At 62.5% G+C, this 461,373-nt stretch carries 407 protein-coding genes, 9 tRNA genes, 2 pseudogenes and 1 riboswitch (1 of these 419 cut by a window edge); of the genes and pseudogenes, 198 read left to right on the top strand and 220 right to left on the bottom strand.

Annotated features, from left to right (window positions below):
• The 7 genes from pyrF to ACFUOZ_RS03050 form a co-directional block, all read left to right on the top strand.
• Positions 1-356 carry the 3' end of an orotidine-5'-phosphate decarboxylase gene (pyrF, locus tag ACFUOZ_RS03080; protein WP_377544657.1) on the top strand. 511 nt of this gene lie to the left of the window's left edge, so 356 of the gene's 867 nt are visible here — the last part of the coding sequence; its start codon lies off the left edge, out of view; the stop codon is at positions 354-356.
• Between the two features lie 91 nt (positions 357-447).
• A complete protein-coding gene (gene mihF / locus ACFUOZ_RS03075; RefSeq protein ID WP_363931824.1) occupies positions 448-774 on the top strand; it encodes an integration host factor, actinobacterial type in 327 nt (108 codons plus the stop codon).
• A 21-nt stretch (positions 775-795) separates the two neighbouring features.
• On the top strand, positions 796-1,368 hold the full coding sequence (gmk, locus tag ACFUOZ_RS03070) for a guanylate kinase (RefSeq protein WP_144658923.1): 573 nt from the start codon (positions 796-798) through the stop codon (positions 1,366-1,368).
• Between the two features lie 38 nt (positions 1,369-1,406).
• Entirely contained in the window at positions 1,407-1,667 is a 261-nt protein-coding gene (gene rpoZ / locus ACFUOZ_RS03065; protein ID WP_017197559.1) for a DNA-directed RNA polymerase subunit omega, read from the top strand.
• A 27-nt stretch (positions 1,668-1,694) separates the two neighbouring features.
• The gene (coaBC, locus tag ACFUOZ_RS03060) at positions 1,695-2,954 is read left to right on the top strand and encodes a bifunctional phosphopantothenoylcysteine decarboxylase/phosphopantothenate--cysteine ligase CoaBC (protein ID WP_377544653.1); all 1,260 of its coding nucleotides are present in this window, start codon (positions 1,695-1,697) and stop codon (positions 2,952-2,954) included.
• Positions 2,955-3,030: 76 nt separating this feature from the next.
• On the top strand, positions 3,031-4,260 hold the full coding sequence (metK, locus tag ACFUOZ_RS03055) for a methionine adenosyltransferase (protein WP_262275106.1): 1,230 nt from the start codon (positions 3,031-3,033) through the stop codon (positions 4,258-4,260).
• 163 nt (positions 4,261-4,423) lie between these two features.
• A complete protein-coding gene (locus tag ACFUOZ_RS03050) occupies positions 4,424-6,529 on the top strand; it encodes a primosomal protein N' (protein WP_377544649.1) in 2,106 nt (701 codons plus the stop codon).
• Positions 6,530-6,540: 11 nt separating this feature from the next.
• Here the strand turns inward: ACFUOZ_RS03050 and ACFUOZ_RS03045 are convergent, their stop codons facing one another.
• From ACFUOZ_RS03045 to ACFUOZ_RS03030, 4 genes are read right to left on the bottom strand one after another with little or no spacing between them, the layout of a single operon-like run.
• Complete coding sequence (locus ACFUOZ_RS03045) at positions 6,541-7,623, bottom strand: glycosyltransferase family 4 protein (protein ID WP_377544646.1); 1,083 nt, start codon at positions 7,621-7,623, stop codon at positions 6,541-6,543.
• Complete coding sequence (locus tag ACFUOZ_RS03040; protein ID WP_377544643.1) at positions 7,620-8,564, bottom strand: alpha/beta fold hydrolase; 945 nt, start codon at positions 8,562-8,564, stop codon at positions 7,620-7,622. The genes ACFUOZ_RS03045 and ACFUOZ_RS03040 overlap by 4 nt, the downstream gene beginning before the upstream one ends.
• Positions 8,565-8,573: 9 nt before the next feature.
• Positions 8,574-9,455, bottom strand: a complete 882-nt coding sequence (locus tag ACFUOZ_RS03035) for an aldo/keto reductase (protein ID WP_377544640.1) — start codon at positions 9,453-9,455, stop codon at positions 8,574-8,576.
• 34 nt (positions 9,456-9,489) lie between these two features.
• Positions 9,490-10,452 (bottom strand): sugar-binding transcriptional regulator, encoded by a 963-nt coding sequence (locus tag ACFUOZ_RS03030; protein ID WP_377544637.1) that lies wholly within the window; start codon positions 10,450-10,452, stop codon positions 9,490-9,492.
• Positions 10,453-10,574: 122 nt separating this feature from the next.
• Between ACFUOZ_RS03030 and ACFUOZ_RS03025 the strand changes: the two genes are divergently transcribed.
• The 8 genes from ACFUOZ_RS03025 (at position 10,575) to holA (ending at position 22,425) form a co-directional block, all read left to right on the top strand.
• Positions 10,575-12,359, top strand: a complete 1,785-nt coding sequence (locus ACFUOZ_RS03025) for a glycerol-3-phosphate dehydrogenase/oxidase (RefSeq protein WP_377544634.1) — start codon at positions 10,575-10,577, stop codon at positions 12,357-12,359.
• A 168-nt stretch (positions 12,360-12,527) separates the two neighbouring features.
• The gene (locus tag ACFUOZ_RS03020; protein WP_377544631.1) at positions 12,528-13,280 is read left to right on the top strand and encodes an MIP/aquaporin family protein; all 753 of its coding nucleotides are present in this window, start codon (positions 12,528-12,530) and stop codon (positions 13,278-13,280) included.
• A gap of 79 nt (positions 13,281-13,359) precedes the next feature.
• Entirely contained in the window at positions 13,360-14,874 is a 1,515-nt protein-coding gene (glpK, locus tag ACFUOZ_RS03015; protein ID WP_377544628.1) for a glycerol kinase GlpK, read from the top strand.
• 307 nt (positions 14,875-15,181) lie between these two features.
• Positions 15,182-17,710, top strand: a complete 2,529-nt coding sequence (gene leuS, locus ACFUOZ_RS03010) for a leucine--tRNA ligase (RefSeq protein WP_377544964.1) — start codon at positions 15,182-15,184, stop codon at positions 17,708-17,710.
• A gap of 8 nt (positions 17,711-17,718) precedes the next feature.
• A complete protein-coding gene (locus tag ACFUOZ_RS03005) occupies positions 17,719-18,753 on the top strand; it encodes a DegV family protein (protein ID WP_377544626.1) in 1,035 nt (344 codons plus the stop codon).
• A gap of 144 nt (positions 18,754-18,897) precedes the next feature.
• Positions 18,898-19,779, top strand: a complete 882-nt coding sequence (locus ACFUOZ_RS03000) for a helix-hairpin-helix domain-containing protein (protein WP_377544624.1) — start codon at positions 18,898-18,900, stop codon at positions 19,777-19,779.
• A complete protein-coding gene (locus ACFUOZ_RS02995; protein ID WP_377544621.1) occupies positions 19,772-21,490 on the top strand; it encodes a ComEC/Rec2 family competence protein in 1,719 nt (572 codons plus the stop codon). Before ACFUOZ_RS03000 ends, ACFUOZ_RS02995 begins: the two co-directional genes overlap by 8 nt.
• Entirely contained in the window at positions 21,409-22,425 is a 1,017-nt protein-coding gene (gene holA, locus ACFUOZ_RS02990) for a DNA polymerase III subunit delta (RefSeq protein ID WP_377544619.1), read from the top strand. The genes ACFUOZ_RS02995 and holA overlap by 82 nt, the downstream gene beginning before the upstream one ends.
• A gap of 112 nt (positions 22,426-22,537) precedes the next feature.
• Here holA and rpsT read toward each other — a convergent pair whose 3' ends face one another.
• Positions 22,538-22,798, bottom strand: coding sequence for a 30S ribosomal protein S20 (gene rpsT / locus ACFUOZ_RS02985; RefSeq protein ID WP_144658908.1), 261 nt, complete (start codon positions 22,796-22,798; stop codon positions 22,538-22,540).
• Positions 22,799-22,967: 169 nt separating this feature from the next.
• Positions 22,968-23,504, bottom strand: coding sequence for a type II toxin-antitoxin system PemK/MazF family toxin (locus tag ACFUOZ_RS02980; protein WP_377544616.1), 537 nt, complete (start codon positions 23,502-23,504; stop codon positions 22,968-22,970).
• Between the two features lie 160 nt (positions 23,505-23,664).
• Between ACFUOZ_RS02980 and lepA the strand changes: the two genes are divergently transcribed.
• Both lepA and hemW read left to right on the top strand, forming a co-directional pair.
• Positions 23,665-25,518, top strand: coding sequence for a translation elongation factor 4 (gene lepA / locus ACFUOZ_RS02975; protein ID WP_377544614.1), 1,854 nt, complete (start codon positions 23,665-23,667; stop codon positions 25,516-25,518).
• A complete protein-coding gene (gene hemW, locus ACFUOZ_RS02970; RefSeq protein WP_377544612.1) occupies positions 25,519-26,748 on the top strand; it encodes a radical SAM family heme chaperone HemW in 1,230 nt (409 codons plus the stop codon).
• Between the two features lie 46 nt (positions 26,749-26,794).
• On the opposite strand, the gene ACFUOZ_RS02965 is transcribed toward hemW, so the two are convergent.
• Entirely contained in the window at positions 26,795-27,208 is a 414-nt protein-coding gene (locus tag ACFUOZ_RS02965; protein ID WP_144658904.1) for a DUF4870 domain-containing protein, read from the bottom strand.
• A 130-nt stretch (positions 27,209-27,338) separates the two neighbouring features.
• On the bottom strand, positions 27,339-28,190 hold the full coding sequence (locus ACFUOZ_RS02960) for a DUF3097 domain-containing protein (protein WP_377544609.1): 852 nt from the start codon (positions 28,188-28,190) through the stop codon (positions 27,339-27,341).
• A 231-nt stretch (positions 28,191-28,421) separates the two neighbouring features.
• Here ACFUOZ_RS02960 and hrcA point away from each other — a divergent pair, with 231 nt between their 5' ends.
• The 3 genes from hrcA to ACFUOZ_RS02945 are packed head-to-tail and all read left to right on the top strand — an operon-like array spanning position 28,422 to position 31,371.
• Positions 28,422-29,429, top strand: coding sequence for a heat-inducible transcriptional repressor HrcA (hrcA, locus tag ACFUOZ_RS02955; RefSeq protein ID WP_377544607.1), 1,008 nt, complete (start codon positions 28,422-28,424; stop codon positions 29,427-29,429).
• Positions 29,430-29,479: 50 nt separating this feature from the next.
• Positions 29,480-30,607: a molecular chaperone DnaJ gene (gene dnaJ / locus ACFUOZ_RS02950; protein WP_377544605.1), complete on the top strand. Its 1,128-nt coding sequence runs from the start codon at positions 29,480-29,482 to the stop codon at positions 30,605-30,607.
• Between the two features lie 2 nt (positions 30,608-30,609).
• Positions 30,610-31,371 carry a 16S rRNA (uracil(1498)-N(3))-methyltransferase gene (locus ACFUOZ_RS02945; RefSeq protein WP_377544603.1) on the top strand — a complete coding sequence of 254 codons (762 nt, stop codon included), beginning with the start codon at positions 30,610-30,612 and terminating at the stop codon, positions 31,369-31,371.
• 31 nt (positions 31,372-31,402) lie between these two features.
• On the opposite strand, the gene ACFUOZ_RS02940 is transcribed toward ACFUOZ_RS02945, so the two are convergent.
• Positions 31,403-32,341 (bottom strand): GerMN domain-containing protein, encoded by a 939-nt coding sequence (locus ACFUOZ_RS02940; protein WP_377544601.1) that lies wholly within the window; start codon positions 32,339-32,341, stop codon positions 31,403-31,405.
• Positions 32,342-32,615: 274 nt separating this feature from the next.
• Here ACFUOZ_RS02940 and ACFUOZ_RS02935 point away from each other — a divergent pair, with 274 nt between their 5' ends.
• The 5 genes from ACFUOZ_RS02935 (at position 32,616) to ACFUOZ_RS02915 (ending at position 38,109) form a co-directional block, all read left to right on the top strand.
• Positions 32,616-33,698, top strand: coding sequence for a PhoH family protein (locus tag ACFUOZ_RS02935; protein WP_377544599.1), 1,083 nt, complete (start codon positions 32,616-32,618; stop codon positions 33,696-33,698).
• Complete coding sequence (gene ybeY, locus ACFUOZ_RS02930) at positions 33,695-34,168, top strand: rRNA maturation RNase YbeY (protein ID WP_144658898.1); 474 nt, start codon at positions 33,695-33,697, stop codon at positions 34,166-34,168. The genes ACFUOZ_RS02935 and ybeY overlap by 4 nt, the downstream gene beginning before the upstream one ends.
• Positions 34,165-35,496, top strand: a complete 1,332-nt coding sequence (locus ACFUOZ_RS02925; RefSeq protein WP_377544597.1) for a hemolysin family protein — start codon at positions 34,165-34,167, stop codon at positions 35,494-35,496. The genes ybeY and ACFUOZ_RS02925 overlap by 4 nt, the downstream gene beginning before the upstream one ends.
• On the top strand, positions 35,480-36,442 hold the full coding sequence (gene era, locus ACFUOZ_RS02920) for a GTPase Era (RefSeq protein ID WP_144658896.1): 963 nt from the start codon (positions 35,480-35,482) through the stop codon (positions 36,440-36,442). The genes ACFUOZ_RS02925 and era overlap by 17 nt, the downstream gene beginning before the upstream one ends.
• A gap of 107 nt (positions 36,443-36,549) precedes the next feature.
• Complete coding sequence (locus ACFUOZ_RS02915; RefSeq protein ID WP_377544594.1) at positions 36,550-38,109, top strand: LCP family protein; 1,560 nt, start codon at positions 36,550-36,552, stop codon at positions 38,107-38,109.
• 73 nt (positions 38,110-38,182) lie between these two features.
• On the opposite strand, the gene ACFUOZ_RS02910 is transcribed toward ACFUOZ_RS02915, so the two are convergent.
• Positions 38,183-40,135: a M13 family metallopeptidase gene (locus ACFUOZ_RS02910; RefSeq protein WP_377544592.1), complete on the bottom strand. Its 1,953-nt coding sequence runs from the start codon at positions 40,133-40,135 to the stop codon at positions 38,183-38,185.
• Between the two features lie 249 nt (positions 40,136-40,384).
• Here ACFUOZ_RS02910 and leuA point away from each other — a divergent pair, with 249 nt between their 5' ends.
• The 3 genes from leuA (at position 40,385) to ACFUOZ_RS02895 (ending at position 43,788) form a co-directional block, all read left to right on the top strand.
• Entirely contained in the window at positions 40,385-42,124 is a 1,740-nt protein-coding gene (gene leuA, locus ACFUOZ_RS02905; RefSeq protein ID WP_377544590.1) for a 2-isopropylmalate synthase, read from the top strand.
• Positions 42,125-42,208: 84 nt separating this feature from the next.
• Entirely contained in the window at positions 42,209-42,961 is a 753-nt protein-coding gene (gene recO, locus ACFUOZ_RS02900) for a DNA repair protein RecO (protein ID WP_377544588.1), read from the top strand.
• A 2-nt stretch (positions 42,962-42,963) separates the two neighbouring features.
• Complete coding sequence (locus tag ACFUOZ_RS02895; protein ID WP_377544586.1) at positions 42,964-43,788, top strand: isoprenyl transferase; 825 nt, start codon at positions 42,964-42,966, stop codon at positions 43,786-43,788.
• Between the two features lie 15 nt (positions 43,789-43,803).
• Here the strand turns inward: ACFUOZ_RS02895 and ACFUOZ_RS02890 are convergent, their stop codons facing one another.
• The 3 genes from ACFUOZ_RS02890 to ACFUOZ_RS02880 are packed head-to-tail and all read right to left on the bottom strand — an operon-like array spanning position 43,804 to position 47,609.
• Positions 43,804-44,874 carry an alpha/beta hydrolase gene (locus ACFUOZ_RS02890; protein WP_377544584.1) on the bottom strand — a complete coding sequence of 357 codons (1,071 nt, stop codon included), beginning with the start codon at positions 44,872-44,874 and terminating at the stop codon, positions 43,804-43,806.
• Entirely contained in the window at positions 44,871-45,917 is a 1,047-nt protein-coding gene (locus ACFUOZ_RS02885; RefSeq protein ID WP_377544581.1) for an alpha/beta hydrolase, read from the bottom strand. The genes ACFUOZ_RS02890 and ACFUOZ_RS02885 overlap by 4 nt, the downstream gene beginning before the upstream one ends.
• A 9-nt stretch (positions 45,918-45,926) precedes the next feature.
• Positions 45,927-47,609 (bottom strand): FAD-binding dehydrogenase, encoded by a 1,683-nt coding sequence (locus tag ACFUOZ_RS02880; protein ID WP_377544579.1) that lies wholly within the window; start codon positions 47,607-47,609, stop codon positions 45,927-45,929.
• 68 nt (positions 47,610-47,677) lie between these two features.
• On the opposite strand from ACFUOZ_RS02880, the gene ACFUOZ_RS02875 reads away from it, so the two are divergent.
• Positions 47,678-48,757, top strand: a complete 1,080-nt coding sequence (locus ACFUOZ_RS02875; protein ID WP_377544576.1) for a quinone-dependent dihydroorotate dehydrogenase — start codon at positions 47,678-47,680, stop codon at positions 48,755-48,757.
• A gap of 65 nt (positions 48,758-48,822) precedes the next feature.
• Here the strand turns inward: ACFUOZ_RS02875 and ACFUOZ_RS02870 are convergent, their stop codons facing one another.
• Positions 48,823-49,416, bottom strand: coding sequence for a DUF3043 domain-containing protein (locus ACFUOZ_RS02870; protein ID WP_377544574.1), 594 nt, complete (start codon positions 49,414-49,416; stop codon positions 48,823-48,825).
• A 115-nt stretch (positions 49,417-49,531) separates the two neighbouring features.
• On the opposite strand from ACFUOZ_RS02870, the gene ACFUOZ_RS02865 reads away from it, so the two are divergent.
• The 5 genes from ACFUOZ_RS02865 (at position 49,532) to ACFUOZ_RS02845 (ending at position 54,737) form a co-directional block, all read left to right on the top strand.
• Positions 49,532-50,965 (top strand): dipeptidase, encoded by a 1,434-nt coding sequence (locus ACFUOZ_RS02865; protein ID WP_377544572.1) that lies wholly within the window; start codon positions 49,532-49,534, stop codon positions 50,963-50,965.
• A 199-nt stretch (positions 50,966-51,164) separates the two neighbouring features.
• A complete protein-coding gene (locus tag ACFUOZ_RS02860) occupies positions 51,165-51,554 on the top strand; it encodes an iron-sulfur cluster assembly accessory protein (RefSeq protein WP_144658885.1) in 390 nt (129 codons plus the stop codon).
• Between the two features lie 183 nt (positions 51,555-51,737).
• Positions 51,738-52,607, top strand: coding sequence for a cytochrome c oxidase subunit II (gene coxB / locus ACFUOZ_RS02855; protein ID WP_377544570.1), 870 nt, complete (start codon positions 51,738-51,740; stop codon positions 52,605-52,607).
• 10 nt (positions 52,608-52,617) lie between these two features.
• Positions 52,618-54,339 (top strand): cytochrome c oxidase subunit I, encoded by a 1,722-nt coding sequence (gene ctaD, locus ACFUOZ_RS02850; RefSeq protein ID WP_018777684.1) that lies wholly within the window; start codon positions 52,618-52,620, stop codon positions 54,337-54,339.
• The gene (locus ACFUOZ_RS02845; RefSeq protein ID WP_377544567.1) at positions 54,336-54,737 is read left to right on the top strand and encodes a cytochrome c oxidase subunit 4; all 402 of its coding nucleotides are present in this window, start codon (positions 54,336-54,338) and stop codon (positions 54,735-54,737) included. Before ctaD ends, ACFUOZ_RS02845 begins: the two co-directional genes overlap by 4 nt.
• Positions 54,738-54,846: 109 nt before the next feature.
• On the opposite strand, the gene ACFUOZ_RS02840 is transcribed toward ACFUOZ_RS02845, so the two are convergent.
• Complete coding sequence (locus tag ACFUOZ_RS02840; protein WP_377544565.1) at positions 54,847-55,140, bottom strand: HPr family phosphocarrier protein; 294 nt, start codon at positions 55,138-55,140, stop codon at positions 54,847-54,849.
• 155 nt (positions 55,141-55,295) lie between these two features.
• On the opposite strand from ACFUOZ_RS02840, the gene ACFUOZ_RS02835 reads away from it, so the two are divergent.
• On the top strand, positions 55,296-56,084 hold the full coding sequence (locus ACFUOZ_RS02835) for a GntR family transcriptional regulator (protein ID WP_377544563.1): 789 nt from the start codon (positions 55,296-55,298) through the stop codon (positions 56,082-56,084).
• A 69-nt stretch (positions 56,085-56,153) separates the two neighbouring features.
• On the opposite strand, the gene ACFUOZ_RS02830 is transcribed toward ACFUOZ_RS02835, so the two are convergent.
• The 4 genes from ACFUOZ_RS02830 to ACFUOZ_RS02815 all read right to left on the bottom strand — a co-directional run bounded on the left by ACFUOZ_RS02830 (position 56,154) and on the right by ACFUOZ_RS02815 (position 60,486).
• Positions 56,154-57,827 (bottom strand): cytochrome bc complex cytochrome b subunit, encoded by a 1,674-nt coding sequence (locus ACFUOZ_RS02830; RefSeq protein WP_377544561.1) that lies wholly within the window; start codon positions 57,825-57,827, stop codon positions 56,154-56,156.
• A complete protein-coding gene (locus ACFUOZ_RS02825; protein WP_363931876.1) occupies positions 57,805-58,875 on the bottom strand; it encodes a Rieske 2Fe-2S domain-containing protein in 1,071 nt (356 codons plus the stop codon). Before ACFUOZ_RS02825 ends, ACFUOZ_RS02830 begins: the two co-directional genes overlap by 23 nt.
• Positions 58,876-58,971: 96 nt before the next feature.
• Entirely contained in the window at positions 58,972-59,760 is a 789-nt protein-coding gene (locus tag ACFUOZ_RS02820; protein ID WP_377544558.1) for a c-type cytochrome, read from the bottom strand.
• An 87-nt stretch (positions 59,761-59,847) separates the two neighbouring features.
• Positions 59,848-60,486 carry a heme-copper oxidase subunit III gene (locus ACFUOZ_RS02815; protein WP_377544556.1) on the bottom strand — a complete coding sequence of 213 codons (639 nt, stop codon included), beginning with the start codon at positions 60,484-60,486 and terminating at the stop codon, positions 59,848-59,850.
• A gap of 148 nt (positions 60,487-60,634) precedes the next feature.
• Here ACFUOZ_RS02815 and trpD point away from each other — a divergent pair, with 148 nt between their 5' ends.
• Positions 60,635-61,693 (top strand): anthranilate phosphoribosyltransferase, encoded by a 1,059-nt coding sequence (gene trpD, locus ACFUOZ_RS02810; protein WP_377544554.1) that lies wholly within the window; start codon positions 60,635-60,637, stop codon positions 61,691-61,693.
• Positions 61,694-61,762: 69 nt separating this feature from the next.
• On the opposite strand, the gene ACFUOZ_RS02805 is transcribed toward trpD, so the two are convergent.
• Positions 61,763-62,041, bottom strand: coding sequence for an Lrp/AsnC family transcriptional regulator (locus ACFUOZ_RS02805; protein WP_018777675.1), 279 nt, complete (start codon positions 62,039-62,041; stop codon positions 61,763-61,765).
• 73 nt (positions 62,042-62,114) lie between these two features.
• Complete coding sequence (locus ACFUOZ_RS02800) at positions 62,115-62,504, bottom strand: DUF3054 domain-containing protein (RefSeq protein WP_377544551.1); 390 nt, start codon at positions 62,502-62,504, stop codon at positions 62,115-62,117.
• A 176-nt stretch (positions 62,505-62,680) separates the two neighbouring features.
• On the opposite strand from ACFUOZ_RS02800, the gene ACFUOZ_RS02795 reads away from it, so the two are divergent.
• The 7 genes from ACFUOZ_RS02795 (at position 62,681) to ACFUOZ_RS02765 (ending at position 68,317) form a co-directional block, all read left to right on the top strand.
• Entirely contained in the window at positions 62,681-63,136 is a 456-nt protein-coding gene (locus ACFUOZ_RS02795; protein WP_377544549.1) for a VOC family protein, read from the top strand.
• 84 nt (positions 63,137-63,220) lie between these two features.
• A complete protein-coding gene (locus ACFUOZ_RS02790) occupies positions 63,221-63,649 on the top strand; it encodes a VOC family protein (RefSeq protein ID WP_377544546.1) in 429 nt (142 codons plus the stop codon).
• Positions 63,650-63,859: 210 nt separating this feature from the next.
• Positions 63,860-64,513 carry an RNA polymerase sigma factor gene (locus tag ACFUOZ_RS02785; protein WP_377544543.1) on the top strand — a complete coding sequence of 218 codons (654 nt, stop codon included), beginning with the start codon at positions 63,860-63,862 and terminating at the stop codon, positions 64,511-64,513.
• A gap of 235 nt (positions 64,514-64,748) precedes the next feature.
• Positions 64,749-65,879 (top strand): tyrosine-type recombinase/integrase, encoded by a 1,131-nt coding sequence (locus tag ACFUOZ_RS02780; RefSeq protein ID WP_377544540.1) that lies wholly within the window; start codon positions 64,749-64,751, stop codon positions 65,877-65,879.
• The gene (locus ACFUOZ_RS02775; RefSeq protein ID WP_201433288.1) at positions 65,872-66,225 is read left to right on the top strand and encodes a helix-turn-helix transcriptional regulator; all 354 of its coding nucleotides are present in this window, start codon (positions 65,872-65,874) and stop codon (positions 66,223-66,225) included. Before ACFUOZ_RS02780 ends, ACFUOZ_RS02775 begins: the two co-directional genes overlap by 8 nt.
• Before the next feature lie 163 nt (positions 66,226-66,388).
• On the top strand, positions 66,389-67,726 hold the full coding sequence (locus ACFUOZ_RS02770) for a tyrosine-type recombinase/integrase (RefSeq protein ID WP_377544537.1): 1,338 nt from the start codon (positions 66,389-66,391) through the stop codon (positions 67,724-67,726).
• 225 nt (positions 67,727-67,951) lie between these two features.
• Positions 67,952-68,317, top strand: a complete 366-nt coding sequence (locus ACFUOZ_RS02765) for a hypothetical protein (protein ID WP_377544535.1) — start codon at positions 67,952-67,954, stop codon at positions 68,315-68,317.
• Between the two features lie 177 nt (positions 68,318-68,494).
• Here the strand turns inward: ACFUOZ_RS02765 and ACFUOZ_RS02760 are convergent, their stop codons facing one another.
• Positions 68,495-70,888: an ATP-binding cassette domain-containing protein gene (locus tag ACFUOZ_RS02760; protein ID WP_377544532.1), complete on the bottom strand. Its 2,394-nt coding sequence runs from the start codon at positions 70,886-70,888 to the stop codon at positions 68,495-68,497.
• Between the two features lie 129 nt (positions 70,889-71,017).
• Between ACFUOZ_RS02760 and ACFUOZ_RS02755 the strand changes: the two genes are divergently transcribed.
• Genes ACFUOZ_RS02755 through ACFUOZ_RS02745 form a run of 3 tightly spaced genes read left to right on the top strand, consistent with a single transcriptional unit; the run spans position 71,018 to position 73,999 of the window.
• Complete coding sequence (locus ACFUOZ_RS02755) at positions 71,018-72,154, top strand: type III polyketide synthase (RefSeq protein WP_377544529.1); 1,137 nt, start codon at positions 71,018-71,020, stop codon at positions 72,152-72,154.
• Positions 72,151-72,876 (top strand): class I SAM-dependent methyltransferase, encoded by a 726-nt coding sequence (locus tag ACFUOZ_RS02750; protein WP_377544527.1) that lies wholly within the window; start codon positions 72,151-72,153, stop codon positions 72,874-72,876. Before ACFUOZ_RS02755 ends, ACFUOZ_RS02750 begins: the two co-directional genes overlap by 4 nt.
• Positions 72,869-73,999: an FAD-dependent oxidoreductase gene (locus ACFUOZ_RS02745; protein ID WP_377544525.1), complete on the top strand. Its 1,131-nt coding sequence runs from the start codon at positions 72,869-72,871 to the stop codon at positions 73,997-73,999. The genes ACFUOZ_RS02750 and ACFUOZ_RS02745 overlap by 8 nt, the downstream gene beginning before the upstream one ends.
• Here ACFUOZ_RS02745 and ACFUOZ_RS02740 read toward each other — a convergent pair whose 3' ends face one another.
• Positions 74,000-74,407, bottom strand: coding sequence for a nuclear transport factor 2 family protein (locus tag ACFUOZ_RS02740; RefSeq protein ID WP_377544523.1), 408 nt, complete (start codon positions 74,405-74,407; stop codon positions 74,000-74,002).
• Between the two features lie 51 nt (positions 74,408-74,458).
• On the opposite strand from ACFUOZ_RS02740, the gene ACFUOZ_RS02735 reads away from it, so the two are divergent.
• Entirely contained in the window at positions 74,459-75,133 is a 675-nt protein-coding gene (locus ACFUOZ_RS02735; RefSeq protein ID WP_377544521.1) for a peptide deformylase, read from the top strand.
• A 20-nt stretch (positions 75,134-75,153) separates the two neighbouring features.
• Here the strand turns inward: ACFUOZ_RS02735 and ACFUOZ_RS02730 are convergent, their stop codons facing one another.
• Complete coding sequence (locus ACFUOZ_RS02730; protein ID WP_377544519.1) at positions 75,154-77,169, bottom strand: S9 family peptidase; 2,016 nt, start codon at positions 77,167-77,169, stop codon at positions 75,154-75,156.
• 69 nt (positions 77,170-77,238) lie between these two features.
• Here ACFUOZ_RS02730 and ACFUOZ_RS02725 point away from each other — a divergent pair, with 69 nt between their 5' ends.
• The 4 genes from ACFUOZ_RS02725 (at position 77,239) to ACFUOZ_RS02710 (ending at position 80,302) form a co-directional block, all read left to right on the top strand.
• Positions 77,239-78,081, top strand: coding sequence for a methyltransferase domain-containing protein (locus ACFUOZ_RS02725; protein ID WP_377544517.1), 843 nt, complete (start codon positions 77,239-77,241; stop codon positions 78,079-78,081).
• Between the two features lie 79 nt (positions 78,082-78,160).
• Positions 78,161-78,622, top strand: coding sequence for an NfeD family protein (locus ACFUOZ_RS02720; RefSeq protein ID WP_377544515.1), 462 nt, complete (start codon positions 78,161-78,163; stop codon positions 78,620-78,622).
• 97 nt (positions 78,623-78,719) lie between these two features.
• The gene (locus tag ACFUOZ_RS02715; protein ID WP_377544513.1) at positions 78,720-79,694 is read left to right on the top strand and encodes an SPFH domain-containing protein; all 975 of its coding nucleotides are present in this window, start codon (positions 78,720-78,722) and stop codon (positions 79,692-79,694) included.
• A 260-nt stretch (positions 79,695-79,954) separates the two neighbouring features.
• Complete coding sequence (locus ACFUOZ_RS02710; RefSeq protein WP_011774875.1) at positions 79,955-80,302, top strand: RNA polymerase-binding protein RbpA; 348 nt, start codon at positions 79,955-79,957, stop codon at positions 80,300-80,302.
• A gap of 70 nt (positions 80,303-80,372) precedes the next feature.
• Here the strand turns inward: ACFUOZ_RS02710 and ACFUOZ_RS02705 are convergent, their stop codons facing one another.
• From ACFUOZ_RS02705 to ACFUOZ_RS02620, 18 genes are all read right to left on the bottom strand, one after another.
• On the bottom strand, positions 80,373-81,116 hold the full coding sequence (locus ACFUOZ_RS02705; protein WP_377544510.1) for a polyprenol monophosphomannose synthase: 744 nt from the start codon (positions 81,114-81,116) through the stop codon (positions 80,373-80,375).
• Positions 81,117-81,273: 157 nt separating this feature from the next.
• Positions 81,274-82,932, bottom strand: a complete 1,659-nt coding sequence (locus ACFUOZ_RS02700) for an amidohydrolase (RefSeq protein WP_377544508.1) — start codon at positions 82,930-82,932, stop codon at positions 81,274-81,276.
• Between the two features lie 57 nt (positions 82,933-82,989).
• Positions 82,990-85,959, bottom strand: a complete 2,970-nt coding sequence (locus tag ACFUOZ_RS02695; protein ID WP_377544506.1) for a DEAD/DEAH box helicase — start codon at positions 85,957-85,959, stop codon at positions 82,990-82,992.
• A 24-nt stretch (positions 85,960-85,983) separates the two neighbouring features.
• Positions 85,984-86,820 (bottom strand): twin-arginine translocase subunit TatC, encoded by an 837-nt coding sequence (gene tatC / locus ACFUOZ_RS02690; protein ID WP_144658855.1) that lies wholly within the window; start codon positions 86,818-86,820, stop codon positions 85,984-85,986.
• 6 nt (positions 86,821-86,826) lie between these two features.
• Complete coding sequence (gene tatA, locus ACFUOZ_RS02685) at positions 86,827-87,111, bottom strand: Sec-independent protein translocase subunit TatA (RefSeq protein WP_377544504.1); 285 nt, start codon at positions 87,109-87,111, stop codon at positions 86,827-86,829.
• A gap of 36 nt (positions 87,112-87,147) precedes the next feature.
• Complete coding sequence (locus tag ACFUOZ_RS02680; RefSeq protein WP_377544502.1) at positions 87,148-87,498, bottom strand: hypothetical protein; 351 nt, start codon at positions 87,496-87,498, stop codon at positions 87,148-87,150.
• Between the two features lie 9 nt (positions 87,499-87,507).
• A complete protein-coding gene (locus ACFUOZ_RS02675) occupies positions 87,508-89,526 on the bottom strand; it encodes a helix-turn-helix transcriptional regulator (protein ID WP_377544500.1) in 2,019 nt (672 codons plus the stop codon).
• 96 nt (positions 89,527-89,622) lie between these two features.
• Positions 89,623-90,018 carry an FKBP-type peptidyl-prolyl cis-trans isomerase gene (locus tag ACFUOZ_RS02670; protein ID WP_377544498.1) on the bottom strand — a complete coding sequence of 132 codons (396 nt, stop codon included), beginning with the start codon at positions 90,016-90,018 and terminating at the stop codon, positions 89,623-89,625.
• A gap of 74 nt (positions 90,019-90,092) precedes the next feature.
• Positions 90,093-91,016 (bottom strand): FKBP-type peptidyl-prolyl cis-trans isomerase, encoded by a 924-nt coding sequence (locus tag ACFUOZ_RS02665; protein WP_377544496.1) that lies wholly within the window; start codon positions 91,014-91,016, stop codon positions 90,093-90,095.
• 129 nt (positions 91,017-91,145) lie between these two features.
• The gene (gene pafA / locus ACFUOZ_RS02660) at positions 91,146-92,510 is read right to left on the bottom strand and encodes a Pup--protein ligase (protein ID WP_377544494.1); all 1,365 of its coding nucleotides are present in this window, start codon (positions 92,508-92,510) and stop codon (positions 91,146-91,148) included.
• 1 nt (position 92,511) lies between these two features.
• Positions 92,512-93,219 (bottom strand): proteasome subunit alpha, encoded by a 708-nt coding sequence (gene prcA, locus ACFUOZ_RS02655; RefSeq protein ID WP_262275042.1) that lies wholly within the window; start codon positions 93,217-93,219, stop codon positions 92,512-92,514.
• Position 93,220: 1 nt separating this feature from the next.
• A complete protein-coding gene (gene prcB, locus ACFUOZ_RS02650) occupies positions 93,221-94,030 on the bottom strand; it encodes a proteasome subunit beta (RefSeq protein ID WP_377544492.1) in 810 nt (269 codons plus the stop codon).
• Positions 94,031-94,111: 81 nt separating this feature from the next.
• Positions 94,112-94,315: a ubiquitin-like protein Pup gene (locus ACFUOZ_RS02645; protein WP_018777646.1), complete on the bottom strand. Its 204-nt coding sequence runs from the start codon at positions 94,313-94,315 to the stop codon at positions 94,112-94,114.
• Between the two features lie 120 nt (positions 94,316-94,435).
• Positions 94,436-96,055 carry a depupylase/deamidase Dop gene (gene dop, locus ACFUOZ_RS02640; protein ID WP_377544962.1) on the bottom strand — a complete coding sequence of 540 codons (1,620 nt, stop codon included), beginning with the start codon at positions 96,053-96,055 and terminating at the stop codon, positions 94,436-94,438.
• A 50-nt stretch (positions 96,056-96,105) separates the two neighbouring features.
• On the bottom strand, positions 96,106-97,914 hold the full coding sequence (gene arc / locus ACFUOZ_RS02635) for a proteasome ATPase (RefSeq protein ID WP_377544488.1): 1,809 nt from the start codon (positions 97,912-97,914) through the stop codon (positions 96,106-96,108).
• Positions 97,915-98,028: 114 nt separating this feature from the next.
• Entirely contained in the window at positions 98,029-99,075 is a 1,047-nt protein-coding gene (locus ACFUOZ_RS02630) for a tRNA (adenine-N1)-methyltransferase (RefSeq protein WP_377544486.1), read from the bottom strand.
• Positions 99,076-99,185: 110 nt separating this feature from the next.
• Positions 99,186-100,349 (bottom strand): site-2 protease family protein, encoded by a 1,164-nt coding sequence (locus ACFUOZ_RS02625; RefSeq protein ID WP_377544484.1) that lies wholly within the window; start codon positions 100,347-100,349, stop codon positions 99,186-99,188.
• Positions 100,350-101,162 (bottom strand): HAD family hydrolase, encoded by an 813-nt coding sequence (locus ACFUOZ_RS02620; protein ID WP_377544481.1) that lies wholly within the window; start codon positions 101,160-101,162, stop codon positions 100,350-100,352.
• A gap of 30 nt (positions 101,163-101,192) precedes the next feature.
• On the opposite strand from ACFUOZ_RS02620, the gene ACFUOZ_RS02615 reads away from it, so the two are divergent.
• Entirely contained in the window at positions 101,193-102,098 is a 906-nt protein-coding gene (locus ACFUOZ_RS02615) for a PAC2 family protein (protein ID WP_377544479.1), read from the top strand.
• Between the two features lie 82 nt (positions 102,099-102,180).
• Here the strand turns inward: ACFUOZ_RS02615 and mshC are convergent, their stop codons facing one another.
• Complete coding sequence (gene mshC / locus ACFUOZ_RS02610) at positions 102,181-103,458, bottom strand: cysteine--1-D-myo-inosityl 2-amino-2-deoxy-alpha-D-glucopyranoside ligase (RefSeq protein ID WP_377544477.1); 1,278 nt, start codon at positions 103,456-103,458, stop codon at positions 102,181-102,183.
• Between the two features lie 15 nt (positions 103,459-103,473).
• Positions 103,474-104,307: an undecaprenyl-diphosphate phosphatase gene (locus ACFUOZ_RS02605; RefSeq protein WP_377544475.1), complete on the bottom strand. Its 834-nt coding sequence runs from the start codon at positions 104,305-104,307 to the stop codon at positions 103,474-103,476.
• A 52-nt stretch (positions 104,308-104,359) separates the two neighbouring features.
• On the opposite strand from ACFUOZ_RS02605, the gene ACFUOZ_RS02600 reads away from it, so the two are divergent.
• Complete coding sequence (locus ACFUOZ_RS02600; RefSeq protein WP_377544473.1) at positions 104,360-105,292, top strand: aldo/keto reductase; 933 nt, start codon at positions 104,360-104,362, stop codon at positions 105,290-105,292.
• A 3-nt stretch (positions 105,293-105,295) separates the two neighbouring features.
• Here ACFUOZ_RS02600 and rfbA read toward each other — a convergent pair whose 3' ends face one another.
• A complete protein-coding gene (gene rfbA / locus ACFUOZ_RS02595; RefSeq protein ID WP_377544471.1) occupies positions 105,296-106,162 on the bottom strand; it encodes a glucose-1-phosphate thymidylyltransferase RfbA in 867 nt (288 codons plus the stop codon).
• A 53-nt stretch (positions 106,163-106,215) separates the two neighbouring features.
• Here rfbA and rfbB point away from each other — a divergent pair, with 53 nt between their 5' ends.
• The 4 genes from rfbB to ACFUOZ_RS02575 all read left to right on the top strand — a co-directional run bounded on the left by rfbB (position 106,216) and on the right by ACFUOZ_RS02575 (position 111,553).
• Entirely contained in the window at positions 106,216-107,214 is a 999-nt protein-coding gene (rfbB, locus tag ACFUOZ_RS02590) for a dTDP-glucose 4,6-dehydratase (RefSeq protein WP_377544469.1), read from the top strand.
• Between the two features lie 3 nt (positions 107,215-107,217).
• Positions 107,218-108,651 carry a sugar nucleotide-binding protein gene (locus ACFUOZ_RS02585; RefSeq protein ID WP_377544467.1) on the top strand — a complete coding sequence of 478 codons (1,434 nt, stop codon included), beginning with the start codon at positions 107,218-107,220 and terminating at the stop codon, positions 108,649-108,651.
• A 150-nt stretch (positions 108,652-108,801) separates the two neighbouring features.
• Positions 108,802-110,724: a WecB/TagA/CpsF family glycosyltransferase gene (locus ACFUOZ_RS02580; protein WP_377544464.1), complete on the top strand. Its 1,923-nt coding sequence runs from the start codon at positions 108,802-108,804 to the stop codon at positions 110,722-110,724.
• Between the two features lies 1 nt (position 110,725).
• Positions 110,726-111,553, top strand: a complete 828-nt coding sequence (locus tag ACFUOZ_RS02575) for a glycosyltransferase (RefSeq protein WP_377544462.1) — start codon at positions 110,726-110,728, stop codon at positions 111,551-111,553.
• Here the strand turns inward: ACFUOZ_RS02575 and ACFUOZ_RS02570 are convergent, their stop codons facing one another.
• Positions 111,554-112,894 carry a hypothetical protein gene (locus tag ACFUOZ_RS02570; protein ID WP_377544460.1) on the bottom strand — a complete coding sequence of 447 codons (1,341 nt, stop codon included), beginning with the start codon at positions 112,892-112,894 and terminating at the stop codon, positions 111,554-111,556. It abuts the gene before it with no gap.
• 219 nt (positions 112,895-113,113) lie between these two features.
• On the opposite strand from ACFUOZ_RS02570, the gene ACFUOZ_RS02565 reads away from it, so the two are divergent.
• Entirely contained in the window at positions 113,114-114,535 is a 1,422-nt protein-coding gene (locus tag ACFUOZ_RS02565; protein WP_377544458.1) for an O-antigen ligase family protein, read from the top strand.
• A 50-nt stretch (positions 114,536-114,585) separates the two neighbouring features.
• Positions 114,586-115,380 carry a chain-length determining protein gene (locus tag ACFUOZ_RS02560; protein ID WP_377544456.1) on the top strand — a complete coding sequence of 265 codons (795 nt, stop codon included), beginning with the start codon at positions 114,586-114,588 and terminating at the stop codon, positions 115,378-115,380.
• On the opposite strand, the gene ACFUOZ_RS02555 is transcribed toward ACFUOZ_RS02560, so the two are convergent.
• The 10 genes from ACFUOZ_RS02555 to ACFUOZ_RS02510 all read right to left on the bottom strand — a co-directional run bounded on the left by ACFUOZ_RS02555 (position 115,381) and on the right by ACFUOZ_RS02510 (position 127,351).
• Complete coding sequence (locus tag ACFUOZ_RS02555; protein WP_377544454.1) at positions 115,381-116,253, bottom strand: DUF6492 family protein; 873 nt, start codon at positions 116,251-116,253, stop codon at positions 115,381-115,383. It abuts the gene before it with no gap.
• Positions 116,246-117,403: a glycosyltransferase gene (locus tag ACFUOZ_RS02550; protein WP_377544452.1), complete on the bottom strand. Its 1,158-nt coding sequence runs from the start codon at positions 117,401-117,403 to the stop codon at positions 116,246-116,248. The genes ACFUOZ_RS02555 and ACFUOZ_RS02550 overlap by 8 nt, the downstream gene beginning before the upstream one ends.
• Positions 117,400-119,442: a glycosyltransferase gene (locus ACFUOZ_RS02545; protein WP_377544450.1), complete on the bottom strand. Its 2,043-nt coding sequence runs from the start codon at positions 119,440-119,442 to the stop codon at positions 117,400-117,402. The genes ACFUOZ_RS02550 and ACFUOZ_RS02545 overlap by 4 nt, the downstream gene beginning before the upstream one ends.
• A gap of 127 nt (positions 119,443-119,569) precedes the next feature.
• Positions 119,570-121,051 carry an oligosaccharide flippase family protein gene (locus ACFUOZ_RS02540; protein WP_377544448.1) on the bottom strand — a complete coding sequence of 494 codons (1,482 nt, stop codon included), beginning with the start codon at positions 121,049-121,051 and terminating at the stop codon, positions 119,570-119,572.
• Between the two features lie 67 nt (positions 121,052-121,118).
• On the bottom strand, positions 121,119-121,781 hold the full coding sequence (locus ACFUOZ_RS02535) for an acetyltransferase (RefSeq protein ID WP_377544446.1): 663 nt from the start codon (positions 121,779-121,781) through the stop codon (positions 121,119-121,121).
• The gene (locus ACFUOZ_RS02530) at positions 121,778-122,944 is read right to left on the bottom strand and encodes a DegT/DnrJ/EryC1/StrS family aminotransferase (RefSeq protein WP_377544444.1); all 1,167 of its coding nucleotides are present in this window, start codon (positions 122,942-122,944) and stop codon (positions 121,778-121,780) included. Before ACFUOZ_RS02530 ends, ACFUOZ_RS02535 begins: the two co-directional genes overlap by 4 nt.
• Positions 122,941-123,960 (bottom strand): NAD-dependent epimerase/dehydratase family protein, encoded by a 1,020-nt coding sequence (locus ACFUOZ_RS02525; RefSeq protein ID WP_377544442.1) that lies wholly within the window; start codon positions 123,958-123,960, stop codon positions 122,941-122,943. Before ACFUOZ_RS02525 ends, ACFUOZ_RS02530 begins: the two co-directional genes overlap by 4 nt.
• On the bottom strand, positions 123,957-125,066 hold the full coding sequence (locus ACFUOZ_RS02520) for a Gfo/Idh/MocA family protein (protein WP_377544440.1): 1,110 nt from the start codon (positions 125,064-125,066) through the stop codon (positions 123,957-123,959). The genes ACFUOZ_RS02525 and ACFUOZ_RS02520 overlap by 4 nt, the downstream gene beginning before the upstream one ends.
• Positions 125,067-125,127: 61 nt before the next feature.
• Positions 125,128-126,801, bottom strand: coding sequence for a sugar transferase (locus ACFUOZ_RS02515; RefSeq protein ID WP_377544438.1), 1,674 nt, complete (start codon positions 126,799-126,801; stop codon positions 125,128-125,130).
• Between the two features lie 301 nt (positions 126,802-127,102).
• Complete coding sequence (locus ACFUOZ_RS02510; RefSeq protein ID WP_377544435.1) at positions 127,103-127,351, bottom strand: hypothetical protein; 249 nt, start codon at positions 127,349-127,351, stop codon at positions 127,103-127,105.
• Positions 127,352-127,390: 39 nt separating this feature from the next.
• On the opposite strand from ACFUOZ_RS02510, the gene ACFUOZ_RS02505 reads away from it, so the two are divergent.
• Positions 127,391-127,624: a DUF5703 family protein gene (locus ACFUOZ_RS02505; RefSeq protein ID WP_377544433.1), complete on the top strand. Its 234-nt coding sequence runs from the start codon at positions 127,391-127,393 to the stop codon at positions 127,622-127,624.
• A 10-nt stretch (positions 127,625-127,634) separates the two neighbouring features.
• Here ACFUOZ_RS02505 and ACFUOZ_RS02500 read toward each other — a convergent pair whose 3' ends face one another.
• Positions 127,635-128,795: an acyl-CoA dehydrogenase family protein gene (locus ACFUOZ_RS02500; RefSeq protein ID WP_377544431.1), complete on the bottom strand. Its 1,161-nt coding sequence runs from the start codon at positions 128,793-128,795 to the stop codon at positions 127,635-127,637.
• Between the two features lie 28 nt (positions 128,796-128,823).
• Positions 128,824-130,128 carry a M20/M25/M40 family metallo-hydrolase gene (locus tag ACFUOZ_RS02495; protein WP_377544429.1) on the bottom strand — a complete coding sequence of 435 codons (1,305 nt, stop codon included), beginning with the start codon at positions 130,126-130,128 and terminating at the stop codon, positions 128,824-128,826.
• Positions 130,129-130,391: 263 nt separating this feature from the next.
• Between ACFUOZ_RS02495 and ACFUOZ_RS02490 the strand changes: the two genes are divergently transcribed.
• Positions 130,392-130,474: transfer RNA gene (locus ACFUOZ_RS02490), tRNA-Leu, on the top strand.
• 102 nt (positions 130,475-130,576) lie between these two features.
• Here ACFUOZ_RS02490 and ACFUOZ_RS02485 read toward each other — a convergent pair.
• The 3 genes from ACFUOZ_RS02485 to ACFUOZ_RS02475 are packed head-to-tail and all read right to left on the bottom strand — an operon-like array spanning position 130,577 to position 134,199.
• On the bottom strand, positions 130,577-131,500 hold the full coding sequence (locus ACFUOZ_RS02485; RefSeq protein ID WP_377544427.1) for a MaoC/PaaZ C-terminal domain-containing protein: 924 nt from the start codon (positions 131,498-131,500) through the stop codon (positions 130,577-130,579).
• Positions 131,497-132,837: a 3-oxoacyl-ACP reductase gene (locus ACFUOZ_RS02480; protein WP_377544425.1), complete on the bottom strand. Its 1,341-nt coding sequence runs from the start codon at positions 132,835-132,837 to the stop codon at positions 131,497-131,499. The genes ACFUOZ_RS02485 and ACFUOZ_RS02480 overlap by 4 nt, the downstream gene beginning before the upstream one ends.
• A 9-nt stretch (positions 132,838-132,846) precedes the next feature.
• The gene (locus ACFUOZ_RS02475) at positions 132,847-134,199 is read right to left on the bottom strand and encodes an acetyl-CoA C-acetyltransferase (protein ID WP_377544423.1); all 1,353 of its coding nucleotides are present in this window, start codon (positions 134,197-134,199) and stop codon (positions 132,847-132,849) included.
• Positions 134,200-134,260: 61 nt separating this feature from the next.
• Between ACFUOZ_RS02475 and ACFUOZ_RS02470 the strand changes: the two genes are divergently transcribed.
• Together ACFUOZ_RS02470 and ACFUOZ_RS02465 are read left to right on the top strand one after the other, a co-directional pair.
• Positions 134,261-134,962, top strand: a complete 702-nt coding sequence (locus tag ACFUOZ_RS02470; RefSeq protein WP_377544421.1) for a TetR/AcrR family transcriptional regulator — start codon at positions 134,261-134,263, stop codon at positions 134,960-134,962.
• Positions 134,963-135,009: 47 nt separating this feature from the next.
• Entirely contained in the window at positions 135,010-137,109 is a 2,100-nt protein-coding gene (locus ACFUOZ_RS02465; protein ID WP_377544419.1) for an acyl-CoA dehydrogenase, read from the top strand.
• Positions 137,110-137,231: 122 nt separating this feature from the next.
• Here the strand turns inward: ACFUOZ_RS02465 and glgA are convergent, their stop codons facing one another.
• Positions 137,232-138,428 carry a glycogen synthase gene (glgA, locus tag ACFUOZ_RS02460; RefSeq protein WP_377544416.1) on the bottom strand — a complete coding sequence of 399 codons (1,197 nt, stop codon included), beginning with the start codon at positions 138,426-138,428 and terminating at the stop codon, positions 137,232-137,234.
• A gap of 93 nt (positions 138,429-138,521) precedes the next feature.
• Between glgA and glgC the strand changes: the two genes are divergently transcribed.
• Both glgC and ACFUOZ_RS02450 read left to right on the top strand, forming a co-directional pair.
• Positions 138,522-139,934 carry a glucose-1-phosphate adenylyltransferase gene (glgC, locus tag ACFUOZ_RS02455; protein WP_377544413.1) on the top strand — a complete coding sequence of 471 codons (1,413 nt, stop codon included), beginning with the start codon at positions 138,522-138,524 and terminating at the stop codon, positions 139,932-139,934.
• A 68-nt stretch (positions 139,935-140,002) separates the two neighbouring features.
• Complete coding sequence (locus ACFUOZ_RS02450; RefSeq protein ID WP_377544410.1) at positions 140,003-141,454, top strand: SDR family NAD(P)-dependent oxidoreductase; 1,452 nt, start codon at positions 140,003-140,005, stop codon at positions 141,452-141,454.
• Between the two features lie 94 nt (positions 141,455-141,548).
• Here ACFUOZ_RS02450 and ACFUOZ_RS02445 read toward each other — a convergent pair whose 3' ends face one another.
• The 3 genes from ACFUOZ_RS02445 to ACFUOZ_RS02435 are packed head-to-tail and all read right to left on the bottom strand — an operon-like array spanning position 141,549 to position 144,938.
• Positions 141,549-142,400, bottom strand: coding sequence for a transglutaminase N-terminal domain-containing protein (locus ACFUOZ_RS02445; protein ID WP_377544407.1), 852 nt, complete (start codon positions 142,398-142,400; stop codon positions 141,549-141,551).
• The gene (locus tag ACFUOZ_RS02440) at positions 142,397-143,323 is read right to left on the bottom strand and encodes an alpha-E domain-containing protein (protein ID WP_377544404.1); all 927 of its coding nucleotides are present in this window, start codon (positions 143,321-143,323) and stop codon (positions 142,397-142,399) included. Before ACFUOZ_RS02440 ends, ACFUOZ_RS02445 begins: the two co-directional genes overlap by 4 nt.
• Positions 143,324-143,381: 58 nt before the next feature.
• Positions 143,382-144,938 (bottom strand): circularly permuted type 2 ATP-grasp protein, encoded by a 1,557-nt coding sequence (locus ACFUOZ_RS02435; RefSeq protein ID WP_039241274.1) that lies wholly within the window; start codon positions 144,936-144,938, stop codon positions 143,382-143,384.
• Between the two features lie 111 nt (positions 144,939-145,049).
• Here ACFUOZ_RS02435 and ACFUOZ_RS02430 point away from each other — a divergent pair, with 111 nt between their 5' ends.
• Positions 145,050-146,096 carry a YeiH family protein gene (locus ACFUOZ_RS02430; protein WP_377544401.1) on the top strand — a complete coding sequence of 349 codons (1,047 nt, stop codon included), beginning with the start codon at positions 145,050-145,052 and terminating at the stop codon, positions 146,094-146,096.
• Between the two features lie 4 nt (positions 146,097-146,100).
• Positions 146,101-148,713, top strand: coding sequence for an aminopeptidase N (gene pepN, locus ACFUOZ_RS02425; RefSeq protein ID WP_377544398.1), 2,613 nt, complete (start codon positions 146,101-146,103; stop codon positions 148,711-148,713).
• Between the two features lie 9 nt (positions 148,714-148,722).
• On the opposite strand, the gene ACFUOZ_RS02420 is transcribed toward pepN, so the two are convergent.
• Entirely contained in the window at positions 148,723-149,457 is a 735-nt protein-coding gene (locus ACFUOZ_RS02420; RefSeq protein WP_377544395.1) for an alpha/beta fold hydrolase, read from the bottom strand.
• Between the two features lie 73 nt (positions 149,458-149,530).
• Between ACFUOZ_RS02420 and ACFUOZ_RS02415 the strand changes: the two genes are divergently transcribed.
• Positions 149,531-150,262, top strand: a complete 732-nt coding sequence (locus ACFUOZ_RS02415; RefSeq protein WP_377544392.1) for a helix-turn-helix transcriptional regulator — start codon at positions 149,531-149,533, stop codon at positions 150,260-150,262.
• Here the strand turns inward: ACFUOZ_RS02415 and ACFUOZ_RS02410 are convergent.
• The 5 genes from ACFUOZ_RS02410 to ACFUOZ_RS02390 all read right to left on the bottom strand — a co-directional run bounded on the left by ACFUOZ_RS02410 (position 150,259) and on the right by ACFUOZ_RS02390 (position 154,250).
• Entirely contained in the window at positions 150,259-151,359 is a 1,101-nt protein-coding gene (locus ACFUOZ_RS02410) for a biotin/lipoate A/B protein ligase family protein (RefSeq protein WP_377544388.1), read from the bottom strand. The two genes, ACFUOZ_RS02415 and ACFUOZ_RS02410, sit on opposite strands and share 4 nt — an antisense overlap.
• Positions 151,360-151,446: 87 nt before the next feature.
• Positions 151,447-151,704, bottom strand: coding sequence for a type B 50S ribosomal protein L31 (locus tag ACFUOZ_RS02405; RefSeq protein WP_066275740.1), 258 nt, complete (start codon positions 151,702-151,704; stop codon positions 151,447-151,449).
• Positions 151,705-151,833: 129 nt separating this feature from the next.
• On the bottom strand, positions 151,834-152,655 hold the full coding sequence (locus tag ACFUOZ_RS02400) for a TrmH family RNA methyltransferase (protein WP_377544384.1): 822 nt from the start codon (positions 152,653-152,655) through the stop codon (positions 151,834-151,836).
• A 6-nt stretch (positions 152,656-152,661) separates the two neighbouring features.
• Positions 152,662-153,447 carry a sulfite exporter TauE/SafE family protein gene (locus ACFUOZ_RS02395; RefSeq protein ID WP_377544381.1) on the bottom strand — a complete coding sequence of 262 codons (786 nt, stop codon included), beginning with the start codon at positions 153,445-153,447 and terminating at the stop codon, positions 152,662-152,664.
• 17 nt (positions 153,448-153,464) lie between these two features.
• On the bottom strand, positions 153,465-154,250 hold the full coding sequence (locus tag ACFUOZ_RS02390; RefSeq protein ID WP_377544378.1) for an ABC transporter ATP-binding protein: 786 nt from the start codon (positions 154,248-154,250) through the stop codon (positions 153,465-153,467).
• A 111-nt stretch (positions 154,251-154,361) separates the two neighbouring features.
• Here ACFUOZ_RS02390 and serB point away from each other — a divergent pair, with 111 nt between their 5' ends.
• The 3 genes from serB to ACFUOZ_RS02375 all read left to right on the top strand — a co-directional run bounded on the left by serB (position 154,362) and on the right by ACFUOZ_RS02375 (position 156,342).
• Positions 154,362-155,255, top strand: coding sequence for a phosphoserine phosphatase SerB (gene serB / locus ACFUOZ_RS02385; protein ID WP_377544375.1), 894 nt, complete (start codon positions 154,362-154,364; stop codon positions 155,253-155,255).
• A 99-nt stretch (positions 155,256-155,354) separates the two neighbouring features.
• The gene (locus ACFUOZ_RS02380; protein WP_377544372.1) at positions 155,355-155,663 is read left to right on the top strand and encodes a hypothetical protein; all 309 of its coding nucleotides are present in this window, start codon (positions 155,355-155,357) and stop codon (positions 155,661-155,663) included.
• 235 nt (positions 155,664-155,898) lie between these two features.
• The gene (locus ACFUOZ_RS02375) at positions 155,899-156,342 is read left to right on the top strand and encodes a hypothetical protein (RefSeq protein WP_377544369.1); all 444 of its coding nucleotides are present in this window, start codon (positions 155,899-155,901) and stop codon (positions 156,340-156,342) included.
• 67 nt (positions 156,343-156,409) lie between these two features.
• Here the strand turns inward: ACFUOZ_RS02375 and ACFUOZ_RS02370 are convergent, their stop codons facing one another.
• The 3 genes from ACFUOZ_RS02370 to fabG all read right to left on the bottom strand — a co-directional run bounded on the left by ACFUOZ_RS02370 (position 156,410) and on the right by fabG (position 159,767).
• A complete protein-coding gene (locus tag ACFUOZ_RS02370; protein WP_377544366.1) occupies positions 156,410-157,906 on the bottom strand; it encodes an ATP-binding cassette domain-containing protein in 1,497 nt (498 codons plus the stop codon).
• A 266-nt stretch (positions 157,907-158,172) separates the two neighbouring features.
• Positions 158,173-158,925: an SDR family oxidoreductase gene (locus ACFUOZ_RS02365; protein ID WP_377544363.1), complete on the bottom strand. Its 753-nt coding sequence runs from the start codon at positions 158,923-158,925 to the stop codon at positions 158,173-158,175.
• Positions 158,926-159,041: 116 nt separating this feature from the next.
• On the bottom strand, positions 159,042-159,767 hold the full coding sequence (gene fabG, locus ACFUOZ_RS02360; protein ID WP_377544360.1) for a 3-oxoacyl-ACP reductase FabG: 726 nt from the start codon (positions 159,765-159,767) through the stop codon (positions 159,042-159,044).
• A gap of 153 nt (positions 159,768-159,920) precedes the next feature.
• Between fabG and ACFUOZ_RS02355 the strand changes: the two genes are divergently transcribed.
• Genes ACFUOZ_RS02355 through ACFUOZ_RS02340 form a run of 4 tightly spaced genes read left to right on the top strand, consistent with a single transcriptional unit; the run spans position 159,921 to position 162,044 of the window.
• Positions 159,921-160,424, top strand: a complete 504-nt coding sequence (locus tag ACFUOZ_RS02355; RefSeq protein ID WP_377544357.1) for a DUF3099 domain-containing protein — start codon at positions 159,921-159,923, stop codon at positions 160,422-160,424.
• Complete coding sequence (locus tag ACFUOZ_RS02350; RefSeq protein ID WP_377544354.1) at positions 160,421-160,708, top strand: hypothetical protein; 288 nt, start codon at positions 160,421-160,423, stop codon at positions 160,706-160,708. Before ACFUOZ_RS02355 ends, ACFUOZ_RS02350 begins: the two co-directional genes overlap by 4 nt.
• Positions 160,709-161,575 (top strand): SURF1 family protein, encoded by an 867-nt coding sequence (locus ACFUOZ_RS02345; protein ID WP_377544351.1) that lies wholly within the window; start codon positions 160,709-160,711, stop codon positions 161,573-161,575.
• Entirely contained in the window at positions 161,559-162,044 is a 486-nt protein-coding gene (locus ACFUOZ_RS02340) for a YbaK/EbsC family protein (RefSeq protein ID WP_377544348.1), read from the top strand. The genes ACFUOZ_RS02345 and ACFUOZ_RS02340 overlap by 17 nt, the downstream gene beginning before the upstream one ends.
• Before the next feature lie 14 nt (positions 162,045-162,058).
• Here ACFUOZ_RS02340 and ACFUOZ_RS02335 read toward each other — a convergent pair whose 3' ends face one another.
• The gene (locus tag ACFUOZ_RS02335) at positions 162,059-163,657 is read right to left on the bottom strand and encodes an ABC-F family ATP-binding cassette domain-containing protein (RefSeq protein ID WP_262274984.1); all 1,599 of its coding nucleotides are present in this window, start codon (positions 163,655-163,657) and stop codon (positions 162,059-162,061) included.
• 276 nt (positions 163,658-163,933) lie between these two features.
• Here ACFUOZ_RS02335 and ACFUOZ_RS02330 point away from each other — a divergent pair, with 276 nt between their 5' ends.
• From ACFUOZ_RS02330 to ACFUOZ_RS02320, 3 genes are read left to right on the top strand one after another with little or no spacing between them, the layout of a single operon-like run.
• Complete coding sequence (locus ACFUOZ_RS02330; RefSeq protein WP_377544344.1) at positions 163,934-164,611, top strand: biotin transporter BioY; 678 nt, start codon at positions 163,934-163,936, stop codon at positions 164,609-164,611.
• A gap of 4 nt (positions 164,612-164,615) precedes the next feature.
• Entirely contained in the window at positions 164,616-165,353 is a 738-nt protein-coding gene (locus ACFUOZ_RS02325; protein ID WP_377544341.1) for an energy-coupling factor ABC transporter ATP-binding protein, read from the top strand.
• On the top strand, positions 165,350-165,979 hold the full coding sequence (locus ACFUOZ_RS02320) for an energy-coupling factor transporter transmembrane component T family protein (RefSeq protein ID WP_377544338.1): 630 nt from the start codon (positions 165,350-165,352) through the stop codon (positions 165,977-165,979). The genes ACFUOZ_RS02325 and ACFUOZ_RS02320 overlap by 4 nt, the downstream gene beginning before the upstream one ends.
• A 20-nt stretch (positions 165,980-165,999) precedes the next feature.
• On the opposite strand, the gene ACFUOZ_RS02315 is transcribed toward ACFUOZ_RS02320, so the two are convergent.
• Together ACFUOZ_RS02315 and ACFUOZ_RS02310 are read right to left on the bottom strand one after the other, a co-directional pair.
• On the bottom strand, positions 166,000-167,193 hold the full coding sequence (locus ACFUOZ_RS02315; protein ID WP_377544335.1) for a thiolase family protein: 1,194 nt from the start codon (positions 167,191-167,193) through the stop codon (positions 166,000-166,002).
• The gene (locus ACFUOZ_RS02310) at positions 167,186-168,577 is read right to left on the bottom strand and encodes a class I adenylate-forming enzyme family protein (protein ID WP_377544332.1); all 1,392 of its coding nucleotides are present in this window, start codon (positions 168,575-168,577) and stop codon (positions 167,186-167,188) included. Before ACFUOZ_RS02310 ends, ACFUOZ_RS02315 begins: the two co-directional genes overlap by 8 nt.
• Before the next feature lie 61 nt (positions 168,578-168,638).
• Between ACFUOZ_RS02310 and ACFUOZ_RS02305 the strand changes: the two genes are divergently transcribed.
• Positions 168,639-169,544 (top strand): neutral zinc metallopeptidase, encoded by a 906-nt coding sequence (locus ACFUOZ_RS02305; RefSeq protein ID WP_377544329.1) that lies wholly within the window; start codon positions 168,639-168,641, stop codon positions 169,542-169,544.
• Between the two features lie 89 nt (positions 169,545-169,633).
• On the opposite strand, the gene ACFUOZ_RS02300 is transcribed toward ACFUOZ_RS02305, so the two are convergent.
• From ACFUOZ_RS02300 to ACFUOZ_RS02275, 6 genes are read right to left on the bottom strand one after another with little or no spacing between them, the layout of a single operon-like run.
• A complete protein-coding gene (locus tag ACFUOZ_RS02300) occupies positions 169,634-169,966 on the bottom strand; it encodes a metal-sulfur cluster assembly factor (protein ID WP_144658786.1) in 333 nt (110 codons plus the stop codon).
• A 13-nt stretch (positions 169,967-169,979) separates the two neighbouring features.
• A complete protein-coding gene (gene sufC, locus ACFUOZ_RS02295) occupies positions 169,980-170,765 on the bottom strand; it encodes a Fe-S cluster assembly ATPase SufC (RefSeq protein WP_377544325.1) in 786 nt (261 codons plus the stop codon).
• A gap of 43 nt (positions 170,766-170,808) precedes the next feature.
• A complete protein-coding gene (locus ACFUOZ_RS02290; protein ID WP_144658784.1) occupies positions 170,809-171,165 on the bottom strand; it encodes a non-heme iron oxygenase ferredoxin subunit in 357 nt (118 codons plus the stop codon).
• Between the two features lie 38 nt (positions 171,166-171,203).
• On the bottom strand, positions 171,204-172,508 hold the full coding sequence (gene sufD / locus ACFUOZ_RS02285; RefSeq protein WP_377544322.1) for a Fe-S cluster assembly protein SufD: 1,305 nt from the start codon (positions 172,506-172,508) through the stop codon (positions 171,204-171,206).
• A 2-nt stretch (positions 172,509-172,510) separates the two neighbouring features.
• Positions 172,511-173,986, bottom strand: a complete 1,476-nt coding sequence (sufB, locus tag ACFUOZ_RS02280; RefSeq protein WP_144658782.1) for a Fe-S cluster assembly protein SufB — start codon at positions 173,984-173,986, stop codon at positions 172,511-172,513.
• Positions 173,986-174,807, bottom strand: coding sequence for a helix-turn-helix transcriptional regulator (locus tag ACFUOZ_RS02275; RefSeq protein ID WP_377544318.1), 822 nt, complete (start codon positions 174,805-174,807; stop codon positions 173,986-173,988). Before ACFUOZ_RS02275 ends, sufB begins: the two co-directional genes overlap by 1 nt.
• Before the next feature lie 109 nt (positions 174,808-174,916).
• Between ACFUOZ_RS02275 and ACFUOZ_RS02270 the strand changes: the two genes are divergently transcribed.
• Genes ACFUOZ_RS02270 through ACFUOZ_RS02260 form a run of 3 tightly spaced genes read left to right on the top strand, consistent with a single transcriptional unit; the run spans position 174,917 to position 177,622 of the window.
• Positions 174,917-175,882, top strand: a complete 966-nt coding sequence (locus tag ACFUOZ_RS02270) for an ABC transporter ATP-binding protein (RefSeq protein WP_377544315.1) — start codon at positions 174,917-174,919, stop codon at positions 175,880-175,882.
• On the top strand, positions 175,879-176,643 hold the full coding sequence (locus ACFUOZ_RS02265) for an ABC transporter permease (protein WP_377544312.1): 765 nt from the start codon (positions 175,879-175,881) through the stop codon (positions 176,641-176,643). Before ACFUOZ_RS02270 ends, ACFUOZ_RS02265 begins: the two co-directional genes overlap by 4 nt.
• Before the next feature lie 34 nt (positions 176,644-176,677).
• Positions 176,678-177,622 carry a heme A synthase gene (locus ACFUOZ_RS02260; RefSeq protein WP_377544309.1) on the top strand — a complete coding sequence of 315 codons (945 nt, stop codon included), beginning with the start codon at positions 176,678-176,680 and terminating at the stop codon, positions 177,620-177,622.
• Positions 177,623-177,722: 100 nt separating this feature from the next.
• Here the strand turns inward: ACFUOZ_RS02260 and ACFUOZ_RS02255 are convergent, their stop codons facing one another.
• The 3 genes from ACFUOZ_RS02255 to ACFUOZ_RS02245 all read right to left on the bottom strand — a co-directional run bounded on the left by ACFUOZ_RS02255 (position 177,723) and on the right by ACFUOZ_RS02245 (position 180,601).
• The gene (locus ACFUOZ_RS02255) at positions 177,723-178,787 is read right to left on the bottom strand and encodes a CU044_5270 family protein (RefSeq protein ID WP_377544306.1); all 1,065 of its coding nucleotides are present in this window, start codon (positions 178,785-178,787) and stop codon (positions 177,723-177,725) included.
• Positions 178,753-179,346: an RNA polymerase sigma factor gene (locus tag ACFUOZ_RS02250; RefSeq protein ID WP_377544304.1), complete on the bottom strand. Its 594-nt coding sequence runs from the start codon at positions 179,344-179,346 to the stop codon at positions 178,753-178,755. The genes ACFUOZ_RS02255 and ACFUOZ_RS02250 overlap by 35 nt, the downstream gene beginning before the upstream one ends.
• Positions 179,347-179,638: 292 nt before the next feature.
• On the bottom strand, positions 179,639-180,601 hold the full coding sequence (locus ACFUOZ_RS02245; RefSeq protein ID WP_377544301.1) for a heme o synthase: 963 nt from the start codon (positions 180,599-180,601) through the stop codon (positions 179,639-179,641).
• Positions 180,602-181,029: 428 nt separating this feature from the next.
• On the opposite strand from ACFUOZ_RS02245, the gene tkt reads away from it, so the two are divergent.
• Genes tkt through pgl form a run of 6 tightly spaced genes read left to right on the top strand, consistent with a single transcriptional unit; the run spans position 181,030 to position 189,262 of the window.
• Positions 181,030-183,156: a transketolase gene (tkt, locus tag ACFUOZ_RS02240; RefSeq protein ID WP_377544299.1), complete on the top strand. Its 2,127-nt coding sequence runs from the start codon at positions 181,030-181,032 to the stop codon at positions 183,154-183,156.
• Positions 183,157-183,187: 31 nt separating this feature from the next.
• Positions 183,188-184,306 (top strand): transaldolase, encoded by a 1,119-nt coding sequence (gene tal / locus ACFUOZ_RS02235; RefSeq protein WP_377544297.1) that lies wholly within the window; start codon positions 183,188-183,190, stop codon positions 184,304-184,306.
• Positions 184,307-184,312: 6 nt separating this feature from the next.
• Positions 184,313-185,944 (top strand): glucose-6-phosphate isomerase, encoded by a 1,632-nt coding sequence (locus tag ACFUOZ_RS02230; RefSeq protein WP_377544294.1) that lies wholly within the window; start codon positions 184,313-184,315, stop codon positions 185,942-185,944.
• 15 nt (positions 185,945-185,959) lie between these two features.
• Positions 185,960-187,516, top strand: a complete 1,557-nt coding sequence (gene zwf, locus ACFUOZ_RS02225; RefSeq protein ID WP_377544291.1) for a glucose-6-phosphate dehydrogenase — start codon at positions 185,960-185,962, stop codon at positions 187,514-187,516.
• On the top strand, positions 187,513-188,454 hold the full coding sequence (locus tag ACFUOZ_RS02220; RefSeq protein ID WP_377544288.1) for a glucose-6-phosphate dehydrogenase assembly protein OpcA: 942 nt from the start codon (positions 187,513-187,515) through the stop codon (positions 188,452-188,454). Before zwf ends, ACFUOZ_RS02220 begins: the two co-directional genes overlap by 4 nt.
• Complete coding sequence (pgl, locus tag ACFUOZ_RS02215; protein ID WP_377544285.1) at positions 188,444-189,262, top strand: 6-phosphogluconolactonase; 819 nt, start codon at positions 188,444-188,446, stop codon at positions 189,260-189,262. The genes ACFUOZ_RS02220 and pgl overlap by 11 nt, the downstream gene beginning before the upstream one ends.
• Here the strand turns inward: pgl and ACFUOZ_RS02210 are convergent.
• The 15 genes from ACFUOZ_RS02210 to ACFUOZ_RS02140 all read right to left on the bottom strand — a co-directional run bounded on the left by ACFUOZ_RS02210 (position 189,215) and on the right by ACFUOZ_RS02140 (position 205,131).
• Positions 189,215-189,610 (bottom strand): RNA polymerase-binding protein RbpA, encoded by a 396-nt coding sequence (locus tag ACFUOZ_RS02210; RefSeq protein ID WP_377544960.1) that lies wholly within the window; start codon positions 189,608-189,610, stop codon positions 189,215-189,217. The two genes, pgl and ACFUOZ_RS02210, sit on opposite strands and share 48 nt — an antisense overlap.
• A gap of 168 nt (positions 189,611-189,778) precedes the next feature.
• A complete protein-coding gene (secG, locus tag ACFUOZ_RS02205; RefSeq protein WP_377544282.1) occupies positions 189,779-190,036 on the bottom strand; it encodes a preprotein translocase subunit SecG in 258 nt (85 codons plus the stop codon).
• Between the two features lie 36 nt (positions 190,037-190,072).
• A complete protein-coding gene (gene tpiA / locus ACFUOZ_RS02200; protein ID WP_377544279.1) occupies positions 190,073-190,888 on the bottom strand; it encodes a triose-phosphate isomerase in 816 nt (271 codons plus the stop codon).
• A 77-nt stretch (positions 190,889-190,965) separates the two neighbouring features.
• Positions 190,966-192,192, bottom strand: coding sequence for a phosphoglycerate kinase (locus tag ACFUOZ_RS02195; protein WP_377544276.1), 1,227 nt, complete (start codon positions 192,190-192,192; stop codon positions 190,966-190,968).
• Between the two features lie 9 nt (positions 192,193-192,201).
• Complete coding sequence (gene gap, locus ACFUOZ_RS02190; protein ID WP_377544273.1) at positions 192,202-193,212, bottom strand: type I glyceraldehyde-3-phosphate dehydrogenase; 1,011 nt, start codon at positions 193,210-193,212, stop codon at positions 192,202-192,204.
• Positions 193,213-193,483: 271 nt separating this feature from the next.
• Entirely contained in the window at positions 193,484-194,107 is a 624-nt protein-coding gene (locus ACFUOZ_RS02185) for a superoxide dismutase (RefSeq protein WP_377544270.1), read from the bottom strand.
• Between the two features lie 174 nt (positions 194,108-194,281).
• The gene (gene whiA / locus ACFUOZ_RS02180) at positions 194,282-195,262 is read right to left on the bottom strand and encodes a DNA-binding protein WhiA (RefSeq protein WP_018777554.1); all 981 of its coding nucleotides are present in this window, start codon (positions 195,260-195,262) and stop codon (positions 194,282-194,284) included.
• A gap of 9 nt (positions 195,263-195,271) precedes the next feature.
• Complete coding sequence (gene yvcK / locus ACFUOZ_RS02175) at positions 195,272-196,288, bottom strand: uridine diphosphate-N-acetylglucosamine-binding protein YvcK (protein ID WP_377544267.1); 1,017 nt, start codon at positions 196,286-196,288, stop codon at positions 195,272-195,274.
• Positions 196,288-197,211 (bottom strand): RNase adapter RapZ, encoded by a 924-nt coding sequence (gene rapZ, locus ACFUOZ_RS02170; RefSeq protein ID WP_377544264.1) that lies wholly within the window; start codon positions 197,209-197,211, stop codon positions 196,288-196,290. Before rapZ ends, yvcK begins: the two co-directional genes overlap by 1 nt.
• 116 nt (positions 197,212-197,327) lie before the next feature.
• Complete coding sequence (gene uvrC / locus ACFUOZ_RS02165; RefSeq protein ID WP_377544262.1) at positions 197,328-199,343, bottom strand: excinuclease ABC subunit UvrC; 2,016 nt, start codon at positions 199,341-199,343, stop codon at positions 197,328-197,330.
• A gap of 52 nt (positions 199,344-199,395) precedes the next feature.
• Positions 199,396-200,064 carry a lysophospholipid acyltransferase family protein gene (locus ACFUOZ_RS02160; protein WP_377544259.1) on the bottom strand — a complete coding sequence of 223 codons (669 nt, stop codon included), beginning with the start codon at positions 200,062-200,064 and terminating at the stop codon, positions 199,396-199,398.
• Positions 200,051-200,767, bottom strand: coding sequence for an HAD hydrolase-like protein (locus ACFUOZ_RS02155; protein ID WP_377544256.1), 717 nt, complete (start codon positions 200,765-200,767; stop codon positions 200,051-200,053). Before ACFUOZ_RS02155 ends, ACFUOZ_RS02160 begins: the two co-directional genes overlap by 14 nt.
• A 62-nt stretch (positions 200,768-200,829) precedes the next feature.
• Positions 200,830-203,757, bottom strand: a complete 2,928-nt coding sequence (gene uvrA, locus ACFUOZ_RS02150; protein ID WP_377544254.1) for an excinuclease ABC subunit UvrA — start codon at positions 203,755-203,757, stop codon at positions 200,830-200,832.
• Positions 203,758-203,822: 65 nt separating this feature from the next.
• Positions 203,823-204,203: a GntR family transcriptional regulator gene (locus tag ACFUOZ_RS02145; RefSeq protein WP_377544251.1), complete on the bottom strand. Its 381-nt coding sequence runs from the start codon at positions 204,201-204,203 to the stop codon at positions 203,823-203,825.
• 148 nt (positions 204,204-204,351) lie between these two features.
• Positions 204,352-205,131, bottom strand: coding sequence for a trans-aconitate 2-methyltransferase (locus ACFUOZ_RS02140; RefSeq protein WP_377544248.1), 780 nt, complete (start codon positions 205,129-205,131; stop codon positions 204,352-204,354).
• 70 nt (positions 205,132-205,201) lie between these two features.
• Between ACFUOZ_RS02140 and ACFUOZ_RS02135 the strand changes: the two genes are divergently transcribed.
• From ACFUOZ_RS02135 to ACFUOZ_RS02120, 4 genes are all read left to right on the top strand, one after another.
• Entirely contained in the window at positions 205,202-207,736 is a 2,535-nt protein-coding gene (locus ACFUOZ_RS02135; protein WP_377544245.1) for a DEAD/DEAH box helicase, read from the top strand.
• A 197-nt stretch (positions 207,737-207,933) separates the two neighbouring features.
• Positions 207,934-209,109, top strand: coding sequence for a CoA transferase (locus ACFUOZ_RS02130; protein ID WP_377544242.1), 1,176 nt, complete (start codon positions 207,934-207,936; stop codon positions 209,107-209,109).
• Between the two features lie 32 nt (positions 209,110-209,141).
• Positions 209,142-209,654 (top strand): GNAT family N-acetyltransferase, encoded by a 513-nt coding sequence (locus tag ACFUOZ_RS02125; protein ID WP_377544239.1) that lies wholly within the window; start codon positions 209,142-209,144, stop codon positions 209,652-209,654.
• On the top strand, positions 209,647-210,984 hold the full coding sequence (locus ACFUOZ_RS02120) for an alpha/beta fold hydrolase (RefSeq protein WP_377544236.1): 1,338 nt from the start codon (positions 209,647-209,649) through the stop codon (positions 210,982-210,984). Before ACFUOZ_RS02125 ends, ACFUOZ_RS02120 begins: the two co-directional genes overlap by 8 nt.
• A gap of 15 nt (positions 210,985-210,999) precedes the next feature.
• On the opposite strand, the gene ACFUOZ_RS02115 is transcribed toward ACFUOZ_RS02120, so the two are convergent.
• The 4 genes from ACFUOZ_RS02115 to coaE all read right to left on the bottom strand — a co-directional run bounded on the left by ACFUOZ_RS02115 (position 211,000) and on the right by coaE (position 216,907).
• A complete protein-coding gene (locus ACFUOZ_RS02115; protein ID WP_377544234.1) occupies positions 211,000-212,319 on the bottom strand; it encodes an MFS transporter in 1,320 nt (439 codons plus the stop codon).
• 27 nt (positions 212,320-212,346) lie between these two features.
• A complete protein-coding gene (locus tag ACFUOZ_RS02110) occupies positions 212,347-213,375 on the bottom strand; it encodes a TerC family protein (protein WP_377544232.1) in 1,029 nt (342 codons plus the stop codon).
• A 167-nt stretch (positions 213,376-213,542) separates the two neighbouring features.
• Positions 213,543-215,642, bottom strand: coding sequence for an excinuclease ABC subunit UvrB (gene uvrB, locus ACFUOZ_RS02105; RefSeq protein ID WP_377544230.1), 2,100 nt, complete (start codon positions 215,640-215,642; stop codon positions 213,543-213,545).
• A 29-nt stretch (positions 215,643-215,671) separates the two neighbouring features.
• A complete protein-coding gene (gene coaE, locus ACFUOZ_RS02100) occupies positions 215,672-216,907 on the bottom strand; it encodes a dephospho-CoA kinase (RefSeq protein ID WP_377544227.1) in 1,236 nt (411 codons plus the stop codon).
• Positions 216,908-216,929: 22 nt separating this feature from the next.
• Here coaE and ACFUOZ_RS02095 point away from each other — a divergent pair, with 22 nt between their 5' ends.
• On the top strand, positions 216,930-217,619 hold the full coding sequence (locus tag ACFUOZ_RS02095; RefSeq protein WP_377544224.1) for an IMPACT family protein: 690 nt from the start codon (positions 216,930-216,932) through the stop codon (positions 217,617-217,619).
• A gap of 110 nt (positions 217,620-217,729) precedes the next feature.
• Here the strand turns inward: ACFUOZ_RS02095 and rpsA are convergent, their stop codons facing one another.
• The 4 genes from rpsA to polA all read right to left on the bottom strand — a co-directional run bounded on the left by rpsA (position 217,730) and on the right by polA (position 224,455).
• Positions 217,730-219,205 carry a 30S ribosomal protein S1 gene (rpsA, locus tag ACFUOZ_RS02090; protein WP_144658748.1) on the bottom strand — a complete coding sequence of 492 codons (1,476 nt, stop codon included), beginning with the start codon at positions 219,203-219,205 and terminating at the stop codon, positions 217,730-217,732.
• A 184-nt stretch (positions 219,206-219,389) separates the two neighbouring features.
• A complete protein-coding gene (locus ACFUOZ_RS02085; RefSeq protein ID WP_377544221.1) occupies positions 219,390-220,211 on the bottom strand; it encodes a polysaccharide deacetylase family protein in 822 nt (273 codons plus the stop codon).
• Between the two features lie 203 nt (positions 220,212-220,414).
• Entirely contained in the window at positions 220,415-221,728 is a 1,314-nt protein-coding gene (locus ACFUOZ_RS02080) for a GNAT family N-acetyltransferase (RefSeq protein WP_377544219.1), read from the bottom strand.
• A gap of 84 nt (positions 221,729-221,812) precedes the next feature.
• Positions 221,813-224,455, bottom strand: coding sequence for a DNA polymerase I (polA, locus tag ACFUOZ_RS02075; RefSeq protein WP_377544958.1), 2,643 nt, complete (start codon positions 224,453-224,455; stop codon positions 221,813-221,815).
• 160 nt (positions 224,456-224,615) lie between these two features.
• On the opposite strand from polA, the gene ACFUOZ_RS02070 reads away from it, so the two are divergent.
• Positions 224,616-225,080: a hotdog fold thioesterase gene (locus ACFUOZ_RS02070; RefSeq protein ID WP_377544217.1), complete on the top strand. Its 465-nt coding sequence runs from the start codon at positions 224,616-224,618 to the stop codon at positions 225,078-225,080.
• A gap of 16 nt (positions 225,081-225,096) precedes the next feature.
• Here ACFUOZ_RS02070 and ACFUOZ_RS02065 read toward each other — a convergent pair whose 3' ends face one another.
• From ACFUOZ_RS02065 to ACFUOZ_RS02040, 6 genes are all read right to left on the bottom strand, one after another.
• The gene (locus ACFUOZ_RS02065) at positions 225,097-225,648 is read right to left on the bottom strand and encodes a dihydrofolate reductase family protein (protein ID WP_377544215.1); all 552 of its coding nucleotides are present in this window, start codon (positions 225,646-225,648) and stop codon (positions 225,097-225,099) included.
• Between the two features lie 13 nt (positions 225,649-225,661).
• Positions 225,662-226,546, bottom strand: coding sequence for a hypothetical protein (locus ACFUOZ_RS02060; protein ID WP_377544213.1), 885 nt, complete (start codon positions 226,544-226,546; stop codon positions 225,662-225,664).
• Complete coding sequence (locus ACFUOZ_RS02055; RefSeq protein ID WP_377544210.1) at positions 226,543-227,526, bottom strand: hypothetical protein; 984 nt, start codon at positions 227,524-227,526, stop codon at positions 226,543-226,545. The genes ACFUOZ_RS02060 and ACFUOZ_RS02055 overlap by 4 nt, the downstream gene beginning before the upstream one ends.
• Before the next feature lie 96 nt (positions 227,527-227,622).
• A complete protein-coding gene (locus tag ACFUOZ_RS02050; protein ID WP_377544208.1) occupies positions 227,623-227,844 on the bottom strand; it encodes a hypothetical protein in 222 nt (73 codons plus the stop codon).
• A complete protein-coding gene (locus ACFUOZ_RS02045; RefSeq protein ID WP_377544205.1) occupies positions 227,841-229,046 on the bottom strand; it encodes an anion permease in 1,206 nt (401 codons plus the stop codon). Before ACFUOZ_RS02045 ends, ACFUOZ_RS02050 begins: the two co-directional genes overlap by 4 nt.
• 178 nt (positions 229,047-229,224) lie before the next feature.
• Positions 229,225-229,722 (bottom strand): HAD domain-containing protein, encoded by a 498-nt coding sequence (locus tag ACFUOZ_RS02040; protein WP_377544202.1) that lies wholly within the window; start codon positions 229,720-229,722, stop codon positions 229,225-229,227.
• 134 nt (positions 229,723-229,856) lie between these two features.
• On the opposite strand from ACFUOZ_RS02040, the gene kynA reads away from it, so the two are divergent.
• From kynA to ACFUOZ_RS02025, 3 genes are read left to right on the top strand one after another with little or no spacing between them, the layout of a single operon-like run.
• Positions 229,857-230,726, top strand: a complete 870-nt coding sequence (kynA, locus tag ACFUOZ_RS02035) for a tryptophan 2,3-dioxygenase (RefSeq protein WP_377544199.1) — start codon at positions 229,857-229,859, stop codon at positions 230,724-230,726.
• Positions 230,727-230,757: 31 nt separating this feature from the next.
• Positions 230,758-231,996 carry a kynureninase gene (locus ACFUOZ_RS02030; protein WP_377544956.1) on the top strand — a complete coding sequence of 413 codons (1,239 nt, stop codon included), beginning with the start codon at positions 230,758-230,760 and terminating at the stop codon, positions 231,994-231,996.
• Between the two features lie 7 nt (positions 231,997-232,003).
• Positions 232,004-232,879: a PaaX family transcriptional regulator C-terminal domain-containing protein gene (locus tag ACFUOZ_RS02025; RefSeq protein ID WP_377544196.1), complete on the top strand. Its 876-nt coding sequence runs from the start codon at positions 232,004-232,006 to the stop codon at positions 232,877-232,879.
• A gap of 13 nt (positions 232,880-232,892) precedes the next feature.
• On the opposite strand, the gene ACFUOZ_RS02020 is transcribed toward ACFUOZ_RS02025, so the two are convergent.
• The gene (locus ACFUOZ_RS02020; protein WP_377544194.1) at positions 232,893-233,615 is read right to left on the bottom strand and encodes a GntR family transcriptional regulator; all 723 of its coding nucleotides are present in this window, start codon (positions 233,613-233,615) and stop codon (positions 232,893-232,895) included.
• Positions 233,616-233,727: 112 nt separating this feature from the next.
• Here ACFUOZ_RS02020 and ACFUOZ_RS02015 point away from each other — a divergent pair, with 112 nt between their 5' ends.
• From ACFUOZ_RS02015 to ACFUOZ_RS01995, 5 genes are all read left to right on the top strand, one after another.
• Entirely contained in the window at positions 233,728-234,648 is a 921-nt protein-coding gene (locus tag ACFUOZ_RS02015) for an N-acetylglucosamine kinase (protein ID WP_377544191.1), read from the top strand.
• A gap of 74 nt (positions 234,649-234,722) precedes the next feature.
• Positions 234,723-235,817: an outer membrane lipoprotein carrier protein LolA gene (locus tag ACFUOZ_RS02010; protein WP_377544189.1), complete on the top strand. Its 1,095-nt coding sequence runs from the start codon at positions 234,723-234,725 to the stop codon at positions 235,815-235,817.
• Between the two features lie 30 nt (positions 235,818-235,847).
• Positions 235,848-236,873 carry an ATP-binding cassette domain-containing protein gene (locus ACFUOZ_RS02005; RefSeq protein ID WP_377544186.1) on the top strand — a complete coding sequence of 342 codons (1,026 nt, stop codon included), beginning with the start codon at positions 235,848-235,850 and terminating at the stop codon, positions 236,871-236,873.
• The gene (locus tag ACFUOZ_RS02000; protein ID WP_377544183.1) at positions 236,863-237,729 is read left to right on the top strand and encodes an ABC transporter permease; all 867 of its coding nucleotides are present in this window, start codon (positions 236,863-236,865) and stop codon (positions 237,727-237,729) included. The genes ACFUOZ_RS02005 and ACFUOZ_RS02000 overlap by 11 nt, the downstream gene beginning before the upstream one ends.
• Positions 237,730-237,749: 20 nt before the next feature.
• The gene (locus ACFUOZ_RS01995) at positions 237,750-238,370 is read left to right on the top strand and encodes an L-threonylcarbamoyladenylate synthase (RefSeq protein ID WP_144658731.1); all 621 of its coding nucleotides are present in this window, start codon (positions 237,750-237,752) and stop codon (positions 238,368-238,370) included.
• Between the two features lie 24 nt (positions 238,371-238,394).
• Here the strand turns inward: ACFUOZ_RS01995 and ligD (ACFUOZ_RS01990) are convergent, their stop codons facing one another.
• Positions 238,395-239,420, bottom strand: a complete 1,026-nt coding sequence (gene ligD / locus ACFUOZ_RS01990) for a non-homologous end-joining DNA ligase (protein ID WP_377544179.1) — start codon at positions 239,418-239,420, stop codon at positions 238,395-238,397.
• A 109-nt stretch (positions 239,421-239,529) separates the two neighbouring features.
• On the opposite strand from ligD (ACFUOZ_RS01990), the gene ACFUOZ_RS01985 reads away from it, so the two are divergent.
• On the top strand, positions 239,530-240,195 hold the full coding sequence (locus ACFUOZ_RS01985; protein ID WP_377544176.1) for an alpha/beta family hydrolase: 666 nt from the start codon (positions 239,530-239,532) through the stop codon (positions 240,193-240,195).
• 19 nt (positions 240,196-240,214) lie between these two features.
• Here the strand turns inward: ACFUOZ_RS01985 and ACFUOZ_RS01980 are convergent, their stop codons facing one another.
• From ACFUOZ_RS01980 to ACFUOZ_RS01970, 3 genes are all read right to left on the bottom strand, one after another.
• Entirely contained in the window at positions 240,215-242,317 is a 2,103-nt protein-coding gene (locus tag ACFUOZ_RS01980) for an elongation factor G-like protein EF-G2 (RefSeq protein WP_377544174.1), read from the bottom strand.
• A gap of 120 nt (positions 242,318-242,437) precedes the next feature.
• On the bottom strand, positions 242,438-243,172 hold the full coding sequence (locus ACFUOZ_RS01975) for a M50 family metallopeptidase (RefSeq protein ID WP_377544172.1): 735 nt from the start codon (positions 243,170-243,172) through the stop codon (positions 242,438-242,440).
• On the bottom strand, positions 243,169-243,807 hold the full coding sequence (locus tag ACFUOZ_RS01970; RefSeq protein WP_377544170.1) for a TetR/AcrR family transcriptional regulator C-terminal domain-containing protein: 639 nt from the start codon (positions 243,805-243,807) through the stop codon (positions 243,169-243,171). The genes ACFUOZ_RS01975 and ACFUOZ_RS01970 overlap by 4 nt, the downstream gene beginning before the upstream one ends.
• A 159-nt stretch (positions 243,808-243,966) precedes the next feature.
• Here ACFUOZ_RS01970 and ACFUOZ_RS01965 point away from each other — a divergent pair, with 159 nt between their 5' ends.
• Both ACFUOZ_RS01965 and ACFUOZ_RS01960 read left to right on the top strand, forming a co-directional pair.
• Entirely contained in the window at positions 243,967-245,424 is a 1,458-nt protein-coding gene (locus tag ACFUOZ_RS01965; protein ID WP_377544168.1) for an APC family permease, read from the top strand.
• Positions 245,414-247,048, top strand: coding sequence for an amidohydrolase (locus ACFUOZ_RS01960; RefSeq protein WP_377544166.1), 1,635 nt, complete (start codon positions 245,414-245,416; stop codon positions 247,046-247,048). The genes ACFUOZ_RS01965 and ACFUOZ_RS01960 overlap by 11 nt, the downstream gene beginning before the upstream one ends.
• Positions 247,049-247,052: 4 nt before the next feature.
• Here ACFUOZ_RS01960 and hrpB read toward each other — a convergent pair whose 3' ends face one another.
• The 6 genes from hrpB to ACFUOZ_RS01930 form a co-directional block, all read right to left on the bottom strand.
• Positions 247,053-249,656 (bottom strand): ATP-dependent helicase HrpB, encoded by a 2,604-nt coding sequence (gene hrpB, locus ACFUOZ_RS01955; protein WP_377544164.1) that lies wholly within the window; start codon positions 249,654-249,656, stop codon positions 247,053-247,055.
• A 92-nt stretch (positions 249,657-249,748) separates the two neighbouring features.
• Positions 249,749-250,792 carry an NAD(P)-dependent alcohol dehydrogenase gene (locus tag ACFUOZ_RS01950; protein WP_377544162.1) on the bottom strand — a complete coding sequence of 348 codons (1,044 nt, stop codon included), beginning with the start codon at positions 250,790-250,792 and terminating at the stop codon, positions 249,749-249,751.
• Between the two features lie 106 nt (positions 250,793-250,898).
• The gene (locus tag ACFUOZ_RS01945; protein WP_377544160.1) at positions 250,899-252,143 is read right to left on the bottom strand and encodes an RNA polymerase sigma factor; all 1,245 of its coding nucleotides are present in this window, start codon (positions 252,141-252,143) and stop codon (positions 250,899-250,901) included.
• 36 nt (positions 252,144-252,179) lie between these two features.
• Positions 252,180-252,599, bottom strand: coding sequence for a YciI family protein (locus ACFUOZ_RS01940; RefSeq protein ID WP_377544158.1), 420 nt, complete (start codon positions 252,597-252,599; stop codon positions 252,180-252,182).
• A 175-nt stretch (positions 252,600-252,774) separates the two neighbouring features.
• Positions 252,775-253,332 carry a hypothetical protein gene (locus ACFUOZ_RS01935; RefSeq protein WP_377544156.1) on the bottom strand — a complete coding sequence of 186 codons (558 nt, stop codon included), beginning with the start codon at positions 253,330-253,332 and terminating at the stop codon, positions 252,775-252,777.
• Positions 253,333-253,477: 145 nt separating this feature from the next.
• On the bottom strand, positions 253,478-254,428 hold the full coding sequence (locus ACFUOZ_RS01930; RefSeq protein WP_377544154.1) for a 5'-3' exonuclease H3TH domain-containing protein: 951 nt from the start codon (positions 254,426-254,428) through the stop codon (positions 253,478-253,480).
• Positions 254,429-254,596: 168 nt separating this feature from the next.
• Here ACFUOZ_RS01930 and ACFUOZ_RS01925 point away from each other — a divergent pair, with 168 nt between their 5' ends.
• The 7 genes from ACFUOZ_RS01925 (at position 254,597) to ACFUOZ_RS01895 (ending at position 265,267) form a co-directional block, all read left to right on the top strand.
• A complete protein-coding gene (locus ACFUOZ_RS01925) occupies positions 254,597-256,528 on the top strand; it encodes an FAD-binding monooxygenase (RefSeq protein WP_377544152.1) in 1,932 nt (643 codons plus the stop codon).
• 112 nt (positions 256,529-256,640) lie between these two features.
• Complete coding sequence (locus ACFUOZ_RS01920; RefSeq protein ID WP_377544149.1) at positions 256,641-257,939, top strand: SWIM zinc finger family protein; 1,299 nt, start codon at positions 256,641-256,643, stop codon at positions 257,937-257,939.
• Positions 257,936-259,375, top strand: coding sequence for a DUF5691 domain-containing protein (locus ACFUOZ_RS01915; protein ID WP_377544147.1), 1,440 nt, complete (start codon positions 257,936-257,938; stop codon positions 259,373-259,375). The genes ACFUOZ_RS01920 and ACFUOZ_RS01915 overlap by 4 nt, the downstream gene beginning before the upstream one ends.
• Entirely contained in the window at positions 259,372-260,484 is a 1,113-nt protein-coding gene (locus tag ACFUOZ_RS01910) for an AAA family ATPase (protein ID WP_377544145.1), read from the top strand. Before ACFUOZ_RS01915 ends, ACFUOZ_RS01910 begins: the two co-directional genes overlap by 4 nt.
• Complete coding sequence (locus tag ACFUOZ_RS01905) at positions 260,481-262,727, top strand: DUF5682 family protein (RefSeq protein ID WP_377544143.1); 2,247 nt, start codon at positions 260,481-260,483, stop codon at positions 262,725-262,727. Before ACFUOZ_RS01910 ends, ACFUOZ_RS01905 begins: the two co-directional genes overlap by 4 nt.
• Positions 262,724-263,920: a VWA domain-containing protein gene (locus tag ACFUOZ_RS01900; RefSeq protein ID WP_377544141.1), complete on the top strand. Its 1,197-nt coding sequence runs from the start codon at positions 262,724-262,726 to the stop codon at positions 263,918-263,920. Before ACFUOZ_RS01905 ends, ACFUOZ_RS01900 begins: the two co-directional genes overlap by 4 nt.
• A gap of 87 nt (positions 263,921-264,007) precedes the next feature.
• Positions 264,008-265,267 carry an MFS transporter gene (locus tag ACFUOZ_RS01895; protein ID WP_377544954.1) on the top strand — a complete coding sequence of 420 codons (1,260 nt, stop codon included), beginning with the start codon at positions 264,008-264,010 and terminating at the stop codon, positions 265,265-265,267.
• Positions 265,268-265,270: 3 nt separating this feature from the next.
• Here ACFUOZ_RS01895 and ACFUOZ_RS01890 read toward each other — a convergent pair whose 3' ends face one another.
• Entirely contained in the window at positions 265,271-265,624 is a 354-nt protein-coding gene (locus ACFUOZ_RS01890) for a TraR/DksA family transcriptional regulator (protein ID WP_377544139.1), read from the bottom strand.
• A gap of 6 nt (positions 265,625-265,630) precedes the next feature.
• The gene (locus ACFUOZ_RS01885; protein WP_377544136.1) at positions 265,631-266,113 is read right to left on the bottom strand and encodes a pyridoxamine 5'-phosphate oxidase family protein; all 483 of its coding nucleotides are present in this window, start codon (positions 266,111-266,113) and stop codon (positions 265,631-265,633) included.
• Between the two features lie 211 nt (positions 266,114-266,324).
• Between ACFUOZ_RS01885 and ACFUOZ_RS01880 the strand changes: the two genes are divergently transcribed.
• On the top strand, positions 266,325-266,744 hold the full coding sequence (locus ACFUOZ_RS01880) for a hypothetical protein (RefSeq protein WP_377544134.1): 420 nt from the start codon (positions 266,325-266,327) through the stop codon (positions 266,742-266,744).
• 18 nt (positions 266,745-266,762) lie between these two features.
• On the opposite strand, the gene ACFUOZ_RS01875 is transcribed toward ACFUOZ_RS01880, so the two are convergent.
• Positions 266,763-267,377 (bottom strand): dihydrofolate reductase family protein, encoded by a 615-nt coding sequence (locus ACFUOZ_RS01875; protein ID WP_377544131.1) that lies wholly within the window; start codon positions 267,375-267,377, stop codon positions 266,763-266,765.
• Between the two features lie 77 nt (positions 267,378-267,454).
• Entirely contained in the window at positions 267,455-267,850 is a 396-nt protein-coding gene (locus ACFUOZ_RS01870; protein ID WP_377544128.1) for a hypothetical protein, read from the bottom strand.
• An 86-nt stretch (positions 267,851-267,936) separates the two neighbouring features.
• Here ACFUOZ_RS01870 and arfB point away from each other — a divergent pair, with 86 nt between their 5' ends.
• On the top strand, positions 267,937-268,356 hold the full coding sequence (arfB, locus tag ACFUOZ_RS01865; RefSeq protein ID WP_377544125.1) for an alternative ribosome rescue aminoacyl-tRNA hydrolase ArfB: 420 nt from the start codon (positions 267,937-267,939) through the stop codon (positions 268,354-268,356).
• A 49-nt stretch (positions 268,357-268,405) separates the two neighbouring features.
• Here the strand turns inward: arfB and ACFUOZ_RS01860 are convergent, their stop codons facing one another.
• Positions 268,406-269,941, bottom strand: a complete 1,536-nt coding sequence (locus tag ACFUOZ_RS01860; protein WP_377544122.1) for a hypothetical protein — start codon at positions 269,939-269,941, stop codon at positions 268,406-268,408.
• A gap of 140 nt (positions 269,942-270,081) precedes the next feature.
• Between ACFUOZ_RS01860 and uvrA (ACFUOZ_RS01855) the strand changes: the two genes are divergently transcribed.
• Positions 270,082-272,589 (top strand): excinuclease ABC subunit UvrA, encoded by a 2,508-nt coding sequence (gene uvrA, locus ACFUOZ_RS01855; protein ID WP_377544119.1) that lies wholly within the window; start codon positions 270,082-270,084, stop codon positions 272,587-272,589.
• A 1-nt stretch (position 272,590) separates the two neighbouring features.
• Here the strand turns inward: uvrA (ACFUOZ_RS01855) and ACFUOZ_RS01850 are convergent, their stop codons facing one another.
• On the bottom strand, positions 272,591-274,339 hold the full coding sequence (locus ACFUOZ_RS01850) for a pyruvate dehydrogenase (protein ID WP_377544116.1): 1,749 nt from the start codon (positions 274,337-274,339) through the stop codon (positions 272,591-272,593).
• A gap of 97 nt (positions 274,340-274,436) precedes the next feature.
• On the opposite strand from ACFUOZ_RS01850, the gene ligD (ACFUOZ_RS01845) reads away from it, so the two are divergent.
• A complete protein-coding gene (ligD, locus tag ACFUOZ_RS01845; protein WP_377544113.1) occupies positions 274,437-275,675 on the top strand; it encodes a non-homologous end-joining DNA ligase in 1,239 nt (412 codons plus the stop codon).
• A gap of 46 nt (positions 275,676-275,721) precedes the next feature.
• A complete protein-coding gene (locus ACFUOZ_RS01840; RefSeq protein WP_377544952.1) occupies positions 275,722-276,900 on the top strand; it encodes a cation:proton antiporter in 1,179 nt (392 codons plus the stop codon).
• On the opposite strand, the gene ACFUOZ_RS01835 is transcribed toward ACFUOZ_RS01840, so the two are convergent.
• Genes ACFUOZ_RS01835 through ACFUOZ_RS01820 form a run of 4 tightly spaced genes read right to left on the bottom strand, consistent with a single transcriptional unit; the run spans position 276,884 to position 281,766 of the window.
• Positions 276,884-277,090, bottom strand: coding sequence for a DUF2945 domain-containing protein (locus ACFUOZ_RS01835; protein WP_377544110.1), 207 nt, complete (start codon positions 277,088-277,090; stop codon positions 276,884-276,886). The two genes, ACFUOZ_RS01840 and ACFUOZ_RS01835, sit on opposite strands and share 17 nt — an antisense overlap.
• A 1-nt stretch (position 277,091) precedes the next feature.
• A complete protein-coding gene (locus ACFUOZ_RS01830) occupies positions 277,092-278,087 on the bottom strand; it encodes an NAD-dependent epimerase/dehydratase family protein (RefSeq protein WP_377544108.1) in 996 nt (331 codons plus the stop codon).
• Positions 278,084-280,750: an alpha/beta fold hydrolase gene (locus ACFUOZ_RS01825; protein WP_377544105.1), complete on the bottom strand. Its 2,667-nt coding sequence runs from the start codon at positions 280,748-280,750 to the stop codon at positions 278,084-278,086. The genes ACFUOZ_RS01830 and ACFUOZ_RS01825 overlap by 4 nt, the downstream gene beginning before the upstream one ends.
• Positions 280,744-281,766, bottom strand: a complete 1,023-nt coding sequence (locus ACFUOZ_RS01820) for a 3-oxoacyl-ACP synthase III (protein ID WP_377544102.1) — start codon at positions 281,764-281,766, stop codon at positions 280,744-280,746. The genes ACFUOZ_RS01825 and ACFUOZ_RS01820 overlap by 7 nt, the downstream gene beginning before the upstream one ends.
• A 197-nt stretch (positions 281,767-281,963) precedes the next feature.
• Here ACFUOZ_RS01820 and ACFUOZ_RS01815 point away from each other — a divergent pair, with 197 nt between their 5' ends.
• Complete coding sequence (locus ACFUOZ_RS01815; protein WP_377544099.1) at positions 281,964-282,776, top strand: hydrolase; 813 nt, start codon at positions 281,964-281,966, stop codon at positions 282,774-282,776.
• Between the two features lie 35 nt (positions 282,777-282,811).
• On the opposite strand, the gene ACFUOZ_RS01810 is transcribed toward ACFUOZ_RS01815, so the two are convergent.
• On the bottom strand, positions 282,812-283,750 hold the full coding sequence (locus ACFUOZ_RS01810; RefSeq protein ID WP_377544097.1) for a LysR substrate-binding domain-containing protein: 939 nt from the start codon (positions 283,748-283,750) through the stop codon (positions 282,812-282,814).
• A 233-nt stretch (positions 283,751-283,983) separates the two neighbouring features.
• On the opposite strand from ACFUOZ_RS01810, the gene ACFUOZ_RS01805 reads away from it, so the two are divergent.
• Together ACFUOZ_RS01805 and ACFUOZ_RS01800 are read left to right on the top strand one after the other, a co-directional pair.
• The gene (locus tag ACFUOZ_RS01805) at positions 283,984-285,102 is read left to right on the top strand and encodes a PrpF domain-containing protein (RefSeq protein WP_377544095.1); all 1,119 of its coding nucleotides are present in this window, start codon (positions 283,984-283,986) and stop codon (positions 285,100-285,102) included.
• Positions 285,103-285,114: 12 nt separating this feature from the next.
• Complete coding sequence (locus ACFUOZ_RS01800) at positions 285,115-286,563, top strand: SLC13 family permease (RefSeq protein ID WP_377544092.1); 1,449 nt, start codon at positions 285,115-285,117, stop codon at positions 286,561-286,563.
• Positions 286,564-286,663: 100 nt separating this feature from the next.
• On the opposite strand, the gene ACFUOZ_RS01795 is transcribed toward ACFUOZ_RS01800, so the two are convergent.
• Positions 286,664-287,089: a ChaB family protein gene (locus ACFUOZ_RS01795; RefSeq protein ID WP_377544090.1), complete on the bottom strand. Its 426-nt coding sequence runs from the start codon at positions 287,087-287,089 to the stop codon at positions 286,664-286,666.
• 236 nt (positions 287,090-287,325) lie between these two features.
• Between ACFUOZ_RS01795 and ACFUOZ_RS01790 the strand changes: the two genes are divergently transcribed.
• Together ACFUOZ_RS01790 and ACFUOZ_RS01785 are read left to right on the top strand one after the other, a co-directional pair.
• Positions 287,326-288,372 carry a homoserine dehydrogenase gene (locus tag ACFUOZ_RS01790; protein WP_377544087.1) on the top strand — a complete coding sequence of 349 codons (1,047 nt, stop codon included), beginning with the start codon at positions 287,326-287,328 and terminating at the stop codon, positions 288,370-288,372.
• Positions 288,365-289,777, top strand: coding sequence for an aldehyde dehydrogenase family protein (locus ACFUOZ_RS01785; RefSeq protein ID WP_377544084.1), 1,413 nt, complete (start codon positions 288,365-288,367; stop codon positions 289,775-289,777). The genes ACFUOZ_RS01790 and ACFUOZ_RS01785 overlap by 8 nt, the downstream gene beginning before the upstream one ends.
• Positions 289,778-289,808: 31 nt before the next feature.
• Here ACFUOZ_RS01785 and ACFUOZ_RS01780 read toward each other — a convergent pair whose 3' ends face one another.
• The 3 genes from ACFUOZ_RS01780 to ppsA form a co-directional block, all read right to left on the bottom strand.
• Entirely contained in the window at positions 289,809-290,264 is a 456-nt protein-coding gene (locus ACFUOZ_RS01780) for an Lrp/AsnC family transcriptional regulator (RefSeq protein WP_377544081.1), read from the bottom strand.
• A gap of 105 nt (positions 290,265-290,369) precedes the next feature.
• The gene (locus ACFUOZ_RS01775; RefSeq protein ID WP_377544078.1) at positions 290,370-291,212 is read right to left on the bottom strand and encodes a pyruvate, water dikinase regulatory protein; all 843 of its coding nucleotides are present in this window, start codon (positions 291,210-291,212) and stop codon (positions 290,370-290,372) included.
• Complete coding sequence (gene ppsA, locus ACFUOZ_RS01770; protein ID WP_377544075.1) at positions 291,213-293,612, bottom strand: phosphoenolpyruvate synthase; 2,400 nt, start codon at positions 293,610-293,612, stop codon at positions 291,213-291,215. It lies immediately after the preceding gene.
• A 188-nt stretch (positions 293,613-293,800) separates the two neighbouring features.
• On the opposite strand from ppsA, the gene ACFUOZ_RS01765 reads away from it, so the two are divergent.
• Together ACFUOZ_RS01765 and ACFUOZ_RS01760 are read left to right on the top strand one after the other, a co-directional pair.
• Positions 293,801-294,550: a dienelactone hydrolase family protein gene (locus ACFUOZ_RS01765; protein WP_377544072.1), complete on the top strand. Its 750-nt coding sequence runs from the start codon at positions 293,801-293,803 to the stop codon at positions 294,548-294,550.
• Positions 294,547-295,188: a nucleoside/nucleotide kinase family protein gene (locus ACFUOZ_RS01760; RefSeq protein ID WP_377544070.1), complete on the top strand. Its 642-nt coding sequence runs from the start codon at positions 294,547-294,549 to the stop codon at positions 295,186-295,188. The genes ACFUOZ_RS01765 and ACFUOZ_RS01760 overlap by 4 nt, the downstream gene beginning before the upstream one ends.
• A 6-nt stretch (positions 295,189-295,194) precedes the next feature.
• On the opposite strand, the gene ACFUOZ_RS01755 is transcribed toward ACFUOZ_RS01760, so the two are convergent.
• The 3 genes from ACFUOZ_RS01755 to ACFUOZ_RS01745 all read right to left on the bottom strand — a co-directional run bounded on the left by ACFUOZ_RS01755 (position 295,195) and on the right by ACFUOZ_RS01745 (position 297,415).
• The gene (locus ACFUOZ_RS01755; protein ID WP_377544068.1) at positions 295,195-296,235 is read right to left on the bottom strand and encodes an AAA family ATPase; all 1,041 of its coding nucleotides are present in this window, start codon (positions 296,233-296,235) and stop codon (positions 295,195-295,197) included.
• A 1-nt stretch (position 296,236) separates the two neighbouring features.
• Positions 296,237-296,617, bottom strand: coding sequence for a hypothetical protein (locus ACFUOZ_RS01750; protein ID WP_377544066.1), 381 nt, complete (start codon positions 296,615-296,617; stop codon positions 296,237-296,239).
• 174 nt (positions 296,618-296,791) lie between these two features.
• A complete protein-coding gene (locus ACFUOZ_RS01745; protein ID WP_377544064.1) occupies positions 296,792-297,415 on the bottom strand; it encodes a DedA family protein in 624 nt (207 codons plus the stop codon).
• Between the two features lie 230 nt (positions 297,416-297,645).
• On the opposite strand from ACFUOZ_RS01745, the gene ACFUOZ_RS01740 reads away from it, so the two are divergent.
• The 5 genes from ACFUOZ_RS01740 (at position 297,646) to ACFUOZ_RS01720 (ending at position 303,132) form a co-directional block, all read left to right on the top strand.
• A complete protein-coding gene (locus tag ACFUOZ_RS01740; RefSeq protein ID WP_377544062.1) occupies positions 297,646-298,800 on the top strand; it encodes a substrate-binding domain-containing protein in 1,155 nt (384 codons plus the stop codon).
• Positions 298,801-298,926: 126 nt separating this feature from the next.
• The gene (locus tag ACFUOZ_RS01735) at positions 298,927-300,240 is read left to right on the top strand and encodes an ABC transporter substrate-binding protein (protein ID WP_377544059.1); all 1,314 of its coding nucleotides are present in this window, start codon (positions 298,927-298,929) and stop codon (positions 300,238-300,240) included.
• A 65-nt stretch (positions 300,241-300,305) separates the two neighbouring features.
• Positions 300,306-301,220: a carbohydrate ABC transporter permease gene (locus ACFUOZ_RS01730; protein WP_377544056.1), complete on the top strand. Its 915-nt coding sequence runs from the start codon at positions 300,306-300,308 to the stop codon at positions 301,218-301,220.
• A complete protein-coding gene (locus tag ACFUOZ_RS01725) occupies positions 301,217-302,131 on the top strand; it encodes a carbohydrate ABC transporter permease (protein WP_377544053.1) in 915 nt (304 codons plus the stop codon). The genes ACFUOZ_RS01730 and ACFUOZ_RS01725 overlap by 4 nt, the downstream gene beginning before the upstream one ends.
• Positions 302,128-303,132, top strand: a complete 1,005-nt coding sequence (locus tag ACFUOZ_RS01720; protein WP_377544050.1) for a hydroxyacid dehydrogenase — start codon at positions 302,128-302,130, stop codon at positions 303,130-303,132. The genes ACFUOZ_RS01725 and ACFUOZ_RS01720 overlap by 4 nt, the downstream gene beginning before the upstream one ends.
• A 73-nt stretch (positions 303,133-303,205) precedes the next feature.
• Here the strand turns inward: ACFUOZ_RS01720 and ACFUOZ_RS01715 are convergent, their stop codons facing one another.
• Positions 303,206-303,859 carry a GAF and ANTAR domain-containing protein gene (locus ACFUOZ_RS01715; protein WP_377544048.1) on the bottom strand — a complete coding sequence of 218 codons (654 nt, stop codon included), beginning with the start codon at positions 303,857-303,859 and terminating at the stop codon, positions 303,206-303,208.
• 281 nt (positions 303,860-304,140) lie between these two features.
• Between ACFUOZ_RS01715 and ACFUOZ_RS01710 the strand changes: the two genes are divergently transcribed.
• The 7 genes from ACFUOZ_RS01710 (at position 304,141) to ACFUOZ_RS01680 (ending at position 312,040) form a co-directional block, all read left to right on the top strand.
• The gene (locus ACFUOZ_RS01710; RefSeq protein WP_377544046.1) at positions 304,141-304,833 is read left to right on the top strand and encodes a histidine phosphatase family protein; all 693 of its coding nucleotides are present in this window, start codon (positions 304,141-304,143) and stop codon (positions 304,831-304,833) included.
• Positions 304,834-304,857: 24 nt separating this feature from the next.
• Positions 304,858-305,409 carry a DUF3090 domain-containing protein gene (locus tag ACFUOZ_RS01705; protein WP_377544044.1) on the top strand — a complete coding sequence of 184 codons (552 nt, stop codon included), beginning with the start codon at positions 304,858-304,860 and terminating at the stop codon, positions 305,407-305,409.
• Complete coding sequence (locus tag ACFUOZ_RS01700; RefSeq protein WP_377544042.1) at positions 305,409-306,176, top strand: SCO1664 family protein; 768 nt, start codon at positions 305,409-305,411, stop codon at positions 306,174-306,176. Before ACFUOZ_RS01705 ends, ACFUOZ_RS01700 begins: the two co-directional genes overlap by 1 nt.
• A 282-nt stretch (positions 306,177-306,458) precedes the next feature.
• Positions 306,459-307,382, top strand: a complete 924-nt coding sequence (locus ACFUOZ_RS01695; protein WP_377544040.1) for an EAL domain-containing protein — start codon at positions 306,459-306,461, stop codon at positions 307,380-307,382.
• Between the two features lie 125 nt (positions 307,383-307,507).
• On the top strand, positions 307,508-308,554 hold the full coding sequence (locus tag ACFUOZ_RS01690; protein WP_377544037.1) for a helix-turn-helix domain-containing protein: 1,047 nt from the start codon (positions 307,508-307,510) through the stop codon (positions 308,552-308,554).
• A gap of 141 nt (positions 308,555-308,695) precedes the next feature.
• Positions 308,696-310,912, top strand: coding sequence for a catalase (locus tag ACFUOZ_RS01685; RefSeq protein ID WP_377544034.1), 2,217 nt, complete (start codon positions 308,696-308,698; stop codon positions 310,910-310,912).
• 123 nt (positions 310,913-311,035) lie between these two features.
• A complete protein-coding gene (locus ACFUOZ_RS01680; protein WP_377544031.1) occupies positions 311,036-312,040 on the top strand; it encodes a hypothetical protein in 1,005 nt (334 codons plus the stop codon).
• 19 nt (positions 312,041-312,059) lie between these two features.
• On the opposite strand, the gene ACFUOZ_RS01675 is transcribed toward ACFUOZ_RS01680, so the two are convergent.
• From ACFUOZ_RS01675 to ACFUOZ_RS01650, 6 genes are all read right to left on the bottom strand, one after another.
• Positions 312,060-312,392 (bottom strand): DUF6510 family protein, encoded by a 333-nt coding sequence (locus ACFUOZ_RS01675; RefSeq protein ID WP_377544028.1) that lies wholly within the window; start codon positions 312,390-312,392, stop codon positions 312,060-312,062.
• The gene (locus ACFUOZ_RS01670) at positions 312,389-313,126 is read right to left on the bottom strand and encodes a ferredoxin reductase (protein ID WP_377544026.1); all 738 of its coding nucleotides are present in this window, start codon (positions 313,124-313,126) and stop codon (positions 312,389-312,391) included. Before ACFUOZ_RS01670 ends, ACFUOZ_RS01675 begins: the two co-directional genes overlap by 4 nt.
• A gap of 10 nt (positions 313,127-313,136) precedes the next feature.
• Positions 313,137-313,727 carry a sulfite oxidase-like oxidoreductase gene (locus ACFUOZ_RS01665; protein WP_377544024.1) on the bottom strand — a complete coding sequence of 197 codons (591 nt, stop codon included), beginning with the start codon at positions 313,725-313,727 and terminating at the stop codon, positions 313,137-313,139.
• 107 nt (positions 313,728-313,834) lie between these two features.
• Entirely contained in the window at positions 313,835-314,317 is a 483-nt protein-coding gene (gene lepB, locus ACFUOZ_RS01660; RefSeq protein ID WP_377544021.1) for a signal peptidase I, read from the bottom strand.
• The gene (locus ACFUOZ_RS01655; protein ID WP_377544019.1) at positions 314,314-315,924 is read right to left on the bottom strand and encodes a multicopper oxidase family protein; all 1,611 of its coding nucleotides are present in this window, start codon (positions 315,922-315,924) and stop codon (positions 314,314-314,316) included. Before ACFUOZ_RS01655 ends, lepB begins: the two co-directional genes overlap by 4 nt.
• A gap of 114 nt (positions 315,925-316,038) precedes the next feature.
• Positions 316,039-316,548: a hypothetical protein gene (locus ACFUOZ_RS01650; protein ID WP_377544016.1), complete on the bottom strand. Its 510-nt coding sequence runs from the start codon at positions 316,546-316,548 to the stop codon at positions 316,039-316,041.
• Between the two features lie 190 nt (positions 316,549-316,738).
• Between ACFUOZ_RS01650 and ACFUOZ_RS01645 the strand changes: the two genes are divergently transcribed.
• From ACFUOZ_RS01645 to ACFUOZ_RS01635, 3 genes are all read left to right on the top strand, one after another.
• On the top strand, positions 316,739-319,021 hold the full coding sequence (locus tag ACFUOZ_RS01645; RefSeq protein ID WP_377544014.1) for a fibronectin type III domain-containing protein: 2,283 nt from the start codon (positions 316,739-316,741) through the stop codon (positions 319,019-319,021).
• A 357-nt stretch (positions 319,022-319,378) separates the two neighbouring features.
• Positions 319,379-320,623 carry a BTAD domain-containing putative transcriptional regulator gene (locus ACFUOZ_RS01640; RefSeq protein ID WP_377544012.1) on the top strand — a complete coding sequence of 415 codons (1,245 nt, stop codon included), beginning with the start codon at positions 319,379-319,381 and terminating at the stop codon, positions 320,621-320,623.
• A gap of 15 nt (positions 320,624-320,638) precedes the next feature.
• Positions 320,639-322,030 carry a sensor histidine kinase gene (locus ACFUOZ_RS01635; protein ID WP_377544009.1) on the top strand — a complete coding sequence of 464 codons (1,392 nt, stop codon included), beginning with the start codon at positions 320,639-320,641 and terminating at the stop codon, positions 322,028-322,030.
• A gap of 59 nt (positions 322,031-322,089) precedes the next feature.
• On the opposite strand, the gene trxA is transcribed toward ACFUOZ_RS01635, so the two are convergent.
• From trxA to dnaK, 6 genes are read right to left on the bottom strand one after another with little or no spacing between them, the layout of a single operon-like run.
• A complete protein-coding gene (gene trxA, locus ACFUOZ_RS01630; RefSeq protein ID WP_377544007.1) occupies positions 322,090-322,518 on the bottom strand; it encodes a thioredoxin in 429 nt (142 codons plus the stop codon).
• Complete coding sequence (gene clpB / locus ACFUOZ_RS01625) at positions 322,515-325,151, bottom strand: ATP-dependent chaperone ClpB (RefSeq protein WP_377544005.1); 2,637 nt, start codon at positions 325,149-325,151, stop codon at positions 322,515-322,517. The genes trxA and clpB overlap by 4 nt, the downstream gene beginning before the upstream one ends.
• On the bottom strand, positions 325,148-325,462 hold the full coding sequence (locus ACFUOZ_RS01620; RefSeq protein ID WP_377544002.1) for a chaperone modulator CbpM: 315 nt from the start codon (positions 325,460-325,462) through the stop codon (positions 325,148-325,150). Before ACFUOZ_RS01620 ends, clpB begins: the two co-directional genes overlap by 4 nt.
• Positions 325,459-326,391, bottom strand: a complete 933-nt coding sequence (locus tag ACFUOZ_RS01615) for a DnaJ C-terminal domain-containing protein (protein ID WP_377544000.1) — start codon at positions 326,389-326,391, stop codon at positions 325,459-325,461. The genes ACFUOZ_RS01620 and ACFUOZ_RS01615 overlap by 4 nt, the downstream gene beginning before the upstream one ends.
• The gene (locus ACFUOZ_RS01610; protein WP_377543998.1) at positions 326,384-326,929 is read right to left on the bottom strand and encodes a nucleotide exchange factor GrpE; all 546 of its coding nucleotides are present in this window, start codon (positions 326,927-326,929) and stop codon (positions 326,384-326,386) included. Before ACFUOZ_RS01610 ends, ACFUOZ_RS01615 begins: the two co-directional genes overlap by 8 nt.
• Before the next feature lie 8 nt (positions 326,930-326,937).
• Positions 326,938-328,833: a molecular chaperone DnaK gene (gene dnaK, locus ACFUOZ_RS01605; protein WP_377543996.1), complete on the bottom strand. Its 1,896-nt coding sequence runs from the start codon at positions 328,831-328,833 to the stop codon at positions 326,938-326,940.
• Positions 328,834-329,441: 608 nt separating this feature from the next.
• Between dnaK and ACFUOZ_RS01600 the strand changes: the two genes are divergently transcribed.
• The 13 genes from ACFUOZ_RS01600 (at position 329,442) to ACFUOZ_RS01540 (ending at position 345,324) form a co-directional block, all read left to right on the top strand.
• The gene (locus ACFUOZ_RS01600) at positions 329,442-330,773 is read left to right on the top strand and encodes a PucR family transcriptional regulator (protein WP_377543994.1); all 1,332 of its coding nucleotides are present in this window, start codon (positions 329,442-329,444) and stop codon (positions 330,771-330,773) included.
• A gap of 176 nt (positions 330,774-330,949) precedes the next feature.
• Positions 330,950-332,020: a S1C family serine protease gene (locus ACFUOZ_RS01595; RefSeq protein WP_377543992.1), complete on the top strand. Its 1,071-nt coding sequence runs from the start codon at positions 330,950-330,952 to the stop codon at positions 332,018-332,020.
• Positions 332,021-332,037: 17 nt separating this feature from the next.
• Positions 332,038-332,301: a UBP-type zinc finger domain-containing protein gene (locus ACFUOZ_RS01590; RefSeq protein ID WP_377543990.1), complete on the top strand. Its 264-nt coding sequence runs from the start codon at positions 332,038-332,040 to the stop codon at positions 332,299-332,301.
• 19 nt (positions 332,302-332,320) lie between these two features.
• Positions 332,321-334,048 carry an FAD-dependent oxidoreductase gene (locus ACFUOZ_RS01585; protein ID WP_377543988.1) on the top strand — a complete coding sequence of 576 codons (1,728 nt, stop codon included), beginning with the start codon at positions 332,321-332,323 and terminating at the stop codon, positions 334,046-334,048.
• Between the two features lie 17 nt (positions 334,049-334,065).
• A complete protein-coding gene (locus ACFUOZ_RS01580; protein WP_377543986.1) occupies positions 334,066-335,175 on the top strand; it encodes a hypothetical protein in 1,110 nt (369 codons plus the stop codon).
• A 94-nt stretch (positions 335,176-335,269) separates the two neighbouring features.
• Positions 335,270-337,234: a helix-turn-helix domain-containing protein gene (locus ACFUOZ_RS01575; RefSeq protein ID WP_377543984.1), complete on the top strand. Its 1,965-nt coding sequence runs from the start codon at positions 335,270-335,272 to the stop codon at positions 337,232-337,234.
• Between the two features lie 153 nt (positions 337,235-337,387).
• Positions 337,388-338,638 carry an iron-containing alcohol dehydrogenase gene (locus ACFUOZ_RS01570; protein ID WP_377543981.1) on the top strand — a complete coding sequence of 417 codons (1,251 nt, stop codon included), beginning with the start codon at positions 337,388-337,390 and terminating at the stop codon, positions 338,636-338,638.
• A gap of 36 nt (positions 338,639-338,674) precedes the next feature.
• Positions 338,675-340,150 carry an NAD-dependent succinate-semialdehyde dehydrogenase gene (locus ACFUOZ_RS01565; protein ID WP_377543979.1) on the top strand — a complete coding sequence of 492 codons (1,476 nt, stop codon included), beginning with the start codon at positions 338,675-338,677 and terminating at the stop codon, positions 340,148-340,150.
• A gap of 70 nt (positions 340,151-340,220) precedes the next feature.
• Entirely contained in the window at positions 340,221-341,588 is a 1,368-nt protein-coding gene (locus ACFUOZ_RS01560; protein ID WP_377543977.1) for an MFS transporter, read from the top strand.
• Between the two features lie 286 nt (positions 341,589-341,874).
• The gene (locus ACFUOZ_RS01555) at positions 341,875-343,428 is read left to right on the top strand and encodes a sensor histidine kinase (RefSeq protein WP_377543975.1); all 1,554 of its coding nucleotides are present in this window, start codon (positions 341,875-341,877) and stop codon (positions 343,426-343,428) included.
• Positions 343,413-344,132 carry a response regulator transcription factor gene (locus ACFUOZ_RS01550; RefSeq protein WP_377543972.1) on the top strand — a complete coding sequence of 240 codons (720 nt, stop codon included), beginning with the start codon at positions 343,413-343,415 and terminating at the stop codon, positions 344,130-344,132. The genes ACFUOZ_RS01555 and ACFUOZ_RS01550 overlap by 16 nt, the downstream gene beginning before the upstream one ends.
• 95 nt (positions 344,133-344,227) lie before the next feature.
• Entirely contained in the window at positions 344,228-344,620 is a 393-nt protein-coding gene (locus tag ACFUOZ_RS01545; protein WP_377543970.1) for a hypothetical protein, read from the top strand.
• A gap of 98 nt (positions 344,621-344,718) precedes the next feature.
• On the top strand, positions 344,719-345,324 hold the full coding sequence (locus ACFUOZ_RS01540; RefSeq protein ID WP_377543968.1) for a hypothetical protein: 606 nt from the start codon (positions 344,719-344,721) through the stop codon (positions 345,322-345,324).
• Between the two features lie 69 nt (positions 345,325-345,393).
• Here the strand turns inward: ACFUOZ_RS01540 and ACFUOZ_RS01535 are convergent, their stop codons facing one another.
• Positions 345,394-346,227: an aldo/keto reductase gene (locus tag ACFUOZ_RS01535; RefSeq protein ID WP_377543965.1), complete on the bottom strand. Its 834-nt coding sequence runs from the start codon at positions 346,225-346,227 to the stop codon at positions 345,394-345,396.
• 257 nt (positions 346,228-346,484) lie between these two features.
• Positions 346,485-347,987 (bottom strand): GAF domain-containing protein, encoded by a 1,503-nt coding sequence (locus tag ACFUOZ_RS01530; RefSeq protein WP_377543963.1) that lies wholly within the window; start codon positions 347,985-347,987, stop codon positions 346,485-346,487.
• Between the two features lie 162 nt (positions 347,988-348,149).
• On the opposite strand from ACFUOZ_RS01530, the gene ACFUOZ_RS01525 reads away from it, so the two are divergent.
• From ACFUOZ_RS01525 to ACFUOZ_RS01490, 8 genes are all read left to right on the top strand, one after another.
• On the top strand, positions 348,150-349,196 hold the full coding sequence (locus ACFUOZ_RS01525; protein ID WP_377543961.1) for an amidohydrolase family protein: 1,047 nt from the start codon (positions 348,150-348,152) through the stop codon (positions 349,194-349,196).
• Positions 349,193-350,011, top strand: coding sequence for a metal-sulfur cluster assembly factor (locus tag ACFUOZ_RS01520; RefSeq protein WP_377543959.1), 819 nt, complete (start codon positions 349,193-349,195; stop codon positions 350,009-350,011). Before ACFUOZ_RS01525 ends, ACFUOZ_RS01520 begins: the two co-directional genes overlap by 4 nt.
• Positions 350,008-351,042: an NAD(P)-dependent alcohol dehydrogenase gene (locus tag ACFUOZ_RS01515; protein WP_377543957.1), complete on the top strand. Its 1,035-nt coding sequence runs from the start codon at positions 350,008-350,010 to the stop codon at positions 351,040-351,042. The genes ACFUOZ_RS01520 and ACFUOZ_RS01515 overlap by 4 nt, the downstream gene beginning before the upstream one ends.
• A 50-nt stretch (positions 351,043-351,092) precedes the next feature.
• The gene (locus ACFUOZ_RS01510; protein ID WP_377543955.1) at positions 351,093-351,593 is read left to right on the top strand and encodes a DUF1097 domain-containing protein; all 501 of its coding nucleotides are present in this window, start codon (positions 351,093-351,095) and stop codon (positions 351,591-351,593) included.
• Positions 351,594-351,653: 60 nt separating this feature from the next.
• Positions 351,654-351,971, top strand: a complete 318-nt coding sequence (locus ACFUOZ_RS01505) for a putative quinol monooxygenase (protein ID WP_377543953.1) — start codon at positions 351,654-351,656, stop codon at positions 351,969-351,971.
• Positions 351,972-352,106: 135 nt separating this feature from the next.
• Complete coding sequence (locus ACFUOZ_RS01500; protein WP_377543951.1) at positions 352,107-353,765, top strand: hypothetical protein; 1,659 nt, start codon at positions 352,107-352,109, stop codon at positions 353,763-353,765.
• A gap of 14 nt (positions 353,766-353,779) precedes the next feature.
• A complete protein-coding gene (locus ACFUOZ_RS01495) occupies positions 353,780-354,478 on the top strand; it encodes an alpha-ketoacid dehydrogenase subunit beta (RefSeq protein ID WP_377543949.1) in 699 nt (232 codons plus the stop codon).
• A gap of 119 nt (positions 354,479-354,597) precedes the next feature.
• The gene (locus ACFUOZ_RS01490) at positions 354,598-355,758 is read left to right on the top strand and encodes a low temperature requirement protein A (RefSeq protein WP_377543947.1); all 1,161 of its coding nucleotides are present in this window, start codon (positions 354,598-354,600) and stop codon (positions 355,756-355,758) included.
• 44 nt (positions 355,759-355,802) lie between these two features.
• Here the strand turns inward: ACFUOZ_RS01490 and ACFUOZ_RS01485 are convergent, their stop codons facing one another.
• Entirely contained in the window at positions 355,803-356,597 is a 795-nt protein-coding gene (locus ACFUOZ_RS01485; RefSeq protein ID WP_377543945.1) for an IclR family transcriptional regulator, read from the bottom strand.
• 166 nt (positions 356,598-356,763) lie between these two features.
• Between ACFUOZ_RS01485 and ACFUOZ_RS01480 the strand changes: the two genes are divergently transcribed.
• Together ACFUOZ_RS01480 and ACFUOZ_RS01475 are read left to right on the top strand one after the other, a co-directional pair.
• Positions 356,764-357,585, top strand: a complete 822-nt coding sequence (locus ACFUOZ_RS01480; RefSeq protein ID WP_377543943.1) for an Asp/Glu racemase — start codon at positions 356,764-356,766, stop codon at positions 357,583-357,585.
• Positions 357,586-357,596: 11 nt separating this feature from the next.
• Positions 357,597-358,976, top strand: a complete 1,380-nt coding sequence (locus tag ACFUOZ_RS01475; RefSeq protein ID WP_377543941.1) for an SLC13 family permease — start codon at positions 357,597-357,599, stop codon at positions 358,974-358,976.
• Between the two features lie 78 nt (positions 358,977-359,054).
• Here ACFUOZ_RS01475 and ACFUOZ_RS01470 read toward each other — a convergent pair whose 3' ends face one another.
• From ACFUOZ_RS01470 to ACFUOZ_RS01445, 6 genes are all read right to left on the bottom strand, one after another.
• Positions 359,055-359,675, bottom strand: a complete 621-nt coding sequence (locus ACFUOZ_RS01470; protein WP_377543939.1) for a flavin reductase family protein — start codon at positions 359,673-359,675, stop codon at positions 359,055-359,057.
• A gap of 51 nt (positions 359,676-359,726) precedes the next feature.
• A complete protein-coding gene (locus ACFUOZ_RS01465; protein WP_377543937.1) occupies positions 359,727-359,999 on the bottom strand; it encodes a hypothetical protein in 273 nt (90 codons plus the stop codon).
• Positions 360,000-360,361: 362 nt separating this feature from the next.
• Positions 360,362-361,393, bottom strand: a complete 1,032-nt coding sequence (locus tag ACFUOZ_RS01460; protein ID WP_377543935.1) for an aldo/keto reductase — start codon at positions 361,391-361,393, stop codon at positions 360,362-360,364.
• Between the two features lie 134 nt (positions 361,394-361,527).
• Entirely contained in the window at positions 361,528-363,324 is a 1,797-nt protein-coding gene (selB, locus tag ACFUOZ_RS01455; RefSeq protein ID WP_377543933.1) for a selenocysteine-specific translation elongation factor, read from the bottom strand.
• Between the two features lie 3 nt (positions 363,325-363,327).
• Complete coding sequence (selA, locus tag ACFUOZ_RS01450; RefSeq protein WP_377543931.1) at positions 363,328-364,659, bottom strand: L-seryl-tRNA(Sec) selenium transferase; 1,332 nt, start codon at positions 364,657-364,659, stop codon at positions 363,328-363,330.
• Positions 364,660-364,697: 38 nt separating this feature from the next.
• Positions 364,698-364,792 (bottom strand) — tRNA-Sec (locus tag ACFUOZ_RS01445).
• Positions 364,793-364,890: 98 nt separating this feature from the next.
• On the opposite strand from ACFUOZ_RS01445, the gene selD reads away from it, so the two are divergent.
• Positions 364,891-365,862 carry a selenide, water dikinase SelD gene (gene selD, locus ACFUOZ_RS01440; protein WP_377544950.1) on the top strand — a complete coding sequence of 324 codons (972 nt, stop codon included), beginning with the start codon at positions 364,891-364,893 and terminating at the stop codon, positions 365,860-365,862.
• Between the two features lie 14 nt (positions 365,863-365,876).
• On the opposite strand, the gene nrfD is transcribed toward selD, so the two are convergent.
• Genes nrfD through fdh form a run of 3 tightly spaced genes read right to left on the bottom strand, consistent with a single transcriptional unit; the run spans position 365,877 to position 371,263 of the window.
• Positions 365,877-366,968, bottom strand: coding sequence for an NrfD/PsrC family molybdoenzyme membrane anchor subunit (gene nrfD, locus ACFUOZ_RS01435; RefSeq protein WP_377543929.1), 1,092 nt, complete (start codon positions 366,966-366,968; stop codon positions 365,877-365,879).
• Entirely contained in the window at positions 366,965-367,975 is a 1,011-nt protein-coding gene (locus ACFUOZ_RS01430; RefSeq protein WP_377543927.1) for a 4Fe-4S dicluster domain-containing protein, read from the bottom strand. The genes nrfD and ACFUOZ_RS01430 overlap by 4 nt, the downstream gene beginning before the upstream one ends.
• A complete protein-coding gene (gene fdh / locus ACFUOZ_RS01425; RefSeq protein WP_377543925.1) occupies positions 367,976-371,263 on the bottom strand; it encodes a formate dehydrogenase in 3,288 nt (1,095 codons plus the stop codon). It lies immediately after the preceding gene.
• A gap of 221 nt (positions 371,264-371,484) precedes the next feature.
• On the opposite strand from fdh, the gene ACFUOZ_RS01420 reads away from it, so the two are divergent.
• Positions 371,485-371,904 carry a rhodanese-like domain-containing protein gene (locus tag ACFUOZ_RS01420; RefSeq protein ID WP_377543923.1) on the top strand — a complete coding sequence of 140 codons (420 nt, stop codon included), beginning with the start codon at positions 371,485-371,487 and terminating at the stop codon, positions 371,902-371,904.
• A gap of 461 nt (positions 371,905-372,365) precedes the next feature.
• On the top strand, positions 372,366-372,950 hold the full coding sequence (locus ACFUOZ_RS01415; RefSeq protein ID WP_377543921.1) for a hypothetical protein: 585 nt from the start codon (positions 372,366-372,368) through the stop codon (positions 372,948-372,950).
• Positions 372,951-373,151: 201 nt separating this feature from the next.
• Here the strand turns inward: ACFUOZ_RS01415 and ACFUOZ_RS01410 are convergent, their stop codons facing one another.
• Positions 373,152-374,933, bottom strand: a complete 1,782-nt coding sequence (locus tag ACFUOZ_RS01410; protein ID WP_377543919.1) for an alpha/beta fold hydrolase — start codon at positions 374,931-374,933, stop codon at positions 373,152-373,154.
• Positions 374,930-375,529, bottom strand: a complete 600-nt coding sequence (locus ACFUOZ_RS01405; RefSeq protein WP_377543917.1) for a TetR/AcrR family transcriptional regulator — start codon at positions 375,527-375,529, stop codon at positions 374,930-374,932. The genes ACFUOZ_RS01410 and ACFUOZ_RS01405 overlap by 4 nt, the downstream gene beginning before the upstream one ends.
• A 201-nt stretch (positions 375,530-375,730) precedes the next feature.
• On the opposite strand from ACFUOZ_RS01405, the gene ACFUOZ_RS01400 reads away from it, so the two are divergent.
• The 4 genes from ACFUOZ_RS01400 to ACFUOZ_RS01385 are packed head-to-tail and all read left to right on the top strand — an operon-like array spanning position 375,731 to position 380,723.
• Entirely contained in the window at positions 375,731-377,287 is a 1,557-nt protein-coding gene (locus ACFUOZ_RS01400) for an ABC transporter substrate-binding protein (RefSeq protein ID WP_377543914.1), read from the top strand.
• Positions 377,288-377,328: 41 nt separating this feature from the next.
• On the top strand, positions 377,329-378,270 hold the full coding sequence (locus tag ACFUOZ_RS01395) for an ABC transporter permease (RefSeq protein ID WP_377543912.1): 942 nt from the start codon (positions 377,329-377,331) through the stop codon (positions 378,268-378,270).
• The gene (locus tag ACFUOZ_RS01390; protein WP_377543910.1) at positions 378,263-379,108 is read left to right on the top strand and encodes an ABC transporter permease; all 846 of its coding nucleotides are present in this window, start codon (positions 378,263-378,265) and stop codon (positions 379,106-379,108) included. Before ACFUOZ_RS01395 ends, ACFUOZ_RS01390 begins: the two co-directional genes overlap by 8 nt.
• Entirely contained in the window at positions 379,101-380,723 is a 1,623-nt protein-coding gene (locus tag ACFUOZ_RS01385) for an ATP-binding cassette domain-containing protein (RefSeq protein ID WP_377543907.1), read from the top strand. The genes ACFUOZ_RS01390 and ACFUOZ_RS01385 overlap by 8 nt, the downstream gene beginning before the upstream one ends.
• A gap of 138 nt (positions 380,724-380,861) precedes the next feature.
• Here the strand turns inward: ACFUOZ_RS01385 and ACFUOZ_RS01380 are convergent, their stop codons facing one another.
• A complete protein-coding gene (locus ACFUOZ_RS01380; protein ID WP_377543905.1) occupies positions 380,862-381,803 on the bottom strand; it encodes a LysR family transcriptional regulator in 942 nt (313 codons plus the stop codon).
• A 120-nt stretch (positions 381,804-381,923) separates the two neighbouring features.
• Here ACFUOZ_RS01380 and ACFUOZ_RS01375 point away from each other — a divergent pair, with 120 nt between their 5' ends.
• The 3 genes from ACFUOZ_RS01375 to ACFUOZ_RS01365 are packed head-to-tail and all read left to right on the top strand — an operon-like array spanning position 381,924 to position 384,558.
• Positions 381,924-382,916, top strand: a complete 993-nt coding sequence (locus ACFUOZ_RS01375) for a DUF1852 domain-containing protein (RefSeq protein WP_377543903.1) — start codon at positions 381,924-381,926, stop codon at positions 382,914-382,916.
• A 20-nt stretch (positions 382,917-382,936) separates the two neighbouring features.
• Complete coding sequence (locus ACFUOZ_RS01370; RefSeq protein WP_377543901.1) at positions 382,937-383,983, top strand: methionine synthase; 1,047 nt, start codon at positions 382,937-382,939, stop codon at positions 383,981-383,983.
• Positions 383,984-383,985: 2 nt separating this feature from the next.
• On the top strand, positions 383,986-384,558 hold the full coding sequence (locus tag ACFUOZ_RS01365; protein ID WP_377543898.1) for a flavin reductase family protein: 573 nt from the start codon (positions 383,986-383,988) through the stop codon (positions 384,556-384,558).
• Positions 384,559-384,672: 114 nt separating this feature from the next.
• Here the strand turns inward: ACFUOZ_RS01365 and ACFUOZ_RS01360 are convergent, their stop codons facing one another.
• Complete coding sequence (locus ACFUOZ_RS01360) at positions 384,673-386,382, bottom strand: thiamine pyrophosphate-binding protein (RefSeq protein WP_377543896.1); 1,710 nt, start codon at positions 386,380-386,382, stop codon at positions 384,673-384,675.
• A 53-nt stretch (positions 386,383-386,435) separates the two neighbouring features.
• Positions 386,436-387,239 carry a cyclase family protein gene (locus ACFUOZ_RS01355; RefSeq protein ID WP_377543894.1) on the bottom strand — a complete coding sequence of 268 codons (804 nt, stop codon included), beginning with the start codon at positions 387,237-387,239 and terminating at the stop codon, positions 386,436-386,438.
• A gap of 330 nt (positions 387,240-387,569) precedes the next feature.
• On the opposite strand from ACFUOZ_RS01355, the gene ACFUOZ_RS01350 reads away from it, so the two are divergent.
• Genes ACFUOZ_RS01350 through ACFUOZ_RS01330 form a run of 5 tightly spaced genes read left to right on the top strand, consistent with a single transcriptional unit; the run spans position 387,570 to position 392,406 of the window.
• Entirely contained in the window at positions 387,570-388,898 is a 1,329-nt protein-coding gene (locus ACFUOZ_RS01350) for an MFS transporter (protein ID WP_377543891.1), read from the top strand.
• Positions 388,899-388,948: 50 nt separating this feature from the next.
• Positions 388,949-390,088, top strand: a complete 1,140-nt coding sequence (locus ACFUOZ_RS01345) for a thiolase family protein (protein WP_377543888.1) — start codon at positions 388,949-388,951, stop codon at positions 390,086-390,088.
• Positions 390,085-390,417 carry a zinc ribbon domain-containing protein gene (locus ACFUOZ_RS01340; RefSeq protein WP_377543885.1) on the top strand — a complete coding sequence of 111 codons (333 nt, stop codon included), beginning with the start codon at positions 390,085-390,087 and terminating at the stop codon, positions 390,415-390,417. Before ACFUOZ_RS01345 ends, ACFUOZ_RS01340 begins: the two co-directional genes overlap by 4 nt.
• Positions 390,414-392,012 carry an ATP-dependent acyl-CoA ligase gene (locus ACFUOZ_RS01335; protein ID WP_377543883.1) on the top strand — a complete coding sequence of 533 codons (1,599 nt, stop codon included), beginning with the start codon at positions 390,414-390,416 and terminating at the stop codon, positions 392,010-392,012. Before ACFUOZ_RS01340 ends, ACFUOZ_RS01335 begins: the two co-directional genes overlap by 4 nt.
• Positions 392,013-392,070: 58 nt before the next feature.
• Complete coding sequence (locus tag ACFUOZ_RS01330; protein WP_377543880.1) at positions 392,071-392,406, top strand: LysR family transcriptional regulator; 336 nt, start codon at positions 392,071-392,073, stop codon at positions 392,404-392,406.
• A 3,713-nt stretch (positions 392,407-396,119) separates the two neighbouring features.
• Here the strand turns inward: ACFUOZ_RS01330 and ACFUOZ_RS01325 are convergent.
• On the bottom strand, positions 396,120-396,956 hold the full coding sequence (locus ACFUOZ_RS01325) for an abortive infection family protein (protein ID WP_377543877.1): 837 nt from the start codon (positions 396,954-396,956) through the stop codon (positions 396,120-396,122).
• Positions 396,957-397,180: 224 nt separating this feature from the next.
• Here ACFUOZ_RS01325 and ACFUOZ_RS01320 point away from each other — a divergent pair.
• The 6 genes and pseudogenes from ACFUOZ_RS01320 to ACFUOZ_RS01295 all read left to right on the top strand — a co-directional run.
• Positions 397,181-397,297 (top strand): annotated as a pseudogene (locus ACFUOZ_RS01320) (DUF4192 domain-containing protein); the annotation flags it as partial.
• A 34-nt stretch (positions 397,298-397,331) separates the two neighbouring features.
• Positions 397,332-397,823 carry a hypothetical protein gene (locus ACFUOZ_RS01315; RefSeq protein ID WP_377544982.1) on the top strand — a complete coding sequence of 164 codons (492 nt, stop codon included), beginning with the start codon at positions 397,332-397,334 and terminating at the stop codon, positions 397,821-397,823.
• Positions 397,781-398,212, top strand: coding sequence for a DUF4192 family protein (locus tag ACFUOZ_RS01310; protein ID WP_377544948.1), 432 nt, complete (start codon positions 397,781-397,783; stop codon positions 398,210-398,212). The genes ACFUOZ_RS01315 and ACFUOZ_RS01310 overlap by 43 nt, the downstream gene beginning before the upstream one ends.
• A 432-nt stretch (positions 398,213-398,644) precedes the next feature.
• Positions 398,645-399,901 carry an ABC transporter substrate-binding protein gene (locus ACFUOZ_RS01305; RefSeq protein WP_377543874.1) on the top strand — a complete coding sequence of 419 codons (1,257 nt, stop codon included), beginning with the start codon at positions 398,645-398,647 and terminating at the stop codon, positions 399,899-399,901.
• A gap of 55 nt (positions 399,902-399,956) precedes the next feature.
• Positions 399,957-400,889: a carbohydrate ABC transporter permease gene (locus ACFUOZ_RS01300; RefSeq protein ID WP_377543872.1), complete on the top strand. Its 933-nt coding sequence runs from the start codon at positions 399,957-399,959 to the stop codon at positions 400,887-400,889.
• Positions 400,886-401,746, top strand: coding sequence for a carbohydrate ABC transporter permease (locus ACFUOZ_RS01295; protein ID WP_377543870.1), 861 nt, complete (start codon positions 400,886-400,888; stop codon positions 401,744-401,746). The genes ACFUOZ_RS01300 and ACFUOZ_RS01295 overlap by 4 nt, the downstream gene beginning before the upstream one ends.
• A 162-nt stretch (positions 401,747-401,908) precedes the next feature.
• On the opposite strand, the gene ACFUOZ_RS01290 is transcribed toward ACFUOZ_RS01295, so the two are convergent.
• The 9 genes from ACFUOZ_RS01290 to ACFUOZ_RS01250 all read right to left on the bottom strand — a co-directional run bounded on the left by ACFUOZ_RS01290 (position 401,909) and on the right by ACFUOZ_RS01250 (position 410,128).
• A complete protein-coding gene (locus ACFUOZ_RS01290) occupies positions 401,909-402,361 on the bottom strand; it encodes a VOC family protein (RefSeq protein WP_377543868.1) in 453 nt (150 codons plus the stop codon).
• A 146-nt stretch (positions 402,362-402,507) separates the two neighbouring features.
• Positions 402,508-403,257 carry an SDR family NAD(P)-dependent oxidoreductase gene (locus ACFUOZ_RS01285; RefSeq protein ID WP_377543865.1) on the bottom strand — a complete coding sequence of 250 codons (750 nt, stop codon included), beginning with the start codon at positions 403,255-403,257 and terminating at the stop codon, positions 402,508-402,510.
• Complete coding sequence (locus ACFUOZ_RS01280; RefSeq protein ID WP_377543863.1) at positions 403,254-404,312, bottom strand: Gfo/Idh/MocA family protein; 1,059 nt, start codon at positions 404,310-404,312, stop codon at positions 403,254-403,256. The genes ACFUOZ_RS01285 and ACFUOZ_RS01280 overlap by 4 nt, the downstream gene beginning before the upstream one ends.
• Before the next feature lie 136 nt (positions 404,313-404,448).
• Positions 404,449-405,639, bottom strand: coding sequence for a CynX/NimT family MFS transporter (locus tag ACFUOZ_RS01275; protein ID WP_377544946.1), 1,191 nt, complete (start codon positions 405,637-405,639; stop codon positions 404,449-404,451).
• A gap of 124 nt (positions 405,640-405,763) precedes the next feature.
• Entirely contained in the window at positions 405,764-406,756 is a 993-nt protein-coding gene (locus ACFUOZ_RS01270; protein ID WP_377543861.1) for a Gfo/Idh/MocA family protein, read from the bottom strand.
• A complete protein-coding gene (locus tag ACFUOZ_RS01265) occupies positions 406,756-407,655 on the bottom strand; it encodes a sugar phosphate isomerase/epimerase family protein (RefSeq protein WP_377543858.1) in 900 nt (299 codons plus the stop codon). Before ACFUOZ_RS01265 ends, ACFUOZ_RS01270 begins: the two co-directional genes overlap by 1 nt.
• Positions 407,597-408,223: a VOC family protein gene (locus ACFUOZ_RS01260; protein WP_377543856.1), complete on the bottom strand. Its 627-nt coding sequence runs from the start codon at positions 408,221-408,223 to the stop codon at positions 407,597-407,599. The genes ACFUOZ_RS01265 and ACFUOZ_RS01260 overlap by 59 nt, the downstream gene beginning before the upstream one ends.
• The gene (locus ACFUOZ_RS01255) at positions 408,220-409,215 is read right to left on the bottom strand and encodes a LacI family DNA-binding transcriptional regulator (RefSeq protein WP_377543853.1); all 996 of its coding nucleotides are present in this window, start codon (positions 409,213-409,215) and stop codon (positions 408,220-408,222) included. Before ACFUOZ_RS01255 ends, ACFUOZ_RS01260 begins: the two co-directional genes overlap by 4 nt.
• Positions 409,208-410,128, bottom strand: a complete 921-nt coding sequence (locus ACFUOZ_RS01250) for a Gfo/Idh/MocA family protein (RefSeq protein WP_377543850.1) — start codon at positions 410,126-410,128, stop codon at positions 409,208-409,210. The genes ACFUOZ_RS01255 and ACFUOZ_RS01250 overlap by 8 nt, the downstream gene beginning before the upstream one ends.
• Before the next feature lie 204 nt (positions 410,129-410,332).
• On the opposite strand from ACFUOZ_RS01250, the gene ACFUOZ_RS01245 reads away from it, so the two are divergent.
• From ACFUOZ_RS01245 to ACFUOZ_RS01220, 6 genes are all read left to right on the top strand, one after another.
• Positions 410,333-410,980 carry a bifunctional 4-hydroxy-2-oxoglutarate aldolase/2-dehydro-3-deoxy-phosphogluconate aldolase gene (locus ACFUOZ_RS01245; protein WP_377543847.1) on the top strand — a complete coding sequence of 216 codons (648 nt, stop codon included), beginning with the start codon at positions 410,333-410,335 and terminating at the stop codon, positions 410,978-410,980.
• Positions 410,980-411,522: an AAA family ATPase gene (locus ACFUOZ_RS01240; RefSeq protein WP_377543845.1), complete on the top strand. Its 543-nt coding sequence runs from the start codon at positions 410,980-410,982 to the stop codon at positions 411,520-411,522. The genes ACFUOZ_RS01245 and ACFUOZ_RS01240 overlap by 1 nt, the downstream gene beginning before the upstream one ends.
• 311 nt (positions 411,523-411,833) lie before the next feature.
• Positions 411,834-413,252 (top strand): MFS transporter, encoded by a 1,419-nt coding sequence (locus ACFUOZ_RS01235; protein ID WP_377543843.1) that lies wholly within the window; start codon positions 411,834-411,836, stop codon positions 413,250-413,252.
• Between the two features lie 77 nt (positions 413,253-413,329).
• A complete protein-coding gene (locus tag ACFUOZ_RS01230; protein WP_377543841.1) occupies positions 413,330-414,175 on the top strand; it encodes a sugar phosphate isomerase/epimerase family protein in 846 nt (281 codons plus the stop codon).
• 153 nt (positions 414,176-414,328) lie between these two features.
• Positions 414,329-415,117 (top strand): SDR family NAD(P)-dependent oxidoreductase, encoded by a 789-nt coding sequence (locus ACFUOZ_RS01225; RefSeq protein ID WP_377543839.1) that lies wholly within the window; start codon positions 414,329-414,331, stop codon positions 415,115-415,117.
• A 145-nt stretch (positions 415,118-415,262) separates the two neighbouring features.
• On the top strand, positions 415,263-415,535 hold the full coding sequence (locus ACFUOZ_RS01220; RefSeq protein WP_377543836.1) for a competence protein CoiA family protein: 273 nt from the start codon (positions 415,263-415,265) through the stop codon (positions 415,533-415,535).
• 26 nt (positions 415,536-415,561) lie between these two features.
• Here the strand turns inward: ACFUOZ_RS01220 and ACFUOZ_RS01215 are convergent.
• From ACFUOZ_RS01215 to ACFUOZ_RS01190, 6 genes and pseudogenes are all read right to left on the bottom strand, one after another.
• Positions 415,562-416,293 (bottom strand): annotated as a pseudogene (locus tag ACFUOZ_RS01215) (alpha/beta hydrolase fold domain-containing protein).
• Positions 416,294-416,479: 186 nt separating this feature from the next.
• Positions 416,480-418,813, bottom strand: a complete 2,334-nt coding sequence (locus ACFUOZ_RS01210; RefSeq protein ID WP_377543833.1) for a family 78 glycoside hydrolase catalytic domain — start codon at positions 418,811-418,813, stop codon at positions 416,480-416,482.
• Between the two features lie 48 nt (positions 418,814-418,861).
• Entirely contained in the window at positions 418,862-421,117 is a 2,256-nt protein-coding gene (locus tag ACFUOZ_RS01205; RefSeq protein ID WP_377543830.1) for a glycoside hydrolase family 3 C-terminal domain-containing protein, read from the bottom strand.
• 27 nt (positions 421,118-421,144) lie between these two features.
• Positions 421,145-423,634: a family 78 glycoside hydrolase catalytic domain gene (locus ACFUOZ_RS01200; RefSeq protein ID WP_377543828.1), complete on the bottom strand. Its 2,490-nt coding sequence runs from the start codon at positions 423,632-423,634 to the stop codon at positions 421,145-421,147.
• Positions 423,635-423,686: 52 nt separating this feature from the next.
• A complete protein-coding gene (locus ACFUOZ_RS01195; protein WP_377543825.1) occupies positions 423,687-425,123 on the bottom strand; it encodes an NAD-dependent epimerase/dehydratase family protein in 1,437 nt (478 codons plus the stop codon).
• A gap of 58 nt (positions 425,124-425,181) precedes the next feature.
• Positions 425,182-426,510, bottom strand: a complete 1,329-nt coding sequence (locus ACFUOZ_RS01190; RefSeq protein WP_377543822.1) for an MFS transporter — start codon at positions 426,508-426,510, stop codon at positions 425,182-425,184.
• 128 nt (positions 426,511-426,638) lie between these two features.
• Between ACFUOZ_RS01190 and ACFUOZ_RS01185 the strand changes: the two genes are divergently transcribed.
• A complete protein-coding gene (locus ACFUOZ_RS01185) occupies positions 426,639-427,643 on the top strand; it encodes a LacI family DNA-binding transcriptional regulator (RefSeq protein WP_377543820.1) in 1,005 nt (334 codons plus the stop codon).
• A gap of 175 nt (positions 427,644-427,818) precedes the next feature.
• On the opposite strand, the gene ACFUOZ_RS01180 is transcribed toward ACFUOZ_RS01185, so the two are convergent.
• Positions 427,819-428,259, bottom strand: coding sequence for an Lrp/AsnC family transcriptional regulator (locus tag ACFUOZ_RS01180; RefSeq protein ID WP_377543817.1), 441 nt, complete (start codon positions 428,257-428,259; stop codon positions 427,819-427,821).
• Positions 428,260-428,339: 80 nt separating this feature from the next.
• On the opposite strand from ACFUOZ_RS01180, the gene ACFUOZ_RS01175 reads away from it, so the two are divergent.
• On the top strand, positions 428,340-428,804 hold the full coding sequence (locus tag ACFUOZ_RS01175; RefSeq protein ID WP_377543815.1) for an AzlC family ABC transporter permease: 465 nt from the start codon (positions 428,340-428,342) through the stop codon (positions 428,802-428,804).
• A 146-nt stretch (positions 428,805-428,950) separates the two neighbouring features.
• On the opposite strand, the gene ACFUOZ_RS01170 is transcribed toward ACFUOZ_RS01175, so the two are convergent.
• Both ACFUOZ_RS01170 and ACFUOZ_RS01165 read right to left on the bottom strand, forming a co-directional pair.
• A protein-coding gene (locus tag ACFUOZ_RS01170) for an IS5 family transposase (RefSeq protein ID WP_377543813.1) occupies positions 428,951-429,848 on the bottom strand; the annotation gives its coding sequence in 2 pieces (ribosomal slippage) (positions 428,951-429,496 and positions 429,498-429,848; 897 coding nt in all).
• 560 nt (positions 429,849-430,408) lie between these two features.
• Positions 430,409-430,490, bottom strand: a tRNA-Leu gene (locus tag ACFUOZ_RS01165).
• A 198-nt stretch (positions 430,491-430,688) separates the two neighbouring features.
• Here ACFUOZ_RS01165 and ACFUOZ_RS01160 point away from each other — a divergent pair.
• The gene (locus ACFUOZ_RS01160; RefSeq protein ID WP_144658605.1) at positions 430,689-431,294 is read left to right on the top strand and encodes an ANTAR domain-containing response regulator; all 606 of its coding nucleotides are present in this window, start codon (positions 430,689-430,691) and stop codon (positions 431,292-431,294) included.
• 109 nt (positions 431,295-431,403) lie between these two features.
• Here the strand turns inward: ACFUOZ_RS01160 and ACFUOZ_RS01155 are convergent, their stop codons facing one another.
• The 12 genes from ACFUOZ_RS01155 to hisI form a co-directional block, all read right to left on the bottom strand.
• The gene (locus ACFUOZ_RS01155) at positions 431,404-432,306 is read right to left on the bottom strand and encodes a TerC family protein (protein ID WP_377543811.1); all 903 of its coding nucleotides are present in this window, start codon (positions 432,304-432,306) and stop codon (positions 431,404-431,406) included.
• A 153-nt stretch (positions 432,307-432,459) separates the two neighbouring features.
• A complete protein-coding gene (gene pyk, locus ACFUOZ_RS01150; protein ID WP_377543809.1) occupies positions 432,460-433,953 on the bottom strand; it encodes a pyruvate kinase in 1,494 nt (497 codons plus the stop codon).
• Positions 433,954-434,008: 55 nt separating this feature from the next.
• Positions 434,009-435,466, bottom strand: a complete 1,458-nt coding sequence (locus ACFUOZ_RS01145) for a glutamate synthase subunit beta (protein WP_377543807.1) — start codon at positions 435,464-435,466, stop codon at positions 434,009-434,011.
• Positions 435,459-440,072 carry a glutamate synthase large subunit gene (gene gltB / locus ACFUOZ_RS01140; RefSeq protein ID WP_377543805.1) on the bottom strand — a complete coding sequence of 1,538 codons (4,614 nt, stop codon included), beginning with the start codon at positions 440,070-440,072 and terminating at the stop codon, positions 435,459-435,461. Before gltB ends, ACFUOZ_RS01145 begins: the two co-directional genes overlap by 8 nt.
• A gap of 259 nt (positions 440,073-440,331) precedes the next feature.
• A complete protein-coding gene (gene lgt, locus ACFUOZ_RS01135; protein ID WP_377543803.1) occupies positions 440,332-441,486 on the bottom strand; it encodes a prolipoprotein diacylglyceryl transferase in 1,155 nt (384 codons plus the stop codon).
• A gap of 21 nt (positions 441,487-441,507) precedes the next feature.
• Positions 441,508-442,320: a tryptophan synthase subunit alpha gene (trpA, locus tag ACFUOZ_RS01130; RefSeq protein WP_377543800.1), complete on the bottom strand. Its 813-nt coding sequence runs from the start codon at positions 442,318-442,320 to the stop codon at positions 441,508-441,510.
• Entirely contained in the window at positions 442,320-443,696 is a 1,377-nt protein-coding gene (gene trpB / locus ACFUOZ_RS01125; protein ID WP_377543797.1) for a tryptophan synthase subunit beta, read from the bottom strand. The genes trpA and trpB overlap by 1 nt, the downstream gene beginning before the upstream one ends.
• Before the next feature lie 114 nt (positions 443,697-443,810).
• Positions 443,811-444,629: an indole-3-glycerol phosphate synthase TrpC gene (trpC, locus tag ACFUOZ_RS01120; protein ID WP_377543795.1), complete on the bottom strand. Its 819-nt coding sequence runs from the start codon at positions 444,627-444,629 to the stop codon at positions 443,811-443,813.
• Between the two features lie 2 nt (positions 444,630-444,631).
• Positions 444,632-444,904 (bottom strand): HGxxPAAW family protein, encoded by a 273-nt coding sequence (locus tag ACFUOZ_RS01115; RefSeq protein WP_377543793.1) that lies wholly within the window; start codon positions 444,902-444,904, stop codon positions 444,632-444,634.
• Positions 444,905-445,027: 123 nt separating this feature from the next.
• Positions 445,028-445,633 carry a Trp biosynthesis-associated membrane protein gene (locus ACFUOZ_RS01110; RefSeq protein ID WP_377543790.1) on the bottom strand — a complete coding sequence of 202 codons (606 nt, stop codon included), beginning with the start codon at positions 445,631-445,633 and terminating at the stop codon, positions 445,028-445,030.
• Positions 445,630-447,210 carry an anthranilate synthase component I gene (locus ACFUOZ_RS01105; protein WP_377543788.1) on the bottom strand — a complete coding sequence of 527 codons (1,581 nt, stop codon included), beginning with the start codon at positions 447,208-447,210 and terminating at the stop codon, positions 445,630-445,632. Before ACFUOZ_RS01105 ends, ACFUOZ_RS01110 begins: the two co-directional genes overlap by 4 nt.
• Positions 447,211-447,270: 60 nt before the next feature.
• A complete protein-coding gene (gene hisI, locus ACFUOZ_RS01100) occupies positions 447,271-447,687 on the bottom strand; it encodes a phosphoribosyl-AMP cyclohydrolase (RefSeq protein WP_377543785.1) in 417 nt (138 codons plus the stop codon).
• 90 nt (positions 447,688-447,777) lie between these two features.
• Between hisI and ACFUOZ_RS01095 the strand changes: the two genes are divergently transcribed.
• A complete protein-coding gene (locus ACFUOZ_RS01095) occupies positions 447,778-448,422 on the top strand; it encodes a TIGR03085 family metal-binding protein (protein WP_144658592.1) in 645 nt (214 codons plus the stop codon).
• Positions 448,423-448,506: 84 nt separating this feature from the next.
• Here the strand turns inward: ACFUOZ_RS01095 and hisF are convergent, their stop codons facing one another.
• The 15 genes from hisF to ACFUOZ_RS01020 all read right to left on the bottom strand — a co-directional run bounded on the left by hisF (position 448,507) and on the right by ACFUOZ_RS01020 (position 460,501).
• Positions 448,507-449,283: an imidazole glycerol phosphate synthase subunit HisF gene (gene hisF, locus ACFUOZ_RS01090; protein WP_377543783.1), complete on the bottom strand. Its 777-nt coding sequence runs from the start codon at positions 449,281-449,283 to the stop codon at positions 448,507-448,509.
• Positions 449,284-449,345: 62 nt separating this feature from the next.
• On the bottom strand, positions 449,346-450,206 hold the full coding sequence (gene hisG / locus ACFUOZ_RS01085) for an ATP phosphoribosyltransferase (protein ID WP_144658590.1): 861 nt from the start codon (positions 450,204-450,206) through the stop codon (positions 449,346-449,348).
• An 84-nt stretch (positions 450,207-450,290) separates the two neighbouring features.
• The gene (locus tag ACFUOZ_RS01080; RefSeq protein WP_018778638.1) at positions 450,291-450,554 is read right to left on the bottom strand and encodes a phosphoribosyl-ATP diphosphatase; all 264 of its coding nucleotides are present in this window, start codon (positions 450,552-450,554) and stop codon (positions 450,291-450,293) included.
• Positions 450,555-450,675: 121 nt separating this feature from the next.
• Positions 450,676-451,161, bottom strand: a complete 486-nt coding sequence (gene ribH, locus ACFUOZ_RS01075) for a 6,7-dimethyl-8-ribityllumazine synthase (RefSeq protein WP_377543780.1) — start codon at positions 451,159-451,161, stop codon at positions 450,676-450,678.
• 17 nt (positions 451,162-451,178) lie between these two features.
• Positions 451,179-451,886: a GTP cyclohydrolase II gene (ribA, locus tag ACFUOZ_RS01070; protein ID WP_377543778.1), complete on the bottom strand. Its 708-nt coding sequence runs from the start codon at positions 451,884-451,886 to the stop codon at positions 451,179-451,181.
• Between the two features lie 2 nt (positions 451,887-451,888).
• On the bottom strand, positions 451,889-452,572 hold the full coding sequence (gene ribB, locus ACFUOZ_RS01065; RefSeq protein ID WP_377543776.1) for a 3,4-dihydroxy-2-butanone-4-phosphate synthase: 684 nt from the start codon (positions 452,570-452,572) through the stop codon (positions 451,889-451,891).
• Positions 452,569-453,195 (bottom strand): riboflavin synthase, encoded by a 627-nt coding sequence (locus ACFUOZ_RS01060; protein ID WP_377543774.1) that lies wholly within the window; start codon positions 453,193-453,195, stop codon positions 452,569-452,571. The genes ribB and ACFUOZ_RS01060 overlap by 4 nt, the downstream gene beginning before the upstream one ends.
• A complete protein-coding gene (gene ribD, locus ACFUOZ_RS01055) occupies positions 453,195-454,331 on the bottom strand; it encodes a bifunctional diaminohydroxyphosphoribosylaminopyrimidine deaminase/5-amino-6-(5-phosphoribosylamino)uracil reductase RibD (protein WP_377543772.1) in 1,137 nt (378 codons plus the stop codon). The genes ACFUOZ_RS01060 and ribD overlap by 1 nt, the downstream gene beginning before the upstream one ends.
• Positions 454,328-455,020 (bottom strand): nicotinamide riboside transporter PnuC, encoded by a 693-nt coding sequence (pnuC, locus tag ACFUOZ_RS01050; RefSeq protein ID WP_377543770.1) that lies wholly within the window; start codon positions 455,018-455,020, stop codon positions 454,328-454,330. The genes ribD and pnuC overlap by 4 nt, the downstream gene beginning before the upstream one ends.
• Positions 455,021-455,110: 90 nt before the next feature.
• A riboswitch (FMN riboswitch) is annotated at positions 455,111-455,267 on the bottom strand.
• 77 nt (positions 455,268-455,344) lie between these two features.
• A complete protein-coding gene (rpe, locus tag ACFUOZ_RS01045) occupies positions 455,345-456,016 on the bottom strand; it encodes a ribulose-phosphate 3-epimerase (RefSeq protein ID WP_377543768.1) in 672 nt (223 codons plus the stop codon).
• A 72-nt stretch (positions 456,017-456,088) separates the two neighbouring features.
• Positions 456,089-457,669, bottom strand: a complete 1,581-nt coding sequence (locus ACFUOZ_RS01040) for an RsmB/NOP family class I SAM-dependent RNA methyltransferase (protein WP_377543766.1) — start codon at positions 457,667-457,669, stop codon at positions 456,089-456,091.
• Positions 457,666-458,586, bottom strand: coding sequence for a methionyl-tRNA formyltransferase (gene fmt, locus ACFUOZ_RS01035; RefSeq protein WP_377543764.1), 921 nt, complete (start codon positions 458,584-458,586; stop codon positions 457,666-457,668). Before fmt ends, ACFUOZ_RS01040 begins: the two co-directional genes overlap by 4 nt.
• Entirely contained in the window at positions 458,583-459,155 is a 573-nt protein-coding gene (gene def, locus ACFUOZ_RS01030; protein ID WP_377543762.1) for a peptide deformylase, read from the bottom strand. The genes fmt and def overlap by 4 nt, the downstream gene beginning before the upstream one ends.
• 50 nt (positions 459,156-459,205) lie before the next feature.
• Positions 459,206-460,126, bottom strand: a complete 921-nt coding sequence (locus tag ACFUOZ_RS01025) for a cytochrome (protein WP_377543759.1) — start codon at positions 460,124-460,126, stop codon at positions 459,206-459,208.
• 303 nt (positions 460,127-460,429) lie between these two features.
• Positions 460,430-460,501, bottom strand: a tRNA-Val gene (locus ACFUOZ_RS01020).
• A gap of 249 nt (positions 460,502-460,750) precedes the next feature.
• Between ACFUOZ_RS01020 and ACFUOZ_RS01015 the strand changes: the two genes are divergently transcribed.
• The 5 genes from ACFUOZ_RS01015 (at position 460,751) to ACFUOZ_RS00995 (ending at position 461,280) form a co-directional block, all read left to right on the top strand.
• A tRNA-Gly gene (locus ACFUOZ_RS01015) sits at positions 460,751-460,823 on the top strand.
• Positions 460,824-460,869: 46 nt separating this feature from the next.
• Positions 460,870-460,940 (top strand) — tRNA-Cys (locus ACFUOZ_RS01010).
• A 38-nt stretch (positions 460,941-460,978) separates the two neighbouring features.
• A tRNA-Val gene (locus tag ACFUOZ_RS01005) sits at positions 460,979-461,050 on the top strand.
• A gap of 57 nt (positions 461,051-461,107) precedes the next feature.
• Positions 461,108-461,180: transfer RNA gene (locus ACFUOZ_RS01000), tRNA-Gly, on the top strand.
• Positions 461,181-461,205: 25 nt separating this feature from the next.
• Positions 461,206-461,280 (top strand) — tRNA-Val (locus ACFUOZ_RS00995).
• Positions 461,281-461,373 lie beyond the last annotated feature (93 nt).

Below are 461,373 nucleotides of genomic sequence, written 5' to 3'. Positions count from 1 at the left end.
AGGGCAAGAGCGTCCAGCACGTCGGAGGCGCTGACTCCGTAGCGCGACGGATCGTGGCCGAGGCCGCTGCAGAGAATGAGCGCTACGAAGGGTCCTTGGGATCAGTTGGCTTGGTTGTGGGCGCCACCATCGGCTCCGCGTTGACGGAGCTGGACATCGATCTTGGCCCGGTACGCGGAGCGATCCTGGCTCCCGGGCTGGGTGCGCAGGGTGCCACGCCCGCAGATCTTCGTGCGACTTTCGGGTCCGCGTACCCGGCTGTCCTGGCGACTTCCAGCCGCGGCATCCTGTCTGCCGGCCCCACTGTCGCGGCGTTGCGTTCCGCAGCTGAGGAGACTCTGGCCGGGCTTCGTTGACTCAACTCATTGCGCAACTGACCCCCTGGAGGTAGGTTCAGGATCAGTTGCGTGATGTGCATCGCAAACTCGATCTGACAGGGGTTCGGCAGTGGGCCTTAAAGAGCTGACACCGCAAGAACGTGCCGATGCGTTGGAAAAGGCCGCGAAGGCCCGGGCCGTACGGGCCGCAGCCAAGGAGAAGCTAAAGCGCGGGGAAGTGAGCATAGCGGAGTTGATCTCCTCGGGTGCAACAGACGAGGCTATCGCCCGCATGCGGGTAGTGGAGCTGCTGGAGGCGTTGCCGGGTATCGGCCCGGTCCGGGCCGCAGGGATCATGGCGGATATCGGAATCGCCGGATCCCGGCGGATCAGGGGGTTGGGAATTCACCAGGCTCAAGCGCTGGTAGATTTTATGGATACCCAACAAAGCGTTTAACGCATTTCCCCGAAGGAATCCGTGAGCAAGAATCCTGGACTGACCGTCCTTGCCGGCCCTACTGCCGTTGGCAAGGGAACCGTATCCACCTACATCAGGGACAACTATCCAGAGGTTTGGCTTTCGGTGTCGGCCACCACCAGGGCCGCCCGTCCGGGTGAGAAGGATGGGGTCCACTACTTCTTCAAGTCCGCCGAAGAGTTCGATGCCCTGGTAGCGGACGGTCAATTGCTGGAGTGGGCCGTGGTCCACGGCCAGAACCGCTATGGCACTCTTCGCAGCACGGTCGAAGCCGCTATCGCCGAGGGAAAGTCCGTCCTGCTTGAGATCGACCTTCAGGGTGCGCGGCAGGTCAAGGCCGCCGTCCCCGATGCGAACTTTGTCTTCCTGGCCCCGCCCAGCTGGGACGAAATGGTCCGCCGGCTGGTTGGCCGCGGCACCGAAACTGCCGAAGAACAGCAGCGTCGGCTGGAAACCGCTAAACTGGAACTTGCTGCTGAACCGGAGTTTGACCACACCGTCATCAATGACGACGTTCGCCGGGCAGCGGACGAGCTTGTTTCACTCATGGGGCTTACCCCGCACGGGCGCTAAAGCGCCTGTTTGTTGGCCCGCTAGAATTTGGAGAATTCGTGTCCACGAACCTTGAAGGCATCATCAACCCGCCGATCGATTCGCTGCTTGAGGCTGCCGATTCCAAGTACGGCCTGGTGATCTTCGGCGCCAAGCGTGCCCGCCAGATCAACGCTTACTACGCCCAGCTGCACGAGGGCCTGTTCGAGTACGTCGGTCCGTTGGTTGACACCAAGCTGAACGAGAAGTCGCTCTCGATCGCCCTGCGCGAGATCAACGAAGGCCTGCTGGTCTCCACGCCGATCGAGCCCGCAGAATAAAGCAGACTGCCTGTTGACGGAGGTCACGTGCGCATAGTCCTCGGAGTCGGGGGAGGGATTGCAGCCTACAAGGTCGCATCGCTCCTCCGGCTTTTTACTGAAGCCGGCCACCAGGTCACGGTGATCCCCACGGAGGCAGCTACCCGCTTTGTCGGGGTCGCCACGTGGGAAGCACTCTCGGGCAATCCGGTAAGCAACAGCGTCTTTGACGATGTCGACAAGGTCAACCATGTCCGTCTTGGGCACCAGGCTGATCTGATCGTTATTGCTCCAGCTACTGCCGACCTCCTGGCGAGGGCTGCCACCGGCCAGGCAAATGACCTCCTGACCAACACCTTGCTGATGGCCCACGGCCCGGTGCTTTTCGCGCCCGCCATGCACACTGAGATGTGGCAGCACGCAGCAACGCAGGCCAACGTGGAAACGCTGCGCAGCCGCGGTGTGACGGTCCTCGAACCGGCATCCGGACGGCTTACCGGCGCCGATTCCGGTCCGGGCCGCCTGCCCGAGCCGGAAGCCATCTTTGCCGCCGCCATCGCGTTGGCGGACGCTGCCGGGACCACCGCGGATAGTCCAGTGCCTTCGCCCCGGCACGCATCGCTTGCGGGCAGGACGGTCACGATTTCGGCCGGTGGAACCAGGGAGGCCCTGGACCCGGTCCGGTTCCTCGGCAACCGATCCTCCGGCAAGCAGGGCGCTGCCCTGGCCAGTGCTGCGCTGGCTGCCGGAGCCACCGTGCGGTTCCTGGCCGCGCACATGGACGTCGAGCCGCCCGCCGGCGTCGAGCTTGTCCGCGTTGAGTCAGCTTTGGAACTGCGCGAGGCAGCGCTGAAAGCGGCGGCCGATTCCGACGTCGTCATTATGGCCGCGGCCGTCGCGGACTTCCGTCCGGCAGAGGTTTCGGATACGAAAATCAAGAAGGTCGACGGCGAGGACGCACCGCTGGTGCGCCTGGTCCGGAACCCGGACATCCTGCATGAGCTGGTGGAACGGCGAAACGCCGCCGGTGGCCAGCAGTTGATTGTTGGCTTCGCGGCCGAAACCGGAGACGCCCAGGGCGATGTCCTGGAGCACGCAACGGCAAAGCTCAAGCGCAAGGGCTGCGATCTGCTTGTTGTCAACCAGGTGGGAGTCGGGCAGGTCTTTGGGCAGGACGAGAACTCCGTGGTCATCCTCTCAGGCCATGGCGCTGAACCGCAGTCCGCTGCCGGTTCCAAGGCTGACGTCGCTGCCGCGGTGGTCGATCGCGTGGGTGCAGAACTCGCGCGGGTCTTCCCGGCCATGTGACCGAGCCCATCCCTGAATTCTTAGCAAAGGGACACACGGCGGATGCTGTGATCCCGCAACCCAGTAAGGTGGTCGAGTGACTTTACCGCTGCACCATGAACACCATGGCACCCCGTCCAAGCTCCGGCTCTTCACTTCCGAGTCGGTGACCGAAGGGCACCCGGACAAGATCTGCGACCAAATCAGCGACTCCATTCTTGACGCGCTGCTCGCCGCGGACCCTGAGTCGCGCGTGGCCGTTGAGACCATGGCCACCACCGGTTTGGTGCACGTTGCCGGTGAGGTCACCACCGACGCCTACGTCGAAATTCCGCAAATTGTCCGCGAGACCATCCTCGGCATCGGCTATGACTCGTCCGCCAACGGATTCGATGGCGCCCGCTGCGGCGTTTCGGTCTCCATCGGCCAGCAATCCAACGACATCGCAGGCGGCGTCTTCAACTCGCTGGAGGCCCGCGAGGGACGCCAGGAAGACGACTACGACCTCCAGGGTGCCGGCGATCAGGGCATCATGTTCGGCTATGCCAGTGATGAAACGGCTTCCTACATGCCCACGCCGATCTGGCTGGCACACCGGCTTTCTGAGCGCCTCACCGAAGTCCGCAAGAACGGCGAACTCGCGTACCTGCGGCCCGACGGCAAGACCCAGGTCACGGTAGGGTACGACGGCGACCGGCCGGTTTCCGTGGAAACGGTTGTCATCTCCAGCCAGCACGCAGAGGAAGCGAGCCTGGAACAGCTCCGCGCCGACCTCGCAAGCCATGTCATCGATCCCGTTCTTGCGGCATCGAACCTGGACCTCTCGCGTACGGCCAACATCCTGAACCCTGCTGGTGCCTTCGTCATCGGAGGACCGGTAGGTGACGCTGGACTGACCGGCCGCAAGATCATCGTGGACACCTACGGCGGATTCTCCCGCCACGGTGGTGGAGCGTTTTCCGGCAAGGATCCGTCGAAGGTTGACCGCTCTGCGGCGTACGCCATGCGGTGGGTTGCAAAGAACGTAGTGGCAGCGGGCCTTGCCAAGCGCGCCGAAATCCAGATTGCCTACGCCATCGGCCAGGCACGCCCCGTCGGTACGTACGTTGAGACCTTTGGCACGGAGACGGTCGACCCTGCCCGCATCAGCGAGGCCATCGATGAACTCTTCGATCTCCGGCCCCGCGCCATCATCGACGCCCTGGACCTCAAGCGCCCCATTTACGCCAAGACGGCCGCCCACGGGCACTTCGGACGGGACGAGCCCGACTTCACCTGGGAGCGGCTGGACCGGGTGGCGGACCTGAAGGAATACTTCAACGCCTGATTCCACCCGCGATACGCCACGAAGTTGTTTTGTCGGTGGTTCGTGATTGGCTTTAGCCAGAGAGATGCCCGCAGTTGGTCAATCCCGCTGCGGGCATCTGCGTTGATGCGGTAGATAGTCCTGTGCACGGCAGTGGGCGTACGAAGAGCTGGAGGTGAAGGTTATGGCAGGCCATGAGGCCCAGCCGTCATTGCTTCAGCCATCGTTGCTGCAGGGGTTCCCGGACCGGCCTCCTGTTCAGGGGCCGCCCCTGGCCAAGCACCTTCCTGTAGCCCGTGTGGTCCTGGAGTCACCGCTGCCCCACCTGGACAGGCCCTTTGACTACAGTGTCCCCACTGAACTGGCTGAGGAAGCGGCTCCCGGCGTCCGCGTCAAGGTGAAATTCAACGGCCAGGAACTTGGCGGGTACATCCTGGACCGGCTCGATGCCTCGGACGCAGCATCACCGTTGACGCCCCTGCACAAGGTAGTTTCCCCGGTGGCGGTTCTGACGCCGGACGTTGCCCGGCTTGCCGGCAATGTCGCTGCTCGCTACGCGGGAACCTTGAGCGATGTCCTGCGCTCGGCGATCCCTCCACGGGTTGCCAAAGTGGAGAAGGAATTGCTGGGCGGGGATCTTGACCCCAGTGCCCCGGAAGCAGGGGCGGATGGGATGCCGGCTTTTGATGCCCGGGCTTGGAGCCGCTACACCAACGGCACGCCGTTTCTGCAACACCTGGCCAGCGGCGGTTCACCCAAGGCCGTTCTGACCGCCCTGCAAGGATTCGGGCCTGATGGTTGGCCTGCCCTGGTGGCCGCCGCAGTGGCAACTGTCAGATCCTCGGGCCGCGGTGCGATCGTTGTGGTCCCTGATTACCGGGATCTTGACCGCGTGGAGGCGGCGCTGGCAGCGGTCCTGCCTCCGTCCGACGTCGCCCGCCTGACCGCCGATGACGGCCAGACGCCCCGGTACCGCAACTTCCTGCGGCTCTTGAATGGTTCCGCGCGGGTAGCCGTAGGTACCCGTTCCGCAGCTTTTGCGCCGGTCAAGGACCTTGGACTGGTGGTGTGCTGGGACGACGGCGACGATCTTCACATTGAACAACGGGCGCCCTACGCGCATACCCGCGAGGTCCTGCTTTTGCGGTCGGAGCAGGAGAATGCCGCATGCCTGATGGCCTCGCACAGCCGGAGCACCGAACTCCAGCGGCTGGTGGAGCTGCAATGGGCTGTGCCGGTGGAAGCACCACGAAGCACTGTCCGTGACACCGTGCCCCGCGTCCTGAATACCGCTGACAGTTTCGAACAGGAACGCGATCCCTTGGCACGCATCGCGCGCTTGCCGGGAGCCGCCTGGCGTGCCGCGAAGGAAGGGCTGGAACGTGGCCCGGTACTGGTGCAGGTTGCCCGCGCCGGTTACGCGCCGTCGTTGGTGTGTGAGACGTGCCGGGAGCTTGCCCGGTGCAACAACTGCCAGGGACCGCTGGCCGTTTCCAGCAGCTCTTCGATTCCTGCTTGCCGTTGGTGCTCCACGCCGGCACCCCACTGGCGTTGCTCGCACTGCAGCGGCACCAGGCTGCGCAGGGGTGCTGTCGGTGCCATGAGGACGGCGGAGGAGCTTGGCCGGGCGTTTCCAGGCAAGGCTGTCGTGACGTCATCCGGCGACCACGTCAAAGCAAGCGTGCCGGATGCTTCCGCGCTGGTGGTGGCGACGGTAGGTGCTGAACCGGTGGCGCCACAGGGTTACGCGGCAGCTTTGTTGTTGGATGGCAATTCCTTGCTTCGGCGCGAGAACCTCCGGGCCGGCGAGGACACTGTGCGTCGGTGGTTCAACGCCGCTTCCCTGGTGAAGCCCGCCAGCCAGGGTGGCTTGGTGGTCATCACGGCGGACGATACCGCCGCGACGGGCGCCCTCTTGCGGTGGGACGCGGCGGGTTACGCGTCGCGCGAGTTGGATCTGCGTAAAGAGCTCCAGCTGCCGCCGGCGGTCCGTGTCGCCTCCGTGACAGGTACCCGGGCCGACGTCGGGCATTTTGCTGAGGCGTTCGGGGCCAGCGCCTCCTTGGCCGGGCAGCTACGCAAGGCCGGGCCGGCGCCCGTGCAGCTGTTCAGTGGCACATCATCAGGAGTCCCGGGGCACGACGAAGCGGACGTCCGCATGCTCTACTTCATCCCCTACGCTGACGCTGCGGAGGCGACCAAGGCCATGCGTGCAGTCAAGGCGGCCAGCGCGGCCAAACGTACGGCAGGACCTGTCCAACTCCGTCTTGACGGGGTGGACGTCCTCTAGCGCCGGGCGCCTCAGGCCCTGCGCTGCCGCAGGGCCACCACTTCCTCAGCAGCAGCCAACAGTTGCCGTGCCGAATCGTCCCAGTTGAACGCGGCGGCACGCTCTACTGAATTCCGTGAGCGCTGCTGCCACAGGGCGTCGTTTCCGAGGGCGTTCACGGCAGCGGCGAAGTCCGTCGGCGAGCCCGGATCAACATAGCTGACGGCGTCGCCGCCGACTTCCCTGAAGATGGGGATGTCACTGGCAATCACAGGAGTTCCCAATGCCATGGCCTCCACCAAGGGCAGGCCGTATCCTTCCGCGCGGGAAAGGCTGATGAGTGCGGTTGCGCGGAGCAGGAGGGCGTCGTACTCGGCGTCAGTGACGCCGTTGTGGAAGATGACCTTGGCACCTTCCGGTACCAGGGCCTGCAGTTCCGCCTTGCGCTCCGGAGTGATACGGCTCAAAAGGTGCAAGGTGTAGTCCTGCAAACCGGCCATGCCGCGGATCATGGTTTCCACGTTCTTGTAGGGCATGAACGAGCCCATATACAGCAACGTCTTATCAGCGCCGGCTGTGGCGTCGCGCGGTGTCTGACCTGGTTGGGGAGCATTGCCCACGATCCGTACGGGCCGTTTGGTCAGCCTGTATTTGGCCATCAGGGCTTCGGTGGTGTGGCTGATGGTGGCCACGATGTCGGCCCGGTTCAACAACAGCCGCTGCGGCCAGTATGCCTTGTGGTAGAGCCGCCACAGGACGCGCACGGGAGCGGGCAAGAACCCCGGGGGAGCCGGGTGCTCGTAGTAGATGAGGTCGTGGAGGGTCAGTACCAGTCCGTACTTGCGCCCGAGCGTACCCATGGTCTGCATGGGGCACACGACGACGTCCGCGCCCAGGGGGTTGACCTTGCGGGCCACGAACAGCTCCAAGGGAGAGAGGGGGCTGTTGATCAGCACGTAAGGCATGTCGGGCAACAGGGCAAGCTGCCGCTTGTCGCTGATGAGCATTGTGACGTCGGCGATTTTCGATGTAGCGGCTATGAGGCTGGAACCGTAGCGGCTGATGCCATCGTGGTGGTCCGTTCGGGTAAAGCGGGCGTCGATGACAATTTTCACGCGGGGTGTTCCTCCAGGAAGGCACGGATCGCCACTGCTGCGGGGACCGGGGTTTCGTAGTGGATCAAATGCCCGACGCCGGGAATGACTTCCAGCGTTGCATCCGGCAGGCGCTCCATGAGTTTGTGCTGGCTGGGGAGGGTGGCGATCTCGTCTTTTTCGCCGGCAACCAGCAGCACCGGCAGGTGCAGTTGCTCCGCGACGTCCGCTACGTTCCCGGAGACGGAGGCCTTGAAGGATTCGAGCAGGCTTTTCCGGTCAGCGAACGCGCTGAAATAGGCATCATGTTGGCCGTGGATGAAACGGCGCAGTTCCTTATCCTTGGTCTTGGCCATGGTGATGCTCATGACCCGGACGATCGCGCGGTTTCGCAGGACGGCCAGGCCGAAGCGGCGGGGGAGCTTCGCTGATGCCTGGTAGTACAGGACAGCGAGTTTGGTCATGATGCCCTTGGGGCCCTCCAGGGCCGGTGCTGCGATGGGGTTGATCAGGACCAGCGGGTAAACCGCCCCCGGGTGCGCCGCGGCAAAGTGGCTCGCGACGATCGAGCCGAAGGAATGGCCGAGCAGCACGGTCTTGGGGCCAAGGTCCAACGCGGCCATGAAAGCGGCAATGAAGTCCCCGTACCGTTCCACGGTGTGTTCTTCGCCAACGAAGGGTTCCGAACTTCCGAAGGCGGGAAGGTCGGGCATGATGATCCGCATTTCGGGAAGCTGGTCCGCCACCCGCAACAAGCCGTGGTGGTCACCCCTGAAGCCATGGATGACCAGGATGGTGCGGGTTGCCGGCGTTGTGGATACCGGCTCATAGATCCAGTACGCCACGGTGCTTCCGTCGACGTCGACTTCGGAGGCGCGGGTCCGGGGCCGCAACTCCTTGCTGAAATATTGGCTGGGGGCCTGTGCGCCGTTGGGGGAGCGCCCGGTGTCCACTGAGTCCATTCGGTAGTCCTACTTCACATTGTCCGGGTGCGACCCGGTTCGATGATGGCGTTCGAGTCCGGCGATACCGTCCATGTCAGCCGCGTCGAGTTCGAAATCGAAGACTTCGTGGTTTTCCTTGATCCTGGCTGCCGAGCTGGCTTTGGGAATGACCAGGTTGCCCAGCTGCAGGTGCCAGCGCAGGATGATTTGCGCGGGAGTGCGGTTGTATTTTCCGGCCAGGGCGACGATGGCAGGGTCCGCCAGCACCTGGCCCCTGCCGAGGGGACTCCATGCCTCCGTGGCGATGCCCAGCTGCTGGTGCAGGAGCCGCAAACGGCCCTGCTGCAGCCAGGGGTGCAACTCGATCTGGTTGACTGCGGGGACAACTTCGGCCTTCTGCATGAGTTCGTCCAAATGCCCCGGCTGGAAGTTGGACACCCCGATTGCCCGGACCTTGCCCTCCCTGTAAAGGGTCTCCATTGCCTTGTACGTTTCGACAAAGAGTCCCCGGTCGGCGCAAGGCCAGTGAATGAGATAAAGGTCCACGTAATCGAGCCCAAGGTTGGATATGGAGGTATCGAAGGCGCGGAGCGTGGAATCGTAGCCGTGGTCCTCGTTCCAGACCTTGGTGGTGACGAACAAGTCCTCGCGGGCGAGGGTGTGGAGGGACTCTCCGGAGCCGCCCGTGTCGCTGTTGTAGCGTGCCGCGTCTCCGATGGCGCCGCCCAGGGCGCGCCCCACTCCTACTTCGTTGCCGTACATGGCCGCAGTGTCGAACCGCCGGTAACCCTCGCCCAACGCGGTGGAGACCAGGACATCGGCGTCCTTGGGCGGGACTTTGTAGAGGCCGAATCCCAGGCGTTCCATGGTGACGCCATTGTTCAAGGCCAGCGGGCTGGGGGATCTCATAGCAACGACTCTACCCATTCCTTGCACGAATACTTCAGGAGTGCCCGTTGAAACTCACGAGGCGTCGTGCTGAGGCCTCATCCAAAATCAGGTCCGTGGCCAGGCCGGCAGCCAGCGCGCCCTGAAGTCCATTGATTTTTGACGCGCCGGAGACCACGCAGATGCGCCGGCGGACTTGCCGGAGTTGCTCATGGCTTGGTCCTGTTGAGCGTTCGTTCAAGGTGATGCCGTCCGAGGATCCATCACCGCGGAAAAAAACTGTTGCAACATCGCCCACGACGTCGTCCGCGGCCAGCATGGTGAGGTCGTGTTCATCAAGGTAACCGCCAGCATACACATGGCTCGGGTAGTCGGAGTCGACTGATCCCACACCGAAAATGGCAATGCTCATGCGGGCCTGCAAGTCCAGGATCCGTTGAACGCTGCGCTCATTCCACATGGCGGTCTTCGTGGCGGCGTGGTCGAAAAATGCGGGCACGGGGAACTGTTCCACCCGTGCACCGTAGGCGCTGCCGAATCGGCGCATGATGTCGCTGGCATATGTGATGCCCGTGGTTTGCATGTTTCCGGCGCCGTTGAGCTGGACCACGATGCTGTCGTGGGTGACCTTCCTGGTGAGGTGCCGGCTGACGGCGCTGAGGGTGGCGCCCCAGGCCACGCCGATGATGGCGTTCGAGTCCACCAGCGGGCCAATGGTCCGTGCAGCCTGCATGGCCACGCGGTCCAGGGTCTCGGCTTCGTTGAGCGTGTCCAGTACCGGGACCACGTGGACATCCACCCCGTACTGGCTCCGGATCTGGCTTTCCAGCTCCGGTCCGGTATCGAATGGACTGCGGATCTGGACCTGGACCAGGCCCGTTTCGCGGGCGGAGGAGAGGAGCCTTGAGACTGTTGAGCGGGACGTCCGCAGCTCGCGGGCGATCGCATCCATGGTCAGGTCCTGCAAGTAATACATTTGTGCAGCCCGGAGTGCGTCCGAGTGACGTGATCGTGCCATCTCATTTCCTTCCTGCACGTTTGTGCAAATAGCTTGACTCCATTTTCCACCTTCGCAAGATTAGTGGTGAACGGTGCAGCAGCGAGTGGCGCAGCGCACGAACCAAGCCCAAGGGAGCAGTTTTGGGACACAACAGGATTTCCGGTACCTCACAGCACTCACAGCAGCGTGACTCCGTCGTCGCACTTCAGGAGCGTCCGACGGCGAAGGTACTCATCATCGGCGGTGGCATCAATGGTGTCGGAACCTTCCGGGACCTCGCACTGCAAGGCGTCGACGTAGCGCTCGTTGAACGCGGCGACTACTGCCAAGGGGCCAGCGGTGCGTCGTCGCACATGATCCACGGCGGCATCCGCTACCTCGAAAACGGCGAATTCCGCCTCGTCCAGGAATCCGTTGTTGAGCGCAACAGGCTGCTCCGGATTGCCCCTCACTACGTGAAGCCGCTCCAGACCACCATTCCGATCTTCAGTACTTTCTCGGGAATCCTTTCTGCCCCGACGCGCTTCCTGACCCACAAGCAGGGCAAGCCCAAGGAGCGCGGTGCGTTCCTCATCAAGGTGGGCCTGAGCATGTACGACTTCTTCTCCCGCGACGGCGGAAGTGTTCCCCGCCACCAGTTCCGGGGACGCACCCGCGCCCTTGCCGAACTGCCCAAGTTGCACTCCGGCATCAAATACGCAGCAACCTACTTTGATGCCTCCGTGCACAACCCGGAGCGACTGACCCTGGACGTCCTGCAGGACGGCGAGAAGGCAGGCCTTGGCGGCGGCCTTCCAGGAGGAAGCGCCCGTGCCAGCAACTACGTCTCCCTCGTCTCCATGGGGACAGACGGAGTCCGCCTGCGCGACGAACTGACCGGCAAGGAATTCGACTTCCAGGCCGACGTTATCGTCAACACCACAGGTGCTTGGGTGGATCTCACCAACCAGGCCATGGGGGCTGCCAGCCGGTTCATGGGCGGCACCAAGGGCTCCCACATTGTCCTTGACCACCCCGAACTGCTTGCCGCCTGCAACGGCCGCGAGATCTTCTTTGAACACACAGACGGCCGCATCGTGCTGATCTACCCGATGGGTGACCGCGTCCTGGTGGGTACCACCGACGTGGACGCCGACATGTCCGAGGACGCCGTCTGCACCGAAGAAGAAATCGACTACTTCTTCGACCTGGTGGGCCACGTCTTCCCCACGATCAAGGTGGAGAGGGACCAGATCGTCTATAGCTTTGCCGGTGTTCGTCCATTGCCGCGGCACGATGAGACCCAGCCCGGATTCGTCTCCCGCGACTACCGCATCGAGCGCAACGTACGCACCGGAAAAGACGCCGTGACAACGCCAGGCGGCAAGGACGCCGTCGTACTGAGCCTGGTGGGCGGCAAGTGGACAACATTCCGCGCCTTGGCAGAACACATGACCAACGACGTCCTGCGCGAACTGGGCATGGAGCGCAAAGTCTCGACGGCGAAACTCGCCATCGGCGGCGGCGCTGGCTTCCCGGATACCGAACAGGGCGAACAGGAATGGATCAAGAAGCACATGGGACCGGGCCTGGACGCTGACCGTGTTGCCGTCCTGTTGACCCGATACGGAACCCGGGCCGAAGCCGTCATCGAATACCTCAACGCCGGCCAGGACCAGCCGCTCCGGTCAACCCGCGAACTCAGTGTTCGTGAACTGGCCTTCATGGCCGAACACGAGCAGATCGGACACCTGGTCGATGTCCTCATCCGCAGGACGTCCCTGGCGTTCCGCGGCCTCGTGACCGGCGAATTGCTCAACGAGATCGCCGCAGCCCTGTCCGAGCCGCTTGGTTGGGACGCAGCAACCCGTGAAGCCGAAATCCGCCACGCCCAGGAGGTACTCCAACGGTTCCACAAGGTTGACGTGCACAGCCTCGTAGCCTAGGCCGGCACCCAAACAGCTTGACCGTCCCACTGTGCGGCAGGGACGGAATGGGGGTAGGTGGGCCCGACTGGGGACCACCACACCGGGACGGCTCCGGAGACAACGGAGCCGTCCCAACAGCCTCTTCACCCGCGAAGAGGCTGACAACAGAAAATAGAGGAGTCAAAGATGTCTCTTGGAATAGTTTTCCTTTCCGAAGTATTCGGAACCATGATGCTGACCCTGCTGGGTTGCGGTGTTGTGGCCAACGTTGCGCTCAAAGGCACCAAGGGCAACAACGCTGGATTCTTGATGGTGACGTGGGGCTGGGGCATTGCGGTCTTCGCGGGCGTTTTCGTGGCCGCCAAGTCCGGTGCACACCTTAACCCGGCAGTCACCTTGGGCCTGCTGGTCAACGGCAAGGGCGAGTACGCGCCGGACGTAGCGGTCACCTTCGGCTCGACCCTGACGTATTTCGGTGGTGAACTCCTCGGTGCGTTCCTGGGCGCTGTGGTTTGCTGGCTCGCCTACAAGCAGCACTTCGATGAAGAGCCCCTGGCAGCAAACAAGCTGGGCACCTTCTCCACCGGACCGGCCATCCGCTCAACTCCGTGGAACCTGATCACCGAAATCATCGGCACCTTCGTCCTGGTCTTCGTCATCCTGACCTTTGGCGGAACCCCCTCGGGACTCGGTCCGCTGGCCGTAGCACTGCTCGTCGTCGGTATCGGTGTGTCCCTCGGTGGGCCGACCGGCTACGCCATCAACCCCGCACGTGACCTCGGTCCGCGCATCGCACACGCCATCCTTCCCATCAAGGGCAAGGGCTCCAGCGACTGGGCCTACTCCTGGGTTCCGGTTGCAGGACCCCTGGTCGGTGGCGCCTTGGCCGGGCTTGTTGGCCTTTTGGTACCGGGCATCATGCCTGCACTTGCCGGCTGACCCCGCCTGCAACAACCGTTCTTATCCGCACGCAACAGAACCCACCGAGTAACCAACAAGAACAGACAAGGACGTCACAATGAACCAATACGTCATCGCCATTGACCAGGGCACCACCAGCTCGCGAGCCATCGTTTTCGACCACTCGGGCAACATTGTCTCCACCGGCCAGATGGAACACGAGCAGATCTTCCCCCAGGCCGGTTGGGTTGAACACAACCCGGCGAAAATCTGGAACAACACCCGGGAGGTCATTGCCTCGGCACTGTCAAAGGCGAACCTGACACGGCACGATATTGCCGCCGTCGGTATTACCAACCAGCGCGAAACAGCCGTGGTGTGGGACAAGAACACCGGCGAGGCTGTCTACAACGCCATTGTGTGGCAGGACACCCGCACGCAGCCGATCGTCGACCAGTTGGCGCAGGACGGAGGCCTTGAGCGCTTCAAACAGAAGGTGGGCCTTCCGCTGGCCACCTACTTCTCCGGCACCAAGATCAAGTGGATACTGGACAACGTTGACGGTGCGCGCGAGAAAGCCGAAGCGGGCGACCTCATCTTCGGCAACACCGACGCCTGGGTCCTCTGGAACCTGACCGGCGGTGTCGACGGCGGCGTGCACGTCACCGACGTCACCAACGCTTCGCGCACCCTTTTCATGGACCTTGAAACCCTGCAATGGGACCAGGAAATCCTGGACATCTTTGGTGTTCCGGCGTCCATGATGCCCACCATAAAGTCCTCGTCCGAGGTCTACGGCCAGGTCCACACCTCGCAGCTCCTGCGTGAGACCCCCGTTGCGGGCATCCTCGGTGACCAGCAGGCCGCAACCTTCGGCCAGGCCGCTTTCCAGCCCGGCGAAGCGAAGAACACCTACGGCACCGGCTGCTTCCTGATCTTCAACACCGGCGAGGAAATCGTCCACTCCAAGAACGGCCTCCTCACCACCCTCGGCTACAAGCTGGGAGACGAGAAGCCGCACTACGCCCTTGAAGGCTCCATTGCCGTGACGGGTTCGCTCATCCAGTGGCTGCGCGACAACCTGGGCATGATCAGTTCAGCCCCGGAGGTCGAGCAACTGGCCGCTGCAGTGGAAGACAACGGTGGCGTCTACATCGTCCCCGCCTTCTCCGGCCTCTTCGCCCCGTACTGGCGCGCCGACGCACGCGGCGCAATCGTGGGCCTCACGCGGTTCGCCAACAAGGGCCACATCGCCCGCGCCGCCCTGGAAGCCACCGCTTTCCAGACCCGCGAGGTACTTGACGCCGTCAACGCCGACTCGGGCGTTCCGCTCACCGAGTTGAAGGTCGACGGCGGCATGGTCGCCAATGAGGCACTGATGCAGTTCCAGGCCGACATCCTCGGTGTGCCCGTGGTCCGCCCGAAGGTCGTGGAAACCACGGCTTTGGGTGCTGCCTACGCGGCTGGCCTGGCTGTCGGATTCTGGAAGGACCTGGGCGAGCTCAGCGCCAACTGGAACGAGGACAAGCGCTGGGAGCCGCAGTTGCCGGCTGAAGAGCAGGAACGCCAGCTGCGCCTCTGGAAGAAGGCAGTGACCAAGTCCATGGACTGGGTCGACGAGGACGTTAAGTAAGGTCGGCGACCCGACGCCTTAGCCGTTATGGGGGCCCCGCCCGCTTCGCGGACGCCCGAAGCCGCTCCCGGGCCCCCATAACGGCACGGCGTCAGTGAGCCGGCCTTCCCTAAGCCGCTCGATGCGACTGGGCTCGGGGATCGTGCGCTATTGTAGATCTATGCGTGCGATCCTTCTGCTTAGCTAGCCGCCCGGCTTTATCAGCCGTGCGGCCGCCCCTCCATTGTTGAGGGGCTTTTGTGTGTCCGGGGCATTCCGGGCCGCAGCAGGAGGCAATACCGCCATCGAAGAACAGAAGAGGGCAGCAGTGAGCGTTCAGCCGGAGACAGAGACCGGAACAGCACAGACAGCCGCAGCCGAAGCGCCTGAAGAAGGCGTCTACAGCTTCGCTGCGATGGAAGCCAAGTGGCCGCAGGTCTGGGAGGACCTCAAAGTCTTCACGCCTGCCGACGACGGCTCGCGCGAACGCCGCTATGTCCTGGACATGTTCCCCTACCCTTCCGGCGACCTTCACATGGGCCACGCCGAAGCGTTTGCGATGGGGGACGTCGTCGCACGCTACCTGCGCCAGAAGGGCTTCGACGTCCTGCATCCCATCGGCTGGGACTCTTTCGGCCTGCCCGCCGAAAACGCAGCCATCAAGCGCAACGCCCACCCCAGCGAGTGGACCTACGCCAACATCGACACCCAGGCGGCATCGTTCAAGCGCTACGCCATCTCGGCCGACTGGTCGCGCCGCATCCACACCTCGGACCCCGAGTACTACCGGTGGACCCAGTGGCTGTTCAAGCGCTTCTACGAGCGAGGCCTGGCCTACCGCAAGGACTCCCCGGTCAACTGGTGCCCCAAGGACCTCACCGTCCTGGCCAACGAGCAGGTCGTCAACGGTGCCTGTGAGCGTTGTGGCACGCCGGTCACCAAGAAGTCCCTGAACCAGTGGTACTTCAAGATCACTGACTACGCGGACCGCCTGCTCGAAGACATGGACCAGCTGCAGGGCCACTGGCCCGAGCGCGTGCTGGCCATGCAGCGCAACTGGATCGGCCGGTCCGAAGGTGCCCACGTGCGCTTCGTCATCGAGGCTACGGAAGACCGGGCCGAGCGCGAAGTCACCGTCTTCACCACCCGTCCCGACACCCTCTACGGTGCAACGTTCTTCGTCGTCGCAGCTGACGCACACCTGGCGCTGGATCTGGTGACCCCTGGGCAGCACGATGAACTGATGGCGTACCGCGAGAAGGTCAAGGCCCTCTCGGAAATCGAACGCCAGTCCACCGAGCGCGAGAAGACCGGCGTCTTCACCGGCCGCTACGCCATCAACCCGCTCAACGGTGAAAAGCTGCCGGTGTGGGCTGCGGACTACGTGCTGGCCGACTACGGCACCGGTGCCATCATGGCCGTGCCCGCCCACGACCAGCGCGACCTCGACTTTGCCAAGGCCTTCGACCTGCCCGTTCGCCCGGTACTGGAAACCGGAGGCGAGGACCCGGCCGAGACCGGTGTGGCTACCGCCGGCGAAGGCACGCTCATCAACTCCGGCGAGCTGGAAGGCCTGTCCAAGGCCGAAGCCATCCCGGCAGCCATCCAGATCCTGGAAAAGCTCGGAACCGGCGAAAAGTTCGTCAACTTCCGCCTGCGTGACTGGCTGCTGAGCCGCCAGCGTTTCTGGGGCACGCCCATCCCGATCATTCACTGTGGTGAGTGCGGCGAAGTACCCGTGCCCGATGACCAACTGCCGGTCAGGCTCCCTGACAACCTGCGTGGTGAGGCGCTGGCCCCGAAGGGGACCTCTCCGCTGGCCGCCGCCGTCGAGTGGGTCAACGTTGAATGCCCCAACTGTGGACGTGCCGCCCAGCGCGATACGGACACCATGGACACCTTCGTCGATTCCTCCTGGTACTTCCTGCGCTTCGTCTCGCCTGAGTACACAGAGGGCCCCTTCGATCCTGAGAAGATCAACGACTGGATGCCCGTTGGCCAGTACGTGGGCGGCGTGGAGCACGCTATCCTGCACCTGCTGTACGCCCGGTTCTTCACCAAGGTCATCAAGGACATTGGACTGATCGAGGCCAACGAGCCCTTCTCTGCGCTGCTGAACCAAGGGCAGGTGCTCAACGGCGGAAAGGCCATGAGCAAGTCCCTCGGAAACGGCGTGGACCTCGGTGAGCAGTTGGACAAGTTCGGCGTCGACGCCGTCCGCCTCACCATGGTCTTTGCCTCGCCGCCGGAAGACGACGTCGACTGGGCGGATGTTTCGCCGTCGGGCTCTGCCAAGTTCCTGGCGCGTGCCTGGCGTCTTGGCCAGGACGTCAGCAGCGAGCCCGGTGTTGACCCGGCCGTGGGCGACCGTGCGCTGCGTACGGTGACCCACAAGACCATTGCCGACGCTGCCGAACTTTTGGACAACAACAAGTTCAACGTCGTTGTGGCGCGCCTCATGGAGTTGGTCAACGCCACCCGCAAGACCATCGACTCCGGTGCAGGTGCGGCGGACCCCGCCGTCCGCGAGGCAGTCGAAGCCGTTGCGGTCATCCTGAGCCTCTTCGCTCCGTACACCGCTGAGGACCTGTGGAACGCGCTGGGGCACCCGGCATCCGTGGCAAACGCCGGCTGGCCCACCCACGACGAAGCCCTGCTGGTCCAGGACACCGTCACAGCTGTGGTCCAGGTCCAAGGCAAGGTCCGTGATCGTTTGGAAGTGTCTCCTGACATCGCTGAAGATGAGCTCCGCGAGCTCGCTTTGGCTTCGGAGAACGTCCAACGCGCCCTGGACGGCCGTGGCATCCGCACCGTGATCGTGCGGGCACCTAAACTGGTGAACATCGTTCCTGCCTAGCGGGGACTGTGCGGCCGCCGGCACTGTGCCGGCGGCCGGCCATCATCTTTGGAGGTTGCGTGCCTGAGCGAGAACCACCCGCTTGGATGTGGCTCAAGGAAAGAGTGGCGCGCCTCCGGCAACCAGCGGCGGCCGTTCCTGTCGCTGACGAGCCACTTGCCGCCGTCGTCAAGACTGCCGTGGTCACTGATTCAGCAGCCGCATTGCCCGCTGACTGGGTTTCCGCTTTTACGGCCGACGGTCGTCTGGCCGTTGTTCCCATGCCTGTGATGGTGGGGAATGAAATCTATGGCGAAGGTGAAGACGACATCACCCAGACGTTGTCGTTGGCCCTTGCCTCGGGGGCTTCAGTAAAGACATCGCGTCCCTCACCCGGACAGTTTGAGCAGGCGTATCTGGCTGCCCAGCGGCGTGGTTTTGAGGCCGTAGTCTCCATCCATATCTCATCGGAACTTTCCGGAACCGCCGACGCCGCCCGCCTGGCTGCGGCCCGCGTGGCGATTCCCGTGGAAGTCGTTGATTCCCGCACCGTCGGCATGGCCCAGGGGATGGGTGTCCAAAGCGCCGTTGTGGCCGCGGCTGACGGGCGGGAAGCCGCTGAAGTCCGTGATTTCGCCGTGGAGCGGATGGAACGTACCAAGGTGTACTTCTACGTCCCCAGCCTGGAGCAGCTGAGGCGCGGTGGGCGTATTGGAGCCGCGGCGTCACTCCTGGGTACAGTGCTGGCGATAAAGCCCATCCTGGCGGTCGACGGCGGCAAGATCGTGCCGCTCGAGAAGGTCCGTTCCGCCGTGCGCGCCATAGCCCGACTTGAGGAAATTGTTGCTGCCGACGTGGCTTCCCGCCCCGCTGGACAGCAACGATTGGCGGTCCACCATTTCGGCAACCAGATCGAGGCGGAAGCCTTGGCGGCCCGCCTGAATGCAAGCTGCCCGGATTGCCCGGCGCCCCAGATCAGTGCGCTGCCGGCGGTCCTGGCAGCGCATGCCGGGCTCGGAGTGCTCGCCGTCATTGTGGGGGAGAGCAGTACGCCGGCGGGGTGATATCGTGGCAAAAATTCCACCGACTCTTCTGTAATTGGAGTGCTGCGGGGGCGTACCAGGGCGGCTGCTTCAGTCTGCTCCGGGTTTTCCACATAGCGCTGAAACCGCGCTCCGATGCTGCGTACCCCACCATAGGCTCGGTTCATGCCACGCTGGAACCGCGACGTATCCCCAGACGCCGCAGCGCGGGCGGCGCGGGAGCGGTTTGCCTCCCGAATGACCCCTGATGGTGGAGGTCAACCGTTGTTGGACCTGGTCGATGCCGATGAGTCGGGCGGGTCCTCCGACGACCTGGAGTCGTTGCTCGGTGGTTCCTCCGCCACAAGCGCGCCCACCGGCCGCCTGCGTTGGCGGACACCGTGGCGGGTTGCGGCGTTCCTTGCGGTGGCGGGCGCCGTGCTCATGGCGTGGCACTTCTGGCAGCTCGCAGACGGGCAAGCCTCGTCTGAACCGTTGAGCGAGGCCGCCGCACCGACAGGTCCGTCCAGCCCTGGTATCACCACAGGCGAGGAATCTGCCGATACCACGGGGGCAGCCGCTGCGACCCCGGAAGGGGGAGCAGGGGCGATCGTTGTCCATGTGGCCGGTGCGGTGGGCAAGCCCGGGGTTGTCTCTTTGCCGCAGGGGAGCCGGGTGTTCCAGGCCATCAGTGCCGCCGGTGGGGCTGCCCCGAATGCCGAGCTGGCGGCCCTCAACCTCGCCGAAGTGCTCACGGACGGAAGCAAACTGTACGTCCCCCTGGTGGGAGAGGCGGCTCCACCAACGGCGTCCTCTGGTAGCGGCACCGGGACCACCAGCGGGACAGCTGGACCCGCAGCGGCTGGCGCCAAGGTCAACATCAACACGGCGTCACTGGAGGAACTTGGCACGTTGCCCCGGGTAGGGCCGGTTACGGCACAACGCATATTGGATTGGCGCAAGGAGCGCGGAGCGTTCACGTCCGTGGACGAACTTGATGCCGTGGACGGGATTGGGCCCAAGCTCATGGAGTCACTCAAGGACCTTGTGACGGTGCAAGGTGGCTGATGCCGGCGCCGAAACGGGGCCAACCAAGCGAACGGATCTCAGGTTGGTGCCCGCCGTCGTCACCGCCTGGGGTGCGGCGTTGGTGGGCAGCTTCAATGGCGCCCTGTGGTCTTGGGCCATGGCAGGCGTCCTGGCGATCGCCGGCGCGGTCCTGATGATCGGTGGACGCCGGCAGCAACCCGCCCGAACCCGCGCCAGGACACTGCCGGCAACCTTCGCGCTGGCGTGTTTCATGGGCGCGTCAGTTGCTGTCCATTGCGCTGCCATAGCAACCCAACGTGAAGCCGGACCACTTGCACAGGCAGTCGCTGGCAATGACGGCGTGGTGATCCAGCTCCTGATCACGGCAAGCCCCGAGGAAGCGAGCGTGCCGGGTCATACAGGTGCATCCAGATGGACAGTGGAGGCCACCATGAAGGAAGTCACCGCCAAGGGCACATTGACGCGGGGAGCCGCCGAGGTCGTGGTGACCGGAGGCGATTCGTGGAAGGGGGTGCAACCTGGCCAACTTGTCAGAACCACCGGAATCCTGAAGGACGTGCGGGAGGGGCAAACAGAGGCAGCTCTTCTATCGGCGTCGTCCGGACCCGTCGTGATCCGCTCACAATTCGATGTCCGTCAATCGGCTGGGCAACTTAAGCAAGCGTTCAGCAGTGCCACACAATGGTTGCCCCCTGACGCAGCCGGGCTTTTGCCGGGGATGGTTACAGGAGATACCAGCACGATGCCTGAGAGTCTCGAAACGGACATGAAGACCACCGGTATGACACATTTGACTGCAGTCAGCGGCGCCAATTGCAGCTTGGTCCTTGGAGGATTCATCGTGCTGGCTCGCTCGCTCCGGCTGTCGCGCCCGGTCTCTGCCTCTTTGGCGGCATGCGGACTGGCGGGCTTCGTTGTCGTGGTCGGCCCGGATCCAAGCGTCTTGCGTGCAGCCGTCATGGGGGCCGTAGGGTTGGCCGCCATGGCAGGCGGGCTTCGTGGACGATCCCTGACCTTCCTTTGCGTTGCCGCAGCGGTCCTGTTGCTTATTGATCCGGCTATGGCTGCGAATGTGGGTTTCCTCCTGTCCGTGCTGGCCACTCTCGGTATCGTGCTGTTGGCCCGCCGGATTGCCTCCTGGATCCCTGACCGTGTTCCCAGATGGATCGCTGCCGGAGCGGCAGTTCCCTTGTCCGCCCAACTGCTGTGCGGTCCGGTCATCGTGGCACTCCAACCGCAATTCACGCCATATGCCTTCGTAGCCAATGTGGTGGCCGGTCCTTTGGTAGCCCCGGTAACCATTTTGGGAACCATCGCCGTGCCGCTAACCGAGTTCGTCCCTTGGCTGGCGGTGGTGCCCGTTGCGGTCGCCGGTGGCTGTGCGGCGGCAGTCGCGGGGGTGGCCAGGTATTTCGCCGGCCTTCCCGGTGCGGCACTGCCGTGGGCCGAGGGCCTGGCCGGAATTGCCTCCATGATGCTCGGCTCAGTGGTTACCATCACTGCAGTCTGGATGCTGCTGCATCCGCGGCCGCTGGTGGCACGCGTCATGGCCCTGCACGGCGTGGTGGTGGCAGTGTTGGAACGCATCTCATGGCACGGGCATGGCAGACTTGATACCTGCAGGAAATCGTCCGGAAGGAAACACCAGTGGCTGCTGCCCAAAATACCCGGGCCAAGAACTCCGCGGCGAACAACGTCTCCTGGCGGGACGCGGCACCGGCCGCCGTAGTGCTGATTACCGGTCCGGAGGAGTACCTCGGCATCCGCGCCATGGACCGGATCCGCACACAGGTACGGACAACTACGCCGGATGTGGAGCTCAGCCGTCTGAACGCAGGCTCCTACGAAGCCGGGACGTTGGCGATGACGGTCACTCCGTCCCTCTTCGGCGAAGGAAAGCTCATTGAGGTTGAGGGCCTCGAAGCCATGAACGATGCGTTCCTGGCAGACGGACTGGCCTACCTTCAACATGCTGATCAGGACGTTGTCCTGGTCCTTCGGCACGGCGGTGGAGTGCGCGGCAAGAAGCTGCTTGATGCCGTGAAGGCCGGCGGGTGGCCAGTCATCGAATGCCAGCCCCTGAAAAAGGACGCCGACAAAACTGCTTTCGTTGTCGCGGAGTTCAAAGCGGGCGGCCGCCGCATTGAAGGCGAAGCTGTCCAGGCGTTGGTGAATGCTGTCGGAGCCAATCTTTCCGAGCTTGCCTCGGCATGTGGCCAGCTCATCGCCGATGCCACTACAGCTGTGACGGCAGAGACGGTGGAGCGCTACTACGGCGGGCGTGTGGAAGCTACGGCCTTCAAAGTCGCGGATGCTGCCATGGCTGGCAACGGCCCGGTGGCGCTGTCCACCCTTCGGCACGCACTGGCCACCGGCGTCGATCCCGTTCCGCTGGTGGCTGCCTTGGCGGCCAAGCTTCGGACACTGGCCAAAGTTGCCGGGGCGAATGGGTCATCGGCAACCATCGCCAAAAATCTCGGCATGCAGCCTTGGTTGGTGGAGCAGGCGCAACGTGATGTCCGCCGGTGGACTCCCGAGGGCCTCATCCGCTCGATCCAGGTCATCGCAGAGGCGGACGCCCAGGTAAAAGGCGAGTCCCGTGATCCGGTGTACGCCGTGGAACATGCGGTGACGGTGATCGCCACCTCCGCCAGCCGACGCTGAAGCCGGCTTGGTGCCGCCTGGGTGCCGGCCGGCTCATGGCAGTTCTTAAAACCCAAAGGCCGGCACCCCAGGGGCGCCGGCCTTTGATCAGCTCAGTCGAACTGGAAAAACCTTAGAGTGCGTTGACCTTCTTGGAGATCGCCGACTTGCGGTTCGCAGCGTTGTTCTTGTGAATAACGCCCTTGCTGACAGCCTTGTCCAGCTTACGGCTGGCAGCAACAAGTGCAGTTGCAGCAGCATCCTTGTCAGCAGACTCAACGGCGGTGTTGACGGCGCGGATGGCCGTCTTCAGCTCAGACTTGACGCTGTTGTTACGCAGGCGAGCCTTCTCGTTGGTGAGGATGCGCTTCTTCTGGGACTTGATATTAGCCACGTATGAACTCTCTTTTTAATGCGGAAATTGGTCTAGAGGGTTGTCAGGTTGGCCATCGACTGAGCGGCGTGGGGATGCCTATGGCAGCCAACCATGAGTGGCCGTCGACCTGCACGGACACACAGCTATAAAGGATAGCAGATGAGGCCCGTAAACGGAGACTTGTCGCTCAGCGCCGGCTTTGCTGCGCTTGGAGGCTCCGCGAAACCTCTTGGAATTGCCGTTTGCCCAACACAGCGCCTTCGCGTCGGACCGCCGAAGGATCCAGTCGGATGATGCGTCGTATGTTGACCTCGCTTGGCCTGCCCTGCCTGTCCCACGCTCCGCTGCCAACGTCGACGTAGTCATCCGCGCGCCTGCCGTTGTCATGGTCCTTTGATGTGAGCATCAGTCCCAGCAACCACTTCCCGTCGCGCCCGATGAGAAGAACAGGGCGGTCTTTGCCCTGCGAATGGTCTTCTTCATAGGGAACCCAGCCCCACACAATTTCGCCCGGATCGGGTTGGCCATCAGGCCTGGGAGAGTAACTGGGCCTCACGGCGCCGCCGAAGTCGCCCGGGTAGGAGGCTGCTGATTGTCCGACGGCGGTAGGCCGGGCCGGCTTCTTGGCCCCAGCTGATGGGGCGGCGGCTTTTGAGCCCGAGCCTCCCAATGCCCGGAGGGAACGCAGCAGGAATTTGCCCAGGGGGCGCATATCGAAGGCCATGTGAATACGCTACATCCGTCTTTGGCGAGCGACCCGCTGCGCAATGTACGGCGAAGCCCCGGTTCGTGGGAGACTAGAGGATCAGATATGCGGCGTGTTCGGGCTGGCTTGTGCCCAGTTCCATGATTTGCCGTGTGAGTGTCGACAGTAAGGATCCTGCGTGTCTCCCATGGCCCGCACCGCACCGGTGCCCGCCGCAACAGATCCGGCCATCATCCGGAACTTCTGCATCATTGCCCACATTGACCACGGTAAGTCCACCCTGGCCGACCGCATGCTGCAGTTCACCGGCGTCGTTCAGCAACGCGACATGAAGGCCCAGTATCTGGACCGCATGGACATTGAACGTGAGCGCGGCATCACCATCAAATCGCAGGCTGTTCGCATGCCCTGGGAACTTGATGGCACCAGCTACGCCCTGAACATGATCGATACTCCGGGCCACGTGGACTTCACGTACGAGGTCTCCCGGTCCCTGGCAGCCTGCGAGGGCGCGATCCTGCTGGTGGACGCGGCACAGGGCATCGAGGCTCAGACCCTGGCCAATCTGTACCTGGCGATGGAAAACAACCTCACCATCATTCCGGTGCTGAACAAGATCGACCTCCCGGCGGCGCAACCAGAGAAGTACGCGGCTGAACTCGCCAACCTCATCGGCGGGGACCCGGAGGACGTACTCAAGGTTTCCGGTAAAACCGGCGTTGGCGTCGAGGCGCTCCTGGACAAGATTGTCCGCGACCTCCCGGCACCTGTCGGCAATCCCGACGCTCCTGCGCGCGCCATGATCTTTGACTCGGTTTATGACACCTACCGTGGCGTGGTCACCTACGTCCGTGTGGTGGATGGCAAGCTCCACCCCCGCGAACGCATCCAGATGATGTCAACCCGCGCAACCCACGAACTCCTTGAAATCGGCGTGAGCTCACCGGAGCCCACCCCGTCAAAGGGCCTGGGTGTCGGCGAGGTGGGATACCTCATCACCGGCGTGAAGGACGTCCGTCAGTCCAAGGTTGGCGATACTGTCACCAACCAAGCCAAGCCGGCCTCGGAATCCCTGAGCGGCTACGCCGATGCAAAGCCAATGGTCTTCTCCGGCCTTTACCCCCTGGACGGCACGGACTACCCCGTGCTTCGTGACGCGTTGGAAAAGCTGATGCTCAACGACGCCGCCCTGGTCTACGAGCCTGAGACCTCGGCTGCGCTGGGCTTCGGTTTCCGTGTGGGCTTCCTTGGGTTGCTGCACCTCGAGATCACCCGCGAGCGTTTGGAACGCGAATACAACCTCGACCTCATCTCCACTGCCCCCAACGTGGAGTACGAGGTCACCTTGGAAGACAAGCGGGTTGTCCACGTCACCAACCCCAGCGAGTACCCCACGGGCAAGATCGCCGAGGTCCGCGAGCCCATGGTCTCCGCTACTGTCCTGGCACCCAACGAGTTCGTTGGCGCCATCATGGAGCTGTGCCAGAGCCGCCGCGGTCAGATGAAGGGCATGGACTACCTGTCCGAGGACCGCGTCGAACTCCGTTACTGGATCCCGCTGGCCGAGATCGTGTTCGACTTCTTCGATCTCCTGAAGTCCAAGACGCGCGGCTACGCCTCGCTGGACTGGAAGGCCGACGGCGAGCAAGTGGCCGACCTCGTGAAGGTCGACATCCTGCTCCAGGGCGAACAAGTGGACGCGTTCAGCGCCATCACGCACCGCGACAAGGCCTACGCCTACGGTGTGATGATGACCGCGAAGCTCCGGGAGCTCATTCCGCGGCAGCAGTTCGAGGTGCCCATCCAGGCTGCCATCGGCTCGCGCATCATCGCCCGCGAGAGCATCCGCGCCATCCGCAAGGACGTTCTTGCCAAGTGCTATGGCGGTGACATCACCCGTAAGCGCAAGCTGCTCGAGAAGCAGAAGGAAGGCAAGAAGCGCATGAAGATGGTTGGCCGCGTCGAGGTGCCCCAGGAGGCCTTCATCGCGGCGCTGACCACGGACGAGTCAAAGGACAAGGCCAAGAAGTAAATGCCCAGCGTCCTACCTTTGGGCGATCCGGCACCTGCGGACGGCATCTTGCCGCCGCAGGTGCTGGACGGCGTAGAGCAGCGCAAATTCGGTCTCTACGTGCACATCCCGTTTTGTGCCGTGCGCTGCGGCTATTGCGATTTCAATACCTACACCGCGACGGAGCTCGGCGGCGGAGCGTCACAGGATGCCTACGCATCGACGGCGGTTTCCGAACTCGGGTTCGCGGCTGCGGCCCTTGATGCCTCGGGCCTCCCGCGTCGGCCCCTCAGCACCGTATTCTTCGGAGGCGGCACGCCAACCCTCCTGCCCGCGGAAGATTTGGCACAGATCCTCCGTGCCGCCGTCGGGCATTGGGGCCTTGAGCCCGGCGCTGAGGTAACCACCGAAGCGAATCCTGATTCCGTGACAGCCGAATCCCTGAAAGTCCTTGCTGATGCAGGCTTCACGCGGGTGTCATTCGGCATGCAGTCGGCTGTTCCGCATGTCTTGAAAGTGCTGGACCGCACGCACACTCCCAGCCGGGTTCCCTTGGTGGTTCAATGGGCCCGCGAGGCTGGCCTGGCCGTCAGTTTGGACTTGATCTACGGGACACCGGGGGAGTCCATGGAGGATTGGGAACTCTCACTCAAGACTGCCCTGTCCTACGAGCCCGATCACGTCAGCGCCTACGCGCTGATAGTGGAGGACGGCACCAAGCTCGCCGCGCAGATCAGGCGCGGCCAAGTGCCCGGAATCGACGACGACGACCACGCCGCCAAATATGAACTGGCGGATCAAATGATCTCAGCGGCGGGCCTGGACTGGTACGAGGTCAGCAACTGGGCCCGGACCCCGGAACAAGCCTGCAGGCACAACCTGGCCTACTGGCGCGGTGATGATTGGTGGGGGATCGGCCCCGGTGCGCATTCGCACGTTGGCGGCGTCCGGTGGTGGAACGTCAAACACCCCACTGCCTATGCGTCACGGTTGGGCGCAGGAACCTCGCCGGCTGCCGGACGCGAAACTCTCGACGCCGGCACCCGCGAAGTCGAGCGGATCATGCTGGAAGCGCGTCTGGGAACGGGGCTGGCCGTAGATGCTCTGGATGCTGTGGGTCGCCACGCGATGGCAGGCCTCATCGCCGATGGGCTGGTTGATCCTGTTCAGGCGTTCAAGGGTCGGCTGATTCTGACGCTGAAGGGGCGTCTGCTCGCAGATGCGGTAGTCCGAAGGATCCTGCCGGACTGAACCGGCTCAGCCAGCAGAGAAGCTCCTGCGGTCCTGAGCCGGGACTCTACTTGATCCAGCGCAGGTTGAAGCGGTAGCGGTGCGGCTGACCGTGATTGACCCGGATTCCTGCTGAGACGGAGAAGCAGGTCAACGCCACCCAGATGCCGGTCGCGATGACCGCGAAGATGTTGCCGACCACGGGCAGCAGTACCAGGATGTTGGCGAGCACGGCGGCAATGGTTGGAGGCAAGGTGAAATTCAGCGCCTCTTTGGATTCCTGTGCTGTGAATGGGCCACGGTCGCGGAAGATCAAATAGATCAAGAGAGCCGGCACGCATCCCAGGATGCCGCCGAAGTGCGCCAAAGTGGCCCACTGTCGGTCCTCACTGGCCGTCAACGGGAGTGCGTTGGCAGGCGCGCCGTGATACTGGGGCCGGCCTGCGGCGCTACCCGGTTCTTCAGGAGCGTTATCTGCCACGGTGTCTTCCCTTTGCTTTAAATGCTTTCAAAGATGCTGCGGTGTTGCTGTCCAAGAATACCGGCCCGCGCGTCCTTCCCGGGACCAACGCCCCGAAAAGGCGTCAGATCCTCTTGGACCGGATGGCAGATCAGGGGACGGTCAGGAAGTCGATGACTTCTTCCACACGGCCGAGCAACGATGGCTCAAGGTCCGCATAGCTGCGCACCGCACCGAGGAGCCGCTGCCAGCCCAAACCTATGTCCTCGGCGCTCTCGTGGGGCCACCCGAAGGCGCTGAGAATTCCGGTCTTCCAATCCGTCCCGCGGGCCACGGCCGGCCATTGCTCAATGCCCAGCACCTTGGGCCGGATTGCCTGCCACACGTCCACGTAGGGGTGTCCGACGATCAAGACATTCCCGGCAGCGCCAGGGACGGTCATGGCTTCGGCTGCGATCCGGGATTCCTTGGATCCCTGAACCAGGTGGTCTACCAGGATACCGAGCCGTCGGTCGGGTCCGGGGCGGAAAGCGGCGATGGCGGATTTGAGGTCGTCCACGCCATGAAGGGGTTCCACCACGATTCCCTCAACCCGGAGATCGTCACCCCAGACCTTTTCAACGAGTTCGGCGTCGTGTTTGCCTTCAACCCAGATCCGGCTGGCCTTGGCTACCTGTGCCCGCTGTCCCTGGACCTTCACCGAGCCCGAAGCTGTCCGTCCCGCCGGAACTGCTGAAGCAGGCGGGCGGGCGGCTGGAGGCATCAACCGGATGGGTTGCCCTTCGAGGAGGAAGCCGTAGCCGAGTTGGAATGACTTCGTCTTGCCACGCCTGTCCTCGAGGGCCACGATGTGCATGCCTCCGGTCTTCTCAACCCGGGTGACTTCGCCCACCCACCCCGACTGGACGTCCTCCAGGACCATTCCGCGTTGGACCGGGACCTCAGGGAGCTGGCGCTTGGCCGGTGCCGTCAGATCCTGCGGACCCCAATTGTCGAGAGCCAAGGAATTCCTACCTCTGTGCTGATATGCGAAAGGACGGGCAACAGCTGCGATCACACTGCACCGGCTCGCCGTCCTGGATACAGTCCGCGGACGGTTTCAATGCTAACAACGTGGTAGCTCATACTAGACTTGTTAGCACTTGGGCATGTTGAGTGCTAAGTGCAGTGACCCGATGGAGGTCACGCGGGGACGGTCCGAAAGGACCATGGCAATTTGTCAGGAGGTGGAGCAATGAGTGAGCCACGCAAGCTGGAAGTGCTGCGTGCCATCGTTGAGGATTATGTGCATTCCCGGGAGCCTGTGGGATCAAAGGCCCTCGTCGAGCGGCATCACCTGGGTGTTTCCAGCGCCACCATCCGCAATGACATGGCTGTCCTGGAAGAGGAAGGCCTCATTGCAGCCCCGCATACCAGCGCGGGCCGGATTCCCACCGACAAGGGTTATCGCCTCTTTGTCGACCGCATCTCCCAGGTCAAGCCGTTGTCTGCCGCTGAGCGCCGGGCCATCCATTCACTGTTGGAGGGCCCTGACGACGTCGATGACATCCTTGAGCGCACCGTCAGGCTCCTTTCGCAGCTGACCAACCAGGTCGCCGTCGTCCAGTACCCGCACTCGCACCGCGCATTGGTCCGCCACGCGGAGTTCGTCCTGCTGGCACCCAAGCAGGTGCTTGTTGTCCTGATCGCAGACACCGGAAGCGTCGTGCAGAAGGTCATCGACACCGGTGTGGATGTGAGCAACGAGGCATTGATGTTGTTGAGGTCCCGTTTCCTGGGCAGCATCGCCGGCACCCAGCTGGCCCTCTTGCCGCAGGTACTTCCCTCAGTGGTTGCGCTGTGTCCGCCCGACCTTCGGGCCCTCGCGCAATCGCTCGCAAATGGCCTGGAATCGCTGAGCGACACCAGCCGTGAAGAGCGCATCCTCATGGCTGGTACGGCGAACCTTGCGCGTTCCAACGTCGATTTCCCGTTGAGCATCGGCCCCGTGCTGGAGGCCCTTGAGGAACAAGTTGTCATGCTCCGGTTGTTGTCGGACATGGGAGACGATCCTCGAGGTGTTTCGGTCAGCATTGGCCGGGAGAATCCGTACGACGGCCTGGCTGAGGCATCTGTGGTGGCTACAGGCTACGGATCAGGTGCCAAGGTGGGCATTCTGGGACCGACCCGCATGGACTATCCCACCACCATGGCGGCAGTACGCGCCGTGGCCCGTTACCTTTCACGCATTCTCGGCGGCTGAACGCCGGCCCGAGGAAACATCCGCAGTACAACCAGGAAGAGATACCGACTTTGAGCAGCCACTATGACGTTTTGGGAGTCTCACCGGAAGCCACCGGGGAAGAGATCAAAAAGGCGTACCGCAAGCTGGCACGGAAACTCCACCCGGACGTAAACCCCGGTGAGGATGTCGCGGAGCAGTTCAAGGCCGTGACCCATGCATACGAAGTGTTGTCAGATCCCCAGAAACGCCGCGTCTATGACGCCACCGGCAATGAAAACGGAACTGACAACGGATTCGGCGGCGGATACGCAGGCCAGGGCTTCGCCTTCCAGGACATCTTCGACACGTTCTTTGGCGGTGGCGGAGGCCACGGAGGACCTGCCTCCCGCGTCCGCCGAGGCCAGGATGCCCTTATCAGCGTCCGGATCGACCTCAAGGACGCAGTGTTCGGCGTCAACAAGAAGCTTGAAGTTGATACGGCCGTGGTCTGCCCGACGTGTGATGGCAGCTGCTGCCGTCCCGGCACCCACCCCGAACGCTGCGACATTTGCGGTGGCAGTGGCCAGGTCCAGCGCGCCGTCCGCTCCATCCTTGGCCAGGTCATGACCACAGCACCCTGCGGAAGCTGTGAAGGATTCGGCACCGTTATCAAGGATCCCTGCAACGAGTGCAGCGGCCAGGGGCGCATCCGCAGCCGCCGTTCGCTCACCATCAAGGTTCCGGCAGGCGTCGCCACCGGCACGCGCATCCAGCTGTCCGGACAGGGCGAAGCAGGCCCCGCCGGTGGACCGGCGGGCGATCTCTACGTGGAGATCCGGGTGAACAACGATTCCATGTTCGTTCGTGAAGGTGATGACCTCCACGCCACCTTGAGCGTGCCCATGACGGCGGCAGCTCTGGGCACGGACCTCGAGCTGGACACCTTCGATGGCGCGCAAGGCATCGAGGTGAAGGCAGGCACGCAGTCCGGAGAGATCATCACCCTGCGCGGTCTCGGCGTCACCCATCTCCGGGGCTACGGCCGTGGCGACCTCAAGGTGCACCTGCACGTCGAGACGCCCACCAAACTTGACCATGCCCAGGAAGAACTGCTGCAGCAGCTCGCCAAGCTCCGCGGTGAGCAGTTCACCGAGGGCAAGCTGGTGGCCAGCGGTGGCATGTTCGCAAAGCTCCGGGACAAGCTCGGTAATCTGTAGCGGTGAGCAATCCCGTCTTCTTCGCGCCCGCCGGCAGTCTCGACCAGGTGCACTCCGGTGCTGAATTCGTCCTGGAGGGTCCGGAAGCGCGGCACGCCGTCACAGTGAAGCGCCTGGCCGTCGGTGAGTCCGTCGACATCGCCGACGGCGCTGGGGCCCGGCTCACCGGAACCGTTGCCGACGTCGGATCCGGCACCTTGACGGTGACGGCGGAGGATGTCGTCTTCGAAGAGCGGCCCCAGGTGCGCTTGGTCCTGGTGCAGGCCTTGGCCAAGGGCGATCGCGACGAGCTGGCCATCGAGACGGCGACTGAGCTTGGGATCGATGCCGTGGTTCCGTGGCAGTCGGAACGCTCGATCGTGCGCTGGAAGGGTGACCGGGCAGCGAAAGCGCACGCGAAGTGGGAGTCCGTGGTTACTGCGGCAGCCAAGCAAGCGCGGAGGGCCTGGATACCCCCGGTCCGGCCGGTCGTGGACTCGAACGGACTGGCCAAAGCCGTTGCGGAAGCTGACCTCGCAATCATCCTTCACGAGGACGCCAAGAACCCCTTACGTGAGGTCCTGGGGAAGTTGGACGTCGATGACGCCTCGCCCCGTGAGGTTCTGTTGATCGTGGGTCCTGAAGGCGGCATCTCGCCGCGGGAAGTAACGCGGCTTAGCGACGCTGGTGCCGTCACGGCACTGTTGGGTCACCACGTCCTGAGGTCCTCGACGGCGGGACCCGCCGCCGTCGTTGTGGCCAGCGACGTCCTGGGCCGCTGGTAGCCGGCCAGCGACCAGGCCGCGGCGAACATGCTTAGGACACGCTGAACAGGCGGGTATCCGTGCTCGATTCGATGGCCTTGCCGGCGTCATCGACCTCGGATACGCGGAGCTCGTACTTGCCCGGTTTCAGTGTGGCTCCGAAGCTGAAAAGACCGTACTGACCGGGCTCGCCTGTGGCCTTGGTCTGGCCTGTGAGCAGGCTCGACTTCTCGCCCTTGCCGTTGTCCTGAAGGATCTGCCAGCTGATGGGCCGGGAGTTATCCGTGATGCGGCCGTTGAATTTGATGGGCCCGGACGGCAAGGAAACGTCCTCTTGTGGATCAATGATCCACAAGGGTGCCACCAAGGAAGCGTCGCGTGTCATCGGTTCGCCCAGCTTTATCTGCCCGAACGCCATGTAGTCCTTGTGCCCGTCCACGAGAATGACCACCTGGATCTGCTGACCCGAGTTGATGAGTCCGGAGGACGAAGCTGCCGCCGTGGCTGTGTATACCAGCTGCTGAATGGCGCGCTGGGCCATCCCGGCGTCCAGGTTCGAGTTGAACGCGTCGCGGGAGACGTCAACCGTGATCACGTTTTTCCCCGAGATGGAGGTCGCCAGGTTTCCCGGTTCCTGCCATGGGGTGAAGAAATCATGATCCAACGGCTTCTCGGCCATCATGATCTTCAGGGCGGTGGTGACGGGATTGCCGTCACCGGAGATGTCCCGGAATTCGCGGTAGAGATAGACCTCGTCCTTGCTTCGCCCAATCCAGTAGACCGGAATCTTGGTCGAAGCCTGCGTTGTCTCCAGCGGGGCATTGCTCGCAGGGGCGTCCTGCACGGACAGCGATGGCGGGCTCGACGTCGCCTGGGTTCCCACTCCGCCGTTGGCTATGCAACCGGTCAGCAGCAGGACAGCAAGCATCGCGGGCGCGGCGATGGCGGACCTCGTCCGCTTTCGTGCGCCGTTTCCGGTGCTCGCTGGCATGGCTATGGCATTTCCTTTTGGTCAGGGCTGCGGGGCGTGCAAGCGCCCGATTAAGCCAGCTTGGCACATTGACGACGGCGCCCGGCCGGGTTTGCGGGGTCGGTGGCCAACTGAAACATGATTGATACCGGCTTGATGCCGAGTTGAGACAAAATGTCGGCGACATCGTTTCGGCCAAGGTTCAGGCGCCTTGTCGAGGTTCATCCGGCCCGGCGCTGGCGTAGGATTGCGTCATACCATCAACCGGAGGAGAACAGGCCGCAGGGCCAGCACTATGAGTGAATCTTTGAACGGGCGGCTCAGGACCGGAAACGGGAACCAGCCGCTGACCGAGTTCCCGCACACGTTACCGGGCACGCGCACGGAAGTTGTTACGTTCGACAACTCCGACCAGATGGTTCACTCGCTGGGCAGCCATGATGAAGCCCTGCGGTACATCGAGGAACAGTTCCCGGACGTGAATTTCCATGTTCGCGGCAACGAGCTCTCCATGACCGGTCCTTCCACGGTGATTCCCCGCATCATGCGCCTCCTTGAGGAAGTACGCGGTCTCGTCGCCAAGGGGACTTTGGTCACGCCCGACGTACTTCAGCAACTGGTCTCCCTTCTGCGGACCCAGTCCGTGCAGAATCCCGCAGATGTCCTGACCCACAACATCCTCTCCAGCAGGGGCAAGACCATCAGGCCCAAGACGCTGAACCAGAAGAACTATGTTGACGCCATCGACGACAACACGGTGATCTTCGGAATTGGCCCTGCAGGTACCGGTAAGACGTATCTCGCCATGGCCAAGGCTGTGCAGGCCTTGCAGAACAAGGAAGTCAGCCGGATCATCCTGACGCGGCCCGCTGTTGAGGCGGGGGAGAGGTTGGGCTTCCTTCCTGGCACTCTTAGCGACAAGATCGACCCGTACCTGCGTCCCCTGTACGACGCCCTGCACGACATGATGGATCCGGAATCCATCCCTCGGTTGATGGCCGCCGGGACCATCGAAGTGGCGCCGTTGGCGTACATGCGTGGTCGCACCCTGAACGACGCCTTCATCATCCTCGATGAAGCCCAGAATACGACTCCCGAACAGATGAAGATGTTCCTGACGCGTCTCGGCTTCGGGTCCAAAATGGTGGTGACCGGCGACGTCACGCAGATCGACCTTCCCTTCGGTTCGACCTCTGGCCTGAGGATCGTCCGCGAAATCCTCACCGGTATCGACGACGTCAATTTCTCGATCCTGGAGGCGGCTGACGTGGTGCGGCATCGCCTGGTGGCCGACATTGTCTCCGCCTACAGCGCATGGGATGACGCACACCGACCCGCGGCCGCCGCCAACACCCATAAACGTGGAGAACGTAAATGAGCATTGAAGTCAACAACGAGTCCGGCGTGGCAGTCGATGAAGCACAGCTGGTGACGTTGTCCCGCTTCATTTTTGAACGCCTCTACATCCACCCCCAGGCGGAGCTGTCGATCCTCTTGGTGGACGAACCCGCCATGGAGAAGCTCCACATTGAGCTGATGGACGAGCCCGGGGCCACGGATGTTCTGTCCGTGCCCATGGACGAGTTGACGCCGGGGACGCCGGACAAGCCCACCCCGCAGGGCATGCTTGGGGACATCGCCATCTGCCCGCAGGTGGCGGAAGTCCAAGCACGCAACGCCGGTCACTCCACGCAGGACGAAATGCTGCTGCTGGCCACGCACGGCATCCTGCATCTGCTCGGCTTCGACCACGCAGAACCCGAGGAAAAAGAAGAAATGTTTGGCCTGCAGCGTGAACTGCTGTCTGAATTCCTGGGCAAGGATGCCCCCATGGAGACCATGCAGTGACCTCGCTCATTCTGGTCGGCATGGCGCTGGTTTTCCTCAGCTTTGTCGCCCTGTTGACGGCGGCCGAAGCTGCGTTCAACTTCCTGCCACGGCACGAGGCCGAGCAATCCCTTGGCCGAAGCAAAGGCCAGGCCCTGGCCGGCATCCTGGCAAACCCCATCGCCCACATGAGGGCACTGCGCTTCTGGCGTGTCTGGTTTGAGATGGCGGCAGCTGTGGCCGTTGCTGTTGTCCTCCATAGCTTGTTGGACAACGTGTGGCTCGCCGGGCTGGCCGCGACGGGCATCATGGCCGTCATCGGCTTTGTGCTGGTCGGTGTTTCGCCGAGGCAGCTTGGGCGCGCCCACTCGGGACCCGTCGTGCGCTTCACCGCGCCCCTGATCAGGTTCCTGTGCTGGATCCTCGGTCCCATCCCGGGCTGGCTTGTGGCCCTGGGCCAGGCAGTAGCCCCCGGGGCCCCGGCCGGCGACGACGCGTTCGTCAGCGAAGAAGAGTTCCGCGAATTCGTGGACCGTGCGGCTGAATCAGACATGATCGAAGACAACGAAGCCGAACTCATCCACTCGGTCTTCGATTTCGGTGACACCTTGGTACGTTCTGTCATGGTTCCCCGTACTGACATTGTCAGTATCGGCACGGGAGCCGACCTTGAAACCGCCATGGGCTTGTTCCTGCGGTCGGGCTATTCCCGAATTCCCGTAATCGGTGAAAACACCGACCAAATCCGCGGCATCCTGTACCTCAAGGATGTCGCGGCGGCCATGCACCGCGGTGAACCGGGACTGCAGCCACACGACGTCGATTCGCTGGCCCGGGATGTCCGGTACGTCCCTGAGTCCAAGCTGGTGAGCGATCTCCTGCGCGAGCTCCAGCAGGAGTCCACCCACGTAGCCATTGTCATTGATGAGTATGGTGGAACCGCCGGGTTGGTCACGTTGGAAGATCTCATCGAGGAAATCGTCGGCGAGATCGTCGACGAGTACGACGCCGCCGCTGAAGAGGCTGTCGATTTGGGTGACGGACAGTATCGCGTCAGCGCACGCATGAGCATCGATGACTTGGGCGAACTGTTCGATATCGAACTCGACGACGACGAAGTGGACACCGTGGGCGGTCTACTCGCCAAGGCCCTCGGCCAGGTCCCGATCGTCGGAAGCTCCGTTGAAGTGAACGGTGTGTTCCTAAAGGCAGATAGGCTTGAGGGTCGGCGAAACAGGGTCAGCCATATCATTGCGGCCGCCATGCCAAAGGAAGACACTGACCTTGAAGACCTTCTCGACGACGCCGACTCAACGCAACAGGGAGTTCCACGTGAGCAAGCAAAATAAGAAATTCGACGCCGACAGCGACTTCGGCGGCTTTCACGCGGGCTTCTCGGTGCTGGTCGGTCGGCCGAATGCCGGCAAGTCCACCCTGACCAATGCCCTTGTTGGCCAGAAGGTAGCGATCACTTCAGCCAAGCCGCAGACGACGCGCCACACCATCCGCGGCATTGTCCACCGCGAGGACGCACAATTGATTCTCGTGGACACGCCGGGTCTGCACCGTCCCCGTACCCTTCTCGGCAAGCGGCTGAACGAGCTTGTTGCCGACACTTTGGCTGAAGTCGACGCCATCGGATTCTGCCTGCCCGCCAACGAAAAGATTGGTCCTGGCGATAAGTTCATTGCCGCCCAGCTGGCCGGCGTCGGACGCAAGCCGATCGTCGCGTTGGTGACCAAAACCGACCTCGTGGACCGCCAGGCCCTGACGGAGCAGTTGCTCGCCGTCGCCGAGCTGGGCAGGGAGGTCCTGGGCGAAGCAGGGTGGGCTGACATCGTTCCGGTCTCGGCGGCCGACGGCTTCCAGGTTTCCACCGTCGCCGACGTTCTGATCAGCCACATGCCCCCCTCGCCGCCCCTTTACCCGGATGGCGAGCTTACCGATGAGCCCGAAGCGGTGATGATCGCCGAGCTCATCCGGGAAGCGGCTTTGGAAGGTGTGCGGGATGAGCTTCCGCATTCGTTGGCCGTAGTGGTGGAGGAGATCGTGCCGCGTGAAGGCCGCACTGAGGACAATCCGCTCCTGGACGTCCGCGTCAATCTCTACGTGGAGCGTCCCTCCCAGAAGGCCATCATTATCGGCAAGGGCGGCAGTCGGCTGCGTGAAGTCGGGACCAATGCCCGAAAGGGCATCGAAACCCTTCTTGGTACCCGGATTTACCTCGATTTGCATGTCAAAGTCGCCAAGGACTGGCAGCGCGATCCCAAGCAGCTGGTCAAACTCGGGTTCTAGGCCGACAAAGCTGGATCCGGCGTGGCTCCCGGCCCGATAAGGAACTTCCCAGAAACGGCAACTATGATTGCGGGGATCGAGCTGTTTAAGGAAAGGTAAACCGAATAGTGCGACGTCGTGACGCCCGCCCGGAGGGCACCGGCACCGCTGGCCCCGTTGCGGCACGCCATGGAGCGGATGCCGATGGCACTCCGCGCCATATGAATGAGCGCAAGGGTCTGCCTCTTTGGTTGAAAATTGTCACGGGCGTGGTGTCCGTGGCGTTGGTCGCCGGCGTCGCGTTTGCTGCTTTCTGGTTTATCCGACTCCAGAGCAATATCACCAAGGCACCCTTGAGTGCTGATGAGAGCCGCAACGCAGGTGAGGCCACGGCCAATGACAAGACCGACCGGCTCCAGATCCTGATCCTTGGCTCTGATACCCGTGACGGCAAGAATGCCGAATACGGCACCAGCGAAGACTCCACGGGGTATGGTCACTCGGATGTCATGATGCTGCTGGACATCTCTGCCGACAACAAGCGCGTCAATGTCCTCAGCTTTCCGCGGGATTTGTTGGTCAACGTTCCCCAGTGCACCGACCGCACCAACAACCAGACCTTTCCCGCCCGAAGCGGCGTGATGATCAACGAGGCCATGGCAGAGGCGGGCATCGGATGCGCGGTCGACACCATCAATAAACTGACAGGCCTGGAAATCGACCACTTCATGATGGCGGACTTCAACGCCGTCAAGGAGCTTTCCCACGCCGTCGGCGGTGTAAATGTGTGCGTCAGCGATCCCGTCTTTGATCCGGATTCCCGGCTCCGCCTGCCGAAGGGCGACTCGTTGGTTGAAGGCGAGCAAGCTCTGGCCTTCCTGCGCACCAGGCATGCGTTCGGCGACGGAGGCGACCTGGGCCGCATCAAGGGCCAGCAGGCTTTCCTTTCCTCCCTGACTCGAAAGCTCAAGAGCGAAGGCACGCTGGGCAACCCGCAGCGGCTGCTCCAGATCGCAGATGTCGTGACCCAAAACCTGACAGTGGACGAGGGCCTCGCCTCTGTCCCTTCGCTGTTGACCATAGGTGGGCGACTGAAGGACATTGATGTGTCCAAGGTTGCGTTCGTGGCTGTGCCTACCCAGGCTGCAGCAGTCGACCCCAACCGGCTCGAGCTGGTTGAGCCCCAAGCGTCCCAGCTGTTCGCAGCACTGCGCGCGGACCTCGATCTCACCACCCCCGGTGCGACGGCTACACCCTCACCGTCAGAAAGCCCGGCACCGGAGCCGACAGCCACAACGCCTGCCGCGCCTGCCTACGACAAGGCGATTCAGCCTGTTTCAGTGGCCAACGGCAGTGGCGTCGCTACCCGGGCGCAGGAATTGATGGCTGTTCTCACGGGTGCCGGATTCGCTCAGGCTGTGTCCTATCTGGCCAACCCCGTCGACCAAACCGTGCTTTACTACGGAACTGGCTTTGCGGACGTGGCCGCTGACGTCGCCAAGCTCTATGGCATACCTGCTGCTCAGGTTCAAGAGGCACCCGGTGTGGCTGGTGTTCAGCTCTACCTCGGTACGGACTTCACAAGCGGCACGGCCTACGGCGCAGCCTCGGTACCCTCCGATGTGGTTAACCAAACCGCCAAGGACGCCGTGTGCCAGCAGGTGAACCCGCTCTACATCGATCAATAGCGGTCAACGCAAGCGACTCATACGAAAGGCCGGGCCAGTTGACTAACTGACCCGGCCTTTCTCGTGCGTTCAATTACCAGATGCTGACGCGTTCCTGCGGCTCAGCCCACATTCCGTCAGCTTCGCCCACGCGGAAGGCCTCATGGAAAGCATCGAGGTTTCGGGCGATGGCGTTGGTGCGGAACTCATTGGGGGAGTGCGGGTCGGTGGCGAGCCTGCGGATGGCTTCCTCTGTGCGGATGACCTGGCGCCATCCGGCAGCCCAGGACATGAAGAACCTTTGCTGGCCGGTAAAGCCGTCAATGACTTCCGGTTCTTTTCCGCCCAGGCTCAGCAGGTAGGCCTTGTAGGCAATGGTCAGTCCGCCAAGGTCTCCGATGTTCTCGCCCAGGGTAAGTTTGCCGTTCACCTTGTGATCCGGTGCGGCATACGGTGATAGAGCGTCGAATTGGGCCACGAGTTTTGCAGTGAGCGCTTCGAAGGCCTTGCGGTCGTCCTCGGTCCACCAGTTACGCAGTGCGCCGCTGCCATCGAACTGCGATCCCTGATCGTCGAAGCCGTGGCCAATCTCGTGCCCGATCACTGCGCCGATCCCACCGTAGTTCACGGCGTCGTCCGCTTCCGCGGTGAAGAAAGGCGGTTGGAGGATGGCAGCCGGGAACACAATCTCATTCAACATGGGGTGGTAGTAGGCGTTGACTGTCTGGGGCGTCATCAGCCACTTCGTCAGGTCAACTGGCTTGCCGATCTCGTCCAGGTGACGCTCCACGTCGGCGTCATGGGCGCGCTCAACGTTGCCGAGAAGGTCGTTGGGGTCGATCTCCACGGCCGAGTAGTCGATCCATTTCTCCGGGAAGCCAATCTTGGGACGGAACGCGTCCAACTTCTTCAGGGCTTCCTTCTTGGTCTCCTCGCCCATCCACTCCAATGACGTGATGCTTTCGCGGTAGGCCTCGATCAAATTGGCTACCAGGGTCTCCATCCGCGCCTTGTGACCGGCGGGGAAGTGCCGTTCGACGTAGATCTGGCCAACTGCCTCGCCAAGTGCTGCCTCCACAACCGAAACCCCACGCTTCCAGCGTTCCCTGTTCTGTGGCGTTCCGCTGAGGGTTGTGCCGTAGAAATCGAAGTTGGTGTCTACGAAGGCGGAGGACAAGTAGGGGGCGGCCGAACTGAGGACCCGGAGTGTCAGCCATTCCTTCCAGGTCTGAAGAGGCTCGGATTCCAGCAAACCGGCAGCACCAGTGAAGAAGTCGGGGGTGCTGACAACAATTTCCTGACGCTTTTCCACGTCCACCCGCGCCGCGTCGAACCAAGTGTCCAGCAAGGGGAACAGCGCTGTTGCCTCTTCTGCGGACTTCAGGTTGTAGGTTTTCTGGGGATCCCTGAGCGTGACGTTGTCCCAGTGATGCGATGCCAAGGCTGTCTCAAGCGCGACCACGCGTTGGGCAGCCTGCGCAGCGTCGGGGATGCCGGCAAGGGTGAAAAGCTTTTCGATGTAGCCGCTGTAGGCCGTCACGATGCCGGCAAACTTTTCTTCGCGGTAGTAAGACTCATCAGGCAAGCCCAGGCCGCCCTGTCCGATGTACAGCAGGATGCGCTCAGGGTTGCCTGCGTCGGGCGCGGGGTAGATCGAAAAGAGGCCGGACACGTCCGAGCGGAAAAGCCGACCGATGAGGCCCGCCAACTCCGGGGTCGATTCCACCGCGCGTACCTCATCAAGACGCGGCCGCACGGGGTCGATTCCTTTTGCTTCTGCCGCGCCCTCGTCCATGAAGCTTGCGTAAAGCCCGCCCACTTTCTGTTCGATACCTGTGGCGGATTCACCCTTGCCGGCGGCCTCTTCGATGATGGCCTTGACTGCGAGTTCGGCACCATCGCGTAAAGCGGTGAACGTCCCCTCCAAGGGCCTGTCGTCGGGAATCGTTGTGCTGTTGAGCCACGCGCCGTTGACGTGTTGATAAAGGTCGTCCTGGGGCCGGACGCTGTGGTCGATATTCGAAAGAGTGATCCCCGACTGTGGCACTGTGGCTCCTTGAATGGACGCTGCAGTCGGCGTTGCCACCGCCGCGGCGTCTGCATAGTGGACGTTGCATGAGGTGTTGCACTGTCATCATACGCACCGTGCTACTGTAATTTTGTGCGTGCGGAAATGCTTCTTCTTAGCTGCCGCGGCGAGGCCTGATAGCTGTTTGACGCTGGGCCACCCTCGCCGCGGAGTTTCGTTGTGTCCGGCCAAGCTTTCATACAGTTCTTAGAGAAAAGGCCACACATCATGCGTAATGCACAAAAGCCCTCCGGTATGCCCACTCACCGCTACGTGCCGTTCCAGGACCAGATCACCGTTGAGGTTCCTGACCGTACTTGGCCGGACAAGGTCATCACCAAAGCTCCGCGGTGGTGTGCTGTTGACCTCCGGGACGGCAACCAGGCGCTGATCGACCCCATGAGCCCGGCCCGCAAGCTGAAGATGTTCCAATTGCTGGTCAAGATGGGCTACAAGGAAATCGAAGTAGGTTTCCCGTCCGCATCACAGACCGACTTCGATTTTGTCCGTCAGCTGATCGAGGGCGGTCATATTCCCGACGACGTCACCATCCAGGTTTTGACGCAGGCGCGGGAACACCTGATCGAGCGGACCTATGAGTCCCTGGTCGGCGCGAAGCAGGCCATTGTCCACCTGTACAACTCCACGTCCGTTCTGCAGCGCCGTGTGGTGTTCAACCAGGACGAAGACGGAATCCTGGACATCGCACTGCAGGGCGCGCGCCTCTGCAAGAAATATGAAGAAACGCTGACGGACACGCACATCACCTACGAATACTCGCCTGAGTCCTTCACGGGAACCGAGCTCGAGTACGCCGCACGCGTGTGCAACGCCATCGCCGACGTTTTTGAGGCATCAGCCGACAAGCAGGTCATCATCAACCTGCCGGCCACCGTGGAAATGGCCACCCCGAACGTCTATGCCGATTCGATCGAGTGGATGCACCGCAACCTGCACCCCCGCGAAGGCATCATCATCTCCCTGCACCCCCACAACGACCGTGGCACTGGAGTTGCAGCCGCCGAACTCGGCTACCTGGCCGGCGCGGACCGTATTGAGGGTTGCCTCTTCGGAAACGGCGAACGCACCGGCAACGTGGACCTGGTGACGCTCGGACTGAACATGTTTGTCCAGGGCGTGGACCCCATGATCGACTTCTCGGATATCGATGAGATCCGCCGAACCGTGGAGTACTGCAACCAGCTGCCTGTTCCGGAGCGCTCACCCTATGGTGGCGACCTGGTCTTCACCGCGTTCTCCGGTTCGCACCAGGACGCCATCAAGAAGGGCTTCGAAGCCCTTGAGAAGGATGCCGCCGCTGCCGACAAGTCCGTGGATGACTTCACCTGGCAGGTGCCCTACCTGCCGATCGACCCGAAGGACCTGGGGCGCAGCTACGAAGCCGTCATCCGGGTCAACTCCCAGTCCGGCAAGGGTGGCGTTGCGTACCTGCTGAAGAATGAGCACAACCTGGACTTGCCGCGTCGGGCCCAGATTGAGTTTTCCGGTGTTATCCAGCGGCGCACGGATGCTGTCGGTGGCGAAGTCAGCGGATCCCAGCTGTGGCAGATCTTCCAGGACGAATACCTGCCATCGGACGAAGAGCAGGCCCAGTGGGGCCGCTACACGCTGGGCAGCGTGAGCACCGAAACTGATGAAGCCGGCGCCATGACCATGAGTGCGAACCTGCGGATCGACGGTGCCGAAGTTCGACGCACCGGACACGGCAACGGTCCCATCGCGGCACTGCTGGACATTCTGCACCAGGACGGCGTCGACGTCCGCGTCCTGGACTACAGCGAGCACGCCCTGTCAGAGGGCGGCAGCGCCAGCGCTGCCGCGTACGTCGAGTGCGCTGTCGGAGAGCGCGTCCTGTGGGGAGTGGGCATTGACCCCAGCACCACGACGTCCTCGCTCAAGGCGTTGATTTCGGCTGTGAACAGGGCCGTCCGCGACGCCCAGGCATAACCAGGAACCGTGTGGTGACAGGAAACTCTGTCACCGCACGGTCCGGCGGCCATCCCGGGTCCAGGCTTAGTGCGAAGATTAGATGTGGCCAATCCATCGTTTGCCGCCCGGGCCTATCGGGACGACGCCGTAGTGCTCCGTACCCATAAGCTGGGCGAGGCGGACCGCATCATTACCTTGCTCACCAAACACCATGGGCAAGTGCGTGCCGTGGCCAAGGGAGTCCGAAGGACGAGCAGCCGCTTCGGAGCCAGGCTTGAACCCTTTATGGTGGCGGACCTGCAGCTGGTTTCCGGCCGGACGTTGGACATTGTCACCCAGGCCGTGGCGAAGGGTGCCTACGGAAGCAGCATCGCCGCCGATTACGGCCGGTTTACGGTAGCTGCGGCCATGACCGAGACCGCCGAAAAGCTGACGGACGCCGACTCCGAATCAGGGACGGCGCAGTACAACCTTCTTGTGGGTGCGCTGGCAGCACTGAGCCGTTCGGATCATCCGCCGGAATTGATCCTTGACTCCTATCTTCTGCGCGCGTTGGCCACAGGAGGATGGGCTCCGAGTTTTACATCGTGTGCCCGGTGTGGCCGCCCTGGACCGCATACGGCCTTTGCCGCCCCGTTAGGTGGCATGGTCTGTGGGGACTGCAGGCCGCCCGGATCGCCGGCACCGGCAGCCGAGACCGTCGTCCTGCTTGGGGCTCTGTTGACGGGCGACTGGGTCGTCGCTGACGCCTCGGATCCGCGGCACCGCCGTGAAGCCGCAGGCCTGGTGGCAAGCTACTTGCAATGGCATTTGGAACGCGCCTTGAAATCCCTCAAACATGTGGAGCGAAGCTGACAGTGGCACTTGGTAAGAAAAGCAAGACGACGGCGGCCCGGACTACCCCGGTAAAGGCGCCTTATGCGCATCCTTCCGGAGCGGTTCCGCCAAGCATTCCAAGTGAGCTTATCCCGCAGCACGTTGCGATTGTCATGGATGGCAACGGGCGATGGGCCAATCAGCGTGGGCTGCCCCGGATCGAAGGCCACAAGGCCGGCGAGCCTGCCCTTCTGGATGTCATGGCGGGAGCCATCGAGCTCGGTATCAAGTACGTCAGCGTCTATGCGTTCTCGACGGAGAACTGGCGCCGCTCACCTGAAGAAGTTCGCTTCCTCATGGGATTTAACAAGGATGTGCTACGCAGGCAGCGAAACCAGTTGGACGAATGGGGCGTCAGGATCCGCTGGGCCGGTCGCCGGCCCCGTCTCTGGGGCTCAGTGATCAAGGAACTGGAGGAAGCCGAGGAATACACCAGGGCCAATGACACCTGCACGTTGACCATGTGTGTTAATTACGGCGGACGGGCTGAGATTGCCGACGCTGTATCCGCGATTGCCGAAGACGTTGCAGCGGGGCGGCTCAAGCCGGGTTCGGTCACCGAAAAGACCATCCAGAAGTATCTGGACGAGCCCGACCTGCCGGATGTCGACCTCTTCCTGCGGAGTTCGGGGGAGCAGCGGCTCTCCAACTTCCTGCTGTGGCAATCTGCTTACGCGGAATTCGTGTTTATGGACACCCTCTGGCCGGACGTTGACAGGCGCACCTTGTGGGACGCCGTCGAAATTTATGCCAAACGCGATAGGCGCTACGGTGGTGCCGTGGACGCTGCCCCAGCCCCTAAATAGCGTGCCTGCGCTAATTCAGTACGGATAAGCGGCAAGCCACACCGTGACGTCCCGGTACGCCTGCTGGCGGACTGTGCGGCGCGACAGGAAGACGTCGTGGACGGCGCCCGGGTAGCGGAAGACGGCAGTTCGCCGCGCCAGGCCGAGGGCACGTCGGGAGGTTTCTTCGACGTCTATGACGGCATCAGCGCGCATCAGGTCGGCCGTCCATTCGGCCTGGATCCTGGTGCGGCCCGATAACAGAACCAGGACAGGGGCATCAATATTGAGCTTCCGCTCAACAGCGGCGTGACCTGCCAGCACGGCTTTCGTCCAACCAGCCCGAATGGGAAATGAAGCCCGGGGCCGCCACACCGGGTCCAGCATCCATTCACCGTGCGCCTCATTGCTGACGCTTTCCCAGTAGGCAGGCATTTCCGGGAACCTGAAGGGGCGCTTCGGATCGGTGCGTGCGAACGGTTCCACCAAGTGCATGGCGATGCTGCGGACCAAGCTGCTGCCCTGGAGCTCGAGCCAAGGGGCATTAAGAACCAAAGTACCCAGTTTGCCCGGGTTGCGGTTGGCCCATAGCGCGGCGATGAGGCCACCAAGGGAGTGGGCAATCACGTGGATCGTCGGAGGCAGTTGCCTGTCGGTCCGTGCTGCCACGTCCAGCTCAATCTGCCTCAAGGCCGCGGCAAGATCCTCATCGTAGACACTGAGGTCGGACGTGTAGCCCGGTGTTTGCCCCGGGAGCAGGCTCCTGCCGAATTTGCGCAAGTCCACCGCATAGAACAGGAAGCCCGAAGCAGTGAGATATTCAGCCAGTTCGGTTTGCAGGAAGTAGTCGGCCCAGCCGTGAAGGTAGAGGACTACTTTGGGTGCACCATCTGTTTCGCGCGTGGTGCGTCGCTTGCGTTTGATGAAGGTCCCCAGGAAATCCAGGATTCCGTGGGGAGCTGCGTCCTCGACGGCCGGGGCGTGCCTGACGAGAGTTGCTTTGACCGGGCCTTCATCGTCATCTTTGAGCGGCAGGTCCATGCATTCGTAATTGTGGCCCAGGACATCAGGCCTCCACTGTTGTCCGGAATTACCTGTGCCGGTCACGTATCCCCCTCCTGTTGCTGTTCAAGAGCGTCCTTTTGCTGTTCAAGAGCGCCATGGCCCATGAATCCGTTGATCCATCGGGCAAGCCTTGCATACGCGTCCTTGCGCACCTCAGGAGCTGAGAGGAAGACATCGTGCAGGCCCCCATCAATCCGTTCCAAGGTCACAGTTCGGCCCAGTGCCATCGCCCGGAGGGCAATGGTGCCCACATCCAGGACGGCATCAGAACGACGCATGGATTCCTGCCACACCATGCCGTTGGCGCTGGCCGCTGAGGTCAGGACCAGAACAGGTATGTCCAGGTTGAGCCCCCGGGACACCGTCGAATGGCCTGCAAAGACGGCGCTGAGCCATCCTGCCCGCACCGGGAAGGCGAAGGGCGGCCGGTACTTCTCGTCCAGCGCCCATTCTCCCTCGGCACTGCTGCTGATGCTCCGGAAGTAGAAACCTCTCTCCGGCAGCCGCAGTACCGTCTCCGGACGAAGCCTGGCAAGAGGCGCGACCATTGCTTGCGCTGCACGGCGGACCAATGAGTTCCCGTGCATTTCAAGCCACGGACTGTCGAGTATGAGGAATTGGGCCCTACCGGGGTGGCGGGAGGCCCAGAGAGCGGCAACCAGGCCGCCGGTCGAATGGCCCATCAAGGTCAGGCTGCCGGTGGGGGAGCCGGACCGGTCGTCAAGGATTAGGTCCAGCGCTGCGTTGATTTCGGCGTCGTAATAGCTCAAGTCTGCTACGTAACCGCCCGGAGTGCCGGACTGCAGGCTCCGTCCGTGGTTATGCATGTCCAAAGCGTAGAAATCGTAGCCCTGATCGGCCCAGAACCGGGCGAGTTCGGTATTGAAGAAGTAGTCGCTCCAACCATGGAGGAAGAGTACGGACCCGTAGGGCGGGTCTACGGGCCTGGAGGCTCGATCCGGTCGGGCAGACTCTTCAGCCCGATGCCGGATCAGGGTGGCGTGGCGGGTTACGCCGTCAGGCCCCACCGCCTCAAAGCCGCAGGCCTGAAAGTCCTTTCCAAGGATGTCAGGGGTCCAGTCCATGGCTATAGCTTAGACACTGGCCGCGGCGGACCGGCCGGCAGCCCTTCCCGAGAAGAGGCAGCCGCCAAGGAGCGTTCCTTCCAATGCCCGATACCCGTGAATGCCCCCGCCGCCAAATCCGGCAGCCTCGCCAGCCGCAAAAAGGCCCGGTATCGCTGCCCCGTCCGCGCCCGGCACCCTTGACCCCAGATCCGTCTGGACGCCGCCGAGGCTCTTCCTGGTCAGGACCGAGAGACGGACCGCTATCAAGGGTCCGTGCTTGGGGTCGGTCAGGCGGTGCGGGGGCGCAACCCGCATCAGTTTGTCCGTGGCGAAGCGCCGTGCTGCCCTGATCGCGGCGAGCTGTGGGTCCTTTCCAAGGCCGCTGGACACTTGGCGGTCCCGGGCGTCGACCAGCGCCTCAAGTTTGCCGGCGTCGATCAGTTGATTTTTGGTCAGGCGGTTCATCCCCGCGGCGAGATCCCGCACCGACGTGGCCTGGATGAAGTCTTCACCTTTGTCCAGGAATCGTTGAATGGGGGAGTCAGCGCCGGGCGTCAACCGTGAGGCCAGGAGCCTGACATCCTTGCCGGTGAGGTCCGGATTCTGTTCTGATCCGGACAGGGCCAGCTCCTTGAGTGCGATGGTCCGGTCCAGGACGAACCATGAGTACCCGTGGCCTGTTGCAAGAATATGGCGCAACGCTCCGAGGGAATCAAAACCGGGAAAGAGCGGGGCCGGCAATTGCGAGCCCTCGGCGTGGAGCCACAGAGACGAAGGTCCGGGAAGGATGCGGATGCCGTGCTTGGGCCACACGGGCTCGTAATTCCGGATGCCCTCAGGGTAGTGCCACATCCGGTCGCCGTTGATCAATGTTCCGCCCGCTGCTTCCACTGCCGGAAGGAACCCACCATCCACCGACGCGGGCACGCCGCTGAGCATGTCTGCCGGAGCATGGCCACCTGGCCATTGCCGACGCACCAGATCGTGGTTGCCGCCTATCCCGCCGGTGGTTACCACTACCGCTCCGGCGTTCACCTCGAAGTCTCCGACGGCGACCCGCGACGAGGCCTGGCCCCGCACAGCCGTCGACGGCTCCAAAACCTGGCCGGACACGCCGGTGACCCGGCCCGCCGTCGTCGTCAAGGAAGCGGCCCTGTGCCTGAAGAAGATCCGCACCCTTCCGGCGTCGACGCCCTCCTGGACTTTCGCGAGGAACGGTAGGACAAGCGCCGGCCCTGTTCCCCAGGTGACGTGGAAACGGGGCACCGTGTTCCCATGCCCCTGCGGCCCATACCCGCCCCGTTCAGCCCACTGAACCAGCGGAAAAATGCCGACGCCCAAGGACTTGAGCCAACTCCTTTTCTCGCCGGAAGCGAAGTGGACATACGCCTCCGCCCAGGCCCGTGCGTGGACGTCGGCCGGTCGATCGAAGGCTGCGGAGGCCATCCAGTCGGACAGGGCGAGCTCGGCGCTGTCCTTTACGCCCAGCCTGCGTTGCTCCGGGGTATCGACCATGAACAGGCCGCCAAAGGACCAATGCGCCTGGCCTCCGATGGATGCCTCCGGCTCCTGGTCCAGCACCACCACGCTCTTGCCGGCAGCATAAGCGGTCGCGGCCGCGACGAGTCCGGACAGCCCTGCACCAACTACGGCGATGTCGGCAGAGATACGGCCGGGTCCATGATGTGCGTCACTATCTTCGAGCGGCATGCGTACATGCTAACGGCTTGCACGGTCACGGGTTTGGCCAGAGGTCCCGGACCGGCAAAACTAGGAGCATGCGTGTTTACCCCACATTCTTCAAGTTGGCCTTCTCCTGGATGGATGCCGAGAAAGCCCACAAGATCGGTTTCCAGGCAATCCGGACGGCGCACCGTACCGGTGCCGGTCGGATTCTGGCTCGGCTGACAGCCCCGGATGCCTCTTTGAGGACGGAGGCTTTCGGCCTCACTTTCCCATCGCCTTTCGGGCTGGCGGCCGGTTTCGACAAAGAAGGCCATGGCATTGAGGCCTTGGCCGACCTTGGCTTCGGCCACGTCGAAGTCGGCACCATCACCGGCCAGGCCCAGCCCGGCAACGACAAGCCGCGGCTGTTCCGCCTTATCGAAGACCGGGCCGTCGTCAACCGCATGGGATTCAACAACGACGGCGCCGCTGCGGTCGCGCCGCGGCTCAAGTCCGCACGGGCTGCTTTGCAGAGGCTGTACCCGCAGACGCGGCCGATCATCGGCGTCAACATCGGCAAGACCAAAAACGTGGACCTTGACGACGCCACGGCAGACTACCTCGTCAGTGCCCGCAGCCTGGCTCCCGCCGCGGACTATTTGGTGGTGAACGTCAGCTCCCCGAACACGCCGGGCCTGCGTTTGCTGCAGAATGTTGAAACGCTGCGTCCGCTGCTTCGGGCCGTTGGGGACGCCGCCGACGAGGCTGCCGGACGGCACGTTCCTTTGCTCGTAAAGATTGCGCCCGACTTGTCCGATGAAGACGTTGACGACGTCGCCCGCCTCGCGCTGGATTTGAAGCTTGACGGAATCATCGCGACCAACACCACGATTTCCAGGGCCGGTCTCAGCTCTGATCCTGCCAAGGTGGAGGCTCTTGGGGCCGGTGGTTTGTCGGGTGCTCCGCTCAAGCAGCGATCCCTGGAGGTCCTCCGCCGGCTCAAGGATGCCGTGGGCGATCAGCTCGTCCTGATTGCTGTTGGCGGCGTCGAAACACCGCGCGACGTGCAGGATCGCCTCGAGGCCGGCGCAACGCTGGTGCAGGGATACACGGCTTTCCTGTACGAGGGTCCGTTCTGGGTTTCGCGTATCAACAAGGGCCTGGTCAAGCTGCGGCAGCGGGCGTCCCGCTAAAGCCTCTTACAGCAGAAGACCCCGGACCAGTGGTCCGGGGTCTTCTTGTTGGATGGTGGGGTCGCCTAGGCCGGGTATTGGCCGCGCTTCACTTGCGGCTTGGGCAGGCGAAGCTTGCGGAACTGGAGGGCACGCATGCAGCCGTACCAGATGGATCCGCGCTCAACCTCGCCGAACTTTGAGGTCAACTGCTTGCGAAGCTTGCGGGAAAGAATGAAAACGTCCACGAAGACCGCGAGGAACATGATCCAGAAGCCCACGAGGACGTAGCTGATTCCGGCGCTGGTCGGCGGAATGATGAGCGAAATGACGACAAACAGCAAAGCGCCGAACATCAGGTATTCGCCCAGGCTGAAACGTGCGTCGACATAGTCACGGACGTACCGCTTCTGAGGACCTTTGTCCCGCAAGGGGAGGTATTTCTCATCGCCGGTATCCAGTGCCTGTCGCATCTTCAGTCGCTGGTCCTGGATGGCCACCCGCTCTGCCGCTTTCGAGGCCTTACGGTCGGTGGGCACCAGGGGGCGCTTCCGGGCCGCTTCCTGGTCTTTCCGCTTGGGCGTAGGGGTGCCCTTGCCGGCCCCCGGCCCCGGGGCGGTGGCGTAGGCCTGGTCTACTACTGACTGAGCGCTGGGCTCTTCCTTTTTACGTCCGAACACCCCTACAGAATACCCTCAGCGGGGTGGCGTACGTTACGTCGTCCACGGCGATGGGTCTTCGCTGCTTGGTCCGGCATCCCGTGACGGCCTGCGACCCGGAGGTAAAGTGTGGGCCATGACTTCAGCACATGCGGACACCCCGCAGAACAAGCAACGGTACTCCGGCGACATCCCGGTCGAGGCACTGACCAGGGCAGTTGACGAGTCTTTCAACTCCACCCTGGATTCCCTGCGGGACCTTGTCTCCATTCCAGGCATTGCGTGGGCGAGTTTCGACCCCAAGGAACTTGATCGAAGCGCCGAGGCCGTCTCTTCGTTGGTCAAGGCAACCGGGATGACTGACGTCCGGATCCTGAGGTGCAACAAAGCCGACGGTACCCCCGGAGGTCCTGCCGTCGTCGCGCGTCGTCCAGCTGCGGAAGGAAAACCCTCCATCCTCCTGTACGCCCACCACGACGTACAGCCGCCGGGGGACCGGGCTCTGTGGAATTCCGAACCGTTTGTGGCGGGGGAACGGGACGGCCGCCTTTATGGTCGCGGAGCCGCTGACGACAAAGCCGGCATCATGGCGCACCTGGCAGCCTACAGCGCTGTCAGCAAGGTCCTCGGTGATGACCTGGGTCTTGGCGTCACCTTCTTCTTCGAAGGTGAGGAGGAAGCAGGTTCGCCCACATTCCGCACGTTCCTGGAAGAACACCAGGAGCTCTTGCGCGCAGATGTGATCGTTGTAGCCGACTCGAGCAACTGGAAGGTTGGCATACCGGCATTGACCACCAGCCTTCGCGGTTTGGTGGATGGAACGTTCGAAGTCCGGGTTTTGGACCATGCCGTCCACTCGGGCATGTTTGGCGGACCGGTCCTTGACGCCCCCACGCTTCTTTCGCGATTGATAGCGACCCTCCACGACGACGACGGCAACGTTGCGGTCGCCGGGTTGGTGGCCCGTGATGACGTGGCGGTGGACCTCACCGAAGCGGAGTACCGCGCTGATGCGTCAGTGCTCGACGGCGTCCGGCTGGCCGGGAGCGGGAGCATAGGTTCGCGCCTATGGACCAAGCCGGCGTTGTCCATTATCGGCATGGACGTCCCGGCTGTGGATGTGGCCTCCAATACCTTGATTCCTTCGGCCCGGGCCAAGTTCAGCATGCGCCTTGCCCCCGGCCAGGACCCCCAGGCAGCGATGGACGCCCTGAAGAAGCATGTCGAATCGAACGCACCCTTCGGTGCGAGGGTGACCTTCACGCCGGGGGAGCGGGGGAACGCTTTTGCCACGGACACAACTTCCGCGGCTGCAAGGGTGGCTTTGTGGGCTTTGGAGGAGTCGTGGGGAGTTCAGCCCGTGGAGATGGGAATCGGTGGATCCATCCCGTTCATCGCCGACCTCACGGAAATGTATCCGGACGTGCAGATCTTGGTGACGGGTGTGGAGGACCCTGACTCCCGTGCGCACAGCGCCAACGAATCCTTGCACATTGGCGACTTCCGCCATGCCGTGCTGGCCGAAGCCCTGATGCTTGCCCGGCTGAACGCTGAAGGACTCGGGGCCTAGCAATTCGGGCTCCCGGCGGCACCGTCTTCAAACGACGCCGGGAGCCCGCCCGGGAACAACGAAATGCTGTCCGTGGTTACGTCAGGAGTTATAGCTAAGCGTCTGCGCGACGTAGCATTAGCTGTAACCCGTATGTAATTGGGTAAGGGCAGGCGGCGTTCCGGCGTCGCCGCCAGAAGCTTCATAAGAAGGTAGGCCAATGAGCACTGCAACCAACGAAAACAGCACCGGAACACAGGTCGTCGCCAACGACGAACTGCCCACGCACGAAGTCAATCTGACGGACGTGGCGGCAGGCAAGGTCCGCAGCCTCCTCGAGCAGGAAGGGCGCACCGACCTTCGGCTGCGCGTTGCAGTCCAGCCCGGCGGCTGCTCCGGCTTGATCTACCAGCTCTACTTCGACGAGCGGATGCTCGACGGAGACGCTGTGCGGGACTATGACGGCGTTGAGGTCATCGTGGACAAGATGAGTGTCCCTTACCTCAGCGGTGCAAGCATCGACTTTGAGGACACCATCTCGAAGCAGGGCTTCACCATTGACAACCCGAACGCCGGCGGGTCTTGCGCCTGCGGTGATTCGTTCCACTGATGTGAGCCATCGCCGCATGTCGGCGCCACTCCGGTCCGCTTTAAACGCATCCGGAGCCACGGCGCTGACATGTGCGCGAAAACCGCCTGATAGCGGTAAGCTCTACATCGGGTAGTAAAACTTTTAGTGTGCCCGGTGAGCCTTCGGCCTGCCGGGAGACAGCAACAAGAGGAAGGGCCGTCTGTGAGTTCGCAGAACCGAACCGGCAGCCGACGCATAAAGATCACCTCGATCACTGGCTTGGCACTCGCCGGCGCGTTGGTTTTGACCGGATGTTCACCAGAGGTAGAGAAGGGTTGGCTGCCTACAGAGCGCGGCACCACCAACCACACTGACCGGATCATGGACCTCTGGGTCAACTCATGGATCGCCGCTTTGGCAGTCGGTATCATCACGTGGGGCCTCCTGGTCTGGTGCATCATTGCTTACCGTCGCCGCAAGGGCACCACGGGATTTCCCAAGCAGCTCAGCTACAACCTGCCGCTCGAGGTCTTCTACTTGACCATCCCGCTGTTCATGGTTCTGGTGTTCTTCTACTTCACCGACCAGGACCAGCGCGCCATCGATGACCGGTCGCAGCCGGCCGACGTCGTTGTTGACGTCCGCGGCAAGCAGTGGGCATGGGACTTCAACTACAAGCAGGGCCAGGTCATCTCCGAGGACCTCCACGAGGCCGGTGTCCAGGCTCACCTGACCGGCAACGAGGTCGACAAGGAGCTGCTTCCCACGCTGTACCTGCCGGTCAACAAGTCAGTTGACCTGGAACTGAACTCCCGCGATGTCATCCACTCTTTCTGGGTCCCCGCGTTCCTCCAGAAGCGCGACATGATCCCGGGCAAGACCAACTACATCCGGTTCACTCCGACGAAGGAAGGCACCTTCGATGGCAAGTGTGCTGAACTTTGCGGTGAATACCACTCCGAAATGCTTTTCCGCGTCAAGGTTGTCTCCGAGTCTGAGTTCAAGGCCCACATGGACAAGCTCCGCCAGGATGGCAACACGGGCCTGCTCGGTGCGGAATATGACCGCAATCCGAACCTGAACGAAAAGTAAGGGGAGCGACGTGGCTACTTACACTCAATCCGCCGGGACCCTCGAGGCTCCCGTAGTTCCTAAGTCCAAGGGACGCATAGTCGTCAACTGGATCACCTCCACGGACCACAAGACCATCGGGTACATGTACCTGATCGCGTCCTTCGTGTTCTTCTGCCTCGGTGGCGTCATGGCGCTGCTGATCCGTGCAGAACTGTTCGAGCCCGGTATGCAGATCCTGCAGACCAAAGAGCAGTACAACCAGATGTTCACCATGCACGGCACCGTGATGCTGCTCATGTTCGCGACGCCTCTGTTTGCTGGCTTCGCCAACGTGATCATGCCGTTGCAGATCGGTGCACCGGACGTTGCGTTCCCCCGTCTGAACGCCTTGGCTTTCTGGTTCTTCCTCTTCGGCTCCACCATTGCAGTCTCCGGCTTCATCACCCCGCAGGGTGCGGCAAGCTTTGGTTGGTTCGCCTACGCGCCGTTGTCGAACACGACATTCAGTCCAGGCGTCGGTGGAGACTTGTGGGTCTTCGGACTCGCGCTCTCCGGTTTCGGAACCATCCTTGGTGCCGTCAACTTCATCACCACCATCATCTGCATGCGTGCCCCGGGCATGACCATGTGGCGTATGCCGATCTTCACCTGGAACACGCTGGTGACGGCAATCCTGGTGCTCATGGCATTCCCGCCGCTGGCTGCAGCACTGTTTGCCCTTGGCGCAGACCGCCGCTTCGGTGCGCACATCTTTGATCCCGAAAACGGCGGTGCCGTCCTCTGGCAGCACCTGTTCTGGTTCTTTGGCCACCCCGAGGTGTACATCATCGCCCTCCCGTTCTTCGGTATCGTCTCCGAGATCTTCCCGGTCTTCAGCCGTAAGCCGATCTTCGGTTACAAAGGCCTGGTTTACGCAACCATTGCCATTGCTGCTCTCTCAGTGACGGTGTGGGCACACCACATGTACGTCACCGGCTCGGTTCTGCTGCCGTTCTTCGCCTTCATGACCATGCTCATCGCAGTACCTACGGGCGTGAAGTTCTTCAACTGGATCGGTACGCTGTGGCAGGGGTCCATCACCTTTGAGACACCCATGCTTTGGAGCATCGGCTTCCTGGTGACCTTCCTCTTCGGTGGTTTGACGGGCATCATCCTGGCTTCACCGCCGCTGGACTTCCACGTTTCCGACTCCTACTTCGTGGTGGCCCACTTCCACTACGTGGTCTTCGGCACGGTCGTGTTCGCAATGTTCGCGGGCTTCTACTTCTGGTGGCCCAAGTGGACTGGCAAGATGCTGAACGAACGACTCGGAAAGATCCACTTCTGGCTGCTGTTCCTCGGTTTCCACGGCACGTTCCTTATCCAGCACTGGCTGGGCGTAGAAGGTATGCCGCGCCGTTACGCCGACTACATGCCGCAGGATAACTTCACGTGGATGAACCAGTTCTCCACCATCTCTTCCTTCGTCCTGGGTGCATCACTCTTGCCGTTCTTCTGGAACGTCTACATCACATGGCGCAGCAACAAGAAGGTTGAAGTGGATGACCCTTGGGGCTTTGGTGCTTCGCTGGAATGGGCAACCTCCTGCCCGCCGCCGCGCCATAACTTCACCTCCCTGCCCCGTATCCGCTCCGAACGCCCGGCCTTGGACCTTCACCACCCGGAGTTGGCCCAGGTGCATACCGCCGAGGCTCCGTCACCCGCAGCAGCAGTCTTGGGTAACGCCGACCAGAGGGACGTCAGCAAATGAAAATTGAATCGTGGCTCTTCGGAGCCGGAGTCTTCTTCTTCGTGCCAGTAGCCATCGCTTACGGCTTCCTGACCGAATGGTCTGAGTGGGTCGGCGTGCTCGGCATCCTGTTGGTGGGTGGCCTGGCTGGCATGATCGGTGCCTACCTTGGCTTCACCGGCAAGCGAATCGGGTTGCGCCCGGAGGACCGCCCCGACGCCGAAATCCACGAAGGCGCCGGCGAGCAGGGACACTTCAGCCCCTGGAGCTGGTGGCCTCTGGTACTCGGTCTGGCCTGTGCTGGAGGGTTCCTCGGCCTGGCGGTTGGTTTCTGGGTCACGTACGTGGCCGGTGGCCTTGCGCTCGTGGCACTCGTTGGCTGGGTCTTTGAGTACAGCCGCGGCGACCACGCCCACTAGGACATAGCAGCGAAAAACGATGGGCCCCACCGAAAGGTGGGGCCCATTTTTTGTTTAATTCACTTGTGATTCATCGACGCCGGGGACACCGATGTCCCCGTTTGGCCGATCATCGGGCCTCTGGGGCCTCCAGGACGGAGGAGAGAGCGACGAGGGCACTCCGGGCCTCGGAGATGGTTTGCTGGTCCGTCAGGGCCTCAGGGGCGACCTCCAGGAAGACCTCGCAGCCGTGTTCGAAGTCTTCCGTCATGACTTCGAGCAGCGAGCGGGCGTCCACTGCTTGGCCGCCATTCTTTCGGATGGTTACAGGTAGTCCGGTCTCCGTGACAGCGCGGACGAAGACTGCTGCTGCCCGGGCATGCAGGCCGATCTCAGCGGCAACAAGGGCTTTGTGCTGCGGCAATCCAGCTCCTTAGCTAGGGCGGTTCCCCGCCGTAAATGATCCATACAAGAGTAGCCCCCTGTATGCAGCGCAAAACAACTTGGTCATTGGCTGGTCTAGACCTGTGCTGCGTCTGAATTATGCTTGAAACATGACTTACAAGCTGGATATCCGTCGTGGCTGACGCAGCAAGCATTGCCGGCGAGATTGACCGGTCCAGCACTACGCCCATCTACATCCAGCTCCGTGAAATACTCCGGGCGTTCATCGCCCAGTCTTGTCCGCCCGGATCGGCCCTGCCTTCCGAGCGGGATCTATCGGAGCGTTTCGGACTCGCCCGCATGACGGTCCGCCAGGCAATCGACGCCCTGGTCGGTGAGGAAGTCATCGAGCGTGTCGTGGGTTTGGGAACTTTTGTCAGGAAGCCGAAGCTTGACCTGCAGGTCAAGCTGACGTCCTACAGCGAAGAAATGCAGCGTCGTGGCATGGTCCCCGCCGCCAAGGTACTCAGCTTCGAACAGATCGCTGCCAGCGCCTTTCTGGCGCGCGAACTCCAGCTCGACGAAGGCACGCCACTGGTGCGGTTCCGGAGGCTTTTGCTGGCCGATAACGAGCCTATGAGCGTGGATGAGAACTTTATCCCGGCTCATCGGGTGCCGGGGTTTCTCGACGATGCGCCGCCCACGTCCCTGTACAACGTCCTGAGCGAACGATACGGCCTGGTCATGGAGTGGGGCGAAGACATGATCGAAGCCACAGCCGCCTCGCCATCGACTGCCAGGCTGCTCAATGTCGACGTTGGCTCGCCGCTCCTGAAGATACAGCGCCACGCGTTTGTGGCCCGTGCCATGGTTGACTATTCGGTGTCCTATTACCGTGCCGACAGATACAAGCTGTGGATTCCGCTTCAGCGGCCTGGTGTTCGTCCAACACGCAACTACGCCTCGGGGTACCGGTCGCAGTAGCGCGAGGCAACGAAAAGAGGGGCACAGTCCATGTGGACTGTGCCCCTCTTTTCGTTGAGGCCTGGCCTGTTAGTGGCTCAGGCTCTTCTGTTCGTCGCCAGCTGCGATGGCCTCGTGGTGGCCATGCGAGTGGGCTGCTTCGAGTTCCGCGGGAGTTGCCGGAGCAACGCGGTCTTCGAAGAACCAGCGGGACAGCGCTGCACGGCGCTTTTCCTTACGGGTCACAACGCCATGTTCGTTCGGCTGTGCCGGCAGGGGAGCCGGTGACTCGAAGCCAACAAGCTTGTAGCGCTTGTATTCGTCCAACGGAGCGTGGACCTCGATGAACTCACCGTGCGGGAGACGTACGATACGTCCGGTTTCGCGGCCGTGGAGGGCGATTTCCCGATCCTTGCGCTGGAGAGCCAGTGCGATGCGCTTGGTAACGATGAAAGCGATGACCGGGCCGATGAAGAACAAGGTCCGCAGCCAGTACGTCACGTCGTTCAGGGACACGTGGAAGTGGGTGGCGATGAGGTCCGAACCTGCAGCGGCCCACATGACGCAGTACCAGGTGAAGCCTGCTACGCCGATGGCCGTACGCGTGGGGGCATTGCGGGGACGGTCGAGGACGTGGTGTTCCCGGTTGTCCTTGGTCACCCAGCGTTCGATCCACGGGTAAGTGAACAGAACGGTGAAGATGATTCCTGCCGGTACAAGGGCCGGAAGAAGCACGTTCAGCGTCAGCGTGTACCCGAAGACAACCCATTCGAAGTGGAAGTCATTGACGACGCCAGGCATGAGGCGAAGTGCGCCGTCAACGAATCCGATGTACCAGTCAGGCTGGGTGCCTGCGGAAACAGGGGAGGGGTCGTAAGGACCATAGTTCCAGATCGGGTTGATGGTAAAGGCTGCTGCCATGAGCGCCAGGACACCGAACACGATGAAGAAGAAGCCGCCGGCCTTTGCCGCATAAACCGGACCAAGGGGGTAACCGACGACGTTGCCGTCATTGCGGCCCGGCCCCGGGTACTGGGTGTGCTTGTGCACAACCACCATGAAGAGGTGGATCACGATCATCAGGAGGATCAGCGCGGGTACAAGCAGGATGTGCAGTACATACAGACGGCCGATGATGGCCGTTCCCGGGAACTCCCCACCGAAGAGGAAGAAGGAGATGTAGGTTCCGATGACCGGAATGGATTTGATCACGCCGTCGATGATTCGCAGACCGTTGCCGGAGAGCAGGTCATCGGGGAGTGAGTAGCCGGTGAAGCCTGCAGCCATGGCCAGGATCAGCAGTACGCCACCGACAACCCAGTTCATTTCGCGGGGCTTACGGAAAGCACCCGTGAAGAAGACTCGCAGCATGTGGACACCGAGTGAGGCCACGAACAGCAATGCTGCCCAGTGGTGCACCTGACGCATGAACAGTCCGCCGCGGACATCGAAGGAGATATTCAGCGATGAGCTGTAGGCAACAGACATTTCGACGTTGTACAACGGCGTGTAGGAACCCTGATAGTGGGTTTCCGCCATGGACGGGTCGAAGAAGAAGGTCAGGAAGGTTCCCGACATCAGCAGGATGACGAAGGAGTAAAGCGCCACCTCACCGAACATGAACGACCAGTGGTCGGGGAAGACCTTCCGGCCGAACTCACGAAGGATTCCGGAGCCGCCCACGCGCTCGTCTACGAAGTTGGTGAAACTACCAACTTTGGTCTTCGGAACGAAGGGGGCTTCAGCTGTTGATGAGGCGCTCATGCTCGTCACGCTCCCAGTAACTCGGTCCTACAGGTTCTCTGAAGTCGCTGGTAGCGACGAGGTAGCCTTCTGCGTCAACTGCGATGGGCAGCTGCGGAAGCGGACGGCTTGCCGGCCCGAAAATGACCTTGCATTCCTGCGTGAGGTCAAAGGTGGACTGGTGGCAGGGGCACAGAAGGTGGTGCGTCTGCTGCTCGTAGAGAGCAACAGGGCAACCGACGTGCGTGCAGATCTTGGAGTAGGCAACGATACCGTTGTAGCTCCAGTTTTCACGGCCCTCGGAGGGGTTCAGCGAGTTCGGGTCCAGGCGCATCAAAAGGACAACAGCCTTGGCCTTTTCGTTCAACTTGCCCTCGTGGAGCTCGTTGAGGCCTTCGGGGATGACGTGGAAGGCGGATCCGATGGTGACATCCGAAGCCTTGATGGGGGTGCCGTCAGGGTCACGGGTGAGGCGCTTAAGCTTGCCACCTTCCGGAGCCCACATGGTGTGTGCAAGAGCCTTGTCCGGACGCGGACCCAAGTCGCCAAAAATGGCGAGAGCAGGCAGGGGAGCCAAAGCGACTGCACCAAGAAGGGTGTTGCGGATCAGCGGACGGCGCTTGATGCCGGTTTCCTCGACGATGTCGTCGACGATGCGCACTGCTGCCTGGCGATCCTCTTCCGTGCGGATAGCGTGGCGCTCTTCGGACACTTCGTGGTCGGGCATCAGGGCCTTGGCCCAGTGCACGATGCCGGTGCCGATACCCAGCATCGCAAAAGCGGTACCGAGACCCAGAAGGAGGTTCTGCGTGCGGATCGTTGCAATGGTGGTGTCGTCGCCAAGGTCAATGGCGAAGTACGCCACCAGGAAGACCAGCGTTCCGATGACAGAGGTGCCAAACAGAATGGCTACCTGACGCTCGGCACGCTTTGCGGCTACCGGGTCCGTGTCAGCCAGGCGCAAACGATGCGGAGGGAGTCCAGGATCCTGGAACTTCTCCACCTCATTCTGACCAGCCGTAGCTACGGTGCCCGAGTGGTTCGGACTGCCGTCACTATGGTTGCCCATAATTCGCCTCATCCTTCTCTCGTTGTCTCGACCGGGGCCGAGTTGTTTTCAGTTTCAAACTGCTGACAGTGCAGCAGAAGTTTTGGTGTGTACAGATCAGGACGTACGTGACGTCAGCCAGATCGTGAATGCGATGATGACGCCCAAGCCGGCGACCCAAACAAACAGGCCTTCGGAAACCGGGCCCAGGGATCCGAGGTCCGCACCACCCGGTGAACCATTGGCTTCAATGGTCTTCAGGAAGGTGATGATGTCGCGCTTGTCTTCAGGAGTGACGTTCGAGTCGCTGAAGACGGGCATGTTCTGGGGACCTGTGGCCATTGCTTCATAGATGTGCTGGGAGGTGACGTCCGCGAGAGCCGGAGCGAACTTGCCCCGGGTGAGCGCGCCGCCGGCTGCAGCTGCGTTGTGGCACATTGCGCAGTTGACGCGGAAGAGCTCCCCGCCCTTGGCAGCGTCACCCTTGCCGTCGAGGAGGTGCTCCTCCGGGATGGCCGGGCCTGCACCGAGGGATGCGACGTAGGCCGAAAGCTGTTTGGTCTGCTCGTCGTTGAACTGGACGGGCTTCTTCTGGGCCTGCGGGCCGTTCATCTGCATGGGCATACGGCCGGTACCAACCTGGAAGTCAACCGCGGCAGCGCCCACGCCGACCAGCGAGGGGCCGTCCTGGGTTCCGCTGGCACCCATGCCATGGCACGTGGCGCAGTTGGCGGCGAAAAGCTTGCCGCCCTGTTCTACGTCACTGGCGCTGTAGCTGGTGGTGTCGGCCTTGGCCTGGTTGACAGATGTGGCAACGGCGTACAGCCCACCAGTGAGGAGGAGGCCCATCAACAGCAGCGCAATTGCTGCCAATGGGTGACGTCGCTTCTGCGAGAGTGCCTTCACGTGGTGGTTCCTTTATTCGATCCTGCGTCGGCTCCGTGAGCCGCTTCTTGAAATTCTGCCTCTTGTAGAAAAAGAGTCAAGCCGGGCTTACTTGAGGACGTAGATGACCAGGAAGAGGCCAATCCAAACGACGTCGACGAAGTGCCAGTAGTACGAGGTGACGATTGCCGACGTCGCTTCAAAGTGTCCGAACTTCTTGGCCGCAAACGCACGGCCGATGATGAAGAGGAAAGCGATCAGACCGCCGATGACGTGAAGGCCGTGGAAGCCCGTGGTCATGTAGAAGGCGGAGCCGTAGGCGTTGGAGGACAGGGAAACGTGCTCGGAGACGAGCATGGCGTATTCCGTGGTCTGGCCGGCTACGAAGAAGGCACCCATGATGAACGTGAGGGTAAACCATTCGGTCATGCCCCAGCGGGTGAACTGGAAGAGCCCACCGGTACGGCGGGGTTCGAGCCGCTCGGCGGCGAAAACGCCCATCTGGCAAGTAAAGGAACTTGCCACCAGGACGATGGTGTTGACGAGCGCAAACGGGAAGTTGAGCTTGGTCGTCTCTTCGGCCCACATCAGTCCTGATGTGGAGCGCAGGGTGAAGTACATGGCAAAGAGGCCGGCGAAGAACATCAACTCACTGGACAGCCAAACAACGGTTCCAACAGAAACCAGGTTGGGGCGGTTCAGCGTCGGGTGCGCCGGGGTACTGGGGGCATGGGTCGCAGATGTCACAAGGACATTATGTCTGTAAAAGTCCAGAGTTCCCAATGCAAACCACCGATTCGGGAGACTTTTTCTACAAAGACGCGAAATCGCGCGGAAAAGTTCCCGGCGTGGTTCACATTGGTCATCGGCGTGGCTGGCTCGATAGCATCAGGGAGTGACTTCTCCGGCATCGGCACCTGCAGCCAGCAATACCTGGCCAGGGCTCATCTCAGCATTGATCAACGGCGACGACCTTGCTGTGGGCAACACAGAGTGGGCCATGAACACGATCATGTCCGGCGAAGCCACTCCGTCGCAGATCGCCGGTTTCCTTGTGGCCCTCCGCGCCAAGGGTGAGACGGTGGAAGAGCTCGCGGGCCTGGTTGAGGCCATGGTCCAGCATGCCAATCCGATTTCGATTTCCGGCGAAAAGCTGGACATCGTCGGAACCGGTGGCGACCGGCTTAATACCGTGAACATCTCCACGATGGCGGCCCTCGTTGCCGCCGGAGCCGGGGCCAAGGTGGTTAAGCACGGAAACAGGGCGGCCTCGTCTACGTCGGGTTCGGCGGACGTTCTGGAGGCGCTCGGGGTCCGGCTGGACCTTTCCATCGAGCAAGTGGCACGCAATGCTGAAGAGGCGGGTATCACGTTTTGCTTCGCCCAGGTTTTCCACCCGTCATTCAGGCACACGGCTGTTCCCCGTCGCGAGCTTGCCGTTCCTACAGCCTTCAATTTCCTCGGGCCCATGACCAACCCTGCCCACGTGCAGGCATCGGCGGTGGGCGTTGCCAATGCACGGATGGCTCCGCTTGTTGCAGGAGTCCTGGCCCGGCGGGGGAGCCGTGGCCTCGTGTTCCGCGGTGACGACGGACTGGATGAACTGACGCCCACCGGGCCGTCCACTGTGTGGGAGATCAGGGATGGTTCCGTGACGGAGCAGGTCTTCACTCCTGCTGATCTTGGCATAAAGCCTTCCACCGTGGCGGACCTTCGCGGCGGAGATGCCATGGTCAATGCCGGCGTCGTTCGTGAAGTGCTTGATGGCAAGGTCGGACCCGTCAGGGACGCGGTGCTGCTCAACGCGGCCGCGGGGTTGGTGGCTTTCGATCTTCGTGCCGAAGGCAGCCTGCTGGAGCGGATGCGCTCTGCGTTCGACACGGCAACTGAGTCCATCGAGTCCGGCATGGCCGCCGGAGTGTTGGCGAAATGGACTGCCCTGAGCCAAGGCTGACGGGGCTTTGCCCGGACGCCGGAACGACGCTCGACGCCGCTACGACGCGGCACGATACGGGTTCAGCGTTTATTCAAAACCGAGTGCAAATGCGGCATCGAGGTCGTGCTGCGAGTAGGCCCGGAAAGCGATGTGCGTGGTGGTGTGGACCACCGAAGGCACCTTGGACAGGCGGTCGGCGATGACGTCGGCAAGATCTTCATGCTTGGAAACCCTGGCGACAGCAATGAGATCCCATTCGCCAGTGACTGAATAGACCTCACTGATGCCTTGGATGGCCGAAATCTGCTCGGCTGTTTCCGGGATGCGTGAGGCATCGGTCTTGATCAGGACAAAAGCGGTGATCACGTGGGGCCTTTCCGAAAAAAGCATCGTTGCGGACGGTTCCCAGCCTAGTGCATCCCCAGGTTGGCGGACCGGATCACGCCCGGTGTTGCCGCTTGGCTGCGGCGCGACGGATGAGGGCGTACAACGCACGGAAACCGAGCAGGAATACGCCCAGGCTGATCAACGCAACAATAATGAAAGGCAGCACCACGGTTTGTCCCGTTGCAGCCCTGAGCAGCATCCCAACAATCACGGCGCCCAGCCACACTGCCACACCCGAAGGCCAGACGGAGAAGGGCGCCCGCCACACTCGGGGGACAAGCCAGCCGACCAACGCGCCAACCAAAAAGGGCCAAGCCGTGATGAAGGCGCCGGAGATGATGTCTCCGCGTGCGTGCGCGTCCCGGCCGATCGCGGCAAAGACAAGAATCAGGAGAAGATCCCCGGCGGCGGCCGCCAGCCAGGACTTAGTGGACGAAGACATGCCTTTGACCCTATCGGGGACCTCGCGCAGGCGCGAAGTCGGCGCCCAATCCGCAGCGGGGCTTTGGTTATCCCCAAACCATGGGTAATCGATGTTGGCCCGTTGTGTGAGTGAACTCACGGTACTAGCCTCTGATGGGGGACACGCGGTTCCCGTCGTCGTTCGAGGAGTGGCGCATGCAGAAGATCTCTACTTGTTTGTGGTTCGACGGCCAAGCGGCTGAGGCAGCACAGTTTTACACATCGATATTCGACAACTCTTCGATCGGTCCTGGCGTGCCTGGTCCGGACGGCAGCGTCCTGACGGTCGAGTTTGAGATTGAAGGCCGGCAGTTCATGGGTCTCAACGGAGGCCCACACTTCACGTTCAATGAGGCAGTTTCCTTGGTGGTGAACTGTGAATCCCAAGAGGAGGTCGACCGATACTGGGAGGCTCTGCTTGTTGGGGGAGAGGAGAGCCAGTGCGGGTGGCTCAAGGATAAGTTTGGCCTCTCCTGGCAAATCGTTCCCACTGCCATGACCGGACTTCTGAATGGTCCGGATGCGGCGGGCTCACAACGTGCCATGGAGGCCATGTTAAAAATGCGAAAACTCGACCTCGCCGTTCTGCAAAAGGCTTACGACGGCGACTGAAACTGTGGGGGAGGGCCGACGGCCGGCGCCCGCGAGGCACGATGACGTGCATGTACACCAACAACATAAAGGAGAACTGACCACATGACTTCCCGCCTGAATCCCTACATCTCCTTCAGGGACAACGCCCGTGACGCGATCACTTTCTATGAGTCAGTGTTCGGCGGTGAGTTGAACATCAGCACTTTCGGCGATTACCAGGCCAGCCAGGATCCAGCCGAAGCCGACAAGGTCATGCACGCCATGCTTGTCTCGCCCAATGGCCTGACCATCATGGCATCCGATACGCCGAACGGCATGGAGTACAACCCGGGAAACAACATTTCCGTATCGCTGAGCGGCGAATCTTCGGACGAAGCGGAACTTCGTGGTTACTGGGACAAGCTTGTCGACGGCGGAACGGTCACCATGCCGCTCGAAAGCGCACCGTGGGGTGATGTCTTTGGAATGTGCGTGGATAAGTTCGGCATAGCCTGGCTGGTGAACATCGCTGGAGCCCAGCAGCAGGGCTGATCGAAGGCAGACTGACGCACAGTTCGAAAGCCCCGCCGGACGCATCCGGCGGGGCTTTCGTGTGCCTGCAGCATGGGCCACCTGCGGCAACACATCTCAAAATCCTGCACCTTCTCCTCGAATTTCATCAAAAAGCTGCATTCCTACGTCATCCGGGCTCCTGGCGCCCTAGATTCAAGGACCCCTTGATCAAGCGCCCGAAGAGGAACCATGCCCGCTGCTGCCTTGTCAGATACCGCTGTCATCCACGCCCAGGAGCCGCAGTGCCCACTGCCGCCTGAGCCGGTTGGCGAATGGCGGGGGAGCGGGCGGGAGGGCCCGGCTGCGGAGGCAGGCGACGATGTCCTGATCGCCCAGGTTCGGGCCAGCCAGCCTGCCGCGTTCGGAGAACTTTTCCACAGGTATGGCGGCATCGCACTCTACGTCGCCATGAAGGAAGCGGATAATCCATCGGACGCCGAGGACATCGTGGGCGAAGCATTTGCATCCGTCTTTCAGGCGCTGAAGGAAGGCGGCGGACCGAGACAATCGTTCAGGGGCTATCTGTTGAGCATCGTCCGACGGATGGCGCATCGTCGAAACATCCAGGCCCGGCGTGCGTTCCCAATGAGATTTCCCTTGCGCGAGGACATCGGGATTGACCACTCCGGGCTGGAGGCCGATGAGACCGCCGTGCTGATCCAAGTATTGCGTTCCCTGCCGCATCGCTGGCAGTCAGTGCTTTGGTTCAGCGAGGTGGAAGCCATGAAGCCGGCCCGGATTGCCGAGGCGATGGGGATTACGCCGAATGCAGCATCAGCCTTGGTCTTCCGAGCGCGCAAAGGCCTGCGACGAGCCTACGTGGAAGCCAATGCGATGCCTTGATGGGGGTGGGCTTCAAAAACGTTAGTTGACATAATGTAGATTATCGGCGTTGGAGTGGGACGAGTAGAAGTAGATGAGAGAACTGGTCCCAATTAGCCTTTTAGTGTTTGCGCAGGTCAGGCGGTTGTAGTGAGACCTCGACGCCGACTGGCATGAACGCGTCTATGCGCGCGATGCTGCGGTGCAGCAACGTAATCTCTCATTAAGTGAGAGATTTTTGCGTACAGTTTGATTAGTGAGTATTGAACCTGGGCGGATTCCGGCCTTTCTGACCAACGTCAATGTCGGGCTGCTGCGTGCCGAGGATCGTGTTTTCGAGGCGATGTTGGATGGTTGGCGTGCGCAGATGCTGGCGCGCGGCCTGTCGACGTCGTACATCAAAAGCTCGTGTGGGACAGTCCAGCGGTTCCAGGAGCACGCCAATGAGTATCCGTGGACGTGGACGGCCCATCATGTGGACGAGTTCCTGGCGGACCGGCGCAGCTCAGAGAAGGGTCTGGCGCTGTCGACGCTGAGGGCTAATTCCGGGGCTATCAGGGCGTTTTGCTCCTACCTGACGGACGGGCGTTACGGCTGGGCGTCGTTCTGCGAACGGGTCTTTTCGGACATTCCGGTGCAGGTGGTCTTCGAGTGGAACTCACCCCGTCATACGACCGATGATGCCGTGCCGGCGCGGCGCCGGGCCTTCACTCGGACCGAACTGCAGACCTTCTTTGACGCCGCAGATGACCTGGTCGACACCGAGTTCGCCAAGGGTTCAAAGCGTTGGCTGCCGGCGCTGAGGGACTCGACGGCGTTCAAGGTCGCTTACGCCTACGGGCTGCGCCGGCGTGAACTGGTGATGCTCGAGTACGTCGATTTCGGCCCGAACCCGCACGTCGAGCAGTTCGGCCGTTTCGGGGCGCTCCAGGTGCGCTGGGCCAAGGGAACCAAGGGCTCAGGGCCCCGGCGCCGGACCGTGCTCACCGTCCCGGAATTCGACTGGGTGGTGGGGCTCCTCGAGTACTGGCTCTCCCCTGACGGCCGCAAGCGATTCCCGACCGCTGACCGGTCCGCCAGTCTCTGGCCGTCGGAGCGCTCAGGCTCGACTGTTTACCGCAACTTCGACCGTTCTTTCCAGCGGGTGCGGAAGATCGCCGGGCTCCCGGAAGAACTGACCCTGCACACGCTGAGGCACTCCTACGTGACGCACCTGATTGAAGCCGGTTACGACCCGCTGTTTATCCAGCAGCAAGTCGGACACAGCTACTCCTCCACCACGGCCCTCTATACTTCCGTGTCGGCGGACTTCAAACAGAAGACCATCCAGAAAATGATCGCCCAGCGGCTACGCACGGGCGACGGCGAGGGGAACAGCCATGGCTGAACAGCGACGGATCGGCTACCGCTGGAACCTCCGGCAGCTCATGGCCCAACGAAACCTCTGGAAAACCACCGAGCTGCTCCCCCTGCTCAAGGCCCGGGGCATCAACCTCTCCAACGCCCAGGTCCACCGGCTCGTCACTGGAACACCCGAGCGCATTCCCGCCCAGACCTTCGCCGCCCTCTGCGACATCCTCGAGTGCACGCCCAACGACCTGTTCGAGCCCTTCGTGCAGATGCGCGCCGCCAAGACCGCGAACGCCCCAAAGCGGCCAGAAGACCTGGGCATCACTCCCGGTGCGCCAATTGCCCGCCGGATCCGGGTTCTGCCACCGGACGAAGATGACTAGACCCCGTAAAGCCGGCGACCCCGCAAAATGGCCTGAAGCCTGCGCCCGCTGCGCCGAACACCATCAAATCGCAGTTCGGTGGCCCGACGGTGGAATCTGCGGCTACTGCTACCAACAGGCCAAAAGAACTCGCGGCAGCTGCGCCTGCGGCCACGAGGGAGTCTTGCCCGGCCGCGTCGACACCCTGCCGGCCTGCCGGAAATGCTCCGGCGTCCACCTCAACGTCGACTGCATCTCATGCGGCAAAGAAGACGAACTACACTCAGGCAACCGATGCTGGTCATGCATCCTTGCCCTGACCGTTGACCGGATCCTCAGCACGCCGGACAACCGGCCGCCCTCCCCCGAACTCCGGGCAGTTGGAACCGCTCTGAAGTCCATGAAACGCGCCAACAGCGGGCTCACCTGGATCCAGCAACCACACGTCACCGAGTTCCTCCAACAACTCGCCACCGAGCCTGCGATTACCCACGCCCGCCTCGACCAACTCCCGGCATCACGCACCCGCGAATACGTCCGCGGACTCATGGTCGAACACAATGCACTGCCGCGACGAGATGAACTCAGTGCAAGGTTTAGCGACTGGGCCGAGCAGGCCCTCGACCGGATCACCAGCCCCAGCCACCGCGACATCACCCGCCGATACATCCGCTGGCACCACCAGCGCCGCATGAATCAGATGGACGAAGTCACCCGAGGAACGTTCCTGCGGGCCAAACAAGCAGTCACCGTCGCCATCGACCTGCAGAACTGGCTCAGCGAACAAGGCATCGAACTCGCCGAAGTGAACCAGGCACACCTGGACCGATGGCAGGCAGAAGGCCCCACGACGCGAGGCATCGCATCACGATTCCTCGACTGGGCAATCAGGACCAACCTCATCGATCCCTCCCTGAAACTGCAGCCCCACCGTCGCGGCAGCAGCCCGCGGCTCGACGCCGCCGCCCAGACTGAACTCGTCACCAATCTCAGCCGCACTGCCGACATGAACCCGAGAGACCGCGCAGCAGCCATTCTCATCCTGGTCTTCGGCCAGCAAGTCTCCGACATCGTCAAACTGACCTGGGACAACGTCACCGTGACAGAGGAACTCGTCACCATTACCCTCGGAACCGTCAAAATCGCACTTACGTCACCGCTCGACGAGCCCTGGCGCGAACTCGCAGCCACCCCAACCCATCACCAGACAGCAGCGCACCCCAAAAGCAACTGGGTATTCCGCGGCGGCTCACCCGGCCAGCACATCCAAGCCTCAACCCTCACCCAACGACTGAGCACGGCCTTCAGCAGTCGCGCAGCCAGGCTCGGAACCCTCCACGAACTCACCAAACTCGCCCCCGTGGCCATCATCGCCGAAGCCCTCGGCTACTCCCCGGCCACAATCGACCGCCACGCCATCGATTCGTCAGCCAACTACGCCCAATACATAAATTCGCTCAGCACGACCAAAGGTTATGTCCACCGGCCGTCTGCCAGATCAGACCAAAAGTCAACGCGGTGAGTCGGAGTCTTCAGATCTGGGTCCCGAAAAAACTCGGCAGCGAAGTATGCAGCTAGATCGCTGCCGTAATAGATCACGTCGGTTTGGTGCACGGAAAAGACCAAACGTCACCTGCCATGCCTCAGGCGATGTCCTCGCGGCCTGAACTGGTCGCGCACGGAAGCTTACGTAAACTGGTGGCCACGGCGTCAACGAAAAGCAGGTGCAGCATTGAGGGAAAAAGACGTGGTCGAGGCATCCGGCAGCCTCCGGCGGGCCGCTGGTGAGCTCGCCGAACTCAGTGGCCGGCTTGACCGGCCCTCCGGAAGCGGCCAGGTCTTGGGCGCCCTGATGGACACGCAGCGCTCCATTGAGCATGTGCTGCGTGAACTCGCCCAATGGCACCAGGGCGCCATGCCGGGAGTCCACTTCGCGGAACACCACGACGAAAGCGTCTCCGGCGTCTCCCTAGTGGTTGAACAGCTCGACCTTGCGGTCCAGCAGGCGGCAGCGATGCAGGAGACACTCAGTCTGGCTTACGAAGGCAGCGGCGCTGTGCGCTGGTTCGATGAAGAGCAGGAGTCATCAGCCCAACCGGTTCTTCCGAGCTGATTCCGAGCTAGACGTGCACTGATAGTCATCGCCCTGTCCGGACCAGCACCAGTCATGCATCAGACCACTCCGGGGTTCTGTGCATCAGTGCAAAACGGTACTGGTGTTCCTGCCGCGCAACTCGTCCCACACGAACACGTCCCGCTACCAGTTTGGAAGTCTTGCTGGAAGTGGCTCTCAGGCACCCACATACGCAGCCAGATGCTTGCCCGTCAGCGTCGCTTTGCCAGCCACCAGCTCAGCCGGAGTTCCAGCGAAAACTATCTTGCCGCCGTCGTGCCCGGCTCCGGGGCCAAGGTCGATAATCCAGTCCGCGTGAGCCATAACTGCCTGGTGATGCTCGATCACAATGACGGATTTCCCGGACTCGACCAGACGATCCAACATGCCGAGCAGGTTCTGGACATCAGCCAGGTGCAGGCCTGTGGTCGGCTCATCCAGGATGTAGATGTCACCCTTCTCCGACATCTGGGTAGCCAGCTTCAGTCGTTGCCGCTCACCGCCGGACAGCGTGGTCAACGGCTGGCCCAGGGTCAGGTAGCCGAGTCCGACGTCGGCGAGGCGGTCCAGGATCTTATGGGCCGCAGGCGTCCGCGCTTCGCCGTCGCTGAAGAAGGCCTCAGCCTCGTTCACAGACATTGCAAGCACTTCTGCAATATTGCGCCCACCCAGCTTGTACTCAAGAACAGAAGCTTGAAAGCGCTTTCCCTCGCATTCTTCGCAGGTGGATTCCACGGTGGCCATGACGCCCAAATCCGTGTAGATAACGCCCGCACCGTTGCATGTTGGACAGGCGCCTTCGGAGTTTGAACTGAAGAGTGCCGGCTTCACGCCGTTTTCCTTGGCGAAAGCCTTCCGGATCGGCTCGAGAAGACCCGTGTAGGTGGCAGGGTTGCTCCTGCGGGAACCCCGGATGGCACCTTGGTCAATCACCAGCACGCCGTCACGTTTGGCGACTGAACCGTGAACAAGTGAGCTCTTCCCGGAGCCGGCAACGCCGGTCAGGACGCACAGAACGCCCAAGGGAATGTCCACATCCACATTCTCAAGGTTGTTCGTGGAAGCTCCCCGAACTTCCAACTGACCCTTCGCGGTACGGACCTGGGCCTTGAGTGACGCTCGGTCATCCAGGTGGCGTCCGGTGATGGTGTCGCTCCCCCGAAGTCCGTCCAGATCGCCTTCGTAGCACACGGTGCCTCCGCCGCTTCCAGCGCCCGGGCCGAGGTCGATGATGTGGTCCGCGATGGCAATGGTTTCCGGCTTGTGTTCGACCACCAGAACGGTGTTTCCTTTGTCCCGCAGCTGGAGCAGCAGCTGGTTCATCCGTTCGATGTCGTGCGGATGCAGCCCGATGGTCGGTTCGTCGAACACATAGGTGATGTCGGTCAAGGACGAGCCCAGGTGGCGGATCATCTTGGTGCGCTGGGCCTCTCCCCCGGACAGGGTGCCCGCGGGACGGTCCAGCGAAAGGTAACCCAACCCAATGTCGGCAAAGGAGTCCAGAAGATGCTGGAGCCCCCTGAGCAGCGGCGCCACTGAGGGCTCGTCCAGCTGGCGGATCCAATCGGCGAGATCGCTGATCTGCATGGTGCAGACATCGGCAATGCTCTTGCCCTTGATCTTGGAAGACCGGGCCTCCGGACTCAGCCTTGTGCCCTCGCACTCGGGACACGTGGTGAACGTGATGGCCCGCTCGACGAAAGCACGGACGTGCGGTTGCAGGGCGTCGACGTCTTTGGAAAGCATTGATTTCTGGATCTTGGGGATCACGCCCTCGTAGGTGAGGTTGATCCCTTCCACCTTGACTTTGGTGGGCTCCCGGTAGAGGAGGTCGTGCAGTTCCTTCTTCGTGAATTTGGCGATCGGCTTGTCCATGTTGAAGTAGCCGGTGCCGCTGAAGATGCGTCCGTACCAGCCGTCCATGCTGTACCCGGGGATGGTGAGGGCGCCTTCGCTGAGCGATTTGCTGTCATCGTAAAGGGCCGTGAGGTCGAAGTCGCTGACAGAACCCATGCCTTCGCAGCGCGAGCACATCCCACCCAGCCGGTTGAAGGTGGCCTTCTCGGTCTTGGTCTTCCCTTCGCCGCGCTCCACGGTGATTGCTCCGCTGGCTTTCACTGTGGGGACATTGAAGGAGTATGCGTTCGGGGACCCAATGTGTGGCTGGCCGAGGCGGCTGAACAGAATACGAAGCATTGCGTTTGCGTCAGTGGCGGTGCCCACCGTCGAGCGGGGATTGGAGCCCATCCGCTCCTGGTCGACGATGATCGCCGTCGTCAGCCCTTCCAGCACGTCCACGTCAGGTCGTGACAAGGACGGCATGAAGCCCTGGACAAAAGCGCTGTAGGTCTCGTTGATCATCCGCTGCGATTCGGCTGCAATGGTGGCAAAAACCAGCGAACTCTTGCCGGACCCCGACACCCCGGTGAAAACGGTGAGTCGTCGCTTCGGGATCTCGATGCTGACGTCTTTGAGGTTGTTTTCGCGTGCCCCCTGTACCCGGATGAGGTCATGGGCATCGGCAACGTGCAGCTCAGGAGACTGCGTGTCCGAACCGGCAGCAATAGTCATGGTTTCTCCGTCCATTGGGCGGCGCTGCCCAACAGTCCCCCGCTGGCGTCGCCTCTGTCCTTGACCACCCTTGGTCAATACGATTGATTCTGCCATTGTCTTCCCGGCTTTACTCACTAAGAATGAAGCATGCCGGTATACATGAGGTCCCTCGAAACCGCCGTTCCGCCAACCATCCTTGTCCAGCAGCAAGCCCGTGAGGTTTTCGCCTCCCAACCTGGCCTGACGCGGCTGGGAACCCGGCTCGTCACGACGTGTTTCGATTCGGCCGCCATCGATACCCGCTTCACGGCTGTGGAAGAGTTGAGCCTCGACGCACATCCTGAGAATCCCAAGTTCTTCGACCCGCGCACCAACAACGTCTTGAGCCCCAGTACCAAAGTCCGCAACGAAATATTTGCCACCGAAGCCACCAAACTGTTCATCGAGGCCGGCAAGACAGCGGTGGCCCGGGCCCAAGGGGTTGATCTTGACGACATCACGCATGTGATCACGGTGTCCTGTACGGGATTCTTCAACCCCGGTCCCGACTACAAGGTTGTGAGGGCCCTGGGCCTGAATCCAGCGGTGCAGCGGTACCACCTTGGGTTCATGGGCTGTTATGCCGCCTTTCCGGCCATGAAAGCCGCGAAACAGTTTTGCTCGGCGGATCCTGAAGCGGTGGTCTTGGTGATCTGTGTGGAACTCTGTTCCCTCCACGTCAGGACATCGAACGATCCGGACACGATTATGGGTTCGGCGATTTTTGGCGACGGCGCGGCAGCGGCAATCATCACCGCCAAAGAACCCGAGGGTGACGAACCGGTGATACGACTGGATCACTTCGAAACGGTTTTGACGCCGGTTGGCGAGGAAGCCATGGCCTGGAACATCGGCGACGAGGGATTCGAGATGGTCCTGGGCTCCTACGTGCCACACATTATCGAAGAACACATCACCGGTGCCCTGGAGCCCCTGCTGGCCAAGGAACCGGAGCTCGCCGGCGTGCCGTACCGGGACATCACCCACTGGGCCATCCATCCGGGCGGCCGCAGCATCCTGGACAAGGTCGAGTCGAAGTTGGAACTGACCCAGGAGCAGCTGGTACCAGCCAGGGAGACGCTGCGGGAATTCGGCAACATGAGCAGTGCCACGGTCCTGTTCGTCCTGAAGTACATGCTGGGACAGCCAGCCACTGAACGGGAAGAGCGGATCTGCTCCATGGCCTTCGGCCCCGGCCTCACGGTGGAGACCGGCCTTTTCACCCTGGTCTCCCCCGCTCTGTGAGTCCTTGGGGGTCCCTCAAGGAGAGGGACCTTTACAGCGTTGAGGACATGGACGGCCCCGACTGTGATCCGCTGCTGCTGAACAGGACGTATGCGCGCTTCCCCATCGTTAACAGGCTCCTTTCACGATGGCGGCGGACCTATGAACGCCGCCTCCGTCCGCTCTTGGCCGAAACCGGGCGTGCGACCTTGCTGGACATTGGAAGTGGCAGCGGCGACGTGGCCCGCAGCCTTGGCCGGTGGGCGCGGCGGGACGGCTTCGTGCTGGACGTGACTGCAATTGATCCGGACCCCCGGGCCTATGCTTTTGCGACTGGCCTAAGCCCCGTGGAGGGAGTGTCTTACCGACAGGCCCATAGTTCGGAACTGGTAGCCGAGGGCCTGGAATTCGACGTCGTGATTTCCAATCACATGCTGCACCATCTTGATGCGCGGCAGTTCGCCGGGGTGCTGCGTGACTCCGAACTGCTCGCCCGGCGGGTGGCGCTCCACAACGATCTCACGCGCAGCAATATTGCCTACGTCCTCTTCATGGCAGGCTTCTGGCCGTTGGGGTGGGGTTCCTACATTGTGAAAGACGGCCTGCTGTCCATCAGGCGCAGTTACACATTGCCGGAACTAACGTCTGTCATACCACCGGGCTGGCGGGCTGAGCGAAACGGCCCTTGGCACAACATGCTCATCCACGAGCACCGCGGATCGGGGAAGCAGGAAAGTGCTTGACGTCGTCGTTGTTGGAGCGGGTCCTGTAGGCCTCTTCATGGGCTTGCGGCTCCTCCAGGGCGGCCACAGGGTCCGTATCCTCGAACGCCGGACCAGCAGAAGCACGCGCTCACGCGCGATCGGAATCCATCCACCGGCCCTTGCGGAATTGGAACGTGCCGGCGTTGCACCCGAGCTCGTTTCCGCCGGGGTCCATATCACGAAGGGCGTCGCCTACAGCCGGCGGCACAAAGTCGCCGAACTGCCCTTCGACAGCGATCCCGCCTTTCCGTTCATCCTGGCAGTCCCCCAGACCATCACCGAGAAGGTGCTGGAGGACGCGGTGCTCGGACTGGATGCGGCGTCGATTGAACGGGGTTTCGAGGTCCTGGAGGTATGCGACGAAGGTGCCAACGTGCGTGTCCTGGCCCGTTCAACGGTGGGCAGCCAGGAGTTCACCGCCTCGCTAGTCATCGTTGCAGATGGCGCCCACTCTTCCCTCCGATGCCGCTTCGCCCCGAACGTTCCTTCAAAGAGGTACCCGGACGCGTACCTCATGGGCGACTTCCCCGACAGCACCGGCCATGGTGCGGATGCAGTGCTCTATCTGGAACCCGCTGGAATTGTCGAGTCCTTTCCGCTGCCCGGTGGCGTCCGAAGGTGGGTGGTACGGCTTGGTGCACCGGCCAGAGGCGCGACGGCGGATTCTCTGGCAGGGTTGGTCGAGTCACGAACGGGTGAGGTGCTGGAGCCGGCCGGCAATACGATGCTCAGCGCTTTTGAGGTGCAGTCGCGGTTGCTTCCGCGCATGGTCCACGGGCGGGTGGTGTTGCTCGGGGACGCGGCCCACGAAATCAGCCCCATCGGCGGGCAGGGCATGAACCTGGGGTGGCTGGACGCAGCGGCCCTGTCGCCCATCATCAACGCCTCCTTGGGAGGATGCGACGTCGGGGCGTTGCTTCAGGACTTTGAAAAGGCCCGGAGGAAGGCTGCGCTTCGGGCATCGCGGCAGGCGGGCCTGAACATGGCCTTGGGCAGGCCGCTTCCACCGGCAGCCATGACAGTGAGGAACAGGCTCTTCGCCGGCCTGCTGGGGATGCCTGGTGTTACGCAGCTCGTGGAGCGGCGCTTCACCATGCGATAACTACTCAGGCGCCGTGTAGTAGCAGTCGTAGGTATCCTGGCTGATGATCAGGCCATCCCTCAGCTGGAAGACCGCCGTGCTCCGTGCGCGGATGGTGTCACCGCGGTCCCAATGTGGAAGGTCCAGAAGCAGCGTGGCCGACCAGTTCATCTCCAGCACCACCCGGTCTTCCTCGCTGGTGGTGCGGACGATCTCAAAGCGTTGGTCGGCCACGATGTCCTGGCTGTGGTCGGCGCCCGAAAGGGTTTCGGCAAGATTCCGGGTGGAGCCGGTCTTGGACAGGGCATGAGGCCATTCAGTGAGCTGAAAGTCCTCGGCCAGGAAAGGCCGCAGTTCGGCTGAGCCGCCGCCGGCTTCAACTGCCCGCACGAACCCGAGCACGTGCTCCAGAGAGGTGGGAGTGGTCATTCCATGAGCCTAGCCCACCACCGAAGACGCACGTGGCGATAGGCTCGACCCATGACGCATCAAACCCATCCCGGAGCCACGAGTCCGGCCGCGGACTTCAATCCCACCCAAATCCGGGACGCCGTCCGGCGGTTGCTGGACTCGCAGGACCTGCCCCCGATCGTCCAAGCGGGGCACCCGGTGCTGCGCCAGCTCGCTGCCCCCTACGACGGCCAGCTGGACGACGTCGAACTTGCCGCACTGATCGACCGGATGCGCGAGGCCATGCATGCAGCGCCGGGTGTCGGCCTGGCGGCTCCACAACTGGGTATTCCCCTGCAGCTGGCTGTCCTCGAGGACAAGTACGACATCGATCCTGTTTCCGCTGAGGTGCGCCACCGGGAGCAGCTGGATTTTTTCGCCATCGTTAATCCGACGTACCGGCCCTTGGGCGCGGAAACAGCTTCGTTCTATGAAGGATGTCTCTCCGTCCAGGGATACCAGGCTGTTGTGGAACGGCACCGGAATGTCGAGTTGTCCTATGCCACGCCTTCAGGTGAACCTGTGGAGGAGTGGTTCTCGGGGTGGCAGGCGCGTATCGTCCAGCATGAAACCGACCACCTCCACGGTGTCCTGTACCTGGACAGGGCTGAGATCCGGTCACTGTCGAGCAACGCCGAGCACACCGTCCGGTGGGCTTCTCCGGACATCGGCGCAGCCCGCAGCGCGCTCGGTTTCCTTGGCTGAAACAGTGAGTGACCGGCGTCTTAGGCCTCTGGTTGGTTTGCGGTGGTCGGAAGATACTTTGCCCACCATTTGAGGATGTGCTCGAAGCGCTGACGGCGATGGTGCGGCGTCCCGGAGCGGGACAACTCGTGATCCTCGCCCGGGAATACAAGCAGGGCTGTGTCCACTCCCTGTGCCTTCAAGTGCGCGTAATAGCGCTGGCCTTGTTCAATGGGGCAGCGCAGATCATTTTCACTGTGCACAACCAGCGTCGGCGTGTTGACTTTTCCTACGACGGCCATCGGACTTTGGGCGTCCATTTGCTCCCGCGTTGGTCCGGTGTATTCGCTGCCGAAGAACCAGCCGATGTCCGAGGAACCGGCAAAGCTGACAGGGTCAAGGAAACCCCGTTCCACGATCGCTGCCTTGAACCTGTGGTGGTGGGCGATGATCCACGCCGTCAAATAGCCGCCATAGGAACCGCCCATGATGCCCACTTGCTCAGGGTCCAAGGACGCATGGGAGGACAGGGCTGCGTCCAGGAAGGAAAGCACATCCTGCATGTCCAGAGTGCCCATCTGCCCCTTGATGGCACGCCCATGTTCCTGTCCATAGCCTGAGGAACCGCGGGGGTTGCACATCAGCACCGCGTATCCGGCCGCCGCGTAAACCTGGGCCTCGTCAAAGAAGGCTCCCGTGTATTGGGAGAATGGGCCGCCGTGGATGGTGAGGAGGACCGGGTGTGGTCCGGGGCCTTCGGGCATCACCAGCCAGCCGTGAACAGGGTGGCCGTCGCTTGATTCGGACTCAAAATCCATGGGCTCAATGACTGTGGAGTTGTTCCGCAGGTTCCCGGAGAAGTCCGTCAGGAGGCGAAGTTCACCACGCTCCAAAGACGCCACATCCCCGACCGTGGAAGCATCGGAGAGGGTCACCGCTGTCTCCCCGTTGGCGGCAACAGATGCCCCGATGACCACCCGCGCACCGTAGACGAGCGGAGTGATGGTGCCATCAGCAGTGACACCCAGGAGTTCGACAGAGCCCAAGGCGGTGTTCAGGACAAGGACGCTTGCCGGCCCGCTTGTTTCCAGCGGTCTCGAGACGTCCAGGTGTTCAACGTCGGTCAGTGCCACGGCCTCTCCCCCACCGGACGGCATCGCGTGGAGGACAGAATTCCGCGCCACAAAGTCCCTGCCGGTATCTCCGAGATCCTGGGCGATGTAAAACAACCACCGGCCATCCTCCGAAGCCCTCACAGCGCTGACGGTCTGTGGTTTACGGTTGACAGGTTCGACGACGACCGGCTCGCCTCCGGCGGCCTCGACCCGGTAAACCGAGGTGACCAGATCGTCGTCGTGACCTTCATGAAGCGCGGCGACGAAATAGAGGTGGGCCCCATCAGCCGAGAAGGCGGGCGAAGTGTGGTCGGAATCGCCGAAAGTGAGCTGCCGCGGGGCGGGGAGACCAAGGCTTTCCGGCACGGGCTGCTCATGGGCTGACCGGCCCCGGGGAGTCACTGCCGGCTCACCACCCAACTCGGGGACCTCGACCACGAACAGTTGCTGCCGCTGGTCGGCGGCGTAGCCGACGCCGTTCATCATGTACTGGTTGGCAACGATATAGCGCGGATCTTCGGCTCCCGGACCGACGCCATCGATGGTTCCATAACGCCCCTGTTCGGGGACCCTGGCCTGGAAGGCGATGCGGTGCGAGTCCGGCGCCCAGGTGAAGCTTTCGACGCCGGCGGCCTGGTTTGTGATCTTCTGTGGTTCGCCGCCCGCCGACTCCACTACGAACACTTGGGGTTTGCCCCCGGGATCGCTTCGCAGGAAGGCGAGGACCAGCCCGTCCGGTGAGAATGCCGGAGAAGTGTCCCTGAACCCGCGGGTGATGCGACGCGGGTACTTGGTGTTGTCCAGCGGGACTGACCATAGCTGGCCAACGTAACTGTCGGCGTCGAAATCCGGCCTCGTGACTGATACCACCGCCCTGGTGCCATCAGGGTGGATTGCCGGGGCGGACACGGAGTTCAACAGGGGCAGCTGCTCGGGTTTCACGATGGTGAGCCTAGCGGCAGGGCCCGACCGGCGGCACCAGACACTCCGTCCAGCCGTAGGATTGAAGCCATGTTGTCCGACGCCGTCTCTGCCCTGCGATGCCCCGTTTGCCAAGGACTTTTCGAGTTGCGGGAGGGCCGTCCGGCAACCCTCGCGTGCGGGACCGGCCATCGGTTTGATGCTGCCAAGCAAGGCTATTTCAACTTCCTTACAGGAAAAGGCACGGTCTTCGAAGCGGACACAGCCGAGATGGTGGCCGCCAGGGCCCGGTTCCTTGCAGCCGGGCACTACGCGGAATTGGCCACGGCACTGGCAGAGATGGCCGCAGGGGCCATCCAAGGCCCGGAAGCACTGGTTCTCGACGCCGGCACAGGCACCGGCCATTACCTTCACGCTGTCCTGGACACTACAGGCGCAACTGCCGTCGGCCTGGACATTTCCAAGTTCGCCCTTCGCCGGGCTGCACGGCTCAACCCTGAGGCTGCCAACGTAGTGTGGGATATTTGGCGTCCATTGCCCATGGCGGATAACTCGGCCGACGTCGTAATGGTTGTTTTCGCCCCGCGGAGCCCTGCGGAGTTTGCGCGGGTTCTGCGCCCCGGAGGATCGCTCCTGGTGGTGACGCCGAGGCCCGGCCATCTCCAGGAGATCGCTGTGAGGACAGGGATGCTCGGCATTGAAGAGGGGAAGGAAGAGCGGTTGGCCGAGTCCATGAGCGGCTATTTCGATCCGCCCTCCAGCCGTTCCCTGGACGTGCCGCTGGTGTTGTCGGGAAGCGAAGTAGCCGACCTGGCGTACATGGGGCCGGCTGGACACCATCTCAGCCAGGAGCAGCTGTCCCAACTGGCAGCGTCGAACGGAGCCGTGGACGCCACGGCGAAGTTCCGGATCAGCGTGTTCACCGCTTCCTGACGCTTGAGGGCGCGTCGGGCTAGGATGGAGGAACAGCGACTGTGATCCCGCTGGCGGGATCCGGGACCAAGGGGGAACGATGTTTGAATGGCTCGGCGAGAATTGGTGGGCCCTATGGCTCACAGTCTTCCTCGCGTTTGCAGTGGTGGAGATGCTGACTCTCGACCTCTTCTTCATCATGCTGGGCGGTGGTGCGCTTGCCGGGCTGATTGCGGACTTCTCCGGTGCCGACTTCTGGCTGCAGATCGTCATATTCTGCGTGGTTTCCCTACTGATGATCGTTTTCGTCCGGCCAGTAGCCTTGAAGCATCTGCGCAAGGGTCCCGCTGAACAGCTCTCCAACATAGACCGGCTCATTGGCCAGCCTGCCCTCGTCATTGAAGCCGTGAGCAGCACCAGTGGGCTGGTGAAAATCGGCGGCGACGTCTGGAGCGCCCGCAGCGCGGCTGGTGTCATCGACGCCGGCGCCACGGTGCAGGTCACCAAAATTGACGGGGCGACGGCGGTCGTCGCCTCGGCTGCCGACAACAGCCCCCGCTGACGCTTCGGCGCACTCAAGATTTCAGGCTGTTGCCGGACCGGGTCACCGCCCGCAAACAGCCGCATCAAACCACGCAATTGGGGAACGAAGGAGATGTATGGACGGCTTAGGAGGAACAGCAGCGGCAATTGTGCTGATTGTTCTCGTTATCTTTGTCATCATCGTGTTGGTCCGCTCGGTAAGGATCATTCCGCAGGCACGTGCCGGCGTCGTTGAACGACTCGGCAAGTACCAGCGCACGCTTAACCCGGGGCTGACCATCCTGATCCCGTTTGTCGACAGGCTCCTGCCGCTGCTCGACCTCCGCGAGCAGGTAGTGTCGTTCCCGCCGCAGCCGGTCATTACCGAAGACAACCTGGTGGTTTCGATCGACACCGTGGTCTACTTCCAGGTCACCGATCCCAGGGCCGCGACCTACGAGATCGCCAACTACATCCAGGCAGTTGAACAGCTGACCACCACCACGCTTCGTAACGTGGTGGGTGGGCTCAACCTGGAAGAAGCCCTGACCTCACGCGACCAGATCAATGGTCAGCTGCGTGGTGTACTGGACGAGGCAACGGGACGCTGGGGAATCCGCGTCTCCAGGGTGGAGCTCAAGGCGATCGACCCGCCCCACTCCATCCAGGACTCGATGGAAAAGCAGATGCGCGCCGAGCGGGACCGTCGTGCGGCCATCCTGACCGCCGAAGGTACCAAACAGTCCCAGATCCTGACCGCTGAGGGTCAGCGCCAAGCCGCCATCCTCGCGGCCGAAGGTGATGCCAAGGCCGCCATCCTCCGCGCAGATGGTGAAGCCCAGGCCATCCAGAAGGTCTTTGATGCCATCCACAAGGGCAACCCTGACCAGAAGCTGCTGGCGTACCAGTACCTGCAGACACTTCCGAAGATCGCAGAGGGCACCTCGAACAAGCTGTGGATCATTCCCAGTGAAGTAGGCGAGGCCCTCAAGGGTATCGGCGGCGCACTGGGAGGCAATGGCGGGGACTCCCCCGTTGCAGGGCTTTTCGACGGCGGCACCAAGTCCCCTGAGCCCGCGGGAACAGTGGAACCAACACGCACGGCGGAGTAGTTCCAACTCCACAGCAAGGACACGAGCGGTCAGCCACTCCGGCTGGCCGCTCGCTGCATGCGTGCGCTTTTGAGTAGTCAGTAAAGATCAGCGTATAATAGGATATTTGTCCGGCTGGTTCAGCGTGGACGGAACATTAAAGCTTGGCCAGGCGTTGCAATTAGTGACGCAAGGTGTGCAGAAGTAGTCCGTAGGGATCGTGAAAACGGCTTACGGCCAGCGCGGAGTTCCTGCTCCGCGAACAGACAGAGGGAGTAATCATGAGCGATCGCAGCCTGCGGGGTATGCGTCTTGGCGCCCAAAGCATGGAAACTGAATCCGGCGTTGAACCGGCACCGCGCCAGCGGGTCGAGTACCGTTGCGAGGATGGCGAGCAGGTCTTCGTAACCTTCTCCTCCGAAGCGGAAATCCCTCCCGTGTGGGTCTCCAAGACGGGTAAGGAAGCGCTCCTTGTCGACGGCGAGCGTCCCGTGGATGCCAACGAAAAAGCCGTCCGCACCCACTGGGACATGCTGCTGGAACGTCGCAGCCTTCCCGAGTTGGAGCAGATCCTTGAGGATCGCCTCAACATCCTTCGTGAGCGCCGCGGGGAACGCCGTTCGGCATAGTTTCCACAACACGCAAAAAGGCCGGGTCAGGTTCTCCCTTGGGAACCGGACCCGGCCTTTGCTGTAAGTACTACTTGGCCATTTCGGTTGACTTGCCGGTGAGCTTGGCCCAGCGTGCTGCCAATCCCCACTTGGTGACGTTGATCATGGCTTCGACCACAATGTTGCCGCTCATCTTCGATGCCCCGAGTTCGCGCTCCACGAAGGTGATGGGGCGTTCCTCGATGCGAAGGCCAAGCTTGGCTACGCGCCAGGCAAGATCCACCTGGAAGCCGTAACCGACCGACTCGACTTCATCGAGCTTCAATGCCTCCAGCGTGCTGCGGCGGAAGGCGCGGTAGCCGCCGGTCACGTCCTTGATTTTTACACCCAGCATGATGCGGGCGTACGTGCTGCCGATGCGGGAGATGGCCTGACGGTAGAGCGGCCAGTTCACCACGCTGCCGCCGGGAACCCAACGGGAGCCCATGGCCAGATCCGCTCCGTCCTTCACGGCGTCAAGGAGCAGGGGCAGTTGTTCGGGCTTGTGTGATCCATCCGCGTCCATTTCGACAAGGACGTCATAACCGGCTGCCAGGCCCCACTTGAAGCCGGCGATGTAGGCAGCGCCCAGGCCTTCTTTGCCCTTGCGGTGCAGGACGTGAACCTGGCTGTCCTCCGCGGCGAAGTCGTCGGCAAGCTTTCCCGTGCCGTCAGGGCTGTTGTCGTCGACCACCAGGACGTCGGATTCGGGAACTGCGGCGCGCAGCCGTCCCAGCGTCACGGGGAGCGATTCCAGCTCGTTGTAGGTGGGAATGATCGTCAGGACACGCAAGAAGAGGCCTTTCCTTGATGGAGCGGTCGGTGTGCCGGACCAGCGTGGCAGCTGGCGTTCTGGCGCAACTCTCCATTATAGGACGACGGCAGCCAGGACTTTTGCGTCTGTGGCGCCGGCCACAGTGGTCGGGATGGTGCCCTGGGATGGTCCTCAGCTATACGCGGAGTGACTCGTGGGCAAAGAGCTCGCGGCCATGGTGGACCGTCTGCAGGCAACGCGGGTCTGCCCCGGTGTCGAGGGCAGGCAGCAGCGGTGTCCGTGCGCGGGGATCGGTGCTCCATGACTGGACCCGGCTGTCCGCTACCTGGACCATCAGCTCTTCTACTTCCCAGACGGCGAAACTGGCCGGAGCCCCGGGGACCAGCTGCCCCATGAGGGGGTTCCGGTGTTTGGCGGCGCGCCATCCAGCACGGGTATGTCCCAGGAAGGCCGCCCGTGCCGAGATGCGTTGATCGGGGTTGCTGTGCTCAAGGCAGGCCCGGACGCTGGACCACGGGCGTAGGGCAGTCACAGGGCTGTCACTGCCGAAGGCGATGGGAACGCCACTGGAATAGAACGAAGCAAAGGGGTTCATGCTGCGGCTGCGATTGCCCAGTCGTTGTTCGTACAAGTCCCCGGGGCCGCCCCAGGCGGCGTCAAAGCCGGGCTGGACGCTGACCGTCACCGAGTACTTGGCGAGCCTGTCGATGGCCGACTTGTCGGCCATCTCCACGTGTTCGAGCCGGTGGCCGGCCGCGCGGATACGCTGCTCCCCTACCTCAGCGGCCGCGGTATCCAGGGCGTCGAGGACGGCGCCCAGTCCGGCGTCGCCTATGACATGGAAGCCGGCTTGCAGGCCCAGGGCCGACGTCGCTGCCAGGTGCTTGGCGGCCTCGTCCACCGAAAGATAGAGACTGCCCCGGTGTCCAGGGGCATCTGAGTAATCTTCCAGCAGGGCAGCTGTCCGGGAACCGATGGAACCGTCCATGTTGAGATCGCCCGCAAGGCCGAGGACGTTGGTGCCCAAACCATTCAAAATCGTTTGTGCGTGTTCCTCCGAGGACGCCAGTTCGCCCCAGTATGGAAGGATCTCCGGGTGGAACCCGTGGTCATTCCAGGAAACGGCCATTCCGAGGTCCTCGGGTCCGCAAATATGCGGCGCCGACATCTCAGCCAATGCCACGTAACCATGGGAGGCTGCCTCCTTCAAGGCCAGCTCCTGGTACGTGCGCCGTTCTGCTTCCGGGAATCGTCGTGCGTGGAGGCGGGCCGCTGTATGCGCAGCCCGTACCACACGGGCATTTCCCGTGTAGCCGTCGAGGCCGTCCAGGCCGCCAGCAGCCACCAGGGAGGCCGAGACCAACGCTGAGTGGACGTCGACCCGGGACAGGTAGACTTGCCGGTCTCCTGCGGCCCGCCCGATCTCTTCAAGGGTGGGCAGCGTGGGATCATTCCACGTCGTTTCATCCCAACCATGGCCCAGGATGGTGCCCGAACCGCCAGCGGCCGAAACGGCGTCGAGCAGTTCTGTTGCTGAACGAACGCTGCTGAGCTGGAGGCCGGCGAGGGCCAACCCCGTTTCCGTAAGGTGCGCGTGGGAATCCACGAACCCGGGGGCCAGGAGGGCGCCATGAAGATCGATGATCTCCATGGAAGAGTCCGCAATGGAAGTTGCGGCCTGTTCGGACCCGACCCACGCCACGGTGTCTCCATCCACCACCATGGCCGTCGCAAAGGGGTCCGCGGCCGTATAGATCGAGCCGTTGCGATACATGGTGACCTTGCGGCCGGAACCGTTGGGCTGCTGGCCGACAGGTGCGTCGGGCTGGTTCATGCGTTGAGCTCCTTGAGCGTGGACAACAAATAATTCGCGGGAAAGATGAACAGCGGGCTAGGCCACCGTGGAGTAGGCCACCACACCGCGGCGGACCAGTTCGATGGCCTCCCGGCAGATCCGGCCCAAGCGGGGGTCAAGCTGGGGGATTTTTGCCAGCTGGTCCAGAAGATCCACCACCTGCTTGGCCCAGCGGACAAAATCTCCGGCGGCCAGATCGGTTCCACTGAGAACCTCCTGGAGGTGACGGCCCTTGGCCCACTTATACATTGGCCACATCAGGCCGAGCTCCGGTTCGCCCGTTAGGGGAAGGCGGTTCTGTTCCTCCGTGTCCTCCAGCCGGGACCATTCACGGACCACTACGTCGACAGCTGTCTCGAGAGAGACACTGGGCATCTTCGGGCGAAGCCCGCGGTCCTCGCGTTTGGCCTGGTAGACCAGCGTGCTGGCAAACGATGCCAGTTCGGCTGCGTCGAGGTCGTTAATAGCACCTTGCCGGATGGACTGGGAAATCAGCAGGTCCTTCTCGCCGTAGATCCTCCGGAGACGCTGTCCGTCGGCGCTGATGGTGACCTGGCCGGCGTCGTTTGTTTCCAGGTAACCGTATGTGGAGAGAACGTCGCACACCCGATCGAAGGTCTTTGCGATGGTGTTGGTGCGGCCCTGGATCTGGCGGACCAGCCCGTCGGTCTCCTTGCGGAGCTTCCACCAGCGCTCGGACCACCGTGCGTGGTCTTCCCGCTCGCTGCAGCCATGGCAGGGATGCGCCCGCAAAGCACGGCGCAGGTCCGCGATCCGCTGCTCCTGGTCCGGCAGCCGGGCCCCCAGGCCGAAGTCCTCATGCCTGCTGTTGCGGTGGCGCTGCGGCGCGTCCTCGCTGATTGCATGGCGCATGGACGATGCCAGATCGCGGCGGGCCTTGGGCACCTTGGCGTTGAACGACTTGGGAATGCGGATCCGGGTCACCGGTGACACAGGACCTTCGAGGTCGTGGACACCGATCCTGCGCAGTTGGTTGTCCTGGGTCAGCACTGAGGGACGTGGCTCACGAGCATGGGGGTCGACGTCCAATACCACCGCGTGCCCTGCGAGCCGGCCGCTGTAAATGCTGATGACGTCACCAGGGATCAACCGTGCGAGGGAGTCGGCTACGCGTGATTTACGGGCCCGTTGGTGGTCGCGCGCTGCGTTGTTTTCGGCGTCACTGAGTTCGCGCCGGAGTTTGGCGTACTCGGTGAAATCACCCAAGTGGCATTGCATGGACTTGGCGTATCCGGCCAAGGACTCCTCCCTGCCACGGACCTGCCTGGCCAGGCCGACCACCGAACGGTCCGCTTGGAACTGGGCGAAGGACGACTCCAGGATTTCACGGGCCCGCGCCCGGCCGAACTGGGCGATGAGGTTGATGCTCATGTTGTACGTGGGCCTGAAGCTGGAGTTCAAGGGGTAGGTGCGCCTGGATGCAAGGCCGGCAACTGCCGCAGGATCCGTGCCTGGCTGCCACAGGACAACGGCGTGGCCTTCGACGTCGATACCCCTCCGCCCGGCCCGACCGGTCAGTTGGGTGTACTCCCCCGCCGTGATGTTGACGTGCGCTTCGCCGTTGAACTTCTCGAGCTTCTCGAGGACCACGCAGCGGGCAGGCATGTTGACCCCCAAAGCGAGCGTTTCCGTCGCGAAGACAGCCTTGACCAATCCGTCCGCGAAGAGCTTCTCCACCACTTCCTTGAAGGTGGGCAACATTCCGGCATGGTGGGCGGCGAAGCCCCTGACCAGACCGTCACGCCAGCCCCAGAAGCCCAGTACTTCCAGATCGTCAGCCGGGATCTCGTGACTGGCCTCATCCACGCGCTGGGCAATGATCTGCTGCTCCCTTTCCGTGGTGAGCCACAGACCCGATGCAGCGCACTGGGCTACGGCCGCATCGCAGCCGGCCCGGGAGAAGATGAAGGTGATGGCGGGAAGCAGGTCCTGGCGCCTGAGGCTCTCAATCACCTGCGGGCGGCTTGCCTTGCGGACAGGGCTGCGCTGTTCGGACTGCTGCCGGTCCTCGCGGTGACGGTCATGACGACGGCGGCTCCGGCCACCGTGGCCAAAGCGACCCCCCACGTTCATTCGGCTCTCCGAACGTGCCATGGCCAGAAGGTCCGGGTTCACTTCGAATTCCGGACCGGTGACTGCTTGGCGCACTTTAGGGGTGGACGTTCCCTTGGAGGACACGCGGCGGCTTGCTTTGGGCTCGCTGGATACCTCGCCGGCTTCCGAGAGGTCCGGAGCGTCGGTTTCCTGCGCGCCCGGGGCCACGGGGGCTATTTCGTCAAAGGTGGTGTCGCCGGCGAAGAGGTCCACGATCTCCCGGCCCACCATGACGTGCTGCCACAAGGGCACCGGGCGGTGTTCAGAGACGATGACGTCCGTATCGCCACGGACAGTGTCCAGCCAGGCACCGAACTCTTCGGCGTTGGAGACGGTTGCACTCAGCGAGGCCACCTGGACTTCGCTGGGCAAGTGGATGATGACTTCTTCCCAGACGGCACCGCGGAAACGGTCAGCAAGGTAGTGGACCTCGTCCATGACGACGTATCCGAGGTCGCTGAGTGTCTCCGAGTCGGCGTACAGCATGTTCCGAAGGACTTCCGTGGTCATCACGACGACCGGTGCTTCGCCATTGATGGTGGTGTCGCCCGTCAGCAGACCAACGTTGGCCGCACCGTACTTCTCTGCAAGTTCCGAGAATTTCTGGTTGCTCAGTGCTTTGATGGGGGTGGTATAGAAAGCCTTGAGGCCCCGCTGAAGGGCCAGGTAAATGGCGAACTCGCCAACGATTGTCTTTCCGGCGCCGGTGGGGGCGGCCACCAGTACTCCTCGCCCCTCCTGGAGTGACTTGCACGCTTCGCGTTGGAAATCGTCCAGCTCGAAGTCAAGTGAAGCGACGAAGGCGCCGAGGTAGGTTTTTGCCTCCGCTGCCCTTTGCGCTGCCGCCTGGTAACGCTCTGATGGAGAAGGAGACCCGGAAAACAAAGACATGCATCAAGCCTAGTGGCCCAGCGTCTACAGATTCTCCAGATCAGCCGCCGGGGTGGCGATATCGGCAGTGGCTTCCGTCTCGGCGGCACGCTTGATGGCCCGGCGCTCACGTCGACGGTCGTTGAGGAGACACACCCCGATAGCCGCGAAAAAGAGCAACAGCATGGGGGCTGCCAGGTAAAACATGCTCATGGCATCTGCGCCCGGCGCCGCCATTGCGGCGAACAGGCACACCAGGAAAATGGTGATGCGCCAGCTCTTGACCAGCTGCTTGCCTTTGACGATGCCGGCCAGGTTCAGGCCGACGAGCACAACGGGTACCAGGAAGGCGATCCCGAAGGCCAGCAAAAGCCGAAGGACAAACGCCAGGTAGATTTCAGCGCTGATGAAGTTTGAGCCACCCACCGGGGTGAAGTCCGTCAGGACCCTGACCGCGTTGGGCAGGACAAGCCAAGCGAGGAGGACGCCGCCGATGAACAGCGGGACAGCCGCAGCCACAAAGGACAGCGCCAGGCGGCGTTCCTTCTTGTGGAGGCCGGGAACGATGAAGGCCCAGAGCTGGTAGATCCATACGGGACTCGACAGCAACACGCCAAGGAACACGGAGACCTGGACCATGAGGTCGAACGAACTGGCCACGCCGTCAAAGTTCAGCGTGGCGGCGCGACCTTCTTTTTCATTGAGGTCCTTGATCGGTTTGATCAGGGCCTCCAGGAGCGGCTGGTAGACGATGAAGCCCACCACGGTCCCGAGGATGACGCCGATTGCGGCCTTGAAGAGCCGGTTCTTCAGCTCCTTGAGATGGTCAAGGAGCGCCATCCGGGCTTCGGGGTTGGCCTTGCGCCCCTTCGTCTCTACCACTTCTCTTTAGACGCGGTTGGAGGGCGGAACGTCAGTCTCGCCGGTGTTACGGGCCTTCACGTCGGGGGTCGCGGTGTCGGGGTGGCCGACGACCTTGCCTTCGACGGGGTCGGAAGCGTTCTGTGAGTCCTTCGCTTCGGAAGAACCATCCTTCTTCATTTCCCGGACCTCAGACTTGAAAATACGCATCGACTGTCCAATGCTGCGCGCCATGGACGGCAGCTTCGGTGCTGCAAAAAGCACCAGGGCCAGAACGATGATGATGATGAGATGCCAGCCTTCGAGCCTCATGTGGGGAGGTCCTTTCCTTTTGGATACATCCTACGTCTAACTGAATTCAATGTCGTGCAGGGATTGCGGCTGACCCCGCTCCGCTTTGCGCTGGACGCGCTTCTGGCGGCGAACTTCCTGGCGGAAGGCTTTGGCCGTCAGGTAATCATGACGCATCTGATCCGGTGAGGCAAAAATTGCGGACCCTGGTTCGGGACGTTTCTCCGCCACTTCCACATCGGAGGTTTCTGCGACAGGAGCAAGGTTGCTGAAACGTTTCCCCGCGTCGCCCAGATCATGAACAGTTGCCATGAATTTCCTGAACAGGCGATAACCCAAGGTCAGATGCAGGAGCAGGGCAAGAGCTACGAGTGCGATCCACAGCAGGATCCAAAACCACCAAGGCATCTGAGTAGTCTAGCCAGCCTGGGCGCCGGAAGCATCGTCGTACTGTGCCAGGCCAGCCCGCAGCCAAGCCACTGCTTCGTCCCGCGAGGAGCCGGGCTCCAGGATCCGGACCGTACCGCCGTGCTGTGACACAAACATGGGCAGCCAGCCTGCATTGCCGAACCGCACTTCGGCGAGCATGCCGCCGTCGGGCAGTTGTGCCGTGCGCTCGGCGTAGTAATCATCCGCCAGCCCGGCGCCTTGGCGGGTCAACTGCAGAACCACCACAACGTCGTCGTCGCCTGGAGTGAACAGGCGTGCCGGAAAGTCCTGGCCCGTGGGTGCCGTGCCGGCGGCCTCACGGCCGTTCGGTTCCAATGCCTCTACCCTGTCCAGCCGGAAGTTCCGGATTCCGGCCTTGCTGTGGCAGTACGCCTCGAAGTACCAAGTGTCGTCCATCGAGTAGAGCCGCAGCGGGTCTACGTCCCGTTCCGTGACCTCATCGCGTTGCAGGGACAGATACCGCAGCCGAAGCTGGAGGCCGTCCCTGATGGCCTGGGTGATGGTGGCGAAGGCTTCGGATTGTTCGGGGGCAACCGACTGCCCGGCCACGGACCCGGCCAAACGGCCGGCCTGGCCTGCGGCACCGGTCAATTTGATCGTAACGGACTCCAGCGCGCTGCCGGACTCGTCCTCGGCCACGCCGGCCAGGGCAGGCAGGTCACCCAGCATCGAGAGGCCGGTGAGCAACGCGGCTGCCTCGTCCTCGCTGAATCGCACCGGCCGGTTCAGGTCCAGGTGCTCCGAGATGTAGACGTGGTCGTTTTCCCATTGGATGTCCAACAGGTCATCCGGGTAGCCCTCGGGAAGCCCGGAGCAGATGAGGATCTTCAGGTCATCGATCAGGTCCTTGCGCGAGATGCCGAAACGGTCGGCCACCTCCTGGATGTGCAGGCCCTGGTGGTGAACCAGGAAAGGCACCAACTGCAGCATTCTGGTCAGTTGGTCCTCAGAGGTGCGTTTACGGGAACGCGGGGCGCGGCCGGCCTCGGGGAACTTCACCTCCACCGCCGGTGCGGCGTCGAAATCCAGGGCACCTTTGAGGCGGCGAACGACGGCGGCGCGCAGCTCCGCGGGTTCTGCCACCTCTACGTGGGGTCCGTAGGAGGCAATCTCTTCGGCGAGCTGTTCAGGATCGCGGAATTCAACAGCGATCCGGTCCCTGTGCGGGGCGACGTGCGATTGCTCCGTTTCGACCGCCCTTTTGCGCAGTGCCAGCAAACGGTCCTTGTCCACGTCCAGGGCGGCCCGTTGCAGAGGCAGTTCGTTGAGCGAATCGAGCTCCGTGCGCGCGTTGAAGCCCTCCGGCGGGACGAAGGTGCTCCCGGTTACAACGGTGAGCGCCGTGGTCATCCGCGAGAGCCTGAAGATCCGCTTGGCACCCCTCCCCCTGTCAAAGCCCACCAGGTACCACTGGCCAAAGCGGCTGCCCAGGCCCCACGGCTCGACTTCGCGTGTCTCCTCGCGCCCGGTGCTGACGGCGAGGTAGCCGAAGCGGACGGGGTGCCTGCCGTGCATGGCTGCAACGACGTCGTCGAAGGCCTGGCCCGCCGGCTTGATGCGGGGCTGGACACCGGCCGGAAGTTCGACGTCGGTGAATCCACCGGCGGCCTGCAGCTTGCGGACGGCGTTGGCGGCGGCATTGCCCAGGGCGGCCCGCTCCCACAGCTGGGCGGCCAGCAGGAGGACCGTGCACTCGGCCGGGGTGAGATGGACTTCCGGAAGCCTGTTGGAGTCCTTGCCGATCCTGTAGCGAGCTGATGCGGGATCGTCCGCACCGAAACTGCCGGGGTCCATCAAGGTTTCCACCTCAAAGCCGAACTGCTTCAGGTCGGCCTTGTCGCGCTCGAACATGCGCCCGAAGGCTACATCGTTTCCGGCCGTATCGTGGTAGACCTTTTCGCGCAGGACAGAGCGTGGAAGGCCCACTCTTGTATTGAGCAATGCAAGGAGGAGGTTCAGGAGTCGTTCAGTGCGGGATGCGGACACGGTTGCTACGTTACTAAAGTCCAGTGGGAAAACAGCAAGGCGCGTCACCAGCCGGGGTTTACCGGCAAGTGACGCGCCTTGGAGGACGGCTGTTCCTTAGCGGACAGCCACGAGGTCAACCACGAAGATCAAAGCTTCGTTCGGCTTGATGGCCCCGCCGGCACCGCGTGAGCCGTAAGCGAGCTCCGAGGGGATTTCGAGGCGACGACGTCCGCCAACCTTCATTCCCAGCAGGCCCTGGTCCCAGCCCTGGATAACCTGGCCAACGCCTACGCGGAAGTCCAGAGGGGCGCCACGGCCCCAGGAAGCGTCGAACTCCTCGCCCGTGGACCAGGCAACCCCTACGTAGTGGGTGGAGACGGTGTCCCCGGCCTGGGCTTCACGGCCGGTGCCTTCAATGAGGTCCGTGATGACGAGGTCTGTGGGGACGTCGCCTTCCGGGAAGTCAATCTCCGGCTTGGTGCGGTCGAAGTCACGCTGACCAAATGACATGGGTACTCCTTGGTGTGGGTGATGGATGGGTGCCAGGAACCAGCTTAAGCCAGTGCCTGCAGAATGCGATGGGTTTACTTGACGCCCAGGATGTCCACGACGAAGACAAGGTCACCCTTCGCCTGCCCCTGGCCCTCTGCGCCGTAGGCAAGGTCCTGCGGGATGACCAACAGAACGCGGGAGCCAACGGTCTTGCCCTCGAGGCCCTGCGTCCAGCCCTTGATAACGCCTGTGAGGGGGAAGCTGGCGGGCTTTCCGCGGTCGTAGCTGGAATCGAACTTGGTGCCGCCTACGAGGTTGACGCCGACGTAGTTCACCGTCAGGGTGTCCGACGCCTTGACGGCAGCACCCTTGCCCTTAATGAGGTCCTGGGCAATAAGTTCCTTGGGAGCAGCAACGCCGTCAACCGAGATCTGGGGAATGCCCTTGTCGTCTTCCTTCACTGCAGGAAGCCCCGCAGGAGGAGTAACGGGGTCGCCTTCAGGCTTGTCCAGTACCGGAGCAGGGTCCTTGGCCGACAGCAGCTTGAAGACAACCAACTGGGTGGAAGCGGCCGGCGACGCTGCGCCGTTGCCAGGAGCGGCGAATGCGATCTGCGAGCCGATCTTGGCACCCACGATCGCGTTGTAGATCTGCTGGTTGCCGGACTTCAGTTCATCCGTCAACTCGATCGGCTGGGGCCCGTTGGCATAGGCGTCTTCCACCGTCTTGCCGTCGGTGCCGTCCACAGCCACGTAGACGAGTTCGGCTGTCTGCCCAGCCTTCACGCGCTCCCCGTCTCCGTCGACCACGACCTTGACGGTAGGTTCGGTCACGCTGAGCGGCTTGGAGAATTCAACGCCCGGTGCCTTGTCATTGCCGTTGTCCGTCACTTTCACGGAGTCAAGCTTGGAAATGTCACCTGCGGACTGGCTGGTGGGCTCGGGTGTCGCGTTGCTTCCGCCACACGCGGTGATGAGCAGCAGGGCAGGAAGAAGAATTGCTAGGAGTCGGCGCACAAAAAAGACACTTTCGTCGGGGCAAGGGACACTCGGAACAGCGCATGACGCCTCCAAGCAGGTTGTCTCCTGGAAAGAGACCACTATCCAGAGTAGCCCGTGAAGCTGGGAGCCAGCTAAAAGCGCCGATCAGCCCATGGAGTCCAAGAGCGCATCCACCCTTTCGTCCTCGCTGCGGAAGGGGTCCTTGCAGAGAATGGTCTGGTGCGCGCGGTCGTTCAGTTTCAGGTGGACCCAGTCGACGGTGTAGTCACGTCCGAGTTCCTGTGCCCTGCGGACAAAGTCGCCGCGCAGCTTGGCGCGCGTGGTCTGCGGCGGTGCGTCCACGGCGTCCTTCACGTCGGTCTCGGTGACCAAGCGGCGGGCCGCTCCCCTGGCCTGGAGCAGGAAGAACAGGCCGCGTTGCCGCGAGATGTCGTGGTACGTGAGGTCGAGTTGGGCAATCCGGGGCGAGTCGAGACCGAGCCCGTGTCGTCGCATGTAGCCGTCCATGAGCTTCTTCTTGATGGCCCAGTCAACCTCGGTGTCAATGGTGCTTGTGTCACCGCTTTCGATGGCATCCAAGGTGCGCTTCCACAGGTCCAGGATCAAGGGAACATGCGCGTTATGGGCTCCATTGGTGGCAACGAAGTCAGTGACCTTGGTGAGGTATTCGCGCTGGATATCAAGGGCTGTGAGCTGCCTGCCGTTGGCGAGGCGGACCAGGGCCCGGCCCGTGAGGTCGTGGGAAATTTCACGGATGCTGCGGATGGGGTTTTCCATGCGCATATCCCGCATGATGACGCCCGACTCGATCATGCGGAGAATCAGGTCCACCGTACCGACCTTGAGCAGGGCCGTTGTCTCGGACATGTTGGAGTCCCCAACGATGACGTGGAGACGACGGTAGAACTCGGCGTCAGCGTGTGGCTCGTCCCGGGTGTTGATGATGGGACGCGAGCGGGTGGTCGCCGATGAAACGCCCTCCCAAATGTGGTCGGCCCGTTGCGAGAAAGCAAAGGTCGCCCCGTGCGGGGTCTTCAATACCTTGCCGGCACCGGCGATCAACTGCCGGGTCACCAGGAAGGGAATCAGGATTTCAGCCAAGCGGGAGAATTCACCGCGGCGCGGAATCAAGTAGTTCTCATGGCTGCCGTAGGAGTTGCCCGCCGAATCCGTGTTGTTCTTGAAGAGGTAAACGGTTCCGTTGAAGCCTTCGGCGGCCAGCCTGCTTTGTGCCTCATCCACGAGGTCATCGAGAATGAGTTCTCCTGCCCTGTCGTGGGCTATGAGTTGGGCAAGGTCATCGCACTCAGCCGTGGCGTATTCAGGGTGGGACCCCACGTCCAGGTAGAGTCGCGAGCCGTTGGTCAGGAAGACGTTGGAAGACCTCCCCCAACTGACCACTTTCCTGAAGAGGTAGCGGGCCACTTCTTCAGGCGCCAAGGGACGTGAATCCGGGCTGGAATAGGAAATCCCGAATTCCGTTTCGATGCCGAATATGCGTTTGTCCATCTCAGGCCTCCTCTGTGAGCAACCGGGTCATGTCCTCGGGCAGCAGCCGCCGGAACGCCCTTCGTGATCCCCGGTGGCTCTCCGACGCGCGGTACAGGACAGCGGCTTCGACGGCGGTAGCCGGCAGGGCTTCGAGTTCCTTGTCGGCAGCCAAGGCACGCAACGCCAGACGCATGGCCCCCGGGAGGGTGAGTTCCGGCTCCCAAGCCCCGCTGACGACGTCGGAAATCTGGTCCGCCAGTCCGCCCATGACGACGAAACCGTTCTCGTCAGCAATGGAACCATCGAAGGTCAGGCGGTAAAGGTGGTCCTGCTCCTGCGTGGCCCCTACCTCGGCCACCGCGAGTTCCACCTCGAAAGGCTTTTGTTCAGCGGTGAACACAGCTCCGAGGCTTTGCGCGTACACACTGGCCAGGCCGCGGGCCGTGACGTCCTCGCGGTCGTAGGAGTAGCCGCGGACATCGGCGTAGCGGACGCCTGCCTGTCGCAGGCTCTCGAACTCGTTGTACTTGCCTACGGCCGCAAAGGCGATCTTGTCGTAAATCTCGCCGATTTTGTGGAGGGACGGTGATGGATTCTCGGCGATCAGCGCAATGCCGTCGGCGCAGCTGATGACCACCACGGACCTGCCGCGGGCGATGCCCTTCCGCGCGAAGTCCGCGCGGTCCTTCATCAGTTGTTCAGGAGAAACATAGAACTGCTGCGTCATCTCAGGCCTCCCGTCCGGCGATGGCCCGCGATGCAACGATTTCTCCCGCAATGGCCGCGAGGTCCCGCTCAGGAACCCTGCGGTTTCCGGCGCGGTTCACGGTGTAGACAACTGGCCAGAGTTGGCGTACCGGGTCCGGGCCGCCGGTGGCGGAGTCATCGTCAGCGGCGTCGTAGAGTGCCTCGACAGCTACCGCAACCGCGTCCTCCTCAGTCAGATTCGGCTTCCACAGCTTCTTCAGCGCGCCCCTGGCAAAGACCGAGCCCGATCCCACCGAGTGGTGTTCCTGCTCTTCATAGCGGCCGCCCGTGACGTCGTAGGAGAACAAGCGGCCCACGCCGCTGACGTGGTCGAAGCCGGCGAACAGCGGAATGACCGCCATCCCCTGCATGGCCATGGGCAGGTTCCCCCGGATCATGGCACCCAGGCGGTTTGCTTTGCCTACCAGGCTCAGGAGCGTTCCTTCGATCTTTTCGTAGTGCTCAAGCTCAACCTGGAACAGACGGGTGATGTCGATTGCCAAGCCAGCGGTTCCGGCGATACCCAGCACCGAATATTCATCGGCCGGGAACACTTTCTCGATGTGGCGGCTGGCGATGACGTTGCCCATGGTCGCACGACGATCGCCAGCCATCAGCACGCCGCCTGCATACGTCAATGCGACGATGGTGGTCGCGTGGGGCGATGCCGGTACGGCGCCAGCGGGCAGGGGCTGATTGAACGGAAGGAGCTCAGGACGCGAGCGTTGGAGATGCTCGGTAAATGAAGACGTTGCCTGGGTGGCCAGGGGGCCGCCTGATGGGTCCTGCATTGCTGCACTCCTTCGACTCTGCATTCCGGTGCCCGGAGGCCTCACGCCGTCCGGGTGGTAGATTCTTGCTGTGGGGGCCGGTTACTGGCCGCCCTTTTGGACGAAGGCCCTGACGAACTCTTCAGCGTTGGATTCCAGTACGCCGTCGATTTCATCGAGGAGATCATCCACGCCCTGCGTTGCCTCGGATGCCTGGGCTTCCGGCGCTGCAGGCGGAGCCTCCGGGACGTCCACTTCAGCTTCGGTTTCCCGTGACTGTGGTTGTTGCTGCTCCTGAGCTGCCATTTTCTTTCTCCCTCTTGTCAGTCCCCGGGTATTGGAGACTTCCTACTGCCATATTGCCACGCTGCGGGCCCCCGCGTACGGCTTTGGATGAGTACGGATGTTCCTGTGGCGGACACTGGTTCAGGCCCTTGCCGGCGGCGGATTCTGGCCCAACAATTCGGCAAGGAACGGACCCGCTTCCGCATGGCGGTCGAAGAGCGCCCCGGTCAGCGTCCTTGTCCCCCGCAACGGTTCGCGGGTGGGCACGCGCTGTAGTTTTCCCAGCCCCGGCACATCGAAGATCACAGAGTCCCAGCTTGCGCCCACAACGTCCTTCCCGAACTTTGAAACGCACTTGCCGCGGAAGTACGCTCGCGTATCCGACGGCGGTTCCGTCACCGCCCGGGCGATGTCGGCGTCGTCCACTACCCGCTGCATGCGGTTGTTGGACAGAAGCCTGTAGTAGAGGCCTTTCTCCGGGCGGATGTCAGACCACTGAAGGTCCACCAAACCGAGCCTGGCGTCGCCCCAGCCCAGTCCGTCCCTGTTCCGGTACCCTTCCAGGATCGACTGCTTTGCTACCCACTCCACGGATGCTGCCGCCGACATCACATCGGACCCCAGTGCGGTCAACGTGGATTCCCAGCGCGAGAGAACCTCGTGGCTGTGGCCGTCCCCGGAGAGGGAATCTGCCACGCCGGTTTCCTGGGCCAGTTTCGCTGCGGCTTCGTAATACATCCACTGGAGATCCAGCGCTGTCACCCTGCGCCCGTCGAGCAGCCGGACCGTCGCGGTCAGCGTTGTGTCGTGGCTGACGGCCTGAAGGGCTTGGACCGGCTCGTGGACCTCAATCTTTGGAGCTTGTCCGGCCTCAATGAGGCTCAGGACCATGGCGGTGGTGCCGAATTTAAGGTAGTTGGAGGCCTGGCTGAGATTGGCGTCCCCAATGATGACGTGCAAGCGGCGGTACTTGTCGGCCGTGGCGTGCGGCTCATCCCGGGTGTTGATGATCGGGCGTCGGATAGTTGTCTCCAGCCCCACTTCCGCTTCGAAGAAGTCGGCCCGTTGGCTGATCTGGTATCCGGGTGTCGAACTGTCCTGTCCCAAGCCCACCCGGCCGGCACCGCAGATTACCTGGCGGGACACGAAGAACGGGGTCAGGCCGCGAATGATGTCGCCAAAGGGCACCGAACGGGGCATGAGGTAGTTCTCATGGGAGCCGTAAGAGACCGACTTGTTGTCGGTGTTGTTCTTGTACAGGTTGATGGCCGGCAAGCTGGTGTCTGCGGCCACCTTCCGGACGGTGGCAAGCGCCACGAGGTCACCGGCAGCGTCCCAGGCAACCGCATCCCGGGGATTGGTAACCTCCGGGCTGGAGTACTCCGGATGGGCATGGTCCACGTACAGGCGCGCACCGTTGCCGAGCACCATGTTCATCAGGAGGGAGCCTGACTCGTCCGCGCCATCAAGCTCCAGTTCCTGCCGGCCGTAAGCCAAGGCCACGGCTTCGGCGTCGAGGACAGGAGGCTGGTCGGTGAGCTGGCTCGGATCTGCCGCCGCCCGGTCCACGGTCCAGCCGCGGGCGTCATGGAGCGGCTCTTCGTCTGTGTAGTCCCAACGCGTTTCGGCGCCACCGGCTGCACGCTGACGCGTGAGGGCCGCGTATGACTGGATGATCCTCGCGGACATCATAGTGGCATTGGCGCCGGGCGCAGATGGTGCGTGGATGCCGTATTCAGTTTCCGAGCCCATGACGCGCATCGCTCCGCCAACGGGCAGTTTCTCTGTGGGTATACCTTCGGGTCTGGCTGTCACAGATACTGGCCCGTGTTTGCGGTGGTCTCGATGGACTTGCCTGGCTCCTGCCCGGCCTTGCCTTGGACGATGGTCCGGATGTAAGTGATCCGTTCACCCTTCTTGCCTGAGATCCGTGCCCAATCGTCCGGATTGGTGGTGTTGGGCATGTCCTCGTGCTCCCGGAACTCATCCACCACAGCGCGCAGCAGATGATCGATCCGCAGGCCCTTTTGCTGGTTGGTCAGGAGATCCTTGATGGCGTACTTTTTGGCGCGGTCTACGACGTTCTGCACTACAGCCCCGGAGTTGAAGTCCTTGAAGTACAGCATCTCCGTATCACCGTTGGCGTAGGTGACTTCGAGATATTCGTTGGATTTCTCGGTGGAATACATGGCTTCCACGGTCCTTTGGACCATGGCGTCCACTGTGGCCTGGACGTCTCCCCCGTACTCCGCGAGGTCCTGTGCGTGGAACGGCAGATCCGTAGTGATGTACTTTGCGAAAATGTCCGCGGCTGCTTCGGCGTCGGGCCGTTGGATCTTCACTTTTACGTCGAGGCGTCCTGGCCGGAGAATCGCGGGGTCGATCATGTCTTCACGGTTGGACGCACCGATGACTATCACGTTGTCCAGGCGCTCCACGCCGTCAATCTCGCTGAGCAACTGGGGCACGATGGTGGTTTCGACGTCGGAAGAGACACCCGTGCCGCGGGTCCTGAAAAGCGAGTCCATCTCGTCGAAGAAAACAACCACTGGACTGCCGTCCGAGGCTTTTTCCCGGGCCCGGGCGAAGATTAACCGGATGTGCCGCTCGGTTTCGCCCACGTACTTGTCCAGGAGCTCTGGGCCCTTGATGTTCAGGAAGTAGCTCTTGAGGTCGGTGTTGCCGGCACGTTCAGCCGCCCGGGCAGCGAGGGAGTTCGCCACAGCCTTGGCGATGAGCGTCTTGCCGCAGCCCGGAGGGCCGTACAGCAGGATGCCCTTGGGGGCCTTCAAACCATGTTCACGGTAGAGGTCCGGATGCAGGAACGGCAGTTCCACGGCATCGCGGATTTGTTCGATTTGGGGACCAAGGCCGCCGATGTCCTGGTAGGTGATGTCCGGAACTTCCTCAAGGACCAGGTTTTCCACTTCGGCCCGGGGAACCTTCTCCAGTGCGTACCCCGTCCTGGAATCCAGGGACAATGCGTCGCCGACCTTGAGGTGGAGCTCCTGAAGGGCACCGGAGAGCCGGACTACCCTTTCCTCATCGGCGCGGCCGACTACCAGTGCGCGGTCCTTTCCGAGCATTTCCTTCAAAGTGACCAGTTCACCGGCCCGCTCGTAGCCAAGCCCCGCCACGATGAGCAGGGCTTCGTTGAGCAGGACTTCCTGCCCTACCGCGAGTTGGCTCACGTTGACCAGGGGGCTGACACCCACCCGCATCTTCCGGCCGGCGTTGAAGATGTCCACTGACTCTTCTGTTGCGGCTTGCCCCGAGCTTCCGGGTGCCGGCTGCCTGCGCGGGTTGACCTGGAGCACGGTGCCGAAGCTGTAGGGCGGCTGGCCTTCCTGCTCCAAGGCCCCTTTCAACCGAAGGATCTCGGCCTTGGCGGTTTCCAGCATGCTCACGAGCTTGCTGTTGTTCTGCGTAGCGGCTGCCAGTTGGCGGTCAATGTGGCGGAGCTTGTCCCGAAGGATGTTTATCTGCCGTTCGGCAACAGTCAGGTCAGTCGAGGGTTCAGGCGGCTGAACTGGGGCGATACCCCGGCCGGCCCTTTCCTCTGCCGCTGTGTTTGCATCCTCCGGCGTCGGCCGTCCAAGGTCGTTGTTTGGCGTATCCACGATTCATCAGCCCCTTCCTGCGCTTAACAAGACCTTAGTCCCGAAAAGCCCAGGGTGCCCGGTGACATCCGGAATGCGGACCCTATTGTGACCTTTTCAGTTTGTGACCGTGGGTCAGTCCTGGACGTTGGTTCCGGCGATGGCGTCACGGGCAGCGCGGCGGAGTTTCTTATCCGAGACGGAGCGCTCCCCTACCGCTGCGGGGGTCCAGGCGTTGAGGTCCTCTTCGCTGAATTCAGTCTTGGAAGGACGCCGCTTCACGGAAATACCGGTGACGCCGTCGGCCAGGCGCCGGGTTACCAACAGGAAACCGGTGTGGGCAACCATGCGGTGGTCGGGCCTGACGGCGAGGCCCTCCAGGTGCCAGCCGCGGACCATGGACTCCCAGGCATCGGGCTCGGTAAAGCGTCCGTCGGCGCGGATTGCTTCGGCAGTGCGTGACAACTGGGTCACCGTGGCCACGTAGTTGATCCAGACGCCACCTGGCGCCAGGACGGTTGCTACGGCGTCGAGGCATTCCCAAGGAGCCAGCATGTCCAGCACTACGCGGTCCACAGAGCCCGGAGCTTCAGCCTTGACGACTTCCTCCTGGAAGTCTCCCAAAGAGATTTGCCATGCCGGGTGGGGGCCGCCAAAGATGGTCTCCACGTTGCCCCGGGCGATGTCAGCGAACTCTTCGCGACGCTCGAACGAGTGAAGGTAGCCGCCGTCGCCTACCGCACGGAGCAGCGAAATGGACAGTGCGCCTGATCCGACGCCTGCTTCCACAACGCGGGCACCCGGGAAGATGTCTGCCATGGTAACGATCTGGGCTGCGTCCTTGGGGTAGACAACGGCAGCACCACGGGGCATGGACAACACGAAGTCGGACAACAGGGGGCGCAGGGTCTGGTACTGCTGGCCAACATTGTTGCTTACCACCGAACCATCCACCTTGCCGATGATTTCGTCGTGGTTCAGGAATCCACGGTGCGTATGGAACGCGCCGCCCACTTCCAGCATTATCGTGTTCATGCGCCCGCGCTCGTCAGTGAGCTGGACCCGCTCTCCCACACGGAAGGGCCCGCGACGCCGTGCAGCACCCGTTGGCTGCACAGTGGAGCCGGTGGCTGCCTTGTCCGGGCTTGCGCTTGCCTCGGGGGCGGCGGTTTCGCGGTTCATGTGGTGTTCCTCGCTCTTGTACGGCTGGGCCGCGACGTGTTGCTGGCTACTGGGCGCCAAGGCATTGGTCTTGCTAAGGCGGCCGGCATGTAACTCTACCGGTCGCATGGTCAGGGGCGACCGCTCCTGCGGGCTTCCTTACCTGTTATGGCTGTCACTACGGCTTCCTGTCGCAGCAGTCCGGTGACGATTCCGTTGTGGTCCACCACAGCGTATTCGCCGCCTTCCAGCTGCGCCAAGTACTGGATCAGTTCCTGCCCCTTGGACCATTCGGGGACGTACGCACCGGCAGCCAGGGCGTGGGCAACCGCGGTGACGGGCGTCGTCGTGGTGGCTTCATAGGGGACGGCGGCAACGGCGGGTCCGTCAACAACGCCTTGGGGCCTGCCGTCAGGGCCACAGATCACGACGGCGGGACTCCCCGCCGGAGCGATGGCCAGGACATCTGCCACCGTGGCCGAGTTCGGCACGCCGACAGCGGGCTCTGCCAGGCCGCCCGCACTGACCAGGTACAGGCGGCTGCGCAGTTGGGCGTGGTGAATGGAGCCGGAAGCACCCATCCATAGAAAGCCGCAGACCAGGACCGTGATCAGGGAGAAGGTGATGTCAAGGCCGGCGCCGGTCAGAAATGGCCGGACGATGAACCAGAAAAACAGGGCAACAGCGATGGCCCGACCGGACCAACCGGCCGCGATGGCCCCTTTGTCCTGGCTGCCGGTTGCTTTCCACACGGCTGACTCGACCAGGCGCCCGCCATCCAGGGGTGTGCCCGGCAAAACGTTGAAGATACCGATCAACAGATTGGCCCACATAAGGATGTTCGCCAACAAGTCCCAGACGCCCTCGAACGAGCGGCCCAACACGAACGGTGCCAGTGCTCCGGCAAGGAGGAAATTTGCCGCCGGTCCGGCCATGGCCACGATCACGGCCTTGCCGGGAGACGCCGTGAAGCTCTCGAACTGGGTGTGCCCGCCCCATAGGTTCAGCACGATCTTCTCCGTTGGCCACTTGAAGACCTTGGCGCTCAGGGCGTGCGCCAGCTCGTGGATCAGCACTGATATGGCGAGCAGAACGGAGTACCCAAAGGCGACGAGGTAGGCCCAGCTACCCAGACCGCGATAGTCATGCATGAGTACAGGTCCGTACGCGATGATGGTAAAGCCGGCAATGATGAACCAGGAGTAGGCCAAGTAGACCGGGATACCCGCTATCTTTCCGAGCGGGATGCCTTCCTTTTTTGTTGCAACGTGATGGGGTGCGGGGGAACTGCTCACCTAGTTGGCCCCTTCAACGAGGTTAAGTGCGGGGAGGCGGTCCAGGACCAACTGTTGTACGTCTGCTGTCGTCCTGCCCACAAGGGTGTCCCACATGACCATTCGTGGGTCTTCGGGAAGGGGTACCTGGTGCGGAATTCCCACGGTTACCACCCCTGAGGCGATGGCTGCTGTGGCACCTGGGATGGAGTCTTCCAGGGCGACGCAGTGATCCACTGTGACCGAGGAGTCTTCCAGCTTCAGCCTATCCACCGCCGTGAGGTAGGCCTCCGGATGGGGTTTTCCATTGGTGACGGTGTCTCCTGTGACCATGAACTCGAAGTACGGCTTGGGCAGGCTCTCCACCACCACGCTGGCCAGCGGGTGCTCGGACATGGTCACCAGGGCGCAGCGGACGCCGGACTGGTGCAGATCATCCAGCAATTCGCGCGCGCCGGGCCGCCAGGGCACTTCCTTGCGAACCTGCTCCATGACCTGGGTACTCAGGGTGTTCACGATCTCACGGGCTTCCAGGTTCACTCCCGCTGCCTGCAAAACGGCAGCGCCGTGAAGCAACGCCTGGCCCACCAACTGCATGGCCTGCTGGTGGCTCCAGCTGCCGCCATGTGCCTCCACCAAGGCGCGCTCGGCCGCGATCCAATAGGGTTCGGTGTCCACGAGTGTGCCATCCATATCCCAGAGCACGGCTTTGAGGAGGGGCTGGCTGGGTGTTGAATGCATGGTTTCCAGTCTACGTGGAACCTGATGGCCCACAGTCCCGGCATTGTGCTGTGGGCGAATTTGGGACACGCGTTGACGCGAAATGCCATGCATCCATCAGGGTCTTGGACGTAGGGTGAATGGATGAACAGTGTGGACGGGACCCCCGAAGGGCAGGACATCAGCGTGGAGCCCGAGCGTTTCCTCAAGGAACCCGCGGAAGGACAGCGGGTCACCGTAATGATCGCTGCCTTTGAGGGCTGGAACGACGCCGGTGAAGCAGCCAGCGATGCTCTGCACTATCTGAACAAGCTGTGGGACGGCAAGAAGGTTGCCACTGTGGATGCCGAGGAATATTACGATTTCCAATTCACCAGGCCCACGGTGCGGCGCACATCTTCCGGTGCCCGAAAAGTGAAGTGGCCCTCCACCCGGATCTACAAGGCCGCTGTTCCGGACAGCAATGTGGATGTGGTTTTTGTCCTCGGTACTGAACCGTCTTACCGCTGGCGTGCCTACACCACCGAACTGTTGGTGCATGCCGAGGCGCTCAAGGTCGATTCCGTTATCCTGGTTGGCGCCCTGCTGGCTGATGTTCCGCACAGCCGGCCCATTCCTGTCAGCACCACAACGGAAGACAACGGCTTGCGGGAACGCCTCAACCTGGAAGCCTCCCAGTACGAAGGGCCCGTGGGAATCGTAGGCGTCCTGGCCGAATTCGCCCTTTTGGCGGGCTTGCCCACGGTCTCACTCTGGGCTGCAGTTCCCCACTACGTAGCGCAACCGCCCTCCCCCAAGGCCCAGCTCGCCATTCTGCACAAGATCGAGGACCTGCTCCAGGTGCCGGTGGACAGCCATGCCCTTGCCGAAGAATCGGAGGCCTGGGAACGAGGGGTGGACGAGCTCGCGACGGAGGACCCGGAAATTGCCGCCTACGTGCGCCAGCTGGAGGAAGCCAAGGACACCGCAGATCTTCCTGAAGCCTCCGGTGAGTCCATTGCCAGGGAATTCGAGCGCTACCTGAAGCGGCGCGGCAAAGAGCGTCCCTAGGACCGCGGGAATCCCCAGGACCGCCACGAACAGGAAACGGCCCCGACATTCGTCGGGGCCGTTTCCTGTTTATCGGGGCGACTTAGAGTTCCACGCCCAGCAAAGCGTTGACGGCGTCGGAAACCAGGGCAGCGTCATGAGCGGACTTCTCCGCACTGTTGCGTACTGCCTCCCGGGCCCAATGGTCGACGGCGGCCAGCGCAGCTGGCGCGTTGAGGTCCTCGGCCAGCTCCTTGCGCATGGCTGCGATCAGCGCGGCCGCAGAACCGGCCGGAGCTTGCTCCAAGGCTGCCCGCCAAACAGCGACCCTGTCCTTGGCCGCGGCGAAGTCTTCATCAGTCCAGGACCAGTCTGAGCGGTAGTGGTTTGCAAGGATTGCCAGGCGGATGGCAGCAGGTTCCTCACCGGCTGCACGGAGCTTGGAGACGAGGACCAGGTTTCCCTTGGATTTGCTCATCTTTTCCCCGTCCAGGCCCACCATGCCGGCATGGGAATAGTGACGGGCCAGCGGGACGCCGGACAGCGAGTAAGCGTGGCCGGCTCCCATTTCGTGGTGCGGGAAGATCAGGTCGGAGCCGCCACCTTGCACAGTGAAGGGCGCCGGCAGATACTTTTGCGCGATAACCGTACATTCGATGTGCCAGCCTGGGCGTCCGGCACCAAGGCTGGCGCCTGGCCAACTGGGCTCCCCGTCACGGGCTACACGCCACAGGAGGGGATCAAGGGCGTTTCGCTTGCCGGGCCGGCCGGGGTCTCCCCCGCGCTCGGCGAACAGCGCGAGCATCTCGCTTTCACCGAGTCCGGACACATCGCCAAGAGTCCAGGCATCCGTGGCACTGGAACTCTTGCCGGCGGCTTCGACGTCATAATAGACATCGCCGTCGGGTTCTCCGTCGGCGCCTTGAACGCGGTAGGCGACACCATCGGAGATGAGCTGCTCAATGGCCGGCACGATGTCGGGGATGGCTTCGACGGCGCCAACGTAATGATCCGGCGCGAGGACGTTCAAGGCATCCATATCCGTTTGGAAAAGCTCGATCTGGCTCTCTGCCAGTTCACGCCAGTCCACTCCTGTGGCGGCGGCGCGTTCAAGAAGGGGGTCGTCGACGTCCGTGACGTTTTGCACGTAGGACACGCGGATACCCGCATCACGCCAGGCCCGGTTCAGCAGGTCGAACGCTACATAGCTCGCTGCATGACCCATATGCGTTGCGTCATAGGGCGTGATGCCGCAGACGTACATCGACTGCTCGGATTGTCGTTCCACCTCCACGACACGGCCAAGGGCGGTGTCGTACAGCCGTACGGGCGGCATGTTGCCGGGCAGTTCAGGTACAGGGCGGGAGATCCACGATTTCACGACTCAACCTTAGTGCTAGGCACTGATCACACCGAAACCGAGCAGGACATACAAGGCCAGTCCGAGGAAGATGCGGTACCAGACGAAAAGCCTGTAACTGCGTGTGGACACGAACTTCAGGAACCAACCGATGATGACGTAACCCACGACGAACGCGATGACCGTTGCCAGGGCGGTTTCGGGCAGTCCATAAGGACCTGCCAAACCCTCCTTCGTGACTGTTTTGTAGAGCTGGTAGAGCCCGCTGCCGAACACGGCAGGGATAGCAAGCAGGAAGGAGTAGCGTGCGGCGGCTTCACGGGTGTAGCCCATGAGGAGGCCGGCTGTGATGGTGCCGCCGGAGCGCGAAACGCCGGGGATCAAGGCCATCGCTTGGGCAAAGCCGTAAAGGATGCCGTGCTTGTAGCTCAGTTGGCTAAGGTCACGGTCTTGGCGGCCGATGGCATCGGCCACGGCGAGAATCATGCCGAAAACGATCAGCATGGTGGCCACAATCCACATACTGCGGAACACCGACTCGATTTGGTCCTGGAACAAGAGGCCGAGGATGACGATGGGAAGGCTGCCCAGAATGACCAGCCAGCCCATGCGGGCATCGGGGTCGTTACGTTCGACTTTGCCCGTCAAGGAGCCGAACCACGCCCGTACGATGCGGACGATGTCCCGCCAAAAGTAGACGATCACGGCGGTCTCTGTGCCCAGCTGCGTAATGGCTGTGAAGGCGGCCCCCGGATCGGCTGCGCCGGGAAGGAATGAGCCGACGATCCGCAGATGCGCGCTCGAGGAAATCGGGAGGAATTCGGTGAGGCCCTGCACGAGGCCCAGCAAGGCTGCTTCTATCCAGTTCACGTGAATAGACCCTACGTCATGAAGACTGGTAACTGCCCGTAAGCTAGCTGCTATGCAGCAGCGTTATGTCGGGAACAGTGGGTTCCGCGTGTCTTCCTTGTCCCTTGGAACCATGTCCTGGGCGCAGGAAACCGATGAGCAGGACGCTGCCGAATTGCTTGACTCCTTTGTTGCGGCGGGTGGAACGGTAGTTGACACTGCCGCCTCATACGCGCAGGGTCGGGCCGAGGCAATGCTGGGCTCCATGCTTGGCGACGTTGTAGCCCGGTCCGAAATCGTCATCTCCACCAAAGCCGGCGTGTCGTCGTCGGAAAACCGCCGCAGCGTCAACGCCTCCCGGGGTGCCTTGCTCTCTGCATTGGACGCGAGCCTGGCCAGGCTCGGAACGGATTACATAGACATCTGGTTCGCGCAGGAGTGGGATCCCAACGTGCCGTTGGATGAAACGCTCTCAGCTCTGGAGCTGGCACAGCAAAGCGGACGTGCCCGTTACGTCGGTATTTCCAATTACAACGGCTGGCAGACAGCCAAGGCCGCGGCCGTGGCAGGATTCACTTTGGTGGCCAACCAATCGGAATACTCCCTGCTTCACCGCAAGCCGGAGGAAGAACTTATCCCTGCGGTCGAGGATGCAGGCCTTGGCCTGATGGCTTGGGCGCCGCTCGGGCGTGGAGTTCTCAGCGGAAAGTACCGGGGACAGGTACCCGCTGATTCCCGTGCAGCCCAGGACAGGCTTGCCGCTTACGTTGCGCCTTATCTGCAGCCGCGGGAGTCGCGGGTGGTGGAAGCGGTGGCAATGGCTGCCCGCGGCCTGGGCCGGTCACCGCTCGACGTCTCGTTGAGCTGGTTGCTTTCCCGGCCGGGGGTGTCCACCGCGGTCATCGGGCCGAGGAACGCCGTCCAGCTCAAGGAATTGCTGGACGCACAATTGGCGGTTTTGCCTGCCGAGATAGCCCGCGCGCTTGAAGATGTTTCGGCAGTCTGACCCTCAGCGCCGGTCCAGTATGTCCAATAGGTAGCTCCCGTAGCCGCTCTTGGCCAGCTTGGCTGCCTGCCGCCGCAGCTCGTCGTCACTCAGGTACCCCATCCGCCACGCTACTTCTTCCGGAGCTCCAATTTTCAGCCCTTGCCGGTTCTCGGTGGTGCGCACGTAGTTGGAGGCATCGTTGAGGTCGCCGAAGGTTCCTGTGTCCAGCCAGGCGGTGCCCCGCGGGAACTTCTGTACATGCAGCCGCCCAAGCTCCATGTATTGGCGGTTGATGTCGGTGATTTCCAGCTCCCCGCGTGGTGATGGCTGAAGTTCTTTTGCCATGGCAACAACGTTGTTGTCGTAAAAGTAGAGGCCTGGCACTGCATAGTTGCTTTTGGGGACCGAGGGCTTCTCTTCAATCGAAACCGCCAGGCCTTCATCATCGAATTCCACCACACCGTAAGCAGAGGGATCCTTGACCCAGTAGCCAAAGATTGCGCCGCCGTCGACATCGGCATAATGGCGGAGCTGGTTGCCCATGCCTGGACCATTGAAGATGTTGTCGCCCAGGATGAGCGCCACCTTCCCGCTACCGATGTGCTTATCCCCCAGAATGAAGGCTTGGGCAAGTCCGTCGGGCGTGGGTTGACGGGCATAGCTCAGATTGACTCCGAATTGCGAACCGTCGCCCAGGAGTTTCTCGAATTGCGGACCATCCGCGGGCGTCGTGATGATGAGGATGTCGCGGATTCCAGCGAGCATCAGTGTGCACAGCGGATAGTAAATCATTGGTTTATCGAAGACAGGAACCAATTGTTTACTAATTCCGAGCGTAATTGGATGAAGCCTGGACCCCGTGCCGCCGGCAAGAATAATTCCGCGCATCTAACTGTCCTCTCCCGCTGCACATCACCGTCACGGACGGTTACGCTATGGCCATGCAGAGAATCCTTGTCACCGGCGGGGCCGGATTCATCGGATGCAATTTTGTTCACTTCATCATGGAGCACACCGGCCTCCATGTCACTGTCCTGGACAAGCTGACCTACGCCGGCAGCTTGGAATCGCTGGCGGGACTGCCCGCCAACCGTTTCGAATTCCATCAGGGCGATATCTGCGACGCCGCTCTGGTGGATGCGCTGACGGCCTCCGTCGATGCCGTGGTGCACTTCGCGGCGGAGTCGCACAATGACAACTCGCTGGACGATCCCCGTCCGTTCCTGGACACCAATGTGATGGGCACTTTCACCCTTATCGAAGCCGCCCGCAAGCATGAAACACGCTTCCACCACATCTCCACCGATGAAGTGTATGGAGACTTGGCGCTGGATGATCCCCGCAAATTCACTGAGGATTCTGTGTACCGGCCCACCAGCCCCTACTCCGCCACCAAGGCTGGTTCTGACATGTTGGTCCGGGCATGGGTGCGTTCGTTCGGCCTCAAAGCGACCATCAGCAATTGCTCCAATAACTACGGTCCTTTCCAGCACGTTGAGAAGTTCATTCCGCGGCAGGTCACCAACATCCTCGACGGGTTGCGCCCCCGGTTGTACGGTCAAGGACTGAATGTTCGCGATTGGATCCACGTGGAGGACCATTCCTCGGCAGTGTTGACGATTCTTCAACGGGGCCAGATCGGCGAAACCTACTTGATCGGCGCAAACGGCGAGCGGTCCAACCGTGAAGTGGTGGAAAGGCTCCTTCTCCTGAACGGGCAACAGCCTGACGCCTACGACCTCGTCAATGACCGGCCGGGACACGATCTTCGCTACGCCATCGACTCCAGCAAGCTTCGCAGGGAACTCGGTTGGTCGCCCCGCTTCGCCGACTTCGACTCCGGTTTGGCTGGGACCTTGGAGTGGTACAGGGCAAACGAGGAATGGTGGCGTCCGCAGAAGGCGGTCACGGAGTCAAAATACGCGGGGCAAGGGCACTGAACCGTGGCTGTCCGGGAACTGGTCTCCACGCCAACCCCGATTCCTGGGTTGCTGCTGTTCGAACTGCCTGTGCATGCTGACAGTCGCGGGTGGTTCAAGGAAAACTGGCACCGAAGGAAAATGCTGGACGCCGGACTGCCGGATTTTGGCCCCATCCAGAACAACATCTCCTTCAACGCCGTTCCGGGCACTACCCGGGGGATCCACGCCGAACCCTGGGACAAATTCATCTCACTGGCCTGTGGACGTATCTTCGGCGCCTGGGTTGACCTCCGGGAGGGTCCTACCTTCGGCGTCCTGTTCACGGCGGAGCTGACGCCGGGGCAGGCCGTCTTCGTGCCCCGAGGCGTAGGCAACGCCTTCCAAACGCTGGAAGCCGACACCGCCTACACCTATCTGGTCAACGATCATTGGAGCCCGGAAGCCCGGAAGGATTACACCTTCCTGAATCCGGCCGACGAACGCGTTTCCATCCCATGGCCGATCCCCCTCAGCCGCGCCGTTGTTTCGGAGCAGGACAGGAACCACCCGCGGCTTGACCAGGTTGCCCCGATGCGGAAACGCCGGACTCTCGTCCTGGGCGCCGATGGCCAGTTGGGCAATGCCCTGCGGCAAGCGTTCGACGCCGACCGAACGGTCGACTTCGCCGGTCGCCGGGATTTTGACATCACCAGCGAGGATTCCTTCCGGTCGTTGGCATGGCGCAGCTACTCAACGGTCATCAATGCTGCAGCCTTCACCGCCGTGGACGCCGCCGAAACCCCTGAAGGCCGCACAGCTGCCTGGTCCATCAACGCAGCCGCCGTGGCCCGCTTGGCGCGTACCGCCGTCGAACATTCACTGACGCTGGTCCATGTTTCCAGCGACTACGTTTTTGACGGTACTGCTGAGGTACACAAGGAAGACGAGGCTTACGCTCCATTGGGCGTGTACGGGCAGAGCAAGGCGGCCGGCGATATGGCTGTGGCAGCCGTGCAGCGGCACTACATCGTCAGGACAAGCTGGGTTGTGGGTGACGGAAAGAACTTTGTTCGGACCATGGCCGGTCTTGCTGCCATGGGAGCATCACCGAACGTGGTGAATGACCAAACCGGCCGGTTGAGTTTTGCCGTGGATCTAGCCGCGGGTATCAGGCATCTGGTTGATTCAAGGGCGCCCTACGGTGTCTACAACATCAGCAACAGTGGCGCGCCACAGAGCTGGGCGGATATCGCTGCTGAGGTCTATCGGCTCTGCGGAGCCGATCCTGGGCTGGTGCAACCTGTCAGCACGGCCGAGTACGGGCAAGCAGGCGTGGCTCCCCGCCCGGTCAACAGCGTGTTGGACCTGGCCAAGATCACCGCCGCGGGCTTCACTCCCCCGGACGGGTCGCAGCGGCTGGCGGAATTTCTCGGCAGCTCAGGTATCCCTCTGGCGGCATCACCGGAATCGGCCTAAAGTAGCCCTACGGCAGCCTCTCCAAGGAGGCCGGGAGACAACTCAAGAAAACATGTTGTTGGTGCGGAGTCAATCCGCCACCGGCGATCCAGGCAGTGCAGCAGCCTGGGTTCGCCGGCCACATGTCGATGCCTTGAGTTGGAGCCGGGAATGCTGCTATCGAATTTCCTCCCTATCGCCGATACCCGCCGCCGCGGGGTCTCCCACCCTTCCCTCCCGGGGGACATCGTTGGCCGCAGCCTGTATTTTCAGCCGCCCACGGCGGGGGGCGGGCTGGAACCCCCCGACGACGAGGCTCCGTGGGTAAATCTGGGCGGGGTACCGGTGAAGCTCATGCAGTTCGGCGCTGCACTCCAGGAAATCCTGGACCGTGCAAGCGCCAAAGACGCAACACCCTTGGGAGTGTGCTCGGCCAACCTTGACCACATCGGGCATTTCGGTGCGGGCAGCAGGTGGATAGGTGCACTCGATTCTCCATCCGCAGGGGTTCAATGGCTGACCCTGATAGACGGCGCCCCACTGGCCGCCGAGGCCCGGCGTCTCACTGCCAAACCTTGGCCGCGCCTGGCCGGAAGCGACCTCATGAATCCGTTGCTTGATCAAGCCGTGGAGCGCGGACTGAGCATTGGATTCCTTGGCGGTTCGGAGGAAACCCAGAAGCTCGTCAGTGAACGGTTCACAGCTGAGCGGTCCAACTTGAAGACAGCGGGATGGTGGGCGCCCGAGAGGTCGGTACTGGGTGATCACGAGGCATCCACCGAGCTCGCCGCGGACATCTCGAGGGCTGCACCGGACATTCTTGTGGTGAGTCTGGGGAAGCCACGGCAGGAGCTGTGGATAGCAGAATATGGTCATCTGACAGGTGCCAAGGTGCTTCTCGCGTTCGGCGCTGTCGTGGACTTCCTCGCGGGCAACATCCAGCGTGCGCCCTCGTGGGTGAGCGCCCACAGCCTCGAATGGGCCTGGCGCCTCATGCTCGAGCCCAGGAGGTTGGCCCAACGCTACCTTGTCGAAGGACCTGGAGCCTATGTGAAACTGCGGACGAACAGCGGCGGCACCGCGCCGGAGCGCCGGATGTCAGGCGCGACGCCGAAAACCCCTATCGTCCCGGAACCCGGGCCCAGCCGGAGTCCGGGATCTTTCGTGGCGGCAACGGGGTGGGCCGATGTGGCAGTCATCGTTGTCACCTATGACAACGCAGACGACGTCGGCCCGCTGGTTTCCAGCCTGCGGAAAGAAACGGCCGATCAGTCGTTGAAAGTGGTGGTGGCTGATAACTCGCCCGATGGTGAAACCCTGCGGCAACTAAGGCACCACCGGGACGTTGCGGCCTTTCGGACAGGTGGAAACCTGGGCTACGCCGGAGGCATCAACGCTGCCCTTGGTGTCGCAGGCGACGCCGGCAACTATCTTGTGCTGAACCCGGATCTTCATCTGGAGCGGGGTGCAATTGCCGCCATGCTTAACCGAATGAGCGTTTCCGGAGCCGGAATGGTGGTCCCTGTGCTGTTGGACGAGGACGGCAGCGTTTATCCATCGTTGCGTCGGGAGCCCGGGGTCCTGCGTGCTCTGGGTGACGCTGTGTTGGGCAGCCATGTGAAAGCGCGCCCCGGGTGGTTGTCCGAAATGGACTATGACACGGAAAGTTACCTTCACGGGCACAGGGTGGACTGGGCCACGGGCGCGGCGCTCTTGATCCGTGCTGACGCGGCGAAAGCGGTCGGTCCCTGGGACGAGCAGTTTTTCCTCTACTCGGAAGAGACCGATTACTGCCACCGTATGCGGTTGGCCGGGTACTCCATCTGGTTCGAGCCGTCAGCCCGGATGTCGCATAAACGTGGAGGGTCGGGAACGTCGCCCCAGTTGACGGCGCTCATGTCGGCCAACAGGGTCCGTTATGCGGCCAAATACCTGGCAGGCGGCAGATTGCTGGCTTTCCGGTGCGCGGTACTTGCAGCAGAGGTCGCCCGGCTTAGCAAGCCCGGGCACCGGGAGGCTGCGGCAGCGCTGCTGAGCAAGCGCCGACGGGACAGGTTGCCACATGCGCACCGGTTAGCGGTGGGGAATTTGTAAAATGCAGCCGGTATACCCCACCGGTGCGGTGATCATTCCGGCGCATAACGAAGCCGGAGTCATCGGGCGGACGCTGGAGTCATTGGAAGAGGTCCTGTCGTGGGGCACCGTTGACGTTGTGGTGGCCTGCAACGGCTGCGTTGATGCTACGGAGGACATCGCCTCCCGGTGCGAGGGCGTTTGTGTCCTACGCGTCGGCGAAGCGTCCAAGACTGCTGCGCTGAACGCCGCGGACCAAGCGACATTGCGTTGGCCGCGTCTTTATCTCGACGCCGATATTGAAGTCAGCGCTGCGGCGTTGCGTTCAGTTTTTGCTGCCTTGGAAGGCCCGGACCTTCTGGCCGCGAGACCGGCGTCCCGCTACGACACCCAGGGCGCGTCGCTGTGGGTTCGCGCGTACTACCGCGCCCGCAGCCGCATACCGGCGAACTCGAGCGGACTATGGGGTGCGGGAGCCTACGCGTTGAACCGGGCAGGGCACGAGCGGTTGGGGAGTTTCCCGTCTGTGACGGCAGACGATTACTATGTGGACCGGCTGTTTTCCGCGCAGGAGAAGATCGTTTTGCCAACGGAGCCGGTTGTGGTCAGGACGCCGAGGACAACAGCTGCGCTGCTGTCCGTCCTGCGCCGGACATACCGGGGCAACGCAGAACAGGATGCAGTCGCTGGCGGGTCCTCTTCGTCCCGGACCATTCGCGAGTTGCTCTCATCCGTTCGAGGGCCATGGACAGCGTTTGACGCCGCCGTCTACGTAGCGTTTGCCGGAGCGGGACGCCGCAAAACCCGGCGTTCATCCGGTGCATGGGAACGGGACAATACCAGCCGTTAGTCATAAGCCGCAGCTCCCGCCCCCTTCGATGCGGTAGAGGTGGACGGCGTTTCCGTTTGCGAAAGTGTCGGTGAAGCTTCCGTCGACAACGGGGATTTTGCGGTTTTCATCCAGTACGACGACGGAGCTGCCGCCACACTGCAGCTGGAATGTCGCCGCTCCACCGGAGGCCTTGTTCGCCCCGGCGAAGACGAAGACTTCTCCGTTGAACAGTTTCGTTGAGTAGTCCACAGGGCCGGTGGCGGTTATGGCTCCATCGAGGAAGGGGGCATTGAGAACCGGGGCCAGAGCCTTGAGTTGGGAATTTATTGCGGACACGTGCGGCCTGATGGAGTCCCCGCACGGCTCCCTGAGCAGGTGTTGGGTGGGACAGGGCCCCCCAAAGTTGTGATTGAAGTAGACAATGCCCCTGGCGCCGTGGATGAGGCTGCTCCACACGGCCGCCCGAAGCTCTTCTCCGGTAATAGTGGGCGCATCCTCCTCGCCGAAGGGATGCCCGACTTCCACGAAACCCCACACCGGTTTGCTGCCGGACGGTGAGATGAGAGTCCGGATCTTCTCGACTGTCCAGCCGTAGTTGGCGGCAAGCCTGCATTGCTCGCTCGGCAGCAGGACGCCACCGCCCAATGCTGAGCCTCCTTCGCTGGGACCGCAGATGTTGGGATCGGTAAACCAGTAGTTGTCCGCGGAGACCAGGTCCGGGAACTCGTTGACGAATACGGCTGCGTCTTGCGGGCTCTGCCAGAAGGTCACTCCTTTGCCGTAGTTTGCGTAGGTGAGGGTCGTCTCAGGAACTCCCTTCAGGAGTTCCCGTTGAATCGTGAAGCCACAACCTTGTCCAGCGGGCCGGCATGCTTGCCCGGTGCCAGGGCCGGCCCCGGTCCACTCGGCGTTTCCGGCGCCAGCCCACATGTCCACTTCGTCGGAAAGTACTTTGCCCGCACCCCCGGACAGAGGCGCGCTGACCAACGCATATGAATGCTGCGCAGCGGCAAGCGCCGGTTCGGAATTGCTTGTCAGGTCGACATAGACGTTAATGCCGATGCTGCTGTCACGCGGTGAGTCGGATGGATCCGTCAGGCTCTCTTGCCAAATTCCTATTGGAAAGAATTCCGCCGAGGTGGGCAATGAATTCTGAAACCTGGCAAAGTAGTTCGGTCCGCCGTCCACTTGCCGGATTGACACGGGTATTTGGAGACTCTTCTTTTGTTCCGCATCGTTCATGCCGAATTGATGCGTAAGGACGTAAGTGCCGATTAAGCCCAGGACGGTCAGCAGGGCCAATCCGGGGATGAGTAGCCAGGCGCGGCGCCGGGGACCGAAAGCATGTTCGTTATTCATGGGAGCACATTTCTCTGCCGCGAGACCGGTATTCATAGATGGTCCTCCCCTGCCATGCGCCGGTCAAGAGATGGACTACGCTCCTGGACAGGCAATGCGGGAGATACAAAGAAAATACGCAACAATGCCCCTGTTTGGTTTCGTTGTTACGTACTAGGGTGGCTGTAGTTGGGTCCATTCGGTGGGAACGAACCGGTTCATAACGATGGGGAGACGCGGATGGCAGATGGTGCCGTGCATGCTCTGTCTGATGGAACGCGTCCTGAGTACCTCACGGGGAATGCTGCCCCCAGCAGCGAAGCGCCGGCTGCCGGCCGTCCCTCGGCTCTCTTGCAGTTGCTGGCTATCTGTATATTCTTCGTCCCTTCCAGCATGATCATCGAACCTATCGGTGCTGCCGGCACAGTTCCGCTCCTGCTGGGTTGCGTGATCACCTTGCTGTGGGTCCTGTCCCTGGCAATGGGGCTGCATAACCCTCTTGAGCTGCGGCATCCGGGCCGCATAGGGATCACGCTGTTCCTTCTGGGATCGTTGATCACCTATGGGGCCTTGTATGCGGGCTGGACCGGCGGAAGTACTGTGGCCACCCGGGCAGCAGCAGACAGGTGGCTCATTCTGGTCATGGTCAGCCTAGGGGTTGCCATGATGATCGTGGAGCGTGTGAGGACCACTGAAGATGCGAAGGTCCTCGTCCGAGCGTTGTTGGCCGGAGGATTTTTTTGCTGTGTTGTTGCCTTGGTCCAGTTCTTTCTCCACATCAACCCGATGATTTGGGTGCGGGACGCCATGCCGGGGTTCACCTATAACGGTGGCGATACCGCCTTTCAGGAACGCGGTGTCCTGACCCGGGTGTCGGGGACAACGTTCCACTCAATTGAGCTCGCAGTGGTTGCCGCCATGCTGTTGCCCCTTTCGATCTGGCGAGGGGTCTACGATAAGTCGGGGCGGAAATGGTTGCACTGGCTGGGAACTTCGCTGTTGGTCTTCGCAATCGCTGCCACCGTCTCGCGCTCCGGAATCCTGGGCGTCGTGGTCGGGTTGGCGTGCCTGGTACCGTTTTTGCCTAAGGCGGCCAGAAGCTGGGTGGCCCTGGTGGCACCCGCGGCAGCGGCGTTTCTGTTCCTCACCATCCCAGGTCTTGTGGGCACGCTCTTGTTGGTGTTCTCGTGGGGGGCTGAAGACCCATCCATTACTACAAGGACAGATAATTACCCGCGTGTCGTTGCAATGTTCCAAGAGCGTCCGATACTTGGTACCGGTCCAGGCAACTTTGTTCCCGGCAACCTGACGCTGGTCCTCGACAACCAATACCTTGGCTCTCTGGTAACCATGGGCGTAGTGGGGCTGGTGGCCATCGGAGCCTACTTTGTTCTGCCAGGTGCTTCCGCCCTGCTGGCGGGTTCGCGGGCGAGGGATCCTGAGTTGCGTTCCCTTTGTGGAGCGCTGGCGGGCAGCGGGTTGGTGGCGGCCGCGTGCTCGGCGGGTTTCGATTCTCTTTCGTTCCCTGTTTTCGCCCTCACCTACCCGTTCGTAGTGGGGCTTGCCGGAGCTGCATGGATCATGGTCAAGCGCGAAGCATCTACCCCCACCACCCTCAACGTTGCCGCCCGCAAGGCCGGCCAGAGCATCGGAGTCTCGTAATGGACCCCAAATCCCTGGTGAAACAATTATGGATACATAGGCTTTTCACTTTGCCGGTTCTCTTGCTGACCTTGGGCGCAAGCTTGTACATCTACGAATTCGGTCCAAGGACTTACGAAACAACGGTCAATTTCGCGGTAATTTCGCCGGATGTACCGCGCGAGAGTGATGTCCTGAAGAATCCCGACCTTGGCAACCTCAATGGCAACAATCCGTATCTGCGGGCCACTGACCCCTCGCTGGTAACCGATGTTGCCATTACACGTTTGAACAGTACCGTCACGGCGCAAAAACTTTCTGATTTGGGTGCGGGTGACGACTACTCTGTGCGGCGCGGTTCCGGAGGCAATGGCTTCATCATTGAAATTACGGGTAAGGGGTCCTCTCCTGAAGCCGCGACAACAACCACCACGGCACTTGCCTCTGTACTCAAATCCGATCTCTACGAGCTCCAGAAGGTCAATGGTGCCGACGACCGCTATCTGTTCACGGCCCTGCCCATTACTCCCCCCAGCCAGCCGACGGAGCAGTACTCCAGTCGATTGCGCGCCGTCATCGTGGTGCTGGCGGCAGGCGGCGTGCTGGTCTTCGCCGCCGCATCCGCAGGATCGGCACTTCGATCCCGGCGAGCGCGACGCAGGCCCCACGGCAGCAGCGAGGAAGAGGGTGAAGGGCGCCGGCGCAAAAGGCCCTCCACCCAGGACAACAAGCTGACCGAACCCAGAAGTGGCGGATCCGGCAAAAGCCCCGCCCCTTCAGAGAGGTCCGACGTGCCGGACGAGTCGCAGCTTGAGACCCAGAACGCTGGTTACAGGAATGGCTTTCCGGCGGGACGAAGCAACTGACTACCCGGCTTGAATTCCAAAGAGTTCCAGCGCCTGTCGCCGCACATGAAGAGGCGTACCTGACTTGGCCGAAACCATCACGGCGGCATCTGTTGGACGGGCCGTTCGCAGCAGCTCCAGGTACCCCTGTGTATCCAACGGCGTCTCCTCGTAGTGGTTGACGCAATGCATGTCACTGGTGCGGGCAGCTGTCCCGCACAGCTCATCCACGAACACGCCGTAGAGAGTCATCTCGGAAAAGTGGAGTTCCCGGCCAATCGCGATGTGCCACGGAAGTCCGGTTGACTGTTCCACCCGCTTCAGCATGCTTCGGACAATCAGGGGGTCCCAGGCGCAGGGACAACACACGTAGTCGGGAAGGGGTAAGGCTTCGACGGAGGGCAAGCCGAGCAATCGTCGAGCAACAGCGTTCCAGACCCTGTGGCCCGGCAGGGACGCGTCCACGCCGTCGGGGACGCAGAACAACGGCAGTTCCGCTCCGGGCGCGTACAGCGCGGCGTCAAGCGGCCGCAGCACCACCACATCGGAGTCCACAAGGAGCGCCACATCGGTTTTCATGGAGGCCGCCGCAGACAACTTCACCATCTGCTGGGCTATCCAACCCCTTACGGGTGGAAATGGCCGTTTGGGGTTTACCCACATATTGAGTCCGGGAACTGACAGCATGGACCGGGGCAGGAATTCCCTGACGTCATGAATGGTGGTCCTTGAGTTGGCCAGCTGCGAAAAACGGGCCAAGTCCCGACGTGTAACCACAATGTGGTGCTGTACATCTTGGTCGGTGTTCTGAAGGACCGAGCTGTTGAGCTCGACGCACAGCTCAAAATCCGGTGCATAGCTCGGTGTGATGATGGCAAGTGACAATTTATTCACGGGGAAGACTCCCTTCCGGGACGTTTGCTGCATTGGTGATGGCGCCGCAGTTTTCCAGAAGATGCAGAAACTCCGTGGCCCGGTGGTGCCAGGTATTGACCTTGGCCACGTTGCGGCGATCCGCCTCCAGATCTTGGTCACCCACATCCGTGATAGCCAGCAGGGTGCCCCGGACAAATGAGGGCGTATCCGTGCAGACCCTGACATGTTCCGTTGCCAACCAGGCGGAGGCGGGCAGGTCACTGGAGATGACGGGCAGTCCGGAGGCCAGATACTCCAGTGTCTTCAACGGAAAACTTGCCTTGTTGAAGGCGCTGTTCGTATAGGGGGTGATTCCCACTGCGCTGGTTTCCAGGAATCCGGGTACTTCGACCCCGGGAACGGCTCCCACCCATTCGACGTTGGGGGCAGCGAGAAATCTATCCAAACGCTTCCCAAAGTCCGCATCGCTGTCCGCCCGCTGCCCGACCACCAGAATGGGAACGGCGGCATCACAGAGGGCATCCAGCGTATTTGCATCCAGGCGCTCGTTTAGTTGGCCCAGAAGTACGGCCCTGGGCGCGCGGGGACCACGGTGCCGCTCCGGGGGCAAGTCGCAGCCGTTCGGCAGGACAAAAGTTGACGCCGGCAATCGCTGCAGGGAACCAAGCTGGGTGAGCACCTCGGGCGAGATGGCGACGACGGCGTCGGCCTCTCTTAGATTCCATCGCAGGATTTTCTCGATGCGCTTGGCGGAGAAACCCATGAGGTCGGCGCCGGCCAGCCACTGATCTGTGACATACAGGACTTTGGAAGCCGCCATCGTTCGCGGAAAACGGGCCAGCGGAAAAGCGACCACACATGCATCGGATACCAGCCCTGAACGCAACAATGCCTTGCTTATGGTGCGCCAAAGCCAGAGGTTGGTGGCGACCCGGATTCCAAATCTGGTCACGGCCGGCCATGGGACGGGAACCTCCAGTCTCAGCACCCCGGCGGCAACCTCGCGCGGGTTCACGTGTCGGTGTGGACCGAATCCCGGTCCGCGCCGGGGCGGGTCCACCCACAGGATGGTGCAGTGATCCGAGAGGGCCAGAACCAGGCGCTTGTCAGTACCGGGCACGGAATCCCAGTTTGTCCCTGCGACCCACACAACGACAGGCCTGCTCATGATGACTCCGGATGTTGCGTAACGCTGGCACGGGGTGCCGAGGCAAATCTGCGCAGCACTGCTGTTCCCTTTGAACCGTCGTGCGCCACCACCACGAATTCGCCCGAGTCGACCAATGCCGACAAGAGGTGCAAACCACTGGTGGTAGTGGTTCCGCGGATCATGACCAGCGCACACAAGCAAAGGAGTCTCAGGTGAGCGGCGTCATGGCGTTCCGTGTGCTCCGACTGATAGTTCAGCAGCACCAGAACCCGTTCCGCTGGCTCACGAGGCAACATGTGTTCGGCGGAAGCATGGTCAAGGGACACACTCACGTCCAAGGGCGGGCGACCGGTATTGAGCGAGAGGCCCGCCTTCAGGGCGCGGCTGTCCCTGGGGTCGGCTTTACCGATCAGCAGCGCCCGCGTCAATTGCTCGCGACGGGCAGTTTCCCTGATTGTCCGCGTCCAGTCCGTGGCGACGATCCGCTGCTTGAGTGGCGACAAGCGCATCCGCAGCTTTAGAACACGTCCTGACGTGAGCCGGCTCTTCACGGCCCGACGGGACGCGGCCACCGCCTGCTGCCATCTGGGCCGTCCATGGGACAAAGGCAAACCCGCCCCATGCCAAATTCCGGTGCCTTCGGGCTCAGTCATGCCCGCAGGCCGGCATCTCGAGATCATCTCCGAAAATTCCTGTGTCCACTCAGCTGCATTAAGTTCCGGAACAGGGGCAATTGAGGCCCTCTTTTGGCTCGGTTGGGCTGTTGACGGCGTACCTGCCGAAGCCGGACCCATGTCCTTGACGGCATGGCGGACGCGGTCCAATTCCAAGTGGCTCATGTGCAGGAACATCTCGGCTGACCGACGTGCTGCAACCGTCTCCCCGGCGCAGGCCAAGGCTCTGATACGGCACGCCCAAAGGACCGGATCAGGGTCCGAGCCGCCGCCTTCCCTGAAGGTGCGTGTCAACGCCTGCGTTATCCAATCCAGCGCCGCCGACGAATCCCCCTTGAGGAGACTCGTGAAGACCAAGCCCGTCACGGCCTCAGGTATGAAGTAAAAATTCAAGCACTTGAGAAACTCGTGTTCAGCGCCGAGGACGTCTTTGCCGCGGAGCAGCGACCAGCCCTTCGCCAGTTGAAGGCGGTCCAGTCCGGGACCAATTGCATACGTCCGCACTGCCTCGGCCCGAGGGACCAAAGCGAGCGAAGAGCAGGCCGTTTCCTGGGCGATTTCCTGGCCCGGTCTCCGCTGGTGGTACAGCTCCAACCACTCCCGCACCTGATTCCGCTGGGCCTCTGTATGGCGGGAATGAACAAGGTCGTGGCCGGCGCGCGTTATCCGGTTCAACTGTTCCCGGTCTTCCAGGAGGCTTTCGATTTTTTCAAGAACATTGGACGGATCGGCGAAAACGCAGTTGACCAGGTCCACGAAGCCGAACTCCTCAAGCCGCGGAGACCACTCGGTCACCAGACACGCCCCGGCCGCAGGAATCTCCAGCTGTTTGCGCACCACGTCCCTGGCCATGCTGCCGCACGCGGGCACAAAGCAGCTCGCGCTGAGAAGTCGCGCATAGTCGGTTCCTGTTACAAGGCGCTCCGTGCCACTGCCCCATCCAAAATGCGGCATGGTCATGGTGGGATACCTTTCAGACAGAATCCGTCCAACTGCGTTTCGCCACGGATAGTGGCGTTCCTGACTGCCCGTCAACAGGACCGGGATGTTCTTCCCCACACCGTGGTCCTTGTAGATTTGGGCATTGACGGCATTCGGCCATACGAAGAGGTTTGCTGCGATCTCCGGCGAGTACTCTGCCATTGCCGTTGATGTGGTGAAAAAGTCTTCGACACCCCACTTGGCCATATTGGACAGAAAAACAGCCCGGGAGATGTCATAAGCGTCGGCGTGGAGGAAGCCCAGCTTGGGAACACCGGGATGTGAGCGGGTATTGGTGATCCGCTGACCATATGAATAGACACCCGTTTCGAAGACGGTAATCGCAGGTTCATACTCCTCGCAGAGCTGTCCGTAATCGCAATCGTCGCTGATGACCTTCACCTCGAAAGAGTGGCTAAGGATGCGGACCTGGTCTCGAAGATGTTGCCGAAGAAAAGGTGCCAGCTTCGCGTTGGTGCGGCGAAAGAAGATCATTCTGGGTAAAGCACCCACCGTATGACTGACCATGTCAGCTCCGCTCGATGACGCGCTTGCCGGGTAGCCGTACCTTGACGGCGTGGGGAAGGAACGGCCACAGCATGGGCGACGCTGCTCCTGCGTATGCAGCCAGCCCCGTAGCCCCACCAACGGCGAGGGAGAGGACTGGGTCGGCAAAGAGACCCGCTGCCGCCATGGCCACCAATCCACCGCACAGCGAGGCGATGAGTGGACCCGACAATGCTCTTAAAAGAACACGGTGTGCCGACACCAGGCTCTTGCGCAGCGCCAGGAGGAACAGCGAGAGCACAAGGATGATGACGAGGATGTGTGCATAAGCGGCACCCACGAGGCCGAACAGGGACAACCCCCACGCGACGCTGGGAACGAGTACAACTATGGACATGCCTTGGATGATGAATACGGCACCGGACTTGCCTATCCCCACGAGCAGGTTGGAGAGAAGAAGCGAGACCGAAAAGAGGGAGCCGTAGACTGCCAGGGCAGACAGGACCGGTGCCGCCGAAACCCACCGCTCGCCGTAGACCACGATAATCAATGGCGTCGCAAGGACCATGCACAGCATTCCTATGGGGAAAGCCAAGAGTCCAACCAGACGGGCTGCGCTCTTCAACATCCCGGTCAATCGGACCTTGTCCGTGTCGGCTGAGGAGAATGCAGGCATAGCGACACCATTGATTGTCGAAGCCAGCACAGAGGTCGGCCAGGACGCGACAGTGAAGGCCAGCATGTAGAGGCCCAATTGCTCAGTGCCCAGAGTTCGACCGATGATTGCATAGTCGGCGTTCAATAGGACATAAGTCAGCAAATTGGCGCCGGCAAGCGGCAACCCGAAACGAAGCAGCGGCCCAACTTCGCGGGGTACGAGACGCGGCCAATAGTGCCGGTCAACACTTGCCACCATCACCAGCCCACTGATGAGTTGACCCACGATCCTGGACCACGCGAAAGCCATGGCTCCATCACCGTTGGCGGCCAAAAGCACGAGCAAGCCGTTCATCGGCAGGAAGGCAATGGCACTGGCCATGAGTATTTTGCCCTGGCGGAACTCCCTGACCAGCAGAGCGCCCGGCACGGTGAATACGCCACCGAGGAATATCGAAATCGACAAAACACGGATTGGATCTGCTGCTTCCCCGGAACCCAGCGCGACAGCAAGGGGTTCTGCGGCAACAGCCGTCAGTGCCGCCAAGGAGATGCTGCTCATCAGGGCCAGCACCGCAACAGTGGGTGCTACACGTTCCGGATCCAGGTCGCGACGGGAAATGCATGAAGAAAGACCCAATTCGCCAACGCTGGACACAATGGCGTGAACCACAACTGCCACCGCGAACACCCCGAAATCGTGCGGAGACACGAGGCGCACAACCACAGCCATGATGGCCAGGTTTCCGAACTTCATCAGTACCGAATTCAAGCCGCTCCACGCGGCGCCGCGGACTGCGCGTCCCTCTACGCGCTCACGCGGAAATGAATCGGTCGCCCCGGTCATGGCTGGCTACTGGCATCGTCGATGGCTTCTCCGGACCAGGGGCGGAAACGAACACGTTCCTGCGGTATCACTGCGCACCCTCCAGCGCCGGCGTATTGCCCCGCCGGATCACGCGGGCCGGCACACCGGCCCATGTCTCATCGTCGGGCACGTCGTTCAAGACCGCAGCGCCCATGCCGATCGTCGCCTTTGCGCCGATGGACCGGCGCTCGCGGACGCTGGCATTCATCCCGATGTAGGCTGCCCGGCCAATGTGCACGTTTCCACCCAGGGATACGCCGGAGGCGAACGTTGCGTAATCACCGATGACGTCGTCGTGGGTGAAGGTTACCCCGGGCATGGCGACCACGTGGTTGCCGATGGTAACTGAAGCGGTCATGCTCACGTGGGCCAGGATGATGCTCCCCCGCCCGATCAAACACCCTTCAGGTACGTTGACGGAGGGATCGATGGCGGTGGCGTAGCGTTCGTCGTCGAGCCCGAGGCTTCGCAGCCGCATCACCACGCCCTCCCTGCCGCTTCCGGTGCCGATGCACACCAGGAGCAGGGCGTGTGGGAATTTCAGGGCGTCACGAATCGGACCCAAGACGTGCGCGCCGTCGACCACCCGCCCGAGTTTGTCCTCGTCGTCGTCGAGGATCCCAATGACGTCGAACGGGCCGCTGCTGCGGACCATGGCCAGCACTTCCCGGGCGAGTCCACTGGCTGCGATGAGGAGAAGTTCGCTCATCGTGAGCGCCCCGCAGCGCGTAGGACGGAGTCGATGACGCGGACCTGGTCGTGGAGCTCGAGTTGGTGGTAGAGCGGCAGGATGAGCGTGTGGTCGGTCAGCCGGTTGGTGGCCTCCAATGACGCACCCCCTGTGTCCTTCCCGGCGTAGGCGGGCTGGCGGTGCGCCGCCATGATGCCCCGCCGTGCGGAGATGCCGTCGTGGGCAAGATGGGTCATAAGCCCGTCCCTGCTCAACGGAAAGTCGGTGCCTGTTTCCAGCCAGCACGATTGGAAGTTGCCGGTGCCATAGTCCGGGTCGCTAACCAGACGGAGTCCTTCGACACCGGCAAATGCGTCTGCGTAGTTGGCGGCCAGTTCGCGCCGCCGGTGGATTGCCGCCCGGAGCCGGCCCAGCTGGACAAGCCCGACGGCGGCCTGAAGATCTGTCATGCGGTAGTTGAACCCGACTTCGAGGTACTCCTCCGCCGGGGCAAGGATGCTGGCATGACGGTCCGCGGCGGAGACGCTCATGGCGTGTTCCCTGAGGCGCCGTGCCCTGTCCGCGAAGTCCTGCCGCGGGGTCGAGAGCATGCCGCCCTCCCCGGTGGTGAGGATCTTGCGGGGATGGAAGGACCAGGCCGCGAGCTCTGCACCAGCACCAGCCGGGCGCCCACGGTAGCGGGAGCCGATGGCGCATGCCGCGTCTTCAACGACGATGATCCCACGGGGGTCGCACAGTGCGCGGATGGGGTCCAGGTCAACCGGTACACCTCCTTGGTCCACGGCGATGACCGCTTTTGTGTTCGGGGTCAGTGCCCTTTCCACGGTTTCTGCAGTCACGCAACCGGTGTGGAAGTCGACGTCGGCAAACACCGGACGGGCGCCGACGTAGCTGGCCGCGTTGGCGGTGGCAATGAAGGAAAAAGACGGGACCACCACATCGTCACCGGGTCCGATGCCTGCGACGGCGAGCGCCAGGTGCAGGGCCGAGGTGCAACTGGATGTGGCCACGGCATAACCGGCCGACTGTTCCGCTGCGAAGGCGTCCTCGAACTGGCGCACCTTGGGCCCTTGCGCTACCCAGCCGGAGGCGATCACCTCGGCTACGGCCTGGGCTTCCTCATGGCCCAGCCATGGCTTCATGACGTCGATGCGGGCCATCCGCGTCTCCGAAATGGTCATCGCGCGCCTACTGTCGGAGTGTCGGGCTGGGTCACCAGGCGGGACGCCGCGATTTCAGCGCGAAGCGGCCGCCACCATGCAACGAGGGTGCGCAGGCCGTCTTCGAGTCCGATTGCCGCTTCGAATCCGAGGTCATCCCTGGCGGCCGTGGTGTCCGCCAGTCGCCGGGCAACCCCATTGACGGCGCGTTCCGGGCCATGCTCCAGATACAGCGATGATTCCATGACCCGGAGCAGGATCTGCGCCAACCCCGCCAAACTGGTCTCAGTACCGCTGGCCACGTTGTAGACACCTTCGTGGACATCACTGACTGCCGCGAGAACATTTGCCCTGGCCACATCGTGGGTGTGGACGAAGTCCATGGTCTGCTGGCCGCTGCCGAAGATCATGGGCGGCAGGCCGTCGTCGATCCGTTCCATCCAGCGCACCAAGACCTCGGTGTAGAGGCCGTGAACGTCCATGCGGGGTCCGTAAACGTTGAAGTAGCGCAGCAGGACGTAGTCCAGGCCCGACATTGCGCGGAAGCTCCTGGCCATCCCTTCGTTGAAGGACTTTGCCGCTCCATAGAAGGTGTCGTTGTTGTGATGGTGGTGGCTTTCCCTGGTGGGGAATTGTTCGGCCATCCCGTAGACAGAGGCGCTTGACGCGGAGACGAGCTTACCCACTTTATGGTTCACGGCTGCTTCGTACACGTTGAAGGTGCCGTCCACCAGGACTTCGAGGGCCAGCCTTGGTTCTTCGGCGCATTGGGTAATGCGGATGGCTGCCTGATGGAACACGAGGTCCTTGCCGCGGGTGAGGTCGTTGACGAGGTCCCGGTCCCGCAGGTCCCCTTCGACGAGTTGGACACGCTCGCTGGCAAGGGCGTCGTCCAGATTGGCACGCCTGCCGCGCACCAGGTTGTCCAGCACATCAACGTGGGCCACACCGGCGTCGAGCAGTTGGTCCACAAGGGTGGAACCGATGGTTCCGGCGCCTCCGGTGACCAGGACGTTGGCGCCCAGGAGCTCTTTCATCGCGCAACCTGGAGATTGGTCTCGTTGCCGGCCACGATGGTGGACCTTCCATCGGTGCCGAGGCTTTGCGTCACGGCCTCCAGGACGGACAGAACCCGCAGTCCGGATTCGCCGCTGGTGCGTGGCATGGTGTGGTTCCGGATGGAGGTGGCGAGTTCTGCCACAACCTGCCCCAGGGGTTCACGTTCCTGGAGGGCAGGGGACCACGTATCGCCCAGACGGTACGAGATCGCTGTGGTTTTCTTGTCGGCGGCAGTCCGAGGTTGGTGTTCCAGGCTTACCCCACGGTCATAGACGCTGAGCCGTTGCTGGGGATTCAGGTCGTCCCAGACGAGGGTCCGCTTTGACCCTCCGATGATCATTTGCCTGATTTTGGTGGGGCTGAGCCAGTTAACGTGGATGTGGACCATGGCGTCGTTGGGCAGGCCGAAGGTCAGATGTCCCACGCAGTCCCGGCCGGTACCCAAGGGGTCCGCGCCGTGGGCCGAGATTTCGGTGGGGTGCAAGCCGCCTGGGAGGACGAAGTCGAGGATGGAAAGGTCATGGGGTGCCAGGTCCCAGAACACGTTGACGTCCGGTTGGACGAGTCCGAGGTTGATCCGAACCGAGTCGACATACAGGATGTCACCCAGTGCCCCGCTGGCCACGAGCTCCTGGATCTTGAGCACGGCCGGGGTGAAGCAGTACGTATGGTCGGCCATCAGCACCAGTCCCCTGGCGTTGGCTTCATCCACCATCTCCAGTCCCTTGGCGCGGCTGTCGGCCAGCGGCTTCTCCACCAGGACGTGCTTGCCTGCGCGCAGGGCGGTCATCACCACGCCGTGATGCGTATGGGCAGGTGTCGCGACGGCGACGGCGTCCAGGTTGTAGGTGTCCAGCAGTTCGTCCAAGGACTCGACGACGGCCACCCCGCCCACCGATTCAGCAAGTTTCATCCCGCGTTCGACGTCGAGGTCGCAGATAGCTACAAGGTCCCAGTCCGGGCTGGCTTTGAGGTTTCGTGCGAGGTTTGGCCCCCAATAGCCTGCACCGACTACCGCTATGCGCAGCCTGGGCCGCAGGCCGTTGCCGTTGAGGTGTCCAGATGGAACAGTTCGTATGCTCATTTTCCACTCGGATTCTGTGTTGGTAGCAGGGTCGTTGGTTACCTGGCCGTACATGCAGTGACTAGTAGGCTCCCGATGGCCGGATCATGGCTCTGAAGGTGCGCCACATGATCATCACGTCCCCCGCGATGGACCAGTTCTCTACGTAGTAGAGATCGAGCCGGACCGCTTCATCCCACGGAAGGTCGGACCGTCCATTGATTTGCCACAGCCCGGTAATACCGGGCTTGATCAGGAGCCGGCGGTGGGTATGGCGTTCGTAACCATTGACTTCCCGCGCCAACGGCGGGCGTGGACCCACCAGGCTCATGTTTCCCATCAGGACGTTCCAGAACTGTGGCAGTTCGTCCAGGGAGTACTTGCGCATCCATCGGCCACACGTGGTGACGCGGGGGTCGCTGCGGATCTTGAAAAGGACGCCTGCTCCTTCGTCCTGGTTGTCGAGCTCGTTTACGAGGGACTCGGCGTCAGCCACCATGGACCGGAATTTCAGCATCTGGAATGTGGAGCCTTGCTTGCCGATCCGTTCCTGCCGGAAAAGCACCGGTCCGGGACTGTCCGCGCTGACGATTATCGCCAGGAGCAACAAGGCGGGTGAGAGGACAACCAGCGCAAGGGCGGAAACCGCGATATCCATCAGACGTTTGAGTGTGTGCTTGCCCCCCGAATAATGCGGAATGTCCACGTGCATCAGTGGCAGGCCTTCCACCGGCCGCCAGTGGATCCTCGGGCCGGCCACGTTGGTCAGCGTGGCCGCCAAGACCAATTCGGCTGCGTCTTCTTCCAAGCGCCATCCGAGTTCCCTGATGAACTGGTTTCCGCCGGGTACAGGACCTGCCACAATTACGGCGTTGGCCCCGGTCTGGCGGACGGTGTGGGCTATTCCGTACAGGGACGACAGGACAGGGACTCTGACCTTGTCGACGACCAGCACGGCACCCTTTCTGGCGCCCGGGAGGCAAGCGCCCACGATGTCGTAGGGAGCACCGGACCTGCGGTTGATCTGTTTGATGACGTACCGGACATCCTGTGGCTCCCCCACCACGATGGCGCGGGACAGGCAGCGTCCACGTGACTTTTCATGGGTCAGCCATCTGCGGAAGCTCCATCTGCTGCCGGTCAGTGCCACGATGCCCAGGGGCAGGGAAACCAGGACGTAGGGGCTCACCGATTCCACCCGGAAAACGACGGCGACAATCGCCAGGAAGCCGAACACCCGGAAGCTGGCTGACAGGACCCGCTTGTATTCCTCGGCACCAACCCCAAGTACTTTCGGATCCCGTGTCCGGTAGACCTCCAGGGCTGCGAGCCAGATCATCCCCAGGATCAGCAACAGGGTCAGTTGGCGCACACCGGGATCCCCGGCAGTGAAGGGCAACCCTCCGGTGTTGAGCGCGTAACCGGCTGAAACAGCGGCGGCAACCCAGACTGTATCGGAAACGCGCAAGCAGGTGATCAGAAAATGCGTCCAGTCCTGCCTGTTCCCGTGCGGAGGTTTGACGCGTGAGCGGCGGTGGGTGACTGGCGGCACGAGGTCCAGGGTGACATCCGGCCTGGGCGCCGCCAGTCCCGCCTTTTCAGTCCGTTGTGCAGCAACGGACTTGTCAATCCAGGGAGACATCGGCGGATTGACGTGGGCAATGAGCTGTTCCGCTGGGAAGGCCGTCCCCACGGCGGCATGGCCTGCACCCTTGGGTGCTGCCGCCTTGCCTAAACGCACGACTGGAACTTTCACTTTGTCAGCCTTCTCCGCAGACCGTCCATTGCCTACATATCAGTGAAGCTTCGGCCGCAGAGGGGCGCACCAGTAGTCGGTACTCAAGTTTGCGCAGCTTTACCCATTGGTGCTACGTGCGAGTACCTAGCCCGAGGCGGGGGCACTACGTGTTTGAGTGCCATCGGCATACATGAAAAAGCCCGGAAATCCGGGCCTGCAAGGGGACAAACCTGGCGGCAACAGGGCACAAAAAACCGGCCGCCGATGGCGGCCGGTTGGAATAATGTTCAGTTCAACAACATTTCAGTTCACGGACAGTTCAGTCGTCCACGCTCTCAAGCGCTTCGTCGTCGTCGTCCTCATCCTCGTCGTCGAATACCTGGAGGGGCGTGACCTCGGAGAATGACTCGTAGAGGGCATCTTCGTAGACTTCGAAGGCGTCAGCAACGGCGAAGAATGCGGCTTCGACGGTAGGATCACCCTCACCGCGTCGTGCCGATGCGGCGGCCAGATGTTCTTCCAGGGCGGCGGTCAATGATTGAAGCGCGACACGCGGATCGATGCTCATGACTTCACGTTAGCCGGAAAAAGACGAAAATGGAGAGGGATGAGAGAACAATTTCCCGGCAGCTCCGTGGAGCGCCAACGAGATTACGCCCGTCAGTACGAATACCTCGTACTGACAGTGGGACCTGATGATTCGCTCCCCGACGCCAGGCAACGACTGGCCGAACATTCGGAGTATGGCAAGTGGGAACTGGAACGCAGCGTGCTCTACATGGGCGGTGGACGTCGTTTCTGGTTGCGCCGCAAGGTCTACTCCGTACAGCGCACCGTCTAGGAACCGACAGCTAGCCCTCGAGGGGACCCAGCCAGGCACTGGCAACAGTGTTGTGCGCTGATTCGTCGTTGGAGGGATGGAAAATTCCCGCCAGGACATCCCTGTACAAACGTTCCATCTCCGAGCCGCGGAAGTAGCTCGATCCCCCAGTTACCCGAATGGCCAGGTCGACGACGTGACGTGCGTTCTCCGTGGCCCGGGATTTGACGCCCACAAGTTTGGGAAACCACTGGGAACCATGATCCACAAGGTTGTCCACGTCGCGGGCCACAGACGATATCTGCGGGTAGATGCCATCCATCGCCAAAGCCGCATCGGCTACTTTCCACCTGATATCCGGGTCTTGTGCGTAGCTTCGTCCCCCGTGCTTAGCTGAGACGCGGCGCTTCACGTTTTCCACGGCCAAAGTGAAGGCTCTCTCGGCGACGCCCGTGTACACGGCCGCCAACAACGTCTCGAAGCACGCGAAGATGGAGAAGATCAGCAGATCCCGGTTTGGCCCTACTGGCAACTTCCGGAAGATACGCTCCGCGGGTATGACGGCTCCATGCAGCAACGTAGTGTTCGAGGCACTGGCACGCATGCCCAGGGTGTCCCAGTCGCTTAAGGTCTCGTGACCAGGTTCGTCGCGGTGGAGGAAACCGAACACCAGTTCCCCTTCGCCGTCCCTGGCGTCAGGGTCCTTGCCGAAGGTGCCCAACCGGGTCCATCCGCGCGAAAGGCTGGTGAAAACCTTCCGGCCCGTAAAGCGGTAACCACCGTCAGGCAGCGGCTCGGCGACGGTGCCCGAATCGAACAACATGGAATCGTTGCCGGCCTCGGAAATGCCGAAGGCGAAGATTTCGCCCTTCCCGGCTTCCTTGAGGACGAAGTCCAGCGAGTTGTCGCCCCTGTCCGCCATGACGCGCGCGACGCCGGTCCACACCAAATGCATGTTGACCGCCAGAGCGGTGGCCGGGGCAGCCGTGGCGAGCCTCTGCTGCAACGCAGCTACCGCCTCGAGACCGAGTCCCTTTCCGCCGTCGTGCTCCGGGACGAACAAGGTGAGGTATCCGGCCGCCGCCAGTTCCTCCAGGTCCTCATGAAAGAACTGGTTGTTCTGGTCGTATCCGGCAGCCCGGCCTCGCAGGCGTTCCAGGAGGGTATCGGGCAGGATTTCTTCGACAGTCATGGCAGCGCCTCCTTGGATCGGTTGCCGCTTAGTAGTTGCTCAGCAGCGTGTTCAGCACGCGGGCGCCAAACTGCAGGGATTCCGCGGGTACCCGCTCGTCGACGCCATGGAACATCCCGGTGAAATCGAGTTCGTCGGGCAGCATGAGCGGTGCGAAGCCGTATCCCGTAATGCCGATCTTGCTCAGGGATTTGTTGTCTGTACCGCCGGAGAGTGTGTACGGAAGGACCTTGGCACCGGGGTCCTCGGAGTGGAGGGCATCGATCATCGAATCAACAAGGTTGCCGGCGAAAGGCACTTCGAGGGAAACATCCTTGTTGACGTAGCTGATGTCGATTCCGTCGCCGGCCAGCTGTTTGATGGTCTCAAACACCAACTCCTGCTGACCCGGCAGGGTCCGGCAATCCACGAAGGCCTCGGCGGATTCCGGGATGACATTGTGCTTGTAGCCCGATCGCAACAGCGTGGGGTTGGAAGTGTTCTGCAAGGTGGCGCCGACAAAGCGGGCCACAGTTCCCAACTCCTTGAGGAGGATGTCCGGATTGTCGGCATCGAATTCGACGCCGGTCAGTTCAGTCACGCCGTCCAGGAACTGCCGCGTAGTGGGCGTCAGCTCCACGGGCCACTTGTATTCGCCGATGCGGGTAACTGCTGCGGCCAGCCGGGTAACAGCGTTGTCGGTGTTGATCTGGGAGCCATGTCCCGCCCGGCCGTGCGCCACCAACCGCAACCAGGACAGGCCCTTCTCCGCCGTCTGGAGCAGGTAGGTCCGTTGGCCGCCGATGGTGGCGGAGAAGCCGCCTACTTCGGAGATCGCTTCGGTGGCGCCGTCGAAGAGTTCGCGGCGGTGTTCCACGGCATACCGGGCGCCGTACGTGCCGCCGGCCTCTTCGTCGGCAAAAAACGCAAAAATGATGTCGCGCTTGGGTTTGCGTCCCGTCCGGGCGAAGTCGCGCATGACGGAGAGGATCATCGCGTCCATGTCCTTCATGTCAACAGCACCGCGGCCCCACACGAGCCCGTCCTTCAGCTCGCCGCTGAAGGGGTCCACGCTCCACTGGTCCTTCAGCGCCGGTACTACATCCAGGTGTCCATGCACCACCAATGCATCAGCGCTGGGATCTTCACCTGCCAGGCGGGTCACGACGTTGGCCCGCCCCGGCGCGGACTCGAAGATCTCTGCTTCCAGGCCGACTTCGGTGATCAGGCCGGCCGTGTACTCTGCGGCTGCACGTTCGCCGGGCCCGGTGTCGTCTCCAAAGTTTGAGGAATCTATCCTGATGAGCTCCTGGCAGATCCTGACAACTTCGTCTTCGGGGCGGATGGCAGACATGGAAACTCTCCTTGCGTGGCTGGGCTGCAGGTTCCGGTGACGCGCGGGGCCTTGCCCGCGGCCCGTCCCGTGTACCTTCAGCCTACTCATCAGTTGGACCCCGGGTGGGGAATCCGCAGTGTCCACGTCTTCCTGGGAAACGTCGATGCCTGGTTGCGGTCCTCGATTTTTCAGGCACCTGAAACCGTGTTAGAGTTTCTCTCGCTGCTTCGGCGGAATATGAAGTACTGGAAGGTACTCAATCGTCCGGTCGAACACCACCTGCGCGGGTGGCGGAATGGCAGACGCGCTAGCTTGAGGTGCTAGTCCTCGAAAGGGGGTGGGGGTTCAAGTCCCCCTCCGCGCACAAGACCAAGGCCTGGAATCCACGGATTCCAGGCCTTGTTTGTTTATTGGAAACGGCGCCCACCGTGGTGGGCGCCGCTTGTTGGTTATCCCGGGGTGTTAATTACGGCAATGCCGATACCGCCCCGAAGAAATGGCGCCTTCCGCTGCGTGGGTTCCAGGCCACGTAGTCGGAGCGTTCCCATGCACCTGAGCCGGACTGGACGGTGGCAATGTCCAAAGCCACTTTCGCTGGCAGGAAGACGGGTGCTTCGAAAGCCACATCCCAGGTGAATGCTTCCGACTTGACGGCTCCAACGTCGGCCAGGGCACGGGCTGCCAAGTACATTCCATGGGCAATGGACCCCCGCATTCCCAGGGCCTTGGCCGAGAGCACGCTCAGATGGATGGGATTGAAATCGCCGGAGACCGTGGCATAGGAGCGCCCGGTCTCCAGCCCGAGCTGCCACAGGGCGGTCGGATCCGGCGCCGAAAAATCGGCAGGCGTGGATCCCGAAGGTGCGCCCGGCTTGTCGATGCCCGGGAGGAACACGCCTTTTGCCAGGTAGGTCGAGACCCCGCGCCAAAGCAGGTCCCCGCCGCCATGTGAACGGACTTCAGCCACCACATCCAGTTGGGTTCCCGCACGATGACCTGTCATGTTCTCTGCCCACGACCTGATGTCCAGAGCTTCGCTGAAGTGGATGCCGGCACGCTGCTCCACGTGGTTCCTGAGGTGGATCATGCCCAGGAGTGGTAATGGGAAGTCGTCCCGGTTCATCACGCTCATGGCCACAGGGAAGGCCAGCGCATGGACGTAGCCGCTTGGGAGGGTATCGCTGGCCGTCTCCCCTACCATGTGCTGGTAGGCGGTGAGGTTTTCGACGTCGGCCCTGACGCCATGCACTTCGTGGCTCACCGCGGGCAGCCGGGTGCCGTCCGTGGTGGCGCCAAGGACGCGGCGGCGCGCCGCCGTCGTTGCTGCGTTGACGTAGAGCCGGGACAGCGAGGGAAGTTCCCCGAGAACTACTGGTTGCGGAGTGTTCATGCTCCCACCAGCTGTTGCCCACACACCCGGAGCACTTCTCCGGAGATGCCACCGGCGGCATCACTGGCGAGGAAGGCGATGGCTTCGGCCACGTCCTGCGGCTGGCCGCCTTGCTTCAAGGAATTCAGCCTCCGGGCAGCCTCCCTGATGGCAAACGGCATCTTCGCTGTCATCTCTGTTTCTATGAAGCCCGGGGCGACTGCGTTGATGGTTCCGCCGTACGGTTCCAGCAAGGCTGCAGTGGACCTGACCATACCGATCACGCCACCCTTTGATGCTCCGTAATTGGTTTGGCCCCTGTTGCCGGCAATGCCACTGGTGGAAGCCACCGACACGATGCGCGGAGAACCCCTGAAGTGTTCGGATGCCAGAAGTGCCTCGTTGATCCGCAGTTGGGCGGCGATGTTGACCGCGATGACGGACTGCCATCTGCCCTCGTCCATGTTTGCAAGGAGCCTGTCCCTGGTGATGCCGGCGTTGTGCACCACGATGTCCAGGCGCCCATGGCGTTCCACGGAGTGTTCGATGATCCGGTGCCCGGCGTCGGCCCGACTGATGTCCAGCTGCAGTGCGGTGCCCCTGACTTCGTTGGCCACTGCTGCCAGGTGCTCCCCGGCGGCCGGGATATCGACCACGACCACTGTTGCGCCGTCCCGGTGGAGGGTGCGGGCAATGGCCGCCCCGATCCCCCGGGCTGCTCCGGTAACAACCGCGACCTTGCCTGCCAAGGGCCTGTCGGAGTCCGTGGGCAGTACTCCCGAGGCCGACGAGACGGTCAGGAACTGTCCGTCCACGTAGGCCGAGCGGCCCGAAAGGAAGAAACGCAAGGCGCCAAGTGCCGACGGGCTGGTGGTTGCGAGGTCGTCGTCGAGGAGGATCCCGTTGGCTGTCGCTCCCGCCCGCAATTCCTTGGCCAAAGAACGCAGGAGTCCATCGATGCCTTGGCGGGCAGCCGCCGAGGCAGGCGTGGGTGCGGACTGCGGTGCCCGGGACATGGTGATCACCCGGGCATTCGGTGCGAGGTCACGAAGGGAAGCTGCCGCCGCGAGGACGGTCTTGGAGAGGTCCTCCGGATGCTGCACGGCGTCCAGCACCAGGATGATGGCTCCCAGCTTTTCCTTGGGGAGGGCATTCCTTCGAACATCCAGTCCCCAGCCAAGAAGGGTGGTGGCGACGTCGTCGCTTCCTGCGCTGTCACCGCTGACCAGGACCGGCCCGGTCACCAGCGGTGCGCCTGGCTTGTACCGTCGCAGCTCCACGGGCTGGGGCAAGCCCAGCTTCTTCGCAACATTCCTGCCCAGGCCCTGGCTGACGAGCTGTGTGTACTTGTCTGTCATTGAGTTCTCCTATGCTGCTTCCAGAATCGCGACAACACCCTGGCCGCCTGCTGCGCAAACCGAGATCAGGCCGCGTGCCGGGCGCCCGTCAACAGTTCCCTTTTCATGGAGCATCTTCGCAAGGGAAGCCACGATCCGACCGCCGGTAGCCGCAAACGGATGGCCTGCAGCCAGCGATGAGCCATTGACGTTGAGCTTGGCCCGGTCGACTTTGCCCAGCGCGCCATCGAGCCCGAGGCGGTTGCGGCCGAATTCTTCGTCTTCCCACGCGGCCAGGGTGCTCAGGACAGTCCCGGCGAAGGCCTCGTGGATTTCAAAGAAGTCAATGTCCTCAAATGTCAGGCCGTGGCGTGCCAACAGGCGTGGAACAGCGAACACGGGAGCCATCAGCAGTCCGTCCTTGCCGTGGACAAAGTCAACCGCCGCCGCTTCGCCGTCCAGGACTGTGGCAAGCTTGGGCAGCTTGTGGTGGTCCGCCCACTCTTCCGTTGCCAGCAGAACTGTCGATGCGCCGTCGGTCAGGGGTGTGGAGTTGCCCGCGGTCATGGTCGCCTCGGAGCCGAGGTTCTTGCCGAAGACAGGCTTCAGGGTTGCAAGCTTCTCCAGGGTTGTGTCGGGGCGAAGGTTCGAGTCCCGGCTAAGGCCTCGGTACGGGGTGATGAGGTCATCAAAGAACCCGCGCTCATAGGCGGCGGCAAGGTTGCGGTGGCTGTTGAAGGCAAGCTCGTCCTGGGCCTCGCGGCTGATGTTCCACTGCGCAGTCGTAAGGGCCTGGTGTTCACCCATCGACAGGCCCGTCCGCGGCTCGCCGGTGTTGGGGGCATCCGGGGCCAGGTCCTTGGGCCGGATGCGGCCGATGATCTTCAATTTCTGCACCGGAGTCTTGGCGCGGTTGAGGTCGAGCAGGATTTCCCTGAGACCCTCGCTTACGGCGATAGGCGCATCTGATGCCGAGTCCACGCCGCCGGCAATGGCGGACTCGATCTGCCCCAACTTGATCTTGTTCGACAGGCCGATCACGGTCTCCAAGCCTGTTGCACACGCTTGCTGGAGGTCGTAGGCAGGGGTCTCCGGTGACAGGGCGGAACCCAGGACTGCCTCGCGGGTGAGGTTGAAATCCCTTGAGTGCTTGAGGACGGCCCCGGCAGCTACTTCGCCGATGCGTTCGTCCTGCAGTCCGAACCTGGCAATCAACCCCTCCAGTGCTGCCGTGAGCATGTCCTGGTTGGAGGACTTCACATAGGCGCCGCCGGTACGGGCGAAAGGAATGCGGTTGCCGCCCACAACGAAGGCGCGTCGCGTTTGCTGGGGTGTGGTGGTGCGTTCCGGGCTTCGGCCGGTGGTCGCGTCTTCTGCAGCCATGCTTGTCTCCTTCGATCAATGCCAGTTACTGATACCCAGCGTACCTGATACGCTGGGTATCGTGAACAGCCCCCAACAGGAATTCCCTACCGCCGCAGAGGCTCCCCCGGGCGAGGCCTCCGCCGCGATTGACGGCCGGGCCTCCCGCTGGCAGTCCCATCGTGAAGAGCGGCGTCGCGAACTCATTAAGGCGGCGCGGAAGGCAGTCCACCGACTCGGAAGTGATGCCTCCATGGAGGACATCGCCGGCGCCGCGGGCACATCCAAGTCGGTGTTCTATCGCTATTTTGGTGACAAGGCCGGCCTCCAACAGGCCATGGGTGAGGTGGTCCTGGGGCAAATGCAGCGCCGCATGCGGGAAGCTGCCCAGCTCGCGCAAACACCCCGCGAAGGGCTGTATGCCATGGTGTCTGCATACCTGCAAATGGCCGAGTCGAGTCCCAACGTCTACGCGTTCATTACAAGGCTCACGCCGGGTGAAGCATCCGCGCAGGATGCCATCGCGGCGTCCGGTGCACTGGGGAACTTTTTCGAGCAGATCACCGAGATGATCGCCACGCCCATGCGTGAGCATCTCGGCGGCGAAAAGGAAGCGGTAATCGTCTATTGGCCCACCGCGGCCATAGGTTTGGTCCGAAACGCCGGCGAGATGTGGCTCGGAAGTCCAGCAGGCGCTGGAAAGCCGGACCAGGCGGCGATGGCCGGACAAATCACCGACTGGTTGTGCCTGGGCATCGCCCCGCAGCTGAAGGCCACCACATGACAGCAGCAAATGACTCATCAGTTATCGGAACCAAAGAAGGAATCAACATGACTGAAGTAGTGGACCGGGCCTCATCGGCCAACAAGCCGGCAGGCCGCGAGGACGCCGCCACTGCCGCCGAACCGAAAGTCGATGTCGCGGCTCTGGGTAAGCAGCTCCTCGGCAAATGGGCGGAAATCCGGCACCAGGCACGAGAGGTGGCCGGCAACCCCGCTGTGCAGAAGATCGAGGGGCTGCAGCACACCGAGCACCGTGCCCGCGTGTTCGAACAGCTGAAATTCCTGGTGGACAACAACGCTGTCCACCGCGCCTTCCCGAAGCGCCTGGGTGGCTCGGATGACCACGGCGGAAATATTGCCGGCTTCGAGGAACTGGTCACGGCAGACCCCTCCCTCCAGATCAAGGCGGGCGTGCAGTGGGGACTGTTCGGCTCCGCCGTCATGCACCTGGGGACTGCCGAGCACCACGACAAGTGGCTGCCCGGCATCATGAGCCTGGAGATTCCCGGCTGCTTCGCCATGACGGAGACCGGTCACGGCTCGGACGTCGCGAGCATCGCCACGACCGCCACCTACGATGCCGCCAGCCAGGAATTCATCATCAACACTCCCTTCCGCGCTGCATGGAAGGACTACATCGGCAACGCGGCCAATGATGGTCTCGCTGCGGTGGTGTTCGCCCAGCTGATTACGAAGAACGTCAACCATGGCGTCCACGCCTTTTACGTGGAAATCCGTGATCCGGCCACCAAGGAGTTCCTGCCGGGCATCGGCGGCGAAGACGATGGCATCAAGGGCGGACTCAACGGTATCGACAACGGCCGCCTTCACTTCACCGATGTCCGGATCCCCCGCACCAACCTCTTGAACCGCTACGGCGACGTCGCTGCCGACGGTACCTACACCTCCAGCATCGCAAGCCCGGGACGACGCTTCTTCACCATGCTGGGTACCCTCGTCCAAGGGCGGGTTTCCTTGGATGGTGCCGCGGTTGCCGCCAGCAAGGTGGCACTGAAAACGGCCATCCAGTACGCCACTGAGCGCCGGCAGTTCAATGCCTCCTCCGCCACGGATGAAGAAGTCCTCCTGGACTACCAGAGGCACCAGCGCCGGCTCTTCACCCGCTTGGCTACCACGTACGCTGCAAGCTTCGCCCACGAACAATTGCTCCAGAAGTTCGATGACGTGTTCTCCGGTGCGCATGATACCGACGCCGACCGCCAGGACCTGGAAACGCTCGCGGCAGCCCTCAAGCCCCTGAGCACCTGGCATGCACTGGACACCCTGCAGGAATGCCGCGAAGCATGCGGCGGCGCTGGGTTCCTGATTGAGAACCGCTTCGCTTCGCTCCGTGCAGACCTCGATGTCTACGTGACGTTCGAAGGCGACAACACGGTGCTGCTGCAACTGGTGGCCAAGCGGCTCCTTGCCGATTACGCCAAGGAATTCCGGAGCGCCGACTTTGGCGTGCTGGCCCGCTACGTCGTGGACCAGGCCGCCGGCGTGGCCTTGCACCGGACCGGCTTGCGACAGGTAGCCCAGTTCGTGGCGGACAACGGTTCGGTTCAGAAGGCGGCCTTGGCCCTGCGTGACGAAGAAGGCCAGCGGACCTTGCTCGCGGACCGCGTCCAATCGATGGTTGCCGAAGTCGGAGCGGCGTTGAAGGGTGCCAACAAGCTCCCCCAACACCAGGCGGCAGCGCTCTTCAACCAACACCAGCACGAACTGATCGAAGCAGCCCAGGCCCACGCGGAACTGCTCCAATGGGAGGCGTTCACCGAAGCCCTGGCCCAGGCCCCGGATGAGGGAACCAAGCAGGTGCTGACCTGGTTGCGTGACCTCTTTGGCCTGTCCCTCATTGAGAAGCACCTGTCCTGGTACCTGATGAACGGCCGGCTTTCCATGCAGCGTGGGCGGACAGTAGGCACTTACATCAACCGGCTGTTGGTCAAGATCCGGCCACATGCAGTGGACTTGGTGGATGCCTTTGGCTACGGCCCTGAGCACCTCCGGGCGCGGATCGCCACCGGGGCTGAAGTGGAGCGTCAGGACGAGGCACGCCAATACTTCCGCGAGCAGCGCGCCAGCGGCAGCGCCCCTGCCGACGAGAAAGCCCTGCTGGCGCTGAAAGCGTCAAAGTCCCGCTAGCAGTGTTGCCGTACCGTTCGGTGAACAGTCGGGGAATTCTCCGGATTTCAACGAGTTAAAGCGCGACGGCGTCGTCCCCACCAAAGGGGGCGGCGCCGTCGTACTATTTGGCGGAACTTTTGTTACCGCAGCACTGAGCGGTACACCTCGAGAGTGGTTTCCGTGATGGATTCCCAGGAGAAGTGTTCCTCCGCCCGGCGCCTTCCAGCGATGCCCATTTCCCGGGCCCGGGCGGGGTCCGAAACGACCTCGTTCAACGCGGCAGCGAAATCACCCACGAATTTCTCCGGATCCAGCGGAGTGCCGGTGCCGTCGGTGACCTGTTCCAAGGGCACCAGCAGGCCGGTTTCGCCGTGTTGGACCACTTCGGGAATGCCTCCTGTGGCGCTGGCGACGACGGCCGCGCCGCACGCCATGGCCTCAAGGTTCACGATGCCCAGGGGTTCGTAGATGGAGGGGCAGGCAAAAGCCGTGGCATGGCTCAGGACCTGGATGAGCTCCCTGCGCGGAAGCATCCTCTCGATCAGAACCACTCCCTCACGCTTGCTCTGGAGCTCTTCGATGAGACGAGCCGTCTCCGCAGCCAGTTCGGGGGTGTCGGCGGCGCCGAGGCAAAGCACCAACTGGACATCGTCCGGGAGGCTCGAGGCCGCGCGAAGCAGGTACGGAACCCCCTTCTGACGGGTGTTGCGGCCGACGAAAACCACGCTGGGTTTGGCGGGATCGATACCCAACGCTTTCACGGCGTCGTCTTCCTCATCACGCTCCCACAGGGAGACATCGATGCCGTTATGGACCACCTTGACCTTGTCCGGATCAACGTTGGGGTAGCTCCGGAGGATGTCCTGGCGCATGCCGTCCGAGACGGCGATGATGGCAGCGGCGGCCTCGTAGGCTGTTTTTTCCACCCAGGAGGACAGCGCGTAGCCGCCTCCCAGCTGCTCGGCTTTCCACGGCCGCAGGGGCTCCAGGCTGTGGGCACTGAGCACGTGGGGAATGCCATGAAGCAGTGAAGCGAGGTGTCCGGCCATGTTGGCGTACCAGGTGTGCGAGTGGACCAGGTCCGCTCCCGCAATGTCCGGAACGATCCTGAGGTCCACGCCAAGCGTCTGGACGGCAGCGTTGGCTTCGCCAAGATCTTCGGGCGTGGCATACGAGGACACCGTTGCCCCGTGATAGTCGGCGTCGCGGGGCGCACCGAAGGCCCTGACCCGAAGGTCGACGTGCTTCGCCAGCACCCGGCTGAGCTCGGCAACGTGGACACCGGCACCGCCATAAATTTCCGGAGGGAATTCTTTAGTCACAATGTCTATTCGCACGCTACCCAACGTAGTCGTTCCGGCGTATGTGTTCTAGTGTGAAAGGGTCCGGAAAATCGGACTTTTGGGGGATACGAAGACGTACGGGGAGCAGTGACCATGGCGTTGAAGAAAGTTTTGGCAATCGTATTGGCCGGTGGCGAAGGCAACCGACTCATGCCGCTGACGGCGGACAGGGCCAAACCGGCCGTTCCGTTTGCCGGCGGCTACCGGCTAATTGACTTTGCCTTGTCCAATCTTGTTAATTCGGGATATTTGAAAATCGTTGTACTGACGCAGTACAAATCGCACAGCCTTGACCGGCACATCTCGGAGACGTGGCGCATGTCCACGCAGCTGGGCCGGTACGTCGCCTCAGTTCCGGCGCAGCAGCGTGTGGGCAAGAGCTGGTTCCTTGGCAGTGCCAATGCGATCTACCAATCGTTGAACCTGATCCATGATGACGCCCCGGACATCGTGGTAGTGGTCGGCGCGGACCACGTTTACCGCATGGACTTCTCCCAGATGGTGGAGCAGCACATTGCAAGCGGAGCCAAGGCCACCGTCGCGGCCGTACGCCAACCGCTGAACATGGCCAACCAGTTCGGCGTCATCGAAGTGGACCAGAACGATCCCCAGAAGATCGCAGCCTTCGTGGAGAAACCTGCCAGCACCCCCGGACTCGCAGCGGATCCCTCACAGTTCCTGGCTTCCATGGGCAACTATGTGTTCAATGCCGACGCCTTGGTCGAAGCGTTGCATGTGGATGCTGAACGCCTGGATACCAAACACGACATGGGTGGCGACATCATTCCCTACTTCGTGGACCAAGGCGAAGCCGGTGTCTACGACTTCACCCTTAACGACATTCCCGGTGCTACGGATCGTGACCGTACTTACTGGCGTGACGTAGGTACCATCGATTCGTTCTACGACGCCCACATGGATCTCATCTCCCCCGTGCCGGTGTTCAACCTGTATAACTCCGAGTGGCCGATCTACACCCGGCAGAGCATCTCCCCGCCTGCCAAGTTCGTCCGGGGCGGCAACAACACGGTAGGCGCCGCACTGGACTCCATCGTGGCCAGTGGTGTCGTGATCTCCGGCGGCATCGTAGAAGGCTCGGTTCTGTCCAACGATGCCTACGTTGCGGCAGGCAGCCGTGTCCAGGACTCCGTCTTGATGGACAAGGTGTATGTGGGTGAGGGGGCCGTCATTAAGAGGGCCATCCTGGATAAGAATGTCAAGGTCCCTGCAGGTGCTGCCATCGGCCTTGACCCCGCGCTGGACAAAGCCCGTGGATACAAGGTCACGGAATCCGGTATCACGGTTCTTGCCAAGGGCCAGATTGTTCCCGAGCCCGGTGAGGCCGAGCTCGAGTTGTCCGCCAAGCATCGGGCCGCATTGCCGGAGGCCGTCAAGGCGGCCACCCATCATGACCCCGACATCCGCGATTCCGCGGAAAAGGTCGCTGCAGGGATCCAATCACGGGTTACCGGCCCAGCGTCGCAAGGTGCCTCCCACTAGGACGCACGTCCTCAGCTTCACAGAACCCGAGGCAGGCCGGAGGCTCCCAAGGCTGTAAAATCAGGTCAATGAGCTCCACCGATCTGACGCCTGAAGAGATCCAGGCCTGCCTCAAGGTTCTGACCACGATCCACGTCTATGACGAAGAGCACCCGGACTACATTGCAGTCCGGCGTGCCACCGGCAAGATGTTCAAGGCCGTCAAACGCCACCGCCGTGTCACCAAGCGCGATTCCATCGCCGAAGCCGACCGCGCCGTCATCGCCCTGACGGCCACTGCGGCCCCCGATCGCATCGACGACGAGACCCGTGGCAACAAGCTCGCTCCTTCCACGACGGGTGAGATTGCCGGACACCTGATCCGTTCGCGGCCTTGCTACATCTGCAAGCAGCACTACACGCAGGTGGATGCGTTCTACCACCAACTGTGCCCCGAATGCGCAGCCTTCAGCCACAGCAAGCGCGATGCCCGCACGGATCTCACGGGTCGTCGCGCGCTGCTGACCGGCGGACGCGCCAAAATCGGCATGTACATCGCCCTGCGCCTGCTCCGGGACGGAGCCCACACCACCATCACCACCAGGTTCCCCAAAGACGCCGCGCGCCGGTTTGCCGCCATGGAGGACAGCGGCGAGTGGCTGCACCGCCTCCGGATCGTCGGCATCGATCTTCGTGATCCTGCGCAGGTCATGGCCTTGACCGACTCCCTCAACGAGGCCGGCCCGCTGGACATCATCATCAACAACGCCGCCCAAACCGTGCGCCGCTCTGGGAATGCCTACAAGCCCTTGGTCGATGCCGAGGATGAGCCTCTTCCGGCTGCCTTGGAAGCTGCAAACGGTGGTCCGGAGCTCGTGACCTTCGGCCATGCCCACGACAAACACCCGTTGGCCTTGGCCAGCAGCGTGACCGAGCACCCCGTGCTGGCAGGTGACGCCATCACTTCCCTGGCATTGTCCACCGGTTCGGCATCCTTGGAACGGATTGAGTCAGGAACCGCCATCGACGCCGGCGGCCTGGTCCCCGACCTCGCCACCATCAACAGCTGGACGCAGGTTGTCGATGAGGTGGACCCCCTTGAGATGCTGGAGGTGCAGCTCTGCAATGTCACTGCGCCGTTCCTACTGGTCAGCCGGCTGCGGGGCGCCATGAAGCGGTCCACAGCGCGCCGGAAATACATCGTCAATGTCTCTGCCATGGAGGGACAGTTCTCCCGCGCCTACAAGGGACCGGGGCACCCGCACACCAACATGGCCAAGGCTGCCTTGAACATGATGACCCGCACCAGTGCCCAGGAGATGCTGGACTCGGACGGCATCCTCATGACCGCCGTCGATACCGGCTGGATTACCGATGAGCGCCCGCACTACACCAAGGTGCGCCTCATGGAAGAAGGGTTCCACGCTCCCTTGGACCTGGTGGACGGCGCTGCCCGCGTGTACGACCCCATCGTGATGGGTGAAAAGGGCGAAGACCAGTACGGGGTGTTCCTGAAGGACTACAAGCCATCCCCTTGGTAAACCCCTTGAGTTTGTGTACAGATAAGGCCCTTAAGAGCGCTTCTTAAGGGCCTTTAAGAGCGCTTCTTAAGGGCCTTATCTGTACGAAAACTCTCTACGCGAGGCGGGTGATCTCCACCGACACGGCGAGTCCTGAACCACCGCCGCCGGAGAGGATTCCCTTCAACGGAGGCACATCCCTGTAGTCGCGGCCCCTCGCGACCGTCACGTGGTAATCGCCGGCCGGCTTGTGGTTGGTGGGGTCCCAGCTGCGCCACTCGCCATCCCACCATTCCAGCCAGGCATGGGATTGACCGGCCACAGTTTCGCCGATGCCGGCTGAGGACCTGGGATGGATGTAGCCCGAAACATAGCGGGCGGGGATTCCGCTGCAGCGCAGGGCACCGATGGCGAGGTGGGCCAGGTCCTGGCACACACCTTGGCGCTGGGTCCACGCCTGTTCAGCGTTGGTTGTCACGCCGGTGGTGCCCTTCATGTAGGTCATTTCTCCGGCCATCCACGCGAAAATCGCCAAGGCCGCCTCATGTGGATTTTTGCCCTCGACAATGCCGGGAACAATACCAAGGACTTCTTCACCGGGGCCGCTGAGACGGGACTGCGGAAGCCAATCGCTGAATTCGTCCTGCACCTTGTCGGAGGACATGACATCCCACCCGACGATGTCGTCCTCGACGGCGACCCGTTCCGTGCGGTGCACTTCCACGGTCGCTGTGGCCAACACCTCAAGGCTCTCGTGCGGCATCTGCATATCGAAGGCAGTCACGCGGGTTCCCCAATAGTCCCTGTAGCTGCTGACGGAGGCCTGATTGGGCGAGACCTTCAGCGAGGACTCCAGCACCACTTGCTGGCCGTCTGTGAGCGGAGTCATCCGGGCTTCGTTGTAGGACAACGTCACACGGCGGTTGTACTTGTAGGCCGTCTTGTGGACGATGCTCAGCCGGGTCATGAAACTTCTCCCACCCAGGCGTGTTCATCAGCCTGATTGAAGTACTTACGGGAAATTGCGTCCGATGCCTGCGTAACAGCCTTCTGCACCCGCTCCATATGCTCTGGCAGCTCGGACATCAGGTCATCGGTGCGGTGGAACTCAAGGAAAGTCCGGGCCTGTCCCACGATCCGGCGGGCATCGTTGATGAAGCCAACGCGCTGCGCCGATGGATCGAGCTTAGCCAGGCACTCATCAGCGTCGCGCAGGGCATACACGATGGAGCGTGGGAACAGGCGGTCCAGCAGCAGGAACTCGGCGGCGTGCTGGTCACCGAAAGCTGCACGCCGGGTCCGGATGAAGGACTCGTACGCGCCGGCGCATCGCAGCATGTTCACCCAGGACATTCCAGCGGACTGGACGTCACGGGTGGACAGCATCCGGGCCGTCATGTCTGCTCGCTCCAACGAGCGCCCGAGGACCATGAACAGCCAGCTCTCATCGTGGCTGACAGTGGTGTCTGCCAGGCCACGCACCATGGCTGTCCGTTCCAGCACCCAGTTGCAGAAGCGGTACGTGCCCACTACGTCCTTACGGTGCTGGTTCAGACCGTAGTAGGTAGTGTTCAGGCTCTCCCACAGTGACTGGGACACCGTTTCCCTGGCACGCCGAGCGTTTTCACGGGCGGCTCCGAGGGAACCGGCAATGGACGATGCGCTCTGTTTGTCATAGGCCAGGGCATGAAGTAACTCGGGGAGGCCGAAATCCTCGCTCTGGGGCCGCGCTCCCATGACGGCCAGAAGTTCCCTGGCCACGCTGCGCTGCTCTTCCAGGGGCAGGTGGTTCAGGCGCTCCAGGTGCACATCCAGGATCCGGGCAGTGCCGTCGGCCCGCTCTACGTAGCGGCCGATCCAAAAGAGTGACTCAGCAATACGGCTCAGCATGCGGCTGTGCCTCCTTCGCGTGGTGCATGTCGAAGTTCAAGTGGTGGTTGGAACGGGTTCACTGCTGCTGCTCCGTTTGCCGGTCGCGCCAATTGCTTTCAACGGGCCACACGGAAACCTGTTCACGCAAGGTGACGGACTGCCGCGGGATGACCTCGGCCGGCATCTGGGGCGAGTTCGCCAGGACCCAGGTGTCTTTCGAGCCACCGCCCTGGCTGGAGTTCACAATCAACGATCCCTCCTTGAGCGCCACCCGGGTGAGCCCGCCAGGGAGGACCCAGACGTCGTCGCCGTCGTTCACTGCAAAAGGCCGCAGGTCAACGTGGCGCGGGCCGAACTTGTCCCCGGACAATGTCGGAACCGTAGAGAGCTGCAGCACAGGTTGGGCGATCCAGCCGCGGGGGTCGGCGATCACGCGCTTGCGCAATGCATCCAGTTCTTCCTTTGAGGCGTCCGGCCCAATGACCAGTCCCTTTCCGCCGGAACCGTCAACAGGTTTGACCACCAGTTCCTCAAGTCGGTCCAGGACGTGCTCCCTGGCTTCCTTTTCCTCCAGCCGGAAGGTGTCGACGTTGGCGATGATGGGCTCTTCGTGAAGGTAGTACCGGATCAAGTCAGGCACGTAACTGTACACGAGCTTGTCATCGGCAACCCCGTTGCCCACAGCGTTGGCGATGGTCACTCCCCCGGCCCGTGCAGCGTTGACCAGGCCCGGGCAGCCGAGCATGGAATCCGAGCGGAACTGCAGGGGATCCAGGAAGTCGTCGTCGATGCGCTTGTAGATGACATCCACGCGCTGTTCGCCTGCTGTCGTCCGCATGTAGACGCGGTTGCCGCGGCAGATAAGGTCCCTGCCCTCGACGAGTTCAACACCCATGAGACCGGCCAGGAGCGTGTGTTCGAAATAGGCGCTGTTGAAGACACCCGGGGTCAGGACCACCACCGTGGGATCATCGACGCCGGCGGGTGCGGTCTTGCGGAGGGCGGACAGAAGCCGCCGTGGGTACTCCTCCACCGGCCTGATGTGCTGCTGCCCGAACGCCTCGGGTAAGCCCTTCGCCATTGCCCTGCGGTTTTCCAGGACGTAGCTGACGCCGGAGGGGACGCGGACGTTGTCCTCAAGGACGCGGAACGTTCCAGCAGCGTCCCGGACGACGTCGATGCCGGAGACATGGACCCGGACTCCGCCTGAGGGCTCGAATCCGTGGACGGCCCGATGGAAATGCGCGCTGGTGGTGACCAGCTGCCGCGGAATCACGCCATCTGCCACCACGGCCATCCGCCCGTAGACGTCGTTGAGGAACGCTTCGAGTGCTTTGACCCGCTGGGCAACTCCGCGTTCGAGCACATCCCACTCATCGGCGGGAATGACCCTGGGGACAATGTCCAACGGGAAGGGCCGCTCCTCTCCCGCATAGTCGAAGGTGACACCACGGTCCAGGAAGGTCCGCGCCATGGAGTCGGCGCGGGCGGTGACATCTGCGAGGGAAAGCTCGCGCAGGGCACCGGAGACCTGACCGTAGGATTTTCTGGCAACGTGGCCGGGGGCAAACATCTCGTCGTAGGCTCCGCTGCGGGCGGCGGCCTCGGAGTAATCCTGGAATAGGTCAGACATGGGAATCAGACAATCACCTTTTTGAGTCGAGCGCATTACGCACTGATTGTGTCGCGGTTTCCGGGTGCTCCCGGTTTCGCCTTCCGTGCCCCCATCCGGCAGGGTTGTGGCATGCCCTTCAACAGACTTGCGTCCCAGCTGTCACGGCTGGGGCCAGGGTTGGTCCTGAGCGTCGCCGCGACCGGACTTGCCTTCGCCATCCACACAGTGTTGCCTGCGATCCCGGCCATGACGCTTGCTGTTGCTTTGGGTTTGCTCTCAGCAAATATACCGGGCACCGCGGTGCTGGTTGCGGGGCGCGCCCGGCCGGGCCTGGACTTCGCGGGAAAGCACCTCATGCGCGCGGGCATTGTGTTGTTGGGCCTCAAAGTCAGTGTGTGGGACGTACTCGGCCTTGGCTGGTTGTCCCTGCTTTTGATCGCCGGGGTCGTCCTGGTCAGTTTTGCCGGTACCTATGGACTGGCCCGGTTGCTGCGACTGCCCGGCGAAGCTTCTTTGTTGATTGCCACGGGCTTTTCCATCTGCGGCGCCTCAGCCATCGGCGCCATGGCCGCCGTGCGCCGGATCAGGCATCAGGACACGGTGCTGCCTGTGGCGCTGGTGACCCTCTGCGGCACCCTGGCCATCGGTGTGCTACCACTGCTGATGCATCCGCTGAACCTGAATCCAGCGCAATTCGGGGCCTGGACGGGTGCTTCCGTACACGACGTCGGCCAGGTGGTGGCCACAGCGCAAACTGCAGGGACAGCGGCGCTGGCCATCGCCGTCGTCGTCAAACTGACCCGGGTGGTGCTCCTGGCGCCTATCGTCGCTGCCGCAGGGCTGCACCAGCGGGTCCAGCACGTGCGGCAACGCGCCAACGGTTCAGCGGGTGCGGACGACGTCGACGCCAGGTTTCCGCCCATCGTGCCGCTGTTCGTGGTCGGCTTCATCGCCATGGTGGCCCTGCGCTCCACCGGATGGGCGACGCCGGAAGTACTTGAAGCGGCTGCCGTGGCCCAGGACATTTTGCTCGCCTCGGCCTTGTTCGGCTTGGGCTCCGCGGTGCGTGTCAGGACGCTGATCCATACCGGAGGCCGCGCCGCGTTGGTGGCACTGGGGTCCTGGGTGATCATCGCTTCCCTGGGGCTGGTGGCAGCGTGGATCATGATTAGATAGCTGTGTGTCGAATCACAATTTGTCGCGCGAAGAAGCCGCTACCCGCTCAGCCCTGATCACCACCCACAGCTACGACGTCACCCTTGATGTCCGCGACGCGGCAGATCCCGCAGCCGCCGGATATCCGAGCACCAGCACCATCACATTTTCAGCCCAAGCAGGCTCTGCCACGTTCCTCGACTTCATCAATGGCGGCGTGGATTCCGTGGTCTTGAACGGGCGGGCACTTGACATCGGCCAGGTGGTGGACCGGGACAGGGTCATCCTGGAAGACCTCGACGCCGAGAACACCGTCACCGTCATGGGAACGGCCCTCTACAGCCGCTCCGGTGAGGGGATGCACCGTTTCGTGGATCCCGCTGATGGCCAGTGCTACCTGTACACCCAGTACGAACCCGCGGACTGCCGCCGCGTCTTTGCCAACTTCGAACAGCCGGACCTCAAAGCGGAATTCACTTTCCACATCATTGCCCCGGCGGAATGGGAAGTCGCTTCCAACGGGTCCGAGACCGCGCGTACATCGGTCCCCGGCGCGGAGGCCGTTGCGCAGTGGGCCTTCGCCACCACCAAGCGGATGTCCACCTACATCACCACCGTTCTGGCCGGCCCTTACTTCAAGGCGACAGACCACTGGGGTACAACGCTCGACGACGGCACCCGCCTTGACGTTCCGCTGGCACTTTTCTGCCGGTCCTCTTTGGCGGCGTCGTTCGATGCCGAAGAGTTGTTCCGGCTCACCAAAGCCGGCTTGGCCTTCTTCAACGAACTCTTCGACTACCCCTACCCGTGGGGCAAGTACGATCAGGCATTCGTGCCTGAATACAACCTTGGCGCCATGGAAAACCCGGGGCTGGTGACCTTCACCGAGAAATACGTTTATGCCTCCCGCGCCACCGATGCCCAATACCAGGGGCGGGCCAACACCCTTATGCATGAGATGGCCCACATGTGGTTCGGGGACCTCGTGACCATGGCGTGGTGGGATGACTTGTGGCTCAAGGAGTCCTTCGCAGACTTCATGGGGACGCTGGGCGTGGATCGGGCCACCGACTGGGACTCGGCCTGGGTGAACTTCGCAAGCAAACGCAAGGCATGGGCCTACGTCCAGGACCAGTTGCCCACGACCCACCCGATTGTGGCAGATATCCCGGACCTCGAGGCCGCAAAGCAGAACTTTGACGGGATCACCTATGCCAAGGGCGCGTCAGTGCTCAAGCAGTTGGTGGCCTACGTCGGTTTCGACGCCTTCATTGCCGGCTCCCGTGAGTATTTCAAGGAGCACGAATTCGGCAATACCTCCCTGCAGGATCTCCTGAAGGCGCTCAGCGACGCCTCGGGGCGGGATCTTGGCCATTGGGCCCGTCAGTGGTTGCAGACCTCCGGTATCTCCACGATCGCAGCGGACATCGCCGACGACGACGGTTTGATGGGCGCGGTGTTGCTTGAGCAGGATGCGATCGACCCCATCACGGGCCACCAGGAACTCCGGCCCCACCGCCTCCGCCTTGGTCTGTACGACGCTGACCAGACCGGCGCCCTTGTCCGGACTGAAAGCGTGGACGTGGACATTGCGGGCCCCAGCACCGTGGTGGCTGAACTGGCCGGAAAGAAACGGCCGGCCCTTTTGTTGGTCAACGACGATGATCTCAGCTACGCCAAGGTTCGGCTTGATCCTGTTTCCGAGCGCACGGTGCGTACCTCGCTGGATAAGATCCAGGACCCTATGGCGCGGGCCTTGTGCTGGACTGCCCTCTGGGACTCCGCCCGGGATGCCGTAACACCGGCGTCACGCTACATCAGCGCCGTCGAACAGTTCGCGCAGGCGGAATCGGGCATCGGCGTCCTCCTCAATGTTCTTGGAAATGCCTCAAGCGCCATCGAACGCTTCGTACCCCCGGCCGCCCGAGAGGGGGTGCGGAAGGATTTCCTCACTGTCACAGCACGCCAGCTGCAGGTTTCGCCCCCTGGATCGGACTACCAATTGGCCTGGGCAAGGACCCTGGCGGATGTCTCCCGTCATGGTGACACTAAGCTTCCGCTGCTGCGCAGCATCCTCGATGGCACCACCATTGTTGAGGGTCTGGTTGTCGATGCTGAGCTGCGGTGGAGCCTCTGGCAGGCCCTGGCCGCACAGGGACAGGCGTCACAGGAGGAATTGGACCGGGAACTCGAAGCGGACAGGACGGCCTCTGGACAGGAAGGGCACGCCCTGGCGTCGGCGGCGCGCCCCGACCCTTCAGTGAAAGCAGCCGCCTGGGATGCTGTCGTCAACGGCAATGGCCTGTCCAATGAAATCCTGAGCGCTACGATCGCTGGGTTCTCCATTGCCCCCGCCTTCATGACGGCACCGTATGTTGAACCGTATTTCGAGTGCCTGGAACGTGTATGGGCGGGGCGCAGCATCGAAATTGCCGGCAGGATCGTCAGGGGCCTCTTCCCGGCAGCCCAGGATCTCGAGGAGGGCATGGACCCTGCGGATCACCCGGTGCTGGTCAGGACGGACGAGTGGCTGCGCAGCCATGCCGATGCGCCACGCGCCCTGCGGCGGATCATCATCGAACAGCGAAGCCACCTCATGCGGTCGCTGACGGGCCAGGCCGCCACTGGACAGGTGTGAGGGGATCTTTCAGTCGGTCCGTGAAGCCGCTGCCTGTATGGCCTGGGCAAGGTCGCGGGGGCGGCTCCACATGGGCCAGTGCCCCGTCGGCAGGTCAAGAATATCGAGGTGCTCGATGTGTGCGACTTCGGCAAACATGGCATGCCCTGCGTGGGCCAGCTGCAACACGGTCGTGCCGGGTATTGAGCAGCACAGCAGTGTGGTGCGGACCGTCCGGCGGGCATAATTCGTGAGCTCGACGGGCTGACGAAGCACGGGGCCGGGTTCCGGGACGGCCTTGGACTGGAAGCGCTCAAGGTCTCCGGCGCTCAGGCCTTCCAGGCTCGCTTGGCTGGCGAGGACATCGATGGACGGCAGCGGAAGCTCCGCCAAGGGAAAGTCCGGGGCGAAGGTACTTCCTGTTGCCAGAGGGCCAGAGTCTACCCAGACCATTCGTTGGATGAGCTCCGGGTGCCGGTCCAGGACGAGGCTGGCAGGAGCGTTCGCACCACTGTGGGCGACGAGGATCGCTGGCTGGTCCTCGGATACACCGAGTCGGGCCATGGCGTCCAGGATCGCTGCTGCCTGATCGTCGAGCGTCCTCGCAGCACGGTCGGGGTCGTCGGGGTCGAGGCCGGGCAAGGTCAAGGCCGTCGCGCGTAAGTGATGGGACCACAGGTGTTCCAGGACCTCATCCCAGGCCCATGCACCCAGCCAGTGACCGGCGACGAGAATAATGGTGGGGCAGTTTGTGGAAGTTGTCATGACACCACCCTCGCAGGCGCCGTGGACAAGGGTATGTCACTATTTATGTCATGAATTTGGGAAGGCTCGAACGATGAGACGGGTCGAACGTCTCCATGCCCTCTCTGAGATGTTGCGCCGCAGTGGTGCCCGGGGGGTTTCCGCCGAAACGTTGGCCAGTGAGTTCGCGGTATCCGTACGCACCGTCAAGAGAGACCTTGATGCTCTGGAAAACAGCGGGGCGCCCATATGGTCCCGTCCTGGCCCCGGCGGTGGTTACGGACTGGCGGCAGGGTCCTCCCTGCCGCCAGTCACCCTATCCCCGGCGCAGGCCGTGGCCCTCATGGCGGCCGTGTCTGCGGCCCCCGATGCGCCGTACGCGGATCTTGCCGCAGCGGGTATGCATAAAATCCTGGACGTCCTCGATCCGGTGACCAAGGCAAGGGCGGACGAACTGGCCGGCCGCATCTGGGTCAATGAGGTTCGCTACGCTTCGCGCAACATCAGGTCGGCGTTGGAGGAAGCAATGGCCGCGCAGCGAGTGGTCCGTGTCAGGTACACCTCGGCAGACGGGACGACGACCATCCGAGACGTGGAACCCGTGCTTTTCGCCTCCACGAACGGCCAGTGGTACCTGGTGGGATGGTGCAGGCTGCGCGATGCAATGCGATGGTTCACCGTGTCCCGCATCGAAAGAGCCAGCGTCACTGCAACTGCCTGCCGTGGCCACACCATCGACGAAGTCGGCGAGCCCCCGGCGAACGCCCGCCCGGTGCATGGCGTGCGCAGTAGCCCGACAGTATTCAACTGTGGTCAGGATGTTTAGGGAACCCGGTTTAACCATTCCCCGGTACCGAACTTGGAGTCCACACGTTTCCGGGCTTCTTCGAGTTCTGCTTCAGTGAGCCTGGATTCCACAGCACCGTACCGCTCGCTAAATACTTCCTGCATGGCCTGGATGATCGCTGACCGGGCCATGCCGGTCTGGCGTCGCAGCGGGTCCACGCGTTTCTTGGCGCTGCGGGTGCCCTTGTCCGAGAGCTTTTCCTTGCCGATCCGCAGCACGTCCACCATTTTGTCGGCGTCGATGTCATAGCTCATGGTGACGTGATGCAGCATGCCGCCGTTGGCGAGTCGCTTCTGGGCGGCCCCGCCGATCTTTCCCTGGTCCGTGGCGATGTCGTTGAGGGGAACATAGAAGGCTGTGATCCCAAGCTTCTCCAGGGCGGCCATGACCCATGCATCAAGGAAGGCGTAGGAATCTGCAAAGCTTATGCCGTCCACAAGCGTCTGCGGCAGATAGAGCGAATACGTGATGCAGTTGCCAGCCTCCATAAACATGGCCCCGCCGCCACTGATTCGACGAACCACCGTGATGCCGTGGCGGGCGACGCCTTCGGGATCCACTTCGTTCTTCACGGACTGGAAACTGCCGATGACCACGGACGGCTCTTCCCAGTCCCAGAAGCGCAACGTGGGATTGCGGAGACCAGCACCTACCTCTTCCGTGAGGACTTCGTCCAGTGCGACGTTCACCTGCGTCGGAAGAACCGAGGGCGGTATAACATCCCACTGGTGGTCGCTCCAGCTGGTCGCTTTGGACAGCGCACGCCGCACCGTAATGGCTACGGCATCGGCGGAGAAACCGAAAAGGGTGGCGCCGTCCGGCAGGCCGCCGGTGACCGCTGTGGAAATCTCGGCGGCCGTGGACGCCTCAGGAAGCCCGGTCAGCGCGTGGTTGATGTCCTGGAGGGCTTCATCGGGCTCAAGGAAGAAGTCCCCGCTCAGCGAAACGTCAGCGAACCGTCCATCCCGAACCTCCAGGTCCACCACCACGAGTTTTCCCCCCGGTACCTTGTATTCACCGTGAAGGCGGGTGCCGGCGTCGTGAGCGTTGTCTGAAGGTTCGGGGTGGGAAGTCATGGTGTCCATCTTGCCGGAAAACGCAAAGGCCCGCATTGCCGGTAAATCCAGCAATACGGGCCTTTGAAAGCCTTGGGGGTGAAGTGGTTACTTCTTGCCGCCGAAGCCCTTGAAGCGGGCGTTGAAGCGCTCGACGCGGCCAGCGGAGTCCATGATGCGCTGCTTGCCCGTGTAGAACGGGTGGGACTCCGAGGAGATTTCGACGTCGATAACCGGGTAGGTGTTTCCGTCTTCCCACTCGATGGTCTTCGAGGAAGACACGGTGGACTTGGTCAGGAACTTCGTACCGGAAGCGAGGTCGTTGAAGACAACAGCTTCGTACTTCGGGTGGATATCAGACTTCATAATGGGACCTTTTGTTCGCGCAACTGGATTTTGCCAGCTGCCAGGTATGAATGGAGGTGGACCGTGGTCTGTAATGCAAACATTCCAGCTTCCGGGCCAACAACCAATCATAGCCGAAACGGGCACGCCCTACGAACCGGCCCAATCCCGTGGGCGAAGTTCCCAGAAGGCGACGGCGGAAGCAGCGGCCACATTGAGCGAATCGACACCTTCCCGCATGGGGATTTTGACAGCGACGTCGACGGCGGCCAGCGTCTCCGGGCTCATCCCGGCACCTTCTGTTCCAAGCACCAGTGCCAGTTTTGGAAGCTGCCTGGCCGCGAGATCGTCCAGATCCACCGCATCGTCGGTCAGTTCCATGGCTGCCACGGTGAAGCCTTGTTCCTTCAGCCGCTCCAAGTCATCGGGCCAGCTTTCCAGGCGCGCCCACGGTACCTGGAAAACCGTGCCCATGCTGACACGGACGCTTCGCCTGTACAAAGGGTCACCGCAGCGTGGTGAGACCAGCACGGCATCCACCCCCAGTGCGGCGGCTGAACGGAAAATCGCTCCGACGTTGGTGTGGTCGACGATGTCTTCCAGGACAGCGACCCGCTGTGCTGAGGCCAGGAGTTCCTCCAGCGGCACAGGATCCGGACGGTGCATTGCGGCCATGGCTCCACGGTGAAGGTGGAAGCCTGTGATCTCCTCCAGCAAAGAAGCTTTGCCAATGAAGACAGGAACATCCGGGTAGGCCTTGAAGACATCGTCGAGGTCCTCCAGCCACTTCTCGGCGAGGAAGAACGAGCGTGGCTGGTGGCCCGCGGCCAGGGCCCTTCGCAGCACCCTGGACGACTCTGCGATGTACATGCCTTCCCGCGGTTCCCGCAGCTTTCGCAGGTGCACGTCGGTGAGCGTGGTGTAGTCGCTCACGCGTGGATCATCGGCGGACTCAAGGTAGTGGAAGGTCACCGGAGACTACTTCAGGAGGTTGGCGATCATGAAGCCAAGAGCCACGATGCCGAGCGTGAAGATGACGCCGCGCAGTACCTTGGGCGACAACTTCCGGCCAACCTTGGAACCGAGCAGCCCGCCGATGGTAGAGCTGACAGCAATGAGCAGGACGACCCACCAGTTGATTCTGTCGAAGGCGAAGATGAGATAGGACACAGCCGCCACCAAGTTCACCGTCAGGGTGAGAATGTTCTTCATGGCGTTGGCATTTTGCATGGTGCCGGAGAGGAAGACGCCGAGGATTCCCACGAGGAGGATTCCTTGAGCGGCGACGAAGTATCCGCCGTACACCCCGGCCAAGTAGATCAGGACCACCAAGAGGATGCCGTGGCTCTTGTCCTTGATGGCGTGCTCGGGGTTCTGTTCCCTGTCGCGGATCCACGCCTGGAGCTTGGGCTGGAAAAGCACCATGAGCAGCGCGGCGACCAGCAGGACAGGTGCTACGTAGCCAAAGACTTTCTCCGGGAGGTGGAGCAGCAGCCATGCGCCCGTAATGCCACCCAACAGTGATGCCGGCATCAGTTTGAGCAGCTGCCTGCCACGGCCAGCCAATTCACGGCGATAACCCCAGGCCCCGGCGGCCGTACCGGCTACAAGACCCATGGCGTTGCTCATGGAAGCGACGACAGGCACGACGCCCAAGGCGATCAGCACGGGGAAGGTCACCAGCGTGCCGGAACCCACTACCGCATTGATGGTGCCGGCCCACAAGCCCGCGAAAAAGACCAGGATGCTGCTAAGAATCTCCATTGTGTACTGGGACCGCCCTAGCGGCGCGCCGTGGCGGTGTAGCGCCCGGCATTTTCGGAAACGTCCAGAGCCAGGCCGAAGGTGTTGCCCAGATGCTCGTCGGTCAGGACTTCCTTGATGGGTCCGGCAGCAACAACCCCTCCTTCGCGCAACAGCATCGCGTGGGTGAATCCCGGGGGCACTTCTTCAAGGTGGTGGGTTACCAGGACCATGGCCGGCGCGGCCGGGTCGCTGGCGAGCTCGCCCAGCTTATGGACCAACTCCTCACGCCCGCCAAGGTCCAGGCCTGCGGCAGGCTCGTCCAGCAGGAGCAGCTCGGGGTCGGTCATCAGGGCGCGGGCGATCTGAACGCGCTTGCGCTCCCCCTCTGAAAGGGTTGCGAAGGTCCGGTTGAGGAGGGGGCCCATCCCCCAGTCGTTCAGGAGGCCAAAGGCGCGGCGCTCGTCGTCGCGCTCGTACCCCTCCCGCCAGCGGCCGGTGACGCCGTACGCTGCGGTGACTACTACGTTCAAAACGTTCTCGTGCTCGGGGATCTGTGTGGCCAGTGCGGCTGAGGAGAGGCCGATCCGTGGACGGAGTTCAAAGACGTCGACCCGCCCCAATGTCTCGTCGAGGATTCCGGCCTGGCCGCTGCTGGGGTGCAGCCGTGCGGCCGCGATCTGGAGAAGCGTCGTTTTGCCCGCACCATTGGGGCCCAGGATGACCCACCGTTCCCCTTCGTTGACCTGCCAGTCAACCTTGTCCAGCAGGGTCTTTTTGCCTCGGACAACGCTGACGGAAGCCAATTCCAGAACATCACTCATAGCAGTAGACACTAGGACAAAAGTGAACATGACTGATAACCGGCACTTTCCGCTGGTTTATCAGGCGAAACAGATTCGGGAGGAAGGAGGCCGATCGATAGGATTGAGGCCATGACTTCGAACTTGGCTGCGGTCAGCTATGGCGTGAATTTGTCCCCTGAATCGCTCGATGGCGTGCGCAAGGTGCTGGCCGACGCCGGTGCGGAAGTGTCCGCGGAATCACAGACCGGCGACGAGCGCTTTGCCGTCCACACGGCTGATGTAGACGTGCGGCTTGATTCACCGGACGCGCTGTCCGACCTTCGACGCCGGGTGGCCGGGTCGGCTGTGACCGGCACCGATACTGCCCTGGTCCCCACAGGGCTCCGGCAGGCAGGGCGCAAGCTTCTCATCATGGATGTGGACTCCACGCTTATCCAACAGGAAGTCATCGAGCTGCTGGCTGCCTACGCCGGCAAGCGCGAAGAAGTTGCGGCAGTTACAGAAGCTGCCATGCGGGGCGAGCTTGACTTCGCCCAGAGCCTGCATGCCCGTGTCGCCGTACTGGCGGGCTTGCCGGCCGCCGTCGTGGATTCCGTGCGTGAGGAAGTGCGCCTAAGTCTGGGTGCGGCAGAACTCGTGGCCGCGTTCAAGAAGGCCGGTCACGTTGTGGCGGTTGTTTCCGGCGGCTTCAACCAAATCCTGGGCCCCATTGCCGAAGAACTGGGGCTTGATTTTTGGATCGCCAATGAGCTCGAAATCGTGGACGGTGCGCTCACGGGCAAAGTCCTGGGTGCTGTCATCGACCGGGCAGCCAAGGAGAAGTACCTGCGCCAGTGGGCCGCTGCCGAGGGGATCGACCTGGAGCACACCATCGCAGTCGGCGACGGTGCGAACGACCTCGACATGCTGGGGGCGGCCGGCATCGGCGTAGCGTTCAACGCAAAGCCTGCAGTTCGCGCCGTGGCTGACGCCGCGATCAATATGCCCTTCCTGGACGCAGTGCGGCACATCGCCAACGTCTGAGGGCCAAGCCCCAATAACTTCCGAACTTTCGCGACACGATGGGTGCTCATGTCCCACGTTTCTGGTGACTCGCAGCAACACGATCCCCAGGAGCGGAAGATGGAATTTCAGCAAACACACTTTGGTGCGACGATGGATGCGGCCGGGGTGGACTCCACGGCTGTCCACATCAGCCTTATGGTCGTGGTCGTGATCGGCGCGATGGCGACCGCTCTCTTTGGGCTCGTTGCCGTGCTCGTCCTCGTTCCACTTGCGGCAGTGTTACTCCGAAGGCGCAAGGGAAAACTCCTGCATCCCCCCTTCTCCTCGCGGCGCCCCGTGGTGCCCCCTCCAGTGACCATCCATGCCACAGCAACGAGAAACACTCATCATGAATTCGTGACGCCGAAATCGAAGCAATTTATTTGATTGTTATCAATCCTTGGCCTTATCCACGCACATCATGAACCATTGGAATTGCGGTGGTTATTAAACTGTATTTGTGCATATTCTTGGGGTTGTACCGTGAGGTAGGCGATGGCCGGTCATAAGGGAAGCGCAGAGTCCGAAAGTGAACCATGCGAAACGAACGTGGAAATGGTGGAAAGCCAGCGGGGCCGCGGAATCTACAGAGCCGCGTGTCTATTCGAAGGATGAAGGTTTCATGACCTTCCCTGAACTCCTCTCCGGTCATGCCGCGTATTCCTCCGAAGACATTACTCAACAGGAAGAAAGCTACATGAGCACGCTTGATGAAGCTATAAAGCAATTGCTGTCCATTGAAGGCGCCACAGGGGCGGCAGTCGTCGATTACTCCAGTGGCATGGCTCTGGCTCAAGGGGGAAGTCCGGGATTCGATCTCGGCGTTGCCGCTGCCGGAAACTCAAATGTGGTTAGCGCGAAGCTGCGCACCATGGCTGACCTCGGCCTGGACAGCAATATAGAAGATATTCTCATTACTCTGGACGGGCAATACCACCTGATCAACGTCCTGAATTCAGGCGGGTCCAAAGGGCTGTTCGTGTACTTGGTGCTCGACCGCACCTACGCGAACCTTGCACTGGCGCGCCACAAGCTCAACAACCTCTCAAAGGGAATCACCATCTGATCCCTGCAAGAACATGGGGCGGCCGCTTTCCACGTGGCCGCCCCTTTTCGTTGAGCCGCCGGGGTTGTTAGCCCTTCGCCCTGCGGGCCGCACTGTTCGCCGACACCGCTGCGCTTCCCAGCATGTGATAAACCAAGACGTCCTCGTTGGTGTTGGAATTGGCCTCGATGGTCACGATTTCGCCATCGCGAACCACGCCGATGCGATGGCACCAGTTGACCAGTTCCGTGAGGTCGGAAGACATCAGGATAATCGCGACGCCGGTCTGCCTCAGCTCGTCGAGCATCTGGTAGACGACGTCCTTCGCCCCGATATCGATGCCACGGCTGGGGTGACTCATGATTAGCACGTCGCAGTCGGAAGTCATCCATTTGGCGAGCGAAACCTTCTGTCGGTCTCCTCCCGACAGGGTAGTGAGCGTGCCATGGATGTTTGTTGTATTGATGCGCATGCGGCGCACCAGTTCAATGACGCCACGAAGTCCTGAGATCTCTTCCCGCAGGTCCTCGCCCTCTGTATGCACACGCAGGCCCTCGGCAATACTGGCTTGTTCGTCCACCGTGCCGCCATCCTCGGAGAGGTATCCGATCCTCAATCGCAGCGCATCCTCAGGTCCTTCGATGCGGACAGGCTGGCCGTGCAGGAATACCTGCCCCGAAGTGCTCGGCCGGACACCGACGAGGCATTCCAGCACGTGTTGGACACCCGACTGGTGAGTCCCGAGCAAGCCGAAGATTTCTCCTTTGGCAACATTGAAGGAGACGTTCCGGACGGAGTCCCCAACGCTGAGGTTTACCACCCGCAATGCCTCATCACTGTTGGTAAGTTCCGCAGGGCGGCTGCTGGCCACAGGTTTCTGCTGAAGGAGCAGGAAAGCGAGCTCTTCGGGGTTGGTCTTGGCGGCTTCCAGGATTGTGTGGACTTTCCCGTCCCGCAGCACGGCAATGCGGTGCGCAATGGACCGGACTTCATCCAGGCGGTGGGTGATGTAGATGATCGCCCGTCCCTGGTTGACCAGCATCCTCAGTACCTGGTGCAAGGTGGCGACGTCATGATCGGGAAGGGACGCCGCCACTTCGTCCATGATGACCAGCTGGGCTTCCTCGGCCACCATCCTCAGGACTTCCACCAGTGCTTGCTCCGCGCGGATGAGCGAGCCGACCAGGGCATCCGGGTCCAGGGCGATCGCCACGTCATTAATTAGCTTCAATGCCGGCCCCCGAAGATCCTCTTGGGACTTGCAGGCTTGAAACGTGCCCCGGTAGATTGCCTTGGCAACTGTCAACTGAGGATCAAGCCGGAAGTTTTGCGGAATGATCCCAACGCCACACGCTTGCGCTTCATCCGGGGAATCGGGTCCGAATTTCTCCCCGGCCAAAGTGACCAGCCCGGAGTCGTGACGCAGAGACCCGGACAAGACGTCCATCAGCGTGGACTTTCCGGCCCCGTTGGTACCGATCAGCCCAAGTATTTCGCCGCGATGCAGCGAGAGATCAACGCCTTTGAGGATGCGTCGCTGATCGTAGGAAGCGTGAATACCATCAGCATGCAACAGCAGGTCCAAAGAAGCTCCTAGTTCACTTTTATGCGCTAACAGATGTCGAAATTCAGCAGCGCGCAGGGCACGCCGGCACATTGCCGTGCAATGGATGTTACGGGTGCTGTGCCGACTCAATCAGATCAACTGAATTAAGGCAAAAAAGGAGAATAAAACAACTATTGGCAATTCGTGACGCGAAAAGCTTCAAAATTTATCAGATCGTCACTCTGTGGTTGTTAAACGACTGCGGCCCGGGACGAATTCCCGGGCCGCAGTCAATAAATCAGGGTCTATTCAGCGCTCTTGCTGAAGTAATCCGAGCCACCGACATACTCGGTGTGACCCGACTGGACGTCAGCGGTCACCATTTTGGCAACTTCGGCGGCGAATTCTTCCACCGAGTACAGCTTGCCCGCTTCAGCCCGGCGGGCCTCGATGGCGCCCGGGTTCGACCGGTCAAGAAGCGTTGCCGTGACGGTCCCTTCGATCATGTCGCCGGAAACGACCACGAGCGAGATGCCCTTGTCCGCGAGGCTGGGCAGCAGCGCGCGCAGAGCGTCCTCCCCCGCGCGCTTGCTCTTGGCAACGGGCTCGTACTCAGGCATCGTGGGGACAGTCTCCACGAAATGTGCCTGGTGGCTGGTCACAAAGACCACGCGCGAACCTTCGGGCATCAGCGGCACGGCAGCGTTGAGCATGTTGATCTGGGCATCGCGGTTCAGTTTGAGGGCGTAGCCCTCCTCCATGCCGGTCTCCATGCCACCGGAGGCATTGAGCACCAGGACATCAAGGGATCCGAACTGCTCCATCGCCGTGCTGGCCAAAGCGTGTACGCCCTCGTCCGTGGTGAGGTCGGCGCCTACGGCTGCAGCACGGCCGCCGGCGGCCTGGATTTCAGCCACAACCTTGTTGGCGCGGGGCGCCTTCTGGCGGTAATTGACGACGACGGCGGCACCCTCGCCAGCGAGGATCTTGGCAACTTCAGCGCCGATTCCGCGGGAAGACCCAGTGACGATCGCGGTCTTGTTATCCAGCGTTCCCATTCGTGCTCCTTTTGTTCAGTTCATCCAAATTTCGAGGGATCGAACTCCATCATGCCAGCGGCAGACATGAAATCCGTTGTTGGCTCCGGACAATAACCAGTGATTCGGGTAGTGGGTCAGTGGCCCATCCCGAGGCCGCCGTCGACGGGAATTACGGCGCCGGAGATGTAGGCAGCTTCGTCACTGGCTACCCAGCGCACCACGTCGGCGACTTCCGACGCCTCCGCAAAACGGCCCGCCGGTACGTTGGCGAGGTAAGACTTCTGGGTCTCTTCGGGAAGTTCAGCCGTCATGTCCGTGTTGATGAACCCGGGCGCCACCACGTTGGCGGTGATTCCCCGGCTGCCCAGCTCACGCGTCAATGAACGTGCGATGCCCACCATGCCGGCCTTGGAGGCGGAGTAGTTGATCTGGCCAGGTGCGCCATAGAGGCCGGAAACCGATGAGATCAGGACGACGCGCCCCTTGCGAAGTCTGATCATCCCCTTGGAAGCACGCTTGATCACCCGGAATGCCCCGGTCAGGTTGGTGTCCAGCACGGAGGTGAAATCGGCCTCGCTCATGCGCAACAGGAGCGTGTCCTTGGTGATGCCCGCGTTGGCCACGAGGACTTCGACCGGACCGTGCGCCTCTTCAACAGTCTTGAACGCTGCGTCAATGGAGGCCTCATCCGTGACGTCTGCCTTGACCCCCAGGATTCCTTCAGGCAGCTCTGTTTCACTTCGGTAGGTAACGGCCACCTTGTCACCATTGGCAAGGAAGGATTCGGCAATGGCCAAGCCGATGCCTCGGTTGCCGCCGGTAATAAGGACGCTGCGACCGGTGGATACTGCTTCAGACATACTTTCGCTCCAGGTTCTGCGGTCATCGAAGGCCGCTGTGAAGAGGGATTTTCCTGTCTCGATCTTATCTGGCGGCCGAAGCAACCCGCGGGTAACCAGCCATCTGCGCGGTTTGGGCGGTCACGGTGTTGGTGAGAGAATTGGAAGAGGCCTTTGGAGCGTGATGATTCAGTTGTGACACGAGAGAACAGTCCCCTGCAGCGTGTGCCCGGGGAACCGGACGCTGTCTCAAGCGACCCCGAAGTGCACAGCATCACTGACGCCGCAGCCGCCCACTCCGAGGATATGCGCGAGCGGATGATCAAGTACGCGGTCGCAATGGGCATCCGCATGGTCTGCATCATCCTGATTTTCGTTGTGGACGGCTGGTTCAAAATCATCGCCATCGCAGGAGCGGTCTTCCTGCCGTGGTTCGCCGTGGTCATCGCCAACGGCAATGACAAGGCCGAGGACCACAGCGAATCCCTCCTCGACTACGTTGCGGTCCCTGAAATCGGAGGTTCGGACGAGCCCGGGGACGACGCGTACGATCCGGCGCCGACGGTGCTTCAGGGCGAGTTGGTCGATGAGCCGCTTGCCGACGGTGAAGCGGAACCAAACACGGAAAAACATGCAGGACAGGCCGGGCACCCCGGCGACGAACGGGCGGCTTCATGAATATCTTCAACCTTGGCGGCGCAGGCTTGGCCGGCCAGGAATCGGCGCGCGCCACCGGCACGGCCACGTGCTCCCGAAAGGGGTGCCGCCTGGATGCCCAGTGGCAACTCCTGTGGAACAACCCGCGCATCCACACGCCGGAGCGGCGCAAGGTGTGGCTTTCGTGCGGTGACCACCGGGAATGGCTTGAAGATTATCTGCAGACCCGTGGCCTCTGGAAAGAGACCGTGCGATTCGCGGACGACTCAACCGCCAACGGTTCACCAGCGAACGAGGCTCACTGAATGTATCGCTTCCTTTTCTCCAGCAAATGGCTGGGGTACTTCGTCTTGGCCGTCATCTTCGCTACTGCGTGTGTGTTCCTGGGCCGCTGGCAGATGGATCGCCGGGCGGAAACACTGGCCGAAATTAACCGGGTTGTCAGCAACTATTCGGCGACACCGGTCCCCTACGCCGAAATCAAGGACCAGTTCGACGCACTGGATCCTGAACGGGAGTGGACCCAGGTCCAGCTTCGGGGCACCTACGACACCGAAGGGCAGCGGGTAGTCCGCAACCGTCCGTTGAATGGCCAGCCAGGTTATGACGTCGTGGTTCCCTTCCGCCTCACTACAGGCCAGGCAGTGGTGATCGACCGCGGCTGGCTGCCGATCGGCAACAACACTCCTGGCCGTCCCGACGTCGTCCCGGCACCGCCGGCTGGCGAGGTCACCGTTATCGCCCGCCTTAAGCCGGCGGAGCCAAAGTTGGACCGTGGAGCGGTCGAAGGCCAGCTCGCGTCCATCGACCTGGCAAGCTTTGCCACGGAACTCCCATACCCCATCGCCACCGGCGCCTATGGGCAGCTCGCCAGCGAGACCCCTGCGGTGCAGCCCATGCCAACGCCGTTCCCCAAGCCGGCCACGGAAGAAGGCACCCACCTCTCCTACTCCCTGCAGTGGTTCGCCTTCGGAGTGTTGATGTTTATCGGGTTCGGCTACGCTGCCCGCCAGCAGGCGCGCAACGCAGCCATCGACGCCGAGGACGAGGAAGACGAGCAGATCGTGGCAGCCGGTGCCGTCCCGCGCAAACGTGCTCCAGCACCCCGGAAGGGCAAACGGCCAACGTCCGAAGAAGAGGAAGACGCCATCCTGGATGCCCAAGGCTACTGAGAACATTCCTGCTCCCGTCCTGAACGTGAAGTCGGCGTTGACCACAGCGGGAGTTGAAGACACCGTCCGGATTTTCGAGACGCACGTGCCCACTGCCGCTGCAGCCGCGACGGTCCTGGGATGCGACGTCGCCGCCATTACCAACAGCCTGATCTTCGAGCTCGACGGCGGCCCGCTGCTCATCCTTGCCAGCGGAGCGGCCAAAGTGGACACGGCGCTGGTGGCGACCCAATTGGGGACAGCAAAGATCCGCCGCGCGACGCCGGACTTTGTCCTCCAGCACACCGGACAGGAAGTGGGCGGTGTTGCACCCGTGGGCCATCCAGCGCCGATAAGGACAATTCTGGACGCCTCGCTTCAGGATCACCCGGTGCTCTGGGCAGGCGCCGGAGACCACCACTCGATGTTCTCGATCACTTACCAGGAACTGGCCCGGATTACCGGCGCGGAAGAACTCCGCGTCCGGTAGCCCTGGCGCTGCGGCTAGGCCAGCGTGATGAGGTCCAGGTAATCCTCGTTCCAGTGGTCCTCGACTCCATCCGGAAGCAGCACCACGCGCTCCGGGTTCAGCGCTGACACAGCACCTTCATCGTGGCTGACCATGACGACGGCGCCGGTGTAGTTCTTGAGCGCACCAAGAATTTCGGCGCGGCTGGCCGGGTCGAGGTTGTTGGTGGGCTCGTCCAGGAGCAGCACGTTGGCACTCGATGCCACGATCGTGGCCAGGGCCAGGCGCGTCTTCTCACCACCGGACAGAACGCCTGCAGGCTTGTCGACGTCGTCTCCCGAGAACAGGAACGAACCCAGGATCCCCCGGACTTCGGCGTCCTTCATATCCGGTGCCGAGGACCGCATGTTTTCCAGTACGGTGCGCTCGTGGTCAAGGGTTTCATGCTCCTGGGCGTAGTAGCCCACCTTGAGACCATGGCCCGGGATGATGTCTCCGGTATCGGGTTTGTCGACGCCGGCCAGCATGCGCAGCAGGGTGGTCTTGCCGGCACCGTTGAGCCCGAGGATAACCACCTTGGAACCACGGTCGATGGCCAAGTCCACATCCGTGAAGATTTCCAGGGAACCATAGGACTTGCTCAGGCCCTCCGCAGTGAGCGGCGTCTTGCCGCACGGCGAAGGATCCGGGAAGCGCAGGGCTGCGACGCGATCGTTTTCGCGAACCGCCTCGAGTCCGCCAAGCAGCCGTTCAGCGCGCTTGGCCATGTTTTGTGCCGCAACGGCCTTGGTGGCCTTGGCACGCATCTTGTTGGCCTGGTCGATCAGGACTTGGGCCTTCTTCTCTGCGTTGGCACGCTCGCGCTTCCGGGCGCGCTCGTCGGTTTCACGCTGCTGGAGGTAACGCTTCCAACCCATGTTGTAGTAATCGATCTGTGCCCGGTTGGCATCCAGGTGGTAGACCTTGTTGACGGTGGCTTCAAGCAGTTCCACGTCGTGGCTGATCACGATGAGGCCGCCTTGGTGGTCCTTCAGGAAGTCGCGAAGCCAGGTGATGGAATCCGCGTCCAAGTGGTTGGTGGGTTCATCGAGCAGCAGCGTCTCAGCGGACGAATAGAGGATGCGGGCAAGCTCTACACGGCGGCGTTGACCACCGGAGAGGGTCTTCAACGGCTGGTTGAGGATGCGCTCAGGGAGCGCAAGGTTGGAGGAGATCGCGGCAGCTTCGGCTTCGGCGGCGTACCCACCACCGGCCAGGAACTCCGCTTCGAGGCGGTCGTACCGGCTCATGGCTTTGCGCTGGACATTCGCGTCCTCGCTGGCCATCTCCTGCTGGGCTTTCTTGAGTTTGCCCACGACAACATCCAGGCCTCGTGCCGAGAGGATCCGGTCCCGTGCGAGCTGCTCCATGTCAGGGGTCCTGGGATCCTGGGGCAAGTAGCCGATTTCACCGCTGCGGGTCACTTTCCCGCCGGCAGGCAGGCCCTCTCCTGCCAAGACGCGAGTGAGGGTTGTCTTGCCGGCACCGTTGCGTCCGACAAGGCCGATCTTGTCGCCCTTGTCCACCCTGAAGTTGACCTGGTCCATGAGCAGGCGTGCGCCGGCGCGGAGTTCGAGTTCCTGGACGGTAATCAATTCGGGTGATGCCTTTCAATGGGGAACGCCTGCGGGGCCGGTGGGCCCAATGACTGCGGCGGGGTATGGCTGTGAGAACAGCCTGTCCAAGTCTACCGGCACCCTGGACGCGGGCCGACATCGTCCTCCGGCAGCGGAACTTGTGCCAACATCCAAAGAACCACCGAACACCCTTGTAGGGAGGCTCCAAAATCCCCTGCGCTGCGCATCCGTATTCTCGAAGCCAGGGGAAACATCCACATGTCATCGCACCACTTTGATCCGTTAGGACCTGTCATGAGCAAGACCGACTCCGCCGCAGCAGCCGACGCCACAGCTGCCGACGCCACAGCTGCCGACGCCACTTCTGCAAACGTCACTGTGCAGCGGCCCGCCGCCTCACGCAAACGCTGGAACGCAACCGATCTCGGCCTCATCGCCGTTTTTGCCGCCCTCGTGGCGGTGTCGTCGATTGTTCCAGGCATTCCGGTAGGGGCACTTGGCGTGCCAATCACCTTGGCGACCCTGACGGTCATGCTGAGCGGACTGGTTCTTGGCGCCGGCCGCGGTTTTGCCGCCGTCGGGCTTTATGTCCTCCTGGGCCTGGCAGGCTTGCCCATCTTCAGCGGCGGCCGCAGTGGATTGGGGATCCTTGCCAGCCCGTCAGCCGGGTACATCATCGCCTTCCCGCTGGCGGCAGCGGCAACCGGTTACCTTGCCGGCGTCGTGATCCGCAGAACCGTCAAGTTCCGCGGACTGTGGCTCTTTGCCGCAGCCATGGCCAGCAGCATCGTGATCGTCCACGGTCTGGGCATCCTGGGCATGATGGTCAACGCCAAGCTGGACTTCGGCAAGGCGCTCCTGGCCGATCTGCCGTTCCTTCCAGGGGATACGCTCAAGAACGTCCTGGCTGTGGTGATCGCTGTGGCCATCCACAAGGCTTTCTCCGACGTCCTGGTACGTCGGGTCAAATAGGGACATGGGCGCCATCAGTTTCAGCGGAGTCTCGGTGCGGGTTGCCGTAGACACCAGTGATCGACCCAAAACCCTGCTGCAGGACGTTTCCCTGGAGCTCACCGAGCGCCGGATTGGCGTCATCGGTGCCAACGGCTCGGGCAAGTCCACCTTTCTGCGCCTCCTGAACGGCCTGGTGGAGCCCTCTGATGGAAGCGTCGTGGTGCATGGTCACAACACGCGTTCAGACGTCCGGCGGGTCCGGGCGAACGTTGGTTTCGTCTTCACCGATCCTTTGTCCCAACTGGTTATGCCTACTGGCCGGGAAGACGTCGAGCTGTCCCTGCGCCGCTCCATCAAGAACTCCAAAGAACGGGCCACGCGTGCTGAAGAGGTCCTGGACCGCTTTGGCCTTCTCCGGCTGGCAGACCAGAGCATCTACGAGCTCTCGGGCGGAGAGCGGCAGTTGTTGGCCCTCGCCGCGGTGCTGGCCGTGAATCCTGGGGTTCTGGTCCTCGACGAGCCTTCAACCCTGCTGGATCTGCGCAACCGCGAGCTCTTGCGCCGGACCCTGGCCGGACTCGAACAGCAGGTCATCATGTCCACGCATGACCTCGATCTGGCCCTGGACATGGACCGGGTACTGGTGGTGGAAGACGGCCGCATAGTGTTCGACGGCGGAGCGGCCGAAGGCGTCGACCATTACCGTGTTTTGTGCGCGGCTTCACTCGATGCACTGCGGTTGGAAGGCACATCGCAGTGAGGGGCCACGGTTTCCTGATGGCCAACTATGTTGCAGGCAATTCCTTGATCCACCGCACTCCCCTCTGGCTGAAGTTCCTTGGGGTGGTGGCCTGCGGGACGGCCTCCTTCCTGATTGTGGACTGGGCCATATCCTTGGCCGCCTTTGCAATCATGACCGCGCTGTTCCTCCTCAGCGGAGCGGGAACCAAACGGCTGTTGCGTACCCTCTGGATGGTCGCGCCCATACTCCTGGTAATCGGCCTTTTCCAGTGGTGGCAGTTGGGTGGCCCTACAGCGGCCCGCATCGTGCTCAATATCCTGGTCTGCGTCGTGGCTGCGTCGGTACTGACAGCCACCACTTCTGTTCAGGAATTGCTGGACGGAGTGGTGTCCCTATCCAAACCCTTCCGCAGGTTCGGCGCCGACCCTGAGCGGTTCGCCCTGACCATCGCCGTGATGCTCAGGAGCATCCCCTTCATTGCCGGAGCCTTCGCCGACGTGCGGGACTCAGCCCGCGCCCGCGGCCTTGAGCGGAACCCACGGGCTTTGGTCCTGCCGGTCTTCATCACCACCGTGGCGTACGCCCGCCAGACCGGCGACGCCCTGGCCGCCCGAGGACTCGGAGAGGCAGACGAAACGCCGTGACCGAGAACAACCAGGTGGAACTATAAACGGGTGTAACGCAGCAGGCCGGCGGTGCCCATGCCACCGGCGATACTGATCATCGCCAACCCGAGGGCAGCTGTTCCTGTCTCTTGATAGAGGGCTCGGGCCTGAGACAACAAACGCGTCACCAGTACGGCACCGGACGTACCGTAACCATGTCCCAGGGCCAGCGCACCCCCCTCAAGGTTCGCTTTCGCGGGATCAACGCCTATGTGCTCCAGGCACGCGATGGTCTGCGAAGCGAACGCCTCATTGAACTCAATAAGGTCCAGTTCGTCGGCTGACACTCCGTGGCGGGCAAGCAAGCGTTCGGCTGCGTACCCGGCACCGATTCCAAGCAGGTTCGGATCAACACCGCTGGTTTCACTGCCGTGCACTTCAAGGGCGTCCACCGCACCCAACGTGCGGGCCCGGGCCAGCGACGTCACGACGACGGCGGAGGCCGCGTCCGCGTCGAAGCAGGAGTTTGCAGCCGTGACGGTTCCGCCGGGTACGAACGCTGCCGGGAACCGCCCCATGAGGGCGGGCCGCAGCGAAGCTTTTGGGCCGTCGTCGGCTGTTACGGACGCGCCCCTGCCGGCCAGCGGGACGATCTCGCCGGAGAACTTGCCCTTTGCCACGGCCTCCACGGCGCGGCGATGGCTTCTAAGAGCGTATTCATCCTGCTGCTCGCGGGACACGCCAAAGGTCGTGGCGACCTTTTCCGCGGCGACACCCATGTCCGGGTCGCCGAACTCTTGCGGCACGAAGGTGGCCCGTGAATAGAAGTCCAGGCCGCCGTCGTCGTTTCTGTTGGCCCTTGCGGGGGCGGTACTGATGCTTTCCACGCCGCCGGCAAGGAACACCGGATCACCGCCGGCAGCCACCAACCTGGACGCCAAGGCGATGGCGTCCAGACCAGAGCCGCACTGCCGGTCAACGGTGAGTCCCGGTACGGTGACGGGCAATCCGGCTTCGAGCGCGGCGTACCTGGCGAGGTTCCCGCCTCCGCCCACTGCGTTGCCGATGATGACATCGTCAATGGCCGCGGGGTCCAATCCCGAGGTTTCCAGCAGCGCCCGCAGCACCGGCGCCAACAGTTCAGGTGCGGTGAGCTGTTTGAGTTGTCCATTGGCCCGACATATTGGTGTCCGGAGCGCAGCGATGATGACGGGCCTGCGGGACGGGTCGGTTACCGGCGCTCCGCTAGCCAAGGAGTTGCGCCCGGGGGTCGTGGTTCTTGATCCAGTCCAGGAGCACCTTCCGGCTGACCTTGGCGCGGTCGGTCATCGGCAGCTCGGACAGAAGGTAATACTGCAGCGGCCACTTGTCCCGCGCCAACAGACCGTCAAGTCCCGTGCGGAGCTGCATGGCTGTCACGGCACCATAGGCAGGAACGACGCCGGCAATCACTCTCTCGCCGCGGATGTCGTCCGGTGCTCCCGCGGCGACCGCAACCTCGATGCCCGGAACAGAGGCCAGGGCCAGTTCCACCTCATGGGGATACACGTTTTTCCCGGAAGTGACGATCATGTCCGAACGCCGCCCCAGGATGTGGAGAATTCCATCACGCAGGTAGCCCTGGTCCCCTACGGTGTACCAACCATCAAGGCATCGCAGAGCCTGCCCGTCATCGCCCCACAGGTAGCCGTTGCTGACCATGCCGCTGCGCACGCTGATGTTCCCGTGCCTGCCGTCGGGCAAGGAGTTGCCGGCGTCATCCAGGATGCGCAGCTCCACGCCAGGAAACGGGCTCCCAATACCGGTACCCCCGGCATCCAGCGGCTCACCTGCGGACAAGCGGGTACCGGATACGAAACTAAGCTCAGAGGCGCCGTAGTATTCATAAATCGCGGCGTTCGGCGCCCAACGCCGGGCGGCCTCCAGGGTGCGTGCGTCCAATTTGGAGCCTGCACAAATGATGCTGCGGATTCCTGAGGCGTCCACGTCGCCGGCCAGGCCACGTTCGCTCAGCAAGCGCAGCATGGTCGGTGCCAGCACCAAGCGGGTGATGCCGTCATGGCTGATTGCCGCATGCGCGTCCCCGACATCGAATGATTCCAGAGTGTGGAAGGCGGCGCCCGCGTAGAGGCACTCGGACAGGGCATAGAGATTGAGGCTTGCCGAGAGAGGGCCAGGAGCCAGGGTGTGGTCATCTGGGGAAAGGCCGAAGAACTGCATTGAGGCCTCGAAAGAGACCTGCCAGGAGCGCCGGGAACGGGTGAAGGCCTTGGGCACTGAGGTTGTGCCTGACGTCAGGCCTACCAGGAAGGTGCTCGAGGGGTCTCCGTCCACAAGGTCTTCCTCGCGGGCAGGCCCTGAGTCCACGATGCGGGCGGCAACTTCCTCAATCACCGGAGCAGGCCACAGAGGGTCCAGCACAGCGCAGCGCCGCTCCCCCGCGACCGCGGCTGCATAACGCTCAACGAAGCGAACAGAGTTGGGCTCGGCAAGGACTGTGGTGGATCCGGTGCCACCCAGCAGCTGCGTCGCTGCCTCACGGAGTCCGCCCCAGGTGATCCGGCTGCTGCCCACGACGACGGCGGTGTCGTGCGGGCGCTCATCAGCCCAAAGGTGAAGTTTGTCCAGGAAAGGCATCCAGCCAATTTTACGGCAGTGTCCGGCGCTCAGCAGCAAAAGTGACGTCTATTCTGACTGTATGAGTTTCAATGATGGCGCGCAGCTTGACCCGTCCCAAGTGGAGGACCGACGTGGCAGTGGTATGGGGAGGGGAACCAAGATCGGTGGTGGCATCGGCGGAGGCATCGTAGTGCTGCTGCTGGCCCTCTTTGGTATCAACCCCAACATCCTTGGGGACCTTGGCGGCGGCGGAACCGCGCCTCCTGCCATTGAAAACGGCAGCGGTACAGGCGGTGTGCAGGAATGCAAGACCGGTGCGGACGCCGACAAACGGCTCGACTGCCGGATCACCGGCACAGTCAACAGCCTGAACGCCTTCTGGCCCGGCTACCTTGCACAGTACAACGTGAAATACACCAAGCCCGGAACCGTTATCTTCGACCAGGTAACGAGCACCGGATGCGGCCAAGCCACAACCGCTGTCGGGCCCTTCTACTGCCCGGCCGACGTCAAGGCATATTTCGATCCGGGCTTCTTTGACGAGCTGGTTACCCGCTTTGGATCCTCGGGTGGACCGCTGGCCCAGGAGTACGTCGTGGCGCATGAATTCGGCCACCACATCCAGAACATCCTTGGCAACCTCGACCGCGCACAGCAGGATCCACAGGGTCCGCAGTCCGGTGGAGTTCGCGTGGAGCTGCAGGCAGATTGCTATGCCGGCCTCTGGGTCCGCTACGCCTCGACGCAGGCCGACCCCGCAACCGGCAAGCCCTTCCTGGATCCCATCACGCAGCAGGATCTGCAGGACGCGTTGTCTGCTGCTTCCGCGGTGGGCGACGACAGGATCCAGAAGGCCGCAACCGGGAGGGTTTCACCAGAGTCGTGGACCCATGGTTCCAGCGCGCAGCGTCAGAAATGGTTCTCGCAGGGCTACAGCACCGGCGATATCAACAAGTGCGACACCTTCGGAGTTGCCACCCCATAAGGGCTACTGTCTCAAAAGACAAGGAAGGGTTCCGGGCGCAATGCCCGGAACCCTTCCTTTTTGCCCGCGTGAGCGGACGAAATTCCTGATCAGATGTTGAAGCCGAGTGCCCGCATCTGGTCCTTGCCGTCGTCGGTGATCCGTTCAGGACCCCATGGCGGCATCCATACCCAGTTCAGGCGCCAGTCATCGACGATGCCGTCCAAGGACTTGCCAACCTGTTCTTCCAACACGTCCGTCAGCGGGCAGGCCGCCGTGGTGAGGGTCATGTCGATCAGGAGGGCGCCGTCGTCGTCGGAGTACTTAAGGCCGTACAAAAGGCCCAAGTCAACGACGTTCACCCCAAGCTCGGGGTCGATGACGTCCTTGAGCGCTTCCTCGACGTCCTCGAGGCTGGTGCGCGCAGCGTTGATTTCGGTCATAAGGTGATCCTAACTAGGCCTGCGGGGCAGGAGCAACAGCGACGCCGGCACCTGCGGCGTAACGGTCGTAGCCCTCTTCTTCGAGGCGGTCTGCAAGCTCGGGACCGCCCTCTTCGACAACCTTGCCGTCAACGAAAACGTGAACGAAGTCAGGCTTGATGTAACGGAGGATACGGGTGTAGTGGGTGATGAGCAGCGTGCCCATGTTGCCCTGTGCGTGCGCACGGTTGACGCCTTCGGAGACTACCTTGAGGGCGTCGACATCGAGACCGGAGTCGGTCTCGTCAAGTACAGCAAATTTGGGCTTGAAGAGTTCGAGCTGAAGGATCTCGACGCGCTTCTTTTCGCCGCCGGAAAAGCCTTCGTTGACGTTGCGCTGGGCGAAGTCGGCGTCGATGCGCAGCTGCTGCATGGCTGCCTTGACGTCCTTGGTCCACGTGCGGAGGGCCGGAGCCTCGCCGTCGATCGCGGTCTTGGCCGTCCGCAGGAAGTTGGTCATGGTGACGCCCGGAACCTCTACCGGGTACTGCATGGCCAGGAAGACTCCGGCGCGGGCACGCTCGTCGACGCTCATCTCCAGGACATCTTCACCGTCCAGGGTGATGCTGCCGCTGGTGACCGTGTAGCGCGGGTGGCCGGCGATGGTGGAGGCAAGGGTTGACTTGCCAGAGCCGTTGGGGCCCATGATCGCGTGGGTCTCGCCGGTCCTGAGGGTCAGGCTGACGCCCTTCAGGATCTCCTTGGTGCCCTGCTCCGTCTCGATGCTGACGTGCAGGTCCTTGATCTCAAGAGTAGACATGCTCTTCTTTCTTTCCGTTCGTAAGTCTGGCGGTACTTGGCGCTCAGTAATTGTTGACGGGAGCGCCGTTCACAACGTTGGTCACGTCCACGTACACGTCTTCGCCGTCGATGGTGACGGCGAAAACGGGGACGGGGTCGTAGGCAGGTAACTGGAGGGGCTGGCCGCTGCGCAGGTCGAACTGGGAACCGTGTCCCCAGCATTCGATCGCACAGCCCTCGACCTCTCCCTCGGACAACGAGATGTCAGCGTGCGAGCAGGTGTCTCCGACGGCGTGGATCTCGCCCATCGAGTCCTTGACGATGGCTACGGGGTAGTCATCGATCAGGACGCGCAACGCCTGCTTGACCTTGATGTCATTGGCGTTACACACCAGTTCGCCCTTGATGTGATCACTCATGCTTGTCCTGTTGGCCTGTCCTTGTTGATGGATGGACTTTAGTTGTCGGTTTCGGCGAGCTCGCGCTCAACGGCATCGGTCAGTCGTTCTTCGATGGCCGGTACCTTGATCTTCTGGATGATCTCGTTGAGGAAGCCGCGGACCACCAGTCGGCGGGCAACATCTTCCGGGATACCGCGTGCCATCAGGTAGAACAGGTGCTCGTCGTCGAAGCGGCCGGTGGCGCTTGCGTGGCCGGCTCCTTCGATGAGGCCCGTTTCGATCTCCAGGTTGGGAACGGAGTCCGCGCGGCAGCCATCGGTCAGCACCAGGTTCTGGTTCTTCTCGTAGCTGTCAGTGCCCTCGGCGTTCTTCTGGATGAGGACGTCGCCAACCCAGACGGTGTGCGCACCCTTGCCCTGCAGTGCACCCTTGTACAGCACGTTGGACACGCAGTTGGGCTGACCGTGGTCAACGTAGGTGCGGTGCTCAAGGTGCTGGCCGGCGTCGGCGAAGTACAGGCCAAAGAGCTCCACTTCGCCGCCGGGGGCTGCGAAACGGGCCGTCGGCGTGACACGGACGAGGTCGCCACCGAGGCTGACCACAATGTGCTTGAACTTGGCGTCGCGGCCGATCTTTGCCTGCTGCGATGAAGCGTGGACGGAATCGTCGTTCCACTCCTGCAGCGAGACAACGGTCAGCTCCGCGCCGTCCTCAAGAACGATCTCCACATTCTCGGACACGACGGCGGTACCTTCATGGCCCAGGACCAGGACGGCCTTGGAGAACTTCTCAGCCACAACAACCACATGCTGGGCGGCTGCATCCGTACCGGCACCCGAGAGGGTCACGGTGATCTCCGACTCAAGGGACGTCTCCGAGGGAACCGTGATGACGGTGGCTTCCTTGAAGTTCGCCCAGGCATTCGCGGAGACGCGGTCCTCGGGAATGCCGGCCTGGCCGATGCGCTGGTCGTCGCGGCCGACGGTCTCAACCGTTACACCGGCAGGAGCGGTGACCGAGACTGCCGGAGCATCGCCGGTCAGGGCTTCGCTGTGCAGCCCGCGGAGGCGGCGCAGCGGGGTGAACCGCCAGTCCTCTTCCAAGCCGGTCAGTGCCTTGAAGTCCTCAACCTTGTACGAGGTGAGGCGGCCGGCACGGGAGCTGTCGGGTACGCCAACGCCGCCACCGTGCGAGTGGCCCTTGGCCGAAGCGCCGGCGAGAGGGCCGCTGGAGGGCTGTGCCGCCGTCGAACTGTCAGCGTTGATGGGCGAGAGGTTCTCGCCTTCTTCGGTGAAGCCGTCGATAAAGGGCTGCGCTGAGGGCGCGCCGATGCGTGCCTTTTCAGTAGTGATATCAGTCATTGTTAACCGACGGATCCTTCCATCTGAAGTTCAATCAAGCGGTTGAGCTCGAGGGCGTATTCCATGGGCAGTTCACGGGCGATCGGCTCGATGAAGCCGCGCACGATCATGGCCATGGCCTCGTCCTCCGGCATGCCGCGGGACATCAGATAGAAGAGCTGTTCTTCGCTGACGCGGGAAACGGTTGCCTCGTGGCCCAGTACGACGTCGTCCTCGCGGATGTCGATGTAGGGGTAGGTGTCCGAACGGGAGATGGTGTCCACCAGGAGCGCGTCACAACGTACCGTGTTGGCCGAGTGCTTGGCACCTTCGCGGACCTGGACCAGGCCACGGTACGCTGCCCGGCCGCCACCACGGGCAACCGACTTGGAGATGATGGAGCTCTTGGTGTTCGGTGCGATGTGCACCATCTTGGAACCGGTGTCCTGGTGCTGGCCTTCGCCTGCGAACGCGATCGACAGTGTCTCGCCCTTGGCGTGCTCACCAACGAGGTAGACAGCCGGGTACTTCATGGTCACCTTCGAGCCGATGTTGCCATCGACCCATTCCATGGTGGCGCCCTCTTCGCAGATGGCACGCTTGGTGACCAGGTTGTACACGTTGTTGGACCAGTTCTGGATGGTGGTGTAGCGGACGCGGGCGCCCTTCTTCACGATGATTTCCACCACTGCGGAGTGCAGCGAGTCCGAGGTGTAGATCGGAGCCGTGCAGCCTTCGATGTAGTGCACGTATGAGTCTTCATCGGCGATGATCAGCGTGCGCTCGAACTGGCCCATGTTTTCCGTGTTGATACGGAAATAAGCCTGCAGCGGGATGTCCACGTGGACGCCCTTGGGAACGTAGACGAACGAGCCACCGGACCAAACGGCCGTGTTCAGGGAAGCGAACTTGTTATCGCCCACGGGGATGACCGTGCCGAAGTACTCCTGGAAGATTTCCGGGTGTTCCTTCAAAGCGGTGTCGGTGTCCAGGAAGATTACGCCCTGGGCCTCCAGGTCCTCGCGGATCTGGTGGTAGACAACCTCGGACTCGTACTGGGCCGCGACACCGGAGACCAGGCGGCTGCGCTCAGCTTCCGGGATGCCCAGCTTTTCGTAGGTGTTCCGGATGTCCTCGGGAAGGTCTTCCCACGTCGCTGCCTGCTTCTCGGTGGAGCGCACGAAGTACTTGATGTTGTCGAAGTCGATGCCCGAGAGGTCTGCACCCCAGGTGGGCATGGGCTTGCGGTCGAAGTACTTCAGACCCTTGAGGCGGAGATCGAGCATCCATTCGGGCTCGCTCTTCTTGTCGGAGATGTCACGGACAACCTCCTCGTCGAGGCCACGACGGGCGTTGGCGCCAACGTCGTTCTTGTCGGCCCAGCCGTACTCGTAGTTGCCGATTCCGTGCAGCTCGGGATTCTTCTCCAGAATCTCCGAGATCACAGTGCCGTCAGCTACCGCCTTCTCTGCTGTTCCTTCAGCTAATTGACCCGTCATCACGGCCTTTCTTGCTGGTTGTTTGATTCCTGGGACAGGCTTGCGGACTGCTCTGCCGTACTTGGGGGTACAGTGGCAGCCGGTCGCCCGGTAGGTATGTGGGTGGTGCAGACGTGACCGCCTTGCGCCAGGGTGGACAGTCGACGGACATCGACGCCGACCAGCCGCGAAAACACCGCTGTTTCGGTATCGCAGAACACCGGGAACTGGGCTGCGAGCTGCTGGATCGGGCAGTGTCCCTGGCACAGCTGGACACTGGACAAAGCCGCGGGCAAGGGAGCCTTGGCTTCGATTGAATGCGCGGAGGCGACGAAACGGTCCCGGCTCAAGGCCTTCGACAAGGCCATTGCGCGGGCCGTGATGTCATCGCCTGCCGCCTGGACCTCAGGAGCGTAACGGCGTTCCATCTCCGCGAAACGCTCCTCGGCGTATTCCCGGACAGCGTCTTCGCCGGCAAGCTCCTGCAGGCGTTTCAGGGCCGAACTCGCTATGTTCAGGTAATCGTCGCCGAGTTTGGACTGCCCCTGGGAACTGAGCACGTAGCGGCGGGCAGGGCGACCGGCGCCTGAACCGGCTTTGGCTACCCTTTTGACTTCGATAATGCCACTGCGTTCCAGGTGGTCCAGGTGCCTGCGGACGGCGGCGGGGGTGAATCCGAGAAGATCCCCCAACTCGGCCGCGCTGACAGGGCCATTCTCGAGGACGGCGCTGAGGACGCGGTCACGGGTGCGGTCATCCGCGTCCGGCAGCGAGGGCGGGGCGCCAAAGGCCTCCGCCGCTGCAGCATGCCGCTTTGGAGGCATGGATATTGGACTGCTCATGGAATACACAACACAATCATGTCGTAATTTGTTTCATGCATCCAGTAAGGCAAGACTGACCTTGGTTCCCCGCAAAGTGTGACCGTACTACTTCACGTAGAATACTTTGGTGCGATCACCCGAATCTCCCGTCCTCATCATAGATGGACTGATCAAGGACGTAGGCCCACTGGCTTCCCTCGACGGCAAAATGCTGCGGGTCGTCAGTGGCATTTCCCTGGTGGCTGAGCGCGGCCAGGTCACCGCTCTTCTGGGTGCCAACGGGGCCGGAAAAACCACCACCCTCGAATGCGCCCAAGGCCTGCAGAAACGAACGGGTGGCAAAATCTCCCTCTTGGGAGCGGACCCCGATACAGCTGGTGCGGACTTGCGTTCCCGGGTAGGCGTGATGCTCCAGGACGGTGGCTTGCCGCCGTCGGCCCGTCCTATCCCGCTGCTGCGGCACGTCGCTGGCATGTACAACAACCCCATGAACGTCGACGCCCTGGTCGAACGGCTGGGCATCAACCAGTTCAGCAGAACCGGGGTACGGCGGCTGTCGGGCGGCCAGAAGCAGCGCCTTGCGTTGGCAGCGGCACTGGTGGGAAACCCGGAGATTCTGTTCCTCGATGAACCCAGCGCCGGGCTGGATCCGCAGTCGAGGCAAATGGTCTTCGACCTCATTGCCGAACTGCGCGACGCCGGCATGGGGATCGTACTCACCACTCACCTGATGGACGACGCCGAGCGGCTGGCGGACTACGTCTACATCATCGACGGCGGCCATAACGTGGCCGAGGGAACCGTGGCTGAGCTCCTCAGACATGACCACTCAGCGGATCCGGCGTCGACGGACCGGACGCTGTACTTTGATGCCCCGGCCGGACTGGACTTCACTGGTGTTGTTGGCGGTGCGCTCCGTGTCACCGAATCGCGATCCGGAAGTTATTCCATTACGGGCGCCATCACCCCCACTGACCTGGCGAGCCTGACGGCCTGGTGGGCAGAACGGAACATCATGCCGGCCTCGTTGCGATTGGAAGCACGAAGCCTCGAAGATGTGTTCCTCGACATTTCCGGAAGGGATCTCCGATGAGCGGGCTTCTCACTCCCAATGCAGGGCCGGCTTCCCTGCCGCGACGGATCATGCAGCAGGGGCGGTACGAAACTGTCACCATGCTTCGCAACGGTGAACAACTGATCCTGGCCATTGTCCTGCCGCTCATGGCCTTGGTGGGCCTGGTGGTCACTCCCCTGCTGGACGGCCTCGGTCCATCCCGCGTTGACACTGCCACGCCTGGCATCCTGGCGCTGTGCGCGATGTCCACGGCGTTCACCGGACAAGGCATCGCCACGGGGTTTGATCGGCGGTATGGGGTTCTTCGGTTCCTTTCCACCACGCCTTTGGGCAGGGGCGGCCTTATCGCCGGGAAGATCCTCGCCGTGCTGGTGGTCCTGTTCCTTCAGGTGGTGGTTGTGGGAGTGGTGGCCGGCTTCCTCGGATGGCAGCCCCGTCCGGAAGCCTGGCTTCCCGGGTTGGGCCTGCTGATCCTTGGCGCTGCAGCCTTTACTGCCTTGGGATTGCTGGTAGCCGGAACTGTTCGGCCCGAGGCCACCCTCGCCATCACCAACCTGCTCTGGATCCTGCTCGGTGCGCTGGGCGGAATCGTTGTTCCGGCCGACCGACTCCCGGCCGTGCTGCAGGGCATTGTGCATTTCCTGCCTTCGGGCGCCCTGGGCCAAGGTCTGCGGGATGCGTTCTTGCTTGGCACCGTATCCCTGCCCGCTGTCCTTGTCCTTCTGCTGTGGACTGTCGTGGCCGGCGCAGCAGCCATCCGCTGGTTCAAGTGGAACTAAGCAAATCCGAGCAGAACTAAGAAGCGAGAAAACTGTGAGCACGGCATCGCGCCTCCCGAAAACCGTCCAGCAATGGACGTCCAAGCTGCCCACCGAAGTCAACGCGGCCGTACGCCGCTTGGCGTTGTTGTCCCTCATCGGGCAGACCATCCTGGTGGTAACCGGAGGTGCAGTGCGGCTCACCGCGTCGGGCCTGGGCTGCCCCACCTGGCCCCGTTGCACCAGCGACTCACTGGTGAATACCCCGGAAATGGGTGTTCACGGCTTCATCGAATTCGGCAACCGCCTGCTGACCTTCGCCCTTGCCGCCGTCGCCCTGCTCATGCTGGTGTACTTGTGGAACCTCCGCAAACAGCGCCGGGATCTCTTCCTGCTTGCCCTCGGCCTCCTTGCCAGCATCCCCGCACAAGCCGTCATCGGCGGAATCACCGTCCTCTCCGGCCTCAACCCATGGGTTGTCGGCCTGCACTTCCTGGTCTCCATGGCGTTGGTCGTCTTCGCGACGCTCCTGGTCAACAGGGCTTATGGGCGCACAGGGCGCTTCATGAACCGGGCACTTCCCGCGCTGCCTGCGATGACGCGTCCGTTGATGATGGCGGTTGCCGTTTTCTCAGCGCTTTCGGTGATGCTCGGCGTCGTGGTCACAGGAGCCGGACCGCACGCCGGAGATGCCGATGCTCCCAGGAACGACCTCGACTGGGATCTCTTCTCCCACATCCACGCCGTTCCGGCTTACCTCATCACGGCCGGCACGCTCCTCGCGGTGTTCCTGGTGGTCCGGGGCAGGATCAGCGGTCCGTTCCGCACGGCGGCCTACCTGTTGTTGGGTGTCACTTTGCTGCAGGCGGTTATTGGATTCACCCAGTACTACAACGGGATTCCCGCACTTCTGGTGGGCGCTCATATGCTGGGGGCTGCACTTCTGATGAGCGCTGCTACCAATGCGGCGGACGTGGCCAAGCACAGTCCGGTCAGGTAGAACGGCCCGTTCGTGTGGGCGGAGTTTGTCCGATTGCCGTGGTTCGGTTGGCCGCCGTAAGGGTGACCAACCGAACCACGATGCTTTCTGACAGCGTGTCCTAAGGGGCCGAGTCCACCACTGACGTCCTCACAGACGTCCATGCCGCAGCCGTGTTGGCCGGAATGCCGGATTCGGCTACCAGATACACCGTTCGCTCGCCGATCAGCTGTCCCGTTTCGGGGTCGACAATGATGTCATCGCGGAATTTGCCGTCGGCAAAATAGACTCCGAGGGCAACTCCCTGCTGCCCGTCAAGGGTTGCTTGTTTGTCCGCCACCACGATTCCGGGAATCAAGGCTGCGGCCTTGTACATTGCTGCCCTCAAATCGGCGGGGATGACGCCGGTGCGAAGCGCCGAAGCTATCGTCGTCAAGGCTTCGCTCTCCGCTGATGGGCCCTTGCCCTTGGTCCTGTCGTATATCAGTTGCAGGAGCTTTTCGGGCTCGCGCGGGAAGGTCTCGAAGGCTTCTGCAAGTGGTGTACCGAGAATCTGCTCTGGACTGCCGCCATAGAACCCCCCTGCCTTCCCCCGCAGAATCCCCACGAGTTGGGGGGCTTCGAGAACCGGACCGTCCTGGGGAGCAGACTGTTTGTCTGCCTCGGCACGCGACTCTTCGCCGAAAAAAGTTGTGGGTATCCGAGGCTCCCGGTTCCATACCCATTCGCCGGTAATATCCGCCGGAATGTACATCTGACCACCAGTGGTCTCGAGCCATGAGACGGCAGTTCCGTCGTCTCTTCCCACGGTACTGGCGTAAACAGCCTTGGTATCGACTTTCAGATACTGTCCGGGTCCTACTAAAGGATCGGAGGTCCGGATGGTTGCCAGGGCGGCGTTATTCAGGATCTCTGCCGCTTCGGCAGTAGCTCCGGGAGTGGGGCGGACGACGTCTGCCACGACGATTCCGCCTACGATCAAGGCGGCGGCCGCCGAGGCCAGCAGGATACGGCGGCGGAACCTGATGTGGGTGACGTTGCTCTCTGGGCCGTCTCCGGCTCGGACGACAACGGTTTCGTCGTGGCCGATATTGGCCATGACCCTAACCCGGCCCCTGGCCAGGGTTGCAGGTGGGGCGGAGCCGATATCGCTACGCATTTCGCGGAGCAGCTGCAAGTCGTCCATTGTCTTTCTCCGTTTCGTCAAGAATAAGGTCGAGCTGGGATCGCAAGACGCGGCGGGCCCGGTTCAGGCGCGACCGCACTGTCCCCACGGGAACCTTCATGGCGAGGGCGATGCCCTCGTAGCTCAGGTCTGCCCAGGCGCAAAGGAGCACCGTTTCCCGGTCAATGGCGGCCATGTTTTTCAGCGTCCGGGCGAGGCGCCCTGTAGCCGCTGTGGCATCTACCTGCGCGGCAATCCGGTCCGTGTCGTCAGAAAGCCCCTCCGGGGATGCTGCTTTCGCAACGGTTTTCAGCATCCTGGCTTCTGCGCGGTGGTGATGGCGCAATAGATTCGTCGCGATCCCGAAGAGCCAGGGCCGGGCATCCTCCCTGGCATGGTCGTAGCTTCCGAGTTGCTGCCAGGCGACGAGAAACGTTTCCGATGTGACGTCCTCGGCTACGAAGTCGCCAGCCCTTCTAGCGGCATACCGGTAAATGATGGGCGCATGTCGGTCATACAGCTCCCCGAAGGCTTCGGGGCTTTCCCGGCACCGCCTGATGATGTCGTTGTCTGTGCTCACACTCTGTATTGCCCGCTCGACGCTCATGGGTTCACGGGACTGCCTTCCCTGTGTTGTCTGTATTCCACCGAAGCCTATTTCGTAAGCGGCGCTGAGGCACCGAGCGGGTGTGCCACAGCGAGAACTGGCGCTGGCAATGTGATCGGGCGATTGGGGGAAGCCGTGGGGATGTGATTGGGCGTTGGGGGGAAGCGGTGGGGATGTGCGCGAGCGTGGGCGGGAAACGGAACGACGTCGGCACTCAGGTGAGTGCCGACGTCGTCGGTTATTGCTGCGGTTGTGAACGCCTGGGTCAGCCGCCGACCAGTGGCGAGCCGATGAACGGATCCACGGCCAAAGCAATGAAGAGCAGTGTCAGGTAGCTGATCGAACCGTGGAAGACCTTCATGGCGCCCTTGTTGGAGACATCGCCACCCTGCGCACGCTTGTAGAGGGCGTGGCTTTCGTAAAGGAACCACGCGCCGGCGGCCACGGCGACGATGGTGTAAACCCAGCCAGCCCCACCGACGGGGATCATCAGCAAGGAGCAGGCGACCATGGCCCAGGCGTAGAGGACCACCTGCACCGAAACCACCTTGGCGCCCGCAATGGCTCCGAGCATGGGGACGTTGGCGTTGCGGTAGTCCTCGCCGTAGCGCATGGACAGAGGCCAGTAGTGCGGGGGCGTCCACAGGAAGATCACCATGAACAGGACGATCGCGGGCCACTCAACGGTGTTGGTAACGGCAGCCCACGCAATGAGGACGGGGAAGCAGCCGGCGGCGCCGCCCCACACGATGTTTTGTGCCGTGCGGCGCTTAAGGATCATGGTGTAGATGACCACGTAGAACACGATGGCACCCAGGCCCAGCCATGCAGAGAGCGGGTTGGCACCGAACCACAGGATGGCGATGGACGCGGCGCCGAGGACCCACGCAAAGACGAGGGCTTCTCGCGGGGATACTTCGCCTGTCACCAACGGACGCTTTTCGGTGCGGTGCATCAGTTTGTCGATGTCGCGGTCGATGTAGCAGTTGAACACGCCGGCGCTGCCTGCTGCGAAAGCGCCGCCTACGAGGGTCGCCAGGATGAGACCGATGGAGGGGAAGCCGCGCTGGGCGAAGATCATGGTGGGGAGGGTGCTGACCAGGAGAAGTTCGATCACCCGGGGTTTGGTCAGTGCCAGATACGCCTTCAGCTTTCGGGAAGTACCGATGCTTCCCCGGGCCGGGGAAGCGTTCACGGGCGTATCAGTTGTGCTCACGGCGGCAGTCACTCTGTTCTATGCTCTGGGGTTCTCGCAGCGGATGCCGTCCCGGTTGTCGAAAGCAAACACGGGCTCCTGAACCGCTGGTGGCCTCCAAATATCATACCGTGGCCGGAAGTGGCCCGATGTCCGCAAAATACGTCAATGTTTCCGAATCTTCACTCCTCCCGGAGGCAATCGTGATTCATATAAGGGAATTTCTGTCCAGTTAGTGGGATTCCCTGAGTTCCAAGACACGTTTGGGGCTAAGCTGTTGAGCAGAACAGCACACGTTGATCATCCGGGAAACCGTATTCTCGGATGTCCGTGGGTCTGGATGAGAGATCAACGTTTCAATGGTGAACGGCTGGTAGACACATTGCAGCGGGCGCCATCCTGTGCTTCCTGCGTGCCGTGTCCATACGCCTGCCGTCAGCACAGAGAGGGGCTCGGTTTTCGTGCCACATTTGGAAGAGCAAGAACTGTCATGGACCGATCTGGACAAGAAGGCTGTTGACACCGTTCGCGTGTTGGCTGCCGACGCCGTGGAGAAGGTCGGCAACGGCCACCCCGGTACGGCAATGAGCTTGGCTCCGGCAGCATACTTGCTGTTCCAGAAGCTGATGCGCCACGATCCCAAGAACCCGGACTGGCTGGGCCGCGACCGGTTCATCCTGTCCCCCGGTCACACGTCGTTGACCCTGTACATCCAGCTGTTCCTCTCCGGCTATGGCCTGGAACTGAAGGACCTTGAAGCTCTGCGTACCTGGGGCTCGCTGACTCCGGGCCACCCTGAGTACAAGCACACCGCTGGTGTGGAAATCACCACCGGCCCTCTGGGCCAGGGCCTGGCATCCGCCGTCGGCTTTGCGTACTCGCAGCGCCGCCAGCGTGGCCTGTTCGACGCCGATGCTCCCGCCGGCGAGTCGCCGTTCGACCACACCATCTGGGTTATCGCCTCCGACGGCGACCTCCAGGAAGGTGTCACGTCAGAGGCATCCTCGCTTGCCGGACACCAGGAACTGGGCAACCTCGTGGTGATCTACGACGAGAACCACATCTCCATCGAAGATGACACCGACATCGCGTTCACCGAGGACGTCCTTAAGCGGTACGAGGCTTACGGCTGGCACACCCAGCGCGTTGACTGGACCAAGACCGGCGACTACGTCGAAGACGTCCAGGAATTGTACTCGGCCCTGCTCGCGGCCAAGGCTGAGACGAACAAGCCGTCCATCATCTCGCTGCGCACCATCATCGGCTACCCGGCCCCGAAGAAGCAGAACACCGGCAAGATCCACGGTTCCGCACTCGGCGCCGAGGAAGTTGCGGCCCTCAAGTCGGTACTCGGCTTCGACCCGGCCAAGTCGTTCGACGTTGACGAAGAAGTGCTTGCCCACGCCCGCAAGGTCCTTGACCGAGGAGCCGAGTCACGCGCCGCGTGGCAGGAATCCTTCGAGGCCTGGCAGTCCGCCAACCCGGAGGCCGCAGCCCTGCTGGAGCGTGTCGAAGCGAAGAAGCTGCCGGCTGAGCTTGACGCCGCGCTTCCGGTCTTCGAAGCAGGCAAGGACGTCTCCACACGTGCAGCCTCAGGCAAGGTCCTGAATGCCATCGGCCCAGTCCTTCCCGAACTCTGGGGCGGCTCCGCCGACCTCGCCGAGTCGAACAACACCACCATCGAGGACTCGCCGTCGTTCATCCCGGCCTCGCGTTCCACGGACGCGTGGAAGGGCAACCCTTACGGTCGTGTCCTGCACTTCGGTATCCGTGAGCACGCAGCGGCGTCGATCGTCAACGGAATTTCCCTTCACGGCCGTACCCGTGCGTTCTCCGGCACGTTCCTGATCTTCAGCGACTACCAGCGCCCGGCCATCCGCCTCGGCGCGCTGATGGGCGTTCCGTCCCTGTACGTCTGGACGCACGACTCCATCGGCCTTGGCGAAGACGGTCCTACCCACCAGCCCGTGGAACAGCTCGCTTCGCTGCGCGCCATTCCTGGCCTGGACGTCGTCCGCCCGGGCGATGCCAACGAGGTCTCCGCCGCATGGAAGGCCATGCTGGAGAACCACGAGAACCCCGCCGGTATCGTCCTGACCCGTCAGAACATCCCCACGTACGCCCGCGGTGAAGGCGACGCCACCGGCGACACCTTCGCATCCACCGCAGGTGTGGCCAAGGGCGGTTACGTCCTTGCTGAAGCCTCCAAGGATGGCGAAACCGTTGATGCGCAGGTCATCCTGATCGGCACCGGCTCGGAAGTCCAGCTCGCAGTGGCAGCCCGGGAAGCGCTGCAAGCCGAAGGCATCGCTGCCCGCGTTGTCTCCATGCCGTGCGTTGAATGGTTCAAGAAGCAGGACGAGGCCTACCGCGAATCCGTCCTGCCCGCGGCAGTGAAGGCCCGCGTTTCCGTTGAGGCCGGCCTGGCACTGGGATGGCGCGAATTCGTCGGCGACGCCGGACGTTCCATCTCCCTGGAGCACTTTGGCGCCTCGGCTGACTACAAGCGGCTCTTCAACGAGTTCGGCATCACCGCCGAAGCCGTTGCGGCCGCCGCCAAGGACTCCCTCGCAGACGCCTCCGCGTAACCGCCTGATACCTCACAACAGGAGAAACCACATGTCTACAACTCCCACGCAGCTACTCTCCGACGCCGGCGTTTCAATCTGGCTCGACGACCTCTCCCGCACCCGCCTGGAAACGGGCACCCTGCAGAAGCTCATCGACGAGAAGAACGTCGTTGGCGTCACCACCAACCCGTCGATCTTCCACGCCGCCATCACGGCCGGCACGGACTACGACGCAACCATCGCAGCCAAGGCCGAAGCCGGTGCGAGCGTCGAAGAGACGATCTTCGAAATCACCACCACGGATGTTGCCGACGCCTGCGATCTCTTCGCGCCGGTCGCTGCAGCCACCAATGGTGTTGACGGCCGCGTTTCCATCGAGGTGGACCCCCGCCTTGCCTGGGACACCGAGGGCACCATTGCCGAGGCCAAGAACCTTTACGCGAAGGTCAACAAGGACAACGTCCACATCAAGATCCCCGCTACCCTCGAGGGCCTCGAAGCCATTACGGCCACCCTGGCCGAAGGCATCAGCGTCAACGTCACGCTGATCTTCTCCCTGGAGCGCTACCGCGCGGTCATCAACGCCTTCCAGTCCGGGCTGGAGAAGGCCAAGGAGAACGGCCACGATCTCTCCAAGATCCACTCCGTGGCTTCGTTCTTTGTATCCCGCGTGGACACCGAGATCGACAAGCGCCTGGACGCCATTGGAACCGAGGAAGCCAAGGCCCTCAAGGGTAAGGCCGGCGTCGCCAACGCCCGCCTGGCCTACCAGGTCTACGAAGAGCTCTTCTCCACCGAGCGCTGGGCAGTGCTTGCTGAAGCAGGCGCACTCCCCCAGCGTCCGCTGTGGGCCTCCACCGGCGTAAAGGACCCGGCTTACCCGGACACCCTCTACGTCACGGAGCTCGTTGCTGCCGGTGTCGTCAACACCATGCCTGAGAAGACGCTCGACGCTACCTTCGACCACGGCGTGGTGACCGGTGACACCATCACCGGCACGTACGACGAAGCAAACGAGACCCTCAACGCGCTCGAGGCACTCGGCGTCTCCTACAACGACGTCGTCAAGCTCCTTGAGACCGAAGGCCTCGAGAAGTTCGTTGCTTCCTGGAAGGAACTCCTCGCCGACGTCGAAGGCGCACTGGCCACCGCACGGAAGGCTTCCTAACCCACCATGAGCACACTCAGTTACGACGCCAGCGGTGCCGCGCAGCAGGCCATCGCCAAGCACATTGACGGCCTGGTCGAAGACAGGATCGCCACCCGCATCTTCGCAAAAGACCACACATTGTGGGGTCCCGATGCGGAGTCCGAGTCGGCAATCCGCCTCGGCTGGGTAGAGGCCGCAACGGTTTCCCAACCGCTGGTTGGGGACATCCTGGAACTCCGTGATGCCCTCCGCTCCGAAGGCGTCTCACGTATTGTCCTCTGCGGCATGGGTGGGTCCTCCTTGGCCCCCGAGGTCATTGCCGGGACTGCTGGCGTCGAGCTGACTGTGCTGGACAGCACGGACCCCGAGCAAGTCAGCGCCGCTTTGGCGGATCGCTTGGCTGAAACGGCCATCGTCGTTTCCTCCAAGTCCGGTTCCACTGTGGAGACTGACTCGCAGCGACGCGTTTTCGAGAAGGCGTTCAATGACGCAGGCATCGATGCCAAGAGCCGCATCATCATCGTCACCGACCCCGGTTCGCCGCTGGACAAGGCCTCCCGTGAAGCCGGTTACCGTGCCGTTTTCAACGCGGATCCAAACGTTGGCGGCCGCTTCTCGGCCCTGACGGCCTTCGGTCTGGTCCCCAGCGGGCTGGCCGGAGTGGACATTCAGGCCTTCCTCGATGAGGCAGAAGAAGCAGCAGAAATCCTGAACGACGACTCAACGGACAACATCGGCCTGGCCTTGGGCATCGCCCTTGGCGGTACGAGCCCCCTCCGGAACAAAATCGTCATCGCCGAGGACGGTTCCGGAATCGTTGGTTTCGCGGACTGGGCTGAGCAGCTCATCGCGGAGTCGACGGGCAAGCTCGGCACCGGCGTCCTTCCGGTTGTCGCGGGTCCGGATTCGCCCGAAGCCCTTGGCGGGGCTGAGGATGTCCTCGTCGTCCGGCTTGTTGGCGCGGATTCCGATGTCGAACTGCGTGAAAATGAGGTCGCCGTTGCCGGCGGCCTGCCATCGCAGATGTTCCTCTGGGAGTTTGCCACAGCAGTTGCGGGCCGTCTCCTGGGCATCAACCCCTTTGACCAGCCCGACGTGGAAGCTGCCAAGGTTGCGGCGCGTGGCCTGCTGGATGCCCGTCCGGAACCCACCCCTGCAGCGTTCACCGACGGCGTCGTTGAAGTTCGTGGCGGTGACTGGCTCGGTTCCGCTGCCTCGGTGACAGAAGCTGTGGAGGCACTCCTGGGCCAGCTTGGCAGCGACGGCTACCTCAGTGTCCAGGCATACCTTGACCGCATCTCCCATGCGCCTCTTGAAGGAATCCGCGAGGAACTCGCAGCAGTGAGCGGGCGTCCGGTCACCTTCGGCTGGGGTCCTCGGTTCCTGCACTCCACCGGGCAGTTCCACAAGGGTGGTCCGGCCATTGGCGTGTTCCTGCAGATCACTGCGGCGTCGTCCACCGACCTTGAGATTCCCGAGCGTCCGTTCACCTTCGGGCAGCTCATCGCTGCCCAGGCATCCGGTGACGCACAGGTCCTCGAAGGCCACGGCCGCCCGGTACTGCGCCTTCACCTCACCGAGCGCGCCGCAGGCGTAGCTCAGCTTCAGGAAGTCGTCGCTGCGTTGGCCGGCCAGGCCAGCACACTTGAAAGCTAAGGCACTTAGACAAACATGCCAGAAACTGAAAACGGCAGGAAAACCGGGACCCTTCGGAATCCTTTGAGGGATCCGCGGGACCGGCGCCTGAACCGCATTGCCGGGCCGTCATCGTTGGTGTTCTTCGGAGTTACCGGCGATCTTGCCCGTAAGAAACTTATGCCTGCGGTCTATGACCTGGCTAATCGTGGTTTGTTGCCGCCGAGTTTTGCCTTGGTGGGTTTCGGGCGCCGCGAGTGGGACGACGCGGATTTCGCGGCGGAGGTCAAGGAGAACGTCAAGGCGCACGCGCGAACGAAGTTTGATGAGGCGGTTTGGGAGCAGCTCGCTTCCGGCATCCGCTTTGTCCAGGGCGAGTTCGACGACGACGACGCTTTCGAGCGTCTCGGGGATGTGCTGGATGAGCTCGATCAGACCCGGGGTACCCGCGGCAACCATGGTTTCTACCTGTCCATTCCGCCCAAGGCGTTCGAACAAGTGTGCCGGCAGCTGTCCAAGCACGGTTTGGCGCAGGCCCAGCCTGGCCAGTGGCGGCGTGTGGTGATCGAGAAGCCTTTCGGGCACGACCTCGAATCCGCCCGCCAGCTCAATGACATCGTGGAGTCCGTGTTCCCGCCTGACGCGGTGTTCAGAATTGACCACTACCTGGGCAAGGAGACGGTGCAGAACATCCTGGCGCTGCGTTTCGCAAACCAGTTGTTCGAGCCTCTGTGGAACGCCAATTATGTGGACCACGTGCAGATCACCATGGCCGAGGACATCGGCACCGGCGGGCGTGCAGGCTATTACGACGGCGTGGGTGCTGCCCGCGACGTCATCCAGAACCACTTGCTGCAGTTGCTTGCGTTGACGGCGATGGAAGAACCGATCTCCTTCAACGCAGATGATCTGCGTGCGGAGAAGGAAAAGGTATTGGCCGCGGTCAAGTTGCCCGATGATCTGTCCACCCATTCGGCGCGTGGGCAGTTTACCGGCGGTTGGCAGGGTGGCGAGGAAGTCCTGGGCTATTTGGACGAGGACGGCATCCCCGCCGATTCCAAGACCGAAACTTACGCTGCGATCCGGGTGGACATCAACACCCGCCGCTGGAATGGGGTTCCGTTCTACCTGCGTGCCGGCAAGCGTCTGGGTCGGCGCGTGACCGAGATTGCCGTGGTGTTCAAGCGAGCACCCAACTTGCTCTTCCGGGACCATGGTGAAGACGATTTCGGCCAGAACGCCGTGGTGATCCGGGTTCAGCCGGATGAGGGTGCCACGATCCGCTTCGGCTCCAAGGTCCCTGGTACGCAGATGGAAGTCCGTGATGTGACCATGGACTTCGGTTACGGGCACTCCTTCACGGAGTCCAGCCCCGAAGCGTACGAGCGGCTCATTCTTGACGTGCTCCTGGGCGAGCCGCCGCTGTTCCCCCGGCATCAGGAAGTGGAACTGTCCTGGAAGATCCTGGACCCGTTCGAGGACTACTGGGCCGGACTTGATGAGCAACCGCAACCGTATGCACCCGGCAGCTGGGGACCGGCTTCGGCCGATGCCCTGCTGGCCCGTGACGGACGAACCTGGAGAAGGCCATGATCGTAGATCTTCCCAACACCACAACATCCAAGATCTCCAAGAAGATCATGTCGCTGCGTGAGCAGGGCGGCGTGATCGCTTTGGGCCGGGTCCTGACCCTTGTGGTGGTGACCAAGTCCGGGCAGGAAGAAGAAGCCATTGAAGCGGCCAACGAGGCCAGCCGGGAGCATCCCTGCCGGATCATTGTGCTCGCGGACGCCGGCGTTGAGGGTCCTGACCGCCTTGACGCCCAGATCCGGGTTGGTGGCGACGCCGGTGCTTCCGAGGTCATCGTGCTTCGGGGCCACGGACATATGGCCCACGAAAGCGAATCACTGGTGGCGGCACTGTTACTTCCGGACGCGCCGATCGTGGCCTGGTGGCCGCACGGGGCCCCGGAGAGCGCTTGTGAGACCTCGATCGGGCGTATCGCCCACCGACGGATCACGGACTCTGCCAACGAGCCCGATCCCCGCCTGGCGCTGGAGAACATCCGGGCCACCTACAAGGCCGGCGACACGGACCTGGCGTGGACGCGCCTGACCAACTGGCGCATGCAGCTCGCAGCCGTCTTCGACCAGATGGACGGCGACCCCGTATCCGCCATCGCAGTCGAAGGCGCTTCCGACTCCCCCAGCACGCTGCTGCTGGCCGCATGGTTGAGCATGGCGTTGCAGGCACCGGTCACGATCGTCGCCGACCCCGCAGGCACAGGTATCCGCAGGGTGCGGCTTACCCGGGCCAGCGGCGATGTCCAACTCTTCCGGCCAGGCCTGTCCGTGGCGGAACTCACCCAGCCCGGCCAACCGGCACAACGCATCACGCTCCCCCGCCGAAGCCTCAAAGACTGCCTCGCGGAGGAACTCCGTCGCCTCGACCCCGACGAAGTCTTCGGAGAAGTGATTACTATGGGACTGCCACTTACCAGCCAGAGGAGAGTCCAAGCCAGTGCACGCTGACCCAAGAGTAAGCATCCACCCCGACTCAAAGGTGTTGATGGCCGCCATTGCGGCCCGACTCATCACCAAACTGGTGGATGTCCAGGACAAGCACGGCGAGGCCACTGTGGTCCTTACAGGCGGAACGGTGGGCATCGGCACACTGAAAGCCGTTGCCGACTCTGCCGCAGCTCCAGCGGTGGACTGGTCGAGGGTCAACTTCTGGTGGGGTGATGAACGATTCGTGGCTGCTGACAGCGAGGACAGGAACACCCGCCAAGCCCACCAGGCGCTGCTGTCCCACCTGCAGGTAGACCCCGCCCGGGTCCACGAGCCCGGCTCAGCGGATCAGTTCGCCACGGCGGCTGAGGCCGCTGCGGCCTACGAGGAAGAGCTCTGGGCGGCCGCGGAGGCCGAACATGCCGCGGACATGTCGGACGACAGGCCTGAATCCCCCGGAAAACTGCCGCGGTTCGACGTGCTGCTGCTCGGCGTGGGACCAGATGCGCACATCGCCTCCCTCTTCCCGGAGCAGGCCGGAATCCGTGAGAAGAGCCGGACAGTGGTTGGAGTCGAAAACTCACCGAAGCCGCCGCCGTCGCGCATTTCCTTGACGCTGCCGGCCATCAACACCGCCCAGGAAATCTGGATGGTCGTGGCAGGCGAAGACAAGGCCGGTGCCGTCGGCCTGGCCCTGGCCGGAGCCAATCCGGTTCAGGTTCCGGCGGCTGGCCCCGTTGGTCGTTCCAGGACTCTGTGGCTCATCGACGAGAATGCGGCCTCACGTGTCCCCCAACAATTGGTCCGAAAGGATCCCGCGGGCGCGTAACCGCTCCAGCGCTCCGGCCAGGACAGCTTCGGCATCCTGGCTGGAGCGTCTTTCTTTAACGTAATCCAGATGGGATTTGAAGAGCTCCTCGTCAGCCCGAGGAGCGGCAGGGCGGCCGGGATCCCGCGATGCAGGCATCCCGCACTTGGGGCAATCCCAGATCTGCGGAATCTGTTCGTCGGGAAGTTTAAGAAAAACAAGCCGCGTTTCGTGCCCCTTTGAACACCAATAGGGAACGCGAATACGCGGCAGCTGATCGCCCTGGCCGTGGTCACTGTGATTTCTGGCCTCGGATCCTTGGGCTACCCCTACGCGGGTGCCCCGGTAACCTGGCGTGCCATGAACCATTTTCGATCCCCTAACGACTCGGTGGTCGGCCGTCACGGCCCTGGAGGCTTTGCAGCCAACAGGGTCAGTCTAATGCTGGGGGCCCGACGGCGGCACTGGTAGTTGGGTGCCGATGCGGAGATAAAAATGGGGAGGCTCCCGTTAGGGAACCTCCCCACCCAGTGGCGACTAGGAGTCGCCACCGGAGCTGAAGCGCATAATGAGCCCCAACCCGATAATGACAACGCCCCACGTAACACCAAGAATGATGGTGAAGCGGTTCAAGTTGCGCTCGGCCACGCCGGAGGAACTCAATCCCGAGCTCATTCCGCCACCGAACATGTCGGACAAACCGCCGCCACGTCCCTTGTGCAGGAGAATGAGCAGCGTCAGCAGAAGGCTGGTGATGGCCAGCAGAATCTGCAGGATGACTTGAAGAACGTCCACGACGGCCTTTCGAAGAAGCGGAAAACGGGAGCCGGACTAGTCCGTGACGAGGTGGCTCTCGAACCTGACAATGTTAGCAAATTCAGCGGGGTCCAGGCTGGCGCCACCCACAAGGAGGCCATCGACGTCGGTTTCAGCCATGATGGCGGCAGCATTTGCGGCCTTGACCGACCCGCCGTAGAGCAGGCGCGTCTTGGCAGCAACGGCGTCGTTGAAGAGAACCGCGAGTTCGGCGCGGATTGCGGCACACATTTCCTGTGCGTCCTCCGGGCCGGCCACTTCACCGGTACCAATGGCCCACACCGGCTCGTAGGCCACCACGAGCTCAGCGGCCTGTTCGTCAGTGAGTCCTTCAACACCAGCGCGCAGCTGGGCAAGCGTGTGCTCCACGTGGGTGCCCGCCTGGCGGATTTCGAGGCCTTCTCCAACGCAGAGGACTGGGGTGAGTCCATGACGGAAAGCGGCCTTCACCTTGGCGTTCAGGACCTCGTCTGATTCGTTGTGGATGGTGCGACGCTCGCTGTGCCCTACCAGGACGTAGGAGCAGCCGAGCTTGTTGAGGAACTGGCCGGAGATGTCCCCGGTGTAGGCTCCGGAATCGAACTGGGACAGATCCTGTCCGCCATAGACGATGTCGAGTTCGTCACCCTGGACCAGCGTCTGCACACCGCGGAGGTCGGTGAACGGCGGGAACACGGCAACCTCTACACGGTTGTAGTCGTGGTTCGCGTCGGACAAGGTCCAGGCGAGCTTCTGCAGCAAGGTGATGCCTTGCACGTGGTCCATGTTCATCTTCCAGTTACCGGCGATGAACGGCCTGCGGACAAAGTTGCCGTTGGCGGAGGTAGTCACATGTACTCCAAGGGAATGCGTTGGGATGTGGAACGGCCGGCAGGACGCAGTGGCGTCCTGCCGGCCGGGTTGCTGCTTTAGCGGTCAAGAACGCTCAGGCCGGGAAGTTCCTTGCCTTCGAGGTACTCCAGGCTGGCACCGCCGCCGGTGGAGATATGACCGAACTGCGAGTCGTCGAACCCGAGGGTCCGTACGGCGGCAGCGGAATCGCCACCGCCCACCACAGTGAAGGCCACAGTGTCCGTAAGGGCCTGCGCGATGGCACGCGTGCCACTGGCGAACGCTTCGAACTCGAAGACGCCCATGGGCCCGTTCCAGAAGACAGTCTTGGCGCCTTCAATCTGTGCGGCGAAGGCCGACGCTGATTCGGGTCCGATGTCCAGACCGATGCCCGATGCGCCGAAGGCGCTGTCCTCGATGGCATCTGCCTTCACTACCTCATGTTCTGCGTCCGCGGCGAAGCGGCTGGCAACAACGACGTCAGTTGGAATGACGAAGGATGTGCCTGCGTCTGCGGCACGCTTGAGGTAATCCTGGACCACGGGGATCTGGTCTTCTTCGAGGAGGCTGCCGGCCACCTTGTGCCCTGCAGCTGCAAGGAACGTGAACAGCATGCCGCCACCGACAAGAATGGTGTCCGCCTTGCCCAGGAGGTTGTCGATGACAGCCAATTTGTCCGAAACCTTGGAACCGCCGAGAACGACCACGTAGGGACGCTGGGTGTCCGTGGTGAGTTTCCGCAGGACCTCCACCTCCGTGTGTACCAGGTCACCGAGGTAGGAGGGCAGCCGCTTGGCGACGTCGTAGACGCTGGCGTGCTTGCGGTGGACCGCACCGAAGGCATCGTCCACGTACGCTCCGTTGCCTCCCGTGAGGGCAACCAGCTCGTCAGCGAAGGCGCCGCGCTCGGCGTCGTCCTTGCTGGTCTCGCGGGCGTCGAAGCGGACGTTCTCCAGAATGAGGACTTCACCGTCCTGGAGAGCCGCCGCGTGGGCCTTGGCAGAGTCACCGACAGTGTCGCCGGCCAGGGTGACCTTGAAGTCCGCCAGCTCGGCCAGGCGGGCTGCTGCGGGCTTCAGGGAGTACTTGTCCTCGGGTGCGCCCTTGGGTCGTCCGAGGTGGGCTGTTACGAGCACACGGGCACCGGCGTCCGAGAGCTTCTTGATGACCGGGAGGGAGGCCTTGATGCGGCCGTCGTCGGTCACTGTAGAGCCGTCGAGCGGCACATTCAGGTCACTTCTGACCAGAATGTACCGCCCGCGGACACCTTCAGCGATGAGTTCGTTGAGGGTGTGAGATGTCATGTGTCTACCCTAGCCCAGCTTGGATGCAACGAGCTCCGTGAGGTCTACGAGGCGGTTGGAGTAACCCCACTCGTTGTCATACCAGGAAACAACCTTGACCTGGTTGCCGATGACCTTGGTCAGGCCCGAGTCAAAGATGGAGGACGCGGGGTCGCCGACGATGTCGGAGGAGACGATCGGGGCGTCGGTGTAGGTGAGGATGCCGGCCCACTGCTCGGACTCGGCTGCGGCCTTGACGGCTGCGTTGACTTCCTCAACGGTGACCTCGCGGGAAACGGTAACGGTCAGGTCCGTGGCGGAGCCGGTTGGGACGGGGACGCGGATGGCGTAACCGTCGAGCTTGCCCTTGAGCTCCGGAAGGACCAGGCCAATGGCCTTGGCTGCACCGGTGGAGGTGGGAACCATGTTGATGGCTGCGGCGCGGGCGCGGCGGAGGTCGCCGTGCGGGCCGTCCTGCAGGTTCTGGTCAGCCGTGTAGGCGTGGACCGTGGTCATGAGGCCACGCTCGATGCCGAAGGCGTCGTTGACTACCTTGGCCAGCGGGCCGAGGCAGTTGGTGGTGCAGGAGGCGTTGGAGATGATGTTGTGCGCTGCGGGATCGTAGAGATCCTGGTTGACGCCCATGACGATGGTGATGTCTTCGTCGCTGGCAGGAGCGGAGATGAGGACCTTCTTGGCGCCTGCGTCGATGTGCTTCTGGGCGGCTGCGGCCTTGGTGAAGAAACCGGTGGATTCGATCACGATGTCAACGCCGAGGTCGCCCCAGGGGAGGTTGGCGGGATCGCGCTCTGCCAGAACCTTGATGGACTTGCCGTCGACTACCAGGTTTCCATCGACAACTTCCACGGTCTGGGTGAGGCGTCCACCGACAGAGTCGTACTTCAGGAGGTGGGCCAGGGTCTCAGGGCTGGTGAGGTCGTTGACTGCAACGATCTCAAGGTCTGCGGCCTGGGCCAGTGCTGCGCGGAAGTAGTTACGGCCGATGCGGCCGAAGCCGTTGATACCAATACGGGTGGTCACTATGTGTCAATCTCCTTGGTGCTCTTGCAAGCACGCCTAGTGAGTCGGATCAAAAATTTCCAACTAACAGACCCCGCACGTCGTTGGGCAGAGGTGATTATCAGATCGGAGGGCGACCAGCCACGTTGCTGAAGGCTAACCGCCTTCCGTGATCCATCTTACGTTTAACTAAGCCTGCCCCCGCAACTGCGGAGGCAGGCATTTCAGCATTTCGGCCCAATTCACGCTAAAAGTGACTTTTGTTACATCCGCGTGAACCGGAACTCACCAACTACAGGACGATGAGGCCCGTTGCGTTGGTGCGGGCTGCTTCAAAACGCTTGGCGACGTCGGCCCAGTTGGCGATGTTCCAGAACGCCTTGACGTAGTCAGCCTTGACGTTGACGTAGTCCAGGTAGAAGGCGTGCTCCCACATGTCCAGCATCAGCAGCGGGGTGGTGCCGACTGCTACGTTGCCCTGCTGATCGTAGAGCTGCTCGATGACCAGGTTTCCACCGATGGGCTCGTAGGCCAGGAAGGCCCAGCCGGAACCTTGGAGTCCGAGGGCTGCTGCGCTGAACTGTGCACGGAAAGCATCAAACGAACCAAAGGCGTCGTCGATGGCAGCAGCGAGTTCGCCCTCGGGCTTGTCGCCGCCATCCGGGGAAATGTTGTTCCAGAACACGGAGTGGTTGATGTGGCCGCCGGTGTGGAACGCGAGGTCCTTGGAGAGGCGGTTGATGTTGGCGAAGTCACCCTTGTCGCGGGCTTCGGCGAGCTGGGCAAGAGCGTTGTTGGCGCCTGCAACGTAAGCAGCGTGGTGCTTGCTGTGGTGCAGCTCCATGATCTTCGCCGAAATGTGCGGCTCGAGTGCTGCGTAGTCGTAGCCGAGCTCGGGCAGAACGTACTCTGTCACGAAATCCTCCAATGTAATGGACTAGCGTCCGGTTTGGTAACTCTCGTTATGTTCATCCGGCCGGCGGGCCAACCGGAAATCCTTGGGGAAGAAGCTGCTCTTGCCTCCCCCGGGAACAACCCGCGGGTGCCTCACAGTATTTCCTCCCTGCTGTCCCGATTCTATGGGTGCTTACTACTCGTCCATCATTTCGGGAGTCACATTTGCCTCAGTCCCGGGAATTCCGAGGTCCAGGGCGCGCTTGTCCGCCATGGCCAGGAGACGGCGGATGCGTCCGGCAATCGCGTCTTTGGTCATGGGCGGGTCCGCAAGACGGCCGAGTTCATCCAGGCTTGCCTGCTTGTGGGCTACCCGGAGTTCACCGGCGTATTTGAGGTGGTCCGGAACGTCGTCGCCCAGAATCTCAAGGGCACGGTCTACCCTGGCACCGGCGGCCACGGCGGCCTGGGCGGAACGGCGAAGGTTGGCGTCGTCAAAATTGGCAAGCCTGTTGGCTGTAGCCCTGACTTCCTTCCGCATGCGCCGTTCCTCCCAGACCATGAGGGCGTCATGGGCGCCCATCCTTGTCAGGAGGGCCGCGATGGTGTCCCCGTCCCGGATCACCACGCGGTCCACACCGCGGACCTCACGGGCCTTGGCCTGAATGCCAAGACGGCGGGCGGCACCCACCAACGCGAGTGCCGATTCCGGCCCCGGGCAAGTTACTTCGAGCGAGGACGAGCGCCCCGGTTCCGTGAGCGAACCATGGGCGAGGAAAGCGCCACGCCACACGGCTTCGGCGTCGGCTGCGGAGCCGTTGACTACCACTGACGGGAGTCCGCGGACCGGTCGGCCACGGCCATCCAACAGGCCGGTTTGGCGGGCCAGGGCTTCGCCGTCGCGCACAACGCGGACCACGTAGCGGCTTCCGCGGCGCAATCCGCCCCCTGAGACCACAATGATCTCGCTCTGGTGGCCGTAGACCTCGGCTATCGCGGCACGAAGGCGCCGTGCCGTGGAGGCGAGGTCGACTTCGGCCTCAATGACGATCCGGCCGGAGATGATGTGCAGTCCCCCCGCGAACCGCAGCATAGCGGAGACTTCCGCTTTGCGGACCGAAGATTTCTTGATGTCCAGCCGGGACAGTTCGTCCTTGACCGACGCAGTAAGTGCCATCGCGTGTTCCTAACTGTTCCCGAAAATATCGTGGTAAGCCGCTGCCAGCAGCAATGGGTCATGGACTGGGCGGCGCCTCGACGCCCCTACTCTACCCAACACCACTTCGGCACCGATCATCCCGGCAGCCTTTTCGAAGGCCTTCACGTCCTGGACCGCAGCGGGGTCGGCCAGCACCACATCCACATTGAATTCAGGAGCGTACCGCCGCAGGACGTCAAGGTGATCGGCAGCTGTCATGCCGGAAGTCTCTTTGGTTTCAACATCCAGGTTCATGGTCAGGCAGCGCTTGGCCGCCGTGTCACCGAGAGCCTGCCGTAGCTCAGGAAGCAGAAGATGGGGCAGCACTGAGGTGTACCACGAGCCCGGACCAAGGATGACCCAGTCGGCAAGTTCTATCGCTGTCAGGGCTTCCGTGCAGGCCGGAGCATCCTCGGGAAACAGCTTGACCTCTTCCAATTTGCCCGCAACCGCGCACTTGGCCTGCCCGCGCACGGTATGAAGCTCATACCCGCCATCGGGCAGCTCCCGGCGTGCTTTGCCTTCGATAGTCAGTGGGATGCTGGACATCGGCAGCACCTGGCCGCGGGCGCCCAAGAGTGCGCCCGCCCACTTCAAGCCCGCTACGGTGTCCCCCAGGAGCTCCCAGAGCGTAACGATCAGCAGGTTGCCCATGGCATGGTTGTCCAGGGACCCGCCCTTGGCCGATCCCGGTTTGAAGCGGTGCTGCATGACATCACGCCACGTGCGGCCCCAGTCGGTATCGTCACACAGCGCGCTGAGCGCCATGCGCAGGTCGCCGGGCGGGAGGACACCGTACTCCTCGCGCAGACGCCCGGAAGACCCGCCGTCGTCCGCTACTGTGACGATCGCGGTCAGCTCCGAGGTGAGCAGCCGCAGGGCCGAAAGTGAAGCCGCCAGGCCGTGACCGCCGCCCAATGCAACCACGGACGGGCTTTTCTTCTGTTGGCTGCCGGCGACGCCCTTTGGCGGTATGAGGGGCAGCGGGCCCGTCAGGACACCCACTACTCGCGTCCCAGGTCGCGATGGGCGGTGGTGACGGTCACGCGGGGATACTGGGCAAGTCGTTTGGAAAGCTCGACGGCGACAGCCACCGAACGGTGTTTGCCGCCGGTACAGCCAACGGCAAGGGTGGCGTAGTGCTTGTTCTCCTGGCGGTAGCCATCAAGGACAGGCTCCAAGGCCTTGACGTAACGGTCCACGAACTCCTGGACGCCGTTGGCACCCAGCACGTAGTCGCTGACGTCCTCGTCCAGTCCCGTATGCGGGCGCAGCTGCGGGACCCAATGCGGATTGGGAATGAAACGGGCGTCGGCCACGAAGTTGGCGTCCACGGGCAAGCCGTACTTGAAACCGAAGCTCATTACGTTCAGGCGCAGGGTCACCGGTCCCGTGTCACTGAACAGTTCGGTGATGGCTGTAGCCAGGCCGTGGACGTTGAACTCGGAGGTGTCCAGCACCACGTCAGCGTGCTCGCGCAGTTCCCGCAGGACCTCGCGCTCGATGCCGATACCGTCCAGGATGCGGCCACCACCCTGCAGCGGGTGCGGCCGGCGGCCCTGCTCGAAGCGGCGGACCAGGACGTCGTCTTTCGCATCGAGGAAGAGTACGCGGAAGGTGATGCCGCTGGCGCTAAGGGCACCCAGAGCCGTCTGGATGTCCGTGAACAGGTCCTTGCTGCGTACATCCACCACCACCGCGAGTTTGGGAATGGACTTAGGGGCATGGGAGACGATCTCAGCCAGGGCGCCCAGCATCTGCGGCGGCAGGTTATCCACCACGTACCAGCCGTGGTCCTCCAGGGCGTCCGAAGCCGTGCTTCTTCCCGCTCCCGACATGCCGGTGACGACCAATAGCTCCGCCTCCGGTGGCTTGACGGGCGTCAGGCCGTCCTGCTCGGTGCCGGACCCAGCCGTTGCCTCATCCATCAGTTGTCCCCGTTTCCTCGGAAGTGTCGTAGCTGCCTGTGCCGCCCGCCGGGCATGGCGGAAGACGCGTGGCCGGCGGCGCCGGAATTGCAGCAGCGGCCAAGTTCTTACCCTAGCTAAGATTCGATGATTTCGCCGGTGGTCATGTTCACTGCGGGAGCAGTTTCGCCGTCGTCGGCCGCGGAACCCAGATGCTGGACCACGGCAGCTGCCAAGGCGGGACCAATCCCCTTTGCGGACGTCAGCTCCTCCACTGAGGCAGCCTTGATCTTTTTGAGTGACCCAAAATGTGCCACCAGGGCTTTGCGTTTCGCCTCGCCGAGGCCAGGGACGCCGTCCAGGACCGATACCGTCATGGCCTTGCCACGCTTTTGGCGGTGGAAGGTGATGGCGAAACGGTGGGCTTCGTCGCGGATGCGCTGAAGCAGGTAAAGCCCTTGGGAGGTCCGGGGCAGGATCACGGGGAAGTCGCTGTCCGGAAGCCACACCTCTTCCAATCGTTTGGCCAACCCCACGACGTAGACGTCGTCGATCCCGAGGTCCGCGAGGGCGCGGGCGGCGGCGTTGACCTGCGGCTGGCCGCCGTCCACCACCACCAGGTTGGGCGGGTACGCGAACTTGGCCTTCGGTGCCGGCGAGGTGCCGTCCGACGGCGTCGATTCCGTGACGCCGCTGGACACCGACCGCGTCGGGTTAACGATCTCCCCGGAGACGACAGGGACCTGGGCGGCTTTGTCCGTCAGGTAATGCCTGAACCTCCGTGTCAGGACGTCGTGCATCGCGGCGGTATCGTCCGCTGCCGCAGCGCCGGTAATGGAGAACTTGCGGTAGTCGGCTTTTTTGGGGAGCCCGTCCTCGACCACCACCATGGAGGCAACCACATTCGTTCCCTGTACGTGGGAGATATCGAAACATTCGATGCGCAGCAAGGGCACCGGGATATCGAGGGCCTCCTGGAGTTCCTGGAGCGCCAGCGAACGGACGGTGATGTCTCCCGCGCGCCGGGTCTTGTGCAGCTTGAGAGCCTGCTCGGCATTCTCACGCACAGTGGACATCAGCGCAGCCTTGTCCCCTCGCTGTGGAACACGGATATCCACCTTGGCACCACGCAATCCCCCAAGCCACTCCATCAGTTCGGCATGGTTGCTGGGGTTCTCCGGCACCAGGACTTCACGGGGAATCCTGCCCTGCACCTCGCTGTCCTCGCCATAGACCTGTTGCAGCAGGTGTTCAATGAGTTCCGGGGTGGTGACGTCCTCGACCTTCTCCACCACCCAGCCACGCTGCCCCCGGACCCGGCCACCGCGGACGTGGAAGACCTGGACCGAGGCCTCCAATTCGTCATCGTGCAGGGCGAAGACGTCGGCATCGGTGTCCTCGGCAAGGACCACCGCGTTGCGCTCAAAAACCTTTCGCAAGGCGATGATGTCGTCCCTCAGGCCCGCAGCTTTCTCGTAGTCAAGCTCAGCCACGGCCGCTGCCATGTCCTTTTCCAAGCGGCTGATGAAGCGCTTGGCTTCTCCGCCCATGAAGGAACAGAAGTCTTCCGCCAGAACGCGGTGCTCGTCGGGAGTAACCCTTCCCACGCAGGGTGCCGAGCACTTGTCGATGTAGCCCAGCAGGCAAGGGCGGCCACTGGCCTGGGCCCGTTTGAACACTCCTGCACTGCAGCTCCGGACCGGGAAAACCCTGAGGAGCGTGTCCATGGTTTCCCTGATGGCTCCGGCGGTATAGGGGCCGAAATATCGTGTGCCTTTTCGGCGTTCCCCGCGCATGACCTGCACCCGCGGAAACTTCTCGCCCATGGTCACGGCCAGGTACGGATAGGTCTTGTCGTCGCGGAAGACCACGTTGAAGCGCGGCTTGAATTCCTTGATCCACGTGTACTCGAGCTGCAGCGATTCCAGCTCGCTCCCAACCACAGTCCACTCAACGCTGCTGGCTGCATGGACCATGGCATGGGTCTTCGGGAGCAGCCCGGCGGGGTTGGCGAAGTAGGAGTTCAGCCTGGAACGGAGATTCTTTGCCTTGCCCACATAGATGACCCGGCCATGGGGGTCACGGAAACGATAGACACCCGGGGTGGTGGGAATTTCACCCGTGCGGGGCCGGTAACTTGATGGATCTGCCACAGATCCAGTCTAGTGAACCGGACCGACTCCCAAGTGCGCAGGGAGCAGGCCCTTAGTCCACCGACTTGCTCTGGTTGTAGCTCGTGGAACGTTCCTGGCCGCTGAGCAAGGCAATGGCGTCCATGATCTTGTCCGTGACCTCCCTGCGCGCCGGCAGGGAATGGTCCGGGCCCGTTTTCTCGAAATACAAGGGTTCACCCACCTTCATGGTGAAGTGCTGGGGACGCACAGCGTTCTTGTCCGCCGGCTGCAGTTTCTCCGTGCCGATAAGGCCAACGGGAATCACAGGCGCTCCTGTGGTCAACGCCAGCCATCCGACACCCGTCCGGCCCCTGTAGAGTATTCCATCCCGGGACCTGGTGCCCTCCGGGTAGATTCCGATGCCTTTTCCGGATTCGAGGATATCCAGGAGGGTCTTGAGGGCCTGCACACTGGCGGCCTGCTCGCCGCGCTCCACGGGAATGGACCCTACAGCCTCAAAAAACGACTTCATCACCGCGCCTTTGACGCCCTTGGTGGTGAAGTACTCGGCTTTGGCAAAAAAGGCGACGGGCCGAGGCATGAGCGCCTGCACAATCACACTGTCCAAAAAGGAAAGATGGTTCGGAGCCACGATGAAGGGGCCGCTTTTGGGCACGTTTTCCAGCCCGATGACCGTTGGCCGGCAGGTGGATGAAATCAGTCCGCGGGTTGTCCACCGGATCGCATCAAAGACTGCCATCGTTTTGTACCTCGCTAAGGGCCGTCGCGCGGACAGCATCAAGTTCTTCAATTCGCGTACGGAGTTCCAAGGCAGTCTTTACTACCGCCACGGCGCCGGCTCGCTCGAGCTCTCCTTCGGGTGCAAAGCCCCAACTGACGCCGATGCAGTCCAAACCGTTGGCCATCGCGCCGGCAACATCCTGGTGGCGGTCCCCCACCATGACTGCCGGCTGGGATTGCAGATCGGCAAGCGCCGCGCCAACTATTTCGACCTTGCCTGGAGCTGTGTTCGCTCCCACGGACTCATCGTCGGCTGCGCCCCGGATCGAAACAAAGAAACCGGCAATCCGGTGATGCTCCAGAACCAGCCGCGCAATGGACTGCGGTTTCTGCGTCGCAACCGCCACGGGGCGTCCGGTTTCGGCAAAGTATTCAAGGAGTTCAAAGATGCCCGGGTAGAGCTTGCTTTGCCCAATGCCGGTTTCTTTGTAGTGGCGCCGGTAGCGGTCAATGGTCTCGTCCACCAGGTCAGCCGGGACGCCCGCCAGGTTGAGCAGGGAATCGCTGAGCTTGGGACCCACCATCGAATTCAAGACGGCTTGTTCCGGAACGGGAAGGTCCATTTCCCGGAGGGCGGTTGAAATGCCGCCGGTGATACCGCCTGCAGGATCGACAAGGGTGCCGTCCAGATCGAATATTACGGGCACCTTTGTTTGAGTCACGAGGGTTAGTTTCTCACGAGTAGCGGCATGCCTGAAACTCGCATGCCGCTACCGGAATACTTCTAACCCAGAATTTCCGCGAGGAATGTCGCGGTGTGGCTCTCGGTGGATTTCGCGACTTGCTCCGGCGTTCCGGTTGCAACTATTCGTCCGCCACCTGAACCACCGTTGGGACCGAGGTCAACGATCCAGTCCGCTGATTTGATGACATCCAGGTTGTGCTCGATGGTGATGACTGTGTTGCCCTTGTCCACCAGGCCCTGGAGGACCATCAGCAACTTCCGGATATCCTCAAAGTGCAAACCGGTGGTGGGCTCGTCCAGAACGTAGATGCTGCGTCCGTTGGAGCGCTTCTGGAGTTCAGCTGCGAGCTTGACGCGCTGGGCCTCACCACCGGAAAGAGTGGTGGCAGGCTGGCCGAGACGGACATAACCGAGTCCCACATCAACCAGGGTGTTCAAATGCCTGGCGATCGGTGTGAAGGCAGCAAAGAACTCCGCACCCTCTTCGATGGGCATGTTGAGTACGTCCGCGATGGTCTTGCCCTTGTAGTGGACCTCAAGCGTCTCGCGGTTGTAGCGGGCACCGTGGCAGACCTCGCACGGAACATAGACGTCCGGCAGGAAGTTCATTTCGATCTTCAGCGTGCCGTCGCCGGAACACGCTTCGCAGCGGCCACCCTTGACGTTAAACGAGAACCGTCCTGGCTGGTAACCCCGTACCTTCGCCTCTGTGGTCTCCGCGAAGAGCTTGCGGATGTTGTCGAAGACACCCGTGTAGGTCGCCGGGTTGGAGCGTGGCGTGCGGCCAATGGGGCTCTGGTCGACGTGCACCACCTTATCCAGGTGCTCGAGCCCCGCCACTGAACGGTGGCGTCCTGCGACCTGCTTGGCGCCGTTGAGCTTGTTGGCAAGGACTTTATAGAGAATCTCGTTGACGAGGGTGGATTTGCCCGAGCCGCTTACTCCGGTCACAGCCGTAAAGAGCCCCAAGGGGAAAGTAGCGTCAACGTTGTTGAGGTTGTTCTCGCGGGCGCCAACAACCTTCAGCTCGCGCTTCTTGTCGTACTTGCGGCGCTTTGCGGGAACATCGATCTTTCGACGGCCGGCGAGGTAGTCACCGGTAAGGGACTTCGTATTTTCGAGAAGTTCCTTGTAGGTACCGGAGTGCACCACCTGGCCGCCGTGCTCGCCGGCACCGGGTCCGATGTCGACCACCCAGTCGGCCTCATGAATGGTGTCTTCGTCGTGCTCGACCACAATGAGCGTATTGCCCAGATCCCGAAGCCGGGTCAGGGTCTCTATGAGCCGCCGGTTATCACGCTGGTGCAGCCCGATGGACGGTTCGTCCAGGACGTAGAGAACGCCCACAAGCCCTGACCCGATCTGGGTGGCTAGACGAATACGTTGCGCCTCCCCGCCGGAAAGCGTCCCGGAGGGTCGTTCAAGGTTCAGGTACTCCAAGCCGACATCCAGAAGGAACGTCAGTCGCGCCTGGATTTCCTTCAGCACCTGGTTGGCGATCTGGGCTTCCCTGTTGGTCAGGGTCAGGCTTCCCAGGAACTCGGCGCACTCCCTCATCGGAAGGGCGGCGACTTCGGCGATGGACTTGCCGTTGATCAGCACGGACAGCGACGCCGGGTTCAGGCGGGCACCGTTGCACTCCGGGCACGGAATCTGGCGCATGTATTCTTCATACCGGTCACGGGCCCAATCGGAGTCCGTTTCACCGTGCTTGCGGTGAACATACTGGATGGCGCCTTCGAAACCTGTGCTGTATTTGCGCTCACGACCAAAGCGGTTTCGGTACTGGACAACAACCTTGTGGTCCTTGCCGTGCAGCACCGTGTTACGGACGTCCTTGGGAAGCTTCTCCCATGGCGTCTTCATTGAGAAGCCAAGTTCCTGTGCGAGGCCTTCAAGGAGGCGGTTCCAGTACTCAGTGGTAGCTGTGCCCAGGGACCATGGTGCAATGGCGCCTTCGCCCAGTGACAACTCCGGGTTGGGAACAATCAGTTCGTCATCCACTTCAAGCTTTGTGCCGATGCCGCTGCAGGCAGAGCAGGCGCCGAAGGGGTTGTTGAAGGAAAACGAGCGCGGCTCGATCTCGTCAATGGCAAGGGGGTGTTCGTTGGGGCAGGCCAGATTCTCCGAGAAAGCCCGGATCCGTGCGGGGTCTTCGGCGTCGAGATCCACGAATTCCACCAGGACGCGGCCTTCTGCCAGTCCGAGGGCGGTCTCGACAGAGTCTGTGAGGCGTTGGCTGATCTCGTCCTTGACCACCAAACGGTCAACAACGACCTCGATGGTGTGCTTGAACTGCTTGCCCAACTTGGGCGGATCGCTCAGCTGGACCAACTCGCCGTCTACCCGGGCCCGCGAGTAGCCCTTTGCCGTCAACTCCTTGAAGAGATCAACAAATTCGCCCTTGCGGCCGCGCACTACCGGAGCAAGAACCTGGAAGCGGGTACCGGCCTCAAGTTCAAGCAACTGGTCAACGATCTGCTGGGGCGTCTGCCGCGTAATGGGCTCGCCACAAACCGGGCAGTGCGGGCGCCCTACACGGGCCCACAGCAACCGCATGTAGTCGTAGATTTCGGTGATGGTGCCGACGGTGGAGCGCGGGTTCTTGCTGGTGGACTTCTGGTCGATGGACACCGCGGGCGACAGGCCTTCGATGAAATCCACGTCGGGCTTGTCCACTTGGCCCAGGAACTGGCGGGCATACGCAGACAATGATTCGACGTACCTGCGCTGGCCCTCGGCAAAAATGGTGTCAAACGCCAAGGATGATTTGCCCGAGCCGGAAAGTCCGGTGAAGACGATCATGGCGTCACGCGGGAGGTCGAGATCCACGTTGCGCAGATTGTGTTCCCGGGCTCCCTTGACCACCAGGCGGGAAAGGTCCGGCTTGGCAGGCTTGTTATCAGAAACGACGGAAGCGCTGTTCAGGGAATCGATGGCTGCATCTTCAGCTAAGGCTTTGGGCACCCACCAATGCTAATCGAAAACTTCTTCGAATTTCCATGTCGTGCCTCACATGCTACCGATCGGTATCAATCGGCGTCGTAGGCGGCGGCCAAAAGCTGTACGGCCTCAGCGAAAGAAGCGCCCTGGGCCTTGGCGGCAGCCGCGTATTGTGCTGCGGCCCCGGCCAGGGCACTCCAACGGTCATCCCTGGCGCAGACCACTGTTCCGTTACGGCCGTGCGTTGCAACAACCCCGGCTGCTTCGAGTTCCTTGTAGGCCCGCGCGACTGTGTGGGGAGCCACGTCCAGTACGCTGGCGAGGTTCCTGACCGGCGGCAGCTTCGATCCCACGGCCAGCGCTCCCGAATCTGCGAGCTCAATGATGCGCAGTCGCAATTGTTCAAAGAGCGCCACAGCGCTCCCTGTATTGGGCCGCCACTTTCCCGGAAACTCCCCTGCGGGAGTCATAGCAATCTCCTGGCCGGGGCTGAAGCCACCGTTGGTGGCCGATCTGGATTACGTCCTTGGTCCATGCCGAGAATTAGACCAGCGGCACCCGCGCGGGACAAGGCATGCCGGCGCACCAACCTCTTCGGGCGCGCAACTGATTGACGACTCACGGATTCTTCCTTGCGACAGCGAAAATGCGCCGGAAGGGATACACCGTTCCGTGGCCCGTGGATGGGTACGCCTCACGAAGCAAAGCCGCGTATTCCTGTTCAAAGGCGTCCGCTTCCGGAGCCGTCAGGGCGGCCAGGACAGGTCGAAGGCCCGTCCCCCTGACCCATTCCAGCACTGGGTCTTCACCCTGCAGTACTTGCTGGTAGGTGGTCTCCCACGCATCAGCCGAGCAACCGGCGTCGAGCATTAAGCCAAGGTAGTCAGCAGGACTGCCGACAACGCCGTCGTGGCGCACGACTCCGGCCAGTTGCTGCCGCCAACGCGGGGTTTCGGCCAATTCGCGCATCAGCGAGTGGGAGGCAGAGGTGAAGTTTCCCGGAACCTGCAAGGCGAACCAAGCGCCGGGCTTCAATGAGGAGAGCCAGTCGCCAAGCATTTCCTGGTGACCCGGTACCCACTGGAGGGCCGCGTTGGTGACCACGACGTCGGTATCACCGTCCGGGCTCCAGTCGGCGATATCGCGCTGCCTGAACTCCAGGCCGCTGAATGTTTCTGCCAGGGGCGCTGCCTTGGCGAGCATTTCACTGGAAGAATCGAGGCCGACGACGCGAGCCTCGGGCCAACGTTCGGCCAGGGTGGCTGTCAGGTTCCCGGGACCGCACCCAAGATCCACCACCTGTTGGGGCTCAGTCGCCTGGATCCTTGCGATAAGGTCCTGGAACGGCCGGTCCCGATGGTTGCCGAACTCCGCATACTTGGACGGATCCCACTTCACAAAAGCCTCCTCGAGCCGGGCACCACTGCTGGGCTGAGCCTAAACCGTCCGGGCACTAAGCTGGAAACCAATGAAACTTCTTGAGCAGCTTCCCGGTTCCACCGCGACAGGTCCCTTGGACCCGGACGAAATCTACACACGCTTCGTTGAGTGGACGGAGAGCCGCGGGCTGCAGTTGTACCCCGCCCAGGACGAAGCGATCATGGAGCTCGCCTCCGGCGCCAATGTCATCCTTGCAACCCCTACCGGGTCCGGGAAGTCGTTGGTGGCTATTGCGGCGCATTTCGAGGCCATGGCCCGTGGACAGCGCAGCTACTACACCGCGCCTATCAAGGCACTGGTATCAGAGAAATTCTTCGCGCTGTGCGAAATCTTCGGCGCCGAAAACGTGGGCATGATCACCGGTGACTCGGGTGTGAACCAGGATGCGCCCATCATCTGCTGCACGGCCGAAATCCTGGCCAACATCGCCCTCCGCGAAGGCTCCACCGCCGAACTCGGCTCTGTGGTCATGGACGAGTTCCACTTCTACTCCGATCCGCAGCGCGGCTGGGCGTGGCAGGTGCCGCTCCTGGAACTCCCCCAAGCCCAGTTTCTCCTGATGTCGGCAACCTTGGGCGATGTCACCCGCTTCGAAACCGGCCTGACCGAACTGACTGGTCGTCCAACAACGACGGTGAGCTCGGCTGAGCGGCCCATTCCGCTCCACTACTACTACCACCCCACCCCGGTCCACGAGAGCCTGGAAGAACTGCTCGCCACCAAACAGGTTCCGGTCTACGTGGTGCACTTCAGCCAGGCGGAGGCCATCGAGCGGGCCCAGAACCTCATGAGCATCAACATGTGCAGCCGGGACGAAAAGGACCGCATTGCCGAGTTGATCGCAGGATTCCGGTTTGCCGCGGGGTTTGGAAAGACCCTGAACAGGCTGGTCCGCCACGGGATTGGGGTCCACCACGCCGGCATGCTCCCCAAATACCGGAGGTTGGTGGAGCAACTGGCCCAAGCAGGCCTGCTGAAAGTCATCTGCGGCACGGACACCTTGGGCGTGGGCATCAATGTGCCGATCAGGACAGTGCTGTTGACCGCCTTGAGCAAATACGACGGCGTACGCACCAGGTCGCTTAACTCCCGTGAGTTCCACCAGATTGCCGGCCGTGCCGGACGTGCCGGCTACGACACCGCCGGCACCGTGGTGGTTCAGGCGCCCGAGCACGTGGTGGAGAACACCAAGGCCATGGCGAAGGCAACGGCCAAGTTCGGTGATGACCAGAAGAAGCTGCGCCAGGTGGTGAAGAAGAAGCCGCCTGAAGGATTCGTCTCCTGGGGCGAGCCGACGTTCAAGAAGCTCGTCGAGTCCATTCCTGAGCCGCTCACCTCCAGTTTCACGGTGACACATGCCATGCTGCTGAACCTCATGGAACGTCCCGGTGACCCCTTCCAGGCCACCCGACGGCTGCTCAGCGAAAACCATGAGAGCAGGCCTTCCCAGCTCAGGCTGATGAAGAAGGCCCTGGGGATCTACCGCGAGCTGCTCGCGGCCGGGGTGGTGGAACGCATTCCGGAGGAAGAGCAGGCAGCTGAAGGACGCTCAGTGCGGCTTACAGTGCACTTGCAACCGAACTTCGCCCTTAATCAGCCGTTGTCTCCCTTTGCCCTTGCCGCCCTGGAACTGCTGGATCCCGAGTCGCCCTCCTACGCCCTGGACGTGGTCTCCGTGATTGAGTCGACCCTGGAGAAGCCACGGCAGATTCTCTCCGCGCAGCAGAAGAAAGCCCGCGGGGAAGCTGTTGCCGCCATGAAGGCTGACGGCATCGAATACGAGCAGCGCATGGCCATGCTGGATGAAGTGACATATCCCATGCCCTTGGCGGAGATTCTTGGCGAGGCCTTTGAGGTCTACCGTAAGGCTGCTCCGTGGGTTGGCGACTTCGAACTCGCCCCCAAGTCCATCATCCGGGACATGTACGAACGTGCCATGAATTTCGGCGAGTTCGTCCAGTTTTACGGGCTTGCACGCTCGGAGGGTATCGTCCTGCGCTACCTCGCTGACGGTTTCCGCGCCCTCCGACAGACCGTTCCCCAGGACTTGTTGCGGGACGACCTCGAAGACTTGATTGCGTGGCTGGGAGAATTGGTGCGCCAGGTGGACTCCAGCCTCCTCGATGAGTGGGAGGAGCTGACCGCCGGGCTGGCCCCCACCACGCATGACGCACCACCTCCCCCGCCACCGCTGCTGACGTCCAACATCCGGGCTTTCCGGGTGATGGTCCGGAACGAGATGTTCAGGAGGGTGGAACTGTTCGCGGACGAGGATTCAACTGCCCTGGGTGAACTTGATGCCGACGCCGGCTGGGATGCTGAGCGGTGGGAAGACGTGCTGGACGACTACTTCGACGAACACGACGACATCGGCACAGGACCGGACGCCCGCGGGCCGGGCCTGCTGATCATCACCGAAGAGCCGGGCCTGTGGAAGGTCCGGCAGATCTTCGATGACCCGGCCGGGAACCACGACTGGGGCATCTCGGCCGAGGTGGACCTCGCGGCATCCGATGAGAGCGGCACGGCCGTGGTGCGCGTGACAGACGTCAACAGGCTCTGACCGGACGGCCATGGAAGTCCCGGACCTGGCAAGCAGCCTGCAGAGCCTTGAGGCGCTGCGGGCGGTTACCCCCGCCACGGTGACGGGGTTGCGAACCTGGTGGGACGGCGGCCTGGACGTGGAGGGCCTGGCGCTGGGATCGGTCCAGGCCGCAGCGACTGCCCTTGGAGCCCTGACAGGATTCGCCGGGCTATTCCGTGTCATCCGGGACCGTTGCTGCCTCCTTCGATTCACTGGGGCACCTGAGGATCAACGGGGCCAAACCGCAAGGGTTCGCTCCGGCGTCGGGCTTTCGGCGGACCTCCGATGGCTGGATCCGCCTGCATGCCAACTATCCCCACCACGCTGCGCGGCTGATGGAAGCGCTGGACGCGTCCACGCAACAGGACGTGGACGAGGCTCTCCTCGCCATGACGTCAGCGGCTGCGGAGGACGCCATCAACGGCAACCGCGGCGTGGCGGCGGCGGTCCGGAGCCGGGCTGACTGGCTCGCATCCCCCATGCATGCAGCAATCAGCAACGACCCATGGATCACCTTCGAGCCCTCTCCGGGTTCGCCCGGCTTGGGCCGGCCCAGTACGTGGCGACCGTCCAGGGACCCGTTCCGACCCCTCGCCGGACTGAGGGTCCTGGACCTTACGCGCGTCATCGCAGGTCCCACAGCCACCAGGTTCCTGGGCGCCCTTGGGGCCGACGTTCTGCGGATCGACCCGCCGCGGTTTCCGGAATTGGAGGAGGCTTTTGTCGACGGCGGATTCGACAAACGTTCCGCCCTCGCTGATGTCGAAGATCCAGCCCGGCTGGAGGTCATCCGGGGCCTCATAGGCACCGCGGATGTCGTGGTGGCGGGCTACCGAAACGGAAGCCTGGACAGATTCGGTCTTGGAGCTGAGGCTCTGGTGGCCGAAAAGCCTGATCTGGTGGTGGCGACGCTGTCCGCCTGGGGAAGGACCGGTCCTTGGCAACGGCGGCGGGGCTTTGACAGCCTGGTGCAGGCGGCTTCCGGCATCGCCGGGGTTTATGGTCACAAGGACGACGGCGGGTGGACGCCTGGAGCGCTTCCCGTCCAGGCCCTCGACCACGCGACGGGCTACGGAGTGGCCGCAGCCGTCCTGGCGCTGTTGGCGGAACGGCTCGGGGCGGGGACCGGAGGGATCGCCGCGCTCTCGTTGGCGCGCACTGCCGAGGAACTGTTCCGGTTGCCTCGCCCTGGTGTGGCTGCAGGCTTACTGCCGGAACCGGATGAACGTGGGTGCGCAAGCCCTTATGGCCCGCTCCGATTCGTGGAGCCGCCGTTGATGGTTGACGGCGCCCAGCTGGAATACCGGCAGCCGCCCGTCCGGTATGGATCTTCCGCCTTGGTTTGGCGTTAGGACGCCTTGCTGCTCCTAGTAAGCTCGGATGCATGAGTGTAATCCGCCAAGCTACCGCTGATGACGTCCCCGCAATCCTGCGTATGATCCACGACCTCGCGATCTATGAAAAGGAGCCGGACGCCGTCAAGAACACTCCGGAGAAGCTCACTGAGGTGCTTTTTGGCGAGAACCCGCGGGTCTACGCCACGATCGCAGAAAACGAAGCCGGCAACGTGCAGGGATTCGCCCTGTGGTTCCTGAACTACTCCACGTGGGAAGGCGTCCACGGTATCAATTTGGAGGACCTCTACGTCGAACCCGACGCCCGTGGCGAGGGGCACGGCAAGGCCCTCCTGCAGTACTTGGCCGCGACTGCCGTCGAGCGTGGCTACGCCCGCGTTGAGTGGAGCGTGTTGAACTGGAACGAGCCTTCGATCAACTTCTACAAGAAGCTGGGCGCTTTTCCAATGGAGGAATGGTCCACTTTCCGCCTCACAGGAGAGGCCTTGGAAGCGTTTGGGGCTCCAGCCGCCCAGGCCCAGGAATCGTTTGCCCGTGGCTGAAACACTCTCCCCCACCCCGGAGCACAGCATACGGGCCCGCCACGAATTCCGCGGTGTGCGCACGGCCGAACACTATTTCACGGTGCCGTTGGTGCATTCACCCGGAAACAGCGGGGCAGGCGGCGAAACCATCACAGTCTTCGCCAGGGAGTACTCGTCCACGGCACACACTTCAGAGGAGGCGGCCAAGCTCCCTTGGTTGTTGTTCCTGCAGGGTGGACCGGGTGGCAGAGGAAACCGCGTCACGTCCCTGGGCGGCTGGATGAAGGCAGCGGCCATGGATTTCCGCATCCTGATGCTTGACCAACGTGGCACGGGTCTTTCCACGCCTGTTGAACAGCGGTCGCTGGAACTTCGGGGAGATGCGGCAGCCCAGGCGGAGTATTTGACACACTTCCGAGCCGATTCCATAGTTGCCGATGCTGAATACATACGCCGTGTCCTGGGCTCAGGTCCCTGGAGCGTGATGGGCCAGAGCTTTGGCGGGTTCTGCGCACTGACGTATCTGTCCTTCGCCCCTGCTGGTTTGCGCGAAGTCCTTATCACCGGCGGCCTGGCCCCGCTCGAGGGACCTGCAGACCGCGTTTACCAGGCCACATTCAAGCGTGTTGCTGCCCGCAATGCCGAGTATTTCCAGTGGTATCCGGAAGACCGTGAAATGGTCACAAAGATCGTCCGGCACTTGGAGCAGACACCTGAGTTCCTCGCCAGCGGTGAAAGGTTGACCCCCGAACGGTTCCAAATGGTGGGTTCGTTCCTGGGTGGCAACACCCGGGTGGATTCGCTGCACTACCTTCTGGAAGATGCGTTCATCGAGACCCTGGACGGCGAGAGGCTCTCAGAAACGTTCCTGGAGCAAGTGCGCAGCCTCGTCAGCCGGGCCGCCAACCCTCTGTATGCCGTGCTGCACGAATCGATCTACGGCCAAGGCGAAGCCACCAACTGGGCTGCCTGGCGGGTCCTGGACGACTACCCGGAATTCGAGCCGGGAGCCCAGCAGCCCCTGCTCACAGGAGAGATGGTCTATCCCTGGTACTTCGAGCAGGATCCAGCCCTCGTACCCCTGCATGACGTCGCAGAACTTCTCGCGGCCCGCAAGGACTGGAAGCCTCTGTACGACCCCGCAGTGTTGGCCACGAACACTGTTCCCGTTGCTGCCGCCGTGTATAAGGACGACATCTACGTGGACCACGAGCTATCACTCGAGACCGCATCTGCGGTACGCGGATTGAAGCCATGGGTCACCTCGGAATTCCACCACGACGGCATAGGTGAAGACGGCGAAGGGATCTTCAAGCGGCTCTTTGGCATGGTCCGCGGGGGGCAGTGACCGCCACTGTGCGTTTCAGTTGGTGCTGACGCTGGCGCGGCCACGAATAGTCGTAGCGAGTGCCAGGACAAGGACCGCCGCGACCACGACGCTGGACGCCACGTTGAGCCCTGTGTAGCCGATCCACGCCAGAAGGAGACCGGAGGTTGCGCCGCCGACCGCCCCCGCGGCACCCATCAAGGTATCTGAGACTCCTTGGACTGTGACCCGGGCATCCGGGCTCACGCTCTCGGCAAGCAACGTGGAGCCCGCAATGGTTGCCGCGGACCAACCCAGTCCCAGGAGCACCAATCCCGCAGTTACAAGCGCGGGTTGGTCCTGCCCCAGGCCCGCGATGAAGACTGCCAGCAGGAGCATGCCGTGGCCGATGGCGATCGTCTGGAGCCGTCCTGCCTTGTCCGTCAGCCATCCCCACAGCGGGGAAAGAGCGAACATGCCGGCAATATGAAGTGAGATGGTGAGCCCGATGACCACCAAGGCGTCCGTGTCGTTGGTGCTTCCCCTGTGATGGCCGGCGTGTGATCCCGCCACGAGCTGCTGCAGGTGAAGGGGCGTCATGGACATGACGGCCACCATCACTCCATGTGCGGCGACTACTGCCGCCAATGACAAAACGGCCTGCCGGGACGAACCAACGGCCCGTAAGCCCGAGGCCACCGTTCCCCTGGGAGGCGGACCGCCGGAGTCCTTTGCAGCCGTCGCCAACCTTCGGGAAAGCAACAGGGGGTCCGGCCTCAAACCCACGAACAGAAGGACCGAGGCCAGCAGCAGGCCACCAGCCGAGAAGACAAAGGGCCCGGCGATGGGAGGCAGGCCCAGGGCCTGCCCCACAGCGGCGCCCGGCTGAATGAGGTTCGGCCCGGCAACTGCCCCGATCGTTATTGCCCAGACCACTGTGGACAACGACCTGCCTCGGCGTTCCGGCTCTGCGAGGTCAACGGCGGCAAAGCGCGCTTGGAGGTTCGCCGCTGTGCCCAACCCCAGCAACGCGGCGCCCAGGACCAGGATCGGGAATGACCTGGTCATCACGGCCACGATGAAGAGAAGCGCTCCAACCATGGCCGCGACCAGGCCAGTGACCAGACCCACGCGTCGCCCGCGGGCCTCTGCCAGGCGTGCCAAGGGAAGGGCCGCAATGGCTGCCGCCAGCGTCAGCACCGTCGTGATGGAACCGGCCCATGCTTCAGACCCGGAAAGTTCGACGGCGAGCAAGGAACCTATGGAGAGGGTCGCCCCGTTCCCGATACCGCTGAGCAGTTGGGAAGCACTGAGCAGGAAAACAGTACGGCGCTGGACCCGTTGCGGGTCCAGCGCCGTAGTTGGGGAGGTAGTCACCTCCTGAGACTACAACTTTCGCTGAAGTTACTCTGCCTCGCTCAGGCTCTTTCGTGCGTCTTCCTCAAGCCGGGCATCCAGCTTGGCCTGGCGGGCCGCAGGGCTGAGCAGGCTGGCCACGACTGCAACGATGATCGTTCCAACGATGACCGCGAGCGAGACATAGGTGGGGATCTCCGGCGCCCATTCGATGTGGTGCCCACCGTTGATGAACGGAAGTTCATTGACATGCATTGCGTGCAGGACCAGCTTGACGCCGATGAACGCCAGGATCACCGACAAGGCGTGCTTCAGGTACACCAGGCGGGTCATGAGGCCGCCGAGCAGGAAGTACAGCTGGCGCAGCCCCATCAGGGCGAAGATGTTGGCCGTAAAGACGATGAAGGCGCTTTGGGTGAGGCCGAAGATCGCGGGGATCGAGTCGACGGCGAACAGGAGGTCGGTCAGGCCGATGGTCACGAAGACGATCAGCATGGGGGTGAAGACCTTCTTGCCGTCAACCGTGGTACGCAACTTGCCGCCGTCGAACTTTTCCGACATCGGGAGAACCTTGCGGAGGCGGCCAATGAGGGGGTTCTCGGCACCCTCTTCTTCGTCTTCACCGGAGTCCTTTGCCTGCTTCCAGGCGGTCCACAGCAGGAAGGCTCCGAAGATGTAGAACACCCAGCTGAACTGCTCGATCACCACAGCGCCGAGGGCGATGAAAATACCACGGAGGATCAATGCGATGATGATGCCCACCATCAGCACCTCCTGCTGGTACTTACGGGGTACCGAGAAGCGGGCCATGATGATGATGAAGACAAACAGGTTGTCGATGCTGAGGCTGTATTCAGTTACCCAGCCGGCGACGAACTGTCCGCCGTACTCAGCGCCGGCAAAGAAGAACATGGCAACTGCGAAAACCAGCGCCAAGGCAACATAGAAGCCGACCCACAGGCCGGCTTCCTTCATTGAGGGTTCGTGGGGTCGCTTGACGACCAACAAGAGGTCGATCAGCAGGATGATTCCGAGGACGACAAACGAGCCGACCTCGAACCAGACAGGGAGCTCCATAAAAGGGCCTTTCGCAGGGTACGGGAAAACGGTGTAAGTCTCTCCGGCCGCCATGGAGCGTTTGATGCTCTGACATGGTGACCCGCTAGGCCCGGCGAGGCAACCATGCCTTGCGTGCTGACGAACCTAGCGCTTGGGATACTCCCCTACGTGGCTTAAACCTTACCCTAGGCGTGGCCGGCGGTTTGCATCTGGCGTAATTCGCGCTTCAACTCCTTGACTTCGTCACGGATCCTTGCTGCTACCTCGAACTGCAATTCGGCAGCGGCACCATGCATTTGTTCAGTCAGTTGTTCGATAAGGCCCACCAGGTCCTCGGCTGGCGCGGCGGCAAGGCCGTCCTGCCGGACAGTGGCAGCGCCTTTGGCCGCGGACTTGCCACGCTTGCCGCCCTTGGCCATTCTGTTGTTGTTCAGCAGCTCCTGGGTGTCCGCGTCTTCCTTGGCCAATTGGTCGGTGATGTCGGCGATCTTCTTGCGCAGCGGCTGCGGGTCGATGCCGTGTTCGGTGTTGTACTTGACCTGGATGGCGCGGCGACGGTTCGTCTCATCAATGGCGTGTGCCATTGAGTCGGTGATTTTGTCGGCGTACATATGGACCTGACCCGAGACGTTACGGGCGGCACGTCCGATGGTCTGGATCAGGGAGGTGGAGGAACGCAGGAAGCCTTCCTTATCGGCGTCCAGGATGCTCACCAGGGAGACTTCGGGCAGGTCAAGGCCTTCCCTCAACAGGTTGATGCCCACGAGGACATCGAAGACGCCCATCCGGAGCTCACGGAGCAGTTCTACACGGCGCAGGGTATCAACGTCGGAGTGCAGGTATTCGACCTTGATGCCATGGCCCACCAGGTAATCGGTGAGGTCCTCCGCCATCCGCTTGGTCAACGTGGTCACGAGGACACGCTCGTTCTTTTCCGTACGGATCCGGATCTCCCCCAGGAGGTCATCGATTTGGCCCTTGGTGGGCTTGACCACGACCTCGGGATCGATGAGTCCGGTGGGGCGGATAATCTGCTGGACGTAGCCATCGGCCTTGCCGAGCTCGTACTTGCCCGGAGTGGCCGAAAGATAAACCGTCTGGCCGATGCGCTCGAGGAATTCGTCCCACTTCAGCGGCCGGTTGTCCATGGCCGACGGCAGACGGAAGCCGAAGTCCACAAGGTTGCGCTTGCGGGACATGTCACCTTCATACATTGCACCGATCTGGGGAATGGTGACGTGCGATTCGTCGACCACCAACAGGAAGTCATCCGGGAAGTAGTCAAGGAGGCAGTGCGGTGCCGTGCCGGGATCGCGGCCGTCGATGTGCACCGAGTAGTTCTCGATGCCGTTGCAGAAGCCCATCTGCTGCATCATTTCGAGGTCATAGGTGGTGCGCATACGCAGACGCTGTGCCTCCACCAGCTTGTTCTGGGCTTCAAGGACCTTCAAGCGGTCGGCGAGTTCGTCCTCGATCCGCTTGATGGCCCGGGCCATGCGTTCGGGCCCCGCGACATAGTGCGACGCCGGGAAGACGTACATCTCTTCCTCATCCCTGATGACCTCACCGGTCAGGGGATGAAGCGTCTGGATGTTCTCGATTTCATCACCGAAGAACTCAATCCTGATGGCAAGTTCTTCGTACATCGGAATGATTTCCACGGTGTCGCCACGGACCCGGAACGTACCCCGGTGAAAGTCCATGTCATTGCGCGCGTACTGCATGGAGACGAACTTCCTTAGGAGATGGTCGCGGTTCATTTCCGCGCCCTTACGCAGCGTCACCATGCCCGCTATGTACTCTTCGGGCGTCCCCAAGCCATAAATGCAGGAAACTGTTGCCACCACGATGACATCCCTCCGGGTCAACAAGGCGTTGGTGGCGGAGTGGCGCAAACGTTCGACTTCCTCGTTGATGGAGGAGTCCTTTTCGATGAACGTGTCAGTCTGCGCGACGTAGGCTTCCGGTTGGTAGTAGTCGTAGTAGGAGACGAAGTACTCAACCGCGTTGTTTGGCAGGAGCTCCCGGAATTCGTTGGCCAACTGCGCGGCAAGGGTCTTGTTCTGGACCATTACCAGCGTGGGCCGCTGGACCTGCTCGATGAGCCAGGCCGTGGTGGCACTCTTACCCGTACCGGTGGCACCCAGGAGGACAACGTCCTTTTCACCGTTCTTAATGCGCTCGGTCAGCTCCGCGATGGCGGCCGGCTGGTCGCCCGCAGGCTTATAGTCACTTACAACTTCAAAGGGCGCTACGACACGGTTGATTTCCTGGGCAAGGCTCATGCATCAAATCTACCCCCGCCCCAGGACAGTTACTGTCCGCGTTTGCGCACAGCGGAAGATGAGAACGACGGCGGTGTCCAGCCGGTGCGCGCGGCCCACTCTTCCATTGCGGGCCAGGCCACATTGGTAAACCACGGTTCCTTGGCCTCGGCGTACGCAGCTGTTCCATTGTCCCCGGAATGGGCAGCCGCCAACTGGCTTTTGAGGGCTTCGTACTGAGCCCGGGCTGAAGGATCCCCGCGCAACCAATCGCGGAACAGCAACGCGTACTGCCAACCGGCTGACGCCACCGCACGGACATGGAGGTTAACGGGCCGGCCTGGATCAGCATTGGCATGGAACCGCTTTTGCCACGACGCCGGATCAGGGTCCGAGGGTTTGGGGGTGTCCTCCGTGACCCCGGGAACCTCCGGGAAGCCCGCCTTAGCCAGCAAGGGCGCGATCCGGTCCGCGGTTGCCAGGTCGGGAACGGCCAACTGCAGGTCCAGCACATCCTTGGCTGGCAAGCCCGGCACGGAGGTCGACCCGATGTGGTCCACAGTCAGGGCCTCGGGAACGGCAAGGAGGATGCGCTCCGCCAGACGCTGGGCTTGCGCTGCCCAGTCCCCCGCCGGCTTCACCAACACCGGAGCAACGGTCCGGGGTGCCCTGACACCGCGCTTGATGTTGTCCGCAAAAGGCACCAATCGTTGCTCCCACAGCGCATCGACCGAAGCCAGCAGATGGTCAGGGCTTCCTGAATTGTCAAGGATGACGTCCGCGGCGGCATTACGTTCAGCCCGTCCCGCCTGGGCTGCCATGCGGGAACGGGCGTCTTCGGGATCCATTCCGCGGAACTCCACCATGCGTTGGACGCGCACGTCGTCGGGCGCGTCCACCACCAGCACCAAGTGGAAGTTGCTGCCCTGCCCGGTCTCCACCAGGAGCGGGATGTCCTGCACCACGATGTCGCCGGCGCCGGCGGTTTCCATGATCGCTGCCGCCGCACTGCGGACCAGCGGGTGAACGATGCCGTTCAGGACCTTGCGTTGCGCCGGATCGCGAAACACGATGGAGCCCAGCCTGGGCCGGTCCAGCCGGCCATCCGGGTCCAGGATGTCGGTGCCAAATGCTTCGACGAGCTGCTCCAAGCCTGGCGTCCCGGGCTCCACCACCTGCCGGGCAAGGACATCCGCGTCGATGAGGACGGCGCCCAGTTCCCGCAGCTTCGAGGCCACCAACGATTTCCCTGAGGCGATGCCGCCCGTCAGTCCGATTTTCAGCACCCCTCAACACTAGACTGAAGCGGTGGAAATTGAGGACGAAAGCCGGGCCACCAGATACACCACACTCGCCTCAGGACCCGATTTCCGGCATGAGCTGGAGATACGCCGATCGCGTTTCATCACTGTCCTGCGCCGGTCGGGCGATGAGCACACCGCGCGGGATCTCGTGGCGGGGCTTAGGCGTGAGTTCCATGACGCGCGGCATCACTGCTCTGCATTCGTGATCGGCCCGGATCGGATGATTCAACGATCCAACGACGACGGTGAACCGTCGGGCACAGCGGGTATACCCATGCTTGAAGCACTTATCAAACGTGAATCATCGCCTGGGGTGACCGACCTCAGCGACGTCGCCGTCGTCGTCGTCCGCTATTTCGGCGGGATTCTCCTGGGAGCAGGTGGCCTGGTTCGGGCCTACTCTGAATCCGTCTCTGCGGCGCTGGACCTTGCCACCCTGGTTGAGCGCCGGCGGCTGCGTTTGTGCGCCATTGAGGTTTCCCACGCGGATGCAGGCCGTCTGGACAACGAACTCCGCAATGCTGGCTACGTTATGGCAGAGACGCGGTACGAGGCCCGGCATGCCGTCCTCCGGATAGCGGTTGCAGACGAACCGCAGGTTATCGCGGAGGCCCACGCGCGGGTGGCGGCACTGACGGCGGGCAGCTCAATCATGAGGCCTGAAGCTACCGAATGGATTGATGTTCCTGCTTGAACCATTGGCCCAGGGGCTAAAGCGCACCAAGGCTTAAAGCACAAAGGACCCCCGCCCGAAGGCAGGGGTCCTTTGTTGGCTATTCAGCACATCCCGTGAGGGAGGCGGAATTAGTTGCCGGTCAGCTTCTCGCGCAGTGCGGCGAGGGCTTCGTCGGATGCCAGGGTGCCGGCGTTCGACTCAGCTGCAGCCGGCTCCGAGGAGTAGCTGGTAGCGCCGGAGTCGCTCTCACCGGACGTTGCAGCTGCAGCGTCGTCAGCTGCGTGCTGGGCAACCTGCTTCTTGTGGGCTTCCCAGCGGGTCTGGGCGTCAGCGTACTGCTGCTCCCAAGCGGCACGCTGTGCTTCGTAGCCTTCGAGCCATTCGTTCGACTCGGGGTCGAAGCCCTCGGGGTACTTGTAGTTGCCCTCTTCGTCGTACTCAGCGGCCATGCCGTACAGAGCGGGGTCGAACTCGGTGCTGTCAGCGTCAACGCCCTCGTTCGCCTGCTTGAGGGAGAGGGAGATGCGGCGACGCTCGAGGTCGATGTCGATGACCTTGACGAACAGTTCGTCGCCGACGGAGACAACCTGCTCGGCGAGCTCAACGTGGCGAACAGCCAGCTCGGAGATGTGCACGAGGCCTTCGATGCCGTCTTCGACGCGAACGAACGCACCGAACGGAACCAGCTTGGTGACCTTACCCGGAACAACCTGGCCGAGGGCGTGGGTGCGGGCGAAGGTCTGCCACGGGTCTTCCTGCGTAGCCTTGAGCGACAGGGAGACACGCTCGCGGTCCAGATCCACTTCGAGGACCTCGACGGTGACTTCCTGGCCAACCTCGACAACCTCGGACGGGTGGTCGATGTGCTTCCAGGAGAGCTCGGAAACGTGGACGAGGCCGTCTACGCCGCCAAGGTCCACGAATGCACCGAAGTTGACGATGGAGGAAACAACGCCGGGACGGACCTGGCCCTTTTCCAGCTTGTTGAGGAACGTGGAGCGGACCTCGGACTGTGTCTGCTCGAGCCATGCACGGCGGGACAGAACAACGTTGTTGCGGTTCTTGTCGAGCTCGATGATCTTGGCTTCGATCTGCTGACCGATGTACGGAGCGAGGTCGCGGACGCGACGCATCTCGACGAGGGATGCGGGCAGGAAGCCGCGCAGGCCGATGTCCAGGATGAGGCCACCCTTGACAACCTCGATGACGGTACCGGTAACGACGCCGTCTTCTTCCTTGACCTTCTCGATGTCGCCCCAGGCACGCTCGTACTGAGCACGCTTCTTGGAGAGGATCAGACGGCCTTCTTTGTCTTCCTTGGTGAGAACCAGGGCTTCGACCTGGTCGCCAACAGCGACAACTTCGCCGGGGTCGACGTCGTGCTTGATGGAAAGCTCACGGGAAGGGATGACACCTTCGGTCTTGTAACCGATGTCGAGCAGAACTTCGTCGCGGTCGACCTTGACGACGGTACCTTCGACGAGGTCTCCGTCGTTGAAGTACTTGATGGTGGCGTCGACAGCTGCGAGGAAGTCCTCAGCGGTACCGATGTCGTTAATGGCGACTACGGGGGTACCGGGCTTCTCGGTGGAGGTGATGGTCATGTAGTAGGGGCTCCGTTGTGGATAGTTAGTCGGTCAGGCAAACCGCTGCCGTCCGGGTCCGAACGGCAGAACACGGCAAATAGCCGGGTCATCCTGATTTGTGGATTAGTACAAAATGGTTGCATGCACGTAGTACACGCCCGTTTATTCTAGTCGCAAGGGCAAAGCAGGGTCAAAAGCAGTGTTACGGCTCGAGCACGTCTCCCAGCCGCCCAAAGGAAATGCCCTTGTCCAACAGCCGTGGCAGGATGCGGGCATAGCCTTCAGCCGTCGCGCCTGCCGGCTTGTTGAAGTGTGAAATGACGATGTCCCCTGGCCCAACCCGCCCCACCTCATTGGCGACGGTAGCCGCAGGAAAGGTCGCACCGCCGTCGCCGTTGATGGTGAAGTTCACCGGCAGCATCCCGAGCCTGCGCGTCATCGCCGCCGTGACGTCGTCGTAAAAGGCAGTCCCGGGCCGGAAGAATCGAGGGGACTTCCCGAAAAGATCGTGCATGGATTGCTGGTTGCCGGATAGTTCGTCAAATGCCGCTGAGACATTGGCCGTTCCGGTAATTCCGTAAGCGGACTTGCCGTTCACGGACAGTGGAAGGTGGGAAGTCCCGTGGTTTGCAAGTTCGAACAAAGGATCGGCTGCCAACTCGGCCGAGAGTGCCGGATTGGCGCGGATCCAGCGGCTGTTGACGAAAAGCGTCGCTGGGACGTTGAGCCGGCGCAAGGTCCTCAGGAGTTCGTGATCGCAGTCCGAACCGCCCGGTCCGCCGCAGGCATCGAACGTCAGGGCGGCCTGTTTCGACGGAGCGTCGTTGACGACGCCAGTGACATGCAGGCCCCATTCCCTGGGTTGCCTGCCCGCGAACTCCGCGAGGACGGTGCCCTTATTGGGCAGCACCGGGGACTTCAGCGTCGGTTGCGCCCGTGCAGCAGCGGCCTGCTCGCTGGACTTGCCGGCAATGGACGGAGGCGGCGTGGCCGGTCCTGAGGGTCGCAGTTGTTCACGTGCCACATCCTGTTCCGGAGCGGCTGGGAGGGCGCCCGGTCCCCCGTCGGCGCACCCCGCCAAAACAGTCGTCGCCAGGCTTGCCATTCCAAGCAGCACAGATCTACGGCCGGCCAGTGGCCGCCGCTTGGAATCCCCCATGGATGTCCTTACCGACGTTGTGAATATGTGATTTTGATGTGAAGCGGTGGCGGCCGAAGCCGGCGCCGTTAGAAGTGTGTCAGACAGTGGGCCGGGCGTTCCACTGTGAACAATTGCTGCGCCCGGAAGGCAGAGCCCGGTGTGTGCTCGCTGAGACGGCCGGCGGCGGCCAGCGTCACGGGCGATACGGCACCCAGGTACATGGAAGCGAGATCGGCCGCGTCCATGCTGAGGTCGGGCGCGGTTCCGGTGGCGTCGTTGACGACGGCGGCAGCACCGCCGTCGGACTCCAGAACCCAGGTGCCCTCCGCCAGGCCCAACGGGTCCGTGACCTGCAGAACCAAATGGCCGGAGACAGGAAAGCTCCTGGCCTCCAGGGCTGCCCGGGTATCGAGGATCCTGAGCCACAGCATGTCGCGGACGTCAGAGGACTCGATGCATCGCGGGTCTTCAAGCGCCCACGCCAAAGGATCATCCACGGGTGCTTCGGCCCACGTCACCTGTTCGATGAGGTCGATGCTGCCCAGGAAACGCCACAAATCCAGGTAGGCCGCATTGCTTGCCGCTACGAGATCCACGATCTCCATGGTGAACGGCTTGTGATCCCACCCCTTGAACCGGTACGAGACATAACCGTCCACGGTTCCGGACGCGTCGTAGTGCAGTGCCGATCGAACTGAGGCGTCGGGTTTGCCGTCCTGGCCGATCGATCCGGAGGCAACCAGCCGGTAGTACTCCTGCCGGTCCACTGACCCGGGCGAAAGGTGGTGGACCCTTGCAAAGAGCTGCGGCGCCACGTCCAGGAGGACTGATGGGTCTGCGACTTCAACAGTTCCCGAGGGCTGGCCTTTGAACCGGAAACGCGGGCCGGTGTCCACCGTGATGCTGCGTTCAAAGGTGGCGACACCGAATCCGAACCGTCCATAGATGGAACCTTCGGAAGCGGTGAGTGCCGCCATGGCCAAGCCGTCGTCCTTGGCACCTTCCAGGTCTGCGGTGATCATCCCCCGCAGGATTCCATTGCGTCGGTGTGTGCCGCGGACCGTCACGGCCGTAATCAGGTTGGACTCAAGCGTGCGCCCAAAGCCAACGTTCAGCGACTTGCGCATGGTGGCGTACGTTGCCACGGGAACGTCGGCGGGAAGGGAATGCCCAGGCACTTCCCCTGTGACGTAGACGCCGGTCAGTTCACGCTGGTCAGTTTGGTAAGCCGCCAACGTCTTGGCGAGGTATTCGTCGTCCCGGCGCTCCTGGTGGAAGCCGTGGGACACCGCCTGTACCCAGTTGGCGGATCGGCTGTACGCTGCGTCATTGCGATCGGCAACAACAGGGAATCTCTGGACGGAATATTTCTCGGTGTTGTGTTCCTTGGGATCAGCCACGCCTTCGAGCCTATCCAGACGTCCGGGGGCGCGCCACCTTTATGGCGGCGCGCCCCCGGACGATCAAGGAGTGTACGGCGGAGGCTAGTGTCCGGCCTCGTACCAGCTGGATCCGACGCCGATCTGGACGTCGAGTGGGACGGACAGGTCCGCTGCCGAACCCATCTGCTCGATGACCAGCTTCTCCACGGTCTCCCTCTCCCCCGGAGCCACTTCGAGCACAAGTTCGTCATGGACCTGCAGCAGCATGCGCGACTTGAGTCCCTGGCTGGCGAGCTCAGCGGATACGCCCAGCATTGCGCGCTTGATGAGGTCGGCGGCTGAGCCCTGGATGGGTGAGTTCAGGGCGATACGCTCTGCTGCTTCACGGGCCTGGCGGTTGGTGCTGGTCAGGTCCGGGAGGTAGCGCCGACGGCCTTCGATGGTGGCGGTGTAGCCATCAGTCCTTGCCTGGTCCACTACGCCCCTCAGGTAATCCCGGACGCCGCCGAAGCGGTCAAAGTAGTCCTTCATGAGGGTCCGGGCCTCATCCACGGAGATCTCCAGCTGCTTGGAGAGCCCGAAGGACGTGAGGCCATAGGCCAGGCCGTAGGACATCGCCTTGACCTTGGAGCGCATGGCGCTGGTGACCTCCGCAGGCTCGACATTGAAGATCCGCGATCCCACGAACCGGTGCAGGTCTTCCCCGTCCCGGTACGCCTGGATCAGGGCTTCGTCCCCGGAAAGGTGCGCCATGATGCGCATTTCGATCTGGGAATAGTCAGCGGACAACAAGCACTCATAGCCCTCGCTGACCACGAAGATCCCCCGAACACGCCGGCCTTCTTCACTGCGGACGGGGATGTTTTGCAGGTTGGGGTTGTTCGACGAGATTCGGCCGGTGGCGGCGATGTTCTGCGCGTAGGTGGTGTGGATCCGTCCGTCGTCGGCGACCGACTTTTTCAGGGTCTCCACCATTTGTGCCAGCTTCGAAGACTCCCGGTGTGCCATGAGCTGGACTAGGAATTCGTGCCCGGTCTTTTCCAAAAGCGCCTTGAGTGAGGCGGCATCGGTGGTGTAGCCGGACTTGATCTTCTTGGTCTTGGGCAGTCCCAGTTCCTCGAACAGGACAGTCTGCAGCTGTTTGGGCGACCCCAGATTCACTTCATGGCCGATGGCCGCGAAGGCCTGCTCCTGGGCGGTTTCGATCACCTTCGTCAGATCAGCCAGCTGCTCATCCATGCGCTCCTGGGATACGAAGATGCCTGTCAGTTCCATCTGCGCCAGGACGCGCGCGACCGGAAGCTCCAGAGTGGTCAGGAGGGCATCGGCGTTGCGGTCCGCCAGCTCCTTTTCGAAGTGCTTGCTGAGAGCCTGCACGACGGCGGCATGCTGCACCAGCGCCGCGGCGGCCGCCTGGTCCGTTTCGCCGGACAGGTCCAGTTCCAGTTGTCCGGACTGGGCGACGGCTGGGCCGAGGGCGATCTTGAGGTGCACCTGTGCGAGTTCTGCGAGATCGTAGCTGCGGCGGTCGGGCTGGATCAGGTAGCCGGAGATCGACGTGTCATCCACAACGCCTTCGAGGCCAAGGCCGCGGTTGTGCAGCGCCTTGAGCGCCGACTTGAACTCGTGCAGGACCTTGGCTTCTTCGGGGTCGCGCAGCCAGCGGGCCAGTACGTCCTCAGCCGCGGCATCCAGGCCGGTCAGCTCAATGTAGGCCGCGCCGTTGGTGCGGACGACTGCCAGTGCACTGGCGTCATCGCCGATGCGGCCTGGGACAAGCTGGACGGCGACGGCGGACCGCACCCCGGAGCCGGCGGCGAAAAACGCCTCCAGTTCCTGGGCACCCGAGAGCGTTGCGAACTCCGGGGCGTCGATGGTGTCCGGCGCTGCCCCTGCCGTGTCATCCCCGTAAAGGTCGAACAGCCTCGTACGAAGGGTCCGGAATTCAAGCTCTTCAAAGAGTTCCTCGATGGCCTGGCGGTCAGGGCGCGGCTCATGGAGGTCTTCCAAAGTGATCGGAAGGTCCAGATCAGTTAGCAGCCGGTTCAGCCTGCGATTGCGCTTGACGTTTTCCAGGTTCTCTTTGAGTGCCCCGCCCACCTTGCCGCCGATGGAGTCAAGGTTTTCGAGGATGCCTTCAAGGCCCCCGTAGAGGTTGATCCATTTGGCGGCTGTCTTGGGTCCGACGCCGGGCACGCCGGGCAGGTTGTCCGCGGACTCTCCCACGAGCGCAGCGAGGTCCGAGTACAGGCCGGGCTTGACGAAGTACTTTTCCTCAATGGCGGCGGCGTCCATCTTGGGGATGTTGCTCACGCCCTGCTTCGGGTACAGGACAAAGACGTTGTCGTTGATCAGCTGGAAGGCATCGCGGTCGCCGGAGACCAGAAGAACCTCGAAACCGGCAGCGTCAGCCTGCGAAGCCAACGTCGCCAGGACGTCGTCAGCCTCGTACCCGGGCATGGCGATGGTCTTGATGCCCCAGGCCTCCATGACCCGGGCGATGAGGCCGATCTGGCCTGCGAACTCAGCGGGGGTGGCGTTGCGGCCGCCCTTGTACTCGCTGTACTCCGCCTTCCGGAACGTCGTGTCATCCGAGACGTCAAAGGCGACGGCGACGTGGGTCGGTTTCTGGTCCTTGATCAGATTGATCAGCATGGACGTAAAACCATGCACGGCGTTGGTGTGCTGGCCACGGGCCGTGGAGAAGTTCTCGGCAGGAAGGGCGTAGAAGGCCCGGAAAGCCATGGAGTGGCCGTCCAGGACCAGCAACCTGGGCCGGCCCTCCCCCGTGACGCTGCTGGAGGTCGTGGCAGTGGGGGCGGGTGCTGTAGCAATGGCAGCAGCCTGGGCCGTTGGAATCTGGTCCGGTTTGGTTGTTTCACTCACAGGTGCCAGCCTAGTTGGCATGATGGACAATTTCACGCCGAACAGCTTTGTGGACCAACTCAACGAGGCCGGAGTACCGGAAGAGTTCCACGATTGGCTTTCTGCACACGGAGTGGGGACGCTCGTGGTGAAAATGGGAATCCGTTTCACCGAGATGAGCGCAGAACGCATGGTGGCTACCATGCCGGTCGAGGGAAACACGCAGGTGGCGGGCATCCTCCACGGTGGGGCGCACGTTGTGCTGGCAGAGACCCTGGGGTCGTTCGCAGCGTCGTTGCACGCGGGAAGAGGACGCCACGCAGTGGGTATCGAAGTGGGGGCCACCCATCACCGTTCCGTGGCAACGGGCATTGTGACAGGCACCTGCACGGCAATCCACCTCGGCGGCACTTTGGCCAACCATGAGATTGTGATCACTGACGAGAAGGGCCGCAGGCTTTCAACCGCCCGGATCACCAACATGATCAGGGACAACCGCCACTAAAGTACGGCCCCGGCCGCTAATGCGGGCTCTGTGGCAAACGGTAGTGCAGCTCTGCCGCGGCCCCGCCAAGGATCCTCGACGAGACCAACTCAAGTGGCGCCGTCGGACCCTTGAGCGGCAGGAGCGGTTTCCCGGCGCCCAAGACGACCGGCACGACGGTGACGATGATTTCATCAAGCAAGCCAGCGTTGGCGAACTGTGCCACGAGGTCCCCGCCACCGAGCAACCAGACATTCCTGGCGCCGGCGTCCTTCAGCAGATCCTGGGCGAACTCCGTGACGTCGCCCCGGACGAAGGTGATGTCCGCACCGGCGGGTGCGGAGTACTCGTGATGCGTAAAGACCCAGCATGGGATATCCGGGTAGGGCCACGTGTCCGGTTGGTGGTCCAAGAGCCAACGGTAGGTGTCCCCACCCATGGCGATGCAGCCAACGCCGGCCATGAACGCCTCGATTCCCTCGTTCACGCCGTCGACACTTTCGAACTGCAGGAGCCAGCCAAGGTCGTCGTCCGGGGACGCGATGAAACCGTCGATGGTGGAAGCTACGTAGTACTGGAAGGACGACATGGCCCCAGACTAGTCAGTCCGAAGCGGGGTTCCCATACTCCACGCGGACACTGCCGTTATCCGGCAGCACAACGACACGGCCCCGCTCCAGCGACCATCCGTCGTTCAACAGGAAGATGCGTCCACCACTGACCACCAGCAGGCGCAGGCCGGTGTACCGGTATAACGGTGCCGCGTCGGTACCTGCCGCTTCTTCCTTCACGTTCGGCACCGTGACGGCCAACCGCTCTTTGCTGTACACGACGGCGGTGGGCAGGAGATGGGCACGTTCCTGATAGTCGATGGCAGCACCCCGGCCCAGCGCCTGTGCGTAATCGGACGTGCCCCAGAACAGAAGCAGCGTGACCAGGACAAACACCAACCAGCCTTCGATTCCCCGGCGACCCCCATACGCGCCCTGCACGCCGGACCCGGCCGTCCGGCGTCGAACGCTGAGGCCCCATGAGCCGACGACCAGCCCGGCCGCGATCAGAAATGGTGCATAAAGGGCTGTTTGCCCGGGGCGCACCGTCACTGCCATCCACATCACGGCCGCATAGGCGAACCCGAGAAGAAGAATCACAGTGGCGGACAGCTGCACGGGCTTCTTGTAGCGCGGAGATTCGAGGATCCGCGCCACACCCCGGTCGAGCATGAGCCAGAGCAGGCCAATGACCGCCAGCCAGGCCAGGGGCTGGAACAGGGACTGGATGCTCCTCAGAATGAAATCCTGGACCGTATAGCCGAAGAGGCTGACGTCCAGCCCCATTGCCTTGGCTTGAGCATCGGTGCGCGCCCAGCCGAAGTAGACCAGCAAGGCGGTGACCACAGTCAGCGGCGGTCCGACCACCGAGAGCACCTCAAGGGCCCGCTTCCAGCGGGTACTGCTGCCGTCGGTGGCTGCGGGGACGTCGCTCACGGTGATGCCGGGGATGAAGGCGCAACGGCCGACGGCGGTGGCTGGCTTGTGCTGGCCGGGTTCCCGCCAGTTGCGGTACCTGTTCCTGCCGTACTGGAAGAAACTACGGCGTCGTCGTAAAAGAAGGTGGCCGAACCGGCAATGTCCACCGTGTCCGTCACCGAGATCCGAACCGACGAACGGCCCTGCGCGGGCGGCATCCGCAAGTAGACCGTCCCGTAGTCCTCCCTGTCGCCAACGAACTCCACGTCTGCAGGCACACCGTCGAACAGGACATCACCGATGCGGACGTAGTAGCCGTCAAGCCGGACAATAGTGCCCCCTGTGGCGGGACCCGAAGCACGCGGTGTTCCTGGTACCGGCCTGAGCTGTTCGTCCACCACGGTCAGACCCAGCAACTGACGGGGGCATGCTTCACCCGGGCCGGGTTCCACCTTGGGAACGGCTTGGGGGTTGCTGCGGTATTGGGCCACCATCATGGCCGACATGGCGGCAACCCTGAACTCCAGGCACTGGCTCTCCGGAATCCGGGGCGTAGCAGAAACAGCATTGGAAGCATTTTCCCAATCCTCGGCCTTGCCGCTTTGCACAGCACGGCATACCGCAGCCCCTGCCAGCCATACAGCTTGGTCCCCGCTGCCCTCCACGCTTCGGGCCAAGGCATCGCACTGGAACTGCTGAAGGAGGAGGTAAAGCTGTCCGGAGGTGGGGTCGTTGGGCCCAATCGGACCAACAGGAATCCACCGAACCGCCGGCGCGTTTTCCTGCGGTGCTCCGGGGCCGGCAGGACCGGCCGGTTGTGCTGCCGTGGGAGCCACAATTGTGGAACTGTTCCGGCTTGGGGTGCCGGTGGTTTGCGCAGTGGAACCCTGCTGCGGGGATAGTCCCTCGGAGGAGGGCGGCAAACAGGCTGCAAGGGCCAGCATCAGGACCGGGACCAGCGCCAGTTCGATGATATGGGTTCGGGATTGGCACTTCATGACAGCCCCACATCTGCCGGAACGCGACTACGCAGTTATGAGCATAACTACACTGCTGATTATTCTCCCGAATGGACTTTGCTGCCAGAGAAACGGCTACTTTCCGAAGTACGGAACAATCAGGTAGATGCCGAAAAGGACGGCTGCACCGCAGAAGGCGAAGCATACATAGGCCAGGGAACGCATCAGAGTGGGCGACTTTTGCTGTGCGTCGCCAGCGATGGCTGTGAGTCGTACGCCCAAGGAGTACAGGACCACAAGTGTCACGGCTGCAAGGAGGGTGACTCCGGCGACCTGCAGCAATTCCAGCCATTTCATCGCTGCACGTCCTCGCTCTTGGTGGTCTTTCGAGACTTCTTTTTCTTCCGGAACCGCACGGCATGGCCGGCTTCCTCGACCTCGACCGCGTTGTGGTGGCCGACGTGGGACTTCCGCGAAACAACGAACATGAACAGTACCGCAGCCGTGCCAACCACTGCGGCGATGATGACGCCTACGACGCCGACGCTCACCAGAAGCGCGGTCAGCGCGCCGACAATGGCCGAGGCAGGGAGGGTGAACAGCCAGCCCAGGGCAATCTTGCCCGCGGTGCCCCAACGGACAGACGTTCCCTTGCGGCCGAGGCCGGAACCGATGACCGAGCCCGAGGCGACTTGTGTGGTGGAAAGGGCGAAGCCCAGGTGCGAAGAGGCGAGGATGGCTGATGCCGTGCTGGTCTCAGCGGAGAAGCCCTGCGCCGGCTTCACTTCGGTGAGTCCAGAACCCATGGTGCGGATGATGCGCCACCCGCCGGCGTAGGTGCCGATCGCTATGGCAAAGGCACATGCTGCGATGACCCAGAACTGCGGGCCGCTGCCAGGGGCCTGGGTACCGCCTGCAATGAGGACCAGGGTGATGATGCCCATGGTCTTCTGGGCGTCGTTGGTGCCGTGGGCAAGGGCCACCAGGCTCGAAGTGAAAATTTGTCCCGTGCGGAAGCCACCACGTTTTTGCGTGAGCTTGTCGCCGGTTTCGGGGTCGTGCCGCGAGGTCAGGGCGTAGGCGAGGCGGGTACAGATGTATGCCACCAGGCCAGCGATGAGGGGCGCAAAGATCGCCGGCAGGATGACCTTCTGCAGGACCGTCTCGAAGTTGATGGAGTGGAACCCGATGCCGACGACGGCGGCGCCAATGAGGCCTCCGAACAGGGCATGCGAGGAACTCGACGGCAGGCCCTTGAGCCAAGTGATCATGTTCCAGAGGACGGCGCCCATCAACCCGGCAAAGATAATGTCCGGCGTGATGTGGATTCCGTCGGAACCTTCCCTGATCAGTCCGCCGGAAATAGTCTTGGCCACCTCGGTCGAGAGGAAAGCGCCCACGAGGTTGAGGACCGCGGCCAAGGCGACGGCCGTTTTAGGCTTGATCGCCCCCGTAGCGATAGGCGTGGCCATCGCATTGGCTGTGTCGTGAAAGCCGTTGGTGAAGTCAAAGAATAGGGCCAACGCTATTACCAGCGCGACCATGAAGGTGATATCCACCTGTTGCCCAATCTGCAGAGTCGACGTTCAGCAGTTCCACTTCCCCGTACCTGCCATCCACAGCATAGTTCAGCAAGTGTTCAACTGACCCTGCTTGCGGGATTCACTCTGGCGGGCTTGAAACCTTAAGAATCCTACGTGCCATACCCCGAGGGGCCAAACGAATGCGGTCCGGAATTCACCCCAGATAGCTGCGCACCGCCGCAAGTTCGGCGCGGCCCAACCCCTTACGGGGATCCGGTGAGATGCACAGCACACGGTCCTGCTGGTACTCCGCCCACGATCGCGCATCGGACTCCTGGCTGAGCTGGTCGTCGACCCACGCGAAGCGGAGGCTCCCGCTGGTCGCCAAATCCTTCTGCAGAGCCACGAGCTTCCACCATTCCGGCCCCTCGTCCCATCCTTGGCTGGACAATACGGGCCAGTCCTGGCCGTTCAGCCCGATGGCCGGGCACAGGAACTCCGGCGCGAGGCGCTCCCACGTGGTCAGCCAGACAAAGCGGGCTGCCGGATGTTCAGCGAGGGCATTGAGTTCGGCGACGGCCTCGGGGGCGAAGGCCACCTCCAGGATGCCGGCGTCGGCGATGCTCCATTCGCTGCCCCAGTCTGTGGTGCCCATCGGACTGAAGGGGTTCACCACGCCGTCGACGTCCAGGTAGATGGATACCGGCGTCACGGCAGCCTCCACGTCATCCTCATGTCCCCTTCCCCAACGGTTGAAGCCAGCCTACGGGAAGCCGGCGGCGTCGTGCTGGAAAGCACTGCAAATCAATACCTTGACGTTCGTCATGCAAGTGATATTCTCGATTCATGGAAAAGCCCGCAGTCCATTCCTCTCGCAACGTCCGGGATATCGAGGACACCGTTCGCACCGATTTCCGGCACGCCATGTCCTATGGCGGATACCTGGACCTTGACCGCCTGCTCAGTTCGCAGCACCCATTGAGCAAGCCGGAACACCACGACGAATTGCTCTTCATCATCCAGCACCAGACCAGTGAGCTCTGGCTCAAACTGGTCCTACATGAGTTGCTGGAGGCCCGGCGGCTTTTCGACGCCGACAACCTGGGCAAGGCGCTCAAATGCATCGCCCGCGTCAAAGCCATCCAACGCACCATGACCGAACAATGGTCTGTCCTGGGCACCCTGACACCCCGCGAGTATGCCCAGTTCCGCGGGTTCCTGGGCAGTTCTTCGGGCTTCCAGTCGTATCAGTACCGTGGAGTGGAATTTCTCCTGGGCAACAAGAACCGAGGGATGCTGCGTGTTTTCGAAAGCGAGCCCGAGGCCCACGCCTTGCTCAGCACCCTCCTGGAAGAGCCCACGCTGTACGACGCCTTCCTTGCCGTCCTGGCCCGTGCAGGCTACGACATTCCCGCCGACATCCTCGAGCGGGACACCAGTGAACCCTGGACCTTCCGTGAGGACCTGGTCCCCGTCTTCCAGAAGATCTACGAATCCGACGACACTCCGTGGGGGCTCTATGAGGCATGCGAGGACCTCGTGGACATCGAGGACAACTTCCAGGCCTGGCGCTTCCGGCACCTGAGGACCGTTCAACGCACCATCGGATTCAAAGTGGGCACGGGTGGGTCGTCCGGTGTGGACTTCCTCAAACGCGCCTTGGACCTGACCTTCTTCCCCGAGCTCTACGCCGTCCGCACCGAGATCGGCAACTAGCAGCCACCCCCACACTTCCGCAGGAGAAATGATGACCACCGAACAGCAGACCCAATGGCCGACGTCGGCAGAACTGGACGCCGCGGATCCTCTCGCCGCCCAGCGTGAAGCCTTTTACGCGCCCGACGCCGAGCAGCTCACCTCGTACCTGGACGGCAACTCCCTGGGCAGGCCGCTCAAGGTGACGTCCGCCAGCCTCGCCTCATTCGTTCATGACGCCTGGGGCAGCCGCCTCATCCGTGGTTGGGACGAAAAGTGGATGGATGAGCCCACACTGGTGGGCGACCGCATCGGTGAGGTGACGCTCGGAGCCGCGCCGGGGCAGGTCACGGTGGGCGACTCGACGTCCGTAATGTTGTACAAAATGATCCGCGCGGCTGTGGACGCCCAGCCCGGCCGTGACGAGATCATCATCGATCGCGACAACTTCCCCACAGACCGCTTCATCATCGAAGGCATCGCCAACGAACGCGGCGCCACGATCAAGTGGATAGCAGCAAACCCCACCAGCGGCGTCCGCGCCGCGGACCTGGACGGCCTGCTGGGCGAGCGGACCGCCGTCGTGGTCCTCAGCCACGTTGCCTATCGCTCGGGGTTCCTTGCAGACGCCGAGGGAATCACGGCCAAGGTTCACGAGGCCGGCGCACTCATGCTGTGGGACCTGTGCCATTCCGTTGGGTCCGTACCTATGGAGCTGGACGCGTGGGGCGTCGACCTTGCCGTCGGCTGCACCTACAAGTACCTCAACGGGGGCCCGGGCTCCCCCGCCTTCGCATACGTCAACGCGTCTGTGCAGGATCGCCTGCAACAGCCCATCTGGGGCTGGATGGGGGCGGACAATCCTTTCGGGATGACAGACGCGTACCGCCCGGCCCAGGGCATCCGACGCTTCATCACGGGCACGCCGCCGGTCCTGGCCATGCAGCCACTGAAGGACATGGTGGAACTGATCGCCTCCGTGGGAATGGACGCCGTACGGGACAAGTCAATCAAGCTCACGGAGTACGCCATCGCACTCTCTGAAGAGCTCCTGGTGCCGCTCGGTGCTGAAATTGTCAGTCCACGTGATGCCTCCGAACGCGGCTCGCACATCACGGTTGACCACCCGCTCTTCGCCGATGTCACGGCAAGGCTCTGGGAGAAGGGCGTCATTCCCGATTTCCGGCCTCCGCATGGCTTGCGCATCGGCCTTTCACCGCTGAGCACCAGCTATGCCGAGGTGGAGCTGGGAGTCTCAGCCATCCGGGACGTCCTCACCGAACTCCTGTGAGCCTGAAGTGAGTGCCGTCCTCGATGACATGGACTCCCGGCCCGGGAGCACGCCGTCCTTGCTGCGAACAGTCATCGGGCTGTACTTGCGCGATGCTGGCGGCTGGATGTCCACCAAGGACATCGTGGCGCTGATCGATGCCCTGGGAACATCGGCAACCGTGACGCGGACAGCCTTGGGCCGGCTGCGGAAAAAGGACGTACTGAGCCAGGAGAACCGCGAAGGAACTCCGGGCTTCACCCTGACGCAAGGTGCTGCGGCCATGCTGGCCCGCGGTGACCGGCGGATCTACAACCCCAGGAGCATGTCCCCATCCGACCCCTGGTGTTTGATCTCTTTCTCCATCCCGGAGACGGAGCGGGAGAAACGACACCAGCTGCGGCGGAGGCTCCACTGGATCGGCTGCGGAACGGTCGCCGCCGGCTTGTGGATCTGCCCGGACTCCCTCCGGGTGGAAGTGGAAGAGATTCTTGCGGATCTCGAGCTGCGTGACATGGTGACGATCTTTGTCGCAGGGACACCGCTTGTGGGTGGGAGCCTGCAGGAAGCCGCGTCCGCATGGTGGGACCTGGACGCCGTCGCCGAACTCCACAAGGACTTCATCCGCGAGCATGCAGGCGCAGTCCCGGATGCCGGCCAGGAGGTGGAACCGGGGGCAGCCGCGTTCGCGGCCTACGTCCAATGCATCGACAGATGGCGCATCATCCCGTACCTCGATCCCGGGCTGCCCCCAACCTTTCTCCCTGAGGACTGGCCCGGTTCCGAAGGCGCCCGGCTGTTTGGGCGGATTGTTGCCGCCTACAAGGAGCCCAGTGCCGAGTTCGTCCGCCACACAGTCCAGGGCGTCCGCGTCACGACGGGCCCAGTCACGACGGGTCCATGAGAAGTGCGGGCCTTCAGGCGTCCGCCCTCACCCGTGAGACGAAGCGGAACCTGTCCCCACGGAAGGTGCTGTGGGTCCATTCAACCGGCACGCCGTCACTGTCCTTGGCCAGCCGATGCACCACCAGCAGCGGCGCCCCCATTTCAATGCCCAGCAGCTCAACGTCCCCTGGACCGGCCAAGGCCGTTTCGACAGTATCCTCCACCTCTGCGATGGATATCCTGTACACGTCCTTGAGCGCGGCATACAGGGAGCCGGACTTGGCCAGGTTGGCCTTGAACCGGGGAAGCTTGCCCGGAAGCCAGGCAACTTCATGGGCCAGCGGCGCTCCATCGATCAACCGGATACGTTCGAGCCGGGTCACGGTGTCTCCCTCACCCAACGCCAGGTGCGCGGCAACATCCTGGCTTGCTTTGACGACCTCCAGCCCCAGGAGCGTTGAGCCCGGGTTGAGGCCTTGAGTCCTCGCGTCATCGGAAAATGACGTCAATTGCCTGACGTGGGTCACTTTGGGAGGCGCCACGAACGTTCCGTGGCCCTGGATCCTGGCGAGCTTCCCCTCCGCCACGAGCTCGCTGATGGCCATGCGGACAGTAGTGCGCGACGTGGCATAGCTCTGCGCGAGGGCCCGCTCCGTGGGGATAAGGGTGCCTGGCCGGAGCCCCGCCATGAGGGCGAGAATTCCGGTCTTGACGACGTAGTATTTGGGCGTTGCACGCTTGATGTCGGCAGGCATAGGGACAACCTACCTGTAGACAAGGGGATTGGTCTATGCCAATGTTGCAGGGGGCCAATCTTGTACGTGGGCGCTGGCCCAAGCGAGCCGATCCGGGACGAAGGGACGTCACATGCAGCAGTCCGGTCATACTGGGGGCGCAGCAGCTGCTCCTGTCGTTCTGGGCCTCCATATCGGTGGATCCAAAACTCACGCCGTCCTTTCCGGGGTGGACAACGATGCCGGGCTGGAGATCACTGAAGCGCGCGCGAATTTGTCTTCCGTGGGGCACCAGGGAGCCGATGCGGTGCTGCGACGGATTGCCGCAAGCGTCGGAGGCGGTGTTGAAGCGGTATGTGCCGGGGCAGCCGGTGCCGACACCCCGGCGAGCCGTGCAGTTTTGTCGGCTCTGCTTGCAGAACACTTTCCCGGCGCCAGGATCGACGTCGTCCATGACACCCGAATTATCCTTGCCGCGGCGGGGCTTGAGGCAGGAGTGGTCCTGGTGGCGGGTACAGGCTCGGTTGCCTGGGGCAGGAACCGGGAAGGCCGCGAAGCCCGCAGCGGTGGTTATGGCTATCTGCTCGGCGATGAAGGCGGCGGCTACTCAGTGGTTCGTGACGCCGTCCGCGAGGCGCTGCGCGAGTATTATGCCGGCCTTGAACCGGGGCCGCTGGTCCAGTCTTTGATGGCAGCCGCAGCCAGCGTCGACGCATTGCAGCTCATGGACTTCTTCTATGCCAAGCCCGAGCCGGACCATTGGGCCGGATTGGCTCCGCTCGTCCTCGATATGGCCAACGACGGCGATCCGGCGGCCTTGCGGATCCAGGCCGAGGCAGCGCATTCCCTGGCGTCCCTGGCCCGGCAAGTGCTGGGCGAACTTGGCTTGGACCTCCCACTGGTGATGGCTGGGGCGCTACTGGTCAACCAGAGCCAGCTTGCTGCCGCAGTAGCCAGGAAAATGTCGTTGGAAGATCCCTCACTTATCCGGATCCTCTCCCAGTCCCCCGTTTTCGGGGCGGTCAAGCTGGCACGTCAACTGATCGGGCAGTGACGCACCACAGGTGATCCCCGCGGGCAACGGGAGTAGTCTGGATCCATGCCTTCGATCCGCGGCGGCGGGTAAAAATGTCCCGGGCCAGGCAGCGGTGGCTGCCGGCGCTGTTGATCTGCCTTGCCATGGGCATGGCGGTGTTGTTTGGTGCCGTGCAAGCTGGTGCCAGCAGTTCCCTTCCGCCGAAGACCGCGGACGAGGTCCTCGCGATGATCGCAAACACCCAGGTCCGGGCACTTGCCGGCACGGTGGAACAAAACGCAGAGCTGGGACTTCCAGACATTCCCGCTGCAGGCCCGGGCGTTACTCCCGGCGTTGCGTCTGCCCTGGAATTCCTGACGGGTTCGCACACTGCCCGCGTGTACCTCGATGCCCCCGCCAAAGCCCGCCTGCAGATCCTGGACCGGATGGCTGAGCGTGACCTCGTGGTGAACGGCCGCGATGCGTGGTTCTATAACTCCGCGGACAACAGTGCGACGCACCTGAGTGCGCCTTCGCCGTCGATGGGAAGGAACGAAGACTCAGCTCCATACACAGACATGCCAACACCCGGGTCCCTGGCCGCACGCTTCCTCGCAGCCATTGATGCCAGCACCGAGGTCAGCGTGGACAACTCCTCAACAGTCGCCGGCCGCAGCGCCTACCGCCTCCTGCTGAGCCCCCGCACTTCCGGTACCTTGGTGGATTCGGTGGCCATCGACGTCGATTCCGAAACAGGCATGCCGCTGGGCGTCGAGGTCAGGGCCAAAGGACAAGCTGAGCCTGCCTACTCCCTGGCCTTCACGCAGGTGGAGTTGCGCGCCCCGGATGCTGCGATCTTCGAGTTCACGCCTCCACCAGGGGCAACGGTCACTGAGAAGGCGGTTCCCGCAGCGCCGGCGAAGTCCACCCCGCTGCCCTCTCCACAGGCCACCCATGGGCAGTATGGGGCAGCTGCCAACGGCAAGGGTTGGGATGCCGTGGTCTCCCTTCCAGCGGGTACCGCTCCTGCCGGACTCATGGCCGACCCGCTCCTTTCCCAGGCACTCCAGCCGGTTCCCGGCGGCCACGCCGTGACGACGTCCTTGGTCAGCGTGCTGATTCTCGACGACGGCCGCGTCTTCGCGGGCATGGTCCCGTTGGAGCGGCTCCAGACGGCAGCCCTCCAGCCGGCGGCTCCCAACCAGTAAGGCGAACTGCCCAGTGACGGAAACTGCCCAGTGACAGAGGCTGCCGACGAGGAAATCCGCCCGGAGGCCGGGTCCGGGCTCGCAATTCAAACACGCGGCCTCGTGAAGCGCTTTGGGCACAGGGCTGCTGTTAACGGAATTGATCTTGCGGTACCCCGGGGAGCAGTCTTTGGTTTCCTCGGGCCGAACGGTTCGGGAAAGACCACCACCATCCGGGTGCTGTTGGGCCTTGCAACAGCCAACAGCGGAACCATCAGTGTCCTGGGGAGGCCGGTGCCTCAGTCTTTGGCTTCCGTGTTGCCCGACGTGGGCGCCTTGGTGGAGGGCCCAGGCTTCTATCCATTCCTGACTGGCGCGGGAAACCTCATCCGCCTGGACTCAGCGGACCGCCATGCGCCGGGTTCAACCAGAAGGCAGCGGGTCCATGACGCCCTGGATCGAGTGGGCCTGGGCCACGCTGCCGGCAAGAAGGTCCGCGCCTACTCCTTGGGCATGAAGCAGCGCCTCGGCTTGGCCAACGCGCTCCTGCGGCCCCGTGAACTCCTGGTCCTTGACGAGCCCACCAACGGTTTGGACCCCCAGGGCACCCGGGAAGTCCGGAGTCTGGTTCGTTCCCTCGCTGCCGGGGGAACCACGGTTTTCGTTTCCAGCCATCTCCTGGCCGAGGTCGAACAGATGTGCACCCATGCCGGCATCATGAGCGCCGGACGACTCGTGGCGCAGGGCCCGCTGGAGGAACTGCGCTCCGCCGGTGAGCCGCGGGTCTTCCTGCAAACGCCCGACGTCGGCAAGGCCTTGGGTGTTTTGTCGCGCCTGGGCCTGGTCACCGCAGACAGGAATGAGCAAGGCGGTTCGTTGGAGACCCGACCGCTGCGGGAGCGGACACACGATGGTTGGACGGTGGCGGGCACGGGGCTCAACGGCGTGGCCCCAGAAGCAATCGTTGCCGCCCTGGTGGCTGAGGGCGTCCGTGTCCGTGGCTTCACAGTTGAGAACCCAAGCCTGGAAGAACGCTTTGTCTCCTTGACCGGAGAGGGGTTCGACGTTGCCGGCTGAAACTGTTGCTGCCTCACCAGCCCGCACTGCCCACCGTGGGGCCGGGTGGGCGCTGCTCGCTTCGGAACTGTCGGTGCTCTTCCGCAGGCTCCGTACGTGGGCCATGTTGATCGCGTTGGCGGCAGTGCCGGTGTTGATCGCGGTGGCGGTGAAGTTGTCGTCCCGGCCCGCAACACCGGGCCGGGGTCCGCTTTTCCTGGACCGCATCACCCAGAACGGGCTATTCGTGGCGGTCACCGCACTGGTGGTCTGCGTGCCCCTGTTCCTGCCGCTGACCATAGGGGTGGTGGCCGGAGATACGATCGCGGGGGAAGCGAACCTTGGTACGTTGAGGTACCTGCTGTTGGCCCCGGCTGGCCGAATCCGGCTTCTCTTGGTCAAATATGCCGGTGCCGTCGCTTTCTGTTGCGCCGCGACAGTGACGGTGGCAGCGTCCGGCGCCCTGGCCGGCGTCGTACTTTTTCCCGTGGGGCCCGTGACGCTCCTGTCGGGAGACACCATCAGCGTGGGCGAATCAGCCGTGAGATCCTTGCTGATCGCTGCTTACATCACTGTGTCCCTCTTGGGACTTTCGGCAATCGGGCTGTTGATTTCCACGTTTACGGATGTGCCGGTCGGCGCCATGGCGGCAACCATCGTCCTGTCTGTCGTCTCCCAAGTGCTGGATAACCTTCCGCAACTGGATTGGCTGCACCCGTGGCTGTTCAGCCACCACTGGTTGGGATTCGCCGACCTGCTCAGGCAACCGATCGACTGGACGTCGTTCGCCGACAACGCGCTGCTGCAGTGTGGCTACGTGGTGGTCTGCGGCGCACTCGCTTACGCGAAATTCTCCAACAAGGACGTCTTGTCCTAGTGATGTCGTAGGCTCTTTCCATGGCCAGATTCTTTGATGTGCATCCGGAGGACCCCCAACCACGTGCCATCGGCCAGGTGGTTAACATGCTGCGGGACGGAGGCTTGATCGCCTACCCCACGGACTCCTGCTACGCCTTGGGCGCGCAAATCGGGAACAGGGAAGCGCTGGACCGCATCCGGACCATCCGCCACCTGGACGACAAACACCATTTCACGCTTGTCTGCAAGGACTTCGCCCAGATGGGCCAGTTCGTCATGTTGGACAATGACATCTTCAGGAGCATCAAAGCGGTCACACCGGGCAGCTACACATTCATCCTTCCAGCCACGCGTGAGGTGCCCAAGCGGCTGCTGCACCCCAAAAAGAAAACCGTGGGGGTCCGTATCCCGGACCACCGGGTGGTGCAGGCCCTCCTGGCAGAGCTGGGCGAGCCCTTGCTGTCCAGCACCCTCCTGCTCCCGGATGAGGAAGAGCCGCTGACGCAGGGTTGGGAAATCAAGGAGCGCCTGGACAACCAAGTGGACGCGGTCATTGATGCCGGAGACACGGGCTCAGAACCCACGACGGTCGTCGATTTCTCCAGTGGGGTCGCCGAAGTAGTTCGTCGCGGGACAGGCGACCCGTCCCGCTTCGAATAGGAACGATCTTCCGGCCCTGAGGGCCTACTCCTCAGGCTTGCGGGCCCGGCTAGGCTGAACGCGCATGGGCTCGCCGGGCATCTTGGGGAACTCCGGCGGGAACGGCATCTCGCCTTGGCCATTCTCGACGTCACGGTCCCACCATGCCAGCAGGACATCTATGTCCCCGGGATGCTCATGCATGGTGGCCCAGGGATCCCCGAGCTTTTTCAAACGGTCAGGGACCGTGGTGACGGTGTACTTGCCCGGATCGGCGTTTTCCAGCTCTTCCCAGGACAACGGGCACGACACTTGTGCTGTGGGCACGGCCCTCGGGCTGTATGCCCCGGCGATGGTCCGGTCCCTGTTGGCTTGGTTGAAATCGACGAAGATCCTGGTGCCCCGTTCCTCTTTCCACCATGCGGTGGTGACCTTGTCCGGCATGCGGCGCTCAAGTTCGCGCCCTGCAGCGATCACGGCGTGCCGGACGTCGAGGAACTCGTGCTTGGGATTGATGGGGGCGTAGACGTGCAGCCCCCGGTTGCCGGAAGTCTTGATGAACGCGGTCAGTCCGGCCTCGGCCAGAACGGAACGAAGCTCCAGTGCAGCAGGGATGGCGTCGTCGAAGTCCGTTCCAGGCTGGGGATCGAGGTCGATCCGCAGTTGGTCGGGATTGTCTGGATCGTTGGCCCGGGAGGCCCAGGGGTGGAACACCACTGTATTCATCTGTGCGGCCCACACCGCAGCTGCCGGTTCGTCAATGACCAGCTGTGGGTGGGCCCGCGCACTGGGGTAGGTCACCGTGACGGCACGGACGTAGTCGGGCGCTCCCTTGGGTGGGTTCTTGGAGAAGAACATGTCGCCGTCGATGTTTCCCGAATACCTCTGGAGGCTGACGGGACGGTTTCCGTTGGCTGCGACAAATGCCTCGCCGACATCGATCAGGTAGTTGGCGAGATCAAGCTTGGTCAGTCCCGCCTCCGGCCACATCACCCTGCTGGGGCTGGAAATCCGGACCTCACGCGGACCGTCGGGACCGGGCACGCTTACAGTGGTTGCTTCACTCGCCATGGCCACAAGCTACCCCGGATCGGTCCCGTCCGTCAGCATCCACGGCCAAATACCAGGGGTGTTTCACCGCGGTACCTGTGTCGCCGTCCCTGTGCGCAATGATGGATACATGCCCGCTCACGAAGAATCGCTGTCCATCGCTGTCGGCGACACCACGGTTTCTGCCCTGTTCCTCCGGCCCGAAAACCCGTGGGCCACGCTGGTTGTGGCCCACGGTGCGGGAGCCGGCATGGAACATCCGTTCCTGCAGGGTTTTGCTTCAGCCATGGCCGATGAAGGCGTGGCTACGCTTCGCTTCAACTTTCCCTACCGTGAAGCAGGGCGCCGTTTCCCGGATCGCCCACCGCTTGCCATCGCGACATGGCAGGCAGCGATCGAGGCAGCGGCCGGGCTGTCGGACGGCGGGCCGCTGTGGGCTGCAGGTAAATCCTTCGGTGGCCGTATGGCGTCCATGGCGGTGGCTGAGGGCATGCCGGTGCAGGGACTGGTCTATCTTGGCTATCCGCTCCATGCCCCTGGCAAACCGGAGAAGCTCCGTGATGAGCACCTGTATGGAGTCACCGTCCCGATGCTGTTTCTGCAGGGCACCCGCGATACCTTCGCCACCCCGGGGATCCTGGAGGAAGTGGTGGCCCGGATTGGTCCGACGGCGACGCTTCGCTGGTGTGAAGGCGGCGACCATTCTTTCGCCGTCAAGGGCTTGAAGCGCAGCGCGGCGGACGTGGGCGCGTCCCTGGCACCCGAGGTGGCCGCTTTCCTGAAGGCCGGAGCCTGAGATTACCCGATGGCTAAGGCTATTTCGGAAGGGGCTCGTGACGAAGGTACGACCTTCGGAAATGTCCAGTACCGGCCGTAAGGGCACGCAGTTCGACGGCGTAGCGGAGCAGCTCCTGGTCCGGCACCTCAGCGAGGATCTCCGTACCATCGCCGTCGGCAGCGTTCGTGCCGTTCACCCTTCCCCTCCGTCCGGAGAGATCGCTCATGACTGCGCCCACGTATTCGTCCGGAACGGTGATCACCACCGATGACACCGGTTCCAGGAGCTGGATTTTCGCGGCAGCTGCGGCCTCCCGCAGCGCCAGCGCACCGGCTGCCTGGAATGCGGCATCAGAGGAATCCACGCTGTGGGTCTTGCCTCCGACCAGCGTGACTTTGATGTCGACCACGGGGAAGCCTTCCGAGACGCCTTTGAGCATTTGCGCCCTGACTCCCTTTTCGACGGATGCGACAAACGTTGCCGGGATGGCACCCCCTACGATCCTGTCCGTGAACTCGAAGCCTTCGCCCCGCGCCAGCGGCTCCACCTCAATGTCGCAGACAGCGAATTGGCCGTGGCCCCCTGATTGCTTGACGTGGCGCCCGTGGCCTGCCGCCTTGCCGGCGAAGGTTTCACGCAGAGGAGTGATGATGTCCACCGTCCGCAACTTGACGCCCTGGTTCCGCAAACGGTCCAGGATCACCTCGGCATGTGCCTCCCCCATGCACCACAGGATGAGCTGATGGGTGTCCGGGTTGCGCTCGAGCCTGAGCGTTGGATCCGCAGCTGCCACCTTCCCGATGCTCTTGGCCAACGCGTCTTCATCACTGCGTGAGACACCCTCGACGGCGATCGGCATCAACGGTTCGGGCATGTTCCACGTTTCGATCAGGAGCGGGGCTTCGCGGTCTGAGACAGTGTCGCCTGTCTCGGCGCTTGCCAGCTTGCTGATGGCACAGATGTCGCCGGCGATGCAGTGCGGGACTGCTTTGAGGCTGGAACCCACGGGCGAGTAGAGGTGCGTAACGCGTTCATCAGCGTCGTGGTCTTCGTGACCCCGGTCGGCCAGTCCCCGGCCGCCGATGTGGATGGATGAATCTTCCCGCAGGGTTCCCGAGAAGACCCGGACCAAGCACACCCGGCCAAGGAAAGGATCCACGGTGGTCCGCACGACTTCGCCGGCCAGGCGCCCGGAGGGATCACAATCCAGGCGCTGCAGTGTCGAACCATCAAGGGTCATGGCTGCTGGCGGGATCCGTTCAAGGGGCGAGGGCAGGGCATCGGTCAGCAAGGACATCAACTCCGGCAGGCCCAGGCCCGTCTCGGCAGATGTTGGCATGACCGGGAAGAAGCTGCCACGCGCCACGGCCTTTTCGAGGTCCGTAACGAGATCGGCCAGGGGCAGTTCTTCGCCGCCGAGGTACCTGTCCATCAGGGTTTCATCTTCACTTTCGGCGATGATCCCCTCCAACAGCGGCTCCCTAGCCGCTTCAACGTCGGAATCCGGGACGAGGCCGTCCGGAGCGCCGTGGAGCACGCCGATGAGTCCGGCGTTTCCCTGCGCGGGCAAATACAGTGGAAGCACCGATGCTCCGAAGGCTTGCCGGCAACGCTCGACGGCGGCGCTGAAGTCTGCGCGGGGATGGTCCAGTTTGCTGAGAACCACCGCACGGGGAAGTCGGATCTTTTCGCACTCGCCCCAGAGGGCGACAGTGGCGCCGTCGATTCCTTCCACTGCGGAGACAAGAAAAAGGGCCGCGTCGGCGGCCCTCAATCCAGCCCTCAATTCGCCGGTGAAATCGGTGTAGCCCGGGGTGTCGATCAAATTGACCTTGGTGTCGCCAACAAGGATGGGTGCCACGGACAGTGTGACCGACCTCTGTTGATGGACGGCGGAGGGATCGGAATCACTGACTGTGGTTCCCTCGCTGATGGATCCCATTCTGCTGATGGCTCCGGTTGCGGCGAGCAGTGCTTCCACCAGCATCGATTTGCCGGATCCTGAATGCCCCACCAAAGCGACATTGCGTATCCTCGCAGGGTCTTGGGCCATCAAGGCCGCGCCGGACTCGCCGCGTCTTGCCTCGCTGGCCGTGGTGCCGGACCCTTTTGCCGCTTCGTGCGTGCCCTTGGCAGACATGGGCGCCTCCTGGTGTCTCCCGGCCTGGAGTCCGAACGCTCGCGGTATCGAACCCGAAAATCCGAATCGTTAACCAGATTGGACACCCTGAAGCGACCACGGGGCAAGGGCTTGGAGTCACTAAAGGCTGAGCATCCCCCACAGCAACCACGTCGATGCTAATACGCAGCCAGCGATGACGACCGTAAATCCGGAGAGCCAGACAAAGGCGGGCACTCCCGTGGTGCGGCCCAGGATGAAGGCGTCCGAGGCCGCCAGCCGCTGGCGGCGCTTCGTGTGGACGCCTGCGAGCTTGAGGAGGTCCCTGACACCTCCCACGGACAGTGCCACTCCCAGGGCCAACACCACATAATTGACGACTGTGGGCGTGGCGAAAAGGAGCAGCGCCTGTGCGATGACCGCACTGGCAACGGCCACCACTATCCCGGTGAAGTTTCGGAGGAAAACCAAGGACATCAGGAGAACCAGGGCACCCACCGACATGGCGGCACCCGAGCGCCCCGCACTGACTGCGGCAATCAGGCCGAATCCCACGACAGCCGGGGCCGGGTAGCCCCAGAAGCCGGACCACGCGGCCCCAAAAGAGCTCCGTCCGCTGCTGACCAGCCGCCCGGAGTGGTCAAGCCCAATGCGGAGTCCGTGGACGAACCTTCCCGTCATCAGCGCCGCGTAGGCGTGACCCAGTTCGTGGACAAACGTGACGTACAAACCGAACCATCGCCAGGTGGCGCGGGGAATGCTGAGGATCACGGCACAGACAAGGATGCCCAGCAGGACGGGCAAGGGGACCGCCGTGGTGTAACTCTGGGTGAAGCCGCGCACAACCGCGTCCCACCATGTTTGCAGCAGGTTCACTGCGCTGTGGTCCGAAGCGGGGAATCCGTGGTCCGAAGCCTGGAATGCAGGCCGGCGACAAGGATCTCCAAGCCGAGTTCGAAGGCAGCCTCGCCTCGCTCTTCGGCAGGCGCCGCATTGTCCAATGCGCTGCTGAGTGCCGGGAATCCTACCGCGGGCGGTGCCCAGACGACGTCGGGAGCGGCCAGGTCCAGCGCGAAGCCCAGCGCGAAGCTGTCGATGGTGGAGATTGCGGACAGCACGTCCCGGCCACGGAAGCCGGCAGCCTGCAGGGCCACGGCGAGGTTCTCGTAGAGGGCAAGGACCTGGTGGTCCTGCACGGTCTGCAGTACCAGAAGGGGCGCAAGCCTCGGGTGCCGGGCAAAGGCGTCCCGGTAGCTGCGCACAATGGTCCGAAGTGCAGCCTCCCAGTCCTGGTCGTCATGAAGCGTGTAGGGGCTCTCGGAGATGATGCGGCCACGCATGAGCTCAAGGATCTCTTCGCGTCCACTGACGTGGTTGTAGATGGACGATTGGCTGACGCCAATCCGCTTGGCCAGTTTGGGCAGGCTGAAGTCCCCTGCCTCGTCCACCAACTCCAGGGCGGCGGTAACGAGGGCGTCGACGGATATCAGCGGGACCAGCGGGCGTGCCATAGGGGGTTACTCCATTCACGGTTGATGTTACGACTCTAGCCAGAAGTTGGAGCCGAGGTATTGTGCCGCGGGTCACAAGGCCCTACGATAAACGAAAGCCTTTCGCTTATCTCCTCTTCTCCCCCTGAAAAACCTCCCCCACACCCCCATAGGATCCCCATGTCTGATCTGGAAACCCGACCCCCGGCTGCCGAAGCCGGAAATGGGCTGAAACGGAACGCCATCGGCACCGGCGGCATCGCCTTCCTGGTGATCTCCGCAGCAGCCCCCCTGACCGTCATGGCCGGCGTGGCCCCCGTAGCCATAGGAATCGGGGGCATTGGCGCCCCCATGGGCTATGTCATCGCCGGTGCAGTGCTGCTGGTTTTTGCCATTGCCTTCATGGCGATGACCAAGCACGTCAAAGCCGCCGGCGGCTTTTATACTTACATCACGCTGGCGATGGGCAAGACTGTCGGTCTTGCCTCGGCAATCCTGGCAATCGTCTCGTACAACTGCCTGCAGATCGGCGTTTACGGGCTCTTCGCCGTCCAGACCCAAGCCATGCTCCAGACCCTTTTCGGCTTGGACGTTCCCTGGCCCGTGGTGGCCCTGGCTGCCATTGCCGCTGTCTGGTTCCTTGGGTACCGCGGAATTGATGTCGGTGCCAAGGTCCTGGGCGTCCTGCTCATCGCCGAAACGGCGATCCTCGCCGTCATGGGCGTAGGAATCCTGACCCGCGGCGGGGCCGAGGGCATCAGCTTCGACTCCTTCTCCCCCGAGCACGCGTTCACGCCGGGCGTACTGGCCATCCTGGCCATCTGCTTCGCAGCATTCATGGGTTTCGAATCAACCGTGCTCTACCGGCGGGAAGCCCGCAACCCGGACAAGTCAGTCCCCCGGGCCACCTACATCGCGGTGGGACTCATGTCCGTTTTCTACGCCTTCATTGTCTGGACAGTCATCCAGGCTTACGGCAATGGAAACGTCGTAACTGCCGCCGGCGAACTTGCCGATGGGATGTTCTTCGCCACCATCAACCAGTACGTGGGCCCCTGGGCAGAAGTGGCCATGTACCTGATGATCGTTACCAGCGTGTATGCCTCGCAACTGGCCTTCCACAACGCCATCAACCGTTACGTCTACATGCTCGCCAAGGACGGCATCCTTCCCTCGTTCCTGGGCAGGACCCACCCGAAGTACAAGTCCCCGCACCGCGCAGGGCAGATCCAGACCGTCCTGGCCGCCGTCGTCATCCTCATCTGTGCCATTGCCAACGCCGACCCTTACAAGCACCTGTTGATCTGGGTCAACACGCCTGGAATCGTCGGCATCGTGGCCCTGCAGGGCCTGGTGTCGGTAGCCGCCTTCATGTACCTTCGCCGGAATCCCGGCGCCGTGACCAACCGACTGCTTGTTCCAGTCAGCATCGCCTCGGCCGTCCTGCTGTTCGGTGTGGTGGCATTGATCGCCATCAACATCGAACTCCTCACCTTCGCGGACGCCCTCACCAACACCATTCTGCTGGCTGTTACCCCCATCGTGTTCCTGGCGGGCCTGCTGATCGCCCGCCGCCTTCGGATTGCCCGCCCCAACGTCTTTGCCCGGATTGGAAGCTTTGAAACCCATGACTCCTGACCTCATCGTCCTCGCCGAAACCATCCATACACTGGATGACCACCACCGGGGCGAATCCACCCAGGCCGTCGCGGTCACTGACGGAACCATCACCGCCGTCGGGAGCCGTGAGGACGCGCAAGGCTGGCGCGGTTCCGGAACCCGCGTGGTGGACCTCGGCAGCGCGACTCTGACCCCGGGTTTGGTGGATTGCCACATCCACCCGGTGTTTGGCCTGGACCTTACCGTCGGCGTCGACCTTTCCGGCGCCTCAACGCTTGATGACGTCCGCTCGCTTCTCCGCTCGCAGGCAGGGAACGACGACGAGTGGCTGCGTGGGTGGGGCCTGAACCCGAACGCTTTCGGAACGGTGCCCCTGCACCGCAGCGTGCTCGATGACGTCGGCGGCGGCAAGCCGGCGCTGATCCGTTTGTTCGACGGTCATTCCGCGATCGCCAACAGCCGTGCGTTGGAGCTTGCAGGCGTGCACGGCAGGCACGAATTCGAGCAGGTTTCGGAAGTGGTGTGCGATGCGGACGGAGTTCCTACCGGCTTGCTGCTTGAAGCCGCTGCCATGGAACTGGTCCAACGCCACATCCCCCGGGAGTCCTTCGAGAGGCGCAAGGCCAGGCTGGGCGGGCTCCTCCGGGACTTCGCCAGGTCCGGACTCACCGGTGGCCACATCATGGACCACAGCGAGGAATCCTCCGAACTCTTCCGGGCGCTGGAGGCCGAGGGCGAACTGCCCCTGCGGCTGCGCTCTGCGCCCTGGTGCATGCCCGGCACCAACGAAGAGGATTGGAAAGAACTCGCGCGGAGCATCGGCACCGGTGGACGCCGCTGGTCCGTTGAGGCCATCAAACTTTTCGTCGACGGAACGGTGGACAACGGAACCGCCTGGCTCCACGAACCTGACCTCTATGGCGAATCCACTGCGTCCTTTTGGCCGCGGCCGGAGGAGTACTCAGCCGCTGTCCACTATTTCGCGGCCCGTGGGATCCCGACGGCGACGCACGCGATCGGCGACGCCGGGGTAAGCCATGTCCTCGATGCCCTGGAGTCCCTCCGCGGCAGGGTGCCGGCCGATGTCCTGCGCCGGACCGTGCACAGGATCGAGCACCTTGAGACGGTGCCGGACGAACTCGTGGCGCGCTTCAAGGGTTCGGGCGTCGTTGCAAGCATGCAACCGACCCATTGCACCCACTACTCATTGGCAGACCACAGTGACAACTGGTCCACCCGCTTGGGTACCGAGCGTGCCGACCGTGCGTGGCGGTGCCGGGACGTCCGTGAAGCAGGGGTGGTACTGGGCATTGGCTCGGATTGGCCGATTGCCCCGTTCCAGCCCTTGCCGATCATGGCGGATGCCCGTTTGCGGCGCCGTTCGGGACACCCCGGACTGGAACCGATTGCTCCCTCCCAGGCACTGACAGCGCTCCAGGCGCTGGAGGGATACACCTCCCACGCAGCCAAAGCCGCGGGATTGTGGGATGTCTCGGGGTCCATCACTGTAGGCAAGCGGGCTGACTTTACGGCCTTCGAACTGGACCCGCTCAGTGCAGCACCGGATGACTTCGCTGCGAGCAGCGTGCTGGCAACGTTCGTGGACGGGGAAATCCAGTTCCTCCTGGACCGGACGGCCTAGCTGCTCACATCCGGTTCTTGGTCCTGGCCGTGGCAGGCGCGGTCCAAGGGTCTTCGGGCCAGGGATGCTTGGGGTAGCGTCCACGCATCTCTGCCCGCACTTGGGAATAAGGCCCGGACCAAAATGACGTGAGATCGTCGGTCACGGCCAGCGGACGTCCGGCCGGGGACAACAAGTGGAAAAGAACGGGCACCCTGCCATCGACCAGCCGAGGCGTGCTGTCCCAGCCAAAACATTCCTGAAGTTTCACCGCCACAACGGGACGGCCGCCGTCGTCATCGACGTCCGGATAGTCAATGCGTACCTGGGATCCGCTGGGTACTTCGAGCCGTTCGGGCACAAGCGCTTCCAGGCGGCCGGCTTCCGGCCAGGGAAGCAGCCGGCGCAGCGGTTCGGCAAGACTGATGGCTGACGCAGCAGTTCCAGCAGCCATCGCCTCCAATTCCGGGGCGAACCATTCCTCCAGCCTGGACAACAAACCAGCGTCGGTCACATCCGGCCAGGGATCGCCGAGCTCCCGGCGAAGCAAGGCCATGCGACGACGCAGCGCATCAGCGGTGGGCGACCAGCTGAGCATGGAAAGTCCGTTTTTCGCAAGGGCCTCGGCCACCGCCTGGCGTGCGGACCCGATGCCGGCCCGGACCGGTGTGGAGGAAAGCACGATGGCGCCGAGCCTGCGTTCCTGGCGCGCCGTCACGCGCCCATTGTCAAAGGTTGCGTTGACCTGTCCGGTCAATAGTTGGGGGGCCGCGGCCGCTGCCAATTCCGCCGAGAGCGGCGCAGCCGAGCGAATCACCGCTCCTGTGCCGGCAGCGTCGCGTCCCTGGGCGCGCGACACCTCGGCAACTGCCAACCAATCATGCCCGGACAGCGGACTTCCAGCCGGGAGCCCGGCCCGCGTACCAGAGCTCAGCAAGTAGCTGGCCGGGCCATCGCCGGGAACGCGTTTGGCGATACGGTCCGGGAACGCCAGCGCAACCACGAAGCCAGGCGCTTCGCCCGGCGTGATCCGGTGGCGTCCCTCAAGAGGTACGACGGCGGCCGCCTCCTGCCCGGCGATGGAATCCAGCCGCTTCACGTCCTCCGCGAAGCGCCGGGCGGCGGGATCCGTTCCGGAACGCAGGATCGACAGGAGTTTGGTGATATCCGCCCCGGGTGCCCGCTGGTCGCCGGCAACCAGTGCCACCGTCTCAGCCGCAGCGCGCCTGCCAACAGCCGCAGATCCATCCAGCAGGGCCCGGGCAAGTCGAGGGTCTGCGGGGACGCGGGCCAATGCTTTGCCCATAGCGGTGGCGGTCCCGTCGCCGGTGACGGCGCCCAATTCCCTGAGCACCTCCACCGCCTCCGTCATGGCACCACCCGGCGGGGCGTCCGGCAACGTGAGTCCCCGGCCTCCGGGCGCACCCCAGCAGGCAAGAACCAGCGCAGCGCCCGTCAGGTCAGTGGCCAGGATCTCCGGGGTTTGATGCGCCGGGGCGGCAGCGAGGGCCCGTTGGTCATAGCACCGGACCACGACACCCGGTCCTTGGCGGGCGGCACGGCCGGCACGCTGGGCCGCCGAAGCTTGGGAGCAGGAAACGGCTACCAGGCCGGACATCCCGCGGGCCGCGTCGCGTCGCGGTTCGCGCGACAGCCCCGAGTCGATGACAAGCCGGACACCCGGGACGGTCAGCGAGGACTCGGCCAGGGACGTGGAGACGATGATGCGCGGCGCCCCTGAAGGTTCGCGGCCGGAAACTGCCCGGTCCTGCGCCGCCGGACCCACCTGGCCATGCAACTCAAGAACCTCAACGTTCCCTGAAACAAGCGTGCGGAGGCGGGAGGCGACGTCGGATACTTCACGGACACCGGGAAGGAAGACCAACGCATCCACGTCCGGGTTCGCAGCCAGGGCCGCCGCGTGGGCCGCCGCTGCGGACCGGGCGACGTGGTCCAGGAAGGAACGTGACACTCCTCGCTCGTCCAGGCGGTGTTCGCGGGCGGGGTGCCATTGAACGTCCAAGGGGTGGAGCGCTGAAGGGCAGTCGACGACGGGAGCCGGCCCGCCGTGGGCCGTGCCACCCAGTAAAGCGGCGAACCGCCGGGCGTCGAGCGTTGCGGACATGGCAACAAGCGTCAGGTCTCCGCGAAGCTCACGAACCTCCGCGAGCATGCCCACGAGAAGATCGGATTCGAGGCCCCTCTCGTGGACTTCGTCCAGGATAACCGCATGGACACCCTCCAGGCCTGGGTCCTTCAGCAGCCGGCGAAGGAGAATCCCCGGCGTGACAAACTCGACGATCGTCTGCGTGCTGGTCTTGTTCTCGCCCCGGACCGTGTAACCCACCCTGTCACCAAGGCGGCTGCCGTCCAAGGATGCGAGGCGACGCGCGGCGGAACGGGCGGCGACACGCCGGGGTTGGGTGACGACCACGCGGGGCTGACCGGACTGCCCTTGTTCGACGAGATTAGCCAGCAGCGGCGGTACCAAGGTGGTCTTCCCCGTACCGGGAGGGGCCTGCACGACCACCGCACCGCCGTCGCCCTGCTTGGTCAGTTGCGCTGCGAGATCTTCGATGGAACCGGCGAAGACCAGGCCCCGGCCGATTGTGTCCAGTCTGAAAGTCACCACACCATTGTCCCTGTTCCGGGATGCGCGAAGTCCGGGGAAACGAAAAGGCCGCGCCCCTTGAAGGGCGCGGCCATTCTGCTTGTTGAGCCTTAGCCGATGGTTGAGGCGTCGATGACGAAGCGGTAGCGGACGTCCGAGGCCAGGACGCGCTCGTAGGCGTCGTTGATCTTGCTGGCAGGAATGACCTCAATCTCGGCGCCGAGGCCATGCTCTGCGCAGAAGTCCAGCATTTCCTGCGTTTCGCGGATGCCGCCGATCATGGAACCGGCAAAGCGACGACGTCCACCGATCAACGCAAAAGCGTTCACGGGCAGCGGCTCGGCGGGTGCGCCGACATTGACAAGCGTTCCGTCCAACGTGAGCAACTGAAGGTAGGCGCTGATGTCGATGGATGCGCTCACCGTGTTGATGATCAGGTCGAAGGTACCGGCGAGCTGTTCAAAAGTGGCGGGATCGCTGGTCGCGTAATAGTGGTCGGCGCCGAGCTTGAGGCCGTCCTCCATTTTCTTCAGCGACTGCGAGAGGACCGTCACCTCGGCACCCATGGCGTGGGCGATCTTGACGCCCATGTGGCCCAAGCCGCCCAGACCGACGATGGCCACCTTCTTACCCGGACCGGCACCCCAGTGGTGCAGGGGGGAAAACGTCGTGATGCCGGCGCAGAGCAAAGGAGCGGCAACATCAAGGTCCAGCCCTTCCGGGATGGTCACCACGAAGTCTTCGTTTACCACAACATCGCTGGAGTATCCGCCCTGGGTGATGGTGCCGTCGCGGTCCACCGCGCCATAGGTGCCGACGTTGCCCTTGAGGCAGTACTGTTCCTCGCCGGCCAAGCAGTTCTTGCATTCCTTGCAGGAGTTCACCATGCAGCCGACGCCGACCCGGTCACCGACCTTGTGTTTGGTGACCGCCGAGCCAACCTCGGTTACGATGCCTGCAATCTCGTGGCCGGGGACCAGGGGGTACTGCTGGGGACCCCAGTCACCGCGAACAGTGTGGATGTCCGAATGGCAGATGCCCGCGAACTTGATGTCGATATGGACGTCGTTCGGGCCAACCTCGCGGCGTTCGATGGTGGTCAGGGTCAAATCGCCTGTGGCAGAGGGTGAAGCAAAAGCGGAAGCGGTAGGCATGTTTCTCCTGCGGGTTGGTACAAATCTGATATTTCCATCTAACACTGCCTGGCTGAACGTTAGGAGTTAATGCTGTTAGGGGTACTGGCAGGGACCCCCTTGCCACTCACAAAAGTGCGATCTTCCGTTCCAGCGCAGTCCTTTCGGCGGTGTTCGAACATAGGTCGAGTGCTGCCGTCCAGGCCTCCACCGCCTCCGCGCGACGACCCAGCCGGGCAAGCAATTCGCCCCTTACCGTTGGCAGAAGATGCGATCCCTCCAGCTCTCCCCTGCCCTGGAGCGAGTCGACGAGCTCCAAACCCGCAGCTGGACCGGAAGCCATGGCCAATGCGACCGCACGATTAAGCTCTACTACCGGTGACGGCGCAAGCGAACTTAGGGCCTCATACAGAATGGCAATCCGCTCCCAATCCGTCTCCGCCGCCGTCCGCGCCAGCGCATGGCATTCGGCAATGGACGCCTGCAGTCCGTAGGCACCCAGTCCCCGCCCGGACGCAATCGCCGTCGAAAGTGCCGCCCGGCCGCGCCGGATCGCTGGCTGGTCCCAGCGGCGTCGATCCTGGTCCTCGAGGAGGACGGGATTCCCGGCAGCGTCGAGCCTGGCAGGGAAGCGGGCAGCCGTCAGCTCCATCAAGGCCAGCAGCCCGAAGACTTCGGGTTCCGGAGTCAGCCGGACAAGGACGCGGACAAGCCGCCTGGCTTCGGCAGCGAGCTCCGTCCTCATCCAGGAATCCCCCGCTGAGGCAAATGACCCCTCATTGAAGACGAGGTAGAGCACCTGGAGCACGGATCCCAGCCGCTGGGGAATTTCACGGTGCTCCGGAACGGCAAAAGGTATGTGGGCTGCTGCCAGGGTCTTCTTGGCCCGCGTGATGCGGGCCTGGACGGTGGGAACGGGAATAAGGAACGCCTTGGCTATTTCGTCGGTGCCCATGCCCCCTACGACCTTCAAAGTCAGGGCAATACGTGCTTCCTTGGACAGCACCGGATGGCAGGAAATGAACATCAGTGCAAGGACGTCGTCGTCGATCGCGTCGGGGTTGAACAGCGCGTCCGTGCCGGGGTCCTCCTCGGAAAGACCGTGGGCCAACAGCGCGTACTTTTCGTCCTGGACCGACCGCCTCCGGAATGTATCGATGGCTCTGCGCTTACCTGCTGTCATCAGCCAACCCGCGGGCTCGCGCGGGATGCCGTTGACTGACCATGAGACGATCGCTTCCGCGAGTGCCTCCTGGGCAAGGTCCTCAGCAAGGGCGAAGTCACCCGTGTAGCGGACAAGGGCGCCGACGATGCGGGCAGATTCACTGCGCCATACCGCTTCGACGGCGGCCCTTGCCTCGTTGCTGCTCACTTCCGCTGCCGTTGGCTACGCCAAGCCGCCGGATGCTTAGAGTTGTCCGGTCTGCTCACGCCAGGCGCGTTCCTTCTGAATCCACTCGTTGTCCTGCGGGAACTCATCGATGCTGGTGACGCGGCGGATCTCGGTCTTGGTGCCGGCCGTCATGGGCGCCCTCTTGGCCCATTCCACGGCTTCCTGCTTGGAGGCGACGTCGAGGATGTAGAAGCCGCCGAAGAGTTCCTTCGTCTCTCCGTAGGGGCCGTCCGTGACAACCGGGGTTTCACCCGTGAAGTCCACCACCACCGTTTCTTTGGCGTCCTCCAGGCCCTCGGCGGCGAGGAGCACCCCTGCCCGGATCAGTTCGTCGTTGAATTTGCCCATGGCTTCAAGGACGTCGTTGAAGTCGATGTTCTCGAACTTGGCGTAGGAATCGTCATCTGCCCGCATGATCAACATGTACTTTGCCATCTGGATCAATCTCCTGTGTCGTGGAAAGCCGCTCTTCGACCTTCTCACCCTTAGGTCGAACAGTGCGAGGACAAATCGACAACGCGTGCGAAAATCTTTTCGCGGGCAACGCAAAGGATCCCCTGGACGATTCCAAGGGATCCTTCATGTTCGCCCAAAGACGGGGCAGTGACGGCTAGCGGCCGCCTCCACCAATAACTCCGGCCTCAACGGCCTTGGTCACGGCATCAGCCTCTGCCTGGGTGAGTTTTCCGTCCGTCACGGCCTTGTCCAGCCGGGTCTTGAGGGCTGCGGCACGTTCGGCCTGGCCCTCGGAGCGGATTTCCTGCAATGCGGCGGTGACCTTGGCTTCGTCAACGCCGAGTGCGGATGCGAGCGACTTGGCCAATGCAGCCTCATGCGCCGATGGGTCCGGCTTGGTGCCCTCGGTTCCCTCGGTCGGAGGTGTGGTCGGCTTGTTCGCTTCACGGAAGGCCTTCAGGGCCTCGGACACCTTGGTCTCGTCGACTCCGAGCTTCGTCGCCAGCTCCTGCGCGATCTTTCCGCCGTCACGCCCGTGCCCGTGCCCGCCCGGCTTTCCGGCGTGGTCCGATGGCGCGGTGGCATCGGCAGAGGATGTGGCGCTCGGCGTTGGCGTCGTGGCAGCTGTGGCCATGCTGGTCACACCCAGTCCGGCGCCCAAGGCCAGCGCTCCGGCTGCGACGCTAAGGGTAACTCTCTTGGTTCTCGACATGTACCTCTCCTCGATCCGTTGCTACGGGTGTTGTCTGCGGGACGGCCAGTACACCGTCCTCCTAACACGTTGAGGGACCAACCCCAGACTTGGCTGTCCGAAAGCTATGACGAGGCTGTGAATCCAGCCGAGCCAGTCGGCGAACTCAGCCGATACGGTCCAACGCGTCCAGAAGCCTGCTGACAGAGCCGCCCAGGTTCCATTCGGTGGCCAGCCGCTCCAGCTCGGCGCGCGCTTCGCCCGTGACGGGGCCCAAGTGGGCGCCTGCCTCCTCGAGGGTCGGCACCTTCAGGTCACGGACGACATTGACGACGGCGGGCGCAACCTTCAGGTAGTCCGCCGCGCCTGACAGTTTGGCGCGGATGGAAGCCGACAACCCGCCGTCGGGATCTTCTGCCGCCTCCAGCAGCCCTTCCAGCGAGCCGTGCTCCCCAAGCAGGGCGGCCGCCGTCTTTTCCCCTATGCCGGCAACCCCGGGGAGCCCATCGGAGGCGTCTCCCCGGAGGATTGCGAAGTCCGCGTACTGCTGGGGCAGGACCCTGTATTTGCCAACAACGACGACGTCGGTGACCACTTCGAGATTCTTCATCCCCCGCGCTGTGTAGATCACCCGTATGTCGCGCTGGTCATCCACGAGCTGGAAGAGATCCCGGTCGCCCGTCACCACATCGGCAGGGATCGGCGCAAGGCTGGCGTAGGTGCCCACCACGTCATCGGCCTCGTGCTGGTCCACGCCAACCACGGCTATCCCGGCAAGATCCAGGACTTTGCGGATCATGGGGATCTGCGCCTCGAGCGGGTCGGGGACTTCTTCGACGTCGGGACCGTTGGGCACGATCTCCGCAACGCGGTGCGCCTTGTAGCTGGGGATCAGGTCAACACGCCACTGCGGCCGCCAGTCGTTGTCCCAGCAGGCCACCAAGTGTGTGGCCTCGTAATCGGTCACGAGGCGGGCAATCATGTCCATCAAGCCACGCACTGCGTTGACCGGAGTCCCATCGGCGCGCTTGATGGAATCGGGTACCCCGTAGAAGGCACGGAAGTACAGGGAGGCAGTATCGAGGAGCATCAGTCGCGGCATACCTGATCCTGACATGCGATGGATCAAATGCGCAGGAACCACGGGCGATTCGGGGAGAAGCTACCGGGACGGCTTGAACCCGGACTGTGAGCCGCATTACGATATAACGAGCGATAATAGAACATGCTGTTCTATTATCGAACAAGATGGTTTCAATAGCCCACAAAGAAGTGAGGAAAGCCCGTGCAGTTCCACCACCACGGTTATGTTTCAGGTGACCCGCGGGTCGAGCCCGCCGCCGGCGTCGGAATCAACCGGCCGGCCGGGCTCCCGGACGAAGTCGACGTCCTCATCGTGGGCACCGGCCCTGCAGGGATGTTGACGGCCGCCCAGTTGTCGCAGTTCCCGGGAGTAACCACCCGCATCATCGAGCGTCGTCCGGGCCGCTTGGCGATTGGCCAGGCTGACGGCATCCAGGCCCGCAGCGTCGAGACGTTCCAGGCATTCGGATTCGCAGAGCGGATCACCGCCGAGGCCTACCGCATCACAGAGATGGCCTTCTGGAAGCCGGACCCGGCCGATCACACGAAGATTGTCCGGGCCGCCCGTGCCGTGGACGACCCGGCCGGTATCAGCGAATTCCCCCACCTGATCGTTAACCAGGCCCGCGTGCTCGACTACTTCGCAGAGTTCATGGCCAACTCCCCCACACGCATGGTCCCGGACTACGGATACGAGTTCGTGGGCTTGAAGGTCACCGGCGAGGGCGAATACCCCGTGGAGGTGACCGTCCTTCACACCTCCGGCGCGGTGGAAGGCCAGCAGCGGGTTATCCGGGCCAAGTACGTCGTTGGCGCGGACGGCGCACGAAGCAAGGTCCGCGAGTCCATTGGCTGCCATCTGGCCGGGGACCAGGCCAACCACGCGTGGGGCGTCATGGACGTCCTGGCAGTGACGGACTTCCCGGACATCCGCACCAAGTGCGCCATCCAGTCCGGCTCCGGTGGCAGCATCCTCCTGATTCCCCGCGAGGGCGGGCACCTGTTCCGGATGTACGTTGATCTGGGTGAGGTCGCTGCCGATGACCACGGCGCGGTGCGCAAGACCACCATTGAGCAGATCATCGCCAAGGCCAACGACATCCTCCACCCCTATACCCTGGATGTCCGCAACGTGGCATGGCACAGCGTGTACGAAGTCGGGCACCGGCTTACGGACAGGTTCGACGACGTCCTGCCGGACGAACGCGGCACGCGCACCCCTCGGGTGTTCATCACCGGCGACGCCTGCCACACCCACTCGGCCAAGGCCGGGCAAGGCATGAACGTCTCCATGCAGGACGGCTTCAACATCGGCTGGAAACTCGGCCACGTCCTCGAAGGCCGGTCCCCGGAATCCCTGCTGGACAGCTACTCCGCCGAACGCCAGGTCGTGGCGAAAAACCTCATCGACTTCGACAAGGAATGGTCCACCCTCATGGCCAAGAAGCCCGAGGAATTCAAGGACCCCACCGAACTGGAAACCTTCTACACCAGCACCGCGGAGTTCCCCGCCGGGTTCATGACCCAGTACGCCCCCTCGATGCTCGTTGCCGAAGCAACCCACCAGGACCTCGCCACCGGTTTCCCCGTAGGCAAACGCTTCAAATCAGCACCCGTCCAGCGGGTCTGCGACACCAACCCCATGCACCTGGGCCACCACGCCAAAGCCGACGGACGCTGGCGGATCTACGTCTTCGCAGACGCCAATCCCGCAGGTGCCCCCGGTGCCGTGGAGGACCTGGCCCAGTGGCTGGAAACCGCACCCGACTCCCCACTGGGCGCAACGCCGTCGAGCCTTGACCGCGATGCCTGGTTCGACGTCAAGGTGATCTACCAGCAAGACCACACCGGAGTGGACATCAACGCCGTCCCCGCGGTCTTCAAACCCACCGTCGGACCCTTCAAACTCACCTACCTCGAAAAAGTATTCGGCACCGACCCCGGCAACGACATCTTCGAGGCCCGCGGCCTCAGCCGCGACGGCGCCATCGTCGTGGTGCGCCCGGACCAGTACGTCGCCAACGTCCTGCCCCTGACAGCAACAGCAGAACTCGGCGAATTTTTCGCGCGGCTGCTTTCCGCGGAGCGCCCCGGAAAAGAGGCCCTGGCCGACCTGGTGGGCAACCAGGCCTGATTTCGCGGGACAGGCCGGGGCACCGTTCGAGGGTTCCCCGGCCTGCATCTTTTAAGGCGGCCCGCCCGGACCATGCGTAAAAGTGTCGGAGCGGTCAGGCAGAATGAACCACATGGGGCGTTGGAGCGAAGAGAGAGTCATCAGTGCCGCTCCTGACGCATCATCACTGGCTGCTGCGCGCAAGCTTGCGCACCCCGGGCCGTGGTCGGAGTCGGGCAGCACCGATGTTTTGGTGTGGGGCAAATGCCAGGGCAGCGGTAAAAGGCCCTATCAGGTGAGCGTGGACGTGGTTGCCCCTGCCTACCGGTGTTCGTGTCCAAGCCGGAAGTTTCCCTGCAAGCACGCTTTGGCGCTGCTTCTGCTGTGGGCCCGCGGCGAGGCAGCCGGGTCAGCAACCGACACCGCCGATTTCGCCCGGGAATGGGCAGACCAACGGGCCGACCGGGCATCGGCCAAGGAACGGCGACAAACCGGTCAAGCTACGGATCCCGAGGCACAAGCCAAACGCCTCACAGCACGGTTGGAGCTGATGGACGCCGGGATGGCCGACTTCGCCCTATGGCTGACTGACGTCGTGAGGACCGGACTTGCGGCAGCGCGGAAGCAACCGTATTCGTGGTGGGACGGCGTGGCGGCACGACTGGTGGATGCCCAGCTCCCCGGAGTGGCCGAACAAGTGCGGCAGATGGCTTCGGATGTTCACGGGAGAACGGATTGGGCTGATCATCTGCTGATGACCCTCGGGCGCTGGTGGGCCCTTACCAAGGCGTGGGCGCAGAAGGACGGTCTTGCCCCCGATGAGTTCGCCGATCTCAAAACAGCGGTCGGCTGGGCCACGCCCTCGTCCGAAATACAGGAGACGGAGTCCTTGCCGGGACCATGGCTCGTCCTGGGTGCGCACAGAAGTGACGACGGCCGCCTCCAGCAACAGCGGACCTGGCTGAGGTCACCCGAGGGAACTGTCGTCGTCGTTCTTGATTTCGCAGCGCAGGGCCAAGGCCTCGCCACCCCGCAACTGTCCGGAGCCCTTCTCGAGGCGGCGCTGGCCCGCTACCCGGGCTCGGCACCGCAACGCGCCATGTTCACCGGTCCCATCAACCCTGGGGGCGTGGCGACGACACTCGGCAATGGCTGCACTATCGCCCAGGCTCTTGGGAATGAGTCCACCGCGGTGGCAGCCTCGCCTTGGCGGCTCCGTCACCCGGTGCTGTTGGGCGACGTTACGGTCAGTCCGGAGGACAGCGGCTGGATCTGCGACTCCCATGGTCACGCCCTTCCGATGGTAGACGCCCCGCTTGATGCGCTCCTGGCGCTCACGGGGGGCCAAAAAGTGGATGTTTTTGGTGAGCTGGAGGACGGACGGATCCGTCCGTTGACCGTCGTCGTGAACGGGACGGTGGTGACCCCGTGAGATGGACTGACGAGCTCCGAACAACTGCCCTCGTGGGAACCGGACGCCACGAGGCTCCCGTGCTGCCCCCGGAACTCGGTCTCCGCGCCCCTGAGGGTTTGTCACGGGAAGAAGCTCTTCTTGACCAGGCCGCGTTGGCGGACGTGGTGGGCCGGGCGGCACGGACGCCCGCCCCATCGGCTCCCGGGCTTCAGGTGCTGCCGGCACCACCTGATGCTGAGCCGCAGGCTACAGGCGAAGCGGCACGGCTCCTGGAACTCCTGCTCAATCAGCCCCCTGTGGGACTGGAGCTCAGGAACCAGCTGTTGGTGGACTGGCTGGGCTTCGCGGCACAAACACGACTCCGGGTCCCCCACCGGTTGCTTCCGGCGCTGTTCGCGGTGGCCGGGAACACGTCGTCGGTATTCAGGGTATTGGAGCCTGCCATAGGGACACGGGGGGGATGGCTCCAAGAGTTCAGCCCATCATGGTCCGCCCGGCCGGAACGACGAGAACCCGGGCACGTTGACGCCTCAGTGGACCTTGCAACAGATACCCCAGTGGACCCTGTGGCAGCAGCCCGCGGGCAACTGTCCACGCAGTGGAATGCTCTCAGCGCCCGGACGCGAGCGAACCTTATGAAACTCCTGGGCACCGACCTCCGCGATGAGGACGAGGCACTGTTGGAGAAGGGCCTGGACGACAAAGCCAAAAGCGTGCGCGAAGTTGCAGCCGAGCTGTTGGACCAGCTGCCAGAAAGTGCCCGTGCCCGGCGGATGGCCGACAGGCTGCTGCCATTGCTGCACGTCAAGGGATTGCTTAACAAGCGCTTCGACATCGACCTTCCACCGGATCCGGACGCATCAGCGTTGCGGGACGGAATCGCGCCGCAACCACGCAACGGTGAACCTGACCGCCTGGGAAGGCTCGAGACCATCATTACGGGTGCACCGCTGGAGGTCTGGACCTCGGTTTCGGGCCGCAGCCCGGAAGCGACGGCAGCCCTCCTCAAAGACGAGCCGAGGATCCTGGACGCTCTGACTTCAGCGGCCGCCGGCCGCAACAACCTGGAATGGGTCCGGGCCCTGCTCACCATCAGGACCGATACCCGGCTGCTGCATTGCCTGCCTGCCGGCGAGCGTGAGCGCTGGCTGGTGCGGCACATCCAGACAGGCGGGGAAGAGCCCGTCACCCTGGCCTATTTACTGCGCGAGCTCCCCCAACCATGGGGTACTGCGTTGGCAGAGGCTGTTCTTGCGGTTATCTCCGCCAAGGAAGGGGGCCGTTTGGCTTCGATGCTCTCCGATGTCCTACCCACGGCGTTGCCGGCAGAGGCAACGGCGACGTGCCGGCGCTTGTTGGAGCGGACTGACGAGGACGCCGCCCGGCGTCGGGTTCTCCGCGACGCCGTCCAATACCAATCATTCAGACAATCCTTGACGGAGGCCTTCCGATGACAGATCCACAGAACGGAACCGATGTTCTTCGCGCCCACGCAGAGAACGCGTTCGCTGATGAACTCAACGCATTGGCCGCTGTTGATGACCGCCCGCGGCCGCCCAGCTGGCAGTTGTCGCCATGGGCTGTCACCAAGTACATTCTGGGTGGAACACTGGCCAATGGAACGCAGATCACCCCGAAATATCTCGGTTCGGAGCGGCTGGTGGAAGTCGCGGTGGCATCCCTGGCAACCGACCGGGCCCTCCTGTTGCTCGGCGTTCCGGGAACGGCCAAGACGTGGCTCGGGGAGCATCTGGCGGCAGCCATCTCCGGTTCATCAACGCTGGTGGTACAGGGCACCGCGGGAACACCCGAGGAAGCACTGCGTTATGGATGGAACTACGCGCGTTTGCTGGCCGAAGGTCCATCCAGGGCCGCGATGGTAGCGGGACCGGTCATGCGGGCCATGGAAACAGGAAGCCTGGTGCGGGTGGAGGAACTGACGCGCATTCCCTCCGATGTACAGGACTCCCTGATCACCATCCTCAGCGAGAAGACCCTGCCCATCCCGGAACTGAATGAAGAGGTACAGGCCCGGAAGGGTTTCAACGTCATCGCCACGGCAAATAACCGGGACAAAGGCGTCAACGACCTCTCCTCGGCACTTCGACGCCGGTTCAATACTGTGGTCTTGCCGCTTCCGGACAGCATCGACCAGGAAGTGGAGATCGTCACCACCCGGGTCCGCAGCCTGGGCGAGGCACTGGAACTGCCCGCGGATCTGGCTGCACTGTCGGAGATCCGGCGGGTCGTCACTGTGATGCGTGAATTGCGGGCAGGCGTGACGCAGGACCAGCGGACCACCATCAAGTCGCCATCGGCCACCCTGTCCACGGCCGAAGCGATCTCCGTGATGACCAACGGACTTTCCCTGGCAGCCCACTTCGGTGATGGCACGGTCAGGGCCGACGACGTCGCGGCCAGCCTTGTGGGCGCCGTCGTCAAGGATCCCGTTCAAGACCGTGTGATCTGGCAGGAGTATCTGGAAACCGTCGTCCGCAACCGACCCGAATGGAAAGACCTCTACAGGGCCTGCCGCGACCTCGAATCCGCCAACCAGACATGACAGAAGTACACATCCTGGGTATCCGGCACCACGGACCCGGTTCGGCCCACTCGGTGTCCGAGGCCTTGGCAACGCTGCGACCTGATCTGGTGCTGGTGGAAGGGCCGCCGGAACTTGACCAGGTGATCCCCCTGGTCAAGGACCCCGACATGCTTCCGCCTGTTGCGGGGCTTATCTACGCGGTGGACGAGCCCCGGTTGGCTTCGTTCTACCCTATGGCTGCCTTCTCTCCGGAGTGGGTGGCCATCCGTTGGGCTCTGTCCACAGGAACGCCCGTCCGCGCGCTGGACCTTCCCGCCGCTAATTCCTTGGCCTTGAAGGTCGCTTCCGAAGCAGAGGCCGTCAGCCCGGTAGAGCGGGGTTACCGCCCGGACGCTATCGGAATCCTGGCCGAGGCGGCCGGCTACAGCGATGCGGAGCGTTGGTGGGAGGATGCCGTGGAGCACCGCAGTTCAGACCCAGCCGAACGCTTCGAGGCACTCATCGATGCGATCAAGGAGATCCGGGCGCTGGATGAGCGCCCGGAAGACCATCCGGACGTCGTCGAAAACAACCGTCGGGAAGCGGCCATGCGGCGCATCCTGCGGGCCGCCATGCGGGAGGGCCATGAACGTATCGCCGTCATCTGCGGCGCGTACCACGCACCTGCCCTTGTACCTGCGGACTTTCCGTCCGCAGCAGCAGACAATAAGGTCCTGTCCGGCCTCCCCAAAATCAAGGTGTCCGTCACATGGGTTCCCTGGACCTCGGACCGGCTCAGCCTGGACAGCGGATACGGAGCAGGTGTCGCAGCACCGGGGTGGTACCAACATCTCTTCTCGCACTGGATGTCCAAGGACCCTTCCAGCGATGTGGCCACGACGTGGTTGGTGCGGGTAGCCCAGGCCCTTCGGGGACAAAACCTGGATGCCTCCACCGCGTCCGTGGTGGAGGCCACCCGCATGGCCACAGCGTTGGCGGCAGTCCGGGGCAGACCGAGTCCAGGACTTCCCGAACTGGACGACGCCGCCCAGGCTGTCCTCTGCGACGGCTCTGCTCTTCCCCTGGCACTGGTACATCGGGACCTCACTGTTGGATCCGAGCTGGGAAGCGTTCCTGACTCCGTTCCCACGCTTCCCCTGTTCGCCGACCTCACCGCCCACCAGCGCAAGCTGCGCATGAAGCCAAGCGCAATGGAAGAGGTCATGGTCCTCGACCTCCGCAAACCGAACCAACTGGCCCGCTCGGTGCTGCTGCATCGCCTGGCACTGGTGGGAGTGGCGTGGGGCGTGCCGACGGAGACCGGCAGGACCACCGGCACTTTCAAAGAGGCATGGAAGCTTGAGTGGAGGCCCGAGCTTGCCGTTTCACTGGTTGAAGCGAGCCGCTACGGCACCACTGTTGCCTCCGCCGCGGCGGCTTTCGTATCCGAACAGGCCCAGGCCGCCGAAGGCCTGCCCGCAATGGGTGCTTTGCTGGAAGCGTGCCTCCTGGCCGATCTCCCCGACGGCATAGCCGGGGTCGTCACCGCTTTGGCCGCCCGCACAGCGCTCCAACAGGACGTTCCACCCCTCCTGGAGACCATCGCTCCCCTGGCCCGCACCTGCAGATACGGAAATGTGCGTGGTGTCGATGTCAGGGACGTCCGGAAGATCCTTGAGGCCACTGTGGTACGTGCCTGCGTGGGCCTGCCGACAGCATGCGCCGGGCTCGACGACGACGCCGCTGCCGCAATGCGCAGAGCCATCGATTCGGCCCAGGACGGCATGACGCTGGTACCTGAACTGCCGATGCTTGATTGGCACACTGCGTTGGGCGGCGTAGCGCGCTCGGACAAAATCCACGGCTCCGTAGCGGGCCGGGCCACGCGTCTGCTGTTGGATGCCGGGTTGCTGGGCCCGGAGGATGTCGCGGCGGGCCTGAGCCGTCGGCTGTCCGTCGCGACGCCTGCGCCGGAGGCCGCCGCGTGGCTGGACGGGCTCCTGTCCGGCGACGCCACGTTGCTGATCCACGACCCGAGGCTCTTGAAACTGGTGGATGAATGGGTGGACGGAGTCCGTGACGACGTCTTCGAGGACGTCCTGCCGCTGCTGCGCAGAACGTTTTCTGCATTCAGCCGTCCGGAACGCCGGGAGATCGGCGAGCAAATTAGCCGCGGGACTTCCTCGCGGGATGCCGTTGGCGATGCCGGCATGGACTTGGCCGCGGCAGGGCCCGCACTGGAAACGATGGCGCGAATCCTGGGTTGGGAGGCCGTAGCGTGAACGATGTTTCGGACCACACTGTTGAGGTCCGCGATCGGTTGAGCCGGTGGCGACTGGTGCTGGGCGGCGATGACGCGGACGGAATCTCAACGGACGACGGCGGACAGGTCCAGTTATCGGACGATGACACCCGACGCGACCAAGCCTTGGAAGCACTCTACGGTGATGGCTCCGGCCGGCGGGGCGGCCTGGCTTCTTCAAGTCCACGGGTAGCCCGCTGGCTCGGGGATATCCGTGGCTATTTCCCGTCCTCGGTGGTCCAGGTGATGCAGGCTGACGCCATGGACCGTCTGGGCCTTAGGCAGCTTCTTTTGGAACCGGAAATGCTCCGCACCGTGCAACCGGACATCAGCCTTGTCAGTACCTTGGTGGGCCTTGGCAGGGTCATCCCGGAAGCGTCCAAGGAGACTGCACGGTCAGTGGTCCGCCAAGTTACCAAGGAACTTGAGGAACGGCTCCGCGCGAAGACCATCCAAGCAGTTTCGGGGGCGTTGAACCGCTCGGCCCGGACCCGCCGGCCACGGCACCGGGACATCGACTGGAACAGGACAATCGCTGCAAACCTCAAGCACTACCAAGCCGAATACCGGACGGTAGTGCCGGAACGGCTGCTCGGCCATGCCAGGCGCAGCACTGAGATCCAGCGTGAGATCATCCTTTGCATCGACCAATCCGGTTCCATGGCCGAGTCGGTGGTGTATTCAAGCGTTTTCGGTGCAGTGCTCAGTTCACTTCCCTCGGTAAACACCCGGTTGGTTGTCTTCGATACCGAGGTCGTTGACCTGACTGACGATCTCGATGATCCCGTAGATGTTCTTTTCGGGGTGCAATTGGGTGGTGGTACGGACATCAACAGGGCTCTGGCTTATTGCCAAGGACAGATCACCAAGCCGACAGAAACCATCCTGGTGCTGATCAGTGACCTTTATGAAGGAGGCATAGCCGAGGAAATGCTGCGTCGGGCGGCGTCAATTGTCGGCGGCGGAACCACCATGATCGCCCTGCTGGCCTTGAGCGACAGTGGTCACCCGTCGTTCGACTCCCAGCACGCCGCAGCGCTTGCCGGTATCGGAGTCCCGGCCTTCGCTTGCACGCCGGACCTGTTTCCCGAAATGATGGCAGCCGCCATCGAACGCAGGGATGTCGGCGAGTGGGCCGCCTCCCAGGACATCCCCACAAGCCACGAACCATAAACCGCAGGCACGGATCTGGCGGCAGCGGGCAATCGGCGCGAGAATGGGCACGTGGTCCCTCCACGCGCCCGCGGGACCGGCGACACCATGAACCCGGCCGCCCGCAAGATTCAACGCGTCTACCTGACGTTGACGCTGGGCAATACCGTTGCGGCGTCGTTCATTTGGGGCATTAATACCCTCTTTCTGTTGGACGCCGGCTTGAGCAACCTTGAGGCTTTCGCCGCCAACGCCTTCTTCACCGCAGGCATGGTCCTCTTCGAAATTCCTACCGGTGTGGTGGCTGATGGCTGGGGACGGCGTACTTCCTTCCTTCTGGGCACCGTGACTCTCGCGGCATCGACCTACCTGTACTACCTGCTGTGGCAGACATCGGCGCCGTTCTGGATGTGGGCGGTGGTCTCGGTCCTACTTGGACTTGGATTCACGTTCTTTTCCGGAGCGGTGGAGGCCTGGCTCGTTGATGCCCTTCGGTTTTCCGGCTACGAAGGCGGCCTCGAGTCCGTACTTGGCCGGGGCCAGATGGTCCAGGGCGTGGCGATGCTTCTGGGCTCCGTGGCGGGCGGCGTGATTGCCCAGGCCACCAACCTTGGCGTGCCTTTCATCCTGCGCGTGCTGGTGCTGCTGGCCATGTTCGCCGTCGCCTTTGGGCTGATGCACGACGTCGGCTTCTCGCCCGAGCGATCGACGCATCCACTGCGGGCGACCCATGCGGTGCTCACCGCCTCGATCGAGAGCGGTTTGAAAAACCCGCCCGTACGATTCGTGATGCTGGCCGCTCCCTTCAGCGCCGGCGTCGGGATTTACGTTTTCTACGCCTTGCAGCCCTACCTGCTGGACCTCTTCGGCGACCCGCAGGCGTATTCGATCGCCGGCCTTGCCGCAGCCATTGTTGCAGGCTCCCAGATCCTGGGAGGCTGGCTGGCTCCGCATGCCCGGAGCCTTTTCCACAAACGCACTTCCGTGCTGATTCTGGGCGGAGTGGGTGGCGCACTGATCCTGATTGTCCTCGGATTCACCCACAGTTTTTGGGTGGCCTTGGCGCTGTTGGCGCTGTGGGGCGTGGTGGGGTCCGCCGTCATGCCTGTCCGGCAGGCATATCTGAATGACATGATCCCGTCCAAGCAGCGGGCCACTGTGCTGAGCTTTGATTCGCTGATGGGCTCAAGCGGAGGGGTGGTGATTCAGCCCCTCCTGGGCCGTGGCGCCGACCTCTACGGATATCCGGCATCTCTTGCCATGGCCGGGGTCGTCGAGATCCTTGCGGTGCCGTTCCTTGCGGCGAGCCGAAAGTATGGCGCAGAGGCCGATCGCGCCAGTACGGCCGAAGCCGGGCAGAGCAATTGAACACTACCTGCGCCCTGAGGCATGCAGCACGCAGAACGGCGTCCACGGCCGGGCTTCAAGCCGGCCTTCAGGTATGTCGATTCCGCAGATTTCACAATGGCCATAGGTGCCCGCTTCGATCCTGACCAGCGCGGCGTCGATCTGCTCGAGACCTTCCCTGCTCTGGCCAAGAAGGGCGGAGGCCTGGGAGAGCTCGAAGGCTATGGTGCTGCCCTCGGGATCGTGCTCGTCGTCGACATTGGAGTCCAGCCGTGCTTGGCTCACCGAGGTGATGTCGCTTCGAAGCGCCGAGAGCAGCACCAGCCTCCGGTCACGCTCCTGCTCAAGAAGTATCCGGAACCGCTCTGTGTCAACCATGGACGCTCACAATTCCACGGTACCGCTTTCGCCAACACTGAACCGTGAGTTGGTGACCTTGGCTTTGACCCATTGCAGCACCGTAGCTGCCGTGCCGCCCGGGCTTGTCCAGTATTCGGCGGAGTCGGAATCCACGTGGATCAGGCAAACTTCCGGGGTGTCCGGACCGTCTGGGAACCAGGCCTCCACCACCTGGTTCCACATTTCGTGGATCTTCGCGCGGTCTGTGACCACTTGGGCGGTACCGGCAACCGAAACCCACTCCGTGTTCTTGCCAAAGGAGACGTTGACGCGGGGATCCTGCCGGATGTGGGCAACCTGGGAGGTTCCCAGTCCCGTAAAGAACCACATGTCGCCGTCGTCCTTCACTTCCTGGACGGCAAGCGGCCGGCTGACCAGGGCGCCTTCTTCGTTGATGGTGGCCAGCATCCCGATCTTGGAATCGTTGATGATGTCGGTGACCTTGCTGATGCCCTGCTCTTCAGTCATGTTTGCTTCACTTCCTGTTGCGCCGGGGACTTTCCCACCCCGACAGCCTAATAGTAAGTTTACTTATTTACTAGGAGGGCGAGGAATTGCCGTATCCGGAACACTCCGCGGGAATCTTGACGGTGTCCCATCCGTTCTACAGATGCGTGGCCTGCCAAGGGCGGCCTGCCCATGTTGGGCAAACATCGCACGAGGAAGTTTGGGGACTGCCATGATGTTGAATGAAACCATTGCCCACCTCCGGGCCGCCCACTTGATGGTCAGGGATGCCGAAGAGTGGGATGCGCTCTCCGCGGCCTTGGCCAATGCCTACAGCTCAAACGACGACGAGCTCGTGGAGCAGCTGCTGCCACAGTTTCTTCAGTCGTGGCGAACCGTCACGCGCTATGTCCTGCGTGACACCTTCGACAACGCGGGCATCTCCGTGGCCGACGCCACGGACCCCTGGGGAATTGCCGTCCTGACCGCGCGCGGGATAAGCGCAGAGCCTCTTCTCAGCCTCCCGGCCGTGAACGGTTTGGCGAGCCCAGCGACCCCTGCCTTGGAGGGCCGACGCCTGTTGACCTTCCCGGAAACAATGGACCACTATGCCCTGTCGCTGGCGCCGCTGTTCACCACCCAGGACGCCTGAATCCAAGGGTATTGCCGGCTACCCCCGTCCCAACGGAGCATCGATAACCCGGGGAATGTACTCCAGCAGTTGGAGCCTGCCATCGAAAGTGCGGCTCTCGACCATGTCCAATGCCACGTCCGGGTAACCGTCGTAGATCCGTTCGCTTCCGGTCTTTCCCGTGATGACAGGAAAGATGACCAAACGGTAGCGGTCCACCAGCCCAGCTGACAGCAAAGACCTGCTCAGGCTCAAGCTTCCCAGCGTGCTCAGCGTGCCGCTCCGGGTTTGCTTCAGCTCCCTGACTGCTTGCACGGCATCTGAGGAGATCAACTCGGAGTTGGGCCAGGCCAGGGGCTCTTGCAGCGTCGAAGAGAAGATGATCTTGGGCACCGCGGCGAGGCCTGCCAAAGAGTCCCCTTCCTCCTTGGAGAACCCCGAATCTTCCTCGGAGGCCTGTCCGGACATGCCGGACATGAGTCTGTAGGTGTTTGCCCCCATCAGCATGGTGACGACTTTCGTGGCTTGATCGTCGAGCCACGCCAGATATTCAGGGCCCTCCAATCCCCACCAGCCCGGCCACCCCTCAGCTGAGGCATAGCCGTCCAGCGAAATGATCAGATCCACCATCAGGGGTGCAGTAATCCCACTCATCGAAGTCCTCCCGCCTCGGGCGGCGCATCAGCCCCGCGCGCACATGGTAGCCCTGGCGTGAACAGGCATACAAGGGGCTACAGAGCGACGAGAACCAGCCCTCCTATAGTGCTGACGATGCCGACGCCAGTGAGGATCCACCCAAGAATCAGCACGGTGTGATCGTAGCGCGGAGGCTCAAGGGAGCACCGTGACGGATGGCAGGCATCGTAGTGCACCACAACACTGCCGGTTCCGGCGCCGTCCTCCGTTGCCGCGATGTCGAGCAAGACCTTTCGCTCCTCGAGCTCCAGGTCCACCCAACGAAGTCCCAGGAAGCCGCCCGCCGCGAACTGCTCGCCGTCGGCGGTTACCCATTGGCACCTCCGGCGGGCGATGACCCACGCCCATACCAAGAGGGGCACGCCCGGAACGAACCCCACCCAGGTCATCATTTCCAGTATGGGGCCCAGAAAATCCGCGAATCCGGCCATGACTTGATCCTAAATGCGCCAGGCCGGCATTGGACAGCCGACGTCTGCTCGGGGCCACTGACCATGGGACGTGCAAGGCTTGTCCCATGGACTTGGACATCCCCCCTTCGCTGAAGATACCGGCGTCGGAACTCAGCTGGAGGTTCTCGCGCTCCTCAGGGCCAGGCGGACAGCACGTCAACACCACCGACAGCCGGGCCGAGGTGACGTGGAACGTCGTGAATTCGGGAGCTTTGACCGATGAGCAACGGCAGTTGTTGCTGCAACGACTCGGAAGGCGCCTGGTCGCTGGCGCCCTGACCGTGACGGCCTCGGAGGAGCGCTCACAGCTACGGAACCGGGAGCTTGCCCTGGCCAAGCTCGCTGGTCTCATCACCGAAGCGCTGGTGCCGGAAACCGTTCGCCGGGCGTCCAGGCCAACCCGCGGTTCCGCGCGCCGTCACCGCGCCGCCAAAGAACGGCGCTCGCTCACTAAACAACAACGACGTCGGCCCGCCGCTGAGTGAACGCCCTCGCTCCAGGAGCGGGACACTGCCGCTGGCCCTGGTTCGGTGGTCAGCCTTTCAGCGTCACTTTGCCACTGGCGCCGAACCACGCGATGCTTCCGCCTTGGAAGTCTTGAACAACAGCGCCGTTTGCCGGGTACTCGTCCGTCGTGGGATAGCCGAGGGCGCCCTTCTCGAATCCTTGTTGGCCCCACAGGGAGCGAATAGCTCCCATACTGATGTGCGTGCCGCTGGCGGGAGAGGAGTAGATGGAACCATTTTCATACGCTTGACCCACGCCAGCGCCCACCATTCCTCGGATTTCGTCAGAGACCGGATACCCCAGAACGCCCGTTTCGTATCCGAGCGAAGCCCATTTGACGCGGATCAACCCTGTGCTGACATGGGCACCGGTTGTCGGCGTGAAGTAGATTGAGCCGCCTTCGTAGGCTTGGCCGATGCCACCTTTGGCCATACCCCGGATCTCGTCAGTTGTCGGGTAACCCAGGAACCCCTTCTCGTATCCCATTCGCCCCCAGGCGGCGCGGATGGTGCCCATGCTTAGGTGGGCACCCGTACTTCCGCCCCAATATACGGAGCCGTTCTGGTAAGCCTGCCCACGGGCCCCGCGGGACATTGGCATTTCATCGGACGTCGGGTAGCCAAGGATCCCGTTCTCGTATCCTGTTGAGCCCCACTTCCCCCGGATGATACCCGTGCTGAAGAACGTCCCGGACATAGGAGAATGGTAAATGGAGCCAAACTGGAATGCCTGGCCCGCGCCGCCGTTCTTGAGGCCATACATCTCGTTGCTGACAGGGTCACCGGCGTAGGCCGGCCCACCGATCGCAGCATACTTGTTGGTGATCGCTCCAAACGGTGAGCTGCTGAACGGAGTGAAGATGTCATCCACTGCGCCCATGATGATGCGGTCGCCGGGCCGGTTGGTCTTGAGGAGCTGGACCACCGTGCCGAGGTTGGTGGAGATGCAGCCAGCACTGGGTACGTTCCCGGCGTGGAAAAAGATGGCGAACGAGGCACCTTGCACGGTGGGCATGTCCGGGTAGCGATTCCAATTAATGACGGCCGCTTGCTCGTAGAAGCCTTGGTTCATGTAGGTCCAGAGGTTCTCGTCCGATTCGCCACCAATCCCCTCAAAGTACTGGTTGTAATTGGGGCCGTGTTCGCCTCCCCAGCGGGAATACGGGTTCAAGGTGTAGTACCTCAGTGCGGTTCCCGGGTTGGACCGTCCCAAGGCTTCAGTGAAACTGAAACTGCCTGTCGGCGACTTCCAGGTATCTTCCCACGCCATGTTCTGCGCCGAAAACCCCTTGGACCCGGCAAATCCAGTGGTCTGCCACTCCTGCGCATAACCGCTGCCGGACCTGACACAACCCGTGACGATCACAGCCGACTGCGAGCGGTCCATTGCCGTCGCAAAGGTGACCCTGTTGGCACCGTAGGACGGGTACTTCACCTGCCCTGCACTGAGCCGCTGGCATGGGTTGTAGACCTGCGCACCCGCTTCCGCGGCAGTCGGTATCGAGACGGAGGCCAGCGCCAGCGTCATCGCGAGAACCCCGGCTGAAACCATTCTTCTGATCACAAGTCTTCCCCCGAACCGACAGACACCACAAACAAGCCAGTAAAGGGTCCGGCCTCCTTAGTAGGTTAGGCGACCAAGGGGGCAATCCCGGCGAGGCCTGCCGGTACGACCCGACGGCCAGGCCCGATAGAGTCGTGTAAATGGACAGTGACCTGACAATCGCCAGTCAACCCACGCCCGACAATGCGGGCTGGACCTCAGACGACCTCGCCGACGGCATGGTCAAAGTGCGTGGGGCCAGGGAAAACAACCTCCGTAACGTCAGCGTGGACGTTCCACGGGACTCCATCGTGGCTTTCACCGGGGTCTCCGGATCCGGGAAGTCCTCTTTGGCCTTCGGCACCATCTTTGCCGAAGCGCAGCGGCGCTACTTCGAGTCCGTTGCACCGTACGCCAGACGCCTCATCCAACAAGGCCACAACCCAAAAGTGGAGTCCATCACCGGCCTGCCGCCCGCCGTCGCGCTTCAACAACGGCGCGGAACGGCCACGGCCCGCTCCAGCGTCGGCACGCTTACGACGCTCTCCAACTCCCTGCGGATGCTCTTTTCCCGGGCGGGCAAATATCCGGAAGGGGCGAGCCAACTGGATTCCGATGCGTTCTCCCCGAACACCGCTGCCGGTGCGTGCCCCGAATGCCACGGCCTGGGCGTGGCTCATACAGTGACGGAGGGGTCAGTGGTTCCCGACCCGTCCCTAACCATCCGCGAGGGGGCCGTTGCAGCGTGGCCCGGCGCCTGGCAAGGCAAAAACCTCCGCGACATCCTCACGCACCTGGGATACGACGTGGACACGCCGTGGAAGAAGCTATCCAAAAAGGATCGTGACTGGATCCTGTTCACCGATGAGCAACCGGTCGTGGAAGTGACTCCACAACGGGACCGGGTGGCCAAGCCGTACAAAGGCCGGTTTTGGAGCGCGAAAAGGTACGTCCTGCACACCCTGGCAGACTCAAAGAGCAGCACCATGCGGGAGCGTGTGCTGCGATTCATGGAAACCGGGCGATGCCCAGCGTGCGGGGGCAGTGGACTCCGACCTGAGGCGCTCGCCGTTACCTTCGCTGGGAAAACGATCGCCGAACTCAACGCTCTGCCTATGACGGACCTCGCCGATGTTCTCCGTCCCACAGCCGGGCTGAAGGCGGCCAGCACTGCCTCGCGTAAGCAGACTTCCGGTGAAAGCAATGAAGTCGCCATCGCCATCGCGCGGGATCTATTGAGCCGCATCACGGTACTGCTGGACCTCGGACTGGGCTACCTCGCTTTGGGCCGGCCCACGCCAACCCTCTCCCCCGGCGAAATGCAGCGGCTCCGCATCGCCACCCAGCTGCGGTCCGGCCTCTTTGGCGTCATCTATGTGCTGGATGAGCCTTCCGCGGGCCTTCACCCGGCTGACGCTGAACCCCTCCTGGCCGTACTGGAGACCCTGAAGAGGTCCGGCAATTCCGTTTTCGTGGTGGAGCACAACATGGAGTTCGTCCGGGCAGCGGACTGGTTGGTGGACGTCGGTCCACACGCCGGAGAGGGCGGCGGCCAGGTGCTTTACAGCGGCCCCGTGGGAGGATTGGCGTCGGTGGAGGATTCCATCACCGGGCCCTTCCTGTTCGCGGAGCACAGCAAGGACGCCGGAACGCTCGACGGCCCACGGGAACCCAAGGGCTGGTTGAACCTTCGCCACGTGAACCAGCACAATTTGCGCGACCTTGACGTCGACTTCCCGCTGGGAGTGCTGACGGCGGTGACGGGCGTGTCGGGCTCGGGCAAATCAACCTTGGTCAGTCGTGTCCTGGCTGCTGTGGTGGAAGCCGGGCTGCACCCGGAGCCCTCCACCGACGCCCGATCGTTGGTATCCGGGCTCGGGGGTCTCGACCGACTCGTGCAGGTGGACCAAAAGCCCATCGGCCGCACTCCGCGTTCGAATCTGGCCACCTACACCGGGCTCTTCGACGGAGTCAGGAAGGAATTTGCCGCCACTGACGGTGCCCGGGCCCGCGGATTTGGAGCAGGGCGGTTTTCCTTCAACGTTCCCGGAGGTCGTTGTGAGACCTGCCAGGGTGAAGGATTCGTGGCTGTGGAACTGCTGTTCCTGCCGGGCAGTTACGGTCCGTGTCCGGAGTGCCACGGCACGCGTTTCAACCCTGAAACCCTTGAGGTGACGTACCGGGGAAAAAACATTGCTGATGTCCTGGGGATGACCGTCAAGGCCGCGTCGGCGTTCCTTGAGGATATGCCGTCGGTCTCCCGCAGCCTCCAGACCCTGCAAGAGGTTGGACTTGGCTACTTGAGGCTTGGCCAACCGGCAACCGAACTCTCCGGCGGCGAAGCCCAGCGCATCAAACTGGCAACAGAACTGCAACGCATCCAACGCGGGCACACCCTATACCTCTTGGACGAACCCACCACGGGATTGCACCCCGCTGACGTGCAGCTTCTGATGGCACAGCTCCACAGGCTGGTGGAGGCGGGGAACACGGTTGTCGTGGTCGAACACGACATGGATGTGGTCGCGGGCGCGGACTGGGTGATGGACCTCGGCCCCGGAGGCGGCGACGCCGGTGGTACGGTCATGGCAGCTGGCCCGCCGGCCGTCGTCGCGCATTCCAACGACAGCCGGACGGCCCCCTACCTGGCAGCCGCCCTGGGACGGTAGCCTACCGCCGGGGAATGTTCCGGAGATTGCTCCGCGCCATGCTGACAGCTTCTCCGGCACCCCGGTTCAGGACAACCTTGGACATGGCAGTGGCAAAGCCGATGACCTGCGAGCCCGAAATCTTCGGCGGGATGGACAATGCATTGGGGTCCGTGATGAGTTCGACCAATGCAGGGCCGGGGTGGGCGAAGGCTGCCCGGTAGGCTCCCTCGATGTCAGCAGGATCGGTGACGCGTACGGCATGGAAGCCCAACGCCTTCGCGACCTCCGCATAGTTCGCATCAGGCACGTCAACGCCAAAGTCCGGAAGTCCGTCCACCAGCATTTCGAGCTTGACCATGCCCAAGGTGGAGTTGTTGAACACCACCACCTTGACCGGCAGCTTGTGCGCGGCCACCGTGATGAGTTCTCCCAGCAACATGGAGAGGCCACCGTCGCCGGAGACGGACACCACTTGGCGCCCGGGATAGGCCACCTGGGCACCGATGGCGTGCGGGAGCGCGTTGGCCATGGACCCATGCAGGAAGGATCCAATGAGACGCCGGGTTCCAAGGGGATTGATGTAGCGCGCCGTCCAGACGTTGCACATGCCGGTGTCCGCGGTGAAGATCGCGTCGTCGGCTGCAAGCTGGTCCAGCAACGAGGCAGCATATTCCGGGTGGATCGGCTGCTTCTTCTCCACCTTGCGGGTGTAGGCGCCCACAGCTTTGTTCATGAGGCGGTCGTGCTTCTTCAGCATCTGGTCGAGGAAACGGCGGCTCTTCTTGGGTTTCACCAGGGGCAGCAGGGCCGCCAGCGTCGGCAGCACGTCGCCATGGACCGCAATGTCGACGTCGGTGCGTCGCCCCAACCGCTCCGAGGCCCGGTCCACTTGCGCGGTGCGGGTATCGGGAAGGAACTGATCGTAGGGAAAGTCGGTGCCAAGGAGGATCAGCAGGTCCGCGTCCTCGATACCCTCAGCCGCGGCTCCGTACCCAAGCAGGCCCGTCATGCCGATGTCGAAGGGGTTGTCGTACTGGACAAAGTCCTTGCCCCGCAACGAATGGCCGATGGGAGCGTTGATCAGCCCGGCCAACGAAATCAGTTCGTCATGGGCGCCCTCAACACCGGCACCGGCGAAAATGGCGACTTTTCCGGCGTCGTTAATGGCCTCGGCCAGTTCGCGGACGCTCGCGGCGTCCGGCACCAGGCTCGCGGGACGGAACGTGGCCGGCAAAGGGGTCGGGGCGGCAGCCTCCAGACCGGCGATATCGCCGGGAAGGGTAACCACCGCGACACCTCGAAGGCCAATGGCATTCTGGATGGCGCTGTGCATGACCCGGGGTGCTTGCTCGGCGGTGCTGATGAGTTCCGAATAGACGGAGCACTCGTTGAAAAGCCGGTCCGGATGCGTTTCCTGGAAGAAGCCGCTGCCGATCTGCCTGCTGGGAATATGTGAAGCGATGGCAAGTACGGGAGCGCCGGTTCGGTTGGCGTCATACAGGCCATTGATCAGGTGCAGATTTCCGGGGCCACACGATCCCGCACACACTGCCAGCTTTCCGGTCAGTTGCGCATCAGCCGCTGCAGCGAACGCGGCTGCCTCTTCATGACGGACGTGAATCCAGTCAATGCCCCCGTTTTTCGAGCCTCCCGTCTGACGAACGGCGTCAACGATGGGATTGAGGCTGTCGCCCACGATTCCATAAATCCGCTGCACACCGGCAGCCTGGAGTTGTTCGATGAGTTGGGTGGCAAGTTCCTTGGCCATTGTGTGCAGGCTCCCTCAATTGTGGTGGTGGGCTGACATGGCCAATATAGTCGGCCAACCTCTGGTTGGATCCGATGTTCATTGCTAGCGTGACCGCATGAGCCCCTCCAAGACACCGGCGGAAGTACTCGACATAGGCGGCGCCGAAGTCCGCATCTCCAACCCGGACAAAATTGTTTTTCCGGAACCGGGCGTGAGCAAGCTCGATCTGGTCAACTACTACCTCTCGGTGGCCGACGGCGCCCTCCGTGGGGCGGGCGGCAGGCCGATGGTGCTCAAGCGCTTCCCAAAGGGCATCGACGCCGAACCTTTCTTTCAGAAGCGGGTGCCGGAGAATCATCCACCCTTCATCGACACGGCAACGCTTCACTATTCATCCGGTACCTCTGCCGAGGAGACGGTCATCCGGGATGCCGCCGGCCTGGCGTGGGTTGTGAATCTGGGCTGTCTCGACCTCAACCCACACCCGGTCAGGGCCGAAGACCTCGACCATCCCGACGAACTGCGGGTGGACCTTGACCCCTTGCCCGGCGTCGACTGGTCCCAGATCGTGGACACCGCCTATGTGGCGCGCGAAGTGCTGGGAGACGTCGGGCTTGTTGGATGGCCCAAGACCAGCGGCTCCCGGGGACTCCACATCCTGGTGCGCATAGCTCCGAGTTGGTCCTACCGCGACGTGCGTTTGGCCGCGGAGACCCTGGCCCGCGAAGTGGAAAACCGTGCCCCCGGCCTTGCCACAGCCCGATGGTGGAAGGAAGAACGGGGTGAGAGTGTCTTTGTCGACTTCAACCAGAACGCGAAGGACAGGACCGTAGCGTCCGCCTACTCCGTCCGGTCGCGGCCCGATGCCCGGGTCTCCATGCCCCTTTCCTGGGAGGAAGTACGTTCCGCCCGGCCCGAGCAGTTCACGGTGCTTACGGTGCCTGAGCGGTTCGCTGCAAACGGTGACCCGCATGCCGGTATCGACAACGACGCCGGCTCGCTTGACGGGCTGCTCGCTTTGGCTGCCGAACTCGGCCCTGCAGAAAAGGCACCACGTTCGGGAGATGGCTCGGGGCGCCGGACATCGATCATGCCGCTCGTAGAGGTGGCGCGTACCAAGACCAAACCCGAGGCACTCGCTGCGTTGGAGGAGTGGAAGAAACAATACCCGGACGTCTTTTCGGAACTGCATCCTGCAGACATCCTGATCGATGGGATGCGGGGATCGAGTTCCCTTTGGTATCGGGTGAGGGTCAACCTCCAGCATGTCCCTGAGCAGGAGCGGCCGTCACAGGAGGCACTGATTTCGGACTACGATCCCTGGGCGGGCAGGGAATGGCCCGGGCGTCCCTGACGGACGGCCCTCCCCGGCAGCAGCCCGGTTGTTGGAGGCGTCCGTGATGCAAAGCTTGTCTGTATCGCTGGTCCTCATCGCCGCCATGGCCGTTGCGGCTCCCCTGGCTGCCCGCTTTGTGGAGCGGGTAGCAAAGATCCCCATAGTAGTGTTCGAGATCGTACTTGGGATGCTGCTCGGTCCCAGCGTCCTCGGCTGGGTCCAGTCGACACAGTTCACCGATACCTTGGCGGATTTCGGGCTCGCCATGCTGTTCTTCGTGGCGGGCAACGAGATTGATTTCGGGGCCATCCGCGGCCGGCCCATCATCCGGGCCTCTGTTGGCTGGATCATCTCCCTGGCTGCCGGCGTGGCGGCCGGATTCGCGTTGGTCTCCGCAGTGGAAGCGGCCGTGATCATTGGCGTCGCGCTCTCTTCCACTGCCCTGGGAACACTGTTGCCCATCCTGCGGGACGCAGGCCAGGCGAAGACCCCGATCGGCATTGGGGTTGCCGCTTTGGGGGCGGTGGGCGAGTTCGGCCCGCTCATTGCCATCTCACTGTTTTTCAGCGGAAAGCAACTAGGGGCAGCCTCGGGGGTACTTCTGGGCTTCGTTTTGTTGACGGTGGTGGCGATTTTGCTGGCATCACGCTCCCGGCACATCCTGTTTCATTCGCAGGTGACCCGGACGCTGCATACCAGCGGGCAATTCGCGGTCCGATCCATCATGCTGATCCTTAGCTCCCTTGTCGTCCTGAGCACGCTGCTGGGACTGGACATGCTGCTGGGTGCCTTCGCGGCCGGTGTCTTGTGGAAAGTGGCGATCGCACGGGCACCTGAGGCCGACAGGATCGTCATCGACAGGAAAATCGACGCCATCGCTTTCGGCTTCCTCGTTCCGGTCTTCTTCATCGACACCGGGATAGACTTCGAGCTCGGCGCTTTGACATCCAGTCCCCTGGCCCTGGCCATGGTCCCCTTGTTCCTGGTCCTGCTCCTGGTTGTGCGTGGGCTGCCGTCACTGCTTGCAGCTCCGGCAGGCTCCTCAGCCCGCGGAAAGCGAGCCATCGTGCTTTTCGGGGCAACCGGATTGCCGGTGATTGTGGCCGTCACCGGGATCGGCCGTGACCATGACCTGATCTCCAGCGGCATAGCCTCCGCCCTCGTGGGCGCAGGCATGCTCTCCGTCCTGCTGTTCCCCTTGTTCGCTCTTCGCCAGCTGCAGGGGGCTACTTCTTCTCGGTGAGCGCAGACTCCTTGTGGGCGGCACGGGCTCCCGTTTTGTCTGATTCCACCACGTACTGCGGCTCGTCCTCGCTGGCCCGGTGCGTGTTGCCGTCCAACTCGAAGTCGCTGGTTTTCTTTTCGACGACCTTGCCGTGCGTTTTGCCCTGCGGGGTGTTCCACTCAACGTGGGTTCCGGATTTCAGCGTCATGTCAGCCCTTCTGTGTGAGGTCCGTTCTTCTGCCTGCGTAGTACTCTGCCAGCCGGGCCAGGCCCTCATCAAGGGTGACCACCGGCGACCAATCGAGGAGCCGCCGCGTCTGGCGTTGGTCGAACCAGTGCGCGGTGGAGAGCTGTTCGGCGAGGAACCTTGTCATCGGGGGTTCTTCGCTGCGCCGTGCCCACGTCCAGGCTTTTTCAACCACGGTGCCGGCCGCCCTCACCACAACGCCCGGCACTGTCCACGACGGCGCTTGGACTCCTCCGGCAGCACAAATGTCAGCCAGGAGCTCGCCGATGGGACGCGGCTCGCCATTGGTCACCACCACCGCTTTGCCTCGAACGTGGTCCATCCGGTGCAGGGCTGCAACTATCGCCGACGCAGCATTGTCCACATACGTAGTGTCGATCAGCGCTGCCCCGGCATCGAGAAGTGGCAGGCGGTGTCGTGCGGCCCGCGCCAGGACCCTCTCGACCAACTGGGTATCACCGGGGCCCCACACGATGTGTGGCCGTACGGCCGCAACCCTGAATTTTGGGGCGTCCGAGGCAAGGGCCAACAGTTCCGCTTCTGCCTTCGTGCGGGAGTAGTGGCCATGTGCCTGCACCGGGTCTGCCGGTTCTGCGCCGAGGCCGGCAATGGCCTGGCCGGAGTTCGCGACGGACGGAGAGGAAACAAACACTGTGTCACGCACGCCGGCGGCCCGGGCCGCTTCGAGCAGACGGCGGGTTCCTTCGACATTGACGCTGTGGAAGTCCGCAGCACGTCCCGCGAAGGAAACCTTTGCTGCCAGATGGATGAGTCCTTCCGCCCCGTCCACCGCCCGCCGGACATCGGCGTCGTCGGTCACCGAGCCACAAATGTCCGTAGCCCCATCGACTCCGGAGGGCCTCCGCTGAAAGGTGGTGACCTCGTGGCCCTGGGACACCAGAACCCGGGCCACCTCACTGCCCAGTAGCCCGCTGGCTCCCGTAACGAGAACCCTCATGGCTTACCCGGGCGGCCACCGGCCAGTACGCGGTTGGCCCACCGGGCCAGGCGGGTCCGGTCGATCTTGGCGTTGTGCCGGATATCCGTGGGCTGGGCCGGCACCTCGAGCACTGCCGAGACCTGGACGCCGGCGCCCAACGCTGCCCGCCGGATGCTGGCGGCAAGCTGCGGCGCCGCCGGACCGGCTTTGCGGGCCGGCGGAACGGTTTCGACGACGGCGGCAACGGCTTGGGTGCCGCCCGGTCCCACACCAACAACTGCGGCAAGACGGACGCTTTTCAGTTGCTCAATGGCTTGTTCGGCCCCTACTGGCGTCACCACCGCGTCCGGCGCGGTGATGACGTGGACAAGGCGGCCTTCCACCCACAGCCGGCCTTCGGCGTCGAAATGTCCAACATCGCCGGTGCGGTGCCACCCGGGCGGATTGACGCTGTCCTGCTGGGTGATCCACAGCCTGTCGTAGGCCTCCTTGACATGCGGTGCGCTAACAAGGATTTCGCCCGTGACGGCGGCCTCGGTTACTGGGCTCGAACCGGAAGCCTTCCCGTCAGCGTCCAAGGGTATGACCGCCAAGCTTGCACCCTGCACAGCTGTCCCCACGCACACACCATTTCCTGCCCCGAGGCAGTTGCCGGTTGCCGCGTCGGCTGCCGCCGCCTGGATCTGTTCGAGGCTGATGTCGGTCACAGGAAGTGCTTCGGTCATTCCGTAAGGGGTTCGCAACGATGCGTGCGGCAACAGCTTCTGGACGCGAACCAACAATGGTTCGGGCACCGGCGCACCGGCGGACAACAGCAAGCCGACCTTGCCCAGGGCCTCGTGAGCGCGTCCAGTCAGGGCGTCTCCGGTGGCCACGACATTGCGCAGCGCAGCTGGAGCGGCGAAAACCACGGTCGCGTCGATGGCCGCCGCAGCGTCCGCCAAGGCCTCAGCAGTCAGAGTGCCTGGCGCTGTAACGTCCATATCCGGGGTCACGGAAACTGCGCCGAGTGCAGGCCCCAGCAAGGCGAACGGGGCGAATCCTGCCACCAGCCTGGAGCCGGCCCCGATGTTGAAGGTTCCACCCACCGTGTCCCGCATCGCCGTCAGTTGGCGATGCGTATAGAGAACCCCTTTGGCGGGGCCGGTGGAGCCGGACGTGAACAGGACTGCCGCTGGCGCGTCAGCATCGGCGGCGTCCGGTTGTGATCGGTCCGCACTTGTTGCGCCTTGCCTCGCCAGGGCGTCCAGCGAGGTTTCCACGCGAAGCATACGACGGCGGCCGGCCGGAAGGTCGCGCACGCTGAACCGACGCCCGGGCCAACCCAGCAGCGACGCCGCCGCCAGGGCTTTTTCAATGCCGATGACGACATCAGGGGTTGCGCCCTTGACCGCCCGGCTCAGACCCCTGGCTCCCAGCCCGGCGTCGGCCACCACCACCACGGCGCCCAAGCGCAGGCAGGCATAGAGCGTCACAGTGAGGTCGACACCGGGTGGAACCATCAGACTTACCCGGGTGCCGCTGCCCACTCCCGACCTGCGAAGTCCTTCCTGGAGTTCCAGGATGTTCCGGTGCAACTGGTGCCAGCTCAGTGATCGGCTGATTTTGCCGTCGCGCCCCATTTCCGCGACAGCCGTTTCCGGACTGGCGGTTCCGCTTGCCAGCACCTCAACGGAATCCCAGAATGGCCGGAACCCCTCCTCCCGCGGTTTCCCGGAAGAAAGGCTGTCATGTTCAGGGCCGCCTGCGCGTTCGTGGCGGCCGGCGAGCCACTGGAAGAGAGGCGTTGCGATATCCCTGTCCTCGGCCACCAAGTGACCTGCACCTTCGAAGCGATGTACGTCCGCATGCGGAAGCCGTTCCACCAGATCCTTGAGGTACCTGTCGGAGAAGATGGGGTCTTTGGGACCCCACAGCATCAGAGCCGGCACCTTGAGCTCGCGCAGACCCTCCGCGATGTCGTGCAACGCCGAAAAGCTGGGGTGCGATTCATCCGATGGGATATCGGCCACGAAGTTCCCCACACCTGAGCGGTGGAACGCGTCCAGATAGGGGGCCATGTAGGCCATCCGGACATCCGCCCGCAACGGTGGGTGGGCCAAGGAGTGGGTCACCTTGAGGAAGGCGTCCGTGGTCGTTGTCCCCCACCGGTGCACAGCGGGATGCAAGGCCAGCTGCAGGGCCGCCGGAATACTCGAACCTGAGGGCTGGTGGACAGCCGTGTTGGTCAGGACCACGCCTGCAAGTTTGTCTCGATGGGCCAGTGCCCAGCCGAGGCTGATGACTCCACCCCAGTCATGGCCAACCGTGATGACGGGACCGTCCAGGCCCAGCACGTCAGTGAGATCACCCAGGTCGTTCACCCGGTCTTGCAGGCGACGGAAGGTGCCGGTTCGCTCCGAAAAGCCCATGTCCAATTGGTCCACCGCGATGACGCGCCATGGACGGGCGGCATCGGAGCCCGCGGCCAGCAGTGTCCGCCAAAGATAGGACCAGGTTGGATTCCCATGGACGCACAGCAGAGTGCCGGCGGGAGTCAGGCCGCGCCGGGCGAGCTGGGGGCCGTTGTCCAGGATGTGCCAGCGGTGCGTTGTGCCAGGCACGTCAACTGCCGACGTCGAACTGGTATGAACTATCCGCGACCACTCAGGGTCGACGCCAGGCCAGCTGGTGGCTACCAAACGATCTCCACCATTCCCGCGTTCAAGCCCGAACCGACACCCATGCACAGGACACGGTCTCCAGAGGTCAACGATTGGGCCTCGGCAGCGAGGGTCATGGGCAGGGAGGCCGGGCCAACGTTGCCCCAGTGCGGGAAAGTAATGGGAACCTTGTCAGGGTCCAGGTCGATGGCATTGATGATGGCCTGGGTGTAGGCGTTGCTGACTTGGTGGGTGACATAGCGGTCCATCGTGGCCCAGTCCCACTCCGGCTGGGCCTCATGCCAGGCGTCCACCACCAGCTGGAGGCCGCCATCCAGGAGGCCCTTGGTGTCGGTGGTCATCCCATCGATACCGCCTACGCACAATTCGTGGTGCTCTGTGCCTGCCCGCATCACTCCGCCGAGGAGCCGATGCCCGCCTGGGTGCTCGTTCGCGGGCCCGAGGACCGCCGCCGCAGCCCCCGATCCCAACGTAAGAGTGGCAAATTCCCGGTTAAAATCATCGCGGGTGGTTTCGGGCCGCTGCAGTCGTTCCAAGGTTGCTTCCTGGGTGCTTTGGGCATCCTCGCCATTCACAATCACCGCGTACTTGATTTGGCCGGAATCAATCATGTTGGCCGCCAAGATCATGCCGTTGACGAACCCGAGGCAGGCGTTGGCCAAGTCGAAATTCAGTGCGGACGACGGCAAGCCAAGTTCATGGTGGATTTTGACCGCCACGGATGGTTCCAGGTTTCGCCTGGTAACCGATGTGTTGATCAACAGGCCGATTTCGGAAGCTTCGACGCCCGCCTCCGCCATTGCCTTGGCACCGGCGTCCACTGCAGCGTCGTCGAAGGATGTCCCCGCAGCCCACCACCTGCGGTGGGTGATGCCGGCCACGCGTTCCAGCAAACGGGGTGGAAACTTCAGGCGCTTCAGTGTAGATGCCAGCCTGCGGTCAAAGTCCGTCGAACTCACAATTCTCGGAGCTTCGACGCTGCTCACCGAGAGCAGTGCGGTGTTGCTGTGCCGGAAGGTTGCATTCCCTGCCAAAGTCGAGCCCCTGTTCATTTCCGTGCTGCATTCTTGCGGTGACTGTACCCATCAATGCAAGCCCAAGACATTAACTATGCAGGGGAAATCCCCGTCATGCATATTTGGCCGCGGGCTGCCCCGGGAAGCAACGCCCCGATTTCGCTTCCGGGAGAATTTCTTTTGCCATAGTCTGGGCAAATGCCTGGGAGGAACGAATGCTGATCTGTGCAGCCTGCGCCGTCGAACGCGAAGAACCCTTGCCCGATTCCTGCCCCATCTGTACTGATGAACGACAATACGTTCCCTTGGGTGGACAACAGTGGCTCTCCCTGGATGAACTGCAGCGGACAGGCCAACAGACGTCGTTGCACGAGAACGAGCCAGGGCTCATTGGCATCAGCACTTCCCCGAAGGTAGGGATCGGCCAGACAACCCAGCTGGTGCTGACGCCTGATGGTTCACTGCTCTGGGATCCGATCGGCTACGTCGATGACAACGTTGTGCGCTCCGTGCTGGAACATGGACCGGTGCTGGCGATCGCATCCAGCCATCCACACATGTTCGGCGTGCAAGTGGAGTGGTCGCGCCGGCTTGGGGGCGTCCCAGTGTTGGTGGCCAGGGCCGATCGCGACTGGCTTGGGCGTGAGGATCCGATGATTACCTTCTGGTCGGGGAGCTTGCAGCTTGCCGAAGGATTGGTCCTGCACCAGACCGGGGGCCATTTCCCGGGCAGCGCCGTGGCCCACTGGGCAGCGGGAGCACAGGGACGAGGTGTCCTGCTCACCGGCGACAGCGTCTTTCCCAATCCGGACCGTCGCTCCATAGCGTTCATGCGCAGCTACCCGAACCATCTTCCGCTCTCCGGTAAGGTAGCTTTGCGAATTGCGGCTCAGCTGGGGGAACTCACGTTCGACCGGATCTATGGCAACTTCAATAACGTCATCAGTACTGACGCCGGGGAGATTCTGCGCTTATCGGCTGCTCGGCACGCTGCGTGGGCGGGCGGCGACTTCGACCATCTGACCTGACCCGGGCCCCGGTTTGGCCGTCCCGTAGTCCGGAGTCAGAGGTATTCGCCTCCGCGTTCACGCGCGATTTCCAAAAGAGTGGTGTGGAACGCCACCTCTGCCGGCGCATAAACCTTGTCCTGGCGTTGCGCCAGCAGCACCCGGCGAAGCGGGGCGGCCGAGCCGAGGCCCAGTACCCTGACGTCGGGGTGCTGCAGGGCCACTGCCGTCTTCGGAACCATGGCAACCCCCATCCCAACGCTGACCATTGCCTGCGCTTCCTGGTAGTCGTTGGCCAGGAAGCCGATGGTCGGTTCAAAGCCGGCGTCATGCGCAGAGCGCTGAAGAACTTCCACTACGGGATGGGCTTCAGCGCGCACAATCCACGATTCCTTGCGAAGCTCACTCATGGACACCTCGGCACGCTCTGCCAGAGGATGACCCTTGGCCACCAGGATGACAGTACTCTCCTGGAAAACCTCAGTGGTCCTGATCGACTCGTCCTCGAAGCGGTTCCAGGGGTAGTCCCACAGCAGACATAGACCGGTAACGCCCGACTCCAGGTCCGAGACCAACTCATCGAACCGGGCGCTGCGTACCGACAAGCCGATGGCCGGGTAGCGCTTTTTGAAGGCGCGGATGACGACCGGCAGAAAAGAGCCCGCCAGGGTAGGAAAGGTGCCGATCGTCAGCGAACCCCGCCGGAGGCCCGCGATCTGGTCCACATCGGATTGGGCTGCACGGATCTGTCCCAATATCTTGCGCGCGTGGCCGGCCAGTACCTGTCCGGCCTCCGTGGGGGCTACTCCGCGGGAGCGTCGGTTCAGGAGCGGCTGGCCAACCTCTTGTTCGAGTTTGCGCAGTTGCTGCGACACCGCGGACGGTGTGTACATCATCGTGTCAGCCGCTGCGGTGATCGAACCCTGCTCCACCACTTCGACCAGGAGTGCCAGCCGACGGATGTCGTATAAATTTTGGGATTCATCGTTAAGCATTTCTGCACCCTTCTGCTGGTTTGGTTAATCCTATACATGGAGCACGGGATATCAAGCCTCATCCCACTCCTGCAGCCCCTTCAACGATTCGCACTAGCATCATTTTGCCTGCCCAGCTCTGTGATTTAAGCGTTGCTACACCCTCTTTCATTTATTGCACATTGTCTTCATGTGTGATCCGGCTCATGCTGAATGAAGAGCCCGCCGGGAACGGCAGAAGGAGTGCAGGACTGATGAAGATTGAAGCAGAGTGGATGCGCGGAGGAACCAGCAAGTGCTGGGTCTTCGAGACCGAAAGTTTGAACGAAACCAGCATTGACCTGGACCAGCTGCTGCCCCGCCTTTTCGGTAGTCCCGATTCCCGGCAAATCGATGGGGTGGGCGGTGCGACATCCACCACCAGCAAGGCAATGATCCTGCGACGCCCGTCAGATCCTTCCGTCGACGTAGAGTTCACCTTCGCCCAAGTAGGCATCGAGGAAGCCACGGTCGACTGGGGCAGCAACTGCGGAAACTGCTCGGCAGTAGTAGGTCTCTACGCCATCGAAAAGGGCTGGGTCACCCCCCAGGGTGACGTCACGCGGATTGTCACCCGTAATACCAACACAGACCAGCTCATCATCCAGCAGGTCGCAACACCATCCGGGGCCCTGCCGATCGTCCCGGATGCGCAAATGCCAGGCGTAGCCTTTCCCGGATTCAAGGTAGGTCTCGGCTTTAAGGATCCTGCAGGCAAAACGACCGGACAGCTGCTCCCCACCGGCGCAGCAAGCGAGACCGTCCTGGCCGCCGGAAAGTCCTGGACGGTATCGATGGTGGACGCCGGGGCTCCTGTAGTTATCGTCCGGGCCGAAGATCTCGGACTCGACACAGCCGACTACGACTCGTGGAAGGAAGGCGTGGAACAACACCTGGACACCCTGGACGTCATCCGCCGCCAGGGAGCAGTCCGGATGGGCATGGCCGAGACTCCAGGGCAGGCGGCCCGCGCCGTGCCGAAGCTGGCCATCGTCGGCCCGCCAAGCGGCATGAACCTCTACTCCGATGTCAACGTCATGATGCTTTCCATGGGCAAGCCGCATCCGGCCTTGGCTATTACCGGAAGCATCGCCCTGACGCTTGCCGCGCGGACGCCGGGCACCGTGCTCAACCGCATCACAGGCGAAGCGGCCCGTGGAGCGCTGAAACTGATGACACCAGCCGGTGTCATCGAAACCTGGAGCGAGGAGCACCACGGTTCCATTCTTGTCGGCGTCGATCGGACAGCCCGGACCATCGCCACCAGCACCATTCACCTCCCCGAGACTCTCGGCAACGCCGTCGAAGCCTCACTGGAAACAGCCACTCGATGAGGAGAGAACACCATGGCTAAGACTATTTACCAACCAACACCCGAGGCAGATAGCGACATACGGGACGAAGGTTCGAGGCGACCCGCCGCGCGCCGCCTTATCCTGCTGGTAACGGTTGCCGCTTCCGTCATCCTGGGTCTGCTCGCCATCCTGTTCGGGGGTGCCATCTTCAACCCGGCGGCCACCCCGGAATCGGAGCCAACCATGACCGCCACGCAGATCATCCCCTTGGTCATTCTGGTGGTGATGTTCGTCGTCGCCACCAAGTGGCCGCTCAACATCGGCGTGATGGGGCTGGTGGCTTCCTTCGGCGTTGGCTATTTTGTCCTCGGCATGACGGACAAGCAGATTCTCGAAGACTTCCCGGCAAGCATCGTCCTGACCATCATTGGCGTCACCTACTTCTTCAGCATGGCGCAGCGGAATGGTTCCATTGACATCATCGTCCAAAGTTGCGTCAGGATGGTCAGGGGCAAGACCATGCTGCTGCCGTGGGTCTTTTTCCTTATGGCCGCGGGCCTCACCGCACTGGGCACGTTCAGCCCGGCCGCCGTTGCGCTGCTGGCACCCGCCGCGCTGGGCCTTGCCTACGAATCCCGCATCCATCCCGTCCTCATGGGCGCTTTCGTCATCAACGGAGCACACGCCGGCGGTTTCTCTCCCTTGTCCGTTGCGGGCGTCCTGGTCCACGACATTGCACACAAGAACGATTTCCCCATTGACCAAGGAGCATTGTTCCTGGCCAGCTTCGCCCTGAACTTCATCCTGTCGGCCCTGACAATCGTGCTCTTCGCCCTTACGGGCAAGCTTCGCGACAAGCACTCCAACGAGTACGCCAGCCTCGATACGGCCCGTGTGGGACTTCCCAGCAGACAGCAGTTCCTGACCTTGGCGCTCATCCTGGCGATCCTCGTATGCACCCTCGGCTTCCGCATGCCGATCGGCTTCGTGGCCCTCTCGGCCGGTCTGCTGTTGGCCCTTGTCAACATCAAGGAGCACAAGACCTTTATTGGCGGTATTTCCTGGTCCACTGTCCTGCTGGTGGCCGGCATGATCACGTACGTTTCCTTGCTCCAGCACGTTGGCGTCATTGACACCCTCGCGGAGATGGCACTTGCACTGGGCGCGCCGCTGCTGATCGCCCTGGTCCTCTGTTACGTTATCGGCGTGGGTTCGGCCTTCGCGTCGTCCACTGCCCTCCTCACTGCCTTCATCCCTCTGGCCGGTCCGCTGCTGGCGACAAGTTCACTCAGCGCCTCAGGCACGGTGGCGGCCCTGGCAATCGCGGCAACTGTAGTAGATGTATCGCCCTTCTCCACTGATGGAGCATTGGTGGTAGCCAATGCCCGCGACGAGGACCGCCAGCGGGTCTACAAGCAGCTCATGGCCTACGCAGGCGGGGTAGTTCTCGTGGCACCGGCCTTGGCTTGGGCACTCCTGGTCCCCACCGGAATCATGTAAGCGGCGCCGTACCAGCGCAGCTTGGGCAGGGTCACCACACGGAGGCCCTGCCCAAGTCATGTCCAGGGCAGGAGACGAGGGGAACGCTGAAGAACCTTGCTCAGTCTTCCCGTGCCCGCCGGGTGGCAGCTTCATTGGCCTTCTGCAGCGCCTTCACGAGCTCGTCCTTGCTCATTTTCGAACGGCCTTTGACCCCGAGCTCCTGGGCCCTCTTGTAGAGATGTTCCTTGGAAGCGTTGGCATTTACTCCCCCGGCTGCCGGCGAGGTTGAGTCCACGCCTTCCTCGGCGCGCGCATCGGAAGGACCGCGCTCCTCCTTGGGTTCCCAGTGGTCCCCGACTTTTTCGTAACTGTGCTTCAAGGAAGCAAACGCTGTGCGTGCCGCGCGGCTGGAATCGTTGTCGTAGGATTCCATCGCCGAATCATAGGTCTTGGCGAACGTGTCCTGGGCCTTCTGCTCCGAACGCTGCAATGTCGACGGCAGTTCGTCCTTGCGGGCGTGATCATTCTTCCCGGTCTTGGGCATGACGCCTCCAACTATCGGGCCCATACAGGCTGGGCCGTTTCAATTAGCTAAGCATGCTGAGTACTTTGGAACAAGGCTCCACCGCCATCGCCAGCCGGAGTCCGTCCGAAAAGGCCGAAACCCACGCGCATTCGGTCGTTCCGTCATCCATTGCGGGCGTTTTGACCATAGGGAACTGACACTCCAGGGACGGAGGCTTGAGGGACAGCATTATGGCCCCCATCAAGGAGAAACAAGTGATTACATACAACCTGGCCCTGATCGGCTTCGGAGGCGTCAATCGAGCCCTGGCAGAACTGATCCGCGACGAGCCGGGCCGGTTCTCTTCCCTCGGGTTCGAGCTTAGGGTCGTTGCCATTACCGACCTCGCTTTTGGCTCCCTCGTACAGCGCGAGGGAATCGATCTGGCCGCCGTTCTGGCCATGCCCCGCGGGCACTCCTTCAACGACCTCCCCGGGGGAAGTGCCGACCCCCGCAATGAAGAGGTCATCAAAAACAGTCCGGCGGACATCGTGGTGGAGGCCACCTTTACCAGCCCAATCGACGGCGAACCCGCCGTATCCCACGTCAAGTGGGCCCTGGAAGCCGGCAAGCATGTGGTGACGACGAACAAAGGCCCAGTGGCACTGCAGGGCCTGGAGCTGGGCAAGCTTGCCTCCAGCAACGGCGTCGTCTTCGAGTATGAAGGCGCTGTCATGAGTGGCACCCCCGTTATCCGGCTTGCCCACAAGGTGTTCGCCGGGCTGGAGCTGACCGCGGTCCAAGGGATCCTGAACGGCACCAGCAACTATGTCCTTGGACGGATGGAGGCCGGGTTGGGCCTTGACCAAGCCATCGCCGAGGCCCAAGCACTGGGCTACGCCGAAGCTGACCCGACGGCGGACATCGGTGGCTCGGACGTTCGCCTGAAAGTCGCAATCCTCGCGAACGAACTGCTGGGCACGGAGATCCATCCCGATGACGTTGAAACCACCGGCATCCAGGACATTACCGGCGACGACGTCAACGAGGCCATGGCAAACGGTTTCCGCTGGAAGCTGATCGGCGAAGCACGGCGCGAAGCTGATGGCCGCGTCATCGCCGTCGTCCAGCCCGTTGCCTTGCCGGCCGCGCACCCGCTTGCCGGTATCTCCGGGGCAACCAATGCGGTGTCGTTCACTACCGATCTCCTGGGCACGGTTACAGTATCCGGTCCCGGCGCGGGTCGCGTGGAGACCGCCTACGCACTTGTTTCAGACATCATTGCCGTCCACGAATTCGCCAAAGGAGCCGTCCGTGCCTGAAACAGCAACAGTGGAACCAATGACCAGGACCTCTGAACCGCTGGTGGTGTACAACAAGTACGACGGCGGCGAGCTGGCAACGCTGGCGCAGTGCAGTGAGGCGGAGGTACAGGTGGAACTCCTCAACGCCGCTTCCGCGGCTCCCGCCGCAGCGGCCATGCCACGCCACGAACGCGGCCGGATCCTCGACGATGCTGCCGGCCTGCTTCAGCAACGGGCGGAGACTGCCGCTGAACTGATCGTCGCGGAGGCTGGGAAAACCATCAGGCAGGCCCGCAAGGAGGTCTCCCGGGCCGTCAATACGCTGAGACTTTCGGCCGCCGAAACCCGCCGGAACGCCGGCGAAGTGGTGCCCTTCGATTCATTCGCCGGTTCGGAAAACCGCCACGGGTGGTTTACCCGTGAGCCCCTTGGACTGATAGCGGCCATCACACCGTACAACGATCCCTTGAACCTCGTCGCCCACAAGCTCGGTCCTGCCATCGCCGCGGGCAACACCGTGATCCTCAAGCCGTCCCAGCTGTCCCCTTTGGCGGCCACGTTCCTGGTTGACCTGTTGCGGGAAGCCGGGCTCCCTGCGGAATTCATCACGGTGGTTCTCGGGGACCGCTCCGTTGCGCAGGCCATCATTTCGTCCAGGCTTGTCCGGATGGTTTCCTTCACCGGCGGATTCGCTACCGGCCAAGCCATCGCCGCGAATGCGGGGATCAAGAGGCTGTCCATGGAACTGGGCGGCAATGCGCCCGTCATCGTCTTCGACGACGCAAACCTTCGCGACGCCGTCGAGGCCTGTGTCTCCGGCTCCTTCTGGGCGGCTGGCCAGAACTGTATCGGTGCCCAGCGCATCCTGGTGCAGCGGGCGATCTTCGAGACCTTCCTGGAATCATTCGTTAGCCGGACTGCCGCCTTGAAGTGCGGTGATCCACGCCTGGAGCAGACCGACGTCGGACCCATGATCAGTGCCGCCTCCGCTGCCGAGGCAAAACGCAAAATCGATGACGCCGTGGCCGCGGGCGCGCGACTGCTGGCCGGAGGCGCGCTTCACGGCGCCATCCTTACACCTGCGGTGCTCACCAACGTGCCCCGCAGCTGCCAAGCGTGGACTGAAGAACTGTTCGCCCCGGTGGTGCTGATTGAGCCTTTCGACGCCGATGAGGAAGCCATCATGCTTGCCAATGACAGCGAGTATGCACTTCAGGCCGGTGTGTTCACCAAGGACCTCAACCGTGCCCTCGCAACAGCCAAAGCCATCGACGCCGGGGGTGTCATCATCAACGATTCCTCCGACTACCGCCATGACGCCATGCCGTTCGGCGGCGCCAAGTACGGCAGCATGGGGCGCGAAGGAGTCCGTTTCGCCTACGAGGAAATGACCCAGCCCAAGGTCATAGCCATCACGTCGTGAGTACCTGGCCGTAGCGCGCCGAGGGCTACCTTCAGCGCAACGGCTGCCTGTCAATCACCGTCGAAAGCGACAACGCGGTGGTGATGTCCCGGACGCCCGGGAACTCCGAGACTTCACGCCAGATCTCGCGGATCCTCCCGGCGTCCGGCGCTTCGACCCGCACGATCAGGTCAAGCTCCCCACTGACAACATCGCACGTGGCGATCTCGGGGATGGCACGGAGCCCGGCAATGACGTCACTCCCACGCATCCTGTCGTGCCGCTGAATGAGGAGCACGGCATTGACCGTGGCGGCGCCGTCGGAAGCCGTCTCCGTGATCGTGTACCCCGTGATGTACCCGTCGCGCTCCATCCTTTCGATCCGCTGCCGCACGGCATTGCGGGACAGGAGCACCTTCCCGCCGAGCTGTGCCAGGCTGATGCGGGCATTGCGCCTCAGCTCGGCGAGAATCTGCTCATCGATCCCATCGCGTGGGCTATTGGGCACGTGTGCTCCTGACTCAGGAAGTTGGACATGTAGCGGCCACATCGCAACGGCAAGAGCCGCGACGACGGCGGATAACAACATATCCCATCGGGACAGGCCCGGTTTTCAGTGATGCAACTGCATCCGTTGAAGCACGGTGGCGGAGATCTCTTCCACGGACATGGAAGCGGAGTTAACGTACGGGATGTTGTTGGCCCGGTACATGTCCTCGGCATTCCGGAGTTCGAAAGTGCATTGGTTCAGCGATGCGTAGCTGCTGCCCGGCCGCCGTTCCTGGCGGATCTGGCTCAACCTGACCGGTTGCGACGTAAGGCCGAAGCACTTGTCTGCGAAGGGCAATAAGGGCTTCGGGAGCGCCAGGACTTCGAAATCCTCCTCGACCAGTGGGAAGTTGGCGGCCAGGATGCCATGTTGGAGGGCAAGATACATGGTGGTTGGCGTCTTGCCGCAGCGGGAGGGCGCGATGAGGATCAGCTCGGCGCGCTCCAGCGCACGCAGGGACTGGCCGTCGTCGTGTTCAATGGCATATTCGACGGCGGCCATGCGGGACTGGTAGCGGACCGCATCCCCCACCCCGTGGGCTTGGCCAGGCTTGCCGTTGGCCGCCGAGCCAAGGGTCTGCTCGAGTTGACCTATGTGCGTACCAAACAAATCGAAAAATTGCCCGCGGCTTTGGGACAACACGGCGCGGATGTCCTGTCCCACAGCAGTGGAGAAAATGATCGGCACGGGACCCGAGGCCGCCACCTTATCGATCACCGCGACCACCTCGCGTGCTTGCTCGATGGTGGTGATGAACGGGATGGTGCGGCGCTCGAGCCGTTGGCCGGGAAACTGGGTCAACAGGGTGTTGCCCAGTGTTTCTGCGGTGATCCCGGTGCTGTCCGAAAGAAAGAACACCGTGGGGGCGGGCGCGGCGCCTGCCCCCACGGTTGCCTGATCTGCCATCTAGACCGGCGTGCTGGTGGTGCGGGCCAGGCGCAACCAGGTCTCGGTTACGGCGTCGGGGTTCAGCGAAATCGAGCTGATGCCCTGTGCCAGCAGCCATTCGGCGAAGTCCGGATGGTCGCTGGGGCCCTGGCCGCAAATTCCCACGTAGCGACCCCTTGCCCGGCAGGCGGTAATGGCCAGCTCGAGGAGCTTGGTCACCGCCGGGTTGCGCTCGTCGAAGCCGTCAGCGACCAAGGCGGAGTCACGGTCAAGGCCCAGGGTGAGCTGGGTGAGGTCGTTTGACCCGATGGAGAACCCGTCGAAGTACTCCAGGAACTCATCAGCGAGGAGAGCGTTGGCGGGCAGTTCGCACATCATCACGATCTCCAGGCCGTTCTCGCCGCGGCGCAGCCCGTTGGCGGCGAGCAGGTCGATCACGCCGCTGGCCTCGTCCAGGGTACGCACGAAGGGGACCATAAGCTTGATGTTGGTCAGGCCCATCTCGTTGCGGACGTACTTCAGGGCCTCGCCCTCGAGTTCGAACGCTTGTCGGAAGGCCGCTGAGAGGTACCGGGAAGCTCCGCGGTACCCGATCATCGGGTTCTCTTCCTCCGGTTCGAAGGCCGGGCCGCCGATGAGGTTGGCGTATTCGTTGGACTTGAAGTCCGAGAGCCGGATGATCACCGGTTCAGGGGCGAACGCCGCGGCGATGGTCGAAATACCCTCGGCCAAACGCCTGACGTAGTAGTCGCGCGGGCCGTCGTAGGCCGCGGTTTTCTCCTGGATCTGGCGGACGGTGTAGTCATCCAGGCTTGCTGGGCGTTCCATCTCTCCGGCCACAGCCAACAAGGCGTTGGGGTGGACACCAATTTGCCGGTTGATGATGAACTCCAGGCGGGCCAGGCCCACGCCGTGGTTGGGGAGCTTGGCGAAGCTGAAGGCCTGCTCAGGGGTTCCGACGTTCATCATGATCTTCACGGGAGCTTCAGGCATGGTGTCAAGGCTGGTTTCCTGCAGCGAGTACTCCAGCAGCCCCTCGTACACGAGCCCGGCTTCACCCTCGGCGCAGGACACCGTGACAGGCGTACCGTCCTTAAGGATCTGGGACGCGTACCCGGTACCGACGACGGCGGGGATGCCCAGTTCGCGGGCGATGATCGCCGCGTGGCAGGTCCGTCCGCCTCGGTCGGTGACAATCGCGGCGGCCTTCTTCATGATCGGTTCCCAGTCAGGGTCGGTCATGTTGGCCACCAGGACATCGCCCTCCTGGAACGAGGCCATCTGATCAATCGAGGACAGAACCCGGACCTGGCCGGCTCCGATGCGCTGGCCGATCGCGCGGCCTTCCACCAGCACCGTCGAACGCTCGGTCAGCGTGTAGCGGGAGGTTACTCCGGCGGCTTTGCGGGACTCTACGGTTTCCGGCCGGGCCTGCAGGATGTACAACTCCCCGTCCACTCCGTCCTTGCCCCATTCGATGTCCATGGGACGCCCGTAGTGGCTCTCGATAGCGACGGCGTGGCGCGCAAGCTGCTCGACCTCGGCATCACTGAGGCTGAAACAGCTCCGCGACTCCTGCGGCACGGGGATGAAGTCGACGGTCCTGCCAACCTCGTCGGAATCCGTGTACACCATCTGCACGGCTTTCTCACCCAAGCCGCGCTTGAGCACCGCCGGGCGTCCAGCAGCCAAGGCAGGCTTGTAGACGTAGAACTCATCGGGGTTCACAGCACCCTGGACCACGGCTTCACCAAGGCCATAAGAGGAAGTGATGAACACCGCGTCCGTAAAGCCGGTCTCGGTGTCCATAGTGAACATCACGCCAGAGGCGCCGACGTCGGAGCGCACCATCCGCTGCACACCTGCCGACAGCGCCACTTCCGAGTGCGTGAAACCGTGGTGCACGCGGTAGGCGATCGCCCGGTCGTTGTACAGGGACGCGAAAACGTCCTTGATCGCGTGCAGGATATTTTCAATCCCGCGGATGTTCAGGAAGGTCTCCTGCTGTCCGGCAAAGGAAGCATCGGGAAGGTCCTCGGCCGTAGCACTGGAACGAACCGCCCAGGACACATTCCCGCCGTGCTCCTCGGTGAGACGCTGGTACGCCGAACGGATTTCCTCTTCGAACCCGGCCGGGAACGGCGTATCACGGATCAGGGAGCGGATCTCGCCGCCAACCTTGGCCAGGGCGGCCACATCGCCGCTGTCAAGACCCTCCAAAATGCTTTCAATCCGGGTATCAAGGCCCGACTCCGCCAGGAACCGGCGGTAGGCGTCCGCCGTCGTCGCGAATCCGCCCGGAACTTTCACCCCCGCAGAGGCGAGGTTTCGCACCATCTCACCAAGTGAAGCGTTTTTGCCTCCGACCTGGTCAAGGTCGGACAGGCCAAGCTCCGAAAACCAAAGAACGTTAGTCATAAATTGTGTCCTCCATTGGGCACGCTCTGACAAGCGCTGAAAAAAACTAGGTCTTGCAAGGATCAGGGCCAGAGGAGCAGGATGCAAACAAATGTGATTCTTGCAACAGTCCAGCGACATTCAAGGGTGCCCACATGGACTTGACTTGACGGGGCGGCGTCCAGAGCTTCATTCGATACTGTAAGCAGATGCTCATCGAAATTGCTGCCGCTGAAGGCACTGCCGAGGCCTTGCTTGTCCGACCATCCAGTGGGGATGGCGTGTTCCCCGGAGTGGTCTTCTACATGGATGCCTTCGGTGTACGGCCCCGTATTGAAGAGATGGCCCAACGCATTGCGGACTGGGGGTATGTAGTGCTGGTCCCGAACGTCTTCTACCGGGAGGGTTCCATTGCCGAGCTCGCTCCCGCAGGCGACATGACCACCACCGCGGGAAGGGAAGCCGCCGGCAAGGATGCTTTTCCACGGGTCGGTCGCCTGACATCGGACAAGGCACTGCCCGATATCGAGGCATGGGTCACCACAATCACAGGGACGGACGGTGTGGCGCGCGGGCCCATCGGGACCACTGGGTACTGCATGGGTGCGCGTTTGGCCGTCCGCACCGCCACTTCACACCCGCAGCTGGTTGCGGCATGTGGCGGCTTCCACGGAGGCGGCCTCGCGACCGACGCTGCAGACAGCCCCCACCTGGGCCTGTCCGACGCCTGTGCCCGGTTCGTCTTCGGGCACGCCGACCATGATCCCGGCATGGCCCCCGAGGCGGTCGCGCGGCTTGGTGCCGCTTTGGATGATGCCGGGCTCAAGGCCTCCAACGAAATTTATGCCGGGGCGCCGCATGGCTACTCAATGGCTGACACGTCCGCCTACCATCCCCAAGCCACGGAGCGGCACTTCGAAGAACTGCGGGCCCTGCTCGATGACACACTCAAGGGTTGAATCATTTGCAGCCCGTGCACCCTGGCAACACTGCGCAACTTGCGGAGCACCTGCGCCGCAGTGCCACATCGGGAACCCGCCTGATCATTGGACTTGCCGGTCCACCGGGTGCTGGCAAGTCCACCATTGCCGAAGGCCTCAGCCGGCACCTTGGGCAGGAATGCGCCATCGTGCCCATGGACGGCTTCCACTTGGCAAACACCATTATTGAGGGTACGGAACTCAGGGAACGAAAAGGCGCCATCGATACGTTCGACGTCGGCGGTTACCTCTCGCTTCTGGCAAGACTTCGCCTCAATGAGGAAGATGTCGTCTACGCGCCGACATATCGTCGGGGACTTGAGGAGCCGATTGCGGCGTCCATTGCGGTGCCGAAGTCGATCGGGATTGTCATCACGGAAGGCAACTACTTGCTTGCAGACGTCGGGCCGTGGGGTCGGGTCCGCAGTTACCTGGACGAGGCCTGGTTCGTTGAACTCCCATCGGAAACCCGCATGTCACGGCTCATCCAACGGCACGTGGATTCAGGGATGGATCCTGCTGCGGCCGAGGCCTGGGCACAGGGACCTGATGAGGCCAACGCACGGTACGTCGAGTCGACGAAGGCCTCCGCTGATCTGATCATCAAGTATCCGTAAACGTGGTCAGGCCAGCCAGCGCCACCAGCGCGGCTGGACCGGCTCCGGCGTCGTACCGGGTTCCGGCTCCGGTTCCTCACCCAGGGCCAGTGCCGCCTCGACGATGTCCTCCGAGGTAAGGGTCATCACGGCCTCTCGGTCAAGCATGTCCAGGCTTTGCTTTTCGTCGCGGGACAAGCGCAGCGCCTGACGGTTAAGCGCCTGCTCGAACAATGTGCGCGCGAAGCGAGCGTTGCCCGAATCTTCCCCTGCGTGCAGGCCGGTGAGGATCCGGCGGAGCATCTGGTCCGCATCCGGTTCCAGTACGTACTCGTGCTGGGACAGCATCTGGTGGAAGATCGTGTCGAGCTCGTCCACGGAGTAGTCCGGAAACGTGATCTCCCGGGCAAAGCGGGAGCGCAGTCCGGGATTGGAGAGCAAAAAGGCTTCCATAAGGCGCGGGTAGCCGGCCACGATAACTACCAAGCGGTGCCGGTGATCCTCCATCCGCTTCAGCAGCACCTCGATCGCCTCGGGGCCAAAGTCCATCCGGCCTTCCTCCGGAGCCAGGGCGTAGGCCTCATCGATGAAGAGAACCCCATCCAGAGCTCGCCGGATCACGCGATCGGTCTTTATGGCTGTGGCCCCCACATATTGGCCCACCAGACCGGAGCGGTCCACCTCCACCAGGTGGCCCTTCTGCAGCAAACCCACCGCGCGATACATCTCTGCCAATAGCCGGGCCACCGTCGTTTTACCAGTACCAGGGTTTCCGAGGAACACCAGATGCTGGGACGTAGCCACTTCCGGCAGACCGTGCGACTTACGGCGTGCTTGGACCTGCAGCAGGGCAACCAAGGCGCGCACCTGTTCCTTGACTGTTTCGAGACCGACCAGCGCGTCGAGTTCGGCCTGCACCTCGGACAGCGGGCGGGTCGGACCCGGCCGGGCACCGACGAACTCGCCCATCAGGTCGTCCACCCGTTCGGTACCTTGAAGCTTGAGTTGATTGGCCAGATGACCGATTGTCTCGCGCAGGTCATCAAGCGGGTTACGGCCGGAAGCCATGTCAGCTCGGCAGCTCCAGCTGGAAGCCACACTGGCACCGAAGCACCTTGGTTCCGACGTTGACCACCGAGGCGTCTTCATAGGGCTCATCGGTGGACAGAGGCGCGTAAATGCTCTTAATCTTCGAACCCATCAGCGACATCGGCTCTCCGCAGTGGAAGTATTCTCCAGCAAAGCGGAGCAATCCATCCAGCGAGCGGGTCCTGTTCAGGACCGCAGCGACATCACGGAACCGTGCCGCATGCAGGTAATTGCCTTGGCACTTCCGGCAAACGTAACCAACCTGGACCTGAAGTTCGCCCGGGTGCGGCGGCAATGACTCTATGGATTCGATGGCAACATTTTCATTGGTCCCGCAGTGCAGGCATCCGAGGGGGCGCATGTCTTGCGTCAGTCGTGTAAGGCTTGGGCCACCAATCCCTTGCATGGCATCTCCGAGGAGTCGGCGGGGCTAACCGGTGAGCGACCGGGCAGCGGGAGGAGAGTTTCATCCCGATATAAGGAGACCACTACTAAGGCTACTTAGCAATACCTTGACCCGACATGTTCCTTCATTTCATGCTTTGTTCGCGCTGCGCCGCTTCCTGCGCGACGACCGGATACGCAAGACAACGACAGCCACGAGCGCAATGGCGATGGCGACCGCTGTGATGTCCCTGCCCGCGACCTTCGCGATGGCTTCATAGGAATTCCCTGCCAGGTAGCCCAGCAGTACAAAGCCGGCCCCCCAGACCAGGCCGCCGGCAGCATTGAAAGACAGGAAGCGGGGATAGTGCATACGGGATGCGCCAGCCAGCGCCGGCATCACCGCCCGGAAGAAGGCGACAAAACGACCCAGAAAGACGGCGGCTCCACCGCGTCGCCGAAGGAAGTCCTGCGCTTTTCCGAGTTTTTCCCGATGCCGCTCCAGAGCACGGCTTTTCAGGAGCCGGGGCCCGGCGTGCTTGCCGACCTCGTAGCCGACGGTGTCACCGAGGATCGCAGCCAGAACCACCAAGCCCATCATCCATCCCAGCTGCACTTCGCCACGACTGGCAATAACGCCCCCGAGGACTGCTGCCGTTTCTCCCGGTATGACGAAACCGAGGAAGAAGGCGTCTTCGGCGAACACAAGTAAAGCAACCAGGGTGTAGGCGAGCACCGGACTGACGCTCAGGAGCCCATCAATGAGTCCACCCATAGGCCATAACCCCTTTCACGCTTCCGACGAGGTGGTACACCGCGTGGATCCCTACAGGATGCCTGGAACGATGGTGGACCGGGTAGACCGGAATTACACCAATATCCCGACTCACGGCTTTTTGCCCGGTTGCCGGGGGTTTCACCATTTCGCCGAAACCAGTGCGTACACTTGAACACAAAGGAACATAATGAACACTTCCTAGTGCACACTGCGAAAGGCCCGTCCGGATGCTGTCGGAAGACCGTAAACACCTCATTCTCAGGGAATTGGCCCTCAAGGGCTCTATTAATGCCTCCGAGTTCGCAGCCCGGATCAAAACCTCAGGAATGACGGTCCGCCGGGACCTTGCCATCCTGGAGAAACGGGGCATGGTGGAACGGGTGCATGGAGGGGCAGTTGCGGTTCCCGACGCCCCCGTTTCGCAGCAGCTGCGACAGTTGCCTGCCAACCGGGCCCCGCATCGCGGCGCTGTCGCCACCATCGGGATGATCGTCCCGTCGGCTTCGTACTACTTCAGCGGTGTCATTCGTGGCGCTGAGACCGCTGCAAGGGAAGCGGGCGTTCGTTTGATTCTCGGCGTCTCCAACTACTCAAGCACCGAAGAACAACGGCAGCTTAGGAGAATGCTGGATCTCGGCGTCGACGGGATACTGGTGACGCCCAGCGAGGCCTCTCTCTCGAATACCCAAACGCTGGAGCTGTTGGCGGCTGCGGCGGTTCCGATCGTCGTCGTGGAGCGATCCATTGAAGACACCCTCGATCGCGGCAATTTCGAGTGCGTGCGAAGCGACCACGCGCAGGGTGCCCGGATCGCCGTCGCCCATCTCCAGGAGCTCGGGCACCAAAGGATCGCCCTGTGCCTTCGGGAGAACAGCCCCACCGCTCCGCCGTTGATCGAGGGATTCGGTCAAGCAATGGAAAAAGCCGGACCGCAGACCCACCCGGCATCGAACATGGTCCGCACCATGTCGCGCGCCCGGAACGATCCCCAGGCCCATCATGAGCTTGTTGCCGACATTCTCGATTGGTGCTTGCGGGAGAAGGTCACCGCCGCCATTGTGCACACGGATGAAGACGCCTTGCAGTTCGCCAGCGTGTGCCAGGAGCGTGCCATCGAGGTCCCGGAGGACTTCGCGATCATTGCCTACGATGACGAGATCGCGGCGCTGGGGACCACACCCTTGACTGCCGTAGCGCCGCCCAAGTTCGACGTCGGACACCAGGCCTTGACGATGTGCGCGAACCGGGTCATTTCCCGGCGGCCTGGCCCCGCTGCGCGGCAACGGGTCAACCTGTCCCCTACCCTCGTAGTCCGCAACTCGACGCTGCCGGAGGGAAGAGAGCTCGAGCCTGCATTCAGCTCCCAGGATCCTCGCAGCTGATCACTGGCAGTTTGTTCATTCCTGTTTACTTCATATCTGTTTGTTCATCTCTGTTGGTTCAATGAACGTAGTCAAGTGCAGCACGCACTCTCCGACTTCGCATCGTGAACTTCGAAGGAGAACAGAATGAAGCGACGCCAGCTTCTGCTGGGAGCCGCCAGCCTCATGGTCAGCGCGGCCCTGGTATCAGGTTGCGCCAGCACACCGGCTGCCAGCCCCGCCCCCAGTCCCTCGCAGGACCCCAGCGGCACCATTACCTTCTGGTCCTCCCTGGCCGGCATGGACAAAGTGGCCGCGGCTTTCAACGCCAGCCAGGACAAGATCAAAGTCAATTTTGAAACCGTTCCCAACGGCGCCGGCGGCGGTTACGCCAAACTCTCGACGGCGATCACAGCCGGCAACGGCCCGGACGTTGCAACCATCGAATACCCCCAATTGCCCCAGTTCGTCAGCAACGGACAGCTTCAGCCATTGGACGGGTTCATCGACAAATCAGCGACTGTGGACAAGCTCAGCGATGGCACGAAGGCCCTGGTGCAGTTCGGTGACCAGACCTATGCGCTGCCCTACGATGCCGCACCAATGATCATGTGGTACCGCAAGGATATGTTGGACAAGGCAGGCGTGGGCGTCCCGAAAACCTGGGACGACTTTGAGGATGCTGGCAAAAAGCTGAAGGCCGTGGCGCCCGACGCCCACTTGGCCAGCTTCAATCCAAACGAGGCCTCACTGACCGCCGCCCTCTCCTGGCAGGCAGGAGCCAAGTGGTTCGACACCGAGGGTGACAGCTGGAAAGTCGGCGTGGATGATGAAGCCACGCAGAGGGTCGCCACGTTCTGGCAAAAGCTGATCGACCAAAAGATCGTCAAAGTCCAGCAGTCCTTCAGCGATGAGTGGTCGGCAGACTTGGCCAGTGGAGCCGTCGTCGGAGTCCTGGGTGCCAACTGGAGCGCCACCGGCATCCAGAAGCGAACCGAAGCCAGTGGCCAGAAGGGTCAGTGGATCGCCGCGGAAGTGCCTAACTGGGGCACCCCTGCCGATGCCTTCTATGGTGGCTCCAGCTTCAACATCACCAAGAGCAGCAAGAATCCCGCAGCGGCGGCCAAGTTCATCGAGTACTTGTCCACCAACCCCGACGCCATCCAGGCCCGCGGGAACACCGGCTCGGCGTTCCTCGCGTTCCCGGGATTGACGCCGGTGGCCCAGAAAGCCTTCGATGCCAGCTACTTCGGCAACGACATCTACCAGGTCTTTGACAAGGCATACTCCACCATCACCCCGGGCTGGCAGTGGGGACCCAATTGGGACATCACCAACACCGCACTTAAGGACGCATACGGCAAGCTGACCACCGGCGGGAAGGTCAAGGACGCCGTTGAGGCAGCCCAGGACGCGACGGTAGCCGGACTCAAGCAGAGCGGCCTCTCCGTCAAGGAGTAGGCCCGCATGGCAGGGTTGGCCCGGGATCAAAACCCGCCCCGGGCCTCCCTGCCTCGGAGGACGGCATGACCCGCCCCCAGCGCAAAACCCGATCCAAGTCCGGAACCGGCGGCCGCACCGCGGCGTTGTTCCTGACACCATTCTTCGCCGTCTTCGCCCTGGCGATGGTGGCGCCGGTTATCTACTCGATCGTCCTTAGCTTCTTTGCCCAGCAGAAGTCGGGCCTGGGCTTCGGCCAGGCCAAGACCTCATTCGTAGGGGTGGAGAACTACCTCCAGGTCCTGCAGTCCGAGAGCTTCATTGCAGGTATCGGGCGGCTCGCCCTGTACTGCGTCATCTACATCCCGTGCATGGTCGGCGGCGCCCTGGCATTTGCCCTCCTGCTGGACGCGACGGTTGCCAGGGCAAGGAAGCTCTTCCAACTGCTGGTTTTTCTCCCACACGCAGTTCCCGGCGTGATCGCTGCATTGATCTGGGCATATCTCTACACCCCCGGCGTCAGCCCCATCGTCTCGGTCCTGGAGGGCGGAGGCATCTCCCTGAACTTCCTGGACAACCACATGATCCTTCCCTCCATCGTGAACATTGCCGTGTGGGAGTGGACAGGCTACAACGTCATCATTTTGTTCACCGCCCTCCAAGCTGTCTCCCGGGAGGTCCTGGAAGCCGCCCGCGTTGATGGTGCCGGAGAAATCCGGACAGCCTTCAGCATCAAACTGCCGCTGATCCTGCCGGCCCTCAGCGTGATCATGTTGTTCACCGTCATAGGCACGCTTCAACTGTTCACCGAGCCATCCATCATCGGCAAAGCCACAGCCTCCGTGACCAGCACCTGGGTCCCCAACATGTGGGCCTACGATGCCGCCTTCAACCGGCACAACCTGAACCAGGCAGCCGCAGCATCCATCATCATCGCCCTTGTAGCAGCCGTGCTGTCCTGGGTCGTCACCCGCTTGAGCTCAAGGATGAACAAAGCATGAGCACTCCAACACTGACCAGGACCGGGAAGGCCGCGAGGCAGCCCGCTCCCCATCGGAAAAGCAGCAACAACCACGCGCGGGGTTTCGCCGGTAAGTTCACCGTCAACGCCCTCCTTGTCCTGGGTTGTGCCTATATGGTCCTTCCGGTCCTGTGGTTGTTCTTCGCCTCTACAAAAAACGCCTCGGACCTTTATGCCACCGGTGCCTACGCCCTTGGAAACCCGGCGTTCTTTGAGAACGTCGCTGCAGTCCTCAACCAGGACGGCGGGATGTTCCTGCGCTGGATGGCCAACTCCATGTTCTACGCAGCTTTCGGTGCCATTTTCGGCGGCCTGATTTCCGTAATGGCGGGCTACGCGTTCGATAAGTTCCAGTTCCGCGGCAAGGATTCATTCTTTGGGGTGGTCCTGATGGGAGTGCTCATTCCCAATACGGCAACAGTCCTGCCGATGTACATGCTGGCCTCGGTGTTCGGAATTACCAACACCGTATGGGCCATCCTGATCCCGGTACTGTGCAACCCGTTCGGCGTCTACCTCGCCCGGGTATATTCGGCGGCCTACGTCCCCTCGGAAACCTTGGAAGCTGCCCGCGTGGACGGCGCCGGCCCGGTCCGGTCTTTCTTCTCCCTGGGTCTGCCCATGATGCTCCCGGGATATGTCACCATTGCCCTTTTCCAATTCGTCGGCGTGTGGAACAACTTCATGCTCCCCTTGGTGATGCTGCAGGACCAGCAGCTGCTACCGGTCAGCGTGGGAATCTCCATCTGGCAGGGCTACTCCCTCCCCCAACCGGAATTCACTCCCATGGTCATCACGGGTTCGCTGCTGTCGGTGATCCCGCTCCTCGTCGCTTTCATCCTGCTGCAGCGTTTCTGGAAGTCCGGCCTGACTGCAGGGAGCGTCAAATGACATTGAATGTCGCCCTGGCCATGCCCGAAAACACTGCACGAGGGGTCTTCCCCCGGCGAAGCCTGGACCCCTTGGAACCCAGCCTTAATATCCTGAGCCGCAAACCCATCCAGGATTTCCATTCCCCCGACGGACGTGCCCTGATCAGCACGGCCGATATCCTCCTCACGGGCTGGGGCTGCCCAATGATCGACGACGCAGTACTGGATGCCGCCCCACGGCTGCGATACGTGCTCCATGCCGCGGGCAGTATCAAGCACCACATCGGTGAGGCATGTTGGGAGCGTGGGATCCAGGTCAGTTCCGCTGCGGATGCGAACGCCATCCCGGTCGCCGAATATACGGTCGCCGTGATCATCCTGGCCAACAAGCGCGTCCTCCAGATCGCGCGGGCGCTCCATACAAGCCGCGAGGAGGTTCTCCCTGAGCAGCTCTTCCCGGACATGGGAAACTACCGCAAACGTGTCGGCATCATCGGTGCCTCAAGGATCGGCCGGCATGTGATCCGCCTGCTTGCCCCCTACGAGCTGGACATCGTCGTCGCCGACCCGTACTTGTCACCGCAGGAGGCCTCGGCACTGGGAGTCGGGCTGGTCAGCCTGGAGCAGCTCATTGCCGGCAGCGACGTCGTCAGTCTCCACGCGCCGTCGTTACCCTCCACTAAGAACCTCATCGACGCCGGGCTGATTAAGACCATGCGGCCCGGCGCCACCTTCATCAACACCGCCCGGGGCGAGCTCGTGGACCAGGACGCCCTGCTCGCCAGGGTGGAGCAGGGCGACTTGTACGCGATCCTGGACGTCACAACACCTTGGGTGCTGCCCTCGGACTCGGGGTTTTACACCCACCCCAATGTGCTTCTCACCCCGCATGTTGCAGGATCATTGGGCAACGAGCTTGAACGTATGGCGGCAAGTGCCGTGAACGAGGCGTTGCGGCTTGCCCGCGGCGAACCGCTGCGGTTTCGCGTCCGTGCGGAGGACCTCGCGTTCACCGCGTAGCAGATCGATGATCCAGGGAATCTCCCGCGGGCCTTCGAGCCGAGCCCTCACCGCTCAACTCACGTCACGTTGCTCAGTCCTGGAAAAATGTCGTCGCGGCTTCCCGCGGCTCGGAGATTCCGGCGATAATGCCCTCGGCGACGTCGTGCAGCTTCTGGTTTCGGTTTTGGGAAGCTTTTTGAAGGAATGCGAAGGCCTCACCCTGGGTGCAGCGGCTTTGGGCCATGATCATGCCGCACGCAAGATCGATGGCAGTCCTGCGCTCCATGGCCGCTTTGAGGTCCTCGGCCAAAAGGTCAGCCGTCGAGATACGCAAAGAGAGCCGCAGAGCCTGCGCGGCTATGTCCGCGAACACTTCGGCTTCGCGGATCGCCTCTTCCGTGAATTTCCCGGCTTCGGCGGCAAAGAAGTTCAGCGCCGCCGCCGAGTCCATTCCCAAGGACAACGGAACGCCCAACGCGCTTTCAAAACCTGCCGCGGCGAGGTCTTTGCAATACTCGGGCCATCTCTGGTCAGTCGTAGCGTCCGCGAGGTGCACAGGCATTGATGTCTCCAAGGCCTCCTGCGCGGGGCCACTTCCGATAGCCTGCTCAATGCCGTCCAGGAGAAGTGCGTTGTCGCTGCTGCCGGCAACAGTTACCGCACGCTTTCGCCGCCACAACGTCACGGCACACTCCACGCGCACCCCGGCCACCCGGCTTATCGTCGTGGCCGCGTACCGGGTCATGCCGTTCAGAAAGGCCGGACGTCTCCAGCAGCAATCAATTGATGGAGGTTCTTGAAGTCGTCGTTTTGTTCTCGGGTTTCCATGTCAAACTTCCACATGGATCCGGCGGCGGGCATAGGTGCGCATAAAACCTCCGCAGTAAAGCGAAAAGGGCGCCGGGCTTCTTCAGCGAAATTTTGAGTCTACTATGCCGTATTTGTGCGCTCTCATTCAAACCCCAGCTTGCAGCAAACCGGGCGAATAGATACTTCCAGCCCGCGGCGGATGGTTAGGCTTGGTGGATGGCGACAGTTATCCTCGTGCGGCACGGCCGCACCACGGCCAATGCCACCGGACTGCTGGCCGGGAGGGCCGCAGGCGTGAGCCTGGATCCGACCGGAAGGGAACAGGCCGCCTCGGCGGCGAACCGGTTGGCAGTGGTGCCCGTTGCAGGTGTAGTTTCCAGCCCGCTTGAACGGTGCCGGGAAACAGCCCAATTCATTCTTCAGCGCCAAAACGGCAGGCCGCACGCGCCAATCGACGACGATCTCACCGAGTGCGATTATGGCCAGTGGCAGGGTCGTGCCCTCAGTGAGCTGGCGACCGAGGGATTATGGTCAACAGTCCAAACGCAACCATCCGCCGTCGTCTTTCCCGGTGGTGAATCCATGGCCGGGATGCAGGCGCGGGCGGTAGCCGCAATTCGCCGCCACGATGCCGCATTCGAGGCGGAGTTCGGCCCGGGCGCGGTCTGGGCGGCGGTCAGTCACGGTGATGTCATCAAATCGATCCTCGCCGACGCGCTCGGCATGCACCTGGACTTGTTCCAGCGCATCAACGTCAGTCCCGCCTCCGTGTCAATCGTGCACTACGGTGCCGATCGCCCGAGCGTTTATGCCACCAATACAGACGCGGGCGACCTGTCATGGCTGGCGAATGGCATGGCTTCCGGCGATGCGCAGGTCGGTGGCGGGGCCGGACAGAAGACGCCGTGAACCGCATGTGCATAAAATACTGACATGCCTACGCGTGTTCACGAGTTTGCCTGGCCGGACCGGGTCGTCATTGGCACCATTGGCCGCCCAGGAGCCCGCACTTTCTATTTGCAGGTGCGCGCAGGGACGCAGATCGTGAGTATTGCCCTTGAGAAGCAGCAGTCTGCGCAGCTTGCCGAGAAGATCGACGAACTCCTGGACCAGCTCAGCACCGTAAAGGACAACCCGTTCAGCGTTCCCTCGAGCAGTCCTTCCGAACTCGATGACAATGACCCGCTTGAGGCTCCCGTGGAGCAGTTTCGCGCTGGTGCAATGAGCCTGGGCTGGGATCCCACCACCGCCCAGGTCGTGATCGAGGCATACCCCATCGATGCCGACGTTGACGACGTCGACGAACCGCTCGAAAGCAACGGGCCCGAGGACACAGAGATGCTGCTGGTGCGAATGCCGGTGGGCACCGCCCGCGCGTTCACCAAGCGCACCCTCGAAATCGTCGCCGCAGGCCGCCCCAACTGCGACATCTGCGGGTACCCCATGGACGCCGAAGGTCACAGCTGCACGTTGCCCGAGGTCTGATGGCTGCACCGGACCTGATCGCCGACGAGCTGACGCTTACCGGCCGCATCACGACGGCGTCGAACGCTACTTTCCTTGGCAGCATCGGCGAGGTGACCGTCGTCTACAAGCCGATAGCCGGCGAAAGCCCCTTGTGGGATTTTCCCGACGGCACCCTGGCGAACCGGGAGGTAGCGTCCTACCTGGTTTCGCAGGTGCTCGGCTGGAACATCGTGCCGCGAACCTGGTTGCGGGACGGGCCTCTGGGGACGGGCATGGTGCAGCTGTGGAAGGAGCAGGACCCCGGGCAAAACCCGGTAGACCTGGTCGCGTCGGACAACATTCCCGAGGCGGGTTGGAAAGCTGTTCTTGAAGGTGAGGACGACAACGGTCGAATGGTTGCCCTCATTCACGAGGACTCGCCGGCGCTGAGGCGGATGGCCGTGTTCGACGTCGTCGTCAACAACGCCGACCGGAAGGGAAACCACATTCTTGCCATGGCCGACGGGCACCGTCACGGAGTGGACCATGGTTTGACCTTCAACAGCGAACACAAACTGCGCACGGTCCTCTGGGGGTGGTTGGGAGACTCGCTCGCCAGCGAGGAACGCGAGGGAATCGAGCGCGTGATCGAAGGACTGCAAGGCGACCTGGGGCGCGACCTGGCCGAGTTGCTGGCGGCCGAGGAAATCGCTGCGTTCCATGCCCGCTGCTCCGTGTTGCGTTCGGCGGGACGGTTACCGGCGCCGCACGGCGGCATGCCCTCCGTGCCATGGCCACTGTTCTAGCAGGCCGCGAAACCAACGATTTCGACGACGGCGGGCAAGTCCCCGTCCCGCCCAGCGACTTGGGGGATGGCCGGGCGGAACAGGAACGCTGATAAGCCTAGCCTCTGATACCGGGGCCAACGCGCGGCTCGATGCCGATGAGTGCAGAAGTTTCCGCCCGAGGGATCACTCTGTGCATTGCGCCAGCGCTTTGCACGAAGAGTAATGACCCGGGGTGCAACTCTGCACAGAGTGATACAGCTGCATTCCCCTACCTGCGTGTGGGCACCATAGTGTTTTGCAATGGTGATCTTCACAGCCATCACGCAGTCAGTCCGCAGCAGTGAACGCAAAGGTGCGGGGCCGGATGTCTTTCTCGCGGGTGCCGCAGCCGGAATTGCGTCGTCCATGCTGGTTCGGCTCTTCTTCAAGGCCGCAGCCCGCAAAGGCACTTCCGACCCGGCGACCCATGAGGGAGGCGAAGACCCGGCCGGCGAACGGCTGAGCACCCAGGTGGAGGCCATCATCAGCAGCCGGGCTGTGGCAACGGCGTTCCAGCCTATCCGTCATCTCGCGACCGGCAAGGTCACCGGCGTCGAGGCACTCACCCGCTTCGACGGTGTGCCCGTTCGGTCACCCCAAGCTTGGTTTGCCGACGCCACATCGGCGGGGTGTGTTCGCGAACTCGAGTTCCTGGCCTTGGAAAGCGCAGTCGAGGCCGCGGCAGCGCTCCCGGCCCATCTCTACGTTTCCGTCAATGTGTCTCCGCAAGCGTGTCTTGACCCACGCATGGACGCCATACTTCAAAACTCGTCACTGGCCGCCGACCGAATCGTCTTGGAGCTGACCGAACACACGCCAGTAACGGATTACGAACCGCTTTGCGCAGCCCTGGGGCGGGCGCGGTCCCTCGGCCTGCGGATAGCGGTTGACGACGCCGGGGCGGGGTTCGCCTCGATGCGCCATATCCTCCACGTGAGGCCGGACGTGATCAAGCTGGATCGGGACCTCGTCTCCGAAATCGATGGAAACCAGGCCAAAATGGCGCTCGGAGCGGCCATGGTCACGTTCGCTACGGGTATTGGAGCAGACTTGGTGGCCGAGGGTATCGAGACCGAGGAAGAATTGGCTGCAGTCAGGGATCTGGGAGTGACCGCAGGCCAGGGGTACCTGCTGGGACGGCCCTCAGTCGAGCCGGAGCAATGGCGCACTTGGCGAGAGCCGTGATGTCCACCACGGGTGTCCGCGTGACCCCCGCACTGTACCTAGACTTGTAACTTCCCATCGCATGAGCGCGCTGCACTGATGTTCAGCAGAACCACGGCTGCCCGGCAGCCAAAAGGCCATACCCCATGAAATGCACACCCTCGACCGCCCCCGATCATTCTTCCCGCGACGCCCCCCGGAGTGAAGGGATCAAGCGCTACGCCATCCCGGCGGGGCTGGATCCGGAGGAAAGATTTGAACACTGGCGGTGCTGGTACGGCAGCGCCATCGACACCCCCGCACGACTGGAGAAGACCGAACGCCAGATCCGTCCCGGCTTCAACCCAACAGCCATGAGCCTCGAGGGTCCCGGGTTCAGCCTGGTGGACGTGGTCAACGAACCGGCCATCTGCCACTGGAGGGCCCCGGCTCCTGCCCAAAACTGGTTGGTGTACTTCCGCAGTTCATGCGCGGGATTCAGCTTCTCCGGTCGATCCGAGGAAATTTCCCGTGGGACTGTCAGGTTCCTTGATCATTCAGCGGCCGGGAGTTTCCATGCGCCCAAAGGCCTCAGCGCAGTCAGAATCCATTTCGACAGGCAACTGCTGGGACTGGACAGCCAATCAATGAAGCGCTTGGAGGGCCTGGCCGACATCAGGGAACACCCCTTGGTCCGCGGATTGATCCTTCCGGCTTTGTCCAGCTGGCAGGACGCAAACGTGGACCGCGAAGTGGGCCGCCTGCAGCCTGTCTTCCGATCCATGATGACCGGCCTTATCGGCTCACTGCTGGAAACACCGGTCGATGACGTTGACCTGAAACCGGCACGCATAGCCGCGGTCAAGAAGTTCATGCGGCGGAACTACAGGAACCCGGAATTGGGCGTTGAGCAGGTAGTGGCCTATTCACACCTTTCCCGCAGGGCCCTGTACTACCTTTTCGAGGCCGAAGCCCTGCAGGTGAACAAGTTCATCCGCGCTTTGAGGACTGTGGAAGCCTTGGAACTTCTCTCCGACACAAATTCCTGGATGCGGTCTCTGGCGAATATTGCCGAGGCCAGCGGATTCACAAATCTGCAAGCCATGCGCCGCGCCGTCAAGGACGCCACGGGACTCTCGCTCAGTGACGTGCAGGACCAACCCGGTCTCGCACAAATACACGCCGCCGGATTGCAAAAGCTCCTGGGGTCGTAGCGCTTCATTCTCCACGCTTGGACCGAATCCAATTTGCAGTGTTGAACAACATTCCCTAGGGTACAAAACATGCTAAGCATGCTTAGCATCTCGGCCCCATCGGTAGAACACTGCTGGTTTAACCATTCTGAGGAGAAATTCATGGCGGACAAGAAGCGCGACATCAACATCCCCGGAGTCCCTGGCAGCGAGCCGGCCAGTTTGGAAGAACCCACCACTCCCCGCGAACCCCTGCCGCCCAAGCCGGATCAGCGCGCGCCCGAAGCTGTATCTCCAACGGGTACTCCCACGGGGGCACCGGCCACTGCACGTGCCCAGTCCGGCCAGTACCTGACAACAGCCCAAGGACTTCGCCTGGGCGATACCGACCATTCCTTGAAGGCCGGCCCACGTGGCCCCATCCTGCTGCAGGACCACCACCTGCGGGAGAAGATCACGCACTTTGACCACGAGCGCATTCCTGAGCGCGTAGTCCACGCCCGCGGAGCCGGCGCCCACGGTGTGTTCCGTTCCTACGGCACCGCGGCCAACCTCACCCGCGCCGGGTTCCTCGCCAAGGATGTGGAGACTCCTGTCTTCGTCCGCTTCTCCACCGTGCTTGGCTCCCGCGGTTCAGCGGATACTGTCCGCGATACCCGTGGCTTCTCAACAAAGTTCTACACAGACGAGGGCACCTACGACCTCGTGGGAAACAACATTCCTGTCTTCTTCATCCACGACGGCATCAAGTTCCCCGATGTCGTGCACGCAGCAAAGCCCCACCCGGATCGCGAGATTCCCCAGGCTCAGAGCGCCCACGACACCTTCTGGGACTTCGTCTCCCTCCACACCGAGGCCCAGGCACACACCATGTGGAACATGTCTGACCGTGGCATCCCCCGTTCTTACCGGACCATGGAAGGCTTCGGCGTCCACACCTTCCGGTTCGTGAATGCGGAGGGCCGCACCACCTTGGTGAAGTTCCACTGGAAGCCCAAGCAGGGTGTCCACTCCCTGGTGTGGGAAGAAGCGCAGATCATCAACGGCATGGACCCCGACTTCCACCGCCGGGACCTGGCCGACGCCATTGAAGCAGGCGCCTACCCCCAGTGGGAACTCGGAGTCCAGACGTTCCCGGACACCGAAGACCAGATGTTCGAAGGCATCGACCTCCTGGACCCCACCAAGTTCGTGCCCGAGGAACTGGCTCCGGTCCAGCCCATCGGCATCATGACCCTCAACGCCAATCCCACCAACTTCTTCGCCGAGACCGAGCAGGTTGCCTTCCACCCCGGCCACCTGGTTCCGGGGATCGACGTCACCAATGATCCCCTGCTGCAGGTACGGCTTTTCTCGTACCTGGACACGCAGATCTCCCGCCTTGGTGGTCCCAACTTCGGCCAGATCCCGATCAACCGGCCGCAGGCTCCGGTCAACGACATGCTCCGCGACGGGATGCACCAGCAGGCAGTCCACAGCGGAGTCGCCCCGTACCGTCCCAACTCCCTCGACGGCGGTTGCCCGTTCCACGCCGGACAGGACGTGGGAGCGTTCATCGATGTCCCGGAAGAACTCGCCGCGTCCCTCAAGGAGCGCCGCAACCCGGCGACCTTTGACGACCACTACAGCCAGGCGAGGCTCTTCTTCCGCAGCCTGAGCCCGATCGAGCAGGATCACGTGATCCAGGCCTACACGTTCGAGCTTGGCAAGTGCTACGAGAAGTCCATTCGCGAACGTCAGCTCGCCGCTTTGGCCAACATCGACGCCGATCTGTGCGCCGCGGTGGCCAAGGGCTTGGGCCTTCCAGCACCCTCCGCGACTCTCGAGGTGCCGGACGCCGAACCGAGCCCCGCGCTTTCGCAGATAGGTCAAACCTGGCCCGTCGCTGGCCGGATCGTGGGGATTCTCGCCGACCAGGACAGTGACCTTTCCGCTGTTGAGGCGGCCCGGAAGGCTTTGGATGCCGAGGGCATCGTTCCGCTGGTCATCGCCCCGGCAGGTGGCTTCCTGGGAGGGGACGACGACGGGATCCCCGTGCAGCGCACTTATCTCACCGCCCGTTCAACAGAGTTTGATGCGGTTATTGTTGCAACGGCTGCCGCCCCGGCACCTGACGCAGCGCCTGGGCTCGATGCCAAGGCAGGCGCTCCCGGTGGCGAGTTGGATCCTCGGGCAGTATTGCTGCTGACCGAAGCCTTCCGGCACGCGAAGGCCATTGCCACCTTGGACAGCGCTTCAGCGGCACTTGCTGCGGCAGGCATCCCGGAAGGCACGCCGGGCATTGTGACCGGGAAGAACGGTGACGCCCTGGTCCAGGAATTGCTCGGACTGCTGGCAGCCCACCGCGTGTGGGAGCGGTTCGCTCCGGCGTCGGCCTAATAATCGAGTCGTCCCCCATCGGCATCCGAACAAAGCTTCCAGGCCAAAAGTGCATGGTGGAAGGCTGGAAACGGCGGCCGATGGGGGGTCGGCACCACAGCCCGTTTGTGGTAGTTTGCCGTGATGAAGCCGATTCAGGTCGGTCTAATGGCCGACCCCGCCGCGCCCACGGAGCTTGCACACCGACTGTGTGACCTTAAGCCCCCGGGCGGAACGGAGCGCGCGGCATGGAACATAGAAGTAGTCAGTGAGCCCTTCAGCATGGGCTCCGAAGACGTCGACACTGCGTTGGCGCGGCTCCGGGACCACGCCCGTGACCATGAGTGGGACGTCGTCATTGGCTTGACCGAGCTTCCATTCCGCGACGAAGGCGATGGCCGGTACCTGCTGGCCGAGACCGACCAAGGGCAACGCGCAGCTGTGCTGTCCCTGCCAGCCCTCGGCGGGGTAAGCATGCACCGGCGCGGCCGGCACGCAGTACGCGCGCTCGTCAGCGGGTTGGACGGTACCGCGCAGGACGGGCACGGCGAGCCGCTTCCGCGCTTCACCAACCGCTTCAGGCTGCTGCTGGGCATGGTCCTGGCAAACCGTCCCTGGTTGCTGGTACCCGGTCTGAAATCCGCGCTGGTCGCAGCTCTGGCGACTGGAGCGGTAGCCACCATCAATTCCACGGTCTGGCTGTTGGCTGGTTCCTTGTCGCCCTGGCGCCTCCTAGTCGCCATGATTGCCTCAATTGCGCTTGTGGTTGGCTGGCTCGTCATCGACGGCGGCCTTTGGGATCGCGCTGAGGACAATTCCGACGGAGCGAAGGAACGCTCGCGCCTCTACAACACTTCCACCCTGATTACGCTGACCATTGGGGTGGTTATCTGCTACCTGGCACTCTATATAGTGAATCTGGTGTGGGCGCTGTTTGTGCTCGACCCTGCGGTCATGGGGGGCTACCTCAAGGTTTCACTTGATTACGGCGACCTGTTTGTACTCACGTGGTTCGTCGCCTCAGCGGCCACCGTCGGCGGCGCCCTTGGCAGCAGCCTGGAGTCAGAGGAGGCAGTCCGCGCTGCCGCATATTCCAAGCGCGAGGAGGACCGGCGGAACAAGCTTGCGAACGAGAGGAACCAGAAATGAGCGGACGCACTGCAGGGGGCTACTCCTCGCGGTCAATCTCCAGATAGCTGAGGCCGCTCAAATCCAACCAGTATCGGGTTGGTGTCTGAACCAATCGCAGCAGGACGCCCTGGCAGTCGCGGCAGCGCACCACAATGCCGGGTGCATCCGTGAAGACCATGGCCGCCCCAAAAGCACGCACCGAGCCACAGTGCCGGCAGCGTCCAAGCGCGGCGATGATGTCGATGCGGAAAATTTCAGACAGGGCACCGGCCGCCGCGTTTCCGTCCACGTAAGGGATCGGATCGTGGGGTGTGACTGCGACGTCCTGATCCTCGGGTTCGGGGAAGGTGAAGTCATGGCCGCTGTTCACTGCATGCCTCCTGTCCCGCCAAACCGTTCGGTCTTTATCGACTCAGGTGAATAGCCGGCCATCACGAGCCAGTCTGCTACGGCCTCCACAAAAACGGTTTGTCCACACACAAAAACGTCCGGGTTCTCATCGGCAGGGAAAATCCTGGCCAAAAGTGTGTCCGGCGTTAGGCGGGCCGGCAGGCTGGGCCAGCCCTCCGGCGTCGAACGCGTATATACGTAGTCCACCGTGAACTTGTTCGATTCGCGGTCCAAACGCTTCAGTTCATCGCCATAAAGGGAAGTCCCGGGCGATTTAAGTGAGTACAGGAGCCGGAAAGGCGATGCATTGCCGGAAGCCTGATGCGCACGGATCATGGACATCAACGGCACCACGCCCGAGCCTCCTCCAATCAGCTGGACGGGGTTGACGTTGCTGGGCCGCCAGACAAACCAGCCGCCGACGGGTCCCCGGACTTCCAGACTGTCCCCCACCATCAGGTCCCTGACAAGGTAAGGCGACACTTCGCCGTCGGGCAGTTCGTCAACGGTGATCTCCAACTGCCCGTCCGTGCCGGCGGAGGCCACAGAGTATGAGCGGATGGCGGTGTAGCCGTCCTCGGCGGTCAGGCGAATGTCGATGTGCTGTCCCGCCAAATGTCCCAGCAGGCCTTCCACACGAAGGCGGATTGTCCTGGCGGAGGCGTTCTCGTCCATCCCGCCGACCACTTCGGCGACCTGCCACACCGAGCTCACGGCAGCTGCCTCATGAGTAGCGTTCCTCCCGCCAGGGATTGCCGTGAAGGTGATAGCCGTTCGATTCCCAAAAACCGGGAACGTCCTCCCCCGTCAGCTCAAGGCCCTGAATCCATTTGGCGCTCTTCCAGAAGTACAAATGCGGCACCAGGAGCCGTGCCGGTCCGCCGTGGGCCCGGGCCAGCGGCTTGCCATCGAATTCCCAGGCCACCCAAGCCTTTCCACCCAGGAGATCCCACAGTGGAACGTTCGTTGTGTAGCCGCCGTAGGAGTGCGCCGTGGCGAAGTCGTTGGTTGTTTCGACGCTTTGGAAAAGGGTGTCCACCGAAACCCCCCGCCACACCGTTCCCAATTTCGACCAGCTGGTCACGCAGTGGATGTCCTGGGTGATTTCCTCCTGTGGCAGGGCCATGAACTCGTCCCAGGACCAGGAATGCCGTTGGCCTTCCTCCGTGGCGATGAAGAACTCCCACGTGTCCATTGAAATGAGCGGAGCGGGCCCGGCGGTCAGGACGGGAAAGTCCTGCGTTAAGTGCTGCCCGGGAGGCAGTGCAGCGTTCTCCGACCGCCGCCCACGGAACCCGGACGAAATGACACCCATGATGCACCTCCGCGATGGAGCTTCACCCGGCCTGTGGCCGCTGCTGCCCTCACCATAGGTCAAGCTTGGGCCCGGGTCCAGAGATCATCCTTACGGTGCTGACGGAATCAGTGCCGGCCAGTCATGATGATGCCGCGGACGGCGGCCAAGGGCACTGCACCGTAGTCCCGGGAATCGATGGAGACGCCCCTGTTGTCGCCCAGCACGAATATTTCCCCAGCCGGAACAGTCACCGGCCCGAAGTACGTCGCATCTATGCGGCTGTGATCGATAAGGGGTTCACTTACGTGTTGCCCGTCCACGTAGAGCTCCGCGTCGCGGATGGCTACAACCTGCCCCTCAACAGCAATGACCCGTTTGATGGTGGGTCTGCCGTCTTCGGGGTCGGTAAAGGCCACTACGACGCCCCTCCGGACCAGCTCTGCAGGAACAGCTGGTTTATACAACAGCACTACCGAACCTTCGTCGATGGCTGGTGCCATGCTGTCCGAGGACACCGTAATCGGTTCAACCAGCCAGGCCCTCGCGGCAAGAACAACCAGGGCCGGCACGATTGCCACCGCAAGGCCGCGAAGGAAACGCGCGCTCATTCCTTCACGTCATCCCACTCAGCTTTCGCCGCTGTCATGGGGTCGTTGACATCCAGATCCGACTCCTTGAGGCCCACCCGGAACTGGACCATCATGTCGTGGTCCTCATGGGGAAGGTTGTGGCAATGCATCATGTAGAGGCCGGCGTGGGGTGTGAATTTCATGAGGAGCCGCACTTTCTCGTCCTCACCGACATACACCACATCCTTGGGCCCCCGTTCGTAGGCAAAAGGTGGCTGGCCGTTGCGGCTGAGGACCTGGAAATCGACCAGATGAATGTGGACCGGGTGGAACCAGCCGCCTGATTTGTTTTCGATCTCCCAGATCTCCACCGAATTCAGTGCGGGGTCCGCGGCGACCTTCTTGTAACCGCTGGCGATGACGTCCTGCCAACTGTCATCGTTGATGGTCCACAGATTGGTGCTGTCGCTGCGCTTGACCCGGAAGGACCGGGTTTTGACCGCCTGGCTGGCCTTCAGCGACATGGCCTCACTCCCCGTCAACGTGGTGGGTATCCGATTCCACGTCGGGTCCGACATGTCCACTGCCTCGTCGGTGACGTCGAAAGCCATGATCTTGTTGGTGTAGTCGTAGTCCACGTTGTTTTTATTGGAGAGGTTTCTCAGCTCAATCCGCTGACCGGTCCTGTATTTGCGGAAGTCAATGAGGATCTCATACCGCTCCGCGCCGCCGTGCCGGTAGCTGGGCACGCTCTGGGAAGTGGGTATCAGGCCGCCGTCGGTTCCCACCACCACCAAGGGATCCCCGGTACTGAGGGTGGGCCGCAAGGAGCGCGAGATAGAGGCGTTCAGGATTCTGAAGCGGTAGACGCGTTTCTGCACTTTCATAACCGGCCAAGGCTTGCCGTTGACCAGGATCACGTCACCCCAAAGTCCCGAGTGGGTATTGTCGTCGTAGCCGAGTGAGCCGTTGGAGGCGAACATGACATCGTTGATGGTCAGAGCCACGTCGTAGCGGCCCTGCGGGAGCAACTGCCGTTCGAGGGGATCATGCATGTGGTACTGGGCTGCGAGGCCGGAATAAGCGTTCAGGGCCGTGAAGTGGACCCCGTGGTCGTGATACCAGAGAGTGCGAGCGGGCTGGAAGTTGGGGTAGTAGTAATCCTTGTAGAAGCCGGGATGCGTAATGTCGGAGGCATAGCCGTCATATTGCGGCAACGACGCCGAGCCGTGCAGATGGGTGGAGGTGGACAGTGCGTGTCCATCCAACGCGTGCTGGGAAGGGAGCTGGTTGCGGACCCGCAGCACAGCTTTGGTGCCTTGGTCCAGGCTGATGGTGGGACCAGGAAAGACTCCGTTGTACCCCAGGATAGGCGTCGTCAGTCGCGGAAGGATGCTGGCAGTGCCAGCCTTTTCGGTCACCCTGTAGTAGTTGACCGGCAGTCCGTCGGCGGGATCGATGCCGGTTGCATAGGGCGCGAGCATTGGCGCCTGGACGAAATCTGCCCGGAATGGTCGAGGCATTTCGTTGTCGCTGAGCCGGCTTGCGGACTTGGCCTCCACCGAACCGGTAGGGAACATCGCGGCTCCTGCCCCGAGGACTCCCAGCCCTCCGACCAACAGGACCTGGCGGCGTGTAATGGACATTAGGTGCCTCCTTTGCTGATACCCAGACTCTGACGGGTCCAGCTTGGGGATTCCCTGCCCGATTTGTTCTGTTCTTGGGAAAATCTTGGATGGGTAGGCTTGGACCTGATTGGGTCATTTGGGCCGGTGATGCCCTGCCCCGAGGGAGAGTCCCGGCCCGCCAGGCACCTTAAGGGTCAGGTCTACTGCCCGGTCCGGGAGCTCGAAGACCAAGGTGGCGTCGATGCTCTCGCCTTGCTTGACGAGAGCGGGCCCGGGCGCAGCCCAGACAGGTTCCCAGGTGCCCCTGCCCAGGGACGCGACGGAGTACCGGGACGGGTCAAAAGTGATGCCATCCTCTTCCATGGCGGTGAACTCCACGAGGATGCGGACGCGATGCATTTCCTGGGCAGGTGAGTCGTCGAAGGCCGGCGCGTCGGTTGGGGGCGCCCAGCCGTCCACTTCGAGGGGAATGACTCCATTGATGCGTCCCAGCCCGCCGTCGAGGCTTCCGGAGGCACCCAGCATTGCCGGGGCCTTCCTTGGCGCCGCAGTCACGATGCCCGTCACCAGCGACCCCACGAGTATGAGCAGGACAAGCGGAACGAGGACCCTGATACGCCTGGCGGCTGCAGTAGATGCCATGGCGCCCAGTATCGCCGCCGTTTCTAGGGAAACCCTTGGGCTCCAGTCCGGCCGGTGATTCGCCCGAAGTCCCCCACGGCCTGGACGTTCCATGGGTGACCATCATGACAGCCTTTCCGCAAGGTCGCCTCCCTAGGGTCAGGTCATGCGTGAACAACGCGCTCAAACACCCAGGACCAGTGAGGTTGTCATGAATTCAAAACTGCACAAGCCGGGAGGGCCGCGGTTCCGCGTCGGGTACGGCAGGGCCGGTACGATCGCCGGCGTCTCCGCAGTACTGTGCGCCACGTCCCTGATGGCCATCCCCTCCGCGAGCGCGGCCGTCCCGACTTTCCCGGACAACCTGGTGGTTTTTCCCGACCGGGACTTCATCACCATCGAGGGGTACCAGGACCGTGTGGGACAGACCGCGCTTGTGGAAGTGACCCGGAAGGGAGCCGGGGTGATCGGGTCCGTCAAAGGCGTTGTCACCGCCGGGGACGTCGCCTTCGAAATCAACCACCCCGGCGGGTACTGCTGGGGCGCCGGCACCGGCCTGAACGTCACCCCGGACATTCAGCCCGGCGACGTCGTTTCCATTAAGTTCGATGGCGCCGATGCAGGGGCTACCACCGTCCAGGACGCCTACGTCACCGAACATTCGTCTCTGTCCGGCACCACGCTTACCGTCAGGGGCCATGCCGGGGCCGGCGTCAACCGCGCCCAAATGGAGCAGCGGATCGTGGAGCCTGCCCTGAAGGACACCAGCGTTGGCCGCCGCGATATCCGCGCGGTTCCAGGTCCGCTCACCGCCGCAGACGGTTATAGCTCAAGCCTTGTCTTCGGCAACGACGGTACGTTCACGGCCACCTACGAATTCGATGACGCAGCCACAGCCGGAATCGCCGCTGCGGCATCCGGGGAGCGCGCCATGGCCTGGGAAGTCGAAGATGCCGACGCCAACCGGCAAGGCCTCACCATTGCAGAATTCGGGGAGTTGGGCGGTCCGGGAATGGGCGGATGTCCCAACGGCCCGCTGCAGTCAGGTCCCGTGGGACCCACCAACGTCAAGGTGGCCAAGGTGAACGGCAACCTGAAGGTCAACTGGACTCCCGCTCAAGCAGTCCCTGGAACGCCGGCCATCACCGGGTACCGTGTCACCGCCGTCGGCCACACCGTCAGCGGGAGCGAACAGGTCGAGTCGGGGGTGCGAATCAGTGATCCCAAGGCCTCCGGCACCACCATCAAAGGGCTCTCTCCGGGCGACGATTACGATGTCTACGTCGTGTCCGTGAGCAGTGCAGGTCAAACGTTCCCTGCTGTCCCCGTCATCCCTGAAACCGATACGACACAGCCAACGGTGGCGGCCTCCCCTAACGGGGGCACGTTCTCGACGGCGCAGAAGTTGACGCTGACGGCGAACGAGCAGGGCAGCGACATCTTCTACACGCTGGACGGGAGCGACCCCATCGGCAGCGGCGGCGTAGCTGCCGAGGGCGCCACCCTTTACAGGGACCCGGTTCCGGTAATTGAAACCAGCAAATTCACCTATGCCGCAATCGACCCTTCGGGAAATGTCTCGGACAAAGGCACCGTGGAGTTCATCATCACCAACGACCCCGTACCGGACGCCCCTGCCTTCACCGGAGCACCGGTGGCCGGCAAGGGCAACGCCACTGTCTCCTGGACGGCCCCCAGCCCTGGCGCTGAGGGGTTGACCATATCGGGCTACGCCGTCCAGGCCTTCACCGAAGACGGCGCAGCTTTTGGGTCCGGAAAAAAGGTGACCGGGGATGTGACCAGCCTCGTGTACGACGGGCTCGCCGGGGACACCCAGTATCGCTTCACGGTAAGGGCAACCAACATTAACGGGGACGGCCCGGAATCAGCCAAGAGCGATCCTGTCACTGTCCAGGGCGAAACTGTGGCAAACGCCGGACCTGACCAAACAGTCACCCGAGGCACGACGGCGACCACTGTGACCCTTGACGGCACAGCCTCCACCGCTGCTGGCGCCACCTATCAGTGGAGGCAAGTGCTGGGCAGCCCTACGGACCCGGATGCGGTGACATTGTCTGGGAGCACCACGTTGCGGCCCACGTTCAGCCTTCCCGTCTACAAACACCCCATGACCAACAAACCACTCACATTCGAGTTGACTGTAACCGCAGGCGGCGGCGCGAAGACCGACGTCGTCACCGTGACCCCGGTCCCGGACCGGGTTACCGCAGGCCAGGCCCAATGGAAGAGGGGTGACTTCCGGGTCACGGGTACCAGCAGCGCTGTGGGCGGGACAATCAGTGTCCGTGTTGGTGGTCCCGGTGGCACTGTTATCGGCACGGCCCCAGTGATCGCCGCAGTGGCGCCGGAGACCGGGGGCGTCTTCACCCTTCGGCTCCGGGACGCGAACGCACCGGCAACCAACCCAGGCACCATCTGGATCGAGTCCACGCTGGGTGGAACAGCAGGACCCATCACCGTTGTGAACAAGTAAGCCCACCACGCTGTGCAAGGACCCGGCGTCCCCCGTTTGGAACGGCGGCCGCCGGGCCCTTGCTTGTGCGCGCCGGCCGGATATTGTGGAGGGCGCCGGCTGCTGCGAGGGACGGGTAGTGGCCGGGACTGTAACCGAGTACCCAAGCTTCCGAACCAAGTAGCTGACACGAAACGGGCGATCCAAAGCGAGTATCTACCACGGTTGTCCCGACTTTTCCGGGCGGATTGAATGGGACAAACGCGTTGGAACTACTCGATGGAATATCTAGTGAGCACTCTCAAACTGGCCAACTATCTGGGCCCTGGGGTACCCGAAACGACGCCTGCACCCCGCGGTCCAAAACTTCGAATATGTATGTTCGGACCATTATCGGTCCATCGCGGAGACACCGAACTGAGTGCCAACGACCTCGGCGGGCCGAAACCCCGGCAGGTCCTGGAAATTCTTCTCCTTAACTTCGGCGCGGCAGTCTCGAAGGCCCGCCTCATGGATCTGCTGTGGGAGGGCAACCAGCCAGCTGTCGCCCTGCCTACACTCGAAAGCTATGTCAGTGTCCTGCGCCGACATCTGCAGCCCGGCACCGGCCGGTCCGGCCCCGTTCGTACTGTCACCGGCGGGTACGCCATCGACACAACCATGGTGGACCTGGACGTGGACCGCTTTGGAACCCTGACCAAACAGGCCGTTCAAGCTCCACCGGGACGGGCGCTCGCGCTGCTCACAGAAGCACTCGAGCTCGCGTCGGCACCTCTGCTCGGCGACGAACTCCTGCCTGCTTGGGCGGAGGATGAACGCGCACTGCACGCAACGCGCGTCGCGGCCGCAAAAGTCAAGGCTGCCGAGCTTGCCCTCGCCCAGGGGGAACTGGGCCAGGCAATAGTTATGAGCGAGTCTGTCACGAGGCTGGATCCCCTCAATGAGCGGGCCTGGACCACCCTGATCATCGGACTCGAACGCAACGGAGATGTGGTTGGGGCCCTTACGGCCTATGACCGCTGTCGGAAAGTCATGGCCAACGAACTGGGCTGCACGCCGAACAAGGCTCTGACAGAGGCTCAAGCCAGGCTGCTGGCGCGAACGGCCGCCAGGAACGACCCGGCAGTCCCGAATCCGCTGGCCTCCGAGGCTGCCAACCAGCAACCGGCCCTGCCCGACACCGATCGCCTGCGGATACTCATCGTCGATGACCACACGACCTTCTCCGACCTTCTGGCAGGCGCGCTGGACAGGGAACCGGATTTGCGGAGCGTAGGGGCCGCCAAGTCCGCTGCCGAGGCGGTGGCGATGTACCAAAATACCCGACCTGACGTGGTGCTCATGGACCTCTACCTCACTGACGGTTCGGGGCTGACCGCAGCCGAACGCATCCTCGCCCTTGATCCTGGAACGCGGATCGTTATGCTGACGGGCAATCCGTCCCAGGATGCCCTGCGCGAGGCGGCGGGCATGGGAATCTGCGCCTTCCTGCCAAAGGACGGATCCCTTGGAGTCATGCTGGATACCCTCAGGCACGCGCGGACCGGGAACATGATTGTCCACCCTTCATTGGTAGCCGGGCTGGGCAGCAGCCCGGCGTCACCTCGGCGCCCGGGTCACTGACCGGGAAACTGCAGCGTGGAACGGCAACTATACAAACAAGAACCCAGCACCGCTGCACGCAGGGAAGTCCAGGCAGCAGTAGCGCGATTCCTCACCGCAGGTTTTGTGGCGCTCATCCTGGTTGCAACGCCCGTCATCTTCTGGATCCGCGCCGAGGCAGAACAACACGCGCTCGCAAACGCCCGGGACATGACACAACGCTTGGCCGACAACGTCGTCGGCCCCCTCATCACAACAGAACTCCTGGCCCGGGACCACGCCGCCCTGGAACTGCTCGAACAGCGGTTGGCCCCTTGGCTGGCCACCGGAACGGTCACCAGGATCAAAGTATGGGACGAACACGGCACGGTGGTCTACTCGGATATGGATTCATTGATCGGACAGCAGTTCGAGCAGGAAGAATGGGCCCGGAAACTCCTGCAGGGCGGACCCGCAACAGCAACCCTGGAAAACCAAACCGAGCAGGAGAACCTCTACGAATCCGCCTCAGGGGAACTGGTGGAAGTTTACGTCCGGTCACGTTCGGTCAGCGGCGCACCGATGATCTTTGAAACCTACTCCTCCGGTGAAAACGTCCGCCGCGAGCAGCATGCGGTACTGATGAGCATGATCCCTCCGATGATCCTGTCCCTGGCCGTACTTCAGCTGGCCCAGCTCTTTCCGGCCGTCCGGCTGGCCCGCAGAATACAGAAACACCAGGCCGCAAAGCACGCCCTGCTTCAATACGCCATCGAAGCCTCCGACCAGGAGCGGCGACGGGTCGCGGGCGAACTACACGACGACGTCATCCAAGACCTCTCGGGGTTGGCGTACGCCCTGGAATCCGAGGAGCGCCGGGGACCGCCGGACCTGAGACCCGTCTTCAGCAACGCCCGGTTGATGCTCCAAAACACCGTACGGACACTGCGGGCCATGACCAACGAACTCTATCCTCCCGACCTGCAGCGCCTGGGCCTGCGGAGTTCCCTCACACAGCTCACGGCTCCACTGGTGGCCAGGGGCATCACCCTCACCATGGATCTCCCCGAACAACTGATCGCAGACAGGGAACGGGCCGTTTTGATGTACCGGGTGGTCCGGGAGGCCTTGGTAAACGCGACCAAGCATTCCTCGGCGACATCCATCCATGTGCGGATCAGCCAATCCGATCGAGTCACAAAGATCACAGTCAGCGACAACGGCCACGGCTTTGAACCGAACGTGGAGGGCTACGAAGGCCACTACGGTCTAAGGATTCTCGGCGATACAATCAAGCACGCCGGCGGCACCCTCGATGTCAGATCCTCCCCAGGTGCCGGAACCATCATCCATGTGACTTTGGCCGGCCCGTCACAGCCTGGCACCAACAACGGCCGGGCCGCCCGCCGGAACCAACGCAAACAACTGCTGGACAGAGCACCAGGCTGATGAATCGCCATGCCGGTGAGCGGGACAGCGTTCACGCTGGGCCCCCTCTCGGCTTCATATCAGCCCTTCAGTGCATCTTCAAGCCAGGACCTCAGCACAGGGGCCGGAGCGGCACCGGCCTGCCTCGCCACGATCTTGCCGTCGACGATGACCATCAACGTTGGCACGGCCTGAATGGCAAACCTCGCGGAAAGTTGCGGCGAGCGGTCCACATCGACCTTGACCAGTTTGATTTGCCCCGCGCGTTCGTGCGCCAACTGGTCCAGCACCGGGCTCACCATACGGCAGGGCCCGCACCACACTGCCCAAAAGTCCACCATGACCGGAACGCCGGAACGCTCGGCGATGTCGCCGAAGTCATCGTCTCCCGCTTCAACCACCCACGGAAGGTCGCGGTGGCAATGTCCGCATCGCGGCCGGCCCTCGGCTATAGCGGGGACGCGGTTCGATTTGCCGCAATGGGGACATTTGATGATGGCGTTTTTCATGGTGTTCCGGCTTTCTCCAGCTCCGTTGCGCTGTAGTCAACCACCAGCTCTCCGCCGGACGCGGTCACCGTGACAACCCCGCCCTCCGCAATGCTGCCACGGAGCAGGGCGCGGCCCACCTGGGTTTCCACCACATGGGAAATATAGCGGCGCAGGGGGCGCGCTCCGTAGACTGGATCGAAGCCGCGTTCGGCGATGAGAACGCGCGCTTCCTCGGTCAGGTGCAGCTCAATTTGCTGCTCGGACAGCCGTTGCCGGAGCTGTTGGAACTGCAGGTCGACGATACGCTCGATCTGCGGAAGCCCCAAGGGCGCAAACAGGACAGTATCGTCGACTCGGTTGAGGAACTCGGGACGGAAATGGGCCCGGAGCTCTCCCATCACCAGGCCGCGGGCAGCCTCCGTGATCGCCCCACCCTCCGCGGAACCCTCCAAAAGATACTGCGAGCCGATGTTGGAGGTCATAATGATCACTGTATTGCGGAAATCGACGGTCCTCCCCTGCGAATCCGTAATCCGCCCATCGTCGAGGACCTGGAGCAAGGTGTTGAAAATGTCCGGGTGGGCCTTTTCCACCTCATCGAACAGCACCACCGAATATGGCTTCCGCCGCACGGCTTCGGTGAGCTGTCCGCCTTCGTCGTAACCGATATAGCCGGGAGGCGCCCCCAGCAGGCGGCTCACGGTGTGGCGCTCCTGGTACTCGCTCATGTCCAGCCGGATCATTGCGTTCTCGCTGTCGAAGAGCGCCGCAGCCAGTGCCTTGGCGAGCTCGGTCTTTCCGACGCCGGTGGGACCGAGGAAGATAAAGGAGCCTATGGGCCGACGAGGATCCCGGATACCGGAGCGGGCACGGATGATGGCGTCCGACACCGCACTGATGGCTTCTTCCTGTCCCACGACACGGCCTCGCAGGATTTCGTCCAAGTGCAGGACTTTTTCGCGCTCGCCCTGCTTCAGGCGTGCGACCGGAATACCCGTCCACGCGGCCACGATGTCAGCGATCTCGTCCTCCGTCACGACCTCACGGAGCAGGCGCTTTTCACCCTGTTTCGTGATCAGCCGTTCCTCCTCGGAAGCCAGCCGCCGTTCCAGGTCCGCCAGCTTGCCATAGCGTAGCTCCGCCGCCCGGTTCAGGTCGTAGTTCCGCTCGGCTTCCTCGGCCGCCTGGCGTAGCTGCTCCAATTCACTGCGGATGTCCTGCAACTTATGAATCGCTTGGCGCTCCGCTTCCCATTGGGCCCTTTTCGCATCTGCCTTGGCCCGCAGGTCCGCCAGTTCACGCCTCAACTCTTCCAACCGGGTCTTGCTTGCTGGATCGGTCTCCTTGGAGAGTGCTGCCTCTTCGATCTCGAGCCGCGTGACTTTCCGGGTGAGTTCATCCAGTTCCGCGGGCATCGAGTCGATTTCTGTCCGAAGCCGGGCGCATGCCTCGTCCACAAGGTCGATGGCCTTGTCCGGAAGGAACCGATCAGTGATGTAGCGATGGGAAAGGGTGGCCGCCGCCACAAGAGCACTGTCCTGGATCCGAACACCATGGAAGACCTCCAACCGCTCCCGCAGCCCGCGAAGAATGGAAATGGCATCCTCCACGTCCGGTTCCTCAACGATGACCGGCTGAAAGCGACGTTCCAGGGCCGCATCCGCCTCGATATGCTTCCGATATTCATCGAGGGTCGTAGCGCCGATCATATGCAGTTCGCCGCGGGCCAGCATAGGCTTGAGCATATTGCCGGCATCCATGGATCCCTCGGATGCACCTGCACCGACGACGGTGTGCAACTCGTCAACAAAGAGCAGGATCCTGCCTTCCGCGGCCAGAACCTCGGCCAGAACCGCCTTCAACCGCTCCTCGAATTCACCCCGGTACTTGGCGCCCGCCACGAGAGCGCTCAAGTCGAGCGAGAAGATGGTCTTGTTTTTCAGCCCTTCAGGCACGTCCTGCCGCACGATCCGCTGCGCCAGGCCCTCCACGATGGCGGTCTTGCCCACTCCAGGCTCCCCGATAAGCACCGGATTGTTTTTGGTCTTGCGTGAAAGTATCTGCACTACCCGTCGGATTTCCGAGTCACGCCCGATAACCGGATCCAGCTTTCCTGTGCGGGCGTCCGCCACCAGATCACGGCCGTACTTCTCCAGCGCCTCGTAGGTCTGTTCCGGGGTTGCCGAAGTGACGCGTTGGTTTCCCCGTACTTGCGTCAGTGCCGACAGAAACGCCTCGCGGGTTATGCGGTGATCAGCCAGCACCCTTCCTGCTGCAGTCGACCGTCCCTCCTCCGCCAAGGCAACCAAAAGGTGCTCCACTGAGACGTACTCGTCTTTGAGCCGCTTGGCCTCCCGTTCAGCTGCGTCCAGGAGTGCCCCGAGCCTGCGACTCACGTACACTTGGCCCGGTGCCGCCCCGGGGCCCGTCACCTTTGGTTTGCGTCTCAACTCTGCTTCCGCAGCAGCCGTCAGCTCATCCAAGTCCACCTGCATGCCCGTCAATAGACGCGGGACCAGGCCATCCTCCTGCTCCAGCAGGGCCACAAGCAGGTGTTCGCCGTCGGTTTCAGTGTGCCCGTTGCGTTGGGCAATGCGTTGGGCCTCCGCCAAGGCCTCCTGCGACTTCTGCGTCAAGCTCTCCATGTTCACGGTGAGACCGTCCCTTCCACCTGCGATATTTCAACCAGTCGTCGTTCAAGCGAATCGACCCGCACCAGAAGATCGAGTACCAGCGGGATTGCCGCGTAATTCAGCGACAACTCCGAGTGAAGTCTCATCACGCGGGCGATAAGCTCCGGGGCCCGGGGACTGAACCAGGGTCCGCCCGTGGCATCGCCCAGCGGCCGGATGAGGTCCAGGTCGACGAACCGCATGACGACGTCGGGATGGACGCCGCTGCTGCGTGCCACCGCGTCGAGATTCAGGCGCCACGGATAAGCAAGCGGATATGAACGACTCATAGGATGCCCTCCCTCGGGTGAAAATCGGATATGGCACCCAGCTGCTCGTACAGCTTGCGCACCTTGCTGCTCAGCCGCGGCGGTACCATGACGCGGATCTCGGCGTAGAGGTTCCCCGGCTGTCCCTCCGGGTCGGGCATTCCCTGACCCCGAAGCCGAAGTCTGCGCCCGCTGGAGGACCCCTCGGGGACGGTGATGGTCACCGGTCCTGAAGGCGTCTTGACCTTGACCTTGGCCCCAAGGGCAGCTTCCGACGGCGTGACTGGCAGGTCGAAGTGAATGTCCCGGCCCTTGAGCCGGTATGTGGTGTCCGGTTGAATGCGTACTAATAGGGACAGATCTCCCGGCGGGCCCCCTTCACGCCCCGCAGCGCCCTCCCCTGCGAGGCGAATGCGCTGTCCATCCAGCACGCCGGGGGGCACGTCGACGTCGTAATCGCGGGATTTCCCGTCCGGCTTTGCCAAGCGGACCGTGCGCCGACCACCCCGAACCGCTTCTTCAAGGGTGAGCCAGAGTTCGGCTTCGTGGTCAGCGCCTTGAGCCGGTCCCCTTGCCTGTTGTCGGAACCATCCTCCAAGCAGGTCTTCCCAATCGACGTCGCCTCCCATATCCGTGTGCGCGTTGCCGTAGGCACCGCGTCCCGGCCGCGGACCCGGCCGCGGGCCGGATCGCCCACTGCTGCGGCCCGAACGCCCGCCGCCGCCTGCATACTGTCGATAATCGGCTCCGAAGCGGTCATAGCGCGCCTTGGTTTCGGGATTCGACAAGGTGTCGTAGGCCTCCCCGATTTCTTTGAACTTGTCTGCCGCGTCCGGCTCGCGATTAACGTCGGGATGGTATTTCCTGGCCAGTTTCCGGTAAGCACGCTGGATTTCGTCGGGCTTCGCTGTCCGGGGGACCCCCAGAACCGAATAGTAATCCTCAGCCACGATCCGGGGTCACCGCCCGGCTCACCACAACGGCGGCTGGCCGTAGAGTGTTATCCGGACTTCCGTAGCCAGGACGCAGCACCCTCACCAGTGTCCCCGGGGGAACGTCGTCAGTTTCCACCACGCTGACAACCTCATGGACCCGGGGATCGAAAGGCACGTTCGCTGCGTCGATCCGGGGATAGCCCAGACGCGCCAAGGTCTCGACGGCCTGTTTCCGGATCGAATCGATGCCCTCCACAAACGGATCCTCCGCACCCGCAGGCGCGTGCTCGAGCGCCAGTTCCAGATTGTCCAGTACCGGCAGCCACGCCAACGATACCGCTGCGCGTTCCTGCGCCCTTAGCAGCGCGCCGTCCCGGGCAGCGCGCTTTCGAACGTTGTCGGCGTCAGCCAGCGCACGCCGCCACTGGTCCTCCATTTTGGCCAGCGCATCGGCCTGCGCCACCGCTTCGGCTTCCCGTCCATCAGGTGCGGTGGCGTCTGCCACGTCACTTCCATCATGGGCCTGTCCGGCAAGCCCTGCAGGATCGCTCATGGTCGTACCTAGCCACGATCGAATTCTGCATCGATAATGTCATCGTCGTCCACCGCGTTGGAGTCCGCGGATTGCTGGCCGGACACCCCTGCCCCGGGCGAGGCCGCGGACGAAGCCGACGCCGTGAGCGCCGCCTGGAGTTGCTGAAGTTCGGAGACCAGTTCCCTTGCGGTGGCCACCTCCGCCTGATTGCTGACCGCTTCCCGTGCTTGCCCTATCAGCAGTTCAGCGCGGGCCTTGTCGTGCGCCGCGACCGCCTCACCGAGTTCGTTCGCCGTCCGTTCAACACGATAGGCCACCGCATCCAGCTCGTTCAGGGCGTCGATCCGCTCCCGGTTCTGCAAGTCCTCGCTTCTGTGGGATTCAGCCTCGGCAATCATTCGCTCGACCTCGTTGGAGTCCAGGTTGGAGCCTTCGCTGATGGTGATGCCTTGTTCTTTGCCTGTGTCCTTGTCGCGTGCGGTGACGTTCAGGATGCCGTTGGCATCGACGTCGAACGTTACCTCGATCTGCGGTTCGCCGCGGGGCGCAGGGCGGATGTCCGTCAGCTGGAAGCGTCCGAGCACCCGATTGTCTGCTGCCAGTTCCCGCTCTCCCTGCAGGACCACCACGTCCACGGCAGGCTGGTTGTCGTCGGCGGTGGAGAACACTTCGCTTCGCCTGGCGGGGATCGTCGTGTTGCGTTCGATGATCTTCGTCATCACACCCCCGCGGGTTTCGACGCCCAGGGAAAGTGGAACAACATCCAGCAGCAGGACGTCCGAAACCTCGCCCTTAAGCACACCTGCCTGGATCGCGGCGCCGATGGCTACTACTTCATCTGGATTGACGCTCATGTTGGGATCTTTGCCGCCAGTCAGGCGCCGAACGAGGTTCTGAACCGCTGGGATGCGCGTGGAGCCGCCAACCAGAATCACTTCATCAATATCGTTGGCGGTAACCTTGGCATCCGCCATAGCCTGTTTCACCGGATCCATGGTGCGTTCCACCAGGTCATGGGTGATCTCGTCAAAAACGGAGCGGCGAACGGTGGTGGTGAGGTGCTTGGGACCCGTGGCGTCGGCCGTAATAAAGGGCAGGTTCACCTGGGTCTGGGTAACGGAGCTTAGCTCGACTTTGGCCTTCTCCGCCGCCTCAAACAGGCGTTGCAACGCCTGGGCGTCCGACCGGAGGTCGATGCCGGCCTCCTTCTGGAACTCGTCTGCCAGGTAATCGACCAAACGGCGGTCAAAATCGTCGCCACCGAGGTGCGTATCACCCGCCGTCGAGCGGACCTCCACAACTCCGTCGCCCACGTCCAGCAGGCTCACATCAAAGGTTCCCCCACCAAGGTCGAACACCAAGACCGTCTCATGCTGGCGTTTGTCGATGCCGTAGGCAAGAGCCGCAGCCGTGGGTTCATTTATGATGCGCAGGACTTCGAGCCCGGCTATTTTGCCCGCGTCCTTGGTTGCAGTTCGCTGGGCGTCGTTGAAATACGCGGGAACCGTGATGACGGCCTCTGTCACCTTCTCTCCCAACTGCTTGGCAGCGTCCTCAACCAGCTTGCGAAGAACCAGCGCGCTCACTTCTTCCGGCGCTACCTTCTTGCCCTGCACTTGGAAGCGGGCAACACCATTGTCATCAGCTACCACGTCGAAACTCACGGCCCGGGATTCATCCGTGATCTCGTCATAGTGCCGTCCGATGAAACGCTTGGCCGATGTGATGGTCCCCTTGGGGTTGAGAATCGCCTGGCGCCGGGCCAGTTGCCCCACCAGCCGCTCCCCGCTGTCCGTGTACGCCACAACTGAGGGCGTGGTGCGGGCTCCTTCGGCATTAGGTACAACGCGTGCTTCACCGCCTTCCCAAACGGCGATCACTGAGTTGGTTGTTCCAAGATCAATTCCTACTGCTTTGGCCATGACTCGCTCCGGTCCTAGTGGGCGTGACCTGTTCTGTGGCGACGTCCGCCCGAGATTTCACCTCATGATCACCCGCCCTGACTGACACTGAGGCCCGAAGGGCTTGTCATGTGGCCTAATAGGGTCGAGTCTGCCCCGTTCAGGGAAACGGCGGCATGACCTCCCGGGTCCAAATCTGCTCCACGAAACTGACCTACCAGAATAGGTTCCGCAAGCGTAGTGTCGAAGTTACCGGGATCGTTTTGGGGTCTGCTGCCACACACCCCGCACGGACGGGCCCTCACTGCGGACAGAGACGACGGGTCAACTGAATGTTCGATCGACGAAGGGCCGGGGAGATACTTGGCATAGCCGTACGATCTGTTTCCGCACTGGAATTCTGCTTTATAGCAGCTGCGTATCTCGTGGTGGACGGCCACTTGGTTCCGAGCCCGGACCGGGCACCGATAATCCAGGACCATGACGACGTCCACCAACCCGAAGGTACGGATTCTGCGCCGTCCGCCACAGGACCTGCTTGGCGATACGCGCTCTGTGTGCTTGGTGACAGCGGAGAACTGAACGGATGCCTGGTCCTGCATGCCAGCCATGTTCCAACTCCGTCCCAGATGACCACCCTCCGTGCAACGGTACGACGGGCAGCCGCCGATCCAGCCGAGGAGGAGCCAGGAACCTGCCTGAACGGGGACGCCACACTGCAGTCCACTGCAGCTGCGCTTGCCGGGCGATTGCGTACCCTCTCGGCGACGGTGATGCATCTCGAAGCCCGTACGTCGATCCAAAACGCCTTGGATGGCGCCCTCACCGCTCCCTTGGGAAAGATGACGTCGCGGAACTCACTGTTGGCGGAAGTGCTGTCCGTGGTGACAGGGCGCCCTGTCACCGTCGAGGACGCATTCGGAAACATCCACGCTGCGGCGGGGACCAAGTCCGCACGCCCATACCCCCGGTCCAGCGCTGCGGACAGGTCCCGGACGGAGCAACTCTGGCGCGCGTCCGGTTTGCCAGTGCAGGAACCTCGAAGGCTCGTGTCCCTGGTTCTGCCGGACAGGGACCTGCTCGGGGCAATGTGCTTATTGGAGAACGGCTTGCCCTACACTGCGGATGACGTCTTTGCCCTGCAGTATGCAACACGGCTCTTACAGGTGGAGATGTCCCACCGCCGCAGCATGGCGCAACTGGAACTGAAGCTGGGCCGCGACCTGGTGCATGAACTGGTCTCTGGAATGGATCAAGAAACGGCCACCATGCGTGCAGAGGCCTTGGGATACGACGTCCGGGGTCCGCAGCACGTCCTCGTCGCTCAGTGGCAACCGCCCAGGACGGACGATACCGTGACGGTCGCCCTGCGGAGAACGCTGCGCGAACTTCAAATACCTGCACTCGTCTCAGTTCATGCGGACATAACAGTTGCCGTGGTGACCGGCGAACCGCTGGATACAGAACTCTTCGTCGTTGCGGCAAGGACGCTGCGCAGCGCCACCGGAGCCGTGGGCATCGGAGGTCCGAGCAGCGATCTCACGCAGCTGCCCCGCTCGTACGAAGAAGCCCTGCGTGCCCTTCACATCCGTGTACATTCCACCGAGCCGTACGGGCTCACACGGTACGACCAGCTGGGGATCTACCGCATCCTGGACATGCCCGGCAGTGAGACCGACCTTGCAGGTTACGTCGAGGAGTGGCTGGGCGCACTGCTGAGCAACGATGACCGCCGTGGATCTGACCTGGTCCACACGCTTGCGCAATATCTGGATCATGGCGGCAACTATGACGTCACGGCGGCCAGCCTTGCCATTCACCGGAGCACGCTGCGTTACCGGCTCCGGTCCATCAGCCAGATCACGGGTTTTGAACTAGGCGACCCGGAGACGCGCCTCAACCTGCACGTCGCCACCCGTGCCTGGCGCCTGCGATCCGCACGCTCGCGGCGTGGGCATTAAGCAGCGCCCAAAAACTGCAAAGCCAGCGCCGGTCGGCTGACGGTTGACCTGGCGGATTAGAATCCAGGGACTTTTTGGACGCCCGGGGACCATGCGGGCGCTGCGGCGCCGGCGCAGACTTAAGAGGGTAAATCCCTCATTAATCGGCCAGAACGGGCAGCGGGAATCCAATGAGCATGAGTAGACCAGAAGCCGCCGCGGGAACGAAGCCAGGGAGGGCATGGACCGCAGTTCTCGGCGCCGTGTTACTCATCCTCGTATCCTCGTGCACAGGACCTACGCCGACACCCACATCACAGTCCGCCGGCCCGGCGGAATCGGGTGCCACAGGCGACCTTTCCTCGGTGCCGGGGATCGTCCGGGAAGTGGAGCCCTCCGTGGTGACGATCCAGACATCAGGGGGTGTCGGCAGCGGGGTGATCTACCGCAGCGACGGCACCATAGTCACGGATGCCCACGTCGTGGAAGACCAGGACAAGAAGCCGTTTAAGAGCGTCCAGATCCGCTTCGCAGACGGATCCGAGGCGCCTGCCACCGTAGTCGGTGTTGACGACGCAACCGACGTGGCCGTAGTCAAAGCTGATCGGGGGGGCCTCCCAGCCGCCAAATTCTCAACGACCCTTCCCCAAGTTGGGGAACTGGCAGTTGTTATCGGCAGTCCGCTGGGTCTGGAGCAAACCGTTACGGCCGGAATCGTATCCGCACTCCACCGTAATATGCCGCCATCCGAGGAGTCGCCCCAGGGCCTTCTCGACCTCATCCAAACCGATGCCCCCATCTCTCCGGGTAATTCGGGAGGAGCTGTGGTCAATAGCAGTTCGGAGATCATCGGGTTGTCGGAGGCCTACCTCCCACCCAGTTCGGGCGCCGTGTCGATCGGGTTTGTGACCCCCTCGGCCACCGTGATTGACATCGCGGAGCAAATACTGAAAAGCGGATCAGCCAAACACCCTGTCCTTGGGATTGTCCCGACCGACATCTCGTCTGAAACAGCAGACCGTTTTGGCCTTCCCGTGACTTCGGGTGCATTGGTCATCGGAGTTGCTGAAGGCGGGCCGGCGGCCTCGGCGGGGCTGCGGCCGGGAGACATCATCACTCAGTTTGACGGGCAGAAAATCGCCAACGTCACCGACCTCCTTGCCGCCATCCGCAAGAAAGAGCCTGGCCAGCAGGCCGTCGTCGAGTTCCATCGCGGGAAGGAGATGAAGTCAACGACAGCCACTCTGGGAAGCACGGCGCAAGGATAGTCAGCCAAGGAGCCACAATGTATTTCGAAAGTCATGATCCCCACCTCTCACGGATACGTTCGGTGCGGGTGCGCACACCCCAAGGTTGTGAGGAATGCCTGTACTTGGGCACAGCCTGGGTTCATTTGCGCTTGTGCCTCACCTGTGGCCATGTGGGTTGCTGCGATTCCTCACCCATGAGGCACGCCCGGTCCCACGCCACCGAACTGCATCCCATTGTGCGTTCCTTGGAGCCCGGCGAAAACTGGCGTTGGTGCTATCCCCACGAGGCATTCGTTTAGGTGGGGGTGCAACCAGCTGATGGAGCATGAAGCGGACCCGCCCCTGCTCGAAACGCCGGACCCCTTTGGCGCCTATCCCAGGCTGGGCCCGGCCCAAATCCACTTGCTGGGGCGTGCCGGCACCAGACGCGCCACCGCTGCCGGAGAAGTCCTCATTCAGGAGGGCAATTTCGACTCCGATTTCTTCGTCGTGCTGCAGGGCAGGGTACTCGTCATTGAGGGGTTGCGGGCTGTCCCTGACGGACAGCCTGCCGAGGCCGGCAGTGGCTCGCGGATCCTCGAAGTTCATGGTCCCGGACGTTTCCTGGGGGAACTGGGCCTGGTCGAGGGGCAACCGGCCTTTGTCAGCACCGTGGTCGCCGAGCCGGGTGAAGTTCTCCAAATCAGTGGCAACGATTTACGCCGTGTGGTCCTGACGGAGGCCGCAGTGGGTGAGACTATCCTGCACGCATACCTTCAGCGCCGGATCCTCCTGATCAGCGCGGGCGCGGGCATCCGCATAATTGGTTCCCGCTCCAGCCGCGACACCCTTCGCCTCCTGGAATTTGCCGCCGCCAACCGCCTGCCTCACAGGCTTGTCGATGTGAAGAACGACGAGCAGGCGCAGGCAATTCTGGGCCACACGGAGATCCTTGCCAGCGCCCTTCCCGCAGTGGTGCTCAACGCGTCGCGGATCCTTAATAACCCGTCCACCGGAGAATTGGCACTTGCCTTGGGCCTGCGGGCTGCGAAAGAGCATTCGGCCTCCTACGATTTGATGGTCATCGGAGCCGGTCCGGCGGGGCTGGCGGCAGCCGTGTACGCAGCGTCCGACGGCTTGTCGGTGGTCCTCAAGGAAGGCCTGGCGATCGGTGGGCAGGCCGGCACTTCATCAAGGATAGAAAACTTTCTTGGCTTTCCGTCGGGAATTTCCGGTGGTGAACTCACTGAAAGAGCGGTCATCCAGGCCCGAAAGTTCAAGGTCCAGATCAACATCGCCTGCCGGGCTAACTCCATCGCGTTCCGGGACGGTGAGTTCCACGCAGAATTCAACGAGAGCGGTCCCGCCTCCTCCCGGGCCGCGCTTCTGGCAACCGGCGTCCATTACCGCCGCCTGCCAGTGCCCGGGCTGGAGGAATACGAAGGAATCAGTGTCTTCTACGCAGCCACTGTTCATGAGGCCAGGCTCTGCGGATCGCAGCCCGTGGCCGTCGTCGGTGGTGGAAATTCCGCCGGGCAGGCAGCTATGTTCCTGGCGGGCACGGGTGCATCCGTACGGTTGGTGGTTCGTGGCGAGGACCTCCGCGCAGACATGTCGGCCTACCTCGCCGATCGGATCGAAGAGCACCAGGGCGTAGAGGTGCTGCTTGGCGCCAGGATCGTTGGTTTCGCTGGTTCAGGTGTCCTTGAACGGATCGCCGTCGATCTGGGGGCTGCGGGCGGTCAACGTACCTTCGACGCCCGGTACCTCTTCATCTTCATCGGGGCCAAGCCGCACACCGAATGGCTGCAGGGCACTTTGGCCCTGGATGACCACGGCTTTGTCCTCACCGGATCCGACCTCGAAGATTTTCCTCCGGGGTTCAGCCATCCAGGGAGAAGACGGCTGCCCTTGGAAACCAGCGTCCCGGGCATGTTCGCAGCCGGAGACGTTCGGCATGGCTCGGTGAAACGCGTAACAGCTGCCGCCGGCGAAGGCTCAACGGCTGTGGCCATGATCCACGAACACCTGCGCCTCCTTCGGAATGGACCAGCTACCAATCACTGAACCTTAGGAGGCCAGGCGTGTCGGAAAGTCCGGGCGATGCGGCCCCAACAACTGCCCGTACGTTAGGCGTACTCGCCGAACCGGAGGTAACTGCCGAGTTTGCCGGGCGCAACGGCCGCGAAGTGGGACGTCTGCTCAACCTCGCCGATGACCTCCACGAATGGTCCGTGGAGATCGAGTACCAGGATTTCACGGCCGGCGATGGGTTGGCACCGATGCTTGAATCCATGAGGAAGCACCGTGCCCGCCGGGCATGGGACGTCATGGTCTGCCTGACGGACCTTCCGGTTCGTTCCGGGGGACGTACGGTGGTAGTGGAAGTCGCACTTGGAGAGCCAATCTCCCTGGTTTCCCTGCCTGCGCTCGGCGCCTTCAACATCGACCGCAGGGTGCGTTCCGCCGTCGCCGACCTGGGCTGGGCCATGCACCGTCACTTTGACCCCGAGGATGACGCCGGGGAATTTGGTCCGCCCTCGCTGCACGAATCGCGACGTATCGAAACGGCCGTTCCCGACGACGGGCCAATCGGGTTCCGCTACCTCTCGGCCACCCGACTCGGCCGAGGGAGGCTGCTGACAGGCATGCTGCGGGCGAACCGTCCTTGGCGGCTGGTCTTCGGATTAAGGAGTGCCATGGCCGCGGCGATTGCTACAGGCGCCTTCGCGCTCGTTACGAACACTATCTGGCAGCTCGCAGATTTGCTGGGGGCTCTGAGGCTGACGTTCCTGACGGTCCTTGCCATCAGTTTGATGGTGTTCTGGATCATCACCCAACACGACCTCTGGGAAAGCCCCCGGCGCGACGACCTGCTGGAACGATCCAAGGCTTCCCTCTACAACACTGCCACGTTCTGGTCGCTGACGATCGGCGTGGTGATCAGCTACGTGGTGCTTTTCCTGGCCGTGCTGTTGGCTGCCGTGTTCACCATCGACGACGGCCTGCTGGCTTTAACCCTGCAGCACCCCATTTCAGTCTGGGACTTTATGGAAGTGGCATGGATGACCACCTCGGCGGCGCTCATCGGTGGAGCGCTGGGCTCGGGGTTCGAATCAAAAGACGACATCCTCCGAGCGGCTTACGGCCAACGGGAACGTCATCGTCGCCAATCGGTGGAAGCAGACGAGTAGTCCGCATCCATGCAGGCAGTCCCACGCTGGTCCCGCCGCAGGACCCTTTACCCACGGGTTCTTTCCCGTGATGGGCACGGCTACCATTGGCGCTATGTGTGCAAAAGAAGGGCCGGCCTTCCGTGCACCTGCCACCCGCGTCGACGGTCCGGCCTTGGGGCAGCTTTTGTCCCTCCTCGTCGATGGTGTTTCTGCTGAGGAGCTAGAGCCCCGGCTGGCAGGTATGCAGGCGAACAACCTTATCGATCCGATGACAACTGCTGCCGTCCGCAGCCTCAACGCCAGGCTTTGGGAAGCAGGCAGGCGAGAAGGTCTGCTTCGTGTCCTGTACGACACCGCCACGGACCTGACAGGTATCCGCGATGTGGAGGCTGTCCTCAAAGCCATCGTGCGCAGAACCCGCTCCCTCCTGGGCAGCGACATCGCTTACCTAAGCCTGAATGACTACACGACCGGAGAGTCCTACATCCGGGTTACCGACGGCGCCACGACGGCACAGTTCCGCAACATCCGGATGCCACTCGGAGAGGGTGTCCTCGGTGCTGTCGCTACTGGTGAAGCGCCTGCGCAAAGCGCTGATTACCTCGACGACGACACCAAGTCCCACCTTGAATCCAGCGATGCAGCCGTCGCGGCCGAGGGCGTCAAAGCCATCATGGGTGTCCCGTTGAGGGTGGAGGGAAAGGTCATCGGTGCGCTCCTCGTTGCAGACCGCCGCGCTCATACGTTCAGCAGTGACGACGTCGCCTTGATGGAATCCATCGGCACCCACGCAGCTGTCGCACTCGAAAACGCCCGCCATTTCACCGAAATGGCCGATGCCCTCGCCCGCCTGGACCAGGCCCAGCGTCAGAACCTCGCGCATGTCAGTGCACTGGAGGAGCTGGCATCCCTGGACCGGCGTCTGATGGAAACGCTGGCTTCCACGGACAGCCTCCCGGGCTTGCTGCGGCTGCTCGGCGAATCCATGGACAGTGAGGTTTTCGTGGTCTCGCCCACGGGTCAAGCGATGGCGGGACCCGTACCGGGTTCCGACTTTGGCAGCCAGGCCGCGTTGAGCGCTGCCGAGGTCTCTGCTTCGCAGACGCAGCCCGTACCCTTCAATGCCAATGGGCGGGACTACACCGTGATGTCTGCTGTTGCCGGTGATCAGCATCTGGCATCACTGGTGGTTGCAGGGCATCTGACGCAGGAAAGGACCGCCGTGCTTGAACGCAGCGCTTTGGTGCTCAGCGCGGCGCTGCTTTTCGAGCGCACCTACCAGGAAGCCCAGTACCGCCTTCAGCTTGAGTTGATCGATGAACTCCTGAATCCCCGCTCCGAAAATGTCGAAGCCGTGAAGAGAAGGGCAAGCCGGTTCGGTCTGGCCGAGAATCTCCAACTCGTTGTCCGCGTCGTGGGAGTCGGCGACGATCAGCGTCAGCGGGCTTTGGCTGTACTGAGGCGGCATACGGAGGGCCGTCCAGGCATCACAGCACTTCACGAATCGCACTTGTGCATCATTGAACCCCCTGCGCACGCCGCGGAAGGACCCGGTGCGTCGGCTGGGGCGGTCGGTGGCCAGGCAATCGTCGCTGCACTCAAGCGGCAGCGCATCGAAGCCAGCGTGGGCTCATCCGAAGCTGTGACGGGATTCCCGCGGTTGTCGGCAGCCCACGCCGAGGCTCACGCTGTGTTGGGCGCACTGCAGGCGTTGGGACGGCACGGGGAGGCCGCCGACAAAGCCGCGCTCGGCACAGCCGGAATGCTCTTGGGTGCAATGGAGAGCCCCTTTGCCGCCCAATTGCTGGCCGCCCAGCTCGGCCCGCTCCTGGACTATGACACACGGCGCGGCACCCAGCTGGTCCAGACGGCGTGGACTTTCCTGGAAAACGACAGCTCCTTGGCAGCCGCGGCCAGCGCACTTCATATCCATGCCAACACGTTGCGGCAAAGACTGGCCCGGATTGACCACCTACTAGGCGACGACTGGCGCCGGGGTGGTCGCTCATTGGACGTGCACGTCGCACTGCGGCTGTGGCGGCTGCAATCAGCGGGAGTGGGCGGTCGCACGCCCTGAAGCCGGTCGCGGCACCCAACCGTGTTACTTTGCCACATGTTGAAGGCAGCATTATGGCAGGAACATCCATATGCTGCCTCACACGACTCTGGAACGATGAATCCACGGCACCTGTCAGGTAGCCGAAAACCCCACATCTAGGAGTTAGTCACAATGTCGTGTGCGCATGAGGCGGGCATCCGTCCCCCTACTTTCGGCGTCCTGCGGTTGCCAAGGACCATCGTCGTCGGCGCCCAGCAGCGCTTCGCCGTCGCCGGAATTGCGGCAGAAATGGGCAGCAATATCCTGATCTGCACCGATCCCCGGGTTGCAGCCTCGGAAGAACTGCAGCAACTGGTCCGGACCCTCGAAGGCCGAAACCTCACTGTCCGCGTGTTCGGAGAAACCGAAGCGGAACTGCCTACGCCCGGCATTATCGCCTGCGTTGAAGAACTCAAGGACCAGGACATCGACGTCATCATTGGTTTTGGCGGGGGCAGCTGCATGGACATGGCCAAGGTCGTGTCAGTGCTGCTGACCTACGGTGGCGTGCCCAGCGACTACTACGGCGAGTTCAAGGTCCCGGGACCGGTCAAGCCCGTGATCGCACTTCCGACGACGGCGGGCACAGGCTCGGAGGCCACGGCCATCGCCGTCGTGTCCGACCCTGAACTCGGCATGAAAATGGGCATTTCGAGCCCGCACATTATTCCCTTCGCTTCGGTATGCGATCCCGAACTCACCTATTCCTGCCCGCCGTCGCTGACGGCGGCCACGGGTGCGGACACGTTCGTGCACCTGATCGAGTCGTTCACTGCAATCGCTCGGGAGCCCACCCCGGCGCTGTCCAGGGAACGAGTCTTTGTCGGCAGGAATGTCCTGACTGACTCCCTTGCCTTGGACGGAATCCGGCTGGTGGGCCGCAGCCTGGCCACCGCCTACAAGGATCCGGGCAACGTCGACGCCCGCGGCGACATGATGTTGGCTGCGCTCTACGGCGGCATCGTTCTCAGCAACGCCGGAACTGCTGCCGCACACGCCATCCAGTACCCGGTCGGCGCACTGACGCACACGCCGCACGGCGTCGGCGTTGGGCTGCTGCTCCCCTACGTCGTCCGCCACAACTTCAGTGCGATCATCCCCCAACTGGGTCAGATCGCCGAAGCCCTGGGACGCGACACCAAGGGCATGGGCACAAGGGACGCAGCGATCGCCGGAGTCGAAGCCATCGACGAGGTAATCGCCGCCATCGAACTGCCTCCCACGCTGGCGGACCTCGGCGTCAATGAAAACGACCTGGCCAGGATCGCCGAACTGTCACTGAACTCGAAACGGCTCATCGACAACAACCCAGTACCGCTTGACCTCGAGGCCGTCAGCTCCATCGTGCAGTCCGCCTTCACGGGCGACCGCTCCATCAGCTGACCCCGACTCTCCCACTCAAGAAAACAAAGGCCCACCATGACTCTCCTTTCCACCCGGGAACCCCTTGATCTCGAAGGACTGACAGTTCCCCGACAGCTGCTCATCGCGGGACGCTGGCAGGACGCCGCTAGCTGCGGAACAGTCGACGTCGTCAACCCCGCCGACGCCACCGTCATCACTGCAATCGCCGACGCCGACGTCGCTGACGGCCTCGCTGCCGTCGACGCTGCCGCGGACGCACTGGCCGATTGGGCCGCTACTGCCCCGCGCAAACGGGCCGAAGTCCTCAGCCGTTGCTTCGACCTGATGACCGAACGGAGCGAGGAACTGGCCCGTCTCATCTCCCTGGAAAACGGCAAGGCACTTCCGGACGCCCGCGGAGAGGTAACCTACGCGGCGGAGTTCTTCCGCTGGTATGCCGAGGAAGCCGTCCGGATCATCGGAGACGTGTCCATCTCCCCCTCGGGAGCCAACCGCATACTGGTCCAGCACCAGCCGATCGGCGTTTGCGTCCTGATCACACCATGGAACTTTCCGGCCGCCATGGCCACACGCAAGCTGGCACCGGCGCTGGCCGCCGGCTGCACTGCCGTGCTCAAGCCTGCGACCCTGACGCCCCTAACCTCCCTGGCGATCGCCCAGCTGATGGTCGACGCCGGTGTCCCGGCCGGCGTCGTCAATGTTGTCACCACGAGCAAGACCAGCGACGTCATGACGCCGATACTCGCCGACCCCAGGGTGCGTAAGCTGTCCTTCACGGGCTCGACCGGTGTCGGGCGGCACCTTCTGCGCCAGGCCGCGGACAACGTCCTCAAGTGCTCGATGGAACTGGGCGGCAACGCGCCGTTCCTGGTGTTTGAGGACGCCGACTTGGACAAGGCCATCGACGGCGTGATGGTCGCCAAGATGCGCAACGGAGGCCAAGCCTGCACGGCAGCCAACCGGATCTACGTCCAACGCGGTATCCAGGCCGAGTTCGCCAGCCGTCTGGCCGCACGCATGGCCGGCCTCACCGTTGGCCCGGGTACTGATCCCGCCACCGAAGTGGGGCCCCTCGTTGACGAAGCAAGCGTCCTGAAGGTCGACGCCCTGGTGCGCGATGCCTTGGACCAGGGTGCACGACTGCTGACCGGCGGCCAGTTGCCGGAAGGGGATGGCTACTACTACCCGCCCACGGTAGTGACCAATGTGCCTCTGCACGCGCGGATGGTCAGCGAGGAAATCTTCGGTCCCGTCGCATCCATCATCGGGTTCGACACCGAAGACGAAGCCGTCGCTGCGGCCAACGATTCCGAATACGGCCTCGCAGCGTATGTGTTCACCGAGGACTTCCGCCGGGGGCTGCGGATCGCCGAACGCATTGAAAGTGGCATGGTGGCTGTGAACCGGGGCCTGGTATCGGATCCGGCAGCTCCATTCGGTGGCGTGAAGCAAAGCGGGCTGGGGCGCGAAGGCGCTCATCAGGGCCTTCTGGACTTCACTGAGACCAAATACATCGCTGTGGACTGGTGAACCAAACGCCAGCCCGTAACGCACCGTCCTTCAACAACAACCCTGTTTGACCATCGAAAAGAAAAGACCAATGACGTTCACTTCAACCACTGCCCCCAAGGGGAACCGCGTGCCGTGGCGCGTGTCCCTGGCCAGCTTTGCAGGCACCACCATCGAGTGGTACGACTACTACATTTTCGGCCTGCTGGCCGCCACCGGCGTGTTCAGCCGGCTGTACTTTCCCGAGCAGGACCCAGCCACCGGGCTCCTCCTGGCCTTCCTCACCTACGCAGTAGGGTTTGTGGCCCGTCCCTTCGGCGGCATGTTCGCCGGACACTACGGCGACAAGATCGGCCGCAAACCGATGCTGGTACTGTCCCTGCTCCTGATGGGTTTCGCCACCCTGGCCATGGGCCTGCTTCCCACCTACTCACAAATCGGCGTCTGGGCCCCCATCCTGCTGACTGTGCTTCGCCTGGTCCAGGGCTTTGGTGCCGGCGCAGAATGGGCAGGAGCAGCCATCATCTCCACCGAACATGCCCCCGAAGGCCGCCGCGGATTCTTTGGCAGCTTCACCCAGATGGGTGTCCCTGCCGGCATGCTGCTCGCCAACTCGTCCGTCCTGGCCGTCAAGGGCAGCGTTCCGGCCGACGTCTTCGACGCCTGGGCCTGGCGCGTTCCCTTCCTGCTGAGCGTGCTCCTGATCATCGTTGGCCTTGTGGTACGGGCGAAGCTTGAAGACTCCGAGGACTTCAAGGAACTCGTCGCGAAAAAGCAGACCGCCCACAACCCGCTCGGTGATGCCCTGAAGAAGGAAAGCAAGGGCGTCTGGCTGGTGGTCGGCATGCGCCTGGCGGAAAACTCGGCCTTCTACCTCTACACCACGTTCTCGGTCGTCTACATCATGCGCACCTTTGGGCCCGAGCGTGCCAACCAGGGCTCCATGTCCGTGCTGATCGCCTCCGCCATTGGTGTCATTGCGGTGCCGTTGTGGGCCGCGTTGTCCGACCGGATTGGCCGCAAACCGCTCTACCTCTTCGGCTCGATCGGCGGACTCCTCTTCTTCCCGCTCTACTTCGTTATGACGGACACCGGAAGCGCACTGATGGCAACGCTGGCCATCATCATCGGCCTCGCCGTCTTCCACAACTCGATGTACGGCCCGCAGGCGGCCTTCTTCAGTGAGCTCTTCTCCACGAAGCTCCGCTACAGCGGCGCCTCCATGGGATACCAGTTTGGGTCGGTCCTGGCAGGGGGCATCGCGCCGCTGGTCGCTGTGGCCCTGCTCAATGCAGGTGACGGTGAACCCGGTTGGGTCATCCTGTACTTCAGCGTCATCGGGGTAATCACCGTAGTTTCGGCGTTCCTTGCGCCCGAAACTGTGAAGCGCGTCCGTGACCGCCTTGATGCGGCACCTGTTTCGGCGGCAGACGCAGCCGACAAGACCAACGTGCACTAGCCTCCTGGCCCAACGACGCCGGTGTCACCCGCATTGAGCGGGTGACACCGGCGTTTCCACATCCTGGCAGCCCGGGTGTTGGTGGCGTCCCGCCGAGTGTACGGCCGGACCAAGCACATCTTGGGCGAATGTTGGAAAAACCCTGTGTGGCCTCCCCGGACCCCGTCATGCCTGCGTCAAAGGAATCCCCAAGCCGGTACCCGTAATTTGGTTGGAAGAAGGCAACACCGTTCGGAAAGCAGCGCCAGGCTCACCGAATGCAGCATGAAGTCGATCGGAGCGCCACATGGAACCGCGAACAAATACCGCCGTTGCTCCGGCCGATGGAACCCTGTCAGGGTTCGGTACCTCTTTTCCAGAAACGGCCAAGGCAAGATTGCACGCCCTCCGGGCAGCATTGCAGACCGTCCGGATCAGGGTTCTGGCAACGGTCCTGGCCTTCCTGGCGGTGGGACTGTTCGTGGCCGGAACCACAACACTGGCGTTGGGCCTTCGGGAGCTCAACAGCCGCGTCAGCGAGGATCTTCTTCACCAGTCCTCACGCCTCCAGGAAATCGTGGACCAAGGCACTTCCGATGGCCGACCCTATGCTTCCCTTGATGACCTCTTCACTGTCTTCCTTCGTGGCGTAACGCCTGGCCGCTACGAGTCCGTGATGGCCACCATTGCTGGAGGAAACACATTCCTGCCCGCCGGAGCACAGGCTCGCACCCTGGGCCATCCCCAGGTCCTCGAGACCGTCCTCGCCATGCCCATGAACGGCTCCACAGCCTTGCGGGACGTAAATGTGGACGGCCGTACGGTCCGGCTGGCCGTCACCCCAGTGTCGCTGGACGGAAATCCTCCACAGGGCCTCTTGGTGGCAGGGAACGAGATCGGCCAACAACGGGAGCAGATGGTAGCCTCCTTCGGAACCTTCGCCGCAGTATCGGTGGCCATCTTGTTGCTGGCAGGTGGCGTGGGATACGCGGTAACGGGGCGCCTGTACGTTCCCATTCGACGCCTGCGCCAGGCAACAGAAACCACCACGTTCGAGGACGTGAGCAGTCGCGTTTCGGTACCGCCCGGCGACGACGACGTGTCCCAGCTGGCCACCGACTTCAACCGAATGCTGGACCGTCTTGAGGCGGGGATTGAGGACCAGCGCCAATTCGTCGATGACGCAAGCCACGAACTTCGGACGCCCCTGACCATCATCGGCGGTCACCTTCAGCTCCTTCAGCCCTCCGATGCCCTCGAGGTCGCGGAAACCAGGGTTCTGCTCCTGGAGGAGGTGGACAGGATGCAGTCCCTGGTCAACGAACTCCTCCTCCTTGCCCGAAGCGGCCGGCCCGATTTTATCCGGCCGGACTGGGTTGACGCCGATTCATTTCTTGAAGCTGCCATGGAACGGGTCCGCGTCCTGGGAGAGCGGCACTGGCAGATTGAACAACTGCCGGGCGGCTGGTTCCAGGCAGACCGCGGTCGCCTGACTCAGGCCATTGAACAACTCGCGGCCAATGCCGTGCAATCCACCGAACCCGGGGACATCATCTCCATCGGCGCGGCATGGTCAGCCGTCGAGACCGGCCCTTCCGGCGACAGGCATCACGGGCCCACCATCGAAATTTGGGTGGCCGACACCGGTTGCGGCATCAGCGCCGCGGACCAGGAACGCATTTTCGACCGGTTCGCCCGCGCCGGGGTGTCCCGGGGCTCCGAAGGATCTGGTTTGGGATTGCCCATTGTTAAAGCAATCGCTGAAGCACACGGCGGTTCTGTCCGGCTTTCATCACGTGTCAACGTGGGAAGCAGGTTCGTCCTGGTCTTGCCGTCGGGTACATCATGGCTCGCATCCTGATCGCGGACGACGAACCACGGATCGCCGGCTTCATTGCCAAAGGTCTTACCGCGGCCGGCCACACCACTACCTCTGTCGGTGACGGCATACGGGCACTTGACTATGGCAGTTCCGGTGAATTCGACCTGTTGATCTTGGACATCGGGATGCCCCGTATGGACGGATTCAAGGTGTTGTCCGCCTTGCGTGCCATGAACTGCGCTGTGCCGGTTATCGTCCTGACGGCACGGGATTCACTTCCGGACACACTTGCGGCGCTCGACGGCGGCGCAGATGACTATATGAGCAAGCCCTTCCGTTTCGAGGAGCTGCTGTCGCGCATCCGCCTCAGGTTGCGGGACAACCCGGCAGTGCAGGAGGACACGGCTCCTGCAAGCGGCGACGTCAGCCTTGACGTGGACCTGCGCAGCGCCACCGTCCGTGGCCGCTCGGTCCAATTATCCGCCCGTGAGTTCGCCATGGCACGTGTGTTCGTGGACAACGCAGGCAAGCTGCTGAGCCGTGAACAGCTGCTTAGCCGGGTCTGGGGCTACGACTTTGAAGGGGCGTCGAACGTGGTGGACGTCTACGTCGGATATCTCCGTGCGAAGCTCGGTCCGGAGCACTTCCAGTCAGTTCGGGGCGCCGGCTACCGGTTCACTCCCATCCCGGCCGGCAAAGCGCGAACTGACGCAGCACACGGGGGCTCGACCCCGCACGGATGACTGGACAATGAATGAGAGGTCCCTCATGGAAGTTTCATTCCCCTTTCACAGCGGCAAGGAAGAGTGGTTAGCACAAGCAAACGAAAGGACGACCGATGTCAAAGATCTGGTACCTCCCACTCGCTGCCGTTCTCGGCACTGCGGGCCTGTCCGTCTGGATTCAAGCAAATGCCGGGCCGCCTCCCACTGTCTCCCCCGGCGTCGTGGTCCCCAACGCCGACTACAGTACGAAGCCCGCCACGGTTGAAGATTCACCCAAACCCGACAATTCGCCCTCCGCCGTCCCCGGACCTACAGCAAGCATGACTGCGGTGCCCGAGCACACACCGGCGACCCAAATCGTCCCGGCCGAACCAGTGACACTGCCTCCCGTCCAGGTCGATGACAAAGGCGGACTCCGCGCACCGGGCGTCTCGGACGACGGCGCCACACACGATCTCAACGACGATAAAGGCGGACTCCGTCAACGGGACGCTTCCGACGACTGAAGACCGGCTGCGCGAGCGGAATAGTCACCGCCCGCCACGGGTTGTGTTGATGAACGGAAAGCAAGCCCCGCCATACAGGAAAGCACCCACTCATCACCATGAACCCCTCAACCGTGAAAACCTTGTCCGAACTACTGGCCGACGCTGACGCCGCAGGACATGATCATGCGTCCACCGAGAAAAATGGCGGCCTGCAGCACATCCACAACCATGCCACGGGGGAGATCGTCTGGTTTCCCACCTGGCAGACCTTCCGCCGGACCAGCGATTGGGAGGACGCCGTCGCTGAGCAGGAGGCTCGACTCAACGCCACGGCTGACGGGGCGCCTCTCCAAAACGCGGTCGCAGACTTGCTGACCGAACGGCTTGACTCCCTGCTGGAACGGGCTGCTCAGTCCCCCGACGCCAATGTCTTTGTGCAGGATAACCTGACTCACCATCTGACGGAGACCTGGGCCATCGCCGACGCCGCGGCGCGGGTATCCGGTGCTGACCTCCCCGCAGGGACACCGCCCGCAGCCTTTTCCGGTTATCCGTATAACGTCTACGCCCAGGATGGCGGAGCATTTGCCACGGCCCTCTGGAATGACGTGATCGACGCCCGCCGCCACCGTGCCATCGCCGAAGAGGCTGCCCGTAAAGCCCTCAAGCCGGTGTCCCGCAAGGCCCTGAAAAATGCTGCACGAAAGGCTGGGCGGCGCTGACAGTACGATTGGCCGGCTCGACGCCCGAGCCTGAAGGTGGCAGGGGCGTTTGCTGCACGAGGTAGTCGCCTAGATCATCTCGAGCATGGCTTTGCGGGTAGGCGGAGGATAAGCACTATCCAGGTCAGCCAGATCTTGTGGTGTGAGCTCGATGCTGAGGGAGCGGTGGACTTCCTGGACGTGTTGCGGACTTGAAGCCTTGGGAATGGCGATAACCAGCGGCTGCCTGAGCACCCACGCCAGGGCGATCTGCGCGGGGCTGGCGCCGTGTTCGGCCGCGATCCGGAGCAGCACAGGATCATTCAGCATCCGCCCCTGCTCAAGCGGTGAATATGCCATCACCGGGATGCCGTTCCCGACGCAGTGTGGCATCAGATCGAATTCGATGCCCCGCCGGGTCAGGTTGTACAGCACCTGGTCAGTGGCGGCTTTCCGGCCGCCGGGCAGGCGCAGGAGTTCTTCCATGTCCGCCACATCGAAGTTGCTGACACCCCAGTGCCGGATCTTCCCGTCCTGCTGCAGGTGTTCGAAGGCTTCGAGTGTTTCGGCCAAGGGAACGTTGCCCCGCCAATGCAATAAGTAGAGATCGATGCTGTCAGTTCCCAGGCGGCGCAGGCTACCTTCGCATGCAGCGATTGTTCCGCGCAAGGTGGCGTGATGCGGTAGGACTTTGGTGACCAGGAACGCCTCGTTCCGGCGTGTTGCCAGCGCTTTTCCAACAAGTTCCTCGGCCGAGCCGTTGCCGTACATCTCCGCGGTATCAACTACGGACATACCCAGGTCCAAGGCCGTATGGATCGCGCTTGTTTCGCGTGCTGCGTTACCGGGTTGCTCACCCATGCCCCACGTTCCGATCCCAAGCACCGGAACGGCCTCACCGGATGGAAGAAGTATCTCGCGCATAGCAGCTCCCGTCAGAAGGTCCAGCTCCAGTGGTTGGATGCACCGCGTCCAGCACATGCCGTCCGGACCGTGGCCAAACACGGCTGTTTCTCCAACGTACCCCGCCGTAGCGGCTCGCGATAGGTGACGCCTTAAGCGATGTCGCTGCGCCAAGCTCCTTCGCGTTCCGTAGTGCGTCCTCCCCCGTAGCTGTCCAGGGCACCACCAAAAAGAGGGCATCCACGATCATGGAAAGTTAAAGGGTGGATGGTGCGTACCTACTTCGGTATTGCGATCGCCAGCCTGGCCATACGGCGGTAGATTGTCGCCCTGCTGATGCCCAGCTCTGCTGCAGCGCCGACTACGGTGGCACCCGGCGTGGAGAGGCAGCGGACAATCTCGTCGCGTTCCATCGCCTCGATCCGACTCAGGTGCCGGCTGCTGCCGCCCAGAAGGTAAGCAGGGAGATGGCTCACGTCAATGGTCTCTGTCTGGACAGCGGCGGCGTGAATGACGGTGAAAAGCTCATCAATGTTCTCCGGCCAGTTATGGGCCATCAGTGCTTTTTCTGCAGCGCCGGTGAAGTGGATTTCCCGCAGGCGGGACTGGCGGGCGGCGTAGCTGGCCAGGTGCAGGACATCCTCGCCGCGTTCCCGCAGGGCAGGAACAGGAATCACCGTATCGACCATGCCTGCCAGGGGTTGCGGGATGCCGTCGTGCCTTGCAGCAGTGACAGCCCATGTGAGCGTTGGTGTGCTCCCGCCCTGGGAGAGGGGAAGCGAGCTAACTGCCCGGAGGGCTTGGGCGTGGAGTTCCTGTGCCGCCCACGCAGGCAGCAGATCTACATTTTCGACTATCACAGAGGTGGCTGGTTTGGCCAGTTCGGGTGCCCACAGGGACAGCCAGGCGTCGACGTCGACCGGGGCAGGGACGGCCGCTGAGATGATGCGGCTCCCGGGTTGAACTTGGCGCAAGGCCTGGGCCAGGAGAGTTGCGCGTCCGGCGCCCTGCTCCCCTACCGCGGCAACTACCCGTCCTGCCGCCAGGGCACCACTCGCCTGGTCGAGGGCGTTTGTCCAGGCCGACGACATTCTGCGCACTGTTCCCGCTGCCGGCTCGAGCTTGCCTCTCTGGATGCGGAAGACGCCGCCCTTAGGTCCGGATTTTCCTTTGCGGCCCTGTGACCTTGAAAGCATCAGGGCTGAGGTGTTGCCCGCAGCCGATTCCGCCAAAGCCAGGAGCAACTGCGGGGATGAGCGGGACCACGTCGTGATGTTGACACTGCCTTCCAACAAGCCGCTGACCGGATCGAAGACAGGCACAGCCGCGCAGGTGTAAGTCCGGAGACTGGCGCTGTAGTGTTCTTCCGCGCGGACAAGGGTCGGGATGCGGTCGGCGAGCGCCAATCCCATGCCGTTGGTCCCGGCATCCCTTTCGGAGAATGCGAACCCTGGTGCCAGATGGACCTTGTCGAGCGCCCTCAAGAGGGAGGTGTCTCCGCTGAAGCGGTTCAGGAGCAGGCCGTTGGCATCCGTAAGCATCAGGCTTACGGGTTCGTTCGCGAGCGTGCTGTAGAGGCCGGTGAGCACTTCCTGGCCGCATTGGAAAAACAGAGAGTCAGCCCCTCCAGGGCCAGCCCACATCGGGTCTACTGCTTCGGCGGAAACCCCGTATTCCTCACTCCGCTGCCAGGAAGCAAGGAGGCGCTTGCCAGAAGTGGCGAGCTGGTCCACGTCATTGCGGGCGAGGCCGGCAGTCCCGTCGTCCTTGTTCGGCATCATTGCCGCCCTCCTCGTCTCCATATTTCGAGGTTACTTGGTTTCACTACACCCATCAGAAAAGGACCGTCTCAAAATGAGACACACACCACATGTTGACGCCTGTTCCATCAGCCTAATCTCGATCTTGTCGCGACTACGGCAGTCGCCAGAAGGAGACCGGACATGTACAGCAAAGACGGCGAAAACTACTTTATTGTCGACGCCCACATCGCATTGTGGGACGCTCGCCCGGAGAATCAGCGGAACATCCCTGGTAAGCAGTTCATCGACTGCTTCTACGACTACCACCGCAACCTTTCTCCCGACGCGGAACAGTGGAGCTATGAGGAGTTCCTTTACCAAGGCGGCCAGCGCCTCATGAAGGATCTGTTTGAGGACGGCTACGTCGACCACGCGATCTTTCAGCCGGCCTACCTCGGCGCCTTCTACAAGAACGGCTTCGCGCAGGTCGAGGAGGCGTACGGCTTGGCCGCTGCGAATCCGGACAAGCTCACGTACAACCACTGTTATGACCCCCGGGATGGTGAGGCGGGTCTCGACCGGCTGCGCGCCGATCACGAAAAGATGGGCTTCAAAGGCGTGAAGCTGTACACCGCCGAGTGGCACGGCGAATCGCGTGGATACAAGCTCTCGGACCCGTGGTCCTACCGGTACTTCGAGGAGTGCCGCAAACTCGGCATCAAGAACATACACATCCACAAAGGACCTACCGTACGCCCGCTCGACCGGGACGCATTCGACGTCGCCGACGTCGATCATGCAGCCTCAGACTTCACAGATCTGAACTTTGTGGTCGAGCACGTCGGCCTCCCCCGACTGGAAGACTTTTGCTGGATCGCCACGCAGGAGCCCAATGTTCATGGCGGCCTGGCCGTCGCGATGCCCTTTATGCACACGCGGCCGCGGTACTTCGCCCAGATCATCGGCGAGCTCATTTATTGGATCGGCGAGGACCGGATCCAGTTCTCCAGTGACTACGCCATCTGGACACCCCGCTGGCTGGTCGAGGGGTTCGTTGACTTCCAGATCCCGGAAGACATGACCGAATATGCCCCGCTCACTACAGCCCAGAAGAAGAAGATCCTGGGTCTCAATGCCTCCAGGATGTACGACATCCCGGTACCTGCGGAGCTTCAACTCCCCTCTGCGGATGAGACGAAGACAGGACCCCGACAGCCTGAACGCGCCGACCTGGCAGGCGTCCGGTGACGGCCCTGCACGTCGATCCAGCAGTTTTATCCAGCTGGGATGTCACGGAGGAGGACATCCGCCGTGCCTTGGGCGCGGTGTTCGACCCGGAACTGGATGAACCGATCACCGATCTTGGCTTCGTTCGCTCCCTCGACGTCCAGGCCGGATCCGGTGGCACCCGGGTGGAAGTTCACCTGCGCCTGCCCACTTCCTTCTGCTCGCCCAATTTTGCCTACCTGATGGCGTCCGACAGCAAGGATGTGATCTCTGCGCTACCAGCTGTGACACAGGTGGTGGTCGAGCTGGACGACCACCACGACTCCGATCTCATCAACGCCGGACTCGCCGCGGACGCAGGCTACCGGGGCACGTTCCTGCATGAAGCCGAGGACAGTCTGGACGAGCTGCGGCAAATGTTCCGGCGCAAGGCTCACACCGCAGCAATGGAACGGTGCCTCACTGATCTCTTGCGCAGCAACGCCAGCCTCGAGGCGACGGCGATGGGAACCATCCGTCTCCGGGACCTTCCTGCCGGGCGGAACAAGGAGGCGCTGCTGCGCCGACGGTCAGCACTTGGCTTGCCCGAGGGTGCGGATTCGATTGTCCTGGTTGACCACGAAGGGCAGCCTTATCCTCCGGACGCGGTTCCGATGGCTCTGCGTCGAGCCCGCTCGACACGCATTTCCATTGATGGAAACGCCCATTTCTGCCGGGGTCTGCTGCGGACGCGCTATGAAGGATCCGGCGCTGACCAGACAGCACGACCCGAGGGCGCTGAAGCCGCAGACCACCACGAACTACTTCCACTTACAGTCAAGGAGATTCACCCATGAGCACCATGCGGGCCATTCAGGTCATCGGCTACCACGAGGGCCTCAAAATGGCAGAAGTGCCGGTTCCCCAAGTCACCGACCCCTTTGACGTCGTCGTCAGAATCGGCGGAGCCGGGGTATGCCGCACGGACCTCCACATTCTCGAGGGCCAATGGGCGGAAAAGTCGCAGGTCCACCTGCCTTACACCATCGGCCACGAGAACTCCGGATGGGTGCACGCAGTCGGTAGCGCCGTTACCAACGTTAAGGAAGGCGACAAAGTCATCCTGCACCCCCTCATCACGTGCGGCCTATGCCGTGCCTGCCGTTCCGGAGACGACGTGCACTGCGAACAGAGCAAGTTCCCCGGTATCGACACCAGCGGCGGATATGCCGAATACCTGCTGACTTCCGCCCGCTCCGTCGTCAGAATCGACGACTCCCTGGAGCCTGCCGACGTCGCAGCCCTGGCCGACGCCGGCCTCACCGCCTATCATGCGGCCGCCAATGCGGCGAAGCGGCTGACCGCAAGGGATACATGCGTTGTCATCGGCGCCGGCGGGCTGGGCCACATAGGTATTCAAGTCCTCACAGCCCTGACACCGGCCCGCATCATCGTTGTCGACCGTAACCCAGCTGCCCTGGACCTGGCCAAGAAAATCGGAGCACATGAAGGCGTGCTGGCTGACGGGTCACAGGTCGAGCAGGTCATGGCCCTCACCGGCGGTCACGGAGCGGAGGCACTCATCGACTTCGTTGGCGAAGGCGGCGCGACCGCCCAAGGCCTCGCCATGCTGCGTCAGGCAGGCGATTACTACGTAGTCGGCTACGGAGAGAACATCGACGTCCCTACCATCGACATCGTCTCAGCCGAGATCAACATCATCGGCAACCTTGTCGGCTCCTACAACGATCTTCAGGACCTGATGGCCCTGGCGGCCCGGGGTGCCGTCACCCTTCACACCCAGAAATACGCCCTCGATGACTTCCAGCAGGCGATCAGCGACCTCGACGCGGGCAAAGTGCGCGGCCGGGCCATCCTCGTGCCCTAAAGAAACCAGCCCTAGGGGACCGACGCATCAACAAAATAGAGAGAATCGACATGAAACCATACATTGGCGTAGGTATTGCCGTCGGTGCACTAGCCGGAATCTGGACCCAGATAAGCGTCGAACTTGGCCTCATCACCTGGGTGGCGTTCGTCGCATGGGCATGCTTTTTCGCCGCAGGAGGAAACCGGGCAGGATTTTCCAAAGGACTCGCGGCCAACCTGTCCGGCGTCATCTACGGGTGGCTGGTTGCGCTACTGACCAGCTGGGCGCAATTCCCCGGCGCGCTCGCCATTGCCGTGGCGCTCGCCGCACTTGCCATGTGCCTGCAAGCAGGCTGGGCGCCGCTCTCCTTCATCCCGGGCGCGTTCGCCGGGACAGCCGTGTTCTTCGGAACGCAGCTGTCGTTGTGGCCCACCGTCACTGCCCTCGTCATCGGCGCCGGACTGGGCTGGGTTTCGGCGATTCTGGGCGAACGTATACAAGCCCTCATCAGTAAGAGCCCTGCTGTACCAGCGGCCGATGAGCAGAAACGTCCAGTCGAAACAGCCTGACCACTATCCCGCAACGTCGGTCCCTGTCCCTCCGAACGGGCTTACCAAAGGGAAACAGAATTGATCTTTATCACCGCAAAATTCTCCGTCCTGCCTGCTCACGCCGACGCGTGGCCCGAAATCTCCAAGGACTTCACCTCCGCAACCAACGCCGAGGAAGGTTGCTTGTTCTTCGAGTGGTCCCGCTCCATCGAAGAACCGTGCACCTACGTCCTGATTGAGGCGTTCCGCGACGATGAGTCCGGCGCAGCCCACGTGCAGTCGGCCCACTTCAGGGAAGCTCGCGAGAAGCTTCCCAGATATCTTTCGGCGACGCCGGACATAGTCAACGTCAAGGTGGAAGGCTGGTCGAAGCTGGGTGAACTCGCAGTCAGCTAACCGGATCGCCTTGAGAACCTCTTGTTTACCGCTGTGATGAAGCGTCTTCCGGGGGAGCCCCGCAGGGGGTTTCCCCGGATATCCAAAGCAGAACAGCACCGCGCGCGTAACTCTTACTTTGTACAGGAGACCATCATGAGGGTGGAAGATTTTCAGACCACAGCAGCAATCCCGGGCACAGCCGACCATGGGGATGCAGGGTCCGGGACAGCAGTTCTGGAGAGTATTGCCCGGCGGGTGCGCTGGACCGCCACCGCAATTGTGGATGCCGCCAACCGCGGCCGCCCCAACGCCAGCGGCATCAAGGTCGGCGGCCACCAGTCCTCCAGCGCCTCCATGGTTGAAATCATGACCTCTCTCTGGTTCTCCGAACTGACCGAGGCCGACCGCGTGTCAGTCAAGCCCCACGCCTCCCCGGTCCTGCACGCCATCAACTACCTCTTGGGCGACCTGGAAGAACACAAACTCGGCACGCTCCGTCAAAAGGGCGGCCTGCAGAGTTATCCCAGCCGGTCAAAGGACCCTGACACGGTGGACTTTTCCACCGGGAGTGTGGGTATCGGAGCCACGGCCACCATCTGGGCGGCCATCGCACACCGCTTCGTCAGCGACAGGTACGCTGCATCACGGAAATCCGGTCGCTTCATCGGACTCCTGGGCGACGCCGAGCTGGACGAGGGCGCCATCTGGGAAGCTGTCGCCGACCCCTCCGTGGCGCAACTCGGCGAGCTGCTCTGGATCGTCGATTTGAACCGCCAATCCTTGGACCGGGTGGTACCGGACTCACAGATCATGCGCCTGCAGGGCATGTTCGAAGCCGCTGGCTGGCAGGTCCTGACCCGGAAGTGGGGAACCCGGATCCATGAGCTCTTCGCCCTCCCAGGCGGTGCGGATCTACGCCGCCGGCTCGAGACCATGCCCAACGAGGAATACCAGCGCATGCTCCGCTCCCCCGACTCAGAGATCTTCGACCGCTTGCGCTCGAGCGATTCGACCCCCGCCATGGAAACCCTGCTCAGTTCCCTCACCGCCACGGAACAGGCAGCCGCGGTACGAGATCTCGCAGGACATGACATCGGACTGCTACTCGACACTTACAAGCAAGTCGACCCCACCCGACCCTCCGTCATCTTTGCATACACGATCAAGGGCCGCGGCCTTGCCACGGAAGGACATCCGAACAACCACGCTGCGCTCCTGTCCACAGATCAGATGGAGACGTTGGCCGAAGCCTCCGGGATGGACCTTGGCGATCCATGGCGCAAATTCCAGCCGGGCACTGTCGAAGAACGAGCTTGCTCCCGAGCATCGCTCCGGCTCAGGCGCCGGCACCCCGAGCTGGCCCCATCCCCCCAACTCCCCGCTTCCCTGCCATGGAGCTACGGTGACAGAATCTCCACGCAAGCCGCCCTGGGACGGTTCCTGTCCGACCTGAAACGGGCAGTGCCTGAGGTGGCCCACCGTGTCGTCACCTGCAGCCCCGACGTTGCTTCCTCCACCAACCTCGGCGGCTGGATCAACAAAACCGGAGTCTGGTCCGTTGGTGAACGCCAGGACTGGTTCGCGGACGACGTCGAACGGGTCCTCCGCTGGATTGAGAACTCCCATGGCCAACACATCGAACTCGGCATCGCCGAAACCAACCTCGTGGGCCTGGTCTCCGAACTTGGATCCACTTGGAGCCGCTGGGGCCACCCGCTGATCCCGATCGCCACCATCTACGACCCGTTCTGGCCCGCGCCCTCGAACCGTGGTCCTTCGGGATGTACGCCGGAGGCCAATCCATCCTGGTAGGGACACCGTCTGGTGTGACTCTGGCACCGGAAGGAGGCGCCCACCAGTCCCTCACCACTCCCTCCATCGGTCTGGAACAGCCGGAATGTACAGCTTGGGAGCCAGCCTTCGCCCAGGATCTGGAATGGTGCATGCTCGAAGCCATGAGCCGGATCGGTATTCCCGGAGGACGCTCAGCGTACTTCCGGCTCACCACCCGCCCACTGGATCAGAGCCTGGCCGCCCTACCGACGGACGCGGTGCTGCTGGAGCGGCGCCGTAGGCACGCGGTGGCCGGCGGATACCGGCTGAGCGATCATGACCCGGTCGAAGACAGGGTCACTCTGGTAGGCGTCGGGGCAATGATGCCCGAGGTCATCGCCTCGGCCGCACGGCTAAAGTCACTTGGCATCACGGCCGGCGTCATTTGCCTCACCAGCCCTGACTTGGTCTTCGAATCCCTCCAGAGCCGCAATTCGCCGAACCCTGAAACCAAGGCAATCGGATTGGACATCGTAGACGTACTCTTTCCACGACACGCCCCCTCGCCGCTCGTCACGGTCCAGGACGGACACCCGCACACCTTGTCCTTCCTGGCCGGGGCCCGGGGGGACCGCACAATCTCTCTGGGAGTAAGGGACTTCGGTCAGTCCTCCGATCTACAGGATGCCTACCGCATCCACGGCATCGACGAAGCATCGATCGTCAACGCGGCGCTGAACCTGGTTCGCTGATATCCACCTGACGCTGGCCGGCACCGTCCGTTCCCCCTTGACTTTCCTCCAGCCCGTCGTCAGTCTTGCAGACAGCAGGAGGGGGCGTCCGTCCGTTCCTGGTCCAGTGGAGGATTCTGATGGTCCGTGCCAGGTCGCTGATGCGTTCAGTGACCCCCGGCGACCGAGTCACTCGAGTTGAGCTGTTCTTCGATCTGGTCTTTGTCTTCGCGCTGTCGCAGCTATCACATCATCTGTTGGAACATCTCTCCTGGGTGGGCGCCGGAGAGACCTTCGTGCTACTTCTTGCGGTCTATAAAGTGTGGGTTTACACGACCTGGTCGGCGACGTTGCTGGACACTTCGCGGCTTGAGGTGCAGTCGATGCTGCTGATCGTCATGCTTGTCACGCTGTTCATGAACGCATCAATCGGCTCAGCGTTTGGTGCCTTCGGCTGGCTCTTTGCTGTGAGCTATCTGTTGGTTCAGCTGGGGCGCGGTGCGTGGATGCTTAGCGTAGGACTCGACAGGACCACCCACGACCACTTCGTGCGCACCCTCATCTGGGGGTGTATGAGTACGCCGTTCTGGATTGCGGGCGTTTTCTTCGATCACGGACCACGTCTAATGTTCTGGGGCGTCGCTGCAGCGATCGATCTGGGCGGACATATGCTGGCGCACCGGTTGCCAGGCCGAAAGACCGAAGGAAGCCAGGTACCGCTCCCGGGAGAGCGAATTTTTGAAAGGTTCGGGTTGTTCTACCTGATCGCGCTCGGGGAAACAATCCTTTCAACCGGCCTGGCCATCGCGGGCAACTTGACGGATCCAATGATTTTTCTGACCGGGACCATAAGTCTGATTGGAAGCGTCGCGATATGGTGGTGCTACTTCCATGGCCTCGAACAGGACATCCAGGAAAAGCTTGCTTCGGTAGATGACCAGTTCCGGCCCGGTATCCTGGCAGGCAACACCTTGCTCATCTTACTGGCGGGCCTGATCCTGGTGGCGGTTGGTGACCAGCTGGTAATCAGCGATCCTGTCGCCCGTCCCGATCTGTCCACGGTCCTGCTCCTGTTCGGTGGACCCGCCCTCTTCCTTGCCGGCCGGGGCTTTTTTACTCGAAAAGTGCTGGGCCTGCGCCTACCACCTGATCTTGCCGGGATTGCAGCCTTGACGGTGCTGGCAAGTCTGAGCCTTCTGGTTCCCGCCTTCGTCGCCGCTGCGGGCGCTGTCCTTCCGCTTATCGGCGTCGCAGTTTCCGATACGCTCAAGCGGCGTCGAACGCGGCAGCGGGCCCTCTAAAGCTATTGAATGCCGGCAGTGACCAATGGCTACACCCTGAGGGTCTAAGACGTCTCCTGCAGATCCCCCCGGCCTTGGTAGCCAAGGGCATAACTGGCTTCCCGCCCCGCTTGGGCCACCACCGGCCCCAACCGCTCTACATCAGCGGGCCCAATCCGCTGAGTGGGGAACCCCAGTCCCACGGCACATGCGAGACGGCCAGCATGGTCGAAGACCGGGGCGCTGATGGACCCGACGTCCTGGTTCCGTTCCCCGAAGGCCGCGTAATACCCATGCTCGCGCGCAACTGCCGCCTGCTGCCTGAGCGTCTGCAGGGAAACCGGGGTATCCGGAGTGAAGCCCTCCAGCCCTTGCTCGTCCAAGGCATCCCAGGCCCCGGGGTCGAATGCCAGGAACACCTTGCCGGGGGCGCCGGCGTGCAGAGGCATGACCATCCCCACCATGAACGGCCGCATCACCACATGCCGCGTCTCAGCCACCGCAACGATGGTACGGAACGCACCGTCCCGGACGTACAGGCAGGCGGTTTCACCGGTTTCGTCGCGCAATTGCTGCAGAACTGGCTTCACCAGCCGGACCACGTCCAGCCCAAACGTTCCGGGGGTAGCCCAGCGGACCAGACCGATGCCTATCCGGTACCGATCGCCGTCGCGGTCCAGGAACCCCTCACGGAGCATGTTCTGGACCAATCGCTGGCAGGTGCTCGACGGCAACCCGGTCTTGCGGATGATCTGCTGCAGCGTCGGCTCCGGCTCATCTACTGAGAAACAGTCCAGGATCTCCGCCACCTTATGCAGGACCAAGAGGGGTGAAGCCCCTGCACCCGGTTCTTTCACCACAGTCCAATACCCCTAACTCTTTAACGCCAGCATGCACCAGCTTAGTGAAGCCTCCGGCGACACAGGATGTGATCCATTTGACACCACCACAATGTGACCCACATTATGAGATGCGAACCCACTTTATGGGTTCTACTCGCCCCCAGCACAATGATGTGGAGATTCCATGAGCAACATCACCACCAGCCCCTGCGAAACGGCCCCCGAGCCCAAGCGCCCTGGTAGCAGCCGCGTGGGACTGATCGTCCCCAGCTCCAACACGACCATGGAGACGGAATTGCCGGAGTTGTTCCGGCGCCAAGCCGAGGCGACCGGGCACAAGTACACCTTCCACTCCGCCCGCGCCGGCATGAAAAAGGTCACCAGGGAAGAACTGCTTGCCATGGTGGGCAAGGCAGCCCAGTGCGCCGAAGCGGTTTCCGACGCCGATGTGGATGTCATCGCCTACGCCTGCCTCGTCGCCGTCATGGCTCAAGGTCCCGAAGCGCATGAGGGTTCCGAAAGGGTCATTGCTGACGCTGCCTCCGGCAACGAGCACCCGGCCCCGGTTACGAGCAGCGCAGGCGCCCTGGTCCGAACCCTGCATGAAATCGGCGCCAACAGGGTCGCCATGATCACCCCGTACATGAAGCCACTGACCAAGATGGTGGTGGACTACATCGAAGGATCGGGCATCACGGTGCTGGACGCCATCAGCCTCGAGGTAGCCGACAACCTTGAAGTCGGTTGCCTTGACCCGCAAAACCTGCCCGCACTGGCCCGCAGCCTGCAGCGCGAAGGCGCCGACGCCGTCGTCCTGTCCGCCTGCGTCCAGATGCCCTCCCTCGCCGCCGTCCAGGCAGTAGAGGACGAGCTGGGACTCCCGGTCATCACGGCAGCCACCGCCACTACGTATGAGATTCTCAAAGCGCTGGGCCACAAACCGGCCATCAGCGGAGCGGGCAGTCTGCTGTCCGGTGCCGGGATACTGGCCGCGGCGAAGGCGTAGGCGGCGGGCAAATGTCGCTCTCACTCATCGCATTCCTGGTGCTCGTAGCGGCTTTCGCCGTCGGCTCGTTCACCAAGATCAACGCCGGACTTCTGGCCACCATAGCTGCATTCGGCGTGGGCACCCTCCTGGCTGGGATGTCGGTCAAGGATGTCATCGGGCAGTTCCCGGCCGGACTTTTCTTCATCCTGGTGGGCGCCACCCTGCTCTTCGCCATCGTACGGATCAACGGCACTATCGACCTGCTCGCCTACTGGGCTGAACGGCTCGCCGGCAACCGCAAAGTCCTGGTTCCCATCCTCATGTTCCTGCTGACGGCAGCGTTGGCCTCGGCCGGCGCCTTCACGCCCGCCGCCATCGCCATCGTAGCTCCGGTTGGCTTGGCGCTGGGCATGCGGTTCGGCATCAGCACCCTGGCCATGGGCCTGGTGATCGTCCAGGGCGCCAATGCCGGCGCGTTCTCCCCCGTCAACCCCTTCGGCGTCCTTGGCAACAAGATGTTGGACGCAGCCGGGGCCGCTGACGATTCATTGAAGCTGTATGCGTACTGCTTCATCTTCAACGCCGTCCTGGCTGTGATCGCCTATGTTCTGGTTCAGGCCATCATGAAGCGCCGGACTGCGAAAACGACGGCGCGGCTCGGCGGCGGGGACACTGGCATAGATCACGACGGCGGACCCTCCACTCCGGCGGCCGATGGCGCGGGAGGATCGGGCACAGCCGTGCTTACGGCCCCGGCGCGCACTTCCGTTGCGGGGCAACGTGCCGCTGGATCAGCCCCGGTCAAGGTAGCCGCCACCCCCATGCGGATCCTCACACTCGCGGGAATTGCATCCCTGCTGGTTCTCACCACCGTCCTGGGCATGGATGTGGGAGTTGCCTCGCTGGTCATCGCCGGGGTCCTGATCATCCTCGACTCCAACGTGCAGAAGCCAGCGTTGGAAAGCATGCCATGGTCAGCCATAATCCTGGTCACCGGCATCGTCACCTACGTGGGCATGCTGGAGAAAATGGGCGCGTTGAAGGAACTTCAGGAAGGCATCGCGGGTCTGGGCAACAGTTCCCTCGCGGCGTTGATCGCCAGCTACGTGGTGGCGATTGTTTCAGCCTTCGCCTCCACCACAGGAACCCTGGGCGTCATCAGCCCCGTGGTTGCACCCATCGCCATGGACCCGCTGCTCACTCCTGTGGGTGTCGTGACGGCCATCGCCATCAGTTCCTCCGTGGTTGACGTCAGCCCCATGTCCACCAGCGGAGCCCTGCTGATGGCCAGCGCCCAACCGAAAGATGAGCGGATGTTCTTCCGTGCGCTGTTGCTGTGGGCCATCGCAATGATCGGCGTTGTACCGCTTCTGGCCTGGTTCTTGTTCGTCCAGCTCGGCGTTGGCTAATAATTACAGGTTAAAACAAAAGGGACGTCCCGCTTGGGGTGTCCCTTTTGTTTGCCTCGGATTGGCTGCCAGCTGGCCCTAGCCCTTGGGAGCGAAATCTCCCGGCCAGTCCCCGAGCCGGATGCGGCTACGGCTACGGACGGCTCCGAGTGTTCCCCACTCGTCCCGCCCCAACCTGGCCAGTGGCTCGAGCAGGTCGATCCGCGGGTGACTGCCATCCAGCACAGCACTACTCACGGCAGCATGCGTTACCTCGCCAAAAACCACCGTCGAGTCCCCGATCGGCAGCACGGAATGGAGCCGGCATTCAAGCACCGCCGGCGATTCCTTGACGCGCGGCACTGCCACCGTCAGGCTCGGCTCACGAGTCAGCCCTACGGCATCGAACTCACTGACCTGCGGCGGGAAATTGGTTCCAGTGGCGTTGACCTCTTCCAACAGCGTCGCCGGAGCGAGGTTGATGACGAATTCTTCCGACGCGATGATATAGCGCAGCGAATCCTTCTCACCCACCGACGTGAACTGCACAATCGGCGGATTGGATGATGCAACGGTGAAGAAGGAATGGGGTGCTACATTGTCGGTTCCTGCCGGAGAGACGGTCGAAACCCAGGCGATCGGCCGGGGCACCACCACTGCGGTCAAGAGCCGGTAAAAGTCCCGGGCGGACGTGGCCGAAGGGCTGAAATCGTTTCGCATACTGCCAGCCTAGCGATCAAACAAGAGTGGGTCAGTTGAGCAGGAAGGGCTTTAGGCCGCCGTCGAAAGCGTGACGTAGCTACCTTCAACGGGCCGGTTGGCAACGCCGGGAGCATTGGTCACCGTGACATAGCTGCCACGGCTGAGTGCAGATGGCTTTCGGCTGTCCTCGATGGTGACATAGGTGCCCTCAGTACCCGCCTGCGCGACGCCTGCGGGGAGTGTTACATAGCTGCCGTGCGGTTCGACGCCAACGACGCTGACGTCGGTAATGCTTTCAGGGGTGGATTCGATACTTGCGGGACGTTCGGCCAGCAAAGTCATTGGTTCTCCTCAAGATTCAGGATGGTGGCCAGTTTCGGAATTCCGGTACCGCTCAAGCGGAAGGGATGCGGATTGTGGCGCCTGCCCTGCCGGCCCGGGGGTCTTCACCGGTGCGGTACTCAAGGGCTGCTCTGGCCTGTACTCAAGTCTATCTTCTTATTTTGAGCTACTCACAATAACGTGTCCAGACTCACGGTCCTTTAAGTTCGTGAACCGCAATGAACCGCGGTGACGTGCAGAGACACCGCGCTAACGCATGTGAAGCATCATTGGGAGCCGTGCCGGGACACCTCTTAGGTTCGGCCGCCTCATGAAAGACGGCGCGGGCCTTGGCCCGCGCCGTCTGCATTCTGCTTGTGGGACTACCTGCCGCCTTCGATCTTGCGGCTGCGTTGTTGGATTGCCATGGGCCCGTACGGATATACGCCTGCACGCGGTTGGCTGACCTGGGTGAGGAGCTCGGTTTCCCCAGGGCTGAGTTCAAGGTCCGCAGCGGCAAGGTTGTCCGCCAGTTGCTCCACGCTGCGGGCACCAAGAATCACCGATGTCACCGCCGGCCTGTCCGCCAGCCATGCGAGCGCTACCTGCGAAGCACTCACGCCATGGTCAGCTGCAATCTTTTCCACCGCTTCGATGATGTCCCACGTGCGGGGGTCGTCATTGCGGGCTTGCCATGCTTCCATGCCCCGGGTCGGATTCTCTCCGAGCCGGGTCGCACCAACTGGCGGCTCATCGCGCTTGTACTTGCCCGACAACCAGCCACCGCCCAGGGGCGACCACGGCAGCAGGCCCACGCCCGCATCCAGGGATGCCGGGACGACCTCCCACTCGATCTCACGTACCAGCAGGCTGTACTGCGGCTGCAGGGTTACTGGCGCACTCCAACCATGTGCTTTGGCCAGGTGGACTGCCTTGGTCACCTGCCATCCCAGGAAGTTCGAGAAGCCGTAGTAGGCGATCTTGCCACTGCTGACGGAGTCGTGAAGGAAACGGAGCGTCTCCTCCAGCGGCGTAATGGGGTCCCATGCGTGCATTTGGTAGAGATCAATCTGCTCCACTCCGAGCCGGCGCAGGGAATCGTCCAAGGCCTTGGTCAGGTGGCGGCGTGAGGTGCCGACATCGTTCGGAGCCTGGCCCATCGGGAACCGACCCTTGGTGGCCAGTACAACCTGGTCTCTTTGACCGGGCCGGTCCGAGAGCCAGCGTCCGATGATCTCCTCCGATACGCCGGCACTGTAAACATCCGCAGTGTCGATGAAGTTGCCGCCCGCGGCAACATAGTCATCCAGAATGGCGTGGGACGTTTCCTCGGTGGCTTCAGCCCCGAACGTCATGGTTCCAAGCGCGTAGTTCGATACCACGGCGCCGCTGTTTCCCAGTGTGCGGTATTGCATAGCTCTCCTCAGTTCTCCCATCGAGGTGGTCCTGTTGGAGTTGACGATACGCACATTGCCGGGCGCGGTCAGCACGTTTTCCTGCCCCTGTTCTTCCTAGGACGCCGAGTCCTACCCTCCCCGAAGGGGGAACGTCAGCGCACCACTTTGCGGTGCCCCGCGTCCAGCCGGTCAGTCCACCCGCGCGAGTCGAGATACTCCAGCAACGGAACGGCAACCCGGCGTGTTGTATCGAGTGCCTGGCGCGCCTGGCTCGTGGTGAAGGGCTGTTCGAGGCCGGCGAGCGTTCGCATCGCAAGGGCCGGAGCCGTTGGAAGCAGCACCACTCCGTCACGCAGCCTCAGCAGGCGACCCGCGCGTTCGGCAGCGGCAAGCTCCCGGGCGCCCAGGCCCAGCGCGGCCAGCTCATCGGCTTCGGGAGCACGGAACGCCTCTGCCCTGAGCCTGCCCTCCAGCGCAGCTATGGCCTGCTCGATCGGAGCAAGGTCATGGTGGCTGCCCGGCAGGTGAATCTGCCCGCCGTCCTGTTCCAACGCAGCCCCGTCGATAACGTGCCGAAGGAGCTTACCGTCCGGCAGCTTGAGGAGGTCCTGGGCCGCGCCCATGGAAAGACCGGGTGCCAGGGGATCGCGTTCCCGCAGATCCTGGACTGCGGTGTGCAAGCGTTGCTGCCAAGCCTCAAGAACAGGGCCATGCACCCACCAACCATCGAAGACGCTCACGTCCGGTGGGACGTCCGGGTGGGGCCCGGCCAGCAGCCCAAGCCTGCGCAACTGATCTACGTGGACCGCTCCGCGCGCAGATACCTCCCCCAGCACGTCTCCGTTGGGATCCATGCCTGCAAGCCGTTTGGCCCAGCGGGCACCATCGCCGCGTCGCCGCAGGGCGGGCGGATCGGCGTCGAGAACGAGCGCACCGCCCAGTACCGAGCGGCTTCCCGGGTCCCGTATCACCAGACGGTCTCCGGGAACCAGCGGCAGGCTCCTGTCGAGGACGAGGCGGGCATGCTCAGCCCCGAAGGGACGCAACCGCGCAGGCACCGATGCAGTGCCGACATGCACCGTGAGCTGCTCCGGCACTTCCGTATAGGCCACTCCCGTGGTCCGCCTGATGCCGAGAACTGCGGTGGTGGGCCACGCGCCGGGAGTAACCAGGGCGTCTCCACGCCGGACCTCCGCGGCGGCGACGTCGCGAAGGTTCAACGCCACCCGACTGACCGGCCCCACCGAGGCGCAAGCTGCGTCACGGCTCTGCAGGCCGCGTACCGTGACGGGCCGGGAATTATCATGTCCGAGCAGCTCCAGCCGCTCCCCCTGGCTCAGTGTCCCCGCCGCCAGGGTTCCAGTCACCACCGTTCCCGAGCCGGTAATGGTGAACGAGCGGTCCACCCACAACCGAACACGCCCGGTCAGGGCCGGGGCAGGCACCTGCGCGAGGACATTGTCCAAGGTGGCACGAAGCTCATCCAGCCCTGTTCCGTCGACGGCGGACACAGCTACTGCAGGCGCGTCCTGCAAACCGGTCCCCGCCAGCTCGGTCCGGGTCCGTGCGAGCACGTCTGCGATCCGTGGGCCCGATGCCCTGTCCGCCCGGCTGAGGACCACCACCCCGTACTCGATTCCCAGGGCGGCCACTGCGTCCCGGTGGTCGCTTGACTGCGCCTGCCAGCCTTCGTCGGCAGCGACGACGAAACAGACCACAGGCGCCGGCCCGATGCCGGCAAGCATGTTCCCCAGGAATCGTTCGTGGCCCGGTACGTCCACGAAGGCCACAGCCTGTCCGGATGGCAAAGTGGTCCACGCATAGCCCAGGTCAATGGTCAGCCCACGGCGGCGTTCCTCTTCCCAGCGGTCCGGCTCCATTCCGGTGAGGGCGCGGACCAGGGTGCTTTTGCCCGAATCGACGTGCCCGGCGGTGGCAACGACGTGCACTGCTCAGTCCGACCCGGCGGCAACGCGTCCCGACCGGAGCGCCAGCGCGTGCTGCACCGCCGCGAGAATCCTGGGGTCATCCGCAGCAGGAACGCAGCGAAGGTCAATGAGGCACGAGCCATCGTGGACACGCGGCAGGACAGCCGGATCTCCGGTGCGCAAATGAACTGCCAAATCCTCAGGAAGCTGGAGTGCCCATCCCCGCAATGGGACACCGGGAGCACCGCCACCTCCCACCCGGCCGTCGTGGGCCACGACTGATACACCGAGTGCTTCTGCAAGCTCGTCCGTGCGGCGCCGCAACTGCCCGACGTCGGCATGCAGCGCCTGGACGACCGGTGGCGGCCCGCCGGCAAGAGTCGCCTCGAGGGCAGCCAGGGCGAGTTTGTCCGCGCGCACCGCGCGGGCGAGGGGGTGGCGGGCCAAGCGTTCGATGATCTCCTTGCGCCCCAAGAGCAAACCGGCCTGGGGGCCGCCCAGAAGTTTGTCACCGCTGGCGATGACGACGTCGGCCCCTCCCGCCAGAGCCGAGGCAACATCGGGTTCGTCGGGCAGGTGGGGGTCTGGAGCGAGCAGCCCGCTGCCGAGGTCGGCAACGAGCGGTACGCCGCTTGCCTTGGTCACAGGACTGAGCTCCTCGAGCGCCACCGACGAGGTGAAGCCCTCTACCCGGAAGTTGCTCGGGTGGACCTTCAGGACACAACCGGCGTCCGGGCCAAGGGCGTTCTGGTAGTCGCGCAGGTGGGTTCTGTTCGTAGTGCCCACCTCGCGAAGCCTTGAGCCGGTGGACTCGATCAGGTCGGACAGGCGGAAGCCTGCTCCGATCTCCACAAATTCTCCACGGCTCACCACCACCTCCCGGCCCGAGGCGAGGGCTGTGGTGGCCAGGACCAGCGCGGCCGCTCCGTTGTTGACCACCAAGGCGTCCTCGGCGGCAGGGCAGGCATGGAGCAACGCGGCCCTCGCGCCCGCCCCGCGGCGGGAACGGCCGCCACTGGCAAGATCGAGCTCCACGTCGACGTAGCCGCTGGCGGCAACAACGGCGTCGACCGCATCACCGGACAAGGGTGCGCGGCCGAGGTTCGTATGGACGATAACGCCCGTGGCATTCAGGACAGGGCGAAGGCTTGTCGCCCTGTGCTCCGCGACGGCGGCCAGGAGAGCCGGCTCAATTTGGGCGGGAGGGAGGTCGCCGCGCCGGGCCTGGTCCTGAAGGTCCCGGACGAGTCCGCGGATGACGTGGCCGCTCATTCGTGTACGGGCCTCGATGACTGCCGGCAGTGCCAGCAGGTCATTGGTCCGGGGAATCTGCCGGCGGGGATCTTCCTTGTCCACAGCGCCTCCTCATCTCACGGCATCTGCACGCCGGTGCCTGGCGGTGGCGGACGGGAATCGAACCCGCCAGACCGAGATGCTCGGCCTCACCGGTTTTGAAGACCGGGGGGCCCACCAGGACCCGGACGCCACCGCGCCTCAATATAGCAGGTTGATTTCGAGGGTTAGGCTGAACGGGTGAATGAGACCCAGGCAACAATCACGGACCCTGATGGTGGCACCGATCACGCGATCCGTTTGACCGACTACGCGCACGGCGGGGGCTGCGCCTGCAAGATCCCTCCTGGAGAACTTGAAGATGTGGTTCGCGGCCTGATCGGCCAGCCGGACGCGGATGTCTTGGTCGGGCTGGACAGTGGCGACGACGCGGCGGCGGTCCTGGTGCGCGAAGACCTGGCAGTTCTCTCAACTGCGGACTTCTTCACCCCGGTGGTCAACGATGCTTTCGACTGGGGCCGGATTGCAGCCGCCAATGCCCTCTCCGACATCTATGCCATGGGAGGCCGGCCCGTCACGGCGATCAACCTGGTCGGCTGGCCCCGGGACGTGCTGCCGATGGAATTGATGACCGAAGTACTCCGCGGCGGCCTGAGTGTCGCGGCCCAGGCCGGGTGTCCCGTGCTGGGCGGGCATTCCATTGACGATCCAGAGCCCAAGTACGGCATGGCGGTGACCGGCGTCGCCCATCCGGACAGGCTGCTCCGCAACGACGCCGCACAGCCGGGGTTGCCCATCACGCTGACCAAGCCACTCGGCGTCGGACTTCTGAACAACCGGCACAAGAAGACCGGTGACGTTTTCGCCGAGGCGGTCGAGACTATGGCGGGCCTGAACCGCGAGGCTTCAGAAGCGGCGGTGGCCGCAGGCGTTCGGGCGGCCACGGACGTGACCGGTTTCGGCCTCCTGGGCCACCTGCACAAAATGGTCCGCGCCTCCCACGTGGGCGCGGTGATCGACCTGAAGGCGGTACCACTGCTCGATGGTGCCTCGGAAGCACTGCGTGACGGCTTTGTCTCCGGAGGAACCCGCAGGAACCTCGATTGGGTGCGTCCGCATGTGGCGACGGCGGCCGGCATCAATGAAGACGATCTGCTGTTGCTGGCCGATGCCCAGACCTCCGGCGGCCTGTTGGTGGTCGGCGAACTGCCGGGATATCCGGTGATTGGCCACACGACCAACGGTCAGGGAATCGAGATCCGTTAGGCCGGGTGGCTGTTTCAGCTGCCGGTAGTGATGGCGTCGTTGATGACTCCCGCAGCACGGCGGGCGGCCAGCCGCTTCTTCTGCGGTTCGATCGTGTAGCGCGGATCCCGTGCCGACGCCAGGCCGGCCTCGAATACCCCGAACCGTGTCAGGGCTGAGGCAGCCAGCAACGCGAGCCCCGAAACCGCCGCGACCGCGCGGTGGCGACCTGCCAGCAATGCGCCAAGGCCCCCGGCAACCGCCAGCCGCTCGCTCCATCTAAGCATGGTCCCGGCTTTGCCCTGGTGCATTGGCTCCGCAGCTACCGGGTCCATCCGGCGCTCCATCACCTTCATGGCCGCCACATCACCCAGGACACCCAGTACGGCGAGTTTCCGGGCGGGACCTGCCTCGTGTATCGGTGTGGTGACCATGGCAAGTCCAGCTGAGGCAAGGCAGGCCGAACTCACGAAGACAAACGGCAATTCCTCGTGCGCGGCGTTCCACGTTGGTGTGGCGGTGTCGCCCAGCAGGACGGCCGTGTACGCCGCCAGCGGACCTGCAAACACCGCCGCCTCAAATCCGGCGGGTCCCTCGACTGCCTGCAGCACCTTCCGCAACGGACCCAAGGGCAGCCTTGACCCCGTCATCCGGTCAACCTCCGCCACTGCCGTGACTGCCGTTCCCGCGCTAAACGCGCTGAGGATCCAGGAACCAACGCTCATCGGCGAGGTCACTTTGAAGGTCCGCAGCATGTTCAGGAAGCGCTCGGGCCTGCCCAGGTCCCTCACCAACGCCACTGCGCCCACGCTCACTGCTGCCAAGGAACCCAACCGCGCATTCCGTCGCAGCGTCGGGCGTCCGGTCAGTTGCCCACCGAGGCCAAGCAGTGCCGAACCCCCTGCGACGCCGCCAAGGAACAGATAGAGCGCAACGTCCTCACCCCAAGGCGCCGGCTTGACCACGGGACGGCCATAGTAGGAGGAGAACTCTGCCTCGGGAACCATAGGCATTTCCCTGGAGCCATCGCCGGATCCGCGGCGACGGCGGCTCCCCGGTTTGCCGTCCGGCCGCCGACGGCGGGCAGGCTCGGCCGGCCGCACATTATCGAACTCCGAGAACGTCACGCGCGTCCTCCCAGGAAAGCCAGCGCGGCCGCCGCCGCCATACCCGCTACAGCCATTCCGGCCCTCCGGTACATTTTCGGCAGGTCGGCTGTCGGCACCCGGGGGTCCGGCGGAAGTCCATAGACTTCGGGCTCGTCCAGCAGCAGGAACACCGATCCTGTTCCGCCGACCCCGTCGTTTTCGTTCGCACCGTACAGTCTGGCTTCCGTCAGGCCTTTTTCGTGCAGCTCCGCCACACGATCCTTTGCCGCCTCCACCATGTCGTCATGGTCGCCGAATTTGATGGACGTCGTCGGGCATGCCTTGGCGCACGCGGGCGTCTCGTCGTCGACCAGCCGGTCGTAGCAGAGGGTGCACTTCTGGGCGATTCCAACATTCGGTGTCGCGGGATGTTCGTCGTGGCGGTCATTTCTGCTGGTGGCCACTTTGACCGTGCCGTCGCTTCGACGCTCGATGACTCCGAACGGGCACCCCGCCACGCAGGTTCCGCAGCCGTTGCAGACATCGTCCTGTACCACCACGGTTCCAAACTCCGTACGGAAAAGAGCTCCGGTGGGGCAGACGTCGAGGCAACCGGCGTGCGTGCAGTGCTTGCACACATCGGAAGACATCAGCCATCGGAAATCTGCTGTGTCCGGCGGAGTGGTGTCTGCCTCGGCGAGGTCGCTGTCTTGAGGCGCCACCGGCGTCGGAGGCCCGATGCGCGGCATCCCCAGGTTGACCAGCGCGCGGCCTGATTTCCGCGCTTCGACGATTCGCTCCTGGCCCTGCTCGATGAAGGCGACGTGCCGCCAGGTGCTGGCACCGAGAGATCCGGTGTTGTCATAGGAGGAACCGAGCAGCTCCAGGTTTCCGTCCTGCGGATTGTGGTTCCACTCCTTGCAGGCGACTTCACAGGCCTTGCAGCCGATGCAGATCGAGGTATCGGTGAAGAACCCCTTGCGCGGATGGTTGTGCTCCCAGTGGGCATCGGCGGTGGGGTCGGTCCGTCCGGACAACTGGCCCATTCAGTCCTCCAACGTCGGGTCGGTGACGGCTGCGTTGCCGGTCTCAACGGTCACCCCGGCCCGCTCCCGGTACTCGGCAACCAAGGCAAGGAGTTCCTCTCCACGTGGGCGGCGGCCCGAGCGGATGTCGCAGGAGGCAACCTTCGATTCCTGGATCTGGACGTTCGGATCAAGGGTCACACCCAGGAGGTCGTTGGCCGCGTCACCGCTGACGACGGCGTTGTTGCCGACGCCCCAGTGGTAGGGCAGCCCGATCTGGTGCACGGTGTGGCCGCCGACTTTCAGCGGTGCCATCCGGTCGGTGACCAGCACCTTCGCCTCGATGGCGGAGCGTGGTGAAATGATCGTGGCCCAGCCGTAAGGCTCCAGTCCCTGTTCAGCTGCCAACTCAGGTGAGACCTCGCAGAACATTTCCGGTTGCAGTTCGGACAGGTAAGGCAGCCACCGGCTCATTCCGCCCGCCGTGTGGTGCTCGGTAAGCCGGTACGTCGTGAACACATAAGGGTAGACGTCCGCGCCACTGGTCCCGGCGCTCGGCGCAGTCGGGTTGTCCGCCCGGGGAAACACCAGCCGGGCCGGGTTCTGCTGCTGCGGGTAGAGCGCATTGGCCACCGGCGATTCCTGGGCCTCGTAATGGGTGGGCAGGGGCCCGTCCAGCAAGCCCTTGGGTGCGAAGAGCCAGCCCTTGCCGTCGGCCTGCATGATGAAGGGATCGTCCCCGCTCAAGGCCTCGGGACCACCGACGGAGGGGTCAGGATGGCTGCCCGGCGCGCGGTCCACCGGGAAGTCGGGCACATCGTCCCCGATCCATTTGCCCTGTTCGTGGTCCCACCAGACGTATTTCTTCCGCTCGCTCCACGGTTTACCGGCAGGATCTGCCGATGCCCGGTTGTAAAGGATCCTGCGGTTTGCTGGCCAAGCCCATCCCCATTCCGAAGCAGCCGGACCCTGTTCCTGGCCCGGTTTGCGGTTGGCCGCATGGTTGTAGCCGTCAGCGTAAACGCCGGTGTAGATCCAGCAGCCTGCCGACGTAGTACCGTCGGCACGAAGTTCGGTGTAGGCAGAGAGGGGTTTTCCGGCGTCGGGCCCCTCAAGGTGGCGGCCGTTGATCTCCGCCAGTACTGCCTCCGCGTCCGGGTCGCCGTGTTCGTCCGTGGGATAGTCCCAGGTGAGGTCAAGCAGCGGCCGGTCGCGTTCGTCGTCGGATCCTGCAAGCTTTTCCCGGATCCGCTGGCCAAGCTCGAAGAAGAACTGAAGCTCACTTTGGCACTCCCCTGGCGGCGCCACGGCCTGGTGCCGCCACTGAAGCAGCCGCTGGGTCTGCGTGAAGGACCCGGCCTTCTCCACATGTGTTGCTGCCGGGAGGAAGAACACCTCTGTTTCGATGTCCTCGGTCCGCAACTCCCCAGATTCGATCTCGGGGCTGTCCTTCCACCAGGTCGCAGACTCAATGAGGTTCAGGTCTCGAACCACCATCCACTTCAGATGCGCCATGGCCAGACGTTGCATCCGGCCATGGGCAGAGCCAACTGCGGGATTCTGTCCGAGCAGGAAGTAGCCTTCCACTTCGTCCTCGAGCATGCCCATCACTGTCTCGTAGGTTCCGTGGGCTCCGTTCAGCCGGGGTAGGTTGTCATACGCCCAGTCGTTATCCGCGTTCGCCGCCTCGCCCCACCACGCTTTCAGGAGGCTGATGGTGTACGCGTCAGCGTTGGCCCAGTAACCCTTCTGCTGTTTCGACCCGATGGTGGACAAATATTCGTCGAGGGTGTCGTGGCGGCCTGCACTGGGCATCGGCAAATATCCCGGAAGCAGGTTAAAAAGCGTGGGAATGTCCGTGGAGCCCTGGATGCTGGCATGGCCACGCAGGGCCATGATCCCGCCGCCGGGGCGCCCCATATTGCCCAGCAGCAGTTGCAGGATGGCGGCGGCACGGATGAACTGCGCTCCCAGGGAATGCTGTGTCCAACCGACGGCATAGGCGAAGCAGGTGGTCCGGTCGCGTCCCGAGTTTTCCGTGATGGCGCGGGCCAAGTATTCGAAGTCCGCGACGCTGATGCCGCACATGTCCTGCACCATGTCCGCCGTGTACCGGGCATAGTGCCGCTTCACGATCTGGAAGACGGTCCGCGGATCCTGCAGGGTGTCGTCACGCTCAACTTCTGCGTGCTCCAAGGGTGGGCCGCCACTGCCGTAGGCGTGACCGGCGGCCCGGGCGGTAGCATCGGCGCCGTGCTCGGAACCGGGACCCGGTTCGTCGATGGTTCCCTCGCCCCGCTCGGAATAGGACCACGACGACGTGTCGTACGCGCCCCTGTCCGGATCGAAGCCGGAGAACAGCCCGCCGAGGTCCTCGGCATCGCGGTAATCGTGGTGCACCAACGTGGCGGCATTGGTGTAGGCGCTGACGTACTCCTTGAACCAGAGGTCGTTGGAGATGACGTAGTTGATCAAGGCGCCCAGGAGCACAACATCCGAGCCTGCCCGGATGGGAATGTGCTTGTCCGAGACCGCAGAAGTCCGCGTAAACCTTGGATCAACGTGGATGACCTTGGCTCCACGGGCCTTGGCCTCCGCAACCCACTGGTAACCGACAGGATGGCACTCGGCCATATTGGAACCCTGGATAACGATGCAGTCAGCGTTGGCCATGTCCTGCAGCGATTGCGTAGCACCGCCGCGTCCAAATGAGGCTCCCAAACTGGGAACCGTGGCGGAGTGTCATATGCGGGCCTGGTTCTCGACCTGCACCGCTCCCGCAGCTGTAAAGAGCTTCTTGATGAGGTAGTTTTCCTCGTTATCCAAGGTTGCGCCGCCAAGCGACGCTATGCCCATCGTTCGGCGCAGCAGCCGGCCTTGGTCGTCGTGCTGTTGCCACGTCCTGCGGCGTGTCTCGATGAACCGTTCGGCAATCATCCCGACGGCCGTATCAAGGTCCAGGTGCTCCCACTCGGTGGACTTCGGTGCACGGTAGAGCACCTTGGTCTGGCGGCCGGGAGAGTTGACCAGTTGCTCACTGGCTGAGCCTTTGGGACACAGGCGGCCGCGGGAAATCGGCGAATCCGGATCGCCCTCAATCTGGATGACCTTCTCGTCTTTGACGTACACGCGCTGTCCACACCCAACGGCGCAATAAGGACAAACGCTTTGCACCACGCGGTCAGCGGTGGTTGTACGCGCGGTTATTGCCTTGGTTTTGGCCGACGTGACCGCAGGCCCACGGCCCAAAAGGTCGCCCGTACTTAGTTGACGGACAACCGGCCATTGAAGAAAACTCCGCGGCGCCATTTGTGGAGCATAACCCAAACCACGGCAGCAGCAACAGGACCACCTGCACGAGTCTCCGACAGCGGTGGCGACGGACGACGGCGGCCGCGCACCCGCCGTCGTCGGCTCCCTTTAAGTGGGTAGGCGCCAGCGCGCCTGTCCGTGGAAGTACTCGCCGCTGGCCGGAATTCTTTCGTTTAATGGTGGGAGGACTCACCAAGCGGTAGCCAAGGGAGGAAATCATGACGCAGTGGGACAACCCCGATGGCCCCGGAATACTGACTATTGACCAGCTGCTTGCTGAAAGCCGCACCAGCCTGGAGAGGGTCAACCCCTCGGACCTTGATCGGGTCATGGAAGACGGCGCCCTGGTCGTTGACACGCGGCCCGTGGAGCAGCGGGACCGCGACGGCGCGCTTCCGGGAGCTGTGGTCATTGACCGAAACGTGCTCGAATGGCGGCTCGATCCCTCGAGCCCCCACCGCATTCCGGGCGCGGGCGATGCGACCCGACGGATCCTGATCGTTTGCAACGAGGGCTACAGTTCCAGCCTTGCCGCGCACACCCTGCAACGCTTGGGGCTGCCTCATGCGACGGACCTCATCGGCGGTTTCCAGGCCTGGGCGGAACTGAAACGCACGGAATCGGAGCAGCCGGACTAGACCCCGGACAGGCTGCGTCAAGTCCTGGCCGAGCCGCGATGCTTCAGGGCCAACGCGTAGTCAATTGAAGGTAAAGAGGCTCCTCGATCATCTCGTTGATCGTAAAATCCGCGCGTGGGGTGATATGCGGTCCTCTCATGAGCGAAGGGCGCGGGAGTCCGTCCCGGCTACGGACCACCTGAAACCTTACCGCCACGTCGGCATAGATCGCTGTGACTCAGTTGTTATGCCCTCGTGTGAATTTGTCACAAACAACTTATGGTGTGAGAAAAACTGAGATCGTTCTGTCAAGTGAAGTGCTGGTTAATCTTTTGTCACCGTTTGCCTCTTCCCTTGTCGAGCACCCTTACCGCTGATACTGTTTCGCTGGCAGGACGCATGGGGGTTGCAACTCTTGGGTTGCTTGAATGATTTATGGCAGTACGGGCATTTAGGTTACTCAACTCATCGCGAGGAATAAAATGAAAAAGACCATCGCAACACTCATGCTTTCGGGGGTTGTTGTTTTCGCTGGCGTTACGCCGGCTGTGGCCAGCACCTATCCCGCGCCGGGCAATGAGCAAGGGACCGTTTCTGACGGCACGATTGACCGCGGTGAATCCATCACCTTTTCCGGCACTGGATACTTCCCGGGCGAGATCGTTAACATCACCTTTGAGAAGAAGGGCGGCCCAAAGGGAACCGCTCCAGCGAACTTCAGCGTGGTGGCCGACAGTAAGGGCACCATCTCAACCAGCATCACCTTTGAAAACGCCGGCAACTATCTCATCGCGGCCACCGGCGCCACCTCGGGCAACGTCCGCTCTGCACGCGTCAGTGTCAACAACGGCAACCACGGGCGCGGAAACAACGGCAACGGCAAGGGTGGTTCCAATCTCGTCTCTGTCTCCAGCGTTACTGACGCCGGTACGACTGCAGCACCGGCGAACACGGCAGCCGAGCCCGGCCTGGTCGCTTGGGGATTGGTGGGCGCCGGCGTGCTGGCTGCAGGCGCCGCATCGGTGGTGGTCGCCCGCAGGCGTGCCAGCATCCCCGCGCCCAAGTAAAGATCAATGAATAAAGCAGGGTGGGTGTCTCCCCGGAGGAGGCGCCCACCCTGCTTTCGGTCCGAATTCTTTCCCTCTTGCCTGGGTATTACTTGCTGGCTACCGCTTTGTAATGTGATATGGCATTGACTTGACAAAACGTTTGTTATTTTGAGTCATTATTTGGTGTGCGCTTCTAATTCACCACCTGCGCCCAACGCGTTATCTGAGTAAATCGACGAGAGCCTCGGTGTGTGTTAGTTGCGGATGATGACCTGCCCCGGGAACCGGGGTCAGCTCAACGTTCGGAAGTTTCTTGAGATACTCAACGAAGCCAGGAGCGATGGGATCGTCGCTTCCGGCGATGATCCGGACCGGGCCTCTGAATCGCCCAAGCGCTTCCTGGAGTTCTGCACGCCATCGCTTCGATCGGGTATGCGCGAGGTGCTCAGCCACCCTCTTGGCGCTGCTTCGCTTGAGGTCATTGAGACTGGACTGGAGGGCAGCCGCGCTCGTTTCCGATCCGGTCAACTGGCGGGCCAGGCGTGCCGCGCTGGTGTGTCGCAGGTAGGCACCCACGAGTGGCCGCAGTCCGGACGAGGGGCCCGCGGGAGCTTGGAGGAAGAACGGTGAGATCAGGGTGAGGGATTTGACCTGGGCCGGGAACCGGTCCGCCGCGATTACTGCCGCAGCCGCACCGATGGAATGTCCGATGAGGTCAACAGGTTCCCCACCCAGTACATCGGGCAGCCATTGTTCCCAGTCCGTAACACCGGTTCCACCGCTGAGGCCGAGCCCGGGCAGGTCGACGACACGCGCGCCGATGCCCACTGCTACTCCTGCCCAGGTGTCGGCGTTGACCGGCAACCCCGGGAGAATCAGCCTCCTTGAGCCGGCAGCACCGAGCTCGAATGCCCTCAAACCGCCCGCGTCGATGAATCGACGGCCCTCAGTGGTGGCGGCAGCAAAACGGTGCGCTGCCAGGTAGTCCGCCCATCGTTCGAGGGACAGCAGAACGTCAGGCATGCGAATCCGGTGTTTTCCGGCGAACTCGACGGCGGGCTCCGTCGGGTAGCGGTCGGTGGACATGAAGGTGAGTGTCTCAGGATCCGCCTTGGTGATTTTCTGCGGCAGCCGCTTGATGACGCCGACCGGCAATCTGAGCCGCGGGACCTTGGTGCCGAGGTGACGGCCCACGTGCGAGAGCATGTCAGCCAACGGTGGGGTGGCGTCGTCGAGAACCCAATAGGCCTTGTCCGCAGCAGCCGGATCGGCCGCTGCTGCCGCCATGAAGGCCGCCAGGTAGTCCACGGTGATGACCGGAAGGAAGGTGGACCCGTCTCCTGGCAGTGCAGCTACGTCGCCGTCCCATACCTGCCCGATGGTGGTGGCCAGCCCGATGAGCTGGTCGGATTCCCCAGTCACGCTGTGGCCAATGACGCTGGACGGATTAACGATGGTCCAAGGGATTCCGCGCTCCAGAGCCTGGGCTTGGAAGATGGCGTCGGATTCTACTTTTGACGCTTCATAGGCGCCCAGTTCCTTGTAGGCCGCGGCCCGGTAATCGTCCGACCATGGAACAGTGGCCGGGTCCTGTCCGCCGACGCGGTAGCCCGAAACATGGACAATGCGGGCAAGCCTGGGGAGTTCGGCCGCGAAGTCCATCAGTTTCTCGACTATGCCCACGTTGGCGCAGCGTGCCTCCTCGGCGGTCATTCCGAATCGATAGGACCCGGCGCAGTTGTGGATCTCCGTGATGAACGGGAACGCCGCTGCACCACCGGCGACGATCTCCGGGGCATCGAAGTCGACGATCGTAGTGCTGATGCTCCCCGTGAATCCATGCGTCGTCAGCCATTGCTCCAGACGCACTCCGGACCCTGGGGTCCGGACTGCAGCAGTGATGTCCGCCCCAGACTCGGAAAGGGCCAGGATCAGGTGCCTGCCGACCAGTCCCGAAGCGCCGAAGACCAAGGCATGGCGGGATTCTTCGCGGTGCGTCATCGCTTCCCTCCGATGGTCCGGCACCGCTGGTTGATGAGCTCCGCTACGACGTCGGCGGCCGAAATCAGGGGTTGGGTGCTCTGCATGGCGCGGGAGACGATAACGGCTCCCTCGATGATCGACACGATGACGGTTGCCAGAGACCGGGCCTCTTCGGCCTCAATGCCGCTGCCCTCGAGGAGCGCAGCTGTTGGGGCGATCCATGTTTCGAAGGCACTGGCACAAGCCTGTCGCAGTCGCTCGCTCTCGGCGCCCATCTCCAGGGTGACAACGGACACCGGGCAACCCAGCGTGAAGTTGCTCTCTCCGACGAGGGTGGCCAAGGCGTCAATCACCGCGCGGGCGGCCCCAGCCGCACTGCCTGCCGAAGCTGCCGCCTTTGTAATCAGCTCCTCAAACTGCTTTGCGGCGAGTTCCACCGCGGCAACACCCAGGCCTTCCTTCCCGTCGGGGAAGTGGAAGTAGATCGAGCCCTTTGGCGCCGAGGCGTGCTCGATCACGGCATTCAAGCCCGTGCCGCTGTAACCGCTGCTCTGGATGAGCTGGAGCATGGACTCTGCCAGCCGCTCCTTTGTCTGGTGCCCTTTGGAAGTCATGACTAAATAATAGACTGGTCTACATATTATTGCGAAGACGCCACAAATAACCCATGACACCCACGGAAAAGTCAATAAATGAAGGCCATTTGGAGGGCATTTTGGCCAAGCAACTTAGGGCAGCCTAAACTAAGGTCTGGCCGAACGGCCCCTATCGATCAACCTGCTCCATCCGCAGGTACCTCTCATCCAGGTGGTTTTATGCGCGTCTCCCTGCCTGCCCACGTCTCTTTTGGACTGGCAGCACTCCTCACGTTGACCGGCTGCGGCTTCAGTGGTTCCGACGCCGGTTCCGCCAAAGAGCCGCAGGTTGCGGACAGGCAGCAACGCATCGTGGTGGACAATTTCCGGGCGCCCGTGGCCAACTGGGCCCTCGAGAGCGATGCCGCCTACATACTCTCGCTCTCTGGCTGCCTGGAAACCCTGACCCGGTACGACCAAACCGAAGGCAAGATCGTCCCGTCCCTCGCAACGGAGTGGAAGCAATCGTCCCCGCTGCAGTGGGACTTCACCATCCGCGAGGACGTGTCGTTCCAGGACGGCAGCCCCCTGACTGCGGGAGCCGTCGTCGGGTCCCTGGAGCACGTCCTGAAAGCCGCCGTTCCCGCAAGGGCGTTCAACCCGAAGGTCATCAGCGGCGTCTCTGCCGTGGACGAGCACACGGTTCGCATCACTACCCCTACCGAGAGTCCGCTGGTCCCCTACCGCCTGGCCAGCGTCAACACGGGCGTACTGTCCCCCGCGGCTTTCAAGGGCGCAACGACTGACCCCTTCGGCCACTGCACCGGACCCTTCACTCCGGTTTCCGAAAAGGCCAAGCAGTCCCTCACCCTGGACCGGAACGAGCACTACTGGGGCGGCGAAGTCCAGCTGGCCGGTGCCGAGGTCCGGTTCGTGACCGACGGCGCCACCCGCGCCACGCAGGTACAGACGGGCGAGGCGGATATCTCCTTGTCCATCCCGGTTTCGGGCCTTGCCGCCCTCGAAGCCGACAGCAACGTCAAGGTCCTCAAGGCGGACTCGCCCCGTACCGCGACGCTGTACATGAACAACGGCAAAGCACCGTTCGATAACGTCGCATTCCGTCAGGCGGTCACCAAGGCACTGGACCTCCAAGCCCTTGCCGCGAGCGTCTACGAGGGTGCTGCCATCCCTGCCAACGGACCCTTCGCACCATCCGAGCCATGGGCGGGGGAAAACCCTGGCGCTCCTGCCCAGGACTTGGACGCTGCCAAGAAGCTTCTCTCCGAAGCCGGCTACACCGCGGACCGCCCACTGGAAATCATCGCCATCGTCGAACGGGCAGAGTTCGCCGACGTTGCAACCGTCATCCAGGACAACCTCAAGGCCGCGGGAATTCCGGTGAGCATCAAGACCAAGGAATATGCCGCCGTCGAACCTGACCTGCTGTCCGGCAATTACGACATGGTGCTCAGCCAGCGCAACCGCCTGATTGACATCGCCGATCCCATCGGATTCCTGACCGCTGACTACACCTGCGACGGCACGTACAACCTCAGCCACTTCTGCGATAAGGAATACGATGCCATCATCGCCGAGGCATCCAAGACAGCCAATGCAGACGATCGCTACGCCCTCTACGCCAAGGCCGGCAAAATTCTCAGGGACCAGGCCGTCAACGTGTGGCTTGTGAACGAACAGGCAATCGACGCCGTCCGGACCAACCTCATGGGCCACGCCCAGGACCCATTGGCGCGCTATGTGCTGAAGGCACAGACGGCGAAGCCCGCTTCCTGAGCGATGAAATTCGACCTGCAGACCCATGATCGGGCCAAGCATTGAGGCGTTTCCTCGCTCGACGGGCAGCGGCGCTGGTAGCCGCTGTCCTTCTTGCATCCTTCGCCGTGTTCCTCATCCCCTACGTCACTCCCGGAGATCCTGTCCGGAAGATCATCCGGTCACGGGTGGCCGGGGACATCATCGACGACTCAGCCGTACAGGCGCTCTCTGCCGAGCTGGGTCTGGGTGACCCCTTGTGGACCCAGTACTGGCGATGGCTGGGACGCATCGCAGGTGGAGATATGGGCTTGTCATATACGAGCCGCACGCCGGTCGTGGACCAGGTCATGCCCGCACTTGGCATAACAGTCTCCATTGTTGTCCTGACCCTGGTGGTTGCGGCTGCAACAGCGCTGCTGCTGGGCGTTACAGCAGCGTTGAACGAAGGCCGTGCTTTGGACCGGACCATCAGCGCCATCACACAGGCTTTCATTGCAATCCCCGAGTACTGGCTGGCGCCACTGTTGGTCCTGGTCTTCTCTCTTCACTTGGCGCTCCTCCCCTCGGCTGGCTGGAGCGGCCCGTCATCGGCCGTGCTCCCTGTGGCTGTCCTGGCACTGAGGCCCACCAGCTTCTTCACCTCCGCCGTGCGTGAGGGTGTTCTCCAGTCGCTGGGTTCAGACCATGTGGCCGCCGCCAGAAGCCGCGGCATGTCCCGCGCGGCAACCGTAGCCCGTCACGTGATACCCAACGGACTTCTTCCCCTGACCACCACCGTGGCCATTTGGTTCGCCGGATTGCTGGGTGGCTCAGTGATCATCGAAGTCATGTTCTCCATTCCCGGCATGGGCCGTTTGATGTTCGACGGCGTCATCAACAGCGACGTTCCCGTGGCCCAGGGAGCAGTGGTGGTTGTGGTGGCGCTTGCCGTGCTCCTGACCACCACAGCCGATCTGGTGCACACGTTCCTCAACCCCCGAATGAGGTCAACCGTTGCGTAGGCTCCCCGCCCATCTTTGGATCGCCTGTTCAGTCCTGGCGGTCGTCGTCCTCGGCGTTGCTTTGTCGTTCTGGCTTGCGCCGTACCCGCCGGCGGAGCAGAACCTTGCTGCCCGGCTCGCGCCGCCCAGCGCGGCCCACATTCTGGGAACCGACCACCTGGGCAGGGACACGTTCAGCAGGCTGCTCGACGGCGGTCAGTTCTCCCTGACGCTGGCGGCACTGGCCACCGTACTCACGGCGCTCGTTGGCACGGCAGTGGGTGTTCTCAGCGCCAGGCGCCGGGGTTGGCTGGATGAGTTCCTCACCCGCACCAACGATGTCCTGCTGGCTATGCCTGAAATGGTGGTGGCCCTGTTCCTTGTGGCAATCCTTGGGACCGGTTACCACTCGCTGCTCCTTGCCTTGACCGTAACCGGCTGGACTCCCTTTGCCCGCCTCGCCCGCTCACTGGCCATGGATGTATCAGCCCGCGGCTTCGTGGAGGCGGCGCACGTTTTGCATTGTCCCCCGTCCTTCATCGTGATGAAGCACATCATCCCGCACCTGGCCGGACCACTCCTGGGGCAGGCCACGCTCCGTTTCGGCCACTTCCTGATCAACGTCGGTGCGCTGTCCTACCTGGGGCTTGGCGTCCAGCCTCCCCAGTCCGATTGGGGGTCCATGTTGGCAGCCGCCCAGCCATTCGCGGCACGGGCGCCCATGACCATTTTGGCGCCCGGTCTCGTTATTTTTGCCGTTGCCCTCTGCGTGACTTTGCTTGGGCAGCATCTTTCGCGAACCTCTACATTGGTTCCCGTCCGTGTCGAGGCATCGAAAGGGGTACCGGCCGATGCGTAGTGGGCTCGTGATTGAAGGTCTCAACGCTGGACTGCGGAATGCCCCGGAATCCCCCGCCATCCTGAGCGACGTGAACCTGCGGGTGGCACCTGGCGAATTCGTCGCGCTGGTGGGGGCTTCGGGCAGCGGCAAGACCATGACATCGCAGTCCATCACCGGACTGCTTCCTGGCAACGTCGCGATCACGTCCGGGTCCATTCGCCTGGGAGGCACCGAACTTAGTGACATGGGCGAAGCCGGCTTGAACCGGGTCCGGGGTGGCCGTATCGGCATGCTGCACCAGCAGCCCAAACGCATGTTCAATCCCCGCATGACCGTGGAGCGCCACATCCGCGAGCCCCTCAGGCTGCACCGCGGCCTCCGGGGCAGGGAGGCCGCCGCCGAAGTGCTCCGGCTTCTCACCGATGCCGGTTTCGACCAACCCCACAAAGCAGCCAAGGCCTATCCCCACCAGCTTTCCGGGGGCATGGCGCAGCGCGCCATGCTGGCGGTGGCCATGGCGGGACAGCCTGAATTGCTTCTGGCGGACGAGCCTACCTCGGCCCTGGACAAGGTCCTTGAACGGCAGGTCCTTGAACTTCTGGACCTCCAGAGGAAACGCCACGGCTTGGGAATCCTCTGCATTACACATGACTTGGCCACGGTGTCCGCCTTCGCCGACCGCGTTGTCCTCATGAGTGGCGGACGGATCGTTGAAGAGGGAGACACCCGGACCGTTCTGGCGTCCCCCCTCACGCACTGCAGTACATGGGAACTCCTGCAAGCTTCGGCCTTGGATCCCCGAACGGACACCCCTGCACTTCCGGCGCGTGTTGTCGCCGCCCCGAACGTAGTCGACCTGGAACGGGTCTCCAAACATTTCCCGTCCGGCTTCCGAGAACGGACTACGGCACTCAAGGATGTGACACTGTCCTTGCGCCATGGTGAAATCCTGGGAGTCTTGGGACAATCAGGTTCCGGCAAGAGCACACTGGCCCGCCTCCTTGTGGGCTTGGGAACTCCCGACATGGGAAAGCTCACCATCGCTCCCGGAGCCGGTATCCAGCTGGTGTTCCAGGAGCCCTATGACGTGTTCGACCCCCGCATGACTTTGCGCAGCAGCCTCGAAGCGCCCCTGATCAGGTCCGGCGACAGCAACGAGGAGCGCACCAATCGCATCCACCAAGTAGTCAACGAAGTGGAGCTCGAGCCCGCCATCCTGGACCGCCGTCCGGGAGAGTGCTCAGGCGGCCAACTCCAGCGGTTGACCATTGCCAGGGCTCTGCTGCTCGAGCCGGCGGTACTCGTCTGCGACGAAGCAACCTCGGCACTGGATGCCATCACGCAGCGAAAGATCCTGGATCTGCTGTTGAGACTGCACCAAAGCCGCGGACTGTCGCTGATCATGATCTCGCACGACATGAACGTCATCCGGTACATGAGCCACCGCGTGGCCGTCTTCTACAGGGGTGAAGTGGTTGAGCTCGCGGACGTGGCGGACTTCTTCGCAGAACCCAGGCACGAGCACAGCAAACAATTGGTAGCGGCTGTCCTTCCATTGAAAAATACCGCTTCACGGGATTCCGGCAAAAACGTGAGAAAAGAACTTCCTCATGGCGAGCCAGCGACGGCCTGAAACTTCCACGCTGCTGGGCGCCCGCACCTTCCTACACGGCCGCCCTGAACAACGACCTCATCCGACCGATCCAGAAGATAATCCGACAACATGCGGCGGTTACAGACATGTACGACACAAGCAACCGCCCAACTGCAGTCAGTCGAGCAGCGCTACGCCGAACTCTGCGACGACAGCCCGCAATTCCCCGAGGTAGCGCTGTGCCTGGTCTGTAAGCGGAATCGCGGCGTGGCCGATCCAGCCGATCTCGATGCGTTCGTCAACCTCGAGCGGGATGGCGACGATCTCCGGGTCGAGCTCCCCGCTGATGATGCCTGTCGAGATTGTGTAGCCGTGGAGCCCGATCATGAGGTTGAAGATCGTCGCACGGTCAGAGACCCGGATCTCCTGCTTACTGGACAAAGTGGAGAGAATCTCCTCGGCGAAGTAGAAAGAGTTGTTCGCACCTTGGTCGAAGGTTAGACGCGGCAAACCGGCGAGATCGGCGAGAGTCGCACGCTCTTTTGAGGCAAGCGGGTTCTTACGTGAAACGAAAATGTGGGGATCGGCGAGGAACAGCGGGGTGAACGCGAGCCCGGATTCCCGGAGGAGCTTGTCGATGACCTTCCGGTTGAAATCGTTCCGGTAGAGGATGCCTATCTCACTTCGGAGCGTCCGGACATCCTCGATGATGTCCCAAGTGCGGGACTCACGCAGCGAGAACTCGTATTCGGCCACCTCACTGGACTTGACCATCCGGACGAAGGCATCCACAGCGAACGAGTAGTGCTGCGTCGACACCCCAAGCAATCGTCGCGTCGGCGGCCTGCCAAGGTAGCGCTGCTCGAGGAGCGCGAACTGCTCGACCACCTGCCTCGCATAACCGAGGAACTCTGCCCCGTCAGCGGTCAGGGTGACCCCGCGGGTGGAGCGAACCAGCAGCGCACGTCCCACCCGGGCCTCAAGGTCCTTCATCGCTGCGGACATTGTCGGCTGCGCTACGTAGAGTAGATCGGCAGCCGCGGAGATCGACCCCTCGGCTGCAACTTCTATGAAATAACGGAGCTGCTGCAGGGTCAGTCCACTCGAAAGCTGTGCCATAGGAAAAGTCTATATGAATGCATAGTAACGCCTAGTTACCCGATACCCCCGGCAAGGTTGCACCATGGATACATCACCTTTTGAAAGGCCGTCTCCGGCCATCATCAACGGATTGGCAACATGGCAGACGACTTCACCTTCAGCATTACCACCACCCGCTTCGACGAGGACTACTCGCCGTCCGAAGGCTCCCGGATCACGACGAATTTCGCCAACCTGGCACGGGGCGAGCACCGCCAGGAGAACCTCCGCAACGCCTTGACCATGATTCGGCGCCGCTTCAACGATCTCGCAAGCTGGGACAACCCGGACCGGGACCGTTACACACTCGAGCTTGAGATCGTCTCCGTGCAGATAGAGTTCACTGCGGAAGGTACGGATCAGCAGTTCCCCCTGTTCGAAGTTCTCGACATCCAGATCGTCGACCAGCTGAACGGGATCCGCCACCAAGGGATTGTGGGGAACAACTTCTCCTCCTACGTCCGGGACTTCGACTTCAGCGTCGTACTGCCAGCGGCAGCAGCGGAGTCCGGTAAGCCCACCGTTCCCGAGAACTTCGGCGATCTTCACGGCAAACTGTTCCAGCAATTCCTCGATTCCCCTGCATGCCAGGAGCGCTTCCCGCAGCCGCCAGTGGTGTGCATCAGCGTCTCAACGAGCAAGACGTACCGGCGAACGGAGAACCGTCACCCGGTCCTGGGCGTCGAGTACCAGCAGGACGAGTTCTCGCTGACGGACGCATATTTCGCAAAAATGGGGATGCAGGTCCGCTACTTCATGCCACGCGGCAGCGTTGCGCCGCTCGCCTTCTATTTCCGCGGCGACCTGCTCAACGACTACTCCAACCTGCAGCTCATCGGCACGATCAGCACCATGGAGACGTTCCAGAAGATCTACCGCCCGGAGATTTACAACGCGAACTCCGCCGCCGCCGCAATCTACCAGCCGAGCCTGGGCGAGCAGGATTACTCGCGGACCCAGATCGCTTACGACCGCGTCGAGCGCAGCCAGCTCGCCGTCACTCAGGCGAAGTACACGGAGGAACACTTCATCACGCCCCACAAGGATCTGTTGGATCAGTGGACCGCCAAATACCCCGCTCTCGTCAACTGACCCACGGAGAATCGTCAATCATGAACACACTTTTGCCCACCACCGTTGTCGGAAGCCTGCCGAAACCATCGTGGCTCGCACAGCCGGAGACCCTCTGGTCCCCGTGGAAGCTGGAGGGAGATGCGCTGGTCGAGGGCAAGCAGGATGCGCTGCGCATCGCCATCCACGAGCAGAGCCGACGCGGCATCGACATCGTCAGCGACGGGGAGCAAACCCGCCAGCACTTCGTCACGACCTTCATCGAGCACCTCACCGGAGTCGACTTTGAACAGCGCAAGACCGTGCGCATCCGCGATCGCTACGATGCAAGCGTGCCGACCGTCGTCGGACCTGTGCGCCGCGAGCAGCCGGTATTCGTCGAAGACGCAAAGTTTCTCCGTAAAACCACGGACCAGCCAATCAAATGGACTCTTCCCGGTCCAATGACGATGGTGGACACGCTCTACGATGACCACTACAAGAGCCGCGAGAAGCTGGCCTGGGAGTTCGCCACGATCCTGAACGAGGAGGCGAAAGAACTGGAGGCGGCCGGCGTGGACATCATCCAGTTCGACGAGCCCGCGTTCAATGTCTTCCTCGATGAGGTCAAGGACTGGGGCGTGGCTGCGCTTGAGAGAGCGGCAGAAGGACTGCGTGTGGAAACCGCCGTGCATATCTGTTACGGCTACGGCATCAAGGCCAATAACGACTGGAAGGCAACGCTCGGCTCACAGTGGCGGCAGTACGAGGAAACGTTCCCGCTGTTGCAGAACTCCAGCATCGACATCATCTCTCTCGAGTCCCAGAACTCCCACGTCCCCATGGATCTCATCGAACTCCTCCGCGGCAAGAAAGTCATGCTCGGGGCAATCGACGTCGCAAGCGAGACCATCGAGACGCCGGAGGAAGTCGCCGACACCCTCCGCAAGGCCCTGCAGTTCGTCGATGCGGACAAGCTCATCCCCAGCTCCAACTGCGGCATGGCGCCCTTCCCCCGGGACGTCGCACTGGCCAAGCTGAGTGCTCTCAGCGCAGGGACGAACATGGTCCGCGAGGAACTGGCCCGCTCCGCCCCCAGGGTGTCATAGCGATGTTTCACGCCTACCCCACAGACACGTGGCTCGAGGCTCCGCAGCAAAGCTTCCCGTCCTCCCTCACGGCCGACGAATTCAAGGCACTGTTCCGTGGCCACCCGGGAGGTGTCGCCGTGGTCACGGCGGATGCCGGCGAAGGACCGGTGGCACTGACCGTATCGTCAGTCGTCTCAGTGAGTGCGGACCCTCCGTTGCTGATTTTTTCGGTCTCCGCACTGTCCTCTGCGTCGGAGGTGCTTTCGCGCGCCGAAACCGTCGTCGTGCATTTGCTGGACGCGCACGACGTCGACCTGGCCAAGTTTGGAGCGACCCCCGGCGTCGACCGCTTTGACCAGACGCACCGCTGGTCGGCCCTTGCAACCGGCGAGGCGGTGTATGACGATGTCCGCGCGTGGGTGCGCTGCGCCGTCGTCGATCGCATGCAGGTGGGAACCTCCACAATCGTCGCCGTTCACGCCCTGGAGTCCCGCGTGATGCGTGACGTCCAAGCGGGCGAACCCGGCGACGCCCTGGTCTACCACAACCGTTCATGGCACCGTCTGGGCGCACATTCCAAGCTTGAAGGCTAAGCGCGGCGCGCAGTCCGGGGCCGAAAGCCCAACGGCGGACGACAGCGGGAGGATGACTCCCGCCGTCGTGGTCGTTGCCGGCCACAGCAGAAGTTCGAGGCCGGGTTTACGGCGTCAATGGCCCTTGAAAGCTTCGGCAAGCCACCAAGCGCCGCCATCAGACGCGATCCGGGCGTCGATGACCAATGGAGCTTGGCGGGGGCCCGACAGCCACTCCTCCACCGGAGTGATGTCCTCCAGTCCCCGAACGGTCACGGCCGCCGCACCGTAGCCAGCCGCGATGGAGGCAATGTCTGTGGTCGGAAAACGTACAACGTCAAGGTCCGCATCGTCCGCGTCGAAGTGATGAACCTCGGCCCCGTACGCGGAATCGTTGTAGACGATCACCACCAACGGAATCTCCTCGCGGACTGCGGTCTCCAATTCCGAAATGGCCATGAGGAAGCCGCCGTCCCCGGTTCCCAGCACCGGGAGCCGGTCAGGGCGGGCAACTGCCGCCCCTATAGCCGTGGAAAGACCCAGCCCAATCGATTGAAACGCCTGGGTAAAGCAAAAGCCGAACTCATCCGGGACAGCGAGATAAGTGCTCGGGTAACCCATGAAGTTGCCCGAATCCACTGAGACAATGCGGTTTTCCGGGAGTAGTGCATCCAGTGCACGACTCAGCACCCGGGGATCGATCGTTTGACCAGTGGATAAATCCTCCGTTTCCACCGAGTTCCACCGGGCGTGTTCGGCGATCCGCTGTGCCATTTCGTACGTCCTGAGTCCTGTGGCCTTGTACCTGCTCGTGTGCAGCTCCTGGAGCACCGCTGCCGCTGTCTCAGCGCAATCACCCAGTATCCCAAGATCGATAGCCCGGTTGGCACCAAGAGCTGAGTCATCAAGGTCCACCTGAACCACTGTGGTTGATTCGCCAATCAAAGTGCCGTGCCGCATGGTCCACATGTTCAGCGCACAACCCCACCCCACAATGAGATCCGCGTCTGCGATGGTTTCCGCCGTGAAGGGGGACGAGAATCCCCCGGAAATACCCAAGTTGTAAGGATTGCCGTTGAAGAGACCATGGGCCACAGCGGAAGTCGCCACCAGCGCGCCTACGACTTCTGCGAGTGCTGCAATTTCCGGTCCGGCTTCCCGGCCGCCGCGGCCGGCGACGAAAACCGGTCGCTGTGCCTGTTGAATCAGTACGGCCAACTGTGACGCTGCTGCCTCGGTGGGCCTGACACGTTGGGGAGGATCGAGCGGAACAGGCAGGGTTGATCCTGCGACCACTTGTTCGCCCTGAATGTCCGTGGGCAGGGACAGGACCACGGTCCGTCGCTGGTTCACCGCTGTTCGGTAGGCCCGGACTGTATCCGCCACAGCGGTTTCGGCGCTGTGGATCCGTTCCGCCACGGCTCCAACGCTGACAGCGAGCGCGTCCTGGTCGATGTTGAAGTTGGAGCGGGTTGCCGATGCGGCAGTGTCTGCTGTGAGAACAATCATGGGAGTCCGGCTCTTCGCAGCCTCCCCTATGCCTGTTATGGCATTGGTCAATCCGCAGCCCTGGTGGGTCGTGGCTACCCCTACCTTGCCGGACATCCGGCCATAGGCGTCAGCCATGGTGGCAGCGCCTCCTTCGTGCCGTGCTGCGGTGTAGGGGACACCCGCTTTGCGAAGGGCATTAGTGACCACGAAGTTGCCGCTGCCCACCACTCCGAAAGCGTGTCCCACGCCAAGCCTGGCGAGTGTGGTCCCAACGAGTTCTGCCACGTTGGCTGTGTTGGATGTGGGGACTTCGTGCGCGGGTGCGGCCTTGGGGTTGCTCGTTGTCAGTGTCATGTTTCTTTTCCTTTGGGGAGGTCAGGGCCACGTCTGGAAGTAGTGAAGTTGGCTCAAGCGTTGACTAGTGCGAGCACGCGTGCCGGGCTGCCGGTGCCGCCAACGATCGGCAGGGGCGCCACAATGAGCGCTGCACCCGTCGGGGGAAGCTGGGAAAGGTTCCGCAGCGAGGTGACACCGTATTTGTCGTTAGCCAGAAGGTAGTGGTGGGCCGGGAACGGGGGCTCCTGGGCACCGGCTGCTCCGGCGTCCATACCTACGGTTTCCACGCCTATTCCGGACAAGGGTGACTCTTCGGCAATCCACTGCGCGCAGTCCACGGTGAGTCCGGGTGAGTGTGGGCCCGTTTCGTCGTTGTTCAGGAACTGCTGGCGGTCATGGGCGCGGGCTTCCCATCCGGTTCGGATGAGTAGCCAGCCACCGTCCGGGATGGGACCGTGGGCGGTCTCCCACGCTCGGATGTGGTGGATATCCAGAAGGAAGTCGGGGTCAGCGGCGACTTCGTCGCTCACGTCCAGGACGAGTGCAGGACCTATAAGGCGGTTGGGCTCGATCCGGGCCACGTCTTTGCCATCTCTCCCGGTGATCCAGTGCACAGGAGCGTCCAAATGGGTGCCGATGTGCTCCCCGGTGTGGATGTTGTGATGCTTCCAGTAGGGGCCGGGTTGGTCGTAGGCGGAGACTTCCTCGAGGCTGAAGTCGATGAGGTTCGCGAACGGCTCAGGCAGCTCCAGAGTCGGCGTCGCGTGTGAAAGCTTGGTCGTCAGGTCGATGACATCAATCCGGCGGGTTGCGAGGCCCTCCAGCAGATGGGCGACGCTGCCCAGACGCACGTCAGTAGTGCTGTTCATGTCCATGAGTAGGTTCCTTGATAGAGAGGTTCGCCGTCGGCAGGGCGGGGCCCGTGGAGATTCAACGGGACTTGTGGCAGAGACGCTAGCATCCCGGCAGGCCGCTTGGAACAGCTTTGAAAGTTTCACATGCGAGTTACCCGGATCTGCATAGCCCCTGGCAAAACAGGCATTCGACGTTCTAGCCGCAGAGCGAGAAACTGAATCAGCAGCTGTAACGCCCATCACAGTTCGGCTCTTCGGGAGTAGGGCCCCGGCCCCCGAAAAGTTCCGGTGGCGACAATGACGTCGCTTTGGCCGGACGAACACCACAGTCTTTACGCAAGGAGCAACACAATGTCCCATCAGCAGCACACATTGCCAGGACAACGTCCGGGAGTCCGCCGGTACGTTGTTGCATCGCTCGTAGGCAATGCCCTGGAATGGTACGACTTTTTCCTGTACGCCACGGCCTCGGCTGTAGTTTTCGGTCGGCTCTTTTTCCCCGCCGACGTCGACCCGCTCGTCGGCACCATGGCCGCGTTCGCCGGGTTCGCCGTCGGATTTGCCGCCAGACCGCTGGGCGGCATCATCTTTGGACATATTGGTGACAGGCTTGGCCGCAAGCGAGCCTTGGTCATGACTCTGTCCATCATGGGCATCAGCACAGCCCTCATGGGGTTGCTGCCAACCTATGCCCAGGTTGGGCTGTGGGCTCCTACTTTCCTGATCCTCCTCCGGATTGTCCAGGGAATCGCGGCTGGCGGCGAGTGGGGCGGCGGTGTCTTGCTGATCAGCGAGAACTCCTCGAACTCGCGACGGGGAATGCTCTCGGCCTTCAGCCAAGGTGGAATATCACTGGGCTTCGTTCTTTCTTCACTCGCCTTTTTCCTGGTCCAGTTGATGCCTGACGAACAATTCATGGCCTGGGGCTGGCGGGTTCCCTTCCTCCTGAGCATTCTGTTGCTCGCCGTAGGCGCCTACATCCGCTTCCGGTTGCCCGAGAGCAAGGAGTTCACTGCCGTGAGCGGAACCAAGCAGCATCGCCTTCCGGTGCTGGCCGCCATCAAAACCCATCCCCGGGAAATTCTGGTTGCCATGGGCCTCCGTGTCGCAGAGAACGGCGGCTCGTATATCTTCCTGTCGTTCTCCATCGCCTACGGGGTTCATGTGGGCGTGGACAAGGGGCTGCTCCTGTTGGCCGTGGCCGTTTCCATGCTTGTTTCATTTGGCACCTACATCTTCTTCGGCCACCTTTCGGACCGGATCGGCCGGCGACCGGTCTACGCCATCGGTGCCATCGGAATGGGCGCCATGGCCTTCCCCTTCTTCGCCATGATCGATTCCAATACCCCTGCAGTAGTCATCCTCGCTTTCCTCCTGGGGAATGGACTCTGCCACGGCGCCATGATCGGGACACAGCCGGCCTTTTTCCACGAACTGTTCTCCGCCGAAGTCCGCTACTCCGCCATGGCAATCGCCCACGAGCTGGCAGCTGTCTTTGCCGGCGGGTTCGCGCCGCTGATCGCCACGGCCCTGCTGCTGCAATTCGGTTCTTCAATTCCGGTCTCCCTCTATGTCATAGCCCTTGTTCTGGTCACCCTCATAGCGCTGCTCTTCTCCCGCCGCGGTATCAAGGCAGACCAAGACGTCACGGCAGAGCGCACAGTGCAGAGCGTGCCGTAAGCAGCGAGGAACAACTTGTTACTGCTTTGAAAACCACGAGAGGAATTACCGTGACGGTCTCCATTATTGGGACAGGTCAGTCCCCCTACACCCGGCATCCTTCACCCGGCACAGACACATCCAGCGTCATTGCCCGTGCCGTGCGCAACGCCCTCAACGAGTCCGGTCTGCGGCCCGGTGACGTTGACGGGTTCGCAGTCTCCAGCTTCACGCTCGGGCCTGACCATGCCATCGATCTGGCGTGGCGAATGGGCCTTCGTTTGTCGTGGCTTATGCAGGACACCAACGGCGGGGCGAGCGCAGGCGGCATGCTCCAGCACGCGGTCCGGGCCATAGAAGCAGGCGACGCAACGGTCATAGTCCTCGCTGCAGGAGATGTTATGGACCAGGCAGCCTTTTCCCGCCTGGTAGCCCGCTACAACAAAGCCACCGAAGACCATCTGGCACCACTGCCCATGAACGGCCCCAACGCCCTGTTTGCCATGCTGACCACCCGTCAAATGGAGAAATTGGGACTCAGCCGCGAAGACTACGGCCGCATAGCAGTAGCACAACGCGAATGGGCCGCCGACAACCCCGGTGCCGTGTACCGGAAACGGCTAAGCCTTGACGATTACCTGGGCGCTCCGATGGTGGCCACCCCCTTGGGTCGGTACGACTGCGTGCCTCCCGTCACAGGGGCAGACGCCGTTGTCCTTATCGCAGATCGGGACAACGGTACACCGAGGGCGAAAGTGCTGTCAGTCCGGGCCTCCTACAATTCAGATCAGCAGTCGGGGGACGGATTGATCACCGGCTTAGCGGAATGTGCTTCCGTCGGTTGGGATCAGGCCGGGATAGGACCGGAGGAGGTTGGCCTTGCCTGCGTGTATGACGACTACCCCGCGATGGTAGTGGCTCAACTTGCGGACCTGGGAATCCTCTCAGATCAAGACGATCCGGCGACCTTCATCAAAGCCCGCCTCGCCACCCGTCTTCTTCCAATCAATACTTCCGGGGGACAACTTTCCGCCGGCCAAGCGGGAGCCGCCGGCGGCATGCATGGGCTCGTGGAGGCTGCGCGCCAGCTGCTGGGCCGTGCCGGAGCACGCCAAGTTTCTGCCCGCCACGCTGTGGTCAGCGGCTACGGAATGGTGCTGTACCGCTACGGCGCCTGTGCCACCATGTCAGTACTGGAGGCTGCTAAGTGAGCGCCGCTATCCAAAACTGCCTGGGCTGCGGGAACCTTCTCTTCCCGGCCCGGCTCTTCTGTCCTGACTGTGGAGCAGAGGACTTCTCAACAGTGCCGGTAGAACACGGGGACGTCACCGAAACAACGAAACTAGCCGACGGCACACTCCTGGCAACCCTGACAATCCCGGGTGGGCCTTCCGTCGTCGGGCGTGTAACCGGCGGACCGGCGATGTCCGGTGACCGATTGCCGCTGGCAAATGATCTGAAGACCATGACCGGCGTCTACGCCTACGTACCACTCCGCTCAACTCCGAATGAAGACACCACGAACGAGGAAAAGCCATGAACTTCGACCTCGCCCACCAGGGCATGCGTCCGATGACCATCCCGCAAATGCTGCTGGATCGCGCTGCCACAGCTCCTTCATCTCCCCTGTTCCGTTGCGGGGAAGTACGCAGGGACAGCGCCGCGATGGTGGAAGCCGCCGCCCGTGCTGGCGGGCTGCTGCGACAAGCAGGGATCGACCCGGGCCAGAGCGTCGCCCTTATGTCATCCAACCGAACCGAACTGCTGGATTTCATCCTGGGATGCGCATGGATCGGCGCCGTTGCTGTTCCCATAAACACAGCCAGCCGGGGAGAACAACTACGGCACATCCTGACCAATGCCGACCCTGTATTGGTGGTGACCGAGCAGGAGTTCTTGCCCCACATCGCCGCCCTGGGCCCGGCCCCCGGGACGGTGAAGATCTGGGCACTCGATGGGCCGGACGCACAAAGTTACCCGGAACTTAGGGTAGAGCCCCTACCGGCGCCCGCAGCGGCCATCGAGCCCCGGGAATCCGGCCCCGCAGACACTGCGGCTATCCTTTACACCTCGGGGACCACAGGAGTGTCCAAGGGTGTTCTCTGCCCGCAGGGCCAGTTTTACTGGTGGGCGGCGAACATGTCCCATCAACTGGGGCTCCGGCCCGACGACGTCCTTTACACCTGCCTGCCCTTATTCCACACCAACGCCCTCAACGCCTTCATGCAGGCAGTAGTTTGCGGTGGAGAGTACGTGCTTGGTCCAAGATTCTCGGCATCGCGATTTTGGGCTGACGCCTCCTCGGCCGGGGCCACGGTGACCTATCTCCTCGGCGCCATGGTGGGCATACTCGACAGCCGCGATCCGCATCCCGGGGACCGAGACCATCGGATACGGTTGGCGCTTTCGCCGGCCACACCCGCCCGCTTGGTGGAACCCTTCAGGGAAAGGTTCGGGGTGCTGCTGCTGGACGGCTACGGATCGACTGAAACCAATTCCGTCATCGGATCCACCCCCGAGCAGTGGCGACCAGGCTACATGGGCAAGGTCCGGCCGGGCTTCTCCATCCGCGTCGTTGACGCCGCCGGAATGCCCGTTTGCAGCGGTGAGGCCGGAGAGCTGCTTATCCGCAGCGACCAGCCTCACGCCGTCGCTACCGGGTACCACGCCATGCCGGACGCAACCGCAAAATCCTGGCAGGATCTTTGGTTCCACACCGGCGATCGCGTTGTTATCGACGACGACGGTTGGGTGCGGTTTGTTGACCGGATCAAGGATGTGATCCGCCGCCGCGGCGAAAACATCTCCTCCGTAGAAGTGGAGCAGGTTCTCCGTCAGCACCCTGCCGTCCGGGAAGCTGCCGTTTACGCCGTCGACTCCGAGTTGGGTGAGGATGAAGTCATGGCAGCCGTCATTCTCCGGGAACCGGTTGACTACAGGGAGCTCTGCCAGTTCTGCGTCCCCCGTCTCGCATCGTTCGCCATCCCCCGCTTTTTTCGCACCGTGGACGAACTGCCGCAGACGGAAAACGGCAAAGTACGCAAGCAGGTCCTGAAGGTTGCCGGCCGGGAGGCGGCCGAATGGGATCGGGAAGTAGCCCAGCCGAGGCGTGCAGCGGCGGCCGGTGCCCGCTGACCCGCGTCCATTCACTGGTAATCCGGCCGAGGGAAGCAGCCGCCCGTAGGATATGCGTATGGACCTGCGGGCGCTGCTGACTACCCACCTGAAGCTACGCCACCTTGTCATAGTGCTCGCCGTCGCAGAATACGGAAGCCTCGTGCGGGCCGCCGAGGAACTGTACCTGACACAACCTGCGCTCAGCCGTGCCCTGCGGGAAGCCGAACAGGCCGTAGGAGCCTCGTTGTTCGAACGGACAGGGCGCGGCATGGTGCCAACTCCGGCCGGGGCAGCCTGTCTTGAGCACTCCAAAGCGATCGTAGGACACCTCAGTACGTTGCGGCGCCGGGTGGAAGAATTACACGACCCCGATGCTGGACTTGTGCAGGACACGTCTCGTTCACGTTTGTAAAGCCCGCTCCGTGTTGAGTTGTCCCTATCCCAGGATGCGTAACGCTGCAGAGCTACCCATTGCCTTCCCCCGTCTTCTACGGGAAAGAACATGCTGGATGCGCTCGGAAGGTCCGCCTGCCGGGAAACCCACTCATCTGGATCATCCGAGGTGTCCATCTCGGGTGGCGCAATTTCTGCCCAATGTTCCCCACTTGTTGATCCAATTTTGCAGATTCTCTTTCCCTCAACCTCGTCTGACGGTGGAAGGCTGGGGTCGAAGTCCCTCCCGTACCAGGCCCAGGGCCCCTCGTACGATGCAGGTGAGGAATGCCATGACTCAGCGGCTGGGTGGAAGTTGTCCGCAAGTCGGGCCAGCAGCTCCTGTAGCGCGATCCACTGGTACTTCTTGCCAAACCGCTCTGCTTTGTGACCGTCTCGGCCTTTTCGGAGGTCGTGATTGCGCTCGAAAGCTTCAAACCTTTGCGCGGTCCAGCCGAGTTCGATGGCACGGTGTGCTATCCACCTACCGGCCCAGTCTGCGTCTACCTCGCCCTTGGGGTCGCTGTACTTGTCTGTTGGTGGCGGTCCCGACAGGGTGTAGCGACTGAAGAAGCCTACGTCCGATTGGACGACATATCTGTTGAAGTCTCCCATCCAATCGAGGCAGGAGCTCAGGATGCTGTATGCGCGCCACTCGACGTAGTCCCCGGCCTGGTTTTTGACTGTTCCATGAGCGCTCTTCAGTGCGCCGGCTGCGGGTGGCTCGCTGGGTATTTCTGCCCCGTACGGCGGGGAAACGCGGAGGAGCAGAGCATCTTCTGCCAACCCATAATGCCGGGCCCACGAGATCAACCCTCTCGCAGAATCGCGGGCCACGGCGTGAATGGGCAGTCCGTCGTGCGACCACTGATCTATGGATTCGACGATCTGGCATACAGCTTCAGTGTTGCTGCTGCCGCCGATCATTACTGCTCCATAAAGGCAGGTGAGGGCTCGCTCTTGAACGTATGGGTCGTTGATTACCCGTGCAGTATCAATGAAGTAGGCACCCAGAGCTAGGTGCTGTGCCAGTAGTGCGACGAGGCTTCTGCTACAGCGGTCACGGAGAAACCTGTTCGGCGAAGTCAGAAGCCAGATGAGAGTTGTGCAGACTAAACGGGCTTGCTCGAGTTCAGCAAGAGGACCGCCTCGGTCTGCCCATCTAGAGATTCGTTCAAATGCGGACGAATTGTCATCGACTTGGAAACTGTCTATGGACCATGTTGCATCGCGCTCCGGCAAGCCCATGATAACCAGTCTTGCGTGGAGCCAGTCGGCGTTTGCCGGATGTTCTTTTTGAGGAGCAAGGGCAAGGACAGTGTTCACCCAGTCTTCTGGGGCTAGGCGCAGTTCTCCTTCAAGCATGCGCAGTGTTCGTTGGCTGAAGGCTGCCGTCGCCCGATCGGTCAAGCTCTCCATGGTTGCCTGAATCATGAGGTCATCCGACCGCCTTGCGGAGAGTATGTCGATAAGTTCCAGGCCACGAGTTTCTGGAAGTATTACGCTCATTGACCGCCAGAGCCAGCTTTCCTCGCTCAGCCTCTTTCGGAGTTTCTTGGAAGGGGTTTTGTCCTGCGGACTAAGGATCTTACGTAATTTCCCTCGACGCGCACCGTCCTGGTCAAGCAAGTGCTTCGCAAGCAAATGCTCTGAGTAGGCTTGAAATTGAAAGGCCACCGACTCGTTTCCTTCATAGTCGGGGCGGACTTCGAGCAGTCCCTCGCTAACGAGTTGTTGAAAGAGCGTAGTGGGCCATGGACGTCCGGGAAGCAAAGCGTCAATTCGGTCCTCGAGCTTTGTTCGGGGAACGGCATGACCCTTTTTCTCCAGGAGCAGGTCTGCAGCAATGGCTATAGCCTGCGCGACTGTGGTCGACGTGGGTGGTAGACGAAGCGTATCTCGAACGCGTCGCGACTGCAGTTCTGCGAAATGTGAGAACAATGAGGACCGTGTAAGGGATACCGGGGAGACCATTTTGTCGCCCGCGAGAACAGCGCAATACATCCGCAGAAATAGCGGGTTGCTGAAAGACGGGCCCAAAGAGGTGTGCGGCGAAAGTGTGATCTTGAAGAGCTTGGAATATGCCGATAATGCGTCCATCTCGTGCCCGGCAAGCCCTGGATGACGCACGAGTGGCAAAGCCTCTGGTGGGGAAACAGTATGGCGATAGTCTGATCTGTAGGAGACCACCAGAGATACGTGCCTTCGTGCATCGACTTGGGATAACAGAGCGGGAAGCTCGCTACGCCACATCCTGGGGTCTTCTGCTTCGTTGAGCGCATCAATCACGATCAAGGCGCGGCATCCCCGCGCCTCCGCGAGCGAGTCGAGCGCATCTAGAAATTCATCACTGGAATGCGTGAGCCCTCCGAGTGCAGATGCTACGGACGACCACCAATTGCCACTCTTTAACCTCTGGCCAAGCAAGGCTATGGCTGGTACGCCGGCGCCGATCAGTGCGTCCACTTGCTTCACCAACGCGTGCGTTTTGCCTTGGCCGGCCGGCCCCTCGACGGCAACTGCCTTGGCGCGGTACAGCTTTTCAGGGGTACCAGTTCCAAACCTAATTAGAGCCGATGTTGCGGCTACCACGTCGTCGAGCGCCCGTTCCTTGCGCGAATGCGCAGCCCCGTACTGTTTGAGCGCCACGTCGTGAATGGCATTGACTGCGTTGGAGATACCCTCGAAATTTATAGGGCCGCTTGGGATGGTGGAGCCCTCATCAGAGGCAACCTCTAATTGATCACGCATCGCCTCCAAAACAGAAAGCTGCTCACTGATCATTTGCTTGCTGCCGCCCCAGACACCGCGGTCCCTGCGACACGTGCTGACGACCCTATCGACGAGGCCTCTAGTGTGGGACAGGAATGTTGACGTAGCACTGACCGCGTCGAGGAGACTCTGTACTCCTGAGGGCGTATCAGCCTCTGGTGTATAGCGGTCACCAGCAACTGTAGTCGCTTCCGACAGACGCTGTTTGAACCAAGCCTCGGAAAACTCTAGCTCACGAAACCAGAACGCTCGACGTCCGGCATGTTCTGCCCGAGATAACTCGGCAACAATGTCACCGGCCCGGATGACGTCGAAGCTGAGGCGATCGGCGCCAGTGACGTCCTTTTGCCAGCGTTCTACGGCGTCGTCCCACCGCGTTTGGTCCGACTTTGACCGCGTCGATGCCGCATCCGTGAAATCGTACGGAACGATAAAAGTCAGCCGGGTCATGTCGGGCCGCTTGCTGGCTACAGCCTTCACCGACTCAAGCATCCCGCCGAGGGCGTCCTCCAAAGATTCGTTAAACTTCGCCTGGAACCCCTCATGGTGACCATCGGCGTAGATTTCATACCACTCCACGCCACCGTCCGGCGCGCGGGTCTTCCTCGTTTCAACGTGTCCACCGTGAACCGCTGGCCGCAGCTGATAGACCAGTTCCTCCCAGGCGCGAGCCTGCGTTCCCTCGTGCTCTCGGATATCACGAAGACGGATACCGGTTGTCGACGCCAAAAATGAACTCCTCAATCCTCGTAAGTACGATGTTCCGGACTCTCGAACAGCCGCTGCCACACACATAGCTTCGCGGAGACGTAAGTAACTACCCGATAATAGGATCGGAGGTTCGGGCTACCCCGATATGCATCGACTCTTTGCACCTCAGATATCAGTACTCGGTGTCCGATGTCCAATCCGTTCAACTTTCTACTCGACGTGCTTCCCCAACTGACGGTCAAGCGTCGACAGCATGAAGTCTGCGACACTGCACGCTTCGCGGACAACTAGGAGCGCCAATTCACCTGTGACTCCAGTGGGCAGAGTTCTTCCGTGACCTGTGCCCTGGAGGTTGCGCAAGGCGTTGACTTGGTCGGCAATCTTCCACGCAGAACCCAAGACTGCCTGAATAGATTTGTAACCAGGAACGTTCGTATCGACATTCTGAGGAAGTAAGTTGAGTCGCTCGCGCGAGAGATACCACAATTGGTTGAAGTCTTCCTTACCCGATACCGGAAAACCTACGCCTTCGAGGACGAATTTCGCCGAAGCTTCCAGCAGGTCTTTGGCTGTTCCAAGAAGCGCAGCTGGATCGTCGGTGTTCTTCCGAAGCCGTTCCAGTTGCTCTTCGAGCGCTTGCCGTCCACCGGTCGAAAGATCAATTTCCCCCATTGGGAACAGTTGGCCATCATCACTAAGGTTCCATCCGACGCGGGTGAATGCCGCTTGAGCCGAACGAACCGCTTCTGGAAAATACTTGTCATGGTCGGCCGTAAACGACCCATGAACGCGAAGATCTGTAAGGAGAGCCTGGATGAGCGCTTTCGAATTTGCAGGCCGCCGGACCGCAACGGCGAAGACATGAAGGAGTCGATGCTCCTTGTTAGGTCCACTGGCAGTACCAGGCTTCGGTGCCCCTAAGTCATCATCGCCATACCCCCCAGCCATAAACGCCCGGGTCAGCTTCGCATGGGATGGCCCGGCACCGCCAAAAAAGAAACGCGCCAAGGCCGCGCCGACTTCCTGACTGATTGGTTGAGACTTCACTTGCATACCCCCCGAGTTGCGAACGATGTCCTAACCCTAAACCAACGCAGTGCGGGCCTGAGATGCGCTAACAACTCCGAGGCGAAGGGTCAGCCCACAGGCTCACAGATTTACCCCTAGGACACCGTTGGCCCTACGTACGGCCGACTCATCTTAGTCATGGTTTATAAACCGCGGCCGTCCATGACTGACCACAGCCCTTGAATCTTCAAAGGAAGTCAGCCATGAACGCGCTCACTACTAAAGACCCCGCCGATCTGCTCAGTTTCATAGGCCACACCCTCGGCTTCTGGCCCGAGGAAAGCCTCGTCTGCGCCACCCTCGACAAAGACAAAGTCGGCGCCACCCTCCGCATCGACCTCCCCAAACAACCAGGTGCAGAAGTCCACTTCGCTCGCACCCGTCGCCGCCTACCTCACCACCGACGAACGAGCCAACGGCATCGTCTTCGCCCTCTACACGTCCGAGACTCCGGAGCTAGGTGGGGCACGGCCACACCGGGCCACAATCGCAGCGCTCACCGGAGTTCTCGCCCAGGAAGGCATCAGCATCCGCGACGGCATCTACGTCACCGACACGACCTACTACCCCTACGACACCTCGCCCGGTGACAACATCGCCTTCGCGATCTCCACGACCGAATACTCCCGGGTCAACGCAGAGTTCATCTACCGCGGCAGCACTATCGCACCCACCAACCAGGTCACCCTCCCTCCGGCGACCCATAAAGCCGAGATGCGGCCGGCGTCGAACGCCACATGGAAGCCATCCTCGACCGCCCGCCAGCGGCTGCGGCCCACCAAGCGCACCACCTTTGGAACGCCATGCTCACCACGAACGACTATCCCACCGACGATGAATTCCTGAAACTCATCGCCTACTTCCATCTCCCCCAAATCCGCGACCAGCTCATGGCAGACATCCCCGGCATCGACGAACCACCCGAACACATCCTCGTCGCCCAAACCAGCGCAGCACCGTACTGGTCCAGGATCGAATGGGCTAAAGACCTGCTCCTTCACACCTACATCCGAACCAGCCCCGAACACGCAGCACCCATCCTCACCACCATCGGCTACATCAACTGGTGGGAAGGCAGAGGATCCAAAGCACACCAATACCTCCAACGCGCCCTCGACACCGACCCCGGCTACCGCTTCCCATGCCTCACCGACCACATGCTCGGTGCAGGCATCATCGCAAGCTGGAACACCAACAAAACCAGCGCACACCGGAACAACCTCGACATGCCCTAAGGGACGTTTGGGGAAACGTCGTGTGATTGGTCCGGTCCTAGGGCAGGCGGCCTCGTTTGATGATCGGTCCGATGACTCGCCATCACATTCGAAGGCTCATCGGGATCATCGGCTGCATGAGTTGGCGTCGATAACCCTGTCCGATAATGACGGGCTCCTCACCGCGGCATGTCGCCCGAGTCGTTTTCGAAGTTCACCAGGATATAACCCACATCACATCCTCCCTTGACAGAGCAACGCAACGGCCCTAAATTTATTGCAACCGATCTCAGCAACCGATCTCACTGCTAGATTCAAAAAATGCAACCGATCTCAAAGGAGAGATTCGATGAACCAATCGGCTTCTCCCGACCGTCGGAGTACCGCATTTAGCACGCGTCGCTTGAGCACGGCATGCTCCCGCATCAGCACACCCATTCACAGGAGAAATTCATGATCAAAAAGCGATGGGGCTTGGCGCTCGTAACAGCCGTTGTGGCCGGCCTTGCCCTCAGTGGCTGTTCACCCTCAGCTTCGGAGCCCAAGGGTCCCGTGACGCTGAACTACTGGGACTTCCTTGATCCCAGTCAGGCGAATCCGCGTTCGAAGGCACTGAAGGAAAACATCGCCAAGTTTGAGGCGGCCAACCCTGACATCAAGATCAACCTCTCGGTTGTTTCATTAGGCGACATGCTGAACCGACTGCCACAGGCCGCGGCAGCAGGTCAGGCCCCCGATGTCTTCAAGATGTTCACCCCGGTCGTTCCCCAGATGGCATCTGCCGGCGTTTACTCTCCGCTGCCTGACGCTGCCTCAAAGGTAACTGACTGGCTGCGTCCTACCGACACTCTTGCGGGGCCCGACGGCAAGGCGGTCGCCGTGCCGTACGAATACCGAACTTGTGCTCTGTACTACAACCAAAAGATCCTCGATCAGATCGGCGCGACCGTCCCGACCACATACAACGAGGTTGTTGAAGTTGCCAAGAAGGCTGCTGCCGCTGGCTTTACCGGGTTCGGGACGGGTTTCTCGGACACAGACAACTCGGCCATCATCAGTACCTTCTTTAACTGCTTCATGTCCCAGGTGGATCAGGAAATCTGGAACAAGGATGGTCAAGCTGATTTCGCGACGGCCAAAGGCAACGAGTTTGGGGACTTCGTGGCCAAGCTCAGAGATGCAAAGGCTCTGGGTAGCAACGTCGTCTCTGACACGTACGGCACGGTAGCTGACGGCATGGCAAGCGGCACTGTCGCCATGGCGGTATTGGGCACGGAACGAGCCGTTTCCTTCGGCTCGCAGAACAAGGACCTTAAGTGGACGGCCCTGCCGAAGGCAAGCACCGGCGACACCACCGGTACCACCATTGGGTGGACCTTGGGCATCGGCAACGGCAGTAAGAACACCGAGGCTGCCTGGAAGTTCATCGAGTACATGACCGGGCCTGAAGCCGGTGCACTGATGGCAACCGGCGGTGAGGTACCCACCCGTGCCGCCACCTACCAGCAACCGTTCTTCTCCACTCCAGAGGCAAAAACCGTCAACGACATCGCCGCCTACGTCAAGAGCAACAGTGAACCACGCACGTATTCCAACACATGGACCGCGCTTGCCACTGGCCTCTCCCAAGCCGGGCAGAAGCTAACTCTCAACGGTTCATCAGGCAGCGACTTTATTCGTTCCGCCCAGGACGCGGCCAACAAGAAGTAGCCGCCCGTAATAGGGGGAGCCTGGGAAATCAGGCTCCCCCTGGAAGGGACAGATAATGTCAACCAAAAGCCCCACCCGCAGCCCACGCACGACCGCGCCGTCCCCCGGTGGCACCCAGACCTTTCGCCGAGTCCGCAGGGATCGAATGGTCTGGCTCTACGTCCTCCCGGTCAGCGCCGTCTTCCTCTTTGTTTTCGTGGGGCCGCTGATCTACACAGCGTGGACGGCCCTCCACGAGACGTCGTATTACCAGATCGGCAAATTCTCGGGTCTGAATTCCTTTATCCGATTGTTCTCAGACTCCGACTTGCCGAGCCGCATATGGACAACCCTGGTGTTCTCGCTCGGCGCCTTGGTTATCGCACTGCCGGCGGGGCTGCTTTCTGCAATCGTGCTCAACAACCTGCACCGCTTCAAGCGTTCGGTCCGGAGCCTCTTCCTCCTGCCCTGGCTGATGTCACAGGCCACTGCAGGGACAATCTGGCTGTGGTTCCTCAACCCCAACTACGGTCCAGCCTCAGCGATCACTAAGTCCCTCGGGTTCGGTCCCACGGACGTATTCTCATCACCGACCAGCGCGCTGGTTGCGGTAACACTGATGACAGCCTGGTGGTCCTATCCGCAAGCCATGCTCCTCTTCTTGGGCGCCCTACAAACGATTCCTGAGGAGCTCCGCGAAAGCCTTAAAGTGGACGGCGGCGGCATCTGGCACCAGTTCGTGAACATCACACTGCCCTACTTGCGGAACACCATCGTCTCGGTCGTGGTCGTCCTTCTCATGCTCTATGTGCAGATGGTCACCATCATCCTGGTCACCACAAGGGGAGGCCCCATCGGGTCTACAGAAACGCTGTCCATGCGGGTCTACAACCAGATGTTCGACAAGTTTGATCTCTCCGGGGCATCAGCAACGGCAATCCTGCTTTTCGCTGTCAACATCGTCCTGACCCTCGTCGCCATTCGCTTCCGACGGAAGGAAAGTCTGTGAGCATCACCACCCCACGCCACCAGCGGCGCTTGGGCAGTTTCATCCGGGCAATCCCTGCCTGGGCGTACATCATCCTCTCCGCAGCGGTCGTGCTCCCGCCGGTCGCATGGATTGTGTCCACGTCGCTTAAGACTGCTTCGGGCACGCTGGAGTTCCCGCCAAGATGGATACCCTCTCCATTCTCATCGGAAGGCTATGTTGGTCTGCTGACATCGACCAACGTCCGATTCTTCGTGAACTCCCTCATCTATGCTGGCGGCTCTATCGTCCTCGCCCTGGCCATCTGTATCCCAGCAGCGTATGTGGCGACGAGGTATCGGAGCCGCCGCATGGAAACTCTGATGACAGGGATTCTGGTTCTGTCCATGGTCCCGGCCATCGTCGTCTTTATCGCGTTGTATTCGATGTTCGTCAAAACCGCATTGATTAACACCTACCCCATGATGATCATCGTCTACACCGCAATCATCTGTGGACAGACCATCCTGTTCCTGCGTAACTTCATCGAGAACATCCCCGTCGAAATCGAAGAAGCGGCAGCCATCGACGGCTGCTCGCGGATCCAGATCCTGTGGCGCATCATCCTTCCACTCATCCGTCCTGGTATCGCTGCCGTGGCCATCTTCATCTTCGTGTTCGTTTGGAACGACTTCCTTGTCGGCACTGTCCTCGCCACCACAGAAGATATGAAGACTGTGCAGAACGGCATCGTCCGGTACATAACCACCGGCTTTGGTAGCTTCTGGGGGCTCTTCGCCGCTTTCATCGTCGTCGCTTTCATCCCTGTTCTCTCCATTTTCCTGGCATTCCAGCGGTGGTTTGTGGCCGGTATGACCTCCGGTGGTGTCAAGGGGTAGCCGGAGCAGCATTCAGCCGCGCTCTTCACGACACAATAAACAGGCCCCGTGACCGTCACCGACGGCTCACGGGGCCTGCTTTGTAGGCAATATGGAGCGCAGCTCTTGCACACCTAAGCACTCGGGGGTGGGGCTGAGCGCGTCACTCAGCCTGCGAGCGACTTACGAGTCCTCGCTTGGGCGCCAGTCAGGCGGTTGAATCAGCTCCACGCGATTTCCATCAGGATCGAGGAGGTAAACCAGCCACCCGCCCGCAATCGGGCCCGAGGTCGGGGCAACAGGCTCGGACACTGCACTGTAGCCAAGCGCTGTCATCCTGGTGTAAACCTCTCGCACGTCAATATCTGTAAAGGCAAGATGAGCCGTGCCAGGTTGCGCCTCCGATGGATCGACGGCCGGCAGTAGCGGCTCGGCATGGGCGAGTTCCAGCCGGAAGGATCCGTCACTGGTGGCGAGCAGCATGGCCTTGACCTGGACGTTGGGACGGCCGTAAAGATCGGCAACGTATGGTCCTGACGTCCACGCATCCAAACGCGCTAGGCCGAGGCCATCCACATAAAAACGCTCACTGCGTTCCATATCTGTCACGTGCAGGGCGGTGTGATGATGTCGCATTAAGTTTCTCCTTGGTAGATCAGGGACTCGTTTCTAGCCCTGAATTGCCATTCAGGATGAGAGCCGCCGCGAAAGCGTCATGTTGGGTTGAGTAAAGAAAGGGCACAGTGGCATGGGTGCCCAATGAGAAGCCCTCCCGGGCGTTTTCAGGTTCCGATTCCCAGATGTGCTCCCCCGGCCACATCCAGGGACACTCCCGTGATGTAGCGGTTGTCGGGGTCAGACAGGAACAGGATGGCCCGGGCAACTTCGTCAGGTTCGGCAAATCGGCGCATCGGCAGTTGTGCTGCCCTCTTCGCCCGGTTGGCTGCTGCGTCCGGGCCGGAGTCCCGGGCAAATTGTGCCCACATGGGTGTGTTCACCGGTCCTGGGGCGATCGCGTTTACGGAGATCCCGTTGGGTCCGAGCAGTTCGGCAAAGGACCACATGATGTGGAGGACGGCGAGCTTGCTCGCGTTGTAGGGCAGGTAGTTCAGGCGCGCTTCTTTGGCCGCAACCGAAGACAGGACCACGATGGCGCCGGCCGTGCCTGTCTCAAGCATGGATTTCGCGGTCTGCCGGACCATGGTGAAGGTAGCGGTGGCATTGATCCTCAGAATCGAGTCGAACTCTTCGGTGGTTGTTTCCATGATGCCCGGGGTGGAGCCAAGCACCCCGGCTGCGTGCACCAGGACATCGACACGGCCGTAGTGGGCTTGGATGTCCCGTATGACCGTTGCGCATTGTTGTTCCGAAGTAATGTCGAGAGGGTAGAACGCGTCCAAGGACTGGGCCTCCTTGGAAGAACGATCGGCGCCGATGACGATGGCTCCGGCGGCCTTGAGTGCGGTCACTGCGGCGTCGCCGATTCCTCCGCTGGATCCGGTTACCAGGACCACTTGGTCTTTGAGGCTCATCGTTTCTCTCCGCTCTGGGCGCAGGTTGACGTCAGTGCTCCTGTGGTCGGAGCGTGAGGTGCTTGATTCATGTTCGTTTCCTTACTCGATGGTGCTCGAGCCGCCGCTGCTCGGACGGCGTCGGCGATTTCAGTGGCGCGGAGCGCCTGGGCGAATGTAACTGCAGGGGTTTCACCCGCGCAGAACCTCAGCGCCGCTTCTGCCTGGCGAACGAAGAGGTCGGAGGGCTCGAAGTTTTTTTCGTGGTGTCCGCCGTCACGACCCCACACGTGAAGCGAATCGTTTGACCACAACATCCGGCCGCCAGTGGCCAGAACATCGATGGTGAGGCTCCAATCCCCCTGGTTGAGCCCTTGGGGTTCCTGCCAGGGAGACCAGTAGCTTTGTATGGTGGACACCGCTCCGGAGGGGAATCTAAGCGTGGAAACGACATGTTCCGGCACCGGAGACCCGTATAGGCTGCTGCTGGCGCTGGCGGCCAGAACGTCCGGGTCACCCTCGAACCACGATGAGACCAGTTCGATGGCATGAATGCCGTTCACCACCGCAACGCCGCCCTCCTTCGGATCAGCACGCCATGAGTCGATGTTCTCCTTATGGCCGACCGATCGAACAGTAACGGCTATCACGTCGTTTTCTCTGACCCACTGGGAGAGGAGTTCGACGGCGGGATGCTGGTGGAGTGTGTACCCCACCATGAGTCGCTCGCCCACTCCCCAAGCGGCGGCCATAATGGCAGCACCATCTGCATCTGCCGCCACCGGCTTTTCCGTCAACACCCGGAATCCCCTGGTCAGCAGATCCGCACAGATAGCCGGTTGCAGAGTGGTGGGCAACGCGACGACGACCAAGTCCAGATGATCAGAATGAAGCTCCTGGATGCTGGGCACCACCTGTGCGCCCAGCTCCTGGGCAAGCTCAAACGCCCGGTCGTCCTTCTCCACGAGGTACGTGACATTGGCACCTAGCTTTGCGAACGCTCTGGCATGCCTGGATCCCGCCCACCCGGCCGCACCCACCACTGCGACGCGCAGTGGCCGTGCCGCCGTCGTCATAATGCGGACCCTGCTGCGAAGGTCGCGCCGAGAATGAACGAGTTGCTCATGAATTCTCTCCTTTGAGTTCATCCAATATCTTTGAGATCGGTTGCAAATAGCGGTGCACCACATTTCGTGTCCCGAAACGGGAGTGTCAACGGTGCTGTACTTTCTGCGCGGGCCTTGGAACCGGTGAGTGATCTTCAAGCATGCGCGGTTTGTTGATCATGATGACCCCCGTGACCAGCACCAGGAGCCAGGCACCAAGCATGGCGAACGAGGGCAGCCAGCCGTCTCCGGGACTGTGCAGGAGCGCGAATAGGAACGGCCCGACGCTTGCGAGGGCGTAGCCGGTTCCTTGGGAAAATGCGGACAGACTTCCTGAGCCGGATTGCGTTCGGGTGCGCTTATTGATCATGGCGAACGCCAAGGAATAGGCGCCTTGACCCAGCCCGGCAATGACGACCCAGATTCCTGCAGTGGCTGGTGGTGCGAAGAGGATACCGCCGTAGCCTATGGCGAAGGCGGCGACAAACAATATGGCCACTGGCAGCGGGCGGGACATTCTTTGAACCACCACGGGCACAATCAGAGCAAACGGTAAAGCAAGGATTGAATAGACCGCGAGCATGGATCCAGCAGTCTCCGGCATCATTCCCCTGTCGATGAGGACAGCAGGGAGCCACGTGAGCGCCGCGAAAGTGTTGCTGGAGAACCCGGCAAATATAAATGCCATGCCCCAGCCGATGGAGGTTTTCCAGGGCTTGATAGCATGCGCACGGGACGCCAGGCCCTCCTTGGCCGGAGGAGTTCCGGAGCGGGCAAAAGCTCGTTTGGTGGCAAGGAGGGTCAGCCAAGGGATTGCGGCGATCCCGCATAGCGCAGCCCAGATGCCGATGGAGAACCGCCAGCCGTAATGAATGCCTAGGGGAACGGCCAATTGGGCGGCAACAGCCGTGCTGACACCCAGGAGCGTGACATAGATGGCCCCGACCATCCCGATCCTGTCGGGAAAGTACTTCATCAAGAGAGGCGGAGCCACGACATTGACCAGACCAATCCCGAGCATGGCGACACAGGTAAACGCCAAGAATGCCAGGACGTCCAATCCCAGTGCGCGGCCGAGTTGACCCAATGTAGTTAGCAGGAGCGCTAGCAGCAGGAGCTGTTCCAGTTCGAAGCGCCGCAGGAGCGGTAGTGCAAGGAAGCCCATCACTGCAAAGCTGGCGGTCGGCAGCATACCGAGCATCCCTGTGGTCAGGGCGTCAAAGGGAAGATCTCCGCCTATTTGACCAAGGAGCGGGGATGCCGCCGAGACCGCTTCCCGCGCGCTGAAGGCAACCAGCAGGATGCCTACCAGCGCGGTGAGACGTCCGCGAAGTGGCCCCTTCCCCGCTCCCCTGACTTTTAGTGCGCCCTTACGCGCGCGGAGGAGAGCGATGGTGGCACCTCCCTTTGTCCGTGGAGATTCAGCTTGCGTTGACTGCGTGGCTTGCCCATTGGCGACCGGTTTGCTCCTCGGTGGGCAGGCCGGCTGCAGCTAGGATCTGGTCCAGCAGGCGCTGGGTGCGTACAGCTTCGCGGCCTGACGTAAGCGGCTGGGCCCTGTCGGCGACCCGGTCCAGGAAATGGTGAACGGCCGCCGAGAATCCGAGGGTGTCTGTCGCAGTAGCCCAGCCGTATGCTTCGGCGCTCAGTTCCCGTGACGTTGTGACGCCGTTGATGGTGGTGGACACCGTTTCGGGTGCCCTCACTTCAACAGTCTTTCCGTCACCGTAGGCGTCCAGTTTCTCGTTCCATGCTCCCGCTGTGCGGGCTGCCATCAGGACTCCGGTGTTACCGGTGCTAAAGCGGATGGTCGCTGCGAGCCCGTCTTCCTCCCAGGGATCCTCACCTGCGGCGTGAGCGGTCACGTGCTCGGGTTCGCCGCCGCAGTACCAGCGCAAGAGGTCAACCATGTGAATGGCGTTTTCGAACGTCGCCCGGTATTCGGATCCAGGGCGGTTCTTCTGGGCCACGCAGAAGGTGGCACCTTTGTCGCCAAAGGCTTCTTGGCCGGCGGTGTAAACCGGCGCATAGCGGCGGTTGAAGTCCACCATGAGGATCCGTCCCCGCTCGTCAGCGAGGTCTGCCAGATGTTCTGCCTCCTGTGTCGCTGGGGCAAGCGGCTTCTCGCAGAACACGTCCACATCGTTTTTGAGACAAAGCTCGACGGCGTGCGCGTGCTCTGAACGCGGGGTCAGGACGAAGACGGCATCCAGTTCCTGCGCGGCCAGCATCTCCTCCACTGTCTTATAGGCTGCGTTGAACCCCCAGCGGCGGACCAGGCTGCTCGGATCTTCGCGTCGGGAAACCAAGGCGGCCAACTCGACGTCGTCCCGCTGTACGAGGGTGGGCAGTTGCGCAATGGTGGCGATGTTGCCGGCGCCGATGACTCCGACGCGGAGGCGGTGGGTGTTCATCAGGCGTTCCTTACTTCGGCCAAATCAGTGAGCATTGAGCGCAGGACGGCGGCGGATTCCCGGAATCCGTCCTCTGGAGTGGGGAGATCTTGCGGGTGCCAGCGGTATTCGAGCTCGATGCTCAGTACGTCGTCGTAGCCGTGCCGCAGCAGTGCGGCGAGGATCGGAGACCATGGAACAACGCCGCTGCCGACGACGCGTGAACGGACCGCCCGTTCGGAGGCATTGACCCGGGCCGTTTCCGAGGCGCGGAAGGCGGCGTTGGGATTTGTGAAGACCAGATCTTTGACGTGGACGTGGCCGATCAGGTCACCTTGGACAGCGAAGGCTTCTTCGTAGCTTTCGTCGTGGGTGAAGGTCAGGTTGGCCTGGTCGTAGAGCACGCGGACGGAGGGCTGGGCGATTTCCCGGACCAGGGCCGCGGTGTCCGCTGCGGTCTGGGTCATGGTGCCGAAGTGGTTCTCTACGCAAAGGCGCACCCCAGCATGCTGGGCTTCGGGCGCAAGGGTCTCCAAGGCCGTACGCAGCTGTCCCCAACGCGCCGCATGGTCGGTGTCGCCGGGGTGCCAGGAGCCGGCGTAGACACGGACCCGGTCAGCTCCGAGCAGGTGCGCGGTATCTATGGCCCCACGGAATTCGTCGACGGCTTTGTTCCATTCGGCAGCGTCCAGTGAGTTGATGGCCGTGGTGTAGGGCGTCAGTCCCACGATGGGTATGCCTTCGCCTTCGGCCGCTTTGAGTGCTTCCATCGCGGAGTGCCGGTCCCCCAAGGGTAAACCGGACTTGTAGTCGTCCTGGTAGATGACTTCGGCCGCATCGAGCCCAGCGGCCCGGAAGAGACTAAGTGCTTGGGGAACCGTGTGGTTCGGGGTGCCGAGTGTGTGACCCGCTAGCCGCATTGTTCGTTGTCCTTTCTGACGTGTTTAAAGGTGCTGTCCAGTCCGTTGGACCGACCAGCCGGGGCGGAGATGGGACGCGGGATCGGTCCACGATTTCCATCAGCAGGCCCCAGGGGGTAATGAAGTAGGTCCAGCGGTTGCCGGCTACGCGCGGGCTGTCACCGGCGACTTCCTTACGCTCGCCGAGCACCCGTACCCCAGGCGTTTCCTGTAGCACGGCGATGGCGTCGTCGACGTCGTCCACGACGAAGCACAGATGGTGTCCTCCGGCGTCGCAATGCCGCGGTGGGGTCTCGCGCCGATCAGCGCTGCTCCACTCGAAAAGCTCGATGTTAAGGTTCGGTGGCAGGCGCAGCATGGCGAGGGTTAGCTTGGCATCTGCCGGGACTTCAAAGTTGGTGGGCATGAACACTTCATCGGGCCCGCGTTCAGAGCGGTACAACTCCTCCGCGCCGAGGACTTCGACGAAGAAGCGGATGCCTTCTTCAAGGTTAGGAACCGTCAGCCCTACATGGTCTGTGTGCTGGACTCCTGGCAGGCGACGGAGGCCCCGCTGCTCGCCGCTCATTTGCGCGGCCCGGAAGTTGAGCCACGGACCAGAAGCTCAGGCTCCAGGACGATATGATCCACCGACCCGTCCAGATTCTGTTTTTCGGCCAGTTCGATGGCGATGTGACCCATGTCCGCAATTGGCTGGCGGATCGTTGTCAGGGCAGGGTTGAACCGGGCACCTAGGGCCAGACCATCGAATCCGATCACTGAGACGTCGTCCGGCACCCGTACGCCGCTGCTGCCCAGTGCCGAGATCACGGCAAAGGCCACCATGTCGTTAGCCGCGATGATGGCCGTTGGCGGGTTGTCCATGTCCAAGAAATGCTCCGCCCCGCGTGTGCCGGCATCAAGATCGGAACCGCTGTCCAAAACTATGGGCGTGCTGCCGCTCTGGGCCGTGAGTTCCAAGTAGGCATCCATCCGATCCTGCGCGGTGTGCGTGCCCGCGATACCGGATACATAACCGATCCGGTTGTGCCCCAAACTGCGTAGGTGCTCCAGCGCGAGCATGATGCCTCGACGGCTATCTACCGTGACGGTGGGCACGGAAGTGTCCCCCTCCACACGATCGATCACTACGACCTTGTGGCCGAAGTCAAAGCGCTTCAGGGCCTCGGTATCGACCTTCGTCGAAGGCGCCACGATCCCGAACGGAGCGTACATCGCCTGCATGGCGGTGAAATAGCCATCAGTTTTAGCCGGGTCGCCGTTGGTGACGCACAACATCAACTGATAGCCACGCTCGTCAGCTGCCTGCGTCATGGTCTTTGCAAGTTCTGCGAAGAAGGGGTTGGTGATGTCGGGCACGATCAGCGGAATGATGGTGCTGGTTTTCCGGCGGAGCGCTTGGGCAAGCGGGTTCATTGTGTAGCCAAGGCCCTCGGCGACCCGGAGGATGTGCTCGCGCGTTTCGCTTTTTACCGCTTCCGGGCGCGAGAACGCCCGGGAAACCGTAGACCGGTGGACACCGGCAGCTTTAGCGACGACGTCGATACTCAAGTCAGGCATGTTCTCTTCCTCCGTGCTGGTCGTCATAAGCCCGCCAAATGGGGCGCATGACATCTTCGAGCTGGGCCAGAGTTGTCAGGCCCCGGAATCCATCTTCCAGTGTCCGGGCGACTGTCCGGACGAACGGATCGTAGAGTGGGTCGCTGTCGACATTGATCTTGTCGACTTCCGTGGTGCCGTCCGTTGATGTGAAGGTAGCTGTGCCGTCAGAATCAACGGTGGCGAATCCCGCTTCTCCGACCGAGGTGAAGCTGCAGTACCGCTTCAGCGGCGAGCCCGGGAATGCGTAGCCGACTTCCACGATGGCTTCGCTGCCCCCGGGCGTAGTGAGGATAAGGCTCGCGTGATCCTCAATGTCTTGGCCGTGAAGAACCGATGAGAGCCGGGACTGCACCTGAACCTCCGACTCGCCAGCGCCCCTGAGAAACAGGTCAACGAAATGCGGGGCCAGGTTGGCCAGGCAGCCTCCCCCAGCCTTGACGGGGTCCAGCATCCACGGATTGGCATTGTCGAGATACCGGGCCGGAGGGCCGGCAATGAATGAGGCTCGCTGGTACGTGGGTCTGCCTGCCTTGGCCAACCACTTCTCCGTAGGTCCGCCGCGCTGGACCAGAGGGACGGTGGCCGGTACACCAGCCTCTTCGGCAGCTTGGCGCACTGCCGATAGCTCGGCAAGGGAAGTGCCCAATGGTTTTTCGACCACGAACGGAATGCCGCGCTCGATCAGGGCCATGCATTTTTCTGCCATCCCGTCGTGGGGACCAAAGACATAGGCGAGTCCGATGTCGGGCAAATTAACCAGTTTCCGCCAGTCTGCTTCAACCGGCGCTCCCCAGCCTTCGGCCAGTTTCTGCACCTGCACCCTGGAGACATCGTCGTCGCCTACTGCGACCATGTCGTGCTCTTCGGCCATGGCCTGTGCGCAGAGTGGGACATGCCAATGGGAAGCACCAAGAATGATTGTTCGTACTTTAGTCAACCGCAATACCCCCTTGTATGAGATCGGTTGCTGAGATCGGTTGCAATAACACTATGGATGGTGGGAGAGTTTGTCAACGAAACATCAAAACAGCCGGGTCGCCCGAAGTAGGACGCCACCCGTCAGAGAGAGGCCATCATGAACAAGAAACTTCGCACCCTGCAGACCATTGACGAGTCCGGCGCCGTCCTCATCGTGCGGCTGGAGAGCGCCGAGGTCGCTGAAAAGGTCGCGGAGGCCGCCATCCAGGGAGGCTTCCGGGCACTGGAGATCACTCTGTCGATCCCCGGTGCTGTCGAGGTGATCCGTCGCCTGGCAGCAAAGCATGGGCCCAACGGCATCGCAGTCGGGGCCGGCACGGTCCTGGATGAACACTCCGCGTACGAGTGCATTCGCGCCGGCGCCGACTTCCTGGTCAGCCCCCAGTTGAACCCCGCGATGATCCGCACAGCAAACCGTTACCAGATTCCAACCATCAGCGGAGCCTACACACCAACGGAATTCGTTGAATCCGCCGAGGCGGGCGCTGACATCCTCAAGCTCTTCCCCACCGAAGCCGGCGGGGTGGCCTATGCAAAGGCAGTGCTGGCACCTCTGGCACACCTGCCGATCATGCCCGCAGGAGGCGTAACCCTGGAAAATGTGGGCGAATGGTTCGCCGCAGGTGTGGCAGGTGTCGGCGTGGGCAGCTTCGTCACCAAGGCGTGGCAGCCCGACGGCGACTTCACCCGAGTCACCCAAGCGGCCCGGTCCTTCCTCGCCGCAGTAGCAGAGGCCCGCCGATAATGTCCCCGCAAGTCTTCATCGTTATTGGGCCAGCCGGTTCAGGGAAAACAACCATTGCCCAACAAACGGCCGAGAAACATCAAGCGGCATACCTCGACAAGGACAGGGTGAGCGGCCGCTTCGTCGAATTCGCCCTGACCGCCATGGGGCATGACCCGACCGACCGCGAGTCCAACCACTACTACCGGGAAAATCTGCTGCCCCTTGAGTACGAGACCCTCATGGATATCGCAGGAGTAAACCTGCGCCTCGGGCGCTCCGTAGTTCTCGATGCCCCCTTCGGGGCCTATTTTGACGATCCGGACTACCTGACCGGCGCGGCAAACGAGTTCCACTGGCCCTCCCCCGAGATCACCGTGATACGAGTCCGGGTGCCGCAAGACGTCCTGCGTTCGCGACTCATCCGGCGCGCATTGGAGCGCGACAACTGGAAACTCGCGCACTGGGATGACTACTGGGCCACCTACGGTCGCCTTGAATGCACCTGGTCCGGCGTGCAGTTTCAGGACTTCAACAACGAAGCCCCGCTTTCGCTCGATTGATAAAGCTGGCGACGAGCCATGAGTGGCATAGTTATGGGCCGAGCGGACGCTATTGCACATTGACAAAGATCACATTTCATCCGTAGCATCGAATGCAACCGATCTCAGCAACCGATCTCATTCGGAAATCTGGAGGATTGTGGAAGCCTTCTTCGCTAAAGGGTAGGTAGCTCCGACCGCCCCGCACCGACAGCCCCCCTTGGCATTCGTCATCCAGTAGGACGCAGTTACACGCGGAACGGCCCGGCACACCAAGTGCCCAGAACCAGCACTATAACCACAGCGCTAAACGTGAAAACATGGAGAGTTCAATGAAGACCTCAAAAGAAGCAGTCGGCAGTCCCGACACTTCGGGGCGTCCCGAAACGTCCAAGCATCCGCGCCGCACCCTGAACCTGGTGGCAGGCACGATCGGCCACTTCGTTGAGTGGTACGACTGGTACATCTACGGGCTGCTCGCGGCCGTATTCTCGTCGCAGATATTCCCTAGCGATTCGCCATTTGCCTCTCTGATCGCCGCGCTCCTGACCTACGCCGTCGGGTTTGTTGTACGCCCTCTTAGCGGCATCATCATCTCCCCGCTGGCCGATCGTTTTGGACGACGCCTCATCCTGACACTGTCCGTCTCCGGGATGGCGCTCGGCTCACTCATCATCGGCCTCACGCCATCATTTGCCAGCATCGGCTATGCGGCGCCCGTCCTCTTCTTGGTTGCTCGCGTTATCCAAGGTATTTCGGCCGGCAGCGAGGGCCAGAGTGCCATCGCATTCATGGTCGAACACGCTCCAGCGAACAGGAGAGGCCTGTTCGGTTCCTTCACCAACATGGCCAGCGGCCTTGCGACCCTCGCAGCAACGGGCGCCGCCGCAATGGTGACGTCATCGTTCTCCACCGCAGACCTCGCCGAGTGGGGCTGGCGCATCCCCTTCGTTGTAGGAGGCATCCTCGGCGTCGTCGGCCTCATCCTGAGGGCGCGGGCCGAAGAAACCCCCGAATTCGAAGCAGAAGCCCTTGTCGACCAGAAGTCCGCTGGAGGCCGCCTGATGGACCTGCTTCGCGAACACCCAAAGGCCCTGCTTCAGGCAGCAGCACTCTCCGCACCCGCTGTCGCCTACTACACCTGGGCCACCTTCCTTCCCACCTACGCCAAACTCACCACCGGACGCGACCTCTCGTCCACACTCGCTGGAAGCGTCATTGGCCTGGCCCTACTGGTCATTATCGTGCCGACCTGCGGCGCACTTTCTGATCGACTGGGCCGCCGCAAAATCTTCCCCATCATTGGCGCCATCGGCATGATCGTTCTCTTCTACCCCTTGCTCCTGCTCCTCAACCAGCCCGGCTTCTGGGTATACGTCCTGGTATCAGCATCGGGTTGGGTTGTTCTCGGTATCTGGCAGTCTGTCTATCCGACCATCCAAGCCGAACTCTTCCCCGCATCCGTCCGGGTGTCAGGCATCGGCTTCGCACACCAAATAGTGATCGCCGTCTTCGGTGGCACGGCACCGCTCATCGCCGCAGCATTCGTCGGCGCCGGACAGCCGATGCTCGTCGCCGTCTACATGATCGTCGTCGTCGCCCTCTGCCTCGTCGTCTACTTCACGCTGCCGGAGACCGGCAACCGCGGTGAGCGTTCCACCGTGGCACTCGCTGACCCTGAGGTTCTCGAAGGCGAACGGTTGGCTTCGAGCGCGACGTCGACGGCCGACGTACCCGGGCACTCCAAATAGACGGCATTCATGGAGCTGCCACGGTTTGGCCGCAGCTTAAAATTCAGATCGCGTTATGAAGGGAAACCTTCTTCTACATGGCGCGGAACCGAGAGGACTTCTCCCACGTGAACAGCATGATCATCAATACGTTTTCATATCTTTGGTCAGCGACGGCGATCGATGCGATAACCGAGCTTGTCGACAACGGCTACAAAACGTTCGAGGTTCCAGTCAGCTCTCCGCACTGCTGGCCGGATGAACTATCCATTTCGGATCGCAAAGCAATCGGAACGAAGCTGAACCAATACGACGCCAAAATCAGGTCCTTGAACGCTGGCGGATACGACATCAACCTGGCCAGCCCCGGGGCCAACATGCGTCGCAAGAGCATCGAGCACATCAAGTCAGTGATTGAACTGGCGGCCGACTGGGGAGTATCTGAGGTCGTTATATCCCCCGGCACGCGCCGTCCCATGATTTCACCGTCGCTCGAAAGCGTCCACGGATGGATGCACGAGAGCCTCGAAAATCTCATCCCTGTGGCCAAGCAGGCTGGCACACGGCTGCTCTTTGAAAACACCCCCTACTGCTTCACCCCCACCATCCAGGACCTGGCAAGTGTCGTCAGCACGATCAACGATGATTCAGTCAAGATCGTCTATGACGTCGCCAACGCCGCCTACATTGAAGAGGATCCCGTGGCCAGTCTCCGCGAGCACCACGAATCCATCGGACTCGTGCACATTTCCGATACCGGCACGGACACCTGGGGGCACGATCCCATTGGCACCGGGGTCATCGACTGGAATGGGCTGGGCAGCGCTGTGAGGGACACCTGCGGAGTCAACAACGTCGTACTGGAGATCATCCGCGAAGAAAACCCGGTACAAGAATTTGCGAAGGCAATGCAGGACCTCAAGAACCACGGCTGGGAACTCTAGAACTAAAACCGCCCCCGATAACGTGGACTCCACGAGGAGTTCGGACAATCAGAACTGATTCCCACAGGCAATTACCTGGAACGCCCCGAATGAAATACATTCCCGTCGGGCATGAGTAGTTTCGTGTGAATCCGTAGTAAAGGAGTATGTGCAATGAGAGCTTTGGTCAGCGGCGGAAGTAGTGGAATTGGTGCGGCCGCATCCTTGAGGCTCGCTGAGGCAGCCCTGGCCCGGGGAGAGCGCCCGATGATCGCCGTCTGTGGAAACGACACGAACGGCGGCCAAGAGGAAGTGGTGCGCTCGATCAAGTCCCTTGGCGGTACTGCTATTGCGCTGGCAGGAGACCTCGGCGACCCCGACGCGCCAGGCCAGCTCGTAGAAGCCGTAGTCGCAGAATTCGGTGGCCTGGACGCCCTGGTGGCCAATGCCGGAGTAGCCAACCCCGGTGCCATGTGCGACGTTTCCCTGGAGGACTGGGACGCCATGTTCGCGGTGAATCTCCGTGGTCCGTGGCTTCTTGCCAAAGCAAGCTACCCGCACCTGAAATCCAGCCGGGGAGCCGCCTGCTTCACTTCCTCTATGTCTGGGCAGTTGCCACATGCCGGGTCAGGAGCTTACAGCCCAAGCAAAGCTGCCTTGACCATGCTGGCCCAAACGCTCGCCTTGGAATGGGCGCCCGACGGGATCCGCGTCAACGTGGTGTCCCCCGGCATGACTCACACGCGGATGACCGAAAAGATGTATGAGGATCCCAGCATCAAGAAGGCCAGGGAAGACATCATCCCGCTGGCAAGGATCGGAGAGCCCATCGACATCGCCAACGTGATCGAATTTCTCGTCAGCCCTCTGGCGGGTTATGTCACAGGACAGGACATCTGCGTCGATGGCGGCTTCTCCAAGTCCATTCTCAGCCACATCCCTGGACGACCCAGCTCGAAGTAGAGCTGGCTTTTAGGTCATGGGTCCACGGAAAGTACCGGTGGGCCCATGACTGTTGGAGGGTCTATTTGAACCAGGACCCACGAATGCTCTCACTGATGGCGGTTTGAAGAATCGGTTTGCACTAATCTGAGGAGCCAACTTGTATATGGCTAAAAGCGTTCTCGACGGTACGGAATGGACTGCAATGGAGTTTGCAAGACTCCTCCCGGAGGAGCAGCGAGCAAACCGCCAGGTACTGGCATGTCTATCTTGTGATGGGCGCGCTGTGTTCAGGGCGGGACAGAAGCGTCAGCCGTCTTTTGCCGCCCGACACCGGCAGGACTGCCGTTTGGTAACGCGGCCGTGGGGTGCTTTCAAATTCCTTACAGCCGCAGGAACCCGCACTGAGCGTGCCCGTGCAGCGATCCTGCATTCTTAGAGATCATCGGACCGGACCTGCTGCGCTCAAGTGGTGGCTAATTTCAAAGCCTCGAGGAAAGACTTCAGGGCCCGGCGTCCTTCGGGTACGGGGAGCATCACGTGAACGTGCGCCATTCCGGGATCTTCACGGTAGACGTGGGGAATTTCCGCTTCTACCAAGCGGTCGCGAAGACGGCGGCTCTGGTAAACAAGCATGTCGTCGTCACCGACGATGATCCACGTGGGTGGCAGACTGGACAGATCGCCGTACACCGGGCTGACGCGAGGGTCATCCAGAGCGAGGTCACCTGCATAGGCTTTGGCTGATTGTGTGAGCCGGCCATAGTCGAGCATGGGATCTTCTGCTGCTTGTTCTCTCCAATCCGACATTGTCAGGTCCACCTAGGGCGCGAAAAGGCCGAGCATTGCGGGTAGCGGCAGGCCCGCGGCATGGGCCGCTTGTACCGTGGCGAGGGCAAGTCCGCCGCCTGCCGAGTCACCGGTCACGACGACGGTGCTTGGGGGCCACACGGTGATCAGTTTTTCGTAGACGCCCTGTGCCAGGGGCACCGTCGTTTCCGCAGTTTGCCGGGGAGCAAGGCGGTAGGCGGGTATCCAGACCTCGGCAGAGGTGTCTTTCACAAAGCGGGCGCCGAGCATCCAGGTTCCCGCTGAGGGGCCGTCGATGTACCCACCACCATGAAAAAACAGCACGGCCCGCTGCGGTTCCCGGCGCTTGTGCCGAAGACGGAACACCAATGTATCGGCGACAATCATGCGTGTGATTCTGATGCCAGACAGTGACATGCGGTTTGGCGTTGGGTCTGGCCTGCCGTCAACTTCTTCGGATTCCCTTTTGGTAATGGTTCCAGCGATGTCACTGGTGTTCTTGGTGCGGAGGAGGACGACGCGCAGCAGGCGGCTACGGAGCGAGAGGCGCGGTGGTGTGAGGGTTTCCATGGTCTATTCCTTGAAGGTGTGGTTCCCGGGGCCGGCCCTGTGCGAAGAACCGGAGGGCATGACGATGCGTGCGTTTGTCCCCGGCGGTACGGCTACCTCGAGCGTGAAAGTTCCGTTGTCGATATGCCAGTCGCTGGTTATGGTCCCGCGCACGGTTCTGAGGGTTCCGCGGGCCCAGCTCAGTCCGTGACCGGGCTTCGGTGCAATAGTGAAGTGCTCGTACCCGGGGTGGTGTTCGTCCGGGCGGATACCTGCGATGTACTCGTGCAGGAATGTGATGACTGCTCCCTTGGAGTAGTGGTTCAGTGACTCGTGGGGCGTTCCGTCCTCGGTGATTCCTTCCCAGGACTCCCAGATGGTTGTGGCACCGCGGTCGAGCATTGCCATCCAGCTCGGAGCTGTGTCCTGGTAGAGGAGTTCGTAGGCGATGTCAGTCCGGCTCTGGTCTGCCAAAACGGGCAGGAGGAAGGGTGTGGAGAGGAACCCCGTGGATAGGTGGATGTCCTTTTCCCGGATGAGGTCGACTAAACGCTCGACGGCGTTTGTGCGAAGGTCCGCGGGAACCAGCCCAAAGGCGAGTCCGCGTACGTAGTTGGCCTGCGATTCAACCCGCAAATGCCCTTCGGGGGTGAGGTATTCCGCGCGCCAGGCTTCTACGGCGTTGGTATGCAGCTCACGGTAGTGGTGGGCGAGGTCATCTTTGCCGAGGACTCCGGCGGCTTTCGAGACGATGTCCGCTGACCGGGCCAAGTACGCTGTCGCCACGATGCCTTTGTCCCCCGCGAAATCGAAGACTCCTCCGGGTTCTGCCCATTCTCCCCAGTGGAAGCCTGAGTCCCACAGGAATTGCTCGTGCGGCGCAGGGTGGGGTCGGCTTTTCTGGCGGGATGGGTGTCGCCCGCTGGCCGCGGTGCCAGCGATGTAGTCAACCCACCGTGTCATCGTGTCGAAGGTTTCATGAAGAACTGAGGTGTCCCCGTACGTTACGTACAGTTGCCAGGGCACGATGGTGGCTGCGTCGCCCCAGCCGGCGGATCCGTCGAAGGAGAACGGGATGGCGGGGTTGTGGACTACGCCGGTGTTGGGTGCGACGTTGGTGATGCATCCGCTTGGAAGCTGGTCGTCCGACAGGGATCGGAGCCACTTTCTGGAGAACCCGTAGACGTCGTCAAGGTAGGCGGCGCTGCGTACAAAGATTTGGTAGTCCCCGGTATATCCCCATCGTTCACGCTGTGGGCAGTCGGTTGGTACGTCGCAGGCGTTGGAGCGCCAGCTGGCCTCGGCAATCCGGTGCAGCTGATTCAGCTGTTCGTCGCTGCACTCAAACGTCCCGGTGACGGTGAGGTCTGTGTGCACGAGGACTGCGGTGATGTCTCCGGCGTCGAGGTTGTCAGACAGGCCATCGACGGCGACGTACCGGAATCCGTGCGTTGTGTGGCGTGGTTCGAACACGTCACCGGCCTGCCCGCGGGAAATGACGGTATCGGTTTGGCCTGTGGGCAACGGGTTGGGGTCCGGATACGGGGTATAGGCCAGGTGCGCGGTGGTCAGGTCACCGGTAGTGGGATCGAGGGCTTCTCCGTGAGTGAGTGTGATGGTGCTTCCTGCCGGACCGAGCGCGGACAACCGCACCCAACCGTTGAGGTTCTGACCGAAGTCCACGATCTGCCGGCCACCGGAGAGCCGGGTGACGGCGACAGCGGGGTATTCACGGATGCGTCGCACCGGCGGGGCAGGAGAAAAAGCCAGTCGTGACCGGTCAAGGGTCAGAGGGTCGTCAGCAATCCGCGCAGCCTGCCATGCGATGTCGTCCATTCTGGTGAAGTCGACGGTTTGCCCGTCCATGAGGTCCGCGGAAGTGATGGCGCCGGTGCCGCTTTCCCAGTCGGGTCCGGTGGCAACGATGACGCTGTCTGCTGTTGTTTCGGCTTCGAGCTGTGCGATGACTGCGGTGTGGGTTCCGAAGTTGTCGGGGACCCGGCTGGGGCCGGTCCGTCCACGGAACCATCCGTCGCTTAGGACCAGCCGCAGTTCATTCACGCCGGTCTTCAGTAAGTCGGTGACCTCGTGGTGTTGCACGTACAGAGTCTTGGCGTAGCTGGTCAGGCCGGGTGAGAGTTCCTCGTCGCCAACACGGAGCCCGTTGATGAAGGCTTCATAAATTCCGTGAGCTGTCGCAGCGAAGGTGACATGCCGTGGTGCCTCCTGAAGGGTGAAGGTGGTGCGGAATTCGTAGGCGGGGCGCGCCCCGGCCGGCGGGACGGTGTCTTCAGCGGCCTGGATCCAGGTCGCTTTGGCCAGAAGGTCTTGGGCAGTGGCATCAATCAGGTCAGTCAAGGGCGTACTTTCTGCAAGAAACTCATAGCTTTGCGTTTTGTCAGTCAGCTACATGGCCTCGGCCGGCTGGCGGCTGAGCGTGAGGAGTTGGTCCAGCGCTTCGGGCGGCAGGGCACCGTTGAGGAAACCGACGAATTGCTTCATCGGCATGGATTCGACCATCCGCATGCTGGCCTGGTTGGCTGCGGCTGCCGCTGCCTGTTCTTCGGACATGGACGCTGTCATTCCCTGCATGAGTGCCGGGCCTACGACGGGGTGGCCGAACCATTCGCCAACCGGGGAGTCCATGCTGAGCTCGCGGGTTATGGTGTCCCCCGCCAGACGGATGGTTGTTTCAGCTTCCACGGTCCCGGCGTCCAGACCAATCTGGATGACGTAATCACCGGCCGCGGCCACCCAGCGACCCAGGGGTTCGTCGTAGTACGCGAAGGACCGGTGATCCATTTCCAATTCCACTGTCGTGCTCTGTGAAGGCTCCAGGTGCACCTTGCTGAAAGCCTTCAATTCGCGGGCCGGACGCCGCACGGGGCCAGCGCTCGTACCCACGTACAGCTGGATGACGTGCTGACCTGCCCGGTCCCCGGTGTTGGTGACGGTCACCCTGGCCCGGGCTGAGGAGGGCCCGGTAACGTCTACCGCAAGGCTGTCCGTGCGGAACGTGGTGTAGCTCAGCCCATGCCCAAAGTGGTACCGGACGGGAACTCCGGCGCTGACGTAATAGCGGTAGCCCACGAAAACCCCCTCACCGTACCGGACGCTCAGCTGTTCACCCGGAAAGTTGAGCCAGCTGGGGTTGTCCTCAAGCCGCAAGGGAATCGTCTCAGCGAGGTGGCCGGAAGGGTTCACGGCGCCAAAAAGCACGTCGGCGATCGCAGCCCCGCCAGCCTGGCCCAGAAGCCACCCTTCGACGATCGCATCTACGTCGTCGTGCCACTCCTCCAGCGTCACCACGCCACCGTTGGACAGGACGACGACGGTCTTCGGCGCCACCGCAGCGACGGCCCGGATCGTCTCGATCTGTTGTGCCGGCAAGCCCAGGTGTGTGCGATCAAACCCTTCTGATTCGTCCTCTTCAAAGAGGCCGGCAAAAATGATGGCTACGTCGGAAGCCGCCGCGTTCTGGACCGCTTCTTGAAGCAGTGCGGCCGACTCATGGTCTGTGCTCCCTGGGGCGAACCCGAACGCATAGGTGACCGTGCCGCCGTCGTGAGCCGCATACTGTGCGATGGCTCCCAAGGCTGCTTCTTCCTCGGCGGCGTTGATGTGCGAGCTACCGCCAGCTTGGTAGCGTGGCGACGTGGCAAAATGCCCGATGACGGCCAACCGGACGCCAGGGTCCAGGGGCAGTGCGTCGCCCTCGTTCCTCAGCAAGACGATGCATTCCTGAGCGAGCTCGCGCGCCAAGGCATGCCCGTCCTCAACCAGCGGGGTTGACCGGTTGGCGTCCGACGGCCGGGTGGCCAAGTCGAGCACGCGGGCCACGGCACGGTCGACGTCGTCGATATCCAGTGTTCCGTTCTCAACGGCCTCAATAATTTCGCGGTCGGTGACTCCTCCGCTGCCAGGCATCTCAAGATCAAGTCCGGCCGTAAGAGCTGCCACCCGGTTGTATACAGCGCCCCAGTCGGAGATCACAGCTCCCTCAAAGCCCCATTCATCCCGGAGCAGTTCGGTGAGCAGCCAGCGGTTCTCAGACGCGTAGACGCCGTTGATCTTGTTGTAGGAGCACATCACGGTCGCGGGTCTGGTTTCCTTGACGATCCGCTCGAAGGCAGGCAGGTAGATTTCCCGCAGGGTGCGCTGATCAACCTCGACGCTGATCCGCATGCGTTCGGTCTCTTGGTTGTTGGCCACGAAGTGTTTGACACTGGCCCCGACGCCTTCGGCCTGGAGCCCGGTGACATGGGCTGCTCCGAGAATTCCGGAGAGCAACGGATCCTCTGAATAGTACTCAAAATTCCGTCCGCACAAAGGAGATCGTTTGATGTTCACGCCAGGCCCCAAGGCGACAGAAACGCCAAGACGGCGACCTTCTTTCCCCACCCCCGCTCCGAGCTTCCCGGCAATCGAGGGGTTCCAGCTGGAGCCCACGGCCACGGCCGGCGGAAAACAGATGGACGGCTCGCTGTAGTGCAGGCCGAGGTGGTCCTCCCCTTGCAGTTGTCGTCGGATCCCGTGTGGTCCATCGGTCAGAACGATGGCGGGGATGCCTGCATCCGGTAGTTCTTTGGTCTGCCAGAAATTTTCCCCGGACAACAAGGACGCTTTTTGCTCAAGGGTGAGGTTGGGTGTGTTGGCGCTCATGGAGCTCTCCTAGAGTGTGGTGGCTGTTCAGCCAGCGGCTTCGGTCAGGGCTTGTTCCAGATCCAGGCGGAACTCTTCTGAGGCACCCGGAACGTACTGGAGCATCACCGTCAGTGACATGGCATCGGCTCCGGGTCCGTTGCCGTCGATGGGGATGCCGGGGAGGTGGGCTGCGAAAACCCGCGTGAGCGCGTCCCAGGTGGTGATGTCCCTCGACAATTCAGCCAAGGGCGTGTCCATAGTGAAGTCCGGGCGGGCGCCATAGGATTCCGGCAGCTGGTACTCCCAGTGGTGCCCGCCTTCGCCAACGTTGATTGTCCTGCCGGACGGATCCAGTGGCAGGATCACTTCGGCCTCGGCACCAGCCGGAACATGGACTTCCAGGCTCATGGTGTCGGATTCGATTCGCCAGGAGACCTCGACGGCACCCAGAACGGTTTCGTGCCGCGCGGAGGCGTGCGTCAGACCGCCACCGGGACGGGGTTCAATCCGGATGCGGCTCCAGCCCGGGGCCGCTGCCTGAAGCCCCGCCACCACGCGGTACAGCCATGAGGTCACGGCGCCAAAAGCATAGTGGTTCAAGGAGGTCATGCCTGAGGGGTTCACAGTCCCGTCCGGCCGCACCGAGTCCCACCGTTCCCAGATGGTCGTGGCGCCTTGGGTGACCGGGTAGAGGAAGGACGGGCACTGCGTCTGGGTCAGTAGCTTGTAGGCTTCGTCGACGTGACCGGTGAGTGTCAGCGCATCGGTCACGTGCGGTGTTCCCGCAAAACCCGTGGAGATCGTGAAGCCTGATTTGCCCACCAGCTGAGCCAGTTGATTGCCGGCGTGGCTCATCTGGTCCGCGTTCAGGATGCCGAAACAGATTGCGAGGGCATAGGCCGTGGCTGATTCGTTGACGATCCTTCCGGCGGCCGTGACGTACTCCCTGCGGAACACGTCGCGAACCCGCTCGCTGAGCGCGCGGAAGTGCGCCGCGTCGGCTTCTTTTCCGAGGATCTCTGCAGTGTCGGCCATTTCCTTGGTGGTTTTACAGAAATAGGCAGAGGCAACCAGGTGCCGGTCGGTTTTTCCGCCTGCGGGATTGTCATCTGGAGCGTCAGGGTCCAGCCAGTCGCCGTATTGGAATCCGGTGCTCCACAGCCCGTTTTTGTCCAGCAGGCCTTCGACCTGACGGACGAAAGTGGTCATGGATTCGTAGGACTCTTCCAAGATCGATGCGTCTCCGTACTCTTGGTACAGGGTCCACGGGAGGGCCACGGCCACATCGCTCCACAGCGCCGTTGGGGACGAGGGGTTCGAAAGGATGTCCGGGACAACCCACGGCACAAAGCCCTTCTCGTGCTGCTCCGCGCGGAGGTCTGCCAGCCAGGACCCCAGCACTCCCCGGACGTCGTGCAGGAGCACAGCCGTGGGCCCAAAAGCGTGAAGGTCTCCGGTCCACCCCAGCCGTTCGTCACGTTGCGGGCAGTCAGTGGGAACACCAACAAAGTTGTCCTTCATGGACCAGACAGTGTTTTCGTGCATCCGGTCCACCAACTCATGGGAGGAGGAGAACCAGCCTGTACGGGCCATGTCGCTGTGAACGACGACGGCGGTAATGTCGTCCGCAGAAAGCTCACCGGGGTAGGCGGTCACCTCGGCGTACCGGAAACCGTGGAAGGTGAAGCGCGGTTCCCACTCCGTTTCTTCCGGTCCGGCAAGGATCCAATGGTCCGTAGCTTTGGCGGTGCGGAGGGTTTCGATGTTGAGTGCACCCGCGGGTGTCAGGAGTTCTGCGTGCCGGATGGTGATCGTGTCACCCGCCTTCCCACCGCGGGAGCGCAGACGGACCCAGCCTGAAATGACCTGGCCAAAGTCCACAAGGATCTTGCCGTGGGCTGCGGTGACGGTTTTCGGCGTGATGTTCTCAATGCGTCGAATAGGTGGCGCCGATGGTTCAAACAGTGTGTTCAGGTCCCAGTCGAATGCCTTGGCACTGCTCCATTGGCTGTCATCGAATCCGGGCCGGGCCCACCCGTCGCTCTCCAGGCGCGCGTCAAAAGTCTCGCCGTCGTAAATGCTGTTGGCGCGGACCCCTCCGGTGGAGACTCGGAAGTCTGGTCCCGAGACGACGTGCTCCGTGCGGTCTACGTAGTGAAGTTCGATCTCCAAATAGAGCGCCGGCATGTCCGAATAGAAATGGCTCTTATTTTCCCAGCCTAAGCGTCCCAGCGCCCAGCCTTGGCCCACCACGGCGCCTACCGAGTTCTCGCCGACTGCGAGGAGATTCGTGACGTCGTAGCTGCTGACGGCGAGGCGGTTCCGGTAGGAAGTCCACCCCGGCGCCAACACTTCGTCCCCCACCCTGGTGCCGTTCAGATGCGGTTCCACCAGCCCTATCGCCGTTGTTTTGAGAATGGCCTTGGTCAGTCCCTGCGCGACCTGGAAGTCCTTGCGGAAATAGAGTGCCGGGTCGTCCAGTTCGCCGTTGAGGAAGTCCGAGGTAACGAATTCTGCGTGCCAGGTGGTTTTCATGGAATGTCCTTGTGTATCGGGAGAATGGTGGGGTGGGCCGCTGATGCGATGGTCAGGCGGCCACCACCTGGGCCAGGAACTTGTTGTGCTCAGCTTGCCGTTGATAACTGGCAGAGTCCGCGGTGCATGTGGGGCACCAATGGCCGGCGGTCAGGACGAGCTTGGGGCTGGCGGTGAACTGGTGACCGCTTCCGCAGACCCATTCAAGCGGCGCGGTGGTTTGTCCCTGCTGGACGTCAGCACTCAACAGCGTGCCGCCGCGGAACACTGCTGCGTCCCGGTAGTCCCTGGCTGACCACGCCGACGCGGGCTTGTCCTCGTCGTAGCCGTGGTCCAGATAGGACGGGGTCCGGGAAGGGGCGGGTGGTGTGAACGTTGACCAGTCACCGATGGCGCGCCACTCCTGGAAGCTTCCGAAGTGTGCGTCCACCTCAGGCTTGTTTTTGGACCGGATCGCAGCCATCGTTCCCCGGGGCTTGTGCGCAAGCGGTTTCATCACCAGGTGCTTAATGATCCATCCCGGTATTTTTCCGGCGTTCCTTACAGCGGATGGCGCGGCCGCGATCGCACGGCCCAAGGCGGCGTCGAAAGTATCCTCCCGGAATGGAACCAGTTTCTGGAGCCGATCGCTGTCGCTATACCACTGTCCGTGGAAGTTTTTCAGCGCGAACCAGTTGCGTTCATACCAGGTCCTGATGTCCTTGACACCCATGGCTCCGGCGATGGCGGTCTGCAACTGCCAGTTGGTCAACCGCCAGCCCTCTCCCCCACCGATGTTGTAAATCCCGCCCCACACTTCGTCGGGAACGTCGACTTCGCATAGATTGGCCAGAAGGCGGGCAGAATCTTCCGCGGAGGCCCATTCCATCACTCCGTTGAAAGGAGAATGGGTCATGATGGGGTCGCGGATCTCCAGCATTCCCGGGTGGAAGATCCCTGTTTGCCGCAACCACACCCACGTCGGCAGCCCGGACTCCACCAGCTCCCTCTCGGCAGTCACCTTGCTCTGACCGTAGGCGTCGAACCTGGACACCTTCACCGGGTCACCCACCCGGCCCCAGTGGAACGGAGGGTTACGGTTACCCGTCTGCGCCACGGAACCGACGCCTACCACCCGGATCCGGCCCGGATCTGGCTGGGCCTTCACCGCACGGATGACATTGCGCATACCACCGACGTTGACCCTGGTGGCCAGCTCCGGATGCTCGTCCGCCAGAGGCGAGACCACCGCGCCAACGTGCAGCACCACGTCCGTTCCCTCAACACATGCAGCCACCGTGGCGTAGTCGGTCAGGTCTCCCCAGACCACGTTGAGGTTTTCCATGCCGGAGAACCCCGCGATGATCGCTTTATCCTTCTCTCCAGGCAGGACAAGCGCGGTGACGGTGATGCGGTCTGAGCGCAAACCCAGCTCCCGCAGGGTTGCCCTCCCCCAGTTTCCGGTGGCTCCCGTGAGCAGGACTTTGGTGCGTGGTTCGGTGGTGCTCAATATTTCAGTCTCCTGTTTGCGGTGAAAAGTGGCTGTCGGTTTTCAGCTGCGCGGGATGTCAGCGAACGGAGCGGATCCGCATGATGACTGCTCCGCCCAGCAGCACGAAACCGGCTGCCACTAGGAACAGCAGGGTGTAGTTCTTCTGGCCCCCGGTTGCTCCGATGGCCAGGAAGATCGGGGCGATCAGTGGCGCAGCCGACTGAGGGATTGACGTCGCGAATCCAGTGATGCCCATGAAGCGGCCGGCGTCGGTGCTCTTCTCAGGCAGGACGTCGAGCAAGAGAGCTTGGTCTACGGCGGCAAACATGCCGATGCCCACCGAAGTCATCAGGGAACCTGCGATGAGGAGTGCAAGATCTGCCGAAAAGGCCATCGTGACCATGCCGCTGGCCATGAAGATCCCTCCTACCAGGACGAAGGCCCGACGACGCTTAAGACGGTCTGACAGGAACCCGCCGCCCAGTGCGCCCGCGGTCGTGGCCAACACGCCGGCACCACCCAGAGCTGCGATGATGCCGCCGACCTGTTCAACAGGGATACCCATCCGGCTGGCGAAGAAGAACGCAGTGAAGGTCGTGTTCAGGGTGAGGCCGAAGTAGAAGAGGAAGCGTCCGAGCCAGTTCCACGAGAAGTCCGGGTACTGGCGCGGGTTGTAGATGTACTTGCGCAGCATGGTCGCCGGGGTGAGGGTTTCGGCGAAGATCATGCCGCGGCTGTCAGCCTCGTGGATGAACAGAACAAACAGCGCCACCAGGGCAACACCAACCGCACCCGGAATCATGAACAGTAACAAGGGGTCAGCGGCGAATCCGCCCGCAATGACAACACCGAAGACAGGCGCAATCTGGGTGGAAAAGCCAGTCAGGCCTGCAACCTTGCCGCGCTGTGATTCAGGCAGCCGGTCCGCCGTCGAAATCTGGAGGTTGCTCAGTACCTGGCCCCAGCCCAGTTGGGCGAGGATCCAGCCGGCCCCCAGGATCAATACATTGGGGGCGTACGCCATGACCAGGAGCGAGAGAACACCCAGCAATGTTCCGGCGATCATGAAGGGCCGACGGCGACCGATCCTTGTTCTGGTGCGGTCACTGGCCATTCCCAGAAAAGGGCTGGTGAGCATGACCACCAGGGCGCCGGCGCCGGTGATGTAGCCAAGGAATTCCTGATTCCCGGGTGCCAACTGGTTCACCCTGATGGCGAGGGAAATAGCCAAAGGGGTGATGAACGCGACAAAGACGCCGAACTGGGCCAACACCATCAGCCAGATGTAGCGCGCGCTGACCTTATGCATATCGTTTGCCGCGACAGTCGGGGGCAACTCGGACTCGACTGCCACCGATGGCGCCAAAGCACCCGGGACACCAGCGCGAGATTCATGCGGATTCATACAGACTCCATTGTCAAGAGAAGAAGTGAAGTGGACCACTAGCCCGCGCTAGTGATTGAAACGATGCTAATCTAGGTCAACTAGCCCGCGCAAGTAGTTGGGCTGACGACTTCGAGACTGGAGTGCTTGTGCCCACTGACACGCCAACCCGCCGAGTGACGACGTACGACATCGCCAAGTCCTTGGGCATCTCGCGGGCTACGGTGGGCTTTGTCCTGAACAACACGGCGGGCCAAACAATATCCGAGGCAACACGTACCAAGGTCCTGCAGGAGGCCAAGCGCCTAGGCTATCGCCGGCACTCCGCGGCCCGCACCCTGGCCAGCGGGCGAAGCAATATTGTTCTCCTCGTCCTTCCGGACTGGCCCCTCGACTTCAGCCTTCGCCGGAATATTGAAGAAGCTTCCTTGACACTGGATCAGGCCGGCTACACGTTGGTCACGTACACGCCGCACCCCAGCGGTCAAGCCCGCCCCCTGTGGGAAGCCATCCAACCGGACATCGTTCTTGCCTTGACATCATTCACGGCCGAACAGACCCAAGCCATCACGGCTGCGGGTATCAAGCAGTTGAAACCTGACGCCAATGACGTCGGCGCAGAGGCCTACACGGACAACGGCCCTGTCCTCCAACTCGAGCACCTGGCGGAGCTCGGGCATACTGTCATTGCTTACGCAGGCCTCAACGACCCCAAAGTTGCAGATCTGGTGGAATCACGGCTGCATCGCGCGCAATCTGCAGCCGACGCGCTGGGTGTTCGCCTCGTCCACGGACCCAGCATCGACCTGACAGAGGAAACATCCATAGCAGCACTCAACGAATGGCGGGACGACGGCGTCACGGCAGTTGCCGCGTACAACGACGACGTGGCTGCTTCCGTCACCGGGACGGCCCTGCGCGCAGGCATCCTGGTACCTGAAGAGCTGTCCATCATCGGAATCGACAACACGCCGCTTTCTTCCATGTTCCAACCACGACTATCAACAATAGACGTCGACACCGCAGGACTGGGCCGCTACCTGGCACGTCTCGCACTCAGTGCGATACAAGGCACGCCGACACCGGAAGCCGGGCCGGAAATGCGGGCGACTTTGGTGCAGAGGGCCTCTACCGCTCCTCCCCAACGGCACTAGCCTTCCCCTCAGGCTAAGGCAGCCGCGGACCTTGCGTTCTGGACAGATGACGTGGGGTCGATACATTCATTGACCACGGCCTGAGGTCTGAAGTCATGTTGCCGTGACCACGCGTCGCGATGAAGAGGCGGGTACCCAGACACAACGCCAGTCGGCGCGCACCGCCGTCGGAGCTTTAGCTGGGTGATTTGACTGACTTCATGGTGAACCGTGAATGCACTTTGAGGATACCTGGCAGCGCCATCACCCGTTCGCTGAGGAAGGCCTCGTAGGCTTCCAGGTCGTTGACCGCGACCCGCACGAAGTAGTCCGGTGAGCCGAACATGCGGTGGATTTCGGTGACTTCCTCGAATCCGGCCATGGCTGCCTCGAAAGCGTAGACCGTCTCCCGATCGAAGGCCTTCAGGTCGACGTCGAGAATCACCTCGAACCCGCGCCCGAGCGCGACGGCGTCAACCACCGCCCGATACCCGCGGATGGTCCCCGACTCCTCAAGCCGCTGTACCCGGCGCAGGCACGGACCCGGCGTCAGGTTCACCTTCTCCGCCAGATCCACGTTGGAAATGCGCCCATTCAAACTAAGCTCACGGATTATTGCGCGATCAATACGATCCATCCACCAATATTGCCCCTACACCCGCTGATCAAGCAATCTTGGCAATCGCGTACCAGCCGTGTTCCGGGACCATGGAAGACGTGAACCACACCGCCACCCTCACCGCACCCCCGGGCCACCCCATCAAGGCCGGCCTCAAAGACTCCTTCGCCGCCGGACTGGGCATGTTCCCCCTCGGCATCGCCTTCGGGCTCCTCGTCATCCAGTCCGGCCTGCCCTGGTGGGTGGCCCCAGCCCTGTCCATCGCGGGATTCGCCGGATCACTGGAACTGTTGCTGATCGGCATGATGACAGCGATGACACCCCTGGGCACGATCGCCCTGACAACGCTGCTGGTGAACTTCCGGCACGTGTTCTACAGCTTCACCTTCCCCCTCCACGTCGTGAAGCACCCGCTGGCCAAGACTCTTGGCGAGCCCCCTTACCTCCAGCACAGTCAACGTCGTTGTTCCTCCCTGCAGTACGTCTTTTTCAAGATGTATTTCGAAAGCCCCGGGGAGTGTCCCGACCGTGACAGGCGTCACTGGGCATGTATTCGAGTATGAGATGAAACACAGAGGGTAACGACGTCCTTTGGACCACACTTAAGGCCGGTTAGCTGTCCCGCAAAACATAAGGCGCGACAGACGTAAGTCCCGGAGCGGAGCTATCCGCGCGTAAGGTTCGACAAAACTCGGGTCAGGGTAGAGGCCTAGGGCGTGTCTCCTAAAGCTGTCAGCCAGATGCTGATTGCTCGGAGGATGGCTCCGCCGCGGTAGGTGAGGGCGAGTTTGTCGTAGCGGGTTGCCAGGGCTCTCCATTGTTTGAAGGTGTTGAAGTTCCGTTCTACGACGTTGCGGCCTTTGTAGTCCTCTTTGTTGAATCCCGGGGGCCAGCCGCCGGTGGAACCCCGTCGTTTCCGGTGGCCGATCTGGTCGGAGGGCTGCGGGATGACGGCGCCGATGCCGCGATCCCGGAGGTGGGTTCGGATGGCTCTGGATGAGTAGGCCTTGTCGCCGCGGACGCGGTCCGGGCGGGTCCGCGGCCTGCCCGGACCGGAACGGTGGATCTTCAGCTGGTCCATCAAATGCGTGAACATGGGGGCGTCTCCGCACTGGCCGGGGGCGACCAGCAGCACCAAAGGCCTGCCCTTGCCGTCGACCAGGGCATGGATCTTCGTGCTCAATCCGCCGCGGGAACGACCAATGGCATGGTCCTCGGGTGCATCAAACAGATTCATGTAATTCGACCGGGCCCCCTGTGGGGCGAGGAAGGTTCGTGCCATGCTGATGGGCGCGATTGACCGTCGAGTCCACCGAAACGGCCCAATCGACCTCGCCCCTGGCGTCAGCTTCCGTGAGCAGCCCGGCCAGGATTTTGTCCCACGTTCCGTCGCCGCTATAACGCCGGTGACGCTTCCAAATGGTCTGCCACGGACCAAACTCAGAAGGCACATCCCGCCAAGCAATCCCGCACCGATACCGGTAAATAATCCCCTCGACTACCCGGCGATCGTCCCGGAAAGGACGACCCCGACGCTCATCAGAGGACGGCAACAACGGCTGCACGCGGGCCCACTGCCCATCAGTCAAAGCAGAAGTACGAGACACCCATCAAGCATCCCCGATCCACCCACGCAGTTTTAGGAGACACGCCCTAGTCCTGCAGCGTCTGGACCCTCGAATGGCTATGCCACCGTTGGTTGGGAAGTCATGTTGCCAAGAACTGAAAGACCAATGAAGAGGTGAACACTCCGAAAACCCCGTCAGGAGGACCCCAAGTGTTATCTGCTTTAAGTGTGGACATTGTCCACACCCCCTTTGGCAGGACAAAGCGGACTGCAACCACGACGACTTGCAGCACAACAAGACCGGATTCGAGAAGAAACCCTCATCGTGATCCCGAAAAGTCATGTCGTCACCACAACCACTGCCCATGAAGTAGTGAGCGGCCAACAGGGGCCGCCGGAACACCCCCGAAAGGACAGCAAATGACCCCACAACCCAGCAAGCGGAGCGCCCCATCGCCAGGACGCTGACCCCGCTGCCCCACCCAAACTGAACAGGCCGCACCCGGCGGCCAGGCACCATCCGGGACGATGAGGCAGAGGCACATGTCAAGCTTTGTCCACACTTAAAAGCAAAAGCCCCTCCGAAGAGGGGTCATGCCGTGCCCGAGGTGGGACTCGAACCCACACACCTTTCGATACCGCATTTTGAGTGCGGCGCGTCTGCCAATTCCGCCACTCGGGCGCGGATTACCGGGACGTTAATTCTCGCTGACAGCTCTCATTTCTGTGAGCAACGCGATCCGTTCCCAGCACGCGAAACTACTCTACATGCAGATAGGCTGATTCAAAGAACCGGACGCGCTGGTGCAACAAAAACATGCTCCGCAAGCGTCCCCACTAAGATGGACTTGAACCCGCCGAACCTTTCCAAGGAGATCCCGTGACCGAACAGACGGAGTCCGCACCCACAAGCCAGCCGGCCCGACGCGTTGTCGTAGCCGAGGATGAGACCCTCATCCGCTTGGACATTATTGAGATCCTGAAGGGCGAAGGGTACGACGTCGTCGGAGAGGCCGACAACGGCGAAAAGGCCGTGGAGCTGGCCGAAGAACTCAAGCCTGACCTTGTTCTGATGGACGTCAAGATGCCCGTGATGGATGGCATCTCGGCCGCCGAGAAGATCGTCAAGGCCCGCATCGCCCCCGTAGTCCTCCTGACCGCGTTCAGCCAGAAGGAACTGGTGGAGCGTGCACGCGACGCCGGCGCCATGGCGTACGTCGTCAAGCCGTTTACCCCCGCCGATCTCATCCCGGCCATCGAAATTGCCCTCTCCCGCCACGAGGAGATCAAGGCACTTGAGAACGAGGTCTCCGACCTCCAGGAACAGTTCGCTACACGCAAGCTTGTAGAGCGCGCCAAGAGCCTCCTGACCACCAAGATGGGCCTTACGGAGCCGGAGGCCTTCCGCTGGATCCAGAAGACCTCCATGGACCGTCGCCTCAGCATGCGTGAGGTTGCAGAGACCATCATCAATCAGGTCAACTAGCGTCCCGCGAAAGAAGGGCGGCTTCCTTGGGATGCCGCCCTTCTTTTTTGTTGTTTAAGAATGAAGAACCAGGCTGGCTGCCTTTGGCGTGAGGCCGGCCGCCCTGACTTTATCCGAGGCCGGCGGGTTCCTGGTGGCCATCGCCCTCGACGATCCGGCCGGCCACGGGCTTGCTGGACAGGCCAACTTCCCCGGCATCGGGACCTGTTGACGTGGCGGCAGCGACAGCATCATGGTCATCCGCTTTGGAATAAGCGTGCCGAAGATGGACCGGCTCGATGGATTCGCCTGACAGTTTTTCCTGGCGCCGCTTGTAGGTGAGGTTCAGGGCTTCGACGACGATGGCGAAAGCCATCGGGCCGTAAATGAGGGCTTTGTCGATCTTGACCTCGAAACCGTCGGCAATGAGGAAGGATCCAATCAACACCAGGAAGGCCAGTGCCAGCATCTTGACGGTGGGGTGCCGGTTTACGAACGCGAAAATGAACTTCGCGGAGAATAGCATCACGCCGAACGAGAGCAGGACCGCAGTGACGATGACAAGGAGGTTATCCACCATCCCAACAGCGGTGATCACCGAATCAAAGGAGAACACCATGTCCAGCATGATGATCTGGGTCAGCACGGCAGCAAACGTCACGGTGCCAATCCGGCCAGGGCCGTGGGACGGGCGTCCTTCGAGTTTCTCGTGAATCTCGGTGACTGCTTTGTAGACCAGGAACAGGCCGCCGAAGATCAAGATCAGGTCCCTGCCGGAAAAGCCCTGCCCGAAGAGCTCGAACAAGTCACTTGTCAGACTGATGATCCACGATGCAGCGAACAGCAGCACGATCCGCATCAGCATCCCCAATGTAAGGCCGAGGTTGCGGGCTTTGGCCTGCTGCTCCACGGGCAGTTTACTGGCCAGGATCGAGATGAAGATGACGTTGTCCACGCCCAAAACTATTTCCAGCACGAAAAGGGTTGCGAAAGCAATTGCCAGGTCAGGTGTCAGTTCAAATACTAAGTCCACTTAGCAATTGTAACTGACGCCGTTTTTGACTCCTGCTGCTTCCATTGCGTCCTGAAAATTCAGCCATGACTGACACCACAACGGGAACGAAACGGGCCCCGCCAAATGGCGGGGCCCGTCAAATGGCGGGGCCCGTCAACGCAAAACCAGGAATTATGCCTTGGCCTTGGACTTCTTTTCCGGCCACGGACCAACGGGTTCCTTGCGGGAGCCGTCATCGGTCTTGGATGTGTCGGCGAGGTCGCCTACCTTGTGGACCTTCAACGAGTTCGTCGAACCGGCCTGTCCGGGAGGGGAACCGGCAGCGATGACGACGAGGTCGCCTTCGTCCACGAGATCCATTTCCAGCAGGCTCTTGTCCACCTGTGCGGTCATCTCGTCGGTGTGGCCGACGGAGGGCACGAGTACCGGCTGGATGCCCCAGGTGAGGGCCAGCTGGTTCCACACGTGCTCAACCGGCGTGAACGCGAAGACCGGCTTGACCGGGCGCAGACGCGACAGGCGACGTGCCGAGTCACCGGACTGGGTGAAAGTACAGATGTACTTCGCATCCAGCTGGTCGGCGATTTCGACGGCGGCACGGGTGATGGCGCCACCGCGGGTCTTGGGCTTGGTACCCAGCGGGGGGACGCGTTCGAGCCCGTGGACCTCGGTGGATTCGATGATCCGTGCCATGGTCTTGACGGTTTCGATCGGGTACTGGCCTACAGACGTTTCACCCGAGAGCATGACTGCGTCGGCGCCGTCGAGAACTGCGTTGGCGCAGTCGGAGGCTTCGGCGCGCGTCGGACGCGGGTTGTCGATCATGGATTCGAGGACCTGGGTTGCCACGATGACCGGCTTGGCCCAGCGGCGTGCCAGTTCGATGGCGCGCTTCTGGACAATCGGCACCTCTTCGAGCGGCAGTTCGACACCGAGGTCGCCACGGGCAACCATGATGGCGTCGAACGCGTCGATGATCTCGTGGAGCTGCTCCACGGCCTGCGGCTTTTCGATCTTGGCGATCACGGGCACGCGGCGGCCTTCTTCGTCCATGATCTCGTGGACGCGGGTGATGTCCGCAGCGTCACGAACGAAGGACAGAGCGACCAGGTCAACGCCCCGCTTGAGCGCCCAGCGGAGATCGTCCTCGTCCTTTTCGCTCAACGCGGGGACGTTGACGGCAACGCCGGGCAGGTTGATGCCCTTGTTGTTGGAAACCTTGCCACCGACGGTAACAGTGGCAACAACCTTGACGTCGTCCACCTCGATGGCACGCAGTGCCACCTTGCCGTCGTCGATCAGCAGCGCGTCGCCAACGTTGACGTCTTCGGTGAGGCTTTTGAGCGTGGTGGAGCAGATGTCCTTGGTGCCGGGGACGTCCTCAGTGGTGATGGTGAAAGTGTCGCCAACGGCCAACTCGTGCGGACCGTCAACGAAGCGGCCAAGGCGGATCTTGGGGCCCTGGAGGTCGGCCATGATGGCCACGGGCTTGCCCAGTTGAGCCGCAGCCTTGCGGACATTCTCGTAGGTGTTGTCGTGCACGGAGTAGTCGCCGTGGCTCATGTTCATGCGAGCAACGTCGACGCCGGCCTCCAGCACCGCGAGGGTGTTGTCGAAGCTGGAGATAGCCGGGCCGAAAGTTGCCACAATTTTCGCGCGTCTCATATACCTACCCTAAGTAGTTCATGCTGATTGAGTAAAAGATCAGTTCCTGCCGGCGCTATAAGACCGCTATCGCCCGGTCGGTGGGGGCGACCGGTGCCGGGAGAATGGTGCTTCCCATCAGGAACTTGTCCACTGCGGCCGCACATGCACGGCCTTCCGCAATGGCCCACACAATCAGAGACTGGCCACGTCCGGCATCGCCGGCAACAAACACTCCCTCAGTGTTTGTCATGTAGTAGCCGTCGCGGGCCACGTTGCCCCGACCGTCGAATTCTGCGCTGACTTGCTCCGTGATCCCCGCCGGCTCAGCGCCGGTAAAGCCGAGGCTCAGGAACACCAGGTCAGCCGGAATAATCCGCTCCGTACCCGCCTTGGGCAGGCGCTTGCCATCCACAAACTCTGTTTCAGCAACCTTGACGCCGGTGAGCTTGCCGTTCTCCCCCACGAACTCGACGGTGGACGCAAGGTAGGTGCGTTCGCCGCCTTCTTCGTGGGCACTGGCCATTTCGAACAAGGTGGGGAAAGTCGGCCACGGCTGGTGCGCGGCACGTTCCGACGGCGGCTGCTTACCGATGGCGAGAGTCGTCACCGAGGCTGCCTGGTGGCGGTGGGCGGTGCCGATGCAGTCAGCACCGGTATCGCCACCACCGAGGATGACAACGTGCTTGCCGCGGGCGTCGATGTGGTTTTCGGGGCTCTCCCCCGCGACGACGCGGTTTGCCGGGACCAGGTACTCCATGGCGAAGTGCACGCCGTCAAGATCGCGGCCCGGGATCGGCAGGTCGCGAGGGACGGTGGCCCCGGTGGCGACAACAACGGCGTCGTAACGGCGGCGAAGCTGCTCCCAAGTGACATCAGTTCCCACGGCGACGCCGGTCCGGAAGCGGGTGCCCTCGGCCTTCATCTGCTCAAGGCGGCGGTCAACCTGTTCCTTCTCCATTTTGAAGTCGGGGATTCCGTAGCGGAGCAGGCCGCCGATCTTGTCGTCGCGCTCGTACACTGCAACGGTGTGGCCAACGCGGGTCAGCTGCTGTGCCGCGGCAAGACCTGCAGGTCCCGAACCAACGACGGCAACGGTCTTGCCCGTGAGGCGCGTCGGCGGAAGCGGTTGGACCCAGTCGTTGTCGAACGCCTGGTCAATGATGGAGACCTCAACCTGCTTGATGGTCACAGCCGGCTGGTTGATGCCCAGCACACACGATGCTTCACAAGGGGCCGGGCACAAGCGACCGGTCCACTCAGGGAAGTTGTTCGTCGCGTGAAGACGCTCAATCGCTTCTTCACCCTTGTCCCGCCATACGAGGTCGTTCCACTCGGGAATGAGGTTGCCCAGCGGACAGCCCTGGTGACAGAACGGAATGCCACAATCCATGCAGCGGCCGGCCTGGCTCTTCAGGACACCCTTTTCCTGTGCTTCGTACACTTCCTTCCAGTCCATGATGCGGACGGGAACGGGACGGCGTGGCTGCGTCTCGCGCTGCCGGACTTTCAGAAATCCGCGTGGATCAGCCACCGGTTACCTCCAGGATTCGAGACCATACTTCTTCGCCATCGGGGTCAAGGCCCTCTTCGATGGCGTCGAGACGGGTTTGCAGGACTGCGGCGTAGTCGCGCGGCAGTACCTTGGTGATGCGGGCGGCGGTGTCGTCGAAGTTTTCGAGCAGACGGCCGGCCAGGACGGATTCGGTTTCCTCAACGTGCTTGGTGAGGAGGCCGTGGACAATGTCGCGGTCCTCGGCGTCGAGCTCCAGGAGCTGGAGTTCGCCGGAATCGAGGGCGAGCTTGTTGACGCGCTCAGGCTGCAGGTCCAGTACGTAGGCGGTGCCGCCGGACATGCCGGCGCCGAAGTTGCGGCCCGTACGGCCGATGATCAAAGTCTGGCCACCGGTCATGTACTCGCAACCGTGGTCGCCAATGCCTTCGACGACGGCGGTCGCACCGGAGTTGCGGACCAGGAAGCGTTCGCCAACCTGGCCACGCAGGAACATCTCGCCGCTGGTGGCACCGTAGCCGATGACGTTGCCGGCGATCACGTTGCGTTCTGCCTGGAACACGTTGGTGCGGTCCGGACGGACGATGATGCGCCCGCCGGACAGGCCCTTGCCCACATAGTCGTTGGAGTCACCGAACATGCGCAGCGTGATGCCGGCAGGCAGGAAGGCGCCAAGGGACTGGCCGGCGGTTCCGTTCAGGGTCACATCGATCGTGTCCGTGGCCAGTACGTCGGTACCGAAGGTCTTGGTCACCACGTGGCCGAGCATCGTGCCCACGGAACGGTCCGTGTTGATGACGTCCAAGGTGATCTTGACGGGCATGCGGTCGCTGAGCGCTTCCTGCGCCATGGTGATCAGCCGCTGGTCGAAGTGCTTGTCCAGCTCGTGGTTCTGGCCGGTCATGTTGCGCAGCGGCACGTCGTCGTCGAACTCCAGCCCGTGCAGGATGGGATCCAGATCCAGGCCTTCGGCCTTCCAGTGGTCGATGGCTTCACGGGTGTCCAGCACTTCGGCGTGGCCGATTGCCTCTTCCAGGCTGCGGAAACCAAGCCCGGCAAGGATTTCGCGGACTTCCTCTGCGAGGAACTCGAAGAAGTTGACCACGAACTCGGGCTTGCCGGTGAAGCGTGCACGCAGTTCAGGGTTCTGCGTGGCCACGCCCACCGGGCAGGTGTCCAGGTGGCAAACGCGCATCATGATGCAGCCTTCAACCACCAACGGAGCTGTTGCGAAGCCAAACTCTTCGCCACCGAGCAAGGCAGCGATGACAACATCACGCCCAGTCTTGAGCTGGCCATCGACCTGGACCACCACGCGGTCGCGCAGGCCGTTGAGCATCAGGGTCTGCTGGGTCTCGGCCAGGCCGAGTTCCCACGGCACACCCGCGTGCTTGAGCGAGTTCAGCGGCGAGGCGCCGGTACCGCCGTCGTGACCTGAAACCAGCACGACGTCGGCCTTCGCCTTGGTCACACCGGAGGCCACAGTGCCGATCCCGACTTCCGAAACCAACTTCACGTGTACCCGGGCCGAAGGGTTGGCGCGCTTGGCATCGTAGATGAGCTGCGCAAGGTCTTCGATCGAGTAGATGTCGTGGTGCGGGGGTGGTGAAATCAGACCGACGCCGGGGGTCGAGTGACGGGTCCGGGCCACCCAGGGGTAGACCTTCTGGGCCATCAACTGGCCACCTTCACCGGGCTTGGCGCCCTGTGCCATCTTGATCTGGATGTCGTCGGCATTGGTCAAGTAGAGGCTTGTGACACCAAAGCGGCCGGAAGCGATCTGCTTGATGGCCGAGCGGCGCTCGGGATCCAGCAGGCGGTCAACATCCTCGCCGCCTTCGCCGGTGTTGGACTTGGCCCCCAAACGGTTCATGGCAATCGCGAGGGTTTCGTGCGCTTCCTTGGAGATGGAGCCGTAGCTCATGGCTCCGGTGGAGAAACGCTTCACGATGCTGGAAACCGGTTCCACTTCTTCCAGCGGAACGGGCGGGCGGACGTCATTCTTGAACTTGAGGAGCCCACGCAGGGTCATCAGGTTCTCGGACTGGTCATCAACGCCCTTGGTGTAGGACTTGAAGATGTCGTAGCGGCGTTCGCGGGTAGCGTGCTGCAGGCGGAAAACCGTCTCCGGGTTGAAGAGGTGCGGTTCACCGTCGCGGCGCCACTGGTACTCGCCGCCGCCCAGCAGCGGCTGGTGCGGGTGTTCGATGCCACCCTCGGGGTAGGCCATCTGGTGCCGGGCAGAAACTTCCGCGGCGATGACGTCGAGGCCGACGCCACCGAGCTGGGAGTGCGTCCCGGAGAAGAATTCGTCCACAAGTTCCTGGGACAGGCCCAGCGCCTCGAACGTCTGGGCGCCCGTGTAGGAAGCCACGGTGGAGATGCCCATCTTGGACATGATCTTCAGGACACCCTTGCCCAGGCCCTTGATGAGGTTGTAGACGCCGTCTTCAGCGGTCACACCCGTCACGTCGCCGTTGGAGATCAGCTGTTCCACCGACTCCATGGCCAGGTAGGGGTTCACGGCCGATGCACCGTAACCGATGAGCACGGCAACGTGGTGCGTCTCGCGGACGTCACCGGCTTCGACAACCAGCGCGGTCTTGGTCCGGTTTGCGCTGCGAAGCAGGTGGTGGTGCACAGCGCTGACCAGCAGGAGCGAAGGAATCGGTGCCCACTGCGCGTTGGAATCACGGTCGGACAGCACGACGTACTGCACGCCACGGTTGATAGCACCGGAAACCTGCTCGCAGATCTCGGTCAGGCGGGCACGCAGGGCCGCTTCTCCGCCCTCGGGGCGGTAGAGGCCGCGGACCTTCATGGCGATGCGGTCGCCGTCGGGGCTTTCAATGTTCGCGATCTTGGCGAGCTGGTCGTTATTGATCACGGGGAACGGCAGGGAGATCTGGGGCTGGCGAACCTGCTTGCCATCCAAAAGGTTGCCGTTGGGGCCAATGGCGCACTTCAGGGAGGTGACCAGCTCTTCGCGGATGGCATCCAGCGGTGGGTTGGTGACCTGGGCGAAGGACTGCACGAAGTAGTCGAACAGCAACCGCGGGCGCTTCGAGAGCACGGCAACGGGAGTGTCCGAACCCATGGCACCCAGAGGCTCGGCGCCTGTACGGGCCATCGGTCCAAGCAGGATCTTCAACTCTTCGGTGGTGTAACCGAAGGTCCGCTGGCGGATGTTTACCGAGGCGGCCGTGTGGAGCACGTGCTCACGCTCGGGAAGTTCGTTGATGTCGATCAGGTTGTCCTTGAGCCATTCGGCCCACGGGTTGGCTGCTGCGACCTCGGCCTTGACCTCGGCGTCGTCAATGATGCGGCCGGCTTCGGTGTCCACCAGGAACATTTTTCCGGGGGCAACGCGGCCCTTCTTGACCACGTTGGAGGGCTCAACCTCGATCACGCCAACCTCGGAGGCGAAAATGATCAGGCCGTCTTCAGTGATCCAGTAGCGTCCCGGACGCAGGCCGTTGCGGTCCAGCGTGGCTCCAACGAGGCTGCCGTCAGTGAAGGACACGGCTGCAGGACCGTCCCACGGCTCCATGAGCAGGGAGTGGTACTCGTAGAAGGCACGGCGTGCCGGATCCATGGTGGCGTGGTTCTCCCACGCCTCCGGGATCATCATCATGATGGAGTGCGTGATGGGGCGGCCCGAGAGCCACAGGAGCTCAGCCACCTCATCGAAGGAAGCGGAGTCGGAGGCACCCGGGGTGCAGATGGGGTACAGCTCTTCCGGGGTGTCACCCAGAAGGGGACTTGCCAGCTGGGACTGGCGTGCGCGCATCCAGTTGCGGTTGCCCTTGACCGTGTTGATCTCGCCGTTGTGCGCGATGGTGCGGAACGGCTGGGCCAGCGGCCAGGACGGGAACGTGTTGGTGGAGAAGCGCGAGTGGACAATGGCGAGCTTGGTCTTGAAGCGCTTGTCCGAAAGGTCCGGGTAGAACGGCTCCAGCTGGGCCGTGGTCAGCATGCCCTTATACACGATGGTGCGGGAGGACAGCGACGGGAAGTAGACGCCGAACTTGTTCTGGGCGCGCTTGCGGATCCGCCAGGCACGGGAGTCGAGTTCGTTGTGCTCAAGCTGCTCGCCGTTTGCGGCGGCGAAGAACGGCTGCGAGAAGTAGGGCATGCACGCACGCGCCATGGCACCGACGAGGTCTGCCACTACGGGAACCTCGCGCCATCCAAGGACCGTCAGGCCTTCATCGGCAGCCAGAGCCTCAATGCCGGCCTTCGCCGTTGCAGCTTCACGGGCTTCAGCAGGCAGGAAAGCGGTACCCACAACGTACTGGCCGGGTGCGGGCAGTTCGAATTCGGTGACGGCCCGGAAAAACTCGTCGGGGACCTGCATGAGCAGGCCCGCGCCGTCGCCGGTTCCTTCGTCGGCGCCCACGGCGCCGCGGTGTTCGAGATTGCGGAGGGCGGTCAGGGCCGCCTCCACGATGTCGTATCCCGGTTCCCCGCGGAGCGTGGCGATAATGGCCAAGCCGCAGGCGTCCTTCTCCTTATCAGGGTTGTAAAGACCCTGGGCCTCCGGGAGCGCAGCGAAGCGCTTGAACGGAGACATGGCACCCTGTGGTTCCATATTTTCGGACCAGCCGGGGTTATGAAGATGGGTCATGGGAGACGTCCTTCCTCGAGATCGTGCGTATGGAAGGGACAACGTTGGCCCCACCTTGCCTGCCCTGTGACGGGCACAACAAAGCGCTAGTTATTGGAATTGTAGGCCAGCCGATCCAGCGCAACTAACAGTTACGCAGACCTCTGGCCCCGGCTTGACCAGTGAACATCGGTATGCTGCGATCCGGTTTCCGGGGTGCCACGACGCTGTGGACTGGGCCCGACGAGCGGTGACTCTGTTGCCCCTTTACCTACGGCGACTACTTGGTGTCGTCTGCCTTAGGCGAGGATCCGGATGCTTTCCGTGCGGCGGTGGCAGCAGCTGATGTGTCCGTGGCAGACGTCGTGTCTTGAACGGTCTTCTCTGATGCGTCCCGCGGCCCGTCAACGTTGTCCGGATCACTGTGGTTATCAGGGAGATTATCACGTGAACCACTATCCGAGACAGATGCGTCCACATCATGACTGGTGACGCTCGTCACCGCTGAAGGCTCGCCGGAAGCGTTCTTTTCCGGCTCCCGCCCCGCCAAATAAGGGGTATCCGGCTCCGGCCGAGCCCGTCGACCCAACATCAGGAAGATGACCAGGGCCGCCACGAAAACGAAGATGCTGGTCCACACGTTGAGACGGGTGGTGATGCCAAAGAGCGTGATCTGCTCGGCGTCGTCGATGCGCAGTGCCTCGATCCAGACTCGACCCAGTGTGTAGTACATGGCGTAGAGCCAGAAGAGGCGGCCCCGACGGAACGAGAACTTCTTGTCCAGCAGCAAGAGTATGGCTACACCGGCAAGGTTCCAGAGCAGTTCGTAGAGGAACGTCGGATGGAACAGCGTGTCCGCTGCCATGCCTGGTGGAAAGTTTGCGTTGGACGGATCAATCTCAAGGCCCCACGGCAAGGTTGTGGGAGCGCCGAAGAGTTCCTGGTTGAACCAGTTTCCCAGCCGCCCGATGGCCTGGGCCAGGAGCAAGCCGGGCGCTGCCGCGTCCAGGAAGGAGGTCAGCTTAACACCGGCACGGCGGCACCCGATCCAGGCACCCACCACGCCAAGGACCACGGCACCCCAGATGCCCAGTCCCCCGCGCTGGATTTGCGGGATCAGCGAGAGGTCGCCCGTGCCGTCAAAGCCGGGCCCGAAGTAGGCGTCAGGCGAAGAAAATACGTGGTACAGACGGCCACCGATGATGCCGAACGGGATGGCCCAGATGGCGATATCCCACAGGCTGCCTTCCGGCGCACCGCGCTGCTTCCATCGCGCCGAGGTCAGCCACAGACCAACGATGATGCCCGCAAGGATGCAGAGGGCGTAGGCGTGAATGCGCAGAGTCCCCCACGGAAGCGGAATGTCGAAACCGGACCAGGACGGGCTCGGAATACTCAGGGGGACCATTGCCGCTGCGTGGAGGACGGTCTGCATGCGCTTCGCTGTTTCCTTTTCCTAGGCTTCTGCAGCGGCGCGGCCCAGGCCGGCGCTGAGGTTCTTGGTCAGTTGCCCGACGGCGTCCACGCCGCCATCGCGGAGGGCAGCCACCAGGGCGGTGCCAACGATGACTCCATCGGCGTAGGCGGCGATCTCACGGACGTGGTCGGGGTTGGAGACACCAAGACCCACACACACCCGTTGAGCACCTGCGGCGTGGGCGCGGGCCACGACGTCCTCGGCAGCACTGCTCACCGAAGTCCGCGCTCCGGTGACACCCATGATGGAGACGGCATACACAAAGCCACGACTGGCCTTGACGGTCATGTCGAGCCGCTCGGGGGTGGAGGAAGGAGCTACGAGGAACACCCGGTCCAATCCGTACTTGTCCGAAGCTTCCAACCATTCGCCGGCTTCGTCAGGCACAAGGTCGGGTGTGATGAGCCCCGCTCCCCCGGCTTCTGCCAGGCGACGGGAGAACTCGTCGACGCCCATGCGCATGACCGGGTTCCAGTACGTCATCACCAGCACGGCAGCATCGGTGGTTGCCGTGATCCCCGCAACCACGTCAAAAACGTCTGCTACGCGGAATCCGTTGGAGATGGCCTCCGTGGTGGCTGCCTGGATGACCGGACCGTCCATGACGGGGTCGGAGTACGGGATGCCGATTTCGATGAGGTCGGCGCCGTTGCGGGCCAGTGCGATGCCCGCTTCGATGCTTTCCTTCACCGTCGGGTACCCGGCGGGAAGGTAGCCCACCAAGGCGGCCCGGCCTTCGGCGCGGGCCTTGTCGATGGCGGCAGCAGACTTGCTGGCGGTTTGCTCGTTCATCAGTTCTGGTCCTCGTTCTCGTCCGCCGATGCTTCAGCCGCGCGCTCCGATGGCCCCTTGGGCTTGCGGGTGGACAGGGTGGTGCCCTTGACGTGCCCCTCATCATCGAGCATGTTGAACCAGGCCGCGGCGGTTTCCACGTCCTTGTCACCACGTCCGGACAGGTTCACGATCACCGTGACCTCGGACGGGTCGTCCTTGCCTTCGGTAAGGCGGTGGCCAATCTTGATGGCCCCGGCCAGGGCGTGCGAGGACTCAATGGCGGGGATGATGCCTTCGGTCCGGCACAGGAGGCTGAACGCATCCATGGCTTCAGTGTCCGTGACGGCCTCGTAGCTGACGCGTCCGATGTCCGCGAGGTAGGAGTGCTCGGGACCCACACTGGGGTAGTCCAGGCCAGCGGAAATCGAGTGTGACTCGATGGTCTGACCGTCCTCGTCCTGCATGAGGTATGAGCGCGCACCATGGAGCACACCGGGACGGCCCAGGGAGATGGCCGCTGCGTGCCGACCGGTTTCCACGCCCTCGCCACCGGCTTCAAAGCCGTAGATCTTCACCGAAGCGTCGTCCAGGAACGCGTGGAACAGGCCGATCGCGTTGGAACCGCCGCCAATGCACGCGCAGATGGCATCCGGGAGCTTACCGGTCTGCTCAAGGATCTGGCTTCGCGCTTCTTCGCCGATAACTTCGTGGAAGTAGCGGACCATGGCCGGGAACGGGTGCGCTCCGGCAGCGGTGCCCAGAAGGTAGTGGGTGTTCTCAACGTTGGAGACCCAGTCGCGGAGGGCGTCGTTGATAGCGTCCTTCAGAGTCTGGGAGCCGTTGGTGACCGGAACCACCGTTGCACCAAGCAGCTGCATCCTGGCAACGTTCAAGGCCTGGCGGCGGCAATCCTCGGCCCCCATGTAAACCACACACTCGAGCCCCAGCAGTGCCGCGGCCGTTGCACTGGCAACACCGTGCTGCCCGGCACCGGTCTCGGCGATGACGCGGGTCTTGCCCATGCGCTTGGCCAGGAGCGCCTGTCCCAGGACGTTGTTGATCTTGTGCGAACCGGTGTGGTTGAGGTCCTCGCGTTTGAGGAAGATGCGTGCTCCACCGGCGTGCGCCGAGAAGCGCTTGGCCTCCGTCAGCAGGGACGGCCGGCCGGAGTAGTTCTTGTTGAGGTCCTTCAGCTCGGCGATGAAATCGGGATCGGCCTTGGCTTTTTCGAAGGTGTCCTGCACTTCGTCCAACGCGGCGATGAGAGACTCGGGCATCCAGCGTCCGCCGTAGCTTCCGAAGTAGGGCCCCGATGCGTTGCGCAGCGAAGGGCCGCCTTGCAGGAATGCATCTGCAGCATTCTCTTCCGAGCCGGCTGTTGGCGCGTCGACCATCAGTCTCACCGTCCTGTTCCAGTTAGTTCTTTGGGTAGTTCCACGTGCCACAAGGCAGCCACGGGCATGAGCCCGGGCTGCCTTATGACAACTTGCCGTGATTCAGTGACTGCCTCAGTTCCTGACGGCGATGGCGGCAGCTCCAGCTGCCTTGAATTCAGTAATGCGCTCCCGCGGGGTGGAATCGCTGACCAGCGCTTCACCCACGAGGATGGCGTTGGCGCCACCTGCGGCGTAGTGCGCGACGTCATCGGTACCCCTGACTCCCGATTCGGCGACCACGACTGCCCCAGCGGGAATCAAGCCTGCCAGCGAACCGAAAACGGAGCGGTCGACGTCGAGCGTTTTGAGGTTCCGCACGTTGATGCCGATAATCCTGGCCTCCGCAGCGACAGCCCGCTCGATCTCTTCCTCGGTGTGCGTTTCCACCAGGACGTTCATGCCGAGCTCGTGGCTCAATTCGCTGAACCGGACCAACTCTTCGTCGGTCAAGGCGGCGACAATGAGCAGGATGAGGTCCGCGCCGTGGGCCCGGGCTTCCCAGATCTGGTACTCGTCAACCGTGAAATCCTTGCGGAGCAATGGCGTTTCGACGGCGGCACGTACGGCATCAAGGTCTGCCAGCGAACCGCCGAAACGGCGCTGTTCGGTGAGCACGCTGATCACTGAGGCACCACCGTCGGCGTACTGCACGGCCAGTGAGGCGGGATCGGCGATGGAGGCAAGATCACCCTTTGAAGGACTGCGGCGCTTGATTTCGGCGATGACCTTCAGTTCACTGCGGTCAGAGGCAGAGCCCCCCAACGCAGCCCAGGCATCACGCGCAGGCGCAGCTGCGGCGGCGCGTTCCTTCAGCTCCTCGAGGGACACAAGAGCGCGGCGTGCTTCCAGGTCCTCCTTGACGCCAACGATGATGTCATCAAGAACGGTCACGATTAGTGGCCGTTGTTCTGCAGCTTGCTGCCGCCCACTCCGTAGCCCGCCTTGCGCATTACCAGGCCAACGATGAGGCCGATAACCATAACAACCAGGCCACCAACGAAAATGGGGGTGCTGGCGATGACGAAAGCAATGGAGGAAATCAAGGCGCCAACCAGCATCACAATCACGCAGGTCCAGGCAGCCGGGCTGTTTCCGTGACCGATGGCATCAGAGTGGCTGGCCATGGTGGATTCAGCTTGGTTTGCGGACACTGTGGTTTTGCTCATGTGAAATCTCCTCAGGATGAATACTGCTTACATTCTGCCATTTATTGACGTCGGCCGGGGACATCGTCCGACTCGTGGGGCAACGCTGGCGCAACGTCGCACCGAAACTTTGCTGTCGTTCGTCTACGTGGGGTCCTCGCCGCGTGACAAGCTGTCCCAGCTGTCTATCTCGTCCACCGGCTCGCCGTCCTGCCTGCCCCTGGAACCGGCGTCGTACTTGGTCCGGGTTTTCCAGTAGCGCCCTGCCAACGGCAACACCACAGCGCACAAACCCAACAACGCGCCGGCCACTATGGCCACCACCGGAAAGGCTGTTGCAGCCACGCCCGCCTGCCCACCGGCAACACCCGTCGCCGCAGCGATGGAACCTTGCGCGGCACCCAGTGGATCCGCGAGCACCGTGGCGGCGGCAAGGATGATCCCGGCGGCGGACAAGGCAATAATCACAGCAATGATCCACCGTGCCACCCTGCCGGCGATCGACGCCGCCAAGCCACCGGCCAAAGCCACAAGTGCCAGTGCTGTGACCGCGGTGGCAGCTTTGTTCCCGGGCACGTCGAGGTTGCTGTTGGACACCCCCGTGGGATCCAGCTCCACCTCGATCCAGGTCTGCGTGGTGGTTCCGAAGACGGCCAACGCAAGTACGACGGCGGCGAGGACCAGCGTCGACTTGCGGGCCCAGCGGGGCGAGGCCTTCACGGGAGACGATGCGGCTGCGTCGGCGCTCACGGGGCGGGCGTCCCGCCGTCGGACGTTCCGTCCTGGGCTGAATCCACCGCAATGTTCTGCAGCGAGCCGGCGGTGTGCACGGCGCGCAGCGGAGCAGCGGCCTTGTTCACTGTTTCCAGGGCCTCGGAAGGCTTGTGCGAGTCTGCGACGATTCCGCCTCCGGCCTGAACATAGGCACGGCCTTCGCGGAGGAGGGCCGAACGGATGGCGATGGCCATGTCCATGTCCCCTGCGAAGTCCAGGTAGCCCACCACGCCGCCGTAAATTCCGCGACGGTGGGGCTCCAGCTCATCCAGGAGCCGGAGTGCGCGGGGCTTGGGGGCCCCGGACAAGGTGCCCGCCGGGAAGGTGGCCTTGAGGACGTCGTAAGCCTTCGCGTGGGGAGCGAGCTCGCCCACCACCGTGGACACCAGGTGCATGATGTGGCTGAAGCGCTCAACTTCCATGAACTGGGTGACGTCGACTGTTCCGGCGACGCAGACCTTGGAGAGGTCGTTGCGGGACAGGTCCACCAGCATCAGGTGTTCGGCGCGTTCCTTCTGGTCCGCCAGCAGCTCTGTCGCGAGGGCCTTGTCCGCTTCCACGGTCTTCCCACGCGGACGGGAACCGGCGATGGGGTGCGTAATGACTTCATTACCGGTCACCGTTACCAGCGCTTCCGGAGAAGATCCCACAATCGAGTACTCGCGGCCGTCCGCATCCTCCAGGCTGAAGAGGTACATGTACGGGCTGGGGTTGGTGTTGCGCAGAACGCGGTAAACATCCAAGGGATCAGCGGCGCACTCCATCTCGAAGCGCCGCGAGATCACCACTTGGAAAACCTCACCGTCCACGATCGCTTCCTTGCCGCGATCGATGGCCTCCAGGTACTTGGCTTCCTCCCAGCGTTCCTGCACGCTGGAGGCAAAGTCCAAGGCTGCCGTGTCAAGCACGGACACAGGTTGGGGCACCGGCGTGCTGATCTGCTCCAGGAGTCCCTTCACCCGGGCCACAGCGTCGTGCCAGGCCTCGTCCACACGTTCGGTGCTGTCATCGAAGTTGATGGCGTTGGCAATCAAGAGGACCGTACCGTCGACGTTATCGTGGACGGCCATGTCAGTGACAAGGTTCAGCGCCATTTCGGGCAACTGCAGGTCATCCTCGGGCGGGGAGGTCAAGCGCTCCCAGTGACGAACGGATTCCCAGCCAAGGAAACCCACCAAGCCGGAGGTGAAGGGAGGCAGGCCCTCGAAGCGGTCGGTCTGCAACGCGGAGATCGTGTCGCGGACGGCCTCGACGGGGTTGCCGGAAACGGGCACGCCCACCGGCGGTTCGCCGATCCAGTGCGCCTGACCGTCCTTGGTGGTCAGTGTGGCGCGGGACTTTGAACCGATGAAGGAGTAGCGTGACCAGGCGCCCCCAACGGCCGCTGACTCCAGGAGGAAGGTACCCGGCTGTCCCTTGGCCAGCTTCCGATAAAGCCCGATCGGGGTCTCGGCGTCGGCCAGGACTTTCAGTCGGACGGGGATGACACGGCTGTGGACGGCGAGTTCCCGGAACTCTTCCAGGCCCGGGCTGATGATTCCAAGGTCCTGCATGGCTATTGTTCTCCGCCTTTTGGTCTGAGGTGGTGCGTCAGTGGAAAGTGCTGGGTGCCTTTAGTCGCGGTGACCCGTAACGACGGTGAAGTCGCGACCATCGAAGCAGGTCCGGGTTCCGGTGTGGCAGGCTGCGCCGATCTGGTCCACGCGGATCAGGAGGGCGTCGCCGTCGCAGTCCAGGGCGACTGACTTCACGAACTGTACGTGTCCGGAAGTGTCGCCCTTGCGCCAGTACTCCTGGCGGGAGCGGGAGTAGAACGTGACGCGCCCGGTGGTCATGGTGCGGTGGAGTGCCTCGTCATCCATCCACCCCAGCATCAGGACCTCGTTGGTGTCATGCTGTTGCACAATCGCGGCCACAAGGCCCGCGGAATCGCGCTTGAGGGCGTCCGCGATCTCCTGCGGCAACGGACCCGTGGGGTCGCTGGAAGGCTTCACGGCGGGAGAGGGGCTGGGGGCGGACTGCTCTGACATCAGATCAAGTCTAGTGCCTTTGCCGGGACTGGCTGTTCTGCGGCGGTTCCACTGCGCAAGTGCGCGCCGATCGTGCTAGTTTCACAAGTGATGCATTTCGTCGATCCCTCCCGAGAAGTACTGGCCGAAACCCTGCTGGCGGCCGGACCTGACTCCCCCACGCTCTGTGAAGGGTGGCGGACACGGGACCTTGCCGCGCACTTGTACCTGCGCGAGCGGAAATTCGCCGTAGGCGTCGGATTGCTGATCCCCCGCCTTGGTAAGGCGTCAGAGAAAGCCACCTCCAAACTGGCCTCCCAGTTGAAGACCACGGACGACTACGCAGACCTCGTCAAGACCTTCCGCTCGGGCCCGCCGGCTTTCTCCCCCTTGAAGATCAAGGCGCTGGACGAGACCTCAAACCTCATCGAGTTCTTCGTACACACCGAGGACATCCGCCGTGCCGGCGACCGCTGGGCGCCCCGTGCACTGGACGAAGCATATTCGGATGCCCTCTGGAACGACCTCATCAAGCGCGCGGCGTTCCTGTACCGCGGCGTGGACCTTGGCATCGTGTTGGTCAGGCCGACCGGGCCGCGACACGTTGCCAAGCGCGCACCCGTTTCGGTGGCCATCGTTGGCGAGCCGGGCGAGTTGCTGATGCACGCCCATGGACGCACCAACCAGGCATTGGTCACCTTCGAAGGCCAGCCGGACGCCGTCGCGCTTTTGCAGTCAGCGGACATCGGACTTTAACAAGCAACGCGGGGTCACTTATGGCCCATCCCGGAGGGGATTATGGGCCATAGGTGACTCCGCGTTGGACGTTTACGGCGGGAATCAGCGGACTTCGAAGCCCGCCTCGCGGATGGCGCTCTTGACCTGCGAAATCATGTCGTCCGGACCAAAGTGGAACACCGACGCGGCAAGCACGGCGTCGGCACCTGCCTGGACGGCCGGCGGGAAGTGCTCAGGCGCTCCCGCTCCGCCGGAGGCGATGATCGGGATGTTGACCGCTGCACGGACCAGGCGGATGAGTTCAAGGTCGAAGCCATCCTTGGTGCCATCGGCGTCGATGGAGTTCAGCAGGATCTCCCCGACTCCCCTGTCTGCGGCTTCCTTGGCCCAGGCAATGGCGTCGATTCCGGTACCGGTGCGGCCGCCGTGCGTCGTGACTTCAAAACCGGACGACGTCGGGACGTCACCTTCCCGGGTACGGCGCGCATCGACGGAGAGCACCAGAACCTGGGAGCCGAAGTGCCGGGTGATCTCGTCAATAACGTCAGGCCTGGCAACAGCGGCCGTGTTGATGGAGGCCTTGTCTGCACCAAAGCGCAGGAGTTTGTCCACCTCGGCTACGCCACGGACGCCTCCGCCAACCGTGAGGGGAATGAACACTTCCTCTGCGGTGCGGCGAACGACGTCGAACGTGGTTTCGCGGTTGCCTGAGGACGCCGTGACGTCCAGGAACGTCAGTTCATCGGCCCCGCCATTGTCGTAGCGGTGGGCAAGTTCCACGGGGTCCCCGGCGTCGCGAAGGCCTTCAAAGTTGACGCCCTTGACGACGCGGCCGGCGTCCACATCCAGGCATGGAATGACGCGTACGGCTACAGCCATGTGCTGCTCCTCAGTTTCTGCTGGCTCTACTCGATCAGTGCGCGGGTCAGATGCGGCAGGCGTCAGATCCGGCAGGCGTGGATGCTGCTGACCAGGATGGCGCGGGCGCCAAGGTCGTACAGTTCATCCATAATGCGGTTGGTTTCCTTCTTGGGAACCATGGAACGCACTGCGACCCATTCGGAATCGCGCAGCGGAGACACCGTAGGCGACTCAAGACCGGGGGTCAGCGCTGCGGCGTCTTCCACAAGGTCCTTGCGGATGTCGTAGTCCATCAGCACGTACTGCCGTGCCACCAGAACGCCCTGAAGGCGGCGGATGAGGATGTCAATCTCCTTGGCCGTCCCGTTTGCCGCGCCACCGGAGCCCGAACGCCGGATCAGCACAGCTTCGGACTTAAGGATGGGGTCGCCGAAGATTTCCATGCCGGCGGCCTTGAGCGTGTTGCCGGTTTCCACCACGTCAGCGATGGCGTCCGCAACACCGAGGCGGACAGAGGACTCGACGGCGCCGTCGAGGCGAACCACCTTGGCATTGACGCCGCGCTCGGCCAGGTAATCGCGAAGCAGACCGTCGTAGCTTGTGGCCAGGCGCTTGCCTTCAAGCTGTTCGACGCCGGTGAAGTCGCCAACAGGGCCGGCGAAGCGGAAGGTCGAAGGCGCAAAGCCAAGGGGAAGCAACTCTTCGGCTTCGACCTTGGCGTCAAGCAGGAGGTCCCTGCCGGTGATGCCGACATCCAGGGTTCCCTGGCCTACATACACAGCAATGTCACGCGGACGGAGGAAGAAGAACTCGATGTCGTTGTCAGGATCAACCATTACCAGTTCGCGGGAGTCGCGGCGCTGGCGGTATCCGGCCTCAGAGAGCATTGCTGAGGCGGCTTCGGACAGGGATCCCTTGTTGGGGACTGCTACACGGAGCATCGGGGAGACTTTCTGTTTGGAATGGAGGTTCAGGCACATCGGCCACGCGGCTGGCTCCGCCGGCGGGCATGCGGAGTGGCGTGGCTAGAGATGCTTGTAAACGTCTTCCAGGCTGAGGCCCTTGGCAAGCATGAGGACCTGCAGGTGGTACAGGAGCTGGGAGATTTCCTCAGCAGCAGCCTCATCCGATTCATACTCCGCGGCCATCCAGACTTCAGCGGCCTCCTCGACCACCTTTTTGCCGATTCCGTGGATTCCGGAGTCCAGCTCGGCTACCGTGCGCGAGCCTGCCGGGCGGGTCGCTGCTTTCTCACTCAGTTCTGCGAACAGCGTCTCGAAATTCTTCACGCCCTCCAGACTACTTGCTCCTGGGCCGACGCCGCTCGTTGGGGCGTTGCATGACGAAGGGGATGTGAGTGAACACACACCCACATCCCCTTCGTACAGGGTTAGTTGAAGCAGTACCCGCTTAGCTGAAGTGCTTGAGCGTCACTGCGGTAGCCAGGGCAGCCGTGACTGCCTCGTGGCCCTTGTCTTCCTGGGAACCGGGCAGACCGGCCCGGTCAAGGCCCTGTTGTTCGGTATCGCAGGTCAGTACACCGAAGCCCACCGGCACGCCGGTGCGGACACTGACATCCGTAAGTCCCGACGTCGCGGCCTGGCAAACGTAGTCGAAGTGCGGCGTTCCGCCGCGGATGACGACGCCCAAGGCCACGACGGCGTCAAAGTGCGGCGCCAGCCTGGCAGCGGCAACCGGAAGCTCGAAGCTGCCCGGAACCCGCAACAGCGTAGGTTCCACTATGCCTGCTTCCTTGGCCGCGCGCAGGGCGCCGTCAACCAGGCCGTCCATGATCTGGGTGTGCCAGCTTGCCGCCACGATGGCGAGCCTAAGCTGCGAGGTTTCCTCAGGATTGAGGGTAGTGAGGTCGATGGTGGGCGCGCCGTGTCCGCTCATGTGTGCTGTGGATCCGTTCAGTCTTGGTTGCTGTCAAAGGTCGTGGGTGAAGCCGTTTTCTTGCCGTTGCTGACCTGCTCTACCTCGAGAGTCAGCCGGTGGTCCATCCGGTCCTTCTTGGTCTGAAGGTACCGGAGGTTCTGTTCCCGTGATGGCACCTCAGTGGGAACCATCTCGACAACAGTCACCCCTGCCTTGTCCAGACGGTGCTGCTTGTCGGGGTTGTTACTCAACAGACGGACTTCGTGGAGTCCCATCTCGGCGAGGATCTGTCCGGCCGCATCGTAAGAGCGCGCGTCAACGGGCAGGCCAAGTTGCTCGTTGGCCTCGACGGTATCGAACCCGGCTTCCTGCAGGGCGTAGGCCTTGATTTTGTTGGCCAGCCCGATCCCGCGGCCTTCCTGCCCACGCAGGTAAAGAAGCGTTCCGCCTTCCTTGTGGATGAGTTCCAGCGCGAAAGCAAGCTGTTCACCGCAATCGCAGCGGTAGGAACCAAACACATCGCCTGTCAGGCATTCCGAGTGCAGGCGTACCAATGGAGCCTGGCCACCCCGGGGCGGGTTCGGAGAGCTGACAGCGAGGTGTTCAACTCCCGTGACATGGTCCGTCCAGGCCTGCGCTACGAAGTCGCCAAAAGCCGTTGGCAGCTGGACGATCGGTCCGCCGCTCACCGGGTGCGGCCCGGGGACCGCGTGCTCACTGCTGTGTGTTGTCGAAGCGGTCATCGCTACTCCTCGTCTACCCGATGCGCCGCCTGGGAATCTACCGCCTCAACATATGACACCAGGTCCTCGATGGAGATGAGGGGGCATCCATGTTCGGCGGCAAACCCGCGCAGGCTGTCCAAGCGCATCATTTCACCGTCGTCATGTACCAACTCTGCGATCACACCCACCGGGGCGAGCCCGGCCAGACGACACAAGTCCACGGCAGCTTCCGTGTGTCCCGGACGTTCTCGTACTCCCCCCTTAACGGCCCGCAGCGGAAATATATGCCCAGGACGGGTGAGTGACGCCGGAGTACTGCCGGGATCTGCCAGGATCCGTGCCGTCAAGGCCCGGTCCGTGGCGGAAATACCCGTACTGACTCCTATCGCAGCGTCACAGGAAACAGTATAGGCAGTACCCTTAGCATCTTGGTTTATTTCCACCATGGGAGGCAGGATCAGGGCGTCGGCCCGCTCACCTTCCAGGGGGACGCAGATGACCCCGGAGGAATACCGGATGGTCCAACCCATAAGGGCGGGCGTGGCATGCTCAGCGGCAAAAATGATGTCGCCTTCGTTTTCCCTGTCCTCGTTGTCCACCACAATGACGGCCTTCCCAGCCGCCATGGCGGCGATGGCCGACTCAACGGAATCGAGTCCAGGCCGCTGCGCCGCTGTTGGTTCCGGCTTGGTGGTCGCGCTCATCGGGTGCCTCCCTGCGGGGCGAACGACAAAAGGCGCTCGGTGTATTTCGCCAGGACATCCACTTCCAGGTTGACGCGGCCGCCTACGGCCTTCGCCCCCAGACCGGTCTCTTCCAGCGTGGTGGGAATGAGCCCGACCTCGAACCACGGTTCCGCTTCGGACGCCGCGCTGACGGCGGTCACGGTCAGCGAAACACCGTCGACGGCGATCGATCCCTTCTCGGCGATGTAGCGTGCCAGCGGGGCCGGTACGCCGAAGCGCAGTCGGTCCCAGTTGCCCAGCGCTTCGCGTTCGAGCAGCTCACCAACGCCATCCACGTGGCCCTGGACGACGTGGCCATCCAAGCGACCACCGGCGGGAACACAACGCTCAAGGTTCACGGTGTCCCCAGCTGCCAGGGCCCCGATAGTGGTACGGGTCAGGGTTTCACCCATGACGTCCACGCTGAAATCCTGGCCGTCGATGCTGGTGGCCGTCAGGCATACACCGTTCACCGCGATGGAGCCACCCAGAGGCAGGTCTGCCGAGGTAGTTGGTGCCTTCAAGCGCAGCGTGGCGCTGGCCTCGCCGTCGTGTTCAATCCCAAGGACGGTGCCTTGTTCTGCAACTATTCCAGTAAACATCAGTGTCCTCCTGTGACATATTCCGCAGCTCCACTGTGTGAGACCATGCCCGTCTGCGGAATCGAACTCTTGGTGGGGTTGGCAATGCGTCCGGTGGGTCGAAGATGCAGCCGAAGGTCATTGCCCAGCGTGCGGACGGACCCTCCTGAGGCCTCGTCCCACGCCCAGTGCTGGGCATCGGCGAGGGTGCCGATACCCAAATCATTCAAGGCCGGTGTGCCGGATCCGAGCAGGGTCGGCGCCAGGTACACGATCAGCTCGTCCACCAAGCCGGCAGCAAGGAAAGTGCTCAGGATGCTCGAACCCCCTTCGACCATCACATGGCGGACACCTTCCTCAAAAAGCATCCCCAGCGCCTCCGCAGGGTACCTGGTTGGCAAATGCCGGAAGCGTCCGTCCGTACCGCGCACGGCCGCTTCCTCCGGGACCTCCCTCAGGCCCATGACTGCCCTGATGGGCTGGCGCTGGGCAAGTTCGCCGTCACGGGAGCGGGCCGTCAATCGCGGGTTGTCGATGAGCACCGTTCCTGTCCCTACCAGGATCGCGTCGATGAGCCGCCGCAACCCGTGGTTGTCGTCCAGCGACTCCGCGCTGGAGATCCATTGGCTGGTGCCGTCTACCGCGGCAATCCGACTGTCCAGGGTCTGGGCAATGTGCAAGGTGACGAAAGGGCGCTTGGCGGCAACGGCGTCGAACCACTCCCGGTTCAGGTCAAGCGAATCTTCCTGGCTGAGCCCGGAAGTGACCTCAATGCCCGCTGCGCGCAGGGTCTTGGCACCGCCGGCGGCCGGATCGTGGGGATCGTCGACGGCGTAAATCACCTTGGAGATACCGGCCGCGATGATTGCCTGGGCACAGGGACCTGTACGGCCTACATGGTTGCAAGGCTCGAGGGTGACCACCATGGTGGTGCCCTTGATGTCGATTCCCTGGCGCCGGGCCTCGGAGATCGCGTCGGCCTCCGCATGGGGAGTCCCTGCACCGCGATGGTATCCCGTGGCCAGCTGCTCGCCTTCAGGACTGAGAATGACGGCCCCGACCAACGGATTCGCCCCCCGGGGGCCCTCCAGAGCCGCCGCCAGCGCCGCATCCATGGCCGCCTTTTCGGCTGGAGCAAATGCGTCGTGCCCTGTCATCGGATAGCTCCTGCGGCAACGGGAACAGCCTGAACGGCGCCGCGCTCACGCTTGTCAGCACGCCACCAAACAAAGAACCCGGCCAACGTAAAGAATCCGTAAAAGAGATACATGACAGCACTGGCGTAATAACCGGCGCTGAAGAGCAAAGGCACTCCGACAATGTCCACGGCCACCCAGATCAGCCAGAATTCGGTCCAACCTCGCGCCATGCCGTAAGTAGCCAGGAGCGAGCCCATGAAGGTCCAGGCATCGGCCCACACCGGCGGATAAGAGCCCAAAGAGTCAAACAAGGGCGTGAGGGCCGCGGTTCCGGCGATCATTGCGCCGATCAACGCCAGGCGCACCTTGTTGGAAGCCCAACCGGGGATCACCGCACGGCCCTGAGTGTTGGTTTGCCGGCCCTGCTGCCACCGGTACCAGCCATAGACTGCCACAGCGATGAACATGATTTGCCGTCCGGCCTGCCCCCACAGGGTGGCCGGTGCAGCGGCGCCAAAGACGTTGCCGAGGAAAACGGTAAGCAAGAGAATGTTGCCGACTATGCCGACCGGCCAGGCCCAGACTTTCCGGCGCATTCCGCCGAGGGCGCTGAGCAACCCAAAGATGTTTCCAAGCACTTCGCGTAAGACAAGAGCAGATCCTCCAACGGGGATCTGTGCTTCGAAGAGCCATCGCAGAAAGTCCATGCCGTTCCTTCCCAGTAAGCCGCGATGACTCCGGGGGTGTACGACAGCGCAATGCCGGGCGTTCGCTGAAGGAACGCCCACGGCATGACTGTACGTGCTTCTCCCATCCAGACTTTAACTGTCGGTACCGGAATTCCACCGGTTCAACCGTCTGCCACCGGAATCCTGATCACTCAGGGCACCAATGGCTCGCGGGTCGCGGACTATGACCGCCGGTTCGGACTTACACCGACCCCGGAGCACGTATGTGTGTTGTTATTGTGCCACAACTACGAAGATGGCCAGGGTATTCCCGGCTATCTTCGTAACATCCGGTGGGCCCCGTCAGGCCGTTGCTGTGGCGGCTTGTCCTGCAGCCCGCAGGCGCTCGATCGCTGCAGCGGGGTCCTCGTGGCCATAGACCGCCGAGCCCGCTACGAAGACGTTGGCGCCAGCTTCTGCAGCCCTGACGATGGTTTCCTCCGTGATCCCCCCATCGACCTGGATCGCCACGCCAATGCCGGAGCCTTCAATTGCCGCCCGGGCCCGCCGGATCTTGGGCAACGTGATGTCGAGGAAGGATTGCCCGCCGAAACCGGGTTCAACGGTCATGATCAAGAGCATGTCCAGTTCGCTGAGCATGTCCAGGTACGGCTCCACCGGCGTGGCCGGCCGCAAGGCCATACCAGCCTTGGACCCCCGTGCACGCAGTTCGCGGGCCAGCTTGACCGGTGCCATCGCCGCTTCGGCGTGGAACGTCACGGACGCGACGCCGGCGTCTGCGTAGGCAGGCGCCCAGCGGTCGGCGTCGGAAATCATCAAGTGCGCGTCCAGCGGAACCGGGCTGACCGCCTGTATCCGCTGCACCACGGGCAATCCGAGAGTCAGGTTGGGCACGAAGTGGTTGTCCATGACGTCCACATGGACCGCATCGGCGTTGCTGATGCGCTGCAACTCTGCCTCAAGGTTGACGAAGTCCGCAGACAGGATGCTCGGGTTGATACAGCACTGAGACAAGGCAGCCCCTTCGGGTCGGTTTGGGTCGTGGTGTGACCGCAGCGGGGTTTCCGCTGCGGCCAAAACGTGCAACTACGGCTTCTTGCGGATGATGGCCATGAACATCGCATCTGTCTGGTGGATGTGCGGCCACAGCTGGGCAGTGTGCTCGTGGCCTGCGCCAAGGTTGCCCGTGAGGCTGACATGGTCAAGAGCCTGTCCGGAGTCGAGCAATTCGAGGTCCGCGCGCTTGCCCAGCACATCGCTGACCACTGCGGTGGTCTCCGCCGGGTGGGGTGAACACGTCACGTAGGCCACGACGCCGCCAGGCTTGACCGCGTCGATCGCGGAATTCAGGAGTTCACGCTGGAGTGGCCCGAGGTCTCCGATGTCCTTGGGCGAACGCCGCCAGCGCGACTCGGGTCGCCTGCGCAGGGCGCCCAGGCCACTGCACGGAACGTCTACGAGGACACGGTCGAACGATTCGCGGTGCTCGTTGCCCACTTCGCGTCCGTCACCTGTCCGCACGGTCCAGGTTTCTTCCGGGACAGCCGAGAGGGCCTGCTGAACCAGCTTGGCACGGTGTGGTGCAGGCTCGTTGGCCAGGAGCGTTGCGCCATCGCGGTGAGCCAAGGCGGCCAGGAGCGCTGCCTTGCCGCCAGGACCGGCACAAAGGTCCAGCCACTTCTCGCCTTGGGAGGGACGTTCCCCCAACTCGACGCCGGCCAATGCGCGGGCGACGAGTTGGGACCCGACGTCCTGGACACGGGTGGTGCCGCGCCGGACCGATTCGAAGCGGCCAAGGTCACCGCCTGCCGAAAGCGCCGATCCTTCCACCAGCTCACCGGGGGTCGCACCGTTATCCAAGGCCTCATCGAGGTCGCCCAGTCCAGGCAACGCCACAAGGTTCACGACGGGGGCGGCATTGTCGGCTTCAAGCAGGGCATCGATTTCGCTCTTGGGACGCCCGTGGTTCACCAGTGATTGTCGCAGTGCGCGAACAATCCATTCCGGGTGGGCATGGCGCAGGGCGGCGATTTTGGTCTCATCCGTCTCCTGGTCCAACAGGATGTCCAGCCACTGGTCCATGGTGTGGGCAGTGACCTTACGGAGGACAGCGTTGATGAGGGCTGACGGGCCGGCCCCGATCACTGCCCTGGCCAAACCAACAGTCTGGTCCAAGGCAGCATGCGCAGGAACACGCATCGACAACAGCTGGTGCGCGCCGATCCGGAGGGCATCGAGGATTGCAGGATCCAGCTGGTTCAGGGGCCGGTCCACGCAGCGGGCCAGGATGGCGTCGTAGGTGCCCTGGCCGCGGAGGGCCCCGTAGCTCAACTCGGTGGCGAACCCGGCATCGCGCCGATCAAGGCGGTGCTCCCGGATCCGTGCGGGAAGGACCAGGTTGGCGTAGGCGTCTTCGGAAGCAACAGCGCGGAGAACCTCGAAGGCGACCAGACGGGCGGGGTCCGCCCGGCGGGTGCGCTGCGACGGAGCGTTGTTGGTGAAGCCCCGCTGGGGTCCCCGGTTCCGCTCCCTGCCTTGGGCGTTGCGGCGGCTTCCGCCCTGCGCACCGCGGTTTCCCTGCCCGCGGTTACCTTCCCCACGGTTGCCTTGCCCGCCGCCATCCCGGCTGCCGCTGTTGTTCGGGCCTCGGCGGCCGGACTCACTCATTCGAATACCACTCTCTCAGGTGCTGCCAGGCCGCGGGCCCAATCGGCCGACGACATCATCTTCTTGCCGGCCGGCTGGATACGGCCCAGTTCAACTGCATGGGAACCTGTTCCCACCAAAACAAATTTGCCATCCACCCGGATGGTGCCCGGTGCCAGGTCTTTGACCTCCGGCCTCAGCGCCACAGACTCCAGTTTGACCCGCTGTCCGTCCAGGGTGGTCCAAGCACCGGGCTCGGGAGTAACGCCCCTGGCCTGGCGGTTTAGCGCGAGAGCGGGCTTTTGCCAGTCCAAGCGTCCGTCCTCCAGGGTGAGTTTGGGCGCAAGCGACACTTCGCCTGCCTGCGGTTGAGGCGATGCTTTCCCGGACTCGATAGCGGAGAGTGTTTGGCTCAGGAGCACCGCGCCGCTGAGGGAGAGCCGCTCCAGCAGGTCCCCTGCGGTGTCTTCCGGGCGGACTGCCTCAGTGAGCGTTCCGAAAACGGGCCCGGTGTCCAGGCCTTCCTCCAGCTGGAACGTCGCGGCCCCTGTGATGTCGTCGCCGGCCATGAGCGAGCGTTGGACAGGTGCAGCCCCGCGCCAGGCCGGAAGCAGGGAAAAGTGAAGGTTGACCCAACCGTGCTTGGGAACATCCAAAGCTGCCCGGGGCACTATTCCTCCGTAAGCCACGATGGCCGCCACCTCGGGCGCGTATTCGGCGATGCGTGCCGTGGTGCCGGCGTCCACCTTGGCCGCACGGATAATGTCGATGCCCAACTCCTCCGCCCGCGCCGCCGCCGGCGAAGGCGTCATGACGCGCTTGCGTCCCAACGGAGCGTCCGGCCGGGTCAGGACGGCTACGACGTCGAAACCTGCCTCAACCAAGGCGTCCAATGACGGAACAGCTACGGCGGGGGTGCCGGCAAAGAGCACCCTCACTCGGGAACTCCGAAGCTGCCGCCGCCGAAGCTGGACCCCACCGTGTTGGCACGCTTGGACGTGGTCTGCTCAGTGATGGCATGGTAGTTGGCGTTCCGGATGGCGCGCAGTGCGGCCTTGCGGTCCTCGCCCTCCAGCCTGTCTGTGTAAAGCACGCCGTCGAGGTGATCTGTTTCATGCTGGAAGCACCGGGCGAGCATGCCTTCGGCTTCGATGGAGACAGGGTTGCCATTCATATCGACGCCGGTTGCACGGGTGGCCCTGTAGCGGCGCACGGGGAATCCGAGGCCTGGAATGGAGAGGCAGCCCTCTACTTCATCGGGTTGGAAATCCTCGCTGTTTTCCAGGACGGGGTTGATGATGTGGCCCTCCACCCCCCCAATGCGGTAGGTGAAGACCCGCTGGCTGACCCCCACCTGTGGTGCGGCGAGTCCTGCACCGTCCACATCCTCCATGGTTTCTGTCATGTCGGCGACCAGCTTGGCGAGCTCCGGACCGAAGTCGGTGACAGGGTCAGCTACGGTGCGCAGCACCGGATCCCCGATGATTCGGATACTCAAAATTGCCATGCGTTGCCTGTCCTCACGATCGTCAAACCAAGGTCCGTGTGTTGCGGAGCCTAAGCCAGTTTAGTTGAGGCCATGGCGTTGACAGAGGCCATGGCGCCGCCTCCGTTGATCGAGGCAGGAGCTGCGGCAGCGAATACCGGTGGGGCAACAGGTAACAGTGCTGGTCCCGCTGCCGTGACGTCCGCCGACATTTCCCACACCCGTCGAAGGGCGCAGAACTTCCACCAGTGATGCTTGAGGATCTCAGGATTGGCGCGCATGGGCCTGACCTCGGTCTCTCCAATGGCAACAGCCAGAAGCATGGGGTTGTCCCCATACCTCCACGGCTCCCACTCACCCGAGACGGGATCCACCAGGCTTTCCTCGGCCTTCATGCCGGCCGTGAGCTGCATGACCACCTTGTCGTCGAGGGCCTTCACCGTTCCGTCCCGCGTGGTGCCCTTCGTTTTGTAGTCAATGAGGCAGATCCGGCCATTGATTCTTGCGACGAGATCCAGTGTGCCCGCGTAGCCCACCGTGTTGTTCCAGACGGTGATTTCCGGCGCCAGGGGCTCCACCCGGTACAGCTCCCACCATTCATCGAAGCGTGCAGCGAACGCCTGCTCACCGTTGGCGGCGAGTTCTTCCCTGCATTCCTGCATGCGGTGCGGTCGCCCCAGGGCCCGCAAGGCAACCTGCTCGCAATATGTGTGGACACGGTCGCCGCGGGCAGCCGCCGCGTCCCGGTATAGCTCAGCTGCCTTGGAAGCCTTATTGACGGCTTGCCTTACTCTTGCGGGGCTTCCAAGAATCGCGGGAAGCTCCGGATCCGCGGCCAGACTGCTGGCGCCCATGTAGCTGAACCAACCGTCCAAGGCATGCGCCTGCTGACCGATCACTGTAGTGATGGAGGGCACCGAGAATTGCTCTGTAGTGGAGCGGGCGTACATCCGGCCGTAGTCAGTAGCGTGGGCAAGCAGTGGAGCAGTCATATAAAGACTGTGTCATACAGGGCCGACAGAATTCTCCGGCGGAAAGATCATTTCGAGCTGCTCCGGCGCCAGCCGGGCCAGCTTGCCGGCAAGTATCGGGGCCGTGCGGGCAAGTTCGCCCCACGGCAACTCCGGTTCCGGCAATGTGCCTGGCCGCTCTGATTCTTCTTCTCCGTACACATAGGAGGTGTGCCTACCGGCCGGGATTCGTGACGGAAAAGCGGCTCCGGTCGTGAATAAAACCCATGCGGCATGAAAAAACCCCGTTTGGACTGATCCAATCAGTCCAAACGGGGTTCCCGGTGGGCGATACTGGGTTCGAACCAGTGACCTCTTCGGTGTGAACGAAGCGCGCTACCACTGCGCCAATCGCCCGGGTGCATAGAAAACACTAACGGACCCCGGCCGGATTGCAAAACGGGACGGTAAGTCCCGAAAAACCACGAACTACACAGCTGGAATTACAACCATGAAACTTCCCCGAATCCGCGTAAATTCAACGATCCAGGGGCCGCGGCACCCAAAAGGACGCAACCGATTTGGAGAATGCAGGAACCTCCTATAGAGTTTTTACTCGTCGGAAAGCGACGGAATGCCTGCCGGGCAGGCCGTCGGAACCGCACTGCGGACGTAGCTCAGCTGGTAGAGCACCACCTTGCCAAGGTGGATGTCGCGAGTTCGAATCTCGTCGTCCGCTCGCAAGGCACTGTCAAGGCAAGAATTCCCCGGAATCCTGCTTACACGGTGGGTTGGCCGAGAGGCGAGGCAGCGGCCTGCAAAGCCGTATACACGGGTTCGAATCCCGTACCCACCTCGGTGAAAACCATGCCTTCCAGCTTTAGCTGGATGCATGGGCGATTGGCGCAGCGGTAGCGCGCTTCCCTGACACGGAAGAGGTCACTGGTTCGATCCCAGTATCGCCCACAGAACAAGGCAACTTGTTTGTTGTTGAACGCCGTAACCATCCGGCAGGCAACATGTGCGGACGTAGCTCAGCTGGTAGAGCACCACCTTGCCAAGGTGGATGTCGCGAGTTCGAATCTCGTCGTCCGCTCTCCTTATTGCAAGGACCCGGAAACGGGCGATTGGCGCAGCGGTAGCGCGCTTCCCTGACACGGAAGAGGTCACTGGTTCGATCCCAGTATCGCCCACCAGAACAAGGCAACTTGTTTGTTGTTGAACGCCGTAACCATCCGGCAGGCAACATGTGCGGACGTAGCTCAGCTGGTAGAGCACCACCTTGCCAA

This window comes from Paenarthrobacter sp. NPDC057355, from assembly GCF_042667405.1.
GTDB lineage: Bacteria > Actinomycetota > Actinomycetes > Actinomycetales > Micrococcaceae > Arthrobacter.
The sequence above is the reverse complement of the archived record's forward strand: the minus strand, read 5'-3'. Positions and strand labels throughout refer to the sequence as shown.

What these genes read in the sequence shown, in the direction of transcription:
- uvrA (WP_377544119.1), top strand. Translation starts at nt 270,082, where the DNA reads ATGGACAGTGACCTGACAATCGCCAGTCAACCCACGCCCGACAATGCG.
- ACFUOZ_RS01465 (WP_377543937.1), bottom strand. Translation starts at nt 359,999, where the DNA reads ATGACTTTGCTGGCCGAACGTCCCGCAAGTATCGAATCCACCCCTGAA.
- whiA (WP_018777554.1), bottom strand. Translation starts at nt 195,262, where the DNA reads ATGGCACTTACTGCGTCGGTCAAGGACGAACTGTCCCGGCTGGACATC.
- ACFUOZ_RS01515 (WP_377543957.1), top strand. Translation starts at nt 350,008, where the DNA reads ATGAGCACCATGCGGGCCATTCAGGTCATCGGCTACCACGAGGGCCTC.
- ACFUOZ_RS02935 (WP_377544599.1), top strand. Translation starts at nt 32,616, where the DNA reads ATGAGTGAATCTTTGAACGGGCGGCTCAGGACCGGAAACGGGAACCAG.
- ACFUOZ_RS02740 (WP_377544523.1), bottom strand. Translation starts at nt 74,407, where the DNA reads ATGACCACTCCCACCTCTCTGGAGCACGTGCTCGGGTTCGTGCGGGCA.
- ACFUOZ_RS02695 (WP_377544506.1), bottom strand. Translation starts at nt 85,959, where the DNA reads ATGTCTTTGTTTTCCGGGTCTCCTTCTCCATCAGAGCGTTACCAGGCG.
- ACFUOZ_RS02715 (WP_377544513.1), top strand. Translation starts at nt 78,720, where the DNA reads ATGGACGGCTTAGGAGGAACAGCAGCGGCAATTGTGCTGATTGTTCTC.
- ACFUOZ_RS01190 (WP_377543822.1), bottom strand. Translation starts at nt 426,510, where the DNA reads ATGAATCCGCATGAATCTCGCGCTGGTGTCCCGGGTGCTTTGGCGCCA.
- ACFUOZ_RS02345 (WP_377544351.1), top strand. Translation starts at nt 160,709, where the DNA reads ATGTATCGCTTCCTTTTCTCCAGCAAATGGCTGGGGTACTTCGTCTTG.
- ACFUOZ_RS01965 (WP_377544168.1), top strand. Translation starts at nt 243,967, where the DNA reads ATGTCTGATCTGGAAACCCGACCCCCGGCTGCCGAAGCCGGAAATGGG.
- ACFUOZ_RS01490 (WP_377543947.1), top strand. Translation starts at nt 354,598, where the DNA reads ATGGTCCGTGCCAGGTCGCTGATGCGTTCAGTGACCCCCGGCGACCGA.
- ACFUOZ_RS01890 (WP_377544139.1), bottom strand. Translation starts at nt 265,624, where the DNA reads ATGGTTGACACAGAGCGGTTCCGGATACTTCTTGAGCAGGAGCGTGAC.
- uvrB (WP_377544230.1), bottom strand. Translation starts at nt 215,642, where the DNA reads ATGAGCCTTGCCCAGGAAATCAACCGTGTCGTAGCGCCCTTTGAAGTT.
- ACFUOZ_RS01230 (WP_377543841.1), top strand. Translation starts at nt 413,330, where the DNA reads ATGGCGCGGAACCGAGAGGACTTCTCCCACGTGAACAGCATGATCATC.
- ACFUOZ_RS01980 (WP_377544174.1), bottom strand. Translation starts at nt 242,317, where the DNA reads ATGTCTGCCAAGGGCACGCACGAAGCGGCAAAAGGGTCCGGCACCACG.
- ACFUOZ_RS02580 (WP_377544464.1), top strand. Translation starts at nt 108,802, where the DNA reads ATGCTGCTATCGAATTTCCTCCCTATCGCCGATACCCGCCGCCGCGGG.
- ACFUOZ_RS01795 (WP_377544090.1), bottom strand. Translation starts at nt 287,089, where the DNA reads ATGCCCAAGACCGGGAAGAATGATCACGCCCGCAAGGACGAACTGCCG.
- ACFUOZ_RS02735 (WP_377544521.1), top strand. Translation starts at nt 74,459, where the DNA reads ATGACGCATCAAACCCATCCCGGAGCCACGAGTCCGGCCGCGGACTTC.
- ACFUOZ_RS02300 (WP_144658786.1), bottom strand. Translation starts at nt 169,966, where the DNA reads ATGACCGAAATCAACGCTGCGCGCACCAGCCTCGAGGACGTCGAGGAA.
- ACFUOZ_RS01985 (WP_377544176.1), top strand. Translation starts at nt 239,530, where the DNA reads ATGCCCGCTCACGAAGAATCGCTGTCCATCGCTGTCGGCGACACCACG.
- ACFUOZ_RS02875 (WP_377544576.1), top strand. Translation starts at nt 47,678, where the DNA reads ATGCGTGTTTACCCCACATTCTTCAAGTTGGCCTTCTCCTGGATGGAT.
- ACFUOZ_RS01255 (WP_377543853.1), bottom strand. Translation starts at nt 409,215, where the DNA reads ATGCCTGACTTGAGTATCGACGTCGTCGCTAAAGCTGCCGGTGTCCAC.
- ACFUOZ_RS02630 (WP_377544486.1), bottom strand. Translation starts at nt 99,075, where the DNA reads ATGAACCGCGAAACCGCCGCCCCCGAGGCAAGCGCAAGCCCGGACAAG.
- ACFUOZ_RS02505 (WP_377544433.1), top strand. Translation starts at nt 127,391, where the DNA reads ATGAGAGAACAATTTCCCGGCAGCTCCGTGGAGCGCCAACGAGATTAC.
- ACFUOZ_RS01540 (WP_377543968.1), top strand. Translation starts at nt 344,719, where the DNA reads ATGAACCCCTCAACCGTGAAAACCTTGTCCGAACTACTGGCCGACGCT.
- ACFUOZ_RS02365 (WP_377544363.1), bottom strand. Translation starts at nt 158,925, where the DNA reads ATGGGAACGCTGGATAACAAGACCGCGATCGTCACTGGGTCTTCCCGC.
- def (WP_377543762.1), bottom strand. Translation starts at nt 459,155, where the DNA reads ATGGCAATTTTGAGTATCCGAATCATCGGGGATCCGGTGCTGCGCACC.
- ACFUOZ_RS01525 (WP_377543961.1), top strand. Translation starts at nt 348,150, where the DNA reads ATGTACAGCAAAGACGGCGAAAACTACTTTATTGTCGACGCCCACATC.
- ACFUOZ_RS01025 (WP_377543759.1), bottom strand. Translation starts at nt 460,126, where the DNA reads ATGACTGCTCCACTGCTTGCCCACGCTACTGACTACGGCCGGATGTAC.
- ACFUOZ_RS02160 (WP_377544259.1), bottom strand. Translation starts at nt 200,064, where the DNA reads ATGGCAGTCTTTGATGCGATCCGGTGGACAACCCGCGGACTGATTTCA.
- ACFUOZ_RS02390 (WP_377544378.1), bottom strand. Translation starts at nt 154,250, where the DNA reads ATGAGTGATGTTCTGGAATTGGCTTCCGTCAGCGTTGTCCGAGGCAAA.
- ACFUOZ_RS01775 (WP_377544078.1), bottom strand. Translation starts at nt 291,212, where the DNA reads ATGGCAGATCAGGCAACCGTGGGGGCAGGCGCCGCGCCCGCCCCCACG.
- ACFUOZ_RS02520 (WP_377544440.1), bottom strand. Translation starts at nt 125,066, where the DNA reads ATGAGCATACGAACTGTTCCATCTGGACACCTCAACGGCAACGGCCTG.
- ACFUOZ_RS02220 (WP_377544288.1), top strand. Translation starts at nt 187,513, where the DNA reads ATGATCGTAGATCTTCCCAACACCACAACATCCAAGATCTCCAAGAAG.
- ACFUOZ_RS02645 (WP_018777646.1), bottom strand. Translation starts at nt 94,315, where the DNA reads ATGGCAGCTCAGGAGCAGCAACAACCACAGTCACGGGAAACCGAAGCT.
- ACFUOZ_RS02570 (WP_377544460.1), bottom strand. Translation starts at nt 112,894, where the DNA reads ATGAATAACGAACATGCTTTCGGTCCCCGGCGCCGCGCCTGGCTACTC.
- ACFUOZ_RS02980 (WP_377544616.1), bottom strand. Translation starts at nt 23,504, where the DNA reads ATGGCCTTCGATATGCGCCCCCTGGGCAAATTCCTGCTGCGTTCCCTC.
- serB (WP_377544375.1), top strand. Translation starts at nt 154,362, where the DNA reads ATGACTTCGAACTTGGCTGCGGTCAGCTATGGCGTGAATTTGTCCCCT.
- hisI (WP_377543785.1), bottom strand. Translation starts at nt 447,687, where the DNA reads ATGTCAGAGCAGTCCGCCCCCAGCCCCTCTCCCGCCGTGAAGCCTTCC.
- pnuC (WP_377543770.1), bottom strand. Translation starts at nt 455,020, where the DNA reads ATGGACTTTCTGCGATGGCTCTTCGAAGCACAGATCCCCGTTGGAGGA.
- prcB (WP_377544492.1), bottom strand. Translation starts at nt 94,030, where the DNA reads ATGCAGGACCCATCAGGCGGCCCCCTGGCCACCCAGGCAACGTCTTCA.
- ACFUOZ_RS02615 (WP_377544479.1), top strand. Translation starts at nt 101,193, where the DNA reads ATGAACAGTGTGGACGGGACCCCCGAAGGGCAGGACATCAGCGTGGAG.
- ACFUOZ_RS01305 (WP_377543874.1), top strand. Translation starts at nt 398,645, where the DNA reads ATGATCAAAAAGCGATGGGGCTTGGCGCTCGTAACAGCCGTTGTGGCC.
- ACFUOZ_RS02275 (WP_377544318.1), bottom strand. Translation starts at nt 174,807, where the DNA reads ATGAGCAGTCCAATATCCATGCCTCCAAAGCGGCATGCTGCAGCGGCG.
- ACFUOZ_RS02785 (WP_377544543.1), top strand. Translation starts at nt 63,860, where the DNA reads ATGCCCGCTGCTGCCTTGTCAGATACCGCTGTCATCCACGCCCAGGAG.
- ACFUOZ_RS01265 (WP_377543858.1), bottom strand. Translation starts at nt 407,655, where the DNA reads ATGCGGCTAGCGGGTCACACACTCGGCACCCCGAACCACACGGTTCCC.
- ACFUOZ_RS01995 (WP_144658731.1), top strand. Translation starts at nt 237,750, where the DNA reads ATGGCCAGATTCTTTGATGTGCATCCGGAGGACCCCCAACCACGTGCC.
- ACFUOZ_RS02380 (WP_377544372.1), top strand. Translation starts at nt 155,355, where the DNA reads ATGGAATTTCAGCAAACACACTTTGGTGCGACGATGGATGCGGCCGGG.
- ACFUOZ_RS02450 (WP_377544410.1), top strand. Translation starts at nt 140,003, where the DNA reads ATGAGCTCCACCGATCTGACGCCTGAAGAGATCCAGGCCTGCCTCAAG.
- ACFUOZ_RS02255 (WP_377544306.1), bottom strand. Translation starts at nt 178,787, where the DNA reads ATGGACGACTTGCAGCTGCTCCGCGAAATGCGTAGCGATATCGGCTCC.
- pafA (WP_377544494.1), bottom strand. Translation starts at nt 92,510, where the DNA reads ATGGACAAACGCATATTCGGCATCGAAACGGAATTCGGGATTTCCTAT.
- ACFUOZ_RS02465 (WP_377544419.1), top strand. Translation starts at nt 135,010, where the DNA reads ATGACTGAAGTAGTGGACCGGGCCTCATCGGCCAACAAGCCGGCAGGC.
- ACFUOZ_RS01725 (WP_377544053.1), top strand. Translation starts at nt 301,217, where the DNA reads ATGAGCACTCCAACACTGACCAGGACCGGGAAGGCCGCGAGGCAGCCC.
- ACFUOZ_RS01575 (WP_377543984.1), top strand. Translation starts at nt 335,270, where the DNA reads ATGTGTGCAAAAGAAGGGCCGGCCTTCCGTGCACCTGCCACCCGCGTC.
- ACFUOZ_RS01480 (WP_377543943.1), top strand. Translation starts at nt 356,764, where the DNA reads ATGAGCAACATCACCACCAGCCCCTGCGAAACGGCCCCCGAGCCCAAG.
- dnaK (WP_377543996.1), bottom strand. Translation starts at nt 328,833, where the DNA reads ATGGCCAAAGCAGTAGGAATTGATCTTGGAACAACCAACTCAGTGATC.
- ACFUOZ_RS01400 (WP_377543914.1), top strand. Translation starts at nt 375,731, where the DNA reads ATGCGCGTCTCCCTGCCTGCCCACGTCTCTTTTGGACTGGCAGCACTC.
- tal (WP_377544297.1), top strand. Translation starts at nt 183,188, where the DNA reads ATGTCTACAACTCCCACGCAGCTACTCTCCGACGCCGGCGTTTCAATC.
- ACFUOZ_RS02795 (WP_377544549.1), top strand. Translation starts at nt 62,681, where the DNA reads ATGCAGAAGATCTCTACTTGTTTGTGGTTCGACGGCCAAGCGGCTGAG.
- ACFUOZ_RS02210 (WP_377544960.1), bottom strand. Translation starts at nt 189,610, where the DNA reads ATGGTTCATGGCACGCCAGGTTACCGGGGCACCCGCGTAGGGGTAGCC.
- ACFUOZ_RS02525 (WP_377544442.1), bottom strand. Translation starts at nt 123,960, where the DNA reads ATGAAAGAGCTCCTGGGCGCCAACGTCCTGGTCACCGGAGGCGCCGGA.
- ACFUOZ_RS02410 (WP_377544388.1), bottom strand. Translation starts at nt 151,359, where the DNA reads ATGACTTCCCACCCCGAACCTTCAGACAACGCTCACGACGCCGGCACC.
- ACFUOZ_RS02310 (WP_377544332.1), bottom strand. Translation starts at nt 168,577, where the DNA reads ATGCCTTTCCTGGACAAACTTCACCTTTGGGCTGATGAGCGCCCGCAC.
- ACFUOZ_RS01550 (WP_377543972.1), top strand. Translation starts at nt 343,413, where the DNA reads ATGGCTCGCATCCTGATCGCGGACGACGAACCACGGATCGCCGGCTTC.
- ACFUOZ_RS01765 (WP_377544072.1), top strand. Translation starts at nt 293,801, where the DNA reads ATGCTCATCGAAATTGCTGCCGCTGAAGGCACTGCCGAGGCCTTGCTT.
- ribH (WP_377543780.1), bottom strand. Translation starts at nt 451,161, where the DNA reads ATGAGCGGACACGGCGCGCCCACCATCGACCTCACTACCCTCAATCCT.
- kynA (WP_377544199.1), top strand. Translation starts at nt 229,857, where the DNA reads ATGGAAAAGCCCGCAGTCCATTCCTCTCGCAACGTCCGGGATATCGAG.
- ACFUOZ_RS01040 (WP_377543766.1), bottom strand. Translation starts at nt 457,669, where the DNA reads ATGAGTGAGTCCGGCCGCCGAGGCCCGAACAACAGCGGCAGCCGGGAT.
- ACFUOZ_RS02860 (WP_144658885.1), top strand. Translation starts at nt 51,165, where the DNA reads ATGAGCACTGCAACCAACGAAAACAGCACCGGAACACAGGTCGTCGCC.
- ACFUOZ_RS03035 (WP_377544640.1), bottom strand. Translation starts at nt 9,455, where the DNA reads ATGAGATCCCCCAGCCCGCTGGCCTTGAACAATGGCGTCACCATGGAA.
- ACFUOZ_RS01850 (WP_377544116.1), bottom strand. Translation starts at nt 274,339, where the DNA reads ATGGCCAAGGAACTTGCCACCCAACTCATCGAACAACTCCAGGCTGCC.
- ribB (WP_377543776.1), bottom strand. Translation starts at nt 452,572, where the DNA reads ATGAGCGCGACCACCAAGCCGGAACCAACAGCGGCGCAGCGGCCTGGA.
- ACFUOZ_RS01620 (WP_377544002.1), bottom strand. Translation starts at nt 325,462, where the DNA reads ATGAGTCGTTCATATCCGCTTGCTTATCCGTGGCGCCTGAATCTCGAC.
- ACFUOZ_RS01060 (WP_377543774.1), bottom strand. Translation starts at nt 453,195, where the DNA reads ATGTTTACTGGAATAGTTGCAGAACAAGGCACCGTCCTTGGGATTGAA.
- ACFUOZ_RS01720 (WP_377544050.1), top strand. Translation starts at nt 302,128, where the DNA reads ATGACATTGAATGTCGCCCTGGCCATGCCCGAAAACACTGCACGAGGG.
- ACFUOZ_RS02830 (WP_377544561.1), bottom strand. Translation starts at nt 57,827, where the DNA reads ATGAGCGCCTCATCAACAGCTGAAGCCCCCTTCGTTCCGAAGACCAAA.
- rfbB (WP_377544469.1), top strand. Translation starts at nt 106,216, where the DNA reads ATGCAGAGAATCCTTGTCACCGGCGGGGCCGGATTCATCGGATGCAAT.
- sufD (WP_377544322.1), bottom strand. Translation starts at nt 172,508, where the DNA reads ATGACTGATATCACTACTGAAAAGGCACGCATCGGCGCGCCCTCAGCG.
- ACFUOZ_RS02145 (WP_377544251.1), bottom strand. Translation starts at nt 204,203, where the DNA reads ATGACTCCCGCAGGGGAGTTTCCGGGAAAGTGGCGGCCCAATACAGGG.
- trxA (WP_377544007.1), bottom strand. Translation starts at nt 322,518, where the DNA reads ATGAAAAACGCCATCATCAAATGTCCCCATTGCGGCAAATCGAACCGC.
- ACFUOZ_RS02050 (WP_377544208.1), bottom strand. Translation starts at nt 227,844, where the DNA reads ATGAAATGGCTGGAATTGCTGCAGGTCGCCGGAGTCACCCTCCTTGCA.
- ACFUOZ_RS01310 (WP_377544948.1), top strand. Translation starts at nt 397,781, where the DNA reads ATGCTCACCACGAACGACTATCCCACCGACGATGAATTCCTGAAACTC.
- ACFUOZ_RS02420 (WP_377544395.1), bottom strand. Translation starts at nt 149,457, where the DNA reads ATGACAACTTCCACAAACTGCCCCACCATTATTCTCGTCGCCGGTCAC.
- ACFUOZ_RS01610 (WP_377543998.1), bottom strand. Translation starts at nt 326,929, where the DNA reads ATGAGCGATCCTGCAGGGCTTGCCGGACAGGCCCATGATGGAAGTGAC.
- ACFUOZ_RS01875 (WP_377544131.1), bottom strand. Translation starts at nt 267,377, where the DNA reads ATGAGTGGGATTACTGCACCCCTGATGGTGGATCTGATCATTTCGCTG.
- ACFUOZ_RS02600 (WP_377544473.1), top strand. Translation starts at nt 104,360, where the DNA reads ATGCAGCAGCGTTATGTCGGGAACAGTGGGTTCCGCGTGTCTTCCTTG.
- ACFUOZ_RS01805 (WP_377544095.1), top strand. Translation starts at nt 283,984, where the DNA reads ATGAAGATTGAAGCAGAGTGGATGCGCGGAGGAACCAGCAAGTGCTGG.
- ACFUOZ_RS03000 (WP_377544624.1), top strand. Translation starts at nt 18,898, where the DNA reads ATGCCACGCTGGAACCGCGACGTATCCCCAGACGCCGCAGCGCGGGCG.
- ACFUOZ_RS01840 (WP_377544952.1), top strand. Translation starts at nt 275,722, where the DNA reads ATGCAAAGCTTGTCTGTATCGCTGGTCCTCATCGCCGCCATGGCCGTT.
- ACFUOZ_RS01470 (WP_377543939.1), bottom strand. Translation starts at nt 359,675, where the DNA reads ATGCGAAACGATTTCAGCCCTTCGGCCACGTCCGCCCGGGACTTTTAC.
- ACFUOZ_RS03040 (WP_377544643.1), bottom strand. Translation starts at nt 8,564, where the DNA reads ATGGACTCAGTGGACACCGGGCGCTCCCCCAACGGCGCACAGGCCCCC.
- ACFUOZ_RS01205 (WP_377543830.1), bottom strand. Translation starts at nt 421,117, where the DNA reads ATGAGCGCCAACACACCCAACCTCACCCTTGAGCAAAAAGCGTCCTTG.
- ACFUOZ_RS02330 (WP_377544344.1), top strand. Translation starts at nt 163,934, where the DNA reads ATGAGCAAGACCGACTCCGCCGCAGCAGCCGACGCCACAGCTGCCGAC.
- ACFUOZ_RS02940 (WP_377544601.1), bottom strand. Translation starts at nt 32,341, where the DNA reads ATGCCAGCGAGCACCGGAAACGGCGCACGAAAGCGGACGAGGTCCGCC.
- ACFUOZ_RS02540 (WP_377544448.1), bottom strand. Translation starts at nt 121,051, where the DNA reads ATGACCGGGGCGACCGATTCATTTCCGCGTGAGCGCGTAGAGGGACGC.
- ACFUOZ_RS01800 (WP_377544092.1), top strand. Translation starts at nt 285,115, where the DNA reads ATGGCTAAGACTATTTACCAACCAACACCCGAGGCAGATAGCGACATA.
- ACFUOZ_RS01755 (WP_377544068.1), bottom strand. Translation starts at nt 296,235, where the DNA reads ATGGCTTCCGGCCGTAACCCGCTTGATGACCTGCGCGAGACAATCGGT.
- zwf (WP_377544291.1), top strand. Translation starts at nt 185,960, where the DNA reads ATGCCAGAAACTGAAAACGGCAGGAAAACCGGGACCCTTCGGAATCCT.
- ACFUOZ_RS02195 (WP_377544276.1), bottom strand. Translation starts at nt 192,192, where the DNA reads ATGACATCTCACACCCTCAACGAACTCATCGCTGAAGGTGTCCGCGGG.
- ACFUOZ_RS01115 (WP_377543793.1), bottom strand. Translation starts at nt 444,904, where the DNA reads ATGAGCAAAACCACAGTGTCCGCAAACCAAGCTGAATCCACCATGGCC.
- ACFUOZ_RS01650 (WP_377544016.1), bottom strand. Translation starts at nt 316,548, where the DNA reads ATGGCATCTACTGCAGCCGCCAGGCGTATCAGGGTCCTCGTTCCGCTT.
- ACFUOZ_RS02030 (WP_377544956.1), top strand. Translation starts at nt 230,758, where the DNA reads ATGACCACCGAACAGCAGACCCAATGGCCGACGTCGGCAGAACTGGAC.
- ACFUOZ_RS02565 (WP_377544458.1), top strand. Translation starts at nt 113,114, where the DNA reads ATGGCAGATGGTGCCGTGCATGCTCTGTCTGATGGAACGCGTCCTGAG.
- ACFUOZ_RS01685 (WP_377544034.1), top strand. Translation starts at nt 308,696, where the DNA reads ATGGCGGACAAGAAGCGCGACATCAACATCCCCGGAGTCCCTGGCAGC.
- ACFUOZ_RS01815 (WP_377544099.1), top strand. Translation starts at nt 281,964, where the DNA reads ATGCTGATCTGTGCAGCCTGCGCCGTCGAACGCGAAGAACCCTTGCCC.
- ACFUOZ_RS01885 (WP_377544136.1), bottom strand. Translation starts at nt 266,113, where the DNA reads ATGACTGAAGAGCAGGGCATCAGCAAGGTCACCGACATCATCAACGAT.
- ACFUOZ_RS01835 (WP_377544110.1), bottom strand. Translation starts at nt 277,090, where the DNA reads ATGACGCTGAAATCCGGAACCCACGTTGAGTGGAACACCCCGCAGGGC.
- ACFUOZ_RS02700 (WP_377544508.1), bottom strand. Translation starts at nt 82,932, where the DNA reads ATGAACCAGCCCGACGCACCTGTCGGCCAGCAGCCCAACGGTTCCGGC.
- ACFUOZ_RS01365 (WP_377543898.1), top strand. Translation starts at nt 383,986, where the DNA reads ATGTTTCACGCCTACCCCACAGACACGTGGCTCGAGGCTCCGCAGCAA.
- ACFUOZ_RS02755 (WP_377544529.1), top strand. Translation starts at nt 71,018, where the DNA reads ATGCCGGTATACATGAGGTCCCTCGAAACCGCCGTTCCGCCAACCATC.
- ACFUOZ_RS01415 (WP_377543921.1), top strand. Translation starts at nt 372,366, where the DNA reads ATGAAAAAGACCATCGCAACACTCATGCTTTCGGGGGTTGTTGTTTTC.
- ACFUOZ_RS02475 (WP_377544423.1), bottom strand. Translation starts at nt 134,199, where the DNA reads ATGGCTGCAGAAGACGCGACCACCGGCCGAAGCCCGGAACGCACCACC.
- ribD (WP_377543772.1), bottom strand. Translation starts at nt 454,331, where the DNA reads ATGACAGGGCACGACGCATTTGCTCCAGCCGAAAAGGCGGCCATGGAT.
- ligD (WP_377544113.1), top strand. Translation starts at nt 274,437, where the DNA reads ATGAGCCCCTCCAAGACACCGGCGGAAGTACTCGACATAGGCGGCGCC.
- ACFUOZ_RS01750 (WP_377544066.1), bottom strand. Translation starts at nt 296,617, where the DNA reads ATGCGCCCCCTCGGATGCCTGCACTGCGGGACCAATGAAAATGTTGCC.
- ACFUOZ_RS01655 (WP_377544019.1), bottom strand. Translation starts at nt 315,924, where the DNA reads ATGTCCATTACACGCCGCCAGGTCCTGTTGGTCGGAGGGCTGGGAGTC.
- ACFUOZ_RS01645 (WP_377544014.1), top strand. Translation starts at nt 316,739, where the DNA reads ATGAATTCAAAACTGCACAAGCCGGGAGGGCCGCGGTTCCGCGTCGGG.
- ACFUOZ_RS01830 (WP_377544108.1), bottom strand. Translation starts at nt 278,087, where the DNA reads ATGAGGGTTCTCGTTACGGGAGCCAGCGGGCTACTGGGCAGTGAGGTG.
- ACFUOZ_RS01870 (WP_377544128.1), bottom strand. Translation starts at nt 267,850, where the DNA reads ATGGCCGGATTCGCGGATTTTCTGGGCCCCATACTGGAAATGATGACC.
- trpB (WP_377543797.1), bottom strand. Translation starts at nt 443,696, where the DNA reads ATGGTCGACGCGCCAACAGCCGGCTCGGAAGAGAATGCTGCAGATGCA.
- ligD (WP_377544179.1), bottom strand. Translation starts at nt 239,420, where the DNA reads ATGGCGAGTGAAGCAACCACTGTAAGCGTGCCCGGTCCCGACGGTCCG.
- ACFUOZ_RS01935 (WP_377544156.1), bottom strand. Translation starts at nt 253,332, where the DNA reads ATGTCGAGAACCAAGAGAGTTACCCTTAGCGTCGCAGCCGGAGCGCTG.
- ACFUOZ_RS01370 (WP_377543901.1), top strand. Translation starts at nt 382,937, where the DNA reads ATGAACACACTTTTGCCCACCACCGTTGTCGGAAGCCTGCCGAAACCA.
- ACFUOZ_RS02430 (WP_377544401.1), top strand. Translation starts at nt 145,050, where the DNA reads ATGCCCTTCAACAGACTTGCGTCCCAGCTGTCACGGCTGGGGCCAGGG.
- ACFUOZ_RS02495 (WP_377544429.1), bottom strand. Translation starts at nt 130,128, where the DNA reads ATGTCTGCCATCCGCCCCGAAGACGAAGTTGTCAGGATCTGCCAGGAG.
- ACFUOZ_RS02550 (WP_377544452.1), bottom strand. Translation starts at nt 117,403, where the DNA reads ATGAGCAGGCCTGTCGTTGTGTGGGTCGCAGGGACAAACTGGGATTCC.
- ACFUOZ_RS01460 (WP_377543935.1), bottom strand. Translation starts at nt 361,393, where the DNA reads ATGCAATACCGCACACTGGGAAACAGCGGCGCCGTGGTATCGAACTAC.
- prcA (WP_262275042.1), bottom strand. Translation starts at nt 93,219, where the DNA reads ATGACGCAGCAGTTCTATGTTTCTCCTGAACAACTGATGAAGGACCGC.
- ACFUOZ_RS01240 (WP_377543845.1), top strand. Translation starts at nt 410,980, where the DNA reads ATGTCCCCGCAAGTCTTCATCGTTATTGGGCCAGCCGGTTCAGGGAAA.
- ACFUOZ_RS01095 (WP_144658592.1), top strand. Translation starts at nt 447,778, where the DNA reads ATGCATTTCGTCGATCCCTCCCGAGAAGTACTGGCCGAAACCCTGCTG.
- ybeY (WP_144658898.1), top strand. Translation starts at nt 33,695, where the DNA reads ATGAGCATTGAAGTCAACAACGAGTCCGGCGTGGCAGTCGATGAAGCA.
- ACFUOZ_RS02020 (WP_377544194.1), bottom strand. Translation starts at nt 233,615, where the DNA reads ATGCCTGCCGACATCAAGCGTGCAACGCCCAAATACTACGTCGTCAAG.
- ACFUOZ_RS01430 (WP_377543927.1), bottom strand. Translation starts at nt 367,975, where the DNA reads ATGGGCCAGTTGTCCGGACGGACCGACCCCACCGCCGATGCCCACTGG.
- ACFUOZ_RS02290 (WP_144658784.1), bottom strand. Translation starts at nt 171,165, where the DNA reads ATGAGTGATCACATCAAGGGCGAACTGGTGTGTAACGCCAATGACATC.
- ACFUOZ_RS03020 (WP_377544631.1), top strand. Translation starts at nt 12,528, where the DNA reads ATGTCTCTTGGAATAGTTTTCCTTTCCGAAGTATTCGGAACCATGATG.
- ACFUOZ_RS02530 (WP_377544444.1), bottom strand. Translation starts at nt 122,944, where the DNA reads ATGACCATTTCGGAGACGCGGATGGCCCGCATCGACGTCATGAAGCCA.
- ACFUOZ_RS02885 (WP_377544581.1), bottom strand. Translation starts at nt 45,917, where the DNA reads ATGGACTGGACCCCTGACATCCTTGGAAAGGACTTTCAGGCCTGCGGC.
- ACFUOZ_RS01270 (WP_377543861.1), bottom strand. Translation starts at nt 406,756, where the DNA reads ATGAACACCCACCGCCTCCGCGTCGGAGTCATCGGCGCCGGCAACATC.
- ACFUOZ_RS01810 (WP_377544097.1), bottom strand. Translation starts at nt 283,750, where the DNA reads ATGCTTAACGATGAATCCCAAAATTTATACGACATCCGTCGGCTGGCA.
- ACFUOZ_RS02065 (WP_377544215.1), bottom strand. Translation starts at nt 225,648, where the DNA reads ATGTCGTCCTTCCAGTACTACGTAGCTTCCACCATCGACGGTTTCATC.
- ACFUOZ_RS02845 (WP_377544567.1), top strand. Translation starts at nt 54,336, where the DNA reads ATGAAAATTGAATCGTGGCTCTTCGGAGCCGGAGTCTTCTTCTTCGTG.
- ACFUOZ_RS02825 (WP_363931876.1), bottom strand. Translation starts at nt 58,875, where the DNA reads ATGGGCAACCATAGTGACGGCAGTCCGAACCACTCGGGCACCGTAGCT.
- ACFUOZ_RS01735 (WP_377544059.1), top strand. Translation starts at nt 298,927, where the DNA reads ATGAAGCGACGCCAGCTTCTGCTGGGAGCCGCCAGCCTCATGGTCAGC.
- ACFUOZ_RS02325 (WP_377544341.1), top strand. Translation starts at nt 164,616, where the DNA reads ATGGGCGCCATCAGTTTCAGCGGAGTCTCGGTGCGGGTTGCCGTAGAC.
- sufC (WP_377544325.1), bottom strand. Translation starts at nt 170,765, where the DNA reads ATGTCTACTCTTGAGATCAAGGACCTGCACGTCAGCATCGAGACGGAG.
- ACFUOZ_RS01500 (WP_377543951.1), top strand. Translation starts at nt 352,107, where the DNA reads ATGAGGGTGGAAGATTTTCAGACCACAGCAGCAATCCCGGGCACAGCC.
- ACFUOZ_RS01690 (WP_377544037.1), top strand. Translation starts at nt 307,508, where the DNA reads ATGAAATGCACACCCTCGACCGCCCCCGATCATTCTTCCCGCGACGCC.
- ACFUOZ_RS01700 (WP_377544042.1), top strand. Translation starts at nt 305,409, where the DNA reads ATGGCTGCACCGGACCTGATCGCCGACGAGCTGACGCTTACCGGCCGC.
- ACFUOZ_RS02710 (WP_011774875.1), top strand. Translation starts at nt 79,955, where the DNA reads ATGAGCGATCGCAGCCTGCGGGGTATGCGTCTTGGCGCCCAAAGCATG.
- ACFUOZ_RS01585 (WP_377543988.1), top strand. Translation starts at nt 332,321, where the DNA reads ATGGAGCATGAAGCGGACCCGCCCCTGCTCGAAACGCCGGACCCCTTT.
- ACFUOZ_RS02485 (WP_377544427.1), bottom strand. Translation starts at nt 131,500, where the DNA reads ATGAACACTCCGCAACCAGTAGTTCTCGGGGAACTTCCCTCGCTGTCC.
- pyk (WP_377543809.1), bottom strand. Translation starts at nt 433,953, where the DNA reads ATGAGACGCGCGAAAATTGTGGCAACTTTCGGCCCGGCTATCTCCAGC.
- ACFUOZ_RS01420 (WP_377543923.1), top strand. Translation starts at nt 371,485, where the DNA reads ATGACGCAGTGGGACAACCCCGATGGCCCCGGAATACTGACTATTGAC.
- ACFUOZ_RS02725 (WP_377544517.1), top strand. Translation starts at nt 77,239, where the DNA reads ATGTTGTCCGACGCCGTCTCTGCCCTGCGATGCCCCGTTTGCCAAGGA.
- ACFUOZ_RS01590 (WP_377543990.1), top strand. Translation starts at nt 332,038, where the DNA reads ATGTATTTCGAAAGTCATGATCCCCACCTCTCACGGATACGTTCGGTG.
- ACFUOZ_RS01475 (WP_377543941.1), top strand. Translation starts at nt 357,597, where the DNA reads ATGTCGCTCTCACTCATCGCATTCCTGGTGCTCGTAGCGGCTTTCGCC.
- ACFUOZ_RS02395 (WP_377544381.1), bottom strand. Translation starts at nt 153,447, where the DNA reads ATGGAGATTCTTAGCAGCATCCTGGTCTTTTTCGCGGGCTTGTGGGCC.
- ACFUOZ_RS01940 (WP_377544158.1), bottom strand. Translation starts at nt 252,599, where the DNA reads ATGGCAAAGTACATGTTGATCATGCGGGCAGATGACGATTCCTACGCC.
- ACFUOZ_RS02405 (WP_066275740.1), bottom strand. Translation starts at nt 151,704, where the DNA reads ATGAAGTCTGATATCCACCCGAAGTACGAAGCTGTTGTCTTCAACGAC.
- hrcA (WP_377544607.1), top strand. Translation starts at nt 28,422, where the DNA reads ATGAGTGAGCCACGCAAGCTGGAAGTGCTGCGTGCCATCGTTGAGGAT.
- ACFUOZ_RS02680 (WP_377544502.1), bottom strand. Translation starts at nt 87,498, where the DNA reads ATGCCTTGGTGGTTTTGGATCCTGCTGTGGATCGCACTCGTAGCTCTT.
- ACFUOZ_RS03050 (WP_377544649.1), top strand. Translation starts at nt 4,424, where the DNA reads ATGGCAGGCCATGAGGCCCAGCCGTCATTGCTTCAGCCATCGTTGCTG.
- ACFUOZ_RS02010 (WP_377544189.1), top strand. Translation starts at nt 234,723, where the DNA reads ATGTCCCGGGCCAGGCAGCGGTGGCTGCCGGCGCTGTTGATCTGCCTT.
- ACFUOZ_RS01355 (WP_377543894.1), bottom strand. Translation starts at nt 387,239, where the DNA reads ATGGACATGAACAGCACTACTGACGTGCGTCTGGGCAGCGTCGCCCAT.
- ACFUOZ_RS01640 (WP_377544012.1), top strand. Translation starts at nt 319,379, where the DNA reads ATGTTCGGACCATTATCGGTCCATCGCGGAGACACCGAACTGAGTGCC.
- ACFUOZ_RS01245 (WP_377543847.1), top strand. Translation starts at nt 410,333, where the DNA reads ATGAACAAGAAACTTCGCACCCTGCAGACCATTGACGAGTCCGGCGCC.
- ACFUOZ_RS01105 (WP_377543788.1), bottom strand. Translation starts at nt 447,210, where the DNA reads ATGCAGGACCTTGGAATCATCAGCCCGGGCCTGGAAGAGTTCCGGGAA.
- ACFUOZ_RS01360 (WP_377543896.1), bottom strand. Translation starts at nt 386,382, where the DNA reads ATGACACTGACAACGAGCAACCCCAAGGCCGCACCCGCGCACGAAGTC.
- ppsA (WP_377544075.1), bottom strand. Translation starts at nt 293,612, where the DNA reads ATGACTAACGTTCTTTGGTTTTCGGAGCTTGGCCTGTCCGACCTTGAC.
- ACFUOZ_RS01600 (WP_377543994.1), top strand. Translation starts at nt 329,442, where the DNA reads ATGACCACCCTCCGTGCAACGGTACGACGGGCAGCCGCCGATCCAGCC.
- tatA (WP_377544504.1), bottom strand. Translation starts at nt 87,111, where the DNA reads ATGAGGCTCGAAGGCTGGCATCTCATCATCATCATCGTTCTGGCCCTG.
- ACFUOZ_RS01235 (WP_377543843.1), top strand. Translation starts at nt 411,834, where the DNA reads ATGAAGACCTCAAAAGAAGCAGTCGGCAGTCCCGACACTTCGGGGCGT.
- ACFUOZ_RS02340 (WP_377544348.1), top strand. Translation starts at nt 161,559, where the DNA reads ATGCCCAAGGCTACTGAGAACATTCCTGCTCCCGTCCTGAACGTGAAG.
- glpK (WP_377544628.1), top strand. Translation starts at nt 13,360, where the DNA reads ATGAACCAATACGTCATCGCCATTGACCAGGGCACCACCAGCTCGCGA.
- ACFUOZ_RS01555 (WP_377543975.1), top strand. Translation starts at nt 341,875, where the DNA reads ATGGAACCGCGAACAAATACCGCCGTTGCTCCGGCCGATGGAACCCTG.
- gltB (WP_377543805.1), bottom strand. Translation starts at nt 440,072, where the DNA reads ATGACCCATCTTCATAACCCCGGCTGGTCCGAAAATATGGAACCACAG.
- ACFUOZ_RS01950 (WP_377544162.1), bottom strand. Translation starts at nt 250,792, where the DNA reads ATGCCTACCGCTTCCGCTTTTGCTTCACCCTCTGCCACAGGCGATTTG.
- ACFUOZ_RS01715 (WP_377544048.1), bottom strand. Translation starts at nt 303,859, where the DNA reads ATGACCCGGTACGCGGCCACGACGATAAGCCGGGTGGCCGGGGTGCGC.
- ACFUOZ_RS02070 (WP_377544217.1), top strand. Translation starts at nt 224,616, where the DNA reads ATGATGGACAATTTCACGCCGAACAGCTTTGTGGACCAACTCAACGAG.
- ACFUOZ_RS01375 (WP_377543903.1), top strand. Translation starts at nt 381,924, where the DNA reads ATGGCAGACGACTTCACCTTCAGCATTACCACCACCCGCTTCGACGAG.
- ACFUOZ_RS01260 (WP_377543856.1), bottom strand. Translation starts at nt 408,223, where the DNA reads ATGAGCGGCGAGCAGCGGGGCCTCCGTCGCCTGCCAGGAGTCCAGCAC.
- ACFUOZ_RS01180 (WP_377543817.1), bottom strand. Translation starts at nt 428,259, where the DNA reads ATGGATCGTATTGATCGCGCAATAATCCGTGAGCTTAGTTTGAATGGG.
- ACFUOZ_RS01730 (WP_377544056.1), top strand. Translation starts at nt 300,306, where the DNA reads ATGACCCGCCCCCAGCGCAAAACCCGATCCAAGTCCGGAACCGGCGGC.
- fabG (WP_377544360.1), bottom strand. Translation starts at nt 159,767, where the DNA reads ATGTCTGAAGCAGTATCCACCGGTCGCAGCGTCCTTATTACCGGCGGC.
- ACFUOZ_RS02500 (WP_377544431.1), bottom strand. Translation starts at nt 128,795, where the DNA reads ATGACTGTCGAAGAAATCCTGCCCGATACCCTCCTGGAACGCCTGCGA.
- hisG (WP_144658590.1), bottom strand. Translation starts at nt 450,206, where the DNA reads ATGCTCCGTGTAGCAGTCCCCAACAAGGGATCCCTGTCCGAAGCCGCC.
- ACFUOZ_RS01280 (WP_377543863.1), bottom strand. Translation starts at nt 404,312, where the DNA reads ATGACGACGGCGGCACGGCCACTGCGCGTCGCAGTGGTGGGTGCGGCC.
- ACFUOZ_RS01960 (WP_377544166.1), top strand. Translation starts at nt 245,414, where the DNA reads ATGACTCCTGACCTCATCGTCCTCGCCGAAACCATCCATACACTGGAT.
- ACFUOZ_RS02800 (WP_377544551.1), bottom strand. Translation starts at nt 62,504, where the DNA reads ATGTCTTCGTCCACTAAGTCCTGGCTGGCGGCCGCCGCCGGGGATCTT.
- rfbA (WP_377544471.1), bottom strand. Translation starts at nt 106,162, where the DNA reads ATGCGCGGAATTATTCTTGCCGGCGGCACGGGGTCCAGGCTTCATCCA.
- ACFUOZ_RS01530 (WP_377543963.1), bottom strand. Translation starts at nt 347,987, where the DNA reads ATGATGCCGAACAAGGACGACGGGACTGCCGGCCTCGCCCGCAATGAC.
- hemW (WP_377544612.1), top strand. Translation starts at nt 25,519, where the DNA reads ATGCCCAGCGTCCTACCTTTGGGCGATCCGGCACCTGCGGACGGCATC.
- ACFUOZ_RS01535 (WP_377543965.1), bottom strand. Translation starts at nt 346,227, where the DNA reads ATGCGCGAGATACTTCTTCCATCCGGTGAGGCCGTTCCGGTGCTTGGG.
- ACFUOZ_RS01545 (WP_377543970.1), top strand. Translation starts at nt 344,228, where the DNA reads ATGTCAAAGATCTGGTACCTCCCACTCGCTGCCGTTCTCGGCACTGCG.
- ACFUOZ_RS01695 (WP_377544040.1), top strand. Translation starts at nt 306,459, where the DNA reads ATGGTGATCTTCACAGCCATCACGCAGTCAGTCCGCAGCAGTGAACGC.
- ACFUOZ_RS02670 (WP_377544498.1), bottom strand. Translation starts at nt 90,018, where the DNA reads ATGTCATTTGGTCAGCGTGACTTCGACCGCACCAAGCCGGAGATTGAC.
- ACFUOZ_RS01220 (WP_377543836.1), top strand. Translation starts at nt 415,263, where the DNA reads ATGGCTAAAAGCGTTCTCGACGGTACGGAATGGACTGCAATGGAGTTT.
- ACFUOZ_RS01330 (WP_377543880.1), top strand. Translation starts at nt 392,071, where the DNA reads ATGGACCTGCGGGCGCTGCTGACTACCCACCTGAAGCTACGCCACCTT.
- ACFUOZ_RS02350 (WP_377544354.1), top strand. Translation starts at nt 160,421, where the DNA reads ATGAATATCTTCAACCTTGGCGGCGCAGGCTTGGCCGGCCAGGAATCG.
- ACFUOZ_RS02510 (WP_377544435.1), bottom strand. Translation starts at nt 127,351, where the DNA reads ATGAGCATCGATCCGCGTGTCGCGCTTCAATCATTGACCGCCGCCCTG.
- ACFUOZ_RS02865 (WP_377544572.1), top strand. Translation starts at nt 49,532, where the DNA reads ATGACTTCAGCACATGCGGACACCCCGCAGAACAAGCAACGGTACTCC.
- hisF (WP_377543783.1), bottom strand. Translation starts at nt 449,283, where the DNA reads ATGGCTGTAGCCGTACGCGTCATTCCATGCCTGGATGTGGACGCCGGC.
- ACFUOZ_RS01410 (WP_377543919.1), bottom strand. Translation starts at nt 374,933, where the DNA reads ATGACGCACCGCGAAGAATCCCGCCATGCCTTGGTCTTCGGCGCTTCG.
- ACFUOZ_RS01740 (WP_377544062.1), top strand. Translation starts at nt 297,646, where the DNA reads ATGCTGTCGGAAGACCGTAAACACCTCATTCTCAGGGAATTGGCCCTC.
- ACFUOZ_RS01895 (WP_377544954.1), top strand. Translation starts at nt 264,008, where the DNA reads ATGAACCCGGCCGCCCGCAAGATTCAACGCGTCTACCTGACGTTGACG.
- ACFUOZ_RS01380 (WP_377543905.1), bottom strand. Translation starts at nt 381,803, where the DNA reads ATGGCACAGCTTTCGAGTGGACTGACCCTGCAGCAGCTCCGTTATTTC.
- sufB (WP_144658782.1), bottom strand. Translation starts at nt 173,986, where the DNA reads ATGACGGGTCAATTAGCTGAAGGAACAGCAGAGAAGGCGGTAGCTGAC.
- ACFUOZ_RS02720 (WP_377544515.1), top strand. Translation starts at nt 78,161, where the DNA reads ATGTTTGAATGGCTCGGCGAGAATTGGTGGGCCCTATGGCTCACAGTC.
- ACFUOZ_RS01905 (WP_377544143.1), top strand. Translation starts at nt 260,481, where the DNA reads ATGACAGAAGTACACATCCTGGGTATCCGGCACCACGGACCCGGTTCG.
- ACFUOZ_RS02110 (WP_377544232.1), bottom strand. Translation starts at nt 213,375, where the DNA reads ATGGAGCTCCCTGTCTGGTTCGAGGTCGGCTCGTTTGTCGTCCTCGGA.
- ACFUOZ_RS01200 (WP_377543828.1), bottom strand. Translation starts at nt 423,634, where the DNA reads ATGAAAACCACCTGGCACGCAGAATTCGTTACCTCGGACTTCCTCAAC.
- ACFUOZ_RS02880 (WP_377544579.1), bottom strand. Translation starts at nt 47,609, where the DNA reads ATGCCGCTCGAAGATAGTGACGCACATCATGGACCCGGCCGTATCTCT.
- lgt (WP_377543803.1), bottom strand. Translation starts at nt 441,486, where the DNA reads ATGCAGACCGTCCTCCACGCAGCGGCAATGGTCCCCCTGAGTATTCCG.
- ACFUOZ_RS02135 (WP_377544245.1), top strand. Translation starts at nt 205,202, where the DNA reads ATGAAACTTCTTGAGCAGCTTCCCGGTTCCACCGCGACAGGTCCCTTG.
- ACFUOZ_RS03030 (WP_377544637.1), bottom strand. Translation starts at nt 10,452, where the DNA reads ATGGCACGATCACGTCACTCGGACGCACTCCGGGCTGCACAAATGTAT.
- rpsA (WP_144658748.1), bottom strand. Translation starts at nt 219,205, where the DNA reads ATGACCATCACCTCCACCGAGAAGCCCGGTACCCCCGTAGTCGCCATT.
- ACFUOZ_RS01745 (WP_377544064.1), bottom strand. Translation starts at nt 297,415, where the DNA reads ATGGGTGGACTCATTGATGGGCTCCTGAGCGTCAGTCCGGTGCTCGCC.
- ACFUOZ_RS02230 (WP_377544294.1), top strand. Translation starts at nt 184,313, where the DNA reads ATGAGCACACTCAGTTACGACGCCAGCGGTGCCGCGCAGCAGGCCATC.
- ACFUOZ_RS02620 (WP_377544481.1), bottom strand. Translation starts at nt 101,162, where the DNA reads ATGCATGGCATTTCGCGTCAACGCGTGTCCCAAATTCGCCCACAGCAC.
- rapZ (WP_377544264.1), bottom strand. Translation starts at nt 197,211, where the DNA reads ATGGATGAGGCAACGGCTGGGTCCGGCACCGAGCAGGACGGCCTGACG.
- ACFUOZ_RS01680 (WP_377544031.1), top strand. Translation starts at nt 311,036, where the DNA reads ATGAAGCCGATTCAGGTCGGTCTAATGGCCGACCCCGCCGCGCCCACG.
- ACFUOZ_RS01335 (WP_377543883.1), top strand. Translation starts at nt 390,414, where the DNA reads ATGAACTTCGACCTCGCCCACCAGGGCATGCGTCCGATGACCATCCCG.
- ACFUOZ_RS02305 (WP_377544329.1), top strand. Translation starts at nt 168,639, where the DNA reads ATGAGTTTCAATGATGGCGCGCAGCTTGACCCGTCCCAAGTGGAGGAC.
- ACFUOZ_RS02480 (WP_377544425.1), bottom strand. Translation starts at nt 132,837, where the DNA reads ATGACAGACAAGTACACACAGCTCGTCAGCCAGGGCCTGGGCAGGAAT.
- ACFUOZ_RS02445 (WP_377544407.1), bottom strand. Translation starts at nt 142,400, where the DNA reads ATGACCCGGCTGAGCATCGTCCACAAGACGGCCTACAAGTACAACCGC.
- ACFUOZ_RS02435 (WP_039241274.1), bottom strand. Translation starts at nt 144,938, where the DNA reads ATGTCTGACCTATTCCAGGATTACTCCGAGGCCGCCGCCCGCAGCGGA.
- leuA (WP_377544590.1), top strand. Translation starts at nt 40,385, where the DNA reads ATGCGTAATGCACAAAAGCCCTCCGGTATGCCCACTCACCGCTACGTG.
- ACFUOZ_RS01930 (WP_377544154.1), bottom strand. Translation starts at nt 254,428, where the DNA reads ATGTCAGGATCAGGTATGCCGCGACTGATGCTCCTCGATACTGCCTCC.
- ACFUOZ_RS01705 (WP_377544044.1), top strand. Translation starts at nt 304,858, where the DNA reads ATGCCTACGCGTGTTCACGAGTTTGCCTGGCCGGACCGGGTCGTCATT.
- ACFUOZ_RS01920 (WP_377544149.1), top strand. Translation starts at nt 256,641, where the DNA reads ATGGGGCGTTGGAGCGAAGAGAGAGTCATCAGTGCCGCTCCTGACGCA.
- ACFUOZ_RS01880 (WP_377544134.1), top strand. Translation starts at nt 266,325, where the DNA reads ATGATGTTGAATGAAACCATTGCCCACCTCCGGGCCGCCCACTTGATG.
- ACFUOZ_RS02760 (WP_377544532.1), bottom strand. Translation starts at nt 70,888, where the DNA reads ATGACTATTGCTGCCGGTTCGGACACGCAGTCTCCTGAGCTGCACGTT.
- ACFUOZ_RS01250 (WP_377543850.1), bottom strand. Translation starts at nt 410,128, where the DNA reads ATGGCCGAAGAGCACGACATGGTCGCAGTAGGCGACGACGATGTCTCC.
- ACFUOZ_RS02375 (WP_377544369.1), top strand. Translation starts at nt 155,899, where the DNA reads ATGACCTTCCCTGAACTCCTCTCCGGTCATGCCGCGTATTCCTCCGAA.
- ACFUOZ_RS02125 (WP_377544239.1), top strand. Translation starts at nt 209,142, where the DNA reads ATGAGTGTAATCCGCCAAGCTACCGCTGATGACGTCCCCGCAATCCTG.
- ACFUOZ_RS02055 (WP_377544210.1), bottom strand. Translation starts at nt 227,526, where the DNA reads ATGAAGTGCCAATCCCGAACCCATATCATCGAACTGGCGCTGGTCCCG.
- ACFUOZ_RS02440 (WP_377544404.1), bottom strand. Translation starts at nt 143,323, where the DNA reads ATGCTGAGCCGTATTGCTGAGTCACTCTTTTGGATCGGCCGCTACGTA.
- dop (WP_377544962.1), bottom strand. Translation starts at nt 96,055, where the DNA reads ATGCGCGTCATGGGCTCGGAAACTGAATACGGCATCCACGCACCATCT.
- ACFUOZ_RS01665 (WP_377544024.1), bottom strand. Translation starts at nt 313,727, where the DNA reads ATGGGTGTCATTTCGTCCGGGTTCCGTGGGCGGCGGTCGGAGAACGCT.
- ACFUOZ_RS01405 (WP_377543917.1), bottom strand. Translation starts at nt 375,529, where the DNA reads ATGACTTCCAAAGGGCACCAGACAAAGGAGCGGCTGGCAGAGTCCATG.
- ACFUOZ_RS01510 (WP_377543955.1), top strand. Translation starts at nt 351,093, where the DNA reads ATGAAACCATACATTGGCGTAGGTATTGCCGTCGGTGCACTAGCCGGA.
- arfB (WP_377544125.1), top strand. Translation starts at nt 267,937, where the DNA reads ATGGACTTGGACATCCCCCCTTCGCTGAAGATACCGGCGTCGGAACTC.
- ACFUOZ_RS01910 (WP_377544145.1), top strand. Translation starts at nt 259,372, where the DNA reads ATGACAGATCCACAGAACGGAACCGATGTTCTTCGCGCCCACGCAGAG.
- ACFUOZ_RS02265 (WP_377544312.1), top strand. Translation starts at nt 175,879, where the DNA reads ATGAGCGGGCTTCTCACTCCCAATGCAGGGCCGGCTTCCCTGCCGCGA.
- trpA (WP_377543800.1), bottom strand. Translation starts at nt 442,320, where the DNA reads ATGAACGAGCAAACCGCCAGCAAGTCTGCTGCCGCCATCGACAAGGCC.
- ACFUOZ_RS01560 (WP_377543977.1), top strand. Translation starts at nt 340,221, where the DNA reads ATGACGTTCACTTCAACCACTGCCCCCAAGGGGAACCGCGTGCCGTGG.
- ACFUOZ_RS02575 (WP_377544462.1), top strand. Translation starts at nt 110,726, where the DNA reads ATGCAGCCGGTATACCCCACCGGTGCGGTGATCATTCCGGCGCATAAC.
- ACFUOZ_RS01565 (WP_377543979.1), top strand. Translation starts at nt 338,675, where the DNA reads ATGACTCTCCTTTCCACCCGGGAACCCCTTGATCTCGAAGGACTGACA.
- polA (WP_377544958.1), bottom strand. Translation starts at nt 224,455, where the DNA reads ATGGCTTTCCGGGCCTTCTACGCCCTTCCTGCCGAGAACTTCTCCACG.
- ACFUOZ_RS02415 (WP_377544392.1), top strand. Translation starts at nt 149,531, where the DNA reads ATGAGACGGGTCGAACGTCTCCATGCCCTCTCTGAGATGTTGCGCCGC.
- ACFUOZ_RS01300 (WP_377543872.1), top strand. Translation starts at nt 399,957, where the DNA reads ATGTCAACCAAAAGCCCCACCCGCAGCCCACGCACGACCGCGCCGTCC.
- ACFUOZ_RS01225 (WP_377543839.1), top strand. Translation starts at nt 414,329, where the DNA reads ATGAGAGCTTTGGTCAGCGGCGGAAGTAGTGGAATTGGTGCGGCCGCA.
- ribA (WP_377543778.1), bottom strand. Translation starts at nt 451,886, where the DNA reads ATGACCGCTTCGACAACACACAGCAGTGAGCACGCGGTCCCCGGGCCG.
- ACFUOZ_RS02015 (WP_377544191.1), top strand. Translation starts at nt 233,728, where the DNA reads ATGCAGCAGTCCGGTCATACTGGGGGCGCAGCAGCTGCTCCTGTCGTT.
- ACFUOZ_RS01970 (WP_377544170.1), bottom strand. Translation starts at nt 243,807, where the DNA reads ATGGCACGCCCGCTGGTCCCGCTGATATCCGTCGACGCCCTCGTTACC.
- lepB (WP_377544021.1), bottom strand. Translation starts at nt 314,317, where the DNA reads ATGAGCGCGCGTTTCCTTCGCGGCCTTGCGGTGGCAATCGTGCCGGCC.
- ACFUOZ_RS01350 (WP_377543891.1), top strand. Translation starts at nt 387,570, where the DNA reads ATGTCCCATCAGCAGCACACATTGCCAGGACAACGTCCGGGAGTCCGC.
- ACFUOZ_RS01710 (WP_377544046.1), top strand. Translation starts at nt 304,141, where the DNA reads ATGGCGACAGTTATCCTCGTGCGGCACGGCCGCACCACGGCCAATGCC.
- ACFUOZ_RS01285 (WP_377543865.1), bottom strand. Translation starts at nt 403,257, where the DNA reads ATGAGCCTCAAAGACCAAGTGGTCCTGGTAACCGGATCCAGCGGAGGA.
- ACFUOZ_RS02790 (WP_377544546.1), top strand. Translation starts at nt 63,221, where the DNA reads ATGACTTCCCGCCTGAATCCCTACATCTCCTTCAGGGACAACGCCCGT.
- ACFUOZ_RS02535 (WP_377544446.1), bottom strand. Translation starts at nt 121,781, where the DNA reads ATGAGCGAACTTCTCCTCATCGCAGCCAGTGGACTCGCCCGGGAAGTG.
- ACFUOZ_RS02775 (WP_201433288.1), top strand. Translation starts at nt 65,872, where the DNA reads ATGGCTGAACAGCGACGGATCGGCTACCGCTGGAACCTCCGGCAGCTC.
- ACFUOZ_RS01385 (WP_377543907.1), top strand. Translation starts at nt 379,101, where the DNA reads ATGCGTAGTGGGCTCGTGATTGAAGGTCTCAACGCTGGACTGCGGAAT.
- ACFUOZ_RS01290 (WP_377543868.1), bottom strand. Translation starts at nt 402,361, where the DNA reads ATGCGACATCATCACACCGCCCTGCACGTGACAGATATGGAACGCAGT.
- ACFUOZ_RS01595 (WP_377543992.1), top strand. Translation starts at nt 330,950, where the DNA reads ATGAGTAGACCAGAAGCCGCCGCGGGAACGAAGCCAGGGAGGGCATGG.
- ACFUOZ_RS01570 (WP_377543981.1), top strand. Translation starts at nt 337,388, where the DNA reads ATGTCGTGTGCGCATGAGGCGGGCATCCGTCCCCCTACTTTCGGCGTC.